Source organism: Vibrio rarus (assembly GCF_024347075.1).
GTDB classification, from domain to species: domain Bacteria; phylum Pseudomonadota; class Gammaproteobacteria; order Enterobacterales; family Vibrionaceae; genus Vibrio; species Vibrio rarus.
Genome location: NZ_AP024900.1, coordinates 1 through 461373 on the forward strand (window position 1 = coordinate 1; position 461373 = coordinate 461373).

Genomic DNA, 461373 nt, shown 5'->3' on the forward strand with positions numbered 1-461373 from the left:
GTGTCATCTTCGCTTTGGACTCAATGTTTGCAGCAACTTCAGCAAGAACTTCCTGCGACCGAATTCAGCATGTGGGTTCGACCACTACAGGCTGAGTTAAGCGGTAATACGCTTACCTTATTTGCCCCCAACCGATTTGTTTTGGATTGGGTACGGGATAAATACATCAATAGTATTAATCGTTACCTGCAAGAGTTCTGTGATAACGATATTCCTAGCCTTAGGTTTGAAGTCGGCAGTAAACCCATTTCTGCGCCACCAGTGGTGAAAAAAACTGCTGCAGATGTAGCGGCTGAGTTTTCTGCCCCTGCGCAATTAGCACAACGTAAGCCTGTACATAAAACTTGGGATAACGATAGAGATCTTTCAGACATCACTTATCGCTCCAATGTCAATGTTAAGCATCGCTTTAATAACTTTGTGGAAGGTAAATCTAACCAGTTGGGCTTGGCCGCTGCGCGACAAGTGTCTGATAACCCTGGTGCGGCATACAATCCATTGTTTCTTTATGGCGGTACGGGTTTAGGTAAAACACACCTATTGCATGCGGTAGGTAATGCCATCGTAGACAATAAGCCAAATGCTAAAGTGGTATATATGCACTCTGAGCGTTTTGTGCAGGATATGGTTAAAGCACTGCAAAACAACGCCATTGAAGAATTTAAGCGTTATTACCGAAGCGTGGACGCTCTGCTTATTGATGACATTCAATTTTTTGCCAACAAAGAGCGCTCTCAAGAAGAGTTCTTCCATACCTTTAATGCGTTATTAGAAGGCAATCAGCAAATTATCCTTACTTCTGACCGTTATCCAAAAGAGATAAACGGTGTAGAAGATCGTTTAAAATCTCGTTTTGGCTGGGGCTTAACGGTCGCCATTGAACCGCCAGAGCTAGAGACTCGCGTTGCGATTTTGATGAAAAAAGCGGAAGACCATCAAATTCACCTTGCTGACGAAGTGGCTTTCTTTATTGCCAAACGTCTGCGTTCAAATGTTCGTGAACTTGAAGGGGCCTTGAACCGTGTAATTGCCAATGCAAACTTTACCGGTCGTCCTATTACTATCGATTTTGTTCGAGAAGCTCTGCGTGACTTATTAGCACTGCAAGAAAAGCTCGTCACCATTGATAATATTCAAAAGACAGTGGCCGAATACTACAAAATTAAAATGGCGGATCTATTGTCTAAGCGTCGTTCACGCTCTGTGGCTCGTCCTCGCCAGTTAGCAATGGCATTAGCCAAAGAGTTAACCAACCATAGCTTACCGGAAATCGGTGATGCGTTTGGTGGTCGTGACCATACCACAGTGTTGCACGCTTGCCGTAAAATAGAACAGCTTAAAGAAGAGAGTCATGATATTAAAGAAGACTACTCGAACCTTATCCGTACCCTTTCATCGTAATAGGTAATTAATAGAATGAAATTCACTATTAATCGTCAGTTTCTTATCAAGCCACTACAACAAGTGTCTGGTGCTCTTGCTGGTCGTCCCGCTTTACCTATTTTAGGTAATGTATTACTCAAAGTGGACAATGGCGTCTTATCGATGACAGCCACCGATCTTGAGGTGGAGTTAATTAGCCAAGTTCAACTAGAAAATGACTTTGAACCGGGTAGCATTACAGTGCCTTCTCGTAAGTTTTTCGATATCTGCCGTGGTTTGCCAGATAATGCTGATATTACCCTTTCGGTTGATGCTGAACGCGTAGTGGTTCGCTCGGGTCGCAGTCGCTTTTCTTTAGCGAGTCTACCGGCCATTGATTTTCCTAACATTGAAGATTGGCAGTCGGATATTGAATTGACCTTGACGCAAGGCCACTTACGCGGGCTAATAGAAAAAACACAATTTTCTATGGCTAACCAAGATGTGCGTTACTACTTAAACGGCATGTTGTTTGACATTGATGGCGAGACTTTGCGCTCTGTGGCCACCGATGGCCACCGGATGGCTGTTTCAGATACAACTTTGGGCGAGAGCCACTCTCAACAGCAAGTGATCATACCGCGCAAGGGTGTGCTTGAGTTGATGAAGATTCTTGATCAACCTGAAGAATCGGTCACGTTATTGATTGGCTCTTCCAATATTCGCGTCAGCGTGACTAATTTTGTGTTCACTTCTAAGTTGGTGGATGGTCGCTTCCCAGATTATCGCCGGGTTATGCCACAAAACACCACTAAGACCGTGATTGCCGATTGTGAAGGGTTACGCCAAGCCTTTTCCCGTGCCGCTATCTTATCTAATGAAAAATTCCGTGGTGTTCGGGTTAATCTTTCTAGCGGCACCATGCAAATTACCGCTAATAACCCTGAGCAAGAAGAAGCGCAAGAAGTGGTGGATGTGGATTATCAAGGTGACGATCTAGAGATTGGTTTCAATGTAAGCTATGTGTTGGATGTGCTTAACGCACTACGTTGCGACAAGGTTTGTTTTTCTATGTCTGATGCCAACGCCAGCGCCCTAATTGAGAATGCTGACGATGCCAGCGCTCAATATGTGGTTATGCCAATCCGTCTATAACGGTATGCCTTTACATCGCCTCATCATTAAACAGTTTCGAAATATACAAGCCTGCGACGTTCGCCCGTCGTCAGGCTTTAATTTTCTCATAGGAGAGAATGGCAGCGGCAAAACCAGCATACTGGAAGCCATTTATCTGCTTGGGCATGGTCGGTCATTTAAAAGTTCTATCACCGGACGCATTATTCAGCATCAATGTGACGAACTGTTTGTGCATGGCCGAATGCAGAATCCGCAAAACTTTGAGTTGCCTATAGGCATTAACAAGCGTCGTGACGGTACCACTGAGGTTAAGATAGCCGGGGAGTCAGGACAAAAGTTAGCCGAACTGGCCAAGGTTCTACCTTTGCAACTTATTCACCCTGAAGGTTTTGATCTGCTTACTGATGGTCCTAAACACCGTCGAGCATTTATTGATTGGGGTGTTTTTCATTGTGAACCTCAGTTTTATGAAGCGTGGGGTCGGGTAAAGCGTTTGAACAAGCAACGTAACGCATTGCTCAAAACCGCCACTGGCTATCAAGAGCTCAGTTATTGGGATCAAGAATTAGCCAGATTAGCGGAAATGATTTCTCAATGGCGTGCACAATATGTGACCCAGCTTAAAGAGGTGGCGGAGCCTCTGTGTAAAGATTTTCTGGCTGAGTTTGATGTGTCTATCTCTTTTTACCAAGGGTGGGAGAAGGGTGCGGATTATGCGGAATTATTAGAAAGAAATTTCGAGAGAGATCAGCACCTTGGCTATACTTTTAGTGGCCCAAATAAGGCTGACCTTAAAATTAGAGTAAACGGCACGCCAGTAGAAGATATCTTGTCTCGTGGTCAGCTCAAACTCTTGGTGTGTGCCCTGAGGGTTGCTCAAGGTCAACACCTAACAAAATTAACGCAAAAGCAATGTATTTACTTGATTGATGACTTTGCCTCAGAGCTTGATAGTCAACGTAGAGCACGCTTAGCGGACTGTTTAAAGGAAACCGGAGCACAAGTATTTGTCAGCTCTATAACAGAAAGCCAAATTGCGGAAATGAACAGCGAAAATAGCAAGATGTTTCATGTGGAACGTGGCAAAATAGAGGCAGTAAAGTAAGGGGCTGAATGTAGGTTGGGCCCTGTAACGTAGCAAGGTAAATTATACATATTTGACCAAAAGTCAGGATTTAAGTGGATGAGGGCGATTAACCCTTAAATTAACCATTTATCTCTACCTGTGCTACTTCAAGCGCCGAGAGGTTTACCCCTTGGTTTTAGAACATATTCAATATAGATGGTTATTATCAGTATTTGCTCGCTCACCGGTTTTACTTAGGATGAGAGCAACATGGATGATACATAGGCCCAAATAGAGAGTAACTCATGGCAGAAAATTACGATTCATCGAGTATTAAAGTACTAAAAGGTCTGGATGCGGTTCGTAAACGTCCAGGTATGTACATAGGTGATACAGACGACGGAACAGGTCTTCATCACATGGTATTCGAGGTAGTGGATAACTCAATTGATGAAGCGTTAGCAGGTCACTGTAACGACATTATTGTGACTATCCATGACGACGATTCAGTTTCTGTTCGAGATGACGGTCGTGGTATTCCAACTGAATTACACGAAGAAGAACAAGTTTCTGCTGCAGAGGTTATCATGACCGTTCTGCACGCCGGAGGTAAGTTTGATGATAACTCGTACAAGGTTTCGGGTGGTCTGCACGGTGTTGGTGTTTCAGTTGTAAACGCACTGTCTAAGAAAGTGGCTCTTACTATCAAACGTGGTGGTCATGTTTATACTCAAACTTACCGTCATGGTGAGCCTGAGGCTCCATTGGCCGCTGTAGGTGATACTGAGGAAACCGGTACCGAAATCCGTTTTTGGCCAAGTGAAGAGACCTTCACTAATATTGTATTTTACTACGATATTCTAGCTAAGCGTTTACGTGAGCTATCTTTCTTGAACTCTGGTGTATCTATTCGTCTTGTTGATGAGCGTGAAGAAGACAAATCAGATCACTTTAGATTTGAAGGTGGTATTCAGGCATTTGTTGACCATCTAAACACCAACAAAACACCAATTATTCAGAAAATTTTCCATTTTGATAGCGAGCGCGATGACGGTATCACCGTTGAAGTGGCAATGCAGTGGAACGATGGCTTCCAAGAAAACATCTTCTGTTTCACCAATAACATTCCGCAAAGGGATGGCGGTACTCACTTAGCGGGCTTCCGCTCTGCTCTAACGCGTACCTTAAACACATTCATGGATAAAGAAGGCTTTTCTAAGAAAGCCAAAGCGTCTACCTCTGGTGATGATGCCCGTGAAGGTTTGACAGCGGTTATCTCTGTGAAGGTGCCAGATCCTAAGTTCTCAAGCCAAACCAAAGACAAATTGGTTTCCTCTGAAGTGAAATCTGCGGTTGAATCCGCTATGGGCGAGAAGCTATCTGAGTTCCTTGTTGAGAACCCAGGTGAAGCAAAAATTGTTTGTGGCAAAATCATTGATGCAGCTCGTGCTCGTGAAGCAGCGCGTAAAGCTCGTGAAATGACTCGTCGTAAAGGCGCATTAGATTTAGCCGGTCTGCCAGGTAAACTAGCGGATTGCCAAGAGAAAGATCCTGCTCTTTCCGAGCTATACATAGTGGAAGGGGACTCTGCTGGCGGCTCAGCCAAGCAGGGGCGTAACCGTAAAAACCAAGCAATTTTGCCACTAAAAGGTAAGATTCTAAACGTTGAGAAAGCGCGCTTTGATAAAATGCTCTCTTCTCAAGAAGTCGCAACGCTGATTACGGCACTTGGCTGTGGTATTGGTCGTGACGAATACAACCCAGACAAACTGCGTTATCACAACATCATCATCATGACCGATGCCGATGTGGATGGTTCGCACATCCGTACTTTGCTATTGACCTTCTTCTACCGTCAAATGCCTGAGCTTATTGAGCGTGGTTACATCTACATTGCTCAGCCGCCACTTTATAAAGTGAAAAAAGGTAAGCAAGAGCAGTATATTAAAGATGAAGATGCAATGACCCAGTACCAAACAGCACTTGCGTTAGATAACGCAGCTCTGTTTGTAAACGATCATGCTCCAGCTTTAGCCGGTGAACCACTTGAAGCCTTAGTAACTCAGTTTAACCAAGCAACTAAGTTAGTTGAACGTATGGCTCGTCAATTGCCAAAAGCACTAGTAGAAGAGTTTATCTACGTGCCTCGCCTTACGCCTGAACAGTGCCAAGATGAAGCTCTTGTTACTGCTTGGGGTGAGCGTTTAATTGCACAACTTAATGCTAAAGAAGTGGGCGCAAGTCAGTACAGCTTAGAAGTTGAAAAACACCAAGAGCTTAATGTTTGTCTACCTAAAGTTGTGGTTCGCACGCACGGTGTTCACTATGAATACGTCATTAGCCGTGAGTTACTAGCAACGAAAGAATATGACAAACTAGCAGCACTTTCTGAAGCGTTAGAAGGTCTACTTGAAGACGGTGCCTACGTGAAACGTGGCGAACGTACTGCGCAAGTAACGACTTTCTTAGAGGTACTGGAATGGCTAGCTAAAGAGTCTCGTCGTGGTCTTTCATTACAGCGTTACAAAGGTCTAGGTGAGATGAACCCTGATCAACTTTGGGAAACCACTATGGACCCAGACACACGCCGCATGATGCAAGTGACTATTGATGATGCGGTAGGTGCTGATCAGTTGTTTACGACTCTAATGGGTGATCACGTTGAACCACGTCGTCGCTTCATTGAAGATAACGCACTAAAAGTAGCTAACTTAGACGTGTAATCGTTACGATTTAGTCTCGTTTAAAGTCATAACATTATAAAAAGCACTGCCTAATCAGGTGGTGCTTTTTTATTAAATAAACAAAAAATCCCTTTTATGCCTTGAAAGATCACTTGCCCATCCTTATATCTAGTTATGAAGAGGATGCCTAACGGGTCTTCTGAATCGCTTTACTCACTTCGCTCTTATGAGGAAACAGAGAAAGCACACACTTTAATTTGTTGAAACCATGTCCTTGATGGAATGGCTACGACACCCTTAATTCACCACTCTGAATTAAGGCTATTGCTAGAAACAGGATAGTATTATGAGAACTGTAGATTTCACTCCTTTGTACCGCAACGCTATTGGCTTTGATCGTCTATTAAATATGATGGAATCATCATCGACCAAGAATGCTTCTGCGGGATACCCTCCTTACAATATCGAACAGCAAGACGAAAATAACTACCGTATTACTATGGCAGTTGCGGGCTTTGCTGATGAGCAACTAGATATTACTCAAAAAGAAAATATGCTCATTGTTCGAGGGGAGCGCAACGCTGAAGAAGGCAAACAATACATTTATCAAGGTATTGCTGAACGCGATTTTGAGCGTAAATTCCAATTAGCCGATTACGTTAAAGTAGTTGGAGCTACAATGGAAAATGGCTTGTTGCATATTGATTTACAACGAGAAATACCTGAAGCGATGCAACCGCGTAAAATTGCTATAAATGGTAGCAAACTCATTGACGGCTAGTAGCGCTGAGTAATGAGAATATAAGCAAAGTAGTGAAAGAGCGCCTCAGGCGCTCTTTTTGATCTAGGAGTGATCCGGTTAAATAGGTTTTATTTTGAAACTGTGTTGCAAACGTTACTGTGTATTGGCATACGCCTTAGCCACTTCCTCGGCGATGATATTAATGCCTTTTTGCATGTCGTCGTCATTTTGCACATAGTTCATTCTTAAGCATTGCTGTGAATGCACCCACTGGTCTTTTTGGCCAAAAAAGAAATACTCTCCCGGAACAATCAATACACCTCTGGCTTTCAAGCGCTGATATAGTTCCATTGTGGTGATTGGCAGTTCATCAAACCATAACCAAAGAAATATTGCCCCTTCGGGTTTGTGGATTCTAAATCTCGGTTCGTCAATTGCAGACTGTAGTAATGAGATAGCGCGTGCCGATTTTTCCTTATAAAAAGGTCGGATAACGTCATTACTTAACCTAAGTAGATCGTTGGACTCTATCATGTGTTGAGCAACGGTAGGTCCAATACTGCCAGGAGCCAATCCAATAATGCCGTTGATGTTTGTTAAAGCTTGGGTGATGGCTTGGTTGGCAATCACTATGCCGCAGCGTAACCCCGGTAAACCTAGTTTGGATAGGCTCATGCATAAAATAGTGTTGTCATTCCAAAACGGCGTAGCTTGTTCAAAGACAATATTTGGAAATGGCGTGCCATAGGCGTTGTCGAGAATCAGTGGAATATTGTGTTTTTTAGCCAGTGCATCGAGCTTGTACACTTCCTCGTCAGTTAACAAGTTCCCTGTAGGGTTTGTGGGTCTAGAGGCGCAAATCGCCGCCACAGAGTCATCAATCTCTATTTGTGAAAAGTCCACATGATATTTAAATTGTCGCTCACTGAGCAACTCAATTTCAGGTTTGTACGAGACAAAAATATCATCGGCAAGGCCGGAGTCGCTGTAGCCAATATACTCTGGAGCTAACGGAAGTAGGATCTTTTTATGGCTACCGTCAGGTTGCTGACCGGCAAGCAAGTTAAACAGATAGAAAAACGCACTTTGGCTCCCGTTGGTGAGTGAGATATTTTTCTCGCTAATATCCCAGCCGTAGGTTTGATTCAGCAGTTTAGCCAGCGCCTTTACAAAGCTGTTTTTACCCTGTGGTCCATCGTAGTTGGCCATGGCAGAAACGAGTTCACCGCTGCTGAGCATGCTTGACGTTATGCTAGAAAAATAATCCAACATCTCTGGGATGGATGCGGGATTGCCTCCACCAAGCATTAAAGCTCCAGGTGTACGTAACCCATCGTTCAGGTCGTCCATTAATCGAGTAATACCAGAGTAACGGTTAAATTTTTCCCCGAAGTTTGAATAGGTTTTGCTAGATGACATGTAAGGCCCTGACAATTATCAAAAATAATAGTAAAGAGACAAACATTAGCTTAGTGAGTGGGGGAGACTCAATAGAAAAGAATGAAAAGTGAGAGAAGAGGCTCAGCAACAGGTTGCTGAGCCTTTTATTACTATTTCTGTAGTAAAGAAATATCAGCAATCTGTAAGAACAGATTACGCAGTTTGTTCAGCATAGTTAAACGGTTCTTTTTCAGCGCTTCGTCGTCGGCCATAACCATCACGTTATCGAAGAAGGCATCCACAGGTTCGCGTAGATCAGCCAGTTGACTAAGAGCTAACTGGTAATTACCGGTAGCAAAAGCAGGCTCTAGTGCTTCAGTCATGACTTCAACGCTTTCTGCGAGTGCTTTTTCCGCATCTTCTTGTAGCAGGGCAAGGTCGATCTCTGCAGATAGCTCGCCATCAAACTTAGCTAGGATATTGCCCACACGCTTGTTAGCTGCGGCTAGTGCGTCTGCTGCTTCCAAACCACGGAAGTGAGATACCGCTTTAACGCGCTGATCAAAATCAGCGGGTTTAGTTGGGCGACGTGCCAGAACTGCTTGGATAATATCAACACTGAAACCAGCATCTTGATACCAAGCGCGGAAACGACCCAGCATAAAGTCAATGACATCCGCTTCTACGTTCTCGTTAGTCAACTTATCACCAAGCTGTTCTTTTGCTTGGTGGATAAGGTCAACAAGGTCTAAGTTGTAGCCGTTTTCAACGATAATACGTAGCACACCTAATGATGCGCGACGTAGTGCAAATGGATCAGAACCTTTCGGTGCTTGACCAATACCGAAGATACCCACAATAGTATCTAGCTTATCCGCCATTGCCACAGCAGATGAGATACCAGTGCTAGGAAGAGTGTCACCAGCAAAACGAGGCATGTATTGCTCGTATAGTGCTAGGGCTACTTGCTCATCTTCACCGTCGTGGGTTGCATAGTGCATGCCCATTACGCCCTGCGTATCAGTGAACTCAAATACCATAGAGGTCATTAGGTCACATTTAGCAAGTAAACCAGCACGAGTGGCTTTTTCAACGTCAGCACCGATTTGTTTTGCGATATAGCCTGACAACGCGGTAATGCGGTCGGTTTTATCTTTGATAGTACCAAGTTGCTTTTGGAAGATAGCTTGTTCTAGCTCTGGAAGACGATCGATAAGCGGACGCTTACGGTCAGTGTTAAAGAAGAACTCAGCATCGGCTAGACGAGGGCGTACAACCTTCTCGTTACCTTCGATTACATGGCGAGGCTCTTTAGATTCGATATTAGAAACGAAGATAAAGTTAGGTAGTAGCTTCTTGTTTTCGTTAGTGACTTCGTGTGAATAAACAGGGAAGTACTTTTGGTCGCCTTTCATGGTGTACACCAAAGCTTCAGAAGGTACTTTCAGGAACTCTTCTTCAAACTTCGCTGTTAACACGACAGGCCATTCAACCAATGAGGTTACTTCTTCAACAAGCTCATCGTCTAGGTCTGCAATGCCGCCGACTGCCGCAGCCGCCTTTTTAGAATCAGCAAGGATAATAGCTTTACGAGCATCGTAATCTGCCATCACCTTACCGCGCTCTTCCAAAATAGCTGGGTATTGGTCCGCTGAATCGATAGTGAATTCTTGCTCACCCATGAAACGGTGTCCACGGATAGTTCTTGCTGATGCAACGCCTAGGATTTCACCTTCTACTAATTCATCACCAAGTAATACAGTTAATGTTTTTACGGGACGAATAAAGTGAATGTCAGAGTTACCCCAGCGCATTACTTTAGGAATAGGCAGACCGGTTAAGGCTTTAGCTGCGATATCCATCACCAATTCTTGAACTGGTTTGCCAGCAACTTCTTGTTTGAAAAGAAGCCATTCGCCTTTGTCTGTTTTTAGACGATCGGCTTGCTCAACAGTGATGCCGTTACCACGAGCCCAGCCTTGAGCCGCTTTCGTTGGGTTGCCTTCTGCATCAAATGCAACAGAAATAGCCGGACCGCGTTTTTCAACAACCTTGTCCGCTTGGCCTTCTGCCAGTTGAGTCACTTTAAGTGCTAGACGACGAGGAGCTGCGTACCATTTGATGCCTTCGTGAGAAAGCTCAGCGGCTTTTAAGCCTGCTTCAAAGTTCGCTGCAAATGCTTCTGCTAGAGAGCGAAGCGCTTTTGGTGGTAGCTCTTCAGTACCTAACTCAATTAGAAAATTCTTCGCCATGATTATTTTTCCTCGTTCTTTTGCGCAGTTCGGCACATAGGGAAGCCAAGAGCTTCACGTGACGCGTAGTACGCTTCGGCAACTGCTTTAGTTAGGTTGCGAATACGAAGAATATAGCGTTGACGCTCTGTTACTGAGATAGCTTTACGTGCATCAAGCAAGTTGAATGCGTGACCCGCTTTTAGAATGCGTTCGTAAGCAGGAAGAGGTAGCGGTTTTTCTAACGCCAACAACTCCTGACACTCTTTTTCGCACTGTTCGAAGAAGCCAAGTAGAAAATCCACATCGGCATGTTCGAAGTTATAAGTAGATTGCTCCACTTCGTTTTGATGGAAGATATCACCGTAAGTAACGTGAGCGCCATCCGGTGCAACGTTCCATACTAAGTCGTATACTGAATCTACTTCTTGGATGTACATCGCTAGACGTTCAATACCATAAGTGATCTCACCGGTAACAGGTTTACATTCAAGGCCACCAACTTGTTGGAAGTAAGTAAACTGTGTCACTTCCATACCGTTTAGCCAAACTTCCCAGCCTAGACCCCAAGCCCCCAGTGTTGGGTTTTCCCAGTTGTCTTCAACGAAACGAATATCGTGAACTAATGGATCGATACCAAGAACCTCAAGAGAGCCTAGGTACAACTCTTGGATATTATCCGGAGAAGGTTTTAGAGCGACTTGAAATTGATAGTAGTGCTGTAGGCGGTTCGGGTTTTCCCCATAACGTCCGTCAGTAGGACGACGAGATGGTTGAACGTATGCCGTTGACATTGGCTCTGGGCCAAGTGCACGTAGACACGTCATTGGGTGAGAGGTGCCAGCACCTACTTCCATATCTAATGGTTGAACAATGGTGCAACCGTTTTGAGCCCAATAATCCTGCAGCGCGAGGATCATTCCCTGGAAGGTTTTGATATCGTATTTATGCATAGTCGTTTCGCGCGATTCTTTTGCTGAAAATGAAATAACTTAGAATTATACCGAGTTATTGAGACGGGTAGTAGTGAAAAAACAGGCAATTCGTCAGAGAGGAAAGTAATCCAACAAAAATACGTCTTTTATGTAAAGTGGTTTGCAGTGATGAATGAGAGGCTAAAGGCGGTAATTAGCCTTAGATTGCTGATAATAAAGACAATTGCCGGGGGTTGAGTGTGTGAGACACTGTTTTATCTGCAAATGAACAGACTCGTTATGCAACGATGATCGCTATTAATATAAAGCAGGAGAAAGAAAAAGGATGATGCAATGCCGCAATAGCCCCTGCTATAAGTGGTGGCAAGGGTTTATAAGGCTAAGCGAGCCCTTTTTTTATGAGGTACTGAAAAGGAGTACTGTCTGTTTGCTCAGCAAGAAGTTGATGATCCATAAAGCGACAAAAGCTTGGAATATCACGCACGGTAGATGGGTCATCGGCTTTCACTAATAAGATCTCACCGTCTTGCATTGTACGAATGGTTTTTCTTACCATCATAACAGGCTCAGGACAGCGTAACCCTTCGGCTTCTAGAATGTGTTGAGCTAATTCTGAATTAATCGACATATTTGCCTCCCTCAAAAACGAGATCGCGATCATACTTGAGTGTAAAAAATATTCAATATCAACTTGGCAATTCTCTATGCAAGGTATAAAGTTAAATTAACTCAGCGTTAACATTTATTTAACGATAAAGCAGGGCAGATATTCCGACACTCCTATTTCTTGGGCTTTCCCGTACTTGATGCGGGATTTTTTTTGCCTAAAATTTATCATTTTACCCTGCTATTTATGAGAACGATCTTACTGAGGTAGGTATAACTGATACTATGAAGAAAAGCTGTGTGGTGTTTGAGGTTATATGGAATTAGAAGATATTTATCGCCGAGATCTGAACTTATTAATCGCCTTACGCGTTTTGGTCGAGGAGGGGAGCGTAAGTCGTGCAGCGGTACGATTGAATTTAAGCCAATCGGCCATGAGTCGCGTTCTTGGCCGTTTGCGTGAGTTATTGGGTGACCCTCTATTTACTCGCAATGGGCAAAATCTAATTGCGACAGAAAAGGCGCTATTAATTAATCAGCAGATACAGTTTCCCTTAGAGGCGATTCGTGATCTATTAACCCCGACTGACTTTGATCCCACCCAGTGTAAGCAACGTTTTATCGTCGCGACGACAGATTATGCTATGCAGACAATTTTGCCGTTTGCGTTACCCAAGATATACGCACAAGCCCCGAATATATCTTTAGATTTCCAACCCTTACAACATGACAATATCTACTATCAGTTAACGGCAGAAAGAGCGGATATGGCGATTTGTCGTCCTGCTTCTGATTTAGAACCATTACGCAGAGAAGTGCTCGGTAAAGTTGGCGTCAGTTGTTTGTTATCTAAATACCATCCCTTAGCCGATAAAACATTAACCATAAATGATTTTTTGACCTTACCCCATGCTCTGATCGCTATTAGTGATGGTGTGAAATCATTACTCGATGAGAGCCTGAATTGTCATGGGCGGATGAACTTGATTTTACGTGCTTATCACTTAGAAGCCGCGTTGGCGATAGTGGATCGTTTACCATTAGTTATCACGGTACCTGCCGATTTGGCTTATTTGGTTTCAGAGCGATACGACTTAGTGGTTAAGCCATTACCATTTGAATTTATCCCGTTTGATTATTCACTTATTTGGCATTCAAGATGTGATACTTCACCGGCGCAAAAGTGGCTAAGAGGGATGTTGAAAAGTGAGTGTGGGAGATTAATTGAAAAGCGAGTGATGGATATGGGGTTAGAGTAAGCCAGCGAATAATTCGCTGGCTTGTAGATTGCTGCCCCCAGCAAACTAACTCACTTTAATAACAACACGACCAGTAATTTGACCATTCGTAATGTCATTAGCTGCTTGTATTGCGTCTTCCAAATTAATCAATTTGGTTGCTTGCTCGTAGTATGATGCAGGCAGTAGCTCCACTAAACGTTGCCAAGCTTGAATGCGTTTTTCTCGTGGACACATTACAGAGTCAACACCTTGTAGGCGCACGTTACGCAGAATAAACGGCATTACAGTGGCAGGTAGATCGAAGCCACCAGCTAGACCACATGCAGCGACTACGCCGTTATAGTTCATTTGTGTTAGTACTTTAGCGAGTACTTTACTACCTACGGTATCAACCGCTGCTGCCCATACTTGGCGCTCTAATGGTTTGGCTGGTTCTTCAAGTTCAGAGCGTTCTACAATGCGAGACGCGCCAAGGCTTTTCAGTAGCTCACCATTTTGAGACGCGCGGCCTGTTACTGCCGCTACAGAGTAACCAAGTTGGCTAAGCAAAGTAACAGCAACGCTGCCGACACCGCCACTAGCACCTGTTACAAGTACTTCGCCGTCTTCAGGTTTTACACCACCATCTACAATAGCTTGTACACAAAGCATAGCGGTAAAGCCTGCTGTACCCACGCTCATTGCTTGCTGGCCTGATAGTCCATCAACAAGAGGAACTAACCAGTCACCTTTAAGACGTGCTTTTTCTGACATGCCACCCCAATGATTCTCACCGACCCCCCAGCCAGTAAGAACAACTTTATCACCGGCTTGATAACGAGCGTCTTCTGACGTTGTTACAGTACCTACTAAGTCGATACCCGGAACCATAGGGAAGTTGCGAATGATTTTTCCTTTGCCAGTAATAGCAAGGCCATCTTTATAGTTCAGTGATGAATAATCTACAGCAACTTCTACGTCACCCTCTGGTAGTTGTGATTCATCAACTTGCTCAATCGCTGCAAGGGTTTTTTTATCTTCTTGGTTTAGAACAAGTGCTTTAAACATGAGTAACTCCAAAGGGTTGATGTATTTGGTTACTAATCAGTTTAGAGAATGATTTGAAATAAAAACAATGATTTGTCAGCATTCTAATTATGCATTTTATGCATTGTTTATTATTAATGCATGATGTAAGAGCCAAAGGCTACCCTATAACTGAGATAGAGTAGCCAATAATAGCTGCGCTGTTTTTAACCCGCTCAGGCTAGCCCTGTTTTATTTTGACGCTATGGCCGCTCAAATACAGTGGCGATGCCTTGGCCTAAGCCGATACACATAGTAGCAAGGCCATATTTTGCTTGTTTGCTTTCCATTAGGTTAATTAATGTTGTTGAGATTCGTGTTCCTGAGCAACCTAGTGGGTGGCCTAAGGCAATCGCCCCTCCATTGAGATTGACTTTCTCATCAAGCACATCAAGTACGCCTAAGTCTTTAGCTACAGGAAGTGCTTGAGCGGCAAACGCTTCGTTGAGTTCAATCACATCCATATCGTCAATGGTGAGTCCGGCTCGTTGTAGCGCTTTATGGGTTGCGGGAACCGGGCCATATCCCATAATGGCAGGGTCACAACCAGCAATGGCCATTGATTTGACCTTTGCTCTTATGGTTAAGCCAAGCTCTATTGCTTTTTCTTCACTCATAATGAGCATGGCAGAAGCGCCATCAGAGAGTGCAGAAGAAGAGCCTGCAGTCACACTACCGTTGGCAGGATCAAACACAGGCCTTAGTTGTGATAAGCCTTCTACTGTCGTTTCTGGGCGAATCACTTCATCATAGTCTAAGGAAATGAGTGAGCCGTCAGTGGCATGAGCTTCTGTAGGATATATCTCAGACTTAAACGCGCCATTAAGTGTGGCTTGATGTGCTCTGGCATGAGATCTCGCCGCGAATTCATCTTGTTGCTCTCTTGGAATGCTATGCAGTTTCCCTAGCATTTCTGCGGTCAGTCCCATCATTGCAGAAGCTTTAGCTACGTTTTTACTTAACCCGTTATGAAAATCAACACCGTGATTCATTGGCACATGACCCATATGCTCCACGCCACCCACAATACAAATATCTGCATCGCCAACCATAATGGAGCGACTGGCATCATGTAGTGCTTGCATGGATGAACCACAAAGCCGATTTACCGTCACAGCGCCCACCTCTATAGGTAAGCCTGCAAGCAATGCAGCATTTCTTGCCACATTAAATCCCTGCTCCAAAGTTTGTTGCACACATCCCCAGTAAATGTCTTCTATTTGAGTTGGGTTAAGGGCAGGGTTTCTGCTTAATAGACCTCTCATTAGGTGCGCAGATAGATCTTCTGCTCGTACATGGCGAAAGGCCCCGCCCTTTGAGCGTCCCATTGGTGTTCGAATGCAATCAACAATTACGACATTTTTCATTTTTAATCCCTCTCACTGATTACAGGCTGGTGGCTTGTTGGTTGGCGTAAAAAGTCTCGCCAGAATCGGCCATGGCGTAGAGCATCTTCGGTGCTTGGTACAGTGGTCCTAATGATTGGTATTGTTCACAAAGTGCTAGGTAGTGATTAATACCTAGACTGTCTAAGTAACGGAAAGCCCCACCCCTAAATGGAGGGAACCCTAAGCCATAGACTAGAGCCATATCAGCCTCTTGTGGCGATGCAATAATGTGTTCTTCAAGGCACAGTACTACTTCGTTGATCATTGGTATCATCATTCTATGTAGCAGTTCTTCATCACTGAATTGTTGTTGAGGGGCATTTAGGGTTGCCAGTTGTTTTAGTACTTCTGGATTGAAGATCTTTTGTGGGTTCCCTTTTTTATCTGGTTGATATTCATAAAATCCAAGGCCATTTTTTTGTCCGTAGCGCTTGCATTCAAAGAGGACATCAATGGCATCAACGCTGTGTTTCGCCATGCGCTCAGGGAATCCATCGGCCATTACTTGCTGGGCGTGATGTGCAGTATCTAAACCGACGACATCAAGAAGATAGGCCGGCCCCATTGGCCAACCAAACTGACGCTCCATGACTTTATCTATATGCTGAAAGTCAGCGCCGTCATTTACGAGTTGGCTAAATCCATTTAAATAAGGGAAGAGAACGCGGTTAACGAAAAAGCCTGGGCAATCATTGACCACAATAGGGGATTTGCCCATTTTTGCTGCATAGGCAACCACTCGATTGACTGTTTCATCCGAGGTTTTTTCTCCACGAATGATCTCCACAAGAGGCATACGGTGGACAGGGTTAAAAAAGTGCATACCACAGAAGTTTTCTGGTCGTTGTAGCGATTGGGCTAACAGGTTTATTGGGATAGTACTGGTGTTGGATGTGATAACCGCATCTTGCTTGGCGTGTAGTTCGACTTCCGCTAGTACGCTGCCCTTAATTTTAGGGTTTTCAACAACGGCTTCTATGATGACATCTGCTTGTTCAATACCGGCATAATGCAAACTTGGAGTAATAGAACCAAGTACTTGAGTTAATTTGTTTGGTGTCAGGCGACCTCGTTCAAGTCGCTTATTAAGAAGTTTAGCTGCCTCGTTAATGCCTAGATCAAGAGAAGACTGAGCGATGTCTTTCATTAGCACTGGCACGCCTTTTAGAGCGGATTGATAAGCGATACCCCCACCCATTATACCCGCACCTAACACTCCAGCCCGTTGGGTGGATTTATTGGAGGCGGTGGCGGCCTGCTTAGCCAACCCTTTGATGTACTGGTCGTTTAAGAACAGGCCAACCAAAGAAGTTGCGACATCTGTTTGAGTGAGAGTGATGAAGTTTTCTCTTTCAATATCTAATGCTTGATCACGAGAAAAGCGTGCCGCACTTTCAATGGTTTTCACTGCCATCATAGGAGCAGGATAATGAGGCCCTGCCTTTTGTGCCACAAGCCCTTTGGCGGTGGTAAAACTCATCATGGCTTCTAGCTTACTAAGACGCAGTGGTGAGGTTTTTTGTTGGCGACGACGACGCCAATCAATAGCGCCACTATTGGCATCGTTAATTAAAGATATTGCTGATTCGAATAATGCATCTGTTTCGACGATGGCATCAATCAAACCAATGCTCAGTAATTGTTGTGCGCGTTTTGCGCTGCCGGAAGTAATGATCTCCATCGCATTATCGGCACCAATTAGGCGAGGGAGTCGTACTGTGCCACCAAATCCAGGCATGATGCCTAGTTTAGTTTCGGGTAAGCCAATATTGGCAGTGTTGTCTGCTAGTCGGAAGTCGGTGGCTAAAATAGCCTCACAGCCCCCACCTAGAGCATGACCTTTGATGATAGAGACCGTTGGGACGAGCAGATCTTCTAGGTTATTGAAAATGGAGTTTGCAAACTGTAACCATTGATCTAGCTCTTGCTTTGGCTTGGCGAATAGCCCTAGAAATTCAGTGATATCCGCGCCAACGATAAAGGACTCTTTATCACTACTGATGATGACCCCTTTTAGTGTGGCGTGTTGTTGTAAAGATTTAATGCCAATGTCTAAGGCTTCAAGTGTTTTCAGATCGAGTTTATTGACTGATTTATCCCCACAAAAGCATATTTCAACTATGCCATTTTGGTGTTCTTTAACCGTGAGGGTCTCTGCTTGATAGATCATCCTTGTTCTCCATGAGTCGATTGAGCTTGATATGCGCGACAATTACCGTGGTAAGACCAGACAATTTTGACTATGTTGCAGATAAATTTCAATACATTTATTCAACAATTCATTAACAACCGTTATTAGGGACACTATTAGGGACACTATTAGTAGAAATGACTTCTCGTGATAAACTGTATGGATTACCTCAAAAAATATAGTTCTAATGAATGCTTCTCCATATCTAGTACCTGCGAAAGCGACCATTTCTGAAGAAGAAATTAAGAAGAGTCACTTTATTACCTACTTGGCTCACACTCCATCCATTGAAGAAGCCAAAGCGTTTGTAGATGAAATAAAGGCCAAACATAATGATGCAAGACACAATTGCTGGGCGTTTGTGGCAGGGCGTCCTGAAGATTCGATGAAGTGGGGCTTTAGTGATGATGGAGAACCATCGGGTACTGCAGGTAAACCCATACTTGCTCAGTTAACGGGTTCTGGTGTCGGTGAAATAACAGCTGTAGTCACTCGCTACTACGGGGGGATTCGTCTAGGAACGGGTGGATTGGTTAAGGCTTATGGTGGTGGTGTGCAACTCGCCTTAAAGCAGCTAGAAACCATACAAAAGAAGATTACAACTCAGTTGGTAGTAGAGGTGGATTATTCCCTTATATCACTAACTCAGTCAATTATGGCGCAATATGGAGCTGTTGAAGTATCGGCAACTTATGACGTCAGCGCCAAACTGACCGTGGAAATTGAAGTGCTAAATGAAAGTGACTTTATTCTCACCATGACCAATAAAACCGGGGCGAGAGCCTTAATTTCAAGGATGAGCTAACCTTAGTATGCAGTTTCGTTCCATTATCCGAATAGTAGGTCTGCTACTTGCGCTATTTAGTATCTCTATGCTGGCACCGGCAGGGGTGGCTCTCATCTATAGAGATGGCGCTGGTGTGCCTTTTGTGTTGACCTTCATTATATTGCTTTGCTGTGGTTTTTCTTGTTGGTTCCCTAACCGCCACCATAAGCGCGATTTAAAAGCTCGTGATGGCTTTTTAATTGTGGTGTTGTTCTGGACGGTGATTGGCAGTGCGGGTGCATTACCTTTTCTTGTTATTGATACGGCTTCCGTTAATGTGGCGGATGCTTTTTTTGAATCCTTCTCCGCGTTAACTACCACTGGCGCAACGGTCATCGTTGGTTTGGATGATCTGCCTAAAGCGATTCTGTTTTATCGACAGTTTTTGCAGTGGTTTGGTGGGATGGGGATCATTGTTTTAGCGGTAGCAATATTACCTGTTCTGGGTATTGGTGGTATGCAGTTATACCGAGCTGAAATTCCAGGCCCGGTCAAAGACAGTAAAATGACCCCAAGAATTGCGGAGACGGCCAAGGCTCTTTGGTATATCTATTTAAGCCTAACGGTTGCTTGTGCCATTGCTTTTTGGATGGCAGGAATGACCGCCTTTGATGCTATCGGGCATAGCTTCTCAACCATTGCTATTGGTGGTTTTTCGACTCATGATGCAAGTATGGCTTACTTTGACAGTTACGCAGTTAACATGATCACAGTGGTCTTCTTACTGATCTCTGCGTGTAATTACTCTCTGCACTTTGCGGCTTTCGCATCTGGAGGCGTACACCCTAAGTATTACTTAAAAGACCCCGAATTTAGAGCGTTTATTTTCGTACAGGTGATGTTGTTTGCTATCTGCTTTTTAGTCCTGCTTAACCATCAAAGCTATGAATCTTATTATGAAGCATTTGATCAGGCGCTGTTCCAAAGTGTGTCTATATCCACGACAGCGGGGTTTACTACCACAGGGTTTGCGCAATGGCCTATCTTCTTACCTGTTTTATTGCTGTTTTCATCATTCATTGGTGGCTGTGCTGGTTCAACGGGTGGTGGGATGAAAGTAATCAGAATATTACTTCTAACCTTGCAAGGGTTGCGAGAGCTGAAACGTTTGGTTCACCCGCGAGCTGTCTTTATGATTAAATTAGGCAATAAAGCTCTCTCATCTAAAGTAATAGATGCGGTTTGGGGGTTTTTCTCTGCTTATGCTTTGGTGTTCGTCATATGTATGTTGGCATTGATAGCAACAGGAATGGATGAGCTAACTGCATTTTCTGCCGTTGCTTCAACTTTGAATAACTTGGGCCCCGGTTTAGGGGAAGTGTCATTACATTATGGAGATATAAGCGACGCCGCTAAGTGGGTGCTGGTGGTATCTATGTTATTTGGTCGCTTAGAAGTATTTACCCTCTTAATTCTATTTACTCCCGCATTTTGGAAAAGTTAAGGAACACCATTGAAATTGAAAAAGGCAGCTTTACTGTATTCCACCACTGATGGCCAAACTCGTAAAATTTTGGCTCACATAGAAGGTGAGTTAGAAGGGTTTGAGTGTGAAACTATGGATATAGCGTCAATAGATAGCATTGACTTGTTAGACTTTGATCGGGTGGTGATTGGCGCATCGGTGCGTTATGGGCGATTAAGTAAGATACTGTATCAGTTTATTCAAAAGCACCTTGAACAATTAGAGCAAATAAATGTGGCTTTCTTTTGCGTAAATCTTACTGCAAGAAAAGAAGAGCAAGGTAAAGATACGCCTGAAGGCAGTGCTTATATCAAAACGTTTTTACAGAAGTCACCTTGGCAGCCAAAGCTTATTGGTGTGTTTGCCGGCGCACTTCTTTACCCAAGATATAATGTGTTCGATAAATTTATGATTCGTTTCATTATGTCTATGACAGGTGGAGAGACAGATACAACCAAAGAGGTGGAGTACACCAATTGGAAGAAAGTCTCTTTATTTACAAAAAACATACTAGATATGGATGGAAAATAGGCTCTTTTTTAGCCTAACGGCGTAAAATTAATCGAACAAAGAATAAATTGGAAAAAATGGAGAAAAACGCTTGCCAATATGATGAGCATCTCTATAATGCGCCCCACTGACACGGCAACAGCGACAACGCTTCGCAGTGTTTCAGTAGGCTAAGTAGCTGGACAATTTGAGTTTAACTTCTCTTCGAAAATAAATTCAAAAAAGTGTTTGACACTGAAGTTCAAAGCGCTAGAATAGCCGTCCACTTGAGAGGTAAGCCTCGAAAGTACGCTCTTTAACAATTTAAACCTATCAATCTGTGTGGGCACTCGTTGATGATAATCGAAAAGATTTATCAATGAACTGAGTGACCAATTTGATACTTCGGTATCGAGCACAGTCAATTCATTATCGTTCTGTTGGAACGATAATAGCTTTAAAATTACTTCTTACTTTCGAGTAAGGAACAGTTTTGAAGTCAGTATTCATTGAGCCGTTCTTCGGAACACAAAAACTTTAATTGAAGAGTTTGATCATGGCTCAGATTGAACGCTGGCGGCAGGCCTAACACATGCAAGTCGAGCGGAAACGACAACATTGACCCTTCGGGTGATTTATTGGGCGTCGAGCGGCGGACGGGTGAGTAATGCCTGGGAAATTGCCCTGATGTGGGGGATAACTATTGGAAACGATAGCTAATACCGCATGACGTCTACGGACCAAAGAGGGGGACCTTCGGGCCTCTCGCTTCAGGATATGCCCAGGTGGGATTAGCTAGTTGGTGAGGTAATGGCTCACCAAGGCGACGATCCCTAGCTGGTCTGAGAGGATGATCAGCCACACTGGAACTGAGACACGGTCCAGACTCCTACGGGAGGCAGCAGTGGGGAATATTGCACAATGGGCGCAAGCCTGATGCAGCCATGCCGCGTGTATGAAGAAGGCCTTCGGGTTGTAAAGTACTTTCAGTCGTGAGGAAGGCATATAAGTTAATAGCTTATGTGTTTGACGTTAGCGACAGAAGAAGCACCGGCTAACTCCGTGCCAGCAGCCGCGGTAATACGGAGGGTGCGAGCGTTAATCGGAATTACTGGGCGTAAAGCGCATGCAGGTGGTTTGTTAAGTCAGATGTGAAAGCCCGGGGCTCAACCTCGGAACCGCATTTGAAACTGGCAGGCTAGAGTACTGTAGAGGGGGGTAGAATTTCAGGTGTAGCGGTGAAATGCGTAGAGATCTGAAGGAATACCAGTGGCGAAGGCGGCCCCCTGGACAGATACTGACACTCAGATGCGAAAGCGTGGGGAGCAAACAGGATTAGATACCCTGGTAGTCCACGCCGTAAACGATGTCTACTTGGAGGTTGTGGCCTTGAGCCGTGGCTTTCGGAGCTAACGCGTTAAGTAGACCGCCTGGGGAGTACGGTCGCAAGATTAAAACTCAAATGAATTGACGGGGGCCCGCACAAGCGGTGGAGCATGTGGTTTAATTCGATGCAACGCGAAGAACCTTACCTACTCTTGACATCCAGAGAACTTTTCAGAGATGAATTGGTGCCTTCGGGAACTCTGAGACAGGTGCTGCATGGCTGTCGTCAGCTCGTGTTGTGAAATGTTGGGTTAAGTCCCGCAACGAGCGCAACCCTTATCCTTGTTTGCCAGCACGTAATGGTGGGAACTCCAGGGAGACTGCCGGTGATAAACCGGAGGAAGGTGGGGACGACGTCAAGTCATCATGGCCCTTACGAGTAGGGCTACACACGTGCTACAATGGCGCATACAGAGGGCGGCCAACCAGCGATGGTGAGCGAATCCCAAAAAGTGCGTCGTAGTCCGGATTGGAGTCTGCAACTCGACTCCATGAAGTCGGAATCGCTAGTAATCGTGAATCAGAATGTCACGGTGAATACGTTCCCGGGCCTTGTACACACCGCCCGTCACACCATGGGAGTGGGCTGCAAAAGAAGTGGGTAGTTTAACCTTTCGGGGAGGACGCTCACCACTTTGTGGTTCATGACTGGGGTGAAGTCGTAACAAGGTAGCCCTAGGGGAACCTGGGGCTGGATCACCTCCTTATACGATGATTACTCACGATGAGTGTCCACACAGATTGATATGGTTTAGAAAAGAGAAAGATAAATCAATAATATTGAGTTATTTATGCAAAGCAGTTTTTCTTAGTTCAAGGAAGGCAAGCGATGAAGGAAGGAGCATACATGAGTATGTGACTGACTGAAGAGCGCAGTCCTGACGCGGAAATAAGGAAAAATGCGTAGCAGAAATGGGTCTGTAGCTCAGCTGGTTAGAGCGCTCGCCTGATAAGCGGGAGGTCGGTGGTTCAAGTCCACTCAGACCCACCAATCTTTCTGATAGCTGCGTTAACTAGCGCGTTGCATACTAAGGTATGCGGCCTTACTAGTTGCCTTGCTCTCAAAAAGATTACATATAACTGATTTATCTCATCTACAGATGGGGCTATAGCTCAGCTGGGAGAGCGCCTGCCTTGCACGCAGGAGGTCTGCGGTTCGATCCCGCATAGCTCCACCATCTTTAAGTGTTCTTATTTCTTTTAAATAGAAAGTAGAATCTTTAAAAATGGTTTCGAAAGAAATTCATGCTCTTTAACAATTTGGAAAGCTGACGAATATTGTTTGATTAACAATATTCAAATTTAAAAGTTCTCAAATCCTAAGTCTTTAAGATTTAGGTACCAACACACATTCAAGTGTTCTTGGGAATAACATCATTGCCTGATGTTATTCAAATTTGAGTCCGGCAAAATCGAATGTTATCTCGCTCATAATAAAGAGATAACGCACCTTGGAAACGTCATACTACGCTGTAGCAAGCGTATTGCGTTAGCAAGACCCTTTGGGGTTGTATGGTTAAGTGACTAAGCGTACACGGTGGATGCCTTGGCAGTCAGAGGCGATGAAAGACGTAATAACTTGCGATAAGCCCAGATTAGGTAGTAATAACCATTTGAGTCTGGGATTTCTGAATGGGGAAACCCACCTGCATAAGCAGGTATCATTAACTGAATACATAGGTTAATGAGGCAAACCCGGGGAACTGAAACATCTAAGTACCCGGAGGAAGAGAAATCAACCGAGATTCCGAAAGTAGCGGCGAGCGAAATTGGATTAGCCCTTAAGCTTTTAATGACACAGACGAAGGCTCTGGAAAGTGCCGCAATAAAGGGTGATAGCCCCGTAGTCGACATGTTGTTTAAAGTGAAATCGAGTAAGGCGGGACACGTGATATCCTGTTTGAACATGGGGGGACCATCCTCCAAGGCTAAATACTACTGACTGACCGATAGTGAACCAGTACCGTGAGGGAAAGGCGAAAAGAACCCCTGTGAGGGGAGTGAAATAGAACCTGAAACCGTGTACGTACAAGCAGTAGGAGCGCCTCGAAGCGTGACTGCGTACCTTTTGTATAATGGGTCAGCGACTTAATTTTAGTAGCAAGGTTAACCGAATAGGGGAGCCGTAGGGAAACCGAGTCTTAACTGGGCGTCGAGTTGCTAGGATTAGACCCGAAACCAGGTGATCTAGCCATGGGCAGGTTGAAGGTTGAGTAACATCAACTGGAGGACCGAACCGACTAATGTTGAAAAATTAGCGGATGACTTGTGGCTAGGGGTGAAAGGCCAATCAAACCTGGAGATAGCTGGTTCTCCCCGAAAGCTATTTAGGTAGCGCCTCGGACGAATACCAATGGGGGTAGAGCACTGTTAAGGCTAGGGGGTCATCCCGACTTACCAACCCTTTGCAAACTCCGAATACCATTGAGTACTATCCGGGAGACACACGGCGGGTGCTAACGTCCGTCGTGGAGAGGGAAACAACCCAGACCGCCAGCTAAGGTCCCAAAGTATAGCTAAGTGGGAAACGATGTGGGAAGGCTTAGACAGCCAGGATGTTGGCTTAGAAGCAGCCATCATTTAAAGAAAGCGTAATAGCTCACTGGTCGAGTCGGCCTGCGCGGAAGATGTAACGGGGCTAAGCTATACACCGAAGCTGCGGCTGCATACTTTGTATGCGGGGTAGGGGAGCGTTCTGTAAGCGGTTGAAGGTGGTCTGTAAGGGCTGCTGGACGTATCAGAAGTGCGAATGCTGACATGAGTAACGATAAAGGGAGTGAAAAACTCCCTCGCCGGAAGACCAAGGGTTCCTGTCCAACGTTAATCGGGGCAGGGTAAGTCGACCCCTAAGGCGAGGCCGAAAGGCGTAGTCGATGGGAAACGGGTTAATATTCCCGTACTTCTTATAATTGCGATGGGGGGACGGAGAAGGCTAGGTGGGCCTGGCGATGGTTGTCCAGGTTCAAGTAAGTAGGCGGGTGGTTTAGGTAAATCCGGACCACTGTTAACGCTGAGATACGATGTCGAGTCGCTACGTGCGATGAAGTCATTGATGCCATACTTCCAGGAAAAGCCTCTAAGCTTCAGATTATAAGGAATCGTACTCCAAACCGACACAGGTGGTCGGGTAGAGAATACCAAGGCGCTTGAGAGAACTCGGGTGAAGGAACTAGGCAAAATGGTACCGTAACTTCGGGAGAAGGTACGCTCTTGGCGGTGAAGTCCCTTGCGGATGGAGCTACTAGGAGTCGCAGATACCAGGTGGCTGCAACTGTTTATTAAAAACACAGCACTGTGCAAAATCGTAAGATGACGTATACGGTGTGACGCCTGCCCGGTGCCGGAAGGTTAATTGATGGGGTTAGACTTAGGTCGAAGCTCTTGATCGAAGCCCCGGTAAACGGCGGCCGTAACTATAACGGTCCTAAGGTAGCGAAATTCCTTGTCGGGTAAGTTCCGACCTGCACGAATGGCGTAATGATGGCCACGCTGTCTCCACCCGAGACTCAGTGAAATTGAAATCGCTGTGAAGATGCAGTGTACCCGCGGCTAGACGGAAAGACCCCGTGAACCTTTACTACAGCTTGGCACTGAACATTGACCCTACATGTGTAGGATAGGTGGGAGCCTTTGAAACCTCGTCGCTAGATGGGGTGGAGGCAATCTTGAAATACCACCCTTGTAGTGTTGATGTTCTAACTTAGACCCCTAATCGGGGTTGAGGACAGTGCCTGGTGGGTAGTTTGACTGGGGCGGTCTCCTCCCAAAGAGTAACGGAGGAGCACGAAGGTGGGCTAAACACGGTTGGACATCGTGTGGTTAGTGCAATGGCATAAGCCCGCTTGACTGCGAGAATGACAATTCGAGCAGGTGCGAAAGCAGGTCATAGTGATCCGGTGGTTCTGAATGGAAGGGCCATCGCTCAACGGATAAAAGGTACTCCGGGGATAACAGGCTGATACCGCCCAAGAGTTCATATCGACGGCGGTGTTTGGCACCTCGATGTCGGCTCATCACATCCTGGGGCTGAAGTCGGTCCCAAGGGTATGGCTGTTCGCCATTTAAAGTGGTACGCGAGCTGGGTTTAGAACGTCGTGAGACAGTTCGGTCCCTATCTGCCGTGGGCGTTGGAAGATTGAAGGGGGCTGCTCCTAGTACGAGAGGACCGGAGTGGACGAACCTCTGGTGTTCGGGTTGTCATGCCAATGGCATTGCCCGGTAGCTAAGTTCGGAATCGATAAGCGCTGAAAGCATCTAAGCGCGAAGCGAGCCCTGAGATGAGTCTTCCCTGGCACTTTAAGTGTCCTAAAGGGTTGTTCGAGACTAGAACGTTGATAGGCAGGGTGTGTAAGTGCTGCGAGGCATTGAGCTAACCTGTACTAATTGCCCGTGAGGCTTAACCATACAACACCCAAGGGGTTTTGTGGACTCAAAGAAAGAACAGATTGAATGTGTATATAGACTTTTAAATAACAGTTTTCCGAATTATTAATATCTGCGTTATGCGGGTATTACAAAATTTGCTTGGCGACCATAGCATTGTGGACCCACCTGATTCCATGCCGAACTCAGAAGTGAAACACAATAGCGCCGATGGTAGTGTGGGGCTTCCCCATGTGAGAGTAGGACATCGCCAGGCTCCTATTTATTTTCACTTTTTTAAAAAGTGAAGACAAAAGGTATAAATTGTTGCTGTAACTTGCATCTTTCGATTATGCGATGCTCATGTACTAACGTACACTGCGCTTCTCTAATCAAAATCTGCGGCGCTACAACAACAATTTAAAGTTCAAAGCAGTCTTGATGTAAGACTTTGAATGAAGAAATAACCTTATAGGTTTTATAGCCTGTAAGTATGGACGCTCACTTAGTGAGTTGACCACTGCGGAGTGGTAGTTCAGTTGGTTAGAATACCGGCCTGTCACGCCGGGGGTCGCGGGTTCGAGTCCCGTCCACTCCGCCACTTATTTTAGAGAACCTCGCTTTGCGAGGTTTTTCTGAATCTGAAGTTTGATAATGTTTAGACTTCAACACAGTTTTAGGGGTGTAGCTCCAATTGGCAGAGCAGCGGATTCCAAATCCGCGTGTTGGGAGTTCGAATCTCTCCACCCCTGCCATAATCAAGGCTCTAACAGTAATGTTAGGGCCTTTTTTACGTTCTTAAGTAGGAGAAAAGAGCAACGGATTCCCCTTATACCATTCTGCCTAAAAATATGATCTAATTACATCATTCGAATATAGCTCACTTAACCGATATGAATGACTTAAGAAATACTGACTTTAAATCACTTGCCCGTAAACAAAAGTCGAATCAAATGAAGATGCGTTTACTTGCACTTTCTCACATACAAGATGGTCACTCACGAACACAAACTGCCAAGTTTCTTAAAGTGAGCCGAACAAGTGTTAATAAGTGGGTCGCCACTTTTCTTGAGCAAGGATTTGAAGGTCTAAAAGATAAACCTAGAACAGGTCGACGTTCTTATCTTTCATCTGCGCAAAAGCAGCAGTTATCCATATTTATTAATGAAAATTCCGTCAAACCATCAGGTGGTCGCCTGACTGGCATGGATGTCCGTAGTTATATCGAAGATCATTTTGGCAAAACGTATCACCTTGATTCCGTCTATGTACTACTGAAAAAGCTCGGCTTTTCATGGATAACCTCACGCTCAAAGCATCCTAAGCAATCCAAGCAAACCCAAGAAGATTTTAAAAAAATTCCAAATCGAAACGATCTTTAAGATCCCCGGCCATGTTGCTTTGAATACTGTCGATGTTTGGTTTCAAGACGAAGCTCGATTTGGTCAACAGAACACAACGACCAAATTATGGGCGACGAAAGGAACAAGGCCAGAAGCCATCCAGCAAAAACAATTTGAATACAGTTACCTATTTGGTTCCGTATGCCCTGGTCGAGGGATTGGTGAAGCTCTCGTTGTTCCGTGTGCCAATAAAGAAGTCATGCAATTGCATCTAGAGCAAGTCTCGAAAGCAACGTTATCTGGCAGGCACGCGTTAGTGGTTATGGATGGTGCAGGGTGGCACACGGAAGAGTTAGCAGACAATTTAGAGAATGTTTCGATTCTCAAAATTCCACCATATGCACCAGAGTTGAACCCTATAGAGCAAGTGTGGAGTTGGATGAGGCAGCATCACTTGGCGAATAAAACATTTACTGGTTTCAATGACATCGTAGATTGCGTAAGTAAGGCATGGAATGACTTCTTAGCCCTACCAGAACGAGTTACAAACATGTGCACAAGACAGTGGATTAATCTGACCAACTAATTAAGCAGAATGGTATTATACCAATTATACCAATTACATTAATTTTATGATCTAATGATTCATGTTTAAGGAGTGCCTATGAATCATGATTTTCAACGTCTAATCAATGCCACATCTAATGCTAGACTTAGAGTTCGTTATCTTGCTATTTCCCATTTTATTGATGGAAAAAACCGCACTGAGATCGCTCTCTACCTCAAGGTTAGTAGGGTGAGTGTGAATAAATGGGTTAAAGCTTATCTAGATGATGGGCTTGAAGGACTTCAAGAAAAACCACACTCAGGAAGACCTCACCGCCTAACTGAAGAGCAAAGACTGCAGCTTAAAAATCATGTTACAGACCACGCTATTAACGCTAGTGGAGGTCGCCTACAAGCAAAAGACATTGGCCTCTATATAGAAAGTAATTTTGGAATAAAGTACCAACAATCAGGTGTTTATCGGCTACTACATGAAATAGGTTTAAGCTGGATTACGACTCGGTCTAAGCATCCGAAACAATCAATTGAAGCCCAAGAAGCTTTTAAAAAAATTCCAAATCGAAACGATCCTTAAGATCCCTGGGCATATCCACTTAAAAGAAGTACTTGTTTGGTTTCAAGATGAAGCTAGATTTGGTCAACGCAATACCACAACCAAGATTTGGGCAGAAAAAGGGACTCGACCTAGAGCCGTTCAGCAGCAGCAATTCGAGTACGCTTATTTGTTTGGAGCCGTTTGTATCAATACGGGCGAAGCTGAAGCTATTGTTTCACCGCTAAGCAATATGGAGGTAATGACGAAGCACCTTGAATTAATCTCGACTGCGACCCCTACAGGCAAACATTCCGTGGTTATTATGGATCAAGCAAGCTGGCATCAAACATATTTAGCCAATCATTTTAAAAACATCACGATAATCCATATTCCGCCATACTCACCAGAATTAAACCCGATAGAGCAAGTTTGGCAATGGCTTCGACAGTACAAGCTAGCGAATAGGTGTTTTGAAAACTATAACGATATAGTGAACTCAGTATGTAGCGCTTGGAATAGTTTTTGTGAAGATAAACGCAGGGTCCAATCTCTCTGTTTTAGAGATTGGACTCAATTGATAAATTAATTAATGGAATTGGTATAACAGTAATGTTAGAGCCTTTTTTACGTTCTTAAGTAAGAGAAAAGAGCAGCGGATTCCCCTACATAAGAGCGCACGTGTTTGGAGTTCGAATCTCTCCACCCCTGCCATGATTAAGGCTCATATCGATAGATATGGGCCTTTTTTACGTTCTTAAGTAGGAGAAAAGAGTAGCGGATTCCCCTACATAAGAGCGCGCGTGTTGGGAATTCGAATCTCTCCACCCCTGTCATTATTAATGCTCTAATAGTAAATATTTTAATGAAGTAATAGTGGGGTAGGTAAGGCTTGCTTGAGGGTTTGCAGTAAGGGGGGGGTCTTTGTATTTAAATAGCTAAAGCATTGAGGGTGAATAGGATCTTGGTGGTGTGACTGTTGTTGTCGCTGTGTAGATCAATTTAAAGCAATTAAGCCGTTGTGTGGCTTAATTGCTTTGAGTTTTTTGGCGTTACTTACTCAATAAGAGTAATGCTTTTTGTGATACCTCATTGGCCGCATTGGTGTAGTCTTGTTGGTGTAGTGCGTTGGCAAGTTGACCGTAGTCGTGTGCACTTGGACGCAGTTTTAATGCGGATTCAAAGTAACCTTGAGCATCAGCCCATTTTGCTTCTAACATGAGAATTTGCCCAATAACACTATATAAGTCTGCATTGTTGTCGAACTTCTTCTCTAGCTTTTTAAGGTGTTTAAGCACTGAGTGCCAGTCGGTGATGTTTAGGGTGACAAATATATTGAGTAATTCGGCTTGTGGAGATTTTTCAGTGGCTTCAGTGAGTACTGTAATCGCGGTTGAATCTGCTCCTCGTGCAATGAGTGCAGAAGCAAAGGTTACGATTACCTCGCTTTCTGCTTGCATACTTCTTGATAGGCTATCCCAGTAGCGAATAATGCCATCCACACCTTGTTGGGTGGATAATTCGGTGATTCGTCCAGCGTGTGCCTTCACTGACAGAGAGTAAGACTCGGCTTTGGATATCCCCTTGACCTTTTTTAGTGTTGGAAGCAATTCTAGTAGTGGTTGCCAGCAATTTAATTGGATGTAGCACACTTTTAACAGATTAAGTAATCGAGGATTTTCAGGGTAATCGTGTTTTAAGCTAGATAGAACATCAAAAGCACTGGCAAAGTCGCCCTCTGCCATTGCTTGCTTACCTTTGGTTAATCCAATGGCTAGGTCTGAGTGTTGCTGTTTTGCAGCGAGTGCAAAGTACTTATCGCGTTTATCATGTTTACCCAATTCGTGAGCTGCTTCTGCGGCAACTAAGTAGCAAAGTAGGGGCATGTCGTGAGAGTTAGACCAGCGTGTGACCTTTTTCTCTGCAGTATGCCAATCCCCTTCGATAAGTTTGATGATGCCCTCATTGGTTAAGCGGCGGGCTTTTCTCATTTTCCTATTACTGAACCAATTCCAAGTGGCGCTGGAAGCTTTAAGGGAACGTTTAATTAAGAATTCAGCGAGGAACAGTGCGACCAAAGCTCCAATCACAAAGATCACTAGGGTGGTGACACTCATTTCTATGGTGTAGTTGGCTAATGAAATCAGGACATATCCTTGTTGGCCTGCGTATTGTGTACCGACAAACAGTCCTACACCAAGAGCGATAAAAACAAAGAGTAGACGAATCATTTGTTTTCCTCCGTCGCAATTGTCGTTACTTCTCTACGTAGACGTTCACGAATAATATCTGCAATCAGCTGACTAGTTTCCAGTTTAGCTGGAAAGGCTAAGTCAACCTTTGCTTTAGAAAGCGTTGCCAGTGAGTTATCAAACTCTGTAACAGATTTTGCATCTTGATCAAGATAGGTTTGGCTCCACTCTAAGGCGACGTTCAGGCTTTTTTGGTAAATCGCCTCTTGTTCTGAGTAGGTGGCTTTAATTGCTGTTTCAAGTTTTGCTTTGATATTTTCGCGTAAGTAAAAGTGTTGCTGTGGTGATAACAAAGGTACCGCGCTACCATCCCTTACTCTGAATGTAATGAAATGCTCTGCGAAATTCGTCAATGAAGTTGAAAGGTTACTCTTCCAGTCTTGGATATCCTTAGAAACATGCTTTTCTGCAGTATCTGGTGTTTCTGGCAAGATGGCGTTAGCCAATGGCAGTGTATCAACCTGCTCTTGCAGTGCGATTAATTGTAATGCGATGCCGTCTTTATCAACTAAAGGTAAACCTCGCAGTTTTGTTATGTCATTAGCCATAGCTTGGCGTAGTGGTACAAGGCTTGGGTCATTGAGGGTTGCGATGCGTTGGTCGGCAGCTTCCATTAACTTGGTTGCGGTAACTAAGTCATGCTCTAAGAACAGCTTACGTCCAGCGAGTTTAACTAAGTAGTCTGCTTCGGCTAACAGCCAATCATTAGGGCGACGGCCTTTGACATCGGAGATGGCTAACTGAAGGCTTTCGATACTTTTTTGTTGTTGCGCCATTAAGACTTCGGTTCTATTAACGGCTTCATCAGCCGCTTTGCTGCTGGCTTGTTGTGTTTCTTGTAGTTGGTTATTAATGGTTTTTTGTGCTGTGACGAGTTGGCTAGAGACCGAGGAGAGTTGCTGTTGTAGAGCTTGGTTTTGTTGATTTATATAAAAAAAACCGCCCCCAGTCGTGATTAAAGAGATGATCACAGCAGCAATGGCAATGCGTTTTGCTTGCTTGTTGGGTTGAGCATTTTTATTCGACTTCTCGTTCTTCGAGGCCGGTGCTTTTTTTGGCTTAGGCGAAGTTGCAACGGGCTCACTCTTGCTAACTTGATTGTCGTTATCGAGTTTTTTGTCGTCAGTCATTATATTTTCCTATGTAATTCGCCTTGAATGCTGTTAACGATGGTTTGATTGGATGCACCTTGTAGATTATGGATATGAACAAAGCCTAGCTGTAAGGCTAATTGCACAATCCGATCACTGGGAACCATCAACTTTAAAGAGTGTAACCAATTTTTATGCTGGGTAGGTATTTGTTGTGCAAAGAATTTTAATTGTTCAAAACTGGTAACGATTAAAGTATCTATTTTTAGTTGCTGCCAACCCGTTACCTCCTTATGCCCATCAAAGTGATTCCATTGGCGAAAGTAGCTTTCAATATAAGCCACTTGAGCGCCCGACCGCTGTAGTTCCTCGAAGATAAGCTCTCGACCGCCATCCCCACGTAAGATGGATATTTTGCGGTTTTTTAATGGCTGACGTGATAATAATTCGAGTAAGCCCTCACTATCTTCAGAGGAAGGGAAGTTTGGCTGATGTTGAGCGGTGCTGTGTAAGCAAGAGGCCGTCTTAGATCCAATCGCAAAGTACAAGCCTAATGGAGGCCAGCTTTTTCCGTTTTGTTTGAGCCACAGATCGGCATAGGAAACGGCAGGTTGGCTAACGGCGATGATAATTTCAGAATCGAGCAGGTGTGCAAGGTTGGCCGAAGTGAGTGTAGATTGTTGGAATGAAACAACGGAGCAGTATTGGCTTACTACTCCTAGTTGTTGCAAGGCGCTACAGAGTTCCTTGGCCGCTGGTTGAGGTCGGACAATGAGCGCCTTCATCTCATTTAGCCTTGGCTATATACTTGGCTAAGAATGTCTTTTGCCCCGTCACGCAATAGTTCTTGAGCTAGCGCCTCGCCTAGGGCGACAGCTTGTGAGCGTTCTCCGCGGATTTCTGCTTTGATAATTTCACTACCATCGGGTCTTCCGACTAACCCTCTTAGATAGAGTTGGTTGTCAGGAGTAATAACGCAATAACTACCAATTGGTACTTGGCAACCGCCTTCAAGGGCAAGGTTCATTGCGCGCTCAGCAAGCACTCGGTCAGAGGTATCACGGTCGTTGAGCGGTTGGATTAATTGTAAAATACGTTCATCCTCAACACGACACTCAATGCCAACGGCTCCTTGCCCTACAGCAGGAAGAGAGGATTCTGGTTCAAGGTAACTGGCAATTCGCTGTTCCAGTTCGAGTCTTTTTAATCCAGCAGCAGCAAGGATTATGGCATCATATTGGCCGTCATCCAGTTTACCTAGACGGGTGCCAACATTACCGCGTAATTCTTTGATAATGAGATCGGGGCGAGCAGCGCTGATTTGGCATTGGCGGCGCAAACTGCAAGTTCCCACCACTGACCCTAGTGGCAGCTCATCAATATTATTGTAAGTATTGGAAACAAAGGCATCTCTTGGATCTTCGCGCTGACAAATGACGGCAAGCCCCAGCCCTTCAGGGAAATCCACTGGCACATCTTTCATAGAGTGCACAGCAATATCGGCGCGCCCTTCTAGCATGGCGACTTCTAACTCTTTTACAAATAACCCTTTACCACCCACTTTAGCTAATGGGGTGTCTAGGATGATATCTCCCTTAGTCACCATAGTGACCAGTTCAACATTCAAATCGGCATGAATGCTCTCTAGACGAGATTTAACATAGTGTGCTTGCCATAAGGCAAGAGGGCTTTTTCTAGTGGCTATTCGTAGAGTTTGTTTTTGCATAATTGAGCTAACAAGATGAGAGATAAATAGATTCTATCATTGCTTGCCATAATTATTCATCTGCTAGAAGACAAGGGGGTGATGCGGGTTGAGATAATTTTAATTTTCATGCTTGTATGTGACTGCTGTCACGTTGGTTGAGCGTAATTGATGTCATTGATGTGACCTTTTGTTGCTTTCAGTTATCCTGCTTTGCTCAGCGCTACCACACATTGCGAATGGGCGATTTTCTTTACCTACTAACCATAAAGTGTTAAATTGGTCACGTTTTGTGAGGTTTTAGTGTAAAATTAAAGCGCTCATCGTTTTCATATTTATATTTGGGAAGTTGAATTGCTGGAATACACTCGTACATTAATCGATAGACTCGATACGTTGAATGACCAACGTAAACATCGTGCTCTAGATATGATGGATGTTCAGGGCAAGCATGTATTTTCGCTTATCCCTCTTTTACTGCATTATAATCACTCTTCCCTAGCAGGTTACACCTGTGAATCTGTGCCTTGTGGCATCTTTGATTTTTCTCCAGATATTAACCAACAAGCCTTTTTACAAGGTCGTGCTCGCACTTGTGGGGAAGACATTCCAGCCCCAGTCGATGTCGAAATCTTGGCACTCTATACTATGGGCAGCACGTCTTCTATTGGACAAAGCCTAACCAGTGATCTTGATATTTGGGTGTGTGTTTCTCCGGAGATGCCTGCAAATAAGCGCAATGCGTTAGCGGACAAATGCTTACAGATTACCGAATGGGCACAGCAGCAAGGCGTTGAAGCTAACTTTTTTTTGATGGACGATCAGCGCTTTAAAGTGTCCAACAAAAGCGAAGCTATGACGGGCGACAACTGCGGTTCTTCGCAGCACATGTTGTTATTGGATGAGTTCTATCGTTCAGCCATGCGCATGGCCGGTCAGCGATTATTGTGGAACATCGTTCCTCCTGAAATGGAAGGATGTTATGAGCAGTACGTCCAAGGGTTGTGCCAAAGTGGTGATATTAACTGCAATGAGTGGCTCGATTTTGGGCAACTTAATGCTATCCCAGCAGAAGAATATTTTGGCTCGAGCCTTTGGCAATTATTCAAAAGTATCGATTCACCTTATAAATCGGTGTTAAAGGCCATTCTTCTTGAGGCCTACTCTTGGGAATACCCGCAAACGCAATTGTTAAGTATTGATATAAAACGTCGCTTTTTTTCTGATCAGCCCGATTTACACGGCATGGATACTTATTACGCCATGCTGGAAAAAGTGACGAGTTACTTGCAAAAAATTGGCGACCAATCTCGCCTTGATTTGGTGCGCCGTTGCTTTTATCTCAAAACACATGAAAAGCTCTCCCAAGAACCTAAGCTAGGCTCGGTAATTTGGCGTCGTAACTTGATGCAAAAAATGGTCGTAGATTGGGGTTGGAGCGAGCATGATATCGCTGAGCTCGATACTCGTCGAGATTGGAAGGTTGAGCGTGTTAAAGTTGTACATCGTAACCTTCTTGATGCTTTGATGGAAAGTTACCGTAACTTAATTCAATTTGCCCGCCGCAATGACATAACCTCGGTTATTAGTCCTCAAGATATTTCGATTCTCGCGCGTAAACTTTATGCCGCTTTTGAAGTGTTGCCGGGTAAAGTGACTTTGCTTAATCAGCAGATCTCTCCTGATTTACATGAATCAGACTTGAGCTTTATTCAAGTTGAGGAAGGGCGAAGTAACCCGCAAGGTTGGTATCTATATAAGCAACCTTTGCAAGCTAAGTACATTATTGGACAAGCACCCATAGAGCATCACTTATCTCTAAGTAAGCTCGTTGCTTGGTCGTTTTTCAATGGTTTGATTACCGAGTCTACTCGTTTACATTCCGTTGTACGTAGTGCTGACATCGATATTGATAAGCTCTATCAGATGGTGAGTGACCTGAAGAACACTTTCTCGTTACGTAAACGCCGTCCAACTATGGAAGCCTTAGCGAGCCCTTGTGAAATTAGCCAGTTAGCGATGTTTGTTAACCTGGAGAACGATCCAACAGAAAAACTGTGCCAGCGACAGGTAAAAAAAGACAGACGCAGCGTTAACCTTTTCTCATGTGGAAAAGATGGCAAGAGCATGATTGGCAGTGTAGATCTGGTGTATAGAAACTCTTGGCATGAGGTGCGAACACTGCATTTCCGTGGTGAAACTAGCATTTTAGACGCCCTAAAAACCATCTTAGGTAAAATGCACCAAGATGCGCTACATCCTGAATCGATTGATGTATTTTGCTATAGCAAAAATTTCAGAGGCTTGATGCGCAACACTGTGTATCAATTACTTGCCGAGTGTATCGAACTACGTTTGAAGCCGGTTGAGCAAGAGAAACGCCGACGCTTTAAGGCGATTGGGGTTGGCAAGAAAATGTACGGTTTGTTCTTTGAACGCCGTGGCGTGTCCGTCCAAACGTTAGAAAACTCAGTGGATTTTTATCAGAGCATTTCAACCAATAAGTTGACGGGCTCTCCTCTTGAAAAGCTGAATAAAGAGCGCGATTTCTCTTTGCCTGATGTCATTGATGGATTTGCCAGTGAGGGACTGATCCAGTTCTTCTTTGAAGATACCGAAGGTGGCTTTAATATCTACGTCTTAGATGAGAATAACGTTGCAGAGGCGTACCACCGAAATGGTGAAGATAAAAATAATGTAGTGAGCGAGATTAATAACTTTTATACCAATGACTCTGATGTGATTGGAGAAAAAGCGAATTTTAATTTGCCACAATATTATCAAATTGTTCATCAGCACGATCAAGATAGCTTCATCGTGCCATACCGCAGTGATAACAACTTGCACTCAACGCCTTCAGCCATTGTAGGTGCTTAGCATGAAGTAGACTGACTTTTACGGCCAGTCTATCTCTTCACCCGCTTGCTTTTCACATTCCGCTTTCACTAGAGACAACAACTCAAAACCGGTCTTGGAACACATCCAAGCCCCATCTTGTAAAGAAAAGTGAAAACCTCCAGATTTAGAAGCAAGCCAGATCTCACGCATAGGCTCTTGCTTATTGATGATAATTTGCGTTCTATCTTCAAACTCTAAGGTCATTACGTTACCAGATATCTCAAAATCAATATCGGCGCCAGATTCTTCTATGGCTTGCTCAATTTTTTCGAGTTGTGCATCGGCCAATTGGTGAAACTCACTATCCTTCATGCATAGTTCCTATTGCTTTTATTAGTAGTGGTGCGATTATAGAGGTAAGTTTTAATATATCACCAACATCAACATGAAAAAAATTATCTCGTTATTGTGTTTAGGTTCAACATTACTCTTAGCCGGTTGTGGTCAAACTGGCCCTCTATATATGCCTAATGACTCGGGGCAGGATACTCCCGAACAGCCAGTACAATAGCTATTGAAGAAAGGAAAGAATCTTGGATTATTTTAATTATAAGGACGATGGTCAGCTTTGGGCTGAAGGTGTCTCTCTTGCTCAAGTGGCGGAACAGTTTGGTACGCCAACTTATGTGTACTCGCGAGCAACTTTAGAGCGCCATTGGAATGCTTTTGACCAATCTGTTGGTGAGTTCCCACATTTAGTTTGTTATGCAGTAAAAGCAAACTCCAACTTAGGCGTATTGAACGCCTTAGCTCGACTTGGCTCTGGTTTTGATATTGTGTCATTAGGTGAACTAGAGCGTGTGGTTGCCGCCGGTGGCGATCCATCAAAAGTGGTGTTCTCTGGCGTAGGTAAAACCGCCGTAGAGATTAAGCGAGCGCTAGAACTAAACATAAAATGCTTTAACGTAGAGTCAGAGCCGGAACTTGAACGCATTAGCCAAGTGGCTGCGCAATGCGGCAAAGTTGCTCCTATTTCTTTGCGAATTAACCCTGATGTTGATGCAAAAACACACCCTTATATATCAACAGGTTTGCGTGATAATAAATTTGGTATTGCCTTCGATCAAGCCCCGCGCGTGTATCAAGTAGCACAGAAAATGCCTAATCTAAATGTGGTGGGTATTGATTGTCACATTGGTTCTCAATTGACCGATATAGACCCTTTTATTGATGCCGTTGACCGCTTATTAGGTTTGATTGATAACTTGAAAGCACAAGGCATTACCATTAAGCACTTAGATGTAGGGGGAGGTTTAGGGGTCGTGTATCGAGACGAAATGCCGCCACAACCTTCGGACTACGCCAAAGCACTGTTGGCTCGTTTAGTTAATCATCCTGATATTGAGTTAATCTTTGAGCCAGGCCGAGCCATTGCCGCGAATGCGGGTGTGTTGCTAACTAAGGTCGAGTTCTTGAAATATACCGAGCATAAAAACTTTGCAATTATTGATGCGGCAATGAACGACCTTATGCGTCCAGCATTATATCAAGCGTGGCAAGATATTGTTCCGTTGTGCCCTCGAGAAGGTGAGACAACCACTTATGATTTAGTGGGTCCTGTGTGCGAAACGGGTGACTTCTTAGGTAAAGATAGAAACCTCGTTTTACAACAAAACGACTTATTAGCAGTACGCTCTGCAGGCGCTTATGGCTTCACTATGTCTTCAAACTACAATTCGCGTCCGAGAGTGGCAGAGGTCATGATTGACGGCGAAGAGATGCATCTTATTCGTCAACGTGAAAGCATTGAAAGTTTGTGGCAATTAGAAAGTATATTACCGGAGTAATCGAACAACATGCATTTCCATTTCTCTAAAATGCACGGATTAGGTAACGACTTTATGGTCGTTGACTGCATTACTCAAAATATATTCTTTTCTCCAGAATTGATTCGTCGTCTTGCTGATCGTCATACAGGGGTAGGCTTCGACCAACTGCTTGTGGTGGAAGCGCCTTATGATCCTGAAACCGATTTTCATTACCGTATTTTTAATGCGGATGGTTCTGAAGTTGAACAGTGCGGTAATGGTGCACGTTGTTTTGCCCGCTTTGTAGCGATGAAAGGTTTGACGAACAAGTACAGCATTAGTGTGAGCACTAAAAAAGGCAAGATGTTACTCAATTTGGCTGAGGACGATGAAGTCCGAGTCAACATGGGGGTGCCGGAACTTGAACCTAGTAAGATCCCTTTTAAGGCGAAACAAAAAGAGAAAACGTACATCCTGCGTGTAGGACAGCAAACGCTGTTTTGTGGGGCTGTGAGCATGGGTAATCCGCATGTTGTGACAACGGTGGATGACGTAGCATCAGCTAATGTCGAAGAGCTAGGGCCACTACTTGAATCTCACGAGCGTTTCCCCGAGCGAGTGAATGCCGGCTTTATGCAGGTGATTGATCGCAATAAAATTGCCCTTCGAGTTTATGAACGCGGCGCGGGAGAAACTCAGGCTTGTGGTAGTGGTGCTTGTGCTGCGGTTGCGGTGGGCATCTTACAGGGAGCCTTAGATGAAACGGTTCAAGTGCAGCTTACGGGTGGGAAATTAGTCATAGAATGGGCTGGACCTGGGCAACCATTGTATATGACAGGTAGTGCAACCCACGTTTTTGATGGCCAGATCAGCTGTTAAGTATAAGGATGAGCATTGGATTCCACAGCAAAAGAGTACCTTAGCCCTGCCGATATAGAGCAGTTCTTGTTGGATAACCCTGATTTCTTTGTCGGCAGAGAGCACCTTGTTGACTCTTTAACTATTCCGCACCAGCGCCAAGGTGCGGTTTCTTTATTTGAGTTACAACGAAGTCGTCTGCGTGAACAAGTACAGCAACTTGCCGATCAAAAAAATGAATTAATGGCAGTGACTCAGCGTAATGATGGTGTTTTTCGTCAGTTTATGGCTTTAGAAAAACGAGTTATGCGGGTGCATAATGCCGAGCAACTGATGAGTGAGTTACAACACCAAGCGGCGGAGCTTGATTTAAAAGTAGTGATTGGGGTTGTAGGGCATAGCTATGCAGAGCTGGCTCTTAAGCAAAGTAATTGGGCCTTGTTTAGTGAAAATAACATCGCTGATAAATACGCTTATTTAGGGCGAATTAAGCGCAGTGACCGTGAATTGATCTTTAAGGAAGGGACTCCTGTTTCTGAGCTTGGTTCGTATGCGGTGATCCCATTTGAACATCCTAATATAGAAGGGTTCCTGTGTTTTTGTAGTGAGGATGGTAGTCGATTTCAGCCAAGCCAAGACACGCTCTATTTGAATCACCTAGCTATGGTGATAGCCTACCAACTTAATCAATTACAATGGCAAAAGGTGGCAACACTGCATGTCCCAACCAATATCTAGCGTTTATCAAGTTTGGATCGACGCTTTCATTGCCTATCTCCATAATGAAAGAGGCATGAGTGAGCACACACAAAAAAACTATCAAAAACAGTTAACCATTATTGCCTTACAGCTGACGAGTTTTGGTGTAGAGAGTTGGCAAAAGCTTGATGTACCTTGGGTTAGACAGGTCGCAGCAAAAGGAGCCCGAGAAGGGCTAAAGCCGAATAGCTTAGCCACTCGCATGTCCTGCTTGCGCAGCTTTTTGGACTATTTGGTGTTAAAAGGTGAACTGGTGGCAAACCCAGCCAAAGGCATCAGCACTCCGCGCAATCATAAGCGACTGCCTAAAAATTTAGATGTTGATGAGACTGGGCAGTTACTCGATATTGATATGGACGATCCATTAGCCATTCGTGATAGATCCATCATGGAGTTAATGTATGGCACTGGGATGCGTTTGTCTGAATTGATCCAACTCAATGTTAAAAATGTACTCGGTGACCGTGGAGAGATTCGGGTCATTGGTAAGGGCAACAAAGAGCGAATAGTGCCTTTTAGTGGTGAGGCTAAGCGTTGGGTGTTGCTGTGGCTGAATACTCGTCCAAGCTTGCTGAAAATGGAAGAAGAAGCATTATTTATTTCCAAAAGAGGCACTCGAATATCGCATCGCAATGTACAGAAAAGAATGTCGGAATGGGGCATTAAGCAAGGGGTATCCAGTCATATTACCCCACATAAATTGCGCCACTCGTTTGCTACTCATATTTTAGAATCCAGTGGAAACTTACGTGCAGTGCAAGAAATGCTGGGCCATGAAAGTTTATCTACCACTCAGGTGTACACTCACCTAGACTTTCAACACCTTGCTCAAGCTTACGATAAAGCCCACCCTAGGGCGAAAAAGAAACCGGAGTCTTAATGCGTTTTTATCGAAGCCTAAACCCCATACAAGCGATGACCTTCGATTTGGATGATACCTTATACGATAATCATCCTGTCATTAGGCGCTTAGAACGGGATTTAAGAGTGTGGTTAAATCAACGCTTCCCATTACTACAAAAATACACGGAAAGTGACTGGCATGCTTGGAAGCGACAAGCATTGCAGCATAACGAGCTTTGTCGCCATGACGTCACTTTAGCGAGAGAGACACAACTGGCGTTTGCCTTTGACGAGATTGGCCTCGCTAAGCCAAGCCAAGCTGAGGCGGTTAAACTGACCATGCATCAGGTGGCGATTTTGCGAAATCGTGTAGAGATACCCGAAGCCACTTTTAACACTCTTGATAAGCTCGTGCGTCGATTGCCCTTGCTTGCTATAACCAATGGTAACGTGGATCTACAGCGGATAGGCTTGCAAGACTACTTTATCGATACGTTAAAAGCCGGGCCAAATGGCGCAGCGAAACCTCACCCAGATATGTTTGCCCAAGCGACCAGTATATTGGACGTGCCTGCCTCTTCTATACTGCACGTTGGGGATCATTTATATAGTGATGTACTCGGCGCTAAAAATGCGGGGTTGCAAGCCGCGTGGTTAAACAACTCAGCACTGGGTATTGAGTCGTTTAGTCAGGGGAAAATATTACCCGATGTGGAATTCACCGCCATTGAACAGCTACTGTATTTTGTTTGATTTAATCGCGTGGCCGTTTCTATCGGCTTGGAAGACCTGCAAGTAATAGTGTAAAAAATCATCAAGCTGTTGCGCTTGTTGATGTCGCCCTTCTGTACGCATCAGTTCTGTACCGACTTCACAGGTGCATAGATTACCTTCGTTTTGATTTCTTCTCAGGGTGTAGTTAGACGTTCCCGTTGGCTGCAGATGACATTGAGGTAATGCCTGTAACCAAGGGCTTTTCCGCCACATCTTTTTTGCTTCCTGCCAAGTGGCATCGAGCACGATATACAAAGGTTGTTCTGCTGACCTTTGATGATGACACTCTGTTATGGGTTGACTGTGCTCACTGGGAAATACTAACAGCGGATTTGGGTGTTCATCTATCAGAGTTAGCAACTCTTGGGGTGGCTCGGTTCTGCTCCACACAAATTGCTCTGCTGTGGATAAGGCGCTCAGCAATATCTTTCCCGTATTAGTGGCTCTGTTTAACTCATTGGGGTGGCACAGCAGTGCCACCTGGATAGAGTGCTGAAATTTTGGGTATTGCTCACACAGGCAGTGATGCTGAAACCCGCACACTGAACAGGCCATTACTGAGCCTTTTTCAGTGTGAGACCACCGTTGGTCAGTGGGTAAGTGGCGCCATTAATGCTTTCGTGCTGTGTAGATAGCGTATCTCCTTGTGCTTCAAACTCTCGAATGGCAATGACTTTTTGCCCTTGGTAGAAAACAGAGGTGACTTGGATGAGACCGCTATTGAGTGTTTGCCAGTGGCCTTTTTCTACGACATCGCTACTGCCATCACTATAAGAGTATCGGTTTTCGGCTTGGTGGTCGGCAAATAGGGTTAGAGTGATATTGGTACTGCTGTCTAAGTGTTGGGTGTATTGACCAATAAATTGCTCATCGACATGATTGGAATCGGTACGGCAACCAATGAGTGTTTTATCTTCGAGCTGTAATTGTGCACTCCAGCCATACACAGAGTCACTCATAGAGTCTCGACATACTTGCTGCTGGATATTGAGCTGACCTTTTGTTAACTGATAGTGTGAGCCATCGACATCTTGCTCTAGATTCGTCACAGGGAAAACCTGCGCTTGTTTCGCTTGAGTTAGGCTAACTGCATAGTTAGACACGGTGGCCGACCACGATGGTTCGTTGCCAAATACGCGATCTTCATGGAGTGGTTGCTGACAGCGTTGGGGGTTTTCCGCACTAATAATATTAAATTCCGTAACCACAAACTGGCTAGCAAACTCTTCAGCTAAGCCTGCAGTCGCAGGTTCAAAGTAGCCAAACACTTCCGCATACATAGGCTGATATGGTTTTGACTTTATGGATTCGGCCGCATTAAAGACAGCCTCTGGTAGTTTTAACCAATAAGTGGTATTGCTGTTGCAGGGTTGTATAGTGCGTGACTCATGCCCAATAACCACTTGGCCTCGCAATAGCACTCGTGCTGGCGCGTCGATATTGGGGAGCCGTGGTTGCGACGGTAATGCATCGTTTTCGATGCTAGTGACTGTGTTTTGCTGAGGCTCGGTACTACTACAACCGAGCAACATCATTGACGTTACAATAGCAAACAGTGCGCTTTTTTTCATTATTTAGCCTGCCGATGGGCGATGAGAGTAATATCTATATTAACAGGTGTTTAAGCAGATAGTGAGCCACAGCATCATCTTCATGGCTACCAATGACTTCATGATTAGGTAGAGCCGCTTTAACTTTGGGATGAGCGGTTTGCATCACTTTACCCATGCCAGCCATAGAGAGCATTTCTGCGTCATTCATGCCGTCACCAAACGCAATGCAATTGGTTAGTTGTTTATTTAATGAGTTAGCGACGGCTTGTAATGCATGCCCTTTTGATACATTGCCCTGCATCACCTCAAGACACCAAGGAGTAGAGAAGGCCACGTTTAACTTATCGGCAAACTGGCTATTGAGCTGAGCTTCAAATTGGGCAAGATGTTCATGATCTTTATGGGTGAAGAACAGCTTGGCAATGTTCTCTTTAGGGGCGTTACTGTCATCAAATAGAGAAAAAGCGAAGCCTGAAGATTGGCTAAATGCTAATAGTTGTTCATCCGCTTGATTGACCCACCATTGTTCATCTTGATACATGTGAATAATGATGTCAGGGTCCTGACGCATAATATCGACCACCCCTTGAACGTATTCAGCATTGACGTTCTGACTGTACATTAGGTTGCCATCAATATCGTGCACACGGGCGCCATTAGAGGTAATCATATAGGCGGGGATACCAACGGTGTCTTTAATATAAGACACATCAACATGATGACGACCTGTGGCAAAAATAAAGGTAAAGCCTTGTTCATTTAATTGCTTTAACGTCTGCTTGGTAAAGGCTGAGAGCTGGTGGTCAGGGGCGAGTAGCGTGCCGTCTAAATCAGACGCAACAATCGAAATGTTTGTAAAGTCGGTATTGTTCAAGGTTATGCCCTATATTGGTGTTTGATGCTTAGTCATAGTACGTGATAAGTGCATAAGGAAAGAGGGTAAATCGTGCTTTCCTCTTTTCCTCATTTATTGGGCAAAAAAGCCGAATATGGCATCTAACGCCTGATTTCTTGCGGGATCTTTCTCTACTAACACTTCATGCCTAGCATCAGCAATGGGTAGCAAAATAGCATCTTGGCGTGTGTGGCTAAGCTGAGCAATAAAGTGATTTTGTGCATTATTGTCCACAATAGTATCTTGGGTAGCCTGTAGCAAAAGCAGTGGAATATTGATCTGAGTTGCCTCTTTAACACATTGCTCGCAACCGAGTATGGCCTGCCAAACCCATTGTGTGCTTGGGCCGCCCATTTGAATGTCTTTATTGTCATCAAAGAGGTTTGCCGACCATTCAAATCTCAGTTCACTATGGCTGAGATTGTTGTCTATAAAGGGGGTTCTCTGGTAAGAGGATTGCCCTATTGCGTAATGAGGATGTTTTTTCCAACGCATTAATGTTTTGCATAGAGGTTTGGCGATGGCGCGTAATGGTGAGGGCATATTAATGCCAAACATTGGGGCGCTAAGGGCGATGGCATGAAACGGGTGTGTGGGATGACTTTGGATATAACGAGTTGAAATAGCCCCTCCCATAGAGTGAGCAAGTATGAAGCGGCGACTGTAGCGATTAAAATTAAAATGCTCAACTAGGCTGTGGAGATCATCTACATAGTCTTGAAAATCCTCTACATGCCCCATGTGCGGGTCATCTAACAGTCGCTCTGATCGGCCCTGACCGCGATGATCATAAGAGTAAATATCAAACCCCTGACGGAACAAATCAAAAAAGAGTTCCTGATAACGTTCGGCACTTTCTGTACGCCCATTGACCATTAAAATCGCTTTGTTATGAGCGGGAGAGGTGAGGCTAATCCAAGAGAGCTTTTTATTATCTTTGCCATGAATAAACCCTTGTTGCCGATTGCTCCAAAAGCTGGCAATAGGGTATTTCATTTGATGTTGGTAGTCGTGCTCCTGAGTACAGACATCCATCGCGTTATTTGGCATTGCATTCGTTCCCTGTTCACGTTACAACAGCATAACATTCTACAATGATAGTGAAAATAGGAACCAATATGGAGTTGAAAATTTGGTTAGCCTACCTTGTAACGGCGATCATTTTTAGCTTGGCGCCGGGCTCGGGTACCGTGAATTCTATTGCCAATGGTATTAATTTTGGTATGCGAAAATCATTATCGGCCATCCTTGGATTACAGTTGGGTTTAGCCTTTCATATTGTCTTGGTGGGTGCCGGTATTGGTGCTTTGGTGGCTCAGTCTGCTGTTGCTTTTAGTGTCATTAAGTGGGTAGGGGTTGTGTACCTTGTCTACCTTGGTGTGCAAAAGTGGCGAGATTGCAAAGGCTTCAAATTGGCCAGTTGTCAGCAGCAAGTATCCAGTGGGTTTTTATTAAAACAGGCGGTATTTATTAACCTAACTAACCCTAAATCCATCGTATTTTTGGTGGCACTATTTCCTCAGTTTATTAATCCGCAATTACCTCAACTCCCTCAGTTAGCCATTTTAGGGGTGACGACTATTGTGATTGATGCCTTGGTGATGCTCGGTTATACCGGTTTGGCGGCGCAAATGGGACGCTTTATTCGTTCTGACAAAGTGATTGGTAAGCTAAATAAGATATTTGGTTCTATGTTTGTGGGTTGTGGTGTGTTGCTAGCAGCAGCCAAAGGGTAACCACACTTTTTCAGTAAATACTTTTTGTTACATTAAGATTTGATGACACCAACACATTTTACTTGTTGGTGTCTTTTTTTTGTCTAATATATGTGGATATCCACATATGGTTATTTGGTCATGCTTATGTTGCCCCATCAATTTTTTAAATTACTTGCTGATGAAACGCGATTACGTAGCTTGCTACTTATTGCTAGAGAAGGAGACGTCTGTGTGTGTGAGTTAACGCATGCTTTACAAGAAAGTCAGTCTAAAGTCTCTCGTCATTTAGCTCAAATGCGGCACAGTGGAATTTTAGTCGATGAGCGACGTGGTCAATGGGTGTATTACCATATAGCCAAAGATCTCCCCGGCTGGGCAAGTAATATTATCGCAGGGTTAAAAGACTCTAATTGCTTAAAGCAGCAGTACATAAAAGACGCAGAAAGACTAAAACACTTAGACAATAAATCCTGTATATAGCGGGCAATTTGAAATGCTTACCTACCAAAAAGTAAAGGATAGAGAATGACTATTAAAATCGGGATTAACGGCTTTGGTCGTATTGGACGTTTGGCTTTAAGGGCGTCATTTGACTGGCCTGAAGTTGAATTTGTACAAATTAATGACGTGGCAGGTGACGCAAAAACACTGGCTCATTTGTTGGAGTTCGATTCCGTTCAAGGACGTTGGCATCATCCTGTGACCTTAGATGGTCAGAACATCATCATCAATGGGCAAGCTGTGAGAACCACTCAACAGCGCGATATTGAGGCGGTGGATTGGTCTGAGTGTGACGTGGTTCTTGAGGCAACGGGAGTGCACCGTAAAACCTCTTTGCTTAATAAATATTTAGATCAAGGGGTGAAACGGGTGGTGGTTTCTGCTCCTGTTAAAGAGCAAGGTGTCGCTAATATTGTCGTGGGGGTGAATGATGCAATCTTCGAACCTAACAAGCATAAAATAGTCACAGCGGCATCATGCACAACAAATTGTTTAGCGCCGGTGGTTAAAGTTATTCATGAGAAGTTGGGTATTGAGCAAGCGGCCTTTACTACGATTCATGATTTGACCAATACACAAACCATCCTTGATGCACCGCATAAAGATTTACGCCGTGCGCGTGCATGTGGCATGAGCCTTATTCCAACGACTACGGGATCGGCAACCGCTATTGTAGAGATTTTTCCTGAATTGGAAGGTCGAATTAATGGGCATGCGGTGCGCGTGCCTCTCGCGAATGCATCATTAACGGACATCATTTTTGATGTTAAGCGTGATACCACGGCCGAAGAAGTGAATGAACTACTTAAACACGCATCAGAGAATGAATTGAAAGGTATTCTTGGCTTTGAACCGCGCCCATTAGTCTCCATTGACTATAAAGGTGATCAACGTTCAACCATAGTGGATGGTCTCTCTACTATGGTGGTGGGGACGCGTATGCTGAAAATTTACGCTTGGTATGATAATGAAATGGGCTATGCGACTCGTACTGCCGAACTCGTGCGCACGGTTGGTTTAGCGGATAAGTAAATATTAATTATGGTGTTGTGTAGAGGAAAAATAAAATGACTCATCCTACTTGGGAACTTGCTATCGATCACGGAGCAGCATTAATACTGACTCCATGCCCTGGAACCAAAACATTAGGTCTTGATGAGTCTCTTGCTCAGTTAAAAGAACAGGGTGTAGAGGCGATTGTTACGGCTATCAATACACAAGAGATGGCCGATAAAAATGTGCAGGCTTTAGGCGATAAAGCCTTAGAGTTAGACATGCAATGGTTTCATCTTCCTATTGAAGACGACAGTGTACCGGATGTTGAATTTGCCAAACGTTGGGCGCAGGTGAGCCCTGAGATCCATAATATTATTAAGCACAGTGGTAAGATTGCGCTACATTGCATGGGGGGTTCGGGGCGAACAGGCTTGCTTGCCGCCCACATATTGTTGGAGCTTAATTGGTCTTTACCCAAAGTGATCACCAGTGTAAAAGAACTGCGCCCAGGTGCATTCACTAAGCCAGTACAAGTTAACTATGTTGAAGCACTCACACACAGTTATTAATACGGCTGATAGTTTGATGGGTGAGGTAACGAGATGCTATCAACGTTAGATAAAAGTGTTCGCCAATATATGTTGGTGACATTCAACTATTGGAACTTCACTTTAACCGATGGTGCTTTGCGTATGCTGGTGGTGCTGTATTTCTATGATTTAGGGTACGGCAGTTTGGCCATCGCGTCGCTATTCTTGTTTTATGAGTTTTTTGGGGTAGTGACTAATCTTGTTGGCGGATGGCTTGGGGCAAGGCTTGGTTTAAATCGCACTATGAATGTGGGGTTGGCCATGCAAATAGCGGCGTTACTGATGCTGGCTATGCCCGCTGCGTGGTTAACGATTCCTTGGGTGATGGCGGCACAAGCTTTTTCTGGTATTGCGAAAGATCTTAATAAAATGAGCGCCAAAAGCGCCATAAAAACCTTAGTTCCTGATGAGAAGCAAGGTGCCTTATATAAGTGGGTGGCCATTTTAACCGGCTCGAAAAATGCACTAAAAGGCGCGGGTTTTTTTATGGGTGGCCTTTTACTTTCGGGGTTAGGTTTTCAAGGAGCCGTGCTCGCTATGGCGACGGTGCTGTGTTTTGTGTTGCTATGTAGTTTGTTTTATTTAGAAAACGATATGGGCAAGGCGAAGAATAAACCGAAGTTTACTCAACTATTTTCTAAGTCTGAAAGTATTAACGTTTTATCGGCGGCAAGGTTATTTTTGTTTGGCGCAAGAGACGTATGGTTTGTGGTTGCCCTACCGATTTATTTAGGCAGTGTATTTGGCTGGAACCACTCAATGGTGGGCGGTTTTCTAGCGATTTGGGTCATTGCTTATGGGGTCGTTCAAGGTGTTGCGCCGAACATTACCGGCAAGGCTCAAGGGAAAGTGCCAGATGGTAAAGTCGCGTTACTATGGGTGGTCTTGCTATCCATTGTGACCGGTGCCATTGCATATGGTGTACAAATTGGCTGGCACCCTGAGTGGGTAATCGTGGGTGGCCTGTTAATCTTTGGCGCTATATTTGCGGTCAACTCCTCCTTACATTCTTACTTAATCGTCAGTTATGCAAAGGGTGATGGGGTGTCGATGGATGTTGGTTTTTATTATATGGCCAATGCGTTAGGACGCTTAATTGGAACGGTTCTCTCGGGGTGGGTTTTCCAAATAGCGGGGTTAGCGGCCTGTCTTTGGGTGTCGTTTGCCTTTCTTGTTTTAGCGAGCCTTATATCGCTAAAACTCCCTCAATGGCGACCACAAGAAACAAAAAAAGCTGGCTAGGTTTCCTTAGCCAGCTTTTTTATTGCTATGATGTTTGTGGCATAACAAAGGGAAGTGTGGCGAATGAGACAAAGGGTATTATTTTTTGATCTTGCCAGATGTGTCGCTGCCATCGCAGTGATCGCAATTCATGTATTAGCGCCATATCGGAATCAATATGGTGAGATCCCATTTGAGCAATGGTTTACTGCAATAAGTGTTAATAGTGTGAGTCGCTGGGCTGTACCTGTATTTATTTTAATTTCAGGGGCTTTAATGCTCAGTGATAAAAGGCCGTTTGATTTTCAGTACTATGTGAAACGTCGCCTAGGAAAGGTATTGATTCCTTTTATCGTATGGTCGTTCTTTTACGCTTATCTGTCTGGGTGGAGTGTTGCTGGGTTTGATGGGAGTCATGCCATGCAGGTGCTTATCGCCGGTTTGGATCATGCCACCTATTATCATTTGGGTTTTTTCTATTATTTCATTCCGTTGTATTTCGTTATCCCATTTTTACAAATAATGGTGCGTCGTTTTGATGACAAGGCGCTATATGCTTTGACCGCCTTGTGGCTATTGAGTAGCACGCTGTTCTTATTGCGTATTGATGGGATGTGGAGTCACTCATTGTGGTTATATGCAGGCTTGCTCCCCCTTGGCTATATCTTGTATCAAAAGGTGCCATTAACTAAAGCGAATGTGACGATGTTTACCTTGCTGGGGGTGGTGGCTTTTATCGTGACCATCTATCAGGTCACTCACCTTACGATACAAGCTGAGGAGTACACGTTTGGTCGTTGGCTCTCTTATAAGACTTTAAATACGGTATTAGCGGCCAGTATGATATTTATGCTCTGTCGCTATTTTGGAGAGGGGCTCCCTGCTACAGCCAATAAAGTCGTCGGCTTTATTAGTGCTCATAGCTTAGGCATTTACATACTACATCCTATTTTTCTTTGGCCAATGCTGCAGTATGACTGGTATGACGGGCATCCAGCATGGGTGATACCTATGTGGATTGTTATCAGTGGAGGAGGAGCCTTGTTGATCAGTTGGCTAATTTCCCGTACCCGCAAGCTCGCTTGGCTACTGCCATAGGTTGAGTGTTAGCGTTTTAGGGTAAATCCTAAAAAGGTTTCCCCTTGGTGAGTGAGTTCACCACGGTAGCCAGGTAAGAGTGCGTGATAGTAATGAATGCCTACCTTAAAATCGCGTTTTGAGCGTAAAGGGCCTTTTTGTACGCTTATCCAGTATTCCTGACCTTGCGTTGCTGATTCACTATCAGAGATCTGAGTGATTTTCTTATCAATTATCGTCACCGTCGCCGTTTGTTCTGTGGGCGCTGTATTAGGGCCACGTCTGCGTTTGATTAAGTAAATTAACGCTGTAATGGTAAAGCTTGTGATAAGCAGCGCAGTAAATAGTGATGTTGGCATAATACACCTCATTTTTTGCCAAGCAGTGTAGCTTGTTGCTGTTTTGGGAGAGCGCGCCAGATAAGGGAACGTGATCCATATTTTAATAGGCAGTAAAAAATGACGCTTGAGTCACAGAACCCGATTGAACTGCACCAATTTGCAATGGTCTTATCTATAACAAGATACTAGTTTTCAAATACTTGCTAAGCTTGATAATACTTTATGGTTAATCTGCCCAACTATTTTTGTGGCGGAATAGAAAGACCAAGCACTTATTCGGCTTGGCTTAAATGCAGTTATAGAGCTCATTCTGTTATTTGGTTTGAGTAGGGGAGAGGGATGTCAGATATTGATCAAGTGGTCACACGAACAAGACGTATTGAGGGGCTATTACGTACCCGCTTTCATGCTCGTGGCCGAGGGCTTCATCAGTTAATCACCGATAGTGAAGAGCGCTTGCCTCGTGAGGTGATTGCGAAACTGCGTTATGTGGCTACTGTGCGCAATAAGATGCTGCAGGAAGATAACTTTGAGTTAGAAGATAGAAAGCAGTTTGTGCAGATATGCACTTTGTGTGAGAAAGAGCTAACACCGAGAAGTGGGCGTTTTATTTGGGGAGTGGCGATTGCTCTCATGACTTTACTGACGGTCGCCGCAGCCTTCTTTTATTATGTTAATTGGGCAGAATTTAGTGTCCATCTTTAGGTTGGATCTTTTGATTTGGGATAATGCCTTTCGCTTGTATGCTTGCTAGAGTTAGCCCAAATAATTAGGAGTTTCTATGTCTGTACATGCACACAAAATATTAAATCAACTGCGCGAGCAACCAATGACAAAAGCAGAGCTGAATGCTTGGGTGGCGACAGAGTTTGGTGAGAACACAGAGTTTCGAACTTGCAGTAAAGAAGGTTTTGATTTCGATGCTATCCTCACTTTTTTCTTATCAAGAGAAAAAATTGTGCTTGATGGCGATAAATTCAAAGTGAATGAATCTAACATTTGCTCTCATAACTAATATTTTTCTTCTTTCTGTAATGAAAAGTCCCAATGATTGGGACTTTTTTTTGTGCCGTACATTGGTCATTTCTCTCATTTTCTCTGATTTTTAATCCCTGCGTATTCATCTTCTATTTTGGTTTTGGTGTTGTTTATCGTCTGCTTTTCAATGAAATAAATGCCGTAATAGACTGATTTTAATTCATTTATCGGTATTTTGTTTTGTCTGTGAAGTTTGACTTGTTTTGCATAAATATTGCCAAGGAAGTGCATATAAGTGATGTGTTTTTATTGCTTCATTATGTGTCGGGCTAGCTGTAACAAAGGCTTACAGATATGGGGATATTATCCGCTGTTAATTTTATGGATAATTATGCAAAATATTGGTTTTAGATGTTACTAATCATCTCTTGCTTGACGATAAAGCCAATTTTTATTCTTTAAATGTTGCTTTTGTGTGTCTTTTTTGCCAAATTATGCGTCTAACGCAATATTTATAATTGTGTTCTGAACGAAGACGCCACAGAAAGGCGCAAACTGAATATGCAATCAGTACGTTCATTTCGAATGGATTCAACTTACAGACAAGGCAGAAAACTGTCCAGCAGTAGAGGTCTGGTAATGTCATTATTAGAAGTAAAAAACCTTCGCATTGAGTACCCGTCAAGGCACGGTGTTCACGCAGCAGTAAAATCCCTCTCTTTCAATATTGAGCGTGGCGAAATTGTGGGTGTTGTTGGTGAGTCAGGTGCGGGAAAATCGACCGTCGGTAACGGTGTTATTGATCTATTGAGCCCTCCTGGGGTCATTGCCGGTGGTGAAGTATTTTTAGATGGAGAGAAAATCTCCGGACTATCGTCACAAAAAATGCGTCAAGTACGCGGGTCTAAAATAGGGTTTATTTTTCAAGATCCTATGACCTCTTTAAACCCATTATTTACCGTAGAACATCAATTAAAAGAAACCATTCATGCCAATATGAATGTCTCTGACGAAGAGGCGTATAGACGCTCTTTAGAGTTGATGAATAAGGTGGGTATTCCTCAGCCAGAGAACCGCTTAAAGCAATATCCTCACCAATTTTCTGGTGGTATGCGTCAGCGCGTTGTTATTGCTATTGCCTTAGCCGGTGAGCCCGATCTGATTATTGCCGATGAGCCAACTACGGCATTGGACGTTTCTATTCAAGATCAAATACTGACTCTGATTCGTGATTTATGCATTCAGCAAAACGTCGGTTGCATGTTAGTCACGCACGATATGGGCGTGGTTTCGAACGTAACTGACCGCGTTGCAGTGATGTACCGAGGCGATCTTGTTGAATTTGGAGCAACCAGCAAAGTACTGGGCGACCCAGATCATCCCTATACCCGAAGCCTTATCTCGGCAGTGCCTCGTTCGGATGTGAAATTAGACCGATTCCCATTAGTGAGTTATATCGAAGAGGCCACAGAGCATGCCCCGTTAGATGTGAAAAATCACTGGCTGGGTCAAAGCCAAGATCAGCGAAATTATACGGGACCACTATTAAATGTGGAGAATGTCGATCTTCGTTTTATCACTAAAGATTCCTTATTTGAAAGTCGCAGAGAGTATGTTCAAGCATCCAATGATGTCAGCTTTAAAGTGTTTGAAGGTGAGACGTTTGGCTTAGTGGGCGAATCCGGCTCAGGTAAGTCAACTATCGCCCGTGTCATTGCTGGTTTGTATGCTCCTGATGCAGGTAAAGTGACTTTTGAGGGGATTGATTTAACGGGCTTAAAGAACGAAAAACAGCGTCGTCCAATGCGTCGCCAAATGCAGATGGTATTCCAAAACCCTTATACCTCTATGAATCCGCGCATGAAGATTTTCGATATCATTGCTGAGCCTATCCGCTTTCACAAATTGACCGCCAATGAAACGGAAACTCGTCAGATCGTCAATGATCTGTTGGATCATGTTGGTTTGGGGCGCATGGCGGCGGTGAAGTACCCTCATGAATTTTCTGGTGGTCAGCGTCAGCGTATTTCTATTGCGCGAGCCCTTGCTACTCGCCCAAGGTTATTGATTTGTGATGAGCCTACCTCAGCACTGGATGTGTCGGTGCAGGCGCAAATCTTGAACCTTCTGAAAGACCTGCAGGATGAACTGAATTTAACCATGTTGTTTATCAGTCACGATTTACCTGTTATTCGCCAGATGTGTGACCGCATTGGTGTGATGCAAAAAGGGACCTTATTAGAAGTTGCGCCTACGGAGCAATTATTTAAGTCGCCACAACATGAGTACAGCCAACATTTAATCTCATTAATGCCCGAGTTCAAAGGTTTGCGCGAAGGCAGTGATGAAGTCGCAGAATTAGCTTAGTCGTTTAAGCAATTGCTCTTAGAGCACAAAACACAGCACACAAACAGCAAACATAATAGGGATTACATCCCGCATGAAGGAGTTATGCAATGAAAACCATTAAGACCAAATTGGCTGTAGCACTTGCAGTCGCTGGCCTTGCCTTTAACGTAGCCGCCGCAGATATCAAAGTCGCTTATGATGCTGATCCTGTCTCTCTTGATCCACAAGAGCAGCTATCTGGCGGTACGCTTCAGTTATCACATATGATTTTTGATCCATTGGTACGTTATAAGCAGGATTTGTCGTTTGAACCTCGCTTAGCCACTAAGTGGGAGCGTATCAATGAGACAACTATGCGTTTTACCCTGCGCCAAGGTGTTAAATTTCATTCAGGTAATACACTAACAGCTGATGATGTGGTGTGGACCTTTGCTCGTTTGAAAGATTCTCCAGACTTTAAAGCAATTTTTGCCCCATTTGAAAAAGTGACAAAAGTTGATGACTACACATTTGATCTTGTTTCTAAAGGTGCTTTCCCGCTAGTTCTACAGACAGCGGCTTATATTTTCCCTATGGATAGCAAGTTCTACACAGGTAAAACCGCAGACGGTAAAGACAAATCTGAGATTGTGAAGCACGGTAACTCCTTTGCTTCAACTCACGTATCAGGTACGGGTCCATTTATCGTTACATCTCGTGAGCAAGGCGTAAAAGTAGAATTTAAACGTTTTGATGGTTACTGGGATAAAGAGTCAAAAGGCAACGTTGATCATCTAACACTCGTGCCAATCAAGGAAGATGCGACTCGTGTGGCTGCACTACTTTCTGGTGGCGTGGACATGATTGCTCCGGTATCACCTAACGATCATAAACGTGTTGAGTCGGCTAAAGGCGTTGACCTAGTGACGCTACCGGGCACGCGTTTAATCTCTTTGCAAATGAATCAAAACAGCAACCCAGCGCTTAAAGATGTGCGCGTTCGTCAAGCTATCGTATATGCCATCAACAATGACGGTATTGCTAAGAAAATCATGAAAGGGTTTGCGACTACTGCAGGCCAGCAAGGTCCTGAAGGTTACGCTGGCTATGTGGCTGAACTTCAGCCTCGCTATGACTTGAAAAAAGCGAAGCAACTTATGAAAGAAGCCGGTTATGCCGATGGTTTCTCTCTTACCATGATTGCACCAAACAACCGTTACGTGAACGATGCAAAAATTGCCCAAGCAGCCGCAGCAATGTTGGCGAAAATTGGCATCCGTGTCGATCTGAAAACAATGCCTAAAGCGCAATACTGGCCTGAGTTTGATAAGTGTGCAGCAGACATGCTAATGATTGGTTGGCACGCTGATACAGAAGATTCAGCAAACTTCACTGAGTTCTTAACCATGACTCGCAATGAAGAAACAGGTAAAGGTCAGTACAACTGTGGCCATTACTCTAACCCTGAGGTGGATAAACTAGTAGAAGCGGCGAACGTGGAAACTGATCCGGCGAAACGCGCTCAGATGCTACAAAAAGTAGAGAAGACTTTGTACGATGAGGCGGCATTTGTACCACTACATTGGCAGAACCTTGCATGGGGTGCGAAATCTAATGTTGAGATCAAGCCAATCGTGAACGCAATGAACTTCCCTTACTTTGGCGATCTAGTTGTTAAATAACAATTAATACAATAAAAAGGCACGCTTTTTACACAAAAGCGTGCCTTTGTTGCCAAGAGTGACGTTTTAAAGGCGCAGCAATGTGGCTTTTGGTACCTGATTTTGTTTCAGTCGGATCAGGTACCATTTTTGAGACTGAAAGCTGTTAGATTGGAAAAAAGGGGCAAAGGAATGTTTTCGTTTCTAGTCAAGCGCCTATATCAGGCACTGGTAGTGATGTTTGTGATCAGTTTGGTGGCGTTTGCTATCCAAGATAATCTTGGTGATCCCTTACGTGAATTAGTGGGTCAGTCGGTATCTCAAGCCGAGCGCCAAGCTCTGCGTGATGAACTGGGCTTAAATGATCCGTTTATAACAAAATACACTCGATTTATTACTGCTGCCGTGCAGGGTGATTTGGGTACGTCGTATTTCTTCAAACGTCCCGCTGTGGATGTGATTCTTGATAAGCTAGTGGCAACGTTGGAGCTAGTATTTGGTGCAACTGCGATTATTGTGGTGCTCTCCATTCCACTCGGGGTCTATTCGGCAATAAATCCGAAAAGCTTATTCACCAAAGTGGTCATGGCCATGAGTTCGGTAGGGATTTCGATACCGGTATTCTTGACCGCGATAATGCTGATGTACATTTTCTCCATCACTTTAGGCTGGCTTCCGTCCTATGGACGAGGGGAAACGGCGAATATCCTCGGCTGGGAGTCGGGCTTTTTCACCGTTGATGGATTTAAGCATTTAGTACTGCCTTGCGTTTCTTTGGCATCCATCATGTTACCTCTGTTTATCCGTTTGGTTCGCTCTGAAATGCTGGAAGTGTTGAGCTCAGAATACATTAAATTTGGTAAGGCTAAAGGTCTGCCACTTAAGAAAATCCATTATCAACACGCGCTGAAAAACACCCTTTTACCTGTGTTGACGGTAGGGGGCGTGCAGATAGGTACTATGGTGGCATACACCATATTAACGGAAACGGTCTTCCAGTGGCCGGGTACAGGGTTCCTGTTCCTTGAAGCTATCAACCGTGTTGATACGCCGTTGATCACCGCTTACGTTATTTTTGTAGGGCTCATTTTTGTGGTGACGAATACCATTGTTGACCTGCTGTATGGCTTAATTAACCCAACCGTCAATATCACCGGCAAAGGAGCATAATCATGGAACAAACAGCACAAGCTCCAAGTCGTTGGCAGCGTTTTAAAAGCTCAGATATTGTTTATTATTTTTTGCGCGACAAAGTGGCGATGTTCTCCGCTTTTGTTTTCGCTTGTTTTTTGCTGGCGGCTCTTGCTGCGCCAATTATTGCGCCCTCTGACCCATACGACCTGACATCTATCGATATTATGAACTCAGAGTTGCCCCCATCTTGGATGGAAGAGGGGGATGCACAGTTTGTTTTAGGTACCGATGAGCAAGGCCGTGATATTTTTTCAACCATACTGTATGGCTCAAGACTGTCCCTCACTATTGGTTTTCTTGCGGTAGGCTTACAGCTAGTTTTAGGCATTGTGATTGGTTTGTCAGCGGGTTACTTCGGTGGTCGCATTGATAGCTTCTTGATGCGTTTTGCCGATATTCAGTTGTCGTTTTCTACCATGATGGTAGCGATTATTGTCTCTGCCATATTTAAAGCCAGTTTTGGTAGTGCTTTTTACAGTGAGTATGCGGTGATCATGCTGGTGGTGATTATCGGTGTGGCTGAGTGGCCTCAATATGCTCGAACGATACGAGCCTCTGTATTGGCGGAAAAGAAAAAAGAGTACGTGGAAGCTGCGCGAGTGATGGGCTTTAAAGCACCTAGAATCATGTTCCGCCATATTTTACCTAACTGTTTATCACCTATTTTGGTGATTTCAACGGTGCAGATTGCTAATGCTATTATGTCGGAAGCGGCGCTGTCGTTTCTTGGTTTAGGTCTCCCAGTTGATCAGCCTTCATTAGGGGCGCTGATCAGTACCGGCTTTAATTACATTTTCTCTGGAGCATGGTGGATTACCGCTTTCCCAGGCATTGTATTGGTGACGTTAGTGTTGGTGATTAACCTGCTAGGTGATTGGCTACGTGATGTGTTTAACCCGAAATTGTACAAAGGTTAAATCGAACCACTTTAGCTAAATATAACAACGCCCGATGATTTATCATTGGGCGTTTTTCGTTTCATGCCTAGTGCAGAGAATCATAGCTTCTGTAATTAAAACGACGCGGTTAAATATTGGCGAATAACTGAACAGTCAACTAACCTTTTGTAATGACTATCTAATGGCATTAGAGGAGGGGAGAAAATTGAAACGCATATTGCTACTCATCATGTATTCCTTTGCCTTGATGCTATTTGCGTTTAGTTCTGTGAGTGCGCAGGATTTTCTTTGTTCTGCAACCCAGAAGTCCTACGATACTCCTGCATTACTTGGTACTGAGTGTCCAATAGGTGTTTCCTTATTGGGAAAAACGGAGCCTACTTACCAGCACTCTACATTTTGGATTCAATGTGGCATTTATCTTGAAGAATTTACTTTGCAGCAGGTGAAATTAATTTACCCTAATGTCTCGCAGTCCATTTGGAATAAAGCGGAATCTATAGGTCGGCGTTGCTTGATTGGGCCTTATCACGACTTTGCACAAGTCAATTTAGAGTTGAGCCAACTGAGAACGATCAGTGGTTTTGAAACCTCTTTTATAAGAGAGGTGAGTAATACCTATCGTACTAAATAACGGGTCATTCTAGCTTGTTAAAATACTCGATAACTGCGCTAGAATTTTTGTTAGTAGAATAACGACTTATCGAAAAATTCTGCCCTGTTTTCGAGCGTTTTTCCTGCGCTATTTCTGATCACTTACTTAGTGTGATTAATGGTATCAGTAATAAAAAAGGATGGCTAAGACCAACCGTAGTAAGCCTCTAATCAGTCTAGCGAGTTAAAACTCTGGATAACCCCGTTGAAGTTTTTGATGGTGGAATCACTACTTATCAAAAATATTGGTTTTATTTTCAAGGTTTTTCCTGCGCTATTGCTGAACATTGACTTACAGTGCTTGGTATAAAAGCCATCCTTTTGCTTACTAGTCGCGTTATCACTTAAAGTGACAAACTACGGCTACAAGTGGGTTGTTACTGCGATTGGTGCCACTCACTTTAAATCGCGGTGGCATATGTATTAATTGTCAGCGATATAGGTTGCAGACGCCGCTCGCTGTGATTCATGAACATCAAACACTCCAGCATCTTGGTTCATTTTTATGGTTGCTGCCAAGTCTGGTTTTTTATGCTGACGCCTTTCGATAGATTCGCGACCGGTTTCAATGGCTTTGGCGATAGCTAATACGTTTCCATCATCAAAACGCTCTCCCATAACATAAGTGGATACCGGCGTTCCTTCTACGCTCGGTTGATACCAGTGCCATATACTCTTTATTGAACCATCTTTAGTTTCGTAACCAAAAGGAATTGAAGCGGAAGGAGCGCCCGCTGCAGCATAGATATTGGACATGCTTACCTCTGAGGCTAGCACCTGAAAATCATGATCTGCAAAGTAACTGGTTACCGTTTTCTCCCATCCTTTACGCTTCGCTTCTGCATAGTCTAGGCAGGTAGTACGTGACTTGGTGGTATTCGCTGAATTAACGATATCCGTTTGACCCCATGCCGCCCTTCTTTGTGGGTAGGCCTTATTAAACGCCATCAACTCGGCAACAGATTTGATGGGCATGTTTTCTGCCTCAGCCATATCCGCAAAATCAAAATTAAACTCGCAGTTTAAGTCCAGCAATGGCACATTGGTGTTGCTTGGGGGGATGTCCACCACTTCATAGCTAACGCCGACACTATCTAAAGCGGCTTTCATATCCGCCAGCCATGTTGCTGATCCAGACTCAGCCCCATATACATACCCATTAGCGTACAGACCTACTTTAATATTTTGATAGACGGATGGTTTTAAGTACTCCGAATAATCAACGCTAGGCTTATCTTTCACTTCTAAATAGAGTGGGTCATTTACATCCACATCAGCCAGCACATTAAGCTCTACGGCTGCATCTTCAACGCTTCTTGCCATTGGGCCGGCACTATCTTGCGACGAGGCTAAAGGAATGATGTGTGAGCGTGACACTAGACCAATACTAGGTTTAAACCCTACAACCGAGTTGAGTTCAGATGGTGCATTAATAGAGCCTTGGGTTTCAGTACCAACGGTAATCGTTGCAAACTCGGCTGCCGCGGCCACACCAGAACCAGAGCTTGACCCTAGCACACTATAAAATCCATAGGGATTACGTGTTTGGCCACCCACATTACTAAATCCGTTGGGATCTAAACTGGTAAAGAAGTTGGCGTTCTCAGACAAGTTAGTTTTACCCAAAATAACAGCACCAGCATCACGTAAGCGTTTAACAATATGCGCGTCATGGGCGGGATCCCAATCCAGTAACGCGACCATTCCGCCGGTGGTATGCATTCTATCGTTGGTCGCAATGTTGTCTTTAATAAGAACAGGTATCCCCAGCATATCCGAAGATGCTTTGCCTGCTGCGCGAACCTGATCTGCGTAGCGAGCCAGAGCTAATGCGTCTGGGTTAAGCTCAAGTACTGAGTTCAGTTTGTTGATGTCATACTTACCAATGCGTACTAAATAAAATTTAGTTAGGTCAACGGAGGTAAGTTGTCCATCCTTCATCGCCTGCTGCAATTCATTAATAGTGTGCCCCAAGATCAAAGGTGCAAAGGCATCGTAATCAAACCCTGCTAGCGTCTCATCAAATTGTTTAAAATTACGATACACTTTCCCATAATAATCTGCCGGCTCTGAGGTCGCCTCAAATCCATCCTTTTTGTGTTGATCTGGGGTGGCCTGATCCGCTTTGATATCAGTCCAACCTTCTATATCAGAGATAAACTGATATGGGTCAGGCTTTTGAGTGGCGGGATAGGACGGTTGCTCAGGGACGGTTGTCGTAGGTGAATCTGTTGTAGCAGGTGAGGTAGTGACTGAAGATGTTGTTGGCTGTGAGGTATCTTTGCTAGTTTGCGTATCTGGGGCGCTCTTATCTGCACCACAACCTGATAACACGACGCTTGTAGCCAATGCGAGAAGAGACAGATTAAATTTCATGTAAATTCCTTGTAGATAAATTCCAATTTCCACAAGTCACTTGCATGTAGCGTACCATTTGTGCCAAAACACGATAAAAAAGTCATTTTACATAGAAATTAGCGGTAAAAAGCAACTTTTAATATAAAACTGGTTTCATTAAAATCTTATATTGACACCTCATTGCAGACGAAAATCGACCAACACTTAAATACCAGTAAAATCACATTTGCACCATTTAAAACACATATTTCTCACATTGCACCAATGTGGATATTGACTATATCTAGAATAAGTTAGACGGATTAGAGGCTTACTATGAAGGGTATTATCGGCATGGAGAACAGAAAAGGCATAAAAAAACCACTGGCTACATACATAACCAGTGGTTGAATCTTAGGAGTGCAAGGTGTTTTCCTTACCTCATAGTAACGAATTCCTCTGAACCCGTAGGGTGTATTGCGACTACTGAGTCAAAGTCTGCTTTGGTTGCGCCCATTTTCATTGCTACAGCAAAGCCTTGGATCATTTCATCAACAGTAAAGCCGATGCCGTGAAGGCCGACAACTTGCTCGTTATCACCAGCACAAACTAGCTTCATTTTGCATGGTTGACGGTGCTTGGTTACCGCAGAGTACATGGCAGTAAAGCCAGAGGTGTAAACTTTCACATTGCCTTCGCCGTATTGGTCGATAGCTTGTTGCTCTGTTAGGCCAATGGTGCCAATTGGTGGGTGGCTAAATACCACTGTTGGGATTAGGCTGTAGTCCATTTTTGCGTCTGGCTTGTTGTTAAATAAACGCTCAGATAGCTGACGACCCGCTTTTACTGCAACAGGTGTTAGCTCAACGCCACCTTCCATGATGTCACCAACACAGTAGACGCCACTAACATTGGTTTCTTGGTATTCATTAACCTTAATGTAGCCACGTTGGTTGGTTTCAACGCCACTGTTATTTAGGTTAATAGCATCCGTTGCAGGATGACGCCCAATAGCCCAAATAAGCTGGTCTACATTATGAGTGTTACCGTTTTCTAAATGTAGAGTTAGGCTACCATCGGCTTCTTTCACCACTTCTTTTGGTACTGAGTGGGTATGTAGCGTTGGCCCTTCTGCTGCCATAACCTCAGTTAAAGTGTCGATGATCATAGGATCAAAGCTACGCAAAGGAGACGCTTTACGCACAAATAGGTCCGTTTGTGTGCCTAGTGCGCTTAGTACGCCGGCGATTTCAACAGCAATATAACCGGCACCCACAACAGCAACACGTTTAGGTTGTTCGTTTAGCTCAAAGAAGCCATTGGAATCAATGCCGTATTCCGCGCCAGGAATGTTAGGGATAGTTGGACGACCGCCTACCGCGATGAGAATATGATCGGCGGTATACAGTTCGCCGTCAACTTCGACGGTCTTTGCATCAACAAATTTAGCAAAGCCTTTAATCACGTTAACTTTGTTATTGCCTAGAACACGATCATAGGATTGATGAATGCGACCGATATAGGCTTGACGGCTTTCAACAAGTTTTGACCAACTAAAGTTTTTTAGGTTTACATCAAATCCATAATCTTCAGCGTAAAGGTTAATCGCTTCTGCGATTTGCGCGCCATGCCACATGACTTTTTTAGGTACACAGCCCACATTGACACAAGTGCCACCTAAGTCTTTTGCTTCGATAAGAGCGACTTTCGCCCCATACATAGATGCGCGGTTAGCGGAAGCAATACCGCCACTGCCGCCGCCAATACAGATATAGTCAAAATGTTGTGTTGCCATTAAATTCTCCAGAATCCTTAATGTCTTTATAGTTATATTGGGTGTGTTTATTCGGGTACAACCCATTCCACTTTACAATGACCCGTTGCAGGGGCAATCGCCTGTTTTAGTTCAGGCAAAATGTCTCGCATTTGGCTCTCTAGCTTCCAAGGAGGGTTGATAACTATCATGCCAGAGGCGGTCATGCCGCGTTCGTTAGTATCAGGGGATACCCCTAGTTCTATTTGCAATATTTTACGAATGCCAAGCCCTTGTAGGCCCTGCAGCATATCGTCAATATCGTAGCGATTGACCACAGGATACCAGATTGCATAGATCCCTGTTGCCCATCGTTTATAACTTTGAGCAATAGCTTGGACGACATCACTATATTCTTTGGCTAATTCATAAGGAGGGTCGATAAGTACCAATCCACGACGCTCTTTGGGTGGTAAGCTGCCTTTTAGGCGAGCAAATCCATCTTCTTTAAAAATTTTAACTTGGCGGTCGCGATGAAACTCTTGTTCGAGTAAAGGAAAATCGCTTGGGTGTAGTTCGGTAAGAACCATACGATCCCCTCGGCGAAGTTGCGCACGTGCAACCCGTGGAGAACCTGGGTAGTACCTTAGTTCATCGCTGTCATTTAGAGTACGTATAGACTCAAGGTAGCTTGAAAGCTCTGCGGGTAAATGGCTTTGCTGCCAAAGCTTGGCGATACCTTGTTTGTATTCACCCGTTTTTTCTGACCATTCATGAGTTAAGTCGTAACGGCCTACACCTGAATGAGTGTCGTGATAGACAAAAGGTTTATCTTTTTGCTTTAAAGCATCAAGGATAAGGCTTTGTACTATGTGTTTTAGCACATCGGCATGATTTCCAGCATGAAAGCTGTGACGGTAACTGAGCAAGGTAACTCCCCAAGTGGGTATGTGATGGGATGAATCAACATTATACTCGACTATTGAATTTTGCATAAGTCGTCACCATCTAAACAGATATATAACGAAAACATACAGGGAACCACTATGTCTAATCCGCTTCTTACTATCACGGATCTCCCACCATTCTCAGAGATCAAGCCAGAACATATTAAACCAGCAGTAGAAAAAGCGATTGCTGATTGTCGCAATAAGGTTGAGGAAGTCTTAAAAGACAATGCCCATCCAACCTGGGAAAATGTGTGCCTGCCTCTAGATGAGGTTGATGTGGTGCTTTCTCGTATGTGGTCACCTGTTAATCATCTGAATGCGGTTGTGAACAGTGAAGCGCTTCGTGATGCTTATGAAAGCTGCCTGCCGATACTATCTGAATATGGTACTTGGCTTGGTCAACATAAAGGTCTTTATGAGGCTTATAAAGCCATTCAAGCCGATGCGGATTTTGACAATTTAACCAAAGCACAGCAAAAATCGGTTAAAGATGCGCTACGTGACTTTGAATTATCAGGTATAGGCTTACCTGCGGATGAGCAACATCGTTACGGCGAAATTAGCAAACGTTTATCAGAACTGAGCTCTAAGTTTTCTAACAATGTGTTGGATGCCACTATGGGGTGGAGCAAACACATTACAGACGTTGCCGATCTCTCTGGTATGCCAGAATCTGCCCTAGAAGCGGCCAAAGCAGCAGCGCAAGCAAGAGAGTTGGATGGCTACTTGCTGACCTTGGAAATTCCTTCTTATGCGCCAGTGTTGACCTACTGTGATAATCAAGAGTTGCGTGCAGAAATGTACGAGGCTTATAACACTCGAGCTTCAGACCGCGGGCCAAATGCTAACCAATGGGATAACACGGACATCATCTCTGAAGTATTGAAATTGCGTCATGAGATTTCGCGTATGTTGGGCTTTGCCACCTTCAGTGAGCGTTCTATCGCAACGAAAATGGCTGAGACGACAGAGCAAGTGTTGGGCTTCTTAAATGATTTAGCCATTAAAGCGAAGCCACAAGGGGAGCGTGAAATTGAAGAGTTGCGTCAATTTGCCGAAAAAGAATACGGCGTGACGGAACTGAATTTGTGGGACATTGCTTACTACAGCGAAAAACAAAAGCAAAAGTTATTTAGTATTTCAGATGAAGACTTACGCCCTTACTTCCCTGAGCAAAAAGTGATTGCCGGTCTTTTTGAAGTGCTTGAGCGTGTCTTTGGTATGCAAGTAAAAGAGCGCAACGATGTGGATGTTTGGCATGAGTCCGTGCGTTTCTTTGATATTTTGACCCAAGAAGGCGAGTTAAGAGGTAGCTTCTATCTTGATCTTTATGCTCGTGAAAATAAACGCGGCGGTGCGTGGATGGATGAGTGTCGAGTACGTCGCACTTCTCTCTCTGGTGAGCTTGAAAACCCAGTAGCATACTTAACGTGTAACTTTAATAAACCAGTAGGTGATAAACCTGCCTTGTTTACTCACAATGAAGTAACGACGCTATTCCATGAGTTTGGCCATGGTATTCACCACATGCTTACGCAAATAGATGTGTCACCTGTCTCTGGCATCAATGGTGTTGCTTGGGATGCGGTTGAGCTACCAAGTCAGTTCCTTGAGAACTGGTGCTGGGAAGAAGATGCGTTAGCATTTATTTCGGGTCATTACGAGAGTGGTGAATCTTTACCTAAAGACATGTTAGATAAAATGTTGGCAGCGAAGAACTTCCAGTCAGCGATGTTTATTTTGCGTCAAATCGAATTTAGCTTGTTTGATTTTACGTTGCATACAGAATTTGATCCTGAGGTAGGTCCTCGAGTATTAGAGACTTTAGCGGAAGTGAAAGAAAAAGTGGCGGTATTACCTGGAGTTGAATGGAACCGTTTCCCTCATGCGTTTAGTCATATATTTGCAGGTGGATACAGTGCAGGCTATTACAGCTACTTATGGGCTGTAGTACTTTCTGCCGATGCTTACTCTCGCTTTGAAGAAGAGGGCATTTTTAACCAAGAAACGGGTCAAAGCTTCTTGAAGAATATTTTAGAGATGGGTGGCAGTGAAGAACCTATGGAGCTATTCAAGCGCTTCCGTGGTCGTGAGCCTAAAATTGATGCCTTGCTAAGACATGCAGGTATTGAGGCTTAATAGGCCAGCCGTCATTATGATAAGCCATCTCAATTGAGGTGGCTTTTTTATGGATTTACACTGCGATTAATGGGGTTTTGTAATGAGATTAATGTCTCTGTGGATTGGACTTCATCAATTGCTTGTAGCTTATTGATTAGAACATGCTGTAACTCTTCAATGGACTTACACATCAATTTTACAAAAATACTGTAGGCCCCTGTGGTGTAATAAGCTTCAACCACTTCATCTAAAGCATTCAGTTTTTCCAGTGCAGAGTGATAGTCTTTGGCTGCATTGAGATTAATGCCGATAAAACAACACACGTCGTAGCCGAGCTTTTTGGTGTTGACGATAACTTCTGTACCTTCAATTACCTCAGCTGCTTTCATCTTTTCTATACGCACATGAATGGTGGCAGGACTGACGTTGAAACGCTTACCCATTTCCGCATAAGGGGTTCGTGCATCTTCCATTAACGTTTTTAAAATGTCTTTATCTAATGGGTCGAGAATGGGGTTATTAGTCATTGAGTTTCCTTGAGAGACACAGATAAGAAGAATGCGGTAAACTAAGCCATATATACATAAAGGTCTACAGGCCCCTAAACTTTAGAGAGATGATGTTGCAGATTCAACTTTTAGCGCAATCCGCTGATAAACAAGTACAGATCCAAATCTTAGCTGAACGCTGGGGCTTGCAACATGATCCTGATAGCCAGTTTGCACTGCAATTAGGGGAGCGTCTAGAGCTTAAGAAGCTAGATGAGCCAAAATTGGGTTCAATTTGTGTTGATTTTGTCGCGGGAGCGGTGGCGCACCGTCGTAAGTTTGGTGGTGGTAAAGGGCAAGCTATTGCTAAAGCAGCAGGGCTTAATAAAGGTGCGACACCGAGTGTACTCGATGCTACCGCAGGGCTTGGGCGAGATGCTTTTGTATTAGCATCACTCGGTTGCAAAGTGCAGATGATAGAGCGTAACCCTGTCGTCGCCGCTTTGCTTGATGACGGATTGTCTCGCGCTAAGCAAGATGCGGAAATTGGAGGCTGGGTCACCGAGCGCATGTCTTTATTACATGCTTCCAGTTTGGATGCTCTATCGCAACTGGCTGTAGATGATCAGTTTCAATGTCCGGATGTGATTTATCTTGATCCTATGTATCCACATCCAGAAAACAAAAAAAAGAGTGCGCTGGTGAAAAAAGAGATGCGAGTTTTCCAAACCTTAGTGGGAGCGGATAATGATGCGGATGGCTTGTTAGCACCAGCGTTACAGTTGGCCACTAAGCGTGTTGTGGTGAAACGACCTGATTACGCGCAATGGCTTGATCAAGTTAAGCCGAGCATGGCTATTGAGACAAAGAAGAATCGTTTTGATGTTTATGTTTTATCGGCGATGACCGAGTAAAATACGATTAAAGAGTTGAAATAGACTCATAAAGTCGCTATATCTAAGTGGTAATCATTATTAGTTGCATTTAGGTGAAGAGTTGGTATGGCGACAAAAATGTGTGAATTTAATCGCAGAACAATAGAGCATAGCTTAGGGGCTATTTACGCTATTGTTGCCGAGCCTAAATTTATATGCCGTTCATGTGCCCGAGTCGCGGGAAGTGAACAAAACCTGTGTAAACCCAGTGCAATCCCACCGAAAGCCTGCCTTGATAAGGTAGACACCCCTCAGTCAGATACTGCAACAGAGACGTGCGCTTTACTGTTAGAAGCTAAAGCCACCCGTCAATTACCTGAACTAAGCTTTAATGACGCTGCAAGAGCAAAACAGAGTGTGGCGGATACCGATGAGCAACATCAGTTACATGAAAAGCATTTGAAGAAGCAGCGAAAAATGCTGAAGAAGCAGAAAAAGATGTATAAAAAACTCAGTAAAATAGTGCGCAAAGAGCAAAAATTACTGAAGAAACGCAGTGAACTTGATGCGCATTTAAGTGAAATGGTCGAGGCTGCATCTTTACATGCAACCTCGAAGCATCTTCACTAGTCTTCTAGTGGCACAACTAATAGATCGATTGGCATGTCACTAATCATGCGTCGAGTATTGGATAGTAACTTGCCCCAAAAATCATGATGATGCCCACAAACAACGAGGTCAAACTCACGCTCTTGAATTGCACCATATAACTCTTCAGCCAAGTCACCACGCCCTACTAGCATGATCTTGACGGGATAATCCAGTTTGTCACTTAAGTCTTTAAGTTTTTGATTAGAGAGCTTAGTTGAGGCGACTTGAGTATCTACCAAGTTTACATCTATGAGTCCTGAGTAAACTTCACTGTAATTGACATCGATATGAATAAAAGAAAGATCGGCACCAAGGGCTTTAGCCAGTTTGGCAGCTCGGTTGGCTAAGTACTCACTATGGTCCCCTAGGTCTAAGGCAACAACGATATGTTTATAGCTCATGACTGGCTCCTTGTTAGAACGGTTAATAAATTGTCTGTAATTTTATTTTAGCAGGGAGTGCTACAATTTTTGTTGGAGTGATCTTAAGTTGAAGCATTGGTCTCACAAAATAAAGAGAATTTTGATTTAAAGCAAAGTCTGTTAATTTAGAGTGCATCGCCACATGATATATTCGCCAAATAATATTTGAGACATAAAGAAGAGGAACGTCTTATGCTGTCACAACAGATGGTCGAAAATTTAAACGCACAAATAAACCTAGAATTTTTCTCATCCAATCTATACTTACAAATGAGTGCTTGGTGTGAAGATAAAGGTTTTGAAGGTGCAGCAGAGTTTATGCGTCAACATGCCACTGAAGAAATGGAGCACATGCAACGTCTTTTTACTTATGTAAGTGAGACGGGAGCCATGCCAATTCTTGGGGCAATTGAAGCGCCAAAACATCAGTTTGCCAGCTTGGGCGAAGTATTTCGTGAGACCTATGAGCATGAGTGCATGATCACTGAACAGATCAATAAACTTGCTCATGTTGCCTTCACCAGCCAAGACTACTCAACGTTCAATTTCTTACAGTGGTATGTGGCAGAGCAACACGAAGAAGAGAAATTGTTTAAAGGGATTTTAGACAAGCTAGAGTTAGTTGGTGAAAACGGTCAAGCACTGTTCTTTATCGACAAAGACCTAGCAACTATGGCTAAAGAAGGTTCATCCTCTGTTATGGATGTGGCGGCTGAGTAACGTATCCGTACTCGACTAAGCAACTGATTCACACTGGTTGTCTATGCCACTCCTAGAGGAAGTAGGGAGGAATAGAGATGATCAGTGGGGATTTGATTATTTTTGCGCTTATGATTGTGAGTGCCGTGAATTTTATGCGGTATATCAGCACATTAAGGGCTCTAATCTTTGTTATGCGAGAAGCACATCCGTTACTTTATCAGCAGGTAGACGGTAGAGGTTTCTTTACTACGCAGGGTAATGTAGTAAAGCAATTTAGATTGTTTCATTACTTAAAAAGTAAAGAATATTCACAGCATCATGACCCTGTATTCGTAGATAAATGCGACAAGGTACGAGAGTTGTTTGTTTTAAGCTGTGCTTTGTTAGGAGTCACTTTGTTGGCGGCCTTTAGCGTATAAACGAAAATCTTGTTTGAAAGTCTGCCTAGCATCTGGGTAGAATGTGCTTCTTTAGAAGGGTATGCGAGTATTCGCATGCCCTTTGTTGTTTTGATGGTTTGAGTATATAGAGAATGAGTGAACACTTTGATGTGGTGATTATTGGTGCGGGTGCCGCCGGATTAATGTGTGCTGCGCAAGCAGGAAAACGCAATAGGCGAGTGCTGGTGGTCGATCATGCTAAAAAGCCAGGTCGTAAAATCCTTATCTCTGGTGGGGGTCGTTGCAATTTTAGCAACTACGATGTGTCACCCTCGAACTTTATATGCAGCAATCCACATTTTGTAAAGTCAGCCTTATCGCAATACACCAATTGGGATTTTATCTCTATGGTCAGTCAGCATGGCATTGAATTTGAAGAGCGTGACCACGGGCAGCTCTTTTGTATCGATTCGGCAAAACAGATAGTGCAGATGCTACTCGATGAGTGCGATCCAGCTTGGGTACAATTTCAGTATCAGGTGGCGGTAAGCGATATACAAAAAACAGATCAGGGTTTTACTTTATTGACCAATGGTCAGAAAGTGAGTTGCGACTCCTTAGTTGTGGCGACAGGAGGCTTGTCCATGCCTAAACTGGGGGCAACACCATTGGGTTACCAAGTGGCCGAGCAGTTTGGATTGGATATCGTTCCCACAACCGCAGGCTTAGTGCCCTTCACACTGCACAAACAAGATAAGCTCGATTTTAGCGAGCTATCAGGTATTGCCATTCCTGCTGAAATTACCGCAGAAGACGGCACCGTATTTAAAGAAGCCTTACTGTTTACCCATAGAGGATTATCAGGCCCGGCGGTGCTACAAATATCCTCATATTGGCGAGCGGGTCAAAAGGTAACAGTAAATCTAGTACCAGAAGCGGATATCTTGCAATTGTTAATGCAAAACCGTGAACATCACCCTAACCAATCGTTAAAGAACACCTTATCTAAAGTGCTCCCTAAGCGTTTAATTGACGTTATGATTGAGCGTAAATTATTAGTGGATAAGCCATTAAAACAGCTAGATCATAAAGAATATGACGCTATCGTTACCGCGCTAGAGCAGTGGCAAATTGTACCTAATGGAACGGAGGGTTACCGAACCGCCGAGGTCACATTAGGTGGAGTGAACACTGATCACCTGTCGTCTAAAACGATGGAATGTAAAACCATTGCTGGCTTGTACTTCGTTGGTGAAGTCATGGACGTTACGGGTTGGTTAGGAGGTTTTAACTTTTGCTGGTGTTGGAGTTCGGGATATGTTGCTGGACAAAGGGTATAATTGTGTGTAGAGACAATAAAGTTAGCCCGTAAGCAAAATAGTTTGCCCACAACACATAACTCTTTGTTTTAGCTGATAGGTTTTTACGGCTGTTGAGCCAATGCCTTTAACTGAACTGGACGAAACTTACCCCCTTACGGGCGAACTATATTGTCATTCGCATAGATTTAACGGGCAATCTCTATTGTTCCTGTACAGTATCACTGATACCAAAAAAACCTGTATCAATCAGTGGTTCGATTTGACCTGACAACACAATCATACAAGCACCCTAAACTCACTTTTGGACATAAACGAGTCAGTGATTTTGCTAAATTAGCAATTGATGAATTAACGCAGCTTAGGTGTTGCAATATAGCTGTAATCGCATTGATGCCACCTACAACTGAAGAACCTCTATAAAATCGGGAGTTACTCCTATTCCATTCGGCTGATGGACAAAAGTATTTTAAGATCTTTGCAACATTAGGAACATATGGATAACTTTAAGTACTGGAAAGTTGTTCGGTGAGGCGTCAAGTATTACTGTTATTGATCAACAAGCTGCCGTGTTGGAAGCCTTAGACAAGATTAGACGATAGCTCTTTCAGGTGATAGAAATAGTTTGGGCTTAGCAACTTGATTACAACGACGAGAGAGCTCATGAACCTCGGATATACACCTTCAACAGCGCATCCAGTACATTTAGAAAACTCTACTGTTGAACTATACGATTAACGTGTAAGCTCTCAGCCTTTTTGAGTTGGAAAGTATCAGCCCAACAGTAATAATCACAGAAAAAAACGGAATAAAACCATAAAAATCAGAATCTTACGCTGATAATAAACTGCTTTGCTGTTGTGGTTTAGAAATCACAAATTTAAATATATCATTAAAGATACATCTTGATATGATTGAGGTGACACTAACTGAACCACAGACTAGTTAGTGTCGGCGCTAACGGTCTGTTGCAGCAGACCGTTAGAGCATCTCTCAATATAAAATGATGAACCCATTGCTTTTAAAGGTGAAAACCTTGACGCATCAAGCTACCACACTAAAACAAACTGATTAAAAAACCACACATCAAGGGACAATTCCATCGATCTTCGCCTTTCCATATAGCCAAACACACTGATTCCGCACAAAAAACCAGCTACGACGGATGGCTCCCAAGCGATAATTAAGCAGGCTCTAAAAGAGACAAGAAAAAGAAGAAAAAGAGGAGGGGATTAAACTGCAATAACAGGGAAGGGGAGGAAGGGGCATTCAAACCAAACCGCGATAACAACACAGCGTCAAATCCAACCACAAGAAACAAGAGAGCGCCCAGCAGCAAACTAGAAACACCACTGGGACAAACTATTAAGAATCAAACTCCAAGAACCGATCCAAGTTCTTCAAATCATAGCGCGAAGCATCACCACCATAAGCATCAACCAGAACGTAAACACTTTGGACTATTGCTATATAAGCGGCAATCAGAGACCCCGGTGTGTCCAAATAAAAGTCATCTGTCATCTTAGCGTATATAGAGTGGACACTCGACGCCAGACCCAAACTAAGAGCTAAATCGCGAGCGGTCATACTCGAATATAAACGTTTGCTAATATACAACGACACCTCAGCACCATCAAACTGATAGCAATAAGTATCAACGTCAAAATCCTTGCTCACAAACAATCTATATTTAAGACCCGAACACCGAGAGAACACCTCCATCATCTTATATAAAGAAGACAGGCCTCGATGACCAACCGCAAGCCAGTCAAGCTCCCTGTATTGCTCCGCATCCAGCGAACCAAAGCGCACTGTATTTAGATTATCCATCAAAAGAAAATTCGAATACAAACGCTTACTGTCGAAGTAAATAGGCAGCGCCGCTAGCAGAACAGAACCCAGCAATAGATAGAAGTGCATAACTTCTATCTGACCACCATTTATATAGAGCAACACCACAAACAAAACCGCAATAATAAAAAGCGTGAACTTTAAAATACGAAGAGTACTTATCATAAACACTCCTCCGCATGTGCTGCGACACCCCCACGATATTTCGACTGCAATTGAATATGGACCGAGCCCTCATAATCCGCAAAAGAATCAACCACACGAGCCAAACCGTTTGTAGTCGCACCAAGCGACTTATGATCTATCTGGCTAGAGCTTAAATTTCCCGTAATAATACACTTAACGCCTACACCCAACCTAGTTAAGATTGCCTTTATAGCTTTCGGAGTGAGATTTTGCGCCTCCTCGATCAACACCACCTCGGAACCATACCAACTAGCACCCCGAATCGTATTTATACTAGTGAACGAGATCGACTCAGACTCAATCAGACCCTCAAGGTCATAACCCAACTCCGCAACAGCACAAACAACCCCCGGCACATAAGGAATTAACTTGTCGTTCATTTCACCAGGCAAAAAACCATCTTCCTCAACCAGAGGAGGCTTATTTTTCAGCACCCTAAGTGAACCAAATAAACCAGAATCTACACCTGAAAGAGCATGCGCAACACTCAAAATAGTCTTGCCGGAACCCGCGCCACCAGTCAGTATAACGAGATCAACATCATCCGACGACAGGGCATCAAATGCACATCGCTGCCGATCATCCCGTGCGCTTATAGTACCAATAGACTTCTTGCTAGCCACCCTCAAGTAAGCTCTACCCGTATCCCTATCAAATCGAGATATGTTATAGATCTCCCTTCCATCATCAATATAACAACCCACAACCAAAGCCTGCCTGTAAGACTCCGGTATGGTCATAACATAAAAACTCCCCTCAGAGGCACCATCGTAACCCCCCCAAAAGTCATCCTTAACTACAACCAAACCATCACAAGACAAACCCTCACCACTCGACGAATAACCAAAAAAACTCATTTCTGACTCTGACGCAAAAGGAACACCCATCGAGGTAGCTCGCAACCTCAAATTAAGATCATAAGTAAACAACCTTGGTTTTAAATCTGAATTTTCACTCGCTAGTAACTCCAACTCGGCGAGAATCTTATCGTCACCTTTTAGATCCGACACCTCAGCCAAATCAGCTCTTACCTCTACGACAACAGATCTGTTCGACGGATTCTCATAAACCAAAGAACCAGAGCCAAGCTCATTATCCTCAGTCATAATAAGAGCCAAATTCCTGACTGCTTGGCGAGCGGCGTAAGCTGACTCCCCACCACCAACCTTTAAATTATCGAGCTCCCTTAAAACCTCCAAGGAAACTGCTACACGGGCACTTCCCAGCTGATTTAAAACATCAGGGTGATTAATAAACACATTAGTATCAAGTAGCATTAACGGGTGTGACATAGCTAGATTCTCATTTTAAGTAACTACGCGTACTACGCCTCAAGCAAAAACAGGACCTAACAGTCATGCTTTTTTCACGCCACCAAAAGCCACTACAAACACAAACCCACACACAACACCAATTAAAAAAGCACTAAAACACACTCCTTCGAGGCAGCTCTCAATTTAATGGTCAAATTACTAACCCCTAAAGCACAAAAAGACAACACAAACACAATCAACCCAACAACAACAAAAACAACTCAAGCGTAAACTGTTGTTTTTATTGCACTTAAACACCTAAAACGAACCACCAATAACGGTCTACAAAACTCACACAAAGAAGCACTCAAACCCCAAAAAAAAACCAACAACCCACACAAAAACCACACTCACGACACAAAGAAGCACACAAAACCCGACACCACAAACGCTACCGGACATTCAACCCCAAGCTAAAGCATGATTTTTGCAACCACAAATCAAACAAAAAAAACCAACACCAAACCCTAAAATTAACGCAAAAACAGACTATATAAGGCAGCAACCACCACAACTAAAAGCCGCAAACGAATAAAAACAGAGTACAACTACTCTTATTTAGTTAATAACCTGTTACTTGCTACTGTATATCCTGTGGGTAAATATTGGAGAACGTGCCTGTCCGGTAGTGATTACGTGCTTGTCCGGTAGCAATTACGTGCCTGTCCGGTAGCAATTACGTGCCTGTCCGGTAGCAATTACGTGCTTGTCCGGTAGCAATTACGTGCTTGTCCGGTAGCAATTACGTGCTTGTCCGGTAGCAATTACGTGCTTGTCCGGTAGAAATTACTCTTTTTAAACAACAATTTAGATCATGCCCTAATAGATTCATTAGATCTATTAGGGTCTTTAGTACCCTTAGAATACATAGCTTCAATAGACCCTACAGAAAAGCAAGAATAAAAAAGAAAAAATAAAGAACTTATAAATTAACAAACAAAATATTTTTTGATCTGACAAAGAAAACATCTGCAAAGCACAAAATAAATGATCGTGTTGATCCTCTGTGGGTAAACCTCTAAACTGTACGATAATTACTATCCCTGATCGGATTTAAAGGAAAAACTAAGACCGTCATGAGTATTGCCCTGAGAACCGCAACACTACGATCGAACAAACCAATTCGTGGGAATATCGTTTTATTCGAAGACTACAAGAACTTGGAGCACTCGATTGACGAACTCAGAGACGCAATGCCAAACCTCAGCACTGCATATTTCGAAACACTCGAAGTAATCTGCAACTACAGCTACGCTATAGAATTCCTAACATCAGATCTCATCGCTCAAAAACTAAATAAAACAGCCAGAACAATAAACCGACAACTAGCATCCCTCGCGGAACTCAATATAATTGAGATCATGAACGACAAGCTCACCGTTGTCGTTGAAGTACCAAACCAAGAAAGTATCGATACCTTTCAGATCAAAGCGACAAGCAAAATTTACCGCCTTAGAAAACCAAACGAACTAAATAACGTCCAAAGAGCGGACCTGGCCATAAACACGACGACATCACCGCTAACAAAAAAAGAACGAACACTCAGGTCAACAACTGGCAGGATAAAGAACAAAGCCCTAGAAAAAGAAAACTCAGTCCACCGACTAACAGAATCCGAAGCCACTACACACCCCATTCTTCGCCAAAAAGGACATACAGGCATTGAGCGCCTAGCCGTATACGTTGAAAACAAGAACGCCATACCAAACACTCGCTCAATAAATCTCGGGGAAACAAACCATCGACCTATGTGGATAGAAGCAGAATGCCAGAACGGAATCTTCTGCCATCTTGATCTCCCAATATACAAAGCACTAACGCACCTCACAATCAAATATCACAAAAATCGGCTACTAAACAACCCAAACTGGGTACCTATTAATTACACACCAATCAGCGTTGTTGACATCCTTAAACTAAAAGGCGTCAAGCGCGGGTCAGGTAGCTATGCTTCCGTCATCACATCAATACTCAGAATCGCTAACACCCAATACAACATCCTCACATCATCTCAAATTCCCGGATTCGAAGGTAATTTGTACGGGGTAGGTGAGGTACAGAAAATAGTTGCGTTCATTACAAACCTATCATCTACACCACCAAAAGTAGTCATTGATAAAAATGGCGATGAGCAACTTCAGTATGACAAAGTAACCAACCAATCCCGACTGTTAGCGATAAAATGGCCAGAGCCACTATTTGAGCAACTAATGACGGACAATCACGTTGCATACCCACCACTAATAATCAACGAAGATCCTTTCACGATCAAACTAGTTGATTACCTCAGATATTTGACCGCAAGATCTAGAACTAAAACAAACCGATCAGGCCAAATCTCATATGGCAATTTGACCCAAGAGTTTTTTGCAACACAACTTCAAGCAAGCTGCTCGCGTTACAAAAAAAAGCTATTTACACTACTAAAGACCTGCCTCTCCAAAAGAGCACCAACTACAGATCAATATAATGATCTAAATGGAGATTGGGTATGTGGCGAGCTTTACGGGATGTCTATCGCCATCAACTACAAGGAAGACACCGTAGAATATAAGCAAAATGAATCATTCCAAGAGGCAATCAACCCTCACCACCACGAAGGGTACAACCTCATGGCCGGGTCGCCCATAGTTGAAAACATGTTCTACACAGGCGTACTAAAACCCCTGCACAAATTGACCCCAATACACTTAATAAACCAACTCTTTGTAGCGAGCTTGAGCCTGCTGCATTCTGATTTTTCGCTGTTCAAGGTGCGTTTTTAGCTCATTTAATGCTGTACGGTGTGCTTGTTGTTGAGCTGGAGTGAGGCGTTCAAAGTCCATAGATTTTTGTATAAATTCTGCATGGAGTCTTTGATAACTACGTTGTGCATTTTGATACTCATCGGCCCAGTGATGCGTCTCTTTTAAGTAGTTTTGTACCTTCTTTGTGGCTTCGTTGCTGGCAACAGGGGGCTTTTTGATGGCGAGACGTACCGCTAGGCTCACGCTAGAAATTGCTAGCACGGAATACATAAAAAACATCATCGCTTAATCACCTCTCACTACCACGTTAAGTGCGAGGGGCATTTTGCCATTGTGTGAAAAATGCACAATACCGAGGTAGGTAATGTTATCTTTCATTTTTATGCGCACTCGGTCATATAAAGATGATGATTTTTAAATAAATGGTCAGAAATAGCGTCGGGAAACCCCCCTCGGTTTTAGATGGTTTTTTTGATAAGTCGTTATTTTATAATCAAAAAATGCACAAAAGTTATTAAGTACTTTAATTTGTCTGAACGAGCAATGGCTGATTACTACTGTTGTAATCGCGAGTGTACCGTTCAGTTTTAGATATTCATTCGATACCGCTTGTTACATTTGATTTGTTAATTAGTGAAATATCCACACGATTCCGTTGTAGGATCTGCTTTGCATTGTAATTGCTGAGTACTCTGAGCAATTACCCCATTTGTATGATTAAAATGAGATTGCACTGGGGAAGGAACCTGCTTAGCAATTGGTGATAACCCTAAAGTGAGAAATATGCCTAAACTAAATCCCCGTGACAACTCTTCATCTATTGATTCAACTCTTGATTTTTCACATTGTGATGAGGCGTTACAACCCCACTTTGAGGCGCCTACTGTTAAGCTGACCAAAAGCCCGTATTTAACGGAAAAAAGCGTTCAGCGTCGCTGGTCTGTACTCGATAACGAGCAAGCGAAACAGCATCTTTTTGATTCACATACCGAACAGCACATGCTGGACTACTCAAAGAATATTGAGCACTTTATTGGTACAGTTAAAGTGCCGGTAGGAATGGCAGGCCCTTTGCGAGTCAACGGATTATATGCGAAACAAGACTTTTTAGTTCCCTTAGCAACCTCAGAAGCCGCTTTAGTTGCCTCTTATAATCGTGGCTCGCAATTATTGACTGCCGCTGGTGGTGCCAGTGCCATGTTGCTTAATGAAGGTGTGACTCGTACACCGGCTTTTACTTTTTTTAATTTGAGCGAAGCCGGTCAGTTTGTCGCTTGGGTGGTGACTCAATATGCCACTTTCAAATCAATTGCAGAGCACACTACTTCACACGGGAAACTGAAGGATATTAGTGTCAATATTGAAGGTAACCATGTCTATTTAGTGTTTGAGTTTTTAACCGGTGATGCCTCAGGGCAAAACATGGTGACCATAGCAACGAATGCTGTATTGGAATATATTTTAGCTCATACCCCCATTGAACCAGAGCATGCTTTTCTTGATGGAAACTTATCAGGTGATAAAAAAGCCAATGCACAAGCCATGCGCAGTGTACGTGGAAAAAAAGTCACCGCAGAGGCACATATTCCCGCTGAGTTGATTGAGAAATACTTGCACACCACACCACAGAAAATGATGCAGTTTGCACAAATCACGACGGTTGGTGGTGCATTGAGTGGCACTATTGGCATTAATGCTCACTACGCCAATGCATTAGCCGCCTTGTATATAGCCTGTGGTCAAGATGCGGCATGTGTTGCGGAATCCGCTGTGGGTATGACTCGACTTGAAGTGGATAAAAACGGTGATTTGTATGCCAGTGTTACTTTGCCGAACTTAATGGTGGGTACTGTAGGTGGAGGCACAGGATTACCGAGTCAGAAAGCGTGCCTCGATTTGCTGGGCTTATATGGTAATGGCAAGTCGAAAGCGTTAGCCGAAGTGGCTGCGGCCCTTTGTCTTGCGGGGGAATTGTCTATTGTAGGTGCATTTTGTGCTGGGCACTTTTCTCGTGCCCATCATAAACTCGCCCGCAGCTAATCAGTTAACGACGTTGTTTTAGTTGCTGGATGCCCAGTCCAGCAACGATCAATAGCAAACCTAGCAAAGTGGAAGTATGTATTTCTTCGCCTAAAATTTGCCACAGCAACACTAAGGAAATAAACGGAGAGATAAAAATTAGGTTACTGATTCTTGCCGTATTTTGCGTTGCTTTCAGAGCGCCTAGCCACAATACAAATGTAATTCCCATTTCAAAAAGTCCTACATAAGTAACGGCAAGCCACCCCTTACCACTGATTTGCCAGCTTGCGCCTTCCCACACAGATAACGTAATCGCAAAGGGTATTGCTACTAAGAAGCCAAGCAATACCGCAATGACGGGATCGGCTTGATTCTTTGCATTTAAAATCCAATAACCCGCCCATAGCAAAGTAGACAGTAACGCCAACCCCACCCCAAGAGGACTGGCAAACGTGAGGCCAAATATATCCCCTTGTGTGGCAATAACAATGACCCCTAAATACCCTAAAAAGCAGGCAACCCAGTCTTGTGGGCGTATTTTTTGCCCCAGAAATACCGCTGCCATGAGGGTGAGTGTAATAGCCCAACTGTAATTAATAGGTTGCGCTTGTGAGGCGGGTAGTAGGTCATAAGCTTTGAACAGGATCAGATAATAGGCTAAGGGGTTGATGAGCCCTAGCATTAAATAGTAGAGCGGGTTCGCGCTAAAGGTGCTGATAATAGCGTGGGTTTTCTTTTGCATAATACAAACGACAAACAGGGCTATAGCCGAGACTAAGCTGGCACAGGTTAACATCTGAATGGGAGTAAATTCGGCCAAAGTCAGTTTAAAAGCCGTGGCCACTGTAGACCAAAGAAGGACGGCGCCCAGTCCTAGAGTAAATGCTTTGCGTTCGTTCATATATGAAGACGTATTCCGATTAGCAATAAATAGAAAATAGTGTTCAGTTTATAGATTTTACGCTTATGCGCCAGTGTGCAATCAAACAAGAGGAACTTAGTGAGTCATAGATACTCACACTTATGGTAACCTAAGGATATAGAACGTATTTCAGCAAAGACAAGTGCCAGCGTATACAGTAAACTTGCTGATTCGTTTGCTGTATGTTTTGCAAGCGCAGCCGAAAGGAATAGGCCAGTGGTACACTGTGTCCACCTCCTTTCGTTTGGAATATGAATTCAGAGATAGAACATGGATATGAGCGTTAAAGAACAACCCCAAGACCAAGCCTCACAAGATACTACCCATTTTGGCTTTAAAACAGTGGCTAAAGATGAAAAAGTGACCAAAGTGGCCGAGGTCTTTCATTCAGTTGCTAGTAAATATGACCTGATGAATGATTTGATGTCTGGTGGAATTCACCGCTTATGGAAACGCTTTACCATTGACTGCAGTGGAGCTCGCCCAGGACAACAAATTCTGGATCTTGGTGGGGGTACGGGTGACCTAACAGCCAAATTCTCGCGCATTGTTGGTGAGAAAGGGCATGTGGTATTAGCTGACATAAATAACTCAATGCTGAATGTCGGCCGAGACAAATTAAGAGATGTGGGCGTGGTAGGTAATGTTCATTACGTGCAAGCGAACGCAGAAGAACTCCCGTTTCCTGATGATTATTTTGACTGTATTACCATTAGCTTTTGCCTGCGTAATGTCACCGATAAAGATAAAGCGTTGCGCTCTATGTATCGCGTGTTGAAACCAGGGGGCCGCTTGTTGGTGTTGGAATTTTCTAAGCCAACGTTCTCAGCATTATCAAAAATTTATGATACGTATTCGTTTCATATTTTACCTAAGATTGGTGGCTTGATCGCCAATGACGCTGAAAGCTATCAATACTTAGCGGAGTCCATTCGCATGCACCCAGACCAAGAAACATTGGAAGGTATGATGCAAGAGGCCGGGTTTGAGCAAACCAATTATTACAACCTTACCGGTGGTATTGTCGCTTTGCACCGTGGCTATAAATTTTAGTGGAGTGCTAACATGCCTATAGATGCCCTAGTAACTGCAACGGTTGAAGCTTCATTTAATGCTTTAATAAAAGAGCAATTAGAGAGCCAAAAGCAATTGGCTCGTATGAAGGGATTAATTATTCGCTTGAATCTAAAAGAGCTGAATAAAAGCCTTATTTTTATTTGCAGCCAACAAGTTGATGTACTGGCTGCATTTGAAGGTAAGCCCGATTGTGAGTTGACCTTAAGCTTAACGGCACTAAGGGATTTACAGCAACAAGCGAATATTAATGATCTTTTTAAACAAGATAAAATATCAGTTGCTGGGGATATGCAGGTAGCGCAACAATTTGCCACGTTAATTCAGTTGAGTAAGCCGGATATAGCGGAAATGCTATCAAAGGTAGTGGGTGACGTAGCGGCACATACTTTAGTCAGTGGTGCTAAAAGCGGCTTGTCGTTTTTAAAAGCGAACAGTCAAAAACACACAACACATTTAAAGCATGCCATTACGGAAGAGTGGGAGTTAGCGCCTTCACCGTTAGCAGTGGCAAATTTTTGTGATCAGGTTACCGAGACCCAATCTCAGTTAACCTCCCTAGAGCAGCGTCTAGCACGGTTATTGGAGACTAAATGACCCCATCTGAGTTGAAGCGCCTTTATCTTATTACTCGAGTTCAATTGGAATATGGGCTTGATGAGTTGATACCGGAGCACGATCTCGCAAAATTTCCTCGCTTGGCTCGTAAAGCCCTTTTCTGGATTAACAATAAACACCCAGAGAAAGAGCTCGGTCATCGCCTGCGTTTAGCCTTACAAGAGTTAGGCCCAGTATGGATAAAGTTTGGGCAGATGATGTCCACTCGCCGAGATTTATTTCCACCTAAGATTGCTGACCAACTGGCGTTACTGCAAGACAGAGTTGACCCTTTTGATGGGCAACTGGCCAAGCAGCATATAGAGATGGCACTAGGTGGCCCAGTAGAAACTTGGTTTGATGACTTTGACGTTAATTGTTTGGCTTCCGCTTCGATAGCTCAGGTGCACACCGCTAAATTGAAAGAATCTGGCCGAGAGATCGTTTTAAAAATCATTCGTCCTGATATTCGTCCTATTATTAATGATGACATCAAATTGATGTACCGAATGGCTCGACTGCTAGCGAAAATAATTCCAGAGGCGCGTCGACTCAAGCCGGTAGAGGTGGTCGCTGAGTATGAGAAAACCTTACTTGATGAGTTAGATTTACGTCGAGAAGCCGCCAATGCCATGCAGCTTCGTCGTAACTTTGAAGGCAGTGAAGAGTTGTATGTTCCCGAGGTGATCGCGGATTTAAGTAGCCGCAACCTAATGGTATCCGAGCGCATATATGGCATTCAGGTGTCGGATATTGAGGGGCTACAGCGCAATGGTACCAACATGAAGTTGTTAGCAGAGCGTGGCGTGACGGTCTTTTTTACTCAGGTATTCCGAGACAGCTTTTTTCATGCGGATATGCATCCTGGCAATGTGTTTGTTCAGCCAGCTCACCCAGAAAACCCGCAATGGATTGGCTTAGATTGTGGCATTGTTGGTACGCTAAACTCTGACGACAAGCGGTATTTAGCAGAAAACCTCTTGGCTTTCTTTAATCGTGATTACGCTAAGGTAGCGCAGTTGCATGTGGATTCTGGCTGGGTACCAGCGGATACCAATGTGCAAGAGTTCGAATTTGCAATTCGCATGGTGTGTGAGCCCATTTTTGCTAAGCCATTGTGTGATATTTCATTTGGACATGTATTGCTTAATTTGTTTAATACCGCTCGCCGATACAATATGGAAGTGCAACCTCAACTGGTGTTATTGCAGAAGACATTATTGTATGTAGAAGGGTTAGGTAGACAGTTGTATCCTCAGCTTGATTTATGGTCAACAGCGAAACCATTTCTTGAAAAGTGGATGGGTGAGCAAGTCGGTCCGCAAGCAGTGGTCAATTCAATCAAAGAACGCGCTCCATTTTGGGCTGAAAAATTGCCAGAGTTGCCAGAATTACTGTACGAAAATTTGAAACATGGCAAGCAATTGTCTAGAAAAGTCGAGTATTTATATGAGGGATATCGACAAACGAAAAGACAACATGCCACAGGCCAATTTATGTTTGGAATAGGGGCTACATTTATCGTATGCTCGTCCATACTTTATGTTAATGATAACCCATTGATTTCTTCAGGGGTTGGCGGATTAGGGGTGTTGGCTTGGATGTTTAGTTGGCTAACCTACCGTAAATAATAATTTATAGAACGGAAACAAAGGTAGTAACACATGGGTGGAATTAGTATTTGGCAACTATTGATCATTGCAGTGATCGTGGTTTTATTATTTGGTACCAAAAAGCTTCGTGGTATGGGTGGCGATCTTGGCTCTGCAGTGAAGGGCTTCAAGAAAGCGATGTCTGATGACGACAGCACTTCTCAAGACTCAAAACCGGAAAAAGATGCTGACTTTGCCCAGAAAAACATTTCTGAAGAGAAAGTTGCTAAGCAGAGTGCAGAGAAGCAGAAAGACAAAGAGCAGGTTTAATCTGTGTTCGATATAGGTTTTTGGGAACTGATACTGATCTCTGTATTAGGCTTAGTTGTATTAGGTCCTGAGCGTCTCCCTGTGGCCATTCGTAGTGTAGCTCGCTTCGTCAATTCTGCTAAATCTATGGCAAATAATGTCAAAGAAGAGCTTGATCATGAGCTTAAAATCCACGAACTTCAGGAAAACCTGAAGAAAGCAGAAAATATGGGGATGAAAGATATGTCTCCAGAACTGCAGGAATCCGTGGAAGAATTAAAAGAGGCAGCTAAAAGTGTTCAACAGCCCTATAAGGCATCGAGCACCTCTAAACAGCCACCTTCTTCCCAGTCACAAGATTAATCAATAGGGGCTCTGTTGCCCCTATTGTCATTTATAGAGGTTTCTATGTCTTCGGTTGATTCCAACCAACCATTGATGAGCCATTTGATTGAGTTACGTACTCGTCTGTTGCGTGCCATTGGTGCGATAATGGTGGTGTTTTTGTGCTTGATTTACTTTTCAGGCCATATTTATGAATTTGTGTCAGCACCTTTAATCGATCGCCTACCTGAAGGCGCTACGATGATCGCAACTGATGTCGCTTCGCCTTTTTTTACACCACTTAAGTTGACTTTAATTGCGTCTGTTTTCATTGCGGTTCCGTTTGTGTTGTATCAAGTCTGGGCGTTTGTCGCTCCTGGTTTGTATAAACATGAGAAACGCTTGGTGATGCCGCTGATGTTTTCGAGTTCTCTGCTTTTTTATTGTGGAGTGGCTTTCGCGTATTTTGTCGTGTTCCCATTGGTGTTTGGTTTCTTTACCGCGATTTCATTGGGTGGGGTGGAGTTTGCCACGGATATTTCCAGTTATTTGGACTTTGTACTGGCTCTATTTTTAGCTTTTGGGATTGCGTTTGAAGTGCCGGTAGCGATTATCTTGCTCTGCTGGACGGGCGCAACAGACGTGGATACGCTGAAAAGAAAAAGACCCTTTGTAGTGGTTGGCGCATTTGTGATTGGCATGATGTTAACGCCTCCTGATATTATTTCGCAGACGTTACTGGCCATTCCAATGTTGTTATTGTTTGAAGTGGGTCTGTTTTTTGCGCGATTCTATACTAAAAGAGACGAGCAACCAGAAGAGCAGTAAACATTATTACTTATCTAAAGCCCCTAATTTAGGGGCTTTTTTATAGATTAACCTTTTATAAATTAAATAGCGTAACCGCATTATTGGTGGTTAGGGTGTCAATTTGTTGCAGGGTCAGTTGTCTGAGATCCGCTACTCGTTGAGCAATAAGTTGAGTGTAGGCGGGTTCATTACGTTTTCCGCGGTGAGGTGTTGGAGTAAGGTAGGGGCAATCTGTTTCTAGAATGACATAGTTCATATCTAGGTGTGGGATAACTTTGTCCATGCCCCCATTTTTAAAGGTAGATACCCCTCCAAGCCCTAAGTGAAAGCCGAGATCATTTATGGCTTTTGCTTCTGCAACACTGCCTCCAAAACAGTGAAATACACCGCGTAGCGAGCCGTCTTGTTCGTTTTTAAGCAATTGTAGGGTTTGCTCAATAGAGTCGCGAGTATGAATCACAACAGGTAAGTCTCTCTCTTTTGCCCAGTTGAGTTGAGTGACAAACGCATACTCTTGCTCTTGTTGAAAGGTTTTATCCCAGTAGAGGTCGATGCCAATTTCACCAACCGCAATAAAGTGATGTTTATCAAACCAGCTTTCTATTTCGCTTAAGGTTTGTTTTATGTCTTGGTCCACATAGCATGGGTGTAAGCCCATCATTGAGCGACAGATGTCAGGGTAGGCAGCCTCTGTTGCCAGCATAGGCTGGATGGAAGCTACGTCGATATTAGGTAAGAGAATTCGCTCAATACCTTGTTGTAAAGCTCGAGCAACAACTTGCTCTCGGTCTTGGTCAAATTCGCTAGCGTAAATATGGGCATGGGTATCGATCATGGGCAAACATCATGTGTTAACTATTTGTGCCCCAGTATATGTGTATTTGCTCTATTTTTCATGCTTGGTACATTGTTACGCTTAGGGTTAGTGTTATGATTTGCTCAAGTTGATTTAGACAAGGAGTGAATCATGACATCACTTATTCAAAGCCCTTTTCCTGCGCGTAGAATGCGCCGTATGCGTAAACATGATTTTAGTCGTCGCCTGATGGCTGAAAACAAAATTACGGTCGATGATTTGATTTATCCCATGTTTATTCTTATGGGTAAGAATCGCCGCGAACCGGTGGAGTCAATGCCCGGTGTGGAACGACTTTCTATCGATCTTATGCTGTTAGAAGTAGAAAAACTGGCCAATCTAGGTGTGCCTGCCATTGCACTGTTCCCTGTGGTGAATCAAGATGCGAAGAGCATTTGTGCAGCGGAAGCCCATAACCCTGAAGGTTTGGTGCAACGAGCGGTTCGTTTACTTAAAGAGCATATCCCGCAAATGGGAGTGATTACAGATGTGGCTCTCGATCCTTACACCACTCATGGACAAGATGGCATTATTGATGATGATGGCTACGTTCTCAACGATGAAACTACAGCAGTATTGATCAAGCAGGCTTTGTCTCACGCAGAAGCGGGAGCGGACGTGATTGCACCTTCAGACATGATGGATGGCCGTATTGGTAAAATACGTGAAGCGTTAGAGAACGCCGGTTTCATACACACTCAAATAATGGCTTATTCAGCGAAGTATGCCTCGAACTATTATGGACCATTTAGAGATGCCGTAGGTTCTGCGAGCAATTTAAAAGGTGCGGATAAAAAGAATTATCAGATGGATCCCGCAAACAGTGATGAAGCGTTACATGAAGTAGCGCTAGATATTGCTGAAGGGGCGGATATGGTAATGGTGAAACCTGGGATGCCTTATCTGGATGTTGTGCGCCGAGTGAAGACGGAACTACAAGTACCGACCTTTGCTTATCAAGTATCAGGAGAGTACGCCATGCATAAAGCTGCGATTGAAAATGGTTGGCTAAAAGAGCGAGAAACCGTACTCGAATCTTTATTGTGCTTCAAACGAGCGGGTGCTGACGGTATTTTGACCTACTTTGCCAAAGATGTAGCCCTGTGGTTGGCAGAAAATTAATATTCGTCTAATTTTCATTTAAGCCCTCAGTTTATGAGGGCTTTTTGTTTTCTGTTGAGGCAAAAAAAAGGAAAGATATGTCGATTATTATTCGTGAAGGGTCATTGCAAGAAGCACTCAGTGTCATGCTTGAGATTGCAGAATTTGAAAAACAGCAAAGCATCGACTCTTTTATGACTCGTATCGGGGACAAAAAACATCTTGTTTTAGTGGCTGAAAAGAAGGGACGCTTAGTGGGCTTTAAAATTGGCTATGAGCAGGATAGCCAAACATTTTACAGTTGGCTTGGTGGTGTGAGTGCATTGGTTCGTGGGCAAGGTGTTGCACAACAGTTGCTAATAGAGCAAGAGCGCTGGGTTGCCAAGGAGCGTTATTGCTGGTTAACGGTTAAATCCCGTAATCAATACCCCTCCATGCTTCGCTTGCTGCTAAGAAATAGCTATTGGATTGAGAAGTGCGAAGCCACCTTAAACCCATTACAGAATCGATTGTATTTCAGAAAGTCGATATTGATTGAAAATTGAGCTAGGCTCTTGTCGCGGTGTGTTGCGCAACGAAATCCTTTGATATAAGCACCCTGAAATTTTTTTCCACATACAGCGATCTGGTGAAGATCTTTTACATGATCGCTGGATCTATATTAAGTTGTTGATTTTACTTTAATTAAATTTGTGTTGTGCACTTTTATCTACAGGGTTTTTTGTCTGGTAAATTATTTGCGCACAAACTTATCCACAGGCGAGCCGTCCATGAAAAGCAATATTTGTCGGTGTAAATACTGGGCATCTAGATAAGCTGAGTGACTCGTGGCATCCTATAGCTAAGTTATCTCCCTTCTACCTAAGTTGGACACCAATACATGGCAACAATCCCTGAAAACCCACTGATACTCATTGATGGTTCTTCATACCTATATCGAGCATTTCATGCTTATCCTGGCACTATGAGCAATGGAGAGCATCCGACCAATGCCGTTTATGGTGTTATGAACATGCTAAGAAGCATGATGCGTCAATTCTCTAGTGATCGTATTGCGGTGATCTTTGACGCCAAAGGCAAAACATTCAGAGATGACATGTATCCAGAATATAAGGCCAACCGACCTTCTATGCCCGATGATCTTAGGTGTCAGATAGAACCATTGCACAATATGATCAAAGCAATGGGACTGCCTTTAATTTCAGTTACCGGTGTTGAGGCTGATGATGTAATTGGTACTTTATCTACAGCGGCCTCTAAAAAGGGCATGCCAGTGCTGATCAGTACTGGTGATAAAGATATGGCGCAATTGGTTGATGAAAACGTAACCTTGATCAACACCATGACCAATGTGGTATCGGATAGAGAAGGGGTGATTGAGAAGTTTGGTATTCCGCCGGAGTTGATCATTGATTACCTTGCTTTGATGGGAGATAAGGTCGACAACATTCCAGGAGTACCTGGGGTTGGCGATAAAACAGCGACAGCACTACTGCAAGGTATTGGTGGATTGGATGACATTTACTCTCGACTCGATGACATTGCAGGGCTCGGTTTCCGTGGATCTAAAACCATGTCTAAAAAACTGGTTGAGCATAAAGACTCTGCCTACCTTTCTTATCAGCTAGCGACAATTAAGCTCGATGTAGAGCTAGAAGTGACATTAGATGATTTGGTCAAGGCGACACCAGATAAAGACCTTTTGATTTCCTTATATGGTCAAATGGCCTTTAAATCATGGCTAAATGAGTTGCTAGAAGGCGGTTCGGGAGTGGTTGAGGCCGATGAAAAATCAGGGCGAACTGTCAGTGCTAGCAGTAAGCAAGAGTCAGCGTCCTCAGTTGCAACCAAAGCGATAACTATTGATCGCAGCCAGTATGAAACGGTACTCGACCAAGAAAGTTTTATTGCTTGGCTAGAGAAGCTTAAGCAAGCCGATGTGTTTGCCTTTGATACGGAAACAGACAGCTTAGATTATATGGTGGCCAACTTAGTGGGCTTGTCTTTTGCTACCGCAGAAGGGGAAGCCGCTTATGTGCCCGTGGCACATGACTATTTAGATGCACCACAGCAACTTGAACGGGACTGGGTATTAGCACAACTTAAGCCTATTCTAGAAGATCCAAAGCAAGCAAAAGTGGGACAAAACCTAAAATATGATGCCTCTGTATTGGCTCGATATGATATCGAAATGCAGGGAATTGCCTTTGATACTATGCTCGCCTCCTATGTATATAACAGCGTAGGTGGTAAGCATGATATGGATAACTTAGCCTTACGATTTTTGCAACATCCATGCATCTCCTTTGAGCAAATTGCAGGAAAAGGCAAAAAGCAGCTGACTTTTAATCAAATCGACCTTGCTGAGGCTTCGCCTTATGCCGCCGAAGATGCAGACGTGACATTACGTTTGCACAATCATTTGAATGCATTACTTGAAGAAAATGAACAGCTCAACTCAGTGTATCAAGATATTGAGATGCCACTGGTACCCGTGTTATCGCGTATTGAGCGTCGCGGAGTGTTAATTGATGACATGCTATTAGGCACTCAATCTCAAGAAATAGCACAGCGTCTTGATGAGCTACAAATAAAAGCATTCGAATTAGCGGGCAAAGAATTTAATCTGAGTTCACCAAAACAGTTACAAGCCATTTTATTTGAAGAAATGGGCTTGCCTGTAGTGAAGAAAACGCCATCAGGCGCACCTTCAACCAATGAAGAAGTCCTGCAAGAGTTGGCGCTTGATTACCCATTACCTAAACTCATTTTAGAGTATCGTGGGTTAGCGAAACTCAAGTCTACTTATACAGACAAGCTACCTAAGATGATCAACCCCACCACAGGGCGTGTGCATACCTCTTATCATCAGGGAGTGACGGCCACTGGTCGTTTATCTTCAACGGATCCAAACTTGCAAAATATCCCGATTCGTAACGAAGAAGGGCGTCGAATTCGTCAGGCATTTGTTGCCCCGCATGGCTGGAAAATACTGGCTGTGGATTACTCGCAAATTGAGCTGCGTATTATGGCGCACCTTTCTGGGGATAAAGCGCTATTAGAAGCATTTAAAACGGGTAAAGATATTCACGCAGCAACAGCTGCTGAGATTATTGGTGTTGATATCAACCAAGTGACGAGTGAACAACGTCGCCGTGCTAAAGCGGTCAACTTTGGGCTTATTTACGGTATGAGTGCATTTGGTTTAGCGAAGCAATTAGGCATTGCGCGTGGCGAGGCTCAGCATTATATGGATACGTATTTTGAGCGTTATCCAGGCGTAATGCAGTATATGGCAGAAACCCGCAGCCAGGCGACAGAGCAGGGCTATGTAGAAACCTTATTTGGTCGTCGTTTGCATTTGCCGGAAATTAACTCTAGAAATGGTATGCGTCGCAAGGCAGCAGAGCGAGCGGCTATTAATGCACCCATGCAGGGAACTGCTGCGGATATTATTAAAAAGGCGATGCTATTAGTTGATGACTGGATTGAAAATCAGCAGGGAGAACCTAAGGTTCGTATGTTGATGCAAGTGCACGATGAATTGGTTTTTGAAGTTCGCGAAGACGAGTTACAGGAAGTTGAAAGTAACATACAAAAACTGATGGAAGCGGCTGCAGAGTTAGATGTGCCGTTAGTTGCAGATGCTGGTCATGGCGACAATTGGGATCAAGCTCACTAGCTCACTCTTTGCACTAAAATGGATCATTAATGAGAGCCAGTTCACGAAGCTGGCTTTTTTGTTGGTGGTTATTTAAACGCTTGTTTGGTGGGCTAATTTTAGTTAGTGAGTGTTTTTAGTGAAAAAAAATTACAAAAAACCTTTGCTTTTGGTCACAGATCGGGTAAATTTATCTGCGTAGGGTACAGAGGTAAGATGTTTCATCTTTCAGACCTTTTGTTTCACGTTATTGGAATTTTTATAAATTCATACGCCTCAGCCGTTATTTGGCTGAGGCGTTTTTTATTGCCTAAAATAAATCACCGCCCCTTTCTATATAAGTCTTCTTGTTGTTAGTTTTTTACACTTATCTTGCGAGAAAATACCGGTTTCTGGTCATTAAATTTTTGAAGTGTTGAATTTATACCCATAGGTGCGCCTGCTTTATTGTGGCGTATTTTATGCAAAGGGGAGGGGAGATTGAGGTGGATTATAAAACCCTACATTTAGTATGTAATTAAATAACAAAAACGCGACTCGTAGGTCGCGTTTTATTGGGTGATAAATAGGTTATTTACTCTAGCTCAGTGGTTGCATCATCGTTGTCTTCATCAACAACTGCAAATGCAGGAGCAAACCAAGTATCTAAGCGAGCACGCAATTGTTCAACGCCGAGTCCTTTTAAAGAGGAGAAGGCTTCCACTTGTACATCGCCACCAAAACCAATGGCATCTTTGCGAACTTTAAGAAGAGTCGCTTTACGTGCGCCACTTTTTAATTTATCTGCCTTGGTCAGCAATACTTGTACAGGGATACCAGAATCTACTGCCCAAAAAATCATTTGTTGGTCGAGATCTTTCATCGGGTGACGAATATCCATCAATACCACAAGTCCTTTTAAGCATTGACGTTTCTGTAGGTATTCCCCTAAGCTTTTTTGCCATTTTTTCTTTAGTTCGATAGGTACCTGAGCAAAGCCGTAGCCAGGTAAATCGACAATATGACAGTTCTCATCAACCTTAAATAAGTTAATAAGTTGTGTACGGCCCGGTGTTTTACTGGTTTTCGCTAGTGCACGTTGGTTGGTTAGGCGGTTGAGCGCACTAGATTTTCCTGCATTAGAACGACCAGCAAAAGCAATTTCGATACCTTCATCTTCTGGTAGATGACGAATATCTGGTGCACTGGTTATAAAATGAGTGTTTTGGTAATGAATTTTTGCGCTCACTGTTAACTCCATCGCGACTTTGTGTAGTCGACTGATTACTTTTTTGTGAATTTGTGTAAAATAACCGTGTTCGGCATTAGTTCGCCTATTCTAGCACGACAAAAGGCGGCACCTATGGCTTGTTCACCTTTTCGGGTACTTTTATTCAATCTAGAAGATAAAACTGAGCCAATCTTAGCCTTGGAAGCTCAATTATTATAATGGAATGTCATGAAGAAATTAGCGCTAATTGTAACTCTTTTTGCTAGCTGCTCTGTATGGGCGGCCGGTAGTATTGAAGCAGGAAAGGAAAAATCCGTAACATGTTCTGCTTGTCATGGTGCAGATGGCAATAGCCCTGTAACGATTTATCCTAAACTGGCTGGTCAGCATGAAAACTACACTATAAAGCAACTTAAAGATCTTAAGTTAGGTGCGACGAGTGGTGGTAAGCAAGGTCGTTATGATCCTGCGATGAGTGCTATGGCCATGGTTTTATCTGATCAAGATATAGCAGATTTAGCCGCATACTATGCCTCTATTCCTATGTCAGAAAATACTACACCAGAAAATGTCGTCGAACAGGGACAAGAATTATATTTAGCAGGTAATGCAGAGCGTGGCATTACAGCTTGTGTTGCTTGTCACGGTCCTCGTGGTAACGGTACAAGCCTATCGGGCTTTCCAAAAATATCAGGGCAACATGCCGATTACACGAAACTGCAACTACAAAAGTTTGCTGCAGTGGATCGTAGCAATGACCTTAACGGTATGATGCATGATATTGCAAAGAAACTGACAGAAGAAGAGATGGACGTATTAGCTAAATACATCGGCGGTCTTCATTAAAATTAATGTCGAGTGGCTAGAAAGAGAAAGGCTCAATTGTGAGCCTTTTTTTATATTTGAGCATGAGTCAATCCACTAGGGTACCTCTCTACTATTTATCAAGGGCTTATCTTGCCCGCTGTGTACTGGACTCTATTTGTTACCTGTTGGTTATTATAGTTAATGGATGTGAAAATTAATTGTGTGGAAATGTGATCCATTACTCCTGTTTGCTAATTGCACATTTTTTTATCAAGAGTAAAGTAGGGGGCATGGAACGGAGACCATGATTGATGGTATTCAATCGTCTCAGGATGAGTTTAGGGAACGCATTACCTATGGTGATGCAGGGTTAACAACGGATGGTTTGTTTTTCTCAGGTGGAGAACCCAGATAGGACTAGCTTAGGATAAGCTGCGCAAATGGATACTTGCTAGGGATAACAAAAATCATCAGGGTGATGAAAAACAAAATATTGGCAAGGAAAGCGTTAAAAACAAATGGAATTTTGCGAGCGATAGGGCAACCTATCGCTTTTTTATTATCGGTCTTTTATACCACCGTAGTAGTCATATTAATCACACTAAGTCAGTGATCAGAAATAGCGCAGGAAAAACGCTCGAAAACATGGGGGGATTTTTCGATAAGTCGTTATTCTACAATCAAAAATTCTAACGCAGTTATCGAGTATTTTAACAAGCTAGAATGACCCGTTATTTAGTACGATTAGTATCAATGGTCAGCAATCGCAAAAAACTCGTCAGAGCAAGAGTATTAATCAACGAGATTAATTCGTCATTTACTACAATTGATAGTAGCCATAACAAATAGCCGACCGTTTTGTGGCTGCAAGTTGAGCCGCATTAATCGGGGCTTGTAGAAAAAAAACGGTAAATTGTGGATTTTTTCTACACTCTTTCCTCATATTTTGGTAAGTTGCGCCTCTTAAGTTAAATAGGCGTCTTGAATGTTAGATTGTCCACTTTGTCACCATAATGACACCCAGTTTTTTTGGGAAGATAAACGCAGACAGTATCTCCAGTGTCAGCGCTGTGAATTAGTGTTTGTCGACCCTAAGCAGAGATTGGCACCCGACCAAGAAAAGGCTCACTATGACCTGCATGAGAACGACCCTTCTGATATAGGGTATCGTAAGTTCTTATCCAGAGTGCAGATTCCACTTGTTGAGCGAATAGGTGCTCACAAACACGGTTTGGATTTTGGCTGTGGTCCGGGACCCACATTATCTTTGATGATGCAGGAAGTTGGCCATACTGTAGACCTGTATGATCTTTACTATTATCCAGAGAGCAATGTGCTCAATAAACAGTATGACTTTATTACAGCAACGGAAGTCATAGAGCACCTTTATCAACCCGCGAGAGTGTGGGCGCAGTGGCTTAAAATGTTAAAACCAGGCGCTTGGCTTGGTGTTATGACTAAAATGGTGCGAGACGTAGACGCCTTTTCTACTTGGCATTATAAAAATGATCATACCCACGTGATGTTTTTTAGCCGACGTACCTTTGAGTTTTTAGCTGTTAGAGACAAGCTAGAACTAGAATTTATTGAAAACGACGTAATTTTATTGAGGAAGTCGAGTAATGAGTCGACATAAAAAATCGAGAAAAGCAGGTTCAACAGGTGATGTAGACCTAATCGTAACCCGTAACCGCTCTGAATCAGATGTTGAGGGTCGCCAACGCAAAAGATTGAAAAAGCGTAAAGGTCAGAAAGCTGGTAACCGTCACTCGGTTGGCACTGAATCAAAAGATATGTTGGGGCGCAGTAAACGCGATCCTCGTCTTGGTTCTAAGAAGAAAATACCATTAATTGTTGAAGCGACAACTAAGCCAACTAAGCAACAACGTAAATTTACCGCTGAGCAAGAGTTGGATGCACTAGAGAATGATACCCAATTAAATGTGTTACTTGATCGCATTGAAAATGGTGAATCTTTAGGAGCAGGTTTGCAGTCATATGTTGACCAAAAACTTGACCGCATTGAAGCACTGATGAATCAACTGGGTCTACTTGAACCAGAAGAAGAGCCAGAAGCGCCTGTTAAAGTGGTGAGCAGCAAGAAAGCGAAAACGGAAGACGAGCTACTTGCATCATTTGCAGACCTAGATTTAGACGATTTCAAGGACTAAACATAAATGGATATGGCTGTGCTGGCTTCAATAGGAGCTATCATCATCCTTGTGCTAGGTAGTTACGCTGTTTACTTGCTTAATAAACTAAAAAAGCAACGGCAGCTTATCTTGCAACATCAAACGTTGGCGATTGCGAAGCGTAATGCGAAGATATTTGAAAGTGTTGATACCTTATGCCTTGCGGGCATTCAGGGGCAATGCGATTTATCTGAGTTGAGTATTCGTCTTTGTAACATCTTGGACTATGTACAAGGGGAACAACGTATTGATGTGGCCAGCCGTTATCCCGCTCTTAGCGAGTTGTTTGCGGTGGTTAAAGATATGGCTCGAGGTGAAGAACGTCAGCAATTGGCGAAGCAACAGCGTATGCAGCAAAACCTTGCTCGTACTAAAGCTGAAAGTCGTTTGAGCGAGAGCATTATTGAAGAGTTGAAAGATCTTCAGCGTCAAGTTGCACCATTGAACGACCAAATACCCATACAAACTCAATAGCATATGCCATTGACGTGATCCTGCTAGCAAATATCAATATTGATATTCGATATTTGCTAGCTATCTAAAAGTATCATCTCCTTGCTGTGGCAAAATAGCTCCCCTTCTCAGTAGTACTTAGGATATCCATATGTCTAGCCGACAAATTATCTGGGATCAGAGTGTATTAGATAAATATAATTACTCTGGGCCTCGTTACACCTCTTACCCAACCGCAGTGGAGTTTCATGAGGCATTTACCGTTGCTGAGCTAGACATTGCCTACATGCAATACCCAGAGCGTCCACTTTCTTTATATTTGCATATCCCATTTTGTCATAAGCTTTGTTATTACTGTGGCTGTAATAAAGTAATTACGCGCCATCAGCATAAGGCGGATGATTATTTAGATGTTTTAGAGTTTGAGATTCGCCAACGTGCCGCTTTGCTTACTGAACGAAAAGTAAACCAACTGCACTTTGGTGGGGGAACACCAACCTTTTTAACTAAAGCGCAATTAAGTCGACTAATGACGGTGATTTATGAAGAGTTTAACTTCAATGAAGACGCTGAAATTAGTATTGAAGTGGACCCTCGTGAAATAGAGCTAGATATGCTCGACCACCTACATGAGCATGGTTTTAATCGTTTGAGTATTGGGGTTCAAGACTTTAATAAAGACGTACAAAGAGTTGTTAATCGAGAGCAGGATGAAGCTTTCATCTTTGCCATGGCTGAGCGCGCTAAAAAGCTTGGATTCCGTTCAACTAATTTAGATCTCATTTACGGCCTACCCCTGCAAACAGTGGACTCATTTGCCGAAACAATGAAGCAAGTATTGAGTATGCGTCCTGGTCGCTTATCTGTGTTCAATTACGCACATATGCCCCAATTGTTTGCTGCTCAGCGAAAAATCAAAGAATCGGATTTACCCGTTGCTTCACAGCGTATGTCTATTTTACAGCAAACCATAGAAACACTGACCTCTGAAGGGTATCAGTTTATTGGTATGGACCACTTTGCACTTCCTGACGATGAACTTGCTGTCGCCCAACGCAATGGCGAATTGCACCGTAACTTCCAAGGTTATACTACTCAAGGAGATTGCGATTTAATTGGCTTTGGCGTATCTGCTATTTCGATGGTGGGTGACACCTACGCGCAAAACCAAAAAGAGTTAAAATTGTACTACGCGCAGATGGAAGAAAAGCGTTACGCATTGTGGAAAGGGGTCTCTCTTGATAGTGACGATCTATTGCGAAGAGAAGTGATTAAACAGCTGATCTGCAATTTTACTCTTGATAAACGTAAAATAGAAAAACAGTTCGCTTTGGTGTTCGATGATTACTTTGCTGAAGATTTACAGCTATTGCAAACCTTTATAAAGGACGATCTGGTACAAGTGTCAGAGAGTGAAATTACGGTAAGTCTGCGAGGGCGCTTGTTAATTCGAAATATTTGTATGTGTTTCGATAAGTACTTTCGGGCTAAGGCTCGTCAGCAGCAATTCTCGCGTGTTATTTAATCTGCAGTAATAGAAAAAGTGGTCCAAATGCGGACCACTTTTTCTATTTAGCTAACGCTTAACTCTTTCAGTTTTCGAGTGAGGGTATTGCGCCCCCACCCCAGCACCTTAGCGGCATCTTGCTTGTGTCCATTGGTGTGATTCAAGGCCACTTTCAATAAAATTCGTTCAAACTCAGGCAAAGCATAGGAGAGTAGCTCTGTTTCGCCAGAGGCAAGAGCGGTTCGCGCCCATTTCTCGAGCAACTCTTGCCAATCAGAGCTATCGGTTGTGGTTGCAAGGCTACGCTCTTCCACTAACTCTTGTGGTAAATCAGAAGGTAATATCTCACTACCACTTGCCATAACCGTTAGCCAGCGACAGGTGTTCTCTAGTTGTCTGACATTGCCAGGCCAGCTTAGGCGAGTCAAAATATCCACCGCATCCTTGGATAAAGTTTTTACTTCAACACTCAGTTCTTCAGCGGCTAAATCAAGAAAGTGCTGCGCCAACTTTTCGATATCTTGTTTGCGTTCTCTTAGGGAAGGGATATGAACACGAATCACATTTAAGCGATGAAATAGATCTTCTCGAAAGTCACCGTTTTTGACTAAGGACTCTAGATTTTGGTGCGTAGCGGCAATGATGCGAACGTCGACTTCTATCGCCGAGTGCCCACCGACTCGATAGAAGCGTCCATCGGCTAACACTCGCAGTAATCGGGTTTGAATATCTAATGGCATATCACCAATTTCATCGAGAAACAGAGTGCCACCATTAGCTTGTTCAAATCGGCCTTGACGCACGCTATTTGCGCCAGTAAACGCGCCTTTTTCATGGCCAAACAGTTCCGATTCGATGAGATCTTTAGGAATTGCGGCCATGTTCAGCGCAATAAAGGGGTTTTTACTACGAGGACTGTGTTTGTGCAGAGCATGAGCGACCAATTCTTTACCGGTACCGGATTCGCCGTTAATAAGAACGGAAATGGATGAACGAGAGAGGCGACCAATGGCGCGGAACACCTCTTGCATTGCCGGCGCTTCACCAATGATTTCCGGTGTTTCAGCTCGGTTAATGTTTAAGGCATTATGGTTCTGTTTTTGTTCATGACTATGGGTAATAGCGCGTTCCGATAAAGCCAGTGCTTCATCAATATCAAAGGGTTTAGGTAAATACTCAAATGCCCCCTCTTGGTAAGCATTGACGGCGGCATCAAGGTCAGAGTGTGCCGTCATAATAATCACAGGCAGATCAGGGTCTGCCTTGTGAATCTGTTTAAGTAACTCTAGGCCGTCCATACCTGGCATACGAATATCAGAGATGATGACATCAGGAACTTCTCGTTCTAATGCTAGGAGCACACTTTCTGCGTCAGCAAAGCTTTCACATTTGATATTGGCGCTTGAGAGTGTTTTCTCCAGAACCCAGCGTATAGAACTGTCGTCATCAACGACCCATACATAGCCTTTACTCATTTTCCTGCCTCCTAGCGCTGTTTTCTAATAATCTAAAATGGGTAGATAAACGGTGAATGTTGTTTTGCCTGGCCAACTGTCTACTTCAATCTTTCCTTGGTGCTGATCGATAAGGTTCTGGGAGATAGATAACCCCAGTCCTGTGCCACCTTCTCGTCCGCTTACCATGGGGTAGAATAGGGTATCTAATAGCTCTGTAGGGATCCCAGGCCCGTTATCCACTACCTCTATGCGAGCCGCCAATTTAATACGTTGCCCATGAATATTAACTTGGTGTTCGGTGCGAGTGATTAGGGTAATTTGTGCGTTTTCTTGTCCTTGTAGAATTTGCGCAGCATTACTGACAATATTGAGGAGCGCTTGCTCTATCTGTTCGCTATCCATGGCAATATCAGGCAGGCTCGGGTCATAGTCTCTTTCTATGCGTACATTTTGTCCCAGTTCAAACCCCACCAAGAGGCGCACTTTTTCTAATATAAGGTGCACATTTTCCGGTTCTTTAGTGCCCGGTTTTTGTGGGCCTAATAGTCGATCTACCAAATTACGTAATCGGTCGGCTTGCTCTATGATGATTTGTGTATATTCACGCAACGACTCTGAAGGCAGCATCTTTTCTAGTAATTGTGCCGCGCCGCGCAGTCCACCAAGTGGGTTTTTGATCTCGTGAGCTAGGCTTCTGACTAATAATCTCGCCGCTTGTTGCTGAGCGTGCTGATTCAGTTCTTGGTTAAGTCGTCTTTGCTGATCGACTTGCCTAAGCTCAATAAGCAGCATGACTTTTTTATTCCATGACACTGGGCTTATAGTGAGCTCCAGTAGCAGTGGCTTACCATCAATCACAAAGGTCACATCACTATCTGTAATGGTTTGTCCTGAAATGAGCGGTTGTTCAAAAACGGAAAAATCGATAGATGAATGGTCGACCATTTTAGGTAATTGCTGATCGATACAACGATTTTTGCTCTGCCCCAATAGTTGCTCAGCAGCAGGATTGAGATAGCCAATAGTTAATGACTCGTCGACGAGCATTGTGGCTGTCACTAATTGTTCTAAGACGGTTTCGGCTAATGGTTTACTCACAAAAAATCCTTTTTGGTGCGCAGAGAGAGTCATAGATAAAGTATTGCACAATTTTGGTGCGATAACTGTTTGGGAACGAAGTAATTGGTGCTTACTTTTAAATATGCAAAAAGCTTGCCGTTTACTGCTGTTTGTTGCTGTTAGTTACATTGTGGCTGAATAGTTAAGGTAATAAAAAAGGGCCTACCAGTGGCAGACCCTTCCAATATTTAATCTAAAGATTAAACAGAGTAGTAAAGTTCAAACTCAAGTGGGTGAGTTGTCATGTTGATCTTCTCTACATCTTGAGCTTTAAGAGCGATGTAAGAGTCGATGAAGTCACTAGAGAATACACCACCTGCTGTTAGGAACTCACGATCGCCATCAAGAGCGTCTAGAGCTTCTTGTAGAGAAGCGGCAACTGTTGGAATTTGCGCTGCTTCTTCTGCAGGAAGGTCGTATAGATCTTTGTCCATCGCTTCCCCTGGGTGAATCTTGTTCTTAATTCCGTCAAGGCCAGCCATTAGCATTGCAGAGTATGCAAGGTATGGGTTAGCTGCTGGATCACCAAAGCGAAGCTCGATGCGACGTGCTTTAGGGCTTGGAACTACAGGGATACGGATAGAAGCAGAACGGTTACGTGCAGAGTATGCAAGCATAACTGGAGCTTCAAAACCAGGAACTAGACGTTTGTATGAGTTAGTTGCTGGGTTAGCAAATGCGTTGATTGCACGTGCGTGTTTGATGATACCACCGATGTAGTAGATAGCTAGCTCAGAAAGGCCGCCATATTTATCACCAGCAAATAGGTTTACGCCATCTTTTGCTAGAGATTGGTGAACGTGCATACCAGAGCCGTTATCGCCAACAAGTGGTTTAGGCATGAAGGTTGCTGTTTTGCCGTAAGCGTGAGCTACGTTATGAACAACATATTTGTAGACTTGAGTTTCATCCGCTTTAGTTGTTAGCGTGTTAAAGCGAGTAGCAATCTCGTTTTGACCTGCTGTAGCAACTTCGTGGTGATGTGCTTCAACTACTAGACCCATTTCTTCCATGATTAAACACATAGCAGAACGGATATCTTGAGATGAATCAACAGGAGCTACTGGGAAGTAACCACCTTTAACGCCAGGACGGTGGCCTTTGTTACCTTCTTCGTAATCAGTACCAGTGTTCCAAGCTGCTTCGATATCATCGATTTTGTAGAAAGAACCTGACATGTCAGTGTTGAATTTAACATCGTCAAATAGGAAGAATTCTGGTTCTGGGCCGATTAATACTGTATCTGCAATACCAGTAGAACGCATGTACTCTTCAGAACGTTTAGCAATAGAGCGAGGGTCACGATCGTAACCTTGTAGTGTCGCTGGCTCAAGAATATCACAACGAATGTTCAGAGTTGAATCTTCAGTGAACGGGTCAAGTACAGCACTTGCAGGATCTGGCATCATTACCATGTCAGATTCGTTAATGCCCTTCCAACCAGCAACAGATGAACCATCGAACATTTTACCTTCTTCGAAGAAGTCAGCGTCAACTTGGTGCGAAGGAATAGAGATATGTTGCTCTTTACCTTTAGTATCTGTGAAGCGTAAGTCTACAAACTTAACTTCGTTTTCTTGGATCAGCGATAATACATTTTCAACTGACATCGTGGATAACCTCCAGTGTTGTTAAACGTGATTGCTCAATTTTGGTGAGCGTAAAGTCCTGAGACACAATTTACACTCTTTTCTAGTCATCGAACAATGAATATTTTCAATTGCTTTCTCTAATGCGAAAGGTGTGCCAACTTTATTAATTTGTTATAAAACAAAGCCTTACCTTTGATTGTTTGGCGGTGAGATACTTCTAATGCACCATAATGATCCGCTATTGCACTGTTTTGGGTCAATAAATGGTGTGATTTTCATACATTGTTGCAGTTTATTGGGGTTATGCGGTTGTGCGTGTGGTTGCATGGAGGGGAAGTGAGTTAGCCATGCCCAATATTGGTGCGAGTTAAGTATGAAGAGAGTGGATGGGCAACGAGTTGTACTGTCATGGTGCTTGCTAGGTGTTTGTTGTTTTTTACTCTGAATGTGCCGATTAAAATGGGAAATTATTCAATTTATCGAAAATATGGCCGTAATAAGTAAGGTATAGATCACATCTTGTTGGGATTTTGGCTAAAATCTGATACATTACGGCAAATTTTTTTAATTCCTGTCATCGGCAAACCGCCGAGACGCTACTGAGTGAACTTTATTCATGTCTACTCCACAGATTGAAAAGTTAAGAAATATCGCCATCATTGCGCACGTTGACCACGGTAAAACTACTTTGGTTGATAAGCTGCTACAGCAATCGGGTACGCTTGAGTCTCGTGGTGAAGCTGAAGAGCGCGTAATGGACTCGAATGATATCGAGAAAGAACGTGGCATTACTATCTTGGCAAAAAACACTGCTATTAACTGGCACGACTACCGCATTAACATCGTAGATACTCCTGGACACGCCGATTTCGGTGGTGAAGTAGAACGTATCATGTCTATGGTTGATTCGGTTTTGCTTATTGTTGATGCTGTTGACGGCCCTATGCCTCAAACTCGCTTCGTTACACAAAAAGCATTTGCACACGGCCTTAAGCCAATTGTTGTTATCAACAAAATTGACCGTCCTGGCGCTCGTCCTGACTGGGTTATGGACCAAGTATTTGACTTGTTCGACAACCTAGGTGCAACGGATGACCAACTAGACTTTACTGTTGTTTATGCATCAGCACTTAACGGCTGGGCTTCAATGGAAGAAGGCGTAGTTGGCGAAGACATGGAACCATTGTTCCAAGCTGTTGTTGATACAGTAGAATGTCCAAACGTTGATTTAGACGGCCCACTGCAAATGCAAGTTTCTCAACTTGATTACAGCTCTTACGTTGGTGTTATTGGTGTATGTCGCGTAACTCGCGGTAGTGTTAAGCCAAACCAACAAGTAACGATTGTTAATGCTGAAGGCAAAAAACGTAACGGTAAAGTCGGTACGGTTCTTGGTTATCTTGGTCTTGATCGTCACGAAGTTGAGCAAGCTAATGCGGGTGACATCATTGCAATTACAGGTCTTGGTGAACTGAAAATCTCAGACACTATTTGTGACCAAAACAATGTTGAAGCAATGAAAGCACTGTCTGTTGATGAACCAACAGTAACAATGACTTTCCAAGTAAACACGTCGCCGTTCGCAGGTAAAGAAGGTAAGTTTGTTACTTCACGTAATATCCTTGAGCGTCTTGAGAAAGAATTGGTTCACAACGTTGCACTACGTGTTGAACAAACTGACGATCCAGACAAATTCCGCGTTTCAGGTCGTGGTGAGCTTCACTTATCTATCCTTATTGAAAACATGCGTCGTGAAGGCTTCGAGCTAGCAGTATCACGTCCAGAAGTTATTCTTAAAGAAGAAGACGGCCAGCTTCTAGAACCTTACGAAACAGTAACCATCGACGTGCTTGAAGAGCACCAAGGTGGCATCATGGAAAATATCGGCCTACGTAAAGGTGAGCTAACAGATATGTCTCCAGATGGTAAAGGTCGTGTTCGCATGGACTTTATGATGCCTTCTCGTGGTCTTATCGGTTTCCAAACTGAGTTCCTAACTCTTACCTCTGGTTCTGGTCTGATTTACCATACATTTGATCACTACGGTCCTCATAAAGGTGGTGTAATTGGTCAACGTAATAACGGCGTGCTTATTTCTAACGCAACGGGTAAAGCACTGACTTACGCACTGTTTAACTTGCAAGAGCGTGGCCGTTTGTTTGCTCAACATGCTGACGAAGTATATGAAGGCCAAATCATTGGTATTCATAACCGTTCAAATGACCTGACAGTAAACTGTCTTAAAGGTAAGCAGCTGACTAACGTGCGTGCATCTGGTACGGATGAAGCACAGGTTCTTTCACCACCAATCAAACACACTCTAGAGCAAGCTCTTGAGTTCATTGATGAAGATGAACTAGTTGAAGTAACGCCAGAGAGCGTACGTATCCGTAAGAAACTTCTTACTGAAAACGAACGTAAGCGTGCTTCTCGCCCAGCAAAATAAGAGTGAATAAGCTTTAATAAAGACTATTAAGCTAGCTAACTTATTAAGCCCTACAGATGTCGTCCTTGGACTGACTTCTGTGGGGCTTTCTTTTACTGTCGAATGAGTTTTGCTAGACTGATTCATACCAATTAGTAAGAATGATCTAGGGAGTAGGGCAAGACTTTTGAGCTGTAGTGATTCTACAATCAAAAATTTCAGCCGAGTTTTCGAGGGTTTTAACCTGCTAGGATTATTCATTATTTACTACGATTGGAATTAACCCTGTAGGGCATTGATTTTACGACCAACACTTTTACCACTGGGTTCTTCCTGATTATGATAGGCAAACACTCAGTTCGGTATTACAGCAGGATGCAGTAAATGCTAAATCTTCCAAGCTGGGTGCATGTACTATTGCACTACTCTAGCTACCTTTATCAAAGAGCGAAACATGATCGGTTGCCAGTGAATGCTGGCTATATGGCTTATATCACTTTGCTCTCTTTAGTGCCGTTGACGACAGTCACGCTAACCGCACTATCTAAAGTGCCTATTTTTGATGGTGTAGGGGATACTATTCAGCAATTTGTGTTTAGTAACTTTGTGCCAGCAGCGGGCGAAGCCATTCAGCACACACTGAATGAATTTATTGCCAATACAGGGAAGATGACCTCAATAGGACTAATTTTCCTATTCTTTGCTGCTCTGTTACTGATTTCTGCGATCGATAAAAACTTGAATTATATCTGGCGCGCACGCAAGAAACGGCGCACAGTGTATTCTTTTTCGATGTACTGGATGGTGTTGACCTTAGGGCCACTGCTGATGGGGATGAGCTTAGTTTTTTCTTCTTATATCAGTTCACTGAAAGTATGGAATGAGGATACATTGCATTTGATGTATTCCTTGCTACCCATTACCTTTTCTTTCTTGGCGTTCTTTGGGTTGTATCTATTAGTACCCAATATAAAGGTTCGTTTTAATCATGCCTTAGCAGGAGCATTAGTTGCCGGCTGTTTATTTGAAATAAGTAAAAAGCTGTTTGCATACTATGTCTCTCAGTTTCCATCTTATCAGCTGATCTATGGCGCTCTGGCCGCCGTACCTTTGTTGTTTATGTGGATTTATCTGTGCTGGATGATAGTGCTGATTGGTGCTGAGATCACCGCAAGCCTTGGTGAAGATGAGGTGTGGCGGGTAAATGAACCATTTAGTATTGAGTGGTTTTTACATTATCAAACATTATTAATGAGAAAAAGGATTCGCAGTGATAGCTCTGATACAGAGAGTAAGTGAGGCTACTGTTAAAGTAGATGGTGCCGTTGTCGGTGAAATTGGCAAAGGATTACTGGTATTGCTTGGGGTTGAAAAAGAAGATGATGAAGCCAAAGCAAAACGATTAATGGAGCGAGTCACCACTTATCGAGTCTTTAGTGATGAGCAAGATAAAATGAACTTAAATGTAAAGCAGGTTGAGGGTAGCGTGCTGGTTGTTTCTCAGTTTACGCTCCCAGCGGATACTAAAAAAGGGACCCGAGCGGGTTTTTCTCGTGGTGCCGCGCCGCAAGATGCCGAGCGGCTTTATGATTACTTCTCCGACAAGTGTGCAGAGGTGCTACCGACCGAACGAGGCCGGTTTGCTGCTGATATGAAAGTGTCTTTGGTTAATGATGGACCGGTCACTTTTTGGTTGCAAGTATAAGCAACTACCATAACTAATTGATTCAAATGGATCTTAAATCATATGTTTAAGCTAATTACGCCAAGTACGGACAACCAGTTACAAAAATATTATCACTTTCGCTGGCAAATGCTGCGTGAGCCATGGCAACGACCGTTGGGTTCAGAGAGAGATGAGTACGATGAGTTGAGCCACCACCGAATGATCGTTGATGGTCGAGGCCGACCTGTGGCCATTGGCCGCTTGTATGTCACCGCTGACGACGATGGGCAAATTCGTTACATGGCTGTAAAAAAGAACCGACAAGGTAAAGGTGTGGGCTCTTTGATTATGATGGCTCTTGAGTCACTTGCTCGTGAAGAGGGGGTGAAGCGACTGGTGTGTAATGCTCGTGAAGAGGCCATTGATTTTTATCGCAATAACGGCTTTGAGAGTCAAGGTGCCCTGAGTGATGAACGCGGACCTGTTCGTCATCAACAAATGGTAAAAACCATCGACCCTATGGCTAATGTATTGCGTCGCCCTGATTGGTGCAACGAGTTACAAAAACGCTGGGAAGAGCAAATCCCTATCAGTGACAAAATGGGGATCAAAATTAATCAGTATACGGGCTACAAGTTTGAATGTGTTGCTCAGCTGAACTCTAATCTGAATCCCCACAATACCATGTTTGCCGGTTCGGCATTTACCTTAGCAACCTTAACAGGGTGGGGTATGGCTTGGTTGCTGATGAAAGAGAGAAACCTACACGCGGATATTGTGTTAGCCGACAGTAATATTCGTTACCGCCATCCAGTAAAAGAAAGCCCGAAAGCGAGCACTTCACTGGATGGGATAAGTGGCGATCTTGACCGACTCGAAGGGGGACGTCGTGCCCGTATCATTATCAATGTGTTGATCTACAGTGGTACTCTGGAGGCCGTTGAATTTACCGGCACTTACGTTTTACTGCCGAGTACTCGTGATAATCAAACGCTGAGAGTCTAATTATTCTCTGTGATCTCTGCTTTTTTCTCACGCTTGGTAGAGGGGCAAGTCATGGCAATTTGACTGCGCCCTTTCGGTAGTATCGACGAAAATGACACGCAGTCAGAGGCTAAATTAAATTGAATATGGCCTTTATCCGGATCAGCCAGATCCATTTCCCCTTGCACTTCACCGCTTACTGTATTGCTGACAAATTGTGTATCAGAAACGCTAATGATCCCTCTTGTTGCCTTTATCGCCATTTCAGGAATAATCACCTTGTGCTGAGAAGGCTCAGAAAACGGTAGGGATAGCAGTACATCATGAGGGGCCAACTTAACTTGTCCATCAATGGTGTGTTTTAACATCAGCTCGTCCCCGCCTAGGCCATTAAGTTGCGCACTGATATCAATTAATCCCTGCCAGTTCACTGCAATATCTAGTGGTTGGGTGAGCGTATTGAGTGGGATCCCATACGCTTGCAGAGACATTTTCCATGGATAACTGATAAGTGCCAGATTGACCTGTGAATTTGCTTTGATTAATCCCTTGTCGATAGGCAGGAATAATTGCTTGATGCGCCATAGCCCATCCACCGTTTGCGTTTCTAAATAGGGTTTAATAGAGGTGATACCTAAGGCTGTGAAACTGTTGGCACTGGCGGCCAGTGAGCCATGCCATAGAGCCCATTGATGATGCTGTTTGAGAATTAGATCTTGCCCGTCGACATTAAGGTTTGATAACTGCCAGTGGTGGTCATTTGAAAGATCAATAATTTGGCTGCGCTCAATGTTTACTTTATCAATGGATAGCTGTTCAAGGGCCCTTAGCTGTTTCTGGATTAAAGCGCTGAACTGTGGCTCCTTAATGCTCCACTCAAGGTTTTTTATGCTCAGTTCATTTAAAGAGACTTGGTGCGGAGATATTGTGCCACTGGTATGGAACTGTCCTTGTTCAAATAGGAAGCGTAACTGATTAAGTTGAATTTTTTGTGGTTGAAGTTGTGCCGTGACTTGAGGCTCTAAGATAATGCGATCGTGCCAAACAAGGCTTTCGGCAGAAAAGTTCACATCCGCTTGTTGCATCCAAGGTGTTGCTTTTAGATCCCAGTTATTTAACTGCAGATGCATTTGCTGCACGGTAAAGTCATTTTGTTGCCAACTGAATCGCTCTATATCCATATGTTGGATACGGTCGATGTTAGTGAGTAACTCAGACCAAGGGGCAGGCTCTGATTGTTGAAAAAGAGATTGAGATAAATCTAAGTTTCGAATCAGAAGATCATTAATGGTCCAATGCTGTCCTTTTTGTTCTGCGATCAGCTGAACGTCTCCATTGCGCCAATTAAAACTCAATAAATTCAGCTGTGTATTGTTTTTACTGTAGTTGAGGCGAGCCTTAAATTGATTAAAGGCTTCTCCGTTCCAATACACTTGTTCGCTATCTATCTCTGCGTATCCTTCAGTATAGGAGGCCATCGGGGTGTAATTGATATGTATATCTCGGGCAATAACATCATGGTTGGCAAAATCTAAACCTCGAACTTCGATGTGTTGTGGCTGCCAGCGTTGCATTAGCCCATTAAGTCGCTGTTGTTGTGGGAGGCCATTAGGCAGATTAACCCCTGAGATTAAAACATGTGTAATAGAGAGAGGCTTTGTCCAATCCCAGTGTGCTTGGAAGGTGAATTGAGCCTTATCTATAGCAATCGCCGTATCGTTGGCTTGGATGAGGGTTACTTGCGATAAAGTTAGCTTATCTGGATATTGATAGTTCGATTGCTCAATATGGATCTCTTGGGTTGTCATGCGGGATAAGATTTGCTGAGTGAGCCAAGTAGAGTGAGATGTTTGTAAGAACAGAAATAGTGCTATACCGCTGATCAGCAATAGTAGTAACAGTCCAGCACTGATTTTGAGTATCGCCTTCATCTTATTACCAAGGTTTTTTGTATATGGATAAAGATGACTTATATCCTATTGTTTATCAACAAAAAAGCCCCTGATGCAGGGGCTTTGTCGCTGTCGAGGGTGATTAATCTAGCTGTGGGCCCGCTTTAACGAGCGCTTTGCCATCATCATTATCGGTATATTTTTCGAAGTTGTTAATGAAACGCTCCGCTAAATCTAACGCTTTGCTTTCCCATTGCAAAGGGTCGATATATGTATCACGCGGATCAAGAATTTCAGGGTTAACATCAGGCAGTGTCGTGGGGACTTCTAGGTTAAACACAGGGATGTTTTTGGTTTGTGCATTTTCAATGGAACCATCTAATATCGCGTCAATAATTGCCCGTGTATCTTGAATAGATATGCGCTTGCCTGAGCCATTCCAGCCGGTATTCACTAGATATGCTTCAGCGCCAGCATCTTGCATACGTTTTACTAAAACTTCTGCATATTTTGTTGGGTGCAAAGTTAAGAATGCCGCCCCAAAACAAGCCGAGAAGGTTGGTGTTGGTTCCGTGATCCCACGCTCTGTACCGGCTAATTTTGCGGTAAATCCAGAAAGGAAGTGGTACTTAGTTTGTTCTGGTGTGAGTTTAGAGACTGGCGGCAGTACGCCAAAGGCATCCGCAGAAAGGAAGATCACCTTATTCGCATGGCCCCCTTTAGACACCGGTTTAACGATATTTTCGATATGATGGATAGGGTAAGAAACACGCGTGTTTTCAGTTTTTGAACCATCATCAAAGTTGATGGAGCCATCATTTCGTACGGTAACGTTCTCCAGCAGTGCGTCGCGACGGATGGCATTATAAATATCCGGCTCTGCTTCTTTAGAGAGTTTAATGGTTTTCGCATAACAGCCACCTTCAAAGTTGAAGACGCCATCATCATCCCAGCCATGTTCATCATCACCAATAAGTGCGCGCTTTGGATCGGTCGATAATGTGGTTTTACCTGTTCCAGATAGACCAAAGAATACCGCTACATCACCTTCTTCGCCCATATTGGCAGAGCAGTGCATAGAAGCGATGCCTTGTAATGGAAGAAAGAAGTTCATCATAGCGAACATGCCTTTCTTCATTTCACCGCCGTACCAAGTGCCGCCAATTAACTGCATTTTTTCAGTTAAATTAAATACGGTGAAGTTTTCAGAGTTTAAGCCGTGCTCTTGCCATTTGTCGTTAGTGCATTTAGCCCCATTCATTACGACAAAATCAGGATTAAAGGTCGCTAACTCCTCTTCTGATGGGCGTAAGAACATGTTTTTCACAAAGTGTGCCTGCCAGGCGACTTCGGTGATGATGCGCACAGCCAAGCGAGTGTCCGGGTTAGTACCACAATAGCCATCAATAACAAACAAACGCTTGTTTGACAGTTGGTTGGTGACCAGCTGTTTTAAATCGTTCCATACCGCCTGATTAATAGGCTTGTTATCGTTCTTTACTATGTCTGTTGTCCACCACATGTTAGCTCGGGTAGTCTCATCTTCGACAATAAACTTATCTTTAGGTGAGCGACCAGTGAAGATACCGGTGTCTACTGCTACAGCGCCCAGCTCAGTAACGATGCCTTTTTCGTAGCCTTGCAGTTCTTTACTCGTCTCTTCCGTGAAAAGCATCTCGTAACTAGGGTTACGAACGATTTCGGTCGAGTCGTTGATACCATATTGGGTAAGATCGATATTTGCAGCCTTAGTATGTTCCATAACAGTCATAGGTGCTCCTTGTGGGGACTTTTAGTATGAGTTTGGTTGAAGTTACAAAATGTATTATTTTTTTGATTTAGATTAAGTAATCTTCATAATATGGACTATATATGGCTTTTTTGATCGTTTTATCAACAAAGATCACGTTTTCACTAGTTCAAAAATCAGACAGATTTACGTGCTGTGATGCACTTTTTTGTTGTTTTTATCGGCGAAAAATGCGAACTAGTACGGATTTTGTGCGGGTTTTTTGATATGAAAGGTGACGGATATAAAAAACCGGCCTAAATAGGCCGGTCTTGTTAAATTACAAAACTGTGAGCTTATACCAGTCACAGTAAGCTAATAAGCATAAATATCCGTAAAAACACTTGGTAACAAGGTGAAAGTTTTTGATATACGTTGAATCTACAATCAAAAATTTCAATGGTGTTACTAAAGAATAAATAACCACCGTTATGAGCGGTTATTTACTGTATTAGGATTAATGTAAAGTGGGTTTGTTAGCTTGAGAAAATAACTCTTCAACTTGAGCCGAATCAAAGTCATAGCTTGTTCCGCAGTAATCGCAATGCAGGGCGATGCTTCCTTCTGTAGCAAGAATGTCATTCACTTCTGCGCGATCCACAGTCAAAATAGCGGCACCACTACGTTCTCGTGAGCAACCACAGAAGAACTCAACGGCTTGAGGTTCAAATAATTTAACGGTTTCTTGGTTGTAAAGTCGGTAAAGCAGTTCGTTAGCGGGTAGGCCGAACAACTCTTCGTTTTTCACTGTGTCTGTTAATTGTTCCAAGTGCTCAAAATCATCGGCAGAGCCAGTACCATCAGGCACTACTTGTAAAAGCATGCCGGCTGCGTGTGCTTTGCCGTCAAATTCTCCTACGCGGAACCATAAACGAGTTTTAAGTTGCTCTGAACGTTCAAAGTAGGCTTCGAGTACTGCGGATAATGTATCCCCTTCAAGTGCGACAACACCTTGATAGCGTTCACCCTTATCTGGAGAGATAGTAATAACTAAGTGGCCTTTGCCTAGCATGTCATGCAGTGATGCTGTATCAGCAATCTCACCATCAAAACGTGCCACACCGCGGACTTTTTGATTGTTATCACCGTTAATGACCGCTAATGACAATGGACCATCACCTTGCAACTGCAGTGTAATGGACCCTTCAAACTTTAATGTTGCGGTGAGTAATGAAGTGGCAACGAGTAGTTCACCAAGCAAGTTTTGAACCGCAACTGGGTATTGCTTGCTATCTAGGATGGCTTGATATGCTTTATCTAGTTGAACTAGCTCACCGCGAACAGATAAGTCTTCAAATAAATAGCGATTTAATACATTGTTTTCCATTTGGAAACTCCAGCTTATTGGTTCTTAAATTTAATCAGTGTGCGTCGTTGTTTTTTATCTGGACGACGTTCAGGGCTTGGGTTGTGTGCGTTCATCTTACGTTCTAACGCTGTACGCTCACGTTTGGCTATACTCTCATCAGTTTCTTTGTAGAGTAGTTGCGCTTCAGGTGCTCCGCGTCTTTGGTCAGATATTTTTTCAATCATAACCGTTTTTTCAACTTGTCCCTGTCGCAGTATAATTGTAGCCCCTAGTTCTACCATTTTACTTGGCTTGCTACGGTGTCCTTCATAGTGGACTTTACCACCATCGATCATATTTCGAGCGATTGAACGGGTCTTATAAAAGCGGGCGGCCCATAACCATTTGTCGAGTCTGACAGCTTGGGTATTGGAACTCATAGTGAACGTTGCTCTCTAAGTTGTATATGGCTGACTGATTAATGGTGACGGAGATATCACTTTTCAAGTAAATGTAATTTTTTGTAACCAAATTTCTGCCCAATTTAATTTTGTCAAAGAGAAATGTGGTAGTCTTATTATAAGCGTTAACCCAGTAGCACCAATGCCTCAGTGGCATATACTATGAAAATCGGTACACATATTTTGTCTAAGTTTTCTATATCCTCATACAAGGCTAATCAAGTACTGAATAGCATTGTGAATCAACAAGCGATCATCGCTCGAGCTTTGACTATTGTTCTACTTGTGATGACAGCTTGGCTATGTGGTCATTTATTTTGGTCTCTCATGGGGTCTGAATCGAATGTAGCAACTTGGAGGCCAGCTTCAGGGGTTACGACGAACAGTTCTTCTGCGCAACATAATGATATGAACATTACTTCGCTGCTAAATGCCAATCTTTTTGGCGAAGAATCAAAAGCAGCACCTAAGGTTGTTCAGCAGCAAGTGGTCGATGCGCCAAAAACGCGTTTAAATTTAGTGCTGGTGGGAGTCGTCGCCAGTACAGATCCGAAAAATAGCTTAGCGGTTATTGCCAATAAAGGCACTCAAGACACCTATGGCATAGGTGAGAATATCGATAATACGAGAGCTAAACTACAAAATGTTCTCAGTGACCGCGTTATTATTGAAAACCAAGGTCGTGATGAAACCCTAATGCTGCAAGGCATAGAGTATAAGCGAGTTACAAATCTTAAAGAGGTGGCCAAAAAGCAACCTCAATCTAATGTCCAAGGCAATAACCCTCATATGGATATTGCTAATCTAGATAGTATTAAAGCAACAATCGCCGAGAACCCACAGCAGTTTCTTAAATATATTAGACTTTCACAAGTTAACCGTGATGGAAAGCTGGTTGGGTACCGCGTGCGTCCTGGACGCGATAGAGCGTTGTTTGATTCTATTGGGCTAAAAGATGGCGATATTGCCGTCACTTTTAACGGTTCAGACTTAACGGATCCCGCTGCAATGGGGGCGATCTGGAAGTCACTGAATGATCTTAGTGAAGTCAATCTTACCGTTGAGCGTGATGGGCAACATTACGATATTTATTTACAGTTGTAACTAACTAACCTAACAGTTATTAGTACAGGCAATGTGAGCTTGAATATAAAGCCACGTTAGGCATTCGATGCCGATGATATTTTTGGGAGTGTCAAGTGAAAGGTTGGTTTAGCAAGAGCGTCTGGCTTTTGGTGGGAAGTTTGGCATGTACGCCAGCATTTAGTGCCAATGAATTTAGCGCCAGCTTTAAGGGAACGGATATCGGCGAGTTTATTAACATAGTCGGTAGAAACCTAGAGAAAACTATCATTGTTGACCCTACTGTTAGGGGCAAGATTGATGTTCGTAGCTATGATGTGCTCAACGAGAAACAGTATTATCAGTTTTTTCTAAGCGTCCTTGAAGTGTACGGGTATGCAGTTGTTGAAATGGATAATGGTGTCATCAAAGTCATCAAAGCCAAAGATGCAAAAACCTCTGCGGTTCCTGTGGTAGGCGATTCGAAGATTAAAGGGGATGCTGTTGTCACGCGCGTTGTCGCGGTACGTAATGTGTCCGTTCGTGAATTATCTCCGTTGCTTCGCCAATTAAATGATAATGCCGGTGCGGGTAACGTGGTTCACTATGATCCTGCAAACATTATTTTGATTACAGGTCGTGCAGCGGTAGTGAATCGTTTAGCTGAAATTATTAGACGAGTGGATAAAGCGGGCGATAAGTCCATTGAAGTGGTCGCGCTGAAAAACGCATCTGCGGCTGAGATGGTGCGTATTGTTGAAGCGCTAAATAAAACCTCTGAAGCAAAAAACACCCCAGCTTTCTTACAGCCAAAATTGGTGGCTGATGAGCGAACTAACTCAGTGTTAATTTCAGGTGATCCACAAGTGCGTAAACGCTTGAAAAAAGTGGTCGCGCAATTAGATAAAGAGATGGCAGTTAAGGGTAACAACCAAGTTGTATACTTAAAAAATGCCAACGCTGAAGATTTAGTGGATGTGCTTAAAGGCGTATCGAAAAACTTGGCTGCAGCCAAAAACAAAGGCGCTAAATCATCGCAAGGCAATGCAGACGTGATGATTTCAGCCCATAAAGGCACCAACTCATTAGTCATTACTGCTCCGCCAGATATCATGAAAGCATTACGTGATGTGATTGCTCAATTAGATATTCGCCGTGCTCAAGTATTGATTGAAGCTCTTATCGTTGAAATGTCAGAGGGCGACGGTGTTAACCTTGGCGTGCAATGGGGTAACCTAGAAACAGGTGCCATGGTGCAATATGGTAACTCTGGTGCGTCTATTGGTAGTGTAATGGTGGGCTTGGAAGAAGCTAAAGAACAGAAAAGTACCGAATACTACACCGATAACAACGGTAATAGAGTGCCTTATGATGTGACTACTCCTGGTGACTATTCAACATTGGCCAGTGCGTTAAGTGGTGTGAATGGTGCTGCGGTAAGTTTGGCTATGGGCGATTGGACCGCGTTAATTAGTGCTGTTGCCACTGACTCCAATTCAAATATCTTATCTTCTCCAAGTATTACGGTGATGGATAACGGTGAAGCCTCGTTTATTGTGGGTGAAGAAGTGCCGGTATTGACGGGTTCAACTTCGGGCTCTAATAACGATAACCCATTCCAAACGGTTGACCGTAAAGAAGTCGGTATCAAACTGAAAGTTGTTCCTCAAATAAACGAAGGTGATTCTGTTCAGTTGAAGATTGAGCAAGAAGTATCAAACGTACTGGGTGCGAATGGTGCGGTGGATGTTCGATTTGCTAAACGTCAATTAAATACATCGGTCATGGTCCAAGATGGACAAATGTTAGTACTAGGTGGTTTGATTGATGAGCGCGCAATGGAGAGCGAATCTAAGGTGCCAATCTTGGGTGACATTCCTTGGTTAGGTCAATTGTTTAAGTCAACCAGTACTCAAGTTGAGAAGAAAAACCTAATGGTATTTATTAAGCCAACCATTATTCGTGATGGTATGACGGCCGATGGTATCACTCAACGTAAATACAACTATATTCGTGCAGAGCAACTGTATAAAGCCGAAGAAGGCTTGAAACTGATGTCTGATGACCTAGTTCCTGTAATGCCAAAATTTGGTGATGAAGCCGGCCGTCCGACTGAGTTGCAGGCCTTTATTGAGCAAGTGGACAAAAAATAATGGGCAGCGAAGCACTTTCAATAATTAAACCGAGTATTACCCGCTTACCATTTGGTTTTGCGAAGCGTTTTAACGTCGTGCTTGAGTTAAACCCTGAAGGTGATGCCAATCAACTGTTTTATATAGAACCTTTACCTCTAGCCACTTTGCTAGAGGTGAAGCGAGTTTCTCCTTTGCCTATCCAGTTGGTGGCATTGGATAAAAACAGTTTTGATTCCAAGCTTTCAGATTCGTATCAGCGAGATTCTTCAGAAGCTAGACAGCTTATGGAAGACATAGGTGCCGATAGTGATGATTTCTTCTCTTTAGCCGAAGAAATTCCGCAAAATGAAGACTTGTTAGAAGCGGAAGACGATGCGCCGATTATCAAATTAATCAACGCCATGTTGGGTGAGGCAATCAAAGAAGGGGCATCGGATATTCATATCGAGTCCTTTGAAAAAACCTTATCCATCCGTTTCCGTGTCGATGGTGTGTTACGTGATGTGTTAGCCCCTAGCCGTAAACTTGCTCCGTTATTGGTGTCAAGGGTGAAGGTTATGGCTAAATTGGACATTGCAGAGAAACGTGTTCCACAAGATGGCCGTATTTCTTTGTTGATAGGTGGGCGTGCGGTGGATGTGCGTGTTTCAACTATGCCGTCTTCACATGGTGAGCGCGTGGTAATGCGTCTATTGGATAAAAATGCCACTCAGCTTGACCTTGATAGCTTAGGCATGTCCCATGACAACCACATTCGTCTCCAAACACTCATTAAAAGACCTCATGGCATCATCTTGGTTACGGGGCCAACCGGTTCTGGTAAGTCCACGACTTTGTATGCCGGACTGCAAGAGCTAAACAGTGCTGAGCGTAATATTCTTACGGTAGAAGATCCTATCGAATTTGATATCGATGGTATTGGTCAAACACAAGTTAACCCTAAAGTGGATATGACGTTTGCTCGTGGCTTGAGAGCCATCTTACGTCAAGATCCCGATGTGGTGATGGTAGGTGAAATCCGTGACCTTGAAACGGCGCAAATTGCCGTTCAAGCATCACTGACAGGTCACTTAGTAATGTCAACATTACATACCAATACCGCAGTAGGTACCATCACTCGTTTAAGAGATATGGGGATTGAACCTTTCTTAATTTCTTCATCGTTACTGGGTATTTTGGCGCAGCGTCTGGTAAGAACCTTGTGTCCAGAGTGTAGAACCCCATACCAAGCCGATGCAGAACAGAAAAAACTCTTTCATCTTGCAGCCGGTGATGACCTAGTGCTTTATAAACCTAATGGTTGTGAGCACTGTAATAATAAAGGTTATAAAGGCCGTACGGGTATCCATGAACTATTGGTGGTGGATGAAAAAGTCCAGTCATTGATTCATGGTGAACAGAGTGAGCAAGAAATAGAGTTGGCGGTTCGGAAGCATACAGCCAGCATTCGTCAAGATGGTCTTGAAAAAGCCAGGGCTGGGAAAACAACCCTAGAAGAAGTTATGCGAGTAACTAGGGAAGAATAATGGCCGCATTTGAATATAAAGCGCTCGACGCAAAAGGACGCCAGAAGAAAGGCGTTACCGAAGGCGATAATGCGCGTCAGGTAAGGCAGCGTTTGAAAGAACAAGGCTTAATACCTGTTGAAATTACTGAAACAAAAAGCAAGCAGAAGTCGACGAAATCTCGAGGCTTCCAACGGGGGATCAGTACTCCCGACCTCGCTTTATTGACTCGCCAACTCTCTACTCTTGTTCAGGCAGGTATGCCGTTAGAGGAATGTTTAAGAGCGGTTGCAGAGCAGTCCGAGAAGGCGCACATTCGCAGTATGTTAGTGAGTGTTCGCTCTAAGGTTGTTGAGGGTTACACTCTAGCAGACAGTATGGGAGAGTATCCTGCGGTTTTTGATGATTTATTTTGTTCAATGGTTGCTGCAGGTGAAAAGTCAGGCTACTTAGATTCAGTATTGGAGCGTTTAGCCGATTACGCCGAAAAGCGTCAAAAGCTGCGTTCAAAACTGCAACAAGCGATGATTTATCCCATTATGCTGACCTTGATAGCGGTCGCCGTTATTGGCTTCCTACTTGCTACCGTGGTACCTAAAATTGTCGATCAATTTGTGCAAATGGGACAAGAGCTTCCCACTTCGACTCAAATACTGATTGATGCCAGTGCTTTTGTGCAAAACTACGGCGTGGCACTAGTGGTGGGCTTTGTGCTCATTATTATTGGCTGTAAAATCTTACTTAAAAAGCCAGAGCTAAGATTACGATGGGATAGCCGAGTACTTAAGCTACCTATTATCGGGCGAGTTGCGAAAGGGCTGAATACCTCTCGCTTTGCACGTACCTTAGCCATCTGTTCGGCCAGTGCCATTCCTCTACTTGAGGGGATGGTGGTCGCGGCCGATGTTATGGGCAATAAATTCTTTAAGAAACAAGTTCTTGAAGCTTCACATAAAGTGAGGGAAGGGGCGAGTTTACGTCACTCACTACAGCAAAGTAAATTGTTCCCACCGATGATGCTACATATGATTGCCAGTGGTGAACAGTCTGGTGAGCTAGAGCAGATGCTGACTCGCGCTGCAGATAACCAAGACCAAGACTTTGAGTCGCAAGTCAACCTTGCTTTAGGTGTTTTTGAACCGCTACTTATTGTTTTTATGGCCGGTCTTGTACTTTTCATTGTGGTCGCCACTATGATGCCACTATTAGAACTGAATAACTTAGTATCGGGTGCTTAGCAGTTTCCCCGAATGTATGGAGAGAAAAATGAAACAAAATAAGAAACAACAAGGCTTTACCTTGCTAGAGGTTATGGTTGTTGTGGTTATTCTTGGTATTTTGGCGAGTTTCGTTGTTCCTAACCTTTTAGGCAACAAAGAGAAAGCAGACCAACAGAAGGCCATCACAGATATCGTTGCATTAGAAAATGCTTTAGATATGTATAAGTTAGATAACAGTGTTTACCCAACTACAGACCAAGGCTTAGACGCACTGGTTAGCCGTCCGGCGGGTACACCAGAACCTCGTAACTATCGTGCTGATGGTTATATTCGTCGTCTACCAAAAGACCCATGGGGCTACGACTATCAATACCTAAGCCCTGGTGACAATGGCAGTATTGATATCTTCACTCTTGGTGCTGATGGTCAAGCTGGAGGCGAAGGTTCATCTACTGATATTGGTAACTGGAACCTACAAGACTTCCAGTAAGCTGAACCATAGTGAAAAAGCACAAACAACAGCGTGGCTTTACTCTAATTGAGATCATGTTGGTCATGATCTTAGTATCGGTAAGTGCCATTGCTGTGATAATTAATTTACCTCAAAGCAGTGCAGATGCGGCTGAGGTGCGTGCGCAGCAACTCTTTCAGCGTTTGACCTTATTGCATCAAGACGCCATTTTGAACGGTTGGGACCTTGGTATTCGTTTTGATCCTAATGGGAAGAATTACCGTTTATTGCAACTGAATCGAGATGGTTGGCAAGCATTAGAACATCGACGGATACCAGCAGATACAAAGCTTGAAGACGGGCTAGTTTTAGCTTGGGAGCTTGGTGACGGTGTCTGGGGAAAGAAAGACTCGTTATTCAAACAAGGCTCATTATTTGATGAAGAGATGTTTGCTGAGCAAAAGAAAAAAGTCACAGAGAAGCCTCCTCAAGCCTTTATTTTATCCAGTGGGGAGTTAACGCCATTTGAAGTCTATATACACCCGAGCTCTGAGGCGCAAGGTGATCAAAACTGGCGTGTCTTTGCCTTAGAAAACGGTAGCATAAAACTGCTGAAACCGGGTGAGGAGCTGAACGATGATGCGCATTAAAGGAAAGCCTGCAAAAGGCATGACTTTACTCGAAGTGCTGATTGCTCTTGCGATATTTGCTACGGCGTCAATTAGTGTGGTTCGAGCTGTGTCTCAACACATAAATAGTATTAGCTATTTAGAGCAAAAGACTTTTGCTGGCATGGTTGCTGATAACCAAATGGCCTTGATGATGTTAGCCAAAGAGCCACCTAAAACGCTTAAAAAAGGCAATTCTGAATTGGCGGGTTATCAATGGTACTGGTCCATCAAACCTGTAGCGACGGGGAATGATTATCTTCGCGCCATTGATATTAGTGTCTCTTTAAATGAGGGGTTAGATAACCCTATAGTAACGGTAAGAAGTTATGTCCCGTTATAAGCGCAGTAAAGGCTTTACTCTGATTGAGGTGCTGGTTGCTATTGCGGTATTCGCAGGCTTAAGTATGGCTGCCTACCAAGTGGTATTTCAGGTTCAGTTGAGTAACCAACAATCGCAAAAAAAATTGGGGCGTTTACAAGAAGTGCAGTCTGCACTCGTTTATCTCGATAGTGATTTTCGGCAGATAGCAGTTCGTCGTTTTCGCACTAATGGCGAAGAGGCGGGTAAATCTTTGATTTATTGGCAGGACAATCTGCTCGACTCTGATAGCAAAGGCCTTTTATTCACCCGTTTGGGTTGGATTAACCCTCAGCAGCAATTTCCTCGAGGGGAGATCACTAAAGTCGGTTATCGAATTCAAGGGGATAAATTAGAGCGAGTATGGTGGAGATACCCTGACACTCCCGTTGGTCAAGAAGGCATTGTCACCCCTATCATCGATAAAGTTGAGAAGTTTGATGTGCGTTTTTATGACGGCGAAGCTTGGGTGAAAGTGTGGACTGATGACGATGCTTTACCTAAAGCTATCGCGGTGGATCTAACACTGGAAGATTATGGCAAATTAGAGCGCGTCTATCTTACCGCTGACGGTAAGCTTGAGAGGAACAATGAAGAGAAGTCAGAATAGTTCATCTCAGTATCGCCATAAATATCAAGCGCCTTGCCAGCAAAAGGGTGTTGCGTTGTTGGTGGTATTGCTATTACTTGCGGTGATGACAGGTATTGCTGCCACTATGTCGGAACGCTTAGTGTTAAGTGTTGATAGGGCTAACAACCAGGTCAGCAACCAGCAAGCCTATTGGTATGCCATTGGTGTGGAAGCCTTAGCGAAATATGGTATCAAACAAAGCTTTGAAGATGATGACACTATCAACCTTAGCCAGGTGTGGGCCATTGAGGATCAACAGTACCCATTAGAATATGGTGAAGCTCGCGGTGGTATTCGTGATATGCAAGCCTGTTTTAATGTGAATGCATTAGCTGCTGTTAAGTTAGATGCCACGTCTGCGTCTAGACCTTATTTATTAGAAGTATGGCGCACCTTACTCGAAGAAAGTGGCCTAGATAATTATCAAGCAGAGGTGGTGGCCGACTCAACTTGGGAATACCTTGATACTAACGATGTGGTGAATACTCAATCGGGTGTTGAAGACTCCACTTATGAAGGCCTTTCTCCCGCTTATATGGCACCTAATAGCTTGATGGCTGATCTGAGTGAATTGCGAAGCGTCTATCAGATGAGTGCAACGTCAATGAGTAAGATTTCTCGAGTAGCTTGTGTGCTGCCTAGCGATGACTTGCGCATTAATGTAAACACGATACGACCTTGGCAAACGGATTTATTGGTGGCCTTGTTTGACTCTGCTTTAAGTGACGAACAAGCCAAACAGTTGTTAGAAGATCGTCCATATGACGGTTGGAAAAACGTGGATGATTTTTTAGCTGAACCGGATATCGCTAGTGTAAATGAAGAAGTAAAGAAAAACGCCAAACAATACCTATCAGTAGATAGTCATTATTTTGAATTGGATGTTGAAGTTTTTGTGCAGGATGCTCGAGTTCGCTTGAGAAGTCTGCTTTATAGTGAAGATAAAGAAGAATCGCGAGTCGTCCGCCGACGATTTGGAGGAATTAGTGAGCGAAATCCTAACAGTTCGGCTCAGTAGGCAGAATGTAAATACAGTCCCATGGTTGGTTTGGTCTTCCACCGAAGATGAAATCATCGCTAGCGGAGAGCTTAATAGTTTAGATGAACTAGGTGAGCTAAAAAGTTACGCAACAGAGCGAAATGTTGCCCTATTACTGGATGGGCAAGATGTGGCGTTGAAGGAGGTCGATGTGCCTCCTGGCGCAACTCGCCAATTTACGACCATGCTGCCTTTTCTTCTCGAAGAAGAATTAGCACAAGACATTGATGAGCTTCACTTTTCTATCTTTAAGATCGTCGGTGATAAAGCTTGGATTGCGGCGGTTGATAAGCGTTACTTAAAAGAGTGCATTTCTCGTTTTGCTGATGCCGGCATTGAATTACATAAAGTCTTGCCAGACGTATTGTCTCTTCCTTTGGAGGAGGGCGGTATAACGCTATTACCTTGGCAAGATAATTATTTGATCCGTCACCATCAATATTTGGGGATGACACTAGCAGAAGAGTTGCTACCACACGCCTTGGCTCAAGCTCCTTTTGTGGTTGAAAAAGAGCTAGAAAATGCAGAGGAAGAGTCTATAAGTGAAGCGCCGGTAGGCGTGCGCTGTTTTGGTCCACTTCCAGAGTCATTACAGCAACGAGGGGAGTCGACCATTGAACAGCCCGCAGAATTGCCGATGGCACTGCTGGCAAAAAATGCTCAGCTTTCCACTATTTCTTTGCTCAGTGGTGAGTTTAAAAGACAAGCTTCTTGGTTAAAGAACATCAAGTATTGGCGTGCGCCAGCAATTGCAGCGCTAGTCTTATTGGTGGTTTTCAGTGTGAATACTTACACGCATGTTAATCAAGTAGAGGCGTCGGCTAAAGCTTATCGAGCTGAGAGTGAACGCATCTTTAGAACGGTATTTCCTGAGAAGCGCCGCATTCCGACAGTCAGCTATTTGAAACGACAAATGACGGATGAAAAGACTCGCTTGAGTGGTGGCGCTGCTGAGGCACCATTGATCACTTGGTTACTCGAAGTACAAGAGTCATTAAAAGACAGCAGTAAAGTGAAAATTCAGAGTATTAAGTACGATGGCAATCGCGAGGAGCTACGCATCCAAGCCCAAGCCAGTGATTTTCAAACCTTCGAGCAACTGCGCGTTGCTTTTTCTGCAAAATTTGCTGTTCAGCAAGGACAAATAAATCGTAATGGTGATTTGGTCAGCAGCAGCTATATATTGAAGGTGAAATAATGCGAAAATTACAAGAAACCCTACTCGGTTACTGGAATCGTATTAGCCTCAGAGAGCAACGAATGTTGATCATTGCTATTGGCTTTGGTGTGGCAGGGTTGCTGTATTGGGGCGGTTTTGCTCCGCTTAAGCAAAAAAGTGAACTGGCTCAGACGCGCTTAGCCAATGAGACGCAACTATTAAGCTGGGTGAAACTGGAAGCGAATACCATTACTGAATTACGTAAAACAAGTAATGCACCAGTGGTATCAACCCAACCCCTTAACCAACTATTATCAACATCTGTGGGACGTTTTAAAGTTGAACTGATAAGACTGCAGCCCCGCGATGATATGGTGCAAGTCTGGGTACAGCCTGTATCGTTTAATAAACTGATGAACTGGTTGCTGTATTTACGCCAAGAAAAAGGTGTAGAAGTCGCATTTCTCGATATTAATGAATCAGAAACAGCCGGTATGGTTGAAGTTAATCGATTGCAATTTAAGAGAGCGGGAAGTTAATGTTTGGTATCAGTTTTAAAAAGCTCTTTGGCTATGGTTTTTTACTGCTCATTGTTTTTGTATGCAGTGTCATTGCGCATTTACCCGCTAAGTTTGCCGTAGAGCAATTACCTCCAGTGGACGGGCTTAGCATCTCAGGTGTTAGTGGTTCACTCTGGCAGGGAACGGCTAAGCAAGTGACTTGGCAGGAATATGGTTTTGGCGAAGTTACTTGGGATTTCCAAGCATGGAAGCTATTTCAAGGTAAAGCCGAGTTAAATGTCCGCTTAGGCAGAAATAGTGAACTTGATTTAACAGGTCGAGGGATCGTTGGCTATAGTTTTAATGGGCCTTATGCGAATAACCTAGTGCTCTCCATCCCTATGCAGAAAGTGCTTAACCACGTGACGGTTCCTGCACCTGTTTCGGCGGATGGGCGCTTGGAGTTAGTGGTCAAAGATTATGAATATGCCGCACCTTGGTGTAAAACGGCGACAGGGAACTTGACCTTAAATCAAAGTACGGTGTCTTCACCGTTAGGTAACTTAGATCTAGGCACAGTGATTTCTGATATTAGCTGTACGGACAGTCAGGTAACGGCAAAAGGCTCTCAACAAACGGCTCAGGTTTCAGCGCAGTTTACCGCGACATTAATGTCAAACATGACTTATGATCTCGACTCGTGGTTTAAGCCTGGAGCTGAGTTCCCTAAAAAGTTAGGGGAGCAGTTGCAGTGGTTGGGTGAGCCTAATGGTCAAGGACAATACCCATTGGTGTATTCTGGTCGGTTATAACAGCGAGTTTGGTCAATTATCATAGTTAGTCTGATAAATAGTATCAGGTCATGTATCATCGCATAGAGTGCTACTGTAATGGGTAGCACTTACTACTCGTGGATTATTGAAGAGGCTAATTAGGATGGCAGCAAATAAAAAGCCCCAGATATTGCGCAAGACGGAAGTCGCTCAGTCGCGCCTGTTTTGCATTGAGGCTTTAGACTTAGAGTTTTCTAATGGCGAACGCCGCACTTATGAACGTATGCGCCCCAGTGGTCGTGATGCGGTAATGATAGTGCCAGTGACTGCCGATGGTGATCTGTTACTCATCAGAGAATATGCCGCAGGTACTGAAAACTACGAATTGGGCTTTCCTAAAGGTTTAATTGATGCTGGTGAGACTCCTCTGATAGCGGCCAATAGGGAGCTAAAAGAAGAGATAGGTTTTGGTGCCAAGCAACTTATTCCTTTAAAGGAGGTCATTTTAGCGCCTTCTTATTTCTCTAGCAAAATGACCTTATTTGTCGCCCAAGAACTCTACCCTGAAACCTTGCTAGGAGATGAGCCTGAACCATTAACTTTGGTGCGATGGCCTTTAGCTCAAGCTGATGATCTGCTGACGCATATGGACTTTTGTGAGGCTCGTTGTATCAGTGCACTGATGCTGGCGCAGCGTTACTTTTCTCAGTTAAAGGATACACAATAATGCGCCAAGACCTTTCCCATTTATTGCCTAATGTTATTGAGATTGCTCGCTCTGCCGGTCAAGTGATTCTGGATATTTACCAGAAACGTGATTACGAAGAGTTTACTAAGTCGGATGACACACCAGTGACCAGTGCCGACTTAGCTGCCCATAAATTGATTATGGATCGCCTACCTGAATTGACACCAGACATTCCCGTTCTTTCCGAAGAAGATGCCGACATTAGCTTGGCTGAACGGGAGCAATGGGAGCGTTACTGGCTTGTTGACCCTCTTGATGGCACTCAAGAGTTTATTGCTCGTAGTGGTGATTTCGCGACGATTATCGCGCTTGTTGAGCATAACAAGCCGGTCATGGGAGTGGTCTATGCGCCCGTATCTGGAGTGGTGTATTACGCTTATCATGGTAAAGGGGCTTGGAAGATCCCGGGTATGAGCGAACACATTAGAATTCATACCCATACTCATGAGTTGCCTAAACAAAATGTGACGATTGCCATCAGTCGTCGCCAAGACATCAATCGCATTACTGAGCAAATGAGTAATAATTGGAATTATGAATTAATTCCTTTGGGATCAGCGGCGCTTAAAGCCTGTTTGGTCGCCGAAGGCAGTGCGGATTGTTACCTGCGATTAGGCCCAACAGGGGAGTGGGACACAGCAGCAACCCAATGTATTGTTGAAGAGGCGGGAGGGCGGATTCTCGATACCCATTTAGCGCCTCTTTCTTATAACCTACGTGAAACTCTTGAGAACCCGAACTTCATTGTTATTGGTGATCGAAATCTACCGTGGAACGAGATATTAACTCAAAAGTAGCCAGTCTACAGTTGTTGAATTAATTGACAAAAGGCCTGTTTTTCACTCATAAAAGGTGCGTGAGAAGAGGCCTTAAATATATGTGACGATGTTTGTAATTGTTGCTCTAACGTCGTGGCCACTTTCACCGGTACTAATCCATCTAAGCGCCCATATAAGCGGTGCATAGGCACGGTAATATCATTTAACTGTTGGCGATAGTCTACGCTAGCCAGTAATTCTAAACCTAGATGAAGTGCGTCGGGATTAGGCATAGGGCGAGAGAGCACGACACTTTTAAGGTGTTTGACATCTTGCCTAGCCGAAGGGCTACCCATAGCCTGTAGTGCCATAAATCGCTCGATAGTCCCTTGAAAGTCGTCGGCAAGTTGCTGAGTAAAATCGCTGAGCACTTTAGGGGCAATGCCACGCCACGTACGTCCTTCTGCAGAGAAGCGTGGTGAACTGGCAACAGTAATGAGTGACGAGACACGCTCAGGGTTATGCAAAGCAACGTGAGTAGCAATAAGGCCACCTAACGACCATCCAAGCCATATGGCTTTTTGCGGTGCGCCATCTAAAACCTGGCTGGCAATATCAGAAAGTGAATGGCTTGCCACTTGATGGCTGTATCCATAACCCGGCAGATCCACCACATGCACACAATAAAACTGGCTCAGTTCCTCAACCACTTGTTGCCAAACCGCGCCATTCATTCCCCAGCCATGGATAAGAATGAGATTGTCACCTTGACCGTAAACATCCCAATGCAGTTGTGTCCGTAAACTCATCGATAACACCTATATTTCATACCCTTTTACAACCTTTGGTTCATGTATATGAACTAAAAATAAACAGAGTATTTATTGAAGATGGGGAAAGGTTATTGGAAATCTGCGATTAACTCAATGTTTAGTACGCGCCACCAATAAACTGTCACAACTGGCATTTCGATTGTTTGGTTCAAATTGCTATGAATGTGCAAAACCTTTACAAGGTTTGCAAAACAGTAAGTGGTGCCCTGAGTGTCGGGAGATACTTAAACCACAACCACGTTGCGCTGTGTGTGGTATTGCAACTCCTGTCGTGACTCAACGCTGTGGAGCATGCGTGTCCGAACCGCCATGTTGGGATCAGCTGTTTTGCGTGGGGGAATACCAAGTGCCGTTGTCTCGATATATTCAAGGGCTTAAATATCGGCGACAGGTGTGGCATGCCCCCGAACTGGCTACTTTACTGGCGGGTGAAATTACCACTCCAGCCCCCATCTTGTTGTCCATCCCTTTGCACTGGCGAAGGCAATTATGGCGTGGTTTTAATCAAAGTGATTACCTAGCCCGCAACCTGTTACAAGTATGGGATAACGCACATGGTGGTGGGAGGGCTATTCGCTATTTAGCTAAAGCAGTTAAGCGCACTAAAGTGACGCGTAATCAAATGGGGTTAAATCGCCGTCAGCGTCTTCTCAATTTAAAACAAGCATTTGAATTAACAGAAAAGCACTTACCTAGTCTACAAAATCAACCACATGTGGCCATTATCGATGACGTGGTGACCACTGGAAGTACGGTCAGTGAAATATGTAAATTACTTCGTAAACAAGGAGTACAACGAATTGATATTTATTGCATTTGTCGAGCTTCTAAGCCAGTTAAGTAAATAGGCATCGTTGAGCTCTATATGCGATTGACCGTCTATATTTGTGAGATTGAACTCAGTGATTGGTGAAGTTTGATTGTGATTACCTGTTTGAAAAAAAAATCTAACAAGGTAGAATACCGTTAATAACCTACAGAATTACTCAGGTATTTTTCATGTCTACTAAAATTACTATTACAGAATCTGCTCAGTCGCATTTTGCTAACTTGTTGGCGCAACAAGCAGAGGGAACTAACATTCGAGTATTCGTGGTTAATCCAGGAACTCAAAGTGCAGAGTGTGGTGTATCTTACTGCCCACCGGAAGCGGTTGAAGCAACCGATACTGAGTTGCCGTTTGCGGCTTTCTCTGCTTATGTTGATGAATTGAGCTTGCCATTTTTAGAAGATGCAGAGATCGATTACGTGACGGATAAAATGGGTTCTCAGCTTACGCTAAAAGCGCCAAATGCTAAAATGCGTAAAGTGTCTGATGATGCGCCATTATTAGAGCGAGTTGAGTATGTTATTCAAACTCAAGTTAACCCACAGTTAGCAAGCCATGGTGGTCACCTAAGCCTAGTTAAAATTACGGATGATGGTATTGCATTGGTGCAGTTTGGTGGCGGTTGTAATGGCTGTTCTATGGTTGATGTAACGCTAAAAGATGGTATTGAGAAGCAATTGCTAGAAGAGTTCTCAGGTGAACTGAGTGCAGTTAAAGATGCCACTGAGCATGAGCAAGGTGAGCACTCTTATTATCAGTAACAACTAGCCCAGAACAACAAAAAAATGCCGAGATCAATCATTTGCTCTCGGCATTTTTATAACTGTCAGTTTTTATTTATTGGTTTTTTTAGGGTAAACATCAAAGGTTAATGTCACCTTTAGCCCGCCTTCCTTACGGTTGGTCATATCAATAGTTGCGTTATGTTCGGTGATGATGCGCTTCACAATGGACAACCCTAAGCCCGTCCCTTCACTGCCTCTAGAGGTGTCTCCACGAGTAAAAGGTTCAAATACTTTTTGCATTTGATCATCGTCGATACCAGGACCGTTGTCCTCTATAGATATCCAAACTTTTTGATTGTTATCCGACACACCGGTGGTGATACCAATCCAGTTGTTGCCATATCGCTTAGCATTAACCAGTAAGTTGCTTACGGTACGCCTGATTGGAATGTAACTGGCGTAAATACCCGGTAGGTTCTCTTTTAGTTGGATATCAAAAGAGTAGTTCAATAAGTCGTTATCAAATTCGGTGCTTGGTGAGCCTTCTGTTTGATAAAGATGAAGCGCTCTTTCTAACTCTTCGACGACTTCATTGAGATTAAGTTTACCAAAATCATTGTGATCTACGGGTTTTAGGTAGTCGATAAATTGCGCAATAATTTCATTACACTCTTCGATATCTTGGTTCATGCCATCGGCTAAATAACTGTCTTGGTCAGACATCATTTCGGTGGCTAAACGGATACGAGTTAAAGGGGTGCGAATATCGTGACTGACGCCAGCTAGCATTAAGCGTCGATCAGTTTCAAGCTCTTCAATCCCTCGCGCCATCTTGTTGAAGGATTTGGTTACGGCACGGATTTCAGTGGTGCCTTTTTCTGGAATGGGGTCAGGGATCACCCCATTACCTACGCTAATTGCAGCAGATTCAAGGTTTTTTAACGGTCTGTTTTGCCAGCGGAGAAAACCCCATCCGCCCAATGCAATTAAGATGGTAATGAGCAAACTATTAATAAATAGTGGTTTAAATTCATCTTGAGTGAGCTCTGTTAATGGCACTCTCAATAACCAGTTTGGCATGGCATCGAGCTTAATCCATAGCAGATAGCTTGTGCTGTCTCTTGCCAATCTAGCTTCTGCTGGAGAGCCTATTTCTTCACTGATTTCATCACTCATGAAATCGAGATAAAAGGCATCGTCAAATTCATCTTTGACTGTGCCAGAGAAGGGGTGAACACTCACACCGAGCCTGAGTAATAAGGCTTGCCGTAAAGGGCTTGTGCGCTCACTTTCTGGAATGCCCAGCTCTGACTCTTGTCTAATGCGTGAATACTCTTCCATTACGAGGTTTATCTCATAAGAGAGAATGCGGTTGAACTGCTTCAGGCTTGGTAGTAAAGCATAGTTAAAAACCGCGTAGTACGAGAAAGCTTGGCTAGCAATCAATAGAGCAAGGAAGCCAATGATTGTCTGAGTTATCGAACTACGCGATCGCATGATATTTCCTATTGCTTATACTTTTTTACCATCAGGGACGAAGACATAGCCTAGACCCCATACGGTTTGAATGTAACGAGGACGGCTTGGGTCTTCTTCTAAAATTCGGCGTAGGCGAGAGATCTGTACATCTATAGAACGCTCCATCGCTGAATATTCTCGGCCACGAGCAAGGTTCATTAGCTTATCTCGTGACATAGGCTCACGGGCATTAGTCACTAAAATTTTAAGAACGGCAAATTCACCAGAAGTGAGCGGAATCAATTCTTCGCCACGGTACATTTCACGAGTACCTAGGTTTAAGGCAAAGTCACCAAACTCAACGATTGCTTCTTCGGAGCTTGGGGCTCCAGGGGCTTCAACAGATTGACGACGCAATACTGCTTTAGCGCGAGCAAGTAACTCTCTTGGGTTAAATGGCTTTGGCAGGTAATCATCCGCACCCACTTCAAGGCCAACTATGCGATCTATTTCGTCACCTTTAGCGGTTAACATTAATATAGGTAACATATTGTTGGCGCTTCGCAAACGTCGGCAGATAGAAAGTCCATCTTCTCCCGGCAACATTAAGTCGAGAATCATAAGGTTGAAGTTTTCTCTAGTAAGCAGTCGATCCATTTGGTCGGCATTGGCTACTGAGCGAACATGGAAACCTTGCTCTGAAAGATAACGCTCAAGTAATGAGCGAAGACGAGCGTCGTCATCGACAACGAGAACTTTGAAATTTTCTTGCATTTTAAGACCTACTTAATCCAATTTTAAAATTTAAAGGGTGTCGGCGAGTGCGATTAAGTAGTCCGTCACTTCTGCAAATTCGCTCCTTATCACACCTAATTGAGAATACCCGTAGAAATGTAACAAAACTGAGTTAATTGTAGTCGGTTAAAGTGTTAAATAATATTAATATCGTTACTAGAAATTCAACTTGAGTGATGTAAGTCACTATTTATTATCATTTTTATGCCAACTTGGCATTTGGTAACTAATTTCATTGATAAACCATTCTTTTTCGCCTTCAGGGGTTCTCACGCTCACTTCATCATCTGTCTCTTTTTTGAGCAAAGCGCGAGCCATAGGAGAATCAATAGAAATGTATTGTTTTACTTCCTCGCCATATATTTCATCGGGGCCGACAATACGAAAGCGCTTGATATCACCCTCTTCGTTTTCTATTTCCACCCATGCGCCAAAGAATACCTTGCCATCTTGTGCGGTAGCATAGTCCACGACTTTTAGATCGGGAAGCCGTTTTCTAAGGTAGCGGATTCTGCGATCGATTTGTCTTAATAACCGTTTATTGTATTGATAATCTGCGTTTTCAGAGCGGTCACCTAGGCTCGCCGCCCAAGTGACTATTTTAGTGACCTCAGGGCGACGCTCGTGCCAGAGGTAATCGTGCTCTTGTTGTAATTTATTAAACCCTTCACGGGTGATTAGGTTTGTTTTCATTGTTTGCTTAATTGGTAGTAAAAGGCTTATTTACCTAGCAGGTAGGTATCGTCACTACTGACGATAAATCCATTTTTTAGGAAATTTTTTCCTAGGATCATACTATATTCAAAGCGACTTCTATCTTGAAGATTAACACGCACAGTTTTATTTACGTCACCTAATTTGATGTCCATTAATACCACGGGGCGTTCATTGGGCTTTTCACCCGCTTTGGCCCGGATACGCATAATGCCGATGACCTCTTTAGTAAAGTGGTGTTGTAGACCATCAGCGTTTTTATAGTCAAAACTGACCATTTCTTTATTGTCTTGTTGGTATCGTTTGATATTGAGTGCGTTCATTGAGCTAATATCCGCGCCGGTATCAAGCTTAACTGGAAAAGTGAGGCCTGCTACCTGAGCTTTCTCAATGTAGCCTGCGCGATAAAGTGGGCGAGGGTCTAAGAGGTCTTCTGTACGAGTATTGACTAAAATACCGTCCTTGCTAAAGGCTCGACCTATAGCAAAGTATGGGGCATCCCCTTTATCAATGACGTCTATGGCAAACTCTATGGTCATCTTTTTGTCGCCAATACGAATCTCTTCTTTTAGTACGGGTCGTACCGTTTGGCCTACGCGAATTTTACGCTCCACTTTTTTAATGACCTTTGTGCCACTGCCATCCTTATTAGGGATATAAAAGCTCGCTTGTTCGCCATTTTTTCCTTTGCTTAACTCAAAGCCATCTACAAATAGTACAGGGGTGTTGATGGAGAATGAAGGTTTAGCATTGACGGGAGTATTGTCGAAATAGACGATCTCGTGAGAGGCAACCATAAGAGGAGTTCGCTGGTTTAGTAACGTGGCTAAGGTGCTTTGTTCGACACCAAGTACGTTTTTATCTTGTGTATCAATAACAAAGTACTTGCTGAGCGTGTTGCGCCCTAAACGCAGTTGCGAGCTGTATTTGGATCGATCTTTAAGATAAGCCAATACCGGTTGTTCAAAGCTACCCGCTTTTACAGGGACAAAAACCAGCGGACGCTTTTCTCCGCCGACTCGAAGCATTCGTTCTATCGGTAGCGTTAGCTTGGTTTTGTCCCCCTTGGCATTTTCAGTATTGAAGCTAACTAACTGCTGTTTTTTATCGACATTAATGTTGGTCGCATGCAGTTGACTATACTTATTAACCAAAGAGAAACTGCTTTTTAGTGAGACGCCATCAACCATAAATGTTTCACTTCGTCCGACTATGCGAGCATTATTTTGTGATTGCAGATAATCATAACCGGCAAATACCCAAGCGTGTTCCTTTAAGAAGGTTTTACCTATCAAGATAGGCGCCGAGAAATTACTGCGATCGGTGAGGTTAACATCTGTATTGACCGTAACCCCAGCAATTTGCAGTGGTATATTGATCACTGGGCGATAGATAGGGGTTTCGCTAGTACGACTGCGAATCACGCTAGTACGTGCTAAAGGACGTTGCTGTTGAATCACCTTACCGGATGTGGGGTGGCGAATATCAAAGGTGACAAACCCTTGTATATTACGCTCTGGTGTATCAAAACTCTCTAGCCACCAATTACTTTTTGCGCCACCAAACTCCTCTACAATGGCTTGCATTAGTTGCGTATCTTGCATCCCTTTGTATTTAGGGTTGTTGCTGTAAACATGAATATTTTCGGCATGCATAGATGTGGTATCGGCACCGGTATCTATCTTACCAATAAATGCTTGCTTGCTGAGTGCGTCAATATCTTGATAGTACACATTTTCAATGCGACCTAAGATGACTTTATCTTGCCATTTAAGAGCAGGGTTGGCTGTGGTGTAGGTGTGTTTACTGTCTTTTAGCATGGTGGGATGATCCTCACCGTCAGCCAGTATTGGGCAACTTATTAAAGAGGTTATCAGCAGCGAAAGAGAAGCAATTCTATTTTTCATCATTAACATCCATGTTTAACGGAGTTCTAGCACTTCGTTATTATTAAGCAACTCATTTAATATTAATCAACAATCAGTAACTTGCTGGTTAATATGCGGTTAAATCTTTAATTTACCTAGTTGATCGCTGTTTATTGGCGGGTATTGCCTTTTAGGGCTCTGGTTTTTCTGACATTTGCCCCCATAGTTAGATTTAAATCCCCAAAAAATATGTGAATCAAGATGAGTCAGACGATTTTTCAGACTATTGCCTCTGAGCTAAGTGTTTCCACGCAACAGGTAACCGCCACCGCGAAGCTGATTGATGAGGGAAATACCGTTCCATTTATTGCTCGTTATCGAAAAGAAGTGACAGGGGGGCTCGATGATACCCAATTGCGTACTTTAGATAGTCGTTTGACCTACCTTCGTGAATTGGCAGAGCGCCGTCAATCCATTTTGAAATCCATTTCTGAGCAAGGAAAACTTACCGCAGAATTAGAGAAAGAGATCAATCAGGCGGACAATAAAACGCGTCTAGAAGATTTATACCTTCCTTATAAACCAAAGCGTCGCACTAAAGGTCAGATAGCTATTGAAGCGGGCCTAGAGTCTTTGGCTGATGCTATCTGGAGTACGCCGTCACTGGTACCAGAAGTGGTCGCTGAAGATTATATCAATCCAGAAAAAGGCATTGCCGATAGCAAAGCCGCTTTAGATGGTGCGCGCGCTATCATTATGGAGAGAATTGCTGAGGATGCGGATCTACTTGAAAAATTAAGGCATTACCTGAACAAGCACGCCCAACTACAGTCGCGCGTGGTTTCAGGTAAAGAAGGCGAAGGTGAAAAATTCAAAGACTACTTTGAACATAACGAGGCCATTAGTCGTGTACCGTCTCATCGTGCATTGGCGATGCTTCGTGGGCGCAATGAGGGCTTTTTACAGCTGTCATTAAATGCCGATCCGGCTCAAGAGCCGTCGATTCGTACCTCATATTGTGAAACGATCATTGCTGATCACTATCGTATTTCCCTAAGCGACGCTCCAGCGGATGTTTGGCGCAAGCAAGTGATTAGCTTTGCTTGGAAAGTTAAAGTCTCTATGCATCTTGAAACGGAACTGATGTCGGCGATGAAAGAGCGATCTGAAGTGGATGCTATCGAGGTTTTTGCTACTAACTTAAAAGATTTGCTGATGGCGGCACCGGCCGGCCCTCGAGCCACACTTGGTTTGGATCCTGGTTTAAGAACCGGTTGTAAAATTGCAGTGGTTGATGGCACAGGTAAAGTTCTAGCCACAGAGGTTATTTATCCTCATGCGCCGCAAAAGCAATATGACAAATCTTTGCAAATTATTGATCGTTTGATTAAGCAACATAATGTTGATTTGGTCGCGATTGGTAATGGCACGGCATCTCGTGAATCAGACAGTTTTATTGGTGAACTGATTAAAAATGGCACCAAAGTACAAAAAGTGGTGGTTAGTGAGGCGGGGGCATCGGTGTATTCGGCTTCTGAGCTTGCGGCAAAAGAGTTTCCTAATATGGATGTCTCCCTTCGTGGTGCAGTGTCTATTGCCCGTCGTCTGCAAGACCCACTGGCCGAGTTGGTGAAAATTGAGCCTAAATCTATAGGGGTAGGTCAATATCAGCACGATGTCGGTCAGTCCTCTTTGGCAAAACGTTTGGATGCTGTGGTTGAAGACTGTGTGAATGCGGTGGGGGTTGATGTAAATACGGCGTCTGCAGCCTTATTGAATCGTGTGGCCGGTTTATCTGCAACCTTGGCGCAAAATATTGTGGCACATCGTGATGATAACGGTCGCTTTGAAAGCCGAGCTAGCCTCAAAAAGGTGGCTAGAATGGGGCCAAAAGCGTTTGAACAAAGTGCGGGATTCTTACGTATTATGAATGGTCGTAATCCTTTAGATGCCTCATCGGTTCACCCTGAAGCCTATCCTGTGGTAAAAAATATCGCTGAAAAAACCAGTAAGCCTATTTCTAACCTTATTGGCGATAGTGAATTTTTAGGTAAGTTAAATGCCATTGACTTTACTAATGAGCAGTTTGGCTTGCCAACGGTCACCGATATTATTAAAGAGCTTGATAAACCAGGGCGCGATCCGCGACCTGAGTTTAAAACGGCAACCTTTGCGGAAGGCATTGATAAAGTGTCCGATCTTGAAATTGGTATGATACTAGAGGGTGTCGTATCTAATGTGGCAAATTTTGGCGCTTTTGTTGATATTGGTGTGCATCAAGATGGCTTAGTGCATATATCAGCATTAACGGATAAGTATGTCTCTGATCCTCGCGAAGTAGTGAAAGCTGGGGACATAGTTAAAGTTAAGGTGATGGAAGTGGACATTCAGCGTAAGCGTATTGGATTATCGATGCGTTTAAATGATCAGCCAGGACAAGATAACCGTACTAGTCGTTCATCGACCCCTCGTGATGCAAAGCGCCCTATGAAAAACGATCGTCGCGATAATCGCAGTTCTACAGAGAGTGGCTTGGGCGGTGCAATGGCGGCCGCTTTTGCCAATGCCGGTAAAAAGCGTCGTTAACGGTGTTTTTTTAGCAAGAGGTCTATTTGTATAATTAAGCCCCAAACTTTGGGGCTTAATTATATGTTTTAAACGTAGGATCCTATGCTTTAGCGTATTCATCGCTATTGATGATCCAGCGTTCGATAATGGCTTGTGCATTTTGCGGGTATTGCTGGTGGATGTAGCGGGCCATTTTTTGCACTTGAGGTATCAAGTGTTGGTCGCGGAGTAAGTCAGCAATTTTAAAATCGGCAATACCGGTTTGTTTGGTGCCCAAGACTTCACCCGGCCCTCTTATTTCCAGATCTCGTTGTGCGATGATAAAGCCATCATTACTTTCTCTAAGCACCCCTAAACGCTTTTGTGCGGTTTTAGATAGTGGTGCATGGTATAAAAGCACACAATGACTGGCGACGGTGCCACGGCCAACACGGCCTCGTAATTGGTGCAATTGAGCAAGCCCCAGGCGTTCAGGGTTCTCAATGATCATCAGGCTGGCATTGGGGACATCCACGCCGACTTCAATAACGGTTGTAGCCACTAAAAGCTGGAGCTCATTGCCTTTAAACTGTTGCATGATGGCCTGTTTCTCCGCCGGTTTCATGCGACCGTGCACCAATCCTATCTTTAATTCTGGGAGTTTAGCCGTTAGCTCTTCGGCAATTTCTGCAGCGGCTTGCGCTTCTAGTACTTCAGATTCGTCAATAAGCGTACATACCCAGTAGGCTTGCTTGCCTTCGTGGGCACAAGCACTGCGAATACGCTCAATAATATCAGCGCGCTTAGTGTCAGGGATAGCAACGGTCTGTATTGGCGTGCGCCCCGGTGGGAGTTCATCAATGATTGAGGTTTCAAGATCGGCATAGGCCGTCATAGCAAGAGTTCTTGGGATAGGCGTTGCTGTCATGATCAACTGATGTGGATAATGGCCAGCCACCGCGCCTTTTTCTCGAAGCTCTAAACGTTGATGAACGCCAAAGCGGTGCTGCTCATCAATGATAACAAGTGATAAGTTATGAAATTTCACCTGTTCCTGAAAAAGGGCATGGGTGCCCACTACCATTTGCGCTTCACCACTGGCAATGGCTTCTAGTTGCGCTTGCTTGGCTTTGCCTGTGACCTTGCCGGCTAGCCAGCCTACGGTGATCCCTAGTTCTTTAAACCAGTGACTAAAATTGATGGCATGTTGTTCGGCCAGCAGTTCCGTAGGAGCCATTAGTGCCACTTGCTTACCTTGCTCAATGGCGGTGACAGCCGCCAGGGCTGCTACTAAAGTTTTCCCTGATCCGACATCCCCTTGTACCAAACGCATCATAGGATGGGGTTTGATGAGATCCGCTTCTATCTCGTTTACCACTCGAGTTTGGGCGTTAGTGGGAGTAAAAGGCAGTAAATCTAATAATTGTTGTTTAAAGCGCACGGATGCAGGAAGAGCAATGGCATTATCGAGTTGGCCTTTGCTTCTTAATGCCAGCATGGATAGATTTTGCGCGAGAAGCTCTTCAATAATTAGGCGCAGTTGAGAAGGATGACGCCCGCCATCAAATTGTTCGATATTGATTTCGGGGGAAGGCCTGTGGACGATGTGTAGAGCTTGGTTCAATGATAGCTGTGCATCGTAGAGTCCGTCAGGTAGCAATTCGTTGACCGCAGACTTGTCTAGTAGCTCTAATGCCTGATCGGTGAGATTACGTAGGGTTAACTGACGCAGTCCATCCGTGGTGGGGTAGACGGGGGTTAAATTGGATTCGGTGGCTGTCTCTTTGCCTTCATTAAAAAATTTAAAATCAGGATGAACGATTTCTAACCCTTGGTTGCCTCGCTTCACTTCACCATAAGCGTGCACCCATTTACCATCACTGAAATTATTTTTCATTCCGGCGGTAAAGTTAAAAAAGCGCAGAGTAATAGTACCGTTGCCATCACTAATTTTGACGGTGAGCATTTTTCTACGGGCAAACACGGTATCCACCGCCATGACTTTACCTTGCACTCCTGCCCAGATGCCAGCATGCAAACTTGCCATGGGATAAACGCGTGTTCGGTCTTCATAACGGTATGGAAGATGAAATAAAAGGTCCTGAACTGACCCAAGACCTACCTTGGCAAGTTTCTCAGCGACCTTAGCCCCCACACCATTTAAGGAAGTCAATGGGATTGCAGATAGGAGTTGTGACATTCTTACCTCTGTAAGTGAATGATTTATATAAGTATGATGCCTAATTTTTAATTAGTTTAGGCTAACAATCTACCCTAGTTAAACACAAATAGTCACTTTGCTTAATTAAATATAGGCCTGATAGGTAATTAGTAGTTGTAGGATGTAAGTAATCTGGTAACATACGCGCACTATTTTTGAACATAAAATCAGCTCTGCTCAAAAAAGATCACCAAATTCTGTAAAAAGGATCTGTTCGGGTCTTGAGCAATTCTCGTCAAGTTAGTATAATACGCGACCTTTGATAGCCTTGTATGGATTTTCCATAATGGTTTTCGGCCTCAATAGAGAGGTTCGGCCACCAAGGTTGATATCGAGCTGAAACGATTTGGAGAAGACATTCATGTCCCGAGTATGCCAAGTAACTGGTAAGCGTCCTGTAACGGGTAATAACCGTTCTCACGCACGCAACGCTACTAAGCGCCGTTTTCTGCCGAACCTACAAACTCATCGTTTCTGGGTAGAGAGCGAAAAACGTTTTGTTAAACTACGTCTAACTGCTAAAGGCATGCGTATTATTGATAAGAAAGGCATTGATGCCGTTCTTGTGGATATCCGTGCACGTGGCGAAAACGTTTAAGAGGAATTGAGCAATGGCTAAAGGCATTCGCGAAAAAATCAAACTTGTTTCTTCTGCTGGTACAGGTCACTTCTATACTACAGATAAAAACAAGCGTAACATGCCGGGCAAATTTGAGATCAAGAAATTTGATCCAGTTGTTCGTCAGCACGTTATGTACAAAGAAGCTAAAATCAAGTAATTGATACTTCTTTAAGCAGAACATAAAAACCCAGCACTTGTTGCTGGGTTTTTTTGTGCCTAAAAAACGTTACAATTAACCGTACTCACAGAATAATTTGAGCGATAGATGCCAGAGTTACCAGAAGTTGAAGTATCCAGAATGGGCATCAGCCCTCACCTTATACCATTCTGCCTAAAAATATGATCTAATTACATCATTCGAATATAGCTCACTTAACCGATATGAATGACTTAAGAAATACTGACTTTAAATCACTTGCCCGTAAACAAAAGTCGAATCAAATGAAGATGCGTTTACTTGCACTTTCTCACATACAAGATGGTCACTCACGAACACAAACTGCCAAGTTTCTTAAAGTGAGCCGAACAAGTGTTAATAAGTGGGTCGCCACTTTTCTTGAGCAAGGATTTGAAGGTCTAAAAGATAAACCTAGAACAGGTCGACGTTCTTATCTTTCATCTGCGCAAAAGCAGCAGTTATCCATATTTATTAATGAAAATTCCGTCAAACCATCAGGTGGTCGCCTGACTGGCATGGATGTCCGTAGTTATATCGAAGATCATTTTGGCAAAACGTATCACCTTGATTCCGTCTATGTACTACTGAAAAAGCTCGGCTTTTCATGGATAACCTCACGCTCAAAGCATCCTAAGCAATCCAAGCAAACCCAAGAAGATTTTAAAAAAATTCCAAATCGAAACGATCTTTAAGATCCCCGGCCATGTTGCTTTGAATACTGTCGATGTTTGGTTTCAAGACGAAGCTCGATTTGGTCAACAGAACACAACGACCAAATTATGGGCGACGAAAGGAACAAGGCCAGAAGCCATCCAGCAAAAACAATTTGAATACAGTTACCTATTTGGTTCCGTATGCCCTGGTCGAGGGATTGGTGAAGCTCTCGTTGTTCCGTGTGCCAATAAAGAAGTCATGCAATTGCATCTAGAGCAAGTCTCGAAAGCAACGTTATCTGGCAGGCACGCGTTAGTGGTTATGGATGGTGCAGGGTGGCACACGGAAGAGTTAGCAGACAATTTAGAGAATGTTTCGATTCTCAAAATTCCACCATATGCACCAGAGTTGAACCCTATAGAGCAAGTGTGGAGTTGGATGAGGCAGCATCACTTGGCGAATAAAACATTTACTGGTTTCAATGACATCGTAGATTGCGTAAGTAAGGCATGGAATGACTTCTTAGCCCTACCAGAACGAGTTACAAACATGTGCACAAGACAGTGGATTAATCTGACCAACTAATTAAGCAGAATGGTATTACGGGTCAAAAGATCAAAAAAATTGTGGTTCGCCAACCTCAATTACGCTGGCCGATACCTGAAAAGCTGCAACAACTGGCTGGGGTTACCATTGATAAAGTGAGTCGCCGAGCTAAATATCTGCTACTTGAAACTGAGTTGGGGAGTATTGTGCTGCACTTAGGTATGTCGGGATCGTTACGAATTCAAGATGAAAGCCTTGCTCCCACTAAGCATGATCATGTGGATCTTGTTTTGCAAAATGGCAAAATGCTACGCTATAACGATCCTCGGCGATTTGGATCTTGGTTGTGGATAGATAAAGGTGAGTCTCTATCTCTTATTGATAATCTTGGCCCTGAGCCCCTTTCTGATGAATTTTGCGTCGAGCATATTGTCCAATTAGCAGCAAAGCGACGTATCGCCGTAAAACAATTCATAATGGACAATAAGGTTGTAGTTGGTGTGGGAAATATTTACGCTAACGAATCCTTATTTAATGCTAAAATTCATCCATTAAGGCCAGCTAATTCATTGAGTTATAAAGAATGGCAGTGGCTAGTGGAAGAAATCAAACAGGTTCTTTCGAATGCCATTAAACAAGGCGGAACGACCTTGAATGATTTTGAGCAGCCCGATGGTAAGCCGGGGTATTTTGCTCAAAAACTGCAAGTTTATGGTAAAGCAGGTCAGCAGTGCCTTGTTTGTAAAACAGAAATTAGCCAGCAAATGCTTGGTCAAAGAAATACATTTTGGTGTGAAGTATGCCAGCCAAAGGAAATAGTATGAAATATTTAGTGACTGGAGCTGCCGGCTTCATTGGTAGCGCTGTCGTTGAGCGTTTAACGCAGGCAGGTCATGAAGTTGTTGGTATCGACAATATGAATGATTACTATCAAGTCTCCTTAAAAGAGGATCGACTAAAGCGCATTGCTCATGACAAGTTTAAATTCGTAGAATTGGATTTAGCGGATCGTGAAGGTATTGCCACTCTTTTTGCTGATGAAGGGTTTGATAAAGTCATTCACTTAGCGGCTCAAGCGGGAGTGCGTTATTCTATTGATAACCCGCTAGCGTATGCAGATAGCAACCTAGTTGGCCATCTAACGATTCTTGAAGGGTGTCGGCACCATAAGATCAAACATCTTGTTTATGCATCATCAAGTTCGGTGTACGGCCTTAATAGAAAAATGCCATTTGATACAGCAGATTCTGTGGATCATCCCATTTCGCTGTATGCCGCCACTAAAAAATCAAACGAACTCATGGCGCACAGTTATTCACACCTTTATGGCATTCCAACCACTGGGTTACGTTTCTTTACTGTGTATGGCCCTTGGGGACGCCCAGATATGGCGCTATTTAAGTTTACTAAGGCGATAGTGAACGGTGAGGCGATTGATGTGTATAACAACGGTGATATGCAGCGCGACTTTACCTACATTGATGATATCGTAGAAGGCATCATCCGTATTCAAGATGTGGTACCGGAAGCTGATGCTGATTGGAGTGTTGAGCAAGGATCACCGGCTACAAGCTCTGCACCCTATCGAGTTTATAATATCGGTCACGGTAGCCCAGTAAAATTGATGGACTACATTGAAGCCTTAGAAGAGGCGCTAGGTATTGAAGCGAAGAAAAACTTCATGCCAATGCAGCCGGGTGATGTTTACGCCACTTATGCGGATACTGCAGATCTGTTTAAGGCTACAGGCTATAAACCACAGGTTAAGGTCCGCGAAGGCGTACAGGCCTTCGCTGACTGGTATAAAGCGTATTATCAGTTATAGCTGATAAAAGTTTAGTGCTCAATGAGCACTAAACTTTTTGCTGTATTCTCTTAAATACAGAGGTGGGCACAAACCCTTCCACATCTCCCCCATGAATGGCCACTTCTCGTACAATTGTGGATGAGAGAAAAGCAAACTCTTCTGATGGTGTTAAGAAGATACTTTCTAGGCTAGGAAGTAGCTTTCGATACATGCTAGTAAGTCCAAACTCATACTCAAAATCCATCGTGGTACGTAAGCCTCGAACCAGCAAATTGGCTTGTTTTTGTTTAGCAAACTCAATCAAAAGCCCGCTAAACCCTTCCACATTCACATTATCTAGATGGGCGACGGATTCTTGGAGCATCTCTACGCGCTCTGCCAGTGTGAACATGGTATTTTTGCTCGGACTGGCCGCTACACAAACCGTAACGTTTTCAAATAAGTTAGCTGCGCGAGTGATAATATCTAGGTGGCCATTAGTAAGAGGGTCAAAAGTGCCGGGATAGAGGACATGGTTTTGCATAGATTAATTCTTCTCTAAAGTCTTATTAAGTAACTGACAAACATGTTCAACAGTGATAGAGGCCATTAGGTCGTCGCCTTTTGCACGGGTGCCCCAAGCAACATCGTTCAGGTTTTTTCCTGTTTGTTGTTGAATATGTTCATCGTAAACATTCGCTACCATGTCTAGGCTATTGTATGGCCCTGTACGGCGAGGATCACTATGAGCATAAAGCCCAATAACCGCAGTACCTTGTGTTGTGGCTAAGTGTGCTGGGCCAGAATCAGGGGCTAAGACCACAGTGGCTTCTCTTAGTACGGCAGTTAACTGTTTTAGCGAGGTTTTACCTACTAGGTTGGTGAGTTCACCTTGAGTTAATTGCTGAATATTATTGGCCAAGGTAACTTCGCGTTGGGCGGGTGAGCCGCACAATACGACCTGCATTCCTTTGGCAATAGCGTAGTCGGCTAATGCCGCATAACGATCCGTTAGCCAGTTACGAGAATCTTTACTGGCAGCCGCTGAGATGACTAAAGTGGTTTTGTTATTTATTATGGATTTGGCAAATTCAGTATCGGCACTGGATACAGGAATATGCCAGTGTGGTTTGGTAAATGGCACACCGAGGTATCGAGCAAAATCAGCAAAATTATCTAGAACATGAAAGCTTTGAGAGGAAGGGAGGTGCGTATTGGTAAAAAACCACTGACCTTCTTTCGTTCTATTTTTAGAAAAACCTATCTTATATTTGGCTTTAATACCAAAAGATAAGGCGCTGGCTCTAAGAGCCGCTTGCATGTGCAATAACGCATCGAATCGAGTGTGTGAAAGCTGTTTCCAAACCGCTTTCATGCCTTTAAAGCCCTGTTTTTTATCAAAGACAACCGCTTCTATATTGGGTAAGTCACCAATCAGTTGCGCTTCGATTTTACCGCAAACCCAAGTAATTTTAGTTTCTGGCCACTGTTTTTGTATGGCTTGAACCACGGCAATAGCATGGCAAACATCGCCAATGGCGGAAAGGCGCAGAATACAGAGTGATTTTGGAGCTGTTTTGAACAATGTCATGCAATTAACTCGTAAATAAGATAGATAAATTATGCAGGTGCTGGAGTTAATTGTAAAATTAGGAAGTCATTGATTTTTATTAGGACCCGATATTGGAAACGTTACGAAATGGAACACAAGTCGTTTGGTTTGATCCTAAGCTATTAAATGTCCCCCCTGATATGTGTTTCGAAGCGCCTTATTGGTTAGTTCAAAATAAAGTGACGGGCAGTGCCAAAGGGCGAGGTACGACTTGGTTTGTGCAGTTAGATGGCTTACAAGCTGCACTTAGACATTATCGACGTGGTGGGTTGTTTGGCAAACTGGTTAAAGATCAGTATTGGTTTTCTGGCTGGGAGAACACGCGTAGTTATCAGGAGTATCAACTTTTACAACATTTACGTGAAAAAGGCGTCAATGTGCCTAGGCCTATTGCCGCTCAAGCCGATAAGTTTGGCCCATTTTATAGCGCAGATTTATTGAGCGAGAGGATTCCCAATGCCAAAGATCTTGTTGATACATTACAGCAAGCGCCTTTGAGCGCTGAGGTGTACTACTCTATTGGCCAGCAAATTCACAAGCTTCATCAAGCACAAGTGAATCATACCGATCTCAATATCCATAATTTATTGCTCGATATTGAAAATAAGGTTTGGATTATCGATTTTGATAAGTGTTATGAGCAATCTGGTGATGACTGGAAGCAAGGTAATCTCGAGCGGTTAAAGCGCTCCTTTCATAAAGAAGTGAAGCGCTTTGCAATACATTGGCAAGAGAGTGATTGGCACTCTTTACTCAGTGGATATCACAGCACCTAGAGCCTGGATTGTTTTATTGACAGCCCCTTGATTACGTTTAACCACCTGATAGGCGTTTTCCCCCATTTGCATACGGCGAGTTGAGTCGTCGAATAAGTGAATTAGTTGAGAGCTAATATCCTCATCTGATGGGCATATGATTAATGCTTTTTCTTTAATTAACTGCTGAGTAATGTCTTTAAAGTTAAAGTAACTTGGTCCATTTAATATCGGCTTTTCTAAAGCCGCAGGCTCAAGCATGTTATGTCCTCCAACCTTATCGCCAATAAGACTCCCCCCCATAAAGCAGATGTCGGCAGCACTGATAAGAGTCAGCATTTCTCCCATGGTATCGCCAAGGTAGACTTGAGTTGCAGCCTTAACTTCTGCCCCTGCGGTTCTTTGAATGACATTGAATCCTTTGTCAGTTCCTTGTTTTGCTACTTTATTGAATCTTTCTGGATGTCGAGGGACTAAAATAAGTAGCGCACTTGGGCAATGTTGCAAAAGTTTTTGATGAGCATTGTAGATGATCTCATCTTCCCCATCATGAGTGCTAGCCGCAATCCAAATGGGTCTGTTTTGCCCTAACTTAATACGGAGGTCATGTCCCTGCAGGGCAATGTTTTCAGGGGTGCTAATATCAAATTTTAACGAGCCTGTGACGTGCACTTTATCTGATGTAAGCCCTAACTGAGTGAACCTTTTTTCATCATCCGTATGCTGACACAAAACTTGATGTATATGATTTGCCATGAGTTTAAATACTGAGTGGAATTTTAAATAACGTTGGCATGAGCGCTCTGACAGTCGAGCGTTAATCACAGTAATGGGTACACCTGCATTGCAGACAGTTCGCAATGTGTTTGGCCATAACTCGGTTTCCATAATCAACATACACTTTGGGTTAACTTGCTTAAGAAAGCGAGTGATGCACCAACTAAAATCAATAGGCATAAATCTATGCTCAGCAATATCCGCTATTTTTTCCGCTTGCTCGGCGCCAGTTGTGGTGGTGGTGGTGATGAGAATATCCTGATTAGGGTACTTTTGTTTTATCGCGCGTATCAGTGGGGTAGCGGCAATAGTTTCTCCCACGGAAACAGTATGAATCCATATAGGGCGAGTACCATTTAACGGTGGAGTCACGCCAAAATATTCCCCCCAACGCTGACCTATACTGGGCTTGCCGAGCTTTTTCCTAAGCAACACAACTAATAATATAGGGCTAAGAATGGTTAGAATCACAGTGTATGTGGCGATGATCAGAAATTTTTTCATATAAAACTGTAAGATATCCATGCATTAAGTAAGAAGGTAGGCACCTTTTAGTACCATCTTAAGTTACAATATGGAAGTAAGCTAGAAATAGGAAAGAGTAAGTGAACTGTATTAATCGACGTTATCTGATGTATATCTCTCAGAATTACTCATATGCAATCTTGCGGCCTCTTCAACAGTACATTTTGTCACAAGGTGGTGAAGTACGTTGGTTTCTCGAAGGAGATGAGGTCAATCCTAGTTTTCTATCGGATGCTGAAATTCAGATAACAAGAGTCAGTGACGTCATCCAATGGAACCCTGACGCAGTGTTTGTTCCTGGTAATATGGTGCCTAATTTTATTCCGGGCTTAAAAGTGGCGGTTTTCCATGGTTTTAATGCCGGAAAAATCAACCGCAGAGGTCGCCTTGACCATTTTGAAATTCGCGGTTGCTTTGACCTTTATTGCACTCAAGGGCCTGAGACTACTCTTCCATTTCAACGCTTGGCGGAAAAATATAAATACTTTGAGGTAGCAGAAACAGGATGGTCTGCACTCGATCCTTTATTTAATAAAGATTTAGACAACCCTTACATCGACACAAGTGATACTAGACCGACAGTTTTGATGTGCTCGACCTTCTCTCGGAACCTCTCTTGTGCGCCTGTATTGTTCGAAAAAATAAAAGAGTTATCACTGAAGGGGAATTGGCGTTGGTTAATTCAATTTCACCCAAAAATGCCTCAAGACGTGGTTGAAAAGTACAAGGCTCTACAAAATGACAATTTACAATTTATTGAGACGGACAATGTATTGCCTTTGCTTAAGGCTGCCGATGTAATGCTGTGCGATACGTCATCGGTATTGATCATGTTCTTGATGCAAATAAAGCCAGTTGTTACTTTTAGAAACGTTTCTCCTCAACCTTACTTACTCAATGTGACCGATATAGATAAAGTAGAGTCAATGCTAACCACTGCTTTACATATGACGAGTGAAGATAAACACTTTATTGAAGAGTATGTAAATAGTATTCATCCGTACAGTGATGGAATGTCTAGTGAAAGAGTAGTGAGTGAAGTAAACCAAATGTTGCAATTAGGCAGGACAGTAAAAAAACCAATGAATTTAGTTCGAGAAATTAAACTCAGAAAAAAATTAAGCTACTGGAAATTATAATAATATGAAGATTGCGATCGCTATAGATAATTTGAATGGTGGTGGAGCACCGAAGGTAATGATCTCTCTTGCGAATGAGTTAGTTAGCTTGGGTCATGAGCCACACTTTTTATTGATGGATCGTGAGGGTGTATTTGAGCTTGATAAAAATATAAATGTTCACTTTTGTTTTGATAAAAATTACAAAGGATTGAAGGGGTACTTTAAAGTTGCTCCTGCTGCAGAATTATTAGCAAAAAAAGTCAAAAAGATTGAAGAAGAATCAGGTAAATTTGATCTTTTTCTTTCAAATTTAGATAAAACAAATTTAGTAATGATTGAGTCTAAAGTTTCCCCACTATTTGTTGTCATCCATGCCTCTGTTGAAGAAGAATTAAAAAGACATGCGAGAATGGGGCCTATTAAATACCTAAAAAAACTAAGAACAAAAAAAGTACTTAATGGGCAAAATCTAGTGACAGTGTCAAAAGGGATAGAAAGTGAAATAATAAATAAAAAAAGGATTAAGCCTAAAACTATCAATACAATATATAATCCTTTTGATATAGAAAAAATAAGATCATTATCAAACAAAGAAAATAGTGATATACCTACATTTGATTATCTTATTCATGTTGGGAGATTCGTTGCTCAAAAAAGGCATGATGTATTATTTCGTTCAATAACGAAGATGAAAAATAATCTGCCTATTGTTTTTTTAAGCCATAAACCAGAAGCTATTATGAAAATGGCTAGAAAATTTGGAGTTGAAGACAGAGTTATTGCTCCTGATTTCCAGTTGAACCCTTATCCATGGATAAAAAGAGCAAAAGGGTTAATTTTAAGTTCAGATTTTGAGGGCCTACCTACTGTTCTTATTGAGGCATTGATATGTAAGACCCCAGTAGTTAGTACTCGATGCCCCCATGGACCAATAGAAATATTAACGGGAGATCTAGAGCGTTTTCTAGTATCTACAGGGGATTATAAGAACTTAGCTAGAGTGACAGATGAGATGTTGCAGGAGTACCCAAATATGAATAACTTAGACATATTAGAGCGTGTTCAGTCTGAGAGTGTGGCTATGAAATATTTGAGGTTACTCCATGAAAACTAACACATTAGTTTTTGAAAATACGCCATATAGTCTGTTCTTATATTTTCTATATGACCCTAACTGGGAAGAAAAAGATTATTTATTATGGGGTGATAGGTTTACGCAAGATAGACTTCTTTTTATGAAGGATAATATTAAAGTTTTAGATTATTCTCACACTCTAATTCCAAGATTAACACCTAAATTCCAAAAAAAACCAGTAGAATATATTAAAAGAAAGTGGCAATTAAGAAATATTTTTTCAAAATATGACTATTGTATTGGTAACGCAAGGGAAATCAATGACCCTGCTATTAAAATTGAACGATGCCAGATAGAAGATGGAATAGGAACAACACATAAAGAATTAGTTAATGGGGTTAAAAACAAAAGTTTTATATTAGGTTTGTTTAATAGGTTAATATTGAAAGAACCTATAAAAACTTCAAAAATAAATAAAATCATATTAACAAAAAACATTAATGCAGCTATTGATTTTAAAGATAAAATAGAAATTGTTAACTTAGAAGAACTTTGGTTGTCAAAAAGTGAACAAGAAAAAAACAAAATATTAAATTTCTTTGATGTAAAAATATCAGATTTTAATCAAATAAATAATTCGTTTAGTGTGTTGTTTACACAGCCTTTTAGTGAAAGTCGAATTGACTATAGTGAAAATTCAAAAATAGAAGGTTATAAACAAATTCTTTGTAAGTTAGGAATAAGTGAAAAATTATTAGTTATAAAACCACATCCAGCAGAGAAAACACGTTATCGTGATTACTTCCCTGACTCCATAATTATAGAATCAACTTTTCCTGCTGAACTGATGCCTCTTTTAGGAGTGAAAGTAAATAAAGTCGTTACGGTTACTTCATCTGCTGCAAAAAGCTTTGAAGGCAAATGCGATGAAATAATACATACCAAAGCTGATGACTGCTTTAATTTCCCTAAAAAACTGGCTGATGGTTTAGAACGTACGGTGACAGAATGAAAAAAATAAATTTATTGGCAGTAACACATCATGATCGTGAGAATATCAATCCGATTAGGCCTGAAGCGTCACAGATCATAGGTCTTCATCTTTCTGGAAAGGTGAATGTGATCGTTTTATGTAACCCTGGTTCAGGATTGATACCTTATTTTGAGAAGCATGGGATAGAGGTTCTTATTGATCCTTTAAACAAAAAGTTTTCAGTTTCAACGATAAAGACGATAAGAAGACTTCTCCGTGAGAGAAGCATTGATGTCCTACATTTATTTAATAATATTGCTTGTAGTAATGGTGCAACGGCCGCCATTGGATTAAAGGTGAAGGTTGTGGCTTATAGGGGCCAGACGGGGAACATTTCTCGTCTAGATCCAAGCTGTTACTTAACGATGTTACATCCTAGGTTAGATAGAATTATCTGTGTCGCAAAAGCGGTAGAGGATGACCTAAAACAGCATGTCTGGGGAAACAAATCCAAAGTAGTAACGGTTTATAAAGGTCATGATCAAGCATGGTATCAAAAAGAAAAAGCAGATCTATCGGATATGAATCTTCCTGTTAGTAGCTTTAAGTTATCGTTGGTTGCTAATTTAAGACCTCGTAAAGGTTTGCATATTTTTATGCAAGCTTTGGCGATGTTACCAAAAGAGATGGATATTGATGTCCTACTGGTTGGGGCTGATCCACATTCTGAACAAGTCAAAAAAATGATTAAGTTAAGTGAGCGAGAACAGCAAGTGCATGCTTTAGGCTATCGCACTGATGCTCCAGAAGTTGCTGCTGCTTCAGATGTGACTATATTGCCAACAACAAAGCGAGAGGGACTCTGTCGAGCCGTATTGGAGGCGAATTCATACGGAATACCTTCTATTGTATCTGATACAGGGGGCAATGCAGAGCTAGTAAAAAATGGGGTAACAGGGATAGTGGTACCACCGGGAGAGCCTGCAGCTTTAGCCGAGGCAATCTTGCAACTTTATAATGACCGTGAAAAATGCAAAGCCTTTGGAGTGGCGGCTCGAAATAGGGTGATTGATAAATTTAATGTTAAACAAGGTGTTGATGCTACATTGGCCGTATATAAGGATATGCTAGATGCGCAACATACTGAATGAAAAAATTGTATTTATTTTAGTAAGTATACCCATATTATGGTCTTTCTCAGGTCTATTATTATATAATGATGCCAAAAAGGAATTCACAACATTAACTATAATTGCTTTCATATTAGTATCTCTTTTTTCGTCGTCAAGGCATATAGAAAACATTCGCAATAATAAATTTTTTATTGTAATTGTAGTTAATGTTATTTTTGCTTTGTTTGCATATTCATATTATGGATATAGCTCTAATAGATTCCGATCAATAATATCTGTATTATTATTGGTCTCAATAATACCAGTTGATATATATTCAAAAATAAAAGTTAAATATATGCTACTTGCTAGTAGCATAAGTATTCTTATCTATATGGTTAAGTTATATTACAGTGGGGATCTATTTAATAGGGAGTGGGATATAAATCCGATCCATTTTGCAACTGTCTGTGCAGCTATACTTTCAGTTTCTTTTTATCTATTTTTTATATCTAAAATTAAGTTAGATAAAATATTATATGCTTTTGTTTTCTTATCTTCTACTACAGGTTTAATATTATCTGATTCTCGAGGGCCATGGTCAGCAGCGATTATGGGATTATTAATTTCAGTCGTGTTGTTATTGAAGAAAAGTACCACTAAATTTAAGTTAACTATCCTATTTATAATTTCAATTATTATATCTGGGGTTTATATATCGTCTAAAGACTATCTATCAGATAGAATGTCACAAACTAAATATGAACTCACTCAAATTGAGCGAGGAAATTTAAATACATCATTTGGTCAAAGGTTGCAACTTTGGCATGCTGGTTGGATCATATTTAATGAACATCCAATATTAGGTGTCGGTGAAGGTATAGTCGATACTAAACAACAACTTTTTATGCAAGGTATTATAACGTCACCTAGGGTTGCTACTTATACTCATCTTCATAATCAATATATTAATGAACTTGCAAAGTATGGAATAGTAGGATTTTTAATATTTATATTTTCAATCGGTTATGTGATTTACTATGCTCGTGATAGTCAGTATAGGGATGTTATATACATTATTGTTACCGTTTATCTTGCCTGTGCATTAACTGATGTTCCATTTAGAAATGCACACCCACTTATATTTTATTGTATGTTAATAAATATTTTACTTATTCAAGGGAGGACTGTAACTAAGAATATTAGTGTTTGAATGTAAATAAATTAGCATAAGGTTAACGGATTACTAATAAATATTTGGCTAGTTACAATTAAAATAAAAAGAGGGTAAAATGGCTAGAATACTTTATATTGTACACAATCTAAAACTTGGTGGAATTCAAAAAATAACAATCGACCTAGCGAGAAAGCAAGTTGAGAGTGGTAATGATGTGGATATTTTACAACTATCTTCAGGCTTAGATTTTAACATAGATTTTAACTGTAATATCATCAATCTCAATTGGTCTTCTTATTTATTTAGAAAGTTTTGGGATATACCAAGGTTGTGTATATCTAGAATCATATCGAAAATTGGCATTGCTAGCTTGGAGCCAATATTTAATAAGTATATATATATTGGGATTGTTAATAAGACCATTAATTTTTCAGAGTATGATGTAGTATTCGTTCGTGGTGCACGTTCACTTAAAAGGCTTTGGTGGATTGAACATAGTAATATTATTTTTAGTTTACATTTGCCTTATCGATTTCCGTCATACTCTAAGTGGACCTTGGTTAAAAAAATCCGTTCATATAGCTTGAGGAAAGTGTTTGGTAATAAAAAGATGTTTACAGTTTCCAAACATATTAAAAATGATTTTCTAGATATTACCAGATATTATGATGTCAAAATTTCAAAGATAAAAGTAATTTATAACCCGATTGACTTTGAAAAGATAGATATATTATCGAAAGAAGATATTGTATTACCAACGTCTAAGCCATATATTCTAGGTGTTGGAAGGTTAACAAAACAGAAAAATTTTGAGCTATTAATTCGTGCTTTTCATAAATCAAATTTGATTGATTTTGACTTGATCATACTTGGTGATGGTTATCAAAAGAAATACCTTGTTGAATTAACAAAAAAATTAGAACTTTCTGAACGTGTGCACTTTGTAGGTCTTGTTAAAAATCCCAATCCTTGGTTTAAGAAGGCCTCTATTTTTGTGCTGAGTTCTATTTCTGAAGGTTTTGGTAATGTGATTCTGGAGTCAATTGCGAATGGTACTCCAGTTATCAGTACAAAATGTGGACCAGTGGATGAAATTTTAACTAAACAACTTTCAAGGGGTTTAGTGGAAAATGGTGACCTTATAGCGCTCACTACTAAATTACAGTCTTATATTGACACACCTGAGTACGTAGATGCGAGAGATATTAACAAGTTCTCAATAGAATTTATTATTAAAGAGCAAATGAGTTTTTGATAGTGTATATCCACTTCAAATACTATAACTGAAAAGTAGGAGACAAGAAATGGAGGCTGGACTCAATCGCGTAGATAAAGTTCTTCTTGATTTTTGTGGAGAGTATATTGCTAAGAGAAAATCTCATGGTAAACAACTGAACCCGATAAAATCAATGGCTTATTATGCATTGATATATATTCAACATAAAGATAAGTCGACGATCTATAAATACATCAGTGAAAAATTTTTCGGCTTTACTATCGGTAAGCATTCAATTGGCTATCAGGCTTTTTGGGGAAGGAAAATAAATGGTGCGAAACTGTTGAGATCGATAGGTTCTTTTTCATCAATAGCACCGCATGTGATTATTGTTGCGGGCAATCATCCTTTAAACTTTAAGTCGACAAGCTCCATTTTATATAATGAGAGTAGAGGATTTATAAAGAGTAAAAAGCCTATTCCGGATCAAGTTCAAGAAGTGAACATTGGCAATGATGTCTGGATTGGCTCTAATGTAACCATTCTTCCTGGTGTTAATATCTCTGATGGTGCTGTCGTTGCTGCGGGTTCTGTCGTCAATCGTGATGTTCCGGCGTACTCTATTGTTGCTGGTGTACCAGCAAAAGTTATTAAGTATAGATTTCCGGCTGAGACAATACAGCAACTTCTAGAAGAGAAATGGTGGGAGTGGGATGATAGTGAAATAAAAAGAAATGTTAAGAATATGTATGATGAGAAAGATTTTTTCAAGAATATAGCTATATAGGTAGTGCACTTGATTTGTGACTGACACTGTCGAAGAAACTACCTTTATAGCTATAAGATTTTTAATTGATTGTGATAAGAGTGCTCTATAGTGGTTTACTTATATAGTGAATCACCGTTGAGTTGAGAATGAAGAAGCTTTAAATTCCACATATACTGTTCTGGTTTATCTTCACAGCACTTTTCAATAAAACGATTCATGGCTAAAGCGTCTCCTTCAGGCGTCTCTGTGGGAAAATCTTCTAGTGGCGGATAGACATCTATTTCGAATTTACCTGTTTTAACATCAAATGCTGTCCATAATGGAATGATTTTAGATTTAGTGGCTTTCGCCAGAAAGCCCATTACAGGCAAAGTCGCCTTGGTTGTTGCGCAAAAATCAACAAAGACGCTTTTTTTAGGACCGTGATCTTGATCGGGTAAAAAATATCCAGTGTAACCATCATTGATGGCTTTGATAAATGGTTTAATTCCCCCCGCTCTTTCGTATAGGCGGCCACCGTAGTGCTTCCTTTGTTTTGACATAGCCCACTCACTGAGAGCATTTTTTTGACTCTTCACCATAGTACACATAGGGTGCCCTTGAGAGGCGAGTAACATTGCAAACACATCGACAGACCAAGTGTGAGGCACTAGAAAGATGACATTCTGACCGGCGGCTTTGGCCTGCGTGAAATACTCTAACCCATTAACTTTCGTATTTACCTCTAACCATCTTCTACTACGCAAAGTCAGTAATGGAAAGCGCATTAAGTACGTTCCAGCAGTGACTAGAATTTCGCTAACAATGCTTTCTTTTTTTTGTTCTGACATCTCTGGGTAGCAGTGGCTGAGGTTTACTCGAGCTCGATAAGCCTGGCCTTTAGTCTTCGCCATTATATTTTTAGCAGCAAGAGAGGCCAACCAACGATGGAAAGAGATAGGTGCAAAACTAAATGGGATAGCAAATAAGATCCCGAACCATGTTGTCCAATATTTAGGTGCAAGAAAGCCCCATTTAAATGTGGGATTGTAGGCTTTAGGATCAAAGTCATTACGAGGGTTATTCATCAATAACGTCACTACTTGTTAATAATGTTTAAATATTCAGCAACACCTTCTGCTACTGACTTAAATACATGATCACACCCTGTAGCCCTTAATTTAGTAAGATCGGCTTGGGTGTATTCTTGGTAAGCGCCTTTTAAATGTTCCGGGAATGGAATGCTTTCAATTTCACCTTTTGCGTGGTGTTTGATGGCAGCTTTCGCCACTTCATTAAAAGATTCAGCACACCCAGTACCTAGATTATAGATGCCAGATGTTGGGTTTTCTAGAAACCATAGATTTACGGCGGCCACATCACCTACATATACAAAATCACGTTTGAAGTGCTCACTACCAGCGAAAAGTTTAGGGTTCTCACCTGCATTAAGCTGATTATTTAAATGAAAGGCTACAGAGGCCATTGTACCCTTATGTTGCTCACGAGGGCCGTACACATTGAAGTAACGAAAGCCGGTAATTTGAGAGAGGGTTTCATCGTGAGCTTCTGCATCCTCAATAAGTTTGCGAACATAATTATCGAATTGCTGCTTTGAATATCCATAAACATTCAACGCGCCTTCATATTGTCGTTCTTCGATAAAAGTATCGGTTTCGCCATAAGTCGCCGCAGATGAAGCGTACAGAAATGGAATTTGACGATCTAAACAGTAATGAAGTAGCTCTTTTGAGTACTCATAGTTATTGAGCATCATATACTTTCCATCCCACTCAGTGGTAGCAGAGCACGCCCCTTCATGGAATATGGCCTCTATGGAACCAAAATCATCACCGGCCATCACTTGGGTAAGGAAATCATCGCGATCCATGTAGTCAGTAATATCAAGGTCCACTAAGTTGACAAATTTTTTGCCATTCTTGAGATTATCGACGACAAGAATATCATTAAACCCTTTATCATTTAGTGCTTTGACAATATTACTGCCAATCATACCAGCACCACCGGTTACTATGATCATTTTATGCTTTCCTCTAAATTTCACTTCCTCGAGTATAACAAGGAACTAAAATCTAGGGAATTAAACCTCAATTTATGAGAAACTTAATTCTAAATGAGGATAGCAATGCTCAATGATATTGACGTTGACTATCTCTAGCGTACAACTGATAAGACATAGTTATAGAGGAATGAACTTGAATCAATCTACACACCCACAATCGCCGAGCCAGCACCCTATGCTTGAACCTTATCAAGATGATGAGATAGACCTTAGGGAGTTATTTGTTGCGCTATGGAAAGGGAAGATTTTAATTTTAGTTACGACTTTTTTGTGTGCTGCAGTTGCGGTTATTTATGCGCTGAATGCCCAAGAGTGGTGGAGTTCTAAGGCGCGGATCGTTGAGCCTCAAGTTAATGATTACGCCGCCTATAGTAAGCAGGTGAAATCTTACCAGCCAATATTTGATAGTTATCAAGATGATGGCACCATTCGTATTAGTAAAGAATTGGATAATCTCGTCGCCTCAGACAAGATTTTTGCTCAGTTCGTGCGTGCTTTTAATGCTACAGCCAACAAAAAAAGTTTCTTTGATAATAATGAAACCTTTTTGGCTTTCAAGCAAGAGCTAGCAAAAGACGCGGATGCGGATGCAGATGCAGATGCAGCGCAACGACAGTTATACAGCGATTGGTATCAAAAAATCTCGGCTAAACCGGCGGAAAAAAATCGCCGTGATGAGTACATAATATCGTTGCAAGCGACGACTCAAATGGACAGCTACAATCTTCTTAATGATTATATAGCAATGATTGAGTTGAAAGTTCATGCTGATGCGTTGAATAACTTAACGGCGACTTTAGACTCAAAGAAAACACAGCTACAACAGCAAAAAATCATTTTGGAAACTCAAGCCAAGCAAGTTTTGGCCACTGAGTTACAGCGCGCTAAATATGCTTATGATATTGCTAAAGCAGCATCGGTAAACGCTCCGATACAAAACCTGGGTGACAATGAGTTGTTTGCGATTAACTTAGGCGCTAAAGCGATTAAAGCCAAAATAGAGGCTTTAGAAAACGTTAAAAATCTTGCGGTTATTGAGCCAAGGTTACAACAAATTGATGCTAAATTGAGTCTTATGGATAAACTCGCTATAGATAAAAATATTCATCTAAAGTCGTATCGATTTATTGAAGATGTTGAGCAACCTATCAATCGTGACGCACCGAAGCGAGCATTAATTGCTGTGTTAGGCGCATTATTTGGTGGTATGTTGGGTGTAGGCATCGTACTCGTTAGATTTGCGTTTGGTCGTAAAGAAGAAAATTAAACAGAGAAGAACAATGAAAATAGCTATTGCAGGAACAGGTTATGTAGGCCTGTCAAACGCTGTGCTGCTTGCGCAACATAATGAAGTTGTGGCAGTGGATATCATCCCAGAGAAGGTCGCGCTACTAAACAATAAAAAGTCTCCTATTGTGGATGTCGAAATTGAAGATTTTTTAGCGAATAAAGATTTAAACTTTACCGCCACATTGGACAAAGAGTTGGCGTATAAAGATGCTCGTTACGTGATCATCGCAACCCCAACCGATTATGATCCTCAAACAAACTACTTCAACACTTCATCAGTAGAAGCGGTAATCAAAGAAGTGATTGCCATTAACCCGCAAGCGGTTATGGTCATCAAATCGACTGTACCTGTAGGTTACACAGCGCGTATTAAACAAGAGTTTGGTTGTGAAAATATTATTTTTTCTCCTGAGTTCTTGCGTGAAGGTCGTGCTTTATTTGATAACTTATACCCATCTCGCATTATTGTGGGTGAGCGTAGTGAACGTGCTAAGACATTTGCTGGCCTACTGGCTGGGGGCGCGATAAAAGAGGATATCGAAATTTTGTTTACGGACTCAACAGAAGCTGAAGCCGTTAAGCTATTTTCAAATACCTATTTAGCCCTGCGTGTATCGTATTTTAATGAACTAGACTCTTATGCTGAAGCCAATGGTCTTGATGCTCGTCAAATCATTGAAGGGGTTGGTTTAGACCCTCGTATTGGTAACCATTACAATAACCCTTCATTTGGTTATGGCGGTTACTGCTTACCAAAAGATACCAAGCAACTGCTGGCTAACTACCAAAATGTACCGAATAACATTATTGGTGCTATCGTAGATGCTAACCGCACTCGTAAAGACTTTATTGCCGATTCCATTATTAGCCGCAAGCCTAAAGTGGTCGGAATTTATCGTTTGATCATGAAGGCGGGCTCAGATAACTTCCGCGCCTCATCCATTCAAGGGATAATGAAGCGCCTAAAAGCTAAGGGTATCGAAGTGGTGGTGTATGAGCCGGTATTAGAAGAAGAACATTTCTTCCACTCTCGTAATGTTCGCGATCTAGAAGAATTTAAAGCGGTATCAGATGTCATTGTTTCGAACCGTATGGTTGATGAAATAAAAGACGTGGCTGATAAAGTGTATACGCGAGATCTATTTGGTAGCGATTAATTACTTAGTCACTAAATATCTAGTATTAGCAAACTTAAGCACTTAAGCGAGTCATTTGCAGTGCTTTTTGCTAAAAATAAAGGCGCTCAATTGAGCGCCTTTATTGTGTCGTTATTGATAACCTATTATAAAATAAAGCGGCTTAGATCTTCATCTTCCACCAGTTTACCTAGCTTGTTTTCAACATATTCAGCATCAATGGTCAGCGTAGAACCGACTTTTTCTGTAGCATCGTAGGAGATCTCATCCATTAAACGCTCCATGACAGTATGCAAACGGCGAGCACCGATATTTTCAGTGGTTTCGTTGACCTGCCAAGCGGATTGAGCAATATGCTTAATACCATCGTCAGTGAAATTTATCGCCACATCTTCCGTTTTAAGCAGGGCAACATATTGCTCTGTTAAAGAGGCACGTGGTTCAGTAAGAATACGCTCAAAGTCATGGCTAGAAAGCGCCTCTAGCTCAACACGAATCGGCAAGCGCCCTTGCAACTCAGGAATGAGGTCGGAAGGTTTGGCAACCTGGAAGGCTCCTGAGGCAATAAACAAAATATGGTCGGTTTTTACCATGCCGTGTTTAGTTGATACAGTGCTACCTTCGATGAGAGGTAGTAGATCGCGCTGTACCCCTTCACGGGAGACATCGGGACCGGAGCTTTCACCGCGCTTACAAATTTTGTCAAACTCATCAATAAAGACAATACCGTTATTTTCGATATTGAAGATGGCATCTTCTTTTAACTCTTCTTGATTGACCAACTTCGCAGCTTCTTCTTCGATAAGCGCCTTAAAGGCATCTTTAATTTTTAGCTTGCGGCTTTTTTTGGTATTACCAGCAAGGTTTTGGAACATGCCTTGCAATTGATTGGTCATTTCTTCCATGCCTGGAGGAGACATGATTTCGACCCCCATTTGTGGGGCAGCAATGTCAATATCAATTTCTTTATCGTCAAGTTTACCTTCGCGTAATTTCTTACGGAAAATCTGACGAGTATTCGAGCTGTTTTCTTGTGGTTTTTCGTTCTCTCCCCACGTGTCACGAGCCGGTGGCAATAGCGCATCTAAAATGCGTTCTTCTGCTTGCTCTTCAGCACGAAACTTCACTTTTTCCGTGGCCTGTTGGTGGGTCATTTTGACAGCAACGTCAGTGAGATCACGGATGATGGTTTCTACTTCTTTACCCACATAACCCACTTCGGTGAATTTTGTTGCTTCAACTTTAATAAAAGGAGCGTTCGCCAGTTTAGCGAGGCGGCGGGCAATTTCTGTTTTGCCCACACCAGTTGGGCCAATCATTAGAATGTTTTTTGGGGTGACTTCAGCGCGCAAGCCTTCTTCAAGCTGCATGCGACGCCAACGGTTACGTAATGCAATGGCGACAGAGCGTTTCGCATTATCTTGACCGATGATGTGTCGATTTAGTTCGTGAACAATTTCACGAGGAGTCATCTCAGACATGTTAATTCCTTAGTACTCAAGCTCATCAATGGTGTGGTTGTGGTTGGTAAAGACACAAATATTGCCAGCAATGTTTAATGATTTTTCAGCGATTTCTTTTGCGTCTAGTTGTGTGTTTTCTAGTAATGCTGTTGCGGCAGCTTGAGCAAAGTTACCACCAGAGCCAATAGCAATGAGATCATTTTCTGGCTGAACAACATCACCATTACCGGTAATGATAAAAGAGGCGGTTTCATCAGCTACAGCAAGTAAAGCCTCTAAACGGCGTAGGGCTTTATCGCTACGCCAGTCTTTGGCCAGTTCAACTGCGGCACGAGTGAGGTGGCCTTGATGCATTTGTAATTTATTTTCCAGTCTTTCAAATAGCGTAAATGCATCAGCAGTACCGCCAGCAAACCCTGCAAGTACTTTATCGTTGTAAAGACGACGCACTTTTTGTGCATTGCCTTTCATTACGGTGTTACCTAGAGAAACTTGTCCATCACCAGCGATGACAACTTTATTATTTCGGCGTACGGATATTATGGTAGTCACGAGGTTTCCTTTTTATTTCACTAGCGAGATAAAAATAAAATGGGGATCACTTAAGGGAAATTCAAGGTAGAGCACACGTTGAGGTGGGGGAACCTTATAGAAAACAAACAAAAAAAGACCTGAGTCATTTTACTGGCTCAGGTCTTAGTGTTAGTGCGTTGGATCTTTCATTATGATGCAAGGCTCTATTTTGGCTCGTTGAAGCTTATGCTTGTCACGTTCAGCATCGCGTTTACGTGCATAGGTGCCAAGGATAACTCGGTACCAACTACTGCCTTTTCGTTGCACAATTTTGCTATTGATACCTTGGAATGCGATATCCACTTTTCTTCCGTCTGCTTGTGAACGGCTTTTGTATGCTCCGCACTGCATAATGTATGGGATTTTAGATAATACTTCCGCTTTGGGTACCACTTTAACTTCACGTTCTGGAAGTGTTTTTACGTAATCCCATTTTTCTTCAGGTAGAGGAGGGATATCCTCAGAAGATTTTTTAGCTGAGGTGTTCTCTTTTATTGTGGTGTCGATTCTAGCGGGCTTCGCCGGTTCAGGATCTTGGCTTAAGGTATAGAGTCCATAGCTAAATCCCCCGAGCATTAAGCAGGCTAGGATGATTACTTTCCAAGGTCTTTTCGGTGGGGCTGATTTACGCGGCTTTTTCTTCGCTTGCGTTCTACCACCTTTTACATAGTCTTTTCTTGCCACTCGAATTAATCTATTCCGTTATTAATCACACTTTCTATGTTAACAGAAAACCACCCGTTAACAGACCCTAATAGCTAGGCGGTAGGGTACTTTGTCTTATGATTAGCTCCGTCTCTAGAAGTCGAGAATCAGAGCTTATCTCGTTACCATTTAGGCGTTCAAACAACATTAAGGTTGCTTGATAACCTATATCATACCTAGGCTGAGAGACGGTTGTCAGTGGTGGTTCGCAGTATTCAGAAAACTCTATATTATCGAAGCCGATAAAGGAAATGTCTTGTGGAACGCGAAGCCCCATATTTTTGGCTTCTTTGATTGCACCAATCGCCATCATATCGTTATGGCAAAAAATCGCGCTAGGTGGTGAGCCCACATTCATGAGCTTTCGAAAAGCGATGGCCCCTGATTCAAACGTGAAATCGCCCATTGCAGTATTGGTGAGGTCAATATTTAGCCCAGCGCGCCGTAATGCTTGTTGGAATCCTTGACTGCGAAAACTGGACAAAGGGGCATTTGCCGGCCCGCTAATTTCCCCAATACGTCTATGACCCAATTTAGCCAGGTAATTAACAGCCTGAAAAGAAGCGGTCAGGTTATCAATGTGTACTGTGGGTAATTCCAGTTCGGGTGCGTATTCACAGGCCATTACCATAGGAGGAAGGTTGCGTTGCTCTGCTTTACTTGCATCAATAGGCAGGTCGGTGCCGAGCAAGATAAGGCCATCGGCTTGTTTTGAGTAGACTAAGTTGACTAATGAGTCATCACGACACTTTTGCTGAGAGCTATCGCCATGTAACACAAGATAACCTTGTTCTGATGCCGCCGCTTCAATACCGCGAATAATTTCCGAAAAATAGGGGTCACAAAGATTGGGCACAATCACAACCAAGGTTTTTGATTCGTTGCGCTTCATACTGCGCATGATTGTGCTTGGATAGTACCCTGATTCAATCACTGCATCTTCAACGCGTTTACGGGTCGAAGACGAGACTTTTTCAGGATTCATTAGGGCTCTAGAAACCGTTGCTGTTGACACACCAGCCAGTTCAGCAACATCTTTCATTGTCGCCATAGTACATTTATCCTCTAAGATAATTAGTGCATGCTTGATTCAATCCTTGAAGCAAACTGGTTTCAAACATTCAGCTCTAATTGCGAATGAGAAATAAGTGTAAACAGTTTTATCCGCATAGTTTACGGTGAAAGTAGCAAAACAGGACAACTTTTCGCGATCGTTGTCACACTTATGCATATGCAACTGATTTAGCTTAAATCTTGAGGCTCTACATCTATGTTCCAGCGTACTTTTTTGGCGTTAGGGAGCATTTCTATGACGGGTTTGGCGCTCATTAATAACTTCTGCATCGTGGAGCGTAATTGGCATTGCAAAATGAGTTGCCAACGAGACTTACCGGCTCTTTTCGCCATAGGCGCAGGTGTTGGGCCTAGCACCCAGCACTGCTGGTCAAATAGTGGGTGAGTCTCTAATGTTTGCCTTACTTGTCTTAAAAAATCCTCCGCAAGCTGTGAGTGATTAGATTCTGCACGGAATAACGATAGGCTCGCATAAGGAGGAAGTTGCGCGACTTTTCGTTCCAACAACGCATTATGGGCAAACTCGGGGTAACCTTTATGCAGTAAGGCTTGTAATAATGAATGTTCAGGGTGATGAGTTTGCAATACAACATGCCCTGGTTTACTGGCTCTGCCCGCCCGCCCTGCGACTTGAATAAACAGTTGCGCCAGTTTCTCTGAAGCTCTGAAATCACTACTATATAAAGATGAGTCCACATCCAACAAGGCAACTAAAGTAACGTCGGGAAAGTGGTGTCCTTTTGCCAGCATTTGTGTGCCAATAAGAATTTGATATTCACCATTACGAATGGATTGTAAAGCCGCTTCAAGGCTCCCCTTACGACGAGTGTTGTCTCTGTCAATACGTATGGTTTTAAACTCAGGAAATAGATCATCTAAATGCGTTTCTAGCTGCTCTGTACCCACACCAACAGTGACTAAGTGAGTGGAGCCACAACTTTGGCACTGATGCACGACAGGCTTTTGCGAGCCGCAGTGGTGGCAACGCATCTCACTGCTGCCTTGATGGAAGGTATAGTAAGCATCACAGCGGTGACATTCGGCAATCCAGCCACATTCATGGCACATCATTGCCGGAGAAAATCCACGACGATTTAAAAACAGCATCACTTGATTGCCTTGTTGCAAATGTTTGCGCATTTGTGCAATTAAGGGGGCGCTGAGTCCGCTTTCTAAATACAAGCCTTTCACGTCAATGACGCTGTTTTTTGCCGGTAGAGCCCCGCCGGCCCGTTCGGTTAGCTTGAGATGCAGATATTTTCCACAGAGAGCGTTATTGAGAGTTTCTAATGACGGTGTGGCAGAGCCAAGTACGATGGGGATCGCTTCAGAATGGGCTCTCATGATGGCCATGTCACGGGCGTGATAGCGCAAGCTATCTTGTTGTTTATAAGACGAGTCATGCTCTTCGTCGACTATGATGATACCGAGATCAGCAAAAGGAGTCAGTAGAGCGGATCGTGTGCCGATAACAATGCCACACTCTTTGTTTTTTGCTTCTAACCAAGCATTTAAGCGCTCAGTATCGTTTAAAGCTGAATGAATAGTCGCTATAGGCACATTAAAGCGGCGTTTAAAGCGATTGATGGTTTGTGGCGTTAAGCCAATTTCAGGAACCAGCACTAAAGCTTGTTTGCCTTGATTAACAATGGCTTCAATTAATTGCAGGTATACCTCTGTTTTGCCTGATCCCGTGACGCCATCGAGTAGGGCACACTCATAACCTTCTACATGATTAACGGTAACCACAGCCAGCATCTGCTCGTGATTAAGCTCTCGTTTATCTTGGGCATTGACGCGTACCTCTTGCCACTGATTATTAATCTCAACCACTTCAGAGGAGGTTATCCACTGTTTTTGCTCTAGGGTTTTGAGGACAGAGCTGGGTATCTCAAGATTGAGCAGTTCATTATGCGACAAACTGCCATCTTGTAATGCATGCATTACTTTTGCTTGTTGCACCGCGCGGCCAAAACCTTGCATGAGCTGATCGCGCCCTTGGTGAGTAATAGTCCAAGATTTTTGTGCTTGTTTTTGAGCGGGTTTGCCTTTTCGTAGGGCCCCAGGCATAGCACCATTTAAGGTATCACCGAGTGGGTGTTGATAAAAACGGCTGCTCCAATAAATTAATTTATACAGTTTTTCTGGCCAAATAGGTTCGAAATCCAAGACGGAGTTCAATGGCTTCAGTTTATTGATATCGTATTCTGATTGATGAGTAAGAGCGGTAATGACCCCTAATAGTTTTTTAGGCCCAAATGGCACCCACACGCGAACACCAACAACGGGGAAGAGGTGGGACGGAATAGTATATTCAAACTCTTTATCCAGAGGGACAGGTAAAGCAACTCTGGCAATGGTTGGTCGCATGGGATCTCTTTGAAGTTTTCATAATCAAAATTGGCAGTCATGATAATACTAGAAAAAAGCCGATAAAATTACGATAAATGAACCTAGCTCGGCTCTATAAGGTCCTCTTTATTAATAGGGCAAGATAGGCGCAGAAAAAAGTGGCGAAAAAAGGGACAAATGTGTTGATCATACTAGACGAATTCATTACTATACTGCGCCTTGAAGATACTGAATTAATCGGTGTCACTGTTAGAAACTACGTGTGGTGTTCAGCATAGAACTGGATAGCGACACGGCCTATAAATGAGGTTTTCCCATGAAAGCAGGTATCCATCCTGAGTACAAATCTGTTACTGCAAATTGTTCTTGTGGCAACACTTTTGAGTTCAACTCAACTCTAGCTAAAGAATCTATCCACCTAGACGTATGTGACAAATGTCACCCGTTCTACACTGGTAAGCAACGTATCGTTGATACTGGCGGCCGTGTAGATCGCTTTAACAAGCGTTTCGGTGCTCTTTCTTCTAAGAAATAATCTTAGTAGCAAAGAAATAAAAAAGGTCGCTTAGGCGGCCTTTTTTGATCTTACCAGTATCTCACTGGCTAGATTGAGCTAATATTTACTACAATTCCAGTACAGAACCTTAATCACCGTGTAGCACATTCCTCTACTTTTATTTACACTTACCTCTCTTTATTATCTTGCTACTTTTTAAGGAATTCTTTTCCATGTCAGATGACCAAGTTATCAACGATTTTCGTCAACAAGCCCTCGATTACCACGAGTTTCCTAAACCAGGAAAGATTGCTGTCGAACTCACCACTCCTGCTGATACTGTTCATGACCTTGCTTTAGCATACAGCCCTGGCGTTGCAGAACCTGTTCGTGAAATTGCACAGAATGTTGATAACGTTTACCGGTACACCGGCAAAGGAAACACAGTGGCTGTTATTTCTAATGGCACAGCGATATTAGGTTTGGGTAACTTAGGGCCTATGGCATCGAAACCCGTCATGGAAGGCAAGGCATTATTATTTAAACGTTTTGCTGGGTTAGATTCTATCGACATTGAAGTTAAGCATCGTACCATTGATGAGTTTGTTGATACTGTGGCGGCTATTGCTGACACATTTGGTGGTATTAACCTCGAAGATATTAAAGCTCCGGATTGTTTTGAAATTGAACGTCGCTTGATCGAGCGCTGTGATGTTCCGGTATTTCATGATGACCAACATGGCACCGCAATCGTCACGGCAGCAGGAATGCTCAATGCCATTGAGCTACAAGGTAAACAATTGTGTGATTCTACCATTGTCTGTTTAGGGGCAGGGGCGGCAGCGGTTGCTTGTATGGAGTTATTGATCAAATGTGGTGCTCAACGCGAAAAGATTTACATGCTTGACCGTAAAGGGGTGATACACACACGCCGTGATGACTTAAATGAATATAAACAGCTATTTGCTAACAACACAGATAAACGCACTTTAGAAGATGTTATCGAAGGTGCCGATCTGTTTCTTGGGGTATCTGGCCCAGACTTATTGGCTGCAGAAGCATTAGCATTAATGAGCGATAAGCCGGTTGTATTTGCTTGTTCTAACCCAGATCCGGAAATAAAGCCTGAACTAGCTCATCAGGTACGTACTGATCTTATTATGGGTACTGGGCGTTCTGATTACCCAAATCAGGTCAATAACGTCCTATGTTTCCCGTTTATTTTCCGTGGGGCCTTAGATGTGAGAGCCAGTGAAATCAATATAGAAATGAAATTGGCCGCAGTAGAAGCCATTCGCCAGTTGGTAAAAGAGCCAGTGCCTGACGAAGTATTGGCAGCTGCAGGAGTGGACTCATTAGAGTTTGGTAAGGGATATATTATACCGAAGCCGATGGATCCACGTTTATTACCGCGTGTAGCGAGAGCCGTCGCCGAAGCGGCTGTGCAGTCTGGTGTCGCACGAATAGATCTTCCTGAAGGATATATGCAAGAGAAGTAGCTTTTTGTATATATAGACAAAAAGGGGATGAGAGTGATTTAACTCTCATCCCCTTTTTTATGTTTATCGTTGGCTGGGTAACGGCCAAAATTGATTAATCATCGAATACTTCGAGCTCAATGCCCAAATCAGACATGATTTTTTTTGCTTCTACAGGGATCTCATCCGGACAGTCTTTTCTTAAGTCTTCATCCGTTGGTAGCGGTTGACCTGTATAAGCATGTAGGAATGCTTCACAAAGTAATTCGCTATTGGTTGCATGGCGCAAGTTATTTACCTGACGGCGTGTACGTTCATCCGTAAGAATTTTAAGAACTTTAAGCGGAATAGACACAGTGATCTTTTTTACTTGAGTGCTTTTTTTACCGTGTTCAGCATATGGGCTGATGTATTCGCCATTCCAGTCTGCCATTGGGAACCTTTATTGCTTAATATATAAGAGTTAATAACTAATTCTAGCGATGTTTACTGCTATATGTAAAGGCATTTAGACGTCTAGATGTGTTGATGTCTTAATCTGATCGGGGTAGGCTATAAGCAGATTAATTTGATTGGCATCCAATACCAACCACCATTGTCAAAGGAAAAGACCAGAAGATGAGCAGTAAACATAAGTCATCGACGATCGCCGTCCGCACCGGTATCGAGTCCGACACTCAATATCATGCTGTTGTTCCCCCTATTTATCTGTCCACTAACTATGGCTTCCCTTCTTTCGGAGATGTACCGCAGTATGATTATACCCGTTCAGGGAATCCTAATAGAGGATTGCTTGAAACGGCACTGTATGAGTTAGAGTCCGGTAAAGGTGCTGTCATAACTAACTGTGGAACGTCAGCACTGAATTTATGGGTATCGGCGTTCTTAGGTTCCGATGACCTGATTATTGCCCCTCATGATTGCTATGGTGGTACTTATCGCCTTTTTAATACCCGAGCACAGAAAGGGGATTTTAAGGTTGAGTTTATTGATCAATCAGATGAAGTGGCATTGGCAAAAGCCATCGCGAAAAAACCGAAATTGATTCTTATTGAAACACCATCTAACCCGTTAGTACGAGTGGTTGATATTCAAAAAGTATGTGCACAAGCGACCGAGGTTGGGGCGCTAGTGGCCGTAGATAACACATTCTTGACGCCCATCTTCCAAAAGCCATTAGAGCTTGGGGCGGACTTTGTTATTCACTCAACCACGAAATACATTAATGGCCATTCGGATGTCATTGGTGGGGTGGTCATTACCAAAACAGAGCAGCATGCGGAAGAATTAGCGTGGTGGGGAAATTGCATTGGCGCTACGGGAACCCCTTTTGATAGTTATTTAACGCTTAGAGGGTTGCGTACTTTAGGTGTACGCATGCGTGCCCATGAAGAGAGTTCCCAACAAATATTGACCTATCTTCAGTCACAAAAACGGGTTAAGAAAATTTATCACCCAAGCTTACCAGAGCATCCTGGGCATGATATTGCCCAGCGTCAGCAATCAGGCTTTGGTAGTATGTTGAGTTTTGAACTTGAGGGTACTATGGAGCAGTTAAAGGAATTTGTTGGTGCCTTAAAACTGTTTTCATTAGCAGAATCATTGGGGGGTGTTGAAAGCTTGATTTGCCACCCAGCTACCATGACGCATAGAGCCATGGGCGAAGAAGCTCTAGCGCAAGCCGGAATTTCTCACCAGTTATTACGTTTATCTGTGGGATTAGAAGACTCAAGTGATTTAATTGATGATCTTGTTCAAGCATTTGATTTAATAGAGGAATAATAATGGCTAACCAAAAGCAATTACATAAGTTTGGCGGTAGTAGCCTTGCCAGTGCTGAGTGTTTTGATCGCGTCGTAAACATCTTATCTGAGTACTCCAATGTGGGTGACTTAGTGATTGTTTCAGCAGCCGGTTCTACGACGAACAACTTATTACGCTGGCTTGAGGCTTTGGAAAAAGATGGACGCATTGCCCATGAAATATTGCTTGAATTGCGTAGTTATCAGAATCAATTAATTATTGAACTGCTTCCATCAGAAAAAGCACAAAAACTACAAGACGTATTGAACGATGAATTTACAGCCTTAAGCGCTTTAAATGCTCCATTAACGGAAGCACAAAAATCATCCGTGCTTGGTCATGGTGAAGTATGGTCTTCACGTCTTCTCGCCGCGTTACTTAGTGAGCGTGATATGGCGAGTGTGGCTATCGACTCTCGTGATTTCTTACGTGCGGAAATCGGTACTCAGCCAGAAATTGACCGAGCTCTATCTTGGCCATTGGCAAAGTCCATCGTTGCTCAGCATCCACATCAACGCTTGGTTATCACTGGGTTTATGGCGCAAAACCAACAAGGGGAAACCGTGCTGTTGGGTCGTAATGGCTCGGACTACTCAGCAACGATTGTAGGTGCCTTGGCCGAAGTGGCTAAAGTCACTATCTGGAGTGATGTAGCTGGGGTATATAGCGCCGACCCAAGAATTGTGGGCGATGCTTGTCTATTGCCTTTGTTGCGTTTAGATGAAGCAAGTGAATTGGCTCGCTTAGCCGCTCCTGTATTGCACAGCCGTACTTTACAACCGGTGGCGCAGAGCACAATGGATATGGAGCTTCGTTGTAGCCATCAACCGGAGTCGGGCTCTACTCGCATTGAGCGTGTATTGGCCTCAGGCCGAGGTGCAAAAATAGTGACGTCTCTTGATGAGGTCAACCTGATTGAACTTACCTTAGGTAGTGGTCATGACTTTGAGCGCTTAGAGCCACAAGTACTGGCGTTATTAAATAAAGCGCAATTGGCACCACTGGCCTATGAAACGCAATCAGATAACGATTGTTTACGCTTGGCCTACACCAGCGAATTATTAGCTGGTGCCTTAGAGTGCATTGAAGCATCGCCTCTAGACATCAATGTAACGGTAAAATCTGGATTATCGTTAATTGCAGCTGTGGGTGCAGGTGTAACCAACAATGCCAATCATTGCTTTGGTTTTTATCAAACACTGAAAAAAGTTTCTGTGGAATTCATGTTTGAAACAGACTCTGAACTTAGCTTAATTGCCGTAGTAAAAACCACTGAGATGCCTCATTTACTGGATCGATTACACAAACAGCTTTTCCAAGCACAAAAGCGCGTGGGAATTGTATTGTGTGGTAAAGGGAACATTGGTTCAAATTGGATTGAATTATTTGCCAAGCAAAAAAGTGAGCTAGAAAAGCGCAGAGGTATGAGTTTTAACCTTATTGCTGTTGTCGCCAGTGATCGTTATTGGTTTGATGAGAAGGGGATTGATCCTAACTTAGTGAGCGATCGTTTTGCTGATGAAGCGGTCACTGCTGATCAAGACTGGCTGGCACTAATTAGACGACAATCCAGTTATGACGAAATCGTTGTGCTGGATGTGACGGCTAGTCAAGTGGTCTCTGACCGGTATTTAGAGTTTGCAGAACATGGCATGCATCTTATCTCTGCAAATAAATTAGCCGGTTCTGCGCCAAGTGAGTCTTATCACCAAGTACAGGATGTGTTTGCTAAAACAGGACGTCATTGGCTATATAACGCCACCGTAGGTGCTGGATTACCCGTCAACCATACTGTGCGTGACTTGCGCGAGAGCGGTGATGAAATTGTGGCTATCTCTGGTATTTTTTCGGGAACCTTATCATGGCTATTCCAACAATATGATGGGTCAATTCCATTTAGTGAGTTGGTCGATCTTGCATGGCAACAAGGTTTGACAGAGCCGGATCCAAGATCGGATCTGGATGGCACGGATGTGATGCGAAAATTAGTGATTTTAGCGCGTGAATCGGGATTAGATCTTGAGCCTGAAAGTGTCAAAGTAGAGTCGCTAGTGCCAGAAAGTCTACTAAAATTATCAGTGGATGATTTCTTCCATCAAGCACCGGTATTAAATGATGCGTTACAGGAGCGTCTCAATAAGGCTCAAAGCCAAGGTAAGGTTTTACGCTATGTTGCACGCCTTTCTAAAGAGGGCGCAGCGACAGTAGGTGTAGAGGCGCTAGAAGAGCACCATGCACTGGCAAATCTCCTTCCTTGTGACAATATTTTTGCCATTGAAAGTAAATGGTACAAAGATAACCCGCTAGTGATTCGTGGCCCTGGGGCGGGGCGTGAGGTCACAGCAGGGGCGTTGCAATCCGATCTGAACCGCTTATCTGGCTTGCTATAACGCAGAAGAAGCCTTCAATTATCTTTGATGACTGAAGGCTTCTTAACATCTTTTTCCTAAACTTTGTAAGAATTTTTGTTGACATCACCGTCATATATTTACATTATTTAGACATGTAGACGTCTAAACGTTCATTCTAGTGAGCGTTCACGGTTCTAAATTTTGCAAGGCACAGGGAGAAAATACATGGGATACACACACGCGAGCCACATTGATGCATTAAATCAAAATATAGCTGAGCTCTCAGACAACATTAATGTCTCATTTGAATTTTTCCCGCCAAGCAGTGAAAAAATGGAGGAGACTCTTTGGAACTCGGTGCATCGTCTTAAAACATTACAGCCTAAATTTGTTTCTGTAACTTATGGAGCAAACTCGGGCGAACGTGACCGCACTCACTCCATTATTAAAGAGATAAAAAACCAGACAGGCTTAGTGGCCGCCCCCCATCTAACGTGTATTGATGCCTCTCGTGACGAACTGTTTAATATTGCAGAAGATTACTGGAGAAACGGCATAAAAAGCATCGTAGCTCTACGTGGTGATATTCCCGAAAATGGGGGTAAACCGGAAATGTATGCGTCTGATTTGGTTGAATTACTCAAATCGCGTCATGATTTTGATATTTCTGTGGCGGCTTTTCCTGAAGTTCATCCAGAGGCAAAATCGGCTCAAGCGGATCTACTTAATCTCAAGCGTAAAGTAGATGCAGGGGCAAGCCGAGCGATCACCCAGTTTTTCTTTGATGTTGAAAGTTACCTTAGATTTAGAGACCGTTGTGTAGCAACGGGAATTGATGTGGAAATAGTGCCTGGTATCTTGCCTGTATCCAATTTTAAACAAGCGTCTCGTTTTGCTGCGATGAATCAGGTAAAAGTGCCTGGGTGGATGGCTCAGCAATTTGAAGGGCTGGATGATGATCCAACGACACGTCAGTTGGTTGGTGCTAGCCAAGCTATTGATATGGTACGTACTTTAAGTCGTGAAGGGGTGAAGGATTTTCATTTTTACACATTGAATCGTGCTGAAATGACTTATGCGCTATGTCATACCCTAGGGGTTCGACCTCGATAAGCGGGGCGAAAAATATCGGGAACGGTATTGAAAAGTAAGCGACAGAGCAATTAGAGAAACCCATCAAGAGAATAAAAACAAAGGACCTAGAGCATAAAGTGCTAGGTCCTTTTGTTTTTTGATTAAGCAATCTCGCCCAATACTTCTGTAGCCCATTCATTCCAAGCTTCGCGAGTAAGAAGGTTACGACGTAGGGTTAGTCGTTCAATCTTTTCTTTGTGGCTCAGTATGCGAGTATCAGAGTAATGTGTGCTCTCGATTTCTTTATAAAACTGAACCAGCTTTATGGAGTCATTAAGTGCAAGTTGCAATTGGTCAGAAAACCCCTCAGCAGATTGGACTTCACATGCATAAAGTTTCGCTGCAAATTCATCTCTCACTGTTGGGTGAGAAATAGGTTGTTCAAACCACTTAGATAGTGCCTCACGGCCTAGCTCTGTAATAGAGTAAATCTTTTTGTCTGGTTTTCCTGACTGAGGTTGCAACTTACAAGTTACTAATTCATTTGAAGCCAGTTTATTTAGTTCACGATAAACTTGCTGGTGGCTTGCTTTCCAGAAATAACCAATACTATAAGAAAACTCTTTTGTAATGTCGTAACCGGTAGCATCTTTTGTGCTTAGTACGGTTAATATAACGTGTGGTAATGACATGTTGTTCTTCCAAATATACTGCATATAAAAAACAACGCACTGTTCAGATTATTTATATATTCATCTTTGAATAGTGCGAGTCACTCAAGAAATTCAAGAGTGCATGTATTACCTTTTAAGCCATTCTCACCTGAGAAAATTGATTTTATTATGTGCAATAGACAGGATATGTTAGGTCTCTTTAAGTTTCCGTTGAAACCTAATATACCTTACCTATAAGCTCTTAGTTTACTATGATTTTTTTGCGTTAGATTAACGAAATATAAGTATTACAAAAACATGTTTACAGCTTCTAGTCTCATATCGTATAGGAAACGATAAATAAAAAAAAAGCCCTAACTCAATGAGTTAGGGCTTGATAGTCGATAATAACTGGGTATTAGCCAGTATTACGCATACCAGCGGCAATACCTGCAATCGTAATCATGAGCGCTTCTTCAAGATCAGGATTATTCTGCTCGGCTTGACGAGTACGTTTAAGAAGTTCCACTTGAAGCATATTCAATGGATCAACGTAAATGTTGCGTAAACGAATAGACTCAAGTCCCCACGGGTCACTTTGCATCAAGTTTTCGTTATTCTCTACTTTCAATACAGCTTGAATATCTTTTTGTAGCTGTTCACGTAGATTCTCACCGAGGCGCCATAGTGATGGATCCGTTAGTTTCTCATCGTAAAGTTTAGAAATATCCATGCTGCACTTGTAGTACACCATCTCTAACATGCCGAGGCGTGTAGAGAAAAATGGCCATTCACGACACATTTCTTCAAGTAGCTCTAAGTGGCCTTCATCAATAGAGTATTGAATCGCTTCACCGGCACCTAACCACGCAGGAAGTACTAGACGGTTTTGGCTCCAAGAGAAAATCCATGGAATAGCACGTAAGCTTTCTACTCCGCCTTTAGGGTTACGTTTTGATGGTCGAGAACCTAAAGGAAGTTTACCTAATTCAAGTTCAGGGGTTGCAGCGCGGAAGTAAGAAACAAAGCCTTCTTCACCACGAACCACGTTACGATAAGACTCACATGAAACCTGAGAAAGCACTTCCATAAGGTCACGCCATTCTTGCTTAGGTTCCGGTGGTGGTAGAAGGTTCGCTTCTAAAATCGCACTAGCGTATAGGTTTAAGCTGTTCACCGCGACTTGAGGAAGACCCAGTTTAAAGCGAATCATTTCACCTTGCTCAGTTACGCGTAATCCGCCTTGTAAGCTCTTAGGTGGCTGTGATAACAGAGCCGCATGAGCTGGCGCACCACCGCGACCGATAGTACCACCACGGCCGTGGAATAGAGTGAGGTCAATACCTTGCTCTTCACATACTTTAACGAGTTTATCCATAGCGTCGTATTGCGCCCAGCCTGCTGACATTACGCCGGCATCTTTCGCTGAGTCAGAGTAGCCAATCATGACCATCTGTTCGCCTTGAATGAATCCGCGGTACCAGTCGATACTAAATAACTGCTGCATAACGGATTCTGAGTTGTTTAAATCTTCTAGAGTTTCAAACAATGGACAAACACCGAGACGGAATTTACAGCCCGCTTCGCGAAGTAATAGATGCACAGCAAGGACATCGGAGGCGGTGCGAGCCATTGAAATGACATAAGAGCCAAAGGCTTCTCTTGGATGCTCAGCAACGGTTTTGCAGGTATCAATAATCTCTTTTACTGTCGCCGACGGTTCCCAATTATGAGGAATAAGAGGACGGTTCGAGCTGAGTTCTTTCACTAGGAATGCGATTTTGTCTTGCTCGTTCCATTGGTTATAGTCGCCTAAACCTAAGAAGCGAGTGACTTCTGACAATGCATTAGAATGCTCAGTACTTTCTTGGCGAATGTCTATGCGTACAAGGTGCGCGCCGAAACATTTGATACGGCGTAGCGTATCGAGCAATGAACCTTCTGCAATCACGCCCATGCCACACTCGTGTAAAGAGGTGTAGAGAGTGTGTAGAGGGTTCCACAGTTGATCGGCCGTTTCTAAAATTGGCAGATTTGGCACTGCGTCACCAGCCAATTTTGCACTAATAACATTTCGAGTATCTTTTAGTAGCTTACGCAACTCTTTAAGGATACCGCGATAAGGTTCATGGTTATCACCCGCCAGATCACGAACCGCTTGGTTACACTCGGTCATGGATAGCTCAGTAATCAGCTCTTCAATATCTGAATGATAAAGGTCAGCCGCTTTCCAGCGAGACAACCAAAGCACTTCTTGAGTGATATCGTGTGTTACAAATGGGTTACCGTCTCGGTCACCGCCCATCCAAGAAGAGAAGTGCACAGGACGAGCATCAATTGGTAAGCGTTCATCAAGGTGTGTAGACACGCGTTCATCCAGTTCACGAAGGAACTCAGGAACGGCTTCCCAAAGAGAGTTTTCTACAACAGCAAAGCCAGATTTTGCTTCGTCAAGAGGGGTAGGGCGTTGCTGACGGATAACATCAGAGTGCCAGCTTTGCGCAATTAACTGCTCTAAGCGGCGTTCTGTTTTAGTGCGTTCAGAATGACCAAGATCGCTCAATTCTAGTTTTGATAAACAATCATTTATCTTCACTAGTTTGTTGATCATTGTGCGGCGTGTAATTTCTGTTGGGTGCGCAGTAAGAACCAGTTCAATATTGAGGTTCTTAATTGCTGCAGAGGCTTCGGCTTTGGAAATGTCTTTAGAGCTTAGTTTGCTAAACAGAGTTTGTAGAACGTCTGGTTCACATACGTGATCTTCACAGTGACGAGAAATCGTATGGTATTGATCGGCAATATTAGTTAGGTTTAAAAACTGGTTAAATGCACGAGCGACAGGGATAAACTGATCATCAGGCAGATTTTCAATCTCATTGATGAGCGCTTCTCTATCTTCTTGATGGCCGCTACGAGCCGATTTAGATAATTTACGAAGGGTCTCAACTTTATTGAGTATGTCCTCTCCGTGGGCATCTTTAATTGTTCTGCCTAGTAGATTACCCAGCATCTTAACGTTACTGGTGAGTGCAGAATATTTTTTATTCATTTCATTGAGCCTCGTAATTAAATTACACACCTTTCCTTGATTTGAGATCCAATCTATCCAAGAAAAGGGGCAACAGTCAAACTTTGAACAAAATTGATTGAAAAACCAACGTTTATATTGATTTTAATCATAATTGCAGATTGTTGTAAATTCAGTGTTGAAATTTTATTTCACAAGCGATGACATTTTTCCTGCAAAGCAATATTGATGAATTGATTTTTGCAAAATATCAATTGTTGGATTAATAAAATCTAAACTTAGGTACTCGTCAGGTTGATGCGCTTGGTCAATAGACCCCGGTCCCATGACGAGTGTTGGACATAGTTCCTGTAAAAAAGGCGCTTCGGTACAGTAGTTTACTGTTTGCGACTCTGTATCGCAGATACGCTGCATATCATGCACAAAGTGATGATCAGCATGACATTCATACCCCGGTATGGAGGCATGAAGCGGTGTAATGTCTATTCTTCCCGGCCATTTTTGTAAAACGGGTTGTAAATGTTCTAACAGCAGTTGATCCAAACTTTCTAAGCTCAGTCCGGGTAGCGGTCTTAAATCGTAGTGCAATTCACAGCAGCCACAGATGCGATTCGCACTGTCTCCGCCATGAATGTGTCCGAGATTAAGCGTTGGGTTGGGTATAGCAAACCCTGGATGGTGATAGTCTTTAATTAGGCGCTGTTTAAGCTGCATTAGTAAGAACATAACCTCATGCATAATCTCGATGGCATTAATGCCTAATGCAGGGTCTGAAGAGTGCCCAGATCGTCCTGTAATGCGAATAGAGTTGGCCATATGACCTTTATGCCCACGAATAGGCACTAAGTTGGTCGGTTCACCTATGATGCAGTAGTCGGGCTTAAAAGGTGCATTGCTAGTGAAATGCTTAGCCCCGAGCATGGTTGTTTCTTCATCGCAGGTTGCCAATATATAAAGAGGCTTAGTTTGCGTGCTCCAGTCGGTACCTTGAGACTGCATTTGTTTTACGGCATCTAAAATGAAGGCAAAGAAGCCCTTCATATCAGCGGTACCTAATCCATAATAGCGGTTATCGGCTAAAGTCAGCTGGTGAGGATCAAAATTCCAACGACCTTCATCAAACGGCACGGTATCTGTGTGACCGGCCAGCAATAAGCCGCCTTCGCCACTACCAAGTTGTGCCATTAGGTTGACTTTACCTGGCTCCACTTCTTCTGTAGTAACAGTAAAACCGAGATCTTCAAACCAAGTGGCCAGTTTGGCGATAACTTGAGCATTTCCTTCATCCCACTTTATATTGGTAGAACTAATAGACGAAGTACTGATTAATCCTTGGTATATATCAACAAATTTAGGTATTGGCATATTATCTTCGTATCCACTATTGACAGATAACTAATGAAAGGTTAAAACACATAGTAAGTCATAAAAAATGAATAAAAAAGCGAAATATAGCAAATTCATTACATTTCTAATCATATGGGTATAGAGTCAGCTGATGAAGAACGAAACACAACTAAAAGTAGCGATTATTGGCGCTAGCGGCTATACCGGTGCTGAGCTTGCAAACATGGTGTTCAAACACCCTCACCTCAAGCTATCAGGTTTGTACGTTTCAGCCAATAGCTTAGATGCAAACAAGCCGATCAGTGAGCTACATGGTAAGTTGCTAGGCAAAATTGATATGCCACTTCTACCATTGGAAGATGCCACTACTGTCGCAAAAAGTGTGGATATCGTTTTTCTAGCAACGGCTCATGTTGTTAGCCATGATCTCGCTCCTATATTTTTGAATCAAAACTGTCAGGTGTTTGACTTGTCTGGTGCGTATCGAGTGCAAGGGGATGTGTTTTACTCCCAATACTATGGTTTCACGCATCAGCATTTAGCTGAGTTAGAGAAAGCGGTCTATGGCCTGGCAGAGTGGAATAAAGAACAAATCGCAGAAACAAATTTGGTTGCTGTGGCTGGATGCTACCCAACGGCATCACAATTAGCCATTAAGCCAGTGTTAGAAGCTGGATTAGTGGACCGCAATCAATGGCCTGTGATCAATGCGGTTAGTGGTGTATCCGGTGCCGGTATCAAACCAAGCAAAACCAATAGTTTCTGCGAAGTGAGCTTGCAAGCTTACGGTGTATTTACTCACCGTCATCAACCTGAGATTGCAAACCACTTAGGACAAGACGTTATTTTTACTCCGCATTTGGGTAATTTTAAACGTGGTATCTTGGCAACCATTACGATTAAGCTTGCTGATAATGTAACGGCAGAGCAAGTGAACGAAGCGTTCCAAGCCGCTTATGGCGATGCTGAGTTGGTAAGACTTAAGCAAGGGATGCCCAAAATTCAAGATGTTGAACAAACACCATTTTGCGATATAGGTTGGAGCGTACAAGGTCAGCATCTCATCGTCGTTTCTGCGATAGATAACCTGTTGAAAGGCGCATCAGCACAAGCGATGCAATGTTTGAATATTCGTAATCAATTTCCAGAAACAACAGCGTTGTTTTAACGGCGGTAAAGGAAGCAACTTATGAGCACATTACCATTAGTGATTAAATTGGGTGGCGCAGCGCTAGAGTGTAGCGAGACACTATCTAAGTTATTTAAAGCGATTGAGCAGGCATCACAGCAGTCACATCGAGCCATCGTCGTGGTTCATGGTGGAGGCTATTTGGTTGATGAACTACTGAACAGTTTGCAAATGACATCGACTAAAAAAAATGGTTTGCGAGTGACCCCTCTGCAACAAATTCCATTTATTACGGGTGCGTTAGCTGGAACAGCAAACAAAATGCTTCAAGGCGAAGCAATAAAAGCCGGCTTAAAAACAGTGGGTTTATGCCTTGCTGATGGTGGATTGTGTAAGGTTGAAGAACTTGACCCAGAGCTAGGTGCCGTTGGTAAAGCGACCCCTGGCAGTTCTGATTTGCTGCAAGCCATATTGGCCACCAATACATTGCCAATCATTAGCTCAATTGGGTTAACTCATAACGGACAAATGATGAATGTGAATGCGGACCAAGCCGCAGTAGCCGTTGCTGGTGCACTGGACGCAGAATTAGCATTACTGTCCGATGTCAGTGGCGTATTGGATGGTAAAGGTCACTTGTTAGAGAGCTTAGATAAGCAACACGCCGATGAATTGATTCACGGTAAAGTCATCACTGATGGGATGATAGTGAAGGTTGAGGCTGCTTTGCAAGCCGCCACTGACTTAGGTCGCCCAATTCAAGTGGCTTCTTGGCGATACCCAGAAAAACTAGAACAACTATTTGCCGGACAAAACGTAGGCACACTTTTTCAGCCTGAATAGGCAATAACATTATAAACAGAACTTAATGGGAAAGAGGCGATGACTGCTTTCCTACTTATCGGAGAATTTTTATGAGCAAAGTAAACGTAAACAAAGTTGTTGTTGCCTACTCAGGTGGCCTAGATACATCAGTGATTATTCCTTGGCTAAAAGAAAACTATGACTGTGAAGTTGTGGCATTTGTCGCAGATGTAGGCCAAGGTGAAGAAGAACTGCAAGGCATCGAAGAAAAAGCCAAAGCATCAGGTGCCTCTTCATGTTACATCGCAGACCTTAAAGAAGAAATGGTTGCTGACTACATCTTCCCAACGCTAAAAACAGGTGCATGTTACGAAGGTAAATATCTTCTAGGTACGTCAATGGCACGTCCTATCATTGCTAAAGCACAGGTTGAAGTGGCACGTAAAGTGGGCGCAGATGCTTTGTGTCACGGTTGTACTGGTAAAGGTAACGACCAAATTCGTTTTGAAGGTGCGTTTGCTGCACTCGCCCCAGATTTGCACGTAATTGCTCCTTGGCGTGAGTGGGATCTTGTGAGTCGTGAAGAGTGTTTAGACTACCTTGCTGAGCGTAATATCCCATGTACAGCATCACTTACTAAAATCTACTCTCGTGATGCGAATGCTTGGCACATCTCAACAGAAGGTGGCGTTCTAGAAGAAACATGGAATGCGCCGAATGATGATTGCTGGGCATGGACAGTGTCTCCTGAACAAGCACCAGATCAAGCTGAAACGGTAACAATTAAAGTAGAAAATGGCGAAGTTACTGAAGTTAATGGCGAAAAACTTACGCCATACGATGCGCTTGTTAACTTGAATGAAAAAGGCGTTAAACATGGTATTGGCCGTATTGATATCGTAGAAAACCGTCTTGTAGGTATGAAGTCTCGTGGTTGTTATGAAACTCCAGGGGGCACCATTATCATGGAAGCATTGCGTGCAGTAGAACAATTGGTTCTAGATAAAGCCGCCTTTGAATTCCGTGAAGAATTAGGCATCAAAGCATCACACCTTGTATACGATGGCCGCTGGTTTACTCCTCTATGTCGTTCTATTCTTGCTGCGTCTGATGAGCTAGCAAAAGATGTGAATGGCGAAGTGGTTATTAAACTGTACAAAGGTCAAGCAACGGTTATCCAAAAACGTTCTGATAACAGCCTTTATTCTGAAGAGTTTGCGACATTTGGTGAAGATGAAGTGTATGATCAAAGTCATGCAGGTGGCTTTATCCGTCTGTACTCACTTTCAAGCAGAATTCGCGCTCTGAATGAATTAAAGAAATAGCATTAAAAATAGAATACAGTAAGCACTAGACCAAGGCATCTCAGGAGAAAACAATGGCATTATGGGGCGGTAGATTTACCCAAGCAGCAGACATTCGGTTTAAACAGTTCAACGATTCGCTTCGCTTTGATTACCGATTAGCTGAACAAGACATTGTTGGATCAATTGCATGGTCTAAGGCTTTGTATGCGGTTAATGTTTTAACAGAAGCTGAGCAACAGAAACTTGAGTTGGCACTTAACGAGCTAAAACTTGAGGTAATGGAAAACCCTGAATTAATCCTGCAATCAGACGCGGAAGATATCCACTCTTGGGTAGAGCAGCAGTTGATTGGGAAAGTTGGCGACCTAGGCAAGAAACTGCACACCGGTCGCTCTCGTAACGATCAGGTCGCCACTGACCTTAAACTATGGTGTCGTCAGCAGGGTAATCAATTACTGATTGCTTTAGATAAATTACAAACCAAGATGGTGTCTGTCGCTGAACAACACCAAGCTACGGTGTTACCAGGTTATACGCATCTCCAGCGTGCTCAGCCGGTAACATTTGCACATTGGTGCTTGGCTTATGTCGAAATGTTAGAGCGTGACTACTCAAGATTGAGTGATGCTATCAAGCGTTTAGACACTTGCCCACTTGGCTCTGGCGCATTGGCGGGTACGGCTTATCCTATGGATAGGGAGCAACTGGCTCACTCTTTAGGCTTCCGTCGTGCTACGCGTAACAGCTTAGACTCAGTGTCTGACCGTGACCATGTAGTAGAATTGATGTCCATTGCTTCACTTTCTATGTTGCACCTCTCTCGTCTTGCAGAAGATATGATTTTCTACAACTCAGGGGAGTCTAACTTTATTGAGTTAGCGGATACTGTGACATCTGGTTCTTCTCTTATGCCACAGAAGAAAAACCCGGATGCCTTAGAGTTAATTCGTGGTAAGTGTGGCCGTGTATACGCTTCATTGGCAGGCATGATGATGACAGTTAAAGCACTGCCATTAGCCTACAATAAAGACATGCAAGAGGATAAAGAGGGCTTATTTGACGCTTTAGATACTTGGAATGACTGTATGGAGATGGCGGCACTGTGCTTTGAGGGAATCAAAGTGAATGGTGAACGTACTCTTGAAGCCGCTAAACAAGGTTATGCAAACTCTACTGAGCTAGCCGATTATCTAGTAGCGAAAGGCATTCCGTTCCGAGAAGCGCACCATATCGTAGGGGTAGTCGTAGTCGCTGCTATCGCTAAAGGGTGTGCTCTTGAAGAGCTTAGCCTTGAAGAGCTAAAACAGTTCTCTGCTGTTATCGACAATGATGTTTACCAAATACTGACCATTGAATCGTGTCTAGAAAAACGTTCGGCCCTTGGTGGGGTAAGTCCTAAGCAAGTCGCTTATGCGGTGGATCAGGCTCAGCAACGCTTAGAGCAGAGAGACACATCTGGAGTTAAAGTTCGCGCGGCACGTTTAACCGATATTGATACTTTAGAAGGTATGGTGGCCTACTGGGCAGGTCTTGGAGAGAATTTACCAAGAAACCGCAGTGAGCTTATTCGTGATATTGGTTCTTTTGCCGTTGCAGAGCATCATGGTGAAGTGACCGGTTGTGCGTCTTTGTACGTGTATGACTCAGGCTTAGCTGAAATTCGCTCTTTGGGTGTTGAGGCGGGTTGGCAAGGTCAAGGTCAAGGAACGGCTATTGTGCAGCATCTAGTGGATAGAGCTCGCCAAATGGCTATCAAAAAAGTCTTTGTGTTAACCAGAACACCTGAATTCTTTATGCGTCACAGCTTTATTCCGACGTCAAAAATGCTATTACCGGAAAAAGTACTGAAAGACTGTGAACAATGCCCTCGTCAACATGCATGTGATGAAGTGGCGTTGGAGTTCAACCTTAATGAGCAAGTGATCATGAAGGTGAATGTCGCTTAACTCGACAGAATTATGCGTATAAATGGGAACTATCTTCTAAAGAGAAAGTCTACATTTATACCACTGCTTTTCTTAGATAGTTTCTAAGACGGCCCCTAAACAGAAATAGTTTAGGGGCTTTTTGTTTTTATAAAGGAAAGGTATGGACTTTTCGACCTTAGTGGCAAATTGACACTAAATATATGTTTCAAAAGTAGAAAGTCTTTACAATGCGCACACGGTTTTATAAGAGATTTATGTCATGATCGAACGTCAACAAACAAAGCCACGCATGAGTCGTATTGTTAAGCACAATGGTACTATTTATTTATGTGGTCAGGTGTGTGCCGATGCCACTCAAGGCATTACTGAGCAGACTCAAACTATGTTAGATAAAGTTGAGCAACTGCTACTTGAAGCGGGAAGCGATAAAGAGCATATGTTATCTGCAACTATCTACATTAAAGATATGCAGTATTTTCAACAGATGAACGCCGTTTGGGATGCTTGGGTACCAGAAGGTCATGCCCCAGCAAGGGCGTGTGTGACCGCTAACATGGCAAGAGAAGCGTTACTTGTTGAGATATCAGTGATTGCTGCTGAAAAGTAGAAAAAGCCCGCGTCTTGTACTCCATGGTTAACATAGAGTCGTCTCGCGGGCCGTTTTAGCCGTGATTAACAGCCAGGACCACAGTCTAAGCAGTGTTTCACCATTTCTGGGCCTAAATGCAGTTTAGCGTTTAAGTCTCGCAAGGCTGTTCGAACACCTTCTTCAATAACGGGATGATAGAAAGGCATGTCTAACATTTGTGAAATGGTCATTTTATTTTGATGCGCCCAAGCTAATAAATGCGCTAAGTGTTCAGCATTAGGTCCCATCATTTCGGCCCCTAATAGGCGGCCTGTGCCTTGCTCTCCATAGATATTTAAGATCCCTTTATTGCGCAGCATCACTCGAGAGCGCCCTTGCCCCTCAAACGATACCGTGCCAGTCTCAAAGCAACCACAGTTACCCAAGCGCTGTGATATTTGACGATGAGATTCACCAATCATGGCAATTTGTGGGTCAGTAAACACTGCCGAAATAGTAGAGCGTCTTAAGCCGGCTCTAATATCAGGGTAACGCCCTGCGTTATCACCAGCGATACGTCCTTGGTCAGCCGCTTCATGCAATAGCGGTATTTGGTTGCTGGCGTCCCCAGAAATAAAAATATTATTAATAGAGGTTTGCATGGTAAATGGGTCTGCAACAGGGACACCTTTAGCGTCTAACTCAATAGGCGTGTTTTCTAAGCCCAGTTTATCAACATTTGGACGGCGGCCAGTAGCAGCCAAAACGTAATCAACTTCAAAGCACTCAGTTTCACCCGAGCGATTGATGAAGTCGATTTCAACTTTTTGTTCATTGCGAACCATTCTCTGTACTTTTACATCAGCGTCTAGATAGAATTCTTGCTGGAAAGTTTTATCTGCGTATGCCATGACCTCAGGATCGGTAAGAGGCCCCACTTGTCCGCCAATGCCGAACACTTTAACCTCAACCCCCAAACGGTGCAGGGCTTGCCCAAGTTCTAGACCTATCACTCCTGGGCCAAAAACGGCCACAGACTGCGGCAGATCATCCCATTCAAACACATCATCATTAATGACAAGTCTATCGCCTAGTTCGTCCCAAGCCGCTGGGTAGGCGGGTCTAGATCCTGTTGCGATAACAATGCGCTTGGCGTTGATCTTGGTGTGTTCATCAACCATTAGCGTTGAGTGATCAATAAAGGTGGCATAACCCTGAAGTTTGTCTTCAGCTGGGATGTCATCAACACCTTCTAAAACAAAGCCAACAAAGCGATCTCTTTCACTTTTCACTCGTTGCATAACTTGCTTACCATCAATATGCAGATCACCTTGTGGATGAACCCCAAATTGAGGTGCTTTTTCTATTTGATGCACGCTTTCTGCGGCAGCAATAAGCAATTTAGATGGCATGCAACCCACACGCGCACAGGTAGTTCCATAAGGGCCACCTTCGATCATGACCACTGACTGAGTATGAGCTTTTGCCGCGCGATAAGCGCCAAGACCTGCGGTTCCACCGCCAATAACAGCAACATCAACGTTTAATGTTTTCATCACAAACCTCTAAAATGCTTACTAATTTACGAAGTTGAAAATTCATATAGCTAAGCGAGTTAGGTTAAACGTCGCTTGGGTATATTAACTAGGCCCGTTCAGTTACGGGCCTGATAGGTATGTGTAATATAATGGGTTAGTTAAGCAAGGTGCGCTTCGAGTTCTTCGCTACCACCAATGTGCTGACCACCAATGAACACTTGCGGTACTGTTGTGCGGCCAGTAACCGCACGTAGGGTTACAGTCGTCGCGTCTTTGCCAAGTACCACTTCTTCAAATTGTAGGCCTTTGTCGATTAAGTTCTGTTTTGCTTTGGCACAGAACGGGCAACCCGGCTTAGTAAATACAGTGATAGATTCTTGGGTTTTATAGTTAGGTGCAATGTAGCCCAGCATAGTGTCAGCATCAGAAACTTTAAACGGGTCACCTGGTTCGTTTGGTTCGATGAACATTTTCTCAACAACGCCGTTTTTAACTAGCATGCTGTAGCGCCACGAACGTTTGCCAAAGCCGAGATCTTTTTTATCAACCAGCAGGCCCATGCCATCGGTAAATTCGCCGTTACCGTCAGGAATAAAGCGGATGTTTTCCGCTTCTTGGTCTTGTTTCCAGGCGTTCATAACGAAGGTGTCGTTCACAGACATACAGACAATTTCATCCACACCGTGTTGTTTAAATACAGAGAATAACTCGTTAAAGCGAGGTAAGTGACTTGATGAACATGTAGGGGTAAATGCACCTGGTAAGCTAAATACAATGACAGTTTTATCTTTAAAAATATCGTCAGTAGTTACTTGTGTGAATGCATCACCAACACGAACTGGAAAAGTAACCTGTGGTACTGGTTGGCCTTCTTTAGATGTAAACATAGCAATATCCTTGTAAAAATTATCTTGAGGGTGAGCCCTCTTCTGTTTTGTTGGAACCATTATGAATGATTCTCTTTGATAGGTATAAACGTTTAATGCTATCATTTCAATAGGTAAATGTTATTGATGGTGGATTTATGAATATTCGAGACTTTGAATATTTGGTGTCGTTAGCCGAGTACAAGCACTTCCGAAAAGCCGCTGAAGCGTGCTTTGTCAGTCAGCCTACGTTAAGTGGTCAAATTAGAAAGTTAGAAGATGAGCTCGGTACGGCGTTATTAGAAAGAAGCAGTCGTAAGGTACTGTTCACGGATGCAGGGCTTTTGCTCGTTGAGCAGGCGAAAAAGGTACTGGCTGAAGTGAAACAGTTTACTGATATGGCGAGTGCGCAGAGTGACTCAATGCAAGGACCGATACATATTGGTTTTATTCCTACCGTGGGTCCTTATCTTATGCCGCTGATCGTGCCAAAGATAAAGCAGGATTTTCCGGATCTTGATCTGTTTTTGTATGAAGCTCAAACACATCAATTAGTCGCGCAATTAGAAGAAGGTAAGTTGGATTGTTTAGTGTTGGCGGCGGTTAAAGAGACGGAGCCTTTTAAAGAGATAGAAATATACGAAGAACCACTAATGATTGCCGTTCCCGATAGTCACCCTTGGGGGGAACTTACAACATTTGATATGCAAAAACTTAATGGCAACACGGTGCTATCGTTAGGGGATGGTCACTGCTTGCGAGATCAAGCATTAGGTTATTGCTTTGCCGCAGGTGCTGAGGATGATCAGCGCTTTAAAGCCACCAGTCTTGAAACCTTGAGAAATATGGTTGCGGCAGGCAGTGGCATTACGCTGTTACCACAATTGGCAGTGCCACAACAAAAGTCGAAAGATGGGGTGTGTTATATCGTCGCAGAAAACCCAACACCACATAGAAAGCTTGTTTTAGCTTATCGTCCAGGGTCGCCATTTAAAGCAAGGTTTGAGGCATTAGCGCGATATATTGCAGAGTGTCTAAATTAAGCCATGGGGCGGGGCGGTCGTGGCCTGTTATAAAATAAAAATCTGAGCGCAGTGAGTACACTCAGATCTTGAGGGCGACATGTAGCTTTAGTATTAATTAAAATACTGCGCCCACTGTTAGCAGTATGTTGGCAAAACGACGTTGCTCACCTGTGGCAATAACAATGAGTGTGTCATCTGATTTAACGGCACTATAAAAGCCTGCACGATCAAGGTAGGCAAAAGGCACATCTGTTAGCACATCTTGATATTCTTTATGAATGGTGTTGTCAAAGTCATCAGGCCACGCCATCATTTCTGCGCTTTCAACATTGATCATCTCAGAGACACCTTTGAGAACATCAACCCCCGGAACCATGCCCGGCATGAAGTTTAGATAAATGATATTTGCGTTGGGTCCTGAATTAGTAACAAAAGAGTAATTAGAGTCAGCAATAAGTACTTTGGTTTTGTGTCCACACTTACCGAGTAAGCCCAGTAGTTCAGGATGTAGTAGTTTGGTTTTTAACATAATTAGCTCGCGATAAAATCTAGCACTGCCAAAGCAGTGCTAGATTGTCTGTTGTTACATGCGGTATACACCACCGTTTACATCAATAGTTGCGCCTGAAATAAAGCCGTCAAATTCAGAAGCTAAGAACGTAATAGTACGTGCAACATCTTCAGAAGATCCTGCTCGACCTAGAGGAATACCTTTAACGGTTTCTTCTGCAGAAGCTTTAGTCGTATGTTGGTTATGGAAACGAGTACCTAAAATTAGGCCAGGTGCAACAGCATTGGCTCTAATACCAAATTCACCAAGTTCAGCCGCAAGTGAACGAGTCCATGTTAGAACCGCACCTTTGGTCATTGAGTAGCTCAATGAACCTGCATGACCGCCTGAACGACCTGCTAGAGAAGCAAGGTTAACGATGCTTGCACCCTCAGAAGCTTCTTTCAAGTATGGTAGAGCGGCTTGTGTCACATGCATCATAGTCGTGATGTTTACGTCAATAACGGTTTGCCAGTACTCAGCTTCAATTTCATGTAGCCATTTACGAGCAATGATACCGCCAACGTTGTTAACCAGAATATCAATGCCACCAAGGAAAGCGACGGCTTCTGCGATGCACTTATTCGCTTCTTCTTTGTTGGTTAGGTTTGCATAACCAAACGCGGCTTTTTGACCTAAAGATTCAGCTAATGCAACCAGTTGTTCTGGGCCTTCTGTGCCACTAAAGTAGTGAATAAATACGTCACAACCAGATTCAATTAAATCTTTTGCAGCATAGAAGCCGATGCCTTGTTCTGCACCAGTAATAAATACTTTTTTACCTAGTAATTTTTTCATTATATTAATGCCTTAGTAATTTTGTAGTCGTTTAAGTAGACCAGCTAGTTGTGGGTTGGTTTTAGCAAAGTTGTCATAAACCGGTTGTACACGTTTTTGGAATGCTTGTACGTCAGCTTTAACAATCACACCACCAGCTGCAGTAATGTTCTTTCTTGAGGTGTTTACATAGGCATCCCAATATTTATCTTGAACAGTAAGAAGTTCTTTAGAAATATCACGGATGGTTGCTTTATCTTTATCAGATAGACGATTCCACACTTCAGTTGATACAGCTAAAATATCAGGGATGATTGAGTGGTTGTCTTCAGAGTAATATTTAGCCACTTCATAGTGACGGTTGGCATAATATGTTGGGATATTATTTTCTGCGCCATCAACCACACCTTGTTGTAGTGCTGAATACACTTCGGTTGAAGAAATTGGCACTGGGCTTGCGCCTAAACTCTTCATAGTTTCGATATCGATAGGAGAGTTTTGCACACGAATTTTCAGACCTTTTAAATCTGCTGGAGTCTGAATTTTTGTATTTGAGTAAAATCCACGAGAACCACTGGCAAGGAACGCTAGACCAATAAAGCCATCTTTTTCAGATGAGGCCAGAATTTCTTGTCCTACTGGACCGCGAAGTACGCGTTTTGAATCTTCTTCACTTTTATAGAGGAACGGCAAAGAGAGAACTTTGTATTCTTCAGAGAATGAAGACACTAAGCCACCACCCACTTTGGCAAAGGCTAACGTACCGTTTTGTAGCATCTGTAAGCTCGCTTCTTCGCTACCTAGTGTTGCATTCGGGTACACTTTAACGCGCAGTTTAGTGCGGTGTGCAACTTGGTCAGCAAACCAAGTCAGAGACTTGTTTACTGGGTGGTCAAGAGGCATAGCGTGTGCAAGTTTTAGGCCACGCGCAGATACGTTGAAGGTAACAGCTGCTGATAGTAGCGCTACCGAGATTGCTGCGAAAATACTCTTTTTCATACTCTTTTATCCTTTATAACCAGCCAGTTTTGGCAACCACATAGAAAGTTCAGGGAAGGCAACGACAATCGCCAATCCAATTGTAATTAGAACGTATAGAGGAAGAAGTTTTGGAACGACTTCACCTAGTTTTGTACCCGAGACACTACAACCAACAAACAGAGCAGTACCAACCGGCGGTGTACAAATACCAATTGATAAGTTGAATACCATCATTACCCCAAAGTGAATTGGGTCCATTCCCATAAGTCCCGCAATTGGAAGCATAATAGGAGTGAAGATAAGTATTGCTGGAGACATATCCATGAAAGTACCGACAATCAAGAATATGATGTTGATTAGAATTAAGATAACCGCTGGGTTCTCAGAGAAACCAAGCACAAAGTTTGCAATATAAGTAGGGATATCAGCGTAAGCCATTGCCCAAGACATCACTGTAGATGCAGAGATCATAAATAGAACGATCGCAGTGATGATGACACTATTAACCACAATACCGGTTAGGTCTTTACATTTGATTTCACCGTAAGCAAAACCAAGGATTAAGCTATATACAACGGCAATTGCAGAGGCTTCTGTTGCGGTGAAAATACCGCCAACGATACCACCCATGATAATCACAATCATAAATAAGCTTGGGATAGCATCTACGATAGTGCGAGGGATAGATTGCTCTAGTTCAATTTTTTCAGCAGGGACACCAAAGCGACCACCGAAGATTAGCACACCAGCCATAACCGCTAAGCCAAAGATGATTCCTGGAACATAACCGGCAAGGAATAAATATTGAACTGAGCTACTACTGACCAATGCATATAGAATCAGTACATTTGATGGCGGAATTAATACACCTGCTGGGCATGATGCAATGTTTACCGCTGTTGAGAATGATGGTGGGTATTTCTTTTCTTCTTGCAAAGGCCCCATCAAGCCACCTACTGCTGCTGCAGAGGCTGTTGCTGAACCAGATAGAGAACCAAACAACATATTTGCAATAACGTTCACGTGACACAATGAACCTGGTAATTTGCCACCAATCATCATAGCGAAATTAATCAAACGTTTGGCGATACCACCGGAGTTCATTAAGTTACCGGCAAATATAAAGAAAGGCAGAGCTAAGAGCCCAAAGTTGTCCAATCCTCGCAACATGTGCTGGGTGCTAAGTATCGCAGCCTTATCAATTGGAAAGTTTAAGAAAATGGTCATTAATGCCGCAAAGCCAATAGAGAAAGCAATGGGTACACCGATCATTAAAAATATAAACAAAGTACCGAACAGCATGATCACAGGTAGGGTGTCATACACGATATCTGGCATGGTGGCTAAATAATGCCCGGTAAATAATAAGTCTAATAAAGTCATAATTATTCCTCGGTTCCTTTAAGCAATTTCTGAGCTGTTTGCATAATGTCAGCAATGGCACAGACGACGATGAAAACCCCTGATATCGGTGCGACCATATAGACATAACCAATCGGTAGGTAATGACCAAACAGTGACAGGCTAGGTGATATTTGATGGAAGTTCAGAGTAGTGGCAACTACATGACAACCGCCGTATACAAAGACTATCGCAGAGAATGTGATAACTAAGAGATTGACAAAAACCGATAGGTATTCTTCACCTTTCTCAGAGACTTTGCTGGCGAGTAATTCGATGGCTAAGTGTCTTTTTAGTGCGAAAACATAAGCGCCGCCAAGAATACCAATCCATATTAGTAAGTAACGTGATAATTCATCCGTAAATGTAGAAGGAGAATTAATGACGAATCGTGTGAATACCTGCCAAACAACAGTAACCACCATTGTCCACATGATAAGCACAAGCAGTTTTTCAATTAACTTGGTGGCAACTGCTACACCTTTAAAAAATACATCCATTTAACAGACACCTCAGTTCTTATGTTACCAAGAACATGTTACTGGTAACTTCCATCAATAATATAGGATCTTTATTATTTTACAAATAAAAACGTTACAAAGTGTGTACTGGATCGTTAGTGTGCTATGCATAACTGTGAGACTAGTCACGCTATTGATGTAGGTTGATTTTCTATCGCACTATTTTGGGATTTATATTCTGGGCTGTGGTGCGCGATCGGTTGCTTATAAAATGGGTTTGATTATATAAAGCCTTATTTCATGGGCGTTATGACGATTATGCCGTGGAGTTATTGTGTTGGTTTAGAAGTGATATCATGAATATTTATTCGATCTTATTCTACAATCAAAAAGTCTAACGCAGTTATCGAGTATTTTAACAAGCTAGAATGCCCCGTTATTTAGTGCTATTTATATTAAATTGAGGCATGTAAAAAAGCCCAACAGAGTCAACTCTATTGGGCTTTTGTGTTGTGGGTATCTATCTAAATCAGATATGAGCTAGAACAGGCTGCCACTATTCTCATCACTGTCGCTACCTGAGCTATCGCCATCAGAAAATAGGTCATCACCATACAGATTATTACCGGTGTTATCCGGTTCATACTCTGTAGGTTGCGTGCCATTTAAGAAGTATTCAAATCGTGATGTTTCATCGGCCTTATGTGTTAATAAGCCAGAGTTACGATCAATGCGAGCCTGAATAATATTCCGCGGAACCTGTTTTTTCTGCGGCGGGGTATCTGCTAGGGCGACACGCATAAAATCAATCCATGCAGGTTGTGCTGTTTTCGCCCCGGCTTCGCCGCCGGATGATTGTTTCTTGCCTAAGTTGGCATTTTTAGCTGTACGACCTAAGTTACGGTTATGGCTATCAAAGCCTACCCAAGTAACCGCAACAACATTTGGCCCAAAGCCACTGTACCATGCATCTTTTGATGAGTTGGTTGTGCCTGTTTTGCCTCCGATATCCCGGCGTTTTAGGGCTTGAGCTCGGTAACCAGTACCATTCCACCCTGTACCTTTAGACCAACTACCGCCACCCCAAACATTGCTGTACATCAACTCTCGTACTAAGAACGCTGTCTGTGGTGTAATTACGCGAGGGGCGTATCGAGTATGCACTTCCTCATGCGCAACATGCTCACCTTTTTCATTAGTAAGTTCAGTCAGCTTAACTTCATGGCTTTGTGCATGTGCTGTTACGTCGGTGACTAGGTGGTTATCACAGTGATGTTTACAGATAACCGTTGGATTCGCTTGAAAACGAATGTCCCCATAAGGGTTTTCTACTCGTTCAATATAGAAAGGTTCAACATAGTAACCACCGTTAGCAAATACAGAATAACCTTGTGCCATTTGTATTGGCGTTAAACTCCCCGCGCCTAAAGCAATGGTTTCAGAGCGAGGTGTATTATCTTTAGCAAAGCCAAAACGAGTTAAGTAATCGCGGGTTTTATCTAAACCCACCTCGCGCAATACACGCACGGCCATAACGTTTTTCGATTGAGCTAAGCCAATACGTAGACGCGTTGGGCCAAGGTAAGTAGGTGGTGAGTTCTTAGGTCGCCATGCGGTACCAGCACTCTCATCCCATTGATTAATAGGGGCATCGTTAACTAAGCTGGCCAGTGTCATTCCGTCATCAATGGCGGCAGAATAGATAAAGGGCTTAATGCTCGAACCGACTTGACGTAACGACTGAGTAGCGCGGTTAAATTTGTTGTGTACAAAATTAAAACCCCCTACCAATGACGTGACACGTCCTGATGTAGGCTCAATTGAAACCATAGCCGTATTGGCATTAGGTATCTGGCTGAGTCGCCATACGATTGGCTTAGCAATGTCTGCTGTTGCTGACTCTGTATCAGTGGCATTGTCATCACTTGCTTTTTCATCATTAGCAGCCACAGTACTCGCCACCGCCTCAGGCTCTGGGGTAAGAATACGAGAGATATCGGTTGGTCGCACCCAAATCTGTTGTCCAACGGCTAAAATGTCAGCCGCTTTTTTCGGTGCTGGCCCTTGGGTTTTGTCGGTCTTAAAGCGACGAGCCCAATTCATTCCATCCCACTCGATAGTTTGATAACCATACTGCTTAATGAATACTTGCGCTGTTTTGCCATCAATTTTAGTGACAACGGCAGGGCGCATCGCTCCATAACTAGGTGCAGCACGAAGATACGAAATTAATCCATCTTGGTCTAAGGCTGTAGCACCAGGTTGCCAAGCGATTTTTTCTTCGCCTCGGTATCCGTGGCGCTCGTCGTAGTTAATTAGGTTATTGACCGCCGCAATGTTAGCCGCGTTTTGCAGTTTAGAATCTACGGTGGTGTAAATTCTCATTCCTGATGTATAGGCCGCTTCTTCACCAAATTTTCTGACCATCCAAGCACGAGCAATTTCTGCTACATAAGGCGCTCTTACTTGAGGTTGAGAGCCATGAGTCTCGCCACTGAGATCTTCCGCTCTGGCGTCGTCATATTGTGCTTGAGTGATTTTATGTTCCGATAGCATGCGCCCAAGAACGACATTACGTCGAGCGGTAGCACGTTCAATAGAATAAATCGGGTTCATGGTCGAAGGGGCTTTAGGTAAGCCGGCAATAACAGCCAATTCACCCAGGGTAAGGTCTTGGATATTTTTGCCGAAGTACACTTGAGCGGCTGCGCCGACACCGTAGGAGCGGTGTCCTAGATATATTTTATTTAGATAAAGCTCAAGGATCTCTTGTTTAGTCAGTAATTGCTCTATGTGAACGGCAATAAAGATCTCTTTAATTTTACGCATGATTTTCTTCTCATTAGATAAGAAGAAGTTTCGTGCGAGTTGTTGGGTAATGGTGCTGGCCCCTTGGCTTGCCGAACCTGTAGAAATCACGGCAATGGCGGCACGAGTGATACCAATTGGATCAAAACCGTAGTGCTCATAAAAACGGCTATCCTCGGTGGCGATGATAGCGTCTACCAACTCTTGAGGAATATCGTCAAGTCTTAAAGGGACACGGCGCTTTTCACCAAATTGAGCAATTAATTTACCGTCGTGTGTATACACTTGCATTGGCGTTTGTAGCTCAACATTTTTTAGTGTAGCTACGTCGGGCAATTGTGGTTTCAGATAATAGTAAAAACCAAAAATTGTACCTAGCCCAATAACAATGCAAGCCAGTGCAAGGACTAATGTAATCTTTATGAACTTCACCCAAGTTTCCTTGTTTTTGAAAGATTAAAATTTGCTCACATTAACAACGAGCGTAAACAATAACTTAGTGTAACTGCTTTTTAAGCAAGCTACCTGAATTTTTAAACTTTACTGTATTTAACAGGGGGTTGTATGCTCTATTCCATATTCTCTGGTATTACCATTTATCACAACAAGTTGGTTTGCGTTGTGCTGAAAAGTGGCAATACCGGTTGGCGAATACAGCGTTGCTTTACTTACCCTGTGCAAAATAAGCAGGATTGGCAGTTTGCTGGTGCTGAATTACACAAACATTTACCAAAATGGCGGAATTGTGTCGCAATCAGCCTTGGATTTGAAGAGGTGTTAAGTAAAAGTTCTGTTATAAATGCATCATTGTCACTCGATGAAGAGTTGTCTTACGTAAAAGAACTGCTCTCTCAGGTATCAGGTGAAGCCCCCCTTGCTTACGACTATAAACGAAGAGTGTGCACTAACACCGAAGATGAAATAAATTTATACATCTGTAAAAAAGAAACGTTAGACACACTATTATGTCTGCCAAATTTAGCCGTGGATGTTGTCGGGTGGCGATTAACGGACCTCTATGTGTTAAGCCAAGAGTTACTTTCTAAAATAGAAACAGCCACTCATTACTTTATTGATCTAACCGCAGAGTATGGGGTGGTGGCTTGTTTAGATAGACGCTGTGACTGTATGTTTTTTGATGTTAGAGCGGAAAGTTTTGCTGAGTTAGTGCTGGGTTTTTGTTTGGGACATATCCCGCCATCTTCGGTCAATAACGACACTAAGATAGGTGTACTGGTATTTGGTCTGGAGCCGGAAGTGTTGAAATTGACCAATGGGCTGGCGCATTTACCTAACCTGCGGTGTATTCATGCTGCTCAATATGTCCATTGCCATGCATCCCTCTCTTTTTCCGATACCTATCCTGCCCTTGCCTGTGCGCTTGGCGCAAAATATTGGCGAGAGGGCATTGAATGATTAACCTGCTGCCATGGCGAGAAGAGGTAACACGCAGTAAGCGCAGGCAGTTGGTTACGCGGATTGCGCTACTACCCATTGTGGTTCTTTTGGGCGCAGGGGGGATGTTTTTGCTGGAATACCGCAATCAAGTGCAACTGCAACAGCAATTGAATGTCATCAATACCCAAGTAAACGTCCTTAAACAAGCTCATGCTGATGCTGTAGATTTACAGCAAAAACAGCAGTTATGGCGAGATAAGTTATCGTTACTTCATCATTATCAGGCTCTGCGCGAGCAACCATTACCTCTGGATATACTGCCCCATAAACCGGCTATGCAGGGAGTGCACCTTTTGCTGTACTCATGTCAGCTTTCCGCTTGTGAGATCAATGGTGTGGTGCGAAAAATTCATCAGTTACGGCCCTTTATGGATGAACTCTCCCATGTTCCCAGTGTGGAGGAATTGCAAATTAAGCAGTTGCTTCCTGATAGAGGCAACAACGAGACGTTATTTACCCTGTCGTTTCAATTGGTGAGTGACGCATTATGAGTTGGCTGTTGTTTTATGATTGGAACCGCTTGTTGAATGCGCCTAAATACTGGGTGTACAGCGCGAGTTGCATCATCGCCATGGTGATAGCTGTGCTGCTTAAGTTGGCTTGGAGCGAAACGCTACAGCCGCAAACGGCGCTATTATCACAACAGATTGCATTACAGCAAGAAGTGCACCATGCCTATTTAGTGAAGCTAAAGAAGGCCAGTCAGGTCCCTGTAAATTATCAAGAGCAGTATCAGCAACGTACCTTTACGCTACCTGCTAAATGGTCAAAAGTTGCGGTATTTAATTACATCTCAGCGCATTTAGATGGATCGTCGTTGCTTTTGTCGCAATGGCGTTGGCAACAGGATGAAAGCAGTCAACGTTTGTTCATTGAATTAAAAGGGGAGTTCGCCACGATTAGATCCTTACTTGAAACAATGATGACGTATTCAGATTTTGTGATTCTTGAAGCGATGACATTATCTCGTGAGTCTGTCTATTCGGCAGGGGTTACAGCAACGCTGACCTTTGCTTTCTTTTCTGCGTCAGAGACGGAGGTGGAGAGAGAGTAATATGCGAATTTTTTGTTTGATGTACTTGGTTTGTAGCGTGTTTAAGCCTGTGTTAGCGAATGAGCCGCAATGGTTTTCGGTGGCAAATGAATCGAACTCGCAAGGGAGGATGTCAACAGAGGTCGCGGAATTGGAACCTGTGACTATTGCAGTAGAACCGCCACCAAGTATGACACTTCAACCACTAGATTCACGGTTGTTTGCGATAAAATACGCAAAAGCATCTGATATTGCGGCTATTATCGCCCATCATCGTAATGTAGGAAGCATGTCTGAGTTGGGTTCTATTGCTGTTGATGAGCGAACGAATGCTCTATTAATTTATGATCAACCCGACAACTTACAACGTATTGCAGACATTATTGAATCTTTAGATATCCCCGTGAAACAGGTACAAATCGAGGCGAGAATTGTAACGATTAATGAGGGGGAAATGGATGAGCTTGGAGTGCGCTGGGGGTTGGCTAAGATTAACACTAACTCAAAGATCACCCCTAGTATTGAAGCAGCAAAGGGAAGTACTGAGCTAACAGATCATCTTAATGTGAATTTAGGTTTGGCTAACCCTAATGCGTCTACCATCGCGTTCCAATTGGCCAAATTAGGTTCAGGTACCTTGTTGGATCTTGAATTATCCGCATTACAAGCTGAGTCCAGAGCAGAAATTGTGTCTAGCCCTCGATTGGTTACCACCAATAAACAGCCCGCCTATATCGAACAAGGTCAAGAAATTCCATATTTAGAAGCTGCGTCCAGTGGTGCTACCTCAATTTCTTTTCGCAAAGCGGTGCTCAGTTTAAAGGTGATTCCGCAAATTACTCCAGATAACCATTTGGTTTTAGACTTGGTTGTGACGCAAGACAGACCCGGGCAAGTGGTCAAAACAGGCATTGGTGAGTCGGTAGCCATTGATACTCAACGTATTCAAACCCAAGTTTTAGTCAAAAATGGTGAAACTTTGGTGCTTGGGGGGATTTATCAAAAAAGCATTACACGTAGTATAGAGAAGGTGCCCTATATTTCTGATATCCCTTGGTTTGGCCGGTTTTTTAGGCGAACTTCTGACAAGTTTGGTCGCAGTGAGTTGCTGATATTTGTCACTCCATCCATCCTCTTTGCAAAAAAAGATAAAATATAATTTGCAATGTGCTGTTCAAATCCAGATAATTTCGGGTCTTATCACGATTCATATGTGAGGAACTTGGCGTCATTTATCTGCACGAGCTAATTAGTCGTGGCAGAATCTGGCGATGTAATTTGACTTTAACGTTGTAAAATACTGCTGAACATGGCTGAAAAACGTAATATTTTCCTTGTTGGCCCAATGGGCGCCGGCAAAAGCACAATAGGTAGACACCTAGCACAACAACTTCATATGGAGTTTGTTGATTCTGACACTGTGATCGAAGAACGCACTGGCGCTGATATCGCTTGGGTATTCGATGTGGAAGGCGAAGAAGGCTTCCGCAAGCGTGAAGAAGGTGTGATCAATGACCTTACCCAGGAACAGGGTATTGTTCTTGCGACCGGTGGTGGCTCAGTAATGAGCAAAGAAAACCGCAACCGTCTATCTGCTCGTGGCGTGGTAGTGTATCTAGAGACTACTATCGAAAAACAACTTGCTCGTACTAATCGCGATAAAAAGCGTCCGCTCTTGCAAACTGATGAGCCTCGAGAGGTTCTTGAGGCTTTAGCAGCAAAGCGTAATCCTGAGTACGAAGAAGTTGCAGACTATACAGTTAAAACTGACGATCAGAGTGCAAAAATAGTTGCAAATCAAATCGTTAAAATGTTGGAAGAGCGTTAATCTTTCAGCGTTAATCTTACTGAGGAGAGTATCCCATGGAACGGATCACGGTAAGTTTAGGGGAGCGAAGCTACCCAATTTCAATTGGTGCTGGGTTATTGGGTAACCCGGCCCTCTTTTCAAATTTATTCCCATCGTCAAAAGATTTGTCATTACAACAAGTTGTTATTGTTACTAATACAACTGTTGGCCCTCTATACGCAGACAAAGTACAACAACAATTTGTTGATCTAGGGTGTAAAACACAAGTTTTAGAGTTACCTGACGGTGAGAAATATAAGTCATTAGACACCTTTAATGATGTCATGAGCTTTCTGCTTGAGAACAACTGTAGCCGAGATGTGTTACTAGTTGCTCTTGGTGGTGGCGTTATTGGCGATCTCGTTGGTTTTGTGGCCGCGAGTTATCAACGTGGTGTGGACTTTGTGCAAATCCCAACGACGTTATTGTCGCAAGTCGACTCTTCTGTAGGAGGAAAGACGGCGGTCAATCACCCGTTAGGTAAAAACATGATAGGTGCCTTCTATCAGCCTAAATCGGTCATTATTGATATTAATACTTTAGCTACTTTACCTGATCGTGAATTTGCTGCAGGTATGGCTGAGGTAGTGAAATATGGCATCATCATTGATAAACCCTTTTTTGAGTGGATTGAGCAACATATCCATTCATTGACTGAGTTAGAAAGCGCTTCGGTGATCAAAGCGGTGGCTAACTGTTGTCAAATTAAAGCGGATGTTGTCGCACAAGACGAAAAAGAGTCCGGTGTTCGAGCGTTATTGAACCTAGGTCATACTTTTGGTCATGCCATTGAAGCCGAACTAGGCTATGGTAAATGGTTGCACGGTGAAGCCGTGTCTTCAGGTACCGTTATGGCTGCTCGTGCAGCTGCTCATAGCGGCATGCTCGATGCCATTGATGTAGAAAGGATTGAGTCGCTGCTTATTGCGTGTGATTTACCTGTACACACACCAGATAGCATGACTGGCGAAGATTTCATGAAACATATGATGCGCGATAAAAAGGTATTGTCGGGCCGTTTACGACTGATTTTGCCCGATGCCATTGGCCATTCTCAGGTGGTGAGTGATATCGATCTGTCTCATGTTTATCAGGCTATTGAGGATGGTCGTAAATAATAGTAACGAAAAGGGAGAGTGGATGAGCACAGCTCAGAAAGCCACAATGATCAAACTACAATCACAGACGCAAATATTAGATAAATTACGTCTAATGACTCGGTTTGGTTCTAACCTTGTTACTTTTATTGGCTCGAGGGGGGCGGGGAAATCCTTGCTCCTTGAGCAATATCATACTCAATATGTCGCCACTCCATATAAAGCGAAGCTATTAGGGGATGCTTCTACCTCTGTTAATTCTCTAAAGAGAGATGTATTACAGCAGTTGCTACCTAAGACCCCCTTTGTTGCTGAGCGTTCTTTATTTGATCATTTAGATAATGAACTAGGGCTACAGGCCGCAGAGATAGTGGTGCTGATTGATGATGCTCATTTATTATCATCAGAGGTCATTGTTCTTCTGTGGCAGTGGGTTGAGCGTATTCAAGCTCACCCTATGTGGTCTATAAATTTAATTCTGGCTTGTAGTTCTGAGTTATTGCCGAACACAATACAGCCTTTATCTCATCAATTTAATGTACAGCCAGTACAGTTAAACATAGATCCTCTTTCACCAAGAGATGCCGAGTTTTTCCTTGAATTGATGGTGCTTAGAAAGTTTGAAAGTGTAAAAAAACGAGATAAAATTCGCAAAAAAGCCCGTCGTCTGGTGTCTTACCCAGGCGAAATTATGGCATTAGGAAATAAAGTGAACTCGAGAAAACCTGTCTTACCTTCTAATAATGGCTCTGCTAAATACGGTATTGTCATTACACTGCTCATCGTTATTATTTTGCTTGGGCTGTGGCAAGTAATATCCAACACTCAGCCTGAAAATGATGCCGATGTTGCTCATCTTTCAGAGCCTGCGCAGGATGTCACCTTGACACCTGATGAGCTACAGAGCAGTAAAGTAGCGGATTTTTCGGTCATTGAAAAAGAGACATTAACCGAAGATACTGTCGCATTACCGCCAGCAGTGACAACAACAACGGTCACTATTGATGACGGTAGCAAAGGGCGTGAACGAGCAGTACTTCCTGATGAATTAGTAGACTCTCTCATTGACTCAGATTCTCAGGTTAGAAAACCGACAGCCTCAACGGAAGTATCAACATCGCCATTATCTGAACCATCAGCGCCGGTGATTCATTTCTCCTTTTCTCGTTCAGCACTTATGGCAGTGAGTCGTGATCGCTATACCATCCAACTAGGTGCTTTACGAACGATGGCGGAAGTGCAGTCGTTTCTTGATACACACCATATGCAAGATAAAGTGCGCATTTACCCGACCATTCGCGCCGAGAAAAAATGGTACATAATTACCTATAAAGATTTTCGCTATGTAAAACAAGCGAGTCAGGCTATAGAACAATTGCCCACCTCGGTGCAAAGCGTTGGACCTTGGGTCAAGTCTATGGCTCGGGTACATCAAGAGATAGAAGTTGCAAAATAACGCTGAGAGATGGGCCATTTTATGGTACATTTCGCGTCCAAGAAACTATGGGTAGTGAAGACCAGTAATGAAAAAACAACGAGCCTTTTTAAAGTGGGCCGGTGGCAAATATGGACTTGTTGATGAGATTCAGCGCCATCTACCACAAGCAAAAAAGCTAGTTGAACCTTTTGTGGGGGCCGGCTCTGTATTTTTGAATACGGATTACGAGCAATACTTACTGGCAGACATCAATCCAGATCTGATTAATCTGTATAATCTATTAAAGAATGATCCGCAAAGCTATATCAATGAAGCTAAGCGTATGTTCACGCCAGAATACAATCAAAAAGAAGCGTATTTAGACGTGCGTCGTCAGTTCAATGCAACAGACGATATTCCTTTTCGCTCGGTTGCTTTTTTGTATATGAATCGATTTGGCTTTAATGGCCTGTGTCGATACAACAAAAAAGGCGGTTTTAACGTCCCGTTTGGTTCGTATAAAAAACCGTATTTCCCCGAGAAAGAACTGGAGTTCTTTGCCGAAAAAGCGAAGAAAGCCACCTTTGTTTGCGAGGGGTATTTAGAGACATTTAAACGTGCGCGTAAAGGGTGTGTGATTTACTGTGATCCACCTTATGCTCCTCTTTCGACTACAGCAAATTTTACTACTTATTCCAGTAACGGCTTCTCTTTAGACGACCAAGCCGCTTTAGCGGATGTAGCGGAAAACGCCGCATTGAAACGTGGTATTCCCGTATTGATCTCTAATCACGATACCAAACTAACCCGACGCCTATATCATGGGGCGGATTTGAATGTGGTTAGAGTGAAACGCACCATTAGTCGCAATGGTGCTGGCCGTAATAAAGTAGACGAATTATTGGCTTTGTTTAATCACGGGGAGTAGCCCCGCCCCCAACTCTTACAATCATTTTAAAATTGTCCTTTTAGTTTATCGTTTGCTTTTGTAGAATTGCTCGCAAATTGAACGCCTTATTACAGGGACAACCATGACCGATTTTCTTATTGCACCATCTATTTTATCTGCAGACTTTGCTCGCTTAGGCGAAGATGTAGAGCGTGTGCTCGCCTCTGGTGCCGATGTGGTGCACTTTGATGTAATGGACAACCATTACGTGCCAAACCTAACGTTTGGTGCACCTATCTGTAAAGCTCTGCGTGATTACGGTATTACGGCACCTATTGATGTCCATCTTATGGTTAAGCCTGTCGATTCTATTGTTCCTGAATTTGCTAAAGCGGGCGCTAGCATGATTACCTTTCATGTAGAAGCATCCGAGCACGTGGATCGCACCCTACAACTGATTAAAGAGCACGGCTGTAAAGCGGGAGTGGTGCTTAACCCTGCCACGCCGTTATCGCACTTAGATTACATCATGGACAAAGTGGATATGATTTTGTTGATGTCAGTAAACCCTGGCTTTGGCGGTCAATCGTTTATCCCTAATACGTTAGACAAACTGCGCGCGGTGCGTAAACGCATTGATGAAAGTGGTCGTGATATTCGTTTAGAAATTGATGGTGGAGTTAAGGTGGAAAATATTCGTGAAATCGCTGAAGCGGGTGCGGATATGTTTGTCGCCGGTTCTGCTATTTTTAATCAGCCGGATTATCAGCAAGTGATTGATCAAATGCGCGCAGAGTTAGCGAAGGTTAAATAAGATGTGTACTCGCTCAATTAAACTGATTGCTTTTGATCTTGATGGTACTTTACTTGATAGTGCGCCAGACTTGGCGGTGGCCGTGGATTTAGCTATGCAAGCTATGCATCGTCCTAGGGTAACGGAAGCGCAAGTGCGTACTTGGCTGGGCAATGGTGCCGATAACTTAGTGGCTCGAGCATTGAGCCAAAATATGGTTGTCGACGCTAGCTTAAGCGAAGAGAGTAAGACACAAGCAAGAGCGCACTTTGACCATTATTATGCTGAATGTGGCCATACTAAAAGTGCCCTATATCCCAAAGTGAAAGAGACGCTGCAGGCTTTGCATGACGATGGATATCAACTGGCTATTGTAACCAATAAGCCGTCTCAGTTCGTCCCTGAAATATTGTCGCAACAGGGGCTTGAGGGGTTATTTGTCGATGTTTTAGGGGGTGATACGCTACCTAAGATAAAGCCTGACCCTATGCCTCTAAACCATTTGCTAGACAAGCATCAACTGGCGACGACAGAGATGATCATGATAGGTGACTCCAAGAATGACATTCTCGCGGCCAAAAATGCTGGGGTGATCTCCGTGGCATTACCCTATGGGTACAATCATGGGGAGCCGATTCAGTTAGCCAACCCTGATCATCTGCTTGATGACTTATCATACCTGCCAAAATTATTAACTCTCCTCTAAATCGTAATTAATGAGCCTGATTAGACAAGTTAGGCTCGTTTCGCCATTTTTTTCTTTCAATATATTCATCGATGAGTACACTGTTTTATCGAATGAAAATTTTATATTAGAAGTATTGAGGAAGTAATTATCATGTCCAAACCAATAGTGTTAAGTGGTGTTCAGCCATCCGGTGAATTAAGCATTGGCAACTATCTTGGTGCTTTGCGTCAGTGGAATCAGATGCAAGATGATTATGACTGTCAATACTGTGTGGTGGATCTACACGCTATTACCGTTCGTCAAGATGCTAAAGCGTTGCATGAAGCAACACTGGATGCTCTTGCTATTTGTCTTGCTGTTGGCGTTACACCGGAGAAGAGCACCTTGTTTGTGCAGTCTCACGTTCCTGAGCACGCGCAATTGGGTTGGATTCTAAACTGTTACACCCAAATGGGTGAACTGAACCGTATGACTCAGTTTAAAGACAAATCACAGCGTTATGCGAATGATGTGAACGTTGGTTTGTACGATTATCCGGTATTAATGGCCGCTGATATCTTGCTGTATGGCGCTCACCAAGTTCCTGTCGGTAACGATCAGAAGCAGCACCTTGAATTAGCGCGTGATATTGCGAACCGCTTTAATAATATCTATTCCACTCCTGAAGCGCCGATCTTCCAAGTACCAGAACCTTACATTCCTTCGGTAAATGCGCGCGTCATGAGCTTGCAAGATGCGAATAAGAAGATGTCTAAATCTGACGATAACCGTAAAAACGTCATCACGCTTCTTGAAGAGCCAAAGTCGATCATTAAAAAGATCAACAAGGCGCAAACGGATCCTGACAACCCGCCACGCATCATCTACGATGTGGAAAACAAAGCGGGTATTGCCAACTTAATGGGCTTGTATTCAGCCGCAACGGGTCAATCATTTGCAGAAATCGAAGCGCAATATCAAGGCGTGGAAATGTATGGTCCATTTAAGAAAGATGTGGGTGAAGCACTGGTTGCGATGCTCGAGCCGATTCAATCTGAATATCAGCGCATTCGTCAGGACATGCCTTACCTTAATGAAGTGATGAAAGCTGGAGCGGATAAAGCGTCAGCAAGAGCGGCAGTAACGCTGGATAAAGTATACCAAGCGGTCGGCTTTGTTCGTCGCCCTCGTTAATAGTTTAAGATGAGCCGTTATTTGTTACGATTGCTATAACAGATACTTGCTCAAATAAGTTGTGATAGAATGCCATCGCCGTCAGGGGGATGGCATTTTTTATTGGATTTTAGCATGCTGTTGATCATTGATAATTATGACTCTTTTACTTACAACCTCTATCAATACTTTTGTGAGTTGGGTTGTGAAACGAAAGTGGTGCGCAATGATGCGATTACGATTGCAGAAATCGACGCCTTGCAACCGGATGCTATTGTCATTTCCCCTGGACCTTGCACGCCTGATGATGCCGGTATTTCCTTGCAAGTGATCCAAGAGTTTATGGGGAGCATTCCCTTACTTGGGGTGTGTCTAGGGCATCAAGCCATTGCTCAAGTGTTTGGAGCAAAGGTGGTGCGTGCTGAGAAAGTCATGCACGGGAAAACGTCACCGATTCAACACACGGGTGTTGGCGTTTTCTCCGATTTAAATAACCCGTTAACGGTTACCCGCTACCACTCCTTAGTGGTTGAGCGAGAATCCTTCCCCGATTGTCTTGAAGTGACGTCTTGGACTTTAGACGCCAATGGGCAAGTGGAGGATGTTATGGGCTATCGGCACAAGACGTTGCCAATTCAAGGGGTGCAATTTCATCCGGAATCAATAAAAACGGAGCAGGGTCTTGAGCTGCTCGGAAACTTTGTAAAATCACTCCCACAAAAATAAAGCATATCTATTGAGTTTATTTGCATAAGATTTTAGCTGTCTATTAAGGGCGTTGCTCAATGTTGTTATGTAATATGATCTTTTTTTCTGAATATTACCCATCTCGAGTCACACAGTGCACATTTTGTTCGGTATACTAGTGTTATCAAGGCTATTTTCCCCTTGAAATAGTTAATAAATTGTAAATACTATGTCTATACAGAAGAAATGCCTCCTAAAATGCATAAATAACGAGTTTTGTTAAGCGTAAGGGGAGTGCATAAAGGAGTGAAAGATGACAGAAGTAACGCGTAAAGACTTCGATGAAGTTATGGTTCCTTGTTATAACCCTATGTCAATTATTCCAGTTAGGGGTGAAGGATCGCGAATCTGGGATCAGCAAGATAACGAGTTCATTGATTTTGCTGGTGGTATTGCTGTGAGCTGTTTAGGTCACTGCCACCCAATCATGGTTAAAGCTTTATCAGAACAAGCGAATAAGTTGTGGCATCTTAGTAATGTTATGACTAACGAACCTGCTCTGCGTTTAGCTAAAAAACTGGTTGAGTTGAGTTTTGCTGAGAACATCTTTTTTGCTAATTCCGGTGCCGAAGCAAATGAAGCGGCATTAAAACTGGCTCGTCGTTATGCTGTGGATGAGTTTGGTGAGAAAAAATCAAAAATCATTGCATTTAACCAAGGTTTTCATGGCCGTACCTTCTTTACGGTAACCGTAGGTGGTCAAGCCGCCTATTCGGACGGTTTTGGGCCAAAACCTGGGGATATTGAACACATTCCTTATAACGATATTCAAGCATTTGAAGCCGCGATCTCTGATGATACATGTGCGGTAATGATGGAGCCATTACAGGGAGAGGGTGGCATCATTGCTCCAACCCCTGAGTTTGTCCAAACAGTACGAGAGTTGTGCGACAAGCACAACGCACTGTTGATTTTTGATGAAGTGCAAACAGGTAATGGACGTACCGGTGATTTCTATGCTTATCAAGGGCTAGGGGTCACGCCAGATATTTTAAGCACCGCTAAGTCTCTTGGTGGTGGATTCCCAATTGCTGCTGTTCTCACCAGCAAAAAGTTAGCCAAGCACCTGAAGGTTGGTACTCATGGTTCCACTTATGGTGGTAACCCATTGGCGTGTGCCGTGGCAGAAGCCGTTGTTGGTCATGTATCTCAACCAGAGGTTCTTGCTGGAATCAAAGAGCGCGAAGCAATGTTCCGTGCCGAACTGCAACGTATCAACGCCAAATACCCTATTTTCTCTGAAGTAAGAGGTAAAGGTTTATTGTTAGGTGCAGAGCTTAATGATGACTGGAAAGGCCGTTCTCGAGATGTACTCGTTGCAGCAGGAGAGGAAGGACTGCTTGTACTAGTGGCTGGAGCAAACGTGGTTCGTTTTACTCCTTCATTAGTGATTTCTCCTGAGGAGATACAACAAGGTTTTGCGCGCTTTGAAGCAGCTATAGCGAAACTGTACACCCTATAGATAACTATCAGGAGGATAGTGGGATGCTAGTAGTACGCCCGATATTTAAGGATGATTATGACTCGCTGCACTTGTGTGCAGAGGAGTCGGGCCATGGCTTTACTTCGTTACCGGTCAATCAGGAATTATTAAGCAATCGAATTGCTCATTCTGTAAATAGCTTTCAAAAAACTGAGGTGTCATCACCTGGTGATGAAGGGTATTTAATGGTTGGTGTTGACTGCGATAGCGGTGAAGTTGCGGGTACTACTGGCATAGAAGCATCCATTGGCTGGGATGCGCCTTTTTACTCATATCACATCAGTAAAGTGGTGCACTCATCCCCCCAGTTAGGCGTTAATAACGTAGTTAAGTTATTGACCTTTGGCAATAATTACACCGGATGCAGTGAAATCTGCACTCTGTTCTTACGCCCTAAATTTCGGGGTGGCTTAAATGGTCGCTTAATGTCGAAGTGTCGCTTTCTTATGATGGCTGAGCACCCCCACCGTTTCTCTACAACGATTTTTGCGGAGATGAGAGGGGTATCCGATGATAAGGGCAACTCTCCATTTTGGGATTGGCTGCAAGAGCACTTCTTTTCGATCGATTTTACTTTGGCGGACTACCTGACTGGGATTGGTAACAAGGGGTTTATTGCCGACTTGATGCCTAAATTGCCTATTTATATCAATTTGCTAAGCCCTGATGCGCAAAATGTCATAGGAAAGGTGCACGATAACACGCGCCCTGCATTAAAACTTTTGGAAAATGAAGGGTTTACATGCCGAGACTATGTGGACATTTTTGATGCAGGCCCTACAGTTGAGTGCGATTTACGCAATATAGATACAGTGCGTCATTCCTTTAGAGCCAAGGTATCTATTGCTGAGCATGGCAGTTCCATTAGTTATTTGATTAGCAATACTTCATTTGAACATTTCAGAGCAGTGGCGCAACAAGCGGCATTTGATGCTGAAACCCAAAGTGTCATTATTAGCCCTAAAGTTGCCCAAGCTCTGCAAGTTGAGGCCGGTGATTGGGTACGAATGGCGGCGGTGTAAATCGAACAACAAGGACGAACGTAATGGAAACGCATTTTATTGCAGGTGAGTGGATTTCAGGGCAAGGACATGATGTTAACTCTTTAGCTCCCTATAATAGCGAAGTGGTTTGGCAAGGGCATAGCGCGACTAAAGGTCAGGTGGAATTGGCTGTTGCGAGCGCTCGTCATGCTTTTTTGGCTTGGAAAAAACAGACATTTGCTCAGCGCGAGGCTGTGGTGCTACGTTTTGCTCAATTGGTCAAAGATAATGCTGAGCTTATTGCACAAACGGTGGCGAAAGAAACAGGAAAACCGTTATGGGAAACGCGCACCGAAGCGACTGCCATGGCTGGCAAAATTGCGCTTTCAATTCAATCTTATCATGAGAGAACCGGTACAAAGCACAAGCAAGTAGCGGGTAATGATGTCACCTTACAGCACCGCCCGTTAGGAGTGTTGGCTGTCTTTGGTCCATATAATTTTCCTGTCCATTTACCAAATGGACATATTGTGCCAGCGTTGTTGGCAGGAAATTCCGTGGTATTTAAACCTTCGGATCTCACTCCACTGTGTGGCGAGCTTGCCGTTAAATTGTGGCATGATGCGGGCTTACCTAAAGGTGTTATCAATTTGGTTCAGGGCGGCAAAGAAACAGGCATTGCATTAGCTGAGTCTGCTCAAATAGACGGTCTGTTATTTACCGGTAGTGCGAATACGGGGCATATTCTTCATCGTCAATTTGCCGGTCAACCGGAAAAAATGCTGGCGTTAGAGATGGGAGGAAATAACCCTCTTGTCGTGAGTGAGCAGTTTGGTGATATAGATGCTGCCGTTCATACCATAGTTCAGTCAGCATTTATTAGTGCAGGACAACGATGTACTTGCGCGCGACGCCTGTATATTCCTGAGGGGCAAGGGGGAGATGAGATAGTAGCGCGCCTTGTTGAAGTCACCCGCAAGCTTAAGATGGGACAACCATTTTCAGAGCCTCAACCTTTCATGGGTACCCTCATTTCTCGAGGCGCTGCAGAGCAAATTATTGTCGCAAAACAGACATTAATGGGTTTAGGTGCTAAGGCGTTGCTAGATGGTGAACTGCTGGATCACGCGTTTGTTGCACCAAGTATTTTAGATGTAACGGACATCGCTGAGTTACCAGACGAAGAGTATTTTGGCCCGTTGTTACAGGTAGTGCGCTTTACTGATTTCGCCCAAGCTGTCGAGTTGGCGAATAACACTAAATATGGCCTTTCTGCAGGATTAATTTCAACTAATGATGAACAGTGGCAATACTTTTCTGATGAAATTCGTGCCGGCATTGTTAACCGAAACCGCCCTATAACCGGTGCCAGTGGTGATGCACCATTTGGTGGCCCGGGTGCATCAGGAAACCTGAGACCTAGTGCATTTTATGCGGCGGATTACTGTGCGTATCCCATGGCTTCTATTCAGGGGGCTGAGTCTGTTTTTCCAGAGACCTTGTCTCCGGGTCTTCAGTTCGATTAACCCTTACAAGGAGTTACCATGAGTGTGCAAAAGCTATTTGACCTATTGTGGCATGACTTTAATGGTCGGCTTTGTCCTTCTTCCGTTACGATTCATGAGTTGTTAAAGCAAAATAAAGTGCTGATCAATGATCATATCGCATTACGAACTTTTGCCTGTTCGCCCATTGATTTGAAGGTATTGGCCAAACCACTACTTGAACTTGGCTATCAGGCGGGGGGAGAGTATGTGTTTACCGCTAAAAAGTTGTTAGCCAAGCATTATCAGCATCCAGATCCTCTCATGCCTAAGGTTTTTATCAGTGAGCTTCAGTTAGATCAGTGCTCGAGTGAGTTACGTACTATAGTGGCTAAATTGGTGTCGCAAATAGATGACGGCCAACTTGAGGGGAGTGATTTTCTGCATGGGGGCAGGTTGTGGAACTTGAGCTTTGCGGACTATCAACAATTGGCGAAAGAGAGTGAGTATGCCTCTTGGGTGGCCGCCCATGGGTTTGGTGCGAATCACTTTACCGTGAGTGTCAATCAACTTGCCCAATTTCAAGATGTCGCAGAGGTGAATGCATTTTTAAAGCAGAAGGGTTTTGTTATTAATGCTTCGGGTGGAGAAGTGAAAGGCACGCCACAAGTGCGGTTAGAGCAATCATCTACTATGGCTGACAAGGTAAATGTTGCCTTCTCTGATGGAGAGCATATGATCCCTGGCGGCTTCTATGAATTTGCCAAGCGCTATGAAGTGTCTCAAGGGAAGCTCTATCAAGGGTTTGTGGAAGCTTCTGCGGATAAAATATTTGAAAGTACGAATAAGTAATTCGATTAAGCTAATGTCAATTACAGTAAGTAAATAATTAGAAGTTTATTACGATTGGTCTAAGTATAAAAATAAAAAAAACCACTGTTAAATAACAGCGGTTTTTTATCTTTAATTGTAGATGTTTATTAGCGAGTGCCGTAAACCACAATCGTTTTACCGTGTGCAGAGATAAGATTCTGCTCTTCAAGCATCTTCAAGATACGGCCTACAGTTTCACGAGAACAACCTACAATCTGACCGATCTCTTGACGAGTGATCTTGATTTGCATGCCGTCTGGGTGAGTCATAGCATCTGGCTGTTTAGCAAGGTTTAGTAGCGTCTGTGCAATACGACCTGTAACGTCAAGGAATGCAAGGTCACCTACTTTTTGGCTAGTAACTTGTAGACGGTTAGCCATTTGCGAAGAAAGACGCATTAGGATGTCTGGGTTAACTTGGATAAGCTGACGGAATTTCTTGAATGAGATTTCTGCCACTTCACATGGAGATTTTGCTCGAACCCAAGCTGTACGCTCTTGATCGTCTTCGAAAAGACCCAATTCACCGATGAAGTCACCTTGGTTTAGGTAAGAAAGAATCATTTCTTTCCCTTCTTCATCTTTGATCAATACGGCAACAGAACCTTTTACGATGTAGTAAAGCGTTTCTGCTTTTTCACCAGCGTGGATCAATGTGCTCTTTGAAGGGTATTTGTGGATGTGGCAATGTGACAAAAACCATTCTAACGTTGGATCTGTTTGAGGTTTACCTAAAACCATATTCTTTTCTTCCTCTCTCAGCGAGTATAATTATGTTCCCCGCCAACCCCGTATAAGTAGGGGGCGTGGGCGTAGTTGCTGCTACTACTTTTAATTTTAACAGTACGAATAGTAACTTTTTTTCAGTTAAATTTCTTGATTTTGTTAGGTATCAACTGTCGATTTTACAATCAAAACCGTGTTCTCAATCACACTCTTACGCAACAACCTAACATAATGTGAAAATTAGCCTATTTTACCTGTCTCCAATAGTTGTTGCAGGATAGGGCGAATAATCAACTCCATAGCAAAACTCATTTTTCCGCCTGGTACAACCAGCGTATTGTGACGAGACATAAATGACCCATCAATCATGGCCAGTAAGTAGGGAAAGTCGACATTCTTAAAGCCGCGCATACGGATGACTACAAAGCTTTCATCTAAGCTCGGTATTCCTTTGGCGTTCAGTGGGTTTGAAGTATCTACCGTGGGTACTCGTTGAAAGTTAATATGGGTGCGAGAGAACTGTGGGGTGATGAAATTAAGATAGTCATCCATAGAGCGAACAATGGAGTCCATTACCGCTTCTCTAGAGTGCCCTCTGTCTCGGGTGTCTCGAACAAACTTTTGAATCCACTCCAGGTTGACGATAGGTACCATGCCGATCAGCAGGTCCACGTGTTTGGCGACATTACATGTACTATCTACCACGCCACCATGCAGACCCTCGTAGAAAAGCACATCACTTTCCTCTGGCAATTCTTGCCATGGAGTAAAGGTACCGGGCATTTGGTTATAAGGCACCGCTTCATCAAATGTATGCAAATAACGACGCACTTTACCTTCGCCTTTTTCGCCATACTCTTTAAAGAAGTTCTCAAGGGCGGGAAAGTCATTTGCTTCTGGTCCAAAGTAACTGATATGACGGCCTTGGTCTTTAGCTTTACGAATGGCGACATCCATTTCAGGACGAGTGAAACGATGAAAGCTATCTCCTTCAATCCAAGCCGCCTTTACTTTCATCATATTGAACATTTTACGGAAAGCTTCAGAGGTGGTGGTGGTACCTGCACCAGAGGAGCCGGTAACCGCTATTATGGGATGCTTAGCTGACATGACTTTCCTTGTCTTGTATTTGAATGTGGAATAACGGTATGTAAATTGAGCGTAACCGTTAAAGTATCATAAAAGTTTTGCGTTGTGGCTCACTTTTATATCAATGCTTTCATGCAATTCAGAATAAACAATGACCGCAGTGCCTTGTTGCAGTTGAAGCTGAATTTGTTCTATTTTGTCTTGCAGTGATATTTCGACATCACCATAGTCGGTGCCTTCTCTTAGGATGTACTCTTTGATCAGGGTCTCTAAAGTTTGTGGGGCAATCTCTTTCCAAGGTACGATCATGCTGAATGCTTACTCGGTAATAATGTGACGGGTAAATTTATCATAAAAGCTTGGCAACGCCATCTCCAACCAAAAATAAGGTTGAGTGAGTGCTCCTCCAATAAAACCAACATGTCCGCCGTTGCCGAGAAGCAGATACTTAATGTTTTTATTTAACTTGAAAGTCGGTATCACGGCATCGGTCATAAACGGGTCATCCTTGGCGTGGATGATGTGAGTTGGTATTCGAATATCATTCAACTTGGGTAACCCAGAACATTGCGTGTAATAATCAATCGCATCCGTATAGCCGTGTAATGGGGCGGTGATTGCGTCATCAAACTGGTGTAAGAAACGCATGTTTTGCACCGTATTGACGTCGATGCCTAGCGCATCTTGTAGCAAGTGGATTTTTTGTAATGCTGTGCGTTTGAGGGAGCTGAGTAGATACGTTTGATACAGCTTAGAGAAACCTTGCTCGATACGTTTGGAGCACACGGCTAAATCCAATGGAGCGCATACGATGGAGGCTTCATCCAATAAAGGTTGTTCGGCATAGCGCGCCAAATAGTTCACCAGCATATTTCCTCCAAGGGAAATGCCTGTAGCGACTTTTGGGTTGTTAGGGAAACGCCGTTGTATGAGTTCAAGAAAAAAACGTGCGTCTTCCGTTTCTCCAGAGTGGTAGGCGCGAGCTTGCCGATTGGGTTTACCGCTACATCCTCTAAAGTGCATCATTACTGCCAGCCACCCCTTTTGCGCAAAAGAGTGCATTAAGCCATGAGCATAGGGGCTGTTAAAGCTGCCTTCTAATCCGTGAAACAGGATAAAAATAGGTTTATTAGCAGCGGATTCATTTTGCCACTCTTCACTCCATGCGAGATCAAGAAAGTCGTTATCCGAAGTCGTGAGGGTTTCCCATACTGGAGTAAACAGAGGTTGCTTACGAATCAATCTTGGCATCAAGGTTTGCAAGTGTGGGTTACGTAATGACCAGTGTGGTGAAAAGCGTTGTATCATAGCGCCTGCTTATTAAATATGACGGCTAAATGTTCGGCCCCTAATTGCTGACAATAATCATCAGTGAGGTGAGGGGCTGGTACAGAGTTCAGCTTGCATTGTTGTAGGAATGCTACGATATCCGCTTGTTGCTGACGCTCTAGTTGCCGTTCAAATTGCAAAGATTCTCCATAAAGAGGTTCAGGGAGGTGTTGCTTCATTTTACGACGTAGTTTTCTGAAGTGGACCAGTGCAGTTTCCGTGTGGCCTAAGCTTTGTATCAGCAAAGGCCATTGTTGTGAAGAAAAAGCGAAACCATGCTCATCTAGCCACTTTAAGGCTAACAGAAGGTTAACGTTACCATGGAAGTGGTTCTGCAGGTTTAAACACGCCTCTTTTACCTCTGGTATAGAATAGTACTGCAAGCTAAATTGCCACAGGCTATCTATGGTAAGGTGATGTTGTGGCGTGTGGTGATTCATTCGTTATCGATATTTGCCTGCATTTCTTCTAGTGTCTCTTGCTCGGACATCCATTCCATTTCTACCTCTTCAAGCTCGGCTTTAGCGCTGCCTTGTTGGTTGAGTACTTGAGTCAGTTTAGCCTTATTCTCAGCTTGATACAGATCCATATCTCCTAACTGATCTTCACACTGCTGTAATAGGGTATTTAACTTATCCATTTTCTTTTCAAGTGCGGTAATGTTTTTGCGAATGGGAGCAGTAAGTTTACGAAACTCGGCGTCTTTTCTTTTTTGGTCTTTTTTTGCCGCTGCCGAGTGTACGGTGGATTTAACCACTTCTTTCGATTGTGCTTTCTTTTGTTCTTTTTGTTGTTCGGTTAGCCATTTGTAGTAGTCATTGAGATCCCCATCAAAAGGGTCTACGCGTTTGGCGTCTACTAGGTATAGATCATCGGTAGTGGCGCGCAGTAAGTACCTGTCGTGGCTAACGATAACCATAGCACCTTCAAAGGTTTGCAGTGCCATAGTTAACGCTTGACGCATATCGAGATCAAGGTGGTTAGTAGGCTCATCCAGTAGCAATAGGTTGGGTTTTTGCCAAACCAGTAGCGCTAGCACCAAGCGTGCTTTCTCACCACCAGAAAATGGCGCGACTTTATCGAGGGCTTTATCCCCTTTAAAGCCAAAACTGCCTAAGTAATCCCGTAACTGTTGCTCGGTGTGATTGGAGGCAATTTGCATTAAATGTTGCAGAGGTGTCTCTTGTGGATGCAGTGTTTCGAGTTGGTGTTGAGCAAAGTAGCCAATTTTTACCCCTTGTGAATAGGTGAACTCGCCACTTTTAGGGCTTAACTCACCAGAGAGTAATTTAATTAAGGTGGATTTACCGGCGCCGTTGCGGCCAAGTAAGCCAATGCGACTACCCGGAACGAGGTTTAAACGTATTTTTTCTAAAATAAGCGTGTCGTCATAACCGGCAGATACGTGATCCATCATAACGATAGGGTTGGGCAGATCAGCCGGTTCACGAAACTGGAAGCTAAATGGGTTATCAAACTGTGCAGGCAGCACTTGTTCCATTTTTTCCAACGCTTTAATACGGCTTTGAGCTTGACGGGCTTTGGACGCTTTATAGCGGAAGCGGTCGATATAGCTTTGCATATGCGTCATTTGCTTTTGTTGCTTTTGATACATAGCTTGTTGCAATAACAACTTTTGTGCGCGTTGGGTTTCAAAGGAAGAGTAGTTACCCGTGTACTCATGTAGCGCCTCATTTTCAACATGAATAATGCGCCCTACAACAGGGTCTAAAAAATCTCTATCATGAGAAATAAGCACCAAAGTGCCTCGATAACTTTGCAGCCAACGTTCTAGCCACATCACAGCATCAAGATCTAAGTGGTTGGTAGGTTCATCGAGCAACAATAAATCAGAGCGGCACAAGAGCGCTTGGGCTAGGTTAAGGCGCATGCGCCAACCACCAGAAAACTGCGTTAAGTTCCATTCCATTTGTGTTTGAGAAAAACCTAAACCATCCAGTAACTCAGCAGCGCGTGCTCGTATGGAGTAACCGCCAATGACTTCTATTTTTCCGTGCAGTTCGGCAACCTTGTTACCATCGTCGTCTTGCTCGGCTTGGACTAAATTAGCTTCGAGTTGACGGTATTCTCTATCACCATCAATGACATATTCGAGCGCGGTACGTTCAAGGGCAGGGGTTTCTTGCGCCACCCAGGCCAGTTCCCAATGTTTGGGAAGTTTGAAGTCGCCAGCATCAATACTCAATTCATCTTTCATTAAGGCAAATAGCGTAGATTTACCACAGCCATTTTTACCCACAAGGCCAACCTTGTCTCCGGGATGAATAGTGGCGGATGCATCTTGTAGAAGTGCCTTGCCACCGCGCATTAGTTGAATGTTTGAAATTGTAATCATGAGGATAATGAACGTTAATCGAATATGTTGCTTCGCATATTAGGTGGAATAGGGGTAAAAGTCGATCACTTGGCGTGATAGGATAAGGTTAACGTAACAGTGAAGGAATATGTCAAGGAATGACAAAACTGTCTGCTACCCCCTCAAATGCTCCCAAAGTACTGGTGATCTACGCTCATCCTGAGCCCGATAGCTCTGTTGCTAACCGGTGTATGATTGATGAAATAAAACACCTCGATAATGTCACAGTGCATGATCTTTATGCTGAATATCCTGATTTTTTTATTGATGTTGCCACGGAGCAGCAACGCCTGTTAGAGCATGATGTGATCGTATTCCAACACCCTATGTTTCTCTATTCCTGCCCTTCATTGTTGAAAGAGTGGATGGATCGCGTATTGGATAAAGGGTTTGCGTTTGGATCCCATTGTGCGCTCAGTGGTAAATCTTGGCGTAGCGTGATTACCACGGGAGGGCAGAAATCCGCATTCTCTCCACAAGGGTATAATAAGTACCCGTTAGAACAGATTTTACAGCCTTTCGAACTCACGGCAGCCCTTTGTAAAATGCACTGGTTTGAACCACTGATACTGTATTGGTCGCGCACGATTTCTGATGCAGAGCGCCAGCAACACGCCGCTGACTACCGGCAATGGTTATCAGCCCCTTTAGCGGATGAACATCAACTACAGGAGACGACTAATGGCCCTGACTAATGAGCTCATTGAAAGCAGTGTGTTGTTTCTTGGAGCGGCGGTTGTGGCGGTGCCTTTAGCTCAGCGCTTAGGGCTAGGGTCTGTATTGGGCTATTTACTAGCGGGCGTTGTGATAGGCCCTTGGGGACTCTCATTAATTAGTGACGTAGATGCGATACTGCATTTTTCTGAGCTTGGCGTCGTGCTGTTGCTTTTTTTAATTGGTTTAGAACTGAACCCGAAAAAACTTTGGGCAATGCGCATGCCCATCTTAGGTTTAGGCGGCGCTCAGGTGGTTATTTCTACATTATTTATTTCTATGCTTGCTTACCTATTAGGGCAAACATGGACGAGTAGTTTAGCTATCGGCATGGGGCTTGCTTTATCTTCTACAGCGATTGCCCTTAGAGTGATTGATGAGCAGGGGTTAGCCGGGTCGGAAACCGGGCAGTCAAGTTTTGCGGTATTACTGTTTCAAGATATTGCCGTTATTCCTATGTTGGCGTTATTGCCTTTACTTGCCGGAGAAGTGACCGGCAGTTGGCTGGACAGTGGTATGACGTTATTGGCGGTGCTGGCACTATTGGTAGCGGGGCACTTTCTATTACGCCCACTGTTTCGCTTTGTATTGTCTACGGGTACCCGTGAGCTATTCACCGCCGCCGCGTTATTGGTGGTGTTTGGTATTGCGGTGTGTATGCAACACTTAGGTTTATCTATGGCGTTAGGTACTTTCTTAGCGGGGGTGTTGCTAGCCGAGAGTGAATACCGCCATGAACTTGAAATTACAATTGAGCCTTTCAAAGGATTGTTACTTGGCTTATTTTTTATTTCAGTGGGTATGTCGGTGAATCTTGGGCTGTTGTTTGAAAGCCCATTATTGATTTTGGTTACAGTGGCAGGTTTAGTCACCAGTAAAGGGCTCATTTTATATGGATTAGCCCGTTTATTTGGTACTAAGTCAAAGTCACGCAGTCGTATGGCCGCTATTTTAAGCCAAGGGGGTGAATTTGCTTTTGTGATTTTTACTGCCGCTTTAGCTTTAGGGCTCTTATCTGCTTCGGTGACCAGTTTTCTATTAGTGGTGGTCAGTTTATCCATGGTGACTACGCCGTTAATTTTGAAAGTTCAATCTTGGGTTTATTCACGCAGCATCAATACGCAAGATGAGTCCCTTTCTCATGAGCAACTGCCCAATCGTAGCCCTCGAGTTATTGTGGCTGGCTTTGGACGATTTGGCCAAGTTATTGGCCGCTTGATGTATGCCAATAAAATTAAAATCACCATATTAGAGAGCGATGCCAGTCAGATTAAATTGCTGCGTAAATTTGGCTATAAAGTGTATTACGGAGATGTAACCAATTTGGAGTTATTGCGCTCAGCTGGGGCAGAGCAGGCCGAGGCCATTGTCTTGTGTACCGATTCTCCTGATGAAGTCATTCAGACCGTTGAGCTTTGCCAGCAACATTTTCCTCATTTGAAAGTATTAGCGCGGGCACGCAGTCGAGTGGAGGCTTATCAGTTGCTTAATCATGGTGTCAGCAACTATTCGAGAGAAACCTTTTTAGGGGCTCTGGATTTAGGGCGGCAATTGCTAGTGGCTTTGGGAATGCACCCTCACCAAGCCTCTCGTGCAGAAAAGCATTTTAGTAAATTAGATAACACCATGCTTAAAGAGTTACTTCCTCAGCATAGCGATGAAAGTGATTTAAGTTTACGTGCAAAAGAAGCGCGTAAAGAGCTCGAAGAAATTTTTGGACGAGAAATAGAAAATGAACGTCAGTCCAGTCACTATTGGAATAAAAAAGATGAAGACTAGAAAACGATTTATTGCAGGAGCCCAATGCCCAGAATGCAGTACAACGGACAGTTTACGCTGGTGGGAAGTGAATAATATAGAGTGGGTAGAATGTGTCAGCTGTGACTTTAAAGAGCAGCGAACGCCAGCGGTAAAGCCAGACCAATTACAAGAACAAGAAATGATTGGGATCTTTAAACCAGAATAGAATTAAGCGCTAGCCATTACACGGCTAAATCTGTATTATTGCGCCTCTTTTTTGAACAGTTGAATGACCAACTTTTTGGAGTGACTATGAAAATCGACAATAACTCAGTAGTAAGCCTAGCGTATCAAGTAAAGCTTGAAGAAGGCGTAGTTGTTGATCAAGCGGGTATTGATGCACCATTGGATTATCTACACGGACACAACAACCTAGTAGTTGGTTTAGAAAAAGCACTTTCTGGACGTAGTGTTGGTGACAAGTTTAGTGTCACTGTAGGCCCAGAAGAAGCCTACGGCGAACACAGTGATGCTATGGTTCAACGTGTTCCAGCAAATGTTTTCCAAGGCGTAGACCAAATTGAAGTTGGCATGCGTTTTCTTGCAGACACAGACCAAGGTCAAATCCCAGTAGAGATTACGGAAGTGGATGGCAAAGAAGTCGTGGTTGATGGCAACCATATGCTTGCAGGTCAAACGCTAACGTTTGATGTAGAAGTTGTCGCTATTCGTGAAGCTACTGAGTCTGAAATTGAACACGGTCATCTTCATCAAGCTGGTGGCCATGATCATGGCGACGACCATGAATGTTGTGGTGGTAAAGGTTCTTGTGGTAAAGGCGACGATTGCTGCTCTAACCACTAATTATTTAATGCACTGCGCCTTTATATAAAAGTCGCCGTTGCAATAAAAACAAAAAGGCCTGATTTCGTGACTATCGAAATCAGGCCTTTTTATATGTTTGCCTAGCAATTTATGCTAGCGACCTTGCCGTTATAGGTATTAATAGTGTGGAGGAGGCGTTTCTTCTGAGCTATCTGCTAGGTTAGAGGTGTCCATATTTTTTACTTTCCCCACCACAAACTTCATTTGTTGTTGCATTTTAGTGATCAGCAACTGTTGTTGGCTTAAGGCATCATTTAGCTCTTCAATAGTCTGTTCTTGAAATGCCGTTTTACATTCTAGATCATCAATCTTATTGTTGAGTTGCTGGATTAAAGTAGAAATCTCTGCTGAGTGTGACATTGATATGAGCCTATAAAGTCGGTAATGCTGCGCAGTTTACCTTAGTTTGTCAGTACCTTCACCTGTTAACCTAAGCCAGTAATAGCCCGTACTATAAAATGAAGACTCTTATGCTAAAGGGGGCATGATAGGGGGTAAAATTAAAAGGGGAAGTGCCGAGTTGTCCGTTATTTACCATAAAGGCATTCTTAAATTAGCGGAAATTTAGGGAACTAATTCTCAGAAATGGGTCTAAACGCTCATCGTGAATATTTTTACTTAGAAATGACAATTAATAGTTGTCTAGGCGTAATTATAATTCGTACACTGAGCGGTAATTTGTTAATTTTAAGAGATTAACCATAATAATTTGCACTTAATGTGCTTATAGCAAATGGCCAGGCCATGATTTGGAGAACTAAATGAAACCAATGCTAAAAATTTCTCTGCTTGCAGCAACTGTTGCACTAGCAGTAGGTTGTCAAAAAGAAGAAGCGCCAAAGACAGAAGCAGCCCCACAAACTGAAGCAGCCACTCCGGCAGCAGCAAATGCGATGCAGTTTAAATCTGATGATGAGAAAGCAGCATACGCCATCGGTGTTTCATTCGCTACTTACCTAAAATCAAGTGTAGAGAAGCCAAAAGAGTTTGGCATTGATCTTAAAGATGAGATGGTACTGAAAGGTATTACTGATGCATTTGCTGGTAAAGCAGGTCTTAAAGATGACGAAATTCGTCAAACACTGCAAAGCTTAGATGAGCGTGTAAGCAAGCAAATGGCGGCTAAAGCGGCTGAAAAAGCGGCAGCTACATTAAAAGCGGGTGAAGAGTTCCGTACTGAGTTTGCTAAACAAGACGGCGTAGTTAAAACGAAATCAGGCATTCTTTACAAAGTAGAAAAACAAGGTAATGGTGCCACTCCTAAAGCGACTGATGTCGTTAAAGTTGATTACGTTGGTACATTAACTGACGGAACTAAGTTCGATAGCTCTATCGACCGTGGTGAAGCAGCAACTTTCCCTCTAGATCGTGTTATTCCTGGTTGGACTGAAGGCGTTCAACTTATGAAAGTGGGTTCTAAGTATAAGTTTGTTATCCCACCAGAGTTGGCTTACGGTGATCAAGACTCACCAAAAATCCCTGCTAACTCAACGCTTGTTTTTGAAGTGACACTTCTCAACATTGAAGCGCCAGCAACACAAGCTGTGGAAAAAGCGCCACAACCAGTGAAAAAATAGTAAAATTACTAGCAGTAAAAACACATATGAAACCGGGGCTTGCCTCGGTTTTTTTTTATTTTGTTTATGACTTGGATCAGAATATAGAGGTGTTAGTTAAGCCATTGCTCTCTTTTTTAAAATAATCTGATAAACTTTAAGACAATATTTGAATAGCTAATATGGACGAGCTCGTGAATACAGAAACCATCAATACAGAATCATTGCTAGAGTTGGATTCAGTAGATGTGAAGCCTTTTACGGAGCACGATAAAATCATATTGTCTTCTTATGAAGCAGTGGTTGATGGTATCGCTAGTTTAATAGGGAAATTTTGCGAGATAGTTTTACATTCTTTAGAAGATCTAAACACTTCTGCAGTGCGTATTGCCAATGGTGAAAACACCGGTCGGCAGGTAGGCTCACCCATTACTGATCTTGCTCTGAAAATGCTAAAAGATATTGAAGGCTCTGAACGTAACTTCTCTCGTTCCTATTTCACCAGAGCTAAGGGCGGGGTATTGATGAAATCAATAACCGTTGCTATTCGTAATGGCGACAACCGTGTCATTGGTCTACTGTGTATCAACGTCAATTTAGACGCTCCATTCTCACAGGTATTGCATTCATTTATGCCAACAGAAGAAGCTCAATCGGCAGCGTCATCGGTTAATTTTGCTAGTGATGTTGAAGAACTTGTCGATCAAACGGTTGAGCGTACCATTGATGAAGTTAATGCCGATAAAATGGTATCGAATAATACTAAGAACCGTCAGATAGTCATGGAACTTTATGACAAAGGCATCTTTGATATTAAAGATGCCATTAATCGTGTCGCAGACCGTTTAAATATTTCTAAGCACACCGTGTATTTGTATATTCGTCAGCGTAAAACAGAGGACGAATAGTTGAGCTTGTCGTATACCTTAGTGGTAAACAGCTCGGTGTATGGTGAGCAATCCAGCTTAAACGCTTTTCAATTTGCCAAAGCACTTATTGTAAAAGGTCATTGCCTTGTTAGTGTGTTCTTTTATCAGCAAGGGGTGAGTAATGGTAACGGCTTAACTGTCCCTGCAAATGATGAGTTTGATTTGGTTTCGGCGTGGCAACAATTAGCCGCTGAACATGGCGTATTACTGCAAACGTGTGTCGCTGCCTCTTTACGGAGAGGCGTCGTGGGGCAGGAAGAAGCTAAGCTGCATCAATTGGCACAAACTAACTTAGCTGATGGTTTTGAGCAGTCAGGCTTAGGTAGCTTAGCTGAGGCTCTATTAACTCAAGATAGGGTAGTACAGTTTTGAAGAGTATTGCGTTTGTCTTTACCAGCACACCCCATGCAACTGCGCAAGGGCGTGAAGCATTAGATGCCGTCCTGGCCACTTCCGCATATAGCGAAAAACTGGCACTCTTTTTTATCGCAGATGGAGTAAGTCAGCTATTAAAGCAGCAACAACCTAATTCGATACTTAGCCGTGACTATATATCGGCGTTTCGTTTACTGGAACTGTATGAAGTAGAAGAGATATATGTGTGCAGTAGCAGTCTAGAAGAGTTAGGGTTTACGGTACAGGATTTACTATTAGACGTGACAATGCTGGCACCAAAACAAATAGCAAAAACAATGGCGTCATGTGACGTGGTTTTAAGGTTCTAATTATGTTGCATATAGTGACGCGCTTGAATGCGTTGGATGATTTGGCTCGCTATTTATTTGATACAGATAACGTTTTGCTGACAGAAGAGGCGGTGTATGCTGTCAATCCTCAGCATAAAAAACATGCATTATTACCTGTTACTGTCACCGTTAGCGCTTTGTTGCCTGATCTTCAGGCCAGAGGGGTAGAATCGGTTTGTGCCCCTCATATTACCTTGGTCGATTTTGCCGGCTTTGTGGATCTCACGGCAGAATCTGACAAGTCCATGACTTGGTAAAATAGAAGCATTATAGATAAAGTTATCTCTTGCAGGTTGTACATTCTAGCAAGGAACTCGCCTGTAGTTAAAAAAGATCTGTATATTTCTTGACACCCCACCCGTCCCCGAATAGAATTTCGCGTCCCTAATTGCACTAGTGTGATAGGGCTTAGATTTTTCACAAAGCTTATTTTCAGTAATCAGGAGCTAGTTAATGGCAACTATTAACCAGTTGGTACGTAAACCACGTGCAAAGCAAGTTGTTAAAAGCAACGTGCCTGCACTAGAAGCGTGCCCACAAAAACGTGGTGTATGTACTCGTGTTTACACTACTACACCTAAAAAACCTAACTCAGCACTTCGTAAGGTTTGCCGTGTTCGTCTAACGAACGGCTTTGAAGTGACTTCGTACATCGGCGGTGAAGGTCACAACCTTCAAGAGCACAGTGTTGTTCTTATCCGTGGCGGTCGTGTTAAAGACCTTCCTGGTGTACGTTACCACACTGTACGTGGCGCACTTGACTGTGCTGGCGTAAATGACCGTAAGAAAGGTCGTTCTAAATACGGTGTGAAACGTCCTAAGTCTTAATTTCCTTTCTTTTAGAGAAAGGCGTTAAGTAAGGCCAAACACTCAATTTCATATTTTTAATTTTGAAGAAACTGAAAAGTTTTGGATAACCTGAAGAAGACAATGGAGAATTCCTATGCCACGTCGTCGCGTTATTGGTCAGCGTAAGATCCTTCCAGATCCTAAGTTCAAATCTGAACTGCTGGCAAAATTCGTTAACATCCTTATGGTTGACGGAAAAAAATCTACTGCAGAAAAAATTGTTTACACTGCACTAGAAACTATGGCTGAGAAGTCTGGTAAAGACCACTTAGCTGTATTTGAAGAAGCTCTTGAAAATGTTCGCCCAGCGGTAGAAGTTAAATCTCGCCGTGTAGGTGGTTCAACTTACCAAGTACCTGTAGAAGTACGTCCGGTTCGCCGTAACGCACTTGCTATGCGTTGGGTAGTTGAAGCTGCGCGCAAGCGTGGTGAAAAATCTATGGCTCAACGCCTAGCTGCTGAAATGCTAGACGCGTCTGAGAACAAAGGTACTGCGGTTAAGAAACGTGAAGACGTTCACCGCATGGCTGACGCTAACAAAGCGTTCGCACACTACCGCTGGTAATCCCTCGGTAATACCTTTAGTGCAGCGAGCCTTGCTCGCTGCATTTCTCTATTTTTCAGAAAGGAAAAATAGGGTCTATTCATATTTTAAAAGCCCATTTTTTTAAATATTAATAGTCCCTAATAAGAGGATAGAATCGTGGCTCGTAAAACTCCTATTGAGCGCTACCGTAATATCGGTATCGTAGCTCACGTAGATGCAGGTAAAACAACCACAAGTGAGCGTATTCTATTCTATACCGGTCTCTCTCATAAAATTGGTGAAGTTCATGATGGCGCAGCTATCATGGATTGGATGGAACAAGAGCAAGAACGTGGTATTACTATCACCTCTGCTGCTACCACCACCTTTTGGCGCGGTATGGAAGCTCAATTCCAAGATCATCGCATCAACATCATTGACACCCCTGGACACGTTGACTTTACTATCGAAGTAGAGCGTTCATTACGTGTACTTGATGGTGCCGTAGTCGTCTTCTGTGGCGCGTCGGGTGTTGAGCCACAATCTGAAACCGTTTGGCGTCAAGCTGATAAATACGGTGTTCCTCGTTTAGTGTTCGTTAATAAAATGGACCGTACGGGAGCGGATTTTCTGCGTGTAGTAAACCAAATAGAAGAGCGTTTAGGCGCGACACCAGTACCAATTCAATTAAACATTGGTGCTGAAGATGAGTTTGCTGGCGTAATTGATCTTATCAAGATGAAACGCATTAGTTGGAATGAAGCGGATCAAGGCATGTCTTTCAGCTATGAAGATGTTCCTGCAGATATGCTTGAAAGTGCAGAAGAGTGGCGCATTAACTTAGTGGAAGCGGCAGCTGAAGCAAACGAAGAGTTAATGGACAAGTATCTTGAAGAGGGTGAGTTAAGCGAAGCGGAAATCAAACAAGGTTTACGTATCCGCACCCTGAACAATGAAATTGTATTAGCGACTTGTGGTTCAGCCTTTAAAAATAAAGGTGTTCAAGCGGTACTTGATGCTGTTGTTGATTTCTTACCTTCACCGATTGATGTTCCATCAATCAAAGGTGTCGATGAGAATGAAAACGAAGTAGAGCGTCATGCCGATGACAAAGAACCGTTTGCGGCATTAGCCTTTAAGATTGCTACGGACCCGTTTGTGGGTACGTTAAGCTTCATTCGAGTGTATTCTGGTGTTGTAAAAACAGCCGAGACAGTTTACAACTCAGTAAAAGAAAAAAGAGAACGCTTGGGTCGTATTGTACAAATGCATTCGAACAAGCGTGAAGAAGTAAAAGAAGTTCATGCGGGTGATATTGCTGCGGTTATCGGTCTTAAAGACGTGACTACAGGTGATACTCTTTGTGATCAGAATCATAAAGTGATTCTGGAACGCATGGAATTCCCAGATCCTGTTATCCAAATTGTGGTAGAACCACGCTCTCAAGCAGACCAAGATAAAATGGCCATTGCTTTAGATAAATTGGCAGCAGAAGATCCTTCTTTCCGCGTGGAAATGGATGACGAAACGGGACAGACTCTGATCTCGGGTATGGGTGAGCTTCACCTTGATATCATCGTTGACCGAATGAAGCGTGAATTTAACGTTGGTTGTAACGTAGGTAACCCACAAGTGGCTTATCGCGAAGCGATTCGTGGTACAACTAAAGTTGAAGGTAAATTTATTCGTCAAGGCGAACGCAACCAATATGGTCACGTTTGGCTTAAACTTGAGCCATCAGAGCCTGGCGAAGGTTTTGTTTTTGAGAACGAAATTGTGGATGGTGCTGTTCCTAGTGAATACATCAGTTCGGTATCGAAAGGTATCGAAGAGCAAATGATCAATGGTGTGCTTGCTGGCTATCCTATGCAGGATGTCAAAGCAACTTTGGTTGATGGTTCTTACCATGATGTCGACTCAAGTGAGATAGCGTTTAGAATCGCTGCCTCAATGGCGTTCAGGGAAGGTGCACTTGATGCTCAACCAGTACTCCTTGAACCAATGATGAAAGTTGAAGTAACCACTCCAGAAGATTGGATGGGTAGTGTAGTAGGGGACTTAAACCGTCGCCGAGGCATTATTGAAGGCATGGAAGACGGTACGGCTGGATTGAAAGTAATTCGTGCACAAGTACCACTATCTGTCATGTTTGGCTACTCAACAGACTTGCGTTCAGCGACACAAGGCCGTGCTTCTTACTCTATGGAGTTTAGTGAGTACGCTGAAGTGCCGAAGAATGTGGCTGATGCTATTATTGCCGAGCGCGGTTAATAATTTGGCGCAATTAGAACTGATGAAATTTTCAGATCAGTGCGCCTAAATATTGCGCTAAAGGCGTTTGATGCTTAAAATAGCAAATTCTGGCGCGCCTCGACTATTTTCAGTCGTGGCGAATCATAACTAGGAAGGAACACGATCGTGTCTAAAGAAAAATTTGAACGTACGAAACCGCACGTTAACGTTGGTACTATCGGCCACGTTGACCATGGTAAAACAACTCTAACTGCTGCTATCTGTACTACTTTGTCAAAAGTATACGGTGGTGAAGCTAAAGATTTCGCATCTATCGATAACGCTCCTGAAGAGCGTGAGCGCGGTATCACAATCGCTACTTCTCACGTAGAGTACGATACTCCTGAACGTCACTACGCACACGTAGACTGTCCTGGACACGCCGATTATGTTAAAAACATGATCACTGGTGCTGCTCAAATGGACGGCGGTATCCTAGTTGTTGCTGCGACAGATGGCCCTATGCCTCAAACTCGTGAGCACATCCTACTTGGTCGTCAGGTTGGTATCCCATTCATCATCGTATTCATGAACAAATGTGACATGGTTGATGACGAAGAACTACTTGAACTAGTAGAAATGGAAGTTCGTGAACTTCTTTCTGAATACGACTACCCAGGTGATGATCTACCTGTAATTCAAGGTTCTGCACTTGGCGCTCTAAACGGCGAAAAAGAGTGGGAAGACAAGATTGTTGAGCTTGCAGAAGCACTAGATTCTTACATTCCACTTCCAGAGCGTGCTGTTGATCAACCGTTCCTACTTCCTATTGAAGATGTATTCTCAATTCAAGGTCGTGGTACAGTTGTTACTGGTCGTATCGAACGCGGTATCCTACGTGTAGGTGACGAAGTAGAAATCGTTGGTATCAAAGAAACAACTCTTACTACTTGTACTGGTGTTGAAATGTTCCGCAAACTGCTTGACGAAGGTCGTGCAGGTGAGAACGTTGGTGCACTTCTACGTGGTACTAAGCGTGATGACGTTGAACGTGGCCAAGTACTTGCTGCTAAAGGTTCAATCAACCCACACACTAAATTTGAGTCAGAAGTGTACGTTCTTTCAAAAGACGAAGGCGGCCGTCACACTCCTTTCTTCAAAGGTTACCGTCCACAGTTCTACTTCCGTACAACTGACGTAACAGGCGACATCACTCTACCTGAAGGTGTTGAGATGGTAATGCCAGGTGACAACGTTCAAATGACTGTTGAGCTAATCGCTCCAATCGCAATGGACGAAGGTCTACGCTTCGCAATCCGTGAAGGTGGCCGTACTGTTGGTGCTGGTGTTGTTGCTAAGATCTTTGACTAATATTTAGTTAAAATCTGCACACTTCTTCTTTATGAAGAACACGCATTATAAAAGGGAAGCTTCGGCTTCCCTTTTTATTTGTCTATTGGCATAACCCCATCTTTACTTCTTTTCGATTATTTTTCACTCACCTATTGCATCCCGTCTTAGCTTCTGTATAATCCTTCCCACTGACTTAAGTCGGTTGTGAACCAATGAGCACTGAGGGGCTAGGTTATCCTAGGTAACGTATACTCAGCTTATGTTCGCGGTTAATACAATTAATAAAATAGCGTTATGCTACAAGTTAATCGAAAATTAACTGACAATGCTTCCTGATTTTGGAGGCTACGGTTTCACATAAATCAATCGGCATTCCCTTATCTTTTTAAGTGAGAGTGGCGATATTGTTTGTGTATTTAATTATTAATTGGAGCTCTGTCTCATGCAGAACCAACGTATTCGTATCCGCCTTAAAGCTTTCGATTATAAACTAATCGATGCTTCAACTGCGGAAATCGTTGAAACAGCAAAACGTACCGGCGCACAGGTTCGTGGTCCTATTCCACTACCTACTCGTAAAGAACGTTTCACTGTTCTTATCTCTCCACACGTTAACAAAGACGCACGTGATCAGTACGAAATTCGTACTCACAAGCGTTTGATCGACATCGTTGAACCAACTGACAAGACTGTAGATGCACTTATGCGTCTAGACCTTGCAGCTGGTGTTGATGTTCAAATCAGCCTAGGTTAAGGGAGATTAGAATAATGATTGGTCTAGTCGGACGTAAAGTGGGTATGACCCGCGTATTTACCGAAGAAGGCGTTTCTATTCCAGTAACAGTTGTGGAAGTAGAATCTAACCGTGTTTCTCAAGTGCGTACACTTGAAGTTGATGGTTACTCTGCAATCCAAATTACTGCTGGTTCTAAGAAAGCTAACCGTGTAAGCAAGCCAGAAGCTGGTCACTTTGCGAAAGCAGGTGTTGAAGCGGGCCGCGGTCTTTGGGAATTCCGTTTAGAAAACGGTGAAGAGTTTGAAGTTGGCGCTGAGCTAAACGTAGAACTTTTCAATGAAGTAAAAAAAGTAGACGTTACTGGTACATCTAAAGGTAAAGGCTTCCAAGGCGCTATCAAGCGTTGGAACTTCTCTACTCAAGATATGACTCACGGTAACTCCTTGTCTCACCGCGCACCAGGTTCAATTGGCCAATGTCAAACTCCAGGTCGCGTATTTAAAGGCAAGAAAATGGCTGGTCACATGGGTGCTGAGCGTGTAACGACTCAAAACCTAGAGATCGTACGTGTTGACGCTGAGCGCAATCTGCTTCTTATTAAAGGTGCAGTACCAGGCTCAATCGGCGGCAACGTTATCGTAAAACCAGCTGTTAAAGCATAACGTCTAGGAGTAAGTAATGGAATTGATAGTTAAAGGTGCTGATGCACTAACTGTTTCCGAGACTACTTTCGGACGTGACTTCAACGAAGCTCTTGTACACCAAGTAGTTGTTGCTTATGCAGCAGGTGCTCGTCAAGGTACTCGTGCTCAAAAGACTCGTTCTGAAGTATCTGGCGGTGGCGCTAAGCCATGGCGTCAAAAAGGTACTGGCCGTGCTCGTGCTGGTACAATTCGTAGCCCAATCTGGCGTACAGGTGGTGTTACTTTTGCTGCGAAACCACAAGATCACAGCCAAAAAGTAAACAAAAAAATGTACCGCGGTGCTATGAAAAGCATTCTTTCTGAGTTGATTCGTCAAGAACGCCTAGTCGTTGTTGATAACTTCTCAGTAGAAGCACCAAAAACTAAAGAGCTAGTAGCTAAGCTTAAAGATCTTGAGCTTAACGATGTTCTGATTGTGACTAGTGAAGTAGATGAGAATCTATTCTTAGCTGCTCGTAACCTTTATAAAGTTGATGCACGTGACGTTGCTGGTATTGACCCAGTAAGTCTAATCGCGTTCGACAAGGTTCTAATTACTGCTGATGCAGTGAAGCAAGTTGAGGAGATGCTGGCATGATCACTGAAGAGCGTCTACTAAAAGTTCTACGTGCTCCACATATCTCTGAAAAAGCAACTATGGCTGCTGAGAAAGCGAACACTATCGTTTTCAAAGTATCTAAAGATGCTACTAAGAAAGAGATCAAAGCAGCTGTAGAAAAGCTATTTGAAGTTGAAGTTAAGTCTGTAAATACTCTTGTTCTTAAGGGTAAGACCAAACGTCAAGGTATGCGTGAAGGCCGTCGTTCAGACGTGAAAAAAGCTTACGTTACCTTGAAAGAAGGTCAAGATCTTGACTTCGTTGGCGGTGCGGAATAACAGGAGTAGTTAAGAATGGCTATTGTTAAATGTAAGCCGACTTCCCCTGGTCGTCGTCACGTAGTTAAAGTTGTTAACGCTGACCTCCACAAGGGTAAGCCATACGCAGCACTTCTAGAGAAAAACTCTAAGAATGGTGGTCGTAACAACAACGGTCGTATCACAGTACGTCACATCGGTGGTGGTCATAAACACCATTACCGTCTAGTTGACTTTAAACGTACTAAAGATGGCATCCCAGCGAAAGTTGAGCGCCTAGAATACGATCCAAACCGTAGCGCAAACATTGCTCTAGTTCTGTACGCAGACGGTGAGCGCCGCTACATCATCGCACCAAAAGGCATTTCAGCTGGAGATTCAATCCAGTCTGGTGTTGATGCGCCAATCAAAGCAGGTAACACTCTGCCGATGCGCAACATCCCAGTAGGTTCAACAGTACACTGTGTTGAACTTAAGCCTGGTAAAGGTGCACAAATTGCTCGTTCTGCAGGTGCATACGCACAAATCATCGCTCGCGATGGTGCATATGTAACTCTACGCCTACGTTCTGGTGAGATGCGCAAAGTACTTTCTGAAGGTCGTGCTACGATCGGTGAAGTTGGTAACTCTGAGCACATGCTACGTGAACTAGGTAAAGCTGGTGCTTCACGCTGGCGCGGCGTACGTCCAACCGTACGTGGTGTAGTAATGAACCCGGTAGATCACCCACACGGTGGTGGTGAAGGTCGTACTTCTGGTGGTCGTCACCCAGTATCACCTTGGGGTCAGCCTACTAAAGGCTTTAAGACTCGTAAGAACAAGCGCACTGACAAGTACATCGTACGTCGTCGTAACAAGTAATCTATAAAGAGGAATCGCCATGCCACGTTCTCTCAAGAAAGGTCCTTTTATTGACCTGCACTTGCTGAAGAAGGTAGAGAAAGCGGTGGAAAGCGGAGACAAAAAGCCTATTAAGACTTGGTCCCGTCGTTCAATGATCATCCCAACAATGATTGGTTTGACCATCGCTGTCCATAATGGTCGTCAGCACGTACCAGTTTTCGTTACCGAAGAAATGATCGGTCACAAACTGGGCGAATTTGCGCCAACTCGTACTTATCGCGGCCATGCTGCAGATAAGAAAGCTAAGAAGAAGTAAGGAGTAGATGATGGAAGCTTTAGCTAAACATAACTTTGCTCGTATTTCTCCACAGAAAGCTCGCCTTGTTGCGGACCAAATCCGTGGCAAGAATGTTGATCAAGCACTAGAAATCCTAACTTTCAGCAACAAAAAAGCTGCTGTACTAGTTAAGAAAGTTCTTGAATCAGCAATCGCGAACGCTGAGCATAACGAAGGTGCAGATATCGACGATCTAAATGTCGCTAAAATCTTCGTAGATGAAGGTCCTATCATGAAGCGTATTATGCCTCGTGCTAAAGGCCGTGCCGACCGTATCTTGAAGCGTTCTTGCCACATCACAGTTGTTGTTGCAGACGCTTAAGACTAGGAGATAAGCAATGGGTCAGAAAGTACATCCTAATGGTATTCGTCTTGGCATCGTCAAGCCTTGGAATGCTACATGGTTTGCTAATACCAAAGATTTCGCTGACAACCTAGACGGCGACTTCAAGGTACGTCAGTTCCTCACTAAGGAACTTTCAAAAGCGTCTCTTTCACGTATCGTTATCGAACGTCCAGCTAAGAGCATTCGTGTGACTATTCACACTGCTCGTCCTGGCGTTGTTATCGGTAAGAAAGGTGAAGACGTTGAGAAGCTACGCGCAGCTGTAGCTAAAATCGCAGGTGTTCCAGCGCAAATTAACATCGCTGAGGTTCGTAAACCTGAGCTAGATGGTCAATTAGTTGCTGATAGCATCGCGTCTCAGCTAGAGCGTCGTGTTATGTTCCGTCGTGCTATGAAGCGCGCGGTTCAAAACGCAATGCGTCTTGGCGCTAAAGGTATCAAAGTAGAAGTAAGCGGCCGTCTTGGCGGTGCTGAAATCGCGCGTACTGAATGGTACCGTGAAGGCCGTGTGCCACTACATACTCTTCGTGCTGACATCGATTACGCAACTTCTTCGGCTCACACCCAATACGGTGTGATCGGCATTAAAGTTTGGATCTTCAAAGGAGAAATCCTTGGTGGAATGCCAGCAGCTAATGCAGTAGAGCCTAAGGCTGACAAGCCTAAGAAGCAGCGCAAAAGCCGTAAGTAAGGAGACGACAGATGCTACAACCTAAACGTACTAAGTTCCGTAAGGTTCAGACTGGTCGTAACCGTGGCCTAGCTAAAGGTACTGAAGTAAGCTTCGGCGAATTCGGTCTTAAAGCTGTTGGTCGTGGACGTATTACTGCTCGTCAAATCGAAGCGGCACGTCGTGCTATGACGCGTCACGTAAAACGTCAAGGTCAAATTTGGATTCGTATCTTCCCAGACAAACCAATTACTGAAAAACCTCTTGAAGTTCGTCAAGGTAAAGGTAAAGGTAACGTTGAGTACTGGGTTGCTCAAATCCAACCTGGCAAGGTTATGTACGAAATGAATGGCGTACCTGAAGAGTTGGCACGTGAAGCGTTCCGCCTAGCGGCACGTAAACTGCCTATCAAAACAACATTTGTAACTAAGCAGGTGATGTAATGAAAGCACAAGAGCTACGTGAAAAAAGCGTTGAAGAATTAAACGCTGAGCTATTGAATCTGCTACGTGAACAGTTTAACTTGCGCATGCAAGCTGCGACTGGTCAACTACAGCAGACACATACTCTTAAAGCTGTACGTCGTGATATCGCACGTGTTAAAACCGTATTGACTGAGAAGGCAGACGCATAATGAGCGACAAATCCCGTACTTCACTTGGTCGTGTTGTTAGTGACAAAGGCGATAAGTCTATTGTTGTTGCTATCGAGCGCATGGTTAAACACCCAATTTACGGCAAGTTCGTAAAGCGCACGACTAAGATCCACGCACATGATGAAAACAACGAATCTCGCCTAGGCGATACAGTTGAAATTCAAGAGTGTCGTCCATTGTCTAAGACTAAATCTTGGACTTTGGTAAAAGTTGTAACAAAAGCGAAGATTTAATTATCTTTAATTTTTAACAACTTAAAGCGGCTTCCGAATTTTTTTGGGAGCCGCTTATTTTTTGTCTACCCAATTGGGACAAAGGGTGTTACAATTCGCGTCCCTTTAAAGAGGCAGCCCGACCCGAGAGGGTCTAGTTTTTAATATTTAGCGGAGCACTAACAATGATCCAAATGCAAAGTACACTTGACGCTGCAGATAACTCTGGCGCGCGCAAGGTAATGTGTATTAAGGTTCTGGGTGGCTCACACCGTCGTTATGCACATATCGGTGACATCATTAAAGTTACAGTGAAGGAAGCAATTCCTCGCGGTAAAGTTAAAAAAGGTGATGTACTGAAGGCGGTTGTTGTGCGCACTCGTAAAGGCGTACGTCGTCCAGACGGTTCTGTCATTCGCTTCGACCGTAATGCTTGTGTATTCTTGAACGACACTACTGAGCAACCAGTCGGCACTCGTATCTTTGGCCCAGTGACTCGTGAACTTCGTAATGCGAAATTCATGAAAATTGTCTCACTGGCTCCAGAAGTACTATAAGGAGCAGTAAAATGGCAGCTAAAATCCGTCGTGATGACGAAGTAATCGTTCTTGCTGGTAAAGATAAAGGCAAGAAAGGTAAAGTAACTAAGGTACTTGCTACCGGTAAAGTTATCGTTGAAGGTATCAACCTTGTTAAAAAACATCAGAAGCCTGTACCGGCTATGAATGTTCAAGGTGGTATCGTAGAGCAAGAAGCAGCAATTGATGCTTCAAACATTGCAGTCTACAACGCAGCTACTGGCAAAGCAGACCGTATCGGTTTCCGTTTCGAAGATGGTAAGAAGGTTCGCTTCTTTAAATCTAACGGCGAAACCGTTTCTAACTAAAACAGAGTAATTTGGAGTGAACTATGGCGAAACTGCATGATTACTACAAGTCGTCTGTAGTTGCTGAACTTACCAAAGAGTTCAGCTACACAAGCGTCATGCAAGTCCCTAGAATCGATAAGATCACCCTTAATATGGGTGTGGGTGAAGCAATCAATGACAAAAAGCTTCTAGAAAACGCAGCTTCTGATATGGCAACGATCTCTGGTCAAAAGCCACTTATCACTAAAGCACGTAAATCTGTTGCTGGATTTAAAATCCGTGAAGGCTACCCAATCGGTTGTAAAGTAACCTTGCGTGGCGAACGTATGTGGGATTTCTTAGAGCGTTTGATTAACATCGCTCTACCACGTGTACGTGACTTCCGTGGTGTTAGCGCTAAGTCTTTTGACGGACGCGGTAACTACAGCATGGGCGTTCGCGAGCAAATCATCTTCCCGGAAATCGACTTTGATAAAGTTGATCGCGTTCGTGGTCTTGATATTACTATCACGACTTCTGCGAGCACCGATGAGGAAGGCCGAGCTTTGCTGGCTGCCTTTAACTTCCCATTCCGTAAGTAAGGTGAAGGGTTACTGTTATGGCTAAACAATCTATGAAAGCGCGTGAAACTAAACGTGCTAAGCTAGTAGCTAAATTCGCTGAAAAGCGTCGTGCGCTTAAGATCACTATTAGTGATGTTAACGCATCTGAAGAAGAGCGTTGGGATGCAGTTCTTAAATTGCAATCTCTACCACGTGATTCAAGTGCATCGCGTCAGCGTAATCGTTGCAACCAAACTGGTCGTCCACACGGTTACCTACGTAAATTCGGTCTTAGCCGTATTAAGGTTCGTGAAGCTTGCATGAAAGGCGAGATTCCGGGTCTTCGTAAGGCTAGCTGGTAATTGCCACTTAATCATTTGGAGTAAATCGTATGAGCATGCAAGATCCGATTTCGGATATGCTGACCCGCATTCGTAACGGTCAGTCGGCAAATAAAGTTGCTGTAAAAATGCCTTCTTCAAAGCTTAAAGTTGCAATCGCTACTTTGCTAAAAAACGAAGGTTATATCACAGACTTCGCTGTTGAAAGCGGAGCAAAACCAGAGCTAGAAGTTACTCTTAAGTACTTCCAAGCAAAACCAGTAATCGAGCAAATCCAACGTGTTTCTCGTCCAGGTCTGCGTGTCTATAAAAATAAAGACAGCCTTCCTTCAGTGATGGGTGGTTTGGGTATTGCTGTAGTGTCCACTTCCAAAGGTCTTATGTCTGACCGCGCCGCTCGCAAAGCGGGTCTTGGTGGTGAGATCATCTGCTACGTAGCTTAAGGAGTAGAATATGTCTCGTGTTGCTAAAGCACCTGTCGCTATTCCAGCTGGGGTAGAGGTGAAGATTAATGGTCAAGAAATTACAGTGAAAGGCCCTAAGGGTGAACTTTCTCGCGTATTCAACAACGCGGTTGTAGTTTCTCAGGAAGAAAACAACCTAACTTTCGGTCCACGTGAAGGTGTTGCTGGTGCTTGGGCACAAGCAGGTACTGCGCGTGCACTTGTAAACAACATGGTTGTTGGTGTTACTGAAGGCTTTACTAAGAAACTGATTCTTAAGGGTGTTGGTTACCGTGCTGCTGTTAAAGGCAACGCTGTAAACTTAACTCTAGGTTTCTCTCACCCAGTTGAGCACGCAGTGCCAGCGGGTATTAAAGCCGAATGTCCAAGCCAAACTGAAATTGTTCTAACTGGTGCTGATAAGCAACTAGTTGGTCAAGTTGCGGCTGACATTCGTTCTTACCGTGAGCCTGAACCTTACAAAGGTAAAGGTGTTCGTTACGCAGATGAATATGTGCGTACCAAAGAAGCTAAGAAGAAGTAAGGTAACACTATGGATAAGAAAGCATCTCGCATCCGTCGTGCTACACGTGCACGTCGTAAGATTGCTGAACTTCGTGTAAACCGTCTTGTAGTACATCGTACTCCACGTCATGTGTATGCACAGGTTATTGCACCAAACGGCTCTGAGGTTATCGCAGCTGCTTCTACTGTAGAAAAAGCGATCCGTGAGCAAGTTAAGAACACTGGTAACGTTGACGCTGCTAAAGCTGTAGGTAAAGCTATTGCTGAGCGCGCTGTCGAAAAAGGCATCTTGAATGTTGCTTTCGACCGTTCTGGTTTCCAATACCACGGTCGAGTAGCGGCGCTAGCAGATTCTGCTCGCGAAGCTGGTCTTAAATTCTAAGGTAGGGTTGATCGATGGCTAGAGAACAACAACAAGCTTCAGATTTGGCTGAAAAACTAATCGCCGTTAACCGCGTTGCGAAAACGGTTAAAGGTGGTCGAATCTTTAGTTTTACTGCACTAACAGTAGTTGGTGACGGTAATGGTCGCATTGGTTTCGGTTACGGCAAAGCCCGTGAAGTACCAGCAGCGATTCAAAAAGCAATGGAAAAAGCACGTCGTAACATGGTTACTATCGCGCTTAACGAGGGTACTCTTCACCACGCGGTGAAAGGTCGTCATACTGGCTCTAAAGTATACATGCAGCCAGCAGCGGAAGGTACAGGTATCATCGCCGGTGGTGCGATGCGTGCAGTACTTGAAGTTGTAGGTGTTCGAAACGTACTTGCGAAAGCATACGGTTCTACGAACCCTATCAACGTAGTTCGCGCGACTATTGATGGTTTAAGCGGTATGAAATCTCCAGAGATGATTGCTGCTAAACGTGGTCTAACTGTTGAAAATATTTCGGAGTAAGCACCATGGCAACTATCAAAGTAACTCAAACTAAAAGCTCAATCGGTCGTCTACCTAAGCACAAATTGTGCTTACGTGGTCTTGGCCTTCGTCGCATCAACCATACAGTAGAACTTGAAGATACGCCGTCAGTTCGCGGCATGATCAACAAGGTTTACTACATGGTTAAAGTTGAGGAGTAATCAGAATGCGTTTGAATACTCTATCACCGGCTGCAGGTTCTAAGCCTTCTAAGAAGCGCGTAGGCCGTGGTATCGGTTCTGGCCTTGGTAAAACAGGTGGCCGTGGCCACAAAGGTCAAAAGTCACGCTCTGGCGGCAGTGTTCGTCCAGGTTTTGAAGGCGGTCAAATGCCTTTGAAACAACGTCTACCTAAATTCGGTTTCACTTCTCGTAAGAGCCTAGTGTCTGCTGAAGTTCGTCTAGCTGAGCTAGCGAAAGTAACGGGTGATGTTGTAGATCTTAACAGCCTTAAAGCTGCTAACGTAGTCACTAAGAACATCGAATTTGTAAAAGTTGTTCTTTCTGGCGAAATTAACAAAGCTGTGACTGTTAAAGGTCTTCGCGTAACTAAAGGCGCTAAAGCTGCTATTGAAGCTGCCGGCGGTAAAATCGAAGAATAATCTTCGAGGGAAAGGTACAGATGGCTAAGAAACCAGGACAAGATTTTAGTAGTGCAAAAAGTGGCGTTTCGGAACTAAAAACACGCTTATTATTCGTATTAGGTGCGTTGTTAGTATTTCGAGCGGGTTCTTTTGTGCCGATCCCTGGTATTGACGCGGCTGTACTTGCCCAACTGTTAGACCAGCAACAAGGTACCATCGTTGAAATGTTCAACATGTTCTCCGGTGGTGCACTTTCGCGTGCATCTATCTTGGCCCTTGGTATCATGCCGTATATTTCGGCATCGATTGTGGTCCAATTGCTAACTGTGGTTCATCCCGCTCTTGCAGAGCTTAAAAAAGAGGGTGAAGCTGGCCGTCGTAAGATCAGTCAGTACACACGTTATGGCACGCTAGTACTTGCAACATTCCAAGCTATCGGTATAGCAACAGGCTTACCGAACATGGTCGACAATCTGGTTGTTATCAACCAAACCATGTTCACCCTGATTGCAACCGTGAGTTTAGTAACCGGCACCATGTTCTTGATGTGGTTAGGTGAACAAATTACAGAGCGCGGAATTGGTAACGGTATATCGTTAATCATCTTTGCAGGTATTGTCGCAGGATTGCCTAAAGCAATCGGTTCAACAATTGAGCAGGCGCGTCAAGGTGAATTGCACGTACTTCTTCTATTATTGATTGCGGTTATTGCATTTGCTGTTATCTACTTTGTTGTGTTCATGGAACGTGGTCAACGTCGTATCGTCGTTAACTACGCCAAACGTCAACAAGGTCGTAAAGTATATGCGGCGCAGAGTTCGCACCTACCATTGAAAATTAATATGGCTGGTGTTATCCCTGCAATCTTCGCATCAAGTATTATTTTGTTCCCAGGAACATTAGCTCAGTGGTTCGGTCAGAACGGTGAGAGTGCAACATTTGGTTGGTTAACCGATGTTTCGCTAGCCCTAAGTCCAGGTCAGCCGCTGTATGTAATGCTTTATGCGTCAGCAATCATCTTTTTCTGTTTCTTCTACACGGCGTTGGTATTCAACCCGCGTGAGACAGCAGATAATTTGAAGAAGTCTGGTGCTTTCGTACCCGGCATCCGCCCAGGAGAGCAGACAGCCAGATACATTGATAAAGTAATGACTAGACTAACCTTTGCAGGTGCTCTATATATTACCTTTATCTGTCTGATTCCCGAATTCATGATGGTCATGTGGAACGTACGTTTCTACTTTGGCGGCACATCACTACTTATCGTAGTTGTTGTAATCATGGATTTCATGGCACAGGTACAGACTCATCTGATGTCACAACAGTATGATTCTGTGTTAAAGAAAGCAAACCTAAAGGGCTACGGCCGTTAATTCGGTAATAGTTCTGGGTTTCATTTACGGAGTTTAGCAATGAAAGTTCGTGCTTCCGTTAAAAAAATCTGCCGTAACTGTAAGGTTATCAAGCGCAACGGTGTTGTGCGTATAATCTGCAGTGAGCCAAAGCATAAACAACGCCAAGGCTAATTAGTAGAATTTTTTACTTGAAAAATTGGGTAGGTTCGAGTATATTCCTCGGCCTACCTTTTGCGTGCAAAAGAAGTAGTATGCCGCAGCGTATCCTAGACGGGCTCTGCTGCGGATAATTCTTTACATAAGTACTAGGAGTGAATAGTGGCCCGTATAGCAGGCATTAACATTCCTGATCATAAGCATGCTGTGATTGCATTAACTGCAATCTTCGGCATCGGTAAGACTCGTTCTCAAGCTATTTTAGCTGAAGTGGGTATTGCTGAAAATGTTAAGATCAGTGAACTAACTGAAGATCAGATCAATCAACTGCGTGATGGTGTAGCTAAATACACTGTAGAAGGTGATCTACGCCGTGAAGTATCGATGAACATCAAGCGTCTTATGGACCTTGGCTGTTACCGCGGTCTTCGTCATCGTCGCAGTCTACCACTACGTGGACAGCGTACTAAAACCAACGCTCGCACCCGTAAGGGTCCGCGTAAGCCGATCAAGAAATAGTCGGAAGGGTAGAGTACAATGGCAAAACAACCAACACGCGCACGTAAACGCGTCCGCAAGCAAGTAGCAGATGGCGTAGCGCACATTCATGCTTCTTTCAACAACACAATCGTAACCATTACCGACCGTCAAGGTAACGCACTAGCTTGGGCTACTGCAGGTGGTTCTGGTTTCCGTGGTTCTCGTAAGTCAACTCCGTTCGCAGCTCAGGTTGCAGCAGAGCGCGCTGGCGAAATGGCTAAAGAATATGGCCTTAAGAACTTGGAAGTTATGGTTAAGGGCCCAGGTCCTGGTCGTGAGTCAACTATCCGTGCACTAAACGCAGCTGGATACCGCATCACAAACATCGTTGATGCAACTCCGATCCCTCATAACGGTTGTCGTCCACCTAAGAAACGTCGCGTTTAAGTTTCGTTTCTAGGAATATTGGAGAAAGAACATGGCTAGATATTTGGGTCCTAAGCTAAAGCTTAGCCGTCGCGAAGGTACTGACTTATTCCTTAAGTCTGGTGTCCGTGCGATCGATACCAAGTGTAAAATTGATAACGCACCAGGTGTACACGGCGCTCGTCGCGGTCGTCTATCTGAGTATGGCGTTCAGCTTCGTGAGAAGCAAAAAGTTCGTCGTACATACGGCGTACTAGAAAAACAATTCCGTAACTACTACAAAGATGCTGCTCGCCTTAAAGGCAACACAGGTGAAAACTTGTTGCAGCTTCTTGAAGGTCGTCTTGATAACGTAGTTTACCGTATGGGTTTTGGTGCTACACGCGCTGAAGCACGTCAACTATGTAGCCACAAAGCTATCCTAGTTAACGGTAAAGTTGTAAACGTTCCTTCATTCAAAGTAGCGGCGAATGACGTTGTTTCAATTCGTGAGAAAGCTAAAACGCAATCTCGCATTAAAGCGGCTCTAGAAGTTGCTGAACAACGTGAGAAACCAACTTGGATTGAAGTAGATGCCAGCAAAATGGAAGGCACGTTCAAACGTTTACCAGAACGTTCTGATCTGTCTGCTGACATCAACGAACACCTGATCGTCGAACTTTACTCTAAGTAAGGTTTAAACTAAAGAGAGGACACAATGCAGGGTTCTGTAACAGAATTTCTTAAGCCACGTCTTGTTGATATCGAACAGATCAATGCGACACACGCAAAAGTAACTCTTGAGCCATTAGAGCGTGGTTTTGGCCATACTCTTGGTAATGCACTTCGCCGAATTCTTCTATCTTCTATGCCGGGTTGTGCCGTAACTGAAGTAGAAATTGAAGGTGTGCTACACGAATACAGCACTAAAGAAGGCGTTCAAGAAGACATTCTTGAGATCCTACTAAACCTTAAAGGTTTGGCTGTACGCGTAGCGGAAGGCAAAGATGACGTGTTTATTACACTGAACAAATCAGGCTCAGGCCCTGTGGTTGCAGGTGACATCACCCATGATGGTGATGTAGAGATCGCTAACCCAGAGCACGTTATTTGTCACTTAACTGATGACAACGCTGATATCGCTATGCGTATAAAAGTTGAACGTGGTCGTGGTTATGTTCCAGCTTCATCTCGTATCCATACTGAAGAAGATGAGCGCCCAATCGGTCGTCTACTTGTTGACGCAACATACAGCCCTGTAGACAAAATTGCCTACAGCGTTGCAGCGGCACGTGTAGAACAACGTACTGATTTGGATAAACTTGTCATCGACATGGAAACAAACGGTACTCTAGAACCAGAAGAAGCAATTCGTCGTGCAGCAACAATTCTTGCTGAACAACTTGATGCTTTCGTAGATCTTCGTGATGTACGTGTTCAAGAGCCAATCGAAGAGAAGCCGGAGTTCGATCCTATCCTACTTCGTCCTGTAGACGATCTTGAGCTAACAGTTCGCTCTGCCAACTGTCTAAAAGCAGAAGCGATTCACTACATCGGTGATCTTGTTCAGCGTACTGAAGTAGAGCTTCTTAAAACCCCTAACCTTGGTAAGAAATCACTTACTGAGATTAAGGATGTGCTTGCTTCTCGCGGCTTGTCTCTAGGTATGCGCCTAGAAAACTGGCCACCAGCGTCAATCGCTGAAGATTAACCGATATTAGTTAGAAGGATTAGGTCATGCGCCATCGTAAGAGTGGTCGTCAACTCAACCGCAACAGCTCACATCGCAAAGCGATGTTCAGCAATATGGCTAGCTCTCTTGTACGTCATGAAGTTATCAAGACTACATTGCCAAAAGCAAAAGAGCTACGTCGCGTAGTTGAGCCTTTGATTACATTAGCCAAGACTGACAGTGTTGCTAACCGTCGTCTTGCATTTGCTCGCACTCGTGATAACGAAGTTGTGGCAAAACTATTTAACGAACTAGGTCCACGTTTCGCTGCCCGTCAAGGCGGTTATACTCGTATCCTAAAAGCTGGTTTCCGTACTGGCGATAAAGCACCAATGGCATTCATTGAGCTTGTCGATCGTCCAGTTGCTGAAGAAGCTGCTGAATAATAGTTCAGTTAGAACTGAAAAGCCGAGCATTTATGCTCGGCTTTTTTGTACCTGCTGGTTTTTATGAATCATAGGTTCACCAGTAAGGCTTTAGTTATACCAATCACACTAAGTAAGTGATCAGAAATAGCGCAGGAAAAATGCTCGAAAACAAGGCAGAATTTTTCGATAAGTAGTTATTCTACAATCAAAAATTCTAACGCAGTTATCGAGCATTTTAACTAGCTAGAATGACCAGTTATTTAGTACGATTGGTATTATTCTCTGCTTTTAGCTTACTACCCACCCCACAAACTGCTTAGCGAGCCTAACAAGCCACTACTGGCTCCTTCTGAAGTTAAATACTGTAAAATAACGGGTGCAAACTGCGTTACCAGTGCAGGATCAATCCCCAAACCTTCAAATGTACTTTTCACTGAGTCCATATTAGTTATCATGGATGTGAGCCCCGTGGAACCGGTAAAGTTGTTTAGCCCTGGGATAAGAGAGCTTAACTCACTGGAGTTTTCGTCTGAAAGTTGAGTCTGAGCTAGGGAGAGCAGCGCTCCCGCACCACCGGCGGCCTGGGTAGGAGTGACGTCTAATTCATTACTCAAAAGATCGGTGAGCGGTGTACTTTGGCTAGCGCCGAGTTGCTGAGTTATGTGTCCTGTTAACGCTGACATATCTGTAGATTTATCTTTATCATCATCATCTGAGCCAAAGCCAAAGAAAGCATAACTTGGTGCAGAGATAGTCACAGTAGCAATGAGCGCGATGAGTGTAATTCCTTTCATTCCCTATTCCTCTTTATATTGGATCTTTTAAGTCTAGGAAAGGAATGGAATGTTTGCTTATTTTGCCTTCTGTTTCTGGCAATAAAAAACGACGCATAGCGCCGTTTTAATTAGGGTGAATCAATGTGAGGTACAGCTTTATTGATTCAGAGCTTGCTCTAGATCTTGTAAAATATCGTCAATATGTTCAATACCAACAGATAAACGGATCATTTCAGGACTCACTCCGGCGTTTTGTTGCTCTTGCTCGCTTAATTGACGGTGTGTTGTAGAGGCGGGATGACATGCCAGCGACTTAGCATCACCTATGTTAACTAAGCGTTTAAAGATCTGCAGAGCATCATAGAATTTAACACCGGCATCATAACCATCTTTTAGACCAAACGATAAGATACTAGAGGGTTTACCTTGCATATACTTCTGTGACAACTCATAGAAAGGTGAATCTGGTAGTCCTGCATAACTTACCCAACTTACTTTAGGGTGGTTCTGTAAGAAGTTTGCTACCTTAATGGCATTCTCACAATGGCGCTCCATGCGTAAAGATAGGGTTTCTAAGCCTTGCATTAATAAAAATGCATTCATTGGGGATAGTGCAGACCCTGTATTTCTCAGTGGCACTGTGCGTGCGCGCCCAATAAATGCCGCTTCACCAAATGCCTCAGCGTAAATCACGCCGTGATAAGATGGCTCTGGCTGATTGAAAGTGGGAAATCTCTCTTTATGCTGCGCCCAAGGGAATTTACCTGAATCGATAATCATGCCACCCAATGTTGTACCATGACCGCCCACATATTTTGTCAATGAGTGCACAACAATATCGGCACCATATTGGATAGGCTTGCATACTGCAGGTGATGCTACCGTATTATCGACAATGACTGGCACGCCTTTTTCATGAGCAAGGGTGCTAATCCCTTCAATATCCACAATGTTACCCGCAGGGTTGCCGATAGACTCACAGTACACAGCTTTAGTTTTGTCATCAATTAAGGCCGCTAGCGTTTCAGGTTTGTCATCCTCGGCGAATTTTACTTGGATACCTAAACTAGGGAACATGTGTGCAAATAGAGTATAGGTTCCACCGTAAAGTTGCGGTGTTGAAACGATATTATCTCCGGCTTGCGCTAGAGTTAGAACCGCATAATGAATGGCAGAACTCCCCGCACTAACCGCAAGACCTGCGATACCGCCTTCTAAAGCAGCCATGCGCTTTTCTAGCACATCGTTGGTTGGGTTCATTATACGAGTATAAATATTGCCGGGTACGGCTAAGTCAAACAGATCCGCACCATGTTGAGCATCATCAAATTCATACGCTACGGTTTGATAGATGGGGGTTGCACAGGATTTTGTGGTTGGATCGGTTTCATATCCATGGTGGATAGCGAGGGTTTCGTCTTTCATAGTTTATTCCTTTCCTTATGATAAGAATAAGATGCCACGTTTTACTATGCTTCGACAAGAGGTGTGATGTCTCGTTTTTGAATGTATACATTTACAAAAAAGGCTTTTCCTAAAGGAAAAGCCTTTTTACTAAGTCTTTGAAATAATTACAGGATAGCCAGAAGTTCTACTTCAAATACTAGGGCTGCAAATGGAGGGATTGCTGCGCCAGCGCCACGCTCGCCGTAGGCAAGATCTTGTGGGATGTACAGTTTCCATTTAGAACCAACAGGCATAAGTTGCAGTGCTTCAACCCAACCTTTGATAACGCCAGTTACTGGGAACTCAGCAGGTTGACCGCGAGATACAGAGCTATCAAATACAGTACCGTCAGTTAGCTCACCGTGGTAGTGAACGCGAACTTGTACGTCAGCAGATGGAATTTCACCAGTACCTTCAGTAAGTACTTCATATTGAAGACCAGACTCAAGAACGGTAACTTCTGAACGAAGTGCGTTGTCTTTTAGGAAAGCTTCGCCATCAGCAGCCGCTACTTTAGCTTGCTCTGCACGTGCAGATTCAGCGCGAGTGTGAAGCTCTTGAAGTGCGTTGTTGATTTCATCAACTTCGATTGCTGGCATGCCGCCAGTCAATGCTGTTGCGATACCCGCAGCGATTGCATCAACGCTTAGTCCGTCAAGACCACTGCCAGCAAGTTGCTGACCCATTTGTAGACCGATACCGTAGCTTGCTTTTTGTTCTACAGTTTCGAATTGAACTTCAGACATAAGAATCTCTCAGTTTTTAGATATAAAGGCGCAAGCATACCAGTTCTCAAAGCAGTTGAAAATTATTGCAGTGGAGAGATAAACGATAGTGTTCAAATTATGTGGAAATTTTCAAATGTTATGCTGCTTTGAGCCTGTCGTTACTGTCTATATGCGGAAATAACTCTCAATTTTGCGCAAATTTGTTTTAATTATGTTTCACTGGGACTGTGAGGTGTGTTCATCGTGGCATTTTTTTTATATCCTGATAGAAATGGAAAGCCGGAGTGAGATAGGATGAATCGACGTACCCGCTCTAAAAGACACACAGAGATACTAGCAGATAAGTGGAACCAAATAGAGTGGATGGCGCTACCTTCAAAATTTAAGGGGATGTTTACAGCATTACCTAAGCTACATAGACGTGCCTTAATGGTCATAGTGCCTGTTACTTTGATATTAGTGATGATGCCAGAGCCGAAGACATCTACTGAGGTTAAGTTGGCTAAACCTACCGATCAAAGAGTATCGGTGCCCATTAATACACGTGGTCTAAGTGAGCAAAACTCAACTAGCTCAAACACTTCAAATATTACGCTCTCTAGTGAGACCTCAAGCAATGGCCAGTGGATTGAATATACGGTTAAAGCTGGTGACACTCTGGCTAATGTATTTCGTGCCAATCAATTAAGTATGACTGACTTAAACGCATTAGCGAAAATAGAGGGGATAGACAAACCTTTAAGTCAGATTAAACAAGGGCAATTGGTGCGCTTTAAGCGTGATGAACAAGGGCGCTTGGATATTCTTCAATTAGAAAGAAGCAGCGATTCAGTTATGTTCTTCCGTTTGTCTAACGGTGGCTTTGGGCGCAGTAAATAATCGTTAAATTGCGGCTAGGCAGTTAACACTCTACGCATATCAATATGGGGAATGCCATCCTCAAGGTAGGGATCCGAGATAGGCTCAAAACCATGTTGTCGGTAAAAATTTTGTAAATGGGCCTGAGCGCCTATTTCTATAGGTTCGTTTGGCCATAAGCGTTGACACTCGGTAATGGCTTTAGCCATTAACTGATGTCCCATAGCGTGTTTTCTGGCGCTAGGGCACACCACTACTCTACCAATGCTTATTGCGGGATAGGTGATGCCAGCAGGGAGCAGCCTAGCCACGGCTATGACGCGTTGATTTGATATCCCAACTAAATGGTACACCCCTTCGGCATAATCGTTGCCATCAAGCTCTGGGTAAGCACATTCCTGTTCTACAACAAATACATCCACTCGTAATTTAAGTATTTGATAAAGAAGTTGGTTATCAATGTCATTAAATGACAACACCTGCCATTGAATCATATTTATAAAGACCTATAAGCGAAATACAACACCTAGAAGGTTATCATAATTTGCAGGGGATGGAGTAAACCTCGTCAATGGCCTATTTTTAAGTCTATAAAGTAATAATAGATACAAATATAGAATTTCCAGTTATAAAAGACGCACGGCATAATCATCTTAACCTTATGACTAGGATGTTATTATGCTCGATACCGTTGTGCCTCTTGGACCTCGCTCCGCGGTGGATTCTAAATTACCTTACACTGCTCTGAAATCAGGAGAGGTTGCTCTTGTTGGTGCAGGCCCTGGGGATCCTGAACTGTTGACCATCAAAGCGCTGAACATGTTAAGACAAGCAGAGGTGATACTTTATGATTACCTTGTTTCTGATGAGATCATGTCGTTGGTTTCTCGGGATGCCATTTTAGTTTGTGTGGGTAAGCGTGCTGGCGCTCATAGCGTGCCACAGCAGAAAACCAATCAACTACTGGTTGATTTTGCCAAGCAGGGTTACCGAGTAGTGCGGATTAAAGGGGGCGATCCTTTTGTGTTTGGGCGAGGTGCTGAAGAATTAGAAGTACTAGTGGATAATGGTGTGCAATTTCAGGTGGTGCCAGGTATCACTGCCGCCTCAGGTGCAACCGCGTACGCTGGCATACCATTAACACACCGTGACTATGCACAGTCGGCCATGTTTGTCACTGGGCATTTAAAAGATGAGGATGCTACGGTGGATTGGTCTACGCTTGCTCGAGCCAACCAGACTCTAGTGATTTATATGGGATTGATGAAAGCATCCCTTATTGAGCAACAATTAACTCATTACGGACGAGGGAGTGATACGCCTATTGCCATCATTGAAAGAGGCACGCAATCCTCACAGAAAGTGCTTTATGGTTGCCTTTCTCAACTTAGTGAGTTATCACAACAAGCAGCTGCGCCGGCACTGATAGTGGTAGGTGAGGTGGTAGCTTTAGGGAAAAAATTAAGCTGGTTTGAGAGTCAGCAGAATCAACAGTCTGCTTATGCGCAGTAAATTGATCGATACCATACTGGCCAATTAGCGTGGCCAGTATGGATTTGAGCAGGGATTAGTCGTCGTAAGGTTCCAATGCCACCCCATTCAATAAGTAGCCCGTTTCGGCTAATTCATGTTCTACCGTTTGCGCTTTTAGTTCACCCACCACATAAACAATGTCCCAAAGCTTTTGTATTGGCGCACCACTTGGGAACTTCACATACACAATTTGGTTTGGTGGCGGGGGTGGCACGTGGATGCAGGCACCAAAATAAGGCACTAACAAAAACTCGGTGACTTGATTAGCATCCCCTTCTAGAGGGATAACAAACCCGGGGATCTTCACTTGGCTCCCATCTAATTCGGTTCTCACAGATCCAACCAAAGACTGCGGTGCAGCTCCTCCATTATGGGAAGTAGCAACGGGCATTCCTTGATGATCAAATTGTGCACGCTCTTTTTCTGGAATGAGATCAATCCAGTTGAGTGTAAGTGGCTCAGCGTAAGCGGCCACTGATGACATAATTAATGTCAGTGCCAAAAAACATTGGGCTAGTTTTTTCATTATTTCTCTCTTAAATTCGAATTGTCATACCGTCAGCAAGTGACTGGCGATATGCTCTAAACGCTGGGATAAACCCGATGATGACACCTGCACCTAACACTAAACCAACTAAAGTCCATTCATGTGGAGTCAACATACTCAGCTCGATACTTATACCATAGAGTCGCTGTACAATGGGATGTATTATAAGCAGTAATGCATATAAGCCTGCGATTCCGGTTACAATACCCGCTAAAGTAAGTGCCGTTGCCTCACTAATGAGCAAGGTAAAGATGTGTCGTGGACGTGCGCCCATAGCTCTTAATATGGCCATTTCACGGCGACGCTCTTGTAAGCTGGTCAGTAAGCTACTGAGCATACCGAGCAATCCCGATACCACCACAAAACCAGAGACGATTAACAGAGCCTGCTCGGCTACAGACATCATTCCCCATAATTCATGTAAGGCAATGCCAGGTAAAATGGCACTTAATGGTTCTTTATTATAAGTATTGATTTGGCGCTGTAGAGCAAAGGTCTGTATTTTGGATTTTAGCCCTAACATAAATGCAGTAATCTGTTTGGGCTGAAATTCGATGGTTTTTAGCACCTCTGCACCAGGATTGCCCCCCATATTGGCACCGGATTCCCAACCGACGTGAATAGCTTCAATCGCTTTTAATGACACGTGCACAGTCTTATCTACCGGTGTCCCTGTAGGCTTAAGAATTCCGACTACTGTAAATGGGAGGTTATCATGCCGAGCAAAACTGACATCGGAAATACCGTGAGCAATAATAATATTAGTGCCAATTTTATAGCCAAGGGCTTTGGCAACATCAGAGCCGATAACGGTCTCAAATAACCCGGTAAACGGGTGGCCGTCTTTAAATTCTATGTGCTGTTTTCTGCCATATTTATAGTGGTCAAAATAGGCTTGGGTGGTCCCCATAACTCTAAAGCCTTTGTGTGAGTCCCCTAGTGAGATGGGAATGGCCCAGTCAACAACAGGGCTATCTCTAAATTCTTCGAAGCTTTTCCAGTCAATATTATTGGTGGCATTACCGATACGAAATACCGAGTATAAAAGAAGGTTTACCTGACCTGAACGGGCTCCAACAATTAAGTCGGTTCCAGATATAGTGTTGGCAAAGCTATTTTTAGCTTCGGTGCGAATGCGTTCTACACCCAATAATAAAATGACAGAGATAGCGACGGTTAAAATGGTCAATAAAGCCGTTGTTTTCCTGTTGGAAAGGCTTTTCCAAGCTAAATGGGCAGTGCTGTTCATTGGCTTACTACTCCAACTTTAATTTTGTTGATGTCTTGCAGGTTGAGGCGTGTATTGAAATGCGCTTCAAGGCTTGGATCATGGCTGACAAACACGAGGGTGGATTGCGCTTGCTCAGCCTGTTCCATAAGCAATTCGATAAACGCACTGCGATTAGCAAAGTCCAATGCAGACGTCGGTTCATCGGCAATGACAAGACGGGGCTTGCCAATGAGTGCTCGTGCGGCAGCAACACGCTGCTGCTGGCCAATACTGAGATCAACTACAGGTTTATGCAATAGATCTTCGGCAAGATGAAGGCGTTGCAACAATTGGCAGGCTTGCTCTTTTAAGTTCCCATCAACGGCTTGCTTTCTTTTGCTTGAAAAATGGCAAGGAAGAATAACGTTGTCGATAACTGATAAATAGGGAAGTAAATTAAATTGCTGAAATATATAGCCGATATTGTCGGCTCTAAACCGGTCTCTTTGCGTCTGAGAAAGTGTTGCTAACTCTGTACCCAGTACATGTAGATCGCCACTTTCACAGGTTGAAATGCCCGTAAGTAGACTTAATAAGGTTGATTTACCACAACCACTCGGTCCTTTAATAAAGACATGTTGCCCTTGTTTAACGGAGAGTGTCGGTATATCTAGTGTCGGAGTAGGGTTACCCGGCCATGAGAAACGAACATTGTTTAGTTCGATTACGGTATCTAGTTGAGAATGTTTAGCCACTGTATTTCCTATGACATTTACTAAAGTAACGAAAAACGGTCACCCCAAAGAGGTGACCGTTAATACTAAAGTTTAATGATGCTGTTGTCTTTAGTCAGTTCCGAAGCAAGTTGTGCTGTATCTGTTAGTAGGTTCACATGAACGACGTGTGTACCGGTAAATAGCTCAAACCAGTTGGTCTCAATGTGGCTTAGCTTGCTGATGTCTTTACATTGATATTGGTAAGCAATGTTAAATGCACCGTGGCCATCATGGTGATCATGGTTCTCGCCTTCGTGCTTATCGTGGTCGTGTTTGTCATCATGGCCGTGGTCATCATGATGATCTTTATGATCGGCATGGTCGTGATGATCCCCATGTTCGTGATCATGGTGCTCGCCTTCATGCTTATCGTGGTCATGTTTGTCATTATGGCCGTGGTCATCATGATGATCTTTGTGATCGGCATGCTCATGTTCATGATCTTCATGGCTATCACCAGACAGTTTATGAGTGACCGTTTTTGAGGCTAAAGTACATCCAGCGTCAGCACTTAAAGTCAAAATAGAGTCGGCAGAGTTTAAGTGAGTCATTGCTGTATCTAGTACTTTCTGCTGCTTGTCATTCGTTGGAATGTGTTCAAAACCAATAACATCCGCACCAGGAGCTAAGATTTCAACTAATAGGTCGTTGCCATCTTGAGCAATGTTAAACTCAACACTGCCATGAACATGAGCAGCATGCTGACGAAAATGTTCTTCAGCATGAGTAGAAAGAGACGTTACAGCGAGTGCGAGTACGCTGAGCGGAAGTAGGGGTTTCATTACTTTAATCATGGGTATAGTTACCTATCTATTCAGACTTTATTTATTATATTACCTAAGTCTTTCACTAATATTTCTCTGTGGTATTTTTATTTAAATACTCAGTAACGCCTTGTATTTAAATGGTAACGTACCAACAGAACGAAGAGAGAAGCATGGTCAAAGTGAGTTTACAAGTCGCTCTTGATGAGAGTGATAACGTGTTTTATCTCTTGAGGGGTTAACTCACCATCCTTGGCCCAAAGAATCGTACCATCTTTACTTTGCACAGCAATCATTGATGTTTTAGCTTGAAGATCCCACGCTTTAGCAACTACTCCATTTTTATCCAGAATAATTGAAGAGTAAGAAAACTCTTTTTTACTGTCTTCTGCACTCGACTTCACGAATGAACTTGTACCCCAAATAGCATCGTCTTGATTGATGATCGTAGTGGTTTGATACTTATCCTTAGGCAGGTTCGCATCGATAATGGCGTCTATCATAGGCTTATTTAAAGCCTTAGCCGCAGAGCGACCTGCGATAGCTTGAATGACTCGGGTTTTACCAACCATGCTTGCTGACTGCCATTGATGATATGTTATATCATTACCCTTTACTATGGCTTCTCCATAATCAGCGACACTTACTGTAGGCACCTTATCACCGGTCTTTAGGTTGAGCGCCCATGATGACAAAGGCGCAGCGAGTGCGACTACGGCGATTAAGTGTTTTATCTGCATATGTGTATCCATTATTGTGTTAGAGAGTTGGTTGGCCTTAAGTATATGTTAAATGGTTATATTTACATCTACTATTACTTTTTATCTGCCGGGAAGCACACTCCAGTACCACCAATACCACAGTAACCATCAGGATTTTTAGCGAGATATTGCTGATGGTAAAGCTCTGCAAAATAGTAAGCCTTAGCAGGGGCGATTTCAGTACTAATGTTAGATTTTCCATCCTGATTAAGTAACTGTTGATATCTGTTTTTTGATGCCTGTGCAATAGCTAGTTGTTCACTGCTATAAGTGTAAATTGCGGAGCGGTACTGAGTACCTGTGTCATTTCCTTGGCGCATTCCTTGGGTGGGGTCATGCTTTTCCCAAAAAGTGTGTAGTAGCGTATCTAATGAAACCTGTGTGGGGTCGTAGATAACTTTGACAACTTCTGTGTGTCCGGTTTTTCCCGTGCACACCTCTTCATAAGTTGGGTTTGGTGTGAAGCCTCCCGCATAACCTACGGATGTCGAAATCACGCCTTTAGTATTCCAGAAAAGGCGTTCGGCTCCCCAAAAGCAACCCAATCCCAGCAAAATTTGCTGACACCCTTGCTCAGGCTCGGCAGTTAAATCGCTTTGGTTAACAAAATGCTGTCCCAGTTTTGCAACCGAATGCTCACGTCCTGATAGGGCATCTTCCTTTGAAATCATAGTTTGTTTGTCAAACATGTGCTCTCCTAGCCAAAGTAAGTGTTTTTTTGAATTTTTTATCGTGGATCAATCCTTTATACTACTTATCATGACCCATGAGGAAACTTTCGACTATACCTCTGTTTCGTGACAGGAAGTACAGTAGCAATTAAATAATGAATCAACGCGTAATACGGATATTTATCGCTTTTGTCCTTTTGGTGTTTAGCCAACTGAGTCAAGCTGAAGCTACTCTCAACGTTAATGGACTTTCTGGTAAGGTCGAAGATAACGTTGAAGCATACCTGTCGGCTATCCCCGAAGAAGAGTACTCAACCTCCCTTCGCTTCCAGTCTCGTATTGAAAGTAGCATTACTCAAGCGGTAAGAGCGTTAGGATATTATCACCCTAGCATTCACTTTACTGTGGATGAAGATGATCAAACGCTTAATGTCGATGTTGAGCTCGGAGAACCTGTGGTTATTGATACCATGGATATTGAGATTAGTGGTGAAGCAAAAGACGATCCTCAATTTCTCGGTTTGATTGAATCGAGCAAGTTAAAGCCCGGAGCGGTATTAAGTCATGGGGATTATGACGCGCTTAAATCGGGGTTGCGTAATCTTGCTTTGAAACGAGGCTACTTTGAGGGAGACTTCAGCGTTTCCCGTCTTGAAATTGCCCCTGAACTGAATAAAGCCTTTATACATCTGCATTACGCCAGTGGTATTCGATACCACTTTGGGCACACTCAAATATCGGGCTCTCAAATTGAACAAGACCGTGTCTATTCGCTGATTCCTTTTAAGCAAGGTGACCCTTACTCTGCGGGTAAAATTGGCCAACTAAATCAAAACTTATCCAGTACCTCATGGTTTTCAACTGTCTATGTTGAACCTGACTTGAGCGGCGTTGGGGAAGGTAATCGAGAGTTACCTATGACGATTCAACTGTCTCCTCAATCTCGTAACCAAGTGGATACGGGGATTGGTTATTCAACGGATGTGGGCGTTCGAGGCTCCCTCAGCTGGCGAAAGCCGTGGCTCAATGCCCAAGGGCACAGTTTTGATAGTAGCTTCTCTTTATCAAAGCCAGAACAACAAGTGGTCCTTGGTTATAAAATCCCCTTACAGGATGTGTTGCGTGAATATTATCGTATCCAATATGGTATGAAGTATTTGGATAACAATGATACAACCAGTTTAGAGTCGAGCTTAGGCCTAGAAAGGCACTGGCAACTAGATAGTGGATGGCATCGTACATTGTTTATTCGTTTGCTAAATGAAGATTTCACCCAAGGTGCTCAGGAAGATACTTTTACCATGTTATTGCCCGGTATTTCGTTTTCAAAAACACGTACCAGAGGCGGAGCAATGCCTACTTGGGGGGATAAGCAGTCAGTGACGCTTGAATATGGCGATCCGGCAGTGATTTCTGAAGCGCGCGTATTACGTGTGCTCGGTAGGACGACTTGGATCCGAAGTTACAATAGAAATCACCGTGGCATATTTTATATCGGGGGCGGGGCAAACTTTACGGAATCCGTGTTTGATTTGCCGCCATCTTTGCGTTTCTTTGCTGGTGGTGATAACAATTTACGTGGTTATAAATATGAGTCGATTTCCCCCAAAGACAGTAAAGACAAACTGACGGGCGCTAAGTATATGGCAACCACGAGCCTAGAGTACCAATATCGGGTGTATGGGAATTGGTGGTTGGCGACTTTTGTCGATTATGGTGATGCATGGAATGAAACGCCACAATGGAAAACCGGTACTGGTGTTGGGATTCGCTGGGCTTCACCTGTGGGGCCGGTAAGGCTCGACTTTGCCTTTGGTTTAGATGCTGAAGAGGGGACGGATAAGTTCCAACTTCACTTTGGTTTAGGTCCGGAGTTGTAATGAAGAAAGAACTACAACAGAGCAGTGAACAAGCACCACCGGAACCGGTAACCGCAAAAAAACGCCCCTTATGGCGTCGAATATTGTGGACAATTACCCACATATCATTGGGAGTAGTCGCTCTCATCGTATTGATATTACTCTTGCTTTGGGGATTGTTATTTACCAACCCAGGTTTAAATAGCATCTTGTGGAGCGCAGAGAAGGTGGTGCCAGAATTGACCGTTGACCGCACAGAAGGTGCGCTGTTAACGGATTTTCAGCTGTATGGCATTCATTATGATAACCCTGATCTCTCTGTAGCCTTAAAGGCCAAGAAATTACAGATGGATATCCAGCTGCGTTGTTTAGCTGAAGTTAGGCTTTGCGTTAAGACTTTGGGTATAGAAGGCGCTAATTTTTCTCTTGCACAATTGCCTGTTAGTGAAGAACCTGAGCAACCTAGCGAGCCTATTCGCAGTATCTCATTACCTTTTGGTATGGGTGTTAAAGTCGAGCAGCTATATTTAAATAACATCCATTTAGATGTGCTTGGAAATAAAGTCGCATGGCGAAAATTTGAAACGGGCGCAGAGATGCGTTTTGGTGCTGTTACTTTAAGTCCTACTCACTTTGATGGCGCCAGAATCAGTCTGGCAAAACCGTCTCCAGCCACAGAACCCCAGGTACAGAAAACACAAGTCGCCCCTAACAAGGTGAGCAGTAAAATTGTGTTGCCAGAAGTATGGATTCCGCTTAATGCGACCATTCAAGACATTACCGTTACCGATTTCAAATTAGCGGAACCTGCGGTGCAAATAGACCGAGTTCATTTAGTGGCTTCGGCCCAAGGTAACACGGTTAATATTGAACAATTTGATCTTGATACGCCAATGGCAAGCCTGAATTTAGATGGCGAAGCCGAGTTAAAGGGAGATTACCCATTAACGGTCAATATAAGTGGCAAAGTAAAACAAACCACTCTTGCAGGGCAAAGCCTCTCTCTAAATGCCAAGGGCAGTGTGGCCAATTTAGAGGTCAAAGCTGGGTTGAGAGATCTTATCGTTGCCGATATTGATGCTAAGTTGCAACCTTTAGAGCCGACCTTTCCTTTTGATGTTGATCTCAGCAACGCCAAGGCACAGTGGCCATTGCATGGTAATGCGGATTATAAAGCGCAAATTGACCGATTGCGTAGCAAAGGAACGCTTAACCAATACCTAGTTGAGCTACAGGCTGCAGCTCAAGGTAAGCAAATTCCAGATATTAAATTGGCGGTGAACGGTGCAGGGGATTTACAGCAAATCCAATTAAAACATATTGATGTGAAAACCTTAAATGGCGCAATTAAAGGGAGCGTATTGGCAAATTGGGCCAGCCCCATTAATTGGCAAGCTAAATTAAACTTAGATCATATCCAACCTGGCAGTTACTGGCCTCAAGCGGAAGGAGATATCAGTGGCAACTTAACCACCACAGGTCGGTTACCTGCAAGCGGAGGTTGGGAGGTTGAACTGCCACATATGGATATTGATGGCATTTTCCGCAACTATCCTCTTAACATTAATGGGGTATTGCAGGCGAAGGATGTGAGCGGGAAAGGTGATTTTCGCTTCAATACACCCGGTATCGTGCTTGCCCATGGGCAGAATAACATTCGAGTTTCGGGGAGTTTAGCTAAAAACTGGAACATAGACACTAAGCTCGATATTCCGGCGATTGATCATACCGTACCGGATGTAAGTGGTGCCGCAATTGGATTAATTAAAGTAAGAGGGGCGTTTGCTACGCCAGAAATCATCACGGATTTAACGGCAACGAAAATAGCTTGGCTTGACCAGTTGAGTATTGCGTCTATTTCCTTAAAAGGGGACGTGAATCCGTTACCTGCTCCACAAGGAAGTCTCGATCTAGTAGTGAAAGATGTGAATCATCTTGAGCAAAAAATAAAGAGCAGTGAGTTTAGCTTCAGTGGCTCAGAAAAAGATCATCGAGCATCATTTAACATCGACTCCGATATCGTGCAAGGCGGTCTTACAGTTACCGGTAGTTTACAAACTAAAAATGGGCTGAAATGGCAAGGATTGCTGAAAAATGCCAGTTTAACTACGGTGCAAGGTGAATGGCTTATCGATCATAGCCCTAAATTATCTTATGACGGCAACACACAAGAAGCCTTTGTAGAAGCACACTGCTGGTTGCAAGCCAATGCTAAGTTATGTCTCGATAAAGACGTTAAAGCGGGGCAATCAGGAGGGGAAGTGTTTGCTAGTATTCAGCATTTCGACTTTTCTCAAGTGGCTGCTTTGCTACCAAAAGATATTGTATTAGCGGGTCAGGTGGATGCTAACGTACGGGCTAAGTGGGCAAAAAATCAGTTACCTGAAATAGAAATGAAGGTGGGCTTACCTAAAGGCAGTGTCACTCAGCAATTGAGCCCTCCACTGGTGGTGGGATGGAACAGTGCCGATTTTAATGCCAGCCTGATTAAGGATGACTTGAAAGCGCATTGGGATATTGACCTCACGGATAATGGTGCTATGCACGGTAAGGTCAATCTCGACAAGGTATCACAACACAATAAACAAATTGATGCTCGTATTCAGTTGCAAAAAATCACCTTAGATATGTTGTCCCCATTATTTGGCGAGTTTAGCAAGGTAAATGCGGATATAAACTCCGATATACAGCTAAAAGGGCCCGTAGATAAACCACAGATATTTGGTGATTTTCGCATTGAAAATATGCTAGCTACCGGTGATGTCAGCCCCATAGAGGTTACCGGAGGACAAGTGATAGCTAAGTTCTCAGGGTACCAAGGGAACTTAGATGCGAAGGTGGCAACCCAAGAAGGGGATTTGCTGATGACGGGGGATGGTGATTGGCAACATATGGATAAGTGGCAAGCTAATCTTAATGTCACCGCCGACCAACTGTTAGTCGAAGTGCCACCTATGGTTAAGGCGAAAGTAGAACCCAATATTAAAATTGCAGTTACGCCAGGCTTAATTAATGTGCAAGGGGATGTACGTCTACCTTGGGGAAGAATTACCGTTGAAGAACTTCCTCCTTCGGCTATTTCCGTCTCTTCCGATGAAGTGATTGTTGATAAAAATCTGCAACCGTTAGAGAAAAGCTCTAAGTTCCCATTCAAGATACAAACCGACATAAAAGTGATCATTGGTAATGATTTCTTGTTAAGTGCTTTTGGTTTGAAAGGCGGTCTTGTGGGTGAGATTAATGTATCGCAAAAGAATAATGCTCCGTTTATTCTTGGCGAGGTCAATATCGTAGACGGTAAATACCGCTCCTTTGGACAAGATTTGCTTATTGAAGAGGGTAAAGTACAGTTTAATGGCCCTGCAGACTTACCCTATCTATCCATTAAAGCCATTCGTAACCCGGATAATACCGAGGATGATGTTATTGCGGGTATTAAGGTGACCGGTCCTGCCGATGAACCTAATATCGAAGTGTTCTCTGAACCGTCGATGCCACAGGCAAATGCACTATCTTATATATTAAGAGGGCAGGATATCGACAGTGACTCAGGGGGCAATGCCATGACCACCGCATTAATTGGCCTGAGTTTGGCGAAAAGTGGCCGAGTTGTGGGTGAGATTGGTGAAGCGTTTGGCGTTAGTGATTTGCAATTAGATACCGCAGGAAGTGGTGATGATTCACAGGTAACGGTCAGTGGGTACATTTTACCTGGCTTGCAAGTGAAGTATGGCGTAGGCATCTTTGAGTCAATTGGTGAATTTACCTTCCGCTATCGTTTAATGAAAGATCTCTATCTAGAATTAGTATCAGGAACAGATAGCGCAGTTGATTTGTTGTACCAGTTTGAGTTTGATTAATGACAGGGAGAAGGTATAGGTATGCAGCATTTGGTTTTTGTTTATGGCTCATTAAGGAAAAATGAGGTGAATCATTACTTTTTACAAAAGAGTGAGTTATTAGGCCTGTTTGAAACGCAACCGCAATATGCTTTATACGATTTTGGCACAGTACCCGGTCTTGTTGATGGTCATAGTGCCATCGTAGGTGAGGTGTATAGGATCACCGACAGCGTATTGGCACAATTGGATGCATTTGAAGATGTGCCTATTGAATATAAAAGAGAAACAATAGAGACCACCTTTGGTGAAGCATGGATCTATATTTATCAGGGAACGGAGCCAGGTAAAGCCATAGAATCGGGTGATTGGAATCTGAGAAATTAATTGTAATCAGTCGGGTACAACATTAACCATAAGACAAGGATGTGTTTATGAAGTGGATGATCACTGTGTTGAGTTGCGCTGTGCTTATGGGCTGTGTGACGAAACCGCAACAGGTGAACCCTGTACAAAATTTTCAATTACAGCGTTATTTGGGGCAGTGGTATGAAATAGCTCGTTTAGATCACTCTTTTGAGCGCGGCATGACTCAGGTAACGGCTGAGTATTCGATGCGAGAGGATGGTGGAGTACGAGTGTTAAACCGTGGCTACAATAGGCAAAGTCAACAATGGAGTGATGCTGAAGGAAAAGCTTACTTCGTCAAATCAGAGGATTTAGGTTTTCTAAAAGTCTCTTTCTTTGGGCCTTTTTACGGTTCATACATAGTATTTGAGCTGGAAAAAGACAACTATGATTATGCGTTTGTCTCCGGACCGGATCACTCTTATCTATGGTTGTTATCTAGAACGCCTCACGTTAGTGATGAGTTAAAGCAGAAATTTAAAAGCCAAGCTGGTGAGCTTGGCTTTAATATCAATAACCTAATCTGGGTTGAGCAAGATTAGTATTGGTGTTTATTTTGCTCAATGAAACCATGCAAGGTTTCAATCATTGCATTTGAACCGACAAAAAATGGCACACGTTGGTGTAATTCTGTTGGTTTGATTTCCATGATGCGTTTTTCGCCATCTGTGGCAGTACCGCCCGCTTGCTCCATCAAGAATGCAATAGGGTTGCATTCGTAAAGAAGACGCAATTTACCTGATGGGTAAGTGCGAGTGCTTGGGTAAAGGAAGATACCGCCCATTAGCAAGTTTCTGTGAAAGTCAGATACAAGAGAGCCAATGTAGCGAGACGTGTATGGACGGTTCGTTGATGTATCTTCTTCTTGGCAGTACTTAATGTATTTTTTCACGCCAAGTGGGAATTTAACGTAGTTACCTTCGTTGATAGAGTAAACTCTACCTTCATTAGGAATCGTCATATTCTCATGAGATAAACAGAATACACCGATAGAAGGATCGTATGTAAAGCCGTGAACACCTGCACCTGTAGTGTAAACTAACATAGTAGATGAGCCGTAGATAACATAGCCAGATGCTACCTGCTCAGTCCCAGGTTGTAGGTAATCTTCTTTTTGAGTTGGCGAACCAACTGGAGAGATACGACGGTAGATAGAGAAAATAGTACCTACAGAAACGTTCACATCAATGTTGCTTGAGCCATCAAGAGGGTCCATTAGTACAACATATTTCGCGTTTTGGTTGCGAGCATTTGTAAAAGACACTTCTTCGTCTTCTTCTTCACTAGCAATACCACATACTTGGTCGCGAGCTTCTAATGCACTTTTAAAAGTATCATTAGCTAGCACATCAAGTTTTTGCTGTGCTTCACCTTGAATATTTTCAACACCAGCTGCACCCGCAATATCAACTAAGCCAGCTTTGTTGATTTCACGGTGAACAATCTTAGCCGCAAGACTAATAGAAGAGAGTAATGATGATAATTCACCACTAGCCGCAGGGAAGTCATTTTGCTTCTCTACGATAAATTCACCTAACGTTCTTAAATTGGACATGGGGGATTCCGTTTAATTGTATGACAAGTTCTTTTTTTAGCCAAATATACAGCACAAACCACATTATCGCACGTAAACTTGCGGATCTATTTCACAGTTTTCTGACTTTCATCACTGGGATTGCTATGGGCTCGAATCCATAATCTAGTTAAGATTAAATTATACAGGTCTACCTAAGTATTTATAGATAGGCTTACTGCTGAAAATAATAGGAACATTATGCATATTCATATACTGGGTATTTGTGGCACCTTCATGGGTGGCGCAGCAGTACTAGCAAAGCAACTTGGGCACAAAGTCACCGGAAGTGATGCCAATGTTTATCCTCCTATGAGCACTCTGCTTGAGTCGGAAGGTGTGGATATCATTCAAGGCTACGATCCTAAGCAGTTGGAGCCTCGCCCCGACTTGGTTGTTATTGGTAATGCAATGAGTCGTGGTAACCCTTGCGTCGAATATGTATTGGATAACAATCTACGTTACACCTCAGGGCCACAATGGCTACAAGAGTTCTTACTTCATGATCGTTGGGTGCTGGCTGTTGCAGGGACTCATGGGAAAACGACCACCGCGAGTATGGTGTCGTGGATATTAGAGGCATGTGATTATAAGCCAGGGTTTTTAGTAGGAGGCGTACTAGGCAACTTTGGACAGTCAGCGCGCTTAGGCGAAAGTATGTTCTTTGTGGTTGAAGCCGATGAATACGACAGTGCCTTTTTTGATAAACGCTCTAAGTTCGTACACTATCATCCTCGCACACTGGTGATGAATAACCTTGAGTTTGATCATGCTGATATTTTTGATGACCTAGAGGCGATAAAGCGTCAGTTTCATCATTTAGTTAGAACCGTTCCGGGTAATGGCCGCATTTTTTCTCCGTCGGATGACGAAGCATTAAATGATGTGCTAGCGCGTGGTTGTTGGAGTGAAACAGAGTTTTCTCACAAAGATTGGCAGGCGAAAAAGCAGCAAGTGGATGGCAGTCATTTTGATGTTTATTTTGCTCAGCAAAAAGTGGGTGAAGTGAAATGGGATTTAGTCGGTGATCACAATGTGAATAATGCTCTCATGGCGATTGCAGCAGCACGTCATGTTGGTGTTGTGCCTGATCTAGCCTGTGAGGCACTAGGGCGCTTTATTAATACTAAGCGTCGTCTTGAGTTGAAAGGGGAAGTGGGGGGGGTTGCTATTTATGATGACTTTGCCCACCACCCAACCGCGATTGAACTGACTTTAGGAGGTTTGCGTAATAAAGTCGGTAAGCAAAGAATATTGGCAGTATTAGAACCAAGATCAAGCACCATGAAAATGGGGGTTCATAAAGAAACTCTAGCGGCCTCTTTAGCGGTGGCAGATAAAGTCTATCTTTATCAGCCGGATAATATAGATTGGTCAGTGGATGATGTTGCTCAGCAATGTTGTCAAGAGACGTTCACTGCAACATCAGTAGATGACATTGTGAAAACTCTGGTGAAAGAGTCTCGTACTGGTGATCAAATACTCATCATGAGTAATGGCGGTTTTGCAGGCATCCATAATAAACTTTTACAAGCACTACAGGCAGCAGAGAAAATATGCAGCTAAATCCGCGACAAAAAAGCATTACCTTAGCTATGACGGGAGCATCGGGTGCTCCCTATGGTTTGGCACTACTAAAAAAGCTGTTAGAGGCGCAATACCAAGTGTATTTCTTAGTGTCTTCGGCGGCCAGAGTCGTACTGGCCACAGAGCATAACCTTAAACTGCCTAGTGGACCGGATGCGATAAAACGTGCGTTAGTGGAGCATTTAGGTTGTGATGATTCACAGCTGGTGGTATGTGGAAAAGAGGACTGGTTCTCTCCTGTGGCTTCAGGATCGGCTGCACCTAAGCAGATGGTTGTTTGTCCTTGCTCGGCGGGAAGCTTGGCTTCCATCGCTCATGGTATTTCAGATAACCTTATTGAGCGCGCAGCGGATGTGGTCCTCAAAGAGCGTGGGCAGTTGATTTTGGTGGTGCGTGAAACGCCATTTTCCACATTACACTTAGAAAACATGCTTAAATTGTCAAAAATGGGTGCTACGATCATGCCCGCCGCACCGGGCTTTTATCATCAGCCACAATCTATTGAGGACTTGGTTGACTTTATGGTAGCGAGAGTACTTGACCATATAGGGGTCAAACAAAGTTTAGTACAACCTTGGGGCTATGATAGGCGTCAGTAGGGTTGAGTCGATGCACAACGCCAACGTACAGGCTGGCGTTGTGACTTTCATGAATTGTGACTCAATATACCTACTTACAAATTTTCTTCTGCAAACTCAGCTAAGCGACTGCGTACGACACCATTTAAGTGCACATTTGCAGAGCCTTCAAAGTGTTTAAAGCGTTCGACCATATAAGTGAGTCCAGATGTCACCGGGGTTAAATAAGGTGAATCTATCTGCGCCAAATTACCGGAGCAAACGATTTTAGTACCTTCACCGCATCGAGTGATGATGGTCTTTATTTGTGACGCGGTGAGGTTTTGACACTCATCAAGCAATACAAATGCATTTTGTATGGAGCGACCCCGCATAAAATTGATGGATTTGAACTGAATATTGGCTTTATCACAGATATAGCGCAATGAACCTTCGGTACAGTGATCATTTTTATGTAGTGCTTCTAACGTATCGGTGACCGCAGCAAGCCAAGGGAGCATTTTCTCTTCTTCATTGCCGGGTAAAAAGCCGATGGACTCACCAATATCTGGTGTGTTACGTGTGACGATGATTTTATCAAACATGTTCATTTCTACGGACTGCTCTAGGGCGGCAGCCATTGCCAGCAAGGTCTTGCCACTTCCTGCCGCACCAGTAAGAATAACCAGGTCAATATCGGGGTCCATTAGTGCATCCATCGCCATCCCCTGATAAATATTCTTCGGTTTGATATCCCAAGCGCGGCGATTCATCATCTTGTCTCGACTTAAATCTTTTAAGGTAACGGATTCAGAATTTAAGTCAGAGACTCTAGCGGCAAAGTCGCTATCAGAATCAAGGATGTATTGGTTTATGTAGGCTTGCTCAAGGTGAGATTGATGGATTAAATGGTGCGCTTTTCCCGCCAGAGCGATGGAGTTTACCTCACTAATGGTATCCCAAAATGTTCCCTCATATTGAACGAAGCCTTTGGTGAGATACTGAACATCATCAATGAGTTGATCGGTACGATAGTCCTCAACATGGCGAACTCCGGCTCCTTTTGCCCGTAAGCGCATATTGATGTCTTTCGTTACTAACACTACCTCTCGAGGTGAGCGCTTATTTTGTAGATGGATGACGGCATTTAAAATCCGGTTATCCCCCGCTTTGTCAGCAAAGGCTTTAACGGTTTCCTGTAGCTCAAAGTCAGCCAAAATGGATAAAGTTCCCGTCGAATGAGAGTCATTGTTAAAGCGTATTCCTTCTGATATTTGATCTGGGGTCGCTTCACGAAAAATATCCTCTAAGGTCCGAATCGCCACACGGGCATCACGAGCCACATCGCGCTTGCTGTCTTTGATTCTATCGAGCTCCTCTAATACGGTCATAGGAATGACCACGTCGTGTTCGTGAAAGGAAAAAATAGCGTGAGGTTCGTGCAGTAGGATATTGGTGTCGAGTACAAAAATCTTGCGTTCGCTATCACTCATAAGCGTCTCCTTTGCTTATTTGATACGTGTATCCAAGCGATCTCAAAACTCAGCATGTCCGCTGACGAAGAGAGTTCCATTGGAAATTGATAACCCCTTCTATTTTGAGTCTAGTTTGATTTCAATTGTTTGACAGTTTGATTGCACAATTTATACCAAGCAAAAGTAAGGTTTTACGTGCTCAAAATCGGTCAATGTACTATTATTACGCCCTTTTTCTCATCGGAAACTTAGCCAAGTTTGCGCGGTTTTCTTCTACTATTGTTAGAGTCAAATTTACAAAAGGGTTTTAGCTTAATGGCATTTGCGATTGGTCAACGTTGGATTAGTGATACAGAAAGTGATTTAGGACTGGGAACGATAGTGGCTATCGACACGCGAACAGTTACCGTAATGTTTGCCGCCTCGGAAGAAGAGCGACTGTATGCCATTAACGATGCACCAATTACACGTGTGACCTTTGCGGTGGGAGATACCATCGAAGCCCATGAGGGCTGGTCTCTTCTGGTGAGTGAAGTGATCGAAGACAAAGGGGTGCTTTGCTACCTTGGTACCCGTGAAGATACCGGGGAGCAGGGCGTTGAATTGCGTGAAATATTCTTAAGCCACCAGATTCGTTTCAATAAACCGCAAGATAAGTTGTTCACCGGTCAAATTGACCGTATGGATAATTTTGTGTTGCGCTACCAAGCATTGAACAATCAATACCAGCAGCATAAAAGCGCACTAAGAGGATTAACGGGAATGAGAGCGGGATTAATTCCGCATCAGTTGTTTATTGCCCAAGAAGTAGGGCGTCGATATGCGCCACGCGTTTTACTTGCCGATGAGGTTGGCTTAGGTAAAACCATTGAGGCTGGCATGATCATTCACCAGCAAGTGTTAGCCGGTCGCGCAGAGCGAATTCTGATTGTTGTTCCCGAAACATTAACCCACCAATGGCTGGTGGAGATGATGCGTCGTTTTAACCTGCACTTTTCTGTCTTTGATGAAGAACGCTGCGTTGAAGCGTATGCGGATGCGGCGAACCCATTTGATACCCAGCAGTTGGTGCTCTGTTCTTTAGACTTCTTAAAAAATAGCCCTAAGCGTCATCAGCAAGTGTTAGACGCAGATTGGGATTTATTGGTTGTCGATGAAGCACACCACCTTGAGTGGAGTGTGGATGCCCCTAGCGCGCAATATCAAGCCATTGAATCGCTGGCTGAAAAAATACCGGCCGTTTTGTTGTTAACCGCAACACCAGAGCAACTCGGGCGTGAAAGTCACTTTGCGCGACTTCGTTTGCTCGATTCAGATCGTTTTTACGATTACCAAAGCTTTGTTGACGAAGAAGAAAATTACGCTCCAGTTGCCGATGCTGTCAGCCAGTTACTATCTGGAAACACCCTGTCAAACGAAGGCAAAAACCAAATTACAGAGCTGCTATCTGAGCAGGATGTTGAGCCTATGTTTAAGGCGATTGCAGATACTGCGCATCCAGAACAACAAGCTATCGCCAGACAAGAGCTGATTGATAATTTAATGGATCGTCATGGCACGGGTCGAGTGCTGTTTAGAAATACTCGTGCAGCGATTAAAGGGTTCCCTAAGCGTCGCGTGCATCTATTGCCGATGCCGTTACCGGAGCAATATGCTCGAGCCATTAAAGTATCTAAGATGTTTAATGTGGATCTTTCTTTGGAAAAACAAGCGGGCATCATGCTTTATCCTGAAGAGGTATTCCAAGAGCTAGGTGATACCGGTGCCTGGTGGAACTTTGATAGCCGTGTGGATTGGCTGATTGAGAAGGTGAAAGAAAAGCGCGCTGAAAAGATTTTGGTGATTGCCTCTCGTGCTACAACCGCATTGCAACTTGAGCAAGCATTACGTGAGCGAGAAGGTATTCGCGCTACGGTATTCCATGAAGGTATGTCCATTATCGAACGAGATAAAGCCGCCGCATACTTTGCTCAAGATGAAGGGGGTGCACAAGTACTGATTTGTTCTGAAATCGGCTCTGAAGGACGCAATTTTCAGTTTGCGAATCAGCTCGTGATGTTTGATCTGCCATTTAACCCGGATCTCCTTGAGCAACGTATTGGCCGTTTAGATCGCATTGGGCAAAACTCAGACATTGATATTTTTGTGCCGTATTTAGAAGGCAGCTCCCAAAGCGTGCTGGCTCATTGGTATGATGAAGGGTTGAATGCGTTTGCTGAAACCTGTCCTACCGGCCGTACTGTGTATGAGAAATTCTCTTACGAATTAACGGAAATGATCGCCACAGGCGATAGCTCCGAGTTAGCTAATGTGATCGCTCAATCGGCTAAAATTAACCAGCAATTAAAACAAGATTTAGAGCAGGGGCGCGACCGACTGTTAGAGATGCACTCTAATGGCGGCGAACGAGCACAGCAATTAGTGCAGCAAATTTCGGCCAAAGATAACGATACACAGTTTATCAGCTTCGCACTTAGCCTATTTGATTGCATTGGATTAAACCAAGACGACAAAGGTGAAAATGCGTTAGTGGTGACCCCATCCGAACATATGCTAGTACCGAGTTATCCTGGGCTTCCTTATGATGGAGCCACCATCACCTTTTCCCGTGATACCGCCTTATCTCGTGAAGATATGAACTTTATGTCTTGGGAGCACCCAATGATCCAAGGTGGTATTGACTTATTGCTGAGTGAAGGTGTTGGGGCATCTGCTGTATCTCTATTGAAGAACAAAGCATTGCCGGTTGGCACTATGCTTTTAGAGTTAATTTACTTAGTGGATGCGCAAGCGCCTAAGCGTAGCGGTATTGCTCGTTTCTTGCCACAGACGCCTATTCGTCTAATGTTAGATGGCAAGGGTAATGATCTTTCTGAGCAAGTCGAGTTTGATAGCTTCAACCGCCAGTTAAGCCCAATTAATCGTCACATGGCAAGTAAATTGGTCACTTCGGTTCAAGGGCAAGTACAAGCTCTGATTGCCGCGGGAGATGAGAAAATCCTACCCAAACATGAATTAGTTAAGCAGCAAGCTAAAGCTGAAATGGAAGCCAGTTTAAGTGCCGAGCTAGAGCGATTATTGGCGTTGAAGGCGGTGAACCCGAACATTCGAGATGAAGAAGTACAAGCCATTGAATTGCAAATAAAGGAATTGGACGGTTTTATCTCGCAAGCACAAATCCAATTGGATTCATTGCGTCTGATTATTGTTTCTCACAATTAGAGTGGAATAAACTATGGCCATGATTGAGTACCATCCCCCAACGGATCCTTGGATAGATATTGTCTATCAAGATGAGCATATACTAGTGGCAAATAAGCCTGCTGGGTTATTGTCCGTTCCAGGACGAGAAGCGAAGCATTATGATAGCTTGTGGAGCCGGCTGGTGGCTGAGTATTCTGATATCCAAGTGGTACACCGCTTGGATATGGCCACCTCTGGTTTAATGCTATTTGCCCTGACCAAAGAGGCCGAGCGCCATTTAAAGAAGCAATTTCAGTATCGTTTGACGCATAAGGTGTATTACGCACGGGTGTGGGGACAGTTAGAAGAAAAAGAAGGGATTGTTGATTTACCCCTTATTTGTGATTGGCCCAACAGACCAAGACAGAAGGTGTGTACTCAGGACGGAAAACCGTCACGTACTGACTATCAAAAAGTGCAACAAGAAGAGAAAACTTGTGTGGTGCGCTTATTGCCTATCACTGGCCGCTCCCATCAACTGCGTGTGCATATGAGTGAGATGGGACATGCGATTGTCGGTGACGAGTTCTATGCACAAGGGGAAGCTCAGGCCTACTCTGACCGTTTACAGTTACACTCTACCGAACTGAGCTTTTATCATCCAAAAGACAACCAATTAGTGAGCATGTTTGTGCAATGTGATTTTTACCCACAGGCGAAGCCTTTGGTGTTGGAACTTTACTCGGCACAGAGTACATTACCAGACTATAAAACCTTACCTAAGCATTAAGGATGACAGATGCCCGAGTCGTTACCAAAGGTCGTTTTTTTAGATAAAGCGACTATTCCATCGCATATCCAATTTCGAACATTGAACTTCCCTCATCAATGGTTGGAGTTCGATTATACCTCTGCAGAGCAAATCGATGCCCGCTTGCAAGGGGCGAGCATAGTGATCAGCAATAAGGTGGTGTTGAGTGCTGAAACTTTAGCTAAGCACCCTTCAATTCGATTAATTGCGGTATCGGCCACTGGAACCAACAATGTTGATTTGAGCTACTGCCGTGAAAATAGTATCTCGGTTTGTAATATTCAAGGCTACGCTACCCGCTCTGTTCCTGAGCATGCTATCGGTATGATCTTTGCTCTGAAACGAAATCTGTTTGCTTATCATCAAGACATTGCGAACGGTGTTTGGCAGAAAAATAAACAGTTTTGCTTCTTTACGCACCCCATCACTGATGTGGCAGGTTCAACCATTGCTGTGTTCGGTAGTGGGAACTTAGGCCAAGGGGTCGCTTCTCTCTCGCAAGCGTTAGGAATGCAGGTTATCTTTGCTGAGCGCAAAGGTATTAACGAAGCGCGTGAAGGGTATGTTACTTTTAAAGAGGCTTTGCAACGTGCGGATATTGTCACGCTACATTGCCCACTTACAGAGCAGACAACGAACCTGATTGCTCGTGAAGAGTTGGCCATGATGAAGCCTAGTGCCATTGTGATCAATACAGGGCGAGGTGGCTTAGTTAATGAAGCGGATTTGATTGATGCACTTAAAGCGGGCACGATTGCTGGGGCTGGATTTGATGTGTTCACCCAAGAACCTGCAGATGAGTCAAACCCACTGCTAGCTAACATGTCATTACCTAACTTATTGTTAACGCCTCATGTGGCATGGGGAAGCGATTCTGCTTTGCAGAGTTTAGTGGACATCCTGCTCGATAACATAGATAACTTTATGGCAGGAACCCCATCAAATACCGTGGTTTAAACTTGGTCTGTTCTTAACAAAAAATGGGCGCCATAAAGGCGCCCATTTTTTAATGTAGAACAACTACTGATCAAAAATAGCGCCTTGTTCTCAAGTGTTTTTCCTGCGCTATTTCTGACCACTTAATTACTGTGATTGATATGACTTACCCTTGGGGTTTAATGACCAATACATTAACAGGGGAATGCTGTACTACTTTACTGGCCACTGAACCGAGCACAACATTATCAATTCGAGAACGCTTGTGGCTTGGCATTACGATGAGATCAGCACCGAGCTTTTCGGCATAATCAATAATCGTAGTGTATGGCTTTCCTTCAGCAATGTGTACGTGATAAACCAGTTCAGGATCGATAAGTTTATCTGCAAAACTTCTCAGCTGAGCCTCCACATCCTTCTTCATATCTTGTACGGCATCTTGAGGAAAATAAGTCGCCACCATGGACATATGTATCCCTGGTAGTACGTTCAGAAGATGCAGTTGAGCATTACTGTTTTTGGCATGCCAAACGGCCGCCTTTAATGCTTTATCACTGAATCCTTTTTCATTTAGGTCAACGGGGACCAAGATCTGTTTGTACATGGAAAGTGCTCTTGATTGTTAGTCTTACTATTGCCCCATAGTGCTGTCTATGGGGCATTGAGCCAAATCAAACTATGCGACGATAGACTCTCTAGCCAAACGTCGTTTTTGATTTAGCCCCATTAATATCACTAGGATCAGTGCTGGAACGAAAACCCACTCTTTCATTGGGCGTTCAGCTTTTTGAATGATATGTTTTATTTGCCAGTCAAAGTCAATGCCAGCCGCTTCTGCTGGGCTACCAAATTCCACCATATCAATGAAAACCTGTTGCTCATTGTGCGTTAACATCAAACCCATCGATGAAATACGATCCGCAGCCGTAGTTGCATCATCTTCAAACGGTAAGCGCACGGTTTTACTCATAAACTTACCTTCTAAGTTCTCGCCTTCCACGCGCATTTCCAGAGGTTGCCCAATAGGCATAGCTTGCACGACATTGGCGATCTCTGATGCTGGGACTTCGATCTTCGCTGGATACACTTGATCCCACCAAAATCCGGGGCGGAAGAATGTGAAGGTAAGTAGTAGTAATGCGATCGTTTCCCACCATTTGTTTTTAGTGAACCACCAACCTTGTGTCGCCGCAGAGAAAAGCAACATGGCGGCAGTGGCCGAAAGTATGGTGAGCAACAAGTGCCACCAACTGTCGATTCCCATCATTAGAAGTTGAGTATTAAACACAAACATAAAGGGTAAAATGGCAGTACGTATATCGTAGGTGAAGCCTTGGATACCTGTACGAATAGGGTCTGATTTAGCGATTGCAGCCGCTGCGAATGCGGCAAGACCGACAGGGGGGGTGTCATCGGCAAGAATACCGAAATAGAACACAAATAAATGCACCGCTATAAGAGGAATGATCAGTCCGTGAGCTGCGCCTAAGGTGACGATCACTGGTGCCATTAGGGTGGAAACAACAATATAGTTTGCTGTGGTGGGGAGTCCCATTCCCAGTATAAGACTGATGATGGCGGTGAACAGCAACATCATGATCACGCTACCGCCGGAAATAAATTCAACAAAGTCCGTCATGACCAGACCAATGCCGGTCAGTGTGACGACTCCGACGACAGTGCCTGCCGCCGCTGTTGCGACACCGATGCCTATCATGTTTCGCGCCCCTGAAACTAGGGCTTGTAATAGATCATTAACCCCTAATTTAAAGGCGGCAATGGCGCTGTTCTCTTTATTAAATAATGCCATAAGCGGACGTTGTGTCAGCAAAATAAACATCATAAATACGGTTGCCCAAAATGCCGATAGACCAGGGGAGAACCTTTCTACGGTAAGACACCATACTAAGACAACAATTGGCAATAAGAAGTGTAATCCTGACTTAACAGTAGCACCTACCTCTGGTATTTCAGTGAGATCAGGATCCATCTCGGCGTATTCTTGGTAGCGAGATGAGATACGTACTAAAGCCACATAACATAATAATAGAGCCACGGTCACTATAGGTGTGGCAGCTGCGCCAAATACATCTTTAGTCCAACCGATACCGTAATAAACAATGGCACTGATCACACATAGACCCACAATGGTGCCGACGAAGGAGGTAAGGCTTTGTAGTTTCGTTGGTGTATAGCGACGTGGTAAGCCTTGCATACCCGCTTTACAGGCCTCTAGATGCACAATATAAATCAGAGCAATATAAGAAATGAGTGCCGGAAGTAGAGCCGCTTTTATCACTTCTACATAAGAAATACCGACATATTCAACCATTAAAAATGCGGCCGCACCCATAATTGGTGGGGTGAGCTGACCGTTGGTTGAAGCGGCAACTTCTACTGCGCCTGCTTTGGTGCCAGGGAAGCCAACTCGCTTCATTAATGGGATGGTGAATGTTCCTGTCGTGACGACGTTAGCAATCGAAGAGCCGGATACTAAACCGGATAAGCCAGAGGCAACCACTGCGGCCTTAGCCGGCCCGCCACGCATATGACCAAGCAATGAGAAAGCGACTTTTATAAAGTATGCACCTGCGCCTGCGCGCTCAAGCATAGCGCCAAACAAAACAAACAAAAAAACAAAAGAGGTCGACACGCCAATGGCGACACCAAATACCCCTTCGGTAGTCAGCCACAAGTGGGACATAGCTTTATTTAAGCTAGCGCCTTTGTGGGCAATGACATCGGGCATGTGTGGGCCAGCAAAGGTGTAAGTAAGAAAGACTGCCGCCACTACCATTAATGGTGGACCCAATGCACGGCGTGTTGCTTCCAATAGCAAGATCATTCCGGTCACCGCGGCCACAATATCCAAGGACGTTGGAGCGCCGGAGCGTTCGGCGAGCTGAGTATAGAAAAGATAAATATAGCCGGCAGCCAAGCTACCTAGTAAAGCTAAAGCCCAATCTGCAGCAGGGATACGGTCTCTAGGGGAGCCTTTCAGCGCAGGGTAGGCGGTAAACGCGAGAAAAATAGCAAATGAGAGATGAATAGAGCGAGCTTCGGTATCGTTTAAAATAGCGAAGTTAAATATAAAGGGCAGTGGCGATGCATACCAAAGCTGGAATAGCGACCAACACAGGGGCACAAACCATAGAATTCGCCCAGCCATACCGGAAGGGTTTCGCGCTCCAGTATCGGCTTCAGCGACGATATCTTGCGCTTCTTTAGAGGGGGTTGTTGATTGTGTCATTAGTGTGTCCTAATTCTGTTGACGCGAAGGCTGGACTGGCGTGTACCTTTGAGGTACTCAATAACCGTAGACCAAGCCAAAATACTAGCCAATAATTAAAAATAGAGAGAGTGTTGCCAAATGGTGGCAAACGAGAAACCCCATTAGGGATGGGGCATTGACTAGTAAACATGTAGGGTTAGTTACCCTTTGTCTGTAGTTGATAATGTAAGGAGGCCTATGTGACCTCCTTATCTTTTCAGTGCTACTTAATTAGACCAACTTCTCTGTAGTATTTCTCAGCACCTGGGTGCAAAGGAATAGAGATGCCGTCTTTAACCATGTTCTCTTTCTTTAGGTTAGCAAAAGCAGGGTGCAGGCGTTTGAATGTGTCGAAGTTTTCAAATACCGCTTTCGCAACGGTGTAAGCCACTTCATCGGAAACATCCGTGGTTGTGACCATCGTTGCCGCAACACCAAAACTATTCACATCTTTATCCGTACCGCGATACATACCAGCAGGTACAGTACTGAATGCGTAGTAAGGATTATCCGCTACGATTTTATCGATTTTAGGACCTGTAGCGGGTACTAACTTGGCATTACAGGATGTCGTTGCTTCTTTGATAGAACCATTTGGATGACCCACCATATAGATGAAGGCGTCAATCTTGTTGTCACAAAGTGCTTGCGAACGCTCAGAGCCTTTAAGCTCAGAAGCGAGTTTAAAGCTATCGTTAGTCCAACCCATTGCATCCATTACCACGCCCATAGTTGCGCGGTCACCTGAGCCAGGGTTACCGATATTCACACGTTTTCCGACAAGGTCAGTCACATTGTTAATACCAGAATCTTCACGAGCAATAATGTTAAAAGGTTCTGTATGAAGGGAGAATACTGCGCGAAGTTTTTTGTAAGGACCTTGTTCTGAAAATTTGCTGGTTCCGTTATAGCCATGGAACTGCCAGTCAGATTGTACGATACCAAAGTCCAGTTCCCCAGAGCGCATGGTGTTGACGTTGTAGATTGAACCACCTGTGGATTCAACGGAACAACGAACATTGTGGTCATTACGATCTTTATTAACTAATTTACAGATAGCGCCACCGGTAGGGTAGTACACCCCTGTCACCGAGCCAGTACCTATAGTGATGAACTCCTGAGCTGAAACAACGCTTGCACCTACAACAGCAGCAGTAATTACACCGAGTTTAATTACCTTTTTAAATGCCATGATGTTTTCTTCCTTATGTCCATGATCATACCAGCAGTCTTTTTTATTCTGCTGAGGTTTCCTGTATGGAAACGGCATCTTTTCCAACTGAGGTCGCTTTAAGCTTGCGATGGATGTTATTAAATTGTTTTAACACTATCTAAGGCGTCTATTTTATGGCCATAAAAATGGTTAAAAAAACATCACATCAACTTAGGGCTGAGTCGGAAAAGTGGCTGCATCATAGCAAATAATGGCCAGAAATAGAGTGAGTTTGAGCGAGAGAAATAAGAAATTGAGCGCATATGCAATTAATTTCATTAAATTTTCGGATATAATTGCTTTTAAAACAGCAGTTTACTGTAATTTTGTGGGGTTTTGTATTATTTAAAGAAACTGTGAGTGGTATCACAGCCTAAGAGGATAGACTGTGAGTTAACTGTAGGCGTTTGCGTTATCCTGCGTATTCAAAAAGTTCACAAACAGAGTCGAAAAGTTGTTTTGTTGTAATGTCTAATGTTGGGGTAATGAAAATCGTATCGTCCCCAGCCACCACACCTAAAATCCCTTCAGATTTACCTAATGAGTCGAGTAGGCGGGCAATTAATTGTGCCCCTGCAGGACCTGTATGTATAACGACTAAGGCGTTGTTGTAATCGATATCTAAAACTAATTCTCGTAACGAACTTGATACAGTAGGAACGCCCAGCTCAGCCGGTAGACAGTACACCATCTCCATTTTTGCATTGCGGGTACGAACAGCACCAAACTTGGTCAGCATTCTAGAGACTTTGGATTGGTTTATATTTTCAAACCCTTCTAATTTTAGTGCCTCTACTATTTCACTCTGTGAGCCGAAACTTTCTTGTTTCAAAAGGGATTTAAACTCACGGACCAGGCGATCTTGTTTTTCGTTGTTTCGCATTAGTTGTTCCAAATATTATTAATTCTATTTTCCCGAAGATAAATGTCTTCTTGCAATGCAGTGTCTCATATAACTGAGATATACCCAAGTAAAGGGAATAAGCACTTTATTAAAAGGAGGGGTAGGTCGTATGTTATTTAGCGTGCTCGTTTTTGCATATCATTATCTCACTTTTATGAGTGAGAGAGGTCGCAAAGACGGAGTTGCGCATTTGTAAAGGTAAAGTAAATATTATAGTTTCGTGTGTATATAAAAAGGCAAATAATTATTACATTTATTTTACCCAAGGAGAACACAATGAAAGTAGCTGTTATTGGAGCTGCTGGTGGTATTGGACAAGCACTAGCCTCACTATTAAAAAATAACCTTCCAGCTGGTTCAGACCTAGCGCTTTATGACATTGCACCTGTAACTCCTGGAGTTGCGGCCGATCTCAGCCACATACCTACACCTGTCTCTGTAGTGGGTTTTTCTGGCGAAGATCCTAGCGCTGCTCTCGAGGGCGCTGATGTAGTATTAATTTCGGCTGGTGTTGCTCGCAAACCGGGTATGGATAGAGCGGATCTATTTAATGTAAATGCAGGGATCGTTAAGTCTTTAGCCGAGAAAATAGCCGTTGTTTGTCCAAAAGCCTGTGTAGGTATTATAACCAACCCTGTCAATACAACAGTAGCGATAGCGGCGGATGTGCTTAAAAAAGCGGGTGTTTATGACAAACGTCGCTTATTTGGTGTCACTACTCTCGATGTTATTCGCTCAGAGACCTTTGTGGGTGAATTAAAAGGTATCGATCCTACGGAACTCGACGTGCCAGTCATTGGTGGTCATTCAGGTGTGACTATCTTGCCTTTGCTTTCTCAAGTGAAAGGGGTTGAGTTTACCAGTGAAGAGATCGCCTCTCTTACGACTCGTATTCAAAATGCAGGTACGGAAGTGGTGGAAGCGAAAGCGGGTGGCGGTAGCGCTACATTGTCTATGGGGCAGGCTGCTTGCCGTTTTGGGCTCTCTTTAGTACGTGCATTACAAGGTGAATCAAACGTTGTTGAATGCGCCTATGTAGAAGGTCGTGGTGAGCATACGCGTTTCTTTGCGCAACCTATTCTACTCGGAAAAGAAGGTGTTGAAGAGGTGCTGGATTATGGTGTGTTAAGTGAGTTTGAACGAGCAGCACTCGATGGCATGCTAGAAACATTAGTGGATGATATTGTCATAGGTGAAGAGTTCGCAAAATAAGCGAGTGGCAATGTAATCGGAAGGGCATTTAGTCTCATCATAAAAAACGGATCATAGTGATCCGTTTTTTTTATAATAGAAACTCATGTTTCTCGAAAGTACCCAAAGTAGTAAAAAGCGTCGTAACGAGTAAATTCAACGGCGAACTACGATGGGTATTGTCGTGTATAGATTACTTATTACGTTTTACCGCTAGATGAGCTATCGCCTGTAGTGCTTCTTTTTCAGCTGAGTCTGGTAAGAGTGCTAAGGCGTTAATGGCTTTGTCGGCTTCTTGGTTGGCGATTTTAATCGTGTATTCCAATGCGCCAGTTTGATGCATAGTGGCAAGAATATCGTCTAAGCTGTCCATACCATTGGCTTTTTCAATAGCATCAACAATCATGGCTCGTTGCGCTTCTGAGCCATGCTGCATCGCGTATAATAAGGGGAGTGTAGGTTTACCTTCTGCAAGGTCATCTCCTACGTTTTTACCCATCTCTTTGCCGTCAGCGGTGTAATCGAGTACATCATCAATTAATTGAAATGCAGTTCCTAGATGGCGACCGTAGGTTTGCATGGCGGTTTCTAGTGCAGGATCGGCATTGGCTATAATCGCTGAAATTTGTGATGCAGACTCAAACAAACGTGCTGTTTTTGAATAAATAACCTGCATGTAGCTTTCTTCGGTTGTGGAAGCGTCATTACAGTTCATTAATTGCTGTACTTCACCTTCGGCAATGACATTTACCGCTTCACTCATTAGCTCTAAGATCCTTAAAGATCCTAGGCTAGTCATCATTTGAAAAGAGCGAGTGTAAATATAATCCCCAACGAGCACGCTCGCAGCATTGCCAAAAGCCGCATTAGCCGTTTCTTTGCCACGTCGCATATCAGATTCATCGACGACATCGTCATGCAGCAAGGTTGCTGTATGAATAAACTCAATGAAGGCAGCCGCTGTGATGTGCTTGTCACCTTGATAGCCTAAAGCACGGGCCGATAGCAGGGTGATAAGAGGCCGTAGACGCTTTCCACCACCACTGACAATGTAACAGCCCAACTGGTTGATTAGAGCCACGTCAGAGTTCAATTGAGCGTGGATTGTTTGGTCTACCTTTTTCATGTCGTTGGCGGTGAGAGCCTGAATAGCGCTAAAGTCCATGTTACTTCCGGTTCTGAGTCGCTACAAAAAGGTAGCTAATATGATAATGAGTTTCGAATTTTACACTAAAAAACGTTGCTAAATACACCTGTAAAAGGCATCATTCTCTCACTTTTATGTGGCGATTATCTTTTCGCCAATTTTTTTAAAATATGGCTTGTTTTATGTGATGCGTTCACGTAGAATCTGCGCCCTATTGATGAATTAGTTAGCGCACACCCAAACTGCTTAAAATAAGTTAAAGGCTGTGCGGAAAAAGCGGAGTAAAATATGTACGCTGTTTTCCAATCTGGTGGTAAACAACACCGTGTAAGCGAAGGCCAAACTCTTCGTTTAGAGAAATTGGACGTTGAAACTGGTGCAACTGTTGAGTTTGACTCAGTTCTTATGATCGCTAACGGTGAAGAAATCACTGTTGGTGCACCTCTTGTTGAAGGTGGCAAAGTTGTAGCTGAAGTGGTTAAGCACGGTCGTGGCGATAAAGTAAAAATCGTTAAATTCCGTCGTCGTAAGCACTCTCGTAAGCAACAAGGTCATCGTCAGTGGTTCACTGAAGTGAAGATCACTGGCATCAACGCTTAAGTTATAGGAGAGTTTAACAATGGCACACAAAAAAGCTGGCGGTTCTACTCGTAACGGTCGCGATTCAGAAAGCAAACGTCTTGGCGTTAAGCGTTTTGGTGGCGAATCAGTTCTAGCGGGTAACATCATCGTTCGTCAACGTGGTACTAAATTCCACGCTGGTAACAACGTTGGTATCGGTAAAGACCACACTCTTTTCGCTCTTACTGAAGGTAAAGTGAAATTTGAAGTTAAAGGTCCTAAGAACCGTAAATTCGTTAGCATCGATTCTGAGTAATTACTACTTAGTTTCAAGCTGAATTCAAAAGCCCTGCCGATTCGGCGGGGTTTTTTATTTATGGGATACTAGGTTTCTTAGTTCTAGGTCCTAGGTGATACCCTAGGGCCTATAGCCCAGAATCCCAGATCCTGTTTAGAGTTATACCAATCACACTAAGTAAGTGATCAGAAATAGCGCAGGAAAAATGCTCGAAAACAAGGGGGAATTTTTCGATAAGTAGTTATTCTACAATCAAAAATTCTAACGCAGTTATCGAGTATTTTAACAAGCTAGAATGACCCGTAATTTAGTACGATTGGTATTCGATCTGCTAAAGTAGATCCTAGCGGGACATTCGCCCCAATGCGGAGTGAGAAATGAAATTCGTAGATGAAGCAACAGTTAAAGTAGAAGCAGGCGATGGCGGTAACGGTATCGTAAGTTTCTGGCGTGAAAAATTTATTACTAAAGGTGGCCCAGACGGCGGCGACGGCGGTGATGGCGGTGATATTTACCTTGAAGCCGATGAAAACCTAAATACTCTTATTGATTATCGCTTTCAGCGTTTTTATGCTGCAGATCGTGGTGAAAATGGCCGTGGTGGTAACTGTACTGGTAAACGCGGTAAGGATCTTACTCTTAAGGTTCCTGTGGGTACTCGTTCAGTAGATATTCATACCAACGAAGTTGTCGGTGAAGTTGCAGAGCATGGCAAAAGAGTGATGATCGCTAAAGGCGGTTGGCACGGCTTAGGCAATACTCGCTTTAAATCATCGGTTAACCGTGCACCTCGTCAAAAAACAATGGGTACGAAAGGTGAAGTGCGTGAACTTCGCTTAGAGCTATTGTTGTTAGCTGATGTGGGTATGTTGGGTTTACCTAATGCGGGTAAATCTACCTTTATTCGTTCAGTGTCTGCTGCAAAACCAAAAGTGGCTGATTACCCTTTTACGACACTTATTCCAAGCTTAGGCGTAGTGAGTGTGGTTCCGGAAAAGAGCTTTGTGGTGGCGGATATTCCAGGGCTTATTGAAGGCGCAGCTGATGGCGCAGGTCTTGGTATTCGTTTCTTGAAGCACTTGGAACGTTGTCGCGTACTGTTACACATGATCGATATTATGCCCGTGGATGAAAGCGATCCTGTACAAAATGCACTAACGATCATTGATGAGTTAGAGCAGTACAGTGAGAAACTCGCAGGCAAACCTCGCTGGTTAGTATTTAATAAAGTGGATCTTATGCCAGAAGATCAAGCCAATGAAGTGATCCAAGAGATCCTTGATGCGCTTGGTTGGGAAGAGCAGTACTTCAAGATCTCTGCGATCAATAAGCAAGGCACCAAAGAGCTATGTTATAAACTGGCTGACTTTATGGAAAGCTTACCTCGTGAAGCAGAAGAGGTTGCCGAAGAAGATAAAGTTGACTTCATGTGGGATGACTACCATAAAGACGCAATGTCAGGTAGCAATGTGATCACTGAAGACGACGATGATGACTGGGATGACGAAGAAGATGACGGCCATGTTATTTATGTACGCGACTAGTCTTCGCTAGACAATGAATTAATTTGTAAACATAATAAAAAGAGCCTGATTCTAGGCTCTTTTTTTATGTGTTCGGCCTCATCTCAAGGACCTGAGATCATGTATTTGAATCAAAAAATCTCCAATCTTGATGCGTTTATTTTTGCTCGTTATCGCATTGTGCATGGTGCTCGTATTGCGGTCGCCTTTGTTGCGACCTTATTTATCACCTCTTACTTTGCACTTCCAGAACGCTCATGGATTCTAATTACCTTGTTTGTCGTTATTGGTCCAATGTCTTATCTAGGTAATGTTATTCATAGAGCGTGGCATCGGGTACTGGGCACGACCATTGGTGCCGCATCAGGGATTCTCGGTATCGCACTGGGTCAGCACTCAATGCTATTAATGTACCTATGGTGTAGTGTGATTATCTTTCTGAGTGGCTACTTTGCATTAGGTAAAAGGCCCTATGTTGGTATCTTAATTGGTATCACTTTAGGGGTGACATTAGGAGCGTCAGATGCTGATATTTCAGTGGCGATTTGGCGTGGTTTTGATGTGGCTATTGGCTGTGTTATCGCCGTGCTATTTTGCCTTATTCATCCTCAGAGAGCATTTATACATTGGCGGTTGCGAGTATCGAATACACTCGTCAATATCTCTAAGTTATATCATTTATCTTATTCTCTGAATGTTGTAGAAAAACCGACATTACAGCCTTTTCAAAATACCATACTTAAAGAGATGACGGTGATTAACACCTTAGTATCCCCTTGTATTAAAGAAACAAAACTCAAGCGTCAAATGCTGGATGCTATTAATAATAAACTGCGAAGCTTACTTAATACTATTGAATTACTGAATCACTCGTATTGGAGTGATCGAGAAAGTCATTTAAATATGGTTTGGACTAAGTCATTGAATAGTTGTCAAAAGCAGATAGAGCAAGAGTTGAAAGACTTGGCTTATTTGGTGGAAAAAGGTGAAATTCGTGGTGGGCTAAAAATTGAAGGGGCAGACGAGATAACCCAAGAGTTAAAGGATAATATTTCTGAATTGGGAGGTGATGAATCGAATATTTATGGTTATGTTTGGTTAAACCTTAAATTAATCGAAGATCTTGGTGATCTTAAACGACTGTTAATATTTGCATTGAACTTGTCTCATAAGTAGTTGTGGTATTTTATTGTTTCTATTCGTTTGTTTTTAATCAAGTTACTTTTAAATATGAGTATAGTTTTACTTGCAAACCCAATAGAATGTTGGCTTTATTTTAAGCAGTTTTAAGAAAAGAATGGAATCTAAACAACGAGCTATCTCCCGCTTAATTGCTCAGGCTGGGCAAATGTTACACGCCCATGGTGCTGAAAGTGCTTTGATCGGGGGAATAATACAAAGAATGGGTTTGGCGTGTGGTATGGATGAGGTAGAAGTCTCTCTTTCGGCCAGTTCACTCGTCGTCACAACCGTTACCCATGAACAGTGCATGACCACCGTTCGTCGTTGTCCGGATAGAGGGATCAACATGCGTGTTGTTACCGAAGTCCAGCGAGTGTGTATCATGTTGGAAAAAGGAATACTTGATTATGAGTTGGCACAAAATAAGTTAGATAAAATCACCCCCGAACGTTATAACCGTTGGCTCGTGGTCTTTATGATTGGTCTGTCTTGTGCCGCATTTAGTCATCTTGCAGGCGGTGATATTGCCGTATTCTTTATGACTTTTGTCGCTTCTGCTATTGGAATGATTGTGCGACAAGAGATTGGTCATCGTCATTTTAATCCACTGCTTAACTTTGCCGCTACCGCTTTTGTGACCACTTTTATCTCAGCGCAAGCTGTCGTGTTTGAGATTGGTAACGATCCAAATGTGGTGATGGCTTCATCTGTGCTTATGCTCGTTCCCGGATTCCCTTTAATTAACTCAGTGGCGGATGTGTTAAAAGGGTACATTAATATGGGCATTGCGCGTTTTGTCATGGGGAGTTTACTCACTCTCGCCACCTGTCTAGGGATAGTGGCTGTGAGCGGAGTACTGGGCATGTTTGGAGTGACACTATGAATGAGTTGATGACGCTGCTAATAGGCTTACTCGATGACATGTTTTTTGCTGCTATTCCCGCGGTGGGCTTTGCTCTGGTCTTTAATGTACCTAAGAGTGCTTTGTTTTACTGTGCAGTCGGCGGTGCGATAGGCCATGGCTCTCGGTACTTCATGATGCAGTTTGGATTACCTATTGAGTGGGCGACCCTATTTGCCGCCAGCTTAGTTGGTTTTATTGGTGTGGCTTGGTCACATCGTTATTTGGCGCATCCCAAGGTCTTTACTGTGGCGGCCATGATCCCTATGGTACCTGGGGTATATGCTTTTAATGCGATGATAGCTATGGTTGAAATTAGCCAAACAGGCTATAGCGATTTATTGTTCTCAAGTTTAATCGAAAACTTTTTGTCAGCCATGTTTATTATTGCCGGATTGGCCGTTGGGCTTGCTATGCCTGGATTGATAATTTATCGTCGTCGCCCTGTCGTTTAAAGGAACAACTACTATGATCATCAGTATGATTGCTGCTATGGCTAATAACCGAGTTATCGGTAAAGAAAATCAAATGCCATGGCATTTACCGGCTGACTTTGCTTGGTTTAAGAAGTGCACCATGGGTAAGCCTGTGGTTATGGGTAGAAAAACCTATCAATCTATCGGTCGTCCACTACCTGGCCGTCATAATATCGTGATCAGCCGCAATGCTGATTTGCACATTGATGGTGTGACAACAGTGGGCTCTATTGAGGCTGCGCTACAAGTTGTAGGCGCAGAACCAGAAGTGATGATTATTGGTGGTGGCTCTATTTATGAGCATTGCTTACCGTTAGCAAATAAGCTTTATCTTACCCATATCGATCTTGAGGTTGAGGGTGACACACAGTTCCCTGATTGGGGAGTTGCATGGACGCAGAGTTATAGCGAACACTATCCGGCCGATGAAAAGAATGCACATTCAATGGAATTTATTATTTTAGATAAAGTGTAATAAATCTCTCCTCACTTATTGGACATCGCATGGCAAAAAATCGTTTTAATAGTCTGGATCTCAATTTATTGAAGACGTTATTGGTGTTGTCGCAAGAGCTGAATATGCGCAAAGCCTCAACGCGACTCAATGTCAGCCAGCCTGCGATCAGCCAAGCTTTACAAAAATTACGCCATCATTTTGATGATGAATTGTTTGTTAAGGTGAGAAGTGGCTTGGAGCCAACCAGGTTCACTTTAGACTTAGTTCAACGCATTAGCCCTTATATGGATGGTTTAGCGCAAGCGGTGAATGGTATCGATGAGTTTGACCCAAGAGCGGTCAATCAAAGTGTGACCATTATTGTGGCAACAATTGCTGAGTTATCCTTGGCTGGGCGACTTTATGAACGGGTAAAAGAGCTTGCGCCTAATTTGCGATTGGAATTTGCCAGTTGGGGAGAGGATGCTCTACAGCAAATAATAAAAGGCAAATCCTGTATTGCCATCGGCAATGAAAATAAAAACTATAAAGAAGTGTATGGGCAAAAATTACTTGATATTGAAGGTGTGCTCATTGCACGAAAAGACCATTCATTGATTGGTGAGCGAATCGATATTGAGCAATTAGCGCAGGCGGAAATTGCTTCATTTGTTATACCTGGGTGGAATGACAACCGTGTCATTGTTGCCGACGTACTTGCACAACACAATATCGATGTTCAAGTAAAGGTTCGCTCAACATTAATTTACCCGATTATTAATATTGTAAGGCGTAGTGATGCCATTACGGCTCATTCAAATATATTCCCTTTTGCTGATTTTCCTGACCTAGCTCCAATTAAGATGAAGGTGGATAAAGTCTATTCTGGCGGCTCTATTTATGCTCATTATCACGTTAAAGATAGGGAGAACCCTTTGGTTAATTGGCTAGTGGATCTTATTAGTAAAGAACTCAAACAACAAGTATCTGATAATCAATGCTTATTATCGTGATAAGCCATTGTGATTTCTGCTTATCATAAATGCGATTTAAACTTCTGTTCAAATCAAGACGCAAGATGCGCATAGTTACCTATGGAAGGTGCTACCATTTTATTGATGAGACCAGAAATGAACAAAATTACTCGCTTACTTCCTATTACTGCACTTCTTTCATTTTCAGCTTTTGCCGAGCAAAGCATGGAAATAAAACCAGAAGCTAAAGGGCACCGTGTTGGTATTGGTTTCTCTACGACACAAGATATTACTCATGATAATAATAAACTGGGTACAGGTGTAAAGCTGGAGTATGGCTACGAATTTAATAATATTGTAGGTATCAACCTTTCTTACGCACAGTTCAGTGATAGTGAATCGATGGAAGGTATCACCTTAAAAGTAGACGGTTCTACTTTTAAGCTCGACACCGATATTGGCTACACTTTTCACTTTGAACAATTTTCCATTAAACCTTATGGCGTCATTGGTGTTGTTCACTTAAAGGAAGAGTGGGATTTATTTGGCCTTAAACAAGACTTTGATGATACGACGATATTTTTAGGTATTGGTGCTAGAGCCACTATAAAGCAACATTACTATGCAGATATGAGAATTGAAGGTTTTGCCACAGACTACGCCGATTATGGCCAATTTTCTATGACATTTGGCTACCGATTCTAAGCCATATTTACTCGCGGATAAGAGCGCTATTTACAGCGCTGCTTGAGTAAAGTAGCGCTTGTCTTCCCAACGTAACATGGTCATATAATTACCCCACACGCAGCCAGTATCTAAGCCAATAACCTGTTGAGAATCAATCCCCATTAAAGCCGCCCAATGCCCAAAAACGGCGGTTTTTTGCAATTTTTTTCTACTGTTTAGCTCAAACCAAGGCACGAGTACTGCACTATCTTCCAACTCAGGAGGTTGCTTACTGGCCATGTCTAAACGCCCGTCATGATAGCAATAACGCATGCGAGTTAATGCGTTAATAGCAAAACGTAAACGGGGCATGCCACTGAGTGACTCTTGCCAGATATCTGGAGAGTTACCGTACATCTGCTGGATGAGTTGTTGCCAGTGTTCGCCGGACAACATGCTTTGTACTTCCTGTGCTGCTTCTCTAGCTTGTTGTAGCGTCCAAAGAGGGTAGATGCCTGCGTGGGTCATAACAAACTCTGGGTGCTCAACTAACAAGGGTTGCTGGCGAAGCCAGTGAATGATCTCTTGGCAATCAGTGGCTTGTAAAATCGCTAAAGTTTTATCTTTAGGATTGGCTTTATGCAGGCCGAGTGAAATGGCAATAAGATGCAAATCATGATTGCCTAGCACAACGTTAACGGCATCCCCCATAGATCGAATAAAGCGTAACGTTTCTAGGGATTTAGGGCCACGGGCTACCAAGTCACCTGCAATCCATAGGGTATCTTTGTCAGGATTAAACGAGACTTGCTCAAGGAGTAACAGGAGTTCATCCAAGCAACCTTGGATATCTCCAACAAGGTAGTTGGACAAATGCAGACCTTAACTAATTAATGATATTAGGAACAGAAAGATTAAACGGGGCTATTTGGGCGTTAAACTGTGCGTCGTCTTCCCCTTGCATAACATAATGCCCCTGCATGACACCAACAGGCGTTTCTAAAACGGTACCACTGGTGTAGGAATAGTCATCATTGGCAGCAATAGTGGGTTGTTCGCCTACCACTCCATCACCTTCAACGGTCATTTGCTTGCCATTACCATCGGTGATCAACCAACGACGAGATAAAAGTGTCACTGGAGTTGGGCTTAAGTTCCGAATGGTAATCATATAAGCAAATACATAGCGGTCGTTTTCTGGCTCAGATTGCGCCTCTATGTATTTGGTTCGTACGTGGCATTTGATACAAGGTTGACTAACGTCCATGTGTGGTCTCCTTGCTAAAGTCTTATGACCTTAGTGATTATCTGCAAGCCAGTTAGCCATATCGACAAACTGCTTCAAAGTGAGGTTCTCTGGACGCATGCTTGGATTAATATCCAATTGCTCCATAACTTCGGTGCTGATCAGTGAGCGGTAGCAATTGCGAATGGTTTTGCGACGTTGATTGAAACCATCACGACACACTCTGTCTAACCATTTTAGATCTTTGGCTGGGTGTGGCAGCACCTCATAAGGCATCAGACGTACTACAGCTGAATCTACCTTAGGGGGTGGAATAAAAGCGGTTGGTGGCACTTCTAATACAGGCATTACTTTACAGTAATATTGAGCCATTACCGTGAGGCGACCATATGCTTTTGTGCCAGGCCCTGCGGCTAAACGATTGACCACCTCTTTTTGCAACATAAAGTGCATATCTTCGATGTCTTTGTGAAACTCGAATAGATGGAACATTAATGGCGTTGATATGTTGTAAGGCAAGTTACCGAAAATACGCAGTTTATTGTCTGGCTTTACTAATTGAGTAAAGTCAAAACGCATGGCGTCCCCTTCATGAATGGTTAATTTTTCACTCAGTTGTGGGTGGTTGCGCAAGCGCTCTGCGAGATCTCTATCTAATTCAATAACCGTTAGTTTATCAACCAGTTTGCCTACCGGTTCTGTAATTGCGCCCAAACCTGGGCCAATTTCAACCAAGTTTTGACCGGGTCTTGGGTTTATTGATGAAACGATACCGTCGATAATGTACGGGTCGTTTAGAAAGTTTTGACCAAAACGTTTGCGCGCTTTGTGTCCTAAGTGGACATCGTTACTCATTGTTTTTTCTCAACTAATTCAATCGCGTGGGAAAGTGCAGTTTGGAAACTTCCTGTATCCGCTTTACCTGTGCCGGCTAAATCCAAGGCGGTGCCATGATCGACAGAGGTTCTTATAAAGGGTAGACCGAGTGTGATATTCACTGAGCTTCCAAAGCCTTTGTATTTTAGCACTGGAAGTACTTGGTCGTGGTACATACCCAAAACCACATCTGCATCTTGTAAATACTTGTGGTTAAAAATAGTGTCAGCGGGCAGTGGACCTATGATGTCCATGCCTTGTTCTCTTAGTTTATCTAAGGCTGGAGAAATTGTTTGAATTTCTTCTTGGCCTAAGCAGCCATCTTCTCCTGCATGCGGGTTTAAGCCGCACACATAAATGCGTGGGTTATTCAGGGCAAATTTAGTGACCATGTCTTTATGCAATATTTGCATTATTTGCTCTATTCTTTCGGCGGTCACCGCTTTTGATACATAAGCCAATGGAATGTGTGTGGTCACCAAAGCCACTTTTAATCCTTCTGTGGCGAGCATCATCACGACCATTGGCGTGTCTGATTGCTCAGCAAAGAATTCAGTGTGACCGCTAAAGGCAACCCCAGCTCGGTTAATTACGCCTTTGTGTACAGGGCCGGTTACTATAGCGGCAAATTCACCACTCATACAGCCCTGTGCTGCTCTTTCTAGGGTTTTTAGTACATAGTGGCCATTGGCTTCATTAAGTTGGCCAATGACCGCTTCCTTGGCTAAAGGAATGTGCTCAACAACTAATGTGCCTTGGCGATGGGGCACAGGTTTGTCAGTGGCACAGTAATCAATAAGTTCAACATCGATACCTAAGTGTGAGGCCCGTTGTTGTAGCATGTGTTTATCCGCACAAACTACCAACTGTTGTGGGTAATCGCGGTAGGCTAACGAAAGAGTCAGGTCTGGACCGATACCAGCGGGCTCTCCAGCGGTAATGATAATTCGATTACAGATCATTGTCAGCCGCCTCTTCGTCCGCTTGTTTATCGAGTCGTTCAATAAAGGCACTGGCTCTTAGCTCCTGCATCCACGCGCTCGCTTCTTCATTAAATTTACGATTAAACAAGATTCGATAGGCTTTATTGTTCATAGCACTATCGGTTTTGTCTACTTGGCGACGATCCAACACTTCCACTATATGCCAGCCGTGAACGGTTTCGAAAGGTTCGCTGATTTGACCTATAGGTAAGGTTTCCACTTGGTGTTTAAACTCTGGTACATAGAGGTCGGGTGTTTGGTAACCTAGTTCACCATCGCGAGATGCAGAACCTGTGTCTGCGCTGTATTGGCGTGCCAGTTCACCAAATGTCGCCTCGCCAGATTTGATCTTGCGAATGAAGTCATTCAGTTCACGCTTAGCGCCATCATCACTTAAGATGACGGAGGTTTTGATGAGAATATGACGGGCATTCACTTCAGTGACTGCTACGGTTTCTAACCCTTGAACATCCTTTATTTTTAGGATGTGGAAGCCAACACCACTACGAAATGGACCAATAATCGCCCCTTTTCCTTGTACGGTGATTTGGTCAGCAAAGATGGTTGGCATTTCTTCTTTGTGCATCCAGCCCCAGTCCCCCCCTTCTAAGGCTTTGGGGCCCTTTGAGTAAGCGATGGCAAGGTCAGAAAATTTCTCACCATTTTTCAAACGTTCAACCAGAGCATTGGCCGCTTTTTCGACGTCATCTTTCGACTGTTCATCGTTAAATCGAAGCTGAATATGACCAACATGGTAGTTCACGTTTTTATTGGTTTCTTTAGCTAGCATGGCTCCCATTGTCTCAACTTCGGCTGGGAGGATGTTAATGCGACGGCGAACTAGCGCATTGCGAGCTTCTGAAATGGAGACTTCCTTGCGAATCTCTTCGCGAAACTCACTGTAAGTCAGTCCTTGAGAGCGAACGCTCGCCTCTAGTTGCGCCGTGGTTTGATTATTTTTTTCAGCAATACCTTTGATGGCTTGATCAAGGCGATTATCGTCAATCCTAACGCCAATGCGCTCTGCTTCTTGAGACTGCAGCTTATCCATGATCAACTTATCAATGACTTGCTCTCTAAGAACGTCAGCTTCAGGTAGAGCTTGCTGGTGTTCATGAGCGTTGAATTTTAGGGTTTTCATCGCATTGTCAATGTCACTTTGTAAAATTGCGCCATCGTTAACGATGACAACAACTCGATCTAACTCAACGGGTGCTGCCAAAGTCATAGCAGGGACCAGTATTAGGATCATCGAAGCAATGAGTCGTTTAAACTTATTCATTATTTTTCCAATACATCTTATTGATCACCGGTGTATTCCAGTGACAGTTTAGTTATTCAAATAGAAAGGACGACCGTAACCCAGAGCGTTACCCCCGTCACCATAATCCGTGCCAAAGTTAGTGCCAAATCCAATAATGCCGATATTGAAGCTAATATTCTCTTCATATTCAGGGCCTGGGGATGGAGCACCTACGCCTCCTGGCCATGAGCGTAATTGGTCGGTATAGGTGATACCGGCATACCAACAATCTGAGGTGTATGTAACTCGCGCCAATGCCTCGAGCATAATATCTTCTGTTGTATCGTGAAAGTACTGTGCATTGACATTCCAATTACGGTTGATCTTATATCCCCCCAACAGACCGACCTGTGAAATACCGTCAGTGGTAATTGTGTCTAGGTTAATGGACTCACCAACGGTTTTATCGAGATAATTTCTCGTCACATAACGATAATTCGCTTGGATGTACCCTGCACCTTGTCGAAATTCAATGGTGCTATCGGCTTGTTGTACTTCTTCATCGCTAATATCGTATTGGATGCCACCATGATAGAAAAGGTAATCATTGAAGTTAAAATCACTTTCTATAGCCCAAGCAGAATAATTGGAATCACTCGTGTCTGTATTGCTGGTTTTATTTGAGTTTATGTAATAAATCTGGCCAAAAGAGAGGTTCATTCTTTCTTTATAATTAGAGTCATAAAAACGGGTTGTCGCACCATAGCTCAATTGGTTAGCTGCCGCTATTTTATCGACACCACTGTATTTACGTGCTCTAAATAAACCATAATAGTCTGTTTGCAGTAGGGTAGTATCGTAGTTGTAGATGTTGCTTTGGTCTTCATAAGGCACATACAAATATTGAATCTTTGGCTCAAGAGTTTGTGTGTAACCTTTCAGTATCTCTGTATTTCGTTCGAAATATAGAGTACCTAAACTGCGAAACTCAGGAATAAATCGAGACACATTCGTATCTAAATGTCGGGTATCTTCTCGGCTTAAATCTACTCCCCACAAATCTTGATGGTAGTAGGTACCCATTAATCGACTTTCCGTTTCCCAACTACCCCAAGTGGTATTTAGTGGGATAGTAAACCCAGGTTCAATATGCAAACGGGTGGCTTGTGATGGTTTTACACCACGCTCATCTTGAGTATCAAAATGCGTTACATGGCTAATAACATCAAAATCAAGGTTTTTAACTAAGTCGGGATAAAAGTAATGGGCGCTTAGCTGCGGTAACATCCGATACGGTAAGTTATCGGTCGTAGAGAGCAATTGAAAATCACGTACCAGTAAGCGGGTATCCCAGTGCTCATTACGATATGAAACCGACCCTTGTTGGGTTAATTGACCATCTTCTCGTTCACCAATACCTGAAGAGATATCTCGGAAATAATAAATATCACTGACTTTGGCATAATCGATATTTAACTTCCAGTTACGATCAAAGATGCCATTGTGTGTGTAACCCACACCCCAGCGGTCACCAAGCTCAGGGTACTTTTGATCATTGGCGAGGTACTGGGCATCAATCTGTCCCGTACCCCAACCGCTTAGATAGCGGAATTTAGCGTCAGATTGTAACCCACGCTCAGACATATATTTAAAGGTTGTTTCTAAATCATAGTTGGGTGCCAGGTTCCAATAAATAGGCACTTCAAGCTCAGCACCATCACTGGTACCGTAGGCCACTGTTGGATAGAGGAAACCTGTTTTACGCGAGTCCCCAATAGGGACGGTAAGCCAAGGCAGATAAAAAACAGGAACCTTTTGAATTTCAAATCTTGGGTTATACAGAGTGGCTTCTTCAGCGTCCTGATCGATTTGAATGGAAGAGGAGACAAGTCGCCATGAATCATCCTCTTCAGGACAAGAGGTAATTGAGCCGTCTTGTAGTTCGTAATATTGCTTACCTGAAACTCGAATAACCTTCGCATCACCTCGGCCGTTCTGACACAGCAATTGATAGTTTGCCATGTCTAAGGTGGTAACATCATTGTCGAGATTGGTAGTGGCTTTTTCTGATACAGTCTTAATTTGACCATTGGTCATCTTTACATTGCCTTTGGCGACAATGGTATTTTGTTCTTGATAAAGCGTCACCGTATCCGCATTGACGCGTTTAGTGCCCTGGGTCACTTCTACGTTACCGCTATAGGTCGCTTCTGCACCATTGACCCCCGACAGAGAGTCCGCCTCAACATGTGTTGGCTCTGATTGTTCTTTATCTGGGTCTTCAGGTGCTAGACACTGTGACGTGAGATCAAAGGTTTGCTCTTTTGCTGCAGAAAGCAACGCAGTTAGCTCTGCTGCAGATTCTGAATGAGTCTCTGCAGTGGGGTTATCTGTGGCTTGAGTCTGAGAGTCGCTAAGATCAACGTTTGAAACTGAGTCTTGATCTTGTAGGGAGTTCTCCTGCACACTAGTTTCTGCCTGCACATTTGTAACCCACAGTGCTGTGGTTATAGAAAGAGCGAGCCAGGTGCGGGGAATGTTTAACATCGAATAGAAGCTTCCTTGATGATGAATAAGTCCGTAGACTGTAATTGACCGTTTACTCGGCAGAACGTTCCTTATGATAATAGAATTTGGAGCGTCAGGCACTAAAAGAGCACATTACTCTATAAAAATTAGTAGATTGAGAAAAAGCATGCATTTTTTTGGCAAAATTTTAGGCGCATTTTGTGGTTTTTTGTTCGGTGGACCCGTTGGCGCGTTAATTGGATTATTTATTGGACATCGCTTTGATAGGGCAAAAACTATCAATCAAGCGCGTCGTGGTGGTTTTAACAATTACCAGAGAGGAGCGAACCCAGCCCAGCAGGCTGAGTTTTTTCAAGCTGCTTTTTCGGTTATGGGCCATGTCTCCAAAGCCAAAGGCAAAGTCACGCAAGAAGATATTCAGCTAGCAACCATCATGATGCAGCGAATGCAATTGAATGAAAGCCAACGGCAAGTCGCTCAAGAAGCGTTTCGCAAAGGTAAATCGGCCTCATTTCCTCTTCGCGATGTATTAAATCGAGTGAAGGAGGTGGCGAGTCGCAGACGTGACCTTATGCAGTTCTTCCTTGAGTTGCAGATCTCAGCGGCTTTTGCTGATGGAAGTATACATCCTAATGAGCGTGATGTTTTACATATTGTAGCGGAAGTGCTTGGATTTAGTGCGGAACAATTAGAGCGTCGCCTAAAAATGCAAGAAGCGGCGTACCGTTTTCAGCAAGGGGGTGGCCATGGGGGGTATGGTGGCCAATATTCCGGTGGCGGTTATCAGCAACAGGCGACCAGCCAAGACCAATTGACTGCAGCGTATGAAATTTTAGGTGTAGAAGCCAGCGCCGAAGCAAAAGAGATCAAAAGAGCCTACCGTAAATTGATGAATGAACATCATCCTGATAAATTGTCAGCGAAAGGCTTACCACCAGAGATGTTAGAAGTGGCAAAAGAAAAAGCTCAAGATATCCAAAATGCTTATGATGTAGTGAAGAAAGAGCGCGGTTTTAAATAGCAAGAGTTGCATGAACAGGGAGTGAGATGATGGTTAATTATGGTGCGGTTTTAAAGTTTTGGTTTGAGGAGTTAGATGCGAAGGATTGGTTTTCCTCAAGCGTTGCACTGGATAAAAAAATAGAGCAGAAGTTTTCAGGCTTGCACCAAAGGGCTATTCAATGTGAATTGGTTAATTGGCGTAGTTGTGCCCAAGGACGCTTAGCTGAAATTATCGTATTAGACCAATTTTCTCGTAACATGTTTAGGCACTCACCTTTAGCATTTGCCCACGACTCACAGGCCTTAGCTCTTGCCCAAGAAGCCGTCATTATAGGGGCCGACCTTGAGTTGCCACCTGAGCAACGTGCTTTTATCTATATGCCTTACATGCATAGTGAGTCCTTACTTATTCATGAGCTTGGTTTACAGCTATTTAGTCGAAGTCAGCTACAAACTAATAAAGAGTTTCATTTAAAACATACGGCTATTTTACAGCGGTTTGGGCGTTATCCTCATCGAAATAAAGCGTTAGGCCGTCAAAGTAGCCCAGAAGAGATCGAGTTTCTGACACTACCAAATTCCTTTTTCTAAGGAGCTTCATTGAGCTGCCAATTGTAGTCGTAAATGATCTTACCTTTAAAGGCTGCGACATCGTCTCTATATTGAGATAAATGCTGGAGCAGCTGTTCTTTACCTGCAAAATCCACCGCAAACCAGTCATAAATATAGGAGAGTTGCAGCTTTCCTTTACTTAATTTCACGCCTTTATCACTATTAATAAAGGCTTTAGCGCTGTGCTCTAAAAGTTGCTGAGTATTCTGTGCAGTAAAGGCTTGTGATTGCAGGTTAGGACAACCTAAACTGGCGCAATTGACGGCGTAATGAGTGCGAGGATCATTCCAAATAGGGCGTAAAATTCGATGCTCAATATCATTCAGAGTTAAGGGTTTTCCAGCCACTTCAATTATCTCTTTATCCCAAGGACCAAAGCTAAACAAGCCACCTAGTTTCGTGATGGATTTTGTTGGGTAGTTATCCAAAATTAGCTTGACCGTTAGGCTATTGTAGAGATTCACCCAGTAGGCGTATTGCTGTGCTTTTGTATATTGGCGCGGGTCAATATTAGCCAGTGAGGAAAGGTAATTATTAAGGGCTTGCTTATCTTGGGAAGTAACGGAAGCGTATCGAAATAGGGTATTGTCACCTTGCGTTATCAAGTAACGATCCAATAGCGCCTGCCACTGTCTATGGTCAATGCTGTTCTCGCTTTGAGTGTGCTTGTCCCAATAAGGCCAAAGTTCAGACTTAGGAGCAGCAAGGCTATGAAACGATAATAGTGTGATAATGAGCATCCATACTTTCAGCATGTGGTTCTCCAGTTGTACCAATCGTACTAAATAACGGGTCATTCTAGCTTGTTAAAATTCTACCTTGTTTTCGAGCATTTTCCCTGTGCTATTTCTGAGCACTTACTTAGTGTGACTGGTATTATTTCCCGCCAAGGTAGACAGGAATAGAAATAAAAAAGGCCTTGTATTAACAAGACCTTTTCACGGTAAATTCTATTTCAAAAAATGACGATTAACGCATAAATGCGGGGATCTTTTGCTCATATTGTGAAATTTTATCAGCGTGCTGCAGAGTTAGGCCAATATTGTCCAAACCATTTAATAGGCAGTGACGACGGAACTCATCGATTGCAAAACGGTATGTTTTATCGTTTGCCGTTACGGTCATTGCCTCAAGATCAACGGTGATCTCTGCCCCTTCATTTGACGTAACAAAATTGAATATCTCATCCACTTCAGCTTCAGTTAAACGAACGGGAACCATCTGGTTATTGATGGAGTTACCGTAAAAAATGTCCGCAAAGCTAGGAGCGATCATAACCTGAATGCCGTAATCGGCCAGTGCCCAAGGTGCGTGTTCACGAGAAGAACCACAACCAAAATTTTCACGAGCTAATAGAATACTTGCCCCTTGAAAACGAGGTTCATTCATAACAAATTCTGGGTTTGGCTGTTGACCGGCATCATCTAAAAAGCGCCAGTCATGGAATAAATGCTGACCAAAACCTGTGCGAGTCACTTTTTGTAGGAACTGCTTTGGAATGATGGCATCGGTATCAATATTGGCGATATCAAGAGGAACGACTAAGCCTGTGTGTTGTTGAAAACCTGACATGTTATTTCCTCTTATTGTTGTTCAAAAGAACGAATATCAACGAAGTGACCCGCGATAGCCGCCGCCGCCGCCATTGCAGGGCTAACTAGGTGAGTACGACCTTCACGACCTTGGCGACCTTCAAAGTTACGATTGCTGGTGGAAGCGCAGCGCTCCTTTGGCCCCAAACGGTCATTGTTCATAGCGAGACACATAGAACAGCCAGGTAGACGCCATTCAAAGCCTGCTTCGATAAAGATTTTATCGAGTCCTTCGGCTTCGGCTTGTGCTTTTACTTGCTCTGAACCAGGTACAATCAAGGCTTGAACATGACTTGCTACTTGACGTCCTTGCGCCACTTTTGCCGCAGCGCGCATATCTTCGATGCGAGAGTTAGTACAAGAGCCGACAAATACTTTGTCTACAGGGTAGTCAGAAAGTGATTTTCCTGCTTCTAGCCCCATATAAGCTAACGCTTTCTCGGCAGAGGCTTTTTCTACAGGGTCGGTAAAGCTGTCAGGGTTAGGAATTGGCGTATCCACAGAGATCACTTGTCCAGGGTTTGTTCCCCAGGTCACTTGAGGTTTGATTTCAGTAGCATCTAACGTCACCACAGCATCAAACTGGGCGTCATCATCTGATTTCAAGCTTGACCAATATTCAACTGCGTCATTCCAGTCATTGCCACTAGGAGCGAATTTACGTCCTTTGATATAATCAAAGGTGGTTTGGTCTGGAGCAACAAGGCCGGCTTTAGCACCTAGCTCAATCGCCATATTACAGACCGTCATACGCCCTTCCATCGAAAGGTCAGTAATGGCTTCGCCACAGAATTCGACAACGTAGCCTGTACCGCCAGCAGCGGTTGTTTTGCCAATAATTGCCAATACGATGTCTTTGGCGGTAATGCCGTTAGCCACTTTCCCTTTGACCTCAATTTTCATGGTTTTAGCACGTGATTGTTTTAGGGTTTGGGTGGCAAGAACATGTTCCACTTCAGAAGTACCAATACCAAAGGCAATAGAACCAAAAGCACCGTGAGTGGCGGTATGTGAGTCCCCACAAACAATGGTCATGCCAGGTAGGGTAATGCCTAGCTCAGGTCCCATAACGTGAACAATGCCTTGATATTGACTGTTAAGATCGTACAGGCGTACCCCAAACTCAGCACAGTTGTGAGAGAGTGTCTCCATCTGAATGCGAGCCATTTCACCGGAGGCATTGATGTCTTTAGTGGTGGTCGATACGTTGTGATCCATAGTGGCAAACGTTTTGCTTGTTTGACGAACGCGACGTCCTTTTTCACGCAAACCATCAAATGCTTGTGGTGAGGTCACTTCGTGCACTAAATGTCGATCGATGTACAAGATAGGGTTTTCACCTGCCGCTTCCACCGCAATATGAGCATCGTAGATTTTTTCGTATAAAGTTTTAGCCATTATTGCTTCCTTACTTCCCCCAATCAGAAAGTGCTTGGGGGAATTAATCTATCCATTTATTAAGAGTTAATCACGTACTGCGCGATTTTATCACCCATCTCAGAAGTGGTCAGTGCTGGTTGGTTACCCGCTAAATCTGCGGTAAGTTCACCGGCTGCTAAGGCAAAAGATACGGCTTGTTCAATATCTTTTGCCGCCGCTTCTTCACCTAAGCTGTAACGTAGCATCAGTGCGGCTGATAGAATTTGTGCCACAGGGTTAGCAATGTTTTTACCCGCAATATCAGGAGCACTACCGCCAGCAGGTTCGTATAGACCAAAGTTACTTTCGTTTAGGCTAGCAGAAGGCAGCATACCCATTGAACCTGTGATCATGGCGCACTCATCGGAGATGATGTCACCGAAGATGTTGGAACACAGCATGATGTCAAATTGCGATGGATCCTTGATTAATTGCATGGTCGCGTTATCAATGTACATGTGGTTCAGTTCTACATCAGGGTACTCTTTAGAGACTTCTTCTACGACTTCACGCCAAAGAATAGAGCTTTGTAGAACATTGGCTTTATCGATGGAATAGACGTTTTTGTTACGTAAGCGTGCTGATTCAAAAGCAATGCGAGCAATACGTTCAATTTCGTAGCGGTGATACACTTCAGTATCAAAAGCTTTCTCATTAGCGCCTTCCCCTTCGCGACCTTTTGGTTGACCAAAGTAAATGCCACCGGTTAATTCACGAACGACTACGATATCGAAACCGCGATCTGAAATATCAGCACGCAATGGTGAGAAGCCTTGTAAGCCTTTATGAATTTGTGCTGGGCGCAGGTTGCAAAATAGCTGAAAATGCTTACGAAGAGGAAGTAAAGCCCCACGTTCTGGTTGGTCATCAGGGGGAAGGTTTTCCCACTTTGGACCACCAACAGAACCAAATAAGATAGCATCAGCGGCTTCACAGCCATCCAGTGTTGATTGAGGCAGTGGTGAACCGTGATTATCGATAGCTATGCCACCTACATCAAACTCGCTACGCTCAAATTTAAGTGAATGCTTACTTTCGATTGCATTCAGAACCTTATGGGCTTGTTGCATTACTTCTGGGCCAATACCGTCACCGGGCAAAACGGCGATCTTGTAAGATTTATCTGCCATGAAATGGTCTTCCTTAATATTATTGTTTGTGCCTCCCTTTATTGTTATCGCTAAAGGGAGTACGGATTTAAACGGTTGCTGTTTTTCTTTTTTGTTTCATCTCTTCGATTTGATCGGCTCGATGAACGCTATTGATTACGTGAAGTAGTGCTTGACCAGAGGCTTCAACAATATCAGTAGCAAGTCCTGTACCATGATATTTACGGCCTTTATAGTTAGCGATGATGTCCGCTTGACCTAGACCATCTTCCCCTTCGCCTTTGGCAGTTAGGTCAAACTTATCTAGAACAATGTCATAGCCCGTTAAGCGATAGATGCATTGGTATAGAGCATCCACAGGACCATTACCCACCGCCGCTTCGCATTTTTCTTCGTCACCACACTGCAATTTGATGCTAGTAGTGGCCATTACGCTGCCTGATTGAACGCTAAGGTAGTTCAACTTAAAGAAGTCATCTTCGTCACGTAGGTTGGCGAAGTGCATTAAGGCTTCTAGGTCATAGTCGAAGACTTGACCTTTGCGGTCAGCCAATTTTAAGAAATCGGCGTATAAGGTATCTAGGTTATACTCTTCTTCCTTGTAGCCCATGCTGTCCATGTGGCTTTTTACCGCTGCGCGTCCAGAGCGACTGGTAAGGTTAAGCGCTTGGTTTTTAAGACCTATTGACTCGGGAGTCATGATCTCATAAGTGTTCTTATTTTTTAGCATGCCATCTTGGTGGATACCAGAAGAGTGACTAAAGGCATTGGCTCCGACAATCGCTTTGTTTGCTTGCACTGGCATGTTGCACAATTGAGAGACCAATTTACTGGTACGATGAATTTCATCGTGTTTCAGGTTGGTGTTAACGCCTAGGAATTTATCGCGAGTCTTAATGATCATCGCCACTTCTTCTAAAGAGCAGTTTCCTGCTCGCTCACCAATGCCATTCATAGTGCCTTCAATTTGACGGGCACCGGCCTGCACTGCGGCAATAGAGTTGGCAACGGACATACCCAAGTCATCATGGCAGTGTACGGAAATAATGGCTTTATCAATGTTAGGAACACGATTAAACAGTGTTGCGATTATGCCACCAAACTCGTTAGGTACTGTGTAGCCTACGGTATCAGGGATATTGATAGTATTTGCACCGGCATTGATAGCGGCTTCGACCATACGACATAGATTATCAATAGGGGTGCGACCTGCATCCTCACAAGAAAACTCGACATCATCCGTGTAATTACGCGCATGCTTAACGGCATTGACCCCCATTTCAATCACATCGTCGTAGCTACGACGTAGCTTGTCTTGAACGTGAATTGTGGAGGTGGAAATAAAGGTGTGAATGCGGAATTGGTCTGCAACTTTTAGCGCTTCAGCCGCAGCATCAATATCTTTGGCTACCGCACGTGCTAACCCACAAATGCGACTGTTTTTAATATGTTTTGCAATGGCCTGTACTGACTCAAAGTCGCCTGGCGAAGAAATGGGAAAGCCGGCTTCAATAACATCTACACCTAAGCGTTCAAGAGCGTAGGCAATTTGCAGTTTTTCTTTGACGGTAAGGCTTGCAGAAAGAGCCTGTTCGCCATCTCGTAGGGTAGTGTCAAAGATAATGACTTTATCGCTCATGTTGGCATCCTTTTTCCATCGTTGTGATAAATTTTTAGTACAAAAAAACCCGCATTCTAATTGCGGGTTCTTGTTCATCTTGGTGGTTTTTTCTCATCCACTAGCAACCCGCGTGTTTATGTCACGATCAGGAGGAGGAGCAGAGAGGTTAAAATGTTAAATTTCATATTAAAAAAATAATCCACCAAATAAGTTAACAAATTAGTACCGCAATTTACCTATAAACGTCAAGAGGAAAGTGAAGATTTCTTGAAAGCAATTGTTACTATTCATATAAGTAATGCTTATTAATTAAATAAACCATTGAATATGCTAAATTAATCACTTTTAGCATAATTGATTAATTTAACTCATTTATATTCTTATACCTATGCAATTATAATTAATCAAATGAGTAATTAATTGCGTGGTGTCAACGCTCATGTCAAGAAAGGTCGGTCGCCCAGTGGCGAAAACAGCAGCGAGAGAGCATTTGATCACAAGTGCTAAACACTTATTTAGTTGTATGGCTTATGAAAAAGTGTCCACACGTTTGATTGCGGAAAAAGCCGGTGTGAATTCTGCAATGATAAGGTATTACTTTGGCAGCAAGGAAGGCTTGTTTGAGGCCATGATTACCTCTGCTATGACGCCCATTATTGAGAGTATGCACTTGCATAATAAAAAGCCCAGCGCGCATTCATTAGAGGGGATTATGCGTGCTCACTATCAAGTGATGAGTCAGGATTTGGAATTCCCTCGGATGCTTATTCGTATCATGACGCTTCCTTCTTCCGATGTGCAAAGGCAACTGACTGAGAAGTTATTTGACCAACTCACATCCACTATTAGTGACGAGGTATTTTTTGCGTTACACGATGGAAAAACACTGCGCGCGGATCTGGATATTAAAAAGTGTAAGCTGACATTTATAAGTATGTTAATGTTTCCATATATTGCACCCCCTATTGTGCTTGCGAAGCACAACATCGAACTTACTCCTTCTTTTCTTGAAGAGATGCTGCAACATAATCTGAGTGTAATATCATCAGGAATGCTTGAGAAAACCGCTCTAGATCAAGGACTTTAATCCATGAAACTTAATCGTAAACTGCTTTTTTTCCCAGCTGTAGCTATTGGGATTATTGTATTATTCATCATGATAGAAACTCGCCCAGAGGTGCCAACTAAGCCAGCGGGGGACAGGTCTAAGTCGGTAGAAGTGATGACGATGAAGCCCGTAGCCATTGCGCCAGAAGTGATAGGTTTTGGGCAAGTTTCGCCTAAGTTTGAGTGGAAAGCCATTGCTGAAGTGTCCGGTAAAGTGGTGTATCGCCATCCTGATCTGGAGCGAGGTAAGATACTACCTAAGGGAACGGAAGTATTAAGAATTGACCCTTTGGATTATCAGTTAAAGTTGATTCAAGCTCAGGCAGATCTCAGCTCCAGTGAGACTCAGTTGAAAAAGCTAGCCTTGCAAAACAGCAATAATAAGAACAGCCTTAAAATCGAAAAAAATCGTCTCGAATTGGCCAATACAGAGTGGCAACGTATTCAAGATTTACGGAGAAAAAAACTCTCGTCTCAATCTGATGTAGATGCTCAGCAACAAACGTACCTAGCCCAGAAAAAACTGGTTCAGGATATAGAAAATGAAATGACGTTATATCCCGATGAGAGAAAAGTAGCACAAGCTCTAGTTAAGGTGAATCGCGCTAAGGTACAGGAAGCAGAACGTGCGCTAGATAAAACCAAAATCGTACTGCCTCGTGATTTACGCATATCTTCGGTTGATGTTGAATTAAATCAAGTGGTGAATATGCAGCAAGAAATGATCACGGCTCAAGGTTTAGACGTTATGGAAGTGGAAGCGCAGTTATCCATTCATGACATGCAGTTACTCACGCAAAGTATTCACAGTGACGAGCGTGATGCCGTTGGCTCACCATTGCCGAGTATTTCACACTTAAAAGCACAAGTAACATTATCTAGCGGTAGCTTTAAGGCCGTATGGCCAGCCAAAGTAGCTAGAGTCAGTGATTCTATCGATCCTATTCAAGCGACGGTTGGCGTGATTTTAGAAGTGGCGCAAGACTATACGAAAATGACCTCGGCCAGTCTTGCTCCTATCGTGTCAGGTATGTTAGTTCGAGCTAGCATTGAGGGTGAAGAGTCTCCTGAATGGGTCGTTCCTGAGCGTGCATTGCACGGGGATAAAGTGTATCTGTTTAAGGATAATAAATTAACAATTTTGCCAGTGACAATTTTGTATCGACGAGATCAAAAAGTGATCATCCAAGGGGATATCTCGAGTGGCGATAGCTTGATTTTAAATGACCTATTGCCTGCAATACCTGGGATGTCATTGAAATTAGAGGCGCTAAATACCCCTTCACCAGTGTTGGAGGTTGAGTCGTGATTCGTTTTTTTGCAAGGCACCCGACAGCCGCTAACTTATTAATGTTACTCATTTTCTTGGTGGGCGTACTCTCTTTACCTAGCATCAAAAGAGAGACGTTTCCTGAGTTTTCTCCCCCTTATATCATGGCAACGATCGTTTATCCTGGTGCCTCGCCCATGGAAGTGGAAGAGAGCCTATGTGTGCGTATGGAAGACGCAGTGGATGGTTTGTCTAATATTGAAGAAACCACCTGTGAAGCACTAGAAGGGAGCGCAAGACTAACATTAAAGTTAAATAGTTCAGCAGACATTGGCCGCATGCTGGTGGATGTGCAGACTCAGATTAATTCCATTAATGATTTTCCAGATGAAATCGAATCACCAATAGTGCAGGAGCTTGACTGGAATGAACCTGTGGTTGACGTGGCGATTACTGCAGATACCAGTTGGCCAGAATTAAAAGCTTACGCAGAAAAATTAAAACGCATCATGAAGCTGGATTATGGCGTTTCCCTTGTGGATGTTTCGGGCTTCTCCGATCATCAATATCGAGTGGAACTGAACTCCTATGTGATGCGTCAACTGGGGTTAAATGTCAGTGATATTGCGGCGCAAATTGGCAAGCAAAACGTAAAATTGCCCAGTGGTAATGTGGAAACACCGGATAAAAACTTATTAATTCGCTTTGATGAGCGACGAATAACGCCACAACAGTTAGAAAATATAGTGGTGGGCTCAGGGCCCAATGGTTCCTTGGTGCGCTTACGTGATGTGGCGACGATTACTGACCGTTTTGAATTAGATGAGCAGAAAGTACTATTTGATGGCAAGCCATCGGCCATATTGAAAGTCAGTAAAAATAAGGAAGACGATGCATTAAGGATCAAAGATGATGTGGTCCGTTTTGTTAACGATCAGCGCGCAATCGCTCCAGATGGCGTCACAATCAGTATGACCAATGATCTCTCTTCTGTGCTTTGGGATCGTTTGACTATGATGGTGAGCAATGGTTGGCAAGGGATTACCTTAGTCTTTGCAACCATGTGGTTATTCTTTAGTTTACGTTACTCATTTTGGGTGGCAGCTGGCCTTCCTGTCGCCTTTCTTGGCGGTATTTTCCTGATGGCCAATTTAGGGATCTCAATTAATATCATGTCGCTAGTCGGTTTGCTGATGGCCATTGGTATTATGATGGATGATGCCATTGTGATTGCCGAGTCCATTGCCTCTCATTTAGATAAAGGGGAGGAGATAGACGATGCGGTGTACAACGGTGTGAAAAAAGTACTACCTGGGGTGGTGTCTTCATTTTTAACCACTGTGTGTATTTTTGGTAGCTTACTGTTTCTCGATGGAGAGATGGGTGCCGTACTGCAAGCGGTTCCTCAAGTATTGATCTTGGTGTTGAGTTTAAGCTTAGTTGAGGCTTTTTTAATATTGCCACATCACTTAGCACACTCGATGCACAGCCGCAAAAAAGAGCGTCCAGATCTTAAATTTAAAACGGTCTTCTTAGCTAAGTTCGAAGCATTTCGCAATGGCACTTTAGTGCGCGCTGTAGATAAGGCGGTAGAGTATCGTTATTTATTTATGGGCTCAGTGGTTGCCGCGTTATTGGTTTCGATATCGCTACTCGCAGGGGGACATTTGAAATTTGTTCCCTTCCCCGATCTCGATGGAGATATTGCTGAAGCGCGCATTATTTTACCTCCAGGCTCGTCACTCAACCAGACAGAAATTGTCGTTGACCGTTTGGTTAAATCTGCGGAAAAACTCGATAAAGAGTGGACGGAGAAAGTGGAGAATGGTGTACCGCTTATTCAGCATATTACGGCCAGTTTTAATACTAATGCCGATGCGAATGAATCGGGTCCACACATTGCCACAGTGCGTTTAGATTTACTCGGTGCGGAGCAACGTAATACGCGATTAGATGAATTTATTGATGCTTGGCGAGCGGATGTTGGTGACATTGCTGCGCCTATTTCTCTGGTCTTTAAACAGCCTACTATGGGCCCTGGAGGACGAGCTTTAGAAATTCGTTTGCAGCATGATGATCTTGAGTCACTCAAATCAGCGTCCATCGATGTTCAATCTTATTTAAATGAGTTTGATGGCGTGCATGGGGTGCTAGATGACATGCGCATGGGTAAGGAAGAGGTGTTGGTCAAGTTGCGCCCTGGAGCGGAGACGTTTGGGGTGAATGGACAGATGATTGCCAGTCAACTGCGGGCCGCTTTTTATGGTGATACGGCGGACGAAATTCAGTTGGGCGTGGAAAACATAAAAATTGAGGTTCGCCTAGATAAAAAAGAAGCCGGTAACTTAGAGCGCTTAGCCAACTTCCCGATTATTATGCCCGATGGGGCTCAAATACCGTTAGCGACAATTGCGAGCTTTGAATTTCAGCGTAATTACGTGCGTATTCAGCGCATTAACGGTATGAGAACGGTGGCGGTATTTAGCGATCTCGACACCGCTAAGGCAAGCTCTGGTGAGATCATAAATAAATTTAGAACCCAAGAGTTACCTAAGTTACAGCAGAAATACCCCGGCATTCGAATTGATTTTGAAGGGGAATCTAAAGACACCGCGAAAACCAGTTCTTCAATGGGCAAGGGCTTTTTAGTGGGGCTATTTGGCGTGTTTGCTATCTTAAGTTTTCAATTTCGCAGCTACCTCGAACCCTTTGTGGTGATGCTAGCCATTCCTTTAGCGTTTATTGGCGTTATCTGGGGACACTTCTTACTTGGGCATAACATGAGTATGCCAAGTATCATGGGGTTTGTGTCTTTGGCGGGGATTGTAGTGAACGATTCCATACTGCTTGTGCAGTATATTCGTTTCCATGTGGATGATGGAGATGAGGTGCGTGATGCGGTGGTTAAGGCCAGTAGAGAGCGTTTTCGTGCTGTGTTTATTACCTCGTTAACAACAGCCGCTGGGTTGTTACCACTGTTGTTAGAGACCAGTTTACAGGCACAAGTTATTCAGCCTTTGGTTATTTCTATCGTGTTCGGTATTTTTGCTTCCACGGTGTTGGTGCTGTTTATGGTGCCGTGTGCTTACGCAATATTGGCGGACTTTGGCAAAATAGCTAAGCACGAAAAACTCCCTCGTTCATAACAAGCAATAAGGGGTGAGTCGAGTACATAAAAACATGTTCAAAATGTAACTTGATATCACTCAAAACGTCACTCTCTTGTCATTTAATTTCCTTAGTTTGGTATAAACAAATTAAGGAAGTTGGCAGGGAGGGCGCATGAGTAGTTTTGATTTAGATGGTCGTGGTGTACAACGATTTAACCCTATTGTTCGTTTTGATCTCGCATTTTCGTTATTTTTCTTAGAGCACAGATACGCCAATCAAGTGAGTTTGCTGAGCCGTGCCATATCTCACTCAGGAGATGGGCATCTGTATGTGGCTATAGCGCTGATAGTGTATATGGCTGACCCAGTGTTAGGTGGGATGTTTCTTAGTTGCGGTTTAGTGGCCTTTATTTTTGAATTGCCCATTTATTGGCTGGCGAAAAATAGTTTCCGTCGCCGTAGACCTCATAATTTATCATCACGAATCAATAACTTCATAGAACCCTCTGATAAGTACAGCATGCCGTCAGGACATACTGCTGCTGCCACAATTATGGCAACCTTAATTTATGCTTTTTTTCCTAGCTTGGCGGTAATAGCCATTACATGGGCGGCGCTTATTGCTCTGTCGCGCATCTTGCTCGGAGTGCATTTCTTCAGTGATATTGTGGCTGGAGTATTACTCGGTCTGGCAAGTGCTGTTGCTGCAATGATGATTGTTGGAGGCTAGTATGAAAATATTATATGGAGTTCAAGGCACCGGAAACGGCCATATTGCGCGAGCGCGAGCAATGGCAGAGTCCCTAAAAAACAGGGATGGTGTGCAAGTAGACTTTGTTTTTTCAGGAAGAGAGAAAGCAAAGTATTTCTCTATGGATGCATTCGATGATTACCGTTCTTTTGCGGGTCTTTCCTTTAATTCACATCAAGGAAAGGTGGATTACATTAAGACCATGAAGAACAATAATGTGGTTGAACTGGTACAAGATATCAACACCCTAAATGTGACGGATTATGATCTTGTTTTAAATGACTTTGAACCCATTAGTGCATGGGCCGCCAAAAGAAATGACATCCCATGTATCGGTATTAGTCACCAAAATGCGTTTCGATTTCAGGTGCCAAAGAAAGGCTATAGTTTGCTGGATAAAACCATCATTCATCATTTTGCCCCTTCAGATTATCAAATTGGTTTGCACTGGCATCACTTTGAGCAACCCATTTTGCCTCCCATTGTTCATACGTGTGATATGCAGGGAGTAGAGGAAGAGGACTTTATTTTGGTGTACCTTCCTTTTGAAGACTTAAAGCAAGTCGCGCAGTTGCTAAAGCGTTTTTCTGGTCATTCGTTTCGTTGTTACCACCCTGAAGTTCGGGATGCTGATGACGTTGGTAATTTGCAGTTTCGTCCTTTGTCTTTTACGGAATTTCAACGAGACCTCACTCGTTGTCAGGGAGTTATCGCCAATGGGGGATTTGAATTGCCCTCTGAGGCTTTGTCTCTAGGGAAAAAGTTATTGTTAAAGCCTCTTGATGGGCAGTTTGAACAGCAGAGTAATGTTGCTACTTTAGAGTATCTTGGCTTAGGTAGTGCAATGCTAGAATTAGAGGCGAGTACGATTCGCCAATGGTTAGGGGAGCCTAAACCTGACCCTGTACACTACCCAGATGTCGCCGGAGCCATTTCGGATTGGGTGTTGCAAGGTAACTGGGATCAACAAGAACTTTTGAGCCAGCAACTGTGGAAAAAAGTCAACTTCCCTAGCCATATAACTCATTTATTTGATTGATAGTACGCTGGGCTTCTCGTCCCTATTATTGGTCAAATATATCAGGTGTTAAGATGTGTCAAATGTAGATTAATGAGTTGCAATGATGATTTTAGCTAATTATTTATCATAAATTATCATTTATGTTTTTTTAGATGTGCTTTAAGTTGTTGTTTTGTATGGGTGGTTTTGGGTTTTAGCTAAAATCTACTGATTCTTTATCAATAGGTCTGTTCAATGGTGGTGATTTGAAACATATTGGCGTTACTGATTATTCATCCCGCTGATGATTCGTCGCTTGGTTTGTGCTCGAGCTCTTTGTTTATTGTGAAGAGTTTTGGCTGAAATGACTAAATACACGAATAGCTAACTGATAGAGAGAAGAGTACATGTTAACGAGTAATTCATCTGATTGGCAGCAACCTGTTGTTCACCAAGGAACTACTTTACGTGGTATTGACCTTAATTTATTAACGGTATTTGATGCTGTTATGCAGGAGCAAAATATCACTCGTGCCGCCCATAATCTAAACATGTCTCAACCAGCAGTAAGTAACGCGGTTTCACGCTTAAAAGTGATGTTTAAAGATGATTTATTTATGCGTCAAGGTCGTGGCATATCACCGACTTTGCGCGCGAGACAATTATTTGTTCCGGTACGTCAAGCATTGCAATTGGTGAGAAATGAGTTGCCAGGTTCACTGTTTGATCCTGCCACTTCAAGTGGTACGTTTTCCATTGCCATCGGTACTCCAAACGATGTGCGCTTGGCTCCTGAGCTGATTAAAAATACGGCCAAAAAAGCCCCAAATGTAAAACTAAATTTAGACTCTTTAGGTGGAATATCGTTGCAAAGTCAATTACTGCAGCAAGAAATTGATTTTGTTATCGGCTATACCCATTTTGATAAAGCCGGCTTTGTGAGTACGGAGATATTTAGTGATGAGTTGGTTGTCATCTGTGCAAAGAATCATCCTCGCTTTGCGAATAAGACCTCATTGTCTATGGAGCAATTGTTGCTAGAGCAGCATGCCATACTGTCTTCAACAAGTGATGTTATGAATTTTAACCAGATCATTTATAAAGATTTGCAGGTAAACTCATCTTATAGAGGCAGCACATTGGGCAATTTGATTGAGGTTACAGCACGGTCAGAATTAGTGTGTGTGGTACCTCGTTGGATTAAAGATGTTTTCCCAGCAAGTATTGGTGTTCATGCGATGCCATTCCCTGGAGAGCAAGCTAACATTAAAACGTATTTAACATGGCATGAATCTCGCCAAAACGATGAGGCTCATACTTGGATGTGTGAGCAGTTAATCGCAGTGTGTGATGATGTGTTCAAACAAGAATAACCAAACTAGCTATTCATAACTTTCATTTATACCAGCAAAAAGCACCATAAAATGGTGTTTTTTGCTTTAGTGCATATCGTAACTACTCTTACCAGTATTGAAAAATCCGACCTATATCCAATTTTGCATAATCTAACGCTTATTCGAATTGCGTTTTATATGCTCATAGGTAAACTGTTGCGCTTATTCAGCTTACACGTGTAAGCCAAAAGGTAGAGGTTTATGTCCATTTCAGAATTCCACATTGTAAAAAAAGTTCGCCAACAGGTTGTTGATGGAGGAAGCCGCATAGCACTTAAGCACAAAAATAAAAAAACAGGTGCATGGCAAGGCATTTCTTGGTCTCAATTTGGACAGCAAATGGATGCTGTATCAATGGCACTTTTGGCTCAAGGACTGAATGTTCAGGATAAGATCGGTATCTACGCCAATAACATGCCTAAATGGACTATGGCAGATATTGGTTCTTTGCAAGCTCGTATCGTTACCGTTCCTATCTACTCAACCAATACAGCGGATCAATCGGCGTATGTGATTCAAAATGCTGACGTTAAGGTTTTGTTCGTTGGGGAACAAGAGCAATATGATGTGTCAGTGTCTATCTTTGATCAGTGTGAACAACTGCAACTGATTGTGGCAATGTGTGACAGCATCCAGCTTGCTGATAATGATTTTAGTGTGTCTTGGGATGATTTTGTTGCTACAACAGAGCAAACCAATAGCGCGTTATTAAAAGAGCAATTTGCACAGCGCATTAGCGATGCAAATTTTGACGATCTTGTGACTCTTATTTATACCTCAGGTACAACAGGCCAGCCTAAAGGCGTCATGTTGGATTACGCTAACTTTGCCTCCCAATTAGAGGGGCACGTAGCACGACTTAGTTTAAGCAAAGATGATGTGTCTTTGTGTTTCTTGCCTCTTTCTCATGTTTTTGAGAGAGCATGGACAATGTTTGTATTGTTTACTGGAGCTACTAACGCGTACCTTGAGGACACTATGCAAGTGCGAGATGCCCTTGGGGAAGTGAAACCGACGGTTATGTGTGCTGTTCCTCGTTTTTACGAGAAAATTTTCTCAGCCATTCATGAAAAAGTATCGCACTCATCCGTGATCAAAAAAGCCATGTTTACTTGGGCGGTGAACATGGGAGCACGTGTAGCATTATGTAAACAAGAACAACGCTCACCGTCTTATTTGTTGAAGAAAAGCCACAATCTAGCGGATAAGTTAGTATTGAGTAAGCTACGAGCTTTATTAGGCGGAAATATCACTATGATGCCTTGTGGTGGCGCTAAGCTTGATGAAACTATTGGTCGCTTTTTTCATGCGTTAGGTTTGAATGTGAAATTGGGTTACGGCATGACTGAGACGACGGCAACAGTATCATGTTGGGATGAGCCTGCGTTCAATCCTGATTCCATTGGTACTTCTATGCCTGGAGCACAGGTTAAAATTGGCGAAAATAATGAGATTTTAGTTCGTGGTCCAATGGTGATGCGTGGTTACTACAAACTACCAGAAGAAACAGCGAAAACATTTGATGAAAATGGCTTTTTGAAAACGGGTGATGCTGGCCATTTTGACGAACAAGGTAACCTATATATTACCGACCGTATTAAAGAGTTGATGAAAACCTCAGGCGGGAAGTACATTGCGCCACAAGTGGTAGAAGGGGCTATTGGTAAGGACCACTTTATAGAACAAATTGCGGTGATTGCAGATACTCGTAAATTTGTTTCAGCGTTAATAGTGCCGAGCTATGAAGCGCTAGAAGTGTATGCCAAAGAACTCAATATTAAGTATCACGATAAAGTAGAGCTACTTAAGCATAGCCAAATTGTTGAGATGCTAGAATCTCGCGTAGCCGAGTTGCAGCAGAATCTCGCTAAATTTGAACAAGTGAAAAAATTTAAGCTTTTACCTAAAGCCTTCTCGATGGAGAAAGGGGAGTTAACCCCAACACAAAAATTGCGTCGTAAGGTTATTAATGATCGTTATCAACAAGAAATTGATGAAATGTATGACGAGGCTGGAAAAGTAAAAGCCAAGCCGAAAAAATAATCTTCGCTAAACTGTCGAAAAAAGCCCGCAACTTTATTGAGTTTGCGGGCTTTTTTGTATGCAAAGAAAAGAAACGCTCATTTAGAGGCGCTAAGTCACCGTTGTTAGAAGCTTTTCCTTTTGTAGTTGAGGGCAAATGCATTAATTATGTTAATAAATTGACTGTGTTTGATAGGGTAAGTCATTGTCATTAAATAAGTTGGATATTAATTTTGTTATCAATATGTGTTTTTTGACATGGACAGTAGCAGGGAAAAAACGGTATGGTGGAAAGGTTATCTTACCTCTGCTATGGCAGGGTAAGGACATAGTAGAACAGTTGAATAATTTCATAGGATGGCGTTATTCAGTAAGGGATAGGATTGTTTAGGCTAAAAATAAGACCTAGCTATGTGAAACCAAACAGCTTAATGGACCAAATTTAGTTGTTTATGGTAAGGAGAAATAAGATGGAAATGTTATCTGGCGCAGAAATGATCGTCCAGTCCTTGATCGAGGAACAAGTAGAGCAGATCTTTGGTTACCCTGGTGGTTCCGTTCTGGATATTTATGATGCTCTGCATGCAAAAACGGACAAAATAAAACATGTATTAGTACGTCATGAGCAAGCCGCTACACATATGGCTGATGGCTATGCTCGTTCAACGGGTAAGCCCGGCGTAGTACTGGTGTGTTCAGGTCCCGGTGCTACAAATACAGTCACCGGTATCGCAACCGCCTATATGGATTCAATCCCAATGATTGTGATCTCAGGAAACGTGCCTAACAACCTTATTGGTAATGACGCATTTCAAGAGTGTGACATCGTTGGGGTATCTCGACCAATTGTAAAACATAGTTTTTTAGTCAAGCGAGCCGAAGATATCGCGGAAACGGTCAAAAAAGCCTTTTTTATTGCCTCAACAGGACGACCGGGTCCCGTGGTTATTGATGTACCCAAAGACATCATGAACCCGCAAATCAAACTGCCGTATCAATACCCAGAAACCATCAAGATGCGCTCTTATAATCCGACTACCTCTGGACATAAAGGGCAAATTAAAAAGGCACTAAAAGCCCTGCTAGAAGCCAAAAAGCCTGTGTTATATGTAGGGGGTGGCGCAGTCATTTCTGAATCTGACCAGTATCTTCTTAACTTATCTGAGAAGCTAAACTTACCCGTAGTCAGTACTCTTATGGGCTTAGGTGCTTTCCCTGGAATGCATCGTAATTCCTTAGGCATGTTAGGTATGCATGGTACCTATGAAGCCAATATGGCTATGCACAATGCGGATCTTATTTTTGGTGTAGGAGTGCGATTTGATGACAGAACAACCAATAATTTAGAGAAGTATTGTCCTAACGCCAAAGTTATTCATATTGATATTGATCCTTCATCGGTATCAAAAAATGTACGCGCTGATCTACCCATAGTGGGCTCTGCGGATAAAGTGCTGCAATGCATGGTGTCACTGTTAGAGAACCAAGAGGGTGATAATGATAAACAGGCTATAGATAGTTGGTGGAGTGAGATTCAAACTTGGCGAGATCGTAACTGCTTAGCTTATGAAAAATCGCCAGAAAAAATCAAACCACAACAGGTTATCGAAACACTGCATAAGTTGACAGATGGTGATGCTTATGTGGCCTCTGATGTTGGTCAGCACCAAATGTTTGCGGCGCTGTACTATCCCTTTAAACAATCTCGTCGTTGGATTAACTCTGGTGGATTAGGCACCATGGGCTTTGGTTTACCTGCGGGGATGGGGGTTAAGTTTGCTCACCCTGAAGAAGAGGTGGTTGTGGTGACCGGTGATGGCAGTATTCAAATGAATATTCAAGAGCTTTCAACGGCATTGCAATACGGTATCCCAGTTAAGATCATTAACTTAAACAATCGTTTCCTCGGCATGGTCAAGCAGTGGCAAGACATTATTTATGAAGGGCGCCATTCCAATTCATACATGACATCCGTACCTGATTTTGCCGCTATAGCAGAAGCTTATGGGCATGTGGGTATCCGTATCTCATCTCCTGATGAGTTAGAGTCCGGTTTGCAAAAAGCACTTGATTTGAAAGATCGTTTGGTATTTGTAGACATTAGTGTAGATGAAACAGAGCACGTATATCCAATGCAGGTGAAAGGTGAGGGCATGGATAGTATGTGGTTAAGCAAGACGGAGAGAACATAATATGAGACATATCATTTCACTACTTATGGAAAACCAACCAGGGTCACTGTCTCGCGTTGTTGGTTTGTTCTCTCAGCGCGGCTATAACATTGAATCATTAACGGTTTCTCCTACCGATGATGAAACCCTTTCTCGTTTGAACATCACCACCGAAACAGACGAATTGCAACTTGAGCAAATTCAAAAGCAACTGCATAAGCTTATTGATGTACTGAAAGTTCAAGAAGTGACTGAGTCTGATTTTATTGAGCGTGAATTGATGATGGTGAAACTCAAAGCATCGGGATTTGCTCGTGCTGAGGTGAAGCGAACGGCGGATATTTTCCGTGGTCAAATTGTGGATGTCACCGCATCTCAATACACAGTTCAACTTGCGGGAACCAGTGATAAGCTGGATGCTTTTATTCAAGCTATTTCTGAGATTACTGATGTCATTGAAGTGGCCCGAAGTGGCGTTGTCGGTATTGCTCGAGGTGAGAGAGCACTGAAAGCTTAGTTTTTGTTTAAGTAGTTAAGGGTTATTGAAACTTAAGCGTGTTAGCTAAGCTTTTGAAAGCAAACAATACATTGAAACCATCTCTATAGTTAGAGGTGGTTTTTTTTATTAAAAATTAGAGCTGAAACAAAAAGTCATACAAATAGCATTGCGTGATGGATTTTTGAACGATACAGTACCTGTAGTGGAATAATTCCATTAATCACACTAAGTAAGTGATCAGAAATAGCGCAGGAAAAACGCTCGAAAACAGGGCAGAATTTTTCGATAAATCGTTATTCTACAATCAAAAATTCTAACGCAGTTATCGAGTATTTTAACAAGCTAGAATGACCCGTTATTGAGTGCGATTGGTATATAAAGTATTGCAAAGTAAGACGCAGGGAATCGGTCACTTCGTTATCATATAGAGGCGCTGTATGTTGAAAAATGCACTTGTTCGAGTTGTTGTTGGTGGTTTGCTTATTATGGCTATGACGCTTAATACCATCTACTTTTTACCTTTGGTCCTGTTGATGAATACGCATCGCCGAGAGTTATTTTCTTATTAGAGACATAAAAAAAGAGAGCCATAGGCTCTCTTTTTTGTATCTGAATCGAACTACAAATTATAGTACGTGTACAGATGCAGTGTTAGTAGTACCTGAAGCAACTAGAGCACCAGAAACCATAACTACGATGTCGCCTTTCTTACCAAAACCAGCGCCAAGAGCGTACTCTTTACCGTTTTTGTAGAACTCATCAGTGTTGTTGATAGACTCAACAAGAACTGGACGAACGCCTTTAGTTAGCACAAGTTGTGCAGCTGTTTTAGGGTTATTCGTTAGCGCTACAATGTTTGCTGTTGGGAAGTACTTACGTACTGAACGAGCTGATTTACCACCTTCAGTTGCAACGATGATAAGAGGAGCAGCCAGTTTCTCAGCAGTATCAACAGCACCTTTACATACCGCTTCAGTGATACGTAGACGTGGGCTATCTAGGCGAGAACCTAGTTCAGCTTTAAGTGCGCCGTCAGTACGGTTAGCAATTTGAGCCATGATAGTTACTGCTTCAACAGGGTATTTACCTTTAGCTGTTTCGCCAGAAAGCATTACTGCATCAGTACCATCCATGATTGCGTTAGCAACGTCACCCGCTTCAGCGCGAGTTGGACGTGGGTTTTGAATCATAGAATCAAGCATTTGAGTTGCAGTGATAACCGTTTTACGAGCACGGTTACATTTTTCAATCATCATTTTTTGAGCGAAGATAACTTCTTCTGCTGGGATTTCAACACCTAGATCGCCACGAGCAACCATGATGCCGTCAGAAGCTTCAAGGATAGCGTCAAAGTTATCAACACCTTCTTGGTTCTCGATCTTAGAGATGATGTGGATGTTTTCGCCACCGTTAGCATTTAGAAGCTCACGGATTTCTTTAACGTCTTCTTCTTTACGGATGAAAGAAGCAGCAACGAAATCAACGCCTTGCTCACAACCAAATTTAAGGTCAGCTTTATCTTTTTCAGAAAGAGCAGGAAGCTGAACAGAAACGCCAGGAAGGTTAACACCTTTGTTTTCGCCTAGTGCACCGTTGTTAAGAACTTTACATTTAACTTCAGTGTCAGTGGTAGCAAGCACTTCCATTTCGATTAGACCGTCGTCTACTAGGATAGTGTTACCAACAGTTAGGTCGTTTGCGAAACCAAGGTAAGTTACAGCAACGATGTCTTTGTTACCCACTACAGATGCGTCTGTAGTAAAAGTGAATTCTTGACCAGCAACTAGATCAACGTCATTACCGTCTTCTAGTTTGATTGTACGGATTTCTGGACCTTTAGTATCTAGAAGGATAGCAAGTTGCTTACCTACAGTAGACATAACTTCACGGAAGTTAGTGATACGGCCAGCATGCTCTTCAAAGTTACCATGAGAGAAGTTCAGGCGCATTACGTTCATGCCTGCATTTACAAGTTGAGTTAGCTTCTCTACAGATTCAGTTTTAGGGCCAATCGTACATACGATTTTGGTCTTTTTCATGGAAAATACTCTCCGGTAAATATTACGTAAATTTAAATAGGATACTGACGGCTATAATACTTCATTTGTAATTAAATTACAAAATCTACAGAGCCCTTATACATTAAGCTCAGAGAGTATAAACAAGTAACCTTGGTGACAGATTATACAAAATTCGTCATATGTAGACATATATCACGACTATTATTCGTTTGTCTTATGGGTAAAGAACAAGGTGTTCATTAATTGTTCAGTGATAGTGCTGAAGAATATGTAATAAAGTTTCGTTATAGCGTCGGATTCTATCACTGATATAAAGGAAGTTCACAGCATAGAATTGTCTTAGAACAAGGTTTTAGCTCAAAATATTTATTTTTAACAATGAAATAAATAAACGGAGCAAAAAGTGCGATTATTCGGCTCTTTTGTGTAAGGAAAGGGCACTTCTTAGGCTGAATAAAGTGGTTAATGGTGGGAGACGGGGGCTACTTATATCCGAACCCCACTAGGGCGGTTGATAGTTAACTCGGTATATTGATGACTGCAATGGTTTTTGTAGTTGAGTTGTCTTATTGTCGGATTAATAACTGTTACAAAATGTATATATGAAGAAGTAAAAGTACATTTGTCGCTTATATAACTAAGGGGAGGTGACTGTGGTAGTCTGTATACCTACATTTATTTGTTGAAGGCGAAATAACATGCATCAAGTAACCCCTTACTCCATTGGCATACAAGGACAGAAATGGACGGATAAAGAGGTTCAGCAATGGCGTAGCAGTCGTAATGTCCAACGCTCTTATCAACAGGAGGTCGTATCTAAAATGAAGACGGTGGGGGCTGAGTTTGAGCGTATTGAATACGGTGAATTGAACTATTCATCAGGACGCTACCCTTTATTTGCCTTCAAATCTAAAGAGTGGAATACCGATAAACCCAATGTGCTAGTGACAGGTGGGGTGCATGGGTATGAAACCAGTGGGGTGCAAGGTGCATTACTGTTTTTGCAAGAAACGGCTTCGCAATACTTAGCCCATTTTAACTTTATTGTTGTACCGTGTGTTTCTCCGTGGGGGTATGAAATTATTAATCGCTGGAACCCAGATGCCCTCGATCCTAATCGCTCTTTTATTAAAAATAGTCCTGCACCAGAGTCCGCCTTGCTTATGCAATTTATGCAGCAGTTGAACATTGAGGTTTACGCTCATATTGATTTGCATGAAACAACAGATAGTGATGAACAAGAATTTCGTCCAGCCCTTGCCGCTCGTGATGGGCAGGTATTTACTAAAGGTTCAATACCGGATGGCTTTTATACCGTGGGCGATACAGAAAACCCGTGCGAAGCCATGCAAAGAGCGATTATCCAGTCTGTTGAACAAGTCACACACATTGCCCCAGCAGATCCTGATGGAACCATTATTGGTTCAAAGGTAGTACAGCATGGGGTGATTAATTATCCACTGCAGGCGCTTGGGTTGTGCGCAGGTTTTAGTAAAGCGCAATACACGACGACAACCGAAGTGTATCCAGATAGTGCTAAAGCTACTGCCGATGAGTGTAATCGTGCGCAAGTGGCGGCAATTATCGGTATGTTGAATTACCTACAATCTTTATAAGGCCATACTATGGGGTGTGAGTGAGTAGCGCCTCTGTGTGCTGTGGTTGGTTGATTAGCGTCATAATATCTTTATACAGCATAGGCGCTACGATCAAAGTGAGTGCTAAATTTGATAAAGGCACGGCCAACCACACGCCATCAACGCCAAGCCATTGAGGCACAAAATAGAGGAAAGGCAATTGTACGGCCATGTTTCCCAGAGATACAAACATGGCTTTTCTTGCTTTACCTACGGCCATAAAGTACACCGAAGCTAAAAATAACAGTCCATCAAGATACAGGGCGCAGGTGTGCAAACGCATACCGGAAATAGTCACGGCGATTAATTCGTGATTAGAATCGCTAAACCAAGAGATAAAAAACTCAGGGAACACATTTAGCACTACGACAGTGGTGATACCTGAGATAAATACCACTTTAATGGCCAACCACAGTGTCCCTTTAATACGTGGGTATCGTTTTTCTCCAAAATCGTAACTCACCGGTGGCTGCATTCCTGCGGCAATACCTTCGGCAAATAAGTAGTACATAGTGGCAAGGTAGCCAATGATGGCAAAGGCTCCAACATGAAGATCACTGCCGTATGTCATGAGCAATCGGTTATGCAATGCAATGACAAACGAAAAGTAGGCAAACATCAGCATGCTTGATGCACCTAACTGAACAATCCGCCATGCTTTATTGAGATTGAATTTTAAGCTGGTGAGTCGAATTTCCCCCTGATGAGAAATAAAATAGATCACTCCTAATAGTGTCACTACGAATTGTGATATAGCCGTAGCAATAGCGGCCCCCTGTAAGCCTTGATGAAGAATGCCCAGATAAAGGTAGTCTAAGGCTATATTGAGTAATGCTCCCAGTATAGTGAGAGCTGTGGCTATTTTGGGGCTATTATCGTTGCGTACCAACATTGGAATGACAGCGGAAAATATCGCCATAGGCGCGCTATAAATAAAAACATAGATGTAATCGTAGCCATGGGTCAGAGAGTCTCCTGCGGCCCCTTGCAGTATCAGTAATTCTCGCCCCCAAATCGCGACAATAGGCATGGATATAACAGAAAAAAGTAAGCTTAAACCAATGGCTGTTTGTAATGCACTGCTGGCTTGTTGAGGTTGCTGTTCTCCTCGAGAAATAGACATAAGGGTGCCTGCACCCATGCCAACTAGAATACCGAACCCCATAATAGTAGCAATGATTGGCCAAGCCATATTGATGCCAGCAAGACCGGCATAGCCAACGTAATGCCCTACAAAAATACCATCGATAATTTGATAGAGCCCATTGATCAGCATTGCGGCCACTGAGGGAATAGTAAAGCGCCAAAAAACTTGGCTTACGGACTCATTATTTTTGATGCTTGTGCAGGTCATGATGTGGCTTAATATCCGTGAGGCGCGATTAGGTAGCAATATATGGTATATGCGTGCAGGTTGCCATCTTAATGAGTTGTGTCGTTATTTATCCTTTAGCCACACATAGCGAAATAGGGGACAGTTAGCCGTGAATTATTAGCGTATTAAAAGGCTCCTTACATGCTTAAGCCATTCTTTTTCAATATAGTACCGATTTTCACTGGCACGCATATTGTGTGACTATGGGGTATTGGTCATAATGAAGGCATAATATTAAAATTTATCCCTTGCTATGACACCTCCTTCGAAAAAAAACAGACCGACCCTACAAGACGTCGCGGATTTAGTGGGCATAACAAAAATGACGGTATCTCGTTATTTGCGTAACCCCGAATCGGTAGCGGAAAAGACCGGTCAAAAAATTGCACAAGCATTAGAAGATATCGGATATATAGAAAACCGAGCTCCGGCTATGCTGTCAAAATCATCGAGCAAAGCCATCGGTGTATTGCTTCCTTCTCTTTCTAACCAAATATTTGCTTCTTTTGTGCAAGGGGTTGAAAAGGTTACAAAAGAGCGAGGCTATGAAATTTTAATTGCTCACTTTGGTTATGATGAAGATGAAGAAGAACGCAAAATAGCGTCTTTGCTCGCCTATCAAGTAGACGGCCTTATTTTGACGGAGAGCCATCATACTAAACGCACATTGCAGATGATAAAAAATGCCAATGTACCCGTTGTTGAAACCATGGAACTTCCTGATAATCCCATTGATATTGCGGTTGGGATGGATCATGCCCAAGCCGCTTATATGGCAGTAAAAACACTGATTAACGCGGGCAGGAAATCCATTGCTTATTTTGGTGCTCGTCTGGATACCCGTACTAAATTACGCATGCAAGGCTATGACAAAGCTTTGCAAGAGGCGGGTTTAGAATTAAAACATATATTAACAACAGAACGCTCAAGCTCTTTATTAAGTTCTGCTTTGTTGGATAAAGCGTTACATACTTACCCAGATCTGGATGGGGTGTTTTGTACCAATGATGATATCGCAATAGGGACGATATTAAGCGCACAACAGCGTGGCATAGAGGTTCCAACACAATTGTCGGTTATCGGTTATAACGCATTAGATCTAGGGCAGGCTATCCGTCCAAGATTAAGTAGTATAAAAACGCCAAGGTATGAAATCGGCGCAACCAGTGCGGATCTGCTGATTCAACGTTTACAAGGGACATTAACCACCAGTCCTAAGGTGGATTTAGGCTATAACCTTATTCAAGGTGAAAGCGTCTAGCATAAAAAAAGGTCAGCAAATAAATTGCTGACCTTTTTTATTTATTGTTCCGTTACCACAAACGTTGCAACTTAGAGAATAAAACTGGCGCCTTCTTCTGCGCTGCTTACTGTTTGACGAATGGTTTTAAACAAGTTTCGACCCCAAGTTTGTTGTTCTAATTCAGCGTTAAAATCAAATGCAGAACGACCGCTAGTGTCTGAAAGATTGTTTAATTCTGATGTTTGGCAGTCCAATCGAATTAGATCGCCTGTTCTGACTAAACCAATAGCCCCCCCACGAATCGCCTCCGGTGATATATGAATAGCCGATGGAATTTTACCTGATGCGCCAGATAAACGACCATCAGTCACTAACGCCACTTTAAAGCCTTCTTTTTGAATGTTACCAAGAATTGGCATTAACTTATGGAGCTCTGGCATTCCGTTTGCAGCAGGACCATTGTGAGTCACAACCACGACACAGTCCTTATTAAGCTCACCGCGATGATAAGCCGCTTCAACGTCATGTTGAGATTGGAATACCACGGCTGGAGCTTCGATGACTCTTTGATCTTCTTTTATTGCGGAGATCTTAACGACAGCACGACCTAAATTACCATGGAGCATTCGAGTGCCCCCTGTTGTTTGGAATACAGCGCCAGAGGCTGAAATGACCTCTGCATCTTCGCTGCCCTTGCACTCACGCCAAACCAGTTTCCCTGATTCTAGATGCGGTAATGTCATTTGATCGGCAAAGCTACCAAAAGCAGGAGTAACATCTTGATGAAGCAGTTCAGCTTGGTTGAGTCTGTGCAATAGTGCTGGTACACCGCCCGCTTCTTGGAATGCATTCATATCGGCAGGGCCGTTTGGATACACTTTAGCCAGCAATGGCACAGTATTAGATAGGTCACTAATATCTTGCCAAGTTAATTGAATACCAGCTGCACGAGCAACGGCCACCATATGAATGGTATGGTTAGTACTGCCACCTGATGCAAGCAGAGCCACAATCCCATTGATGATGCTTTTTTCAGTAACAACTTCAGAAAGAGAACGGAATTGACTCGATCCTGTGGTCATTGATGCAATTTTTTGCGCAGCATACTCAGTGAGTGCATCACGAAGTTCTGATTGTGGGTGAATAAAAGCAGAGCCAGGAAGCATCAGTCCCATAGCTTCAAAAACAAGTTGGTTGGTGTTGGCTGTACCATAAAATGTGCAGGTGCCTGGTGAATGGTACGCTTGGCACTCCATATCCAATAGTGCACTTTTATCTACTTCACCTGCCGCATATTTCTGGCGAACACTGACTTTTTTTTCATTACTGATCCCAGTAGGCATAAGGCCTGCAGGCACAAAAGCGGTAGGCAAATGGGCGAAAGCAAGTGCGCCCATAAGTTGCCCTGGGGCAATTTTGTCACAAATACCCAGCAATAAAGTGGCATCGAACATATTATGACTAAGTGAAAGGGCAGTGGATTGTGCGATTAAGTCACGAGAAAACAGAGACATATCCATGCCTGCCTGACCCTGCGTCACCCCATCACACATAGCAGGAACGCAACCTGCAACTTGTGCAGTGTGCCCCAATTTACTCAGGATTTGCTTAATTTGTTGTGGGTAAGTTTGGTAAGGCTTATGCGCACTTAACATATCATTGTACGCTGAAATAAGCGCAACGTTAGAGTGCGTAAAATCTAATATATGTTCTTTTTCTGATGAGCAAGATGCTGCAACAGCGTGGGCTAGGTTGCCACAAGATAAAGATACTCGTACTTTACCTTGCTGTGCTTGTTGTTTGGTTCTTGCAATAAACGCTGAGCGACTTTCGAGACTACGTTCAATTAAGCGTTCTGTGACGACTTGAACTGTTGGATGAATCATTTTATGCCCTTCTTATACTCATTTATAGCTATTACAGCGCGTTCAACAATGTTGTCGATGGTGTCATCAATGCTAATAACTAAGGTGTTTGGTTCGGAATCGGGCCTTTCTAGTGCGTCAAATTGACTGGTGATCATATTCATTTTCATGAAATGGTTTTGACGTTGCTGCATACGCGTAGTGATCAACTCTAAGTCGCCGTCTAAAAACAGAAAAACAACGTTGTTATTGCCAGATCTAATTTGGTCACGATACTTCTTTTTTAAGGCTGAACAAACGATGATGCTATGTTCATTTTTGCTTTCTAGGCTATACGCTGCATCACTAATTCGTTCTAACCAAGGAATACGATCATCGTCATTCAGTGGTGTTCCGGATGCCATTTTTTGGATGTTGCTACGAGGATGTAAGTCATCACCATCAATAAACTTATATCCTAAACGTTGTGCTAATTGAGCGCCGATAGTGCTTTTTCCACAAGCACTCACACCCATAACAATAATACTGCCACCTGCCATAATTCTTCCTTTTATATCGTGTTCACGTGTGACCTCATTGTGTGATTTCACCGAAAAACAGAGGCTAATTTAAGTTACTGATAACATGTTACCCGTAACTTTGTGGGTTGTAAACCTCTGACCGTCACAATAATTGGCATAATAAATAGTAAAGCAGTGATGAAATGCAATAAGTCACACAGTAAATGGAGTCTTACTAAGTCTATTATTTGTATCGTTTTTATGCTGATTATCACTGTGTGATGATAGGGAATTTGCACAGCAGCGTGTTGTGATTGTTTTATCAAGAATGAGAGATAGAGCGGATAGGTATTGATGTGATTAGAGGTAAAAAAGCCGATGGAAGAGGCTTCCATCGGCTACTGCTTTTTAATTGTCGAATTAGTTAGCGGTAACGGCCGTGCTTAAATCTTCAACTTGTACTGTGCTGTGTTTTTCGGCTCTGTTTGCTTTAACAATCAACACCAATCCAATTAGAGGGACAATGGCCGCCGCGTATGGAATCATGCTAGCACCTAATTGTCCGTCAAGTACCATACCCCCTAAGAATCCACCGAATGCATTGGCTAAGTTGAAGGCTGAAATATTGGCGGTTGCCGCTAATTCTTGCCCTTCACCACCGTGGTTCATTACACGTAGTTGCATGGCAGGTACGTTGGCAAATGATGCGATACCGAAGATAAATAAGGCACCAATAAACAGAACTTTACTGCCGGTAAATACGCCCACTAAAAGTAGTGAAGCAATCATAGCGGTAGCCCAAAATAGTGACGCTTTTGCTAAGCTTTTATCTGAAGAGCGACCACCTAAAGTATTACCAATGATTAAGCCCACACCAACTAGGACTAAAATCCAAGTAACTGCGTCTTGTTCAAAACCTGTTACGTGCATTGCGATAGGGGCAATATAACCATATAGAGTCATGAATCCAGACCAGGCGAAAGCGGTAATAGCCAAGCTAATCAATAGCATAGGGTTTTTAAATGCTTGTAGCTGTGTTTTGATGCTTTTCGCTTCACTGTGCCCAGTTGAGCGGATAGAGAGCATGATGAATATCATTGCGACAGCCCCAAAAGCGGCGACGGTGAAGAACGTGGTGCTCCAGCCAAACGTTAAGCTAACCCATGTACCCGCCGGCACACCGAGAACGTTGGCCAAGGTCAATCCTGCAAACATTTGGCCTACGGCACGTCCGGCCATTTTTTCAGAGACTAAGTTCGTGGCAACCACAGCTCCAATGCCATAGAAAGGCCCTTGTACTAGGCCTGAAATGACACGGCTCACTAATAGTAAAGTATAGGTTGGGGCGAGTGCTGAAAGCACATTACCTAAAATGAAGAGTGCCATAAGACCAATAAGCACATTCTTTTTATTAAATCGAGCCAAGTAGATGGTTAAGATTGGACCACCGATTACAATGGCTAAGGCGTAAGCACTAATTAAGTAACCGGCCTGTCCTTCAGTAATGGACAGTGAGGTCGCTATTTGGGGCAGAATCCCCGCAATAACAAATTCTGCAGTACCTATGGCAAACGCAGCGAGTGTTAGTATCCATACCTGCATTGGCATTTTTTGTTGTGTCATAGTCAGCTCCTGCTGTTCAATTAAGTGATTTCATAGTGACATAGATCAATGTTTTGATAATTACTGAGAAATTGAATACATTATTCATTCTGGATAAATGATGGGGCGAATATGAATAAACTTTCAGATATGGCTATGTTTGCCACAATTGTTAAGCTGAAAAGTATGGCTGGAGCGGGGCGAGAGCTCGGTATGTCGGCGGCTTCAGTGACCACACGCTTGCGAGCTTTAGAAGATCGCTATGGGGTAAAACTGCTCAATCGAACAACCCGACATATCTCATTAACCGATATTGGTGAAATCTACTATCGCTCTTGTTTAGAGATTCTTGATAGCGTGAATGAGACGGAGCATTTAATAAAACAGGGCGTAAGAGCTACTCAAGGTCCCATTAAGATCGTAGCCCCTAAAGACATCAGTAAATTGATTATTTTGCCGATATTGTCAGAATTTATCGCCGAGTATCCAGAGGTGACGCCCCACTTATATTTTGATGACCATGTGCATAATATTGCTGATAGAGGAGTGGATATTGTTATTCGCTACGGTGAGCTGAATGACAGTAACGTCATTTCTAGGCGTTTAGGTAAGAGCGAAAGAACGCTGTGTGCCTCTCCTGAATATTTAAAAGAACATGGTATACCTCAAACCCCGAACGATTTGCTAGAACACGACGCATTAGTGATGTCCAGTGATCATGAAGCATTAAAAACGTGGTATTTCAGAAAAGGTTCAAAGCTTGAGTCGGTGGTGGTGAAGGCGAAATATTTGTCTGATGATGGTGAAATCATTAAAGAACTCGCACTGCGAGGACAGGGGATTGCAATGAAGTCTCTACTGGATATTAAAGAAGATATTCAGCATGGCAGATTAGTGACTGTTCTTGATGATTATGTAAAAAACTTCAATTCTGCGACCACAGAGAATAGTACCGATCTAAAGGTCTATTACTTGGATAAAAGGCATCAACCTAAGAGAATTAGGCTGTTTCTAGATTTTCTTTATCATAAATTTGCCGAGTTAGAGAAAGCTGAAAAAGCCTGATGCCCATTTGCGCTCGCAGGGTTATGGTATCAGGCTTTCATTACACTAAGGGTTAACGTTCACTAGGGTGATAAGGTCAATTAGTGAGCGTTAGCCTTTTCTTTATCTTCCTCTTTTCCTGAGAAAATATCCGCCACTTTTTCTCGTTCTAAGGTTCCTTCGAGCTCCCCCTCTTCATTGATTACAGGCAGGGAATAATCAGAAGAAATGGCTTCAGTAAGCACTTCCTCAATGGCAGATTCACATGAGATTGTTGGTACATCTTCGTATAAGCAAGGTTCGATATTATCCATAGCTTCATCGGCAGCTGCCTCTTGCAAGCTCTCCTCTGTAATTAAGCCTTGATAACCCTCGTCCGTAACATGGTAGCCATAGTCATGCTTGGAGTTTCTCATTTGTTTTAAAGCCCCTTCAATGGTGCTGGTGGTGATACGCAGCGCAGGCTTTTGCATAACTGTCTCAACGGTAAGAGCGCGGGCGCGATTGACGTCTTTAACAAAGGCTTCAACATAATCGGTGGCAGGGTTGAGCAAAATCTCATCGGGTGTCCCTTGTTGCACGAGTTCACCATCTTTTAAAATCGCTATCTTGTCACCAATGCGCAGTGCTTCATCTAGATCATGAGTAATAAAAATGATGGTTTTATGCAGTTTCTCTTGCAGTTCAATTAATTGATCTTGCATCTCGCTTCTAATGAGTGGGTCAAGGGCTGAAAAAGCCTCATCCATTAGCAAAATTTCCGCGTCGGTACACAAAGCGCGAGCTAAGCCAACCCGTTGCTGTTGACCACCTGAAAGCTGCGAAGGGTATTGATCTTCGTAACCTTTAAGACCCACAGTGTCTACCCATTCTGTGGCTTTTAATAGGCGTTGTGTTTTATCAATGCCTTGGATCTCTAAACCATAAGCTACATTGTCAATCACCTTACGGTGAGGAAGCAGCCCGAAGCGCTGAAACACCATCGACATTTTAAGTCGACGAAATGATTCCAGCTCTTTGGGTTCAAACTGCATGATATCGGTACCTTCAACCTCTATTTGTCCTTCACTAGGATCGATCAGACGGTTGAAGTGACGAATTAATGTTGATTTTCCAGAACCAGATAACCCCATAATGACAAAAATCTCACCATTATTGATTTGCAAATTAATGTCTTTGAGGCCAACGGTATGCCCAGTTTTAGCGAGCACTTCATCCTTGCTTAAACCAGCTTTCACCATAGGTAAAACGGACTCAGGTTTAGGTCCAAAAATCTTGTAAAGGCCAGAGATTTTTATGAGTGGTTTAGTCATGTCTTAAATCTCCTAGGTGGGCTTGGGTGCGTTTGGCGTACGCTTGTGTTGAGCGGTCAATGAGAATAGCCAGGACGACAATGGCTAATCCATTGAGCAAACCTAAGGTAAAGTATTGATTAGTAATGGATCTAAGTACAGGTTGACCTAAACCTTTAACCCCGATCATTGAGGCGATGACTACCATAGATAAAGCCATCATTACGGTTTGGTTTATCCCCGCCATTATGGTCGGCATCGCTAAGGGCAACTGCACTCCAAATAGGCGTTGTTTACGACTGGCACCAAAGGCCACCGCCGCCTCCATCACTTCTTTATCAACCAAGCGAATCCCTAGGTTGGTTAAACGAATCACCGGTGGAATAGCGTAAATGACCACCGCGATGAGCCCCGGTATTTTGCCGATACCGAGTAGCATCACAACAGGTATGAGATACACGAAGGCTGGCATGGTCTGCATGATGTCAAGAATGGGGGTCACAATGTTTTGTATGCGGTTGGAACGGGCCATGGCAATGCCGATGGGGATACCAATAACAATAGACAGTGCGGTACAGACGGTGATGATACTCAAGGTACGCATGGTGTCTTCCCACATACCAAGATAACCAATGAATAATAGGGCAATCACGCCACCTACGGTGAGCTTTACTGAGCGACTGGCCACATAAATAAGAGCGGTAATCACCGCCAGCACAATAAACCAAGGGGTGGCAAGCAACAGCTTTTCAAACCACACCAAGAAGGTTAGGAGGGGGTCAAAAAGGGATTCGATGAAGTCGCCGTATTCTCTGGAGAAATCTTTGTAAGCGCCGTCTAATGTTTTACGGATAGTGCGCATAGTCGAGCGATCGATTTCGGGAAAACTGGACAACCAACTGCTATCGAACATATATTTTCCTTTATATAGTCGAAAGGGTAACTGAATGAGTTACCCTTTATAAATAGTGTGCGTAGGTTTAAAGGTTGGCTATGATCTTTTTAGCCACTTCAGGAGAAACCCACTGTTTCCAGATTTCAGGTGAAGTTTCAAAGAAGTGATACATAGTGTCTTCTGAACTGGCTTGTTCTTGTTCCATCCATGCAAGTAGTTTGTTCATGTCGGCATTTTTAAAACCACGTTTAGCAAGGTATTCCATGGCCTGTGGATTGCTGTTAGCAAATGTAGACACGACGACGGTGTTTACTGGCGAGGGCGGGAACATAGAAACAGTGGGATTATCACAGTTTTCTTGGGTAATACAGTCAACAAACTCTTGTTCGTTGACACCGCTACCAAAGTCGACTTTTACCATTTCATATTTGCCTAGTACTGCGGTTGGTGCCCAGTAGTAACCAAACCAACCTTCTTTTCGCTCATAAGCTTTGGCTATGGAACCTGACAGACCAGCACTTGAACCTGAGTCGATTAACTCAAACCCTGCTTTTTCGAGTTGCAGAGCTTTAAATAAGTTGCCACCCGAAATTTGGCAACCCCAACCGGCAGGGCAACCATAAAATCCGGATACATCTGGGTCTTCTGGGTGTTTGAATAAGTGAGCGTGTTTTTTTACACCCTCAATAGTGGCAAGCTCAGGGTATTTGTCGACTAAGTACTTAGGTACCCAGAACCCTTCTTCACCACCATCGAGCAGTGCTTTACCGGCATAAGCAAGGCGTCCTTCTTGAACCCCTTTTTCTATGGCATCTTTCACTGAGTTGGTCCAAAGTTCTGGAGCAATATCTGGTTGGCCTTTTTCAACCATAGAGGTGGCGGTAGGCATAGTGTCGCCTGGCGTGAGTTCGGCTTCACAGCCATAACCGTGTTCTAATATAAAGCGGTCAACATTGGCAATAACACTGGCTGAATTCCAATTCATATCTGCGATTGTCACTGTGCCACATTCATCAGCGTGCACATGTGTTGAAACACTAGCTATGACAGCTAGTGAGGCGAGTTTCCATTTCATATTAGGTCCTTTTATATGGTTTAGTCTCATTTTAAGAGTACATTATATCTATTAGTTATTGTACCCCCCGCCCTTTAGAACCAAAATCACACTGGTGGTTTTTTCATCATTTTCTTGTCATGTACATTAGTGCGAATTGTTTTATAAAGTCATTAATTTCAATGTCTTAGTGAGCTTTTGGATGGAGGTTTGTTGGTAAGGGATAGGAGGAAATCCCCATAAAATAATATGCATCTTTATTTATATTAACTGGGTTTTAATACTACTTTTAGGCCAAGTTCCTAATAATTTGCGTGTATTAAATGTGAGAACATTGCTTCAACGAGATAGGGGATTTTATTTTTAATTATAATTTGTCTCATTATGTGGGCCTAAGTCTCTTTTTTATCATGTAGGTAGCAATCCGACATGGGGAGTTTTAGAGGAGGCTATGCTAGGTTGACGCTATTGTTGATGAGAGAAATATGAACGTTTTTAAATTAATATTTGCCCTATTATTCACCTTTATGCTGAGCGTAGGTAGTGGATACGCAAGTGCCTCTACAGTGTCACAGGGTGAGAAAAGTGGGTTTGCATTTAATGAAAACACTCACTTATATAATGCATTAGATAGCTTTTATTTTTTCGCCACTCAACAGCAGATAACCCCGCAAAATTTACGCGCCGGGCTAGGTTCGGGAATTGCGCAGGTTCTAAAGTCTGGTGCTTTTTCTCATGTGCCTAGTGCGGGTATAAAAAAGACCTTGGTGTTTGATGGTAACCACCCACTTACTTTATCGGAAACGGGGGCTAAAACACTCAACGCCGCGCAATGGCATTGCTATAACTCCTCATCGATAGTGGTTTCCGTTGATCGTCAGGGTATGACGCTTGACGGGATATTCACCGAATATCAATACGTTAAAGGGTGCAATGTTGCTAACAAAAAAGTTATCGCCTACCAATTTAAACATGCCCACATTAACCGAGATTTTATTATTGATTCTGGGCATATTACGGATTTATCAACATCGAAAAAAATCCCAGCCAATCAACTATTACTGGCAAGTATAGAGCAGAGTGTTGCCCAACAATTTGGTAAAGCTTGGCTGGAGCAATGGAAACTTGGAGCGAGCAGTGCGGGGGCGCATTTTTTGCAATTGGAAAATGGCCGAGTTGTGTATAAAGAGGTACCTTCTAGCATGCAAGATTTTAACTTGCTTGATAAGCGCAAGATCTTAGCGGGGACCGTTTTTGGTCATGCGCCAGGAATCGGTCATGCTAGTGCGAAATGGTGTCGTATTATTAATATCCCTAAAGGCTTGGATCTAGAGAGCCAGAAGGTTCAAACGATGATAGCGGTGAATTGCGCTCGTTCATCTCATCGTTATTGCGAAGGGCATGCTTCTGACTTTCCGGCAGGAATGCAGCCGGCCACTTATCCATTAGCATGGAGTGATGCCTCGTATAAGTTGGCGATGGATAACACGGTATTACAACAAAAATTTAATCAGCAAGGGCATTTTGAAACGAATAACCAAGCCCAAAATGCGTTTACAGTTACCCCATATAATGGGGTGCCTTTTAGTGGCGCATTGAAGGCGGTATTTGGTTATACCGATGTAAAAGACCCTAAAACAACCAGCGCACACTTTAATAATGCTGGAGCAAATAGTTTTACAGGACATGCAGGGCATTGCCAAAATGAAATGACGCAGCATGCGATGTCTACAGGGCTTTCATTTATAAAGCTGAGCAAAAAAGGGGTGACGGGCATCGATTTCATCACGCAAAATTTTGCTAAATAAAATGAGTTATCGCATAGCGTAACTGTCAGTAGCGTGATCGTCACTTAAGGCTAGATATAGTTGATATATCTAGCCTTTTTATTCTCTATTATGAACTAATATGGTGATAGCCTTATTGAAACACTCAGTAGTAATCGAGGTTGAACGAATCATTTAGGCAAGCATGGACTCATTGTAGAGTGCGATCCATAATGAACCTAGGTATCAAGGGTTAACGACGGAATGACGCTGTGAAACAGTTTCTTGTCATCAAGGGTGGAGTAGTATTTTTGCGCCAGCATATTACATATTTATCGAAAGCACTGATGTTGTTCATGGGCTGTGTGGCTTCATTTTTCGTATCAGCGACGGATATTTCTAATTCAGTGACTCAGGGCAGTCGCCACGATAATGGTGGGTACTTTGAAATTGGTGGTAATGTCTTAGGTACAAATCAATTTGACGTGCGGCAAACGGACCACAAAGATATTGAGCCATTATTGTTAATTAGTGGTGTTTATCAGTACAAAGGCTTATTTGTCGAGATGGTTCACTTGTCTCAAGATGGCATTAATTTAGGCTACAACTTTTGGAACTCTGAGCATTGGTCGTTGGATTTTTTGGCCGCGAACATTAGCTCGACATGGTATCGTTCGGATAATGTTGACCTAAGTAAGCTTAACCAAGCACAGCGAAATGCCCATTTAATGTCAGATGACTCTTATTATATTGGTGCGGGCCTTAGAGCAACACGTTACTGGGATGATAATTATGTCTTTCAATTTCGGGCAGTCAGCGATTATAAAGAAAACTTAGGTCTGCAAAGTACCGCACGGCTGGGTAAATCTTGGCTGGTACGAAACTGGAATTTATATGCCCTAGGAAGTGTCATATACTCTTCAAGCAAGTTGACCCGAAATATTTATGGGGTAACAAGTGAAGAAGCCACGGATCAGTTTTACCAATACAAGCCTAGCAGTGCCTTCAGTTATGGGCTAGAGGTCGGTGCGGCCTATCCTATCAGTCAAGATGTCGTGTTTCGTTCTACCTACCGTATCGTATCTTTTTCCGATGAAATTGCCGACAGTCCTTTTAGCCGAGCAGATTATAGCTCGTTATTTAACGTATCGATTAGCTATGTATTCTAGGAGGCCACATGAATAAAATATTGTGTTGCTTACTGTTATTGATGATAGATACCACCTTAGTGCAGGCGCAGGAGACCGATGCTCAGGAATTAACAAACCCCCTTACGACTCAACAGCATCGCATCGCTTTTACCGCTACACCAGATCAGTGTGTTGCTCTGCATAAAGGACAAAACTGCTATCAGAGTGTTGAATTTCAATGGTATACCCCCGCTAACGGCGACTATTGCATTTTACAGTCAGACAATAAGCAAAGAGTCATTTGCTGGGAGGGGGATTTTATACAGCATTATGATTACCCCTTTGAAAGCAATAAAACCACTAAGTATATGTTAATTAACAAACAAACCGCACAGTTACTCGCGGAAGTGAAAGTGGTGGTTACTTGGGTATATAAGGCACCAAAACAGTCTCAGTCAGGGTGGAGATTATTTTGATGGAGCAAAAGCACATATTAGTTGTAGAAGATGACACTTCTTTGGCAGAGTGGATAGGGGATTACCTTGTCGATCATGACTATAGTGTCACGGTGGCAACTCAAGGAGATTTTGCTCTTGAGATGATCGCAGAAGAGTCGCCAGATTTGGTGTTATTGGATGTCATGTTGCCAGTAAAAAATGGTTTTGATGTTTGTAAGGAAGCTCGAGAGTTCTATTTGGGGCCTATCTTATTTATGACCGCTTGTGTAGAAGATGGTGATGAAATACGTGGTTTGGAGGTGGGGGCCGATGACTATCTGACCAAGCCCATTCGTCCTAAAGTGATGCTGGCTCATATTAAAGCCTTGCTACGTCGTTCTTCTGATGAACAACCTAAACAAGTGCTGCAATTTGGCTGTTTGGTTCTCAATGCCACGGCTAAATCGGTGACGATTGAACAACACGTTTTATCGCTCAACGCCAATGAATTTGATGCTTTTTGGTTACTGGCCAGTCATGCCGGAACCGTGGTGGCACGAACGGATTTAATTAATGAGTTACGTGGCATCGAATATGATGGCTTTGATCGCTCTATTGATATTCGTATCTCTCGGCTTAGAAAAAAACTGCAGGAAGCTCCAGAGCAACCTTATAAGATCAAAACGATTCGAGGGCAGGGCTATCTTTTTTGTCGTGACGACTAACACACAGCTAAAGGCCTTATTATGCAAAAGCTGATGGTTTCACTGGTGCTGGTGGTGCTGGCTTCTATTGTGACTTTAGGTTGGTCAATTAGTCAGTTTGCTAAACAGCATGAGTCTCCGAGCACAGCGATGACTACCGCAGAGCATATTCAGGCCCTGCAGTTAACTGGAGAAAACATTGCTCGCGCGTTAGATAATGAGCAGGTCAATGCCCTAGGGGTGATAGAGAGTTGGAACCGACACAATGAGGAGCAACTTTCATTACTCGATGAGCATAATTTTCCGTTACCCCCATCATTAAAAGCTCAATTTGAATCAGAAGGGCAGTTACTTCTTGAGTCGGATGAAGGCATTTCACTGCATTATCGATTGCCACATATAGGACAAGTATTAAAGATTAAAACACAAATTTTGCCGCTGACTGAGAACGGGTTTGATTTTAATCAGCTGTATACCACGCTGTTTTATGGTGGCGTAGTGCTTATTTTATTGCTGTGGGTCTCACCATTAATAAAGCAACTACTTAACCTGAGCAAGGTTACAAAAGCGTTTGGATCTGGGGAACTACAGCAAAGAATTCACATACGAAAATCGTCTTATATTGCTGAGATTGAAACGGAATTTAACCGAATGGCTGACCGCATCCAACAACTTGTCGATGATAATAAGCTGTTGAGTCGCGCGGTATCCCATGATCTTAAAACCCCCATTGCGCGGTTACGCTTTGGTATTGAAGCGGTTGAAGAAACCGACAGTGATGTTCTGAAGCAAAAATATTTCACACGCTTGAATCGTGATTTAGATGCCATGGAAGAGTTGGTGTCAACCTTGCTAAGCTATGCCCGATTAGATCAAGCTAACCTACAATTAACGCTTGAACCAATAGAACTCAATAGTTGGCTAGAGAGCAAGTTAGCTAGCTACACTTTTCACTCCCATCATCTTGATTTTATCTCCTATCCTCAGCCTCTGTCTGTGCAAATCGATCCTAAATATCTGTCCATGCAACTGGGTAACTTATTGAGTAATGCCGAGCGCTTTGGCCACTCAAAAATACGTGTACAGCTAAAAGTGAACAATGGCTTTATTGAGTTGAGTGTCGATGACGATGGTCGAGGGATAGCAGAGCAGGAAACAGAGCAGGTTATAAAGCCATTTGTTCGAGGTCAGCAGAGTCGTGATAATGCTGGCCATGGCATGGGGCTCGCTATCGTCACTCGTATTGGTGAGTGGATGGGTTCAGAGTTATCTATTCATCATTCACAGGAGCTGGGCGGTGCAAGTATGAGGCTAAGCTTTCCATATAGTAAGAATACACAATAAAAAAGCGCCTTAATTATCCGCTTAATTAAGACGCTGGCTATGGTGGTTAGTCAGAGAGATCAGTTGTCCACTTTTATGTGTGCAAGAATATATTCAGTATCATAAATTCTATTTTTTGGCTGCTTAGGCTTGGCTGTGAGACCGGTCACTTCAACAACACTCGACCCTTCTTTTATGCTAGATGACGACCCTAGTACAATATCATTGTCGATACTGGCAACGCCTATTTGGCCGGCTGAATCTCGATTAGTGAGTTCAGTGGTATAAGTAAAATAAGCAAACCCTGCTTGGTGACAAAGCTCTGCAGATTTATACATGACGTATTTGCGCAGTTGTGCTCTGTCTGTGTAATTATTACCAATAAAGCTAATTTGCCAGCTATCAGGGGCTATTTGGGTGGTTTCAAAACCTTTACCAAAGGTCCAGAAGCTCTTTTGTGTATGATAAGGCGTCGCACAAGCCGTCAGCATTAACGCCAGTACCGTAATAATTGAACACTTCTTAAATAATCTCATTGTCTTCCCCCATAGTTCTAAGTTAGAAAGCGTAGTTAACGCCGATAGTCGTGGCCCATTGGTTCTGACTATCAATAAGTGGTGAATCAGACATATTTGAATCTAAGTATGAGTAACCGGTTGCCTGGGTAATATCCAAATGCTCAGTGATTGGGATCAACATGGTGTAACCGAGTTTATAGGCAAAGGCACCATCGGCTTTATAAGCAGGACGACCAATAGTAGCTTCAGATGACGACACGCCAGTATAGTAATTAACAAAGTCTTGGCTGTAGTAATGAACGCCAGCATAGGGTACGAAATCAACCGTGCCTAAATGCATAGGGTGAAAGTAAGTTAAGTCGGTTTGAAAGCTTTTGTAGGCGCCAGTGACGTCTTGCTGGAATTTACCCGCTAAAGTACCTTGTCCGATATGAATGTCAGCACTTAAGCCTAAATCGGCGCTAGGGTCACGGTCTTTCATGCCTTTAAGAATTTTAGCATTGTCAGAGTCACGACCAGGGTTGATGGCAATAAACACTCCCATATTGAGCAGATCGCTGTTATTACCGTAGAAGCGATAGTTGATACCACTGAGATCTGCATTAAAGTCTTCACCATGGTACCCCCCATTGATGTAAAGAGCCGTTTGGTGTTTTTGTCCTTTATAATACTTACCCCCCGTCACAAGTCCTGCACCAATGAAGCCTTGGCCTTCATGGCTATACACATTACCGTTTCTAATGTAGGCATTGCCTGTATCAGCCAGTGCTGCGTGGGAAAGCACAATAGCGGAGATAGCTAAACCGATTTTTTTCATAATAGAATCCTTTTCACTTGGTTCAAATTTCAGTAGGGACACTATATTTGATTACAGGAAGCGACTTTGTAACGGAATGTAACCTGCATGGCGGACTGAATTTGGTGGTGGATTCTTTTATATAAGTGGCAGCTTTGTGACTAATACAATCTGAGATTAGCTCTACCGTAATTTTTTCTAGCCTCTAGCAGGCATTGCTAACGGAGTCTTGCTTGTTGAGTCGGCTGAAAGTGGAAGTCTGTTATTGCTACGAAAAAACACACTAATAAAATAACAATGGAACTTTGTGAGTTAATGCTTGAAATACAGATCTCTTACTCGTAAGTTGTGCTCTGAAAATCCTTAGACGACTTCAAAGAACAATGATAAGTATGGAACGTGAAAATGCTTAATCATTGACTAAACTGGAACTCAGTTGTTCTGTGTCTTTAATGAATTTTAGTAATAAAAATAATAGTAGTGGAAATCTCAACAATGAAAAAGTATGTATTGGCGTCTTTAGCAGCGGCATTTTGGGGCTGTTCTACACTAACGAATGCCGCAGATAATTTGCAACGAAGCGACAATAATGAAATAGCATCAAGTGGCACAATCTCTAAGTCTGCAACCTCCAGTCAAATGGATGATTGGAGTGATAAGAGTGCCTATATTATTAGCGCAGGTTCTATTGATATAGCGGTCCATCATGTGGATGATGCCGTGCATATTGATCGTGGCTACAATTTATCATTAGAAAGAAGGTTTAACTCTACTGCATCATTGATAGGAGATATTTCATCATCAAATTATCGTTCTGGGAACTGTTATTGGAATAAGTGCGACAAGTCCTCACACCACCTTACTCAAGGTGGTCTTATGTTAAAACTAGGAGTGGATATGTATTTGGGACACAAGGTTATCATCCACCCATACGCTGCAGCAGGCATGGATGTGCAACCTTATGCCACAATGAAAGCGGCTATTGGTACAGATGTAATTGTCACTCATTCGATTTTGATTGGCGCACGTTATGATATCTTGCGACCAAGCAACGTACACGTCAGTGAAACAAGATTTAATGTGGGTTATTTATTTTAAACACCCAAGCACATAGCGATGATGGAACACAAGTATGATGTATGTGAAACAGGGGGAAGTTACTTTTTCTTGGAGCATAATTATTGTGGGTAGCCGAATCTATGGTAGAAAAAAGGCAGGTATAATCGCTAGTTGACTAAAAACTACAGGCACAAAAAAGGCGTAGCGGTTACTAACTCGCTACGCCTTGCTGTATATGGTGGCCCCTCGCAGACTTGAACTGCGGACCAATCGATTATGAGTCGAGTGCTCTAACCACTGAGCTAAGGGGCCTTGTAGGGGGCACATTATATGAGATGGGTAGAGATGTGTCTAGATTTAGTCGTAAGAATAAAGGAGATTTATGTATAGTTTTTATTCGATCAAACAACGGGATACAAAAAAGGTGAGCTTAAGCTCACCTTTTTTACATAAACGCTTATTTTCTACTCGTCTAGGAAGCTGCGCAGAGTTTCTGAGCGGCTTGGGTGACGCAGTTTACGTAGTGCTTTTGCTTCGATCTGACGGATACGTTCACGAGTAACGTCAAACTGTTTACCCACTTCTTCAAGAGTGTGGTCAGTGTTCATATCGATACCAAAGCGCATACGCAGTACTTTTGCTTCACGAGGCGTTAGGCCAGCTAAAACGTCTTTAGTTGCAAACTTAAGGCTAGTTGCCGTTGCAGAGTCTAAAGGAAGCTCTAGAGTGGTATCCTCGATAAAGTCACCTAGGTGCGAATCTTCGTCGTCACCGATTGGTGTCTCCATTGAGATTGGCTCTTTAGCAATTTTAAGTACTTTACGAATCTTGTCTTCTGGCATTTGCATGCGTTCTGCCAGTTCTTCTGGAAGTGGCTCACGGCCCATTTCTTGAAGCATTTGACGAGAGATACGGTTTAGCTTGTTGATGGTCTCGATCATGTGCACAGGGATACGAATAGTACGTGCCTGGTCAGCAATAGAACGAGTAATCGCCTGACGAATCCACCATGTCGCATAAGTTGAGAACTTATAACCACGACGGTATTCAAACTTATCTACGGCTTTCATCAAACCGATGTTACCTTCTTGGATAAGATCCAAGAATTGTAGACCACGGTTGGTGTATTTTTTCGCAATAGAGATAACAAGACGTAAGTTTGCCTCTACCATCTCTTTCTTAGCGCGACGAGCTTTAGCTTCGCCAATAGACATACGACGGCTGATATCTTTAATAGATTGAACCGTTAGTGATGTTTCTTTTTCAATGCTTTTTAGCTTTTGAATAGAGCGACGGATGTCTTCTTCGTTACGACGGATCTTCTCTTTGTAAGGTGCGTCTGAAGCTAACGTTTTATCTACCCATGCATCGCTTGATTCATTGCCAGTGAACGTTTTAACAAACTCTTTCTTTGGCATGCCACCGTATTCTACGGTTTGGCGCATGATCAAACGCTCTTGTGTACGAACTCGTTCCATAGAGGTACGAAGTTGAGTCACAAGGTGGTCAAATTGTTTTGGCGTTAGACGGAACTCACGGAACACATCATTAACTTTAGCGGTAGCCACTTTAAAGGCTTTGCTATCACGGCCTTCTGTGTTGGATACCAGTTGCAGATCTTGGTAAGTGTTACGAAGGTTAGTGAACTTCTCTAGAGCGAGCTCTGGATCGATTCCTGTATCTTCTTCTTCCTCTTCCTCGTCGTCTTCTTCTTCCGCGTCTTGTTTTTCAAGATCGGTTTTCGCAAGTTCTGAACCAACGTGAGTCGCGGTTGGGGCTGTAGTGCCGTCATCATCTGGGTCAACAAACCCTGAAATAATGTCTGTTAGGCGAAGTTCTTCAGCTTGTACTTTATCGAACTGCTCTAAAACATACGGTATTGTGCCTGGAAACTCAGCAACTGATGCTTGAACTTGATTGATGCCATCTTCGATACGCTTCGCGATATCGATTTCACCTTCACGAGTCAGAAGCTCAACCGTACCCATTTCACGCATATACATGCGAACGGGATCCGTTGTACGGCCAATTTCACTTTCAACGGTGCTTAAAGCTGCAACAGCGGCTTCTGCCGCATCTTCATCGACTTCGGTGCTTTCGTCATTAATCGTGTCGTCATCAATCTCAGTGGCATTTTCTACCACTTTGATGCCCATGTCGTTGATCATCTGAATGATATCTTCGACCTGTTCTGAATCGACGATTTCTGGCGGTAGATGGTCGTTAACTTCGGCATAAGTTAGATAGCCTTGCTCTTTGCCTTTAAGAACAAGTGCCTTAAGCTGTGACTGCCTATTTTGATCCATAGATGGTATCCAAATTCTGGTCTGGTAAAGAAATAGTTTGCGAAATGCAGACCGCTAATTATAGCAAAGATTTTTACATTACAAGCGTTCAGGGTCTCATGCTTTTAATTCTAGCATCAAAGCTAGCAGCTCCCTTTTCTCATCGACTGATAAGCCGATGCTTCTTTCTTTCGCTTGTAGGGTTTCAATTTGCCGTTCGATACATTGGTAAATAACTTTATCCAATGAATCGCAAAAAATATCGTCATGATTGTCTTCTTCTCTGTAAGTGGGTAATTCCCAACTTGCGAGAAGTGACAAAATGCGTTCGTCTTTCTGATTACGCCAATTCTCTAATAACTGGCCAGTGGTAATATGGGGATGATTTATACACTTATCAACCACATCGAGTAATAAACTTAGACCAGGCAGGTTAGTTTGCCTAATTGAGTCTAAGTTTGGCATTAACTCTACATAATGCGGATTTTGTAGTAATAACGCGATCACTACACGCATTGGTGTTCTTTCTATTTTTCTATGAGGAGCGGGTCGAGACGGTTGCTGATCTGATTTTGCAATCAGCTGTTGCAGTTGCCTTTCATCCACTAATCCTAATTTTCTACCTAGCAATTCACGCAAATACATGCGTAATGTACCGCCAGGGACTTTACTAATTAAAGGGATAGCTAAGGTACTCAGTTTAGCCATGCCTTCTTTACTACTGGTATCAACTTGTTGCATCAATGTTTGGAACATAAACTCTGATAGCGTGGTTGCAGTGGCAACTTGCTGTTCAAAGGCTTCTTTTCCATGTTGACGTATATAAGTGTCAGGATCCTCACCATCAGGTAAGAACATAAATTTAAGCTGACGACCATCGTTAAGATAGGGTAGTGCATTTTCCATCGCTCGCCATGCTGCATCTCGACCTGCGCGATCGCCATCATAACAACACACAATATTACTGGTTTGTCGAAACAACATTTGTAGGTGATCACCGGTTGTTGAAGTGCCAAGAGAAGCCACGGCATAGTCAACACCAAACTGCGCTAAGGCGACCACATCCATATACCCTTCAACCACTAAAATGTGTTGTGGGGAACGGTGGGTTTGCAGTACTTCGTATAAACCATAAAGCTCTTTGCCTTTATGGAATATAGGCGTTTCTGGTGAATTAAGGTATTTAGGTGTGCCATCACCGATGACTCGTCCACCAAAACCAATAACTCGACCTCGACGGTCACGAATAGGGAACATGATGCGACCACGGAAACGGTCGTATCGGTTACCTTTGTCGTTTTCTATCAGCATACCACCACTCACAAGTGCCTCTTGTGCTTGTGGTTGCTGACCAAATTGTTTTCGTACCGAATCCCATTCATCCGCTACGAAACCAATCTCAAATTTTTGTGCTACTTCGCCACTTAAGCCTCGATTCTTCAAGTACTCAATCGCGGTTTTTCCTGCACTGGTTTTCAGCTGAGAGCGATAAAATCCAGCAATGCTACCAAGTAGGTCGTATAAGCTGCGTTTTTGCTCTGTATTTGCTGTAGGGCCTTGATTAAAACTGCCTTGACGTTGCTCTCTTGGTACCTCAATACCAAGATGAGAAGCGAGCTCTTCTATCGCTTCAACAAACTCCAGACGTTCGTATTCCATCATGAAGTCGATGGCATTACCGTGTACACCACAACCAAAGCAATGGTAAAACTGTTTTTCTTGGCTAACGCTGAAAGAGGGCGTTTTTTCGTTGTGGAATGGGCAGCAAGCACCGTAGTTTTTGCCTTTTTTCTTTAGTTTTACTCGCGCGTCAACGATATCGACAATATCCAGTCGAGCAAGTAGGTCATCAATGAAGGTACGGGGTATATGTCCAGCCATAGATCCTAAAGAAAGTGCATGTGTGCAAGATACAAACAAGCCGTGCATTCAGAGAAAGCACGGCTTGCTTTAATTTTTATTCTGGGTCTTAAGCGAGTTTAGAGCGAACTAAACCACTTACTTTACCCATATCTGCGCGCCCTTGAATTTGGGGTTTGAGAACGCCCATTACTTTACCCATGTCTTGCATGCCCGCAGCTTCAGTTTCGGTAATTGCATTAGCAACTAATGCAGCAACTTCTTCTTCAGATAACGGTTGAGGCATAAATTCCTCAAGCACTGTAATTTCAGCTTTCTCAATATCAGCAAGATCTTGACGACCGGCAGATTCGTATTGAGCGACAGAATCGCGACGTTGTTTAACCATTTTAGTCATCACAGCGATGATATCGTCGTCGGTCAGAGTAATCCTCTCGTCGACTTCACGCTGTTTAATTGCTGACAAGGCTAAACGAATAGTGCCAAGGCGCGGTTTGTCCTTGGCTTTCATCGCAGATTTTTGCTCTTCTTTGAGATTATCAATAAGAGCCATTACTAATTCCTAATGTAATCGGGGATTAGTAAAGACGAACGCGACGTGCGTTTTCGCGAGCTAGCTTCTTAGCGTGACGCTTTTGAGCTGCTGCTTTAGCGCGTTTACGAACTGTGGTTGGTTTCTCATAGTGCTCACGACGACGCACTTCAGAAAGAATACCTGCTTTTTCGCAAGAGCGCTTAAAGCGACGTAGAGCTACGTCGAACGGTTCGTTTTCACGTACTTTAACTACTGGCATATGCCTTTCACCTCAGGGGTTATTCGTTAATACTGGATTCCACTTTCCGGGCAAATTCACTTGCAGGGGGAATAACCAGCTTGATCAAAAATGGTGCGGAATTTTAATCCGAACTGATAGTGTTTGTAAAGTACTTTATTGCGGAGAAAACGATCAATTATTTGTTTGAACAATTAGGAAAAGGTAAACTTGCCGCATATTAGAGAAGTCGCGAGAAATGTATGCGTATTTTAGGTATTGAAACCTCCTGTGATGAGACAGGCGTTGCTATTTATGATGATGAGAAAGGTTTGTTATCACATCAACTGTATAGCCAAGTAAAACTGCACGCCGATTACGGTGGTGTTGTGCCAGAGTTAGCCTCTCGCGATCATGTGAAAAAAACCATCCCACTGATTAAAGAAGCCTTGAAAGAAGCCCGTTTAACCTCAGACGACATTGACGGTATCGCTTACACCGCAGGGCCTGGGCTTGTGGGTGCCTTGTTAGTTGGGGCTACTATAGGTCGCAGTATTGCCTATGCATGGGATGTGCCTGCTGTCCCTGTTCATCACATGGAAGGGCACTTGTTGGCCCCTATGCTAGAGGATAATCCGCCTCCGTTTCCATTTATTGCCTTGTTAGTGTCCGGTGGGCACACCATGATTGTGGAAGTTAAAGGAATAGGTGATTACCAAATTCTAGGTGAATCCATTGATGATGCTGCAGGTGAAGCGTTTGATAAAACGGCGAAACTAATGGGGTTAGATTACCCAGGAGGGCCACTTTTATCTCGTTTAGCGGAAAAAGGCACGCCGGGACGTTTTAAATTTCCTCGCCCTATGACAGATAGACCGGGCCTTGATATGAGTTTCTCTGGTTTAAAAACATTTGCGGCAAATACCATCTCTTCAAATGATAACGATGATCAGACTCGCGCAGATATTGCTTACGCTTTCCAAGAAGCGGTATGTGCTACCTTAGCCATTAAATGCAAGCGCGCGTTAGTACAAACAGGTATGAAGCGTATCGTCATTGCCGGTGGCGTGAGTGCCAACAAGCAGTTGCGTGCTGAGCTTGAAGGGTTAGCGAAAAAAGTGGGTGGCGAAGTATTCTATCCACGTACTGAATTTTGTACCGATAACGGGGCGATGATCGCCTATGCTGGGATGCAACGTTTGAAAAACGGTGAAAACTCCGATCTTAGCGTAAAAGCTCAACCTCGTTGGCCTATTGATCAACTCGATCCTATTGCTTGATATTGAGTGACACCTTGAAAAGCTGGCCTTTGTTTGGTCAGCTTTTTTTATTGCTATGGCTTCTTTGAGCCTACTTTAGGCTCGTCTCCCGCAATCAAACGCTTAATGTTGTCTTGATGTCGCCAGATAATTAAACAGCACAGCATGGCTACAGGGAGTGTATATTGGGGCTTAATCATCCAAGTGAAAAATGGGGCAAGTAGCGCAGTTACAAGGGCCGCTAAAGATGAGTATCTTGAGATAATAGCGGTGATCAACCAAGTGCCCATCAACATTCCGGTAAGATCAAAGCCGATAGGGGCAATGGCTCCAACAGCTGTCGCCACCCCTTTTCCCCCTTTAAAGTGGAAAAAAATAGGATAGATGTGGCCAATACAGGCTGCGATACCAATTAAACCTAACATGACTGGGGTTAAATCCAGATAGTAGGCTGACCAAACAGGGATGGTGCCTTTTGCCATGTCGCAAATTAAAACCAAAGCCGCGGGGAGCTTACCACCGATACGCATGACATTAGTGGCGCCTGGGTTCTTGGAACCTGCCGTTCTCGGATCGGGAAGCTTGAAAACGCGACAAATTAAAACGGCACTCGACACTGAACCTAATAAATAGGCCAAGATGATCATTAGTAGAGCCGTTGCAGACATAGGTATCCTTTACACTTTGTAGCTATTATCGCTTTTATCAGGATGATAGTTAGGTCTTTGATGTAGTATATTACGTTTTTTTATACTTTTGGCTTATCCGACCTCAATCTTTGTATTTGAACTTGTTTTAGCAACATTTGCTATAGAAAGAGGCAATTAAAGGAGATAAATAATGAATAAGGACAGAGTCTTCATTGAGCAACTCGAGGTAATTACTACCATAGGTGTGTACGATTGGGAGCAGGAAATCAAGCAGAAGCTCGTGCTTGATATTGAAATGGCTCACAATAACCAAGCCGCCGGAGAGAGTGATGATGTGGCAGATGCATTGGACTATTTCTCTGTAAGCCAAGCGGTGATCACGCACATTACAGAGGGGCGCTTTTTATTGGTAGAGCGTGTTGCTGAAGAAATTGCTTCGCTGATCATGACTCAATTTAACGTACCTTGGTTACGAATTAAATTGCGCAAGCCTGGGGCAGTGCCACAAGCGGCAAGTGTTGGCGTTGTTATTGAGCGAGGCGCATTGTGACCCGAGCCTATTTAGGCATAGGAACCAATATAGAACGAGATAAGCATGCTCAGGTTGCGATCACTCAATTGCAACGTTTAGGCAGTCATCTTCAGGTCTCGACGATATATCGTTGTCCCGCGGCAGGATTTAATGGCGCGGAGTTTTATAACTTCGTCATTGGCCTTGAAACAGACTTAACACTGTCGCAGTTTGCCGCTCAATTACGTGCGCTTGAGTTGGCCTATGGTCGCCCAGAAAATGCCCAAAAACAACAAGATCGCACTTTAGATATCGATATCCTTCTCTTTGGTGATGTCATTCGTCAGCAGTCGCCACAGCTACCGAGAGCCGATATTTTTAAGTTTAATTTTGTGTTGCAGCCACTTTATGAATTATGCCCTGAACTGCTGGTGCCAGGAGAGGGGCGAACGATTGAGCAAATTTGGCAACAACAGTTTTTATCCATCGGTGGTATGAGTAATCTTACCGCTATATCTTTACCTTTAAGTGATGATTATTAATGAGTTATTTTGAAGCGTTTGCATTAGCCCTTATCCAAGGGCTAACGGAGTTTTTACCAATATCGAGCTCTGCTCACCTTATTTTACCCTCAGCCGTTTTAGGCTGGGCAGACCAAGGCTTAGCCTTTGATGTTGCGGTACACGTTGGCACCTTGTTGGCTGTTGTGATTTATTTTAGACACGAAGTTGTGACCCTTTTACGCGCATTTTTCGGCTCTGTGTTTAAACAACAACACAATAAAGAATCGACGTTGGCATGGATGATTATTCTCGCCACAATCCCAGCAGGCTTAGCGGGATTGTTTTTAAATGATCTGATTGAGCTGTATTTGCGCAGTGCCTGGGTGATAGCTTGTACCACTATTATTTTTGGTTTATTGCTCTGGCATGCAGATAAAGTTTCCACCTTATCTAAAGATGAGTATCAGACCACTTGGAAAAAAACCTTAATTATCGGTATCGCACAAGCGATGGCGATGATTCCCGGTACTTCCCGTTCTGGGGCCACAATTACTGCCGCGCTATACCTTGGCTTTACTCGTGAAGCGGCCGCGCGATTCTCTTTCCTAATGTCGATTCCCATTATTACTTTAGCGGGGGGATACCTAGGAACCAAATTGGCCCTGAGCCCAGAACCTATGCATTTAGGCGTACTGGGAACCGGTATTTTGGTGTCCTTTATTAGTGCGTATATCTGTATTCATTACTTTTTGAAGCTAATTTCTCGCATGGGGATGACGCCATTTGTTATCTACCGACTCATTTTGGGTGCAGGCTTATTTGCCTTTTTGCTCACTCAATAAACCTATAACAACAACCTCCCAGTGAAAGTGGGAGGTTGTTTTAATCCCATAGCCAGTTTTGCTTAACCTTATCGATGGCTTCCACTCGGCGTTTGTTGAGTTCTTCACGTATGTGTTTGCCACTAAAGCCATCTTGGATAACTTGCTGCACATTGACCGCTAAGGCCTCTTGATAGACCGCCTCTACATAATCTCGCTGAGGGTAAGGGGTGCTGTCATGCCCAAGGCGTCCTTGGCTATCTGCCTGACAAGTGATTAATACTTGTTGCAGTATTTGCGGCTTGCGCCACACATCAAAACTATCAAGAACGCGCAGTAGGGTGGAGGCTTTCAGCTCTTTTGCTCGGTGAATATTAGAGTGTTGCTTACATACATGCAGTGCTAACTCTTTATATTGATTCGGTACGCGCAGGCGCTGACACAGCTTTTCTATGATATTAAGTCCGCTATGACAGTGCATTTTATGGCTTGGCCACTCTTCCTCTGGGGTAACACCCTTGCCGACATCGTGCAGTTGCGCAGCAAAGCGTATTGCGGGCTCTGTGGTGAGTTGAGCGGCGCGTTTAGCTACCATCAAGGTATGAATGCCAGTATCAATTTCTGGGTGCCATTTTTCCGTTTGTGGCACGCCAAACAAACGCTGCAACTCAGGAATAATGACGCTTAATGCCGAGCACTTGTGCAGTACATGGATAAAGATCTGTGGGTCTGCGGTTAACAGGGATTTTTGCCACTCTTGCCAAACTCGCTCTGCGGTTAACGTTTCGAGCTCGCCAGAGTCGACAATGTTTGTCATTAACTGTTGGGTCTCTTTGGCTACCGTAAACTGTAAGTGGTGCAGTTTGGCGGCAAAACGGGCAACGCGAAGCACTCGTAAGGGATCTTCTACAAAGGCATCGGAGACGTGGCGCAACAGTTTATTTTTGATGTCCTCTTGGCCACCGTAGGGGTCATAAAGTTTGCCTGATGGATCTTCGGCCATTGCATTTATGGTGAGATCTCGACGAATGAGATCTTCTTCTAAAGTAACATCTTGGGCGAAATAACAATCAAAACCTGTGTAACCACTGCCAGATTTTCTCTCAGTACGAGCTAAAGCGTACTCTTGGTGAGTGGTGGGGTGTAAAAATACGGGGAAGTCTTTGCCTACCGCTTGATAGCCGAGTTTGATGAGCGCCTGTGGTGTAGAACCCACGACCACCCAGTCTTGATCATAGCTCTGGATATTGAGCAGTTTATCGCGCACTGCGCCACCCACTAAATAGGTTTGCAAATTAAGTCCTCACTTATACCTGTATTTGTCACGCCACTATTGAGAGATATTGTATCAATAGTCGTGCTTTATTGCAGTTCAGAGTTACAAGTATCACCTGCAGGCAAAGGATCGCTTTACTTTCTTTGTTTCAGTGGTAGCGTGACTTAATCAGAAAAATAAGTGTATACAGAAGTGCTAAATGTATAAGGATTTTTTCGGCTTTGTCGATGAGCCATTTTCAATTGTTCCGAGTTCTAAATATCTATTTTTGAGCGCCCGTCACCGAGAGGCGCTGTCGCATCTACAAATTGGTATTAATAGTGGTGGCGGTCTCGCCATGTTAACCGGAGAAGTCGGTACGGGTAAAACGACCGTTTCCAAAGCCATGTTGGCAAACCTAGAAGGAAACTGGGTGACAGGGTTGATATTGAACCCTACCTTTTCCGAAGTGGAATTATTGGAAGCCATTTGTGATGAGTTTTCACTTTCTTACCAGCAACCCTCCAGTCTAAAACAGTTATCTCAAACCCTTTATAAATACCTGCTTGATAACCATAAGCAAGCCAAGCAAACCTTATTGTTGATCGATGAAGCTCAGCACTTATCGGCTAAGGTTTTAGAGCAACTGCGTTTGTTGACTAACTTAGAAACGGACAGTCATAAACTGTTAAAAGTGTTGCTGGTGGGGCAACCTGAATTGCAACACAAATTGCAGACGGTGGAACTGCGACAACTGGCACAAAGAATTACCGGGCGCTACCATTTATTGCCTTTGGTTGAGAAAGACGTTGCCGATTACATTGCCTTTCGTTTACGAGTTTCTGGCGGCGATGAAACCCTGTTTTCTGCGCGTGCGATTCAGCATATTGCATCGCACTCTCAAGGTATTCCTCGTTTAATTAACCTGATTTGTGACAAAGCGTTGTATTACGCGATGTTGAGTCAGCAAAGCAGTGTGGACTATGCGCTGGCAAAAAAAGCCAGCAGTGATGTTTTATCCTATCAAGCCCCTAGCATTAAGGCGGCAAACACCCGTCGTTCAAGCTCATCTGGTTGGTTATCACCCTCAATATTGGCCCTGTTGATTGCTAGTGCAACCTTTGTGGGATTGGCGTCTTGGCAGCAGTGGCAACAATTGCAAGAGCAACAGCAAAGCCAAGCGATTCAATATCAACAATGGCAGGAGCAACAAACGCAACTGCAACAGGTGGAAAATGAGCAACAGCAACACCTCGATCAATTAATTGAACAAAGTCGCTCTCCTATGGGGGCCATGCAGGCTCTGTATCGTATGTGGGGCTTTGATGCGTCCATTGTTGACTCCGACTGTGAAAGTGGCACAACACCGCCATTTCATTGCTTTCAGAGCGTTGCACAGCTAGAAGTTATAATTGCTTCTAATCGTCCTGTGGTTCTGACGCTGTACGATGGTGATAAACCGTATTTTGCGATTTTGCAGGGAGTGGAACACGATACCGTGACCCTTCAACTCGCCACTCAGCGAGTACAGTTACCTATCACCTGGCTAGAGCAACACTGGCAGGGGCAGTTTAGGTATCTTTGGTACAGTGAAATAGGGCATACCTTGAAACTGAATAACAGTGGAGAGCAGGTTAAAGTGCTGGATAAACTGTTAGCTAAGGTGCTTAACGCTAAGCCTTTAGATACCGAGGTATTTAATCAAGAGTTGCAACAGCGAGTGTCGACCTTTCAATCTTGGCAAGGCTTAGATGCAGACGGGGTTGCGGGTAAACAGACGTTACGTCAATTAGATAGGCTTACCAGTGACAATGCGCCTAAACTGCTTGACCATAGCAAGGAGGTGATGTGATGTCACAGGTACTTAAAGCCCTTGAGCAGTCGCAAAAACAGTTTGAACAAACCTTACCCTCTCAACCTAGCGTGACTCGGCCTCAGCACAGTGCTGGTAATGGCAAAACTAAGGTGATGCTAGCGGTGGCGTTAGGCTTGCTAGTGGGCGGTGGTGGATATATGGCATTTCCTGATTCGTCATTGACTCACTCTGTGGAAGCTCTGGTCGCACCGGCGCTAAGTCATTTTGTAGTGAGCCAGTCAATACCAAGTGATCAGCCAGCAGAAAGCAGTAATATTGAGATGGCTTTTTTGCCTATTGAGCCAAGTAAAGGTCTATTACCTTTACCTCAGTTAGATCCTGCGTTAAGGGATAAACCCAGCACCATTACAGTGAACAATGAAAAACCGCTACCGCAGACTCAGCCTAATGTGCAACACAGTAGTCATCAGTCGGTAAGCAAAACCACCACTAAAGCTTCAACAACACATAAAGCCTCTCATACAACGAAAACCGCATCTACGGCGAAACACACATCTCCTAGTGGCAGTGATGATGGTGAGTGGAATCTATCTAAGTTAGATTTATCGAAATTATCCCCTGAACTCGCAGGGCGTATTTCAAATGTGCTAGATAACCCATCTGAATATAAAGTGGATGAGGTTGATGAAAGTAAATTGAGCAATGTTAAGTTGATTAAGTTAGACCAAGACGGTGACCGTTTTAAAGGCCATTTGCCGGCGCTTAATTTGCAAACGCACATGTATGCCAGTAACCCTAAACATCGCTGGGTAAAAGTTAACGGTAAAGAGTTACAGCAAGGGCAAGCGATCAACAAGGATACCAAGCTGGTGGAAATTGCCCCTCGCTATATCGTTATTGAATATTTGGGAGAGAAGATTCAAATCCCAGCTTTATATGATTGGAAAGGGTAATAAAAAAAGCTGCCATTGGCAGCTTTTTTTATCGATGCAGTTTATGCCCAGCCGTTAGGGGATTTTTTACGACGTGGGATAACGTGTGGTAGTAACAAACCAAACAGTAGGCCAAGTCCGGCAACACCACCGCCGTACATGAAGTACTTCAATAGTAGGTCTTCTTTTTGCGTATCCAGACGAGCTCTTAGCTCGCGAACCTCTGTTTGAGCAGAGAGAAGTTGGTCACTGACTTTCTTGTAGTTCGTTTCCATCTCAGCAATTTGAGAGTTACGCGTTTCTAAAGAGTGAACTAGGCCTTCTTGCTCTTTGCTCGCTTTGTCATTAAATCCAGCTAACTCTGCTTTTACTTGCGCCAGTTCTTTTTCTAGACGAGGCATGCGAGTGACCATGCCTTCCCTGTGAGTGACGTATTTAGATTCGACCCAGCCTTTACGGCCACGTTGGTCTACGACTTCGGTATAGCCACTCTTTTTATTCGTTTGCACTAAAGTGACTTTTGCACCAGCATCAACACTACCGATAATTCGGTACTGAGCACTAGGACCTGAGTGCATGTAAGTAAATAGGTTATCGGAGATGTAGATCGTTTTCGCCCACGCAGCAGGTGTTGCTATCACAGCCACAAAAGCGATCAAAAAAAGTTTTTTCACTGTAAGTCCTTCAAAAAATCAGATTTAGGTGAGGAAAGCAATTCCTTCGTTGCCTAAATAGTAAGTAGATTATAGGTTGCCTGCAACTAAAAGAGGGGGCAATGCCCCCTCTATAACGTTAGTTTGTCAAAATATGACAGATATTTGACATTATGCTTAGGTGAAAACCACCAACATGATCTCATAGAATATGATTGCAAGCAGTGCACCAGCAGGCAGAGTGACCACCCAAGATACAACGATGTTGCGCACAACACCCAAGTTAAGAGCCGCAATACCACGAGCAAAGCCAACCCCGAGTACAGCACCAACTAAGGTTTGCGTTGTTGAAATCGGTAAGCCAGTGCCTGATGCTAATACAACCGTACTTGCTGTAGCCAACTGCGCGGCAAAGCCACGGCTTGGGGTCAGTTCTGTAATACCCGTACCTACGGTAGACATTACTTTGTGACCCATGGTCGCCAGACCCACAACAATACCTACACCACCAAGTGGTAGAATCCACCATGCAATTTCAGTCTTCTCTGCAATCTCACCCATGTTTTGCACTGTAGCAACAATCGCCGATAGGGGGCCGATAGCATTCGCCACGTCATTGGAACCATGAGCAAAGGCCATGGCACAAGCAGTAATAACCATCAAGGTGCTAAAGACTTGTTCTACGCCAGTGAAACTGTGTTCGTGGTTATCTTGATCGAGCTTAAAGCGTTTTTGGATATAGATATAACCAATGAACATGACCAATAGTGATACCGCAATAGCCCAAAACCAAGCTTCGCCAGTAGTTAAATGTAAACCAACATGCTTTAACCCTTTTTTGATGGTCACAAGGGCAATCACTATGGTGGTGATGAACATGTAAACCGGTACATATCGCTTAGCATTTTCTAAGGGAGTTCGGGTGTTAAATATGAACTTTTGCGCGCTGACAAAAATAAAATAGGCAAATAACCCTGAAATAAAGGGGGTTATGACCCAACTACCGACAATGCTTTGTACCGAACTCCAGTCAACCGCTTGAGAGCCAACAGATACGGTAGCAAAACCTATGATAGCGCCGATGATGGAGTGAGTAGTAGATACCGGCCACCCCATATAAGAGGCAAGCAGTAACCAAGTACCTGCTGCAAGTAGCGCAGACATCATACCGAACACTAATAGATCGGGAGAGTTTACAAACAGCGTAGTATCGATAACCCCTTTACGGATGGTATCGGTTACTTCACCACCCGCAAGGTACGCCCCTGCAAATTCGAAAATCATGGCGATAATGATCGCCTGTTTAACCGTCAATGCTTTAGAACCTACCGAGGTCCCCATAGCATTTGCAACGTCATTGGCACCGATACCGATAGCCATCATAAAACCGAATACGGCAGCACATATCAGAAGTACAGTGCCGTAGTTAGCTAGAACATCCATTGAATATCCTTTGATATTAATAAATTGAACAGGTGTGGAGATTATTAGCTACGCGCTATCATCAACTCTAAACGGGCACAAACACGCAATGCTTGGTCCGCAATACCACCAACCCATTCGAGGATTTTGTATAAGAACATCATATCTATAGGACTGTATTGATCTTCAATCTTTCTTAGGCTTCGACGTAAATCAATTTGCATTTGGTCAGTATCGTCTTCAATTCGATCAAGTTCATCGATCATAGACTCAACTAATTTTGCTTCACGTCCTTTAAAACCCGTTTCTAGCAATTCATCTAGCCCGTTGATGACCAAGTACATCTGGCCAACGGCATCCAAACAACGTTTTACGTATATTAGGAAGTCGTCATGCAATACTTCAGGTATAAGAAGGTTACGACCTAACACTCGGCCGCAAACATCTTTAGCTATGTTGGCTACTTTATCTTGCTGAGTAAGCAAGTCCAGTAGATCGCCTCTATCAAAAGCCATAAATAGGCCCGTAGGTAGATGCAAGCGAATCTGGCGTTTTAATACGTCAGCTTCTTTCTCTAGAGAGGAAATTTGCTGACGGAATTCCGCCGCCTTTTCCCAATCGTTAGCGTTCGAGGCAGCAAAGAAGTCTGGTAAAAGTGCAGCACACTCTTGGACCTTCGCTCCATGTTGTTGCAAGGGTTTTATTGGCGATTTTGCGAATAAACCAATTATGGTATTGACTGGCATATTTGTCTTGTCATGTGATTGTCATGCTGGGGTGTAACTATAATAGGTTTTTTTCGTAATAAAAGGGGGTATGTGATTTAAAATTGCACAAAAACGGTTTTTTTCGTGATTTGGATCAGTTGAATGGCACTTGCTGATAATCAAATTTAGATTTAATCTGCAATAGACAGTCGATTATGAGTGAATTATGGAAACTGAAATAGAGCTTAAATTTTTTGTTTCACCACAGTTCTCAGAAGTTTTGAGAAAGAAAATTCCGCACAATAAAATCCTACAACATAATAGCAGGGATTTGGGGAACATCTATTTTGATACTCCAGATAACTGGTTACGCAACCACGATATTGGAATGCGTATTCGTCGTTTTGACGATGTGTATGTGCAAACAGTAAAAACATCTGGACGCGTTGTAGCCGGTTTGCATCAGCGACCAGAGTATAATGCCGAACATACTTGCGATGATCCTGATATTTCTTTGCACCCTAGCGAAATTTGGCCAGAAGGGCGCAGTGTTGCCGATCTAGCCGCAGAGTTACAACCACTTTTTGCTACCAACTTCACTCGTGAGTTGTGGCTGGTGGGTATGCCTGACGGGAGCCAAGTTGAGGTTGCCTTTGATCAGGGGGAAGTGGTGGCTGGAGAGTTGCGTTCGACCATTTGTGAGGTGGAACTTGAGCTGAAATCGGGCCAAACAGATGCGTTATTTACTCTAGCAAGACAACTGTGTGAAGACGGAGGCATGCGCCTTGGTAATTTGAGTAAAGCGGCGAGAGGTTATCGTTTAGCGCAAGGGTTTAGTGGCAGTAAGCCAAAACAGCTTGGTTTAGTTGAGGTGTCAACTCAAGATAATGTCGAAAGCTGCTTTATTAAATCGTTAGAGCACGCTCTGGCTCACTGGCTATATCATGAGCAAGCGTATGTTGAATCTCCGAGCATGGCTTGCCTACATGAAATTTGCTTTTCTCTGCGCTTTGTTAGACAGACGTTGGCGGTGTTTGGTGGCATAGTCCCTCGTCGTGCCAGCGCTATATTAAGGCAAGAGTTAAAATGGCTAGAGCAAGAACTCGATTGGGTGCAAACGGCGGATTACCTCGATGACCTAACCGAAGATAAAGGACATGCGTTACGTAAGCTCGATGCACAAAAAGTGTTGGTCAAACAGCTTAAAGTAGCGCGAAAAAATTTAGCATCCGAAGCGGATATTCTACAGTTGCTTGAATCTGCCCGTTATACAGGGGTGATTTTAGATTTGAGTCGTTGGGTGCTCACGAAAGGTTGGCAGCCATTCTTAGATGAAAAATCCAGTAAAGCGATGTCGAGTGATTTGATGAAATTCTCTCAAAATCAACTGGATCGCACTTGGGCGGAGCTGGTTAGCGCTTTTCCTGTAGAGCAAACATTGACGGCCCAAGACTATATAGAAGAGCATTATCACTTAAATCGAAGCCTCTTTTCCGGGATCTGCTTTGCCGCATTGTTCGATCAAGAAATGCGTCAAGCGTTTCGTTTGCCGTGGGCGGATCTCTCTCAGGGTATTGATGATCTGTTAACGTTAGCTCCCGTTCGCCAACTTGTGGATCAATTGCAAGGGGAAGAGCAGGAACAACTACAGCGTTGGCTAGATCGTCAGCAAGCATCCATATTGCACGCAATGGAGCAAACCCGAGCAATGTGTATTGAAGCTCAGCCGTATTGGAAAGGATAGTTTTCGCTTTTGTCGCTGATTAACGCATTTCAGAAACAGAGCGCTTGCCCTTGGGTAAGCGCTTTTTTATTCTTAACCCTATTTCCCCCCTTTTGCTTTGACGCACCATGGAGCGCTTATGCACCGCACAACAACAAATAGATATCAACAGCTTACGGATAAGTTCTCTTGTATTGCTGAGCTGTGGCCGCAACATAGGCGAGCAGAATTAGAGAAAGTGATTAACTTTAGTTCATTTATCTTTAATCGGTTACTGTGCGATGAGCCTTTGTTATTAAAACTGCCTGAAATGCTCGATCAGGCTGAGCGCAGTGCTCACTATCGAACGGATCTACATGCACAATTAGCCGAATACAGTGATGAAAATGCGGTGATGAAACAGCTACGAACGTTTCGTAATCATGAAATTATTGCCATTGCTTGGCGTGATATTGTGGCGAGTTGGCCGGTAGAGCAGAGTTTATCGCATGTTTCAAAGCTTGCCGAAGCAATGATCTTTGAGAGCTATGCTTGGCATTATGCCGATTGTGTTAAGGCGTGGGGTACACCGAAAAATGCCGATGGCAAAGAGCAGCCCATGCTGATCATTGGCATGGGTAAACTGGGGGGAGGGGAGCTGAACTTTTCTTCTGATATTGATTTGATCTTTACTTACCCTGAAGTCGGCGAAACAGAAGGTGCAAGACGCTCGATTGCCAATGCGCAGTTTTTTACTCGCCTAGGACAGCGCTTGATTAAATCTTTAGATCAAGTGACCGTAGATGGTTTTTGCTACCGAGTGGATATGCGATTGCGTCCTTTTGGCGAGAGTGGTCCCTTAGTGATGAGTTTTGCCGCTTTAGAGGATTACTACCAAGAGCAAGGAAGAGACTGGGAGCGTTATGCCATGGTCAAAGCTCGGGTCATGGGGCGAGAGATGTACCCTCAATATCAAGAGCTACGCCAGATGTTACGCCCCTTTGTATTCCGTCGCTATATTGACTTTAGTGCGATTCAATCCTTACGACGTATGAAGGCGATGATCCGCAGTGAAGTGCGCCGTCGAGGGTTGAACAATAATATCAAGTTGGGCCCTGGCGGTATTCGTGAAATAGAATTTATTGCCCAAGTGTTCCAGTTAATTCGTGGCGGTCGAGAACCCAGCCTTCGAGGCCGAGGTCTATTGGAAACGCTACAAGCGATAAAACAGCAGCAGTTATTAGATGCGCCAGATGTGGATGGCATGATGTCGGCTTATCGTTTTTTGCGTCGCTTGGAAAACCTGTTGCAAGCCATGGAAGATAAGCAAACCCAAACCTTACCAGAGGGAAGTGGTGACCAACAACAATTGGCTGAGGTGATGGGGTTTGACAATTACAACAAGCTACAAGATGAATTGAACCAGCATATGTCTAATGTGCACCAAGTCTTTGAAGATCTTATTGGAGATGAGGAAGATCATGGGCAGGCCATAGACGCTAGGTATGTAGAGTTGTGGAGTTTAGCCAATGATCCTGAACAGACAGCGAACATCTTCAATGAATTAGCATTAGATATAAAAGAGAAATCATTATCAGATTTATCCGCGGCTTTAGGTTCTTTTAAAGCTGAGCTAGCCAAAAAAACCTTGGGACCAAGAGGGCGTGAAGTGGTGAGGCATTTGATGCCTAAGCTCATTTCTACAGTACTGGCTCACCCTGAAGGAGAGTTTGGTTTAGAAAGAGTATTAATGGTGCTGGCTAAGATAGTGACCCGCACCACTTATTTAGAGCTTCTTGATGAACACCCCGCCGCTTTAGAGCAACTGGTAAAACTGTGTACAGCAAGCCCGATGATAACCGAGTTGTTAGGGCGCTACCCAATATTGCTCGATGAGCTTCTTGATCCGCAACAGTTGTATAAGCCGGTAGAGTTAAGTAGCTATAAATCTGAATTAAGCGATTATCTGACGCGCATACCTGAAGAGGATATGGAGCAGCAGATGGAAGCATTACGCCAATTTAAACAGACTTGTATTTTACGCATTGCTGCCGCCGATATTGCTGGAGTATTGCCTGTCATGCAGGTCAGCGATCATTTAACGTATCTAGCGGAAGCCATTGTTGAGCAGGTCATTAATCAAGCTTGGCGACAAATGGCAGCCAAATACGGAGAGCCTAATCATTTGCTCAACAGAGAGGGGCGAGGCTTTGCCGTGCTAGGTTACGGCAAAGTTGGTGGCTGGGAGTTAGGTTATAACTCGGATTTAGACATAGTGTTCATACACGACTGCCCGCTTTCTTCTTATACCGATGGTGATAAAAGCATTGATGGTAGGCAGTTCTACCTTCGTCTTGCACAACGAATTACCCATCTTTTCTCGACACGAACCCCTTCTGGAATTCTTTATGAAATTGATACTCGACTAAGGCCGTCGGGTGCTTCTGGCTTGATGGTCAGCCCTATTGAATCTTATGAAGAGTATCAATTGCAAGAGGCGTGGACATGGGAGCATCAGGCTTTGGTGCGTGCGCGTCCTATTTATGGTGATGATATTTTAGTGGATGCCTTTTCTAAGGTCAGAAAAAAAGTGTTGTGCTTACCGAGAGAGCAATCAGAGTTACGTGATGAAGTCGTCAAAATGCGTGAGAAAATGCGTGAGCATTTAGGAAGCAAAAAGAAACATCGCTTTATGCTCAAACAAGATCAGGGAGGGATCACGGATATTGAGTTCTTAACTCAGTACTGGGTGCTAAATTATAGCCATAGTGATTCAAACCTGAGCTATTGGTCCGACAATGTGCGTATTTTGCAAAGTTTAGTGGCAGCAGATGTGCTGACCCGAGAACAGGCTAAACAATTAGTAGAAGCCTATACAACAATGCGAAATGAAATCCATAGACGGAATTTACTCAATTTGGATGCAGACGTAGCAGAGGATAAGTTCACGCAACATCGGCAATTTGTCAGTGAAATGTGGTGTAACTGGATGAAAAAAGAGCAACAAAGTTAAATTGCTCAAAAGCTTAGCCTAACTTTGATGTATCCTTAGCTATGCTAGAATTGTTATTAGAAATTATGCTTGTGGAGTCGTTATGAAACCAATCTTGCCCAACTATAACGAGGCAGATGTCCTTATTGTTGGAGATGTGATGCTTGACCGTTATTGGTATGGTCCTACTGGGCGTATTTCGCCAGAGGCACCCGTACCTGTAGTGAAGGTTGAAAATAACGAAGAGCGCCCTGGTGGGGCTGCGAACGTCGCGATGAACATAGCGGCTTTAGGTGGCGCTTCGCATTTGATCGGTTTGACGGGAGAAGATGAACCGGCTCGCATACTGAAAGAAAAACTGAGTGCATTAAACGTTAAATGCAACTTTGTTGAACTGGCGGATTACCCAACCATTACTAAATTAAGAGTGATGAGCCGCGGCCAGCAATTAATTCGTCTTGATTTTGAAGATAAATTTGAAAGTGTCGAACCTGAGAATGTGCTTTCTCGATTGCAGCAGGCTATTCCACACAGTAAAGCGATTATCTTATCGGATTACGCCAAAGGTGCATTAGAGCATTCAAAGGCGATGATTGAACAAGCCAAAATCGCTGGGGTTCCCGTATTTGTGGACCCTAAAGGCGCTGATTTTGAACGTTATAGAGGGGCGACATTATTGACCCCCAATATGTCGGAGTTTGAGTGTGTTGTAGGACCGGTGAAAGATGAACAGCAATTGGCTGAGAAAGGCTTACAACTGATAGAGCAATTTGATCTGCAAGCGTTATTAGTGACGCGCAGTGAAAATGGCATGACGCTATTGCGTCGTGGCTTAAAACCTTTCCACCTACCGACTCAAGCGCAGGAAGTCTACGATGTGACTGGTGCTGGAGATACGGTGATTTCAGTGTTAGCCGCTTCTGTTGCTGCGGGAAAACCTTTAGATGAAGCCTGTGCACTGGCTAATGCCGCCGCAGGTGTTGTGGTGGGTAAGTTAGGCACTTCAACACTGTCGCCAATTGAATTGGCGGAGGCTATACACGGTGCCCAAGACAGTGATTTTGGAGTGATAGGCGAGCAAGCCTTAATTGCATCTGTGAAAAAAATGCAAGCAAAAGGTGAGCGAGTGGTTATGACCAACGGTTGCTTTGATATTTTGCATGCCGGTCATGTTTCCTATTTAAATCATGCCGCAGGGTTGGGGGATCGCCTCATCGTTGCCGTCAATACAGATGACTCTGTGAAGCGTTTAAAAGGCCCAGCAAGACCGGTTAACCCTACGGATCGCCGTATGGCAGTACTTGCAGGTTTAGGCGCCGTAGATTGGGTTGTACCGTTCTCTGAAGATACTCCTCAGCGTCTTATTTCTCAGGTGCTACCGGATCTCTTAGTTAAAGGTGGAGACTATAAACCTGAAGAGATTGCTGGTGGTAAAGAGGTGATTGCCGCAGGTGGACGTGTTGAAGTACTTAACTTTGAAGATGGCTGCTCAACGACTGAAATAATCGAAGCCATTAAAGGTGGCAAAGAGTAATACTAATTGTACTAAATAATGGGTCATTCTAGTTTGTTAAAATACTCGATAACTGCGTTAGAATTTTTGATGGTAGAATAACGACTTATCGAAAAATTCCGCCTTGTTTTCGAGTGTTTTTCCTGCGTTATATCTGATCACTTACTTAGTGTGATTGGTATAACCGGTTAGGTGATACAGTCTTATTTCTCTAAATAAAAAAGCGGGTCATTTTAAAATGACCCGCTTTTTTAATGTGTCATGTTTATTTTAGATTAAGACGCTTTGCTGTCCGTTTTTTTGGCAGGTTGTAGGCCATCATTAATATCTAAAATATCTTGTTCACTCAATGTACCTACTGCTTCTTTTAGCTGTAGAACACTGATGACGTAGTTATAGCGAGCATCAGAGAGGTTACGTTTGGCTTCAAATACACGACGAGTAAAGTCGAGTACATCGACGACAGTACGTGAACCGACTTCGTAGCCTGTTTCAACAGCTGCTAATGCAGATTCTGCTGAAATAAGTGATTGTTCAAAGGCGCGGATAGAACCAATAGTGGCATCAATATTGTTATTTGATGCACGAACGGTTTTAACCACAGAGCGATAAGATGCTTCTAGATCTTCACTGACGGCAACGTAGTTGTATTCCGCTTGTTTTACTTGAGAGCTCACACTGCCACCGCTATAAAGAGGCACTGAAAGATTAATACCTAAATTATAGTTAGTGTCATCAACATCAGCACCGCTGATTTTACCGTTGCCATAACCGGCATCAGCATTAAAGGTTAAAGAAGGTAAGTGACCTGAACTGGCTAGACGAATATCGTCCCGTGCAATATCTTGGTTAATACGAGCGGCAAGTAAGCTTAAGTTTTCTTGTTGCGCTTGTTCTACTAAGGCGTCAGTTGTTTTTTCACTTTTCGCTACCGAGAAACGTTCAATATCAAGAACATCTAAATCTTGATGGCCTGCGCCTGTGATTTCACGTAAAGATTCATAGCTGTTCACTAGGTTGTTTTTAGCGATAACTTCTTCAGCTAATACGCTATCAAACTCAGCTTGTGCTTCATGTACGTTAGTGATTGCCGATAGGCCAACATCAAAACGTTGTTTTTCTTGGTCAAGCTGGCGTGCAACCGCGCTTTTCTCTGCTTGCACAAATTCTAAGCTATCTTGTGCGCGTAAGACTTCAAAGTAAGCGGTAGCCACACGTAGGATAAGATCTTGCTGTTTAGCCGCATAAGCAGAATCGGCTTGGCGCGCTTTTTTCTCGGTTGTTTCAAGAGTTACCCAGCTTGAGCGCTGATAAAGTTCTTGGCTTAAGCCAATACCTGCGGTAAATGCATTAGTTTTAGCTGATGCATAATTCTCACCGTAGTTATATCCTGCTGTTAAGTTAATCTGAGGTAGCAGGGTACTGCGCGATGAATTGATGCTCTCAAAGGCAGCATCACGTTGAGCCGCTGAACGTAATAGTTGAGGGTCACTATTTTTCGCTTGATTATAAACATCCGCTAAGTTTTCTGCGTTGGCTGATAGAGATAGGCCACACAGGGAAGCTGAAATAAAAATGGACAGCACTTTTTTCATTGTCGTAACTCTTCCTGCTACTAAAATTGAGACTCAATAACTAGATTATAGGTATTTTATCGAATTTGAACTGATTTTGCATAGTCTTACATAGAGTACTACAAAAACTAGCAAAAACTCTATGTTTATGGTGGTTTAGTTTTAAATTATTAACTTACAGGATAGGTTGCAGTACCATTGCCAAGAGATCATCTATTGCTCTGTGTTGCCAACGTAATAGTTTGAATATGACTTTAATCTAAGAGAGTAACCATGCCTAACTCTAGCATTTACCCTACGTTTGATCGTAGTGATGTCGATATTATTGAGACGAAAACGGTGTACAAGGGCTTTTTTAGCCTTGCTGAAGTAAAGTTTCGCCATCGATTGTTTGCGGGTGGATGGAGCGAGATCATTAGTCGAGAGTTGTTTGAGCGTGGTGATGCCGTGGCAATGTTGCCATATGATCCCGTCAGTGATCAGGTTGTTTTAGTGGAGCAGATCCGAGTGGGGGCATTGCTGGGAGAGCAGCCTTGGCAATTGGAAATCGTGGCTGGCATGCAAGACAAAAGTGCTGAAAATGCCATTGATGTGGTGAAGCGCGAAAGTGTCGAAGAGGCGGGCTTGAGCGTGGATAATGTAGAGCCTATTTGTAGCTATTACCCGTCTGCGGGTGGTTGCTCTGAGCGATTACAATTGTTTATTGGTAAGGTGAACGCGCCAGAATCAGGCGGTGTTTTTGGGCTAGAGTCTGAAGGTGAAGATATTCTTGTCCATATTTTAACAAGAGAAGAAGCCTATAAATTGGTTGAAAATGGTATAATTGAAAATGCAGCTTCGATTATAACCATTCAATGGTTGATGTTGCATCATCAGCAATTGAGGGAAAGATGGTTAAGTTACGGCAAGTAGATTCAAGTTATCATGTTGATTTTGCAGGTCTCATGCGTCTGTATGAAACAAATTATGCTAAATTAAACTCACTACTGCCCAGTCAAGCCGAGGTGGGGGATAAGCGAACCTATCAAGTTCAAGATCAGGTATATCAGATCAATATTCTTGAAATCACGCGTTATACAACCTTAGTTGATCTTTTTCAGTGTGATCAAACGCCCAATTTCCCACTTCCAAACATGACGGTGCGTCTATATCACGATGCAAGGGTTGCAGAAGTGTGTGCAAGTGAAAAGATGAGAGTTATACATGCTCGTTATGATTACCCCAATAAAAAAATGATGCAAAAAGATGAAAAGCACCAACTTAACCAATTTCTTGGGGACTGGTTAACATTTTGTCTTAAAATGGGTATAAGTAGAGAACCTCTGTTGTAAGTATTGGCAATAAATAAGATTGGAAAAATTGATAGTGGAACCGCAAATGGTTGTGATGGAAGAGACCGTCCAATTAGTACAGATTACAGATACGCACTTATTCGCGAAAGACGAAGGATGCTTGTTGAGCGTTAACACGGCACAGAGCTTTCTTGCAGTTGTGGATGATGTGGTTGTGCGAAATGTCGCTTTTGATGCCATTGTCGCCACGGGCGATATTTCACAAGATCATTCATTAGAATCTTACTCTCGATTTGCGCAAGGTATTGAGTGCCTAGAGAAGCCATGTTACTGGCTACCGGGTAACCATGACCGGAAAAAAAACATGAGCCAATTACTTCCGTCTAAGCAAATTCGAGAGATGGAGCATGTACTTGCCGGTGACTACTGGCAATTGATTATGCTAAACAGCCAGGTTGAAGGTTTACCACACGGTTATCTCGATGAGTCGCAGTTAGATTTACTTGAAGAAAAACTGAATCAATACCCACAGCGTCATACTTTAATCTTGTTCCATCACAACTCATTGCCAATTGGTAGCGCTTGGTTAGACCAACATAAATTACAAAAAGCCCCGCAATTCTGGGAGCGCATAGCCGGGTACGATAATGTCCGTGCGGTGCTGGGCGGGCATGTGCATCAGAAAGTCGATAAAGAACACAATGGTGTACGCGTTATGGCAACGCCATCCACTTGTATTCAATTTAAGGCAAATAGTGATGAGTTTGCGTTAGATACGCTACCACCAGGTTGGCGTCATTTACAGTTGCATAAAGATGGCAGCATAGAATCACAAGTATACCGCCTATCTGAAGGGCGTTTTATTCCTGACTTTGAATCTGAAGGTTACTAAGGTGTCATTAACATCGAAACCTTCTTTACTCCTTTATCTGCACGGTTTTAATAGTTCGCCAAAGTCATTAAAGGCGCAGGTGATGGGTGACTTTTGCACCAAACATCGACCTGATATTCACTTCCTTGCCCCGCAATTACCCGTATACCCAAAAGCGTGTAGCGATTTTTTACAGAGCTTATGTGACGATCTCGTTGAGCAATATCAGGTGGGTGTCGTGGGCAGTTCGATGGGGGGATACTTATCGACATGGCTGAATCAACAGTACGGCTTTAAAGCGGTACTAATAAACCCAGCGGTTAAGCCTTTTGAGCTATTGCAGAACTTGCTCGGCCCACAACTCAATCCTTATACCCAAGAAGAATATCGACTAGAGCCTATTCATGTGCAGCAACTCAAAGCACTAGATGTGCCTAGTATAGAGAATGGATCGGATTTTTTGTTACTGACACAACAAGGGGATGAAGTGTTGGATTATCGGCAAGGGGTAAAAAAATACCAGCATTGCCAACAGATCATAGAACAAGAGGGCAATCATAGTTTTGTTGGGTTTGAGCGTTATCCCAGCGTGATTGTAGAGTTCCTGCAGCTTTAATTCTCACCACCCCCTTCAACCTATTGCACTATGATTGCCTGATTAGCGCACGATTATCATGCTTTTTAATCAGGAATCCGGTGCAAACTTGACATAACAGTCACTGCGCCAGACTATGTAATATAGCTAAATGGTCGCGTGGCTTATGGGAAATCGATTAACGACGTCAACTTACGCGTTTTATCATTCAAGTTAAACGTTCTGATGCTCCAAACGAGAGAGCCTATGATTGATTGACCCTGTGTAATACGCAAACCAGCCAACCATAGAGGTTGCACTTTTCTCAATAATGAGAAGCGATGTTTAACAACGCCAAGAGTAAAATTTCAAATTATGACTGAACAATATAACGCTGGGGCGATAGAGGTTTTAAACGGTCTAGAGCCCGTTCGCCGTCGTCCTGGCATGTATACAGACACTGTGCGCCCCAATCACCTTGGGCAAGAAGTAATTGATAACAGTGTCGATGAAGCATTAGCCGGCCATGCATCTAAGATACAAGTCATTTTACACGCCGATCAGTCACTAGAAGTGGTTGATGATGGGCGTGGTATGCCTGTAGATATTCACCCTGAAGAAGGGGTTTCTGGTGTCGAGCTGATTCTCTGTAAATTGCACGCTGGTGGTAAATTTTCTAATAAGAACTATCAGTTCTCCGGCGGCTTGCATGGCGTTGGTATTTCGGTAGTAAATGCCTTATCAAAACGCGTGGAAGTGAATGTTCGTCGTGATGGTCAGGTCTATCAAATTGCTTTTGAGCATGGGGATAAGGTTCAAGATCTCACGGTCGTGGGTACTTGCGGAAAGCGTAACAGTGGTACCAGTGTTCATTTCTGGCCGGAAAGCAAATATTTTGATTCGGCTAACTTCTCTGTTTCGCGATTGATTAACAATTTGCGAGCTAAAGCCGTATTGTGTCCAGGGCTTGAAATTACCTTCACTGACAAGGTGAATAGTAAAGAGCATAAGTGGTACTACGAGAGCGGCTTGCAAGACTACCTCATGGAAGGTGTGAAAGGGTATACCTTACTTCCAGAAACACCATTTACAGGACAGTTTGCTACTGAAATTGAAGCGGCAGATTGGGCTATTATTTGGCAGCCTGAAGGTGGTGAACTCATCACTGAAAGCTACGTTAACTTAATTCCTACCTCTCAAGGAGGAACGCATGTTAACGGTTTACGCCAAGGTTTGCTGGATGCGATGCGTGAATTTTGTGAATTTCGCAACTTGTTACCGCGTGGGGTGAAATTGACTGGCGATGATGTGTTTGATCGCTGTTCTTATGTGTTATCGATTAAAATGCAAGACCCTCAATTTGCCGGGCAAACCAAAGAGCGCCTCTCTTCACGTCAATGTGCCGCTTTTGTTTCTGGTGTAGTGAAAGATAGCTTTAGCCTATGGTTAAACGAAACCCCTCATATTGCTGAGCAGTTGGCCGAAGCGTGTATTGCTAATGCGCATCGCCGTATGCGTGCGAGCAAAAAGGTAGTACGTAAGAAGGTGGCTTCAGGGCCTGCACTTCCCGGTAAACTGACCGATTGCTCAGTGCAAGATTTGGCGCGCACGGAACTTTTCTTAGTGGAAGGTGACTCTGCGGGTGGTTCAGCCAAGCAAGCGCGAGATCGTGAGTTTCAAGCCATTATGCCTTTGCGCGGTAAGATTCTAAACACTTGGGAGGTGAGCGCGGATCAAGTGTTGGCTTCTCAGGAAGTGCACGATATTTCAGTGGCATTGGGGATAGACCCAGACTCGCCGAATCTCGATGGTTTGCGTTACGGTAAAATCTGTATTTTAGCGGATGCGGATTCCGATGGTTTACATATTGCCACTCTGTTGTGCGCGTTATTTACTCGTCACTTCCGCTCTTTAGTAGGGGCAGGCCATGTCTATGTTGCTATGCCACCACTGTTTAGGATTGATTGCGGAAAAGAAGTGTTTTACGCCCTAGATGAAGATGAAAAAGATGCGGTTATGGAGCGTTTGAGCAGCAAGCGCGCCAAGATTAATGTGCAACGATTTAAAGGATTGGGTGAAATGAACCCATTGCAACTTCGTGAGACAACCATGGACCCTAATACTCGTCGTTTAGTGCAATTGACCATAGATGATGATGAACAGACGATGGAAATGATGGATATGCTTCTAGGTAAGAAGCGCGCGGATGATCGCCGTCATTGGCTGCAAAATAACGGCGATATGGCCGAGGTATAAGAATGTCGAACGAGATTACATATGATGGCGTAGAACAATTACCAATGCGTAAGTTCACCGAAGACGCCTATTTGAATTATTCAATGTACGTCATTATGGATCGTGCATTGCCTTACATTGGTGATGGCTTAAAGCCCGTACAGCGTCGCATTATTTATGCCATGTCAGAGCTTGGTTTATCGGCATCATCAAAATATAAAAAATCGGCTCGTACCGTCGGTGATGTATTGGGTAAATACCACCCACACGGTGACTCAGCTTGTTATGAAGCCATGGTATTAATGGCTCAGCCATTTACTTATCGTTATCCATTGGTGGATGGACAGGGGAACTGGGGTGCACCAGACGATCCTAAGTCTTTTGCCGCCATGCGTTATACCGAGTCAAAGCTATCTAAATTTGCTGAAGTTTTACTTGGCGAGCTCGGTCAAGGCACTGTTGAGTGGCAGCCAAACTTTGATGGTTCAATGAAAGAACCTCAGATGCTTCCTGCACGCCTACCGCACATTTTACTTAATGGCATTACCGGTATCGCCGTTGGGATGGCCACCGATATTCCGCCACATAATGTGCGTGAAGTGACGAATGCCACTATGGAGTTGATTGATAACCCTAAGGCTGAATTGCCAGATATCATGCAATTTGTGCAAGGGCCTGATTACCCAACTGAAGCTGAGATTATCTCGCCTAAAACGGATATTGAAAAAATTTATCGCACAGGCCGAGGCAGCATTAAAATGCGTGCGGTTTGGCATAAAGAAGCCAGTGATATTGTGATTACTGCATTGCCTCATCAGGTGTCAGGTTCTAAGTTACTAGAGCAAATTGCCAATCAAATGCGCGCGAAAAAGCTGCCAATGGTGGACGATTTGCGTGATGAGTCGGATCATGAAAACCCGACCCGAATTGTTATCGTACCGCGCTCAAGTCGAGTGGATTGCGATCAATTAATGAACCACCTGTTTGCTTCAACGGACCTTGAGAAGAACTATCGCGTTAACTTAAACATGATAGGTTTAGATAAGCGTCCACAAGTGAAAGGTTTAGTACAAATTCTCAAAGAGTGGATTGAGTTTCGTCGCACGACAGTGCGTCGTCGCTTGCAGTATCGCTTAGATAAAATCTTAGCGCGCTTACATATCCTCGAAGGCTTGTTGGTCGCTTACCTTAACCTTGATGAAGTCATTGAAATCATCCGTACAGAAGATGAGCCTAAAGTGGTATTGATGGCGCGCTTTGAGTTGTCGGGTATTCAAGCGGATGCGATTTTAGATACCAAGTTACGCCAGTTAGCCAAACTTGAAGAGTTTAAGATCCGCGGTGAACAAGAAGCGTTGGAAAAAGAGCGTAAACAACTGGAGTTGTTATTGGGCTCAGAACGCCGTTTGAACACTTTACTTAAGAAAGAGTTAAAAGCAGATTCAGAAAAATATGGTGATGATCGCCGTTCACCTATAGTCGAGCGTGCAGAAGCCAAAGCCTTAACCGAAAAAGACTTATTGCCGAGCGAACCTATTACGGTCGTGTTGTCGGAGAAAGGTTGGATTCGCCATGCTAAAGGGCATGAGGTGGACGCTTCAACATTGAATTATAAATCCGGTGATAGTTTCCTTGCTTCGGCCAGAGGAAAGAGCAACCAGCAAGCGATATTCTTAGGCTCAGATGGGCGAAGTTACTCTTTAGAGTCTCATTCTTTACCGTCAGCAAGAAGCCAAGGGGAACCTATTACGGGGCGTCTAAATATTTCTACCGGCACTCATATTCGTCAAGTGTTGATGGGGGATGAAGAGCAACTTTGGTTAGTTGGCTCAGATGCCGGTTATGGGTTTGTTTGTCGTGGTAGTGATTTACTATCGAAAAACCGCAGCGGTAAGGCGTTGGTGAATCTTCCACAAAGTGCTGAGATTTTAACACCGAGTGCCATCTCTCAATTAGATAGCGATGAAATATTAGCTATAACGAACTTAGGCAGGATGTTGCTGTTTTCGATTAAGGACTTGCCACAATTAAGTAAAGGTAAAGGGAATAAGATCATCAATATTCCTTCTGCTAAAGCTAAGAGTCGTGAAGAGTTTGTCACACAACTGATTGCTATTCCTGCCAATGCGACGGTGACCTTGTATGCAGGTAAACGTAAACTTGGTCTAAAACCTAGTGACCTTGAGAACTTTAGAGGTGAAAGAGGACGTCGCGGCGCTATGCTACCGCGCGGCTTGCAACGTGTCACCGCTATAGAAGTACAGTCATAGCGGCTATCAACAAAAAAACCGCCGATAGGCGGTTTTTTTCGATAAGTCGTTATTCTACAATCAAAAATTCTAACGCAGTTATCGAGTGTGTTAACAAGCTAGAATGACCCGTTATGGTATTACTTACTACGATTAGTATTAGGTGTTAATAGCCGGTTATCTTCGCCAATTTTAACGGTCAGCTGTTTTTGTTTACCGTTTCTAATAACGACGATTTTGACTTCGCTACCTGGGCGGGCGTCTGTGATGGCGTCCATTACGCTTTGACGATTGTCAGCGACCATATCACCGATTTTAACGATAATATCTTGCGCCTTAATCCCCCCTTCATCCGCAGGACCTCCGGGTTCAACGCCTAACACAATGATGCCACCAGTAAAGTTTCCTGCCAGTAAACGATTGGTCATTGAGCTGATATCTTGGCCGTCAACGCCAATGTAACCACGAATCACACGACCGTCCGCAATGATTTTATTCATGATTTTCCAAGCTAATTTTTGTGGGATGGCAAATGAAATACCATAAGTCTCAAGCTCGGTGGCTTGTTGAAATGAAGCGGTATTAATGCCCACTAGCTCACCTTGAGAGTTGACTAACGCCCCCCCTGAGTTTCCTTCATTAATTGCAGCATCGGTTTGAATAAAGGCTTGTCTGCCATCGGCACTAATTGAAGAACGCCCGGTGGCTGAAATGATCCCTAAGGTGGTGGTTTGCCCTAGGTTATAAGGGTTACCTATAGCGAGGACAATATCACCCACTTTAGCGGAGTATTCAGAGTTAAGTGGGATCACAGGCAGGTTTGACATGGATATCTGTAACACAGCAATGTCAGTGCGGCGGTCTTGCCCTATGAGTTGTGCACTGGCAACGCGTCCATCTTGTAGAGCCACAATGACTTGGTCTGCACTGGCAACAACATGATAGTTGGTAATGATATAGCCTTTAGCACTAACAATAACCCCAGAGCCTAGCCCTTGGGTTTTCAGTTTGCTTCTATCTTCTTCTGAATATTGGCGACTATAAATATTGACCACAGCCGGCGCGGCTCGTTGAACGGCATTATTGAAAGACATGGGTGACGAAGAGGCTGTCACGGTATTAGATTGGGATTGCGCGGGGATGATTTTATGACGCAGTTCAGGTATCAGCGCGATGACGATAGCAGCAGCGATCAGTCCAAATAAAATAGAGCGCAAAAAAGATCTCAGCATGATTCTCTCAACAAACCTTGTATTGATTTAAGCATAACACTCATTTTTAGCGAAAGAAAAGGGAAGCGCTAGGCTTCCCTTATCCATTTCATCGTTTATTCTAGCGGACGACAACAACGACTCTTCTATCGCCACGTTGAATATTTAGTGCTAGTACACCGTCTTGTTTTTCTAGGTATTTCGACAGTTCTTTTAGGTTAGATACTCGATGGCGGTTTACCCCAATAATGATATCCCCTTGCTCGATCTCGTAGGATTCGGCTGGAGAACCTTTGGTTACAGAGGTCACTTTCACCCCTTGTTGTGCATCCGATTTTTGCGTATTACTCAAAGAGGCGCCAGTTAAACCAGGGTGCAGTTGTTCTGCTTTCGTTTGTTGAGACTGGGACTCACCTAAAGTTACGTCAAACTGTTTATTTTTGCCATCGCGGATAACGCCAATTTTTATTTTTTTACCGGCACCTAAAGTGGCGACTTTCGCGCGAAGTTCGCTAAAGGTACTGATCTTTTTGCCGTTAAGAGAGACGATGACATCACCCGCTTGTAGACCGGCTTTATCTGCAGCACTGTCTGGTAATACTTGGTTGACGAAAGCGCCGCGACTTGACTCATAACCTAAAGCTTGCGCCAGTTCTGCGGTGATTTCTCCACCTTGTACTCCGAGCATGCCACGTTTCACTTCGCCATAATTAATGATTTGCTCGGTGAGGTTATGGATCATATTTGATGGAATCGCAAAACCGATCCCCACATTACCGCCATTAGGGCCTAAGATAGCGGTGTTAATACCAATTAATTTACCATTAAGGTCAACGAGAGCTCCCCCTGAGTTACCTGAATTAATGGCAGCATCGGTTTGGATGAAGTTTTCAAAATTCTCAAGATTCAAACCACTTCGACCAAGGGCTGATACTATGCCTGAAGTGACGGTTTTTCCTAGGCCAAACGGGTTGCCTATGGCGACAGTAAAATCACCGACGCGCAGTTTATCTGAGTCAGCGAACTCCATTTGAGTTAGCCCTTTCGCTTTTTTCTTTAGTTTTAATAGCGCAATGTCTGACATCTTATCGCCACCGACGAGTTCGGCGTCAAACTCACGGCCATCGCTCAATTGGACTTTTATGGAGTCGGCTCCATTAATCACATGGTAGTTGGTGATGATGTGTCCTTTCTCTGAGTCAATAATAACCCCAGAGCCTAGACCTCGAAATGGGCGTTCTTGAGACTGTTCTGCAGGGAGTTCATCACCAAAGAAAAAGCGGAAACTTTCAGGAATTTGTTGCTTGGAAACCATTGTTCCTTCAACTGAAATATTGACAACTGCAGGTGATACTCGCTCAAGCATAGGGGCAAGGCTTGGCAGTTCATTGCCGTCCACCTGCAAAGGTAAGGCAGCGCTGGCGTGCAATGGCGTCATTATCGAGCCTAAACTTAAGGCTACAACAGATAAGGCAAGCAAAGGTTTTTTCATTATTGGCTCCTATAGGTACTTTCAATGTTGAGACAGGGAAAATTCGTTCCGGTTCCTTTGCTAGGAAAAAATTCAGAATTTATCGTGTCTCAACATTTTCGAGAGTAGCGTTATGATGCTTTTATGGCTTCTGGAGCATCTAAGATTTCTTTCTTTACCTCTTTTAACATCCCAGTAGCGCCATTGGCGTAATCTTTAGGTGGCTCACTTGTGGACGTCGCTTGGTCATTATCTTCTTCATCAGAGGTAATGCGCTTAGCGAATGGGTTGTCCTGAGCGGGAAGATTAGGCAATAAATCGTTTGATGTATTTGCCATGTGCTCATATAGCTTGCGATATTCCTTACCTATATTATCGAGAATCTGAGCAGACTCTGAAAAATGGTCGTTAATATCTTGACGTTGCTGTTCTAGTTGGAACTTTGAAGATTCTAAATCTTTTTGTAACTGTTTTTGCTTTTTATATTGTGGGGTAGTGATTCGAGAAATAATCACTCCAATTATGATCCCCACGAATAGGCCGACTATCGCATAAATCCAAGGCATAGTATTTCCTTTTGTTAATCTGTTAACAATCTAGTTACTGCGTTCTTACACCGCAACATACCTCATGTTACTATGAGAACCTTATCCAATAAAGAATCTAATTGAGTTGATCAACAAAAATGACGCCGTTAGAAAAATATCAACACGATATCGACCTGCATGGTTTCCAGTTTGATGCACAGCAACACAAAGCCGTTCAAGCATTTGAAGAGTTATACGTCAGACTAGAAGACAATGCGCAACCATCTATCACCACTCAACCAAAAGGATGGCAACGTTGGTTTAGTAAGCCTAAAAAGGTGGCGTCACCGAAAGGGTTATATGTTTGGGGCGGGGTAGGTCGAGGCAAAACCTACTTGATGGATAGCTTTTTTGAGCTGTATCCCAGTGAGCGAAAAATGCGTATGCACTTTCATCGCTTTATGTATCGAGTGCATCATGAGCTTAAGCAACTGCACAATCAAAGTGATCCGCTATCATTGGTTGCGGATAAATTTAAAAGTGAAGCGGATGTCATTTGCTTTGATGAGTTCTTCGTCTCTGACATTACCGATGCCATGATCTTAGCCACTTTATTTCAGGCTCTATTTGAGCGAAATATAGTATTAGTGGCCACCTCGAATATTCCTCCCCACCTTTTATATAGAAATGGCTTACAACGAGCGCGTTTCTTGCCAACCATTGACCTAATAGAACAGCATTGCCATGTGTTTGAATTGGACAGTGAAACGGATTTTAGAATGCGAACCTTACAACAGGCTGAGCTGTATCATCATCCTTTAGATGCTGATGCCCAGCGCAACCTTGATGGTTATTTTGAATCATTGAGTGCATTGACTGTTGAAAATGGGCAAGCGTTAACTCAGATTGATATTAATCAGCGACACATAGACGTTATTAAAGGGTACAACGGTGTGCTAATGGCGAGTTTTGCTCAGTTGTGTGAAACGGCACGTAGTCAAAACGACTATATCGAGCTCTCTCGTGAGTATCACACTGTGCTGTTGTCGGATATGCCTCAGTTAGGAGGGCAAAACGACGATGCAGCGCGGCGCTTTATTGCCTTAGTGGATGAGTTTTATGACCGGAAGGTGTGCCTGATTATTGCAGCTGCAGTGCCGTTGCATCAATTGTATGCCGGAGGGCAGTTGCAATTTGAGTTTCAGCGCTGTGAATCGCGTTTGACCGAAATGCAAAGCAACAGTTATCTCAGCCAAGAACATTTGGCTTAATGGGAGAAGTTGCGTTTGTGCGTTACTGTGGCCGTTAGGTTATGCATTTAACTAAATAAAATGCTCAACAAATAAGCCAAATGGGATTGCGTTTTTTGTTGGCTTAGGTATAATCCTGCGACCCACCGTTACTGCAGGTGATTTTCTTTATAGAAACTTACCAAAGAGTGCCACCACTCGAAGGGGTGATGACTGGGCTCTTAGACAGTGGGAGCAAACGCTCCTTATTAGTTTAATTTCAAATTAACGGGTTATTATTAGCATGAAAACATTCGTTGCTAAACCAGAAACTGTAAAACGTGACTGGTATGTTGTAGACGCAGAAGGTAAAACTCTTGGTCGTCTTGCAAGTGAAATCGCTTCTCGCCTACGCGGTAAGCACAAAGCTGAATACACTCCTCATTGTGACGCTGGTGATTACATCATCGTTGTTAACGCTGAGAAAATTACCGTAACTGGTAACAAGGCTAAAGGTAAAGTGTATTACCGTCACTCTGAATTCCCAGGTGGTCTAAAATCTATCACTTTTGAAAAGTTGATCGATAAGAAACCAGAAATGGTTATCGAACTAGCTGTTAAAGGTATGTTACCACGTGGTCCTCTAGGCCGCGCAATGTACCGTAAGCTAAAAGTATACGCTGGCGCTGAGCACAACCATGCTGCTCAACAACCACAAGTACTAGACATCTAATCGGGGATATTGGAAATGGCAGAGAATCAATACTACGGCACTGGTCGCCGCAAAAGCTCAGCTGCTCGTGTTTTCATCAAACCGGGTGCTGGTAACATCGTAATCAACAAGCGTAGCCTTGATGTTTACTTTGGTCGTGAAACTTCTCGTATGGTTGTTCGTCAACCACTTGAGCTAGTTGAAATGTTAGACAAGCTAGACCTTTACATCACTGTTTCTGGTGGTGGTATTTCTGGTCAAGCTGGCGCTATCCGTCACGGCATTACTCGTGCTCTTATGGAATACGATGAAACTCTACGTCCTGCTCTACGCGCTGCTGGATACGTTACACGTGACGCACGTCAAGTTGAACGTAAGAAAGTTGGTCTACGTAAAGCACGTCGTAAACCACAGTTCTCTAAGCGTTAATCTTTCTTATTCAGAAAGAGCAATGCTCTGGCTTTCGGGCTGGAATTGTGTCAAAAAAGCTCGGTATTATACCGGGCTTTTTGTTTTTTTATCATTTCAAAAAATCCTTTCTTGTTAGTATCTTCCATCATAAATGTTTCACTTTCACCTCTTTTGTGACCTATGCTCTGATTTGCTTCAGATATGTTGTAAAAAAGTAGCTTTATCTTGTCTTAAAGTGGCGTTTTCTTTATCATTTGCCCACAAAAATAGAAACAAAGTTTGAGTTTTTAAGCCGTGCTCTGTGAAGGAGTGATTCTATCCAAAGGAGCAAATGGGAGAATGTTGGATGAGCAATGCGCCACTAAATAATGGACGTCGCAAGTTTCTAACCGCTACCACAGCCGTGGTCGGAGGGTTAGGAGCCGCAGCTGTCGCTGTACCCTTTATCAAATCTTGGAATCCAAGTGCTAGAGCTAAATCAGCTGGCGCTCCAGTTGAATTCGATATCAGTAAACTAGAAGAAGGGCAAATGGCCCGAGTGATCTGGCGTGGTCAGCCTGTTTGGGTTGTAAAGCGTGGTCAAGCAACCTTAGACGAGCTTGATCAAATTGCAGGGCAATTACGAGATCCTGATTCTGTTGAGGAACAACAACCATCTTATGCACAAAACCTTTATCGTTCCTTAAAGCCTGAAATCTTCATTGCTGTTGGTTTATGTACTCACTTAGGGTGCTCACCCACTTACCTTCCAAATAGTTTTAATGAACAAGTGAGCGGAGTTAAATCGGGTTTCTTCTGTCCGTGTCATGGTTCTAAATTTGATATGGCAGGCCGTGTTTTCCAAGGTGTTCCAGCACCTTATAACCTAGCGGTTCCGCCACATATGTATTTGGACGATAACCTAATTGTCATCGGCGAAGACCAAGGAGAGGCGTAATGGAGGCTTTACTCGGCTGGATTGAAAAACGCATGCCGGCAATGAATACTTACCGTAAGCATATGTCGGAGTATCCACAACCAAAGAATTCTAACTTCTGGTACATTTTTGGTGCACTTGCCATGTTGGTGTTGGTAAACCAGATTGTCACCGGTATCTGGCTAACCATGAACTACGTACCATCTGCGGAAGGGGCGTTTGCTTCTGTTGAATACATTATGCGTGATGTGGAATACGGTTGGCTTCTTCGTTACATGCACTCTACAGGAGCCTCGTTCTTCTTTATTGTTGTGTACCTGCACATGTACCGCGGCCTAATTTATGGCTCCTATCAAAAACCACGTGAACTGGTGTGGCTGTTTGGTATGTTGCTGTTTGTCGTACTCATGGCCGAAGCGTTTATGGGCTACATGCTGCCTTGGGGGCAAATGTCTTACTGGGGTGCTCAGGTAATTATTGGCTTGTTTGGCGCAATCCCAGTTATTGGTGATGATTTAACCCTATGGATTCGCGGTGATTATGTTATCTCCGGTGCGACTCTAAACCGTTTCTTTGCTTTGCACGTTGTTGCCTTGCCTATCGTATTGTTATTGCTGGTTGCTTTACACATTTTGGCACTACATGAAGTGGGTTCGAATAACCCTGATGGTATTGATACTAAGTTGCCTAAAGGCACTATGGGCGACGATTACCAGTCAGAATTTAAGTTTCACGAAGATTACAGCAAAAAATACGACATCATTGATTCAATGCCGTTCCACCCCTATGGCACAGTGAAAGATCTCTTTTATGTTGGCGTGTTCTTGTTGTTCTTTAGTTATGTATTGTTCTATGCGCCAGCGATGGGAGGCTTCTTCCTCGAGCCACCTAACTTTGAAGTGGCTAACCCGCTGAAAACACCAGAGCATATTGCGCCTGTTTGGTACTTCTCTCCAAACTACGCCATATTGCGTGCGATTCCTGATAAGTTGATAGGTTTTGTGTTCTTTGGTGGTTCCATCGTGGTGCTGTTCTTACTGCCATGGATTGACCGTTGTAATGTGCGCTCGTTCCGTTACAGAAGCAAACTGCATTTGATTAACTTGATTCAATTTACGGTTTCGTTTGTGGGCCTAGGTGTGCTTGGTACGCTTCCAGCAACAGAACTGTATACCAATCTGTCTCGTCTGTTCAGTTTGGGCTATTTCATGTTCTTCGTCGTGTTGTTTATCTACAGCAAGAATGAAAAGACTAAGACACTACCGACAAGGATCACCAAATAATGAAAAAGTTATTCGTATTATTATTTGCCCTAGTGCCTGCTCTTGGATTCGCTGCGGGTGGAAACTTCGCTCTGGATAAAGCAAACAATGATATTCGTGACAAAGCGTCTTTACAGCGTGGTGCTCAGACGTTTATGAATTACTGTTTTGCTTGTCACTCTACTCAGTATCAACGCTATGAACGTGTGGCAACTGACCTTGATATCCCTATTGACCTAATGCGTGAGAATCTCATGTTTGATTCTGAAGCAGTAGTGGGGGATCTCATGGTAAACAATATGCCAGCAGAGGATGCGGCTAAATGGTTTGGTGTTGCACCACCGGATCTAACGCTCACGGCTCGCGTGCGAGGCGTTGATTGGTTGTACACTTACCTGCGATCTTTCTATGAAGATCCAAGTCGCCCATTTGGCGTGAATAATGTGATCTTCCCAAGTGTGGGTATGCCACATGTGTTGCAAGAGTTGCAAGGGGTACCGCAACCGGTTTTTGAAACTCATGTAATTGATGGGCAAGAGCAACAAGTGGTAGTGGGTGTCAAGGCGGACACAACCGGTGAGCTCAGTCATAGTGAGTATGACGATGCCGTTCGTGATCTTGTGAACTTCCTTGAGTATGCAGGTGATCCGGTACAGGTTGAGCGTGAAAGCTTAGGTGTGTGGGTATTGCTATTTTTAGTGATTTTCACAGGTGTTGGTTATCTTCTCTACAAAGAGTATTGGCGTGATATTCACTAATTGTGATATCATACAATGCTGATTTCTGTAATGGAGGCGTGTTGCCTCCATTCTTTTATTTAAACTTAATATACCGGAGGGCTCATGGCTGTAGCTGCCAATAAACGTTCTGTGATGACTCTATTCTCAAGTGCTACTGATATGGCTAGCCATCAGGTACGTATCGTTTTGGCTGAGAAAGGGGTAGCTGTCGAAGTAGAACTCGTCGATGAGGCGAACCTACCTGCTGAACTTGCAGAGTTGAACCCATACAAATCTGTTCCTACTTTAGTCGATCGCGAACTTACTCTTTATGATTCAAAAATCATCATGGAATATCTGGATGAGCGTTTTCCTCACCCACCATTGATGCCAGTGTATCCGGTTGACCGCGGTAAGAATCGTCTAATGATGTATCGTATTCAGCGTAACTGGTACAGCGTAGCTGAGAAAATCATCTCTACAACAGGTGAAGAGCAAGAGAAAGCTCGTCAAAAATTGCGTAATGATCTACTGATGCTTGGTCCACTGTTCGCAGAAAGCGATTACTTTATGAGTGAAGACTTTAGCTTGATCGATTGCTACCTTGCTCCACTATTGTGGCGCTTGCCTACTTTCGGTATTGAATTGACAGGTCCTGGCTCAAAAGAGCTTAAGATCTACATGAGTCGTGTATTTGAGCGTGATTCATTCCTAGCTTCTTTGACCGAAGCTGAGCGTGAGATGCGTTTGGTTCGTTAATGGATATTTCAGAAATGACACCTCGCCGTCCATATTTGCTTCGTGCATTTTATGATTGGTTGGCAGAGAACGAACTTACACCTCACTTAGTGGTTGATGCCACTATGCCCGGTGTCCGCGTACCCGAAGAGTATGTTCAAGATGGCCAAATTATTTTGAACGTCGCACCTCGTGCGGTAGGTAACCTAGAGATTGGTAATGAGGCGTTAACGTTTCATGCTCGTTTTGGTGGTCGTCCACATTCGGTGATTGTTCCTATTTATGCTGTGCAGGCTATTTATGCCCGTGAAAATGGCGCAGGGACAATGTTTGAGCCTGAAGAGGCTTATGACAATAACATGGAAATGGAAGACGAAAATTATTTAGCGTCGGCGGATTCACTCACCATAGTAGAAGAAAATCTCGATGCTGTGATTGATGAAACACCTACCGACCCTGATGATGAACCGCCAAGACCAAAAGGTCGTCCAAGTCTTCGTGTCGTGAAATAATAGCGATAAATTAGCTAAGTTGTTTTAATGAAAAAGAGGAGCTTTTAGCTCCTCTTTTTTTGTTGGCTTAATGTGATAGCAATCGTACTAAGTGACGGGTCATTCTAGCTTGTTAAAATACTCGATAACTGCGTTAGAATGTTTGATTGTAGAATAACGACTTATCGAAAAACTCTCCCTTGTTTTCGAGCATTTTTCCTGCGCTATTTCTGACCACTTACTTAGTATGATTGTTCTTCAATATCTTGATAATGCTCCACAACGACATCACCGGCAACCACAGTATCATCGTCAGTTGTATTGCCAGCAGTTACAGTATTAGCTGTGCTAGGTGGATTCGCCGGCGTAGCTGTTGTTTGAGCCTGTTGGGTCTCAGTTGAGGCGATTGGAGCGCTAGGCACACTGTGTGTGGCATTAGACGTGTCAGCAACATCAGCAATTTCGAAACCTCGAACCACTAATTTTACGCCACTAACATTGCGCGCTGTCTCTGTGGCGATATCGGCATATTTGGGTGTGATGTAGCCAAATAAAAACACTTCACTGTTTTCGGTGATAACCTTAACCGATACCCCTTTTAGTGCTTTTTCGGCGAGGAAGGCGGACTTTACTTTTGTTGTGATCCAACTGTCCTCACTCATTTGAGGGAAAGTTAACATAGGCTGGATACGCATCTGATTATAGACTTTTTTAACCCCAGGAATACGCTGAACCCGTTGGGTTATTTGTTGGTTTAGTTGTGCGTCAGGCGCCTGGCCTATCAGTACAACTTTGCCTTTAAATGAGTTGGCAGTAATACGAACTTTGCCAGCAAAGGGTGATTTATTACTTAAGGCTGCCGCTTCAAACTCGATATTATTATCATTCCAAACTTGTCGCGCAGTGCGACTGTCGGTAACTATATCCGATGAATTGCTGACAAATGGATTAGCACAGCCTGAAAGAAACAGGCTTAGTAATGTTATGTTTATATATAAAAAGAGCCCACGAGTGTACAACATGGATAAAAATCCTCACTAGTCGTGAATGTTATTCAACATGTTCAGGAAACAGCACTTGATCAATCAAGTCACACAAACAATGCAGTGTCAGCATGTGAACTTCATGGATACGTGCAGTCCGATTTGAAGGAATGCGAATTTCAACGTCATGCTCTCCGAGTAACCCCGCCATTTCACCCCCGTCTTTACCGGTTAGGGCGATAATGGTCATATCCCGTGTTACTGCCGCTTCCATCGCTTTGATAATATTTTGACTGTTTCCACTTGTCGAAAAGGCGAGCAAAATATCCCCTTGTTGACCAATGGCTCTAACCTGTTTAGAAAACACCTCTTGATAGTGGTAGTCGTTAGCGACGGCTGTCAATGTGGTGATATCTGAGGTTAAGCTCATTGCTGGTAGGCTAGGTCTTTCCGTTTCAAAACGATTGAGCAGACAAGAGGCAAACTGCTGGGCGTTTGCACTGGAACCACCATTACCACAACAAAGAATTTTTTTGCCATTCAATAATGTGCTTACCATGGCTTGAGCGGCATGTGTAATAGCATCGGGTAACGCTTCAGCGGCGGCTATTTGAATTTGTATGCTCTCGGTAAAGCTCGCTTTTATGCTCTCGTGCATTTCTATCCTTCGACAATTGCGTTTTGTATCCATTCAACTTGCGTGGGGTTACTACTAATAGAAACCACATCAAATCGAAAATAAGTGTGATTAAGGGGTAAGTTGTTTTTACTTAGCCACAACATCGCGGTTTTCTTCAATTTTGCTTGTTTGCTTTTGGTGACGGCATAGGTACCACCACCAAAATAGTGTTGCTTTCGATATTTTACTTCAATGAAGATAATATCTTGGTTATCGCGCATTATAAGGTCTATTTCACCAAATTTTACCCGAAAATTACTTTCAATAAATACGAGGCCTTGCTGTTCAAGGTAGCGTCGAGCTTCAGCCTCGTATTGGTGCCCTATGGCAAGCTTACTTAATGGACTCATACTCAGCCCAGCTAAGCTGGCGTTGAATGACACACTGGTCATTAATGCTAAGTACCCCAGTTTGCCCTTTAATAGAGTGCTCCGGACTGATTTTCATATTTGGTAACGCATTAATCAAGCTGTATGCATCCATACCGAGTGCGCGTAAGCGTTTTTGTTGATTATTGGATTTCCCCCAAACTTCTAACATTTGAGAATCAAGCTCTTCGTTTGGTTCAACCAACATAGGTATATCACTATAGATTACGCCAGACAAATCCTGAGAAGGTCGTTTAATGCCGGTATTGCTTAGTGAGTTTGCGTATAGCTTAGGTGGTGTCGCTTCAGGGTTAATCGCCACATTAATAAATGGTTTAATGAGGTTTAACTCAGCGTCACCTGCAACAATATAGACAGCGTCGATGTCTCTACGAGAACGCTCTTCGGACTCCATCTCCATATGCATTAGACTGTTCATTTGAGTGATGCGTCGTTGACTCGCTCGCAGTCCAAACACATTATTTACGGCATATTGTAATTGGCTTTTTGAGGTAAAGTAGGAGACAGAGCTCTTAGTTTCGTTATTTTCTTCCCATGCTTTTTTGAACGCTGCGGTCATACGCTTACCGTAACTGCCCCTAGGAGCAATAATCAGTGGATACTTAGCACCTGACTCTGCAAGGTGTTGAGCCGCTTCTGCTGCCTCTTGCTCCGGAGAAAGAGTGACGTAGCAGAAATCGGTATCTTCCAATATATCTTTAGGGAAGTTAAGCGCTAGCATTGGGATTGGACTAGAACTTTGTTGCTGAATATCTTGCAGTTGCTCAATAGTATTACGCATGAGTGGGCCAACAATAAAGTCCACATCCTGCTCTTGTAATTGTTGTTGAATCTGTTGTGGATTGTTCTTGTTACTATCGATAATAAGATAATCCGTATCTGGAAGGCGGTTTTCATCTTGCATCATAGCAAAGACAAAACCGTCTCTAATTACCGAGGCTTGTTTGGCAAATTTGCCACTTAGAGGCAGCACCAGTGCTGTTTTCTCTGGTTGGACAATCTCTAAGGCAAGAATATCTAAAATTTCTTTAGGGGTGTAGAGTGCTGCTGGATGATGAATGTTGGCATCAATCCACGCCTGCAGAGATTTTTGTAACTTAGGAACATTGTGGCTGTATGACTGATGTAAAATGGCCAGTTTTCGCCAACCTTGCAGCTCCTGTTCATTTTCAGCCACCACCATGGCTTTAAGCTCATCAGCGGTAGCGCTGGTCAATAACGCCCAAATTTGCTCAACATTGGCTTGCTGTTGATCTTCGGCAATAAAGTCCGCTTTAAGTACTTGCTCACGAGCCGCTTTTAGTGGTTGGTAGAGGGCTTGATAAATGGTTGAACGAAGCTCATAGTATCGTTGCCATTGAGAAGACTCGAGACGCCACTCGTTACGGAAGTTAAGTTGCTTCAACGCATCGGTAGGTTGCTCCTCGTTTAACAGCAATTGAGCTCGGGCTAGTTGCCACTCAGCTTGCTGTCCTTCACTCATGTTTTGCTTTGCAAGTCGCTGAATAATGCGATTGGCTAAGTCAATGTTATTCTCTTTTACTGCTGCTTTTAACGAGAGAATGAGCCAATCTATTTGCAATTCGCCATCAGCGGAATCCGCCTTGATCAAGTAGTACTCTGAAGTTTGAGTCGGTTGATTGAGGATATTGGATTGCTGTGCAAGCTCTGGGTCAGAGGATGGACTTGAACAAGCCGCAAGAAGCACGGACAATGCAATGGGAGTAAGAATGCGTGATACACTGTATCCAGATCGATTTTTTTGCGCCATGAGTTCTTTAATAATTATGGATTAATTACCTCTATATTAATCCCTACAGTGACGGTAAACAAATGACAGATAACAATTCTTTTGATTCTTCGCCTGCAACCCTCTATATCGTCCCAACTCCAATAGGAAATTTAGGGGATATAACGCAGCGTGCAATCGATGTTTTAAAGGGCGTAGACCTTATAGCCGCTGAAGATACGCGTCACACTGGGCGACTGCTTTCACACTTAAATATTGCGACGCGCACTTTTGCTTTGCATGATCATAATGAACAACAAAAAGCTCAGTTATTAGTTGAAAAACTGCAACAAGGGCAGACCATCGCCCTAGTTTCTGATGCAGGAACGCCATTAATTAGTGATCCTGGCTATCATTTAGTCAACCAGTGCCGACATGCCGGTATTCGTGTTGTGCCTCTACCGGGAGCATGTGCAGTCATTACCGCATTGAGTGCTTCAGGTTTGCCATCGGACCGTTTCAGCTTTGAAGGTTTTTTACCACCGAAGAGCAAAGGGCGTAAAGACCGATTCTTAGAGCTGATTAAGGTTGAGCGCACTTGTATCTTTTATGAGTCCCCTCATAGAATCATGGACTCATTAGCCGATATGTTGCAGGTGTTTGGTCCTGAGCGACAAGTGGTTTTGGCAAGAGAGCTGACAAAAACCTTTGAGACGATTCAAGGTTTGCCATTGGGAGAGTTGATTCCTTGGCTTGAGGAAGATGCCAACCGTATTCGTGGTGAAATGGTGTTGCTAGTGCATGGTTATCGTGAGCAAAGCAGTGATGAACTTCCAGAAGAAGCGCGTCGTACCTTGGCTATTTTGACCAAAGAGTTACCTCTTAAAAAAGCAGCGGCACTGACTGCTGAAATTTATAGCCTGAAAAAGAACGCCTTGTATAAGTGGGGATTGGAGCATTTAGATTAGCCTATAAAGCTTAAGGCTTTATTTGATTAGACATCTGCACTCTTTGTCAGTACAATCCGTCCCGGAGCTAACCAGATAGTCGCTGCTTCGTTGATGTCCTTAGGGAGACTGACGGAGGGGAGGAAAGTCCGGGCTTCATAGAGCAGGGTGCCAGGTAACGCCTGGGGGGCGCAAGCCCACGACAAGTGCAGCAGAGAGAAAACCGCCGATGGCCCTTATTTTCGAATAGTGGGCACAGGTAAGGGTGAAAGGGTGCGGTAAGAGCGCACCGTGCGACTGGCAACAGTTCGTAGCAGGGTAAACTCCACCCGAAGCAAGACCAAATAGGCTCCCACATTGCGTTGCTCGCGTAAGGGAGCGGGTAGGTTGCTTGAGCCAGTGAGCGATTGCTGGCCTAGACGAATGGCTATCACCGCGCAAGCGGATACAGAACCCGGCTTATAGGTATGCTCCACCTCATTCGTAAGTGTTTGTTTACGTTGAAGTTTGTTACTCATGTATTTCTCTGTCACACAGAAAGGTACACAATGAAATACATTCAACAGCGTAAGCAAACGTATTACTTTCGCTTAAAACTCCCTCAGTATCTCCAGTTTAAATTCAAAAATAGTGAAATAGTTCGCTCATTAAATACAGACTCATACAGTATGGCATGCTATAAGGTGACTAAGAAATTACCTGCCATAAATAGCTTCCTAAATATGCCATTAGACCTCACAAACGAACTAGAAGAGCTTTTCAAAGAGCTTACTGATTTCTCTACTATAGACCAGTGGACGGTAAGCGTACCACTACAAACTATAAAACGACGTACAAAGAAAATTCAGACTTGAAAGCTATGCAATCAGACTCTTCGTGGCAGGTTGATGAAACCTACGTCAAGGTAAAAGGGAAATGGCATTATCTGTACCGGGCTATCAACAAGCAAGGCGAGACACTAGACTTTTATTTCTCCCATAAACGCAATAAATTATCAGTTCCTGAAGCGGTGCCTGTGTCACTATCCAAAAGAGTTACAGCTTCAAACATTAAACACCGACAAGCATTCCTCATATGCAAATGCAATTACCCGCTTGAAGAAGGAGGGACGACTTCGATTGGACGTCGAGCAACGACAAGTAAAGTACCTCAATAATGGGGTTGAATCCGATCACGCCCCCATTAAGACGCTTTTTGTAGGTTCAGGCAGATTTATAATACGAAAGAGAGCCTGGTCAACCGTAAAGGTAACGCAATGAGGTTATCACTTAACTCAAGTCGAGTTCTGACTCGCCAGATTTCCTCTAGTCTAAATGGCTTTTTGACACCTGTATATCTACCTTTTTTAGTAATTTACTGAGGCTGACGTTTCATATCGTCATGAACCATGGGATTGTCCAGTTCATGTATAGTACCGATACGCACACGTTTATCCGGTGCCAGCTTTTCGTATTCAGTGAGATAGATATCGCTGTGAATATGCTCGGCAATCATTTTCACCAACAGACGATTGTTGGTATATAAGCCTACAGTCTCTTCTCGATGAGAGAACATTAAGCCCTGTTTCATATCGGCAACAATCATAAAGCGGTGGGAAGGATACGCGGTCTCTTCATTATCTGAGCGAGTGTAGAGCTCAATTTTGGGATGAGGTACCGCGATGCGATTAAATGAGAAGGTGATAATTCGCACTCCACGCTCAGCCGCCTCAATCAATTCTGCTGAGAATCTCGGGTCAAGTTGAAAGTCGGTGTTGAGGTAAATTTCTACCTGAGCTAACTCGATCACCTCTTGGGCTTTCTGGACTAAGTTGTCGATACCAGTGACGTTGTACACAAACTCTTTTTCCTCAGTGATCATCATTCGTGACAACTCTTTCTTAAGGATATGGATGTTTTCTACGGTACTCTTTTCGATTTGGTTAAAGATAAGCTCTGGAGATTTGGCTTCGTACTCTTTCGTGTCTCCATCGGACATAAAGATATAACCATTTTTGTATAGGTTATCGATGGAAGAGTAGACAGAAGAACGCGATAGAGAGATATCTTTCGCGATTTTGTAGCCACTGGCACAACCGTTTTTTAGAAGGTTGATATAGACCAAGGAATCCGTCTTCGTAAAACCAAAATTCATCAACTTAGTAACCAAGTCTGACACGGTTTGTCCTCTAAAATTATTCAATATTGTGTTCCACTTTGGTTAGATTATCACTGGTTAAGCTCAGAGCCTAACTTGAGGTGCAAGTAGCTGCGCTTTTGTTTGAACTGCTCCGCGAGCAAGAGAAAAATCGTCATAGGGCAAACTTAACGCTTCCGGTAATGACACATTGTTACCACAACGACTGAGTGTGACCTTAAGGTCACTTGTAAGAGTGGAGTAGCGCGACACGCTGCCAAGTATTAGCAAACTTCTGGGCAAGCTATTTTCGATATGAGGCTTGAACGCTAGCCTCATATCGATGTTGCGTTGATAGGTACGTGCGGTAATAGGGTCTCCTGATTCTAATGCGCAGAATATCTCTTTTACATTGGGGCGTTTAAGCAGGATTTGCTCATACTGTCGCTCCAATCCTGAAACCGAAACAAACTGTTCAGTACACGCTTCATTCGCACAACTGCAGCTAGTAACGAGACCATCAAGGACAAAGTCGTAGTCCGGAAGATCGACATATGCGCAGGGAATCGCTCGTATGGTACGTTGAGAAATACTTCGACGAGTTCTACTGCAAGAGTAGAGCTCGCACTCGTTATCGAGTACAACGCACAACTCTTCTCTGAGTTTTATCTGCGATAAGACATCAGGTGAACTCTGTAAACCAGCTTCGATAAAGTTACTTTTGCTGCAAGGGATTCGATAGTGCTGTTCAATCAGGGTGGATAACGCCAATTGATGACGCTCAAGCCAGATTTGAACTTCCTCTGTTATCGCTAACCCAATCGAACAGAATGTACTGTATGCCCATTGAAAGTTTTCGACTAGCTGAAACACCAGCTGTTTAACTTTCAGCGCGGTCTGATTGAGGCCTTGCTGACTCAAATATACAGTATTGAGATGCTCATCAAGCATCGTCGCCTTTAGTTGAACTTTATCTATTGAGATCTCCAGATGCATACTTTCTCCTTGCTTAGTCGTACCAGTAACCGTAAGCAGATAAACTGATGCCACGATTATCTAGCGTTACGCTAGCCGGAGAATCGCTATTGTTGATCAGGAAGCGTCTTGAGCCGCGTTGATAGCCGACAACGCTAGGATGATGAGTCTCTATCCAGTCGATGTATGGTTGATTAAAGCTGTCATCGCTTTTTCTTAACTCGATCATTTGTTCAATGAAGATTTTGAAATCGAGTTCAGTCTGGTTTGGAGACCAGTTCATACAGCGGCGATTATCTTCAAGTCCCATGCCTTTTCTCCCTTCCATCGCGACTTCGCCGCCATAGTAAATACAGGGAGCGCCAGATTGAGTGAACATAAACAGATACGCTAGCTTCGCCCGACGAAGATCGTTACCGCAAAGACTAATCAGGCGGGTGGTATCGTGGCTTTCAAGTAAATTAAACATCGCTTCATTAACGTTGCGTGGATAAGCCAGATAAGCGCTGGTGACTGTCTCCATAAACTGCTGTTTGTTATGAGCATCAAGGGCAAAGTAATCGGTAATGGCCTGAGTCATAGGGTAGTTCATTAACGAATCGAACTGATCACCACGCAACCATGGCATACCTTCGTGCCAAATCTCCCCCAGAATGTAGCAGTCTGGTTTTACCTGCTTAACTACGTTGCGAAACTCACGCCAGAACTGGTGGTCAACTTCATTGGCGACATCCAGTCTCCAGCCGTCGATGTCGAACTCTTCTACCCAGTAGCGAGCGACATCTAACAGGTATTCACGACATGGCTGATGTTCAGTGTTGAGTTTTGGCATCTCAAGTACGTTGCCAAACGTTTCGTAGTTGAAGTTCCAGCAGTCCCACTTCGATTTGTCAGTGTCGGGATAAACGGGGAACTGATTGATCCAGAACCAGTCTGCGTATTGAGATTTTTCGCCGTTTTTAACCACGTCTAACCAGAACGGGTGTTGATCGCCGATGTGATTGAACACCGCGTCGAGCATAACTTTCATGCCTCGATCATGCGCCTCTTTAATCAGAGCTCTGAATGCTTCATTACCGCCAAAGTGAGGATCGACATTGAAGTAATCAACCGTGTCGTACTTATGGCTGGTATTGGCAGTAAAAACTGGGCACAGATAGAGTCCGTTGACCCCCAAATTTTTCAGATAATCGATATGTTCGATTACGCCCCATAAGTCACCGCCCATAAAGTTACTTGAGGTTGGTACGCTTCCCCATGGCTCAGCATTTTTCGGACTTATTTCTGGTCTGCCGTTGGCAAATCGTTCAGGGAAGATCTGATACCAAACGGTTGACTTGGCCCATTGTGGAGTGACCAGAACATCTTTTGGGTTGATATAAGGGAAGCAGAAGAAATTACTCAGATTGCTAAGCTCAATTTCTTCCGCTGCCTTGCTGTCTAAATCAACGGTACGTTTCTCGCCAAACAGTATTTTTTCACCATCTTTTCCGTAGAGAATAAAACCGTAACGACTGCGGCGTTTAGGCGGTATAAATTGCGCAAACCAGTGGTCGTGATGTTCGGTGACACCTTCTCGTTCCATTACAACTTCGTTGCCACCGACCCAGCCATGAGCATCGCTGCCGCCGAGGTTACCACCGTCTAAGCCTCCTTCTGCCCAGTGATAAGGGTCACCTATCCATAAGCTAACGCGCTCAACTTCGTCTTTGGCACATTTAAGTCTCAGGTGCAGAGTCTGCTCATCGTAAGCGTAGCTGTCGGCACTTTTCAGTGTATGTGTTAGTGAGCTTCGGGTAATCATAAATTCGATCCTGTTGTTATTCTTTTACTGCACCACTCACTAAGCCTGTGGTGATGTGTTTTTGAGTCGCGACAAAAAGCAGAGTGATCGGTATTGCTACCAGCAGAGAGCCGGCGGCAAACAGAGTAAAGTTTTCGGCCGAGTTAGAGGTGATCCAACTGAAAATACCAATAGCCAGAGTCATTTTTTCTTCACTGCGTAAGATCAGAGTTGGCAGAATGAAGTCCATCCACGGGCCAGTAAATGACACGAGAGCGACAAATACCAAGATCGGCCTCGCCAGAGGTAAGATGATCTCGATAAAAATAGTCATATGCCCTGCACCGTCGATTTTTGCTGCCTCATCGAGCGAAGTCGGAATCGCGTCAAAGTAGCCCTTCACTAGCCAAGTCATAAACGGTAACGAGCCAGCGACGTAGACAAACAACAAACCGGCATAGGTATCGATCAGGTTGAGTTTCGATAGCAGGATATAAATCGCTGTCATCGATAAGAAAGCAGGGAACATCTGCAATACCAGCACCCCCATCAAGACATTGCGTTTGCCTTTAAATCGATAGCGTGAGAACACGTAAGCAGTCATGGTGACCACCACCAGAGAAATCAGCATATTCGCCGTTGCCAGAGCGAAGGTGTTGAGATACCACTGCAGGTAAGGGGTATCCTGAAACAGCGCCACATAATGCTCTAGTGAAAAGCTCCAGCCAGAAAACGAAGAGCTGAACATATTGCTACCCGGTTTGAAGGACGCCAATACTGTCCAGATAACCGGTCCTAAAACCAGTAATGCATTGGTTAACAGGAACAGATAGACCAAACCTGTGGCTAATTTTTGCAACAGAAACTTCATTACTTCATCCCCACATCATCGTTAAACGAAGACATCCGTCGGAACTGCCAGATCGCAATCACTGACAAGAACAAGAAAATAATTATCGAAATCACAGAGGCGATTTGGTACTGCTGGAAGTCGAGTGTGAGTTTGTAAATCCAGGTAATTAAGATGTCGGTATGCCCTGCAAATCGGTACTCTGGATTGATCGGTCCGCCTGCGGTTAACAGGAAAATTGCGCCAAAGTTATTGAAGTTATGGGCAAACGTCATCACCAGAGAAGGAGCGACCTGATGCAACACCATCGGGAGGGTGATTTCCCTGAACTGCTGGAACTTGTTGGCGCCATCGACCTCACTAGCCTCATAAAGGTCTTGAGGAATGTTGGTTAAGGCTCCTGAAATAAGCAGCATGAAGTAGGGAGCACCGACCCAGACGCTGACCGCTATCACCGTGACTTTCGCCATCCATGGATCGGAGAGAAAAGCAACGGAATCAAAGCCCCAGCTATTCAGGGTCGTATTGACCGGACCGACACCATTTAATAGCAGTCGGAACATCAGCAGAGTAACGAAAGCGGGAATCGCATAAGGCAAGATAAAAACGAAGCGCCACGCTTTTTTTGCTTTGATGTTCTTGTTGGACAACGCCAGTGCCAGCACAAAACCAAAACCACAGGTACAGATAGTCGCCAGAATGGCCCACATCACTGTCCAGGTTGCTACGCCAATAAAGGTATTCGACCAAATTCGCAATTCAAACAGGGCGATAAAGTTCTTAAACCCGACCCAGTCAACCAAGTTCCGTGGCGGAATATGATAAGGCGCTGAGTAGTTGGTAAATGAGACCAGTACGGTGATGACAATCGGCATAATGATAAAGGCGATACTGGTTAACATTGCCGGAGAAAGAACCAGCAAAGCAAACTGTCGGTCATATATCGCTTTGATCTGCTCGGACGCTGAAACCTGACAAGGCTGGCAGGACTTGGCATCATTGATGTTAAGTGCGTAAAGGCAAAGAAAAACAAACACCGCGATCAGAGCAATCACACCTTCAACCAACAGGAAGACAGAGTGATCGCCCTGAATGATGGTGAAGCCTTCGCGTGTCTGAGCCACATCGCCGAGAGTAATGAGCTGCTTTAACGCTAGGCTAAGCTCTGGAATGTTAAAGATAAAAAGTAGCTGAATGAACAACCAGACCAAGCCTTTTACCCAATGGCCCTGACGCATTTGCGTCAGGCCCATGATAAGAACTGAAGCGTTGATCATTGGTTGCATTCGAGTTTGAGACAACAACATCTCTTACTCCTGTAAACTGATCTGTTCTTTGATCACTGACACGGCACGCTTTAACACCTTCTCTGGTGACTTGTCATTGACCCATAATGAAGTCATGGCACTTGCCATTGGTGACCACAAGTAACCCATTTCAGGAATTGACGGCATAGCGTCGGCGAAGTAACCCTGACCGATGATCGCATAAGTAGCTTCATCAGCATCGTCGATGATTTCCTCCATAACAGCCTGAACTGGTGGGATCGATTTCGTCATCTCGTAGCGTTTTTTAAGCATCTTATCGCTACTTAGGTAGCTGGCAAAAAGTTGAGCGGCTTTAGGATAGTTGGTGAAAGAAGAAACGACCGCCAGACGAACTGTTGAGAAGGTTCGTGGTTTCTTGCCATCTAGAGTTGGAATTGGAATGACGCCATAGTTCACTCCGGAAGCCTCGTAGCCTTGAATTGCCCACGGACCATCGATGATTGCTGCGACCTTACCTTCACTGAACAAACCTCGTCTTACCTGAGGGTTACGCATATCCATTGGGTTAGCACTGTTTGCGGCCTGTAGCTTTTTCATCGCTTCTAAGCCTTGCTGTGCTTGCTCCGAGGCGATGCCGATATCTTTGGCATTGGTGCCGTTATCGCCAAATTCGTAAGCTCCATATAGGGTCAGGAACATGCGTGATTCATAGTAATTCTGCACGTCCCAAAGCAGGGCATATTTGTGCTCTTTGGTGTCATTAAATGACTTAGAGAACTCAATGATCTGTTCAAAAGACTCAGGAGCCTGTGGCAGAAGATCCTTGTTGTAGAACAGAGCGATAGTGGCAAAACTTACCGGGAAGCCGTAGCTTTTACCCTCAGAATTTGCTGCGTTGACCGCACTTTGTAAGAAGTGGGCGTTGATGTGGTCAGCAGAGACCAGATTTTCCATCGCACCACCGGCTACGACTAAGCGACCAAGCAGGTCATGCTCAATTTCAGCCACATCAGCGACTCGAGCTGAGCCTCCATCCTGAATTAATCGTGAAGCGGCATCAATCGGTGCCAGTCCACGGAAAGTGAACGCCACCTCATAGCCCGAATCCTGATTGAACTGGTTGGCGGCGTACTTCATGTAATCGACGGTTGTGTGATCGGTCCAGACTAACAGATTTGCGCCTGGTTCCGGTTCAATCGGCTGTGCCATGGCAGTGGCGCCAACAAGAGTGGTGAGCAGTATTTGACTGGTCAATAACTTGGTTTTCATTGCTGCATCCAATTTAGTAGTTCACGATATACTACTAAATTGAGGCGGATAGAGATTTTAGTCAATTGAAAACTGCTTAAAATAGCGTCTAAGTGTGATCTGAGTCGACTAAAGTGCTTGTTTTACAACGGGTTGAAGCCGGTTTTGTCTTGCTTGTATTCTTATTGTTAGTTTTGTTTTTAATGGCTATCAACTCGAATTGATCACTGTTTTTAGTGACTAACTTCAAATTATTGTCCGGATTCGAGTGACCGACATCTCATTTAAATCCCATTCAGCGAGCAAATAATACTCAGATGCAGAACAATGGCTAGGCGTTCAGGCTGAACTACTACTTTAAATCCGATTAATATCAATAGAATCCACCTCTATGAGGTTAAGGAAACACTGTGAATAGGACTGTACTCTCGCTCAGTATTGCTTGCGCTCTGAGCTCTGCACCTGCTGCTTTTGCTGTGGAACATGGACCTGCTCCCCAACAAATGGGCGGTAATATTCTAACTCAAGCCTTAGATTTTGGCGGCCATGTTGGAACGTCGATTGAAATTGAAGACAAAGATATTACCAACTTCAAAACCTGGGGGGGGCAGACAGAAAATGAACGCACTACCACCCATGAAGTGATGGGACTGTTTTATAAAAACGCCCACTGGAACTTCTCGTCTTTGTACGCTTTTAAGCTGACTGACCGTGTTAAACGCAGTCAGGATCGCTCGTACACGGAAACGGAAGATGGTTATAAGCACCTGATTTCGATTAATAAAAAGTTCTCATTACCGAACGGTTTTGAAACTGGCGTTATCTATGACCTTGAATACTCACTGGGTACTATTGCGACCACTGCTGGCGTGAGCAACCTGCGTACTACCAATGCAGAACACAGCATTCGCCCTTATTTCAACTTTTACAGCAATAAGTACGATGGAGGCTTCCAGTCCAACCTTGAATACCTCTACAACGATGAAGATAAATCGGCGTGGGGTACTCGAGTTGAAGAAGGTTACTCGGTGTTAGTTAGGCCCTATAAACGTTTTGGTAACTGGGAGTTGGGTGTAGAGTTCTACTACCAGGTTAAAGACAACAAAGCGCATAACAGTGATGGCTCAATTAACGAAATGAGTGACTTTACTGAAAAGTATGTTGAGCCAATCGTGCAGTACAGCTTTGAAGATGCTGGCACCTTATACGTTCGTGCTCGTTACGGTGAAAACGAAACCAAACATACACAAGGTTGGGCTTCAGGAGAGGAGTACTTTAAAGATATTCGTAAAGCCACTATTGGTTACGAACAGTCTGTCGGTGATAACTGGTTGCTGAAAGGTGAGTACGAGTGGGCCAAAGATACTGAAACCTTCACTCAGCTTGCTGGAGAGGAGAAGGTCGTTGAGCAGAACACCTTCTTTCTCCAGGCTATTTATCGTTTGTAAAAATCGTTTATTTGCTTAAGGAAATCCTATGATCACAGTTTTAGAAATTGCCCAGTTAATTGGCGGCCAGATAGATGGTGACCCGAGTTTAACTGTGGATACGGTTGTGCCGCTGAATAGCCTTGATGAAGGGGGATTAGCTATCGTATTTTCTAAAGCTGAACTCAAAATGATCGAAAGTTCAAAAGCGGACGTGATCATAGGACCTGCAAGCATTTTAACCAGCAACGCCAGATGTAAGATAGTGATTGAGTCGCTTAAAGCGCAAACACTGAATGCCCTGCTACGTTATTACAAAGTACATAAGTATCAACTGTTTGAGCAGGGTAATACCTCAGACAATCCCGATGTCTATATCGGCAAGCACTGCACTATTGGCAACAACTGCCACTTTATGCCTGGCGTAAAAATCATGAATGGTGTGACCATTGGCGACAATGTTGCTATTCATGCCAATACGGTGATTAAAGAGGGCACGGTGATTGGCAATAACGTTACTATCGACTCCAATAACGCCATCGGTAATTTCAGCTTCGAATATATGAATGGCCAACATGGCGAATTTGAACGAGTGGAAAGTGTCGGACGAGTTATCATCGAGGACGATGTTGAGATCGGCTGTAACAACACCATAGATCGCGGCACTCTGGGAAATACCGTGATTGGCAAAGGGACTAAGATAGATAACCTGGTCCAGATTGGTCATGACTGCAAAGTGGGCCAGCATTGTCTGCTGGTTTCTCAGGTAGGTTTAGCCGGACACACAGTTCTTGGTCATCATGTCATTGTCCACGGACAGGCAGGCACCGCTGGCCATATCACTATCGGTGACCACTCAGTCATTAAAGCTAAATCAGGCGTCAGCCAGTCATTTCCTGCTCATAGCGATCTATTTGGGTACCCAGCCAAAGATGCTCGTGCTTATTACAAAAACCTGGCGGTGCTGAACAAGCTTACCCGCCAGTTTGATAGCAAAAAACAATCTAAAACTACGCCAAAATCTGACCAGCCTAGCCACTGGCTTAAACGCTTATTCACTGGCTATAAGGCCTAATTCAATTGTTAAGGATTTATGATGAAAAAAGTTATTCTACCTCTGTTACTCAGTGTTTTTGCTGCTGGCTGTTCCAGCACCAGTGAAAATACCAACCAAGTTATCTCGACGAATACGGATAGTCTGCTGGCGAAATGTGATTTGCCAACGGTTGAGGATCGCGGTCCGATTCGTCCGTCACTGTTTGTAGTCGGAACCTTTGATCAAGGTCATTGGATTCACCTGGAAGATCGCGAAATGAGCCATAAGGGCAATGGCATCTATCAGGTTGTTCATCAAGAGAAAGCCGGTGTGGTTAATGTCCAGTTTGCAACCATGAACTGGAACCCGCAATTCACAGTGTCGGGACGCGAAATGGGCGTCAATCAGGAAATCGCTTTGAAGCGCGGTGGTTTTGCTAAAAACACCCGGGTCGAAATCCCTGCTGATGGCGAGTATGTCTGGTCAATTCAAATTGGCGAAGATAAAAAGCCAATTCGTGCCATGATTGCCACTTGTCAGTAATACCGTGCCGCTAGAGTTATTCTGGCGGCTTTAAGTTCATCGCTTAATGCACAAAGGTTGTGCCGTAAGTTATGAGTTTATAAAACTTTATTTGGAGTACCCATGGCAACAGTTAGCCTAAAACAAGTAGAAAAACAGTATGACAACGGCTTCAAGGCGGTACACGGGATTGATCTCGAGATCAATGAAGGTGAATTCATGGTGTTTGTCGGCCCATCAGGCTGCGCTAAATCGACCACATTAAGAATGATTGCTGGTCTTGAATCGATTTCATCTGGTGATGTTCATATAGGTGATCGCAGAGTCAATGATTTACCACCGAAAGATCGCGGAATCGCGATGGTGTTTCAAAATTACGCTCTTTACCCGCACAAGACAGTTTTCGACAACATGGCTTTCGGTCTAAAGATGGCGAAGAAGCCTAAAGATGAAATTAAGAGAATGGTTGAAGAAGCGGCAGAGAAATTAGAAATCACTGATCTGCTCTATCGTAAACCAAAAGAGATGTCTGGTGGTCAGCGTCAGCGTGTGGCGGTTGGTCGCGCTATTGTTCGTAAACCGGATGTATTTCTATTCGATGAGCCCCTATCGAATCTGGATGCCAAGCTGCGTGTGTCTATGCGGGTGAAAATCGCCCAGCTTCATCAGTCTCTTAAGGATGAAGGCAATCCGGCAACCATGATTTATGTGACCCACGATCAGACCGAAGCGTTGACGCTCGGTGACCGTATTTGTGTTCTGAATCAGGGCAAAATCATGCAGGTTGATACGCCAGTGAACCTTTACAACTACCCAGCTAATCGCTTTGTCGCAAGCTTTATCGGCTCTCCGGCAATGAACCTGGTCGATACAGCGCTGCGTCGTAATGGCGAGAATCTTATCGTCGAAATTGCACCGTCTGCCCGCATTCTTATCCCGAAAGCAATACAAGCAGAGCTTGAACAGTACGTCGATAACCCAGTCTGCTTTGGTATCCGTCCGGAGCATATCTCACTGGCACAAGAGAATGAAACACTGAATACCTTCGAAGGCAAGCTGTCGGTCGTTGAGAATCTGGGTAATGAAAAATACCTCTACTTCACTGTTGGTGGTAACGAGTTGATTGCTCGCGTGCAAGATCAGTCGATCACGACAGCAGACATTGGGCGAACTTTCCTATTCAACCTCAACACTGAATTCTGCCATATCTTCGATTTTAACAATGAAAAAAACCTAATTCACAGCCGACCCTACTCGGCTTAGTTAATGACAATAACGGGGAACCTCTAATGACAACACGGATACTGATTTGCAGCGTTCTGCTTGCGACGCTGGCCATAGGCGGCGGATTTTAGGCACCAGCAATAAGTGCAGAAACCGCGGCTGACAGCAGCGACGATTTCAGGCTGGAAACTATCTATTTCGTCTTCTTAGATCGATTTAGTGATGGCGATGCGACAAACAACAGTGGTAATAACCCATTGACGTACGACCCTAACAACCTCAAGAAGTATGTGGGTGGTGACACTAGAGGTTTGATCAACAAGCTGCCGTATCTCAAATCTCTCGGTATCACTGCGATATGGATTACTCCGACGGTAGATAATGCCGACAACCTTGATGTTAGTGGTGGGCTGGCGGGAGTCCATTTGCCCATCTAACTTATTGATTTGTAATAGCTTAAGTGTCCTGATGATTGTTTGGGTATAAATTGTGTAATAATCAATTTTTCATACCTACTCGTGAGGTTGATCACTTAATTTAAGGTGTTATGCACCGATGAAAGCCCGTTTAGTTCCTTATTTGTCAGTTAAACTCCGTTAATTCTGTGTCCAGGTTTTTTGGTGTGGCTCATACTTCCCTGCTTATAGGTATGCTCCACCTCTTAAAAAAGCCCCGCCTTAAAGCGGGGCTTTTTGCTATTGGTCAAATTTTCTTGTGCACTCCTTTCTTTAAATGCAATCCTTTGCATTGTTTAAGTAATAATTTGGTGAATTTAGTGACTAACGCTGACTAAATCAGACTATTTCAGTACACTAAGCTCATAGTTCTCTAATTAACCCGAGCTTTTGTAATGAGCGATACCTTTAAACACGTCTCCGTTTTACTGGAAGAATCCATTGATGGTTTAAACATCAAGCCTGATGGCACTTATATTGATGGCACTTTTGGTCGAGGCGGTCATAGCCGAACCATATTGTCTAAATTGGGTGAAAACGGTCGATTGTTTAGTATTGATAGGGATCCTCAAGCCATTGCCGAAGCCGCTAAAATTGAAGATCCTAGGTTCACCATCATCCATGGTCCGTTTTCTGGTATGAAAGAATACGCTGAAGAACGATCTTTGGTGGGACAAGTGGACGGTGTGTTATTGGATCTCGGGGTATCTTCACCGCAATTAGATGATGCGGAACGTGGCTTTAGCTTTATGAAAGACGGCCCGCTAGATATGCGTATGGACCCAACGTCGGGCATTCCAGTGTCGCAGTGGTTAATGGACGCGGATGTAGAAGATATTACTTGGGTCATTCGTGAGTTTGGTGAAGATAAGCATGCATGGCGAATAGCCAAAGCCATTGTCGCGTATCGTGAAAATGAAGAAAACGAGCCGCTACTTCGCACCGGTCAACTTGCCAAGCTGATCTCCGAAGCTGCCCCTAAAAGTTTTAAAGAGAAGAAGCACCCAGCAACGCGCTCTTTCCAAGCCTTTCGTATTTACATCAACAGTGAATTAGATGAGATTGCCACCGCGTTAAATGGCGCTAAAGATATTTTAGCCCCAGAAGGGCGTTTGTCTGTGATTAGCTTCCACTCTTTAGAAGACCGCATGGTGAAGCAATTTATTCGTAAAGAAAGCCGTGGCCCACAAGTCCCTCATGGCATACCGATGACAGAAGAGCAGATTCGAGCTCTAGGTAGTGCGGCGATGAAAGCGGTAAGCAAGGCCATTAAACCCTCCACTACAGAATTGGATGTAAATATTAGAGCAAGAAGCTCAGTACTGAGAATTGCGGAAAAACTATGAGCAAACCAGAAACCTTGATTCAAACTAATGTACCGCCATTAGGGAAAATCATTTTACGCGACATGCTGACAGCAGGTCGCGTTCCTCTACTGTTGTTAATCGTGCTATTTTTTAGTGCGATAACGGTAGTGCTAACCACACAGATGACGCGCCAAGTTATTTCAAAAAAAGAACAGGCACTGGAACAGCGTGAAACACTGGATGATGAGTGGCGAAACCTCATCCTTGAAGAAAATGCACTTTCAGAACACAGTCGTGTGCAAAAAATAGCTATCTCAGATCTCGACATGAAACGTCCTGACTCTGATAAGGAAGTCCTAGTTAAACTGCAATGAAATCTCCTAAGAAAAAAGCCACCAAAAGCAGCAAAAAGCCGGTTCGTAAAAAAGTGGCTGCGAAACGGTTAGAACCTGCAGACACCAGTATTATTAAATGGCGCTATCAAATGGTGATCGCCTTCATTTTGTTCATGCTTGGGGCATTATTAGTTCGCGTGGCGTATATCCAAGTTATTGAACCGGACTCTTTGATAAAGCAAGGGGACATGCGTTCGGTGCGTGTGAAAGCTCTGCCTTCTGCACGCGGCATTATTTCCGACCGTAATGGTGAACAAATTGCGGTGAGTGTTCCTGTTGAGGCGGTTTATGCCGATCCTCATACTGTCTTTACTAAAGGTGATGCCTTGCAGGATGTTGCCCGTTGGCATGCGCTAGCTGATGTTCTTCACTTAGACAGAGAAAGCTTGATCCATCAAATCGACAAAAATAAAAACCGTCGCTTTATTTACTTGCAACGCCAAGTGAGCCCGGCGATGGCGAAATACATTAAAGAGCTCAAGCTTCGTGGTGTCGGTTTAAGAGATGAGTCCCGTCGCTACTATCCAACAGGTGAGGTCAGTGCACACGTGGTTGGCGTAACTGGGATTGATAGTCACGGCTTGGAAGGGGTAGAGAAGAGCTACGATAAATGGTTATCAGGCCATGCCGGTTCACGCAAAGTGCGCAAAGATAGAGATGGACGCGTAGTAGAGAACATTTCTATGAAGGAGAGTAAGCAGGGTAGTCCTCTACAACTCACCATAGATCAACGCTTGCAAGCAATCTCTTATCGCGCGATTAAACAAGCAGTGGCTGACCATAGAGCAACCTCTGGTAGTGTGGTGCTCATTGATGTGAAGACCGGTGGGATATTAGCAATGGTGAACTCACCGTCTTATAACCCAAATACTCGCGATCAATTGCAGACATTTAGAATGCGTAATCGCTCTATTACCGATGCATTGGAGCCGGGATCTTCCGTTAAACCGTTTGTGGTATTAGCCGCTTTAGATAATGGCACTGCGGATCTCAATACCATTATTGATACGGGTAATGGGATCATGCGCATTGGTGGCAGTCGTGTTCGCGATAGTGTCAAAGTGGGCAAGGCGGATCTAAAAACGATCCTTAAAAAGTCCAGTAACATTGGTGTGACTCACTTAGCATTAGGTATGCCATTAGATTCGTTATTAGGCATGTATCAATCGGTTGGATTTGGTTCGGCATCGGGGATTAACCTTGTTGGGGAAACCACAGGTTTATTCCCTAATCGACGTCGCTGGTCGAAGTTTGAAATAGCCACTTTAGCCTTTGGTTACGGGTTAACCGTATCGCCATTACAATTGGCTCACGCCTATGCCACTTTGGGAAGTTACGGCAGTTTTAAACCACTTCACATAGTGAAGGATGGCAAAAAACTAGAAGCCAAACAGATAGCCGATCCGCAACATGTTCGAGAAGTTCTCGAAATGCTTGAGGGGGTGACTCACAAAGGCGGTACTGCAACGCGAGCGGCGGTACCGGGTTATCGAGTTGGGGCTAAAACCGGTACCTCTCGAAAAGCCAAAGCGGGTGGCTATAGTGATGAATATGTAACCATCACCGCAGGCGTCGCTCCTATCAGTAATCCAAGGGTGGCGTTGGTAGTGGTAGTGAATGAACCTCAAGGTGATGATTATTACGGCGGTTCTGTGGCTGCGCCAGTATTCTCCGAAGTTTTAAAGGGGGCATTACAAATTTTGAATGTGCCGCCTGACGCAAATAAAAGTTAATAAATAATATGAATATGCAATGTACCCTACAGCACTTGCTCCAGCCTTGGTTGGTTGATTTGAGTGACAATTTGGCGAATATCACGGTCTCTAATTTAGAGTTAGATAGCCGAAATATCACAGCAGGCTCAACATTTGTGGCTATCAATGGTCACCAAGTGGATGGGCGAAGGTTTATCGCCAGCGCTATACAGTCAGGGGCAAACCTAGTGATTGCCGAAAGTGATGAGCACTCTCCTCACGGCCATGTTGTATGGCAAGAGCAAACGCCAATTGTTTATATTAACGAGCTGAGTCAGAATTTATCTGCATTAGCTAATCGTTTATATGCCTTTGAAGGTATGGATTTAATTGCTGTAACTGGGACCAATGGGAAAACCACGATTACCCAGATCATTGCGCAATGGTTAGAAAGTGTTGGTCAGCGTGCGGCTGTCATGGGCACGACAGGTAACGGGTTTCTGTCCTCTTTGAAAGAGGCAAAAAATACCACGGGTAGCGCCATTGAAATATGCAAAACTTTGGCGCAACTAAAGGGGTTAGGCGCGCAAATTACCGCCTTAGAAACCTCCTCGCATGGTTTAGTGCAACACAGGATTAAACATTTACCGTTTGCCGCTGGCGTATTTACCAATTTAAGCCGAGACCATTTGGATTACCACGGTAATATGGCGGAATATGCGAAAGCAAAATTGAGTCTATTTACTGAGCACTCTTGTCAACATAAGATCATCAATTCAGATGATGCTATTGGTCAAGAGTGGTTGCAGATCATCCCAGATGCCATTGCTGTCTCCTTGTTAAGCAAGCCACAAACTCAGCAATATATGTATGCCAGTCACATCCGTTATTCAGAGCAAGGGATCGATATCGTTTTTGAAAGCTCATGGGGCGCGGGCACGTTACATGCCCCTCTCATTGGCGAATTTAATGCGAGTAATTTATTGTTAGCACTGACTACCTTGCTGAGTTTAGGTATAGATATTAAAGCCTTACAGCAAGCAGCCAAGAAATTACAACCTGTTATTGGCCGAATGGAACTCTTTCAAACGGCTGACAAAGCTAAAGTAGTAGTGGATTATGCTCATACTCCTGACGCGCTAGAGAAAGCGCTACGTGCATTAAGAGTGCATTGCGTGGGACAACTTTGGGTGATTTGTGGTTGTGGTGGTGATAGGGATAAAGGCAAGCGCCCTATGATGGCTGCAATAGGGGAGCAGTTTGCGGATCGTGTGATCTTAGCCGACGATAACCCTCGTAGTGAGTGCCCCGCACAAATTATTCAAGATATGTTAGCGGGTGTCACGGACCCAAAATGGGTCATTATTGAGCACGATAGATTTAAAGCATTGTCTTATGCCATTGCCAATGCGCATTCACAAGACATTATATTACTTGCAGGAAAAGGGCATGAGGATTATCAAGTGTTAGGAGATAACACCATTCACTACTCTGATCGTGAATCAGCAATGACTCTGTTGGAGATCACTCAATGATACACACCCAATTATCCGAAATGGCAATGACCGTAAACGGTCGCTTATTTGGTGATGACTTATCTATTAAGTCTCTATCGACCGATAGCCGCAATATTGCTGAGGATGGTTTGTTTGTCGCGTTAGTCGGTGAACGTTTCGATGCCCATGACTTTTGTGAGCAAGCTGTCGCTCAAGGGGCGGTTGCCTTAATGGTTGATAGACAATTGCCTTTAGCATTACCGCAGTTAGTGGTGAGTGATACTAAGCTTGCTTTGGCTCAGTTGGGAGCGAGCAATTTGGCGAAAACCCAGATCCCTAAAGTGGCGATCACCGGCAGTTGCGGTAAAACGACAGTGAAAGAAATGTTAGCGTCGATTTTATCATTGAAAGGCTCTGTTTTGGCGACAGCGGGTAACTTTAACAATGATATTGGTGCACCTTTGACTTTGTTGCGAGCAACAGAGCAACACGATTTTGCTGTGATTGAACTTGGGGCGAATCATCAACATGAAATTGAGTTCACGGTTAACTTAGTTCAGCCCGACATCGCGTTAGTTAATAATGTAGCCGCTGCCCACCTAGAGGGCTTTGGTTCCATGCAAGGGGTGATGAAAGCGAAAGGCGAAATTTTTTCATCCCTGAATGACAAAGGATTAGCTCTTTATAATTTGGATAGCCAAGGCGGCGAGCTATGGCAGCCTTTATTGCAAGATAAACGTGTTCAAACCTTCTCTTTAGATAATCCCTTAGCGGAGTATTACGCAACCCATATCCATGTTGACCATCATGGTATAGCCAGTTTTAGTCTGCATTCCCCTTTTGGTATGGCTGCGGTGACGCTGAGCATTGTTGGACGACATAACGTAGCCAATGCGGTTGCCGCTGCATCGGTAGCATTAAACTTAGGTATCCCTATGGCTACAGTGGTCGCGGGATTAGAAGCAGTTGCTCCGGTTAAGGGTCGAGTAGCTGTAGAGCAGTTAACAGAACACATACGATTGATCGATGATAGTTATAACGCCAGTGTACCGGCGATGAAGGCGGCGGCCGACTTGCTGAGTTCCTTTGAAGGCTGTCGTTGGTTGATCTTAGGCTTTATGGCGGAGTTGGGCAAAGAAAGTCTTGAACTTCATCGGCAAGTCGGAGAATATGCAACACAATTTGGATTTGAGCATGTGCTTACTTATGGCGACGATACTAAGGTTATTAGTGATGTCACCAAAGGGCGTCACTTTGCTGATCATCAGAGCCTACTAGATTTTATTGATCAGCAACTCAACAATCACCCACACACCCAACACACTTTGCTTGTCAAAGGTGCACATAGTGCCCAGATGAGCCATGTGGCCGCTTCTTTGAAGGAGAAGTTTCAATGATTATCTGGCTTGCAGACTTATTACAGCCTTATTTTTCGTTCTTCCGTCTGTTTGATTATCTTTCTTTCCGTTCGATATTCAGTATTTTAACCGCTTTAGGGCTCTCATTATGGATGGGCCCTAAGTTGATTCGACACCTGCAGTTGCTGCAAATAGGCCAAGTTGTGCGTCACGATGGTCCAGAATCTCACCTTAGTAAGCATGGCACTCCAACTATGGGTGGTGTGATGATATTGGCTGCGATTAGCGTTACTGTACTGCTGTGGGCCAATTTATCTAACCCATATGTATGGGCAGTATTAGCGGTACTTCTGGGCTATGGTGCGGTCGGTTTTGTGGATGATTACCGTAAGGTAGTACGTAAAAATACCGATGGTTTGATCGCTCGTTGGAAGTACTTTTGGCAATCAGCAATTGCGATTATTGTTGCTTTTGCATTGTATGCTCATGGCAAAGACACGGCTGCGACTCAGTTAGTGGTGCCTTTCTTTAAAGATGTTATGCCTCAGTTAGGGCTATTTTATATTGTGCTTACTTACTTTGTTATTGTGGGCACCAGTAACGCTGTGAACCTTACTGATGGCTTGGATGGCCTAGCCATTATGCCAACCGTATTGGTTGCAGCAGGGTTTGCGGTGATAGCTTATGCCACGGGTAATGTAAACTTCTCTCAATACTTACACATACCTTATATCCCTTACACCAGTGAGTTAGTTATCGTCTGTACTGCGATTGTCGGGGCAGGTTTGGGCTTCTTATGGTTTAACACCTATCCAGCGCAAGTGTTTATGGGCGATGTTGGCTCTCTTGCTTTAGGTGGTGCACTGGGCACTATTGCTGTGCTGGTACGCCAAGAGTTTGTCTTGGTTATCATGGGGGGGGTGTTTGTCATGGAAACATTATCCGTCATCTTGCAAGTGGGCTCCTATAAACTGCGCGGCCAGCGTGTGTTCCGTATGGCACCTATTCACCATCACTATGAGCTGAAAGGTTGGCCGGAACCTCGCGTTATTGTACGTTTCTGGATTATTTCTATTGTGCTAGTGCTTATTGGGCTGGCGACCTTAAAGGTGCGTTAATTCATGTCTCATTGGCAAGGTATACAAAATGTGGTGGTGGTTGGACTCGGTCTAACGGGTTTGTCTGTAGTTAAGCATTTGCAAAAAGTCTCTTTGCAGCTTGAAACGCCACTCACCATTGGTGTCATTGACACACGAAATGCGCCTCCTGGTGAGGATAAACTCAGTGATGATGTTTCGTTATTTAGTGGCGGGTGGAACCAAGAGTGGCTCAATGCTGCGGATCTTATTGTAGCCAGTCCTGGTATTGCGTTAGCGACCCCCGAACTAAAACAAGCAAAATCGGCAGGGGTCACTATAGTTGGCGACATTGAACTGTTTGCTTGGGCGGTCAATAAACCCGTGCTGGCGATTACAGGCTCAAATGGTAAAAGCACAGTTACCGATCTGACGGGAATTATGGCCAATGCTGCAGGCATAAAAACGGCCGTCGGTGGCAATATAGGTGTTCCTGCATTGGAGCTTTTAGATGCGGATGCGGATTTATTTGTGCTCGAATTATCCAGTTTTCAGCTAGAAACAACGTCCAGTTTGCGATTACAAGCGGCCGCTTTTCTTAATCTATCTGAAGATCATATGGATAGATATGAAGGTATGCACGATTATCGAGAAGCGAAGCTGCGTATTTTTGCCAATGCCAAATATAAAATTGTTAATGGTGATGATCAGGCGACTTATCCTGCTAATACGCAAGGACTTATCGAGTTTGCGGTTAATAAAGGGCAGTACAAATTGTCTGATATTGCAGGAGAGTCTTGGTTAACCTGCCATGACAAGCCAGTACTTGCCAGTAATGAATTGTCGATTGTTGGTCAGCACAATATGCTAAATGCCTTAGTGGCAATGGCCCTGCTTGAAGCGGCAGACATTCCTGTGGCGTCAGCGTTAGAAGCATTGAAATCTTATCGAGGATTAGATCATCGTTGTCAGGTTGTGAGTCGCCGTCATGGCATCACTTGGGTGAACGATTCTAAAGCCACCAATGTTGCTAGCACATTAGCCGCTCTTAAAGGGTTGCGTATCGCCGGACGTTTACATTTACTCGTAGGGGGCAACGGTAAAGGCGCAGACTTTAGTGAGTTAGCCCCAGCATTAGCATTATTAGACGTAGATCTTTACTGTTTTGGTGCAGATGGTAAACAATTGATTCCATTGACTGCAAACAGCGTTTACTTTGATACCATGCAACAAGCTATATCAGTGATTCGACAGAAAGCTAAATCTGGTGATATGGTGATGCTTTCACCTGCTTGTGCGAGCCTGGATCAGTTTGCTAATTTTATGCAGCGTGGAGAGGTATTTACTCAGTTGGCTCTAGACAGTAATGAGTAACTGGGAACCCATTCAAATAGAGAACAGGAAAAAGTGATAAATATACGTTGGCTTTCTCGGTTTCACGGCAAGGAATCGACACCTACATCAAGTGCTGAACAAATTGATTCTACTAATGACTTAGCACCGCAGCCGATGAGCATGCCTGTTCTGTATGATCGTCAATTGGTTTGGTTGGCATTATCTCTGATGTTGGTCGGCCTCATTATGGTGACATCGGCTTCTTTGCCAGTCAGCTACGCTCATTTTGACACTCCTTTTCATTTTGCGATTCGTCATGCTTTCTATTTATGCTTAGCCATCGCCGTGATGGCGTGTGTGGTGCATATACCAACCACGACATGGTTAAAGTACAGTACTTGGTTGCTCTGTATCTGTATGTTCTTATTGCTGGTTGTGCTATTTGGCGGTAAGTCGGTTAATGGGGCATCTCGTTGGATCCCTTTAGGGCCCATTAACTTCCAGCCTGCAGAGTTAGCTAAACTATCGTTATTTATCTTTATGAGCAGTTATCTGTTCCGTAAGCAAAAAGAAGTACGCACCAGCTTTTTTGGCGGTTTCATCAAACCCTTCTTAGTGTTTCTTTGCTTAGCTGTACTGTTACTTTGCCAGCCAGATCTCGGTACTGTCATTGTTATGTTGGTGACGATTTTTGTCATGCTGTTCATTGCTGGTGCTAAGTTATGGCAATTTATAGCATTAGCCTTTGCTGGGATTATGGGGATTGTATTTCTGATCCTTATCGAACCGTATCGAATGAAGCGTGTCACCTCATTCTTAGACCCGTGGGAAGACCCATTTGGTAGTGGCTATCAGCTCACTCAATCTTTAATGGCTTTTGGACGCGGAGAGTGGTTTGGTCAAGGCTTAGGTAACTCCATTCAAAAATTGGCTTATCTTCCGGAAGCGCATACCGATTTTGTGTTTGCGGTTATGGGAGAAGAGCTTGGTTTTATTGGTGTGACTTGCATACTATTATTGATTTTTGCTTTGGTATTGAAAGCGGTATTTATAGGTAAGCGCGCATTTGATTCTGGCGATGTGTTTAGTGGCTACTTATCTTTAAGCTTTGGTATTTGGTTTGCGTTTCAGACTCTGGTTAACGTGGGTGCAGCTGCAGGTATGGTGCCAACCAAAGGTTTAACGCTACCACTGATTAGCTACGGTGGTTCTAGTTTGATTATTATGTCCGTTGCTGTGGGTATAATAATACGTATTGATCATGAGTATCGACTTCGAGAATACACGGAGTCCTTAACCCAAGATGATGATAAACAAGGTAAGACGCAAAATGACAAATAAAAATAAGCGCCTCTTGGTTATGGCTGGTGGCACTGGTGGACATGTTTTTCCTGGGTTAGCTGTTGCGAAATATTTGCAGCAACAAGGTTGGGAGATCCGTTGGCTCGGTACGGAAGATCGTATGGAAGCGCAGCTCGTTCCTAAGCATGGCATCGACATTGATTTTATTAAGGTAAAAGGGCTTAGAGGCCAAGGCATTGGCAAACTCATCCAAGCGCCGTTGCAAATCTTAAATGCGATTCGTCAAGCTAAGGCGCATATTAAACGCTACAACCCTGATGTTGTGTTAGGTATGGGCGGTTATGTGAGTGGTCCAGGTGGCATTGCGGCTCGCCAGTGCGGCATACCTTTGGTTTTACACGAACAAAATGCGGTGGCGGGTTTAACCAATGGTTGGTTGGCGAAGGTCGCTAGCAAAGTGTTCCAAGCCTTTCCCGGTGCATTTCCCCATGCCGACGTGGTCGGTAATCCGGTACGAACTGATGTGGTTGCTCTTGAATCACCAGAGGCGAGACTGGCCTCTCGTGAAGGGGATATTCGTATTTTGGTTATGGGTGGAAGCCAAGGTGCGCGCATTTTGAATCACACCTTACCTGAAACAATAGCCGAACTGGGTGACGGTTATACCGTTTGGCACCAGGTAGGAAAAGACAATCAAAGTGATGTTGAAGACCGCTATCAAGACGCGGGTGTCAACAACGCTAAAGTAAGCGAATTTATAGATGATGTGGCCGCCGCTTATCAATGGGCTGATCTTATTGTGTGTCGCTCTGGGGCGTTGACGGTATCCGAAATATCGGCAGCAGGACTGGCAGCAGTCTTTATTCCCTACCCACACAAAGATCGTCAACAAGCATTAAATGGTGACTATCTCGTCGATGCGGGAGCGGCAAAAATGATTGAACAACAACAGTTGTCCACCAGTAAGCTAACCCACACGATTCAGAGTCTAAACAGAACTTCATTACTTGAGATGGCCATTAAGGCGCGTCATGCCGCTAAACTCGACGCAGACAAAGTCGTAGCAGAAGCGATTATCTCATTAAGCGAACGTAGTTAATCTCAACAAGTATTGAGCAAGAGAACATTATGGTAATTGAACACAAACAAAATTTGGCACATATCCGAGCAATGATCCCTGAAATGCGTCGCGTAAAAAGCATCCACTTTGTTGGTATTGGCGGTGCGGGTATGAGTGGTATTGCGGAGGTGTTGCTAAACGAAGGTTATGCCATCTCTGGCTCTGATATTAACAAAAATGCGGTAACGGAACGTCTGCAAAGTAAAGGTGCTACCATCTTTATGGGGCACGCACAAAGCAATGTAGAGAACGCCAGTGTTGTGGTCGTTTCTACGGCTATCGATAAGAGCAACCCAGAAATAGTCGCCGCTCAATCATTACGAATTCCTATTGTACGCCGTGCAGAAATGCTGGCAGAAATTATGCGCTATCGCCATGGTATTGCCGTTGCGGGAACGCATGGCAAAACCACGACAACAGCCTTAGTTACGCAAATTTATTCAGAAGCTGGATTAGATCCTACATTTGTTAATGGTGGCTTGGTTAAAAGTGCGGGTACTAATGCTCGTTTAGGCTCTAGTCGTATTTTGATTGCAGAAGCCGATGAAAGCGATGCGTCATTCTTACATTTACAGCCAATGGTTGCCATTGTGACTAACATCGAAGCTGACCATATGGATACTTATGGTGGTGACTTTGAGGTTCTTAAACAAACTTTTCGCGACTTTTTGCATAAATTGCCGTTCTACGGTCAAGCCATTATGTGCATTGACGATCCTGTGATTCGTGAAATGCTACCAAGCATCAGTCGTCAGGTTATTACCTATGGTTTTGCTGATGACGCCGACGTTAAGATCGTTAATTATCGTCAACAAGGGCAACAGAGTTTGTTTACGGTTAAGCGTGAAGGTAAAGATGACCTAGACATTACGCTAAATATGCCCGGTAAACACAACGCCTTAAATGCTTCAGCCGCGATTGCTGTGGCAACGGAAGATAACATTTCAGACCAAGCAATTCTTACCGCGCTACTTGCTACTCAAGGTACGGGTCGCCGTTTTGAGCACCTAGGTGAGTTTGAAACCGGAAATGGTAAAGCGATGCTGGTGGATGATTATGGTCATCACCCTAGCGAAGTGGACGTTACCATTGATGCGGCTCGCGCTGGATGGCCTGAAAAACGCTTAGTTATGGTCTTTCAACCACATCGTTACAGCCGAACCCGAGACTTATTCGATGATTTTGCTAATGTACTAGATAAAGTCGATGTATTGCTTATGTTGGATGTTTATTCAGCGGGAGAACCACTCATTGCAGGAGCGGATAGTCGCTCTTTATGCAGAACGATTCGCAGTCGAGGTCGCATCGACCCAATTTTTGTTAAAGAGCAAAATGAACTGCCAAGCGTACTGGGTAACATCTTGCAAGAAGGTGATCTTGTTCTCACTCAAGGGGCTGGCGATGTAGGAAAGGTTGCTAAAAAGCTCGAAAAGTTAGAACTTAATATCAGAGCAATGCAAAAAGATTAGTTTCGTTATTGAAATTTTCTTTATTGCTATGGAAAGATCATCTTGGGTAAGTATAATCGGATGAGATATTTATTTGCCTGTAAAGGCATTCGTGCTGTTAATTAGGAAGTCGACGACATAATATTATGGAATCTATTTTAGACGTCGAAATCGAACATAAAGCGAATCAAAAATTTAAATTTTCTTGGGTTGACGCCAGTTTTTTATTGTTCGTGATCATTCTGATAGTTTTTGGCATTTATTCCACTGTGGCATGGATGCGAGACAGTGGACGATTGCCCCTTTCTCAGTTTGTCCTTGAAGGTGACTTAGTGTACGTACAAAACCAAGATGTCCAAAGTGTCTTGTCGCGTATTCAACCCTTTGGCACCTTTATGACGCAAGATGTGAATCAATTACAGCAAACGGTTGAAACACTCCCTTGGGTAGCTCATGCCTCTATTCGCAAGCAGTGGCCAAACACGATTCAAGTGTTTGTGAAAGAACACCATCCTGCAGCAATATGGAATGGCAATGCGTTACTCAACGATACTGGGCAAATATTCAATGCGGATGTAGGTCGACTACATCAGAAAGATCAAGATATTGTTAAGCTGTATGGGCCCGAATCAGAAAGTGAGAAGGTGCTGGATACGTGGCGAAACATTCAACCTAAATTTACAGATTTAGGGTTGCAAATTACTTCAGTTGTCTTAAATGACCGCCAAGCTTGGCAATTAATTTTAGATAATGGCATCCGCCTAGAGTTAGGCACAGATGCACTAGAAGAAAGAATTGAGAGGTTTGTCAATCTTTATCGTTACATGAATGAAAAAGTTAGACAAATCAGTTATATAGACTTGAGATATGACACCGGGGCCGCCATTGGTTGGCTGACGGAAGAGCAAAGGCAATAACGTGGTAATGACCAAGGGTGCGGACGACAATTTGATTGTTGGTTTGGATATCGGTACAGCGACTGTTTCAGCGCTTGTGGGTGAAATTCTTCCAGACGGACAGATCAACATAATTGGAGCTGGTAGTAGTCCATCCCGAGGAATGGATAAGGGCGGAGTCAATGATTTAGACTCTGTGATTAAATCTGTTGAGCGTGCGGTGAATCAAGCTGAATTGATGGCTGAACACAAGATCAGCAATGTGTATTTATCCATATCCGGTCAACACATTACGAGCCGTATTGAAAAAGGCATGGGCGCAATTTCTGATGAAGAAGTGTCACAAGAAGATATGGATCGTGCCATCCATACCGCTCGCTCCATCAAAATTGGTGAAGAAGAGCGAATTTTGCATGTCATTCCACAGGAATTTAAAATAGATCATCTTGGTGGAATTAAAAATCCATTAGGATTGTCTGGTGTGCGCATGGAAGTCAGCGTACATATGATTTCCTGCCATAATGATATGGCAAGAAATGTGATTAAAGCGGTTGAACGTTGCGGGTTGACGGTAGAGCAATTAGTTTTCTCCGGACTTGCCGCCAGTGATGCGGTGATCACCGAAGATGAAAAAGAGTTAGGTGTGTGCGTGGTGGACATTGGCGCAGGCACAATGGATGTTGCATTGTGGACCGGTGGGGCATTACGCCATACCCAAGTGTTCTCCTACGCAGGTAACTCGGTGACTAGCGACATTGCATACGCATTTGGTACGCCAATTAACGACGCCGAAGATATTAAGGTGAAGTACGGTTGTGCCATGAGTGAATTGGTGAGTAAAGATGACACAGTTAACGTTCCTAGTGTTGGCGGACGTCCATCTCGCAGTTTACAGCGACAAACTTTATCTGAAGTGATAGAACCGCGTTATACTGAACTTATCGGCTTAATAAATAAAGCTATTGAAAGTACACAGAGTAAAATGAGAGAAAGTGGTGTAAAACATCATCACATTGCCGCAGGTATTGTTCTTACTGGTGGCGCATCTCAAATTGAAGGTTTAGCTGAATGTGCCGAGCGCGTATTCGGCCATCAAGTTCGAATTGGTAGGCCGACGGAAGTCAAGGGCTTAACAGATTATGTAAAGGAGCCGTACCACTCTACGGCAGTTGGGTTATTGCATTATGGTAAAGACAGTAATTTTAATGATGATGGCGAGTATTCTGAGCCGAAACAGCAGTCATCATTTACTGGCTTTTTTAGTAAAATGCGTAATTGGATACAAAAAGAATTTTAACCTGAGTAGACAGGAAACGGAGAAAGCAAATGTTTGAACCGATGACGGAAATGAATGACGAAGCCGTAATTAAGGTCGTTGGTGTGGGCGGCGGCGGTGGTAATGCCGTTGAACATATGGTTCGTGAGTCCATCGAAGGCGTGGAATTCATCAGTGTTAACACCGATGCACAGGCGCTTCGCAAAACTAGCGTAAGCTCCGTAATTCAAATTGGTACAGATATTACTAAAGGTCTTGGTGCTGGGGCAAACCCTCAGGTTGGTCGCGATTCAGCTCTTGAAGATCGTGAAGCAATCAAAGAGGTGCTTGATGGCGCCGACATGGTATTTATTGCCGCTGGTATGGGTGGAGGCACTGGTACTGGTGCAGCCCCGGTTATTGCTGAAATAGCAAAAGAGCTTGGCGTACTAACGGTTGCCGTTGTGACTAAGCCATTTGGTTTTGAAGGCAAAAAGCGTTTAGCGTTTGCCGAACAAGGCATTGACGAGCTTTCAAAGCATGTTGATTCTCTTATTACTATTCCAAATGAAAAGCTACTTAAAGTATACGGCCGTAACGTCACATTGCTTGAAGCATTTGGTTACGCAAATGATGTATTAAAAGATGCGGTGCAAGGTATCGCTGAACTGATTACTCGCCCAGGCATGATCAACGTCGACTTTGCGGATGTTCGCACTGTAATGTCGGAAATGGGTCAAGCCATGATGGGTAGTGGCGTATCAACAGGTGAAGATCGTGCAGAAGAAGCAGCAGAAGCCGCTATTTCTCACTCTTTGCTGGAAGATATCGATTTGGCTGGCGCGCGTGGTGTGCTGGTTAATATTACTGCCGGCATGGACATGCGTCTTGATGAATTCGAGATTGTTGGTAATACAGTGAAAGCATTTGCTTCTGATAATGCTACTGTTGTAATTGGTACTTCTTTGGACCCTGATATGTCTGATGAGTTCCGAGTAACAGTCGTTGCAACAGGTATTGGTAACGAGAAAAAACCAGAAATTACTTTGGTTTCTACAAGTGCTGCATCTAAGCCTAAAGCGGTTGCAACTGAGCCTCGCGTATCCACTACAGTGAAAACTGAGCCAGAGATGAAAGTTCAAAAAGCGGCGGTTAAGCCTAAGAGTGAACCAGTAACATCTCGCCCTGCAACAGGCGCTCAGCAACAAGTAGAGAAAGCGGGACAAACAGAAAGCGCATACTTAGATATTCCTGCATTTTTACGCAACCAAGCGGATTAATTGTTCATTTTTTGACAATTATGAAAAAACTGGTAGGATGTGCGACCTAGTTGTTACCAACTATAACTTTTTTGCTTTAATGAGAGGTATTGCATGATTAGACAGCGTACTTTAAAAGAAATTGTCAAGACTACCGGAGTGGGTTTGCACTCTGGGCGGAAAGTGACATTAACGCTTCGTCCTGCAGCTGCAAATACAGGTGTTATTTATCGTCGAACAGATCTAGACCCTGCTGTGGATTTCCCAGCAGATGCTAACTCTGTACGCGATACGATGCTTTGTACTGCCCTCGTTAATGATGAAGGTGTACGGATTTCTACTGTAGAACATCTTAATGCGGCTCTTTCAGGTATGGGCATTGATAATATTATTATCGAAGTAGACGCTCCTGAAATTCCTATTATGGACGGCAGTGCTAGCCCATTTGTTTACTTGCTACAATCTGCAGGTATACAAGTGCAAAATGCGGCTAAGCGTTTTATCCGCATTAAAAAACCCGTTCGTGTAGAAGACGGCGATAAATGGGCAGAGCTTGTTCCTTATGACGGATTCCGCCTTGATTTTGAAATTGAATTTGAGCACCCAGCCATCGACTCAGATGAGCAACATATGCTGTTTGATTTCTCATCTAAGTCTTTTGTGAAAGATATTTCGCGCGCACGTACCTTTGGTTTTATGCGTGATATAGAGTATCTACAGTCACAAAACCTCTGTCTAGGTGGCAGCTTTGATTGTGCCATCGTATTGGATGAATACCGTATTCTTAATGAAGACGGCTTACGATTCGCCAATGAGTTTGTGACTCACAAAGTCCTTGATGCCATTGGTGATATGTATATGTGTGGTTCGCCTATCGTGGGTGAGTTGCGTGCATTCAAATCAGGCCATGGCCTAAACAACCAACTTCTTCGTGCAGTACTTGCTGACCAAGAAGCATGGGAATGGGCCACCTTCGAAGAAGCAGCAGGTTCACCTGTTGCGTTCGCTGAGCCTAATATGGTTCTTGCGTAATAGCAGAACAAACAGTTCTAATAAAAAAGCAGCCAATGGCTGCTTTTTTTGTGTCTTTTTATTGCCTAAAAATACTTAGATTATACCAATCACACTAAGTAAGTGATCAGAAATAGCGCAGGAAAAATGCTCGAAAACAAGGCAGAATTTTTCGATAAGTCGTTATTCTACAATCAAAAATTCTAACGCAGTTATCGAGTATTTTAACAAGCTAGAATGCCCCGTTATTTAGTACGATTGGTATTACTTTTGCGCCAGTTTGGCAATGTTTTGTAGGCGTCGTCGGATTTTCTCTGGTGCTATTTCGGCCAGCATAGTGAGGTTGTCTGCAGTTGCTTGAGATAGTGGTGGTCTTGAAGGTACCGACAGTTCGGCAACTAATAGCGGATCGTTTAGGTAAAGGTCGGGGCAAATCTTAATTTCGATACTCACTAAGCGCGCAAAACCTTGTTGTCTTAATTGTGATAGCAAATAGAGGCGATCGTAATTTAGCTTCTTTAATCGAGGCGTTAGCCACTTCTAGCACTAACTGGCTACCACGGCAATTTGCCACGCGGCAAAAGCGTTTAATTTTTTTGGTAGCAGAGTTAATACTGCGCTGTTCAATTTATTAATGGCGGCAGCGTGCTCTTGGATTGAACCAAGCTTAGTGTTTTTGATGACATCTTCAGTCAATGTAGGTCTATGGTCTCTCACAACTAAGCCTTTTTAAACGATAACGGCTCGATTTTACCACGCTTGAACCTTCGGTTCGCTTTATCTTTGTGCACTTCTTTATAAAAAACTTAAGTTTGCTCAAACAAATATAGTTTCTAATGGTTTGCTACTATAAAATTTCATACACTAGAGCGTATTAAATATAGCTTGAAGCTTGAAATTGCTTACTTCGGACTCAATATCAATAAACACTCGCTTAATAAAAAAACAAGCTGAACAAGTATTTTGGGTCAAGAGAACCCACAACAAGAGAAACGAAACAATGATAACTAAGCTACTGACAAAGGTAATTGGCAGTCGAAATGACCGTACTCTTCGCCGTATTCGTAAGATTGTAAAAGAGATCAATAGCTACGAACCAGACTATGAAAAGCTAAGTGATGAAGAGCTAAAAGGGAAAACTGTAGAGTTTCGTCAGCGTTTAGAGAATGGTGAGACGCTAGACCAATTGTTACCTCACGCTTTTGCTACAGTGCGCGAAGCGTCGAAACGTGTCTACGGCATGCGTCACTTCGATGTACAGCTTATCGGTGGTATGGTTTTAAACGATAGCCAAATCGCAGAAATGCGTACTGGTGAAGGTAAAACTCTTACTGCAACACTCCCTGCTTACTTGAATGCATTAACTGGTAAAGGTGTCCACATCGTCACCGTCAATGACTACTTGGCCAGTCGTGATGCTGAAACTAACCGACCACTTTTCGAATTTCTTGGTATGACGGTAGGGGTTAACGTTCCTAACACGCCACCACCTGCGAAAAAAGAAGCGTATAAAGCCGACATCCTGTACGGAACAAACAATGAGTTTGGTTTCGATTACCTACGTGACAACATGGCATTCCGCGCTGAAGACCGTGTACAACGTGAACGCTTCTTTGCTGTAGTGGATGAGGTGGATTCAATTCTGATTGATGAGGCTCGTACCCCTCTTATCATTTCAGGTCCTGCAGAAGATAGCTCAGAGCTTTACGCACGCATTGATAAACTGATTCCTAATCTTGAAAAACAAGATAAAGAAGACAGTGAAGAATATCGTGGCGACGGCCACTACACGGTTGATGAAAAATCTAAGCAGGTATTCTTAACCGAAACAGGCCAAGAGTTTGTTGAAGAGTTATTGGTGAAAAACAGTCTGATGGAAGAGGGGGATACTTTATATTCACCAACTAATATCAGCTTGTTACATCACGTTAATGCCGCACTTCGTGCGCATGTACTATTTGAACGCAACGTAGACTATATCGTTACCGATGAAGGTGAAGTGGTTATCGTTGATGAGCACACTGGACGTACAATGTCTGGTCGTCGTTGGTCTGAAGGTCTTCACCAAGCGGTAGAAGCAAAAGAAGGCGTTAAGATCCAAAACGAGAACCAAACTTTAGCCTCTATTACCTTCCAGAACTATTTCCGTCTCTACGATAAATTATCCGGTATGACAGGTACTGCGGATACAGAAGCATTTGAATTTCAATCTATCTATGGTTTAGATACGGTCGTGATCCCAACCAACAAACCTATGGTTCGTAACGATATGCCGGATGTGGTGTACCGTACAGAAAACGATAAGTTTGCGGCAATTATCGAAGATATCAAAGAGCGTGTGGCTGCAGGTCAACCATCATTGGTCGGTACGATTTCAATTGAGAAATCAGAGCTACTGTCTAATGCTCTAAAAGAAGCGAAAGTTAAACATAACGTTTTGAACGCTAAATTTCACGAACGTGAAGCTGAAATTGTTGCCCAAGCAGGTATGCCTGGAGCGGTAACTATTGCAACTAACATGGCCGGTCGTGGTACCGATATCGTGTTAGGTGGTAACTGGAAAGCTGAGGTGGAAGCGCTTGATAATCCAACTCAACAACAAATTGATACTATTAAGCAACAATGGAAGGAAGTTCATGAAGCTGTATTAGCCTCTGGTGGTTTGCACATCATAGGTACAGAGCGTCATGAATCTCGTCGTATTGATAACCAGTTACGTGGTCGTTCTGGTCGTCAAGGTGATGCGGGTTCTTCTCGTTTTTACCTATCAATGGAAGATTCGCTACTGCGTATCTTCACCTCTGATCGCATGGCTGGTTTGATTCAGTCAGGCATGGATGAAGGTGAAGCGATTGAGAGTAAGATGTTGTCACGCTCTATCGAAAAAGCACAACGTAAAGTTGAAGGGCGTAACTTTGATATTCGTAAACAATTGCTTGAATACGATGATGTTGCTAATGATCAACGTAAAGTGGTGTATGAGTTACGTGATGAACTAATGGACACTGATGACATTAGTGAAATGATTGAACTTAACCGCGTGGACGTAATTGAAAGCACGATTGATGAGTTTATTCCACCACAGTCTATTGAAGATATGTGGGATGTTGAAGGGTTAGAGAAACGTCTAAAAGCGGACTTTGATTTGACTCTAGGCATTCAATCTTGGCTGGATGAAGACGATAAACTTTACGAAGAAGCATTACGTGAAAAAATTCTTGCTTCTGCCATTGAAGTTTATAAGCAAAAAGAAGAAATGGTTGGCGAATCAGCGCTACGCAATTTCGAAAAATCCGTTATGTTGCAATCTCTTGATGGGCTTTGGAAAGAGCACTTGGCGGCGATGGATCATCTGCGTCAAGGTATCCACTTACGTGGCTACGCACAGAAGAACCCTAAACAAGAATACAAGCGTGAGTCTTTTGAGTTGTTTGAAGGTCTATTAGACACTTTGAAACACGATGTGATTTCTATTTTGAGTAAAGTTCGAGTTCAACAGCAAGAAGAAGTTGAACGTATGGAAGCTCAACGTCAAGCTCAAGCAGAAGCCGCAGCGCGACTTGCTAGAACTCAGCACCAAAAAGCTGAGAATCAACTCGCGGGTGAAGAGCCTCAATCTACCAATACCGCACCGACACCAGTACGTAATGAGAATAAGGTAGGTCGTAATGAACCTTGCCCTTGTGGTTCAGGCAAAAAGTACAAACAGTGTCATGGTAAAATTGCTTAACTATTCAATCGCATATTAGTTAATAAAATAAAAGAGTCGCTTTAGCGGCTCTTTTTTTGATTATGGAGAGTTCATATGAAACGAGTTCATATTGTCGCTGGAATCATCTTTAATTCAGATAAAAGCCAAGTTTATATAACAAAGCGCCCTGATAATGCCCATAAAGGAGGGCTATGGGAGTTTCCCGGTGGAAAAGTAGAAAAAAATGAATTGGCTTGCGATGCTATGGCAAGAGAGTTGTTTGAAGAGATCGGAATTAGCGAGCTAAGTTGTGAGATCTTGCAAAGCTTTGATTTTGACTATAGCGACAAGGCGTTGAGTTTTGATTTTTTTATGATCCATCAATTTACAGGAACTCCTTATGGTAAAGAGGGGCAACTAGGGGAGTGGGTCGCGATTGAACGGTTGAAAGAATATGCTTTTCCAGAGGCAAATGTCCCTATAATTGATGCGATTATTAACCACCTGAACTTTGATAATTAATTGGCTGGATTCCAAAGTGTGATTCAGATACATTACATAATCTAAGCTTTTTATAATGGAGACTGGCGTAGTGGTGCGAATAGCAGTTACTGGAGCGGCTGGCCGTATGGGTCGCAACTTAGTTAAAGCAACAAACCTAATGGACAAGGCCATTCTTGGCGCAGCCAATGAGCGTCCTCAATCTTCTTTAATTGGTGTGGATGTCGGAGAGTTAAGTGGCGAGGGTAAACTGGATGTTGCTATCGTCGATGACTTCGAAAAAGTGGTTAGTGAGTTTGATGTGATTATCGACTTTACTGCACCTGAAAATACGTTAGCAAATCTTGAATTGTGTAAAAAATACGGTAAATCTATCGTTATAGGCACTACAGGGTTTACGGAAGCGCAGAAAAAGCAACTGAATGAATACGCACAAGACGTCTCTATAGTAATGGCTCCTAACTTTAGTGTGGGCGTTAATCTAGTCTTTAAATTGCTAGAAAAAGCCGCCAAAGTAATGGGCGATTACTCAGACATCGAAATAGTAGAAGCCCACCATAGACATAAAGTGGATGCCCCATCGGGTACCGCTATTGGTATGGGTGAAGCCATTGCAGGCGCTATGGGTAATGAGTTATCTGACGTTGCGGTTTACGCTCGTGAAGGCATTACCGGTGAGCGTACTCGTGATGAGATTGGTTTTGCCACCATTCGCGCCGGCGATATAGTGGGTGAACATACGGCTATGTTTGCAGACATTGGTGAGCGTGTTGAAATTACACATAAGGCCACTGATAGAATGACATTTGCTAATGGTGCGGTGAGAGCCGCTCTCTGGTTAGATAGCAAGTCTGCTGGTTTGTATACCATGACCGATGTTCTTGATTTAAATAATATATAAAAAAACGCCAGCATTTGCTGGCGTTTTTTTATGCAAATTAATCAGGGCGTTTTCCGCCCAATAAGCATAAGTTAACTGTTACTTATGGTTACTAGTGCTTCATTTTAGTGTGAGGTGGTTATTTTTGATGGTTAAGTTTGTGAGTTAACGTTTGCTATTTACTGGATTTTATTTTTTTACGAAAAGAACCATGAGTTTGAACTATTCTCATGGATTCAGCGCCAAATAGCACTTGGAATGAACATTTAGCTTTAGTTTTAAAGGGTTCGCATACCAAACGGCCTATGTTTGGTAAAAAAACACTTTTAAATGGTCATTTATTTGACAATATTGTGCGGTGTCATTAGAATACCGCCAATTTGTCTGAGTTCAGCAAATGTGATCTGTCTCATGTTAGGCAGGTACTTGAAATTTAATTTATTAATTTCGCATATTTATTTGTTTGGAGGTTGTCTTGAATAAGCCAGCAATATTGGTCCTAGAAGATGGGACTGTGTTCCGCGGTGTTGCGATTGGAGCTGAAGGCTCTGCCGTTGGAGAAGTTGTTTTTAATACCTCGATGACGGGGTACCAAGAAATTCTTACTGATCCTTCCTATTCTCAACAAATCGTTACCCTTACTTACCCACACATAGGCAATACCGGAACCAATTCCGAAGATGAAGAGTCTACTTCTATTCATGCTCAAGGCCTTGTGATTCGCGATCTTCCTCTTATCGCTTCTAACTTCCGCAATGAACAAACGCTTTCTGATTACCTTAAATCTCAAAATATTGTCGGTATTGCTGACATTGATACACGTAAATTGACTCGTATTTTACGTGAGAAAGGTGCACAAAACGGTTGTATCTTTGCTGGTAACAGTCTTGATGAAGCACTGGCAATTGCTAAAGCAAAAGATTTCCCTGGCCTAAAAGGCATGGACTTAGCAAAAGAAGTGACGACTAAAGAAGTGTACCAATGGAAACAAGGTTCATGGACGCTTACTGGTGGTCTTCCTGAAGCTAAAGATGATTCAGAGCTTCCGTACCATGTTGTTGCTTACGACTTTGGTGCAAAACGTAACATCCTACGCATGCTTGTTGACCGTGGCTGTCGCCTGACGGTTGTACCTGCTGAAACATCAGCAGAAGAAGTATTAGCAATGAATCCTGATGGCGTGTTCCTATCAAATGGCCCTGGCGATCCAGCGCCTTGTACATACGCTATCGAAGCAACACAAACTTTCCTAGAGAAAGGCTTACCAATTTTTGGTATCTGTCTTGGCCACCAAATTCTAGCGCTAGCGTCTGGTGCAAAAACAGTGAAAATGAAGTTTGGTCACCACGGTGCTAACCACCCGGTTAAAGACTTAGATCGTAATGTAGTTATGATTACTTCTCAGAACCACGGTTTCGCAGCTGATGAAGAAACATTACCTGCTAACTTACGCGCAACACACAAATCGCTATTTGATGGTTCTTTGCAAGGTATTCACCGCACTGATAAACCAGCATTTAGCTTCCAAGGTCACCCAGAAGCAAGCCCTGGTCCGCACGATGCAGCACCGCTATTTGACCATTTCATTGACCTGATTAAAGAACATAAAGCGTAAGTTGGAGTAGAGAAAAATGCCAAAACGTAATGACATAAAAAGCATTCTAATTTTAGGTGCTGGCCCGATCGTAATCGGTCAGGCGTGTGAGTTTGACTACTCTGGCGCTCAAGCGTGTAAAGCACTTCGTGAAGAAGGCTACCGAGTAATTCTAGTTAACTCAAACCCAGCAACTATCATGACTGACCCTGAGATGGCCGATGCAACATACATCGAACCAATCCAATGGGAAGTTGTTCGTAACATCATTGCTAAAGAACGTCCTGATGCAGTCCTACCGACTATGGGTGGTCAGACTGCGCTTAACTGTGCTCTAGAACTTGAGAAACATGGCGTTCTTGAAGAGTTTAATGTTGAGATGATTGGCGCAACGGCTGATGCGATTGATAAAGCAGAAGACCGTTCACGTTTTGATAAAGCAATGAAAGACATCGGTCTTGAGTGTCCAACTGCGGACACGGCTAAGACAATGGAAGAAGCTTACAAAGTTTTAGAAATGGTTGGCTTCCCTTGTATCATCCGTCCATCATTCACTATGGGTGGTACTGGCGGTGGTATCGCATACAACAAAGAAGAATTTGAAGAGATCTGTCGCCGTGGTCTAGATCTTTCACCAACTAATGAGCTTCTAATTGATGAATCTTTAATTGGTTGGAAAGAGTATGAGATGGAAGTGGTTCGCGACAAAGCGGATAACTGCATCATCGTTTGTACTATTGAAAACTTTGATCCAATGGGTATTCATACTGGCGACTCAATCACAGTAGCACCAGCACAAACACTAACGGATAAAGAATACCAACTAATGCGTAATGCTTCTCTAGCAGTATTGCGTGAGATTGGTGTTGAGACGGGTGGTTCAAACGTACAGTTTGGTATTAACCCGAAAGATGGCCGTATGGTTATCATCGAGATGAACCCACGTGTATCTCGCTCTTCAGCTCTAGCTTCTAAAGCGACAGGTTTCCCAATCGCTAAGATTGCGGCAAAACTGGCTGTTGGCTTTACTCTTGATGAGCTAATGAACGACATCACAGGTGGCGCAACTCCAGCATCATTTGAACCAACAATTGACTACGTTGTGACTAAAATTCCTCGTTTTAACTTCGAGAAATTTGCTGGTGCCAACGATCGTCTAACTACACAGATGAAATCTGTGGGTGAAGTGATGGCGATTGGTCGTAACCAACAAGAGTCACTACAAAAAGCACTGCGCGGCCTAGAAGTTGGCGCAACAGGCTTTGACGAAATGGTTGATCTTGATGCTCCAGATGCATTAACTAAAATCCGTTACGAACTGAAATCTGCAGGCGCTGAGCGTATTTGGTACGTTGCTGATGCATTCCGTGCGGGCATGTCAATTGATGGCATCTTCAACTTAACGCAAATTGACCGTTGGTTCTTAGTGCAAATTGAAGAGATCGTTAAACTTGAGCAAGAAGTTAAAGCGAATGGCTTTGCTGGCTTAAATAAAGACGTACTCAATCAGCTAAAACGTAAAGGTTTCGCTGATGCTCGTCTATCTAAGATTCTTGGTGTTGCAGAAAACGAAATTCGTCGTCTGCGTGACCAATATGATATTCACCCTGTTTACAAGCGTGTTGATACTTGTGCAGCTGAATTCTCTTCAGATACCGCTTACATGTACTCATCTTATGACGAAGAGTGTGAAGCGAACCCAACAGATAAAGACAAGATCATGATCTTAGGTGGCGGTCCAAACCGCATCGGTCAAGGTATTGAATTTGACTACTGTTGTGTACACGCCTCTCTAGCACTACGTGAAGATGGCTACGAAACTATCATGGTTAACTGTAACCCTGAGACAGTTTCAACTGACTACGATACTTCTGACCGCTTGTACTTCGAACCAGTTACTCTGGAAGATGTACTAGCGATTGCTCGCGTTGAGAAGCCAAAAGGTGTTATCGTACAATACGGTGGTCAAACACCACTTAAATTGGCTCGTGCTCTTGAAGCAGCTGGCGTACCTATCATTGGTACTAGCCCTGATGCTATCGACCGTGCCGAAGACCGTGAGCGTTTCCAAGTTGCTGTTGACCGTCTAGGTCTTCTACAGCCTGAGAATGCGACAGTGACTACAATGGAACAGGCGATTGAAAAATCGCGTGAAATTGGTTTCCCATTAGTCGTTCGTCCTTCTTATGTTCTTGGTGGTCGTGCGATGGAAATCGTTTACGATGAGCAAGACTTACGTCGCTACTTCAACGAAGCAGTTAGCGTTTCAAATGAATCTCCAGTACTACTTGATAGCTTCCTAGATGACGCTGTAGAAGTTGATGTTGATGCAATTTGTGATGGTGAGCGTGTTGTTATTGCCGGCATCATGGAACACATTGAGCAAGCGGGCGTTCACTCTGGTGACTCTGCATGTTCATTACCGCCTTACACTCTAAGCCAAGAAATCCAAGATGTAATGCGTGAGCAAGTTGAAAAGCTAGCATTTGAGCTAGGTGTTCGTGGTCTAATGAATACTCAGTTTGCTGTGAAAAACAACGAAGTTTACTTAATCGAAGTGAACCCTCGTGCAGCACGTACCGTTCCATTTGTATCTAAAGCCACTGGTGCGCCAGTTGCTAAGATTGCAGCTCGTGTTATGGCTGGACAATCTCTAGAATCTCAAGGATTCACTAAAGAGATCATTCCACCGTACTACTCAGTAAAAGAAGTGGTACTTCCGTTTAACAAGTTCCCAGGTGTTGATCCACTGTTAGGCCCAGAAATGCGCTCTACTGGTGAAGTGATGGGTGTTGGCGCAACATTTGCTGAAGCTTATGCGAAAGCAGAGCTTGGTTGTGGTAGCGTTTACCCTGAAGGCGGCCGCGCACTACTTTCTGTTCGTGAAGGTGATAAAGAGCGTGTTGTTGATCTAGCTTCTAAGCTAATCAAACTGGGTTACCATTTAGATGCCACTCACGGTACAGCGGTTATTCTTGGCGAAGCGGGCATCAACCCTCGTCTAGTAAACAAAGTACATGAAGGTCGTCCTCATATTCTTGACCGTATCAAGAACAATGAATACACCTATATTGTGAATACTGCTGCAGGTCGTCAGGCTATTGAAGACTCTAAAGTATTGCGTCGTGGTGCGTTGGCTGAAAAAGTTAACTACACAACAACCCTTAACGCTGCATTTGCCACTTGTTTAGGTCATACCGCAGATGCGAAATCGAGTGTAATCTCGGTTCAAGAACTGCACGCTAAAGTGAAATCTAGCTTAGCGTAATTATTGAGATAAAAAACAATAAATAGACGGAGGTATAGCCTCCGTCAGACAACCTCATTTGCCCGCTTTTGCGGGCTTTTTTATGCCCTGAATTTATACCAATCGTACTAAATAACTGATCATTCTAGCTTGTTAAAATACTCGATAACTTCGTTAGAATTTTTGATTGTAGAATAACGACTTATCGAAAAATTCCGCCTTGTTTTCGAGCATTTTTCCTGCGCTATTTCTGATCACTTACTTAGTGTTATTAGTATTACCACTAAGCATTGATGTGTTAACCAACTAAGTGACTAGGATGGTATTCCTTGTGTGGAGAAATTTTCCTCTGTTGTGAACTGGGTCACAGTGATATTGTAGGGGCTGTTTTTATTAGTGGATTAGCATCACATGGATGTCAGCATTGAGATACTCACGTTTTTATTTTTTGTGGCTGGATTAGCCGGTTTTATTGATGCTATGGCGGGGGGCGGCGGTCTATTGACTCTGCCTGCTTTGTTAGCGGTGGGTGTGCCTCCAACACAGGCTCTTGCTACCAATAAATTACAAAGTTCTTTTGGCAGTTTTTCGGCAAGTTTTTATTTTGTTCGCAATGGATTAGTGAACCTTAAGCAGATGCGTTTGGCGATTGTCTGTACCTTTATTGGGGCGGCCATAGGCGCTGAATCAGTACAGTATGTTGATGCGAGTATTTTAACCAGCCTTATTCCTGTGCTACTCATTAGTATATCCATGTACTTCTTACTGGCTCCACAAGCTCAACAGTCATCGGGTAAGCAAACCATGTCAGAAGCGCTATTTGCTTTGATGATAGGGGGTGGCATCGGTTTTTATGATGGTTTTTTTGGGCCAGGTACCGGATCTATATTTACGGTTTGTTTTGTCGTTATTGGCCACTTTTCATTAGTAGAGGCAACTGCGAGAACCAAAGTGCTTAATTTCACTTCAAATATAGCAGCTCTGACTTTTTTTGTACTCGCAGGATTACCTGTATGGGAGTTAGGTTTAGTGATGGCTGTAGGGGGCTTTACTGGCGCGCGTTTAGGAGCCCGAGTGGTGGTGACTAAAGGGCAAAAATGGATACGCCCTTTAGTGATCTTTATGTCCATGACCATGGCTGCAAAATTGCTGTGGGAGCAACATCAGCAATGGTTTGTCTCGCTGTTTTCTCATCTATTTTAGAGCTGCAAAGAGCTCTAAAAGTCGCCGCGTGATGATCTTATTGTCTATTAATTAGAGCAAAAGTGGGCAGAGATAAGTGCCAACGAATGGATGCTAAGCGGATGAACAAAGTTACTGCGATCCCACCAAGTAAAGCGTGGGAGTTTGCCACGCCTAAATAGAGCAACCCAGTATGCACACACCCGCCAACAATACAGGCGGTAGCGTACACTTCGCTACGCAAAACCATAGGGATCTCGCGAGCTAAAATGTCGCGTAAGATCCCGCCACCACAGCCAGTTAACACGCCCATCATGACGGCAATCATATACGAATCTTGATAGGTCAGAGCTTTCTCTACGCCAATACCCACAAAGGCGGCTAAACCTATGGCATCACACACAGGTAGTAGATACCAAGCAATCCTTTTTGGGCGTCTTACAATCAGCATGGTCGCGAGACTGGTAATAATAATGACCCAAATATAACTGGTATTTCTGATCCAGAATACCGGCGTAGCTCCGAGCATCATATCTCGAATAGTGCCACCGCCTATAGCGGTCACTGCAGCCAGTACAATGACGCCAAATGGGTCCATTCTTAATCGACCTGCCAGTAAAACCCCTGAAATGGCAAAAATAGCAGTGCCAAACAAGTCGATAGAGTAGAGCAGATTCATTACGCAGTTTTCACCAATGACAGCATGTTAAGTACCATTTCAGATGAACTCTTCGCCGCTAAAGGCAAAAACTCTTCAAAGCTCATTGGAGATTCTTTATCGGCCACATCGGAGATAGCGCGCACAACCACAAACGGCACCTCAAATTGGTGGCAAGTTTGGGCAATGGCAGAGGCTTCCATTTCGACGGCGATGACGGAAGGGAAGTTGCTACGAATACGTTGTTGAGCTTCTGGGGTGCACACAAAAGTATCGCCGGTACAAATTAAGCCGTGTACCGCATGTGTCGTACTCATTTTATCCAACGCTGATTGCGCTAAGGCAATAAGTTTAGCATCCGCTTTGAAGGCAGCCGGTTGGCTAGCCATTTGCCCAATTTCGTAACCAAATGCAGTCACATCAGCATCATGATGACGAACTTCTGTTGAGATGATCACATCACCAAGGTTAAGGCTAGCGTCAAAACCACCCGCTGAACCTGTGTTGATAATGACATCTGGGGTGTAGTCGCTGATCAGCAATGTAGTACCGACGGATGCAGCCACTTTGCCAATACCTGATTGAAGGAGCGTGACTTCGACGCCATTAATGTCACCGGAGAAAAAAGTGCATCCGCCTTTTTTTGTTTCGGTGAGGTGGTTGATGGATTGTTTTAGGATGGCAACTTCTTGTTCCATCGCACCGATAATGCCGACTTTCATGAAAAATCTCGCTCTGATCAATATAGCAATTTAGATAGAGCGAGATTGTAGCATAGGAGTTTTATAGAGTTGAGTTCTAGATTAACCCTGCCTCTTTTAAGGCGCGTCTTAATGCGTCTGCTCTTTCCCTGTTAACCCCAAAATCAGAGTGGCCGGTACGAGACTCTGAACGAACAATAAGCTGATTCCCCTCGATACGCAGTTCCAGATCATCCACAAAGCGAAATACCTTGCTGGTGTATTCAACGCGTAAATAATTGGGTTGTTTTTCGGCTGTTTTAGCACGACCTAAACTCAAGGCCGCTATCTCTATGGCATCTAGAGTGGCGAGAGGGGTTAGGGTATATGGGGCTAGTGAAAATTTTTCTCGACTGTCTTGGGTGGAGACACAGTTGGGTTTGTTTGCGCAGGGCAGAGTGCTTCTATCTTGCATTGTCTGATCTCCGTTACTGCAACCGATAAGTAAGGTCACTGTGGTCACAGTGGTCAGTAGGGTCAATGGTTTGAGCATATGTCTCTCTAATTTGTTGATATTGAGTCGTGTCGAATCACTCAACCCCAATAACAAAAGGAGGAGTAAGTAACATGGAACGTTAAGGGAAAACCAGCCATGCAGTTCCAATCGTAGTAATTAACGGATCATTCTCGCTTGTTAAAACACTTGATAACGGCGTTGCGACTTTTAAATGTAGAACTTTTCAAAAATAGCGCCTTGTTCTCAAGTGTTTTTCCTGCGCTATTTCTGACCACTTAATTACTGTGATTAATATAAATTAGAGTTAATATAACAAAAAAGCAAGTTGTGAATAATTAGGGTAAGTATATGAATGATATGGGGAATAAAAAAGGCCAGCGTTGTAAGGCTGGCCAAAGATTGGAATTTTTCTAATCACTTATTTACAGTGATTGGTCTTACTCAGAAAGCATCAATGAATCCGCTTTTGCTTCTAAGTTGGAGCTTTGCATTAAGTATTGGTCAATGGCAATAGCACATTCACGACCTTCGTTGATACAGCGAACCACTAACGATTGACCGGTACGCATATCACCTGCGGCAAATATGCCTTTTTGGTTAGTCTCAAAGCCATTTGCTGCGACATTACCGCGCTCATCGAGGTGGATATCCAGTTGGGCTAGCACACCATTAGGTTCTGGGTGTAAAAAGCCCATTGCTAGGAATGCGTAATCACAATCAATGATGCGTTCACTGCCTGGGACTTCATTAAACGATGGACGCTCACCTGGCGCTGCATCTTGCCAAACGATGTCAGCAATGCGCAGACCGGTTACTTGGCCTTTATCGTTAGCAATGAACTCTTTAGTCAAAATATTCCAATGACGTTCACAACCTTCTTCGTGAGAAGTGGTTGTTTTCATGATCATTGGGTATTGAGGCCAAGGCATGTTTGCAGGGCGTTTCTCTGGTGGAATCGGCATGATTTCAACCTGAGTAATGCTGGCCGCTTTATGGCGGTTAGACGTACCCACACAGTCAGAGCCAGTATCACCGCCACCGATAACAACCACATGCTTACCTGCAACGTGAATCTCTTCCGTTTTTAGGTCCATATTGTTGGCACGGCGGTTGTTTTGACCAAGGAATTCCATAGCAAAATGAACCCCTTTTAGGTCACGGCCTGGAATAGGAAGATCCCGTGGCACAGTCGAGCCACCAGTCAATAACACCACATCAAAATCTTGGCGCAATTGCTGAGCATTGATATCCACGCCAATGTGCGCGTTAACTTCAAATTTAACCCCAGCTTCCGCCATTAGGTTAATTTTACGGTCAATGATGTCCATACCCAGTTTAAAGTCAGGAATACCAAAACGCAGTAGGCCACCGACTTTTTCATCACGCTCAAAAACAGTCACACAGTGCCCGGCACTATTGAGTTGCTCTGCCGCGGAAAGACCAGCAGGACCACTGCCGATGATAGCAATGCTTTTTCCTGAACGAGAGCGTGGTTTTTTAGGCTTGGCATAGCCTTCTTTATACGCTCGTTCAACGATAGTCTTCTCGATATTACAGATAGTAATAGGGTCTTGATTGATACCCAGTACACAAGCTGACTCACACGGAGAAGGGCATACGCGACCTGTAAACTCAGGGAAGTTGTTGGTGGAACTTAGAATGTTCCACGCTTCTTCCCAGCTGTCACGGTAAACCGCATCATTAAACTCAGGAATGATGTTGCCAATTGGGCAACCGCTGTGGCAGAAAGGAACGCCACAGTCCATACAGCGTGATGCTTGAGTATTGATTTTTTCACCAAACTCTTCGTTGAGGACAAACTCTTTGTTGTCTTCAATACGAACAGACGGGTCACGTTTTTGTGGTAGCTCGCGACCATGCTCCATAAATCCAGTAGGCTTACCCATGATTAAACTGCCTCCGCTTCGGTTTGTTGCTGTGCTTGTTCCTTATTCTTTTGTAGAACAGCTTTGTAGTCTCGTGGCATCACTTTCACCATCGACTGCAAGCTCACTTCAAAGTTATCAAGGAACGACTTAGCAACCTCACTTCCTGTGAATTGAACATGTTTAGTTAGCATTTCTTCCAGTAGAGCTTTATCTTCTGCTTCGATTGGATCGAGATCCACTAGCTCAGCATTGAGCTTGCTTTCAAAGTCACCATTTTTGTCCCATACATAAGCCACACCGCCACTCATGCCGGCGGCAAAGTTGCGACCTGTAGAGCCAAGGATAATAGCCGCACCACCAGTCATGTATTCACAACCGTGGTCACCGATACCTTCAACCACTACTTTGGCGCCAGAGTTACGAACACAGAAGCGCTCGCCCGCAAGGCCACGAATGAAAGACTCACCAGAGGTCGCACCATAGAAACAAACGTTACCAACAACGATGTTGTCTTCAGGCACAATATTAGAGTTAACATCTGGGTACAGTACTAAGGTACCGCCAGATAAGCCTTTACCCCAGTAATCGTTAGCATCACCTTCGACTTCAAACTTAACGCCTTTAGCAAGGAATGCACCAAAAGACTGACCTGCGCTACCGTTGAATTTAACGTTCATCGGCTGCGGAAGACCTTGGTCTTTATACACTTTCGAAATTTCGTTGGACAACATGGTGCCTACGCTTCGATCCGTGTTAATAATTGGGAACTCAGCCTCTACAGCAGTGCCTTTTTCAAGAGCAGGAATGGCAGCTTGAATAAGTTTGCGGTCAAGAACTTCTTCCAGATTATGGTTTTGCTCAATCTGATTATAAATGCCATCTTCTGCACGAGCAGGTTCTACATGTAGAACAGGTGTTAGATCGAGATTTTTGTATTTCCAGTGAGCAATATCTTCACGCACTTTTAGTTTGTGTGACTGACCGACCATCTCTTGGATAGTACGGAAGCCAAGCTCTGCCATGATTTCACGTAGACCTTCAGCCATGTATTGGAAGAAGGTAACAACGTCGTCTACGCGACCATCAAAACGTTCACGCAGAGTTTTGTTTTGCGTTGCGATACCAACAGGACAGGTGTTTTTATGACACTTACGCATCATGATACAACCTTCAACCACAAGTGCTGCGGTAGCTACGCCCCATTCTTCAGCACCCAATAACGTGGCTACTGCAAGGTCACGAGGTGTTTTCATCTGACCATCAGACTGAACAACGATACGGTTACGTAGACCGTTTTTCAGTAGTGTTTGGTGAGTTTCAGCAAGACCGAGTTCCCACGGCAAACCCGTATGGCGAATTGAAGACATAGGCGATGCCCCTGTACCGCCATCAAAGCCTGCAATAAGCACAACATCTGCTTTCGCTTTTGCTACGCCCGATGCGATAGTGCCGACGCCCGCTTCCGATACGAGTTTCACGTTAACGCGTCCAGCACGGTTGGCATTTTTCAAATCGTAGATCAACTGAGCCAAATCTTCGATTGAGTAAATATCGTGGTGAGGCGGTGGCGAAATTAGGCCAACTCCTGGAGTGGAGTGGCGAGTGGCACCGATCCAGTCATCCACTTTATCACCAGGTAACTGCCCACCTTCACCAGGCTTCGCACCTTGCGCCATCTTAATCTGAATCTCTTCAGAGTTCGTTAGGTAGTAAGAGGTAACACCGAAGCGTCCTGATGCAACCTGTTTGATTGCAGAACGTTCCCAGTCGCCATTTTCTTTGCGTTCAAAGCGAGTTGGATCTTCACCACCTTCACCTGAGTTTGATTTCGCGCCAATGCGGTTCATCGCAACAGCAAGTGTTGAGTGTGCCTCGTAAGAGATAGAACCAAATGACATAGCACCAGTAGCAAAACGCTTTAGGATGCTCTCGATAGGTTCTACTTCTTCTAGTGGAATAGAGCCTGCAGGATTTTTCACAAAGTCTAACTGGCTACGTAACGTTGCCGCATTATCACCTTGGCTATCTACTGCGCTGGTGTATTGCTTAAATTGGTCAAAGTCTTTGTTGCGTGTTGACTGTTGCAATAGGGAAATAGTTTCAGGGTTAAACAGGTGTTTTTCACCGCGTTGTTTCCACTGATAAACACCACCTACATCCAATAATTGAACTGGGATCTCGCGGGTTGGGTAACCAATACGGTGACGCACCATGACTTCTTTAGCGATATCATCAATGGTGAGGCCTTGAATACGAGAAACGGTCCCAGTGAAGTACTTATCAACCACTGACTTGCTAACACCGAGGGCTTCAAAGATTTGCGCACCATGGTATGACTGCAGTGTTGAAATGCCCATTTTTGAGAAGATCTTCAGTAGGCCGCCATTGACACCTTTACGGTAGTTTTCAAACAGCGCTTTGATGCTCGCTTCAGGGTCAAGCTTCTTAGTGCGTTGCAATTCCACCATAGTTTCGATAACTAGGTAAGGGTTGATTGCATTGGCACCATAGCCGATGAGAGTTGCAAAGTGGTGGGTTTCGCGAGCGTCACCAGTTTCAACCACAATGTCACACTTAGCACGTAACCCTTTACGGATTAAGTGGTGGTGTACCGCACCGACTGCAAGCATCGCAGGTATTGCTGCGTGGTTAGAGTTTACTGCACGGTCAGTAAGAAGAATGATGGAGTAACCATCTACGACGGCATCTTCGGCATATTGGCAGATACGCTTTAGTGCACGTTCTAGTTTTCCTTTGTCTTCACTGGCTTGGAATACAATATCAAGCGTCTTAGATTGTAAGTGCTCGTTATCGATAGCACGAAGCTTCTCAAGTTCAGAGTTAGAAAGAACCGGAGATTCTAGCTCTACTTTTTGACAGTGTTCAGGGGTTTCTGTTAACAGGTTATGGTCTTTACCAAGGTAAGTATTCAGAGACATCACCATGCGTTCACGAATTGGATCGATTGGCGGGTTAGTTACCTGAGCAAACAACTGTTTAAAGTAGTTCGATAGATGTTGAGATTGATGAGACAGAATGGCGAGAGGCCAATCGGCACCCATTGCAGAAAGTGGCTCTTTGCCATCTTTTGCCATAGGTACAATAATTTCATTGACTTCTTCTGAGCTAACACCAAACGACTGTTGTTTGTGTAGCAAGCGCTCAGGAGATGGTTGGTTAAATTCATTCTCTGCATCGGGCAGTTTTTTCAAACTGAGCAGGTTTTCTTCAACCCAAGTTTCGTATGGCTGTGCGTTAGCGATAGAATCTTTGACTTCTTCATCAGAGATAATTCGGCCTTGCTCTAGGTCGGCAACAAAGATACGTCCAGGTTGCAGACGGCCACGGAACTCAACGTTTTCTGGTTCAATTTCAACCACACCAGATTCTGATGCCATGACTAAGAAATTGTCTTTGGTCACGGTATAACGTGATGGACGAAGACCGTTACGGTCCAACGTTGCCCCTACTTGTACACCATCGGTAAAGCAGACTGACGCTGGGCCATCCCAAGGTTCCATGATGTTAGCGTGGTATTGGTAGAACGCACGACGCTTAGGATCCATGTTTTTATTTTCTTGCCATGCTTCTGGAATTAACATCATAAGAGCATGTGGCAGAGTACGGCCAGAGAGCACAAGAAGCTCTAATGCCATATCAAAGTTCGATGAATCCGAGCCACCTTCTTGACAGATTGGCAACAGCATGTCGATTTCAGCTTGGCTGAATAGGTCAGACTCTAGGATCGCTTCACGAGCTTTCATCCAGTTTAAGTTACCGCGAACCGTGTTAATTTCACCGTTGTGCGCAATATAACGGAAAGGCTGAGCCAAACGCCATCTTGGGAAGGTGTTGGTTGAGAAACGAGAGTGAACTAAAGCTAGCGCCGTCACCATCGTTGGATTTTGTAGGTCGAGGAAGTATTGAGGTACTTGCTCTGTGGTTAGCTGACCTTTATAAACCAAAGTCTTATAAGACAAAGAGTTAATATAGAAGTCATCACCAATGTTAGAAACGCTTTCAAGGCAAACGCGTACAGTGTAGTTACGTAGTACGTACAGTTTTCTTTCTAGTTCTTCTGGTGTTGTGCTTGCGCCACCAGTAATAAAGACATGCTCGAATTGAGGCTCAGTGCTCAATGGGTCGGCACCCAGCATTGAGTTGTCTGTAGGCAATACACGATAACCTAATACTTCAAGGTCAAGTCGCTGTGCGTTACGCTCTAGTATATCGCGGCACTGTGCTCGTTTATATTCATCACGAGGAAACAACACCACACCAACACCGTACTTTTCAAAAGAAGGCAGGCGAATGCCAAGTTTAACTGTCTCTTCTAATAAGAACTCATGGGGTTTTTGCAACAGGATACCTGCGCCATCACCTGAACATGGATCGCAGCCTTGACCGCCACGGTGCTCCATACGAGCAAGCATATCCAGAGCTTGAGTTACTACCCGATGAGATTTTCGGTTTTTAAGGTGTGCAACAAAACCGATACCACAAGCATCATGCTCCAATTCAGGAGTATATAAACCTTGGGCCGTTTGCTCTCTATCCAACATAGGTAAATCCTTCCAATCTAATGCGACAGTGGGAGTCATCCCATGCCATTCCTTATAATTGTCTTAATATAGGGCTAATGTGTGTATTAGCCTGCATCCATTCAGTCTCTCGCTGAAAAAGTTGCGAGAAAAACATTCCTTGGTCATTTCCAGTATTTAGCTTCTGATTCTTAGAGCCTTATAGAGGTAGGGTAGGAATATGACCGACTATTAGTCTAAATTGAGCACTATAACTGGATCTAATTTAGGCAATAGTTGTAACTATCCTACAATTTTGTCTAGCTTAATTCCAACTAAAGTTGCACCAAAATGGATTTTTTCTGAACAGGTACGAGTTGTATTTAGGTAGCTTTATTGCGTTTCTATGCACATGCATTATATAGGATGAATATTTAGTGTGAAAAATCCCCTTCGATATAAGAAATTGCGGTGTTAAAATGCGCGACCCGTTCATATATAGAATATAGGGATGTAATTTAGTTTCACGACAGGCTGTCAACCGTATAACAATTTCATAGGTTACGATTCCAATGCAACTACACGAACTAGTTAACACCTTAGGGCAAGATCTTCAGCGTCGCTATGGTGAAAAGGTACACAAATTAACGTTACATGGTGGGTTTAGTTGCCCAAATCGTGACGGTACTATTGGGCGTGGTGGTTGCACTTTTTGTAATGTGTCATCTTTTGTCGATGAAACAACACAAGCTCAAGCCATACAAGTTCAATTAAGTCATCGTTCTAAAGAAGTAAAAAGAGCGAAGAAATATTTCGCATACTTTCAGGCCTACACGAATACTTTTGCTGAAGTACAAGCTTTAAGAAGCATGTATGAAGATGCTTTAGAGTCTACGGATATAGTGGGGCTTTGTGTGGGCACTCGCCCTGACTGTGTGCCGGATGCAGTGATGGACTTGCTGGTGGAATATAAGCAAAAAGGGTATGAAATCTGGCTTGAGTTGGGGTTGCAAACCGCCAACAATCAGACTTTGAAACGCATTAACCGTGGTCATGATTTTGAATGTTATGCCGACATCACTCGTAAAGCACGTCAACACGGCATTAAAGTCTGTACTCATCTGATTGTTGGCTTACCAAAAGAAACCAAGCAAGATAATATCGAAACATTACAAAAGGTGTTACAGGTAGGTACTGACGGTATAAAGCTACACAGTCTGCATATTGTCGAAGGGAGCACTATGGCTAAAGCGTGGAAAGCAGGAAAGCTGGAAACACTAGAGTTAGAGGAATATGTGGATATCGCCTCACATTTGATTCGTATGACACCACCAGAGGTGGTATATCATCGCGTCTCATCCGCGGCTCGTAGGCCTACCTTACTATCACCATTATGGTGTGAAAACCGCTGGTTAGGCATGACAGAAATTGGTCGTAGATTGGCGAAAGAAGGGGCGCAAGGCTCTCTTATTCAACAACCGTTTATCTTTACCCAGCCGATCCTTAATCAATCGTAACCTGTAGCGCCTCTAATGACGACGCTCACCTCTAAATTACACTCTTGTCTTACTTACTTTTAGTGTAAGGCAAGATAAACTAAGCGCAGCCCTTGTAACCGGACTGCTTAATGAAACAGCTGAAAACCTACTCTCAATATTATGTGGATCTCTTAGTAAGACTTGGGATCTTCCGATTCTCATTTCTCCTTGCTTTAGCCCTTATTACCTTAGCTCTTATGGTGCAAATGGGCATAAGTTGGGTGTTAGGGGAGACCTTTGAATATAAGCACATGCTTCGCTCACTAGCCTTTGGCTTAATCATGACCCCTTGTGCCGTCTATTTTATTTCTATTGTGGTGGAGCAACTTGAAGAGTCACGGCGACGTTTATCTAAATTGGTCTCCAAACTTAGTGACATGCGTGAGCGAGATTTAGATTTAAACAGCAAGCTAAAACAAAATATACAGCAACTCAATTTAGAAATGAAAGAGCGCCTTGCCGCGGAAGAATCCCGAGAGCAAGCCATGGTCGATCTTGAGCATGAAGTGATTCAACGAGAGGTTACGCAAATTGCCTTGTCGGAAAGAACCGCCTTGCTACGCTCATTTATTGATGCTTGCCCCGACTTATTTTACTACCGAACCGCTGATGGTGTGTTTTCTGGGTGTAACCAAGCGGTGGAAATACTAACCGGTAAGAAAGAAGGGGAACTGGTGGGGTTAACACCTTGGCAAGTCTATAAAAAGGAAGTCGCACAGCAAATTGTAGAAACGGATCTGGTTGTATTTGAAAATAAAGAAGAACTTATTTATGAACAATGGCTTGAGTACCCTGATGGGCGAAAGGCGTACTTTGAGTTGCGTAAAGTGCCATTCTTTAATAAAGAAGGGCAACATTTAGGGCTAGTGGGGTTTGGGCGAGATATTACCGAACGTAAGCTAAATGAAAAGTCATTAGAAAAAGCCAGTCGAGATAAGACCACCTTTATCTCTACCATTAGTCATGAATTACGTACACCACTGAATGGAATCGTGGGGTTGAGTCGAATGCTCCTTGGTACGAGCTTAGATAAAGAACAGCGCCAATACCTGCAAACCATTAATGTGAGTGCCATTACCTTAGGGCATATTTTTAACGATATTATCGATATTGATAAGTTTGACCGTAATAAACTTGAGCTTGTGCCGTCAGAGTTGAATTTTAACGATTTTGTGGTTGAGTTGGACAGCTTATCGCGGTTAATGGCAGAGCAGAAAAGTTTAAGATTTGAGTTGGAACGCCTGACGGATATGCCGGAGAGCGTTATCGTGGACGCGACTCGGTTGCGCCAAGTACTGTGGAACCTAATTAGTAACGCAATAAAATTTACCAGTGACGGTGGCGTATTTGTTAACGTCAGTGTGGAACCTGTAGAAGATAATAACGTGGCCATTCGCTTTGAAATAGAAGATACAGGGGTGGGAATCCCAGAATCTGAACTGGAGAAGATTTTTGCCATGTATTATCAGGTGAAATCAGAACAGGGCCACCTACATGCCGTCGGTACTGGTATCGGTCTAGCTGTGTCGCAATCTTTAGTGCGAAAAATGGGAGGCGAACTTTATGCCACCAGTGAGTTAGGACACGGTAGTACCTTCTATGTGGATATTACCGTACCCGTGGGGGCAGGTGCTATAGAGGTCATCGATGAGCAACCATCGCTACAACGTCCACTGTCTATTTTTATGATTGAAGATATCGAACTGAATATTACCGTAGCAAGTTCTCTGATTACTAGCTTTGGACACACGGTTGATGTGGCGATGACGGGTAAAGAAGCGTTAAGTACGTTTGAACCGACCGATTATGATTTGGTGCTACTCGACATCCAACTCCCCGACATGACAGGTTTTGATATTGCCAAAGAGCTGCAAAGCCGTTACACCAATTTGCCGCCAATTGTTGCCCTCACTGCTAACCTAGTAAAAGATAAGACCGCCTATAAAGAAGCGGGTATGCAGGACGCTATTAGCAAACCGTTATCGGCTAAAGCACTGAAGAAAGTATTGAATAAACTGTGCTATCTAGACGATCAGATCGTTGATGAAAAAACGCATGCCACCAAGGCGGTATTAGAAGAGCAAAGTACGGATGAAGTGTGTTTAGATGAGCTCATCGATAAAGAGATGTTGCGCTCATATATTGATATTGTTGGTAAAAAGCCAGTATTGGACAGCGTGCAGTTATTTAAAGAAATGATGCCAGGGTATGTGGCAATTCTTGATTCCAACCTAGCGGCGAAAGATCAAAAATCTATTGTCTCTGAGGCGCACAAGATTAAAGGTGCGGCAGGTTCTGTGGGTCTTAAGCATATTCAAGTTGTCGCGCAGCAAGCTCAATCTCCGGAGTTACCCGCTTGGTGGGAAAACATTAATGACTGGATTGATGAAATAAAAAATAGCTATAACAGCGATATTGAGATTCTTATTGATTGGATTGAGCGAGAGTTTGATAAATAATAGGGGCATTAATCGTTGTACCGACAATGATTTGTGAATAGGAGTGTTCTATGAAAATTAAAGTACTTGGAGCCACATTACTTGGTTCTATATTGTTGTTTGGCTGCGCTATGACTGGCAGTGATGTTCCGTGGGAAAAAGCACAGGCCACAACAGAAGTAGAGCAAACGACAGTAACATTAGAGTCTAATGTATGGGGTAACAAAATGCCCACGTTTGATCAGACGCATCTAATGCCTTTACAGGGGACTTTGATTCTAACCTCAGATAAGGCCATTCCATCTGATTTAGCCGTCGCTTCTATTTGGATTAGACATGATAGTGAAATCCTGAAAGTGGCCAAAGATGCTTTTGATGTGGAAGCGGTGAATGAGGGGCAGTGGAAAATATCCTTCAAACAAGACGACCATTTTGAGGGGGCGCTTTCTGTCGCTGATGTTGCGATTGAGCTTAAAAGTGACACACAAAATATATGGTTAGTAGAAAAGTCCATTAAGATTGATATCGTTCATTAATAGTAATGCCAATCGTATTAAATAACGGGCCATTCTAGCGTGTTAAAATACTCGATAACTGCGTTAGAATTTTTGATTGTAGAATAAAGACTTATCGAAAAATCCGGCCTTGTTTTTGAGCATTTTTCCTGCGCTATTTCTGACCACTTACTTAGTGTGGTTGATATAAAAACAGATGACATAAAAAAACCCAGTTCAACACTGGGTTTTTTATTTTCTGCTGTATGCGGGATAGATTAAGCGTCTAAATCACCACAAAAACGGTAACCTTCACCATGGATAGTGGCAATGATTTCTGGTGTACCTGCAACAGACTCAAAATGTTTGCGAATACGACGAATAGTCACATCAACAGTACGGTCATGAGGCTTAAGCTCACGTCCTGTCATTTTCTTCAGCAATTCAGCACGAGTTTGGATTTTGCCTGAATTTTCACAGAAGTGAAGTAGGGCACGAAACTCTGAGCGAGGCAATTTATAGCCTTCGCCATTTGGATTGATCAATGAGCGGCTATTAATATCCAAAACCCAGCCGTTGAATGTGTATTTTTCAACGTTCTTAGTTTCTTCGCCTTCTTTATTTACGCTCATTGAGCGAGAAAGTAGGTTACGTGCACGAATAGTTAATTCGCGAGGGTTGAAAGGTTTGGTGATGTAATCATCAGCACCGATTTCAAGACCTAAAATTTTATCAACTTCGTTATCACGGCCGGTTAAGAACATCAAAGCTACGTTTGCTTGCTCTCTGAGTTCACGAGCTAAAAGTAGACCATTTTTACCTGGAAGGTTGATGTCCATTATCACCAAGTTGACAGAGTTTTCTGAAATGATCTGATGCATTGAGTCACCATCAGTTGCTTCGAATACGCTGTATCCTTCCGCTTCAAAAATGCTCTTAAGAGTGCTACGTGTAACTTGTTCGTCTTCAACGATAAGAATGTTAGGGGTTTGCATTGGCTATACCTAAACTGTGTGTAATGGGTTCTATATATATTAAATCTTAGGCAAAAAATAACATTAAGGTAATCATTTTGTGCTTATTTGATCATAAGCCGTATCAACCTTGATGCTCCCCTCCCTGGAAATATAAAGATAACTTGAATCCGTGAGTATCTTTCATTCTTAGCCAAATTAAGTGCGCATCATACCTACTTAACAGCTTGCTAACAATCGCTTGTTGTTAATTTATTTTACTTTGTTGATTTAAATCAATCGTTAATTTTAACAATCTGTTGAAAAGGTAACGAAAATACGTGATGAAGCTCAATTTTTGTTGGGGTGGATGAAAAACTATGCAAGCGTGGAAAGGCTGAAAAGAGCCACTTTTTTTAAATGTGGCAGTGACGTTAAAAACTAAAACCGAGTTTAACTTCGATTGCGCTCTGCCAATCTTCATAATCGATGGTGGCTTTTAGGTTTAAACTGTCTGTCAGCATATATTTCCCTGATACTTCGGCACCAACAGAGTTTGTGAGGCTTTCTGCTTTAAAATCAGGGCTGGCATAAATAGCGCTGTTGAGTGAAATTTTATGGTTAAATTTATAATTAACACCACTGAGAAAACCGCGACTTCCTTGCTCTTCTGAAGAGTTTGAGATGCGAGTAGCTATATAGAGGTCGATATTTTCGAGAACGGAATAAGCGTATCCAGTATCCATTTTCCATTCGTCAAACGTTTCCCCAAGGCTTGAGTCAGCAGACATAAAAAACCGATGAGGAGAGTGGGAGTTGAGCGCAATGGTCGATGCTTGAGGGGAGAGATCGCTGGAGACACCATTGGCACCATGCACTTGCGATGCACAAAGCAGTAAGATAATAGAAAGAGTGAGCAACATAGTTTGACGAAAGTGTAATCGCATTTTGCCTCATCTCAATCCATTGAAGAATCCTAATTATGGTAGGAGAAATCAACATTTTCCATTCCAAGGTCTCTTTTCTGTTAAAGATAAGTGGTCGAGATTTTTTATCCTTACCCTTCAACCTGTTATGAGTTTACTTTCATTTCAATGAGAGCTAAATATGAAAATTTGGTTTAATTGTTAATTTATCGTTGACGAATTAACTTAAAATAGGTAGATATATATAGACAGATAAAAAATAGATAGTAATGCAAACCGAATGAATACACGTAGCCTGATTACCACAACGATTATTACCAGCACCATTAGTGTTGGGGCAGGCTGCTGAAAGAAACATTTTACAAAAAAGGCCTGTATCTCACCAGATACAGGCCTTTTTTTATTACAATTTTTAGCTCATGGAGAATGGAATGCGAGTATTAAAATTTGGAGGCTCTTCGCTAGCGGATGCAGATAGGTTTCTGCGAGCAGCGAATATCATTGCAAATAATGCGGATCAGGAAGAGTTGGCTGTTGTGTTGTCCGCCCCAGGTAAAACAACCAATAAGCTTGTCGCAATTATCGATGCAGCTCTTGAGAAACAAGGTGCGGACCTTCAAATTAAGGAGTTACGCCACTCTTTCAATGAATTATCACACAACATCAAGCAAGTGCTTCCTAACATAAACTTGGATGAATTTGATGCGCAAGTGGAAGAGTCGTTAGCCAATCTAGTTGAGTTTGTACAAGGAATACAACTACTAGGAATGTGCCCTAACAATGTGAATGCTCGCATCATCAGTAAGGGTGAAAAAGTATCTATTCGCTTGATGAAAGCGGTATTGCAAGCCAAAGGTCAGGCCGCGGGGCTGATTGATCCTGTTCAATATCTATTTGCTAAAGGTGATTACCTAGAAGCTATGGTTGATGTGGATGTTTCCACACAAAACTTTGTGCAGTCCCCTTTACCTAAAGATGAAGTGCATTTAATGCCAGGCTTTACTGCCGGTAATGCAAAGGGTGAATTGGTGACATTGGGTCGTAATGGTTCTGACTACTCAGCCGCAGTGCTTGCTGCTTGCCTACGTGCAGATTGCTGTGAGATTTGGACTGATGTGGATGGCGTGTACAACTGTGACCCTCGTTTGGTTGAAGACGCTCGTTTATTAAAATCTCTTAGCTATCAAGAAGCGATGGAGCTTTCTTACTTTGGTGCATCGGTGCTTCATCCGAAAACCATTGCGCCTATTGCCCAATATAATATTCCTTGTTTAATTAAAAACAGTTTTAACCCACAAGGGGCAGGGACATTAATTGGCCTAGATACTGGCGAAGATAACCTAGCGATTAAGGGGATTACGACCCTTAATGAGCTCACCATGGTCAATGTATCAGGCCCTGGAATGAAGGGCATGGTAGGTATGGCTAGCCGAGTGTTTGGCGCTATGTCTTCTGCTGGGATTTCTATTGTCCTTATTACACAGTCTTCTTCTGAATACAGTATTAGCTTTTGTATTGAAGCGGCGGATCGTCTGCGTGCCAAAGAGGTACTAGAAGAGGCCTTTGAGTTAGAGCTTAAAGAGAGTTTATTAGAGCCGGTTGACTTTATTGATAACGTAGCCATTTTGACACTAGTGGGAGATGGTATGCGCACGTCTCGCGGAGTGGCGTCAAAGTTCTTTACCTCACTTACGCAAGTGAATGTAAATATCGTGGCGATTGCCCAAGGATCTTCTGAACGCGCGATTTCGGCAGTGATACCAGAAGATAAAGTAGCAAAAGCCATTAAAGCGTGTCATGAGAATCTATTTAACTCGAAACAGTTTCTTGATCTGTTTGTTGTTGGTGTTGGCGGTGTCGGTGGTGAACTGGTGGATCAGGTGGCTCGTCAGCAACAGAAGTTAGCCAAAAAAGGCATTGTGATTCGAGTGTGTGCGCTCGCCAATAGCCAAGGTATGCTCCTTGATGGTGAAGGACTAAAGCTGGAACAGTGGCGTGATCGTATGAGTGATGCCAGTGAAGCGTTTAGCTTGGAATCTGTGAGCGCTATGGTGCAACGTAATCATATTATCAATCCTGTACTGGTGGACTGTACATCAAGTGAACATGTTGCAAGTCAATACGCTGAATTTTTGCAAGCGGGCTTCCATGTGGTGACACCAAACAAAAAAGCCAACACAGCCAGCATGTCTTACTATCATCAATTGCGTCAGGTGGCACGCTCATCGCGTCGTAAATTGATGTATGAAACTACAGTAGGAGCGGGTCTACCCGTAATAGAAAACCTGCAAAACCTGATTAGTGCAGGGGATGAACTGGTTAAATTCAATGGTATTTTGTCCGGTTCACTTTCTTTCATCTTTGGTAAGTTAGATGAAGGTATGACCTTGAGTGAAGCGACGAAAGTCGCCATGGAAAACGGCTTTACAGAGCCAGATCCTAGAGACGATTTATCCGGTATGGATGTGGCCCGTAAACTCCTAATTCTTGCCCGTGAAACGGGGATGTCCATTGAGCTAGAAGATGTGGTTGTGGATCAAGCTCTACCACCTGGCTTTGATGATTCGGGTTCAATTGATGAATTTGTTGCACGACTACCCGAAGCGGATGCCTATTTCACTGAGTTGTCACAAACCGCAGCCAAAGAAGGGAAAGTACTACGCTATGTAGGCGAAATTGCGGAGGGTAAATGCCGAGTGACTATTGCAGCTGTAGATGAAGACGATCCTCTATATAAAGTGAAAGATGGTGAAAATGCGCTGGCATTTTATAGCCGCTACTACCAACCTATTCCATTGGTTATGCGTGGTTATGGTGCGGGTACAGAGGTGACGGCTGCAGGCGTATTCTCTGATGTGATGCGTACATTAGGCTGGAAGTTAGGGAGCTAAGCATGAAAGAGAGTGTTTGCGTTTATGCCCCTGCATCCATAGGTAATGTGAGTGTTGGCTTTGATGTACTTGGTGCCGCCGTATCTCCTGTGGATGGGACATTACTCGGTGACCGAGTGATGGTCGCTTTAGGTGATACAGAGTTTAATTTAAAAACCGCAGGTAGTTTTGTGAGTAAGCTACCTGCGGATGCAAAACAAAATATTGTGTACCGCTGCTGGCAAGTGTTTGCCAGAGAGGTGTCGAGTAAAGGTTTACCTATGCGTAACCTAGAAATGACACTAGAAAAGAACATGCCTATTGGTTCCGGATTAGGCTCGAGTGCCTGTTCGATTGTTGCCGCTTTGGATGCATTAAATCAATTTCATGAACAGCCATTAAACCCCACAGAGCTATTGGCACTTATGGGGGAGATGGAAGGTGAAATCTCGGGCGGAGTGCATTATGACAATGTAGCACCTTGCTACTTAGGTGGCGTGCAATTAATGGTGGAAGAGCTAGGTATCATTAGTCAAGAAGTGCCAAGCTTTGACAATTGGTACTGGGTGATGGCTTATCCAGGCATAACGGTCTCAACGGCCGCCGCTCGTGAAATATTGCCAGCTCAATACCGTAGACAAGATATTATTGCCCACGGCAGACACCTTGCAGGGTTTATTCATGCCAGCTACTCAGGGCAATCTGAGTTGGCGGCGAAAATGATTAAAGATGTTATCGCCGAACCTTATCGGCAACGACTATTACCCGGCTTTGCCCAAGCTCGTGAGTTTGCGTTAACCGCAGGGGCTTTGACCTCAGGAATTTCTGGCAGTGGACCCACAATGTTCACTATCTGTGATAGTTTAGAGGTGGCTACGCGAGTTAAAGCCTGGCTTGAAGCAAATTATGTACAAAATGACGAAGGATTCGTGCACATCTGCCAAATAGATAAGCAGGGCTCGAAGGGAACAGGAAGTAAATTATGAAGCTGTACAATATCAAAGAAAATGACGAACAAGTCTCTTTTGGACAAGCGGTTCGCCAAGGTTTAGGTCGTAATCAAGGGCTGTTTTTCCCAACCGATATTCCACAACTGGATAATATTGATCAGCTACTTGAAGAAGATTTTATTACTCGAAGCAGTAAAATACTTTCAGCATTGATAGGTGATGAACTCACCAAGACTCAAGTGACGCAAATGGTCGAGTCGGCCTTTCAATTTCCAGCTCCGATCAAGCAAGTTAAAGACGGCACTTATGCGTTAGAGCTATTTCATGGGCCAACACTGGCATTTAAAGATTTTGGCGGTCGTTTTATGGCTCAGTCACTGGCTACTGTGTCTGAAGGTGGCAAAATCACCATCCTTACCGCCACGTCAGGTGATACTGGCGCGGCTGTAGCGCATGCGTTTTATGGCATGGAAAACATCAATGTCGTTATCTTGTATCCGAAGGGCAAGATCAGCCCTCTACAAGAGAAACTATTTTGCACATTAGGTAAAAATATCCATACAGTGGCCATTGAAGGGGACTTTGATGATTGCCAAGCGCTAGTTAAGCAAGCGTTTGATGATGAAGCTTTACGTCAAGAAATCGGTCTTAACTCTGCAAACTCAATTAATATCAGTCGTTTGATGGCGCAAATCTGTTATTACTTTGAAGCTGCCGCGCAATTGAGCAAAGCCGAGAGAGAGAACTTAGTCATATCAGTACCCAGTGGTAATTTTGGTAACTTAACGGCCGGCTTATTAGCAAAAGCGCTTGGATTACCTATTAAGCGATTTATTGCCGCCACCAATGTCAACGACACAGTGCCACGTTACCTGAAAACAGGCCAGTGGCAGCCTAAGCCAACGATCGCGACAACATCAAATGCAATGGATGTGAGTCAACCTAACAACTGGCCTCGAATTGAAGAGCTATGCCAGCGTAAAGGTTGGGGCTTAGATACCTTAGGTAGTGCTGCGGTGACAGACGCGCAAAGTGCGGCCAGTGTTAAAGAGCTACATGACTTAGGCTATTTGTGTGAGCCACACGGCGCCATTGCATACCGTTCACTACAAGAGCAGTTGCAAGAAGGTGAAACGGGATTGTTCTTATGTACAGCGCATCCAGCCAAGTTTAAAGAGGTTGTCGATGAGATTTTAGGTAGCGATATTGAACTGCCAGGGCCTTTGGCTAAACATGCGGTAATGGAGCTACTTTCAGAAGATTTGACCAATGACTTTGAGCTGTTGAAAGGGGTGTTGAGAAAAGTTCAATAACCTTAACTTTACTCCTTATGGAACAAAAACGACGCAAACGCGTCGTTTTTATATTTGGAACATGATTTGGGCATAAAAAAACCTAGCTTTAGCTAGGCTGATAAGTTATGGGGAGCTGAGTTTGACTTAGATCCCTTTTTTATTCTTTTAATTTCAATGCCTTACCCTTAAGTAGAAACGCCTGAAATCGTAGGGTGATATGAAATAAAGTAATAATTACAATGGTTTATGTCTTAAGCTCGAATTTTATAGTTACAAATAATTCATCCAATGAGTCTGAATGCAGTCTTTCGGCTTTGATTCCTCGATATGACTACTGTTACTTCGCTAGCTGAGTTTGACAGCAAAGGGATGTTTGCTCGCAAGAAGGTGACAGGTCGTAATTTCTCGTATGAGTTTGGCCGGTTATCGAAAGAGGTTCAGGCTGAGTTGGATGAGGCTATTAAGAAGGTTCTTGAGGGGCAATAAGATTCGTCAAAAAACGCCAGCCTGGTTAGGCTGGCGTTTGTAAAAATCTAATCACTCTAAGAGCGAACTCTGTTACGCTGCATGCATACTAGTACAGGTATGCCTATTAAAAGTTACTTTTATTACAGTGCCGTCATTTTTTTTCACACTGAAATCATTCCAATCAATATACGTTTTATAATTTTCGTATCTATGTGTTTCTACATAGAAATCACCATTAATGCCTTTCTCATTAAACACTCTGGCTAATTCATTGCAGTTGTTTCTAAGTACTGAGTAGTTATCTTTTTCTAGAATCGATGTTGATATATTAATTGAACCATTATTAGTTCGTATATTTAACAATACATTAACCCTCTTTTTTCATATTGCCATCTTCATCTCGATCATTTGCAAAAAATCCAGAAAGGTCAAGTTCATTTTTTCTATATTCTAAGTATTTAGATGACTTTATTAAATTGAACGCATTATTTATATTAGCGTTTTCTACAATATCATTTCTGTCATTAATTGAATTAATAAGCTCATTTAATGATGAAAGATTTTCTTCACTACTTGTTTTTTCTATTATAATGTCATGAAGTTCGTTAGACATAACCTCTCTAAATGTAGTCGATATAGGGAAATTTAAAATATTATCCATAGATAATGTTTTTAGCATTATGCCAATTTCTGGTGTAAGCCTAACCGAGAGTGTTTGTAACTCATCATCATGCATTTTTTCTTTTTTTCTTTCAGATAAGATTCCGAACAACTCCTTGATATCTATACTCATTTGCTTTCTTTCCTTGTGATTAGTGATTTTTTTATTTGAGCCTCGTCATGTTCAACATAGCCATACGATTCGTGTAAAAATGATAGTTTCCACTCCCATGTTTTACCTTCATAATGATGAACATAATGTTCAGATATTTCCTTTTCTACATGCCTCAATATGGGAATTATGTCCACTTGAGGCATTTCTAAAAAAAGCTTTACAACCCAATCACTAACTAATGCACCTATTATCTCTGATCTTTTTACTGATAATTTTTTTGCTAGCTCATCCATGACAATTAGATCATTTCTATGAAATGTCATATTAAATTGAGATGACTTTTTGTTTGGGCTTTTGGCGTAGAAACTATTCTCAGCTAAACTTTTAAGAAATAATTCATAACGCTCTCTTTCAATGATTTTTTCATCTTCAGTTAAATTTAATTTTTCAACTTCTATTTCTTTATTATTTTTTTTCAAAACTAACCTCGTATATCAGTGTATTTTGTTAGATAATTTTTTATTAAATGAACCTAGTGCATATGTGGTTATATCAAGATCACCTGATTTAACTAGAACTAAACCGCCTCTCTGAGACATCTTTTGCATGTTTTGAGAAATTCTTTTTAAAGAAGTTAAGGCGCTATCAATTGCTTTTTTGTTAAGGATGATTTTATCACCATCATCAACGCCAAATTTTTCAACGATATCCAACATCTGGTCGTTAATTGCTCTCTCGCTCATACGCATCTGAATGTGTCTTGTTCTAGCCATCTTTAATCTCCACGGGTTAAGTTGATGGGGTTATAATGACTGACAACTGGGTTAATGTAAAGTTCTTTTTTACGCATTTTTTGGGTTTTATGGGAAACCCATTGCATCACATTGATTCTAAAGGCTTTTTTATTGCACATTTAAATGTAAGTAGAAAAGATTAAATTTATTAGCAATCGTAACGCTAATCTATAATCACTATAGTAGTAAAAAAAAGGCCCTCAATACTATTGAGGGCCTAAGTCATCACACAGCTTTATTCTATTATTCTCTCTTAACAGCACTTTGATGCAGGCTTATGGCATGCCTTTTTAGCCAAGGTACGCTGAAGTGATGTTAACTCGATGATGACCCAATGATTTGGAGATGGTCATACGAGCCTCTTTATCTAACTCTCGCGCTTGTTGAAGTAAGATGTTGAGTTGCGAGGCCATGTACTCATGGTGCGCCTTACCATGAGCAACACCTGCCTTCACTGGCGGCAATACGCGAGTTAATGCCAGATAATACTCACAAGCAAAGTGCTTTCGCTCACCGTGGGTTTTATAGGTTGGATCGATACGTTGATGCTCGCGCCATGCCCACGACTGAAATGATTTTATACTCATAGTGACTGGAACAAGGTTGTCATGCCCTGTTTGTGCTTGGTGCTGTGCTCCTCATTGAAGCGCTTGATATTTCCCCTCTTTATTGCATGCTACTTCCCGTGGTTGCCCACCTTTAGTGCCTCTAGAAACGCATATATTCCCATGATTCATCGCATCACCGAGTGCTTTAGCACTGTCTAACAGCGCAGCCTCTCGTTGCCGTAAACCAAATTGACGTTGCAGGTCGGCCATCACCGCCAATGGCTCAGAGGCTTTTGACAAAATGCGCTGATGAAGAGCGTCATTAACCGAGGCATCCACTGTGGCAATGCCTGATTTTTGAGGATGATCCAACTCTTTAGTCGCCAGCACCTTAGTTTTGCTGTCACCTCTAGCTTGCTGCATGCAAACATTAATATGACTCAAATAGTCTCTTGCCGAACTTGCTGTGAACCCATTGTCAGATTCAAATCGCTCTCGTTAATATTCACCAAAAAGCATCACATGAGATTTATCGACTTTATCCAGTCGCTTCACATCGGTATGACGCTTTAAAAAATCAGCAAATTCACGACAAGCAGGCAACCTTACCGCATGAGTATTGTTTTTCACCCTCCCTAACTGCTCAAGCGAAGCGTTGATAAGCGCTTTATCTATCTGCCTAGAGCGTAAACCAAAGTTCGGCTTACTGAAGTCACGAACGCCGTTGGGTGGGTGTTGAGGTTTTCATCGGACACTATCGCAGAATCACCAAAAATATTAGTAAACGAAATTAAAGAACGATTAACTGATATGGCAGAAAGGTATAGCTAGATACGCAACGAGAAAACTTAAGCTTACAGGAAGTTGTAGCCACTCCCTAATCCAGTCAGCGAGTATCCATATCCAATCGCGACGGGAACATGCAAATGATTACTGGTTGTCCATCAGCAACTTGTTCAAAGAACATAAATACATATAGTCACCCCTGTAGAAGTAGCTAACTAGACTGACTCATTTTGCTTTTAGTGTTCATTACCAGCAGGTATTACAGGCCAGATTGGGACAAGAGTGCCTTAGTGCGACTACTCTACAACGCTTCTACCCCACAACTTGTTAGATCAAATGCTCTACACATTTTAGGGTGTGTGCGTTTTCCCTACTTAAGGTTAATAGCCTACTTTTCACCATTAAGTCAGCGAGAGTATAGCTACCCTCTGACCAAAGAAGAGACAGACAAGCTTGTTGTTCAGTTCGGCACATACGTAAGAGATGAGTTTAAAAGTGAACTTTCATCGTTTTATTCAGACAGAGAGATAGACTCTATATTGAGCACTCTATCAATTATCAATAAAACAGAACCTACTGTAGGGGATATTATTCCAGAGCTTAATAAAGCCAGTTTAGATGCTGAAAGAGTACTGGAAGATCTGTACGAGCGTTCTTTTATTGGAATGAGAAATGACAAGGGGCATGTGTTTTTCAAATACAAGTACCTGCCACACCACACCTTTGGGGATGAGCTAAAATTAACGCAAGACCAAAAGTTGTTAGTGCACTTCATCTTCGAGCAATTATTTAGAGAAATCTATTAACTGCGGGCAGAGAAGGGCGGCTCCTTACAATTTGACCACTGCATCCAACGGTGGTCTTTTACATTTTGGGATAAAAAAGTTATTCATGTTTTGCTAATATTAGATTCTCCGTAACTCATTTTTGTCCGTGCGACCTGAAGTCGTATGAAGCGTTGTTCACCGCTTTATGAGTGAACCGTCTGTATCACCAGATGAACCTACGAGCCTGAATAAAGCAGCGGCTCGGACAATGTAACGAAACTTGGCCGTCTGGCCGAGTGGGAAAAGAATCGTAAGAGGACGTTCCTCCTGAAAACCACAATTCGGGTAAGTGCTAGGTAGTCAGTATGATGAACGTATGTGAATCCATTCAAGGTGCGTTATGTGATGAAGCAGCGGAAGTGGTTAATACGCTGTGGCCAAAAGGCAATGAGAGTTGGAAAGAGGTTGGACAGTACTCTTTCGTGGTCGCTGTACTCTCCGCACTATAGTGGGCATCTAAACTGACATTTTACGTAACATACGGAACAGGGTAAGCCTGAATCACTCCCTTTGGGAAAGCCTTTGTGGCCGATAGTGATGCAGGTATAGGAGGTCGGAAAAAGCGAAAGCTACATTGTAATGATGTAGATACAGACCTGTGTCTGATCACAAAAGTGAGCCCACTTCCGACTGGTCTCCCATTGCGAGATAATTTGAAGAACTTTATTCAAGGAGAAAAGCAAATGATGATCTCGAAAGAGATTAGTGCATCTTCTGACGGCGCTCAATGGCAGTCCATCGATTGGAAATCCGTTGAAGCACACGTATTGAAGCTTCAAATGCGTATCGCAAAAGCAACGAGAGAAAAGAAATACGGTAAGGTGAAGTCCTTACAGTGGCTCTTGACTCATTCTCGCTCAGCCAAACTTGTTGCGGTTAAGCGAGTCTCTCAGAATAAAGGCAGTAAAACGCCTGGAATAGACGGTGTCACCTGGAACACAGATGCACGCCGTATGAAAGCAGTCAATCAACTGAGTCGCAAGGCTTACTCTGCAAAACCACTCAAACGTATCTACATTCCCAAAAAGAACGGCAAGCTCAGGCCATTGGGTATTCCATGCATGATTGATAGAGCGCAACAAGCCCTCCACCTTCTAGCACTAGAGCCTGTGTCCGAAACGTTTGCCGACCTCAATAGCTATGGTTTTAGGCCAAATCGCAGCACGGCTGACGCCGTCAGTCAGTGCTTCAAATGTTTGGCTCTAAAGCAATCAGCGAAATGGGTCCTTGAGGGAGATATTAAAGCTTGCTTCGACAAAATCGGGCATCAATGGCTTATGAACAATATCACGGTAGATAAACGTATGTTAGAGCAATGGTTAAAATCTGGCTATGTGGATAAGGGACTGTTCTACGATACCGATGAAGGTACACCTCAAGGTGGAATAATTTCTCCAACCTTGATGCTAATGACTCTCGCGGGGATAGAACAACAAATAAAATCTACAGCCCTGAAACAGGGGGCTAGAGCCAACTTTATCGGTTACGCGGATGATTTCGTGGTCACTTGCTCTTCAAAGGAAGTGCTAGTGAACGACATCAAACCGTTGATTGCTGACTTTTTGGCAGAAAGAGGGTTAACCCTCTCCGAAGAGAAAACGAAGATCACTCATATTGATGATGGCTTTGACTTTCTGGGCTTCAATCACAGGAAGTACAAAGGGAAATTACTCATTAAACCGAGCAAATCCAACACGCTGTTATTCTTGAGAAATCTACGTGAACTTATTAAAAAGCACGCAACCATCCCTGTTAACGATCTTATCAAGTTGATAAATCCGAAACTTAGAGGATGGGCGAACTACTATCGCCATTGTGTTGCTAAACAAGTATTCGGGTATGTCGGCCACAAACTATTCCAAGCGCTATGGCACTGGGCAGTTAGGCGTCATCCAACCAAGTCCAAAGACTGGGTTGTTCATAAGTATTTTCTTAATCGTAAAGGCCAGTGGCAATTTCACGGTTGGCAGAAAATTATGAACATGGACTGTCACTTAAATTTGTTCCAAATAGCTAAAGTGCCTATAGAGCGACACGTAAAAATCAGGAATGCAGCGACCCCTTTTGACCCTCAGTACCAAGAATACTTGGCTAAGAGAAAACCCAAAAGGCTAGCTCGTAACTCTTGGAAAGAGCCTGTCCCGACTGCGTTATAAGTTGCTGGGTATCAATGATGCCTTAGTGGAGGCTTGAGCCGTATGCAGTGAAAGTTGCACGTACGGTTCTTAGGGAGACGGCACTTGGTAACAAGTGTCGTCCACCCGACAATTGTGATTTACGATACCAGCAGGTCAAATGTACGGTCTAGTGGTGACTAGCCAGTGGTCTCAGTGTCAATGACTACAACTCTGTCCTTAAACCCAACTATTTATCAATCATTCTGATAATGATAGGTAGCTTTTCTCGCTCACCAAGTAAGTTGTTGTTTTTAAAGTTTTATTTAACATCGCCCTACGGTTTTAGGTAAATGGTTGAACCTTTAAATTATTGAATTTAAGATATAAAAAAAGAGGATCTGAGTATAACTCAGATCCCCCATAACTTATCAGCCTAAGCTTTAGCTAGGTTTTTTATACTTTACTGAAACTCTAAATTATAGAGAAGCGGTAAAAGTACGAGCGATAACATCACGTTGTTGCTCTGGAGTTAGAGAGTTAAAACGCACAGCATATCCAGATACACGGATAGTTAGCTGTGGGTATTTTTCAGGGTGGTTAACTGCATCTTGAAGAGTTTCACGCTTAAGAACGTTAACGTTTAGGTGCTGGCCGCCTTCGACTTTTGGTGCTTTTTCGATAGCGATTTCACGGCTTTCGTAGTCACCTAGATCTGAAGTAGGGATTACTTGATCAGCTTCATAGCCAGCAGATGCAATAACACAACGCGCTTCATTCTTTTCAGAATCTAGTAGCCAGATTGAGTTTAGTAGTTCGTCGTTAGCTGCTTTTGTGATTTGAATACCTTGGATCATAATTTTCTCCTAAGCCACATATGTGGGTTTGATGTTACTTATAAACTTGGAGCTTTCGATTGCTCACTGCATGTTTGCCATTCTAATATTGATTTATGTCAAAAAACAACTAAAAACCATGTTTTTTTTAGGGTATTTTTTATGATTAGGATCAAGTTATAATTAAATTATTGGTTTATAACGTATTTATTAACATAGTTTTCCGTTTTGATTGTTTTTGTGTGGTTTTTTAACAACATTAGTATCAAATTTGTTGCCGTATCGTTTTTGCATAACAGAAGAAAACCACTCATTTTAAGAAGAGTAAAGAGAAGTTTTATGTCTACTAGTAAGTTTATTGGTGCTCATGTTTCCGCCGCTGGTGGTGTGGAAAATGCACCATTGAGAGCGAAAGAAATAGGTGCAAGCGCATTTGCCTTATTTACTAAGAATCAGCGTCAATGGGCCGCAAAACCATTAACGCAAAAAAGTATCGATTCCTTTAAGAAAAATTGCACGGCGTTAGGTTTTACATCCGCGCAAATTCTTCCTCATGATTCGTATCTGATTAATTTAGGAGCGCCAGAAGAAGAAAAACTGGCAAAGTCTCGGGCAGCATTTATCGATGAGATGGAACGCTGTGAGCTATTAGGTCTTACGTTACTGAATTTTCATCCGGGCAGTCATTTAAAAAAAATCTCTGAAAAAGAGTGCTTAGCGCGTATCGCCGAGTCCATTAATTTAGCCCATGAAGCGGTGCCAAACGTCATTGCCGTCATAGAAAATACGGCCGGACAAGGGACGAACTTGGGTTGGCGTTTTGAGCATCTCGCTGAAATTATTGATCAAGTGAAAGATAAAAGCCGAGTTGGGGTGTGTATTGATACGTGCCATACCTTTGTCGCGGGTTACGATTTAAGAACCTTTAGCGCATGTGAAGAGACGTTTGCTGAGTTCGATAGAGTTGTGGGTATGCACTACTTACGTGCAATGCACATCAATGATTCGAAAATTCCATTAGGTGGCAAGGTGGACCGTCATCACTCATTAGGGGAAGGGGAGATAGGTTGGGAGTGTTTTCAGTATATTTCGCAAGATCCACGCTTTAATGGCATCCCTTTGATCCTAGAAACTATCGAGCCTGAGCGCTGGCAACAAGAAATTCAAGCTATGCGTTCTTTTGCAATGTAATTTTACTCTTCAATCATTTGCAATGTTGGCACACTTCTTTCATTATCCTTTGCGATCGACATCACAAAGTAAAGTGTAATTGGAGTGTGCTATGTATAAGTCCCTTTCTGTAATTCCTCAAGCCCGCCCTTGTCAGCGTGGTAGCGCATATCATCCAACTCCTCAGAAGCGTAATACTAAGAAGAAGTGATATCTTAATTGATTGCCTTGTGCCAAAATTTTATCTATTAATCTACAAAATGGATAAATTAGGTGAGTTGGCAATCTTTTATAGAAGCGGAGCGTTCTCAAGAATACTTCCGTTCATTACAGTCGTTTATTGAGCAACAACGTTCTTCAGGTAAGGATATTTATCCTGCCCCTGATGATGTGTTTGCCGCTTTTGAACACACCCAAATACAGGATGTCAAAGTCGTTATTTTGGGCCAAGACCCCTATCATGGGCCTAACCAAGCGCACGGGCTTAGCTTTTCCGTTTTGCCCGGTAATAAAATCCCGCCTTCACTACGTAACATTTATAAAGAACTTGCCCAAGATATTCCTAACTTTTCAATACCCAGTCATGGCTATTTGAAATCTTGGGCCGATCAAGGTGTGCTGCTTTTAAACACAGTATTAACCGTAGAGCAGGGAAAAGCCCATTCACATGCGAAAAGTGGTTGGGAAACCTTTACCCAACACGCCATAGAATATTTAGTGCAGCACCAACAGCATATCGTGTTTATGCTCTGGGGCGCTCACGCACAAAAAAAAGGCGCATGTATTGACTCAAATCAGCACTGCATATTGACTTGTGCGCACCCTTCTCCGTTATCTGCTAGGCGAGGCTTCTTTGGCTGTCAGCACTTCTCTTTAGCGAACGCCTATTTGAAGCAACATGGAAAAAATGACATAAATTGGCACATCCCCGATATTAATATGCCTCTTTTTTAAGCATAGAATAGAACATGGATGAGTAAAATTGCGTAAACTTAAGTCAGATATTTAAATGGAGTACTGAATCATGATGATTGAAAGGATACGTCGCGAGCACGGCTATATGGTACGTTTGCTGGCGATTTTAAAGAAAAAACTGACCCAGTTAAAAGCAGAAGAGTCGATTAACTATAAGTTGTTAAAAGAGATTGTTGATTACCTGAGTGATCACTCAGAGAAAACGCACCACCCAAAAGAAGATCTTATTTATCAGTATTTTACTGAGAATTATGGTGAGCAAGAAAACATCAGCAACTTAGAGTCTGAACATATTGAGTTATCTAAAACAACCCACAACTTCTTAGATGTGGTGGACATGATTTTACATGATGCTGTTGTACCGTCGGACGTCTTTGCTACGCAACTAGAAACCTTTATTAAGGAACAAAAGCTTCATTTAGATCTCGAAGAGCAAGAAATTCTGCCTTTAATTAATAAAACCTTCACCACAGCGGACTGGCAATACTTAGAAAGAAAGTGGGGTTCTCAGGAAGACGATCCTCTGTTTGGTGAGACGATTGCCGATAAGTACAAGCAACTTGCTGAGCGCATTAAGCAAACCGATAGTGAATGCGTCGGATCGTAGTGACAAGCGACAGTGACAAAAGGATGAGTGAATGCTCATCCTTTTTTTATGGTAGTGATTACAGTTTAATGTCTTCTAGTCGATAGTCACTGCACACATCTAAAGCCATTAATTCTTGCTGAAGTCTCTGGCGATCTTTTATAGCTTCAATTTCTCGCCACTTTCGTTTAACGGGTTTAGAGCGTGCTCTACGAGTGCTATTACGTTCTTCCGCTTCAAAAATATTTTCCAGTTGCAAGCCATCCATAAGCCTTTCCTTTTACTTATCATTAGTACTTGAAATTTAAACTAGTCTTGATTGTTCACGTTTTGATTTGTCAGTAAATCTATCGGTATTATTACCATGAACGTAAATACATTATCTTTGAAGTGTTTCGCAGATATGTCTAAAGAGTGAATTTTTTGTGTTGTAATGAGGCTTGTTTCACAGCATCAAGTAACATAATCGATTAAAAAAAACACGAAGCGGAGTGATATTTGATTTCTGGGGATTATATCGGCATGATGCCAGCGAAAACGTAATTCGAACAACGGTATAAATAGAGGATCGAATCGCTCTACAATACTCAAACCTAATGCCAATCACTGTCAATGACTGCGACTGGTATAACTATAAATAATTGGGTATTCACCGTTCCGTTGCTCATTAATGAGCGTCTTAAGTGCGAGGTTTATGTGACAGACATAATTAATTTAATGAATGATCTTCTTTGGGGATCCATTTTAGTTTATTTACTGGTTGGAGGTGGTATTTATTTCACTGTACGCCTTGGTTTCATCCAGTTCAGACACTTTGGGCACATGTTTAGTGTGTTAAAAAACAGCCGCAAAGCTGATAAGGCCGGTATCTCTTCTTTCCAAGCACTTTGTACCAGTCTTGCCGCTCGTGTTGGCACAGGTAATATGGCAGGCGTAGCTGTAGCCCTAACTTTTGGTGGGCCAGGGGCTATTTTTTGGATGTGGTTAATCGCTATGCTAGGTATGGCGACCTCTTTTGCGGAAAGTTCTCTCGCTCAGCTTTACAAAACGAAAGATCAAGATGGCAACTACCGTGGTGGCCCTGCTTACTATATGGAGAAAGGCCTTGGCATGCGTTGGATGGGAGTCTTGTTCTCCATTTTCCTCATTATCGCTTTTGGTCTAGTATTTAACTCGGTACAAGCCAACTCTATTGCCACTGCAATGAACACCGCATTTGGTGTTGAGCCTTTGTATGTCGGTATTGCCGTTGCTGCGCTTTCAGCTTTTGTGATATTTGGTGGAATACGCAAGATAGCTCGTACCGCTGAATTAATCGTACCCGTGATGGCTTTGGCCTACTTAGCGTTAGCTTTGTTTGTTATGTTCTCAAATATTGAAAAGGTGCCTGATGTATTAGCACTTATCTTTAAGAGTGCTTTCGGTCTACAAGAAGCCGCCGCTGGTGGTGTGGGTTACGCGATTGCACAAGCGATGATTAACGGTATTAAACGTGGCTTATTCTCCAATGAAGCGGGTATGGGTTCGGCTCCAAATGCGGCTGCTTCTGCGACGCCGTATCCACCACACCCAGCCTCCCAAGGCTACGTTCAGATGCTGGGCGTGTTTACCGATACCATTGTTATTTGTTCGGCAACAGTGGCAATCATCTTAGTGTCTGGGGAGTATATTCCAGGTGGTGAGGTGACTGGCATTGAGCTTACTCAAAGAGCGTTGAGTGCAGAAGTTGGAGAGTGGGGTGGCATTTTTGTTGCTGTTGCCATTTTCTTCTTTGCCTTTACTTCTATTATTGCCAACTACTCATATGCGGAAACGAACCTTATTTTCCTAGAGCATAACCATAAAGCCGGTTTGAATATTTTCCGTGTTATTGTATTGGGCATGGTGTTATTTGGTGCGGTATCAACATTACCTGTTGTTTGGGCGATGGCCGATGTATCTATGGGCTTGATGGCCATTGTGAATATGGTCGCCATATTGCTGCTGTCAGGCATTGTGGTTAAGTTGGCGAAAGACTATAACCAGCAACTGAAGGCGGGCAAAGTACCGACCTTTAATGCTAAAGACTACCCAGAGCTGCACTCTCAATTAGAAGAAGGTATTTGGGATGACCACGAAGAGCTAAAAGCACAAGTGGAAAGAAATAAATAATAGTCCTTACCAATTAACACAATAGTAAAAGCCGTGCTGACTTAGTACGGCTTTTTTCTTTATACTCTATGTATAGAAATGCCCATGTACGAAGAAAATACCTACGAAGAAAACCAAGTTAAGGATACTGGTATGCTGATTTTAGTTTCTCCTGCAAAAACATTAGATTTTGAGTCGCCACTGGCGACTGAGCGCTATACCCAGCCTGAATTTATTAGCGATTCAGCCAAGTTAGTGAAGGTGTGTAAAAAACTCACTGCGGCAGATATTGCGAGTTTAATGAAGGTCAGTGATAAGATTGCAGGACTAAATGTGGCACGCTTTCAGCAATGGAGTTCGACGTTTACGCCTGATAATTCACGACAAGCCATTCTTGCGTTTAAGGGGGATGTCTATACAGGGTTAGAGGCAGACTCTTTTTCCGAGCAAGATTTTGATTATGCGCAGCAGCATTTTCGCATGTTGTCAGGTTTATATGGGTTATTGCGACCTCTAGATTTGATGCAACCTTACCGTTTAGAGATGGGCACAAAATTGGCTAATGCCAACGGAAGTAACCTGTACCAATTTTGGGGTGATAAAATCACCGATAAGGTCAATGAAGCTCTATTAGCGCAACAGGATGATTTGCTGATTAACCTTGCATCAAATGAGTATTTTAAGTCTGTTAAAGGGAAGAATGTTCAGGGCAGAGTGATCACGCCGGTCTTTAAAGATCTTAAAAATGGTCAATATAAAGTCATCAGCTTTTTTGCGAAAAAAGCACGGGGCATGATGGCGAAATATCTCATTCAAAATCAAGTCGATACACTCGATGGCTTAAAACAGTTTGATTTAGCGGGCTACTATTTTAGTGATACAGATTCTACGCCTAGAGAGTTAGTGTTTAAGCGAGATCAGCAATAGAGAGCAGGCTGATTTATGATGCTCAATACCCCTAGACTTGTTTTACGTTCATGGACAGCATTGGACTTTGATCCGTTTGTTAAAATGAACATCAACCCCAATGTCATGCGCTTTTTTCCTAGCACCTTGACCCCCTTGCAAAGTGTTGCGTCAGCAAGGCACTTATCTGATGAATTGGCAGAGAAAGGGTGGGGGATGTGGGTTGTTGAAGAAAAAGCGAGCCATCAATTTATTGGTATGGTTGGATTACAACAGCGCTCAGAAAAAGAGGGGATTTTGAATCACCCTTTTGTTGAAATTGCGTGGCGTTTAAGTGATCGTTTTTGGGGGCAAGGCTATGCACCTGAGGCGGCAAAGAGGGTGATTGACTATGCCTTTGAGCATTTAGACATTTCATCCCTCTATAGCTTAACCGCTTTATGTAATTTGCCATCGCAACGAGTAATGGAAAAAATTGGCATGTGGGATACTGACTTTACTTTTCAGCACCCTAAAGTAAGCACAGATTCTCATTTGAGTTGGCATTGCCTTTATAAGATCACCCGCGAGGGATAACCAACACGCTACTACCTATATAGCTTCCCTTGCTTTACCGTTTAGTGACTTATTCGGCTTGGTCTTAGCCTTTCCTCATCAGTCAAAAAAAATCCCCAGCTCAAAGAGCTAGGGATTGATGGTTTAGAGATTCGCCGTTATTTTTTCTTTTTCTTCGCTTTGCTGGCTGTTTTAGCCGCTGGTTTCTTTTTCTTCTTCTTAGTCACTGGTTTTTTGTGCTTAGGGCGAAGTTCTTTGATGAAACGCTCTTTAATGGCTTCTTTAGTGTAACGTTCCACTCGTTCAATCATGGCTTGATCGTGCGCTTCTACAAGAGAAACCGCGTTGCCTTTTTTACCGGCTCTAGCAGTACGTCCAATGCGGTGTAGATAGACATCGGCGGTACGTGGTAGATCATAGTTAATCACGTGACTGACGTCAGGAAGATCGATACCACGAGCGGCGACATCGGTGGCAAGTAATACATTTACTTGGCCATCACGGAAACGGCTAATGGCATTATTACGACGATCTTGAGGCATTTCCCCTTGGATCCAGCTACATGGAATTTGCGCACTATCCAGTTGTTGTCGCAACTCAGCAAGACGCTCACGCGTTTTTAAGAAGATGATACTTCTTTCTGCTTGCTCAGTAATAATATGCTTTAACAGTTCAAGCTTATGCTCTGCGTTATCTGCACGGTGATACCATTGCTGAATTTTTTTACGCTCTTTTAATGATGGCTGCGCATCGATCTCGGCTGGTTCTTTAAGGAGGTCTGCGGTGAAACCTTCTACTCCACGACCTTCTAGGGTAGCGGAGAACAGCAAGGTTTGTTTACGCCAGCGACATTCGTTGGATAAGCGGTCAACAATTGGGCCAAAGCCCATATCGAGCATGCGATCCGCTTCATCTAGGATTAACCATTCAATGGCACGGCAATCAAAACGCTCAGAGTTAATGTATTCCATTAAACGTCCAGGCGTAGCCACTACGATATCTTGTGTCGTTGACAGGATATCAGCGTGTTCTTGATACATAACACCACCAGTAATAGTGAAAATATTCATATTGGTGTGTTTGGCTAACTCTTTCGCTTGCTCAGTGATCTGAATCGCCAGTTCACGAGTTGGAGTTAGGATCAAGACTCTCGCCGGTCCGCCACGACGACGTGGAAAATCGATGAGATACTGTAATGCCGGAAGTACAAAAGCGGCGGTTTTACCCGTTCCTGTTGGAGCAGAAGCAAGAATATCTTTGCCATCTAATGCTTGAGGGATCGCTTCACTTTGTACTTTTGTTGGTCTTTCAAAGCCTATTTCTTCAATGGCTTTAATAAGGGATTGGTCTAACTCTAACTCAGCAAAAGTTCTTAACACTGCAGTGCTCCGCAAACGGGTGGAAGATAAAGAAAGCTATTATAGTTTAATGGTGATAAGCGTCACACTCTTATTTACATCTTTAGGTAAAAACTCTGTGTTAGAGCAATAAATTGAGCAGTGTATCTGCCATTTTGCTGAATAATCAGCTCGGATGGTTCCATCTCAGGTAATTTTGACTCTGTACGCTGCAGTTCGAATAAGTAACGAGAATGGTTTTTTTTAGCTGTGGTTTTTATTTTGCATAACCGAGTTAACTGCCAGTGACGCTCTGTGGCCGCATCAATAAACTGTTCCGCTTCTTGAGTGGGCAAGATAAAGCTCCCTTTGCCCGTTGATGTGAGTAACTGCTCACAGCAATCTAATAGTTCAAGGTGAGGTAAGTTATCGGTGTGCCTTGCCACGGCTCGCTGGCTTGCTGAGGCTTGTTCTCCAGAGTTAAAGTAGGGTGGATTACAGATGATAGTATCAAATAGGTGCGGGTTGTTTTGAGCGTACTCTAGAACGTCCGCATGTTTTAGCGTGATTCTGTTTGCCCAAGGGCTGTGAGCAAAATTTCTGTGTGCAGAAGCTATTGCCGCCTCATCGATATCAATCGCGGTAATCTTAATATCTGGGTTTCTTTGCGCACACATTAAGCTAAGCAGACCGGTTCCTGTACCAATATCTATGAGCTTTTTACTGCAAGCAATATTGCTCCATGCACCGAGCAATACTCCATCGGTACTGACTGGCATACCACTATTTCCCCCCCAAATAGAGAAAGATTTAAACTGAAAATTTTTGGTTGTGTTGCTCATTAATGGGGGCTCCCGCAATTGTTTGTAGGCTAAATGTGTTGATTTTAATGTAAAAGCACCATATGCAACCCGTTTGTTATTATTTCTAATGTAACTGTTGTGTTTTTGTTTAGCTTGAAACACTGACTATTTGTTGCTTTTGCAGTTCAAATGACTGGCTTGTCGCTTAGTTGTTGGGATTATATCGCGTATCACTGGCTTAGCTTGAGAGTCTTCGTCGATTTATTCATTATTCGATATATAACAATTACCTATAGGGTTATGGATTTTTTATATCCAATAATCTCTCTATCTTCGAGGCCATTTTGAAGAACACCTTATCTACCACCGACATTATCGCACTTGGCTTTATGTTGTTTGCATTCTTTTTAGGTGCAGGCAATATTATTTTTCCACCAATGGCAGGGCAATTGGCGGGTGAAAACTTGTTGCCTGCTATGGGAGGGTTTCTGCTAACTGCCGCCGGTTTACCATTAATTACCGTGGTTGCGGTTGCTACCGCAGGTGGTACTTGGGAGCATTTAACCAGTGAGTTACCTAAAAAAGTAGCATTCGTTATTGCCGCTTTAATTTTTATTATTATTGGCCCTGCATTTGCCGCTCCCAGAGCCGGATTGGTGGCGTATGAGATGGGGGTGCGTCCTTTTTTATCTCAGCCAAATGCTATGTATCTAGCCTTATTCTCACTGTGTTTCTTTGTGCTGGCAATGGCGCTAGCTTGGACTCAAGGTTCACTACTGGATACGATAGGTAAAATACTGACTCCCATTATGTTTTTGGGGTTAGTTTTGCTTTCTATTGCTGTGGTTATTAACCCTCAAGGCCCCATTATTCATGCCCAGGGTGATTACATGTCGCAGCCCTTTACGAAAGGTATTTTAGAAGGGTATCTAACCATGGATACTTTTGCCTCATTGATGTTTGGTATGTTGTTGGTGCAAGCGATTCACTCAAAGGGCGTGACTGAGCGTGCCGATGTTGCGCGTTACCTTATTGTGGCGGGAGTTATCGCAGCTGTTGGTTTGTGTTTGGTGTATATCGCATTGTTTTATCTGGGGGCGACGAGCAATAGTATTGCCGCTGGGCTGGAAAATGGTGGGGCTATTTTAGCCGAGTATGTTAAAGCCTTATTTGGCGAGCAAGGGCAGTGGGTCTTGTCTGGTATCGTATTACTCGCTTGCTTAACAACTGCGGTTGGTTTGATTTCAGCAAGCTCTGACTTTTTTAGCCGACACAGTAAATTGGATTATAAATTTTGGGTGGTAGTGAACGGCAGTGTATGCGCCTTTGTTGCCAATATTGGCCTTGCGCAATTAATCGAACTGTCAATTCCAGTTTTATTTGCTCTTTACCCTATCGCTATTGCCTTAGTTGCGCTCACTTTTGTTCGTCAATGGCTACCTAAACCACAATTGGCTTATCGAATGGTATTATCCATCGCTTTTTTATGCGCGCTGCTGGATGCGGCTAAAGTGATTGGGTGGGATGTGTCTGTATTTCAGTTTATACCATTGTTTGAACTTGGCTTAGGCTGGGTGTTGCCGACCGTGATTGCCATCGTCACTATGATGTTTGTAGGGGAGCGAAACATCGCTTTATATCAAGGGTAATACGCAATAAAAAGAGGCCCCATATCTTTTGGATGCTTTAGTTTGTTGAAGCGAATGAAGCATTTGATCCAATATAAGTAGGCTTTTTCTGTTCTAAGACTATATCCTCGCATTCGCCTATGTCATCGAATTTATTCTGACAAATTGGCTTATTTTGTCGAGGGTTCAGTCTCGTTTATTCGATATAAGATTTTATAAGCTACTGTTAATCATGGAGTTAATACTGTTCTTCTTGAGATAACAGGCATTGTTAACAAGTGATAACACTCGCGCTCGTTTTTACGTAAAGACAGAACTCAAAGTGTGATATATATGCATTATATTTCAATGGTTTATGGTAATTTTAATGAAAGATAGGCAAGTGGGAAAACGAGCAGGCCTGTTATTAAGAATGTTAGCTAGGTACATTTAGATTAGGAGTGTGTTGATGATTGGAAAAGGCGTTGTAATGTCAGCTTATGCTGTCAACGTGACAGACTCCAAAATATCTATTTCTGCAGATATAACACCAGAAAGTTTAAGGTATTTTTGTTTATATTGGGATGAAATTGCACTGATAGATGCTCTTCCAATCCAGTGTGAATTAGATGAAGAAAAACAGCTCCTAAATAAGGCAGGTATTTTGTCCCTGCAAACAGCTAATAACCCAAATTGGGAACCAAGTTTAGGCTATGTCAAATGGACGGGGGGCGGTCTATATTGCGATCCAAGACAGCAAGCTACTATGGATCCATTTGGCAAGCAATTGGTGAAATATCTTCAGGATGATCACTTTTTGCTTGCAAGCGAGAAGATGGGAGGGCTAATAAAAAAAGACCCCATAAAGTGGACTATACATCAAAATGGTAGTGAGCTTATTTTACCAAAGGAGCATGAAGTCGAGCAGTTGACAGCTAAAATGGAACTACAAAATTGCCTACCAGTACCGAGGGCTGATATATCGTTAGAGACCCTTTTAGACTTTAAATGCAAACGCTCTGATGAATTGATTGCTCTCAATGAGACGTTAACAGATCTATACCTTAAAATTACAAATGCAAATGACTCAAATGCAGCTAGAGATTTTTATGTTAAAAAGCTGAACACTGCAATTTCAGACTTGCATACTGTTAGTGGTGAAAGATTTGGTTCTTGTAACCTAGCGAATTTTCAGGTATCACGTGAGTTTAGTATGACAACTGCTATAGGCGGTTGTACGTTTGCTCATTTTTTCGATGATCCCTTTATTCAGCTAGGAGCTTTTATTGTGGGTGGAGCGGCATCAAGCATTAAAATAAACACAAGTAAAACAAAAGAACATAAAGACGCTATAGGCTCAAGCGAGCTATCCTATTTATCTTCTATAAACAAATGTGGGATAACACCTAGCTAACAAAACGTTCAAGCAGACTCGTAAACGGGTGCCGAACTCGCTAGCGCTCAGACATAGCACGCGCTCACTCACAGCTTAACGTGGCGTTATAGCGCAGAGGGTAATATGAAAATAGAGTTAGCTGAAAATTGGGTTAAAAGTTATGAGTCGCTCCTCAATGGTCTCGAACTTGAACCAGAACATAAGAAAGTTGTTCCCCTCGCTTTGTTACAATTAGCGCTTGAACACAATGCTGCAATTATAAAGTTAATTAGCCTTGGATATCATGGTTCAGCGCTAGCCCTACTTCGCCCACAAAGGGACGCGTTCTTACGCGGTATCTGGATGTATCGTTGTGCATCAGAAGATCAACTACTGAAGTTTATGAAAGGTAAAGAGCCTCCGGGTATTAAAGTTCAACTTGCTCAAGTCGAACAAACTGAAGGTTATCGACATGGTCATTTGTCTCAGCGTATGAGTGAAATAAAAGAGTTTTTGCATGATTTCACTCACGGTGGGCTTTATCAATCAGCTAGTCGCGATAAAGGTCATCGAATAGCCGGTGGGCATTCAGAAGAGCAAATTCAGTGGTTAATAAAGCAATCTTTGATGCTTTCATTCCTGACTACGTTGGAGGTATGCCATATATTCAATGACGCACCTAGAGCACATGAATTAACATCTATATTCAATAAACTGATGGAAGTTCATAGCTAGAGGTGAGTTGCGCTATAACAAATAAGGATAAGTGTCGCCCAGCCGACACTTTATCTGGGTGTTGAACAAGCTTAATCGTGTCGTTGTCTTCTATTAGTAAATTGCTCTTTGGTGAGTCGCTTGAATTGAACCTCATCGACTTTCTACAAGTCCCACGAGGCTATCGAGTCGAATCCGCTATGATTGACCCTTATGAACTCTAATTATGTTGTGACTTTAAGGGGGCTATCCTCCTTTAGTGTGTTCTAGCATTATCAAATCTGAAGTTTATCGCGATAAATGGGTCATGTAGGCTTGGTGATCCCAACGCATGCCATATCATGCTTGTAGCAGGGGGCATGAACGTTTGGCCTTGGTTTGTGTATTGGTAGCGGAAAGTCACGTCTTTATCACTGATTTTTATAATATCTTTATCGGGTAAAACACCACGATAGAGATAACGGGATAGGTACTTTAATGCAGGTAATCCATAGCCCACTTTACGACAATCAACCACCCACTGATGTGGAACTGAGCTAGGAAGGTTCATGATAGTGGTGTGCTTCTTTGTTCATTTAGCTTTCAAATATGGTAATTATTCTCTTTGAGTAGTAGATTAATATTATTTCCGCATAAATGTGCGAGGCAAACATGAAGTACGAATTATTAGTTTTAGCAGCAATGACACGATTGGAAGCTCCAAATACTCAAGCTATCGTGGCTGCAACTGGGATCTCTGAACGCAAAGTACAATCCGTAGTTAACTCATTAGTTGAAAATTTAGGCTTAAATATTGAAAGAAAGCGTCAAGGTAGAACCTTTCGTTTTTCTATTAATAGCTGGGGCGTTTTTGAGACAGGGAAAGCGATTCAATCTCAACTTAATGATATTGATTTAGTTATGCCAAGCAATTCAATACTTTCTTCTTACGAAGAAAAATATGCCTATTTTGAACAAGTCAAAATGGATAACTTTAAAGAAAGTATGCGTTTAGAGGGGCATGATGTTGCTAGTGATTTCGACTTATCACTCGACAGAGAAGAACAACGTCAAATATTGTTAAACAAATACTCAAACGTAAATTCGTAGAGGCGCTCAATGGCTGATAAATATGGCACAACACAAGATCCTTATACTTACAAAAATAGTACGGTTCTTGCTAATAAGCTCAATATCAGTAATGAAGCAGTATTAGAGGCTGCTGAGCGTGATTTAACAACGTTAGCTGCAATGTATGTAGAGTTTCAATTACCTCCTTACGATTTCAGCTATCTGCGTTCAATTCATCACATATTGTTCTCCGATCTATTTGAATGGGCTGGCGAGTTAAGAACGATTGATATTTCAAAGGGAAATACACGTTTCTGTAATGTGGCTAGGATTGAAAAAGAAGCAAATAATCTATTTTCAATGTTAGAAAAAGATAAGTATTTAGTGGATTTACCATACGATGAATTTCTTACTAAGTTAGCTGAGTATTATTGCGATATTAATATTCTACATCCATTCCGTGAGGGTAATGGTCGTGCTCAACGTTTGTTGTTTGAGCATATTGCAATCAACTGTGGTTACAATATTAATTTTACTGGTATTACTTCTGAGCAGTGGGTAGCAGCAAATAGGCATGGTTATTATTGTAATTACGTGCCGATGAAAGAGCTGTTTTCTGTTTGTGTAACTAAAGTCGAAAAGCGCAGTTAACAAATAAGGATAAGTGTCGCCTAGCCGACACTTTATCTGGGTGTTGAACAAGCCCAATCGTGTCGTTGTCTTCTATTAGTAAATTGCTCTTTGGTGAGTTGCTTGAAATGAACCTCATCGACTTTCTACAAGTCGCACGAGGCTATGGAGTCGAATCCGCTATGATTGACCCTGATGAACTCTAATTCTGTAGTGACTTTAAGATTATTTACCTCCTTAGTGTGTTCTCGCATTATCAAATCTGAAGTTTATCGCGATAAATGGATCATGTAGGCTTGGTGATCCCAACGCATGCCATATCATGAGCCACCTTAATCGCCAAGCACTAGCATGCATCAGACCTTGATCACGTACTCGTTAAAGCCCTTTAAGGAGTACGTGTTGCCAAATTAGCCACAGGAACTCAACGGTGGGTAATGTTCTGGTCTTGTGGTTTTTTGTTTGACTGTTGCTCGAAACAGATTATAGGGCGCTTGCGTACTCGGTGAGTATTTGCTCACACCACTGGGCAATACGCTGTTCACTGAGATCATATTGAGAGTCTTCATCCAGTGCTAGGCCAACAAATTGATTGCCGTTTTCAGTGAGAGCCTTAGAGGAGACAAATTCATAGCCTGCTGTTGGCCAATAACCTAAAAAGTGAGGTTTATTAGGCTGAAGTTGCTTATGTAGCAGGCCCATTGCATCCTGAAACCATTCACCATATCCTTCTTGATCTCCCAAGCCGAATAATGCCACGTATTTATTTTGTAGTGGAATGCCTTCGATGTCTTGCCATAATGCTCCCCAGTCTTCTTGAAGTTCACCGAAATCCCATGTGGAAATACCGAGAATTAAGAATTCGTAGTCATTCATTTTGCTAAGAGGGGTGTCTTTTACATTGTGTAAGTCCACAATATCACTGCCAATTATATCGCGAATTTTTTCCGCAGCCATTTCTGTATAGCAGGTGGTAGAGCCGAAAAATAGTCCTATCTTCATCATTTCAATTATCACTAATGGTCATTCGTTAGATTCTACCCTTATTTTTGATAAGTTTCAGTGTTAGCCCCTAGCAATCAATGCGATGCTTGTATACCTTTAGGGAAGTGTACCTAGACTAGCGGATTTTTAAGCTTGTTAAATCAAAATCTTATTGAGCAATTTCTTGATTCTATATGGATGGAAAAAGGCTTATCTGAAAATACTCTAGCGTCTTATCGTTTGGATTTGAGTAAATTATCACAATGGTTAGAACAACATGATTCTGATTTAACGTCAGTGAGTTACCAATCTCTCATTGAGTATCAAAGCTGGCTGGTGGAGCAAAATTTCGCTCAATCGAGTCGCGCACGAATGTTGTCAGCAATGCGCCGACTGTTTCAGTATTTGTATCGTGAAAAAATTCGTGCAGATGATCCCAGTGCTTTGCTCATTCGCCCTAAATTAGCGAAACGTTTACCCAAAGATATCAGTGAACAACAAGTCGAAAATTTACTGAACGCGCCAAACATAGATGAACCGATTGAACTTCGCGATAAAGCGATGCTTGAATTGCTGTATGCGACGGGATTACGTGTGTCGGAATTAGTTGGATTAACGATGGAAAATATGAGCCTACGCCAAGGTGTGGTACGGGTTGTGGGTAAAGGTGGCAAAGAGCGTTTAGTGCCTATGGGAGAAAATGCCATCGATTGGATTGAACGTTTTCTCGTTCAAGGCCGGTCACTATTAATGGGGGAGCAGTCGTCAGACATCGTTTTCCCTAGTAAACGTTCACGTCAGATGACACGGCAAACATTTTGGCATCGTATTAAGTATTACGCCCAGATAGCGGGTATTGATAGCGATACGTTGTCGCCACATGTGATGAGACATGCGTTTGCCACGCATTTATTGAACTATGGAGCCGATTTGCGAGTCGTACAAATGTTACTAGGGCATAGTGACTTATCTACCACGCAAATTTATACTCATGTTGCCACAGAAAGATTAAAACAAATCCATCAGCAGCATCACCCGAGAGCGTGATACATAAAAATGAACGCTCTCTATTATTTTATTACTAGGAAATTGTATGAATAGCTTACGTCGAGTCTTTGGTTTACTTCTCTGCTCTTTAGTTGCCTTTAGTGTATGTGCAACAGAATTTGATGAGGCAAAAATTAAAGAACGATTTTCTAAAATTGGTATCACTGTGGTGCAAGTAGAATCCCTTGATATGGATGGACTTGTGGAAATCACCACGACCCAAGGTACTTTCTATGCGACTCCAAGCGCAGATTACTTTATTCCAGGTAAGCTGTACTCTTTGGATGACAATGGTAATTTTAGTGATGTTACGGCTCAACGTCAGGGTCCTAAAATTAACAAGTTATTCAACGACATCACCAATGAGATGATTGTATATAAAGCCAAAAATGAAAAACACGTAGTGACGGTATTTACCGATACATCGTGTGGCTACTGCTTGAAGCTACATCGCCAAATGGCTGAATATAATAAGCTAGGCATTACAGTACGTTACTTAGCTTTCCCTCGCTCTGGTCCGCAAAGTCAAGTGGGTCATGAAATGGCGAATATCTGGTGTAGTGAAGATCCTGCGAAAGTAATGAGTGACGTGAAAATTCGTGGTAAAAACGCGCTAGCACCGAATAGTGATATTAAAAAATGTCAGGCTATGATTTCAGGTCAGTATCAATTAGGGAAAACGATTGGCGTATCGGGAACCCCTGCGGTATTCTCAGAAAAAGGCATCAATGTTGGTGGTTACTTATCACCAAAAGACTTGTTAGCTCGACTTGAATCGCAACAATAATTAAAGACCTTGAAGCGCTGTATCTTATACGGCGCTTTTTTTATTTCTCGAACTCATACTGATAAATCATGATCGAAATTAAACGCCGTCCTTCTGCTGAAATAGCGCATCTTCCTACCTCGTTATCACCATTAATGAGACGTATTTATGCCTCTCGTGGTATTGAGTCAATGACGCAACTGGATCGGGGGGCAAAAGGCTTGCTCGCGCCACAAAAGTTATTCGGTATTGAGGCCGCCGCTCAACTTCTTTTTTCTGCAATACAGAACAATAAAAGAATTATTGTGGTCGGCGATTTTGATGCCGATGGTGCGACGTCTTGCGCATTATCAGTGTTAGCCTTGCGCATGCTAGGTTCTCGCAATGTGGACTATCTCGTTCCCAATCGTTTTGATGATGGCTACGGATTAAGTCCTGAAGTTGTACAGCAAGCGATAGCAATGGGCGTTGATTTGATTATGACGGTTGATAATGGCATCTCATCTTTAGATGGGGTTCGTTTCGCTAAAGAAAATAACATTCAAGTACTGGTGACCGATCACCACTTGCCGGGACACACATTGCCCAATGCGGATGCAATGGTGAACCCCAATTTAAATGAATGTGGCTTTCCATCCAAAGCCCTTGCCGGGGTTGGTGTTGCCTTTTATCTGATGATTGCCTTGCGGGCACTTATGCGCACCAATAATGGGTTTAATCAGATAGGTATTGCTGAGCCAAACCTGTCAGAGTTACTTGATTTAGTGGCTCTGGGGACGGTCGCGGATGTTGTGCCATTAGATGAAAATAACCGAATATTGGTCCATCAAGGACTGCAACGTATTCGTGCCGGTCACGGTCGCCCTGGAATACAGGCCTTGATTGAAGTCTCAAAGAGAGAGTCAAGCCGACTCGTGGCCTCGGATTTTGGCTTTGCTTTAGGCCCTAGAATTAACGCCGCGGGCCGTTTAGATGATATGTCGTTTGGTGTTGAATTACTGATGAGCAATAACATCCATGCGGCGAGACGTATGGCCACAGAGTTGGATGCGTTAAACATTACTCGTCGTGAAATCGAAGAGGGAATGAAGGTAGAGGCGATGGCCTTTTGCGAGCGAATTCAATTTAGTGCGGACAAGGAGATGCCCTACGGAATTACTTTATTCCAGCATGATTGGCATCAAGGGGTTATCGGTATTTTAGCCTCACGTATTAAGGATCAGTTTCATCGTCCTGTGATTGCTTTTGCTGATGGGGGAGAAGGCTTAATCAAAGGCTCTTGTCGCTCTATCAAAGGCATGCATATGCGAGATGCCCTAGATCAAATTGATGTGCAAAACCCCGGGCTGATTTTAAAGTTTGGTGGGCATGCTATGGCGGCAGGTTTAACCATTAAAGAGCAGGATTTTAGCCGTTTTAGTGAGTTGTTTGATCAAGCGGTTCGTGACCAAGTGGATGAAGATGCCTTAAAAGGCATAGTGCTGTCTGATGGAGAGTTAACACCTGAAGAATTTACTATGCACACCGCCATTGATATTCGTAATGGTGGACCTTGGGGTCAAGCTTTTCCAGAACCGATTTTTGATGGTGAATTTAAAGTGCTGCATCAAAAGCTAGTAGGAGAAAAGCATCTCAAACTGATGGTTGAACCTTTATATAAATCCCATGGCACTAATATTATGATTGATGCGATTGCCTTTAATGTGGATCTTAGACGTTGGCCAGATCCTGCCACTACTAAGGTTCGATTAGCTTATCGTCTTGATATCAATGAGTTTCGTGGTAACCAATCTTTACAGTTAATGGTGGAATATATTGAGGGCGCTTAAGCTACAAGCGGATCTCAATGTTTTTTAAAATCCATTATAGTCAAAATATTTCTGTATCTTGGTCACATTTTTGAGTAAAATTTCGCGGTTATTTTCTATTCAAAATATTGGCCTAAGATGTTTGAAATCAATCCGATCAAAAACCGCCTGCAGGACGTGTCTGAACGCACCCATGTCCTGAGGGGGTACCTTTGACTACGACGCAAAGAAAGAGCGTCTAGAAGAAGTAAATGCAGAACTTGAACAACCGGATGTATGGAATGAACCAGAGCGTGCTCAAGCGCTTGGTAAAGAACGTGCGTCACTAGAAGCCGTGGTTGAAACCATTGATTTATTGGATCAAGGTGTTGAAGACGTAGAGGGCTTGCTAGAGTTAGCGGTTGAAGAAGAAGATCAAGAAACCTTTGATGAAATTGAACCTGAACTGGCTGAGCTTGAAGCGAAACTCGCCAAGCTTGAATTCCGCCGTATGTTCTCAGGGGATCATGACGCTTCAGACTGCTATATTGATTTACAATCGGGCTCTGGTGGTACTGAAGCTCAAGATTGGACTTCAATGTTGTTGCGCATGTACTTGCGTTGGGCCGAATCAAAAGGCTTTAAAGTTGAAGTTATCGAAGTGTCTGATGGTGATGTTGCCGGTCTTAAAGGCGCAACAGTACGTGTTTCAGGTGAATATGCTTATGGCTGGCTTCGTACAGAAACCGGTGTTCATCGTTTAGTGCGTAAATCCCCATTTGATTCCAGTGGCCGTCGCCATACTTCTTTTGCGTCTGCATTTATCTATCCTGAGATTGATGACAACATTAAGATCGATATTAATCCATCGGATCTTCGCATCGATGTCTACCGCGCTTCTGGTGCGGGAGGTCAGCACGTTAACACCACTGAATCTGCGGTTCGTATTACTCACGTACCAACGAACATTGTGGTGCAATGTCAAAATGACCGCTCCCAGCATAAGAACAAAGACCAAGCAATGAAACAGCTTCGCGCTAAGTTGTTTGAGTTTGAATTGCAAAAGCAAAATGCTGAGAAGCAAGCAAACGAAGATGCAAAATCAGATATCGGTTGGGGCAGTCAAATCCGCTCTTACGTATTGGATGATTCTCGTATTAAGGATCTTCGTACCGGTATCGAAAACCGAAATACACAAGCCGTTTTGGACGGCGATTTAGACAAATTTATTGAAGCTAGCCTGAAATCAGGGCTGTAATAAGGGTGTAATATGACTGAGCAAGTTCAAATTGATGAAAACAAACTGATTGCAGAGCGCCGTGCGAAATTGGATTCAATCCGCAAGGAGTGTAAGGCAAACGGTCACCCTAACGACTTTCGTCGTGACAGCCTTGCGGGTGATCTTCAAGCTCAGTTTGGTGAAAAATCAAAAGAAGAGTTAGAAGAGCTAAACCATGTAGTGGCGATTGCTGGACGTGTGATGGCAAAACGTGGTCCTTTCTTGGTCATCCAAGAAACGTCGGGTCGCATTCAAGGTTATGCCGCTAAAGATGTGCAAAAGGCGCTTAAAGCGAAATACCAAGGTTTAGATATCGGTGATATCGTTGGTATTAAAGGTGCTTTACATAAATCAGGTAAAGGGGATCTTTACGTGAATATGGAAGAGTACGAATTGCTGACTAAAGCACTACGTCCATTGCCAGAGAAGTTCCACGGTTTAACTGACCAAGAAATGCGTTACCGTCAGCGTTACGTTGATTTGATTGTAAACGAAGATTCACGTGCCGCATTTATTATTCGCTCTAAACTGGTTGCGGCTATCCGTAACTTTATGAGTGGAAAAGGTTACTTAGAAGTTGAAACACCAATGATGCATGTGATTCCAGGTGGCGCAACTGCGCGTCCTTTCATTACGCACCATAATGCTCTGGATATCGACATGTACTTGCGTGTGGCTCCTGAGTTGTACCTTAAGCGTTTGGTTGTGGGTGGTTTTGATCGCGTATTTGAAATTAACCGTAACTTCCGTAACGAAGGTTTATCACCTCGTCACAACCCTGAATTCACTATGATGGAATTCTACCAAGCTTACTCTGACTACAAAGATCTTATGGATCTAACCGAAGAGATGCTGAGCACTGTAGCGGTGAATGTATTGGGTTCTACTTCTATGCCTTACGGTGATGAAATAGTTGAATTTGGTGGTACTTACGCGCGCATGAGCATGTTTGATGCGATCAAGCAGTACAACCCTGATCACGCTGAAATTCAAGCAATGACAGAAGAAGACATTCAAGATCGTGACAAGATGGTTGCTATTGCAAAATCTGTGCATGTTGATGTAGAAAGCTTCTGGACTTGTGGTCAGCTTCTTGAAGAGATTTTTGGTGAAACCGCTGAGCCTCAGTTGATTCAACCAACCTTCATCACTGGCTACCCAGCAGATATTTCTCCATTGGCTCGTCGTAGCGACAGCAATCCATTCTTCACTGACCGTTTTGAGTTCTTCATCGGTGGCCGTGAAGTGGCTAACGGTTTCTCTGAGCTTAATGATGCAGAAGATCAAGATGCACGCTTTAAAGCGCAAGTGGATGCAAAAGATGCGGGTGATGATGAAGCAATGTACTACGATGCAGACTACATTACTGCTCTAGAGCACGGCTTACCACCAACAGCAGGTCAAGGCATTGGT

At 43.3% G+C, this 461373-nt stretch carries 423 protein-coding genes, 5 tRNA genes, 3 rRNA genes, 1 other RNA gene, 7 pseudogenes and 1 other annotated feature (1 of these 440 only partly in view); of the genes and pseudogenes, 284 read left to right on the top strand and 155 right to left on the bottom strand.

The features are described from left to right. From dnaA to OCU56_RS00025, 5 genes are all read left to right on the top strand, one after another. Window positions 1-1401: a chromosomal replication initiator protein DnaA gene (dnaA, locus tag OCU56_RS00005; RefSeq protein ID WP_261873578.1), complete on the top strand. Its 1401-nt coding sequence runs from the start codon at window positions 1-3 to the stop codon at window positions 1399-1401. Between the two features lie 15 nt (window positions 1402-1416). Next, the gene (gene dnaN, locus OCU56_RS00010) at window positions 1417-2517 is read left to right on the top strand and encodes a DNA polymerase III subunit beta (protein ID WP_261873579.1); all 1101 of its coding nucleotides are present in this window, start codon (window positions 1417-1419) and stop codon (window positions 2515-2517) included. Between the two features lie 4 nt (window positions 2518-2521). Continuing rightward, window positions 2522-3604 carry a DNA replication/repair protein RecF gene (recF, locus tag OCU56_RS00015; RefSeq protein WP_261874825.1) on the top strand — a complete coding sequence of 361 codons (1083 nt, stop codon included), beginning with the start codon at window positions 2522-2524 and terminating at the stop codon, window positions 3602-3604. Between the two features lie 266 nt (window positions 3605-3870). Further along, a complete protein-coding gene (gene gyrB, locus OCU56_RS00020; RefSeq protein ID WP_261873580.1) occupies window positions 3871-6288 on the top strand; it encodes a DNA topoisomerase (ATP-hydrolyzing) subunit B in 2418 nt (805 codons plus the stop codon). Window positions 6289-6595: 307 nt separating this feature from the next. Next, on the top strand, window positions 6596-7030 hold the full coding sequence (locus OCU56_RS00025; protein ID WP_261873581.1) for an Hsp20 family protein: 435 nt from the start codon (window positions 6596-6598) through the stop codon (window positions 7028-7030). Window positions 7031-7144: 114 nt separating this feature from the next. Here OCU56_RS00025 and OCU56_RS00030 read toward each other — a convergent pair whose 3' ends face one another. From OCU56_RS00030 to tusA, 4 genes are all read right to left on the bottom strand, one after another. After that, a complete protein-coding gene (locus OCU56_RS00030; protein WP_261873582.1) occupies window positions 7145-8410 on the bottom strand; it encodes a valine--pyruvate transaminase in 1266 nt (421 codons plus the stop codon). Window positions 8411-8541: 131 nt separating this feature from the next. Beyond that, the gene (gene glyS, locus OCU56_RS00035) at window positions 8542-10623 is read right to left on the bottom strand and encodes a glycine--tRNA ligase subunit beta (RefSeq protein WP_261873583.1); all 2082 of its coding nucleotides are present in this window, start codon (window positions 10621-10623) and stop codon (window positions 8542-8544) included. A 2-nt stretch (window positions 10624-10625) separates the two neighbouring features. Beyond that, on the bottom strand, window positions 10626-11555 hold the full coding sequence (gene glyQ, locus OCU56_RS00040) for a glycine--tRNA ligase subunit alpha (protein ID WP_261873584.1): 930 nt from the start codon (window positions 11553-11555) through the stop codon (window positions 10626-10628). Window positions 11556-11916: 361 nt separating this feature from the next. Then, window positions 11917-12165, bottom strand: coding sequence for a sulfurtransferase TusA (gene tusA / locus OCU56_RS00045; RefSeq protein WP_261873585.1), 249 nt, complete (start codon window positions 12163-12165; stop codon window positions 11917-11919). 295 nt (window positions 12166-12460) lie between these two features. Between tusA and OCU56_RS00050 the strand changes: the two genes are divergently transcribed. After that, window positions 12461-13402 (top strand): LysR family transcriptional regulator, encoded by a 942-nt coding sequence (locus tag OCU56_RS00050; RefSeq protein WP_261873586.1) that lies wholly within the window; start codon window positions 12461-12463, stop codon window positions 13400-13402. A 45-nt stretch (window positions 13403-13447) separates the two neighbouring features. Here OCU56_RS00050 and acuI read toward each other — a convergent pair whose 3' ends face one another. The 3 genes from acuI to fadB form a co-directional block, all read right to left on the bottom strand. Beyond that, window positions 13448-14431 (bottom strand): acrylyl-CoA reductase (NADPH), encoded by a 984-nt coding sequence (gene acuI, locus OCU56_RS00055; protein WP_261873587.1) that lies wholly within the window; start codon window positions 14429-14431, stop codon window positions 13448-13450. Between the two features lie 221 nt (window positions 14432-14652). Further along, window positions 14653-15816 carry an acetyl-CoA C-acyltransferase FadA gene (gene fadA, locus OCU56_RS00060; protein ID WP_261873588.1) on the bottom strand — a complete coding sequence of 388 codons (1164 nt, stop codon included), beginning with the start codon at window positions 15814-15816 and terminating at the stop codon, window positions 14653-14655. Between the two features lie 19 nt (window positions 15817-15835). Next, window positions 15836-18007, bottom strand: a complete 2172-nt coding sequence (gene fadB, locus OCU56_RS00065; RefSeq protein WP_261873589.1) for a fatty acid oxidation complex subunit alpha FadB — start codon at window positions 18005-18007, stop codon at window positions 15836-15838. Between the two features lie 208 nt (window positions 18008-18215). On the opposite strand from fadB, the gene OCU56_RS00070 reads away from it, so the two are divergent. From OCU56_RS00070 to OCU56_RS00125, 12 genes are all read left to right on the top strand, one after another. Continuing rightward, on the top strand, window positions 18216-18833 hold the full coding sequence (locus OCU56_RS00070; RefSeq protein WP_261873590.1) for a YigZ family protein: 618 nt from the start codon (window positions 18216-18218) through the stop codon (window positions 18831-18833). A 7-nt stretch (window positions 18834-18840) separates the two neighbouring features. Then, a complete protein-coding gene (locus OCU56_RS00075; RefSeq protein ID WP_261873591.1) occupies window positions 18841-20298 on the top strand; it encodes a TrkH family potassium uptake protein in 1458 nt (485 codons plus the stop codon). Between the two features lie 15 nt (window positions 20299-20313). Next, entirely contained in the window at window positions 20314-20850 is a 537-nt protein-coding gene (gene hemG, locus OCU56_RS00080; RefSeq protein WP_261874826.1) for a menaquinone-dependent protoporphyrinogen IX dehydrogenase, read from the top strand. 496 nt (window positions 20851-21346) lie between these two features. Then, window positions 21347-22901: ribosomal RNA gene (locus OCU56_RS00085) — 16S ribosomal RNA — on the top strand. A 207-nt stretch (window positions 22902-23108) separates the two neighbouring features. Further along, a tRNA-Ile gene (locus OCU56_RS00090) sits at window positions 23109-23185 on the top strand. A gap of 111 nt (window positions 23186-23296) precedes the next feature. Continuing rightward, window positions 23297-23372: transfer RNA gene (locus OCU56_RS00095), tRNA-Ala, on the top strand. Window positions 23373-23708: 336 nt separating this feature from the next. Next, window positions 23709-26598: ribosomal RNA gene (locus tag OCU56_RS00100) — 23S ribosomal RNA — on the top strand. A gap of 119 nt (window positions 26599-26717) precedes the next feature. Beyond that, window positions 26718-26833, top strand: a 5S ribosomal RNA gene (gene rrf, locus OCU56_RS00105). The 16S, 23S and 5S rRNA genes sit together here with 4 tRNA genes alongside, the layout of an rRNA operon. A 247-nt stretch (window positions 26834-27080) precedes the next feature. Continuing rightward, window positions 27081-27157, top strand: a tRNA-Asp gene (locus tag OCU56_RS00110). A 77-nt stretch (window positions 27158-27234) separates the two neighbouring features. Further along, window positions 27235-27311: transfer RNA gene (locus OCU56_RS00115), tRNA-Trp, on the top strand. 138 nt (window positions 27312-27449) lie between these two features. Continuing rightward, a protein-coding gene (locus tag OCU56_RS00120; RefSeq protein WP_261873592.1) for an IS630 family transposase occupies window positions 27450-28485 on the top strand; the annotation gives its coding sequence in 2 pieces (ribosomal slippage) (window positions 27450-27908 and window positions 27910-28485; 1035 coding nt in all). Window positions 28486-28563: 78 nt separating this feature from the next. Further along, window positions 28564-29587, top strand: a protein-coding gene (locus tag OCU56_RS00125) for an IS630 family transposase (protein ID WP_261873061.1) whose coding sequence is annotated in 2 segments (ribosomal slippage) — window positions 28564-29010 and window positions 29012-29587 — 1023 coding nt in all. Because the reading frame shifts where the segments join, the coding sequence is not laid out codon by codon here. Window positions 29588-30050: 463 nt separating this feature from the next. Here the strand turns inward: OCU56_RS00125 and OCU56_RS00130 are convergent. Genes OCU56_RS00130 through hemC form a run of 4 tightly spaced genes read right to left on the bottom strand, consistent with a single transcriptional unit; the run spans window position 30051 to window position 34067 of the window. Further along, a complete protein-coding gene (locus OCU56_RS00130) occupies window positions 30051-31229 on the bottom strand; it encodes a heme biosynthesis HemY N-terminal domain-containing protein (RefSeq protein ID WP_261873593.1) in 1179 nt (392 codons plus the stop codon). After that, window positions 31226-32380 (bottom strand): uroporphyrinogen-III C-methyltransferase, encoded by a 1155-nt coding sequence (locus OCU56_RS00135; RefSeq protein WP_261873594.1) that lies wholly within the window; start codon window positions 32378-32380, stop codon window positions 31226-31228. The genes OCU56_RS00130 and OCU56_RS00135 overlap by 4 nt, the downstream gene beginning before the upstream one ends. Beyond that, the gene (locus OCU56_RS00140) at window positions 32380-33126 is read right to left on the bottom strand and encodes a uroporphyrinogen-III synthase (RefSeq protein WP_261873595.1); all 747 of its coding nucleotides are present in this window, start codon (window positions 33124-33126) and stop codon (window positions 32380-32382) included. The genes OCU56_RS00135 and OCU56_RS00140 overlap by 1 nt, the downstream gene beginning before the upstream one ends. A 5-nt stretch (window positions 33127-33131) precedes the next feature. Further along, window positions 33132-34067, bottom strand: a complete 936-nt coding sequence (hemC, locus tag OCU56_RS00145; protein ID WP_261873596.1) for a hydroxymethylbilane synthase — start codon at window positions 34065-34067, stop codon at window positions 33132-33134. 333 nt (window positions 34068-34400) lie between these two features. Between hemC and OCU56_RS00150 the strand changes: the two genes are divergently transcribed. Beyond that, window positions 34401-36923 (top strand): class I adenylate cyclase, encoded by a 2523-nt coding sequence (locus OCU56_RS00150; protein WP_261873597.1) that lies wholly within the window; start codon window positions 34401-34403, stop codon window positions 36921-36923. 18 nt (window positions 36924-36941) lie between these two features. Here the strand turns inward: OCU56_RS00150 and cyaY are convergent, their stop codons facing one another. Continuing rightward, complete coding sequence (gene cyaY / locus OCU56_RS00155) at window positions 36942-37256, bottom strand: iron donor protein CyaY (RefSeq protein WP_261873598.1); 315 nt, start codon at window positions 37254-37256, stop codon at window positions 36942-36944. Between the two features lie 73 nt (window positions 37257-37329). On the opposite strand from cyaY, the gene lptM reads away from it, so the two are divergent. Genes lptM through OCU56_RS00185 form a run of 6 tightly spaced genes read left to right on the top strand, consistent with a single transcriptional unit; the run spans window position 37330 to window position 41905 of the window. Then, entirely contained in the window at window positions 37330-37455 is a 126-nt protein-coding gene (gene lptM / locus OCU56_RS00160) for an LPS translocon maturation chaperone LptM (RefSeq protein ID WP_261873599.1), read from the top strand. Window positions 37456-37477: 22 nt separating this feature from the next. Beyond that, window positions 37478-38731: a diaminopimelate decarboxylase gene (gene lysA, locus OCU56_RS00165; protein ID WP_261873600.1), complete on the top strand. Its 1254-nt coding sequence runs from the start codon at window positions 37478-37480 to the stop codon at window positions 38729-38731. A 9-nt stretch (window positions 38732-38740) separates the two neighbouring features. Continuing rightward, on the top strand, window positions 38741-39571 hold the full coding sequence (gene dapF / locus OCU56_RS00170) for a diaminopimelate epimerase (protein ID WP_261873601.1): 831 nt from the start codon (window positions 38741-38743) through the stop codon (window positions 39569-39571). Between the two features lie 15 nt (window positions 39572-39586). After that, entirely contained in the window at window positions 39587-40288 is a 702-nt protein-coding gene (locus OCU56_RS00175; protein WP_261873602.1) for a DUF484 family protein, read from the top strand. Then, window positions 40269-41189 (top strand): tyrosine recombinase XerC, encoded by a 921-nt coding sequence (gene xerC / locus OCU56_RS00180; RefSeq protein ID WP_261873603.1) that lies wholly within the window; start codon window positions 40269-40271, stop codon window positions 41187-41189. Before OCU56_RS00175 ends, xerC begins: the two co-directional genes overlap by 20 nt. Then, complete coding sequence (locus OCU56_RS00185) at window positions 41189-41905, top strand: HAD-IA family hydrolase (RefSeq protein ID WP_261873604.1); 717 nt, start codon at window positions 41189-41191, stop codon at window positions 41903-41905. The genes xerC and OCU56_RS00185 overlap by 1 nt, the downstream gene beginning before the upstream one ends. Here OCU56_RS00185 and OCU56_RS00190 read toward each other — a convergent pair. From OCU56_RS00190 to OCU56_RS00205, 4 genes are all read right to left on the bottom strand, one after another. Next, window positions 41888-42481, bottom strand: a complete 594-nt coding sequence (locus tag OCU56_RS00190; RefSeq protein ID WP_261873605.1) for a tRNA-uridine aminocarboxypropyltransferase — start codon at window positions 42479-42481, stop codon at window positions 41888-41890. The genes OCU56_RS00185 and OCU56_RS00190 overlap by 18 nt on opposite strands. Continuing rightward, window positions 42481-43497, bottom strand: coding sequence for a hypothetical protein (locus tag OCU56_RS00195; RefSeq protein WP_261873606.1), 1017 nt, complete (start codon window positions 43495-43497; stop codon window positions 42481-42483). The genes OCU56_RS00190 and OCU56_RS00195 overlap by 1 nt, the downstream gene beginning before the upstream one ends. A gap of 34 nt (window positions 43498-43531) precedes the next feature. After that, entirely contained in the window at window positions 43532-44359 is an 828-nt protein-coding gene (locus OCU56_RS00200) for a Cof-type HAD-IIB family hydrolase (RefSeq protein WP_261874739.1), read from the bottom strand. An 87-nt stretch (window positions 44360-44446) separates the two neighbouring features. Then, complete coding sequence (locus OCU56_RS00205) at window positions 44447-45424, bottom strand: alpha/beta fold hydrolase (protein ID WP_261873607.1); 978 nt, start codon at window positions 45422-45424, stop codon at window positions 44447-44449. A gap of 68 nt (window positions 45425-45492) precedes the next feature. Between OCU56_RS00205 and rhtB the strand changes: the two genes are divergently transcribed. The 6 genes from rhtB (at window position 45493) to OCU56_RS00235 (ending at window position 50498) form a co-directional block, all read left to right on the top strand. Further along, on the top strand, window positions 45493-46110 hold the full coding sequence (gene rhtB / locus OCU56_RS00210; RefSeq protein WP_261873608.1) for a homoserine/homoserine lactone efflux protein: 618 nt from the start codon (window positions 45493-45495) through the stop codon (window positions 46108-46110). A gap of 126 nt (window positions 46111-46236) precedes the next feature. Beyond that, a complete protein-coding gene (locus OCU56_RS00215) occupies window positions 46237-46572 on the top strand; it encodes a metalloregulator ArsR/SmtB family transcription factor (RefSeq protein ID WP_261873609.1) in 336 nt (111 codons plus the stop codon). Between the two features lie 45 nt (window positions 46573-46617). Next, on the top strand, window positions 46618-47625 hold the full coding sequence (locus tag OCU56_RS00220; RefSeq protein ID WP_261873610.1) for an ArsJ-associated glyceraldehyde-3-phosphate dehydrogenase: 1008 nt from the start codon (window positions 46618-46620) through the stop codon (window positions 47623-47625). Window positions 47626-47660: 35 nt separating this feature from the next. Further along, window positions 47661-48158, top strand: a complete 498-nt coding sequence (locus tag OCU56_RS00225; protein WP_261873611.1) for a phosphatase domain-containing putative toxin — start codon at window positions 47661-47663, stop codon at window positions 48156-48158. Window positions 48159-48191: 33 nt separating this feature from the next. After that, entirely contained in the window at window positions 48192-49421 is a 1230-nt protein-coding gene (arsJ, locus tag OCU56_RS00230) for an organoarsenical effux MFS transporter ArsJ (RefSeq protein ID WP_261873612.1), read from the top strand. A gap of 63 nt (window positions 49422-49484) precedes the next feature. After that, window positions 49485-50498 (top strand): acyltransferase, encoded by a 1014-nt coding sequence (locus OCU56_RS00235; RefSeq protein WP_261873613.1) that lies wholly within the window; start codon window positions 49485-49487, stop codon window positions 50496-50498. An 8-nt stretch (window positions 50499-50506) separates the two neighbouring features. On the opposite strand, the gene OCU56_RS00240 is transcribed toward OCU56_RS00235, so the two are convergent. After that, entirely contained in the window at window positions 50507-50836 is a 330-nt protein-coding gene (locus OCU56_RS00240; protein WP_261873614.1) for a DUF2500 domain-containing protein, read from the bottom strand. Between the two features lie 321 nt (window positions 50837-51157). Between OCU56_RS00240 and OCU56_RS00245 the strand changes: the two genes are divergently transcribed. From OCU56_RS00245 to OCU56_RS00275, 7 genes are all read left to right on the top strand, one after another. Next, the gene (locus tag OCU56_RS00245) at window positions 51158-51523 is read left to right on the top strand and encodes a DUF4145 domain-containing protein (protein WP_261873615.1); all 366 of its coding nucleotides are present in this window, start codon (window positions 51158-51160) and stop codon (window positions 51521-51523) included. 76 nt (window positions 51524-51599) lie between these two features. Beyond that, window positions 51600-51833: a YecH family metal-binding protein gene (locus OCU56_RS00250; protein WP_261873616.1), complete on the top strand. Its 234-nt coding sequence runs from the start codon at window positions 51600-51602 to the stop codon at window positions 51831-51833. A gap of 602 nt (window positions 51834-52435) precedes the next feature. Continuing rightward, the gene (locus OCU56_RS00255; RefSeq protein WP_261873617.1) at window positions 52436-54163 is read left to right on the top strand and encodes a dipeptide ABC transporter ATP-binding protein; all 1728 of its coding nucleotides are present in this window, start codon (window positions 52436-52438) and stop codon (window positions 54161-54163) included. 89 nt (window positions 54164-54252) lie between these two features. Continuing rightward, window positions 54253-55806, top strand: coding sequence for an ABC transporter substrate-binding protein (locus OCU56_RS00260; RefSeq protein ID WP_261873618.1), 1554 nt, complete (start codon window positions 54253-54255; stop codon window positions 55804-55806). A 171-nt stretch (window positions 55807-55977) separates the two neighbouring features. Then, entirely contained in the window at window positions 55978-56955 is a 978-nt protein-coding gene (locus tag OCU56_RS00265; RefSeq protein ID WP_261873619.1) for an ABC transporter permease, read from the top strand. A gap of 2 nt (window positions 56956-56957) precedes the next feature. Beyond that, complete coding sequence (locus OCU56_RS00270; RefSeq protein ID WP_261873620.1) at window positions 56958-57896, top strand: ABC transporter permease; 939 nt, start codon at window positions 56958-56960, stop codon at window positions 57894-57896. 187 nt (window positions 57897-58083) lie between these two features. Then, on the top strand, window positions 58084-58512 hold the full coding sequence (locus tag OCU56_RS00275; RefSeq protein WP_261873621.1) for a hypothetical protein: 429 nt from the start codon (window positions 58084-58086) through the stop codon (window positions 58510-58512). A 443-nt stretch (window positions 58513-58955) separates the two neighbouring features. Here OCU56_RS00275 and OCU56_RS00280 read toward each other — a convergent pair whose 3' ends face one another. The 3 genes from OCU56_RS00280 to OCU56_RS00290 all read right to left on the bottom strand — a co-directional run bounded on the left by OCU56_RS00280 (window position 58956) and on the right by OCU56_RS00290 (window position 63551). Then, window positions 58956-60908, bottom strand: coding sequence for an amidase family protein (locus tag OCU56_RS00280; RefSeq protein WP_261873622.1), 1953 nt, complete (start codon window positions 60906-60908; stop codon window positions 58956-58958). A gap of 397 nt (window positions 60909-61305) precedes the next feature. Continuing rightward, the gene (gorA, locus tag OCU56_RS00285; RefSeq protein WP_261873623.1) at window positions 61306-62664 is read right to left on the bottom strand and encodes a glutathione-disulfide reductase; all 1359 of its coding nucleotides are present in this window, start codon (window positions 62662-62664) and stop codon (window positions 61306-61308) included. Window positions 62665-62711: 47 nt separating this feature from the next. Next, window positions 62712-63551 carry a 23S rRNA (adenine(2030)-N(6))-methyltransferase RlmJ gene (locus OCU56_RS00290; protein ID WP_261874740.1) on the bottom strand — a complete coding sequence of 280 codons (840 nt, stop codon included), beginning with the start codon at window positions 63549-63551 and terminating at the stop codon, window positions 62712-62714. A gap of 117 nt (window positions 63552-63668) precedes the next feature. Here OCU56_RS00290 and prlC point away from each other — a divergent pair, with 117 nt between their 5' ends. Further along, a complete protein-coding gene (gene prlC / locus OCU56_RS00295) occupies window positions 63669-65711 on the top strand; it encodes an oligopeptidase A (protein ID WP_261873624.1) in 2043 nt (680 codons plus the stop codon). A gap of 47 nt (window positions 65712-65758) precedes the next feature. Here prlC and asnC read toward each other — a convergent pair whose 3' ends face one another. After that, a complete protein-coding gene (asnC, locus tag OCU56_RS00300) occupies window positions 65759-66220 on the bottom strand; it encodes a transcriptional regulator AsnC (RefSeq protein ID WP_261873625.1) in 462 nt (153 codons plus the stop codon). A 95-nt stretch (window positions 66221-66315) separates the two neighbouring features. Here asnC and OCU56_RS00305 point away from each other — a divergent pair, with 95 nt between their 5' ends. Together OCU56_RS00305 and OCU56_RS00310 are read left to right on the top strand one after the other, a co-directional pair. Beyond that, window positions 66316-67095: a class I SAM-dependent methyltransferase gene (locus OCU56_RS00305; protein WP_261874741.1), complete on the top strand. Its 780-nt coding sequence runs from the start codon at window positions 66316-66318 to the stop codon at window positions 67093-67095. Window positions 67096-67182: 87 nt separating this feature from the next. Continuing rightward, the gene (locus tag OCU56_RS00310; RefSeq protein ID WP_261873626.1) at window positions 67183-67686 is read left to right on the top strand and encodes a hypothetical protein; all 504 of its coding nucleotides are present in this window, start codon (window positions 67183-67185) and stop codon (window positions 67684-67686) included. Here the strand turns inward: OCU56_RS00310 and OCU56_RS00315 are convergent. Further along, window positions 67683-68108: a universal stress protein gene (locus OCU56_RS00315; protein ID WP_261873627.1), complete on the bottom strand. Its 426-nt coding sequence runs from the start codon at window positions 68106-68108 to the stop codon at window positions 67683-67685. The genes OCU56_RS00310 and OCU56_RS00315 overlap by 4 nt on opposite strands. Window positions 68109-68321: 213 nt before the next feature. Between OCU56_RS00315 and ftnA the strand changes: the two genes are divergently transcribed. The 3 genes from ftnA (at window position 68322) to OCU56_RS00330 (ending at window position 70551) form a co-directional block, all read left to right on the top strand. Then, window positions 68322-68849, top strand: coding sequence for a non-heme ferritin (ftnA, locus tag OCU56_RS00320; protein ID WP_261873628.1), 528 nt, complete (start codon window positions 68322-68324; stop codon window positions 68847-68849). Window positions 68850-68926: 77 nt separating this feature from the next. Then, the gene (gene uspB, locus OCU56_RS00325; protein WP_261873629.1) at window positions 68927-69250 is read left to right on the top strand and encodes a universal stress protein UspB; all 324 of its coding nucleotides are present in this window, start codon (window positions 68927-68929) and stop codon (window positions 69248-69250) included. A gap of 113 nt (window positions 69251-69363) precedes the next feature. Then, on the top strand, window positions 69364-70551 hold the full coding sequence (locus OCU56_RS00330) for a BaiN/RdsA family NAD(P)/FAD-dependent oxidoreductase (RefSeq protein ID WP_261873630.1): 1188 nt from the start codon (window positions 69364-69366) through the stop codon (window positions 70549-70551). Between the two features lie 1344 nt (window positions 70552-71895). On the opposite strand, the gene OCU56_RS00335 is transcribed toward OCU56_RS00330, so the two are convergent. After that, a complete protein-coding gene (locus tag OCU56_RS00335; RefSeq protein ID WP_261873631.1) occupies window positions 71896-72546 on the bottom strand; it encodes a hypothetical protein in 651 nt (216 codons plus the stop codon). Further along, the gene (locus OCU56_RS00340; protein ID WP_261873632.1) at window positions 72543-73859 is read right to left on the bottom strand and encodes a PhoH family protein; all 1317 of its coding nucleotides are present in this window, start codon (window positions 73857-73859) and stop codon (window positions 72543-72545) included. Before OCU56_RS00340 ends, OCU56_RS00335 begins: the two co-directional genes overlap by 4 nt. A gap of 1097 nt (window positions 73860-74956) precedes the next feature. On the opposite strand from OCU56_RS00340, the gene OCU56_RS00345 reads away from it, so the two are divergent. Continuing rightward, window positions 74957-76645 (top strand): hypothetical protein, encoded by a 1689-nt coding sequence (locus tag OCU56_RS00345; RefSeq protein WP_261873633.1) that lies wholly within the window; start codon window positions 74957-74959, stop codon window positions 76643-76645. Here OCU56_RS00345 and OCU56_RS00350 read toward each other — a convergent pair. Beyond that, window positions 76571-76909, bottom strand: a complete 339-nt coding sequence (locus OCU56_RS00350) for a hypothetical protein (protein WP_261873634.1) — start codon at window positions 76907-76909, stop codon at window positions 76571-76573. The two genes, OCU56_RS00345 and OCU56_RS00350, sit on opposite strands and share 75 nt — an antisense overlap. A 501-nt stretch (window positions 76910-77410) precedes the next feature. Here OCU56_RS00350 and OCU56_RS00355 point away from each other — a divergent pair. Then, the gene (locus OCU56_RS00355; protein ID WP_261873635.1) at window positions 77411-78667 is read left to right on the top strand and encodes a hydroxymethylglutaryl-CoA reductase; all 1257 of its coding nucleotides are present in this window, start codon (window positions 77411-77413) and stop codon (window positions 78665-78667) included. A gap of 4 nt (window positions 78668-78671) precedes the next feature. On the opposite strand, the gene OCU56_RS00360 is transcribed toward OCU56_RS00355, so the two are convergent. After that, entirely contained in the window at window positions 78672-79550 is an 879-nt protein-coding gene (locus OCU56_RS00360; RefSeq protein WP_261873636.1) for a DMT family transporter, read from the bottom strand. A 297-nt stretch (window positions 79551-79847) separates the two neighbouring features. Here OCU56_RS00360 and ubiE point away from each other — a divergent pair, with 297 nt between their 5' ends. Genes ubiE through tatC form a run of 6 tightly spaced genes read left to right on the top strand, consistent with a single transcriptional unit; the run spans window position 79848 to window position 84295 of the window. Beyond that, window positions 79848-80624 carry a bifunctional demethylmenaquinone methyltransferase/2-methoxy-6-polyprenyl-1,4-benzoquinol methylase UbiE gene (gene ubiE, locus OCU56_RS00365; RefSeq protein WP_261873637.1) on the top strand — a complete coding sequence of 259 codons (777 nt, stop codon included), beginning with the start codon at window positions 79848-79850 and terminating at the stop codon, window positions 80622-80624. Between the two features lie 12 nt (window positions 80625-80636). Then, window positions 80637-81242 (top strand): ubiquinone biosynthesis accessory factor UbiJ, encoded by a 606-nt coding sequence (locus tag OCU56_RS00370; protein ID WP_261873638.1) that lies wholly within the window; start codon window positions 80637-80639, stop codon window positions 81240-81242. After that, complete coding sequence (gene ubiB, locus OCU56_RS00375) at window positions 81239-82873, top strand: ubiquinone biosynthesis regulatory protein kinase UbiB (protein ID WP_261873639.1); 1635 nt, start codon at window positions 81239-81241, stop codon at window positions 82871-82873. Before OCU56_RS00370 ends, ubiB begins: the two co-directional genes overlap by 4 nt. A gap of 33 nt (window positions 82874-82906) precedes the next feature. Then, window positions 82907-83164, top strand: a complete 258-nt coding sequence (tatA, locus tag OCU56_RS00380) for a Sec-independent protein translocase subunit TatA (protein WP_261873640.1) — start codon at window positions 82907-82909, stop codon at window positions 83162-83164. Window positions 83165-83167: 3 nt separating this feature from the next. Continuing rightward, entirely contained in the window at window positions 83168-83506 is a 339-nt protein-coding gene (gene tatB / locus OCU56_RS00385) for a Sec-independent protein translocase protein TatB (RefSeq protein WP_261873641.1), read from the top strand. Between the two features lie 45 nt (window positions 83507-83551). Further along, window positions 83552-84295: a twin-arginine translocase subunit TatC gene (gene tatC / locus OCU56_RS00390; RefSeq protein WP_261873642.1), complete on the top strand. Its 744-nt coding sequence runs from the start codon at window positions 83552-83554 to the stop codon at window positions 84293-84295. Window positions 84296-84350: 55 nt separating this feature from the next. On the opposite strand, the gene OCU56_RS00395 is transcribed toward tatC, so the two are convergent. Next, window positions 84351-85112, bottom strand: a complete 762-nt coding sequence (locus OCU56_RS00395) for a TatD family hydrolase (RefSeq protein ID WP_261873643.1) — start codon at window positions 85110-85112, stop codon at window positions 84351-84353. Window positions 85113-85244: 132 nt separating this feature from the next. On the opposite strand from OCU56_RS00395, the gene hemB reads away from it, so the two are divergent. The 3 genes from hemB (at window position 85245) to polA (ending at window position 89916) form a co-directional block, all read left to right on the top strand. After that, a complete protein-coding gene (gene hemB, locus OCU56_RS00400) occupies window positions 85245-86255 on the top strand; it encodes a porphobilinogen synthase (protein ID WP_261873644.1) in 1011 nt (336 codons plus the stop codon). A gap of 77 nt (window positions 86256-86332) precedes the next feature. Further along, window positions 86333-86779: a GNAT family N-acetyltransferase gene (locus tag OCU56_RS00405; RefSeq protein ID WP_261873645.1), complete on the top strand. Its 447-nt coding sequence runs from the start codon at window positions 86333-86335 to the stop codon at window positions 86777-86779. 335 nt (window positions 86780-87114) lie between these two features. Beyond that, window positions 87115-89916, top strand: coding sequence for a DNA polymerase I (polA, locus tag OCU56_RS00410; RefSeq protein ID WP_261873646.1), 2802 nt, complete (start codon window positions 87115-87117; stop codon window positions 89914-89916). Window positions 89917-90469: 553 nt separating this feature from the next. Here polA and yihA read toward each other — a convergent pair. Beyond that, window positions 90470-91135 (bottom strand): ribosome biogenesis GTP-binding protein YihA/YsxC, encoded by a 666-nt coding sequence (yihA, locus tag OCU56_RS00415; protein WP_261873647.1) that lies wholly within the window; start codon window positions 91133-91135, stop codon window positions 90470-90472. A gap of 198 nt (window positions 91136-91333) precedes the next feature. Between yihA and OCU56_RS00420 the strand changes: the two genes are divergently transcribed. The 5 genes from OCU56_RS00420 (at window position 91334) to hemN (ending at window position 96082) form a co-directional block, all read left to right on the top strand. Beyond that, on the top strand, window positions 91334-91951 hold the full coding sequence (locus tag OCU56_RS00420; RefSeq protein WP_261873648.1) for a c-type cytochrome: 618 nt from the start codon (window positions 91334-91336) through the stop codon (window positions 91949-91951). A 946-nt stretch (window positions 91952-92897) separates the two neighbouring features. After that, window positions 92898-93548, top strand: a complete 651-nt coding sequence (locus OCU56_RS00425) for a class I SAM-dependent methyltransferase (protein WP_261873649.1) — start codon at window positions 92898-92900, stop codon at window positions 93546-93548. Then, the gene (gene yihI / locus OCU56_RS00430) at window positions 93535-94083 is read left to right on the top strand and encodes a Der GTPase-activating protein YihI (protein ID WP_261873650.1); all 549 of its coding nucleotides are present in this window, start codon (window positions 93535-93537) and stop codon (window positions 94081-94083) included. The genes OCU56_RS00425 and yihI overlap by 14 nt, the downstream gene beginning before the upstream one ends. A 6-nt stretch (window positions 94084-94089) precedes the next feature. Continuing rightward, window positions 94090-94578, top strand: a complete 489-nt coding sequence (locus OCU56_RS00435) for a DUF2489 domain-containing protein (RefSeq protein WP_261873651.1) — start codon at window positions 94090-94092, stop codon at window positions 94576-94578. 130 nt (window positions 94579-94708) lie between these two features. Further along, complete coding sequence (gene hemN / locus OCU56_RS00440; RefSeq protein WP_261873652.1) at window positions 94709-96082, top strand: oxygen-independent coproporphyrinogen III oxidase; 1374 nt, start codon at window positions 94709-94711, stop codon at window positions 96080-96082. A gap of 47 nt (window positions 96083-96129) precedes the next feature. On the opposite strand, the gene glnG is transcribed toward hemN, so the two are convergent. The 3 genes from glnG to glnA form a co-directional block, all read right to left on the bottom strand. Beyond that, entirely contained in the window at window positions 96130-97539 is a 1410-nt protein-coding gene (glnG, locus tag OCU56_RS00445) for a nitrogen regulation protein NR(I) (RefSeq protein WP_261873653.1), read from the bottom strand. A gap of 24 nt (window positions 97540-97563) precedes the next feature. Beyond that, a complete protein-coding gene (glnL, locus tag OCU56_RS00450) occupies window positions 97564-98652 on the bottom strand; it encodes a nitrogen regulation protein NR(II) (protein ID WP_390904841.1) in 1089 nt (362 codons plus the stop codon). Between the two features lie 188 nt (window positions 98653-98840). Then, a complete protein-coding gene (gene glnA / locus OCU56_RS00455) occupies window positions 98841-100250 on the bottom strand; it encodes a glutamate--ammonia ligase (RefSeq protein WP_261873655.1) in 1410 nt (469 codons plus the stop codon). Window positions 100251-100848: 598 nt separating this feature from the next. On the opposite strand from glnA, the gene typA reads away from it, so the two are divergent. The 4 genes from typA (at window position 100849) to OCU56_RS00475 (ending at window position 105328) form a co-directional block, all read left to right on the top strand. Next, the gene (gene typA / locus OCU56_RS00460; protein ID WP_261873656.1) at window positions 100849-102678 is read left to right on the top strand and encodes a translational GTPase TypA; all 1830 of its coding nucleotides are present in this window, start codon (window positions 100849-100851) and stop codon (window positions 102676-102678) included. A gap of 363 nt (window positions 102679-103041) precedes the next feature. Next, on the top strand, window positions 103042-103956 hold the full coding sequence (locus OCU56_RS00465) for a virulence factor BrkB family protein (RefSeq protein ID WP_261873657.1): 915 nt from the start codon (window positions 103042-103044) through the stop codon (window positions 103954-103956). Then, the gene (dtd, locus tag OCU56_RS00470) at window positions 103928-104362 is read left to right on the top strand and encodes a D-aminoacyl-tRNA deacylase (protein WP_261873658.1); all 435 of its coding nucleotides are present in this window, start codon (window positions 103928-103930) and stop codon (window positions 104360-104362) included. The genes OCU56_RS00465 and dtd overlap by 29 nt, the downstream gene beginning before the upstream one ends. A gap of 42 nt (window positions 104363-104404) precedes the next feature. Then, window positions 104405-105328: a bifunctional GNAT family N-acetyltransferase/hotdog fold thioesterase gene (locus OCU56_RS00475; protein ID WP_261873659.1), complete on the top strand. Its 924-nt coding sequence runs from the start codon at window positions 104405-104407 to the stop codon at window positions 105326-105328. Here the strand turns inward: OCU56_RS00475 and OCU56_RS00480 are convergent. The 4 genes from OCU56_RS00480 to hslR form a co-directional block, all read right to left on the bottom strand. After that, on the bottom strand, window positions 105325-107238 hold the full coding sequence (locus OCU56_RS00480) for an AsmA family protein (protein WP_261873660.1): 1914 nt from the start codon (window positions 107236-107238) through the stop codon (window positions 105325-105327). The genes OCU56_RS00475 and OCU56_RS00480 overlap by 4 nt on opposite strands. A gap of 103 nt (window positions 107239-107341) precedes the next feature. Further along, window positions 107342-108970, bottom strand: coding sequence for a phosphoenolpyruvate carboxykinase (ATP) (gene pckA / locus OCU56_RS00485; protein WP_261873661.1), 1629 nt, complete (start codon window positions 108968-108970; stop codon window positions 107342-107344). A gap of 475 nt (window positions 108971-109445) precedes the next feature. After that, a complete protein-coding gene (gene hslO, locus OCU56_RS00490) occupies window positions 109446-110315 on the bottom strand; it encodes an Hsp33 family molecular chaperone HslO (protein ID WP_261873662.1) in 870 nt (289 codons plus the stop codon). Window positions 110316-110329: 14 nt separating this feature from the next. Continuing rightward, window positions 110330-110716 carry a ribosome-associated heat shock protein Hsp15 gene (gene hslR, locus OCU56_RS00495; protein ID WP_261873663.1) on the bottom strand — a complete coding sequence of 129 codons (387 nt, stop codon included), beginning with the start codon at window positions 110714-110716 and terminating at the stop codon, window positions 110330-110332. Between the two features lie 183 nt (window positions 110717-110899). Here hslR and gspC point away from each other — a divergent pair, with 183 nt between their 5' ends. The 14 genes from gspC (at window position 110900) to cysQ (ending at window position 123786) form a co-directional block, all read left to right on the top strand. Continuing rightward, the gene (gene gspC, locus OCU56_RS00500; RefSeq protein WP_261873664.1) at window positions 110900-111841 is read left to right on the top strand and encodes a type II secretion system protein GspC; all 942 of its coding nucleotides are present in this window, start codon (window positions 110900-110902) and stop codon (window positions 111839-111841) included. A gap of 95 nt (window positions 111842-111936) precedes the next feature. Beyond that, window positions 111937-113952, top strand: a complete 2016-nt coding sequence (gspD, locus tag OCU56_RS00505) for a type II secretion system secretin GspD (protein ID WP_261873665.1) — start codon at window positions 111937-111939, stop codon at window positions 113950-113952. Beyond that, window positions 113952-115460: a type II secretion system ATPase GspE gene (gspE, locus tag OCU56_RS00510; RefSeq protein WP_261873666.1), complete on the top strand. Its 1509-nt coding sequence runs from the start codon at window positions 113952-113954 to the stop codon at window positions 115458-115460. The genes gspD and gspE overlap by 1 nt, the downstream gene beginning before the upstream one ends. Continuing rightward, window positions 115460-116677 carry a type II secretion system inner membrane protein GspF gene (gene gspF / locus OCU56_RS00515; protein WP_261873667.1) on the top strand — a complete coding sequence of 406 codons (1218 nt, stop codon included), beginning with the start codon at window positions 115460-115462 and terminating at the stop codon, window positions 116675-116677. The genes gspE and gspF overlap by 1 nt, the downstream gene beginning before the upstream one ends. Before the next feature lie 28 nt (window positions 116678-116705). Next, window positions 116706-117149 carry a type II secretion system major pseudopilin GspG gene (gene gspG, locus OCU56_RS00520; protein ID WP_261873668.1) on the top strand — a complete coding sequence of 148 codons (444 nt, stop codon included), beginning with the start codon at window positions 116706-116708 and terminating at the stop codon, window positions 117147-117149. 56 nt (window positions 117150-117205) lie between these two features. Beyond that, entirely contained in the window at window positions 117206-117760 is a 555-nt protein-coding gene (locus OCU56_RS00525; RefSeq protein WP_390904857.1) for a type II secretion system protein GspH, read from the top strand. After that, window positions 117747-118121 (top strand): type II secretion system minor pseudopilin GspI, encoded by a 375-nt coding sequence (gene gspI / locus OCU56_RS00530; RefSeq protein WP_261873670.1) that lies wholly within the window; start codon window positions 117747-117749, stop codon window positions 118119-118121. The genes OCU56_RS00525 and gspI overlap by 14 nt, the downstream gene beginning before the upstream one ends. Continuing rightward, complete coding sequence (gspJ, locus tag OCU56_RS00535) at window positions 118108-118749, top strand: type II secretion system minor pseudopilin GspJ (protein ID WP_261873671.1); 642 nt, start codon at window positions 118108-118110, stop codon at window positions 118747-118749. The genes gspI and gspJ overlap by 14 nt, the downstream gene beginning before the upstream one ends. Further along, window positions 118730-119788, top strand: a complete 1059-nt coding sequence (gspK, locus tag OCU56_RS00540; protein WP_261873672.1) for a type II secretion system minor pseudopilin GspK — start codon at window positions 118730-118732, stop codon at window positions 119786-119788. The genes gspJ and gspK overlap by 20 nt, the downstream gene beginning before the upstream one ends. Beyond that, complete coding sequence (gspL, locus tag OCU56_RS00545; protein WP_261873673.1) at window positions 119757-121007, top strand: type II secretion system protein GspL; 1251 nt, start codon at window positions 119757-119759, stop codon at window positions 121005-121007. Before gspK ends, gspL begins: the two co-directional genes overlap by 32 nt. Continuing rightward, window positions 121007-121507, top strand: a complete 501-nt coding sequence (locus tag OCU56_RS00550) for a type II secretion system protein M (protein ID WP_261873674.1) — start codon at window positions 121007-121009, stop codon at window positions 121505-121507. The genes gspL and OCU56_RS00550 overlap by 1 nt, the downstream gene beginning before the upstream one ends. Beyond that, complete coding sequence (locus OCU56_RS00555; RefSeq protein ID WP_261873675.1) at window positions 121507-122280, top strand: type II secretion system protein N; 774 nt, start codon at window positions 121507-121509, stop codon at window positions 122278-122280. The genes OCU56_RS00550 and OCU56_RS00555 overlap by 1 nt, the downstream gene beginning before the upstream one ends. A gap of 124 nt (window positions 122281-122404) precedes the next feature. Then, entirely contained in the window at window positions 122405-122968 is a 564-nt protein-coding gene (nudE, locus tag OCU56_RS00560) for an ADP compounds hydrolase NudE (RefSeq protein WP_261873676.1), read from the top strand. Next, window positions 122968-123786, top strand: a complete 819-nt coding sequence (gene cysQ, locus OCU56_RS00565) for a 3'(2'),5'-bisphosphate nucleotidase CysQ (protein WP_261873677.1) — start codon at window positions 122968-122970, stop codon at window positions 123784-123786. Before nudE ends, cysQ begins: the two co-directional genes overlap by 1 nt. A gap of 5 nt (window positions 123787-123791) precedes the next feature. Here the strand turns inward: cysQ and bioH are convergent, their stop codons facing one another. Next, window positions 123792-124556, bottom strand: a complete 765-nt coding sequence (gene bioH / locus OCU56_RS00570; RefSeq protein ID WP_261873678.1) for a pimeloyl-ACP methyl ester esterase BioH — start codon at window positions 124554-124556, stop codon at window positions 123792-123794. A 319-nt stretch (window positions 124557-124875) separates the two neighbouring features. Between bioH and OCU56_RS00575 the strand changes: the two genes are divergently transcribed. Then, window positions 124876-125424 (top strand): ComF family protein, encoded by a 549-nt coding sequence (locus OCU56_RS00575; protein ID WP_261873679.1) that lies wholly within the window; start codon window positions 124876-124878, stop codon window positions 125422-125424. A 155-nt stretch (window positions 125425-125579) separates the two neighbouring features. Next, complete coding sequence (gene nfuA, locus OCU56_RS00580) at window positions 125580-126170, top strand: Fe-S biogenesis protein NfuA (RefSeq protein ID WP_261873680.1); 591 nt, start codon at window positions 125580-125582, stop codon at window positions 126168-126170. 72 nt (window positions 126171-126242) lie between these two features. On the opposite strand, the gene envZ is transcribed toward nfuA, so the two are convergent. The 4 genes from envZ to OCU56_RS00600 form a co-directional block, all read right to left on the bottom strand. After that, window positions 126243-127631: a two-component system sensor histidine kinase EnvZ gene (gene envZ / locus OCU56_RS00585; RefSeq protein WP_261873681.1), complete on the bottom strand. Its 1389-nt coding sequence runs from the start codon at window positions 127629-127631 to the stop codon at window positions 126243-126245. A gap of 15 nt (window positions 127632-127646) precedes the next feature. After that, window positions 127647-128366 (bottom strand): osmolarity response regulator transcription factor OmpR, encoded by a 720-nt coding sequence (gene ompR / locus OCU56_RS00590; protein ID WP_261873682.1) that lies wholly within the window; start codon window positions 128364-128366, stop codon window positions 127647-127649. A gap of 207 nt (window positions 128367-128573) precedes the next feature. Beyond that, window positions 128574-129080, bottom strand: a complete 507-nt coding sequence (gene greB / locus OCU56_RS00595) for a transcription elongation factor GreB (protein ID WP_261873683.1) — start codon at window positions 129078-129080, stop codon at window positions 128574-128576. A gap of 26 nt (window positions 129081-129106) precedes the next feature. After that, window positions 129107-131011, bottom strand: coding sequence for a putative ATP-dependent zinc protease (locus OCU56_RS00600; protein WP_261873684.1), 1905 nt, complete (start codon window positions 131009-131011; stop codon window positions 129107-129109). Between the two features lie 219 nt (window positions 131012-131230). Here OCU56_RS00600 and OCU56_RS00605 point away from each other — a divergent pair, with 219 nt between their 5' ends. Beyond that, complete coding sequence (locus OCU56_RS00605) at window positions 131231-133555, top strand: Tex family protein (protein ID WP_261873685.1); 2325 nt, start codon at window positions 131231-131233, stop codon at window positions 133553-133555. Window positions 133556-133637: 82 nt separating this feature from the next. Here OCU56_RS00605 and recG read toward each other — a convergent pair whose 3' ends face one another. Further along, window positions 133638-135716, bottom strand: coding sequence for an ATP-dependent DNA helicase RecG (recG, locus tag OCU56_RS00610; RefSeq protein WP_261873686.1), 2079 nt, complete (start codon window positions 135714-135716; stop codon window positions 133638-133640). 382 nt (window positions 135717-136098) lie between these two features. Between recG and rpmB the strand changes: the two genes are divergently transcribed. From rpmB to OCU56_RS00635, 5 genes are all read left to right on the top strand, one after another. After that, window positions 136099-136335 (top strand): 50S ribosomal protein L28, encoded by a 237-nt coding sequence (gene rpmB, locus OCU56_RS00615; protein ID WP_004728407.1) that lies wholly within the window; start codon window positions 136099-136101, stop codon window positions 136333-136335. A 13-nt stretch (window positions 136336-136348) separates the two neighbouring features. Beyond that, window positions 136349-136516 carry a 50S ribosomal protein L33 gene (gene rpmG, locus OCU56_RS00620; RefSeq protein WP_017029383.1) on the top strand — a complete coding sequence of 56 codons (168 nt, stop codon included), beginning with the start codon at window positions 136349-136351 and terminating at the stop codon, window positions 136514-136516. Between the two features lie 224 nt (window positions 136517-136740). After that, window positions 136741-137776 (top strand): IS630 family transposase gene (locus OCU56_RS00625; RefSeq protein WP_261873592.1). Its coding sequence is split into 2 segments (ribosomal slippage): window positions 136741-137199 and window positions 137201-137776, totalling 1035 coding nucleotides; the frame shifts between segments, so codons are not numbered across the junction. Continuing rightward, window positions 137776-138561, top strand: coding sequence for a bifunctional DNA-formamidopyrimidine glycosylase/DNA-(apurinic or apyrimidinic site) lyase (gene mutM / locus OCU56_RS00630; protein ID WP_261874742.1), 786 nt, complete (start codon window positions 137776-137778; stop codon window positions 138559-138561). The genes OCU56_RS00625 and mutM overlap by 1 nt, the downstream gene beginning before the upstream one ends. Then, window positions 138558-139562 (top strand): NAD-dependent epimerase, encoded by a 1005-nt coding sequence (locus OCU56_RS00635; protein WP_261873687.1) that lies wholly within the window; start codon window positions 138558-138560, stop codon window positions 139560-139562. The genes mutM and OCU56_RS00635 overlap by 4 nt, the downstream gene beginning before the upstream one ends. Before the next feature lie 28 nt (window positions 139563-139590). On the opposite strand, the gene coaD is transcribed toward OCU56_RS00635, so the two are convergent. Beyond that, on the bottom strand, window positions 139591-140067 hold the full coding sequence (coaD, locus tag OCU56_RS00640; RefSeq protein ID WP_261873688.1) for a pantetheine-phosphate adenylyltransferase: 477 nt from the start codon (window positions 140065-140067) through the stop codon (window positions 139591-139593). 3 nt (window positions 140068-140070) lie between these two features. Next, window positions 140071-141114 (bottom strand): glycosyltransferase family 9 protein, encoded by a 1044-nt coding sequence (locus tag OCU56_RS00645; protein ID WP_261873689.1) that lies wholly within the window; start codon window positions 141112-141114, stop codon window positions 140071-140073. A 92-nt stretch (window positions 141115-141206) separates the two neighbouring features. Between OCU56_RS00645 and OCU56_RS00650 the strand changes: the two genes are divergently transcribed. Continuing rightward, window positions 141207-141911, top strand: coding sequence for a 3-deoxy-D-manno-octulosonic acid kinase (locus tag OCU56_RS00650; protein ID WP_261873690.1), 705 nt, complete (start codon window positions 141207-141209; stop codon window positions 141909-141911). On the opposite strand, the gene waaA is transcribed toward OCU56_RS00650, so the two are convergent. Beyond that, on the bottom strand, window positions 141885-143171 hold the full coding sequence (gene waaA / locus OCU56_RS00655; RefSeq protein ID WP_261873691.1) for a lipid IV(A) 3-deoxy-D-manno-octulosonic acid transferase: 1287 nt from the start codon (window positions 143169-143171) through the stop codon (window positions 141885-141887). The genes OCU56_RS00650 and waaA overlap by 27 nt on opposite strands. Window positions 143172-143272: 101 nt before the next feature. Between waaA and OCU56_RS00660 the strand changes: the two genes are divergently transcribed. The 7 genes from OCU56_RS00660 (at window position 143273) to OCU56_RS17460 (ending at window position 150653) form a co-directional block, all read left to right on the top strand. Then, window positions 143273-144331, top strand: coding sequence for a CDP-glycerol--glycerophosphate glycerophosphotransferase (locus OCU56_RS00660; RefSeq protein WP_261873692.1), 1059 nt, complete (start codon window positions 143273-143275; stop codon window positions 144329-144331). 4 nt (window positions 144332-144335) lie between these two features. Next, entirely contained in the window at window positions 144336-145427 is a 1092-nt protein-coding gene (locus tag OCU56_RS00665; protein WP_261873693.1) for a glycosyltransferase, read from the top strand. Further along, window positions 145417-146400 (top strand): glycosyltransferase family 52 protein, encoded by a 984-nt coding sequence (locus OCU56_RS00670; protein ID WP_261873694.1) that lies wholly within the window; start codon window positions 145417-145419, stop codon window positions 146398-146400. Before OCU56_RS00665 ends, OCU56_RS00670 begins: the two co-directional genes overlap by 11 nt. After that, the gene (locus tag OCU56_RS00675; protein WP_261873695.1) at window positions 146397-147512 is read left to right on the top strand and encodes a glycosyltransferase; all 1116 of its coding nucleotides are present in this window, start codon (window positions 146397-146399) and stop codon (window positions 147510-147512) included. The genes OCU56_RS00670 and OCU56_RS00675 overlap by 4 nt, the downstream gene beginning before the upstream one ends. Further along, on the top strand, window positions 147493-148686 hold the full coding sequence (locus tag OCU56_RS00680; RefSeq protein WP_261873696.1) for an O-antigen ligase family protein: 1194 nt from the start codon (window positions 147493-147495) through the stop codon (window positions 148684-148686). Before OCU56_RS00675 ends, OCU56_RS00680 begins: the two co-directional genes overlap by 20 nt. Window positions 148687-148765: 79 nt before the next feature. Then, complete coding sequence (locus OCU56_RS00685) at window positions 148766-149905, top strand: glycosyltransferase (RefSeq protein ID WP_261873697.1); 1140 nt, start codon at window positions 148766-148768, stop codon at window positions 149903-149905. A 49-nt stretch (window positions 149906-149954) separates the two neighbouring features. Next, a complete protein-coding gene (locus OCU56_RS17460) occupies window positions 149955-150653 on the top strand; it encodes a CatB-related O-acetyltransferase (RefSeq protein ID WP_315973179.1) in 699 nt (232 codons plus the stop codon). 95 nt (window positions 150654-150748) lie between these two features. On the opposite strand, the gene lpxM is transcribed toward OCU56_RS17460, so the two are convergent. Next, window positions 150749-151702 carry a lauroyl-Kdo(2)-lipid IV(A) myristoyltransferase gene (gene lpxM, locus OCU56_RS00695; protein WP_261873698.1) on the bottom strand — a complete coding sequence of 318 codons (954 nt, stop codon included), beginning with the start codon at window positions 151700-151702 and terminating at the stop codon, window positions 150749-150751. An 11-nt stretch (window positions 151703-151713) separates the two neighbouring features. Next, window positions 151714-152655 carry an ADP-glyceromanno-heptose 6-epimerase gene (gene rfaD, locus OCU56_RS00700; protein ID WP_261873699.1) on the bottom strand — a complete coding sequence of 314 codons (942 nt, stop codon included), beginning with the start codon at window positions 152653-152655 and terminating at the stop codon, window positions 151714-151716. A gap of 169 nt (window positions 152656-152824) precedes the next feature. On the opposite strand from rfaD, the gene OCU56_RS00705 reads away from it, so the two are divergent. Together OCU56_RS00705 and OCU56_RS00710 are read left to right on the top strand one after the other, a co-directional pair. Continuing rightward, window positions 152825-153964: an LPS O-antigen chain length determinant protein WzzB gene (locus tag OCU56_RS00705; RefSeq protein WP_261873700.1), complete on the top strand. Its 1140-nt coding sequence runs from the start codon at window positions 152825-152827 to the stop codon at window positions 153962-153964. A 13-nt stretch (window positions 153965-153977) separates the two neighbouring features. Beyond that, window positions 153978-155144: a nucleotide sugar dehydrogenase gene (locus tag OCU56_RS00710; protein ID WP_261873701.1), complete on the top strand. Its 1167-nt coding sequence runs from the start codon at window positions 153978-153980 to the stop codon at window positions 155142-155144. A 125-nt stretch (window positions 155145-155269) separates the two neighbouring features. On the opposite strand, the gene hslU is transcribed toward OCU56_RS00710, so the two are convergent. From hslU to priA, 5 genes are all read right to left on the bottom strand, one after another. After that, the gene (gene hslU / locus OCU56_RS00715) at window positions 155270-156604 is read right to left on the bottom strand and encodes an HslU--HslV peptidase ATPase subunit (RefSeq protein ID WP_261873702.1); all 1335 of its coding nucleotides are present in this window, start codon (window positions 156602-156604) and stop codon (window positions 155270-155272) included. A gap of 9 nt (window positions 156605-156613) precedes the next feature. Next, entirely contained in the window at window positions 156614-157138 is a 525-nt protein-coding gene (gene hslV, locus OCU56_RS00720; RefSeq protein WP_261873703.1) for an ATP-dependent protease subunit HslV, read from the bottom strand. 150 nt (window positions 157139-157288) lie between these two features. Beyond that, window positions 157289-157843 carry an SPOR domain-containing protein gene (locus OCU56_RS00725; protein WP_261873704.1) on the bottom strand — a complete coding sequence of 185 codons (555 nt, stop codon included), beginning with the start codon at window positions 157841-157843 and terminating at the stop codon, window positions 157289-157291. Window positions 157844-157910: 67 nt separating this feature from the next. Beyond that, entirely contained in the window at window positions 157911-158915 is a 1005-nt protein-coding gene (cytR, locus tag OCU56_RS00730) for a DNA-binding transcriptional regulator CytR (RefSeq protein ID WP_261873705.1), read from the bottom strand. A gap of 191 nt (window positions 158916-159106) precedes the next feature. Beyond that, window positions 159107-161308 (bottom strand): primosomal protein N', encoded by a 2202-nt coding sequence (priA, locus tag OCU56_RS00735; RefSeq protein WP_261873706.1) that lies wholly within the window; start codon window positions 161306-161308, stop codon window positions 159107-159109. Window positions 161309-161606: 298 nt separating this feature from the next. Between priA and rpmE the strand changes: the two genes are divergently transcribed. Next, window positions 161607-161825 (top strand): 50S ribosomal protein L31, encoded by a 219-nt coding sequence (gene rpmE / locus OCU56_RS00740; protein WP_261873707.1) that lies wholly within the window; start codon window positions 161607-161609, stop codon window positions 161823-161825. Window positions 161826-162019: 194 nt separating this feature from the next. Beyond that, complete coding sequence (locus tag OCU56_RS00745) at window positions 162020-163285, top strand: malic enzyme-like NAD(P)-binding protein (protein ID WP_261873708.1); 1266 nt, start codon at window positions 162020-162022, stop codon at window positions 163283-163285. Window positions 163286-163379: 94 nt separating this feature from the next. Here OCU56_RS00745 and metJ read toward each other — a convergent pair whose 3' ends face one another. After that, entirely contained in the window at window positions 163380-163697 is a 318-nt protein-coding gene (gene metJ / locus OCU56_RS00750) for a met regulon transcriptional regulator MetJ (RefSeq protein ID WP_261873709.1), read from the bottom strand. A gap of 185 nt (window positions 163698-163882) precedes the next feature. Between metJ and OCU56_RS00755 the strand changes: the two genes are divergently transcribed. The 3 genes from OCU56_RS00755 to metF all read left to right on the top strand — a co-directional run bounded on the left by OCU56_RS00755 (window position 163883) and on the right by metF (window position 168531). Continuing rightward, on the top strand, window positions 163883-165046 hold the full coding sequence (locus OCU56_RS00755) for an O-succinylhomoserine (thiol)-lyase (protein WP_261873710.1): 1164 nt from the start codon (window positions 163883-163885) through the stop codon (window positions 165044-165046). Between the two features lie 2 nt (window positions 165047-165048). After that, complete coding sequence (locus OCU56_RS00760; protein WP_261873711.1) at window positions 165049-167457, top strand: bifunctional aspartate kinase/homoserine dehydrogenase II; 2409 nt, start codon at window positions 165049-165051, stop codon at window positions 167455-167457. Between the two features lie 186 nt (window positions 167458-167643). Continuing rightward, window positions 167644-168531 (top strand): methylenetetrahydrofolate reductase, encoded by an 888-nt coding sequence (metF, locus tag OCU56_RS00765; protein WP_261873712.1) that lies wholly within the window; start codon window positions 167644-167646, stop codon window positions 168529-168531. Window positions 168532-168653: 122 nt separating this feature from the next. Here metF and OCU56_RS00770 read toward each other — a convergent pair whose 3' ends face one another. The 3 genes from OCU56_RS00770 to argE form a co-directional block, all read right to left on the bottom strand. Further along, on the bottom strand, window positions 168654-169184 hold the full coding sequence (locus OCU56_RS00770; protein WP_261873713.1) for a PadR family transcriptional regulator: 531 nt from the start codon (window positions 169182-169184) through the stop codon (window positions 168654-168656). 379 nt (window positions 169185-169563) lie between these two features. Beyond that, entirely contained in the window at window positions 169564-172194 is a 2631-nt protein-coding gene (gene ppc, locus OCU56_RS00775) for a phosphoenolpyruvate carboxylase (RefSeq protein WP_261873714.1), read from the bottom strand. A 165-nt stretch (window positions 172195-172359) separates the two neighbouring features. Beyond that, complete coding sequence (argE, locus tag OCU56_RS00780; protein ID WP_261873715.1) at window positions 172360-173538, bottom strand: acetylornithine deacetylase; 1179 nt, start codon at window positions 173536-173538, stop codon at window positions 172360-172362. 133 nt (window positions 173539-173671) lie between these two features. On the opposite strand from argE, the gene argC reads away from it, so the two are divergent. From argC to OCU56_RS00805, 5 genes are all read left to right on the top strand, one after another. After that, window positions 173672-174688: an N-acetyl-gamma-glutamyl-phosphate reductase gene (gene argC, locus OCU56_RS00785; protein WP_261873716.1), complete on the top strand. Its 1017-nt coding sequence runs from the start codon at window positions 173672-173674 to the stop codon at window positions 174686-174688. Between the two features lie 21 nt (window positions 174689-174709). Beyond that, window positions 174710-175492 carry an acetylglutamate kinase gene (gene argB, locus OCU56_RS00790; protein ID WP_261873717.1) on the top strand — a complete coding sequence of 261 codons (783 nt, stop codon included), beginning with the start codon at window positions 174710-174712 and terminating at the stop codon, window positions 175490-175492. Between the two features lie 71 nt (window positions 175493-175563). Beyond that, entirely contained in the window at window positions 175564-176778 is a 1215-nt protein-coding gene (locus tag OCU56_RS00795) for an argininosuccinate synthase (RefSeq protein WP_261873718.1), read from the top strand. 53 nt (window positions 176779-176831) lie between these two features. Next, on the top strand, window positions 176832-178706 hold the full coding sequence (argH, locus tag OCU56_RS00800; RefSeq protein WP_261873719.1) for an argininosuccinate lyase: 1875 nt from the start codon (window positions 176832-176834) through the stop codon (window positions 178704-178706). Window positions 178707-178947: 241 nt separating this feature from the next. Beyond that, window positions 178948-179295, top strand: coding sequence for a RidA family protein (locus tag OCU56_RS00805; RefSeq protein ID WP_261873720.1), 348 nt, complete (start codon window positions 178948-178950; stop codon window positions 179293-179295). A 65-nt stretch (window positions 179296-179360) separates the two neighbouring features. On the opposite strand, the gene OCU56_RS00810 is transcribed toward OCU56_RS00805, so the two are convergent. Continuing rightward, complete coding sequence (locus OCU56_RS00810; protein WP_261873721.1) at window positions 179361-180812, bottom strand: dihydrolipoyl dehydrogenase; 1452 nt, start codon at window positions 180810-180812, stop codon at window positions 179361-179363. A 140-nt stretch (window positions 180813-180952) separates the two neighbouring features. Next, entirely contained in the window at window positions 180953-181681 is a 729-nt protein-coding gene (locus OCU56_RS00815; RefSeq protein WP_261873722.1) for a glutathione peroxidase, read from the bottom strand. 137 nt (window positions 181682-181818) lie between these two features. On the opposite strand from OCU56_RS00815, the gene oxyR reads away from it, so the two are divergent. Then, a complete protein-coding gene (gene oxyR, locus OCU56_RS00820) occupies window positions 181819-182703 on the top strand; it encodes a DNA-binding transcriptional regulator OxyR (RefSeq protein ID WP_261873723.1) in 885 nt (294 codons plus the stop codon). 97 nt (window positions 182704-182800) lie between these two features. Here oxyR and OCU56_RS00825 read toward each other — a convergent pair whose 3' ends face one another. The 6 genes from OCU56_RS00825 to OCU56_RS00850 all read right to left on the bottom strand — a co-directional run bounded on the left by OCU56_RS00825 (window position 182801) and on the right by OCU56_RS00850 (window position 190095). Continuing rightward, window positions 182801-183214, bottom strand: a complete 414-nt coding sequence (locus OCU56_RS00825; RefSeq protein WP_261873724.1) for an RbsD/FucU family protein — start codon at window positions 183212-183214, stop codon at window positions 182801-182803. A gap of 54 nt (window positions 183215-183268) precedes the next feature. Beyond that, complete coding sequence (locus tag OCU56_RS00830; RefSeq protein WP_261873725.1) at window positions 183269-184033, bottom strand: SDR family NAD(P)-dependent oxidoreductase; 765 nt, start codon at window positions 184031-184033, stop codon at window positions 183269-183271. A 12-nt stretch (window positions 184034-184045) separates the two neighbouring features. Further along, complete coding sequence (locus OCU56_RS00835; RefSeq protein ID WP_261873726.1) at window positions 184046-185011, bottom strand: TRAP transporter substrate-binding protein; 966 nt, start codon at window positions 185009-185011, stop codon at window positions 184046-184048. 6 nt (window positions 185012-185017) lie between these two features. Further along, complete coding sequence (locus OCU56_RS00840; protein WP_261874743.1) at window positions 185018-186331, bottom strand: TRAP transporter large permease; 1314 nt, start codon at window positions 186329-186331, stop codon at window positions 185018-185020. Window positions 186332-186378: 47 nt separating this feature from the next. Further along, a complete protein-coding gene (locus OCU56_RS00845) occupies window positions 186379-186894 on the bottom strand; it encodes a TRAP transporter small permease (RefSeq protein WP_261873727.1) in 516 nt (171 codons plus the stop codon). Window positions 186895-187395: 501 nt separating this feature from the next. After that, the gene (locus tag OCU56_RS00850) at window positions 187396-190095 is read right to left on the bottom strand and encodes a penicillin-binding protein 1A (RefSeq protein WP_261873728.1); all 2700 of its coding nucleotides are present in this window, start codon (window positions 190093-190095) and stop codon (window positions 187396-187398) included. A 132-nt stretch (window positions 190096-190227) separates the two neighbouring features. On the opposite strand from OCU56_RS00850, the gene OCU56_RS00855 reads away from it, so the two are divergent. The 16 genes and pseudogenes from OCU56_RS00855 to OCU56_RS00930 all read left to right on the top strand — a co-directional run bounded on the left by OCU56_RS00855 (window position 190228) and on the right by OCU56_RS00930 (window position 205588). Further along, complete coding sequence (locus OCU56_RS00855) at window positions 190228-191079, top strand: hypothetical protein (protein ID WP_261873729.1); 852 nt, start codon at window positions 190228-190230, stop codon at window positions 191077-191079. Continuing rightward, window positions 191076-191612 carry a PilN domain-containing protein gene (locus OCU56_RS00860; protein WP_261873730.1) on the top strand — a complete coding sequence of 179 codons (537 nt, stop codon included), beginning with the start codon at window positions 191076-191078 and terminating at the stop codon, window positions 191610-191612. The genes OCU56_RS00855 and OCU56_RS00860 overlap by 4 nt, the downstream gene beginning before the upstream one ends. Further along, entirely contained in the window at window positions 191609-192175 is a 567-nt protein-coding gene (locus tag OCU56_RS00865) for a hypothetical protein (protein ID WP_261873731.1), read from the top strand. Before OCU56_RS00860 ends, OCU56_RS00865 begins: the two co-directional genes overlap by 4 nt. 184 nt (window positions 192176-192359) lie before the next feature. Continuing rightward, a pseudogene (locus OCU56_RS00870) lies at window positions 192360-193313 on the top strand (type IV pilus secretin PilQ); the annotation flags it as partial. 150 nt (window positions 193314-193463) lie between these two features. Continuing rightward, window positions 193464-193982 carry a shikimate kinase AroK gene (aroK, locus tag OCU56_RS00875; RefSeq protein WP_261873732.1) on the top strand — a complete coding sequence of 173 codons (519 nt, stop codon included), beginning with the start codon at window positions 193464-193466 and terminating at the stop codon, window positions 193980-193982. Window positions 193983-194017: 35 nt separating this feature from the next. Further along, the gene (aroB, locus tag OCU56_RS00880; RefSeq protein ID WP_261873733.1) at window positions 194018-195121 is read left to right on the top strand and encodes a 3-dehydroquinate synthase; all 1104 of its coding nucleotides are present in this window, start codon (window positions 194018-194020) and stop codon (window positions 195119-195121) included. Window positions 195122-195143: 22 nt separating this feature from the next. Further along, complete coding sequence (locus tag OCU56_RS00885; RefSeq protein WP_261873734.1) at window positions 195144-196556, top strand: SPOR domain-containing protein; 1413 nt, start codon at window positions 195144-195146, stop codon at window positions 196554-196556. A gap of 67 nt (window positions 196557-196623) precedes the next feature. After that, on the top strand, window positions 196624-197445 hold the full coding sequence (locus OCU56_RS00890; RefSeq protein ID WP_261873735.1) for a Dam family site-specific DNA-(adenine-N6)-methyltransferase: 822 nt from the start codon (window positions 196624-196626) through the stop codon (window positions 197443-197445). A gap of 103 nt (window positions 197446-197548) precedes the next feature. Continuing rightward, window positions 197549-198220 (top strand): ribulose-phosphate 3-epimerase, encoded by a 672-nt coding sequence (gene rpe / locus OCU56_RS00895; protein ID WP_261873736.1) that lies wholly within the window; start codon window positions 197549-197551, stop codon window positions 198218-198220. Between the two features lies 1 nt (window position 198221). Then, window positions 198222-198905, top strand: a complete 684-nt coding sequence (locus tag OCU56_RS00900; RefSeq protein WP_261873737.1) for a phosphoglycolate phosphatase — start codon at window positions 198222-198224, stop codon at window positions 198903-198905. Between the two features lie 132 nt (window positions 198906-199037). Next, on the top strand, window positions 199038-200060 hold the full coding sequence (trpS, locus tag OCU56_RS00905; protein WP_261873738.1) for a tryptophan--tRNA ligase: 1023 nt from the start codon (window positions 199038-199040) through the stop codon (window positions 200058-200060). Between the two features lie 114 nt (window positions 200061-200174). Then, on the top strand, window positions 200175-200765 hold the full coding sequence (locus OCU56_RS00910; protein ID WP_261873739.1) for an aminodeoxychorismate/anthranilate synthase component II: 591 nt from the start codon (window positions 200175-200177) through the stop codon (window positions 200763-200765). A gap of 274 nt (window positions 200766-201039) precedes the next feature. Next, window positions 201040-202248 (top strand): aspartate aminotransferase family protein, encoded by a 1209-nt coding sequence (locus OCU56_RS00915; protein WP_261873740.1) that lies wholly within the window; start codon window positions 201040-201042, stop codon window positions 202246-202248. Between the two features lie 23 nt (window positions 202249-202271). Next, window positions 202272-203291, top strand: coding sequence for an arginine N-succinyltransferase (astA, locus tag OCU56_RS00920; protein WP_261873741.1), 1020 nt, complete (start codon window positions 202272-202274; stop codon window positions 203289-203291). Between the two features lie 23 nt (window positions 203292-203314). Next, window positions 203315-204778, top strand: a complete 1464-nt coding sequence (gene astD, locus OCU56_RS00925; RefSeq protein WP_261873742.1) for a succinylglutamate-semialdehyde dehydrogenase — start codon at window positions 203315-203317, stop codon at window positions 204776-204778. Window positions 204779-204796: 18 nt separating this feature from the next. After that, complete coding sequence (locus OCU56_RS00930; protein WP_261873743.1) at window positions 204797-205588, top strand: DUF1338 domain-containing protein; 792 nt, start codon at window positions 204797-204799, stop codon at window positions 205586-205588. A 128-nt stretch (window positions 205589-205716) separates the two neighbouring features. On the opposite strand, the gene crp is transcribed toward OCU56_RS00930, so the two are convergent. From crp to OCU56_RS00960, 6 genes are all read right to left on the bottom strand, one after another. Then, entirely contained in the window at window positions 205717-206349 is a 633-nt protein-coding gene (crp, locus tag OCU56_RS00935; RefSeq protein ID WP_017029447.1) for a cAMP-activated global transcriptional regulator CRP, read from the bottom strand. Between the two features lie 225 nt (window positions 206350-206574). Continuing rightward, on the bottom strand, window positions 206575-207444 hold the full coding sequence (locus tag OCU56_RS00940; protein ID WP_261873744.1) for a phosphoribulokinase: 870 nt from the start codon (window positions 207442-207444) through the stop codon (window positions 206575-206577). A 66-nt stretch (window positions 207445-207510) separates the two neighbouring features. Beyond that, on the bottom strand, window positions 207511-207732 hold the full coding sequence (locus OCU56_RS00945) for a YheU family protein (RefSeq protein WP_261873745.1): 222 nt from the start codon (window positions 207730-207732) through the stop codon (window positions 207511-207513). Window positions 207733-207741: 9 nt separating this feature from the next. Beyond that, window positions 207742-208731, bottom strand: coding sequence for a hydrolase (locus OCU56_RS00950; RefSeq protein ID WP_261873746.1), 990 nt, complete (start codon window positions 208729-208731; stop codon window positions 207742-207744). Further along, on the bottom strand, window positions 208728-209192 hold the full coding sequence (locus tag OCU56_RS00955; RefSeq protein WP_261873747.1) for a TIGR02444 family protein: 465 nt from the start codon (window positions 209190-209192) through the stop codon (window positions 208728-208730). The genes OCU56_RS00950 and OCU56_RS00955 overlap by 4 nt, the downstream gene beginning before the upstream one ends. Further along, complete coding sequence (locus OCU56_RS00960) at window positions 209189-211108, bottom strand: ABC transporter ATP-binding protein (RefSeq protein ID WP_261873748.1); 1920 nt, start codon at window positions 211106-211108, stop codon at window positions 209189-209191. The genes OCU56_RS00955 and OCU56_RS00960 overlap by 4 nt, the downstream gene beginning before the upstream one ends. A gap of 119 nt (window positions 211109-211227) precedes the next feature. Between OCU56_RS00960 and kefG the strand changes: the two genes are divergently transcribed. The 4 genes from kefG to slyD all read left to right on the top strand — a co-directional run bounded on the left by kefG (window position 211228) and on the right by slyD (window position 214447). Then, window positions 211228-211824: a glutathione-regulated potassium-efflux system ancillary protein KefG gene (gene kefG / locus OCU56_RS00965; RefSeq protein ID WP_261873749.1), complete on the top strand. Its 597-nt coding sequence runs from the start codon at window positions 211228-211230 to the stop codon at window positions 211822-211824. After that, on the top strand, window positions 211811-213622 hold the full coding sequence (gene kefB / locus OCU56_RS00970) for a glutathione-regulated potassium-efflux system protein KefB (RefSeq protein WP_261873750.1): 1812 nt from the start codon (window positions 211811-211813) through the stop codon (window positions 213620-213622). Before kefG ends, kefB begins: the two co-directional genes overlap by 14 nt. Continuing rightward, entirely contained in the window at window positions 213612-213809 is a 198-nt protein-coding gene (locus tag OCU56_RS00975; protein WP_261873751.1) for a YheV family putative zinc ribbon protein, read from the top strand. The genes kefB and OCU56_RS00975 overlap by 11 nt, the downstream gene beginning before the upstream one ends. Window positions 213810-213895: 86 nt before the next feature. Continuing rightward, entirely contained in the window at window positions 213896-214447 is a 552-nt protein-coding gene (gene slyD, locus OCU56_RS00980) for a peptidylprolyl isomerase (protein WP_261873752.1), read from the top strand. A gap of 138 nt (window positions 214448-214585) precedes the next feature. Here the strand turns inward: slyD and OCU56_RS00985 are convergent, their stop codons facing one another. Further along, window positions 214586-214828, bottom strand: a complete 243-nt coding sequence (locus tag OCU56_RS00985; RefSeq protein ID WP_261873753.1) for a SlyX family protein — start codon at window positions 214826-214828, stop codon at window positions 214586-214588. Between the two features lie 401 nt (window positions 214829-215229). Between OCU56_RS00985 and fkpA the strand changes: the two genes are divergently transcribed. The 37 genes from fkpA (at window position 215230) to rplQ (ending at window position 236751) form a co-directional block, all read left to right on the top strand. After that, window positions 215230-216045: an FKBP-type peptidyl-prolyl cis-trans isomerase gene (gene fkpA, locus OCU56_RS00990; protein ID WP_261873754.1), complete on the top strand. Its 816-nt coding sequence runs from the start codon at window positions 215230-215232 to the stop codon at window positions 216043-216045. A gap of 161 nt (window positions 216046-216206) precedes the next feature. Further along, window positions 216207-216932 (top strand): helix-turn-helix transcriptional regulator, encoded by a 726-nt coding sequence (locus OCU56_RS00995; RefSeq protein ID WP_261873755.1) that lies wholly within the window; start codon window positions 216207-216209, stop codon window positions 216930-216932. Next, window positions 216933-217325 carry a sulfurtransferase complex subunit TusD gene (tusD, locus tag OCU56_RS01000; RefSeq protein ID WP_261873756.1) on the top strand — a complete coding sequence of 131 codons (393 nt, stop codon included), beginning with the start codon at window positions 216933-216935 and terminating at the stop codon, window positions 217323-217325. Then, entirely contained in the window at window positions 217322-217678 is a 357-nt protein-coding gene (tusC, locus tag OCU56_RS01005; RefSeq protein ID WP_261873757.1) for a sulfurtransferase complex subunit TusC, read from the top strand. Before tusD ends, tusC begins: the two co-directional genes overlap by 4 nt. A gap of 2 nt (window positions 217679-217680) precedes the next feature. Next, window positions 217681-217956: a sulfurtransferase complex subunit TusB gene (gene tusB, locus OCU56_RS01010; RefSeq protein ID WP_261873758.1), complete on the top strand. Its 276-nt coding sequence runs from the start codon at window positions 217681-217683 to the stop codon at window positions 217954-217956. A 196-nt stretch (window positions 217957-218152) separates the two neighbouring features. Further along, window positions 218153-218527 (top strand): 30S ribosomal protein S12, encoded by a 375-nt coding sequence (rpsL, locus tag OCU56_RS01015; protein ID WP_005417208.1) that lies wholly within the window; start codon window positions 218153-218155, stop codon window positions 218525-218527. Window positions 218528-218642: 115 nt separating this feature from the next. Continuing rightward, complete coding sequence (gene rpsG / locus OCU56_RS01020; protein WP_017073678.1) at window positions 218643-219113, top strand: 30S ribosomal protein S7; 471 nt, start codon at window positions 218643-218645, stop codon at window positions 219111-219113. A gap of 138 nt (window positions 219114-219251) precedes the next feature. Then, window positions 219252-221345, top strand: a complete 2094-nt coding sequence (fusA, locus tag OCU56_RS01025) for an elongation factor G (RefSeq protein ID WP_261873759.1) — start codon at window positions 219252-219254, stop codon at window positions 221343-221345. A gap of 147 nt (window positions 221346-221492) precedes the next feature. Beyond that, on the top strand, window positions 221493-222677 hold the full coding sequence (tuf, locus tag OCU56_RS01030; protein WP_261873467.1) for an elongation factor Tu: 1185 nt from the start codon (window positions 221493-221495) through the stop codon (window positions 222675-222677). A gap of 424 nt (window positions 222678-223101) precedes the next feature. After that, window positions 223102-223413: a 30S ribosomal protein S10 gene (gene rpsJ / locus OCU56_RS01035; protein ID WP_001181007.1), complete on the top strand. Its 312-nt coding sequence runs from the start codon at window positions 223102-223104 to the stop codon at window positions 223411-223413. Between the two features lie 14 nt (window positions 223414-223427). Continuing rightward, on the top strand, window positions 223428-224057 hold the full coding sequence (gene rplC / locus OCU56_RS01040) for a 50S ribosomal protein L3 (protein ID WP_068696514.1): 630 nt from the start codon (window positions 223428-223430) through the stop codon (window positions 224055-224057). Between the two features lie 16 nt (window positions 224058-224073). Beyond that, complete coding sequence (rplD, locus tag OCU56_RS01045; protein ID WP_261873760.1) at window positions 224074-224676, top strand: 50S ribosomal protein L4; 603 nt, start codon at window positions 224074-224076, stop codon at window positions 224674-224676. Continuing rightward, a complete protein-coding gene (rplW, locus tag OCU56_RS01050; protein ID WP_261873761.1) occupies window positions 224673-224975 on the top strand; it encodes a 50S ribosomal protein L23 in 303 nt (100 codons plus the stop codon). The genes rplD and rplW overlap by 4 nt, the downstream gene beginning before the upstream one ends. Before the next feature lie 15 nt (window positions 224976-224990). Beyond that, window positions 224991-225815, top strand: a complete 825-nt coding sequence (gene rplB, locus OCU56_RS01055) for a 50S ribosomal protein L2 (RefSeq protein WP_261873762.1) — start codon at window positions 224991-224993, stop codon at window positions 225813-225815. A gap of 19 nt (window positions 225816-225834) precedes the next feature. Next, the gene (gene rpsS / locus OCU56_RS01060) at window positions 225835-226113 is read left to right on the top strand and encodes a 30S ribosomal protein S19 (protein WP_004736729.1); all 279 of its coding nucleotides are present in this window, start codon (window positions 225835-225837) and stop codon (window positions 226111-226113) included. A 10-nt stretch (window positions 226114-226123) separates the two neighbouring features. Further along, on the top strand, window positions 226124-226456 hold the full coding sequence (rplV, locus tag OCU56_RS01065) for a 50S ribosomal protein L22 (RefSeq protein ID WP_261874744.1): 333 nt from the start codon (window positions 226124-226126) through the stop codon (window positions 226454-226456). 16 nt (window positions 226457-226472) lie between these two features. After that, window positions 226473-227171 carry a 30S ribosomal protein S3 gene (gene rpsC, locus OCU56_RS01070; protein WP_068696523.1) on the top strand — a complete coding sequence of 233 codons (699 nt, stop codon included), beginning with the start codon at window positions 226473-226475 and terminating at the stop codon, window positions 227169-227171. A gap of 11 nt (window positions 227172-227182) precedes the next feature. Beyond that, window positions 227183-227593, top strand: a complete 411-nt coding sequence (gene rplP, locus OCU56_RS01075) for a 50S ribosomal protein L16 (RefSeq protein ID WP_017029096.1) — start codon at window positions 227183-227185, stop codon at window positions 227591-227593. Further along, a complete protein-coding gene (gene rpmC / locus OCU56_RS01080) occupies window positions 227593-227784 on the top strand; it encodes a 50S ribosomal protein L29 (protein WP_017029095.1) in 192 nt (63 codons plus the stop codon). Before rplP ends, rpmC begins: the two co-directional genes overlap by 1 nt. Continuing rightward, window positions 227784-228038, top strand: coding sequence for a 30S ribosomal protein S17 (gene rpsQ, locus OCU56_RS01085; protein ID WP_261873763.1), 255 nt, complete (start codon window positions 227784-227786; stop codon window positions 228036-228038). The genes rpmC and rpsQ overlap by 1 nt, the downstream gene beginning before the upstream one ends. A 164-nt stretch (window positions 228039-228202) precedes the next feature. Further along, on the top strand, window positions 228203-228574 hold the full coding sequence (gene rplN / locus OCU56_RS01090) for a 50S ribosomal protein L14 (RefSeq protein ID WP_261873764.1): 372 nt from the start codon (window positions 228203-228205) through the stop codon (window positions 228572-228574). 11 nt (window positions 228575-228585) lie between these two features. Continuing rightward, entirely contained in the window at window positions 228586-228903 is a 318-nt protein-coding gene (rplX, locus tag OCU56_RS01095; RefSeq protein WP_261873765.1) for a 50S ribosomal protein L24, read from the top strand. Window positions 228904-228926: 23 nt separating this feature from the next. Further along, a complete protein-coding gene (gene rplE / locus OCU56_RS01100; protein ID WP_023402472.1) occupies window positions 228927-229466 on the top strand; it encodes a 50S ribosomal protein L5 in 540 nt (179 codons plus the stop codon). A gap of 17 nt (window positions 229467-229483) precedes the next feature. Beyond that, on the top strand, window positions 229484-229789 hold the full coding sequence (rpsN, locus tag OCU56_RS01105; protein ID WP_017029090.1) for a 30S ribosomal protein S14: 306 nt from the start codon (window positions 229484-229486) through the stop codon (window positions 229787-229789). A gap of 29 nt (window positions 229790-229818) precedes the next feature. Further along, window positions 229819-230211, top strand: a complete 393-nt coding sequence (gene rpsH / locus OCU56_RS01110; protein ID WP_021712514.1) for a 30S ribosomal protein S8 — start codon at window positions 229819-229821, stop codon at window positions 230209-230211. 10 nt (window positions 230212-230221) lie between these two features. Next, window positions 230222-230755 (top strand): 50S ribosomal protein L6, encoded by a 534-nt coding sequence (rplF, locus tag OCU56_RS01115; RefSeq protein WP_261873766.1) that lies wholly within the window; start codon window positions 230222-230224, stop codon window positions 230753-230755. Window positions 230756-230764: 9 nt separating this feature from the next. After that, window positions 230765-231118, top strand: coding sequence for a 50S ribosomal protein L18 (gene rplR, locus OCU56_RS01120; RefSeq protein WP_261873767.1), 354 nt, complete (start codon window positions 230765-230767; stop codon window positions 231116-231118). 14 nt (window positions 231119-231132) lie between these two features. Beyond that, window positions 231133-231633 carry a 30S ribosomal protein S5 gene (gene rpsE, locus OCU56_RS01125; protein ID WP_068696538.1) on the top strand — a complete coding sequence of 167 codons (501 nt, stop codon included), beginning with the start codon at window positions 231133-231135 and terminating at the stop codon, window positions 231631-231633. A gap of 5 nt (window positions 231634-231638) precedes the next feature. Next, window positions 231639-231815 (top strand): 50S ribosomal protein L30, encoded by a 177-nt coding sequence (gene rpmD / locus OCU56_RS01130; protein ID WP_068696540.1) that lies wholly within the window; start codon window positions 231639-231641, stop codon window positions 231813-231815. Between the two features lie 5 nt (window positions 231816-231820). After that, window positions 231821-232255: a 50S ribosomal protein L15 gene (gene rplO / locus OCU56_RS01135; RefSeq protein WP_261873768.1), complete on the top strand. Its 435-nt coding sequence runs from the start codon at window positions 231821-231823 to the stop codon at window positions 232253-232255. 20 nt (window positions 232256-232275) lie between these two features. After that, window positions 232276-233610: a preprotein translocase subunit SecY gene (gene secY / locus OCU56_RS01140; RefSeq protein ID WP_261873769.1), complete on the top strand. Its 1335-nt coding sequence runs from the start codon at window positions 232276-232278 to the stop codon at window positions 233608-233610. A gap of 39 nt (window positions 233611-233649) precedes the next feature. Continuing rightward, window positions 233650-233763 carry a 50S ribosomal protein L36 gene (gene rpmJ, locus OCU56_RS01145; RefSeq protein WP_068696546.1) on the top strand — a complete coding sequence of 38 codons (114 nt, stop codon included), beginning with the start codon at window positions 233650-233652 and terminating at the stop codon, window positions 233761-233763. Window positions 233764-233910: 147 nt separating this feature from the next. Further along, window positions 233911-234267 carry a 30S ribosomal protein S13 gene (gene rpsM / locus OCU56_RS01150; RefSeq protein ID WP_021712507.1) on the top strand — a complete coding sequence of 119 codons (357 nt, stop codon included), beginning with the start codon at window positions 233911-233913 and terminating at the stop codon, window positions 234265-234267. An 18-nt stretch (window positions 234268-234285) separates the two neighbouring features. Beyond that, on the top strand, window positions 234286-234675 hold the full coding sequence (gene rpsK, locus OCU56_RS01155) for a 30S ribosomal protein S11 (protein ID WP_004398450.1): 390 nt from the start codon (window positions 234286-234288) through the stop codon (window positions 234673-234675). Between the two features lie 31 nt (window positions 234676-234706). Next, the gene (rpsD, locus tag OCU56_RS01160; protein ID WP_261873770.1) at window positions 234707-235327 is read left to right on the top strand and encodes a 30S ribosomal protein S4; all 621 of its coding nucleotides are present in this window, start codon (window positions 234707-234709) and stop codon (window positions 235325-235327) included. 24 nt (window positions 235328-235351) lie between these two features. Further along, entirely contained in the window at window positions 235352-236344 is a 993-nt protein-coding gene (locus tag OCU56_RS01165) for a DNA-directed RNA polymerase subunit alpha (protein ID WP_261873771.1), read from the top strand. Window positions 236345-236370: 26 nt separating this feature from the next. Continuing rightward, window positions 236371-236751: a 50S ribosomal protein L17 gene (rplQ, locus tag OCU56_RS01170; RefSeq protein ID WP_021712504.1), complete on the top strand. Its 381-nt coding sequence runs from the start codon at window positions 236371-236373 to the stop codon at window positions 236749-236751. A gap of 278 nt (window positions 236752-237029) precedes the next feature. On the opposite strand, the gene OCU56_RS01175 is transcribed toward rplQ, so the two are convergent. The 3 genes from OCU56_RS01175 to OCU56_RS01185 form a co-directional block, all read right to left on the bottom strand. Beyond that, complete coding sequence (locus OCU56_RS01175) at window positions 237030-237527, bottom strand: DUF2780 domain-containing protein (protein WP_261873772.1); 498 nt, start codon at window positions 237525-237527, stop codon at window positions 237030-237032. Window positions 237528-237665: 138 nt separating this feature from the next. After that, window positions 237666-238934, bottom strand: coding sequence for an O-acetylhomoserine aminocarboxypropyltransferase/cysteine synthase family protein (locus OCU56_RS01180; RefSeq protein ID WP_261873773.1), 1269 nt, complete (start codon window positions 238932-238934; stop codon window positions 237666-237668). Between the two features lie 146 nt (window positions 238935-239080). After that, on the bottom strand, window positions 239081-239701 hold the full coding sequence (locus OCU56_RS01185; protein WP_261873774.1) for an FKBP-type peptidyl-prolyl cis-trans isomerase: 621 nt from the start codon (window positions 239699-239701) through the stop codon (window positions 239081-239083). 276 nt (window positions 239702-239977) lie between these two features. Here OCU56_RS01185 and OCU56_RS01190 point away from each other — a divergent pair, with 276 nt between their 5' ends. After that, the gene (locus OCU56_RS01190) at window positions 239978-240562 is read left to right on the top strand and encodes a LysM-like peptidoglycan-binding domain-containing protein (protein WP_261873775.1); all 585 of its coding nucleotides are present in this window, start codon (window positions 239978-239980) and stop codon (window positions 240560-240562) included. Window positions 240563-240576: 14 nt separating this feature from the next. On the opposite strand, the gene OCU56_RS01195 is transcribed toward OCU56_RS01190, so the two are convergent. Beyond that, window positions 240577-241035, bottom strand: coding sequence for a GNAT family N-acetyltransferase (locus tag OCU56_RS01195; protein ID WP_261873776.1), 459 nt, complete (start codon window positions 241033-241035; stop codon window positions 240577-240579). 184 nt (window positions 241036-241219) lie between these two features. On the opposite strand from OCU56_RS01195, the gene cobA reads away from it, so the two are divergent. Further along, a complete protein-coding gene (gene cobA, locus OCU56_RS01200; RefSeq protein WP_261873777.1) occupies window positions 241220-242053 on the top strand; it encodes a uroporphyrinogen-III C-methyltransferase in 834 nt (277 codons plus the stop codon). Window positions 242054-242108: 55 nt separating this feature from the next. On the opposite strand, the gene OCU56_RS01205 is transcribed toward cobA, so the two are convergent. The 6 genes from OCU56_RS01205 to msrA all read right to left on the bottom strand — a co-directional run bounded on the left by OCU56_RS01205 (window position 242109) and on the right by msrA (window position 246821). Then, window positions 242109-242600, bottom strand: coding sequence for a DUF3299 domain-containing protein (locus OCU56_RS01205; RefSeq protein WP_390904842.1), 492 nt, complete (start codon window positions 242598-242600; stop codon window positions 242109-242111). A 10-nt stretch (window positions 242601-242610) separates the two neighbouring features. Further along, window positions 242611-243870, bottom strand: coding sequence for an ABC transporter permease (locus OCU56_RS01210; protein WP_261873778.1), 1260 nt, complete (start codon window positions 243868-243870; stop codon window positions 242611-242613). Next, window positions 243867-244586: an ABC transporter ATP-binding protein gene (locus OCU56_RS01215; RefSeq protein WP_261873779.1), complete on the bottom strand. Its 720-nt coding sequence runs from the start codon at window positions 244584-244586 to the stop codon at window positions 243867-243869. The genes OCU56_RS01210 and OCU56_RS01215 overlap by 4 nt, the downstream gene beginning before the upstream one ends. 65 nt (window positions 244587-244651) lie before the next feature. Then, the gene (gene zrgA / locus OCU56_RS01220) at window positions 244652-245401 is read right to left on the bottom strand and encodes a zinc uptake protein ZrgA (RefSeq protein ID WP_261873780.1); all 750 of its coding nucleotides are present in this window, start codon (window positions 245399-245401) and stop codon (window positions 244652-244654) included. Window positions 245402-245559: 158 nt separating this feature from the next. Further along, the gene (locus OCU56_RS01225; protein ID WP_261873781.1) at window positions 245560-246111 is read right to left on the bottom strand and encodes a YtfJ family protein; all 552 of its coding nucleotides are present in this window, start codon (window positions 246109-246111) and stop codon (window positions 245560-245562) included. Window positions 246112-246185: 74 nt separating this feature from the next. After that, window positions 246186-246821 (bottom strand): peptide-methionine (S)-S-oxide reductase MsrA, encoded by a 636-nt coding sequence (msrA, locus tag OCU56_RS01230; RefSeq protein ID WP_261873782.1) that lies wholly within the window; start codon window positions 246819-246821, stop codon window positions 246186-246188. 137 nt (window positions 246822-246958) lie between these two features. On the opposite strand from msrA, the gene tamA reads away from it, so the two are divergent. The 4 genes from tamA to OCU56_RS01250 are packed head-to-tail and all read left to right on the top strand — an operon-like array spanning window position 246959 to window position 253451. Beyond that, entirely contained in the window at window positions 246959-248683 is a 1725-nt protein-coding gene (gene tamA, locus OCU56_RS01235) for an autotransporter assembly complex protein TamA (protein WP_261873783.1), read from the top strand. Continuing rightward, the gene (gene tamB / locus OCU56_RS01240) at window positions 248683-252522 is read left to right on the top strand and encodes an autotransporter assembly complex protein TamB (RefSeq protein ID WP_261873784.1); all 3840 of its coding nucleotides are present in this window, start codon (window positions 248683-248685) and stop codon (window positions 252520-252522) included. Before tamA ends, tamB begins: the two co-directional genes overlap by 1 nt. A gap of 21 nt (window positions 252523-252543) precedes the next feature. Then, window positions 252544-252888 carry a gamma-glutamylcyclotransferase family protein gene (locus OCU56_RS01245; protein WP_261873785.1) on the top strand — a complete coding sequence of 115 codons (345 nt, stop codon included), beginning with the start codon at window positions 252544-252546 and terminating at the stop codon, window positions 252886-252888. A 47-nt stretch (window positions 252889-252935) separates the two neighbouring features. Beyond that, window positions 252936-253451 (top strand): lipocalin family protein, encoded by a 516-nt coding sequence (locus OCU56_RS01250; protein ID WP_261873786.1) that lies wholly within the window; start codon window positions 252936-252938, stop codon window positions 253449-253451. On the opposite strand, the gene fbp is transcribed toward OCU56_RS01250, so the two are convergent. Continuing rightward, window positions 253448-254464 carry a class 1 fructose-bisphosphatase gene (gene fbp / locus OCU56_RS01255; protein WP_261873787.1) on the bottom strand — a complete coding sequence of 339 codons (1017 nt, stop codon included), beginning with the start codon at window positions 254462-254464 and terminating at the stop codon, window positions 253448-253450. The genes OCU56_RS01250 and fbp overlap by 4 nt on opposite strands. A gap of 219 nt (window positions 254465-254683) precedes the next feature. Between fbp and mpl the strand changes: the two genes are divergently transcribed. Further along, on the top strand, window positions 254684-256048 hold the full coding sequence (mpl, locus tag OCU56_RS01260; RefSeq protein WP_261873788.1) for a UDP-N-acetylmuramate:L-alanyl-gamma-D-glutamyl-meso-diaminopimelate ligase: 1365 nt from the start codon (window positions 254684-254686) through the stop codon (window positions 256046-256048). Further along, the gene (locus OCU56_RS01265) at window positions 256039-256668 is read left to right on the top strand and encodes a flavin prenyltransferase UbiX (protein ID WP_261873789.1); all 630 of its coding nucleotides are present in this window, start codon (window positions 256039-256041) and stop codon (window positions 256666-256668) included. Before mpl ends, OCU56_RS01265 begins: the two co-directional genes overlap by 10 nt. Window positions 256669-256742: 74 nt before the next feature. Here OCU56_RS01265 and OCU56_RS01270 read toward each other — a convergent pair whose 3' ends face one another. Next, complete coding sequence (locus OCU56_RS01270; RefSeq protein WP_261873790.1) at window positions 256743-258119, bottom strand: PhoH family protein; 1377 nt, start codon at window positions 258117-258119, stop codon at window positions 256743-256745. A gap of 297 nt (window positions 258120-258416) precedes the next feature. Between OCU56_RS01270 and rapA the strand changes: the two genes are divergently transcribed. From rapA to OCU56_RS01285, 3 genes are read left to right on the top strand one after another with little or no spacing between them, the layout of a single operon-like run. Further along, window positions 258417-261323 carry an RNA polymerase-associated protein RapA gene (gene rapA, locus OCU56_RS01275; protein ID WP_261873791.1) on the top strand — a complete coding sequence of 969 codons (2907 nt, stop codon included), beginning with the start codon at window positions 258417-258419 and terminating at the stop codon, window positions 261321-261323. Window positions 261324-261336: 13 nt separating this feature from the next. Further along, complete coding sequence (locus tag OCU56_RS01280) at window positions 261337-262074, top strand: pseudouridine synthase (protein WP_261873792.1); 738 nt, start codon at window positions 261337-261339, stop codon at window positions 262072-262074. A 9-nt stretch (window positions 262075-262083) separates the two neighbouring features. Then, window positions 262084-263052, top strand: a complete 969-nt coding sequence (locus tag OCU56_RS01285) for a D-2-hydroxyacid dehydrogenase (RefSeq protein ID WP_261873793.1) — start codon at window positions 262084-262086, stop codon at window positions 263050-263052. 145 nt (window positions 263053-263197) lie between these two features. Here OCU56_RS01285 and OCU56_RS01290 read toward each other — a convergent pair whose 3' ends face one another. The 4 genes from OCU56_RS01290 to argR form a co-directional block, all read right to left on the bottom strand. After that, window positions 263198-263635 (bottom strand): universal stress protein, encoded by a 438-nt coding sequence (locus OCU56_RS01290; protein ID WP_261873794.1) that lies wholly within the window; start codon window positions 263633-263635, stop codon window positions 263198-263200. A 72-nt stretch (window positions 263636-263707) separates the two neighbouring features. Beyond that, window positions 263708-266281 carry a TRAP transporter permease gene (locus tag OCU56_RS01295; RefSeq protein ID WP_261873795.1) on the bottom strand — a complete coding sequence of 858 codons (2574 nt, stop codon included), beginning with the start codon at window positions 266279-266281 and terminating at the stop codon, window positions 263708-263710. A gap of 244 nt (window positions 266282-266525) precedes the next feature. Continuing rightward, entirely contained in the window at window positions 266526-267494 is a 969-nt protein-coding gene (locus OCU56_RS01300) for a TAXI family TRAP transporter solute-binding subunit (protein ID WP_261873796.1), read from the bottom strand. Between the two features lie 433 nt (window positions 267495-267927). Then, complete coding sequence (argR, locus tag OCU56_RS01305; protein ID WP_261873797.1) at window positions 267928-268398, bottom strand: transcriptional regulator ArgR; 471 nt, start codon at window positions 268396-268398, stop codon at window positions 267928-267930. Between the two features lie 297 nt (window positions 268399-268695). On the opposite strand from argR, the gene mdh reads away from it, so the two are divergent. After that, window positions 268696-269631: a malate dehydrogenase gene (gene mdh, locus OCU56_RS01310; RefSeq protein WP_261873798.1), complete on the top strand. Its 936-nt coding sequence runs from the start codon at window positions 268696-268698 to the stop codon at window positions 269629-269631. A 172-nt stretch (window positions 269632-269803) separates the two neighbouring features. Here mdh and ispB read toward each other — a convergent pair whose 3' ends face one another. After that, on the bottom strand, window positions 269804-270775 hold the full coding sequence (ispB, locus tag OCU56_RS01315; RefSeq protein WP_261873799.1) for an octaprenyl diphosphate synthase: 972 nt from the start codon (window positions 270773-270775) through the stop codon (window positions 269804-269806). A 270-nt stretch (window positions 270776-271045) separates the two neighbouring features. Here ispB and rplU point away from each other — a divergent pair, with 270 nt between their 5' ends. The 9 genes from rplU to OCU56_RS01360 all read left to right on the top strand — a co-directional run bounded on the left by rplU (window position 271046) and on the right by OCU56_RS01360 (window position 277813). Continuing rightward, window positions 271046-271357, top strand: a complete 312-nt coding sequence (gene rplU / locus OCU56_RS01320; RefSeq protein WP_017029047.1) for a 50S ribosomal protein L21 — start codon at window positions 271046-271048, stop codon at window positions 271355-271357. Window positions 271358-271376: 19 nt separating this feature from the next. Further along, entirely contained in the window at window positions 271377-271634 is a 258-nt protein-coding gene (gene rpmA / locus OCU56_RS01325; RefSeq protein ID WP_017029046.1) for a 50S ribosomal protein L27, read from the top strand. A gap of 359 nt (window positions 271635-271993) precedes the next feature. Next, the gene (gene cgtA, locus OCU56_RS01330) at window positions 271994-273160 is read left to right on the top strand and encodes an Obg family GTPase CgtA (protein WP_261873800.1); all 1167 of its coding nucleotides are present in this window, start codon (window positions 271994-271996) and stop codon (window positions 273158-273160) included. A 99-nt stretch (window positions 273161-273259) separates the two neighbouring features. Further along, complete coding sequence (locus OCU56_RS01335) at window positions 273260-274315, top strand: FUSC family protein (RefSeq protein WP_261873801.1); 1056 nt, start codon at window positions 273260-273262, stop codon at window positions 274313-274315. 121 nt (window positions 274316-274436) lie between these two features. Continuing rightward, window positions 274437-275204: a threonine/serine exporter family protein gene (locus OCU56_RS01340; RefSeq protein ID WP_261873802.1), complete on the top strand. Its 768-nt coding sequence runs from the start codon at window positions 274437-274439 to the stop codon at window positions 275202-275204. Then, window positions 275201-275677, top strand: a complete 477-nt coding sequence (locus OCU56_RS01345; protein WP_261873803.1) for a threonine/serine exporter family protein — start codon at window positions 275201-275203, stop codon at window positions 275675-275677. The genes OCU56_RS01340 and OCU56_RS01345 overlap by 4 nt, the downstream gene beginning before the upstream one ends. 13 nt (window positions 275678-275690) lie before the next feature. Continuing rightward, a complete protein-coding gene (folA, locus tag OCU56_RS01350; protein WP_261873804.1) occupies window positions 275691-276173 on the top strand; it encodes a type 3 dihydrofolate reductase in 483 nt (160 codons plus the stop codon). 29 nt (window positions 276174-276202) lie between these two features. Further along, on the top strand, window positions 276203-277147 hold the full coding sequence (locus OCU56_RS01355) for a LysR family transcriptional regulator (RefSeq protein WP_261873805.1): 945 nt from the start codon (window positions 276203-276205) through the stop codon (window positions 277145-277147). 117 nt (window positions 277148-277264) lie between these two features. Next, window positions 277265-277813, top strand: a complete 549-nt coding sequence (locus OCU56_RS01360; protein WP_261873806.1) for a porin family protein — start codon at window positions 277265-277267, stop codon at window positions 277811-277813. A gap of 30 nt (window positions 277814-277843) precedes the next feature. Here OCU56_RS01360 and OCU56_RS01365 read toward each other — a convergent pair whose 3' ends face one another. From OCU56_RS01365 to lptD, 6 genes are read right to left on the bottom strand one after another with little or no spacing between them, the layout of a single operon-like run. Then, window positions 277844-278647, bottom strand: coding sequence for a symmetrical bis(5'-nucleosyl)-tetraphosphatase (locus OCU56_RS01365; protein ID WP_261873807.1), 804 nt, complete (start codon window positions 278645-278647; stop codon window positions 277844-277846). Window positions 278648-278660: 13 nt separating this feature from the next. Continuing rightward, window positions 278661-279041 (bottom strand): Co2+/Mg2+ efflux protein ApaG, encoded by a 381-nt coding sequence (gene apaG / locus OCU56_RS01370; protein ID WP_261873808.1) that lies wholly within the window; start codon window positions 279039-279041, stop codon window positions 278661-278663. A 30-nt stretch (window positions 279042-279071) separates the two neighbouring features. Beyond that, window positions 279072-279875, bottom strand: a complete 804-nt coding sequence (rsmA, locus tag OCU56_RS01375; RefSeq protein ID WP_261873809.1) for a 16S rRNA (adenine(1518)-N(6)/adenine(1519)-N(6))-dimethyltransferase RsmA — start codon at window positions 279873-279875, stop codon at window positions 279072-279074. Then, window positions 279872-280858, bottom strand: a complete 987-nt coding sequence (gene pdxA / locus OCU56_RS01380; RefSeq protein ID WP_261873810.1) for a 4-hydroxythreonine-4-phosphate dehydrogenase PdxA — start codon at window positions 280856-280858, stop codon at window positions 279872-279874. The genes rsmA and pdxA overlap by 4 nt, the downstream gene beginning before the upstream one ends. Further along, window positions 280848-282161 (bottom strand): peptidylprolyl isomerase SurA, encoded by a 1314-nt coding sequence (gene surA / locus OCU56_RS01385; RefSeq protein ID WP_261873811.1) that lies wholly within the window; start codon window positions 282159-282161, stop codon window positions 280848-280850. The genes pdxA and surA overlap by 11 nt, the downstream gene beginning before the upstream one ends. Window positions 282162-282209: 48 nt before the next feature. Then, complete coding sequence (gene lptD, locus OCU56_RS01390; protein WP_261873812.1) at window positions 282210-284669, bottom strand: LPS assembly protein LptD; 2460 nt, start codon at window positions 284667-284669, stop codon at window positions 282210-282212. Window positions 284670-284817: 148 nt separating this feature from the next. Between lptD and djlA the strand changes: the two genes are divergently transcribed. Together djlA and OCU56_RS01400 are read left to right on the top strand one after the other, a co-directional pair. Beyond that, window positions 284818-285672: a co-chaperone DjlA gene (djlA, locus tag OCU56_RS01395; RefSeq protein WP_261873813.1), complete on the top strand. Its 855-nt coding sequence runs from the start codon at window positions 284818-284820 to the stop codon at window positions 285670-285672. A gap of 26 nt (window positions 285673-285698) precedes the next feature. Beyond that, window positions 285699-286244 carry a DUF924 family protein gene (locus OCU56_RS01400; protein WP_261873814.1) on the top strand — a complete coding sequence of 182 codons (546 nt, stop codon included), beginning with the start codon at window positions 285699-285701 and terminating at the stop codon, window positions 286242-286244. Here OCU56_RS01400 and OCU56_RS01405 read toward each other — a convergent pair. The 5 genes from OCU56_RS01405 to leuA all read right to left on the bottom strand — a co-directional run bounded on the left by OCU56_RS01405 (window position 286241) and on the right by leuA (window position 292024). Next, the gene (locus OCU56_RS01405; RefSeq protein WP_261873815.1) at window positions 286241-287020 is read right to left on the bottom strand and encodes a DUF547 domain-containing protein; all 780 of its coding nucleotides are present in this window, start codon (window positions 287018-287020) and stop codon (window positions 286241-286243) included. The two genes, OCU56_RS01400 and OCU56_RS01405, sit on opposite strands and share 4 nt — an antisense overlap. Window positions 287021-287234: 214 nt before the next feature. Next, a complete protein-coding gene (leuD, locus tag OCU56_RS01410) occupies window positions 287235-287837 on the bottom strand; it encodes a 3-isopropylmalate dehydratase small subunit (protein ID WP_261873816.1) in 603 nt (200 codons plus the stop codon). A gap of 11 nt (window positions 287838-287848) precedes the next feature. Further along, complete coding sequence (gene leuC, locus OCU56_RS01415) at window positions 287849-289255, bottom strand: 3-isopropylmalate dehydratase large subunit (protein WP_261873817.1); 1407 nt, start codon at window positions 289253-289255, stop codon at window positions 287849-287851. A 59-nt stretch (window positions 289256-289314) separates the two neighbouring features. Next, window positions 289315-290406, bottom strand: coding sequence for a 3-isopropylmalate dehydrogenase (gene leuB, locus OCU56_RS01420; RefSeq protein WP_261873818.1), 1092 nt, complete (start codon window positions 290404-290406; stop codon window positions 289315-289317). Window positions 290407-290473: 67 nt separating this feature from the next. Further along, a complete protein-coding gene (gene leuA, locus OCU56_RS01425) occupies window positions 290474-292024 on the bottom strand; it encodes a 2-isopropylmalate synthase (RefSeq protein ID WP_261873819.1) in 1551 nt (516 codons plus the stop codon). A 445-nt stretch (window positions 292025-292469) separates the two neighbouring features. Here leuA and OCU56_RS01430 point away from each other — a divergent pair, with 445 nt between their 5' ends. The 10 genes from OCU56_RS01430 to OCU56_RS01475 all read left to right on the top strand — a co-directional run bounded on the left by OCU56_RS01430 (window position 292470) and on the right by OCU56_RS01475 (window position 305899). Next, window positions 292470-293093: a TetR/AcrR family transcriptional regulator gene (locus tag OCU56_RS01430; RefSeq protein WP_261873820.1), complete on the top strand. Its 624-nt coding sequence runs from the start codon at window positions 292470-292472 to the stop codon at window positions 293091-293093. A gap of 3 nt (window positions 293094-293096) precedes the next feature. Continuing rightward, window positions 293097-294422, top strand: coding sequence for an efflux RND transporter periplasmic adaptor subunit (locus tag OCU56_RS01435; protein ID WP_261873821.1), 1326 nt, complete (start codon window positions 293097-293099; stop codon window positions 294420-294422). Further along, window positions 294419-297529, top strand: a complete 3111-nt coding sequence (locus tag OCU56_RS01440) for an efflux RND transporter permease subunit (RefSeq protein ID WP_261873822.1) — start codon at window positions 294419-294421, stop codon at window positions 297527-297529. The genes OCU56_RS01435 and OCU56_RS01440 overlap by 4 nt, the downstream gene beginning before the upstream one ends. A 136-nt stretch (window positions 297530-297665) precedes the next feature. Continuing rightward, window positions 297666-298223: a phosphatase PAP2 family protein gene (locus OCU56_RS01445; RefSeq protein WP_261873823.1), complete on the top strand. Its 558-nt coding sequence runs from the start codon at window positions 297666-297668 to the stop codon at window positions 298221-298223. A 1-nt stretch (window position 298224) separates the two neighbouring features. Continuing rightward, the gene (locus OCU56_RS01450) at window positions 298225-299283 is read left to right on the top strand and encodes an MJ1255/VC2487 family glycosyltransferase (protein WP_261873824.1); all 1059 of its coding nucleotides are present in this window, start codon (window positions 298225-298227) and stop codon (window positions 299281-299283) included. Window positions 299284-299651: 368 nt separating this feature from the next. Next, a complete protein-coding gene (gene leuO, locus OCU56_RS01455) occupies window positions 299652-300617 on the top strand; it encodes a transcriptional regulator LeuO (protein ID WP_261873825.1) in 966 nt (321 codons plus the stop codon). 222 nt (window positions 300618-300839) lie between these two features. Further along, window positions 300840-302681, top strand: coding sequence for an AMP-dependent synthetase/ligase (locus tag OCU56_RS01460; RefSeq protein ID WP_261873826.1), 1842 nt, complete (start codon window positions 300840-300842; stop codon window positions 302679-302681). Window positions 302682-303130: 449 nt separating this feature from the next. Beyond that, window positions 303131-304852 (top strand): acetolactate synthase 3 large subunit, encoded by a 1722-nt coding sequence (locus OCU56_RS01465; RefSeq protein WP_261873827.1) that lies wholly within the window; start codon window positions 303131-303133, stop codon window positions 304850-304852. Between the two features lies 1 nt (window position 304853). After that, entirely contained in the window at window positions 304854-305348 is a 495-nt protein-coding gene (gene ilvN, locus OCU56_RS01470; RefSeq protein ID WP_261873828.1) for an acetolactate synthase small subunit, read from the top strand. Window positions 305349-305767: 419 nt separating this feature from the next. Next, window positions 305768-305899, top strand: a complete 132-nt coding sequence (locus OCU56_RS01475) for a hypothetical protein (protein ID WP_261873829.1) — start codon at window positions 305768-305770, stop codon at window positions 305897-305899. A gap of 57 nt (window positions 305900-305956) precedes the next feature. Here OCU56_RS01475 and pykF read toward each other — a convergent pair whose 3' ends face one another. After that, window positions 305957-307369, bottom strand: coding sequence for a pyruvate kinase PykF (pykF, locus tag OCU56_RS01480; RefSeq protein ID WP_261873830.1), 1413 nt, complete (start codon window positions 307367-307369; stop codon window positions 305957-305959). A 680-nt stretch (window positions 307370-308049) separates the two neighbouring features. Here pykF and OCU56_RS01485 point away from each other — a divergent pair. Continuing rightward, a complete protein-coding gene (locus OCU56_RS01485; RefSeq protein WP_261873831.1) occupies window positions 308050-308967 on the top strand; it encodes a M14 family metallopeptidase in 918 nt (305 codons plus the stop codon). 7 nt (window positions 308968-308974) lie between these two features. Here the strand turns inward: OCU56_RS01485 and OCU56_RS01490 are convergent, their stop codons facing one another. After that, complete coding sequence (locus OCU56_RS01490) at window positions 308975-310342, bottom strand: MATE family efflux transporter (protein WP_261873832.1); 1368 nt, start codon at window positions 310340-310342, stop codon at window positions 308975-308977. 274 nt (window positions 310343-310616) lie between these two features. Here OCU56_RS01490 and OCU56_RS01495 point away from each other — a divergent pair, with 274 nt between their 5' ends. Next, window positions 310617-311624, top strand: coding sequence for a LacI family DNA-binding transcriptional regulator (locus OCU56_RS01495; protein ID WP_261873833.1), 1008 nt, complete (start codon window positions 310617-310619; stop codon window positions 311622-311624). A gap of 71 nt (window positions 311625-311695) precedes the next feature. Here OCU56_RS01495 and edd read toward each other — a convergent pair whose 3' ends face one another. From edd to OCU56_RS01510, 3 genes are all read right to left on the bottom strand, one after another. Further along, on the bottom strand, window positions 311696-313492 hold the full coding sequence (gene edd / locus OCU56_RS01500) for a phosphogluconate dehydratase (RefSeq protein ID WP_261873834.1): 1797 nt from the start codon (window positions 313490-313492) through the stop codon (window positions 311696-311698). After that, on the bottom strand, window positions 313489-314010 hold the full coding sequence (locus OCU56_RS01505; RefSeq protein WP_261873835.1) for a gluconokinase: 522 nt from the start codon (window positions 314008-314010) through the stop codon (window positions 313489-313491). Before OCU56_RS01505 ends, edd begins: the two co-directional genes overlap by 4 nt. A 381-nt stretch (window positions 314011-314391) precedes the next feature. Continuing rightward, window positions 314392-315594: an MFS transporter gene (locus OCU56_RS01510; protein ID WP_261873836.1), complete on the bottom strand. Its 1203-nt coding sequence runs from the start codon at window positions 315592-315594 to the stop codon at window positions 314392-314394. A 111-nt stretch (window positions 315595-315705) separates the two neighbouring features. On the opposite strand from OCU56_RS01510, the gene OCU56_RS01515 reads away from it, so the two are divergent. Then, entirely contained in the window at window positions 315706-316638 is a 933-nt protein-coding gene (locus tag OCU56_RS01515) for a LysR family transcriptional regulator (RefSeq protein WP_261873837.1), read from the top strand. 80 nt (window positions 316639-316718) lie between these two features. On the opposite strand, the gene OCU56_RS01520 is transcribed toward OCU56_RS01515, so the two are convergent. The 3 genes from OCU56_RS01520 to OCU56_RS01530 form a co-directional block, all read right to left on the bottom strand. Next, window positions 316719-317930 carry a quaternary amine ABC transporter ATP-binding protein gene (locus OCU56_RS01520; RefSeq protein WP_261873838.1) on the bottom strand — a complete coding sequence of 404 codons (1212 nt, stop codon included), beginning with the start codon at window positions 317928-317930 and terminating at the stop codon, window positions 316719-316721. Continuing rightward, window positions 317923-318822 (bottom strand): ABC transporter permease, encoded by a 900-nt coding sequence (locus tag OCU56_RS01525; RefSeq protein ID WP_261873839.1) that lies wholly within the window; start codon window positions 318820-318822, stop codon window positions 317923-317925. The genes OCU56_RS01520 and OCU56_RS01525 overlap by 8 nt, the downstream gene beginning before the upstream one ends. Window positions 318823-318889: 67 nt before the next feature. Continuing rightward, on the bottom strand, window positions 318890-319879 hold the full coding sequence (locus OCU56_RS01530) for an ABC transporter substrate-binding protein (protein WP_261873840.1): 990 nt from the start codon (window positions 319877-319879) through the stop codon (window positions 318890-318892). A 464-nt stretch (window positions 319880-320343) separates the two neighbouring features. Between OCU56_RS01530 and OCU56_RS01535 the strand changes: the two genes are divergently transcribed. The 5 genes from OCU56_RS01535 (at window position 320344) to OCU56_RS01555 (ending at window position 325239) form a co-directional block, all read left to right on the top strand. Then, window positions 320344-321666, top strand: coding sequence for a hypothetical protein (locus OCU56_RS01535; protein ID WP_261873841.1), 1323 nt, complete (start codon window positions 320344-320346; stop codon window positions 321664-321666). Window positions 321667-321896: 230 nt separating this feature from the next. Further along, the gene (locus OCU56_RS01540; protein WP_261873842.1) at window positions 321897-322793 is read left to right on the top strand and encodes a MipA/OmpV family protein; all 897 of its coding nucleotides are present in this window, start codon (window positions 321897-321899) and stop codon (window positions 322791-322793) included. A gap of 8 nt (window positions 322794-322801) precedes the next feature. Then, complete coding sequence (locus OCU56_RS01545) at window positions 322802-323230, top strand: DUF3019 domain-containing protein (RefSeq protein WP_261873843.1); 429 nt, start codon at window positions 322802-322804, stop codon at window positions 323228-323230. After that, complete coding sequence (locus tag OCU56_RS01550; protein WP_261873844.1) at window positions 323230-323916, top strand: response regulator; 687 nt, start codon at window positions 323230-323232, stop codon at window positions 323914-323916. The genes OCU56_RS01545 and OCU56_RS01550 overlap by 1 nt, the downstream gene beginning before the upstream one ends. A 21-nt stretch (window positions 323917-323937) precedes the next feature. Further along, window positions 323938-325239 (top strand): ATP-binding protein, encoded by a 1302-nt coding sequence (locus OCU56_RS01555; protein WP_261873845.1) that lies wholly within the window; start codon window positions 323938-323940, stop codon window positions 325237-325239. Between the two features lie 59 nt (window positions 325240-325298). On the opposite strand, the gene OCU56_RS01560 is transcribed toward OCU56_RS01555, so the two are convergent. Then, window positions 325299-325754, bottom strand: coding sequence for a CC0125/CC1285 family lipoprotein (locus OCU56_RS01560; protein ID WP_261873846.1), 456 nt, complete (start codon window positions 325752-325754; stop codon window positions 325299-325301). 22 nt (window positions 325755-325776) lie between these two features. After that, window positions 325777-326553, bottom strand: a complete 777-nt coding sequence (locus OCU56_RS01565) for a MipA/OmpV family protein (RefSeq protein WP_261873847.1) — start codon at window positions 326551-326553, stop codon at window positions 325777-325779. Window positions 326554-327027: 474 nt separating this feature from the next. On the opposite strand from OCU56_RS01565, the gene OCU56_RS01570 reads away from it, so the two are divergent. After that, on the top strand, window positions 327028-327630 hold the full coding sequence (locus OCU56_RS01570) for a hypothetical protein (protein WP_261873848.1): 603 nt from the start codon (window positions 327028-327030) through the stop codon (window positions 327628-327630). 197 nt (window positions 327631-327827) lie between these two features. Here OCU56_RS01570 and OCU56_RS01575 read toward each other — a convergent pair. The 5 genes from OCU56_RS01575 to rpsU all read right to left on the bottom strand — a co-directional run bounded on the left by OCU56_RS01575 (window position 327828) and on the right by rpsU (window position 332530). Then, a tRNA-Ile gene (locus OCU56_RS01575) sits at window positions 327828-327903 on the bottom strand. Between the two features lie 152 nt (window positions 327904-328055). Further along, window positions 328056-329897 (bottom strand): RNA polymerase sigma factor RpoD, encoded by a 1842-nt coding sequence (gene rpoD, locus OCU56_RS01580; RefSeq protein WP_261873849.1) that lies wholly within the window; start codon window positions 329895-329897, stop codon window positions 328056-328058. A 96-nt stretch (window positions 329898-329993) separates the two neighbouring features. Next, the gene (gene dnaG / locus OCU56_RS01585; protein ID WP_261873850.1) at window positions 329994-331757 is read right to left on the bottom strand and encodes a DNA primase; all 1764 of its coding nucleotides are present in this window, start codon (window positions 331755-331757) and stop codon (window positions 329994-329996) included. Between the two features lie 88 nt (window positions 331758-331845). Continuing rightward, on the bottom strand, window positions 331846-332289 hold the full coding sequence (locus OCU56_RS01590) for a GatB/YqeY domain-containing protein (RefSeq protein ID WP_261873851.1): 444 nt from the start codon (window positions 332287-332289) through the stop codon (window positions 331846-331848). Between the two features lie 25 nt (window positions 332290-332314). Next, the gene (gene rpsU, locus OCU56_RS01595) at window positions 332315-332530 is read right to left on the bottom strand and encodes a 30S ribosomal protein S21 (RefSeq protein ID WP_001145625.1); all 216 of its coding nucleotides are present in this window, start codon (window positions 332528-332530) and stop codon (window positions 332315-332317) included. 221 nt (window positions 332531-332751) lie between these two features. Between rpsU and tsaD the strand changes: the two genes are divergently transcribed. Beyond that, window positions 332752-333768 carry a tRNA (adenosine(37)-N6)-threonylcarbamoyltransferase complex transferase subunit TsaD gene (tsaD, locus tag OCU56_RS01600; protein ID WP_261873852.1) on the top strand — a complete coding sequence of 339 codons (1017 nt, stop codon included), beginning with the start codon at window positions 332752-332754 and terminating at the stop codon, window positions 333766-333768. A 53-nt stretch (window positions 333769-333821) separates the two neighbouring features. Here tsaD and plsY read toward each other — a convergent pair whose 3' ends face one another. Further along, window positions 333822-334415: a glycerol-3-phosphate 1-O-acyltransferase PlsY gene (gene plsY, locus OCU56_RS01605; RefSeq protein ID WP_261873853.1), complete on the bottom strand. Its 594-nt coding sequence runs from the start codon at window positions 334413-334415 to the stop codon at window positions 333822-333824. Between the two features lie 172 nt (window positions 334416-334587). Here plsY and folB point away from each other — a divergent pair, with 172 nt between their 5' ends. From folB to OCU56_RS01620, 3 genes are read left to right on the top strand one after another with little or no spacing between them, the layout of a single operon-like run. Continuing rightward, window positions 334588-334947, top strand: coding sequence for a dihydroneopterin aldolase (gene folB, locus OCU56_RS01610; protein ID WP_261873854.1), 360 nt, complete (start codon window positions 334588-334590; stop codon window positions 334945-334947). Then, window positions 334944-335450 (top strand): 2-amino-4-hydroxy-6-hydroxymethyldihydropteridine diphosphokinase, encoded by a 507-nt coding sequence (gene folK / locus OCU56_RS01615; RefSeq protein WP_261873855.1) that lies wholly within the window; start codon window positions 334944-334946, stop codon window positions 335448-335450. The genes folB and folK overlap by 4 nt, the downstream gene beginning before the upstream one ends. Continuing rightward, window positions 335450-336253, top strand: a complete 804-nt coding sequence (locus OCU56_RS01620) for an undecaprenyl-diphosphate phosphatase (protein WP_261873856.1) — start codon at window positions 335450-335452, stop codon at window positions 336251-336253. Before folK ends, OCU56_RS01620 begins: the two co-directional genes overlap by 1 nt. A 40-nt stretch (window positions 336254-336293) precedes the next feature. Here the strand turns inward: OCU56_RS01620 and OCU56_RS01625 are convergent, their stop codons facing one another. After that, window positions 336294-337526 (bottom strand): multifunctional CCA addition/repair protein, encoded by a 1233-nt coding sequence (locus OCU56_RS01625; protein WP_261873857.1) that lies wholly within the window; start codon window positions 337524-337526, stop codon window positions 336294-336296. Window positions 337527-337707: 181 nt separating this feature from the next. Here OCU56_RS01625 and OCU56_RS01630 point away from each other — a divergent pair, with 181 nt between their 5' ends. Both OCU56_RS01630 and OCU56_RS01635 read left to right on the top strand, forming a co-directional pair. After that, window positions 337708-339339, top strand: coding sequence for an ExeA family protein (locus OCU56_RS01630; RefSeq protein ID WP_261873858.1), 1632 nt, complete (start codon window positions 337708-337710; stop codon window positions 339337-339339). Beyond that, window positions 339339-340256: a general secretion pathway protein GspB gene (locus OCU56_RS01635; RefSeq protein WP_261873859.1), complete on the top strand. Its 918-nt coding sequence runs from the start codon at window positions 339339-339341 to the stop codon at window positions 340254-340256. Before OCU56_RS01630 ends, OCU56_RS01635 begins: the two co-directional genes overlap by 1 nt. A gap of 41 nt (window positions 340257-340297) precedes the next feature. Here the strand turns inward: OCU56_RS01635 and OCU56_RS01640 are convergent, their stop codons facing one another. The 3 genes from OCU56_RS01640 to OCU56_RS01650 form a co-directional block, all read right to left on the bottom strand. Then, window positions 340298-340909 (bottom strand): TIGR04211 family SH3 domain-containing protein, encoded by a 612-nt coding sequence (locus OCU56_RS01640; protein WP_261873860.1) that lies wholly within the window; start codon window positions 340907-340909, stop codon window positions 340298-340300. A gap of 156 nt (window positions 340910-341065) precedes the next feature. Further along, on the bottom strand, window positions 341066-342331 hold the full coding sequence (locus OCU56_RS01645; protein WP_261873861.1) for an inorganic phosphate transporter: 1266 nt from the start codon (window positions 342329-342331) through the stop codon (window positions 341066-341068). Between the two features lie 44 nt (window positions 342332-342375). Continuing rightward, window positions 342376-343056 carry a TIGR00153 family protein gene (locus OCU56_RS01650; RefSeq protein ID WP_261873862.1) on the bottom strand — a complete coding sequence of 227 codons (681 nt, stop codon included), beginning with the start codon at window positions 343054-343056 and terminating at the stop codon, window positions 342376-342378. Between the two features lie 187 nt (window positions 343057-343243). Between OCU56_RS01650 and OCU56_RS01655 the strand changes: the two genes are divergently transcribed. From OCU56_RS01655 to hldE, 3 genes are all read left to right on the top strand, one after another. Further along, entirely contained in the window at window positions 343244-344761 is a 1518-nt protein-coding gene (locus OCU56_RS01655) for a CYTH and CHAD domain-containing protein (protein ID WP_261873863.1), read from the top strand. A gap of 118 nt (window positions 344762-344879) precedes the next feature. Then, the gene (gene glnE, locus OCU56_RS01660) at window positions 344880-347732 is read left to right on the top strand and encodes a bifunctional [glutamate--ammonia ligase]-adenylyl-L-tyrosine phosphorylase/[glutamate--ammonia-ligase] adenylyltransferase (RefSeq protein WP_261873864.1); all 2853 of its coding nucleotides are present in this window, start codon (window positions 344880-344882) and stop codon (window positions 347730-347732) included. An 82-nt stretch (window positions 347733-347814) separates the two neighbouring features. Further along, entirely contained in the window at window positions 347815-349245 is a 1431-nt protein-coding gene (gene hldE, locus OCU56_RS01665) for a bifunctional D-glycero-beta-D-manno-heptose-7-phosphate kinase/D-glycero-beta-D-manno-heptose 1-phosphate adenylyltransferase HldE (protein ID WP_261873865.1), read from the top strand. Window positions 349246-349499: 254 nt separating this feature from the next. On the opposite strand, the gene tolC is transcribed toward hldE, so the two are convergent. Continuing rightward, window positions 349500-350819, bottom strand: a complete 1320-nt coding sequence (gene tolC, locus OCU56_RS01670; RefSeq protein WP_261873866.1) for an outer membrane channel protein TolC — start codon at window positions 350817-350819, stop codon at window positions 349500-349502. Between the two features lie 252 nt (window positions 350820-351071). Here tolC and nudF point away from each other — a divergent pair, with 252 nt between their 5' ends. From nudF to parC, 6 genes are all read left to right on the top strand, one after another. Further along, window positions 351072-351710, top strand: a complete 639-nt coding sequence (gene nudF / locus OCU56_RS01675; RefSeq protein WP_261873867.1) for an ADP-ribose diphosphatase — start codon at window positions 351072-351074, stop codon at window positions 351708-351710. Continuing rightward, window positions 351689-352129 (top strand): DUF1249 family protein, encoded by a 441-nt coding sequence (locus tag OCU56_RS01680; protein ID WP_261873868.1) that lies wholly within the window; start codon window positions 351689-351691, stop codon window positions 352127-352129. Before nudF ends, OCU56_RS01680 begins: the two co-directional genes overlap by 22 nt. A gap of 46 nt (window positions 352130-352175) precedes the next feature. After that, a complete protein-coding gene (gene cpdA / locus OCU56_RS01685; protein ID WP_261874746.1) occupies window positions 352176-352982 on the top strand; it encodes a 3',5'-cyclic-AMP phosphodiesterase in 807 nt (268 codons plus the stop codon). Between the two features lies 1 nt (window position 352983). Next, window positions 352984-353577: an esterase YqiA gene (gene yqiA / locus OCU56_RS01690; RefSeq protein ID WP_261873869.1), complete on the top strand. Its 594-nt coding sequence runs from the start codon at window positions 352984-352986 to the stop codon at window positions 353575-353577. Between the two features lie 333 nt (window positions 353578-353910). Next, window positions 353911-355791: a DNA topoisomerase IV subunit B gene (gene parE / locus OCU56_RS01695; protein WP_261873870.1), complete on the top strand. Its 1881-nt coding sequence runs from the start codon at window positions 353911-353913 to the stop codon at window positions 355789-355791. 2 nt (window positions 355792-355793) lie between these two features. Further along, window positions 355794-358040: a DNA topoisomerase IV subunit A gene (gene parC, locus OCU56_RS01700; protein WP_261873871.1), complete on the top strand. Its 2247-nt coding sequence runs from the start codon at window positions 355794-355796 to the stop codon at window positions 358038-358040. A 119-nt stretch (window positions 358041-358159) separates the two neighbouring features. Here the strand turns inward: parC and degS are convergent, their stop codons facing one another. From degS to zapG, 3 genes are all read right to left on the bottom strand, one after another. Further along, complete coding sequence (gene degS, locus OCU56_RS01705) at window positions 358160-359251, bottom strand: outer membrane-stress sensor serine endopeptidase DegS (protein ID WP_261873872.1); 1092 nt, start codon at window positions 359249-359251, stop codon at window positions 358160-358162. Window positions 359252-359351: 100 nt separating this feature from the next. Then, on the bottom strand, window positions 359352-360722 hold the full coding sequence (locus tag OCU56_RS01710; RefSeq protein ID WP_261873873.1) for a Do family serine endopeptidase: 1371 nt from the start codon (window positions 360720-360722) through the stop codon (window positions 359352-359354). 110 nt (window positions 360723-360832) lie between these two features. Beyond that, window positions 360833-361267, bottom strand: coding sequence for a Z-ring associated protein ZapG (zapG, locus tag OCU56_RS01715; protein ID WP_261873874.1), 435 nt, complete (start codon window positions 361265-361267; stop codon window positions 360833-360835). Between the two features lie 119 nt (window positions 361268-361386). On the opposite strand from zapG, the gene zapE reads away from it, so the two are divergent. The 8 genes from zapE (at window position 361387) to sspB (ending at window position 367727) form a co-directional block, all read left to right on the top strand. Continuing rightward, on the top strand, window positions 361387-362499 hold the full coding sequence (gene zapE, locus OCU56_RS01720; RefSeq protein WP_261873875.1) for a cell division protein ZapE: 1113 nt from the start codon (window positions 361387-361389) through the stop codon (window positions 362497-362499). 262 nt (window positions 362500-362761) lie between these two features. Beyond that, entirely contained in the window at window positions 362762-363190 is a 429-nt protein-coding gene (gene rplM / locus OCU56_RS01725) for a 50S ribosomal protein L13 (protein WP_261873876.1), read from the top strand. A gap of 15 nt (window positions 363191-363205) precedes the next feature. Then, on the top strand, window positions 363206-363598 hold the full coding sequence (gene rpsI / locus OCU56_RS01730; RefSeq protein ID WP_017026825.1) for a 30S ribosomal protein S9: 393 nt from the start codon (window positions 363206-363208) through the stop codon (window positions 363596-363598). A gap of 328 nt (window positions 363599-363926) precedes the next feature. Beyond that, window positions 363927-364517, top strand: a complete 591-nt coding sequence (gene petA, locus OCU56_RS01735) for a ubiquinol-cytochrome c reductase iron-sulfur subunit (protein WP_261874747.1) — start codon at window positions 363927-363929, stop codon at window positions 364515-364517. Beyond that, on the top strand, window positions 364517-365779 hold the full coding sequence (locus tag OCU56_RS01740; RefSeq protein ID WP_261873877.1) for a cytochrome b: 1263 nt from the start codon (window positions 364517-364519) through the stop codon (window positions 365777-365779). Before petA ends, OCU56_RS01740 begins: the two co-directional genes overlap by 1 nt. Then, entirely contained in the window at window positions 365779-366516 is a 738-nt protein-coding gene (locus tag OCU56_RS01745) for a cytochrome c1 (RefSeq protein WP_261873878.1), read from the top strand. The genes OCU56_RS01740 and OCU56_RS01745 overlap by 1 nt, the downstream gene beginning before the upstream one ends. An 84-nt stretch (window positions 366517-366600) precedes the next feature. Next, a complete protein-coding gene (sspA, locus tag OCU56_RS01750) occupies window positions 366601-367236 on the top strand; it encodes a stringent starvation protein SspA (protein ID WP_261873879.1) in 636 nt (211 codons plus the stop codon). After that, window positions 367236-367727, top strand: a complete 492-nt coding sequence (gene sspB / locus OCU56_RS01755; RefSeq protein WP_261873880.1) for a ClpXP protease specificity-enhancing factor — start codon at window positions 367236-367238, stop codon at window positions 367725-367727. The genes sspA and sspB overlap by 1 nt, the downstream gene beginning before the upstream one ends. Window positions 367728-367948: 221 nt before the next feature. On the opposite strand, the gene OCU56_RS01760 is transcribed toward sspB, so the two are convergent. Genes OCU56_RS01760 through OCU56_RS01775 form a run of 4 tightly spaced genes read right to left on the bottom strand, consistent with a single transcriptional unit; the run spans window position 367949 to window position 371528 of the window. After that, window positions 367949-368728 (bottom strand): BON domain-containing protein, encoded by a 780-nt coding sequence (locus OCU56_RS01760; RefSeq protein ID WP_261873881.1) that lies wholly within the window; start codon window positions 368726-368728, stop codon window positions 367949-367951. Window positions 368729-368756: 28 nt separating this feature from the next. Beyond that, window positions 368757-369347, bottom strand: coding sequence for a phosphoheptose isomerase (locus OCU56_RS01765; RefSeq protein ID WP_261873882.1), 591 nt, complete (start codon window positions 369345-369347; stop codon window positions 368757-368759). A gap of 2 nt (window positions 369348-369349) precedes the next feature. After that, on the bottom strand, window positions 369350-369718 hold the full coding sequence (locus tag OCU56_RS01770) for a YraN family protein (RefSeq protein WP_261873883.1): 369 nt from the start codon (window positions 369716-369718) through the stop codon (window positions 369350-369352). Next, the gene (locus tag OCU56_RS01775; RefSeq protein WP_261873884.1) at window positions 369702-371528 is read right to left on the bottom strand and encodes a penicillin-binding protein activator; all 1827 of its coding nucleotides are present in this window, start codon (window positions 371526-371528) and stop codon (window positions 369702-369704) included. The genes OCU56_RS01770 and OCU56_RS01775 overlap by 17 nt, the downstream gene beginning before the upstream one ends. Window positions 371529-371590: 62 nt before the next feature. Between OCU56_RS01775 and rsmI the strand changes: the two genes are divergently transcribed. From rsmI to OCU56_RS01790, 4 genes and pseudogenes are all read left to right on the top strand, one after another. Then, window positions 371591-372454 (top strand): 16S rRNA (cytidine(1402)-2'-O)-methyltransferase, encoded by an 864-nt coding sequence (rsmI, locus tag OCU56_RS01780; RefSeq protein WP_261873885.1) that lies wholly within the window; start codon window positions 371591-371593, stop codon window positions 372452-372454. A gap of 63 nt (window positions 372455-372517) precedes the next feature. After that, window positions 372518-372911, top strand: an RNA gene (rnpB, locus tag OCU56_RS01785) — RNase P RNA component class A. A 70-nt stretch (window positions 372912-372981) separates the two neighbouring features. Next, the gene (locus OCU56_RS17480) at window positions 372982-373287 is read left to right on the top strand and encodes a DUF6538 domain-containing protein (protein ID WP_390904844.1); all 306 of its coding nucleotides are present in this window, start codon (window positions 372982-372984) and stop codon (window positions 373285-373287) included. 5 nt (window positions 373288-373292) lie between these two features. Then, window positions 373293-373680 (top strand): annotated as a pseudogene (locus OCU56_RS01790) (IS6 family transposase); the annotation flags it as partial. Here OCU56_RS01790 and OCU56_RS01795 read toward each other — a convergent pair. The 7 genes and pseudogenes from OCU56_RS01795 to OCU56_RS01825 form a co-directional block, all read right to left on the bottom strand. Then, window positions 373676-373786: pseudogene (locus OCU56_RS01795) on the bottom strand (integrase); the annotation flags it as partial. The pseudogenes OCU56_RS01790 and OCU56_RS01795 sit on opposite strands and share 5 nt — an antisense overlap. Beyond that, window positions 373787-374590, bottom strand: a complete 804-nt coding sequence (locus tag OCU56_RS01800) for a TrmB family transcriptional regulator (RefSeq protein ID WP_261874748.1) — start codon at window positions 374588-374590, stop codon at window positions 373787-373789. A gap of 63 nt (window positions 374591-374653) precedes the next feature. Then, window positions 374654-375544: an ROK family protein gene (locus OCU56_RS01805; RefSeq protein WP_261873886.1), complete on the bottom strand. Its 891-nt coding sequence runs from the start codon at window positions 375542-375544 to the stop codon at window positions 374654-374656. 13 nt (window positions 375545-375557) lie between these two features. Next, entirely contained in the window at window positions 375558-377327 is a 1770-nt protein-coding gene (locus OCU56_RS01810) for a glycoside hydrolase family 13 protein (RefSeq protein WP_261873887.1), read from the bottom strand. A 16-nt stretch (window positions 377328-377343) separates the two neighbouring features. Next, window positions 377344-378177, bottom strand: coding sequence for a sugar ABC transporter permease (locus OCU56_RS01815; RefSeq protein WP_261873888.1), 834 nt, complete (start codon window positions 378175-378177; stop codon window positions 377344-377346). Continuing rightward, window positions 378177-379463, bottom strand: a complete 1287-nt coding sequence (locus OCU56_RS01820; protein WP_261873889.1) for a carbohydrate ABC transporter permease — start codon at window positions 379461-379463, stop codon at window positions 378177-378179. The genes OCU56_RS01815 and OCU56_RS01820 overlap by 1 nt, the downstream gene beginning before the upstream one ends. 3 nt (window positions 379464-379466) lie before the next feature. After that, the gene (locus OCU56_RS01825) at window positions 379467-380693 is read right to left on the bottom strand and encodes a sugar ABC transporter substrate-binding protein (protein ID WP_261873890.1); all 1227 of its coding nucleotides are present in this window, start codon (window positions 380691-380693) and stop codon (window positions 379467-379469) included. A 389-nt stretch (window positions 380694-381082) separates the two neighbouring features. Here OCU56_RS01825 and OCU56_RS01830 point away from each other — a divergent pair, with 389 nt between their 5' ends. The 19 genes and pseudogenes from OCU56_RS01830 to lpxC all read left to right on the top strand — a co-directional run bounded on the left by OCU56_RS01830 (window position 381083) and on the right by lpxC (window position 402309). Continuing rightward, the gene (locus tag OCU56_RS01830; RefSeq protein ID WP_261873891.1) at window positions 381083-382120 is read left to right on the top strand and encodes a porin; all 1038 of its coding nucleotides are present in this window, start codon (window positions 381083-381085) and stop codon (window positions 382118-382120) included. Between the two features lie 28 nt (window positions 382121-382148). Further along, window positions 382149-383174 (top strand): UDP-3-O-(3-hydroxymyristoyl)glucosamine N-acyltransferase, encoded by a 1026-nt coding sequence (gene lpxD, locus OCU56_RS01835; RefSeq protein WP_261873892.1) that lies wholly within the window; start codon window positions 382149-382151, stop codon window positions 383172-383174. A gap of 18 nt (window positions 383175-383192) precedes the next feature. Beyond that, on the top strand, window positions 383193-383678 hold the full coding sequence (locus OCU56_RS01840) for a putative periplasmic lipoprotein (protein WP_261873893.1): 486 nt from the start codon (window positions 383193-383195) through the stop codon (window positions 383676-383678). Between the two features lie 102 nt (window positions 383679-383780). Further along, the gene (locus OCU56_RS01845) at window positions 383781-384920 is read left to right on the top strand and encodes an ABC transporter ATP-binding protein (RefSeq protein WP_261873894.1); all 1140 of its coding nucleotides are present in this window, start codon (window positions 383781-383783) and stop codon (window positions 384918-384920) included. Window positions 384921-384946: 26 nt separating this feature from the next. Next, window positions 384947-385306 (top strand): annotated as a pseudogene (locus tag OCU56_RS01850) (alpha-amylase family glycosyl hydrolase); the annotation flags it as partial. Between the two features lie 425 nt (window positions 385307-385731). After that, complete coding sequence (gene rsmH, locus OCU56_RS01855; RefSeq protein WP_261873895.1) at window positions 385732-386682, top strand: 16S rRNA (cytosine(1402)-N(4))-methyltransferase RsmH; 951 nt, start codon at window positions 385732-385734, stop codon at window positions 386680-386682. Between the two features lie 14 nt (window positions 386683-386696). Beyond that, entirely contained in the window at window positions 386697-387017 is a 321-nt protein-coding gene (gene ftsL, locus OCU56_RS01860) for a cell division protein FtsL (protein WP_261874749.1), read from the top strand. After that, window positions 387014-388771: a penicillin-binding transpeptidase domain-containing protein gene (locus tag OCU56_RS01865; RefSeq protein ID WP_261873896.1), complete on the top strand. Its 1758-nt coding sequence runs from the start codon at window positions 387014-387016 to the stop codon at window positions 388769-388771. The genes ftsL and OCU56_RS01865 overlap by 4 nt, the downstream gene beginning before the upstream one ends. 8 nt (window positions 388772-388779) lie before the next feature. Next, on the top strand, window positions 388780-390267 hold the full coding sequence (gene murE / locus OCU56_RS01870) for a UDP-N-acetylmuramoyl-L-alanyl-D-glutamate--2,6-diaminopimelate ligase (protein ID WP_390904845.1): 1488 nt from the start codon (window positions 388780-388782) through the stop codon (window positions 390265-390267). Then, the gene (locus tag OCU56_RS01875; RefSeq protein ID WP_261873897.1) at window positions 390264-391625 is read left to right on the top strand and encodes a UDP-N-acetylmuramoyl-tripeptide--D-alanyl-D-alanine ligase; all 1362 of its coding nucleotides are present in this window, start codon (window positions 390264-390266) and stop codon (window positions 391623-391625) included. The genes murE and OCU56_RS01875 overlap by 4 nt, the downstream gene beginning before the upstream one ends. Continuing rightward, entirely contained in the window at window positions 391622-392704 is a 1083-nt protein-coding gene (gene mraY, locus OCU56_RS01880) for a phospho-N-acetylmuramoyl-pentapeptide-transferase (protein ID WP_261873898.1), read from the top strand. The genes OCU56_RS01875 and mraY overlap by 4 nt, the downstream gene beginning before the upstream one ends. Before the next feature lie 3 nt (window positions 392705-392707). Next, the gene (murD, locus tag OCU56_RS01885) at window positions 392708-394036 is read left to right on the top strand and encodes a UDP-N-acetylmuramoyl-L-alanine--D-glutamate ligase (RefSeq protein WP_261873899.1); all 1329 of its coding nucleotides are present in this window, start codon (window positions 392708-392710) and stop codon (window positions 394034-394036) included. A gap of 135 nt (window positions 394037-394171) precedes the next feature. Next, window positions 394172-395338, top strand: a complete 1167-nt coding sequence (ftsW, locus tag OCU56_RS01890; RefSeq protein ID WP_261874751.1) for a cell division protein FtsW — start codon at window positions 394172-394174, stop codon at window positions 395336-395338. Then, window positions 395328-396398: an undecaprenyldiphospho-muramoylpentapeptide beta-N-acetylglucosaminyltransferase gene (murG, locus tag OCU56_RS01895; RefSeq protein ID WP_261873900.1), complete on the top strand. Its 1071-nt coding sequence runs from the start codon at window positions 395328-395330 to the stop codon at window positions 396396-396398. The genes ftsW and murG overlap by 11 nt, the downstream gene beginning before the upstream one ends. Window positions 396399-396427: 29 nt before the next feature. Next, a complete protein-coding gene (gene murC / locus OCU56_RS01900; RefSeq protein ID WP_261873901.1) occupies window positions 396428-397888 on the top strand; it encodes a UDP-N-acetylmuramate--L-alanine ligase in 1461 nt (486 codons plus the stop codon). Window positions 397889-398013: 125 nt separating this feature from the next. Then, the gene (locus OCU56_RS01905) at window positions 398014-398784 is read left to right on the top strand and encodes a cell division protein FtsQ/DivIB (RefSeq protein ID WP_261873902.1); all 771 of its coding nucleotides are present in this window, start codon (window positions 398014-398016) and stop codon (window positions 398782-398784) included. Between the two features lie 7 nt (window positions 398785-398791). Then, complete coding sequence (ftsA, locus tag OCU56_RS01910; RefSeq protein ID WP_261874752.1) at window positions 398792-400060, top strand: cell division protein FtsA; 1269 nt, start codon at window positions 398792-398794, stop codon at window positions 400058-400060. A 29-nt stretch (window positions 400061-400089) separates the two neighbouring features. Then, window positions 400090-401077: pseudogene (gene ftsZ, locus OCU56_RS01915) on the top strand (cell division protein FtsZ); the annotation flags it as partial. Window positions 401078-401391: 314 nt separating this feature from the next. Further along, on the top strand, window positions 401392-402309 hold the full coding sequence (gene lpxC / locus OCU56_RS01920; RefSeq protein WP_261873904.1) for a UDP-3-O-acyl-N-acetylglucosamine deacetylase: 918 nt from the start codon (window positions 401392-401394) through the stop codon (window positions 402307-402309). Between the two features lie 243 nt (window positions 402310-402552). Here the strand turns inward: lpxC and OCU56_RS17485 are convergent, their stop codons facing one another. Then, complete coding sequence (locus OCU56_RS17485) at window positions 402553-402741, bottom strand: hypothetical protein (RefSeq protein WP_390904846.1); 189 nt, start codon at window positions 402739-402741, stop codon at window positions 402553-402555. Window positions 402742-402834: 93 nt separating this feature from the next. Continuing rightward, entirely contained in the window at window positions 402835-403005 is a 171-nt protein-coding gene (locus OCU56_RS17490; protein WP_390904847.1) for a hypothetical protein, read from the bottom strand. A 283-nt stretch (window positions 403006-403288) separates the two neighbouring features. Here OCU56_RS17490 and secA point away from each other — a divergent pair, with 283 nt between their 5' ends. The 6 genes from secA to OCU56_RS01955 all read left to right on the top strand — a co-directional run bounded on the left by secA (window position 403289) and on the right by OCU56_RS01955 (window position 413404). Next, window positions 403289-406018, top strand: a complete 2730-nt coding sequence (gene secA, locus OCU56_RS01930) for a preprotein translocase subunit SecA (RefSeq protein ID WP_261873905.1) — start codon at window positions 403289-403291, stop codon at window positions 406016-406018. 75 nt (window positions 406019-406093) lie between these two features. Continuing rightward, a complete protein-coding gene (mutT, locus tag OCU56_RS01935) occupies window positions 406094-406501 on the top strand; it encodes an 8-oxo-dGTP diphosphatase MutT (RefSeq protein WP_261873906.1) in 408 nt (135 codons plus the stop codon). 55 nt (window positions 406502-406556) lie between these two features. After that, on the top strand, window positions 406557-407381 hold the full coding sequence (gene dapB / locus OCU56_RS01940; protein WP_261873907.1) for a 4-hydroxy-tetrahydrodipicolinate reductase: 825 nt from the start codon (window positions 406557-406559) through the stop codon (window positions 407379-407381). 454 nt (window positions 407382-407835) lie between these two features. Then, entirely contained in the window at window positions 407836-408975 is a 1140-nt protein-coding gene (carA, locus tag OCU56_RS01945) for a glutamine-hydrolyzing carbamoyl-phosphate synthase small subunit (RefSeq protein WP_261873908.1), read from the top strand. 16 nt (window positions 408976-408991) lie between these two features. After that, window positions 408992-412222 carry a carbamoyl-phosphate synthase large subunit gene (gene carB, locus OCU56_RS01950; RefSeq protein ID WP_261873909.1) on the top strand — a complete coding sequence of 1077 codons (3231 nt, stop codon included), beginning with the start codon at window positions 408992-408994 and terminating at the stop codon, window positions 412220-412222. A 390-nt stretch (window positions 412223-412612) separates the two neighbouring features. Next, entirely contained in the window at window positions 412613-413404 is a 792-nt protein-coding gene (locus OCU56_RS01955) for a TSUP family transporter (RefSeq protein WP_261873910.1), read from the top strand. A gap of 37 nt (window positions 413405-413441) precedes the next feature. Here the strand turns inward: OCU56_RS01955 and OCU56_RS01960 are convergent, their stop codons facing one another. The 5 genes from OCU56_RS01960 to gltB all read right to left on the bottom strand — a co-directional run bounded on the left by OCU56_RS01960 (window position 413442) and on the right by gltB (window position 421689). Beyond that, window positions 413442-414062 carry a trimeric intracellular cation channel family protein gene (locus OCU56_RS01960; RefSeq protein ID WP_261873911.1) on the bottom strand — a complete coding sequence of 207 codons (621 nt, stop codon included), beginning with the start codon at window positions 414060-414062 and terminating at the stop codon, window positions 413442-413444. Beyond that, complete coding sequence (mtnN, locus tag OCU56_RS01965) at window positions 414062-414763, bottom strand: 5'-methylthioadenosine/S-adenosylhomocysteine nucleosidase (RefSeq protein ID WP_261873912.1); 702 nt, start codon at window positions 414761-414763, stop codon at window positions 414062-414064. Before mtnN ends, OCU56_RS01960 begins: the two co-directional genes overlap by 1 nt. Before the next feature lie 76 nt (window positions 414764-414839). Further along, window positions 414840-415274, bottom strand: coding sequence for a DUF1499 domain-containing protein (locus OCU56_RS01970; RefSeq protein WP_261873913.1), 435 nt, complete (start codon window positions 415272-415274; stop codon window positions 414840-414842). Between the two features lie 401 nt (window positions 415275-415675). Next, complete coding sequence (locus OCU56_RS01975) at window positions 415676-417145, bottom strand: glutamate synthase subunit beta (RefSeq protein WP_261873914.1); 1470 nt, start codon at window positions 417143-417145, stop codon at window positions 415676-415678. A 2-nt stretch (window positions 417146-417147) separates the two neighbouring features. Next, window positions 417148-421689 carry a glutamate synthase large subunit gene (gene gltB / locus OCU56_RS01980; RefSeq protein WP_261874753.1) on the bottom strand — a complete coding sequence of 1514 codons (4542 nt, stop codon included), beginning with the start codon at window positions 421687-421689 and terminating at the stop codon, window positions 417148-417150. Window positions 421690-422219: 530 nt separating this feature from the next. Here gltB and OCU56_RS01985 point away from each other — a divergent pair. The 3 genes from OCU56_RS01985 (at window position 422220) to OCU56_RS01995 (ending at window position 426159) form a co-directional block, all read left to right on the top strand. Beyond that, complete coding sequence (locus OCU56_RS01985) at window positions 422220-423164, top strand: TIGR01212 family radical SAM protein (RefSeq protein WP_261873915.1); 945 nt, start codon at window positions 422220-422222, stop codon at window positions 423162-423164. Window positions 423165-423274: 110 nt separating this feature from the next. Next, complete coding sequence (gene arcB / locus OCU56_RS01990) at window positions 423275-425644, top strand: aerobic respiration two-component sensor histidine kinase ArcB (protein WP_261873916.1); 2370 nt, start codon at window positions 423275-423277, stop codon at window positions 425642-425644. A gap of 50 nt (window positions 425645-425694) precedes the next feature. Continuing rightward, window positions 425695-426159 (top strand): hypothetical protein, encoded by a 465-nt coding sequence (locus tag OCU56_RS01995; protein WP_261873917.1) that lies wholly within the window; start codon window positions 425695-425697, stop codon window positions 426157-426159. A gap of 236 nt (window positions 426160-426395) precedes the next feature. Here OCU56_RS01995 and arcA read toward each other — a convergent pair whose 3' ends face one another. After that, a complete protein-coding gene (arcA, locus tag OCU56_RS02000; protein WP_261873918.1) occupies window positions 426396-427112 on the bottom strand; it encodes a two-component system response regulator ArcA in 717 nt (238 codons plus the stop codon). A 392-nt stretch (window positions 427113-427504) separates the two neighbouring features. Continuing rightward, window positions 427505-428017, bottom strand: a complete 513-nt coding sequence (locus OCU56_RS02005; protein ID WP_261873919.1) for a hypothetical protein — start codon at window positions 428015-428017, stop codon at window positions 427505-427507. A gap of 265 nt (window positions 428018-428282) precedes the next feature. Then, window positions 428283-428399 (top strand) — a sequence feature (Thr leader region). A 28-nt stretch (window positions 428400-428427) separates the two neighbouring features. Here OCU56_RS02005 and thrA point away from each other — a divergent pair. The 4 genes and pseudogenes from thrA to OCU56_RS02025 all read left to right on the top strand — a co-directional run. Next, window positions 428428-430887 (top strand): bifunctional aspartate kinase/homoserine dehydrogenase I, encoded by a 2460-nt coding sequence (gene thrA / locus OCU56_RS02010; RefSeq protein ID WP_261873920.1) that lies wholly within the window; start codon window positions 428428-428430, stop codon window positions 430885-430887. A 2-nt stretch (window positions 430888-430889) separates the two neighbouring features. Next, window positions 430890-431852, top strand: coding sequence for a homoserine kinase (gene thrB / locus OCU56_RS02015; protein ID WP_261873921.1), 963 nt, complete (start codon window positions 430890-430892; stop codon window positions 431850-431852). Beyond that, a complete protein-coding gene (gene thrC / locus OCU56_RS02020; RefSeq protein WP_261873922.1) occupies window positions 431849-433129 on the top strand; it encodes a threonine synthase in 1281 nt (426 codons plus the stop codon). The genes thrB and thrC overlap by 4 nt, the downstream gene beginning before the upstream one ends. A 306-nt stretch (window positions 433130-433435) precedes the next feature. Next, window positions 433436-433597, top strand: a pseudogene (locus OCU56_RS02025) (ParB family protein); the annotation flags it as partial. Window positions 433598-433946: 349 nt separating this feature from the next. Here OCU56_RS02025 and OCU56_RS02030 read toward each other — a convergent pair. The 6 genes from OCU56_RS02030 to OCU56_RS02055 all read right to left on the bottom strand — a co-directional run bounded on the left by OCU56_RS02030 (window position 433947) and on the right by OCU56_RS02055 (window position 436326). Beyond that, window positions 433947-434372 carry a hypothetical protein gene (locus OCU56_RS02030; RefSeq protein WP_261873923.1) on the bottom strand — a complete coding sequence of 142 codons (426 nt, stop codon included), beginning with the start codon at window positions 434370-434372 and terminating at the stop codon, window positions 433947-433949. Continuing rightward, window positions 434369-434833 (bottom strand): hypothetical protein, encoded by a 465-nt coding sequence (locus OCU56_RS02035; protein WP_261873924.1) that lies wholly within the window; start codon window positions 434831-434833, stop codon window positions 434369-434371. The genes OCU56_RS02030 and OCU56_RS02035 overlap by 4 nt, the downstream gene beginning before the upstream one ends. Window positions 434834-434848: 15 nt before the next feature. Beyond that, a complete protein-coding gene (locus OCU56_RS02040; protein ID WP_261873925.1) occupies window positions 434849-435127 on the bottom strand; it encodes a hypothetical protein in 279 nt (92 codons plus the stop codon). 311 nt (window positions 435128-435438) lie between these two features. After that, window positions 435439-435735 (bottom strand): hypothetical protein, encoded by a 297-nt coding sequence (locus OCU56_RS02045; RefSeq protein ID WP_261873926.1) that lies wholly within the window; start codon window positions 435733-435735, stop codon window positions 435439-435441. Between the two features lie 51 nt (window positions 435736-435786). Beyond that, the gene (locus OCU56_RS02050) at window positions 435787-436140 is read right to left on the bottom strand and encodes an integrase domain-containing protein (protein ID WP_261873927.1); all 354 of its coding nucleotides are present in this window, start codon (window positions 436138-436140) and stop codon (window positions 435787-435789) included. Window positions 436141-436194: 54 nt separating this feature from the next. Next, window positions 436195-436326 (bottom strand): hypothetical protein, encoded by a 132-nt coding sequence (locus OCU56_RS02055; RefSeq protein WP_261873928.1) that lies wholly within the window; start codon window positions 436324-436326, stop codon window positions 436195-436197. A 446-nt stretch (window positions 436327-436772) separates the two neighbouring features. On the opposite strand from OCU56_RS02055, the gene OCU56_RS02060 reads away from it, so the two are divergent. The 3 genes from OCU56_RS02060 (at window position 436773) to ltrA (ending at window position 439465) form a co-directional block, all read left to right on the top strand. Then, the gene (locus tag OCU56_RS02060; RefSeq protein ID WP_261873929.1) at window positions 436773-437288 is read left to right on the top strand and encodes a hypothetical protein; all 516 of its coding nucleotides are present in this window, start codon (window positions 436773-436775) and stop codon (window positions 437286-437288) included. A gap of 326 nt (window positions 437289-437614) precedes the next feature. Next, complete coding sequence (locus OCU56_RS02065) at window positions 437615-437758, top strand: hypothetical protein (protein ID WP_261873930.1); 144 nt, start codon at window positions 437615-437617, stop codon at window positions 437756-437758. Between the two features lie 234 nt (window positions 437759-437992). Further along, the gene (gene ltrA / locus OCU56_RS02070; RefSeq protein WP_261873931.1) at window positions 437993-439465 is read left to right on the top strand and encodes a group II intron reverse transcriptase/maturase; all 1473 of its coding nucleotides are present in this window, start codon (window positions 437993-437995) and stop codon (window positions 439463-439465) included. A 437-nt stretch (window positions 439466-439902) separates the two neighbouring features. Here ltrA and grcA read toward each other — a convergent pair whose 3' ends face one another. After that, a complete protein-coding gene (gene grcA / locus OCU56_RS02075) occupies window positions 439903-440280 on the bottom strand; it encodes an autonomous glycyl radical cofactor GrcA (RefSeq protein WP_261873932.1) in 378 nt (125 codons plus the stop codon). 318 nt (window positions 440281-440598) lie between these two features. On the opposite strand from grcA, the gene nfo reads away from it, so the two are divergent. From nfo to OCU56_RS02090, 3 genes are all read left to right on the top strand, one after another. Further along, the gene (gene nfo / locus OCU56_RS02080) at window positions 440599-441450 is read left to right on the top strand and encodes a deoxyribonuclease IV (protein WP_261873933.1); all 852 of its coding nucleotides are present in this window, start codon (window positions 440599-440601) and stop codon (window positions 441448-441450) included. 252 nt (window positions 441451-441702) lie between these two features. Then, window positions 441703-442383, top strand: a complete 681-nt coding sequence (gene ung, locus OCU56_RS02085; RefSeq protein ID WP_261873934.1) for a uracil-DNA glycosylase — start codon at window positions 441703-441705, stop codon at window positions 442381-442383. A gap of 70 nt (window positions 442384-442453) precedes the next feature. Next, complete coding sequence (locus OCU56_RS02090) at window positions 442454-443011, top strand: hemerythrin domain-containing protein (protein WP_261873935.1); 558 nt, start codon at window positions 442454-442456, stop codon at window positions 443009-443011. A gap of 58 nt (window positions 443012-443069) precedes the next feature. Here OCU56_RS02090 and OCU56_RS02095 read toward each other — a convergent pair whose 3' ends face one another. After that, on the bottom strand, window positions 443070-443258 hold the full coding sequence (locus OCU56_RS02095; RefSeq protein WP_261873936.1) for a DUF3545 family protein: 189 nt from the start codon (window positions 443256-443258) through the stop codon (window positions 443070-443072). Window positions 443259-443686: 428 nt separating this feature from the next. Here OCU56_RS02095 and OCU56_RS02100 point away from each other — a divergent pair, with 428 nt between their 5' ends. The 3 genes from OCU56_RS02100 (at window position 443687) to OCU56_RS02110 (ending at window position 446602) form a co-directional block, all read left to right on the top strand. Then, window positions 443687-445141, top strand: a complete 1455-nt coding sequence (locus tag OCU56_RS02100; protein ID WP_261873937.1) for an alanine/glycine:cation symporter family protein — start codon at window positions 443687-443689, stop codon at window positions 445139-445141. 132 nt (window positions 445142-445273) lie between these two features. Further along, entirely contained in the window at window positions 445274-446047 is a 774-nt protein-coding gene (gene yaaA, locus OCU56_RS02105; protein WP_261874754.1) for a peroxide stress protein YaaA, read from the top strand. Between the two features lie 15 nt (window positions 446048-446062). After that, complete coding sequence (locus OCU56_RS02110; RefSeq protein ID WP_261873938.1) at window positions 446063-446602, top strand: GNAT family N-acetyltransferase; 540 nt, start codon at window positions 446063-446065, stop codon at window positions 446600-446602. Window positions 446603-446739: 137 nt separating this feature from the next. Here the strand turns inward: OCU56_RS02110 and srmB are convergent, their stop codons facing one another. Beyond that, window positions 446740-447960, bottom strand: coding sequence for an ATP-dependent RNA helicase SrmB (srmB, locus tag OCU56_RS02115; protein WP_261873939.1), 1221 nt, complete (start codon window positions 447958-447960; stop codon window positions 446740-446742). 74 nt (window positions 447961-448034) lie between these two features. After that, window positions 448035-448760 carry a tRNA1(Val) (adenine(37)-N6)-methyltransferase gene (locus OCU56_RS02120; protein ID WP_261873940.1) on the bottom strand — a complete coding sequence of 242 codons (726 nt, stop codon included), beginning with the start codon at window positions 448758-448760 and terminating at the stop codon, window positions 448035-448037. Between the two features lie 305 nt (window positions 448761-449065). Here OCU56_RS02120 and brnQ point away from each other — a divergent pair, with 305 nt between their 5' ends. After that, window positions 449066-450370, top strand: a complete 1305-nt coding sequence (gene brnQ, locus OCU56_RS02125) for a branched-chain amino acid transport system II carrier protein (RefSeq protein WP_261873941.1) — start codon at window positions 449066-449068, stop codon at window positions 450368-450370. Here brnQ and OCU56_RS02130 read toward each other — a convergent pair. Beyond that, a complete protein-coding gene (locus OCU56_RS02130) occupies window positions 450361-450483 on the bottom strand; it encodes a phage integrase N-terminal SAM-like domain-containing protein (protein ID WP_390904848.1) in 123 nt (40 codons plus the stop codon). The genes brnQ and OCU56_RS02130 overlap by 10 nt on opposite strands. Window positions 450484-450797: 314 nt before the next feature. Here OCU56_RS02130 and OCU56_RS02135 point away from each other — a divergent pair, with 314 nt between their 5' ends. Beyond that, on the top strand, window positions 450798-451742 hold the full coding sequence (locus OCU56_RS02135) for a DUF6236 family protein (protein ID WP_261873942.1): 945 nt from the start codon (window positions 450798-450800) through the stop codon (window positions 451740-451742). 105 nt (window positions 451743-451847) lie between these two features. Further along, window positions 451848-452438: a DUF6988 family protein gene (locus OCU56_RS02140; RefSeq protein ID WP_261873943.1), complete on the top strand. Its 591-nt coding sequence runs from the start codon at window positions 451848-451850 to the stop codon at window positions 452436-452438. A gap of 402 nt (window positions 452439-452840) precedes the next feature. Here the strand turns inward: OCU56_RS02140 and OCU56_RS17495 are convergent. Further along, window positions 452841-452946, bottom strand: a pseudogene (locus tag OCU56_RS17495) (transposase); the annotation flags it as partial. A 122-nt stretch (window positions 452947-453068) separates the two neighbouring features. Here OCU56_RS17495 and OCU56_RS02150 point away from each other — a divergent pair. Together OCU56_RS02150 and OCU56_RS02155 are read left to right on the top strand one after the other, a co-directional pair. Continuing rightward, a complete protein-coding gene (locus tag OCU56_RS02150) occupies window positions 453069-453506 on the top strand; it encodes a YhfG family protein (protein ID WP_261873944.1) in 438 nt (145 codons plus the stop codon). Between the two features lie 9 nt (window positions 453507-453515). Next, window positions 453516-454118, top strand: coding sequence for a putative adenosine monophosphate-protein transferase Fic (locus OCU56_RS02155; protein ID WP_261873945.1), 603 nt, complete (start codon window positions 453516-453518; stop codon window positions 454116-454118). A gap of 462 nt (window positions 454119-454580) precedes the next feature. Here OCU56_RS02155 and fldB read toward each other — a convergent pair whose 3' ends face one another. Beyond that, window positions 454581-455099 carry a flavodoxin FldB gene (gene fldB, locus OCU56_RS02160; RefSeq protein WP_261874755.1) on the bottom strand — a complete coding sequence of 173 codons (519 nt, stop codon included), beginning with the start codon at window positions 455097-455099 and terminating at the stop codon, window positions 454581-454583. 135 nt (window positions 455100-455234) lie between these two features. Here fldB and xerD point away from each other — a divergent pair, with 135 nt between their 5' ends. The 5 genes from xerD to lysS form a co-directional block, all read left to right on the top strand. Continuing rightward, a complete protein-coding gene (gene xerD, locus OCU56_RS02165) occupies window positions 455235-456128 on the top strand; it encodes a site-specific tyrosine recombinase XerD (RefSeq protein ID WP_261873946.1) in 894 nt (297 codons plus the stop codon). Window positions 456129-456174: 46 nt separating this feature from the next. Continuing rightward, a complete protein-coding gene (locus OCU56_RS02170) occupies window positions 456175-456915 on the top strand; it encodes a thioredoxin fold domain-containing protein (RefSeq protein ID WP_261873947.1) in 741 nt (246 codons plus the stop codon). 68 nt (window positions 456916-456983) lie between these two features. After that, entirely contained in the window at window positions 456984-458723 is a 1740-nt protein-coding gene (gene recJ, locus OCU56_RS02175) for a single-stranded-DNA-specific exonuclease RecJ (protein WP_261873948.1), read from the top strand. A gap of 117 nt (window positions 458724-458840) precedes the next feature. Next, window positions 458841-459939, top strand: a protein-coding gene (gene prfB, locus OCU56_RS02180) for a peptide chain release factor 2 (RefSeq protein WP_261873949.1) whose coding sequence is annotated in 2 segments (ribosomal slippage) — window positions 458841-458915 and window positions 458917-459939 — 1098 coding nt in all. Because the reading frame shifts where the segments join, the coding sequence is not laid out codon by codon here. 12 nt (window positions 459940-459951) lie between these two features. Beyond that, window positions 459952-461373 carry the 5' portion of a lysine--tRNA ligase gene (lysS, locus tag OCU56_RS02185; protein WP_261873950.1) on the top strand. The gene runs 84 nt beyond the window's last position, so 1422 of the gene's 1506 nt are visible here — the first part of the coding sequence; it begins with the start codon at window positions 459952-459954; its stop codon lies beyond the right edge, outside the window.

What these genes read in the sequence shown, in the direction of transcription:
- dnaN (WP_261873579.1), top strand. Translation starts at nt 1,417, where the DNA reads ATGAAATTCACTATTAATCGTCAGTTTCTTATCAAGCCACTACAACAA.
- recF (WP_261874825.1), top strand. Translation starts at nt 2,522, where the DNA reads ATGCCTTTACATCGCCTCATCATTAAACAGTTTCGAAATATACAAGCC.
- gyrB (WP_261873580.1), top strand. Translation starts at nt 3,871, where the DNA reads ATGGCAGAAAATTACGATTCATCGAGTATTAAAGTACTAAAAGGTCTG.
- OCU56_RS00025 (WP_261873581.1), top strand. Translation starts at nt 6,596, where the DNA reads ATGAGAACTGTAGATTTCACTCCTTTGTACCGCAACGCTATTGGCTTT.
- OCU56_RS00030 (WP_261873582.1), bottom strand. Translation starts at nt 8,410, where the DNA reads ATGTCATCTAGCAAAACCTATTCAAACTTCGGGGAAAAATTTAACCGT.
- glyS (WP_261873583.1), bottom strand. Translation starts at nt 10,623, where the DNA reads ATGGCGAAGAATTTTCTAATTGAGTTAGGTACTGAAGAGCTACCACCA.
- glyQ (WP_261873584.1), bottom strand. Translation starts at nt 11,555, where the DNA reads ATGCATAAATACGATATCAAAACCTTCCAGGGAATGATCCTCGCGCTG.
- tusA (WP_261873585.1), bottom strand. Translation starts at nt 12,165, where the DNA reads ATGTCGATTAATTCAGAATTAGCTCAACACATTCTAGAAGCCGAAGGG.
- OCU56_RS00050 (WP_261873586.1), top strand. Translation starts at nt 12,461, where the DNA reads ATGGAATTAGAAGATATTTATCGCCGAGATCTGAACTTATTAATCGCC.
- acuI (WP_261873587.1), bottom strand. Translation starts at nt 14,431, where the DNA reads ATGTTTAAAGCACTTGTTCTAAACCAAGAAGATAAAAAAACCCTTGCA.
- fadA (WP_261873588.1), bottom strand. Translation starts at nt 15,816, where the DNA reads ATGAAAAATGTCGTAATTGTTGATTGCATTCGAACACCAATGGGACGC.
- fadB (WP_261873589.1), bottom strand. Translation starts at nt 18,007, where the DNA reads ATGATCTATCAAGCAGAGACCCTCACGGTTAAAGAACACCAAAATGGC.
- OCU56_RS00070 (WP_261873590.1), top strand. Translation starts at nt 18,216, where the DNA reads ATGAATGCTTCTCCATATCTAGTACCTGCGAAAGCGACCATTTCTGAA.
- OCU56_RS00075 (WP_261873591.1), top strand. Translation starts at nt 18,841, where the DNA reads ATGCAGTTTCGTTCCATTATCCGAATAGTAGGTCTGCTACTTGCGCTA.
- OCU56_RS00130 (WP_261873593.1), bottom strand. Translation starts at nt 31,229, where the DNA reads ATGATTCGTCTACTCTTTGTTTTTATCGCTCTTGGTGTAGGACTGTTT.
- OCU56_RS00135 (WP_261873594.1), bottom strand. Translation starts at nt 32,380, where the DNA reads ATGACTGACGACAAAAAACTCGATAACGACAATCAAGTTAGCAAGAGT.
- OCU56_RS00140 (WP_261873595.1), bottom strand. Translation starts at nt 33,126, where the DNA reads ATGAAGGCGCTCATTGTCCGACCTCAACCAGCGGCCAAGGAACTCTGT.
- hemC (WP_261873596.1), bottom strand. Translation starts at nt 34,067, where the DNA reads ATGCAAAAACAAACTCTACGAATAGCCACTAGAAAAAGCCCTCTTGCC.
- cyaY (WP_261873598.1), bottom strand. Translation starts at nt 37,256, where the DNA reads ATGAAGGATAGTGAGTTTCACCAATTGGCCGATGCACAACTCGAAAAA.
- lptM (WP_261873599.1), top strand. Translation starts at nt 37,330, where the DNA reads ATGAAAAAAATTATCTCGTTATTGTGTTTAGGTTCAACATTACTCTTA.
- dapF (WP_261873601.1), top strand. Translation starts at nt 38,741, where the DNA reads ATGCATTTCCATTTCTCTAAAATGCACGGATTAGGTAACGACTTTATG.
- xerC (WP_261873603.1), top strand. Translation starts at nt 40,269, where the DNA reads ATGTCCCAACCAATATCTAGCGTTTATCAAGTTTGGATCGACGCTTTC.
- OCU56_RS00185 (WP_261873604.1), top strand. Translation starts at nt 41,189, where the DNA reads ATGCGTTTTTATCGAAGCCTAAACCCCATACAAGCGATGACCTTCGAT.
- OCU56_RS00190 (WP_261873605.1), bottom strand. Translation starts at nt 42,481, where the DNA reads ATGGCCTGTTCAGTGTGCGGGTTTCAGCATCACTGCCTGTGTGAGCAA.
- OCU56_RS00195 (WP_261873606.1), bottom strand. Translation starts at nt 43,497, where the DNA reads ATGAAAAAAAGCGCACTGTTTGCTATTGTAACGTCAATGATGTTGCTC.
- OCU56_RS00205 (WP_261873607.1), bottom strand. Translation starts at nt 45,424, where the DNA reads ATGCCAAATAACGCGATGGATGTCTGTACTCAGGAGCACGACTACCAA.
- rhtB (WP_261873608.1), top strand. Translation starts at nt 45,493, where the DNA reads ATGGAGTTGAAAATTTGGTTAGCCTACCTTGTAACGGCGATCATTTTT.
- OCU56_RS00215 (WP_261873609.1), top strand. Translation starts at nt 46,237, where the DNA reads ATGTTGCCCCATCAATTTTTTAAATTACTTGCTGATGAAACGCGATTA.
- OCU56_RS00220 (WP_261873610.1), top strand. Translation starts at nt 46,618, where the DNA reads ATGACTATTAAAATCGGGATTAACGGCTTTGGTCGTATTGGACGTTTG.
- OCU56_RS00225 (WP_261873611.1), top strand. Translation starts at nt 47,661, where the DNA reads ATGACTCATCCTACTTGGGAACTTGCTATCGATCACGGAGCAGCATTA.
- arsJ (WP_261873612.1), top strand. Translation starts at nt 48,192, where the DNA reads ATGCTATCAACGTTAGATAAAAGTGTTCGCCAATATATGTTGGTGACA.
- OCU56_RS00235 (WP_261873613.1), top strand. Translation starts at nt 49,485, where the DNA reads ATGAGACAAAGGGTATTATTTTTTGATCTTGCCAGATGTGTCGCTGCC.
- OCU56_RS00240 (WP_261873614.1), bottom strand. Translation starts at nt 50,836, where the DNA reads ATGCCAACATCACTATTTACTGCGCTGCTTATCACAAGCTTTACCATT.
- OCU56_RS00245 (WP_261873615.1), top strand. Translation starts at nt 51,158, where the DNA reads ATGTCAGATATTGATCAAGTGGTCACACGAACAAGACGTATTGAGGGG.
- OCU56_RS00250 (WP_261873616.1), top strand. Translation starts at nt 51,600, where the DNA reads ATGTCTGTACATGCACACAAAATATTAAATCAACTGCGCGAGCAACCA.
- OCU56_RS00255 (WP_261873617.1), top strand. Translation starts at nt 52,436, where the DNA reads ATGTCATTATTAGAAGTAAAAAACCTTCGCATTGAGTACCCGTCAAGG.
- OCU56_RS00260 (WP_261873618.1), top strand. Translation starts at nt 54,253, where the DNA reads ATGAAAACCATTAAGACCAAATTGGCTGTAGCACTTGCAGTCGCTGGC.
- OCU56_RS00265 (WP_261873619.1), top strand. Translation starts at nt 55,978, where the DNA reads ATGTTTTCGTTTCTAGTCAAGCGCCTATATCAGGCACTGGTAGTGATG.
- OCU56_RS00270 (WP_261873620.1), top strand. Translation starts at nt 56,958, where the DNA reads ATGGAACAAACAGCACAAGCTCCAAGTCGTTGGCAGCGTTTTAAAAGC.
- OCU56_RS00280 (WP_261873622.1), bottom strand. Translation starts at nt 60,908, where the DNA reads ATGAAATTTAATCTGTCTCTTCTCGCATTGGCTACAAGCGTCGTGTTA.
- gorA (WP_261873623.1), bottom strand. Translation starts at nt 62,664, where the DNA reads ATGGCAACACAACATTTTGACTATATCTGTATTGGCGGCGGCAGTGGC.
- prlC (WP_261873624.1), top strand. Translation starts at nt 63,669, where the DNA reads ATGTCTAATCCGCTTCTTACTATCACGGATCTCCCACCATTCTCAGAG.
- asnC (WP_261873625.1), bottom strand. Translation starts at nt 66,220, where the DNA reads ATGACTAATAACCCCATTCTCGACCCATTAGATAAAGACATTTTAAAA.
- OCU56_RS00310 (WP_261873626.1), top strand. Translation starts at nt 67,183, where the DNA reads ATGGCGACAAAAATGTGTGAATTTAATCGCAGAACAATAGAGCATAGC.
- OCU56_RS00315 (WP_261873627.1), bottom strand. Translation starts at nt 68,108, where the DNA reads ATGAGCTATAAACATATCGTTGTTGCCTTAGACCTAGGGGACCATAGT.
- ftnA (WP_261873628.1), top strand. Translation starts at nt 68,322, where the DNA reads ATGCTGTCACAACAGATGGTCGAAAATTTAAACGCACAAATAAACCTA.
- uspB (WP_261873629.1), top strand. Translation starts at nt 68,927, where the DNA reads ATGATCAGTGGGGATTTGATTATTTTTGCGCTTATGATTGTGAGTGCC.
- OCU56_RS00330 (WP_261873630.1), top strand. Translation starts at nt 69,364, where the DNA reads ATGAGTGAACACTTTGATGTGGTGATTATTGGTGCGGGTGCCGCCGGA.
- OCU56_RS00335 (WP_261873631.1), bottom strand. Translation starts at nt 72,546, where the DNA reads ATGATAAGTACTCTTCGTATTTTAAAGTTCACGCTTTTTATTATTGCG.
- OCU56_RS00340 (WP_261873632.1), bottom strand. Translation starts at nt 73,859, where the DNA reads ATGTCACACCCGTTAATGCTACTTGATACTAATGTGTTTATTAATCAC.
- OCU56_RS00345 (WP_261873633.1), top strand. Translation starts at nt 74,957, where the DNA reads ATGAGTATTGCCCTGAGAACCGCAACACTACGATCGAACAAACCAATT.
- OCU56_RS00350 (WP_261873634.1), bottom strand. Translation starts at nt 76,909, where the DNA reads ATGATGTTTTTTATGTATTCCGTGCTAGCAATTTCTAGCGTGAGCCTA.
- OCU56_RS00355 (WP_261873635.1), top strand. Translation starts at nt 77,411, where the DNA reads ATGCCTAAACTAAATCCCCGTGACAACTCTTCATCTATTGATTCAACT.
- OCU56_RS00360 (WP_261873636.1), bottom strand. Translation starts at nt 79,550, where the DNA reads ATGAACGAACGCAAAGCATTTACTCTAGGACTGGGCGCCGTCCTTCTT.
- ubiE (WP_261873637.1), top strand. Translation starts at nt 79,848, where the DNA reads ATGAGCGTTAAAGAACAACCCCAAGACCAAGCCTCACAAGATACTACC.
- OCU56_RS00370 (WP_261873638.1), top strand. Translation starts at nt 80,637, where the DNA reads ATGCCTATAGATGCCCTAGTAACTGCAACGGTTGAAGCTTCATTTAAT.
- ubiB (WP_261873639.1), top strand. Translation starts at nt 81,239, where the DNA reads ATGACCCCATCTGAGTTGAAGCGCCTTTATCTTATTACTCGAGTTCAA.
- tatA (WP_261873640.1), top strand. Translation starts at nt 82,907, where the DNA reads ATGGGTGGAATTAGTATTTGGCAACTATTGATCATTGCAGTGATCGTG.
- tatC (WP_261873642.1), top strand. Translation starts at nt 83,552, where the DNA reads ATGTCTTCGGTTGATTCCAACCAACCATTGATGAGCCATTTGATTGAG.
- OCU56_RS00395 (WP_261873643.1), bottom strand. Translation starts at nt 85,112, where the DNA reads ATGATCGATACCCATGCCCATATTTACGCTAGCGAATTTGACCAAGAC.
- hemB (WP_261873644.1), top strand. Translation starts at nt 85,245, where the DNA reads ATGACATCACTTATTCAAAGCCCTTTTCCTGCGCGTAGAATGCGCCGT.
- OCU56_RS00405 (WP_261873645.1), top strand. Translation starts at nt 86,333, where the DNA reads ATGTCGATTATTATTCGTGAAGGGTCATTGCAAGAAGCACTCAGTGTC.
- polA (WP_261873646.1), top strand. Translation starts at nt 87,115, where the DNA reads ATGGCAACAATCCCTGAAAACCCACTGATACTCATTGATGGTTCTTCA.
- yihA (WP_261873647.1), bottom strand. Translation starts at nt 91,135, where the DNA reads ATGGAGTTAACAGTGAGCGCAAAAATTCATTACCAAAACACTCATTTT.
- OCU56_RS00420 (WP_261873648.1), top strand. Translation starts at nt 91,334, where the DNA reads ATGAAGAAATTAGCGCTAATTGTAACTCTTTTTGCTAGCTGCTCTGTA.
- OCU56_RS00425 (WP_261873649.1), top strand. Translation starts at nt 92,898, where the DNA reads ATGTTAGATTGTCCACTTTGTCACCATAATGACACCCAGTTTTTTTGG.
- yihI (WP_261873650.1), top strand. Translation starts at nt 93,535, where the DNA reads ATGAGTCGACATAAAAAATCGAGAAAAGCAGGTTCAACAGGTGATGTA.
- OCU56_RS00435 (WP_261873651.1), top strand. Translation starts at nt 94,090, where the DNA reads ATGGATATGGCTGTGCTGGCTTCAATAGGAGCTATCATCATCCTTGTG.
- hemN (WP_261873652.1), top strand. Translation starts at nt 94,709, where the DNA reads ATGTCTAGCCGACAAATTATCTGGGATCAGAGTGTATTAGATAAATAT.
- glnG (WP_261873653.1), bottom strand. Translation starts at nt 97,539, where the DNA reads ATGAGTAAAGGCTATGTATGGGTCGTTGATGACGACAGTTCTATACGC.
- glnL (WP_390904841.1), bottom strand. Translation starts at nt 98,652, where the DNA reads ATGACTCTCTCTGCGCACCAAAAAGGATTTTTTGTGAGTAAACCATTA.
- glnA (WP_261873655.1), bottom strand. Translation starts at nt 100,250, where the DNA reads ATGTCAGTTGAAAATGTATTATCGCTGATCCAAGAAAACGAAGTTAAG.
- typA (WP_261873656.1), top strand. Translation starts at nt 100,849, where the DNA reads ATGTCTACTCCACAGATTGAAAAGTTAAGAAATATCGCCATCATTGCG.
- OCU56_RS00465 (WP_261873657.1), top strand. Translation starts at nt 103,042, where the DNA reads ATGCTAAATCTTCCAAGCTGGGTGCATGTACTATTGCACTACTCTAGC.
- OCU56_RS00475 (WP_261873659.1), top strand. Translation starts at nt 104,405, where the DNA reads ATGTTTAAGCTAATTACGCCAAGTACGGACAACCAGTTACAAAAATAT.
- OCU56_RS00480 (WP_261873660.1), bottom strand. Translation starts at nt 107,238, where the DNA reads ATGAAGGCGATACTCAAAATCAGTGCTGGACTGTTACTACTATTGCTG.
- pckA (WP_261873661.1), bottom strand. Translation starts at nt 108,970, where the DNA reads ATGACTGTTATGGAACATACTAAGGCTGCAAATATCGATCTTACCCAA.
- hslO (WP_261873662.1), bottom strand. Translation starts at nt 110,315, where the DNA reads ATGGAAAACAATGTATTAAATCGCTATTTATTTGAAGACTTATCTGTT.
- hslR (WP_261873663.1), bottom strand. Translation starts at nt 110,716, where the DNA reads ATGAGTTCCAATACCCAAGCTGTCAGACTCGACAAATGGTTATGGGCC.
- gspC (WP_261873664.1), top strand. Translation starts at nt 110,900, where the DNA reads ATGAAAATCGGTACACATATTTTGTCTAAGTTTTCTATATCCTCATAC.
- gspE (WP_261873666.1), top strand. Translation starts at nt 113,952, where the DNA reads ATGGGCAGCGAAGCACTTTCAATAATTAAACCGAGTATTACCCGCTTA.
- gspF (WP_261873667.1), top strand. Translation starts at nt 115,460, where the DNA reads ATGGCCGCATTTGAATATAAAGCGCTCGACGCAAAAGGACGCCAGAAG.
- gspG (WP_261873668.1), top strand. Translation starts at nt 116,706, where the DNA reads ATGAAACAAAATAAGAAACAACAAGGCTTTACCTTGCTAGAGGTTATG.
- OCU56_RS00525 (WP_390904857.1), top strand. Translation starts at nt 117,206, where the DNA reads ATGTTGGTCATGATCTTAGTATCGGTAAGTGCCATTGCTGTGATAATT.
- gspI (WP_261873670.1), top strand. Translation starts at nt 117,747, where the DNA reads ATGATGCGCATTAAAGGAAAGCCTGCAAAAGGCATGACTTTACTCGAA.
- gspJ (WP_261873671.1), top strand. Translation starts at nt 118,108, where the DNA reads ATGTCCCGTTATAAGCGCAGTAAAGGCTTTACTCTGATTGAGGTGCTG.
- gspK (WP_261873672.1), top strand. Translation starts at nt 118,730, where the DNA reads ATGAAGAGAAGTCAGAATAGTTCATCTCAGTATCGCCATAAATATCAA.
- OCU56_RS00550 (WP_261873674.1), top strand. Translation starts at nt 121,007, where the DNA reads ATGCGAAAATTACAAGAAACCCTACTCGGTTACTGGAATCGTATTAGC.
- OCU56_RS00555 (WP_261873675.1), top strand. Translation starts at nt 121,507, where the DNA reads ATGTTTGGTATCAGTTTTAAAAAGCTCTTTGGCTATGGTTTTTTACTG.
- nudE (WP_261873676.1), top strand. Translation starts at nt 122,405, where the DNA reads ATGGCAGCAAATAAAAAGCCCCAGATATTGCGCAAGACGGAAGTCGCT.
- cysQ (WP_261873677.1), top strand. Translation starts at nt 122,968, where the DNA reads ATGCGCCAAGACCTTTCCCATTTATTGCCTAATGTTATTGAGATTGCT.
- bioH (WP_261873678.1), bottom strand. Translation starts at nt 124,556, where the DNA reads ATGAGTTTACGGACACAACTGCATTGGGATGTTTACGGTCAAGGTGAC.
- nfuA (WP_261873680.1), top strand. Translation starts at nt 125,580, where the DNA reads ATGTCTACTAAAATTACTATTACAGAATCTGCTCAGTCGCATTTTGCT.
- envZ (WP_261873681.1), bottom strand. Translation starts at nt 127,631, where the DNA reads ATGCGATCGCGTAGTTCGATAACTCAGACAATCATTGGCTTCCTTGCT.
- ompR (WP_261873682.1), bottom strand. Translation starts at nt 128,366, where the DNA reads ATGCAAGAAAATTTCAAAGTTCTCGTTGTCGATGACGACGCTCGTCTT.
- greB (WP_261873683.1), bottom strand. Translation starts at nt 129,080, where the DNA reads ATGAAAACAAACCTAATCACCCGTGAAGGGTTTAATAAATTACAACAA.
- OCU56_RS00600 (WP_261873684.1), bottom strand. Translation starts at nt 131,011, where the DNA reads ATGATGAAAAATAGAATTGCTTCTCTTTCGCTGCTGATAACCTCTTTA.
- OCU56_RS00605 (WP_261873685.1), top strand. Translation starts at nt 131,231, where the DNA reads ATGAGTCAGACGATTTTTCAGACTATTGCCTCTGAGCTAAGTGTTTCC.
- recG (WP_261873686.1), bottom strand. Translation starts at nt 135,716, where the DNA reads ATGTCACAACTCCTATCTGCAATCCCATTGACTTCCTTAAATGGTGTG.
- rpmB (WP_004728407.1), top strand. Translation starts at nt 136,099, where the DNA reads ATGTCCCGAGTATGCCAAGTAACTGGTAAGCGTCCTGTAACGGGTAAT.
- rpmG (WP_017029383.1), top strand. Translation starts at nt 136,349, where the DNA reads ATGGCTAAAGGCATTCGCGAAAAAATCAAACTTGTTTCTTCTGCTGGT.
- OCU56_RS00635 (WP_261873687.1), top strand. Translation starts at nt 138,558, where the DNA reads ATGAAATATTTAGTGACTGGAGCTGCCGGCTTCATTGGTAGCGCTGTC.
- coaD (WP_261873688.1), bottom strand. Translation starts at nt 140,067, where the DNA reads ATGCAAAACCATGTCCTCTATCCCGGCACTTTTGACCCTCTTACTAAT.
- OCU56_RS00645 (WP_261873689.1), bottom strand. Translation starts at nt 141,114, where the DNA reads ATGACATTGTTCAAAACAGCTCCAAAATCACTCTGTATTCTGCGCCTT.
- waaA (WP_261873691.1), bottom strand. Translation starts at nt 143,171, where the DNA reads ATGAAAAAATTTCTGATCATCGCCACATACACTGTGATTCTAACCATT.
- OCU56_RS00665 (WP_261873693.1), top strand. Translation starts at nt 144,336, where the DNA reads ATGAAGATTGCGATCGCTATAGATAATTTGAATGGTGGTGGAGCACCG.
- OCU56_RS00670 (WP_261873694.1), top strand. Translation starts at nt 145,417, where the DNA reads ATGAAAACTAACACATTAGTTTTTGAAAATACGCCATATAGTCTGTTC.
- OCU56_RS00675 (WP_261873695.1), top strand. Translation starts at nt 146,397, where the DNA reads ATGAAAAAAATAAATTTATTGGCAGTAACACATCATGATCGTGAGAAT.
- OCU56_RS00680 (WP_261873696.1), top strand. Translation starts at nt 147,493, where the DNA reads ATGCGCAACATACTGAATGAAAAAATTGTATTTATTTTAGTAAGTATA.
- OCU56_RS00685 (WP_261873697.1), top strand. Translation starts at nt 148,766, where the DNA reads ATGGCTAGAATACTTTATATTGTACACAATCTAAAACTTGGTGGAATT.
- OCU56_RS17460 (WP_315973179.1), top strand. Translation starts at nt 149,955, where the DNA reads ATGGAGGCTGGACTCAATCGCGTAGATAAAGTTCTTCTTGATTTTTGT.
- lpxM (WP_261873698.1), bottom strand. Translation starts at nt 151,702, where the DNA reads ATGAATAACCCTCGTAATGACTTTGATCCTAAAGCCTACAATCCCACA.
- rfaD (WP_261873699.1), bottom strand. Translation starts at nt 152,655, where the DNA reads ATGATCATAGTAACCGGTGGTGCTGGTATGATTGGCAGTAATATTGTC.
- OCU56_RS00705 (WP_261873700.1), top strand. Translation starts at nt 152,825, where the DNA reads ATGAACTTGAATCAATCTACACACCCACAATCGCCGAGCCAGCACCCT.
- OCU56_RS00710 (WP_261873701.1), top strand. Translation starts at nt 153,978, where the DNA reads ATGAAAATAGCTATTGCAGGAACAGGTTATGTAGGCCTGTCAAACGCT.
- hslU (WP_261873702.1), bottom strand. Translation starts at nt 156,604, where the DNA reads ATGTCTGAGATGACTCCTCGTGAAATTGTTCACGAACTAAATCGACAC.
- cytR (WP_261873705.1), bottom strand. Translation starts at nt 158,915, where the DNA reads ATGGCGACAATGAAAGATGTTGCTGAACTGGCTGGTGTGTCAACAGCA.
- priA (WP_261873706.1), bottom strand. Translation starts at nt 161,308, where the DNA reads ATGCGACCAACCATTGCCAGAGTTGCTTTACCTGTCCCTCTGGATAAA.
- rpmE (WP_261873707.1), top strand. Translation starts at nt 161,607, where the DNA reads ATGAAAGCAGGTATCCATCCTGAGTACAAATCTGTTACTGCAAATTGT.
- OCU56_RS00745 (WP_261873708.1), top strand. Translation starts at nt 162,020, where the DNA reads ATGTCAGATGACCAAGTTATCAACGATTTTCGTCAACAAGCCCTCGAT.
- metJ (WP_261873709.1), bottom strand. Translation starts at nt 163,697, where the DNA reads ATGGCAGACTGGAATGGCGAATACATCAGCCCATATGCTGAACACGGT.
- OCU56_RS00755 (WP_261873710.1), top strand. Translation starts at nt 163,883, where the DNA reads ATGAGCAGTAAACATAAGTCATCGACGATCGCCGTCCGCACCGGTATC.
- OCU56_RS00760 (WP_261873711.1), top strand. Translation starts at nt 165,049, where the DNA reads ATGGCTAACCAAAAGCAATTACATAAGTTTGGCGGTAGTAGCCTTGCC.
- metF (WP_261873712.1), top strand. Translation starts at nt 167,644, where the DNA reads ATGGGATACACACACGCGAGCCACATTGATGCATTAAATCAAAATATA.
- OCU56_RS00770 (WP_261873713.1), bottom strand. Translation starts at nt 169,184, where the DNA reads ATGTCATTACCACACGTTATATTAACCGTACTAAGCACAAAAGATGCT.
- ppc (WP_261873714.1), bottom strand. Translation starts at nt 172,194, where the DNA reads ATGAATAAAAAATATTCTGCACTCACCAGTAACGTTAAGATGCTGGGT.
- argE (WP_261873715.1), bottom strand. Translation starts at nt 173,538, where the DNA reads ATGCCAATACCTAAATTTGTTGATATATACCAAGGATTAATCAGTACT.
- argC (WP_261873716.1), top strand. Translation starts at nt 173,672, where the DNA reads ATGAAGAACGAAACACAACTAAAAGTAGCGATTATTGGCGCTAGCGGC.
- argB (WP_261873717.1), top strand. Translation starts at nt 174,710, where the DNA reads ATGAGCACATTACCATTAGTGATTAAATTGGGTGGCGCAGCGCTAGAG.
- OCU56_RS00795 (WP_261873718.1), top strand. Translation starts at nt 175,564, where the DNA reads ATGAGCAAAGTAAACGTAAACAAAGTTGTTGTTGCCTACTCAGGTGGC.
- argH (WP_261873719.1), top strand. Translation starts at nt 176,832, where the DNA reads ATGGCATTATGGGGCGGTAGATTTACCCAAGCAGCAGACATTCGGTTT.
- OCU56_RS00805 (WP_261873720.1), top strand. Translation starts at nt 178,948, where the DNA reads ATGATCGAACGTCAACAAACAAAGCCACGCATGAGTCGTATTGTTAAG.
- OCU56_RS00810 (WP_261873721.1), bottom strand. Translation starts at nt 180,812, where the DNA reads ATGAAAACATTAAACGTTGATGTTGCTGTTATTGGCGGTGGAACCGCA.
- OCU56_RS00815 (WP_261873722.1), bottom strand. Translation starts at nt 181,681, where the DNA reads ATGTTTACATCTAAAGAAGGCCAACCAGTACCACAGGTTACTTTTCCA.
- oxyR (WP_261873723.1), top strand. Translation starts at nt 181,819, where the DNA reads ATGAATATTCGAGACTTTGAATATTTGGTGTCGTTAGCCGAGTACAAG.
- OCU56_RS00825 (WP_261873724.1), bottom strand. Translation starts at nt 183,214, where the DNA reads ATGTTAAAAACCAAACTACTACATCCTGAACTACTGGGCTTACTCGGT.
- OCU56_RS00830 (WP_261873725.1), bottom strand. Translation starts at nt 184,033, where the DNA reads ATGAAAAAATTACTAGGTAAAAAAGTATTTATTACTGGTGCAGAACAA.
- OCU56_RS00835 (WP_261873726.1), bottom strand. Translation starts at nt 185,011, where the DNA reads ATGAAAAAGAGTATTTTCGCAGCAATCTCGGTAGCGCTACTATCAGCA.
- OCU56_RS00840 (WP_261874743.1), bottom strand. Translation starts at nt 186,331, where the DNA reads ATGCCAGATATCGTGTATGACACCCTACCTGTGATCATGCTGTTCGGT.
- OCU56_RS00845 (WP_261873727.1), bottom strand. Translation starts at nt 186,894, where the DNA reads ATGGATGTATTTTTTAAAGGTGTAGCAGTTGCCACCAAGTTAATTGAA.
- OCU56_RS00855 (WP_261873729.1), top strand. Translation starts at nt 190,228, where the DNA reads ATGCTCTATTCCATATTCTCTGGTATTACCATTTATCACAACAAGTTG.
- OCU56_RS00860 (WP_261873730.1), top strand. Translation starts at nt 191,076, where the DNA reads ATGATTAACCTGCTGCCATGGCGAGAAGAGGTAACACGCAGTAAGCGC.
- OCU56_RS00865 (WP_261873731.1), top strand. Translation starts at nt 191,609, where the DNA reads ATGAGTTGGCTGTTGTTTTATGATTGGAACCGCTTGTTGAATGCGCCT.
- aroK (WP_261873732.1), top strand. Translation starts at nt 193,464, where the DNA reads ATGGCTGAAAAACGTAATATTTTCCTTGTTGGCCCAATGGGCGCCGGC.
- aroB (WP_261873733.1), top strand. Translation starts at nt 194,018, where the DNA reads ATGGAACGGATCACGGTAAGTTTAGGGGAGCGAAGCTACCCAATTTCA.
- OCU56_RS00885 (WP_261873734.1), top strand. Translation starts at nt 195,144, where the DNA reads ATGAGCACAGCTCAGAAAGCCACAATGATCAAACTACAATCACAGACG.
- OCU56_RS00890 (WP_261873735.1), top strand. Translation starts at nt 196,624, where the DNA reads ATGAAAAAACAACGAGCCTTTTTAAAGTGGGCCGGTGGCAAATATGGA.
- rpe (WP_261873736.1), top strand. Translation starts at nt 197,549, where the DNA reads ATGACCGATTTTCTTATTGCACCATCTATTTTATCTGCAGACTTTGCT.
- OCU56_RS00900 (WP_261873737.1), top strand. Translation starts at nt 198,222, where the DNA reads ATGTGTACTCGCTCAATTAAACTGATTGCTTTTGATCTTGATGGTACT.
- trpS (WP_261873738.1), top strand. Translation starts at nt 199,038, where the DNA reads ATGTCCAAACCAATAGTGTTAAGTGGTGTTCAGCCATCCGGTGAATTA.
- OCU56_RS00910 (WP_261873739.1), top strand. Translation starts at nt 200,175, where the DNA reads ATGCTGTTGATCATTGATAATTATGACTCTTTTACTTACAACCTCTAT.
- OCU56_RS00915 (WP_261873740.1), top strand. Translation starts at nt 201,040, where the DNA reads ATGACAGAAGTAACGCGTAAAGACTTCGATGAAGTTATGGTTCCTTGT.
- astA (WP_261873741.1), top strand. Translation starts at nt 202,272, where the DNA reads ATGCTAGTAGTACGCCCGATATTTAAGGATGATTATGACTCGCTGCAC.
- astD (WP_261873742.1), top strand. Translation starts at nt 203,315, where the DNA reads ATGGAAACGCATTTTATTGCAGGTGAGTGGATTTCAGGGCAAGGACAT.
- OCU56_RS00930 (WP_261873743.1), top strand. Translation starts at nt 204,797, where the DNA reads ATGAGTGTGCAAAAGCTATTTGACCTATTGTGGCATGACTTTAATGGT.
- crp (WP_017029447.1), bottom strand. Translation starts at nt 206,349, where the DNA reads ATGGTTTTAGGTAAACCTCAAACAGATCCAACGTTAGAATGGTTTTTG.
- OCU56_RS00940 (WP_261873744.1), bottom strand. Translation starts at nt 207,444, where the DNA reads ATGTCAGCTAAGCATCCCATAATAGCGGTTACCGGCTCCTCTGGTGCA.
- OCU56_RS00945 (WP_261873745.1), bottom strand. Translation starts at nt 207,732, where the DNA reads ATGATCGTACCTTGGAAAGAGATTGCCCCACAAACTTTAGAGACCCTG.
- OCU56_RS00950 (WP_261873746.1), bottom strand. Translation starts at nt 208,731, where the DNA reads ATGATACAACGCTTTTCACCACACTGGTCATTACGTAACCCACACTTG.
- OCU56_RS00955 (WP_261873747.1), bottom strand. Translation starts at nt 209,192, where the DNA reads ATGAATCACCACACGCCACAACATCACCTTACCATAGATAGCCTGTGG.
- OCU56_RS00960 (WP_261873748.1), bottom strand. Translation starts at nt 211,108, where the DNA reads ATGATTACAATTTCAAACATTCAACTAATGCGCGGTGGCAAGGCACTT.
- kefG (WP_261873749.1), top strand. Translation starts at nt 211,228, where the DNA reads ATGACAAAACTGTCTGCTACCCCCTCAAATGCTCCCAAAGTACTGGTG.
- kefB (WP_261873750.1), top strand. Translation starts at nt 211,811, where the DNA reads ATGGCCCTGACTAATGAGCTCATTGAAAGCAGTGTGTTGTTTCTTGGA.
- OCU56_RS00975 (WP_261873751.1), top strand. Translation starts at nt 213,612, where the DNA reads ATGAAGACTAGAAAACGATTTATTGCAGGAGCCCAATGCCCAGAATGC.
- slyD (WP_261873752.1), top strand. Translation starts at nt 213,896, where the DNA reads ATGAAAATCGACAATAACTCAGTAGTAAGCCTAGCGTATCAAGTAAAG.
- OCU56_RS00985 (WP_261873753.1), bottom strand. Translation starts at nt 214,828, where the DNA reads ATGTCACACTCAGCAGAGATTTCTACTTTAATCCAGCAACTCAACAAT.
- fkpA (WP_261873754.1), top strand. Translation starts at nt 215,230, where the DNA reads ATGAAACCAATGCTAAAAATTTCTCTGCTTGCAGCAACTGTTGCACTA.
- OCU56_RS00995 (WP_261873755.1), top strand. Translation starts at nt 216,207, where the DNA reads ATGGACGAGCTCGTGAATACAGAAACCATCAATACAGAATCATTGCTA.
- tusB (WP_261873758.1), top strand. Translation starts at nt 217,681, where the DNA reads ATGTTGCATATAGTGACGCGCTTGAATGCGTTGGATGATTTGGCTCGC.
- rpsL (WP_005417208.1), top strand. Translation starts at nt 218,153, where the DNA reads ATGGCAACTATTAACCAGTTGGTACGTAAACCACGTGCAAAGCAAGTT.
- rpsG (WP_017073678.1), top strand. Translation starts at nt 218,643, where the DNA reads ATGCCACGTCGTCGCGTTATTGGTCAGCGTAAGATCCTTCCAGATCCT.
- rpsJ (WP_001181007.1), top strand. Translation starts at nt 223,102, where the DNA reads ATGCAGAACCAACGTATTCGTATCCGCCTTAAAGCTTTCGATTATAAA.
- rplC (WP_068696514.1), top strand. Translation starts at nt 223,428, where the DNA reads ATGATTGGTCTAGTCGGACGTAAAGTGGGTATGACCCGCGTATTTACC.
- rplD (WP_261873760.1), top strand. Translation starts at nt 224,074, where the DNA reads ATGGAATTGATAGTTAAAGGTGCTGATGCACTAACTGTTTCCGAGACT.
- rplW (WP_261873761.1), top strand. Translation starts at nt 224,673, where the DNA reads ATGATCACTGAAGAGCGTCTACTAAAAGTTCTACGTGCTCCACATATC.
- rplB (WP_261873762.1), top strand. Translation starts at nt 224,991, where the DNA reads ATGGCTATTGTTAAATGTAAGCCGACTTCCCCTGGTCGTCGTCACGTA.
- rpsS (WP_004736729.1), top strand. Translation starts at nt 225,835, where the DNA reads ATGCCACGTTCTCTCAAGAAAGGTCCTTTTATTGACCTGCACTTGCTG.
- rplV (WP_261874744.1), top strand. Translation starts at nt 226,124, where the DNA reads ATGGAAGCTTTAGCTAAACATAACTTTGCTCGTATTTCTCCACAGAAA.
- rpsC (WP_068696523.1), top strand. Translation starts at nt 226,473, where the DNA reads ATGGGTCAGAAAGTACATCCTAATGGTATTCGTCTTGGCATCGTCAAG.
- rplP (WP_017029096.1), top strand. Translation starts at nt 227,183, where the DNA reads ATGCTACAACCTAAACGTACTAAGTTCCGTAAGGTTCAGACTGGTCGT.
- rpmC (WP_017029095.1), top strand. Translation starts at nt 227,593, where the DNA reads ATGAAAGCACAAGAGCTACGTGAAAAAAGCGTTGAAGAATTAAACGCT.
- rpsQ (WP_261873763.1), top strand. Translation starts at nt 227,784, where the DNA reads ATGAGCGACAAATCCCGTACTTCACTTGGTCGTGTTGTTAGTGACAAA.
- rplN (WP_261873764.1), top strand. Translation starts at nt 228,203, where the DNA reads ATGATCCAAATGCAAAGTACACTTGACGCTGCAGATAACTCTGGCGCG.
- rplX (WP_261873765.1), top strand. Translation starts at nt 228,586, where the DNA reads ATGGCAGCTAAAATCCGTCGTGATGACGAAGTAATCGTTCTTGCTGGT.
- rplE (WP_023402472.1), top strand. Translation starts at nt 228,927, where the DNA reads ATGGCGAAACTGCATGATTACTACAAGTCGTCTGTAGTTGCTGAACTT.
- rpsN (WP_017029090.1), top strand. Translation starts at nt 229,484, where the DNA reads ATGGCTAAACAATCTATGAAAGCGCGTGAAACTAAACGTGCTAAGCTA.
- rpsH (WP_021712514.1), top strand. Translation starts at nt 229,819, where the DNA reads ATGAGCATGCAAGATCCGATTTCGGATATGCTGACCCGCATTCGTAAC.
- rplF (WP_261873766.1), top strand. Translation starts at nt 230,222, where the DNA reads ATGTCTCGTGTTGCTAAAGCACCTGTCGCTATTCCAGCTGGGGTAGAG.
- rplR (WP_261873767.1), top strand. Translation starts at nt 230,765, where the DNA reads ATGGATAAGAAAGCATCTCGCATCCGTCGTGCTACACGTGCACGTCGT.
- rpsE (WP_068696538.1), top strand. Translation starts at nt 231,133, where the DNA reads ATGGCTAGAGAACAACAACAAGCTTCAGATTTGGCTGAAAAACTAATC.
- rpmD (WP_068696540.1), top strand. Translation starts at nt 231,639, where the DNA reads ATGGCAACTATCAAAGTAACTCAAACTAAAAGCTCAATCGGTCGTCTA.
- rplO (WP_261873768.1), top strand. Translation starts at nt 231,821, where the DNA reads ATGCGTTTGAATACTCTATCACCGGCTGCAGGTTCTAAGCCTTCTAAG.
- secY (WP_261873769.1), top strand. Translation starts at nt 232,276, where the DNA reads ATGGCTAAGAAACCAGGACAAGATTTTAGTAGTGCAAAAAGTGGCGTT.
- rpmJ (WP_068696546.1), top strand. Translation starts at nt 233,650, where the DNA reads ATGAAAGTTCGTGCTTCCGTTAAAAAAATCTGCCGTAACTGTAAGGTT.
- rpsK (WP_004398450.1), top strand. Translation starts at nt 234,286, where the DNA reads ATGGCAAAACAACCAACACGCGCACGTAAACGCGTCCGCAAGCAAGTA.
- rpsD (WP_261873770.1), top strand. Translation starts at nt 234,707, where the DNA reads ATGGCTAGATATTTGGGTCCTAAGCTAAAGCTTAGCCGTCGCGAAGGT.
- OCU56_RS01165 (WP_261873771.1), top strand. Translation starts at nt 235,352, where the DNA reads ATGCAGGGTTCTGTAACAGAATTTCTTAAGCCACGTCTTGTTGATATC.
- rplQ (WP_021712504.1), top strand. Translation starts at nt 236,371, where the DNA reads ATGCGCCATCGTAAGAGTGGTCGTCAACTCAACCGCAACAGCTCACAT.
- OCU56_RS01175 (WP_261873772.1), bottom strand. Translation starts at nt 237,527, where the DNA reads ATGAAAGGAATTACACTCATCGCGCTCATTGCTACTGTGACTATCTCT.
- OCU56_RS01180 (WP_261873773.1), bottom strand. Translation starts at nt 238,934, where the DNA reads ATGAAAGACGAAACCCTCGCTATCCACCATGGATATGAAACCGATCCA.
- OCU56_RS01185 (WP_261873774.1), bottom strand. Translation starts at nt 239,701, where the DNA reads ATGTCTGAAGTTCAATTCGAAACTGTAGAACAAAAAGCAAGCTACGGT.
- OCU56_RS01190 (WP_261873775.1), top strand. Translation starts at nt 239,978, where the DNA reads ATGAATCGACGTACCCGCTCTAAAAGACACACAGAGATACTAGCAGAT.
- OCU56_RS01195 (WP_261873776.1), bottom strand. Translation starts at nt 241,035, where the DNA reads ATGATTCAATGGCAGGTGTTGTCATTTAATGACATTGATAACCAACTT.
- cobA (WP_261873777.1), top strand. Translation starts at nt 241,220, where the DNA reads ATGCTCGATACCGTTGTGCCTCTTGGACCTCGCTCCGCGGTGGATTCT.
- OCU56_RS01205 (WP_390904842.1), bottom strand. Translation starts at nt 242,600, where the DNA reads ATGAAAAAACTAGCCCAATGTTTTTTGGCACTGACATTAATTATGTCA.
- OCU56_RS01210 (WP_261873778.1), bottom strand. Translation starts at nt 243,870, where the DNA reads ATGAACAGCACTGCCCATTTAGCTTGGAAAAGCCTTTCCAACAGGAAA.
- zrgA (WP_261873780.1), bottom strand. Translation starts at nt 245,401, where the DNA reads ATGATTAAAGTAATGAAACCCCTACTTCCGCTCAGCGTACTCGCACTC.
- OCU56_RS01225 (WP_261873781.1), bottom strand. Translation starts at nt 246,111, where the DNA reads ATGCAGATAAAACACTTAATCGCCGTAGTCGCACTCGCTGCGCCTTTG.
- msrA (WP_261873782.1), bottom strand. Translation starts at nt 246,821, where the DNA reads ATGTTTGACAAACAAACTATGATTTCAAAGGAAGATGCCCTATCAGGA.
- tamA (WP_261873783.1), top strand. Translation starts at nt 246,959, where the DNA reads ATGAATCAACGCGTAATACGGATATTTATCGCTTTTGTCCTTTTGGTG.
- tamB (WP_261873784.1), top strand. Translation starts at nt 248,683, where the DNA reads ATGAAGAAAGAACTACAACAGAGCAGTGAACAAGCACCACCGGAACCG.
- OCU56_RS01245 (WP_261873785.1), top strand. Translation starts at nt 252,544, where the DNA reads ATGCAGCATTTGGTTTTTGTTTATGGCTCATTAAGGAAAAATGAGGTG.
- OCU56_RS01250 (WP_261873786.1), top strand. Translation starts at nt 252,936, where the DNA reads ATGAAGTGGATGATCACTGTGTTGAGTTGCGCTGTGCTTATGGGCTGT.
- fbp (WP_261873787.1), bottom strand. Translation starts at nt 254,464, where the DNA reads ATGTCCAATTTAAGAACGTTAGGTGAATTTATCGTAGAGAAGCAAAAT.
- mpl (WP_261873788.1), top strand. Translation starts at nt 254,684, where the DNA reads ATGCATATTCATATACTGGGTATTTGTGGCACCTTCATGGGTGGCGCA.
- OCU56_RS01265 (WP_261873789.1), top strand. Translation starts at nt 256,039, where the DNA reads ATGCAGCTAAATCCGCGACAAAAAAGCATTACCTTAGCTATGACGGGA.
- OCU56_RS01270 (WP_261873790.1), bottom strand. Translation starts at nt 258,119, where the DNA reads ATGAGTGATAGCGAACGCAAGATTTTTGTACTCGACACCAATATCCTA.
- rapA (WP_261873791.1), top strand. Translation starts at nt 258,417, where the DNA reads ATGGCATTTGCGATTGGTCAACGTTGGATTAGTGATACAGAAAGTGAT.
- OCU56_RS01280 (WP_261873792.1), top strand. Translation starts at nt 261,337, where the DNA reads ATGGCCATGATTGAGTACCATCCCCCAACGGATCCTTGGATAGATATT.
- OCU56_RS01285 (WP_261873793.1), top strand. Translation starts at nt 262,084, where the DNA reads ATGCCCGAGTCGTTACCAAAGGTCGTTTTTTTAGATAAAGCGACTATT.
- OCU56_RS01290 (WP_261873794.1), bottom strand. Translation starts at nt 263,635, where the DNA reads ATGTACAAACAGATCTTGGTCCCCGTTGACCTAAATGAAAAAGGATTC.
- OCU56_RS01295 (WP_261873795.1), bottom strand. Translation starts at nt 266,281, where the DNA reads ATGACACAATCAACAACCCCCTCTAAAGAAGCGCAAGATATCGTCGCT.
- OCU56_RS01300 (WP_261873796.1), bottom strand. Translation starts at nt 267,494, where the DNA reads ATGGCATTTAAAAAGGTAATTAAACTCGGTGTAATTACTGCTGCTGTT.
- argR (WP_261873797.1), bottom strand. Translation starts at nt 268,398, where the DNA reads ATGCGAAACAACGAAAAACAAGATCGCCTGGTCCGTGAGTTTAAATCC.
- mdh (WP_261873798.1), top strand. Translation starts at nt 268,696, where the DNA reads ATGAAAGTAGCTGTTATTGGAGCTGCTGGTGGTATTGGACAAGCACTA.
- ispB (WP_261873799.1), bottom strand. Translation starts at nt 270,775, where the DNA reads ATGGACTTTAGCGCTATTCAGGCTCTCACCGCCAACGACATGAAAAAG.
- rplU (WP_017029047.1), top strand. Translation starts at nt 271,046, where the DNA reads ATGTACGCTGTTTTCCAATCTGGTGGTAAACAACACCGTGTAAGCGAA.
- rpmA (WP_017029046.1), top strand. Translation starts at nt 271,377, where the DNA reads ATGGCACACAAAAAAGCTGGCGGTTCTACTCGTAACGGTCGCGATTCA.
- cgtA (WP_261873800.1), top strand. Translation starts at nt 271,994, where the DNA reads ATGAAATTCGTAGATGAAGCAACAGTTAAAGTAGAAGCAGGCGATGGC.
- OCU56_RS01335 (WP_261873801.1), top strand. Translation starts at nt 273,260, where the DNA reads ATGTATTTGAATCAAAAAATCTCCAATCTTGATGCGTTTATTTTTGCT.
- OCU56_RS01340 (WP_261873802.1), top strand. Translation starts at nt 274,437, where the DNA reads ATGGAATCTAAACAACGAGCTATCTCCCGCTTAATTGCTCAGGCTGGG.
- OCU56_RS01345 (WP_261873803.1), top strand. Translation starts at nt 275,201, where the DNA reads ATGAATGAGTTGATGACGCTGCTAATAGGCTTACTCGATGACATGTTT.
- folA (WP_261873804.1), top strand. Translation starts at nt 275,691, where the DNA reads ATGATCATCAGTATGATTGCTGCTATGGCTAATAACCGAGTTATCGGT.
- OCU56_RS01355 (WP_261873805.1), top strand. Translation starts at nt 276,203, where the DNA reads ATGGCAAAAAATCGTTTTAATAGTCTGGATCTCAATTTATTGAAGACG.
- OCU56_RS01360 (WP_261873806.1), top strand. Translation starts at nt 277,265, where the DNA reads ATGAACAAAATTACTCGCTTACTTCCTATTACTGCACTTCTTTCATTT.
- apaG (WP_261873808.1), bottom strand. Translation starts at nt 279,041, where the DNA reads ATGGACGTTAGTCAACCTTGTATCAAATGCCACGTACGAACCAAATAC.
- rsmA (WP_261873809.1), bottom strand. Translation starts at nt 279,875, where the DNA reads ATGAGTAACGATGTCCACTTAGGACACAAAGCGCGCAAACGTTTTGGT.
- pdxA (WP_261873810.1), bottom strand. Translation starts at nt 280,858, where the DNA reads ATGATCTGTAATCGAATTATCATTACCGCTGGAGAGCCCGCTGGTATC.
- surA (WP_261873811.1), bottom strand. Translation starts at nt 282,161, where the DNA reads ATGAATAAGTTTAAACGACTCATTGCTTCGATGATCCTAATACTGGTC.
- lptD (WP_261873812.1), bottom strand. Translation starts at nt 284,669, where the DNA reads ATGTTAAACATTCCCCGCACCTGGCTCGCTCTTTCTATAACCACAGCA.
- djlA (WP_261873813.1), top strand. Translation starts at nt 284,818, where the DNA reads ATGCATTTTTTTGGCAAAATTTTAGGCGCATTTTGTGGTTTTTTGTTC.
- OCU56_RS01400 (WP_261873814.1), top strand. Translation starts at nt 285,699, where the DNA reads ATGATGGTTAATTATGGTGCGGTTTTAAAGTTTTGGTTTGAGGAGTTA.
- OCU56_RS01405 (WP_261873815.1), bottom strand. Translation starts at nt 287,020, where the DNA reads ATGCTGAAAGTATGGATGCTCATTATCACACTATTATCGTTTCATAGC.
- leuD (WP_261873816.1), bottom strand. Translation starts at nt 287,837, where the DNA reads ATGTCAGGTTTTCAACAACACACAGGCTTAGTCGTTCCTCTTGATATC.
- leuC (WP_261873817.1), bottom strand. Translation starts at nt 289,255, where the DNA reads ATGGCTAAAACTTTATACGAAAAAATCTACGATGCTCATATTGCGGTG.
- leuB (WP_261873818.1), bottom strand. Translation starts at nt 290,406, where the DNA reads ATGGCAGATAAATCTTACAAGATCGCCGTTTTGCCCGGTGACGGTATT.
- leuA (WP_261873819.1), bottom strand. Translation starts at nt 292,024, where the DNA reads ATGAGCGATAAAGTCATTATCTTTGACACTACCCTACGAGATGGCGAA.
- OCU56_RS01435 (WP_261873821.1), top strand. Translation starts at nt 293,097, where the DNA reads ATGAAACTTAATCGTAAACTGCTTTTTTTCCCAGCTGTAGCTATTGGG.
- OCU56_RS01445 (WP_261873823.1), top strand. Translation starts at nt 297,666, where the DNA reads ATGAGTAGTTTTGATTTAGATGGTCGTGGTGTACAACGATTTAACCCT.
- OCU56_RS01450 (WP_261873824.1), top strand. Translation starts at nt 298,225, where the DNA reads ATGAAAATATTATATGGAGTTCAAGGCACCGGAAACGGCCATATTGCG.
- leuO (WP_261873825.1), top strand. Translation starts at nt 299,652, where the DNA reads ATGTTAACGAGTAATTCATCTGATTGGCAGCAACCTGTTGTTCACCAA.
- OCU56_RS01460 (WP_261873826.1), top strand. Translation starts at nt 300,840, where the DNA reads ATGTCCATTTCAGAATTCCACATTGTAAAAAAAGTTCGCCAACAGGTT.
- OCU56_RS01465 (WP_261873827.1), top strand. Translation starts at nt 303,131, where the DNA reads ATGGAAATGTTATCTGGCGCAGAAATGATCGTCCAGTCCTTGATCGAG.
- ilvN (WP_261873828.1), top strand. Translation starts at nt 304,854, where the DNA reads ATGAGACATATCATTTCACTACTTATGGAAAACCAACCAGGGTCACTG.
- OCU56_RS01475 (WP_261873829.1), top strand. Translation starts at nt 305,768, where the DNA reads ATGTTGAAAAATGCACTTGTTCGAGTTGTTGTTGGTGGTTTGCTTATT.
- pykF (WP_261873830.1), bottom strand. Translation starts at nt 307,369, where the DNA reads ATGAAAAAGACCAAAATCGTATGTACGATTGGCCCTAAAACTGAATCT.
- OCU56_RS01485 (WP_261873831.1), top strand. Translation starts at nt 308,050, where the DNA reads ATGCATCAAGTAACCCCTTACTCCATTGGCATACAAGGACAGAAATGG.
- OCU56_RS01490 (WP_261873832.1), bottom strand. Translation starts at nt 310,342, where the DNA reads ATGACCTGCACAAGCATCAAAAATAATGAGTCCGTAAGCCAAGTTTTT.
- OCU56_RS01495 (WP_261873833.1), top strand. Translation starts at nt 310,617, where the DNA reads ATGACACCTCCTTCGAAAAAAAACAGACCGACCCTACAAGACGTCGCG.
- edd (WP_261873834.1), bottom strand. Translation starts at nt 313,492, where the DNA reads ATGATTCATCCAACAGTTCAAGTCGTCACAGAACGCTTAATTGAACGT.
- OCU56_RS01505 (WP_261873835.1), bottom strand. Translation starts at nt 314,010, where the DNA reads ATGGCAGGTGGCAGTATTATTGTTATGGGTGTGAGTGCTTGTGGAAAA.
- OCU56_RS01510 (WP_261873836.1), bottom strand. Translation starts at nt 315,594, where the DNA reads ATGACACAACAAAAAATGCCAATGCAGGTATGGATACTAACACTCGCT.
- OCU56_RS01515 (WP_261873837.1), top strand. Translation starts at nt 315,706, where the DNA reads ATGAATAAACTTTCAGATATGGCTATGTTTGCCACAATTGTTAAGCTG.
- OCU56_RS01520 (WP_261873838.1), bottom strand. Translation starts at nt 317,930, where the DNA reads ATGACTAAACCACTCATAAAAATCTCTGGCCTTTACAAGATTTTTGGA.
- OCU56_RS01525 (WP_261873839.1), bottom strand. Translation starts at nt 318,822, where the DNA reads ATGTTCGATAGCAGTTGGTTGTCCAGTTTTCCCGAAATCGATCGCTCG.
- OCU56_RS01530 (WP_261873840.1), bottom strand. Translation starts at nt 319,879, where the DNA reads ATGAAATGGAAACTCGCCTCACTAGCTGTCATAGCTAGTGTTTCAACA.
- OCU56_RS01535 (WP_261873841.1), top strand. Translation starts at nt 320,344, where the DNA reads ATGAACGTTTTTAAATTAATATTTGCCCTATTATTCACCTTTATGCTG.
- OCU56_RS01545 (WP_261873843.1), top strand. Translation starts at nt 322,802, where the DNA reads ATGAATAAAATATTGTGTTGCTTACTGTTATTGATGATAGATACCACC.
- OCU56_RS01550 (WP_261873844.1), top strand. Translation starts at nt 323,230, where the DNA reads ATGGAGCAAAAGCACATATTAGTTGTAGAAGATGACACTTCTTTGGCA.
- OCU56_RS01555 (WP_261873845.1), top strand. Translation starts at nt 323,938, where the DNA reads ATGCAAAAGCTGATGGTTTCACTGGTGCTGGTGGTGCTGGCTTCTATT.
- OCU56_RS01560 (WP_261873846.1), bottom strand. Translation starts at nt 325,754, where the DNA reads ATGAGATTATTTAAGAAGTGTTCAATTATTACGGTACTGGCGTTAATG.
- OCU56_RS01565 (WP_261873847.1), bottom strand. Translation starts at nt 326,553, where the DNA reads ATGAAAAAAATCGGTTTAGCTATCTCCGCTATTGTGCTTTCCCACGCA.
- OCU56_RS01570 (WP_261873848.1), top strand. Translation starts at nt 327,028, where the DNA reads ATGAAAAAGTATGTATTGGCGTCTTTAGCAGCGGCATTTTGGGGCTGT.
- rpoD (WP_261873849.1), bottom strand. Translation starts at nt 329,897, where the DNA reads ATGGATCAAAATAGGCAGTCACAGCTTAAGGCACTTGTTCTTAAAGGC.
- dnaG (WP_261873850.1), bottom strand. Translation starts at nt 331,757, where the DNA reads ATGGCTGGACATATACCCCGTACCTTCATTGATGACCTACTTGCTCGA.
- OCU56_RS01590 (WP_261873851.1), bottom strand. Translation starts at nt 332,289, where the DNA reads ATGGCTCTTATTGATAATCTCAAAGAAGAGCAAAAATCTGCGATGAAA.
- rpsU (WP_001145625.1), bottom strand. Translation starts at nt 332,530, where the DNA reads ATGCCAGTAGTTAAAGTACGTGAAAACGAACCGTTCGACGTAGCTCTA.
- tsaD (WP_261873852.1), top strand. Translation starts at nt 332,752, where the DNA reads ATGCGTATTTTAGGTATTGAAACCTCCTGTGATGAGACAGGCGTTGCT.
- plsY (WP_261873853.1), bottom strand. Translation starts at nt 334,415, where the DNA reads ATGTCTGCAACGGCTCTACTAATGATCATCTTGGCCTATTTATTAGGT.
- folB (WP_261873854.1), top strand. Translation starts at nt 334,588, where the DNA reads ATGAATAAGGACAGAGTCTTCATTGAGCAACTCGAGGTAATTACTACC.
- OCU56_RS01620 (WP_261873856.1), top strand. Translation starts at nt 335,450, where the DNA reads ATGAGTTATTTTGAAGCGTTTGCATTAGCCCTTATCCAAGGGCTAACG.
- OCU56_RS01630 (WP_261873858.1), top strand. Translation starts at nt 337,708, where the DNA reads ATGTATAAGGATTTTTTCGGCTTTGTCGATGAGCCATTTTCAATTGTT.
- OCU56_RS01635 (WP_261873859.1), top strand. Translation starts at nt 339,339, where the DNA reads ATGTCACAGGTACTTAAAGCCCTTGAGCAGTCGCAAAAACAGTTTGAA.
- OCU56_RS01645 (WP_261873861.1), bottom strand. Translation starts at nt 342,331, where the DNA reads ATGGATGTTCTAGCTAACTACGGCACTGTACTTCTGATATGTGCTGCC.
- OCU56_RS01650 (WP_261873862.1), bottom strand. Translation starts at nt 343,056, where the DNA reads ATGCCAGTCAATACCATAATTGGTTTATTCGCAAAATCGCCAATAAAA.
- OCU56_RS01655 (WP_261873863.1), top strand. Translation starts at nt 343,244, where the DNA reads ATGGAAACTGAAATAGAGCTTAAATTTTTTGTTTCACCACAGTTCTCA.
- glnE (WP_261873864.1), top strand. Translation starts at nt 344,880, where the DNA reads ATGCACCGCACAACAACAAATAGATATCAACAGCTTACGGATAAGTTC.
- hldE (WP_261873865.1), top strand. Translation starts at nt 347,815, where the DNA reads ATGAAACCAATCTTGCCCAACTATAACGAGGCAGATGTCCTTATTGTT.
- tolC (WP_261873866.1), bottom strand. Translation starts at nt 350,819, where the DNA reads ATGAAAAAAGTGCTGTCCATTTTTATTTCAGCTTCCCTGTGTGGCCTA.
- nudF (WP_261873867.1), top strand. Translation starts at nt 351,072, where the DNA reads ATGCCTAACTCTAGCATTTACCCTACGTTTGATCGTAGTGATGTCGAT.
- OCU56_RS01680 (WP_261873868.1), top strand. Translation starts at nt 351,689, where the DNA reads ATGGTTAAGTTACGGCAAGTAGATTCAAGTTATCATGTTGATTTTGCA.
- cpdA (WP_261874746.1), top strand. Translation starts at nt 352,176, where the DNA reads ATGGTTGTGATGGAAGAGACCGTCCAATTAGTACAGATTACAGATACG.
- parE (WP_261873870.1), top strand. Translation starts at nt 353,911, where the DNA reads ATGACTGAACAATATAACGCTGGGGCGATAGAGGTTTTAAACGGTCTA.
- parC (WP_261873871.1), top strand. Translation starts at nt 355,794, where the DNA reads ATGTCGAACGAGATTACATATGATGGCGTAGAACAATTACCAATGCGT.
- degS (WP_261873872.1), bottom strand. Translation starts at nt 359,251, where the DNA reads ATGCTGAGATCTTTTTTGCGCTCTATTTTATTTGGACTGATCGCTGCT.
- OCU56_RS01710 (WP_261873873.1), bottom strand. Translation starts at nt 360,722, where the DNA reads ATGAAAAAACCTTTGCTTGCCTTATCTGTTGTAGCCTTAAGTTTAGGC.
- zapG (WP_261873874.1), bottom strand. Translation starts at nt 361,267, where the DNA reads ATGCCTTGGATTTATGCGATAGTCGGCCTATTCGTGGGGATCATAATT.
- zapE (WP_261873875.1), top strand. Translation starts at nt 361,387, where the DNA reads ATGACGCCGTTAGAAAAATATCAACACGATATCGACCTGCATGGTTTC.
- rplM (WP_261873876.1), top strand. Translation starts at nt 362,762, where the DNA reads ATGAAAACATTCGTTGCTAAACCAGAAACTGTAAAACGTGACTGGTAT.
- rpsI (WP_017026825.1), top strand. Translation starts at nt 363,206, where the DNA reads ATGGCAGAGAATCAATACTACGGCACTGGTCGCCGCAAAAGCTCAGCT.
- petA (WP_261874747.1), top strand. Translation starts at nt 363,927, where the DNA reads ATGAGCAATGCGCCACTAAATAATGGACGTCGCAAGTTTCTAACCGCT.
- OCU56_RS01740 (WP_261873877.1), top strand. Translation starts at nt 364,517, where the DNA reads ATGGAGGCTTTACTCGGCTGGATTGAAAAACGCATGCCGGCAATGAAT.
- OCU56_RS01745 (WP_261873878.1), top strand. Translation starts at nt 365,779, where the DNA reads ATGAAAAAGTTATTCGTATTATTATTTGCCCTAGTGCCTGCTCTTGGA.
- sspA (WP_261873879.1), top strand. Translation starts at nt 366,601, where the DNA reads ATGGCTGTAGCTGCCAATAAACGTTCTGTGATGACTCTATTCTCAAGT.
- sspB (WP_261873880.1), top strand. Translation starts at nt 367,236, where the DNA reads ATGGATATTTCAGAAATGACACCTCGCCGTCCATATTTGCTTCGTGCA.
- OCU56_RS01760 (WP_261873881.1), bottom strand. Translation starts at nt 368,728, where the DNA reads ATGTTGTACACTCGTGGGCTCTTTTTATATATAAACATAACATTACTA.
- OCU56_RS01765 (WP_261873882.1), bottom strand. Translation starts at nt 369,347, where the DNA reads ATGCACGAGAGCATAAAAGCGAGCTTTACCGAGAGCATACAAATTCAA.
- OCU56_RS01770 (WP_261873883.1), bottom strand. Translation starts at nt 369,718, where the DNA reads ATGAGTCCATTAAGTAAGCTTGCCATAGGGCACCAATACGAGGCTGAA.
- OCU56_RS01775 (WP_261873884.1), bottom strand. Translation starts at nt 371,528, where the DNA reads ATGGCGCAAAAAAATCGATCTGGATACAGTGTATCACGCATTCTTACT.
- rsmI (WP_261873885.1), top strand. Translation starts at nt 371,591, where the DNA reads ATGACAGATAACAATTCTTTTGATTCTTCGCCTGCAACCCTCTATATC.
- OCU56_RS17480 (WP_390904844.1), top strand. Translation starts at nt 372,982, where the DNA reads ATGAAATACATTCAACAGCGTAAGCAAACGTATTACTTTCGCTTAAAA.
- OCU56_RS01805 (WP_261873886.1), bottom strand. Translation starts at nt 375,544, where the DNA reads ATGCATCTGGAGATCTCAATAGATAAAGTTCAACTAAAGGCGACGATG.
- OCU56_RS01810 (WP_261873887.1), bottom strand. Translation starts at nt 377,327, where the DNA reads ATGATTACCCGAAGCTCACTAACACATACACTGAAAAGTGCCGACAGC.
- OCU56_RS01815 (WP_261873888.1), bottom strand. Translation starts at nt 378,177, where the DNA reads ATGAAGTTTCTGTTGCAAAAATTAGCCACAGGTTTGGTCTATCTGTTC.
- OCU56_RS01820 (WP_261873889.1), bottom strand. Translation starts at nt 379,463, where the DNA reads ATGTTGTTGTCTCAAACTCGAATGCAACCAATGATCAACGCTTCAGTT.
- OCU56_RS01825 (WP_261873890.1), bottom strand. Translation starts at nt 380,693, where the DNA reads ATGAAAACCAAGTTATTGACCAGTCAAATACTGCTCACCACTCTTGTT.
- lpxD (WP_261873892.1), top strand. Translation starts at nt 382,149, where the DNA reads ATGATCACAGTTTTAGAAATTGCCCAGTTAATTGGCGGCCAGATAGAT.
- OCU56_RS01840 (WP_261873893.1), top strand. Translation starts at nt 383,193, where the DNA reads ATGATGAAAAAAGTTATTCTACCTCTGTTACTCAGTGTTTTTGCTGCT.
- OCU56_RS01845 (WP_261873894.1), top strand. Translation starts at nt 383,781, where the DNA reads ATGGCAACAGTTAGCCTAAAACAAGTAGAAAAACAGTATGACAACGGC.
- rsmH (WP_261873895.1), top strand. Translation starts at nt 385,732, where the DNA reads ATGAGCGATACCTTTAAACACGTCTCCGTTTTACTGGAAGAATCCATT.
- OCU56_RS01865 (WP_261873896.1), top strand. Translation starts at nt 387,014, where the DNA reads ATGAAATCTCCTAAGAAAAAAGCCACCAAAAGCAGCAAAAAGCCGGTT.
- murE (WP_390904845.1), top strand. Translation starts at nt 388,780, where the DNA reads ATGAATATGCAATGTACCCTACAGCACTTGCTCCAGCCTTGGTTGGTT.
- OCU56_RS01875 (WP_261873897.1), top strand. Translation starts at nt 390,264, where the DNA reads ATGATACACACCCAATTATCCGAAATGGCAATGACCGTAAACGGTCGC.
- mraY (WP_261873898.1), top strand. Translation starts at nt 391,622, where the DNA reads ATGATTATCTGGCTTGCAGACTTATTACAGCCTTATTTTTCGTTCTTC.
- murD (WP_261873899.1), top strand. Translation starts at nt 392,708, where the DNA reads ATGTCTCATTGGCAAGGTATACAAAATGTGGTGGTGGTTGGACTCGGT.
- ftsW (WP_261874751.1), top strand. Translation starts at nt 394,172, where the DNA reads ATGAGCATGCCTGTTCTGTATGATCGTCAATTGGTTTGGTTGGCATTA.
- murG (WP_261873900.1), top strand. Translation starts at nt 395,328, where the DNA reads ATGACAAATAAAAATAAGCGCCTCTTGGTTATGGCTGGTGGCACTGGT.
- murC (WP_261873901.1), top strand. Translation starts at nt 396,428, where the DNA reads ATGGTAATTGAACACAAACAAAATTTGGCACATATCCGAGCAATGATC.
- OCU56_RS01905 (WP_261873902.1), top strand. Translation starts at nt 398,014, where the DNA reads ATGGAATCTATTTTAGACGTCGAAATCGAACATAAAGCGAATCAAAAA.
- ftsA (WP_261874752.1), top strand. Translation starts at nt 398,792, where the DNA reads ATGACCAAGGGTGCGGACGACAATTTGATTGTTGGTTTGGATATCGGT.
- lpxC (WP_261873904.1), top strand. Translation starts at nt 401,392, where the DNA reads ATGATTAGACAGCGTACTTTAAAAGAAATTGTCAAGACTACCGGAGTG.
- secA (WP_261873905.1), top strand. Translation starts at nt 403,289, where the DNA reads ATGATAACTAAGCTACTGACAAAGGTAATTGGCAGTCGAAATGACCGT.
- mutT (WP_261873906.1), top strand. Translation starts at nt 406,094, where the DNA reads ATGAAACGAGTTCATATTGTCGCTGGAATCATCTTTAATTCAGATAAA.
- dapB (WP_261873907.1), top strand. Translation starts at nt 406,557, where the DNA reads ATGGAGACTGGCGTAGTGGTGCGAATAGCAGTTACTGGAGCGGCTGGC.
- carB (WP_261873909.1), top strand. Translation starts at nt 408,992, where the DNA reads ATGCCAAAACGTAATGACATAAAAAGCATTCTAATTTTAGGTGCTGGC.
- OCU56_RS01955 (WP_261873910.1), top strand. Translation starts at nt 412,613, where the DNA reads ATGGATGTCAGCATTGAGATACTCACGTTTTTATTTTTTGTGGCTGGA.
- OCU56_RS01960 (WP_261873911.1), bottom strand. Translation starts at nt 414,062, where the DNA reads ATGAATCTGCTCTACTCTATCGACTTGTTTGGCACTGCTATTTTTGCC.
- mtnN (WP_261873912.1), bottom strand. Translation starts at nt 414,763, where the DNA reads ATGAAAGTCGGCATTATCGGTGCGATGGAACAAGAAGTTGCCATCCTA.
- OCU56_RS01970 (WP_261873913.1), bottom strand. Translation starts at nt 415,274, where the DNA reads ATGCTCAAACCATTGACCCTACTGACCACTGTGACCACAGTGACCTTA.
- OCU56_RS01975 (WP_261873914.1), bottom strand. Translation starts at nt 417,145, where the DNA reads ATGGGTAAGCCTACTGGATTTATGGAGCATGGTCGCGAGCTACCACAA.
- gltB (WP_261874753.1), bottom strand. Translation starts at nt 421,689, where the DNA reads ATGTTGGATAGAGAGCAAACGGCCCAAGGTTTATATACTCCTGAATTG.
- OCU56_RS01985 (WP_261873915.1), top strand. Translation starts at nt 422,220, where the DNA reads ATGCAACTACACGAACTAGTTAACACCTTAGGGCAAGATCTTCAGCGT.
- arcB (WP_261873916.1), top strand. Translation starts at nt 423,275, where the DNA reads ATGAAACAGCTGAAAACCTACTCTCAATATTATGTGGATCTCTTAGTA.
- OCU56_RS01995 (WP_261873917.1), top strand. Translation starts at nt 425,695, where the DNA reads ATGAAAATTAAAGTACTTGGAGCCACATTACTTGGTTCTATATTGTTG.
- arcA (WP_261873918.1), bottom strand. Translation starts at nt 427,112, where the DNA reads ATGCAAACCCCTAACATTCTTATCGTTGAAGACGAACAAGTTACACGT.
- OCU56_RS02005 (WP_261873919.1), bottom strand. Translation starts at nt 428,017, where the DNA reads ATGCGATTACACTTTCGTCAAACTATGTTGCTCACTCTTTCTATTATC.
- thrA (WP_261873920.1), top strand. Translation starts at nt 428,428, where the DNA reads ATGCGAGTATTAAAATTTGGAGGCTCTTCGCTAGCGGATGCAGATAGG.
- thrB (WP_261873921.1), top strand. Translation starts at nt 430,890, where the DNA reads ATGAAAGAGAGTGTTTGCGTTTATGCCCCTGCATCCATAGGTAATGTG.
- thrC (WP_261873922.1), top strand. Translation starts at nt 431,849, where the DNA reads ATGAAGCTGTACAATATCAAAGAAAATGACGAACAAGTCTCTTTTGGA.
- OCU56_RS02030 (WP_261873923.1), bottom strand. Translation starts at nt 434,372, where the DNA reads ATGAGTATAGATATCAAGGAGTTGTTCGGAATCTTATCTGAAAGAAAA.
- OCU56_RS02040 (WP_261873925.1), bottom strand. Translation starts at nt 435,127, where the DNA reads ATGGCTAGAACAAGACACATTCAGATGCGTATGAGCGAGAGAGCAATT.
- OCU56_RS02045 (WP_261873926.1), bottom strand. Translation starts at nt 435,735, where the DNA reads ATGAGTATAAAATCATTTCAGTCGTGGGCATGGCGCGAGCATCAACGT.
- OCU56_RS02065 (WP_261873930.1), top strand. Translation starts at nt 437,615, where the DNA reads ATGATGAACGTATGTGAATCCATTCAAGGTGCGTTATGTGATGAAGCA.
- ltrA (WP_261873931.1), top strand. Translation starts at nt 437,993, where the DNA reads ATGATGATCTCGAAAGAGATTAGTGCATCTTCTGACGGCGCTCAATGG.
- grcA (WP_261873932.1), bottom strand. Translation starts at nt 440,280, where the DNA reads ATGATCCAAGGTATTCAAATCACAAAAGCAGCTAACGACGAACTACTA.
- nfo (WP_261873933.1), top strand. Translation starts at nt 440,599, where the DNA reads ATGTCTACTAGTAAGTTTATTGGTGCTCATGTTTCCGCCGCTGGTGGT.
- OCU56_RS02090 (WP_261873935.1), top strand. Translation starts at nt 442,454, where the DNA reads ATGATGATTGAAAGGATACGTCGCGAGCACGGCTATATGGTACGTTTG.
- OCU56_RS02095 (WP_261873936.1), bottom strand. Translation starts at nt 443,258, where the DNA reads ATGGATGGCTTGCAACTGGAAAATATTTTTGAAGCGGAAGAACGTAAT.
- yaaA (WP_261874754.1), top strand. Translation starts at nt 445,274, where the DNA reads ATGCTGATTTTAGTTTCTCCTGCAAAAACATTAGATTTTGAGTCGCCA.
- OCU56_RS02110 (WP_261873938.1), top strand. Translation starts at nt 446,063, where the DNA reads ATGATGCTCAATACCCCTAGACTTGTTTTACGTTCATGGACAGCATTG.
- OCU56_RS02120 (WP_261873940.1), bottom strand. Translation starts at nt 448,760, where the DNA reads ATGAGCAACACAACCAAAAATTTTCAGTTTAAATCTTTCTCTATTTGG.
- OCU56_RS02130 (WP_390904848.1), bottom strand. Translation starts at nt 450,483, where the DNA reads ATGCGAGGATATAGTCTTAGAACAGAAAAAGCCTACTTATATTGGATC.
- OCU56_RS02135 (WP_261873942.1), top strand. Translation starts at nt 450,798, where the DNA reads ATGATTGGAAAAGGCGTTGTAATGTCAGCTTATGCTGTCAACGTGACA.
- OCU56_RS02140 (WP_261873943.1), top strand. Translation starts at nt 451,848, where the DNA reads ATGAAAATAGAGTTAGCTGAAAATTGGGTTAAAAGTTATGAGTCGCTC.
- OCU56_RS02150 (WP_261873944.1), top strand. Translation starts at nt 453,069, where the DNA reads ATGAAGTACGAATTATTAGTTTTAGCAGCAATGACACGATTGGAAGCT.
- OCU56_RS02155 (WP_261873945.1), top strand. Translation starts at nt 453,516, where the DNA reads ATGGCTGATAAATATGGCACAACACAAGATCCTTATACTTACAAAAAT.
- fldB (WP_261874755.1), bottom strand. Translation starts at nt 455,099, where the DNA reads ATGAAGATAGGACTATTTTTCGGCTCTACCACCTGCTATACAGAAATG.
- OCU56_RS02170 (WP_261873947.1), top strand. Translation starts at nt 456,175, where the DNA reads ATGAATAGCTTACGTCGAGTCTTTGGTTTACTTCTCTGCTCTTTAGTT.
- recJ (WP_261873948.1), top strand. Translation starts at nt 456,984, where the DNA reads ATGATCGAAATTAAACGCCGTCCTTCTGCTGAAATAGCGCATCTTCCT.